General features: G+C 70.9%; 401 protein-coding genes, 2 tRNA genes, 5 pseudogenes and 1 riboswitch (1 of these 409 only partly in view). Of the genes and pseudogenes, 238 read left to right on the top strand and 170 right to left on the bottom strand.

Annotated elements, in window-relative coordinates; genetic code table 11:
* Positions 1–131: 131 nt before the first annotated feature.
* Both RCR19_RS14790 and RCR19_RS14785 read left to right on the top strand, forming a co-directional pair.
* On the top strand, positions 132–806 hold the full coding sequence (locus tag RCR19_RS14790) for an RNA polymerase sigma factor (RefSeq protein WP_331269444.1): 675 nt from the start codon (positions 132–134) through the stop codon (positions 804–806).
* Positions 806–1840 carry a hypothetical protein gene (locus RCR19_RS14785; RefSeq protein WP_331265586.1) on the top strand — a complete coding sequence of 345 codons (1035 nt, stop codon included), beginning with the start codon at positions 806–808 and terminating at the stop codon, positions 1838–1840. Before RCR19_RS14790 ends, RCR19_RS14785 begins: the two co-directional genes overlap by 1 nt.
* Positions 1841–2090: 250 nt before the next feature.
* Here the strand turns inward: RCR19_RS14785 and RCR19_RS14780 are convergent, their stop codons facing one another.
* Entirely contained in the window at positions 2091–2921 is an 831-nt protein-coding gene (locus RCR19_RS14780; RefSeq protein ID WP_331269443.1) for a L,D-transpeptidase family protein, read from the bottom strand.
* A gap of 230 nt (positions 2922–3151) precedes the next feature.
* Between RCR19_RS14780 and RCR19_RS14775 the strand changes: the two genes are divergently transcribed.
* Together RCR19_RS14775 and leuE are read left to right on the top strand one after the other, a co-directional pair.
* Complete coding sequence (locus tag RCR19_RS14775; RefSeq protein ID WP_331265585.1) at positions 3152–4732, top strand: methylmalonyl-CoA mutase family protein; 1581 nt, start codon at positions 3152–3154, stop codon at positions 4730–4732.
* A gap of 159 nt (positions 4733–4891) precedes the next feature.
* Entirely contained in the window at positions 4892–5545 is a 654-nt protein-coding gene (gene leuE / locus RCR19_RS14770; protein WP_331265584.1) for a leucine efflux protein LeuE, read from the top strand.
* Between the two features lie 7 nt (positions 5546–5552).
* Here the strand turns inward: leuE and RCR19_RS14765 are convergent, their stop codons facing one another.
* A complete protein-coding gene (locus RCR19_RS14765) occupies positions 5553–6962 on the bottom strand; it encodes an FAD-dependent oxidoreductase (RefSeq protein WP_331265583.1) in 1410 nt (469 codons plus the stop codon).
* 70 nt (positions 6963–7032) lie between these two features.
* Between RCR19_RS14765 and RCR19_RS14760 the strand changes: the two genes are divergently transcribed.
* On the top strand, positions 7033–7710 hold the full coding sequence (locus tag RCR19_RS14760) for a TetR/AcrR family transcriptional regulator C-terminal domain-containing protein (protein WP_331265582.1): 678 nt from the start codon (positions 7033–7035) through the stop codon (positions 7708–7710).
* Positions 7711–7766: 56 nt separating this feature from the next.
* On the opposite strand, the gene RCR19_RS14755 is transcribed toward RCR19_RS14760, so the two are convergent.
* The gene (locus tag RCR19_RS14755) at positions 7767–8813 is read right to left on the bottom strand and encodes an acyltransferase (RefSeq protein WP_331269442.1); all 1047 of its coding nucleotides are present in this window, start codon (positions 8811–8813) and stop codon (positions 7767–7769) included.
* A gap of 406 nt (positions 8814–9219) precedes the next feature.
* Here RCR19_RS14755 and RCR19_RS14750 point away from each other — a divergent pair, with 406 nt between their 5' ends.
* From RCR19_RS14750 to RCR19_RS14740, 3 genes are read left to right on the top strand one after another with little or no spacing between them, the layout of a single operon-like run.
* Positions 9220–10680, top strand: a complete 1461-nt coding sequence (locus tag RCR19_RS14750) for a glycosyltransferase family 29 protein (RefSeq protein ID WP_331265581.1) — start codon at positions 9220–9222, stop codon at positions 10678–10680.
* Entirely contained in the window at positions 10677–13022 is a 2346-nt protein-coding gene (locus RCR19_RS14745; protein WP_331265580.1) for a glycosyltransferase, read from the top strand. Before RCR19_RS14750 ends, RCR19_RS14745 begins: the two co-directional genes overlap by 4 nt.
* 3 nt (positions 13023–13025) lie before the next feature.
* Positions 13026–14738 carry a hypothetical protein gene (locus RCR19_RS14740; protein ID WP_331265579.1) on the top strand — a complete coding sequence of 571 codons (1713 nt, stop codon included), beginning with the start codon at positions 13026–13028 and terminating at the stop codon, positions 14736–14738.
* A gap of 105 nt (positions 14739–14843) precedes the next feature.
* Here the strand turns inward: RCR19_RS14740 and RCR19_RS14735 are convergent, their stop codons facing one another.
* The 6 genes from RCR19_RS14735 to RCR19_RS14710 all read right to left on the bottom strand — a co-directional run bounded on the left by RCR19_RS14735 (position 14844) and on the right by RCR19_RS14710 (position 21218).
* Positions 14844–16112: an NAD(P)/FAD-dependent oxidoreductase gene (locus RCR19_RS14735; protein WP_331265578.1), complete on the bottom strand. Its 1269-nt coding sequence runs from the start codon at positions 16110–16112 to the stop codon at positions 14844–14846.
* A complete protein-coding gene (locus RCR19_RS14730) occupies positions 16109–16552 on the bottom strand; it encodes a GtrA family protein (protein WP_331265577.1) in 444 nt (147 codons plus the stop codon). The genes RCR19_RS14735 and RCR19_RS14730 overlap by 4 nt, the downstream gene beginning before the upstream one ends.
* A complete protein-coding gene (locus RCR19_RS14725) occupies positions 16542–17579 on the bottom strand; it encodes a glycosyltransferase family 2 protein (protein WP_331265576.1) in 1038 nt (345 codons plus the stop codon). The genes RCR19_RS14730 and RCR19_RS14725 overlap by 11 nt, the downstream gene beginning before the upstream one ends.
* Before the next feature lie 158 nt (positions 17580–17737).
* Positions 17738–18733: a class I SAM-dependent methyltransferase gene (locus RCR19_RS14720; RefSeq protein WP_331265575.1), complete on the bottom strand. Its 996-nt coding sequence runs from the start codon at positions 18731–18733 to the stop codon at positions 17738–17740.
* A 167-nt stretch (positions 18734–18900) separates the two neighbouring features.
* The gene (locus RCR19_RS14715) at positions 18901–20232 is read right to left on the bottom strand and encodes an alpha-2,8-polysialyltransferase family protein (protein ID WP_331265574.1); all 1332 of its coding nucleotides are present in this window, start codon (positions 20230–20232) and stop codon (positions 18901–18903) included.
* Positions 20232–21218, bottom strand: a complete 987-nt coding sequence (locus RCR19_RS14710; RefSeq protein WP_331265573.1) for a glycosyltransferase family 2 protein — start codon at positions 21216–21218, stop codon at positions 20232–20234. Before RCR19_RS14710 ends, RCR19_RS14715 begins: the two co-directional genes overlap by 1 nt.
* 198 nt (positions 21219–21416) lie before the next feature.
* On the opposite strand from RCR19_RS14710, the gene RCR19_RS14705 reads away from it, so the two are divergent.
* From RCR19_RS14705 to pstB, 11 genes are all read left to right on the top strand, one after another.
* Positions 21417–22775, top strand: coding sequence for a DUF6716 putative glycosyltransferase (locus tag RCR19_RS14705; RefSeq protein ID WP_331265572.1), 1359 nt, complete (start codon positions 21417–21419; stop codon positions 22773–22775).
* Positions 22776–22816: 41 nt separating this feature from the next.
* Entirely contained in the window at positions 22817–24118 is a 1302-nt protein-coding gene (locus tag RCR19_RS14700; protein WP_331265571.1) for an N-acylneuraminate cytidylyltransferase, read from the top strand.
* Positions 24119–24132: 14 nt separating this feature from the next.
* Positions 24133–25071: an N-acetylneuraminate synthase family protein gene (locus RCR19_RS14695; RefSeq protein WP_331265570.1), complete on the top strand. Its 939-nt coding sequence runs from the start codon at positions 24133–24135 to the stop codon at positions 25069–25071.
* A gap of 26 nt (positions 25072–25097) precedes the next feature.
* Positions 25098–26318 (top strand): hypothetical protein, encoded by a 1221-nt coding sequence (locus RCR19_RS14690; protein WP_331265569.1) that lies wholly within the window; start codon positions 25098–25100, stop codon positions 26316–26318.
* A gap of 157 nt (positions 26319–26475) precedes the next feature.
* On the top strand, positions 26476–27540 hold the full coding sequence (gene pstC, locus RCR19_RS14685; RefSeq protein ID WP_331265568.1) for a phosphate ABC transporter permease subunit PstC: 1065 nt from the start codon (positions 26476–26478) through the stop codon (positions 27538–27540).
* Position 27541: 1 nt separating this feature from the next.
* On the top strand, positions 27542–28831 hold the full coding sequence (pstA, locus tag RCR19_RS14680; protein ID WP_331265567.1) for a phosphate ABC transporter permease PstA: 1290 nt from the start codon (positions 27542–27544) through the stop codon (positions 28829–28831).
* Positions 28831–30558 carry a phosphate ABC transporter substrate-binding protein PstS gene (gene pstS, locus RCR19_RS14675; RefSeq protein WP_331265566.1) on the top strand — a complete coding sequence of 576 codons (1728 nt, stop codon included), beginning with the start codon at positions 28831–28833 and terminating at the stop codon, positions 30556–30558. Before pstA ends, pstS begins: the two co-directional genes overlap by 1 nt.
* A complete protein-coding gene (locus RCR19_RS14670) occupies positions 30555–33188 on the top strand; it encodes a hypothetical protein (RefSeq protein WP_331265565.1) in 2634 nt (877 codons plus the stop codon). The genes pstS and RCR19_RS14670 overlap by 4 nt, the downstream gene beginning before the upstream one ends.
* Positions 33189–33319: 131 nt before the next feature.
* Positions 33320–35299, top strand: coding sequence for an Ig-like domain repeat protein (locus RCR19_RS14665; RefSeq protein ID WP_331265564.1), 1980 nt, complete (start codon positions 33320–33322; stop codon positions 35297–35299).
* 86 nt (positions 35300–35385) lie between these two features.
* Positions 35386–36294, top strand: coding sequence for a sortase (locus tag RCR19_RS14660; RefSeq protein WP_331265563.1), 909 nt, complete (start codon positions 35386–35388; stop codon positions 36292–36294).
* 68 nt (positions 36295–36362) lie between these two features.
* Positions 36363–37169 carry a phosphate ABC transporter ATP-binding protein PstB gene (gene pstB / locus RCR19_RS14655; RefSeq protein WP_331269441.1) on the top strand — a complete coding sequence of 269 codons (807 nt, stop codon included), beginning with the start codon at positions 36363–36365 and terminating at the stop codon, positions 37167–37169.
* Positions 37170–37274: 105 nt separating this feature from the next.
* Here the strand turns inward: pstB and RCR19_RS14650 are convergent, their stop codons facing one another.
* On the bottom strand, positions 37275–37940 hold the full coding sequence (locus RCR19_RS14650) for a class I SAM-dependent methyltransferase (protein ID WP_331265562.1): 666 nt from the start codon (positions 37938–37940) through the stop codon (positions 37275–37277).
* Positions 37941–38399: 459 nt separating this feature from the next.
* Between RCR19_RS14650 and RCR19_RS14645 the strand changes: the two genes are divergently transcribed.
* From RCR19_RS14645 to RCR19_RS14600, 10 genes and pseudogenes are all read left to right on the top strand, one after another.
* Complete coding sequence (locus RCR19_RS14645) at positions 38400–39620, top strand: amidohydrolase (RefSeq protein WP_331265561.1); 1221 nt, start codon at positions 38400–38402, stop codon at positions 39618–39620.
* Between the two features lie 279 nt (positions 39621–39899).
* Positions 39900–40964, top strand: a complete 1065-nt coding sequence (locus RCR19_RS14640; RefSeq protein WP_331269440.1) for a BMP family ABC transporter substrate-binding protein — start codon at positions 39900–39902, stop codon at positions 40962–40964.
* Positions 40965–41388: 424 nt separating this feature from the next.
* The gene (locus RCR19_RS14635) at positions 41389–42435 is read left to right on the top strand and encodes a BMP family ABC transporter substrate-binding protein (RefSeq protein WP_331265560.1); all 1047 of its coding nucleotides are present in this window, start codon (positions 41389–41391) and stop codon (positions 42433–42435) included.
* 315 nt (positions 42436–42750) lie between these two features.
* Complete coding sequence (locus tag RCR19_RS14630) at positions 42751–44370, top strand: ABC transporter ATP-binding protein (protein ID WP_331269439.1); 1620 nt, start codon at positions 42751–42753, stop codon at positions 44368–44370.
* Complete coding sequence (locus RCR19_RS14625) at positions 44367–45494, top strand: ABC transporter permease (protein ID WP_059128478.1); 1128 nt, start codon at positions 44367–44369, stop codon at positions 45492–45494. Before RCR19_RS14630 ends, RCR19_RS14625 begins: the two co-directional genes overlap by 4 nt.
* A complete protein-coding gene (locus tag RCR19_RS14620) occupies positions 45494–46756 on the top strand; it encodes an ABC transporter permease (RefSeq protein WP_331265559.1) in 1263 nt (420 codons plus the stop codon). Before RCR19_RS14625 ends, RCR19_RS14620 begins: the two co-directional genes overlap by 1 nt.
* A complete protein-coding gene (locus RCR19_RS14615) occupies positions 46753–47154 on the top strand; it encodes a cytidine deaminase (RefSeq protein WP_331265558.1) in 402 nt (133 codons plus the stop codon). The genes RCR19_RS14620 and RCR19_RS14615 overlap by 4 nt, the downstream gene beginning before the upstream one ends.
* A 79-nt stretch (positions 47155–47233) precedes the next feature.
* Positions 47234–48528, top strand: a pseudogene (locus RCR19_RS14610) (thymidine phosphorylase).
* A 59-nt stretch (positions 48529–48587) separates the two neighbouring features.
* Positions 48588–49208: a Uma2 family endonuclease gene (locus tag RCR19_RS14605; RefSeq protein ID WP_331269438.1), complete on the top strand. Its 621-nt coding sequence runs from the start codon at positions 48588–48590 to the stop codon at positions 49206–49208.
* Between the two features lie 32 nt (positions 49209–49240).
* The gene (locus RCR19_RS14600; RefSeq protein ID WP_331265557.1) at positions 49241–49627 is read left to right on the top strand and encodes an STAS domain-containing protein; all 387 of its coding nucleotides are present in this window, start codon (positions 49241–49243) and stop codon (positions 49625–49627) included.
* On the opposite strand, the gene RCR19_RS14595 is transcribed toward RCR19_RS14600, so the two are convergent.
* Positions 49520–50527 (bottom strand): sigma-70 family RNA polymerase sigma factor, encoded by a 1008-nt coding sequence (locus RCR19_RS14595; protein ID WP_331265556.1) that lies wholly within the window; start codon positions 50525–50527, stop codon positions 49520–49522. The two genes, RCR19_RS14600 and RCR19_RS14595, sit on opposite strands and share 108 nt — an antisense overlap.
* A gap of 155 nt (positions 50528–50682) precedes the next feature.
* Complete coding sequence (locus RCR19_RS14590) at positions 50683–51939, bottom strand: MFS transporter (RefSeq protein WP_331265555.1); 1257 nt, start codon at positions 51937–51939, stop codon at positions 50683–50685.
* A gap of 63 nt (positions 51940–52002) precedes the next feature.
* On the opposite strand from RCR19_RS14590, the gene RCR19_RS14585 reads away from it, so the two are divergent.
* Entirely contained in the window at positions 52003–52965 is a 963-nt protein-coding gene (locus RCR19_RS14585; RefSeq protein WP_331265554.1) for a LysR family transcriptional regulator, read from the top strand.
* A gap of 69 nt (positions 52966–53034) precedes the next feature.
* Here the strand turns inward: RCR19_RS14585 and RCR19_RS14580 are convergent, their stop codons facing one another.
* A complete protein-coding gene (locus tag RCR19_RS14580; protein ID WP_331265553.1) occupies positions 53035–53796 on the bottom strand; it encodes an alpha/beta hydrolase in 762 nt (253 codons plus the stop codon).
* 113 nt (positions 53797–53909) lie between these two features.
* Between RCR19_RS14580 and RCR19_RS14575 the strand changes: the two genes are divergently transcribed.
* Both RCR19_RS14575 and RCR19_RS14570 read left to right on the top strand, forming a co-directional pair.
* On the top strand, positions 53910–55064 hold the full coding sequence (locus tag RCR19_RS14575) for an adenosine deaminase (protein WP_331265552.1): 1155 nt from the start codon (positions 53910–53912) through the stop codon (positions 55062–55064).
* Between the two features lie 129 nt (positions 55065–55193).
* Positions 55194–55544 carry an ATP-binding protein gene (locus RCR19_RS14570; RefSeq protein ID WP_331265551.1) on the top strand — a complete coding sequence of 117 codons (351 nt, stop codon included), beginning with the start codon at positions 55194–55196 and terminating at the stop codon, positions 55542–55544.
* Positions 55545–55625: 81 nt separating this feature from the next.
* Here RCR19_RS14570 and RCR19_RS14565 read toward each other — a convergent pair whose 3' ends face one another.
* From RCR19_RS14565 to afsQ1, 5 genes are all read right to left on the bottom strand, one after another.
* The gene (locus tag RCR19_RS14565) at positions 55626–55832 is read right to left on the bottom strand and encodes a PspC domain-containing protein (protein ID WP_059128468.1); all 207 of its coding nucleotides are present in this window, start codon (positions 55830–55832) and stop codon (positions 55626–55628) included.
* 164 nt (positions 55833–55996) lie between these two features.
* Positions 55997–56548: a VanZ family protein gene (locus RCR19_RS14560; protein WP_331265550.1), complete on the bottom strand. Its 552-nt coding sequence runs from the start codon at positions 56546–56548 to the stop codon at positions 55997–55999.
* A gap of 116 nt (positions 56549–56664) precedes the next feature.
* Complete coding sequence (locus RCR19_RS14555) at positions 56665–57279, bottom strand: hypothetical protein (RefSeq protein WP_331265549.1); 615 nt, start codon at positions 57277–57279, stop codon at positions 56665–56667.
* A complete protein-coding gene (locus tag RCR19_RS14550; RefSeq protein ID WP_331265548.1) occupies positions 57276–58841 on the bottom strand; it encodes a HAMP domain-containing sensor histidine kinase in 1566 nt (521 codons plus the stop codon). Before RCR19_RS14550 ends, RCR19_RS14555 begins: the two co-directional genes overlap by 4 nt.
* Positions 58838–59515, bottom strand: a complete 678-nt coding sequence (afsQ1, locus tag RCR19_RS14545; RefSeq protein WP_181923142.1) for a two-component system response regulator AfsQ1 — start codon at positions 59513–59515, stop codon at positions 58838–58840. Before afsQ1 ends, RCR19_RS14550 begins: the two co-directional genes overlap by 4 nt.
* Before the next feature lie 263 nt (positions 59516–59778).
* Here afsQ1 and RCR19_RS14540 point away from each other — a divergent pair, with 263 nt between their 5' ends.
* Positions 59779–60516: a SigE family RNA polymerase sigma factor gene (locus RCR19_RS14540; RefSeq protein ID WP_331265547.1), complete on the top strand. Its 738-nt coding sequence runs from the start codon at positions 59779–59781 to the stop codon at positions 60514–60516.
* A gap of 193 nt (positions 60517–60709) precedes the next feature.
* Here RCR19_RS14540 and RCR19_RS14535 read toward each other — a convergent pair whose 3' ends face one another.
* Complete coding sequence (locus tag RCR19_RS14535) at positions 60710–61345, bottom strand: uridine kinase (protein ID WP_331265546.1); 636 nt, start codon at positions 61343–61345, stop codon at positions 60710–60712.
* 129 nt (positions 61346–61474) lie between these two features.
* Here RCR19_RS14535 and RCR19_RS14530 point away from each other — a divergent pair, with 129 nt between their 5' ends.
* Positions 61475–61873, top strand: a complete 399-nt coding sequence (locus RCR19_RS14530; RefSeq protein WP_331265545.1) for a hypothetical protein — start codon at positions 61475–61477, stop codon at positions 61871–61873.
* 80 nt (positions 61874–61953) lie between these two features.
* On the opposite strand, the gene RCR19_RS14525 is transcribed toward RCR19_RS14530, so the two are convergent.
* Genes RCR19_RS14525 through deoC form a run of 3 tightly spaced genes read right to left on the bottom strand, consistent with a single transcriptional unit; the run spans position 61954 to position 65299 of the window.
* Entirely contained in the window at positions 61954–62874 is a 921-nt protein-coding gene (locus RCR19_RS14525; RefSeq protein ID WP_331265544.1) for an aldehyde dehydrogenase family protein, read from the bottom strand.
* The gene (locus RCR19_RS14520; protein ID WP_331265543.1) at positions 62867–64297 is read right to left on the bottom strand and encodes an aldehyde dehydrogenase family protein; all 1431 of its coding nucleotides are present in this window, start codon (positions 64295–64297) and stop codon (positions 62867–62869) included. The genes RCR19_RS14525 and RCR19_RS14520 overlap by 8 nt, the downstream gene beginning before the upstream one ends.
* Before the next feature lie 6 nt (positions 64298–64303).
* Positions 64304–65299 (bottom strand): deoxyribose-phosphate aldolase, encoded by a 996-nt coding sequence (gene deoC, locus RCR19_RS14515; protein WP_331269437.1) that lies wholly within the window; start codon positions 65297–65299, stop codon positions 64304–64306.
* Between the two features lie 147 nt (positions 65300–65446).
* Between deoC and RCR19_RS14510 the strand changes: the two genes are divergently transcribed.
* The gene (locus tag RCR19_RS14510) at positions 65447–66112 is read left to right on the top strand and encodes a PH domain-containing protein (RefSeq protein ID WP_331265542.1); all 666 of its coding nucleotides are present in this window, start codon (positions 65447–65449) and stop codon (positions 66110–66112) included.
* Positions 66113–66676: 564 nt separating this feature from the next.
* Here RCR19_RS14510 and RCR19_RS14505 read toward each other — a convergent pair.
* The 4 genes from RCR19_RS14505 to RCR19_RS14490 all read right to left on the bottom strand — a co-directional run bounded on the left by RCR19_RS14505 (position 66677) and on the right by RCR19_RS14490 (position 70287).
* Positions 66677–68308 (bottom strand): phospho-sugar mutase, encoded by a 1632-nt coding sequence (locus RCR19_RS14505; protein ID WP_331265541.1) that lies wholly within the window; start codon positions 68306–68308, stop codon positions 66677–66679.
* A 247-nt stretch (positions 68309–68555) separates the two neighbouring features.
* The gene (locus tag RCR19_RS14500) at positions 68556–69380 is read right to left on the bottom strand and encodes a purine-nucleoside phosphorylase (protein ID WP_059128535.1); all 825 of its coding nucleotides are present in this window, start codon (positions 69378–69380) and stop codon (positions 68556–68558) included.
* Between the two features lie 134 nt (positions 69381–69514).
* The gene (locus RCR19_RS14495) at positions 69515–69793 is read right to left on the bottom strand and encodes a hypothetical protein (RefSeq protein WP_331265540.1); all 279 of its coding nucleotides are present in this window, start codon (positions 69791–69793) and stop codon (positions 69515–69517) included.
* Positions 69794–69849: 56 nt separating this feature from the next.
* A complete protein-coding gene (locus RCR19_RS14490; RefSeq protein ID WP_331265539.1) occupies positions 69850–70287 on the bottom strand; it encodes a gamma-glutamylcyclotransferase in 438 nt (145 codons plus the stop codon).
* 96 nt (positions 70288–70383) lie between these two features.
* On the opposite strand from RCR19_RS14490, the gene RCR19_RS14485 reads away from it, so the two are divergent.
* Both RCR19_RS14485 and RCR19_RS14480 read left to right on the top strand, forming a co-directional pair.
* The gene (locus tag RCR19_RS14485; RefSeq protein WP_331265538.1) at positions 70384–71832 is read left to right on the top strand and encodes an NAD(P)H-quinone dehydrogenase; all 1449 of its coding nucleotides are present in this window, start codon (positions 70384–70386) and stop codon (positions 71830–71832) included.
* Positions 71833–72021: 189 nt separating this feature from the next.
* Positions 72022–72981, top strand: coding sequence for a DeoR/GlpR family DNA-binding transcription regulator (locus tag RCR19_RS14480; protein ID WP_331265537.1), 960 nt, complete (start codon positions 72022–72024; stop codon positions 72979–72981).
* Positions 72982–73328: 347 nt separating this feature from the next.
* Here the strand turns inward: RCR19_RS14480 and RCR19_RS14475 are convergent, their stop codons facing one another.
* Positions 73329–75101 (bottom strand): biotin carboxylase N-terminal domain-containing protein, encoded by a 1773-nt coding sequence (locus tag RCR19_RS14475; protein WP_331265536.1) that lies wholly within the window; start codon positions 75099–75101, stop codon positions 73329–73331.
* 364 nt (positions 75102–75465) lie between these two features.
* On the opposite strand from RCR19_RS14475, the gene RCR19_RS14470 reads away from it, so the two are divergent.
* Positions 75466–75978, top strand: a complete 513-nt coding sequence (locus RCR19_RS14470; RefSeq protein ID WP_331265535.1) for a hypothetical protein — start codon at positions 75466–75468, stop codon at positions 75976–75978.
* 21 nt (positions 75979–75999) lie between these two features.
* Here RCR19_RS14470 and RCR19_RS14465 read toward each other — a convergent pair whose 3' ends face one another.
* The 4 genes from RCR19_RS14465 to RCR19_RS14450 all read right to left on the bottom strand — a co-directional run bounded on the left by RCR19_RS14465 (position 76000) and on the right by RCR19_RS14450 (position 78727).
* Positions 76000–76620, bottom strand: a complete 621-nt coding sequence (locus RCR19_RS14465) for a nucleoside triphosphate pyrophosphatase (RefSeq protein WP_331265534.1) — start codon at positions 76618–76620, stop codon at positions 76000–76002.
* Between the two features lie 22 nt (positions 76621–76642).
* The gene (locus tag RCR19_RS14460; protein WP_107116625.1) at positions 76643–76771 is read right to left on the bottom strand and encodes a hypothetical protein; all 129 of its coding nucleotides are present in this window, start codon (positions 76769–76771) and stop codon (positions 76643–76645) included.
* Positions 76772–76904: 133 nt separating this feature from the next.
* Complete coding sequence (locus RCR19_RS14455) at positions 76905–77111, bottom strand: acyl-CoA carboxylase epsilon subunit (RefSeq protein ID WP_331265533.1); 207 nt, start codon at positions 77109–77111, stop codon at positions 76905–76907.
* A 32-nt stretch (positions 77112–77143) separates the two neighbouring features.
* Positions 77144–78727 carry an acyl-CoA carboxylase subunit beta gene (locus RCR19_RS14450; protein ID WP_115976142.1) on the bottom strand — a complete coding sequence of 528 codons (1584 nt, stop codon included), beginning with the start codon at positions 78725–78727 and terminating at the stop codon, positions 77144–77146.
* A gap of 146 nt (positions 78728–78873) precedes the next feature.
* On the opposite strand from RCR19_RS14450, the gene RCR19_RS14445 reads away from it, so the two are divergent.
* A complete protein-coding gene (locus RCR19_RS14445; protein WP_331265532.1) occupies positions 78874–79767 on the top strand; it encodes a biotin--[acetyl-CoA-carboxylase] ligase in 894 nt (297 codons plus the stop codon).
* 165 nt (positions 79768–79932) lie between these two features.
* Positions 79933–81072 (top strand): adenylate/guanylate cyclase domain-containing protein, encoded by a 1140-nt coding sequence (locus RCR19_RS14440; RefSeq protein WP_331265531.1) that lies wholly within the window; start codon positions 79933–79935, stop codon positions 81070–81072.
* A gap of 54 nt (positions 81073–81126) precedes the next feature.
* On the opposite strand, the gene RCR19_RS14435 is transcribed toward RCR19_RS14440, so the two are convergent.
* Positions 81127–81738: a hypothetical protein gene (locus RCR19_RS14435; RefSeq protein ID WP_331265530.1), complete on the bottom strand. Its 612-nt coding sequence runs from the start codon at positions 81736–81738 to the stop codon at positions 81127–81129.
* 231 nt (positions 81739–81969) lie between these two features.
* Between RCR19_RS14435 and RCR19_RS14430 the strand changes: the two genes are divergently transcribed.
* From RCR19_RS14430 to hutH, 3 genes are all read left to right on the top strand, one after another.
* Positions 81970–82776 (top strand): enoyl-CoA hydratase-related protein, encoded by an 807-nt coding sequence (locus tag RCR19_RS14430; RefSeq protein WP_331265529.1) that lies wholly within the window; start codon positions 81970–81972, stop codon positions 82774–82776.
* Between the two features lie 103 nt (positions 82777–82879).
* Positions 82880–84019: a diguanylate cyclase gene (locus tag RCR19_RS14425; RefSeq protein WP_331265528.1), complete on the top strand. Its 1140-nt coding sequence runs from the start codon at positions 82880–82882 to the stop codon at positions 84017–84019.
* Positions 84020–84102: 83 nt separating this feature from the next.
* Positions 84103–85641, top strand: coding sequence for a histidine ammonia-lyase (gene hutH / locus RCR19_RS14420; RefSeq protein WP_331269436.1), 1539 nt, complete (start codon positions 84103–84105; stop codon positions 85639–85641).
* A 149-nt stretch (positions 85642–85790) separates the two neighbouring features.
* Here the strand turns inward: hutH and RCR19_RS14415 are convergent, their stop codons facing one another.
* Positions 85791–86108 (bottom strand): hypothetical protein, encoded by a 318-nt coding sequence (locus tag RCR19_RS14415; RefSeq protein ID WP_331265527.1) that lies wholly within the window; start codon positions 86106–86108, stop codon positions 85791–85793.
* Between the two features lie 110 nt (positions 86109–86218).
* On the opposite strand from RCR19_RS14415, the gene RCR19_RS14410 reads away from it, so the two are divergent.
* From RCR19_RS14410 to RCR19_RS14395, 4 genes are all read left to right on the top strand, one after another.
* Complete coding sequence (locus tag RCR19_RS14410) at positions 86219–86572, top strand: hypothetical protein (protein ID WP_079050486.1); 354 nt, start codon at positions 86219–86221, stop codon at positions 86570–86572.
* Positions 86573–86808: 236 nt separating this feature from the next.
* Positions 86809–88056 carry an Ig-like domain-containing protein gene (locus tag RCR19_RS14405; protein WP_331265526.1) on the top strand — a complete coding sequence of 416 codons (1248 nt, stop codon included), beginning with the start codon at positions 86809–86811 and terminating at the stop codon, positions 88054–88056.
* A 199-nt stretch (positions 88057–88255) separates the two neighbouring features.
* On the top strand, positions 88256–89746 hold the full coding sequence (locus tag RCR19_RS14400) for an ABC transporter permease (protein WP_331265525.1): 1491 nt from the start codon (positions 88256–88258) through the stop codon (positions 89744–89746).
* Positions 89747–89829: 83 nt separating this feature from the next.
* Complete coding sequence (locus tag RCR19_RS14395; RefSeq protein ID WP_331265524.1) at positions 89830–90513, top strand: ABC transporter ATP-binding protein; 684 nt, start codon at positions 89830–89832, stop codon at positions 90511–90513.
* A gap of 114 nt (positions 90514–90627) precedes the next feature.
* Here the strand turns inward: RCR19_RS14395 and RCR19_RS14390 are convergent, their stop codons facing one another.
* Positions 90628–91551 carry a helix-turn-helix transcriptional regulator gene (locus RCR19_RS14390; protein WP_331265523.1) on the bottom strand — a complete coding sequence of 308 codons (924 nt, stop codon included), beginning with the start codon at positions 91549–91551 and terminating at the stop codon, positions 90628–90630.
* Positions 91552–91718: 167 nt separating this feature from the next.
* Here RCR19_RS14390 and RCR19_RS14385 point away from each other — a divergent pair, with 167 nt between their 5' ends.
* The 4 genes from RCR19_RS14385 to RCR19_RS14370 all read left to right on the top strand — a co-directional run bounded on the left by RCR19_RS14385 (position 91719) and on the right by RCR19_RS14370 (position 96304).
* Complete coding sequence (locus RCR19_RS14385) at positions 91719–92759, top strand: NAD(P)-dependent alcohol dehydrogenase (protein WP_331265522.1); 1041 nt, start codon at positions 91719–91721, stop codon at positions 92757–92759.
* A gap of 216 nt (positions 92760–92975) precedes the next feature.
* Positions 92976–93362 (top strand): VOC family protein, encoded by a 387-nt coding sequence (locus RCR19_RS14380; protein ID WP_331265521.1) that lies wholly within the window; start codon positions 92976–92978, stop codon positions 93360–93362.
* Between the two features lie 641 nt (positions 93363–94003).
* Positions 94004–94438, top strand: a complete 435-nt coding sequence (locus tag RCR19_RS14375) for a hypothetical protein (RefSeq protein ID WP_331265520.1) — start codon at positions 94004–94006, stop codon at positions 94436–94438.
* A gap of 111 nt (positions 94439–94549) precedes the next feature.
* Complete coding sequence (locus RCR19_RS14370) at positions 94550–96304, top strand: S8 family serine peptidase (protein WP_331265519.1); 1755 nt, start codon at positions 94550–94552, stop codon at positions 96302–96304.
* Positions 96305–96434: 130 nt separating this feature from the next.
* On the opposite strand, the gene RCR19_RS14365 is transcribed toward RCR19_RS14370, so the two are convergent.
* The 4 genes from RCR19_RS14365 to RCR19_RS14350 all read right to left on the bottom strand — a co-directional run bounded on the left by RCR19_RS14365 (position 96435) and on the right by RCR19_RS14350 (position 99930).
* Positions 96435–97157: a DUF2637 domain-containing protein gene (locus RCR19_RS14365; RefSeq protein WP_331265518.1), complete on the bottom strand. Its 723-nt coding sequence runs from the start codon at positions 97155–97157 to the stop codon at positions 96435–96437.
* Between the two features lie 22 nt (positions 97158–97179).
* Positions 97180–97353 carry a hypothetical protein gene (locus RCR19_RS14360; protein ID WP_331265517.1) on the bottom strand — a complete coding sequence of 58 codons (174 nt, stop codon included), beginning with the start codon at positions 97351–97353 and terminating at the stop codon, positions 97180–97182.
* Positions 97354–97800: 447 nt separating this feature from the next.
* A complete protein-coding gene (locus tag RCR19_RS14355; RefSeq protein ID WP_331265516.1) occupies positions 97801–99078 on the bottom strand; it encodes a bifunctional GNAT family N-acetyltransferase/ATP-binding protein in 1278 nt (425 codons plus the stop codon).
* Between the two features lie 114 nt (positions 99079–99192).
* A complete protein-coding gene (locus RCR19_RS14350) occupies positions 99193–99930 on the bottom strand; it encodes an SDR family oxidoreductase (RefSeq protein WP_331265515.1) in 738 nt (245 codons plus the stop codon).
* 220 nt (positions 99931–100150) lie between these two features.
* On the opposite strand from RCR19_RS14350, the gene RCR19_RS14345 reads away from it, so the two are divergent.
* On the top strand, positions 100151–100960 hold the full coding sequence (locus RCR19_RS14345) for a helix-turn-helix transcriptional regulator (RefSeq protein ID WP_331265514.1): 810 nt from the start codon (positions 100151–100153) through the stop codon (positions 100958–100960).
* A 153-nt stretch (positions 100961–101113) separates the two neighbouring features.
* The gene (locus tag RCR19_RS14340) at positions 101114–101890 is read left to right on the top strand and encodes a DinB family protein (RefSeq protein ID WP_331265513.1); all 777 of its coding nucleotides are present in this window, start codon (positions 101114–101116) and stop codon (positions 101888–101890) included.
* A 364-nt stretch (positions 101891–102254) separates the two neighbouring features.
* On the opposite strand, the gene RCR19_RS14335 is transcribed toward RCR19_RS14340, so the two are convergent.
* The 8 genes and pseudogenes from RCR19_RS14335 to RCR19_RS14300 all read right to left on the bottom strand — a co-directional run bounded on the left by RCR19_RS14335 (position 102255) and on the right by RCR19_RS14300 (position 109151).
* Entirely contained in the window at positions 102255–103361 is a 1107-nt protein-coding gene (locus RCR19_RS14335; protein ID WP_331265512.1) for a serine hydrolase domain-containing protein, read from the bottom strand.
* A gap of 180 nt (positions 103362–103541) precedes the next feature.
* On the bottom strand, positions 103542–104423 hold the full coding sequence (locus RCR19_RS14330) for a hypothetical protein (RefSeq protein ID WP_331269435.1): 882 nt from the start codon (positions 104421–104423) through the stop codon (positions 103542–103544).
* Positions 104424–104528: 105 nt separating this feature from the next.
* Positions 104529–104752 (bottom strand): annotated as a pseudogene (locus tag RCR19_RS14325) (DUF4291 family protein); the annotation flags it as partial.
* Positions 104753–104783: 31 nt separating this feature from the next.
* Entirely contained in the window at positions 104784–105674 is an 891-nt protein-coding gene (locus RCR19_RS14320) for an NAD(P)H-binding protein (RefSeq protein ID WP_331265511.1), read from the bottom strand.
* Positions 105675–105821: 147 nt separating this feature from the next.
* Positions 105822–106106, bottom strand: coding sequence for a hypothetical protein (locus RCR19_RS14315; RefSeq protein WP_059129175.1), 285 nt, complete (start codon positions 106104–106106; stop codon positions 105822–105824).
* A gap of 386 nt (positions 106107–106492) precedes the next feature.
* Complete coding sequence (locus RCR19_RS14310; RefSeq protein WP_331265510.1) at positions 106493–107086, bottom strand: DUF4291 domain-containing protein; 594 nt, start codon at positions 107084–107086, stop codon at positions 106493–106495.
* 143 nt (positions 107087–107229) lie between these two features.
* Positions 107230–107907: a peptide-methionine (S)-S-oxide reductase MsrA gene (msrA, locus tag RCR19_RS14305; RefSeq protein ID WP_331265509.1), complete on the bottom strand. Its 678-nt coding sequence runs from the start codon at positions 107905–107907 to the stop codon at positions 107230–107232.
* Positions 107908–108032: 125 nt separating this feature from the next.
* On the bottom strand, positions 108033–109151 hold the full coding sequence (locus tag RCR19_RS14300; RefSeq protein WP_331265508.1) for a hypothetical protein: 1119 nt from the start codon (positions 109149–109151) through the stop codon (positions 108033–108035).
* A gap of 309 nt (positions 109152–109460) precedes the next feature.
* Here RCR19_RS14300 and RCR19_RS14295 point away from each other — a divergent pair, with 309 nt between their 5' ends.
* Positions 109461–110615, top strand: a complete 1155-nt coding sequence (locus tag RCR19_RS14295) for a cystathionine gamma-synthase (RefSeq protein ID WP_331265507.1) — start codon at positions 109461–109463, stop codon at positions 110613–110615.
* A 13-nt stretch (positions 110616–110628) separates the two neighbouring features.
* Here the strand turns inward: RCR19_RS14295 and RCR19_RS14290 are convergent, their stop codons facing one another.
* The 3 genes from RCR19_RS14290 to RCR19_RS14280 all read right to left on the bottom strand — a co-directional run bounded on the left by RCR19_RS14290 (position 110629) and on the right by RCR19_RS14280 (position 112171).
* Entirely contained in the window at positions 110629–110877 is a 249-nt protein-coding gene (locus RCR19_RS14290) for a hypothetical protein (protein WP_331265506.1), read from the bottom strand.
* Between the two features lie 71 nt (positions 110878–110948).
* Positions 110949–111452: a sigma factor-like helix-turn-helix DNA-binding protein gene (locus RCR19_RS14285; protein WP_331265505.1), complete on the bottom strand. Its 504-nt coding sequence runs from the start codon at positions 111450–111452 to the stop codon at positions 110949–110951.
* 212 nt (positions 111453–111664) lie between these two features.
* The gene (locus RCR19_RS14280; protein WP_059129168.1) at positions 111665–112171 is read right to left on the bottom strand and encodes a MarR family transcriptional regulator; all 507 of its coding nucleotides are present in this window, start codon (positions 112169–112171) and stop codon (positions 111665–111667) included.
* 163 nt (positions 112172–112334) lie between these two features.
* Here RCR19_RS14280 and ilvA point away from each other — a divergent pair, with 163 nt between their 5' ends.
* The 3 genes from ilvA to RCR19_RS14265 all read left to right on the top strand — a co-directional run bounded on the left by ilvA (position 112335) and on the right by RCR19_RS14265 (position 115622).
* On the top strand, positions 112335–113564 hold the full coding sequence (gene ilvA / locus RCR19_RS14275; protein WP_331265504.1) for a threonine ammonia-lyase: 1230 nt from the start codon (positions 112335–112337) through the stop codon (positions 113562–113564).
* A gap of 193 nt (positions 113565–113757) precedes the next feature.
* On the top strand, positions 113758–114768 hold the full coding sequence (locus tag RCR19_RS14270) for an ATP-binding cassette domain-containing protein (protein WP_331265503.1): 1011 nt from the start codon (positions 113758–113760) through the stop codon (positions 114766–114768).
* Positions 114765–115622, top strand: coding sequence for an ABC transporter permease (locus RCR19_RS14265; RefSeq protein ID WP_331265502.1), 858 nt, complete (start codon positions 114765–114767; stop codon positions 115620–115622). Before RCR19_RS14270 ends, RCR19_RS14265 begins: the two co-directional genes overlap by 4 nt.
* Before the next feature lie 90 nt (positions 115623–115712).
* Here the strand turns inward: RCR19_RS14265 and greA are convergent, their stop codons facing one another.
* Positions 115713–116213 carry a transcription elongation factor GreA gene (greA, locus tag RCR19_RS14260; protein ID WP_059129165.1) on the bottom strand — a complete coding sequence of 167 codons (501 nt, stop codon included), beginning with the start codon at positions 116211–116213 and terminating at the stop codon, positions 115713–115715.
* A gap of 168 nt (positions 116214–116381) precedes the next feature.
* Positions 116382–116780 (bottom strand): DUF4307 domain-containing protein, encoded by a 399-nt coding sequence (locus tag RCR19_RS14255; RefSeq protein ID WP_331265501.1) that lies wholly within the window; start codon positions 116778–116780, stop codon positions 116382–116384.
* Positions 116781–116940: 160 nt separating this feature from the next.
* Between RCR19_RS14255 and mca the strand changes: the two genes are divergently transcribed.
* Positions 116941–117819, top strand: coding sequence for a mycothiol conjugate amidase Mca (mca, locus tag RCR19_RS14250; protein WP_331265500.1), 879 nt, complete (start codon positions 116941–116943; stop codon positions 117817–117819).
* A 6-nt stretch (positions 117820–117825) separates the two neighbouring features.
* Positions 117826–118098: a hypothetical protein gene (locus RCR19_RS14245; protein WP_331265499.1), complete on the top strand. Its 273-nt coding sequence runs from the start codon at positions 117826–117828 to the stop codon at positions 118096–118098.
* A gap of 70 nt (positions 118099–118168) precedes the next feature.
* Here RCR19_RS14245 and RCR19_RS14240 read toward each other — a convergent pair whose 3' ends face one another.
* On the bottom strand, positions 118169–121366 hold the full coding sequence (locus RCR19_RS14240; protein WP_331265498.1) for a tetratricopeptide repeat protein: 3198 nt from the start codon (positions 121364–121366) through the stop codon (positions 118169–118171).
* 252 nt (positions 121367–121618) lie between these two features.
* On the opposite strand from RCR19_RS14240, the gene RCR19_RS14235 reads away from it, so the two are divergent.
* From RCR19_RS14235 to RCR19_RS14215, 5 genes are all read left to right on the top strand, one after another.
* Positions 121619–123658: a thioredoxin domain-containing protein gene (locus RCR19_RS14235; protein ID WP_331265497.1), complete on the top strand. Its 2040-nt coding sequence runs from the start codon at positions 121619–121621 to the stop codon at positions 123656–123658.
* Between the two features lie 193 nt (positions 123659–123851).
* Entirely contained in the window at positions 123852–125129 is a 1278-nt protein-coding gene (locus RCR19_RS14230; protein WP_331265496.1) for a glycosyltransferase, read from the top strand.
* On the top strand, positions 125126–126769 hold the full coding sequence (locus RCR19_RS14225; protein ID WP_331265495.1) for a phospholipid carrier-dependent glycosyltransferase: 1644 nt from the start codon (positions 125126–125128) through the stop codon (positions 126767–126769). The genes RCR19_RS14230 and RCR19_RS14225 overlap by 4 nt, the downstream gene beginning before the upstream one ends.
* Positions 126766–127962 carry a glycosyltransferase gene (locus RCR19_RS14220; RefSeq protein ID WP_331265494.1) on the top strand — a complete coding sequence of 399 codons (1197 nt, stop codon included), beginning with the start codon at positions 126766–126768 and terminating at the stop codon, positions 127960–127962. Before RCR19_RS14225 ends, RCR19_RS14220 begins: the two co-directional genes overlap by 4 nt.
* 92 nt (positions 127963–128054) lie before the next feature.
* On the top strand, positions 128055–130430 hold the full coding sequence (locus RCR19_RS14215; protein WP_331265493.1) for a galactose oxidase-like domain-containing protein: 2376 nt from the start codon (positions 128055–128057) through the stop codon (positions 130428–130430).
* Here RCR19_RS14215 and RCR19_RS14210 read toward each other — a convergent pair.
* From RCR19_RS14210 to RCR19_RS14195, 4 genes are all read right to left on the bottom strand, one after another.
* Entirely contained in the window at positions 130427–131203 is a 777-nt protein-coding gene (locus RCR19_RS14210; protein ID WP_331265492.1) for a Mut7-C RNAse domain-containing protein, read from the bottom strand. The two genes, RCR19_RS14215 and RCR19_RS14210, sit on opposite strands and share 4 nt — an antisense overlap.
* A 25-nt stretch (positions 131204–131228) precedes the next feature.
* Positions 131229–131888, bottom strand: a complete 660-nt coding sequence (locus RCR19_RS14205) for a TetR family transcriptional regulator (RefSeq protein ID WP_331265491.1) — start codon at positions 131886–131888, stop codon at positions 131229–131231.
* Positions 131885–133450, bottom strand: coding sequence for an MFS transporter (locus tag RCR19_RS14200; RefSeq protein WP_331265490.1), 1566 nt, complete (start codon positions 133448–133450; stop codon positions 131885–131887). Before RCR19_RS14200 ends, RCR19_RS14205 begins: the two co-directional genes overlap by 4 nt.
* 158 nt (positions 133451–133608) lie before the next feature.
* On the bottom strand, positions 133609–134322 hold the full coding sequence (locus RCR19_RS14195; protein ID WP_059129152.1) for a hemolysin III family protein: 714 nt from the start codon (positions 134320–134322) through the stop codon (positions 133609–133611).
* Between the two features lie 308 nt (positions 134323–134630).
* Between RCR19_RS14195 and RCR19_RS14190 the strand changes: the two genes are divergently transcribed.
* Positions 134631–136454, top strand: a complete 1824-nt coding sequence (locus tag RCR19_RS14190) for a phosphoenolpyruvate carboxykinase (GTP) (protein ID WP_331265489.1) — start codon at positions 134631–134633, stop codon at positions 136452–136454.
* 225 nt (positions 136455–136679) lie between these two features.
* Here RCR19_RS14190 and RCR19_RS14185 read toward each other — a convergent pair whose 3' ends face one another.
* The 3 genes from RCR19_RS14185 to RCR19_RS14175 form a co-directional block, all read right to left on the bottom strand.
* Positions 136680–137267 (bottom strand): tetratricopeptide repeat protein, encoded by a 588-nt coding sequence (locus RCR19_RS14185; RefSeq protein WP_331265488.1) that lies wholly within the window; start codon positions 137265–137267, stop codon positions 136680–136682.
* Positions 137268–137526: 259 nt separating this feature from the next.
* Entirely contained in the window at positions 137527–137946 is a 420-nt protein-coding gene (locus tag RCR19_RS14180) for a hypothetical protein (protein WP_331265487.1), read from the bottom strand.
* A gap of 101 nt (positions 137947–138047) precedes the next feature.
* Positions 138048–139259, bottom strand: a complete 1212-nt coding sequence (locus tag RCR19_RS14175; protein ID WP_059129148.1) for a pyridoxal phosphate-dependent aminotransferase — start codon at positions 139257–139259, stop codon at positions 138048–138050.
* A 404-nt stretch (positions 139260–139663) separates the two neighbouring features.
* Here RCR19_RS14175 and RCR19_RS14170 point away from each other — a divergent pair, with 404 nt between their 5' ends.
* Positions 139664–140530, top strand: coding sequence for a serine protease (locus RCR19_RS14170; protein WP_331265486.1), 867 nt, complete (start codon positions 139664–139666; stop codon positions 140528–140530).
* Between the two features lie 18 nt (positions 140531–140548).
* On the opposite strand, the gene RCR19_RS14165 is transcribed toward RCR19_RS14170, so the two are convergent.
* Positions 140549–142159, bottom strand: a complete 1611-nt coding sequence (locus tag RCR19_RS14165) for a D-aminoacylase (RefSeq protein WP_331265485.1) — start codon at positions 142157–142159, stop codon at positions 140549–140551.
* A 10-nt stretch (positions 142160–142169) separates the two neighbouring features.
* On the bottom strand, positions 142170–143447 hold the full coding sequence (locus tag RCR19_RS14160; RefSeq protein ID WP_331265484.1) for an amino acid deaminase: 1278 nt from the start codon (positions 143445–143447) through the stop codon (positions 142170–142172).
* A gap of 137 nt (positions 143448–143584) precedes the next feature.
* Between RCR19_RS14160 and RCR19_RS14155 the strand changes: the two genes are divergently transcribed.
* The 5 genes from RCR19_RS14155 to RCR19_RS14135 all read left to right on the top strand — a co-directional run bounded on the left by RCR19_RS14155 (position 143585) and on the right by RCR19_RS14135 (position 148092).
* A complete protein-coding gene (locus RCR19_RS14155) occupies positions 143585–144658 on the top strand; it encodes a sugar kinase (RefSeq protein ID WP_331265483.1) in 1074 nt (357 codons plus the stop codon).
* Positions 144655–145416 (top strand): IclR family transcriptional regulator, encoded by a 762-nt coding sequence (locus RCR19_RS14150; protein ID WP_331265482.1) that lies wholly within the window; start codon positions 144655–144657, stop codon positions 145414–145416. The genes RCR19_RS14155 and RCR19_RS14150 overlap by 4 nt, the downstream gene beginning before the upstream one ends.
* Complete coding sequence (locus RCR19_RS14145) at positions 145413–145823, top strand: RidA family protein (RefSeq protein ID WP_331265481.1); 411 nt, start codon at positions 145413–145415, stop codon at positions 145821–145823. The genes RCR19_RS14150 and RCR19_RS14145 overlap by 4 nt, the downstream gene beginning before the upstream one ends.
* A 128-nt stretch (positions 145824–145951) precedes the next feature.
* The gene (locus tag RCR19_RS14140) at positions 145952–147433 is read left to right on the top strand and encodes a gluconate:H+ symporter (RefSeq protein WP_331265480.1); all 1482 of its coding nucleotides are present in this window, start codon (positions 145952–145954) and stop codon (positions 147431–147433) included.
* A 68-nt stretch (positions 147434–147501) separates the two neighbouring features.
* Entirely contained in the window at positions 147502–148092 is a 591-nt protein-coding gene (locus RCR19_RS14135) for a hypothetical protein (RefSeq protein ID WP_331265479.1), read from the top strand.
* A gap of 106 nt (positions 148093–148198) precedes the next feature.
* On the opposite strand, the gene RCR19_RS14130 is transcribed toward RCR19_RS14135, so the two are convergent.
* Both RCR19_RS14130 and RCR19_RS14125 read right to left on the bottom strand, forming a co-directional pair.
* Entirely contained in the window at positions 148199–149437 is a 1239-nt protein-coding gene (locus tag RCR19_RS14130; RefSeq protein ID WP_331265478.1) for a hypothetical protein, read from the bottom strand.
* A gap of 46 nt (positions 149438–149483) precedes the next feature.
* Positions 149484–149999 carry a SigE family RNA polymerase sigma factor gene (locus RCR19_RS14125; protein ID WP_331265477.1) on the bottom strand — a complete coding sequence of 172 codons (516 nt, stop codon included), beginning with the start codon at positions 149997–149999 and terminating at the stop codon, positions 149484–149486.
* A 136-nt stretch (positions 150000–150135) separates the two neighbouring features.
* Here RCR19_RS14125 and RCR19_RS14120 point away from each other — a divergent pair, with 136 nt between their 5' ends.
* Entirely contained in the window at positions 150136–150531 is a 396-nt protein-coding gene (locus RCR19_RS14120) for a hypothetical protein (RefSeq protein ID WP_331265476.1), read from the top strand.
* 90 nt (positions 150532–150621) lie between these two features.
* Here the strand turns inward: RCR19_RS14120 and RCR19_RS14115 are convergent, their stop codons facing one another.
* Positions 150622–152322 carry a glycoside hydrolase family 18 protein gene (locus tag RCR19_RS14115; RefSeq protein ID WP_331265475.1) on the bottom strand — a complete coding sequence of 567 codons (1701 nt, stop codon included), beginning with the start codon at positions 152320–152322 and terminating at the stop codon, positions 150622–150624.
* A 327-nt stretch (positions 152323–152649) separates the two neighbouring features.
* Here RCR19_RS14115 and RCR19_RS14110 point away from each other — a divergent pair, with 327 nt between their 5' ends.
* From RCR19_RS14110 to RCR19_RS14035, 16 genes are all read left to right on the top strand, one after another.
* Complete coding sequence (locus RCR19_RS14110; RefSeq protein WP_331265474.1) at positions 152650–153510, top strand: hypothetical protein; 861 nt, start codon at positions 152650–152652, stop codon at positions 153508–153510.
* An 81-nt stretch (positions 153511–153591) separates the two neighbouring features.
* A complete protein-coding gene (cpaB, locus tag RCR19_RS14105) occupies positions 153592–154305 on the top strand; it encodes a Flp pilus assembly protein CpaB (protein WP_331265473.1) in 714 nt (237 codons plus the stop codon).
* Between the two features lie 58 nt (positions 154306–154363).
* Complete coding sequence (locus RCR19_RS14100; protein WP_331265472.1) at positions 154364–155974, top strand: AAA family ATPase; 1611 nt, start codon at positions 154364–154366, stop codon at positions 155972–155974.
* 8 nt (positions 155975–155982) lie between these two features.
* Entirely contained in the window at positions 155983–156363 is a 381-nt protein-coding gene (locus RCR19_RS14095; RefSeq protein WP_331269434.1) for a TadE family protein, read from the top strand.
* Between the two features lie 35 nt (positions 156364–156398).
* On the top strand, positions 156399–157739 hold the full coding sequence (locus tag RCR19_RS14090) for a CpaF family protein (RefSeq protein WP_331265471.1): 1341 nt from the start codon (positions 156399–156401) through the stop codon (positions 157737–157739).
* A gap of 25 nt (positions 157740–157764) precedes the next feature.
* Positions 157765–158712, top strand: a complete 948-nt coding sequence (locus RCR19_RS14085; RefSeq protein WP_331265470.1) for a type II secretion system F family protein — start codon at positions 157765–157767, stop codon at positions 158710–158712.
* A gap of 10 nt (positions 158713–158722) precedes the next feature.
* Positions 158723–159613, top strand: a complete 891-nt coding sequence (locus RCR19_RS14080; RefSeq protein WP_331265469.1) for a DUF5936 domain-containing protein — start codon at positions 158723–158725, stop codon at positions 159611–159613.
* Positions 159610–160914 carry a histidine kinase gene (locus RCR19_RS14075; protein WP_331265468.1) on the top strand — a complete coding sequence of 435 codons (1305 nt, stop codon included), beginning with the start codon at positions 159610–159612 and terminating at the stop codon, positions 160912–160914. The genes RCR19_RS14080 and RCR19_RS14075 overlap by 4 nt, the downstream gene beginning before the upstream one ends.
* Positions 160907–161671, top strand: coding sequence for a response regulator transcription factor (locus tag RCR19_RS14070; protein WP_331265467.1), 765 nt, complete (start codon positions 160907–160909; stop codon positions 161669–161671). The genes RCR19_RS14075 and RCR19_RS14070 overlap by 8 nt, the downstream gene beginning before the upstream one ends.
* A 105-nt stretch (positions 161672–161776) precedes the next feature.
* Entirely contained in the window at positions 161777–161977 is a 201-nt protein-coding gene (locus RCR19_RS14065; protein WP_331269433.1) for a hypothetical protein, read from the top strand.
* Positions 161974–162582 (top strand): pilus assembly protein TadG-related protein, encoded by a 609-nt coding sequence (locus RCR19_RS14060; protein WP_331269432.1) that lies wholly within the window; start codon positions 161974–161976, stop codon positions 162580–162582. Before RCR19_RS14065 ends, RCR19_RS14060 begins: the two co-directional genes overlap by 4 nt.
* 15 nt (positions 162583–162597) lie before the next feature.
* A complete protein-coding gene (locus RCR19_RS14055; RefSeq protein ID WP_331265466.1) occupies positions 162598–163188 on the top strand; it encodes a hypothetical protein in 591 nt (196 codons plus the stop codon).
* Between the two features lie 6 nt (positions 163189–163194).
* On the top strand, positions 163195–163812 hold the full coding sequence (locus RCR19_RS14050; protein ID WP_331265465.1) for an OmpA family protein: 618 nt from the start codon (positions 163195–163197) through the stop codon (positions 163810–163812).
* 98 nt (positions 163813–163910) lie between these two features.
* Positions 163911–164486 (top strand): dihydrofolate reductase family protein, encoded by a 576-nt coding sequence (locus RCR19_RS14045; RefSeq protein ID WP_059129192.1) that lies wholly within the window; start codon positions 163911–163913, stop codon positions 164484–164486.
* A 40-nt stretch (positions 164487–164526) separates the two neighbouring features.
* Positions 164527–165399, top strand: a complete 873-nt coding sequence (locus RCR19_RS14040) for an LLM class flavin-dependent oxidoreductase (RefSeq protein WP_331265464.1) — start codon at positions 164527–164529, stop codon at positions 165397–165399.
* 107 nt (positions 165400–165506) lie between these two features.
* Positions 165507–166277, top strand: a complete 771-nt coding sequence (locus RCR19_RS14035; RefSeq protein ID WP_331265463.1) for a class I SAM-dependent methyltransferase — start codon at positions 165507–165509, stop codon at positions 166275–166277.
* 212 nt (positions 166278–166489) lie between these two features.
* On the opposite strand, the gene RCR19_RS14030 is transcribed toward RCR19_RS14035, so the two are convergent.
* A complete protein-coding gene (locus RCR19_RS14030) occupies positions 166490–166825 on the bottom strand; it encodes a DUF192 domain-containing protein (RefSeq protein ID WP_331265462.1) in 336 nt (111 codons plus the stop codon).
* A 594-nt stretch (positions 166826–167419) separates the two neighbouring features.
* Between RCR19_RS14030 and RCR19_RS14025 the strand changes: the two genes are divergently transcribed.
* The 4 genes from RCR19_RS14025 to RCR19_RS14010 all read left to right on the top strand — a co-directional run bounded on the left by RCR19_RS14025 (position 167420) and on the right by RCR19_RS14010 (position 172463).
* Positions 167420–168193 (top strand): isoprenyl transferase, encoded by a 774-nt coding sequence (locus RCR19_RS14025; RefSeq protein WP_331265461.1) that lies wholly within the window; start codon positions 167420–167422, stop codon positions 168191–168193.
* 349 nt (positions 168194–168542) lie between these two features.
* Entirely contained in the window at positions 168543–169868 is a 1326-nt protein-coding gene (locus tag RCR19_RS14020) for a PhoH family protein (protein ID WP_220292771.1), read from the top strand.
* Positions 169869–170269: 401 nt separating this feature from the next.
* Positions 170270–170974, top strand: coding sequence for a lytic transglycosylase domain-containing protein (locus tag RCR19_RS14015; RefSeq protein ID WP_331265460.1), 705 nt, complete (start codon positions 170270–170272; stop codon positions 170972–170974).
* A 172-nt stretch (positions 170975–171146) separates the two neighbouring features.
* Positions 171147–172463 (top strand): AI-2E family transporter, encoded by a 1317-nt coding sequence (locus tag RCR19_RS14010; RefSeq protein WP_331265459.1) that lies wholly within the window; start codon positions 171147–171149, stop codon positions 172461–172463.
* 123 nt (positions 172464–172586) lie between these two features.
* On the opposite strand, the gene RCR19_RS14005 is transcribed toward RCR19_RS14010, so the two are convergent.
* Positions 172587–173120: an alkyl hydroperoxide reductase gene (locus tag RCR19_RS14005; protein WP_331265458.1), complete on the bottom strand. Its 534-nt coding sequence runs from the start codon at positions 173118–173120 to the stop codon at positions 172587–172589.
* A gap of 3 nt (positions 173121–173123) precedes the next feature.
* Positions 173124–173678: a peroxiredoxin gene (locus tag RCR19_RS14000; RefSeq protein WP_331265457.1), complete on the bottom strand. Its 555-nt coding sequence runs from the start codon at positions 173676–173678 to the stop codon at positions 173124–173126.
* Between the two features lie 158 nt (positions 173679–173836).
* Here RCR19_RS14000 and RCR19_RS13995 point away from each other — a divergent pair, with 158 nt between their 5' ends.
* Both RCR19_RS13995 and RCR19_RS13990 read left to right on the top strand, forming a co-directional pair.
* Positions 173837–174823, top strand: coding sequence for a LysR substrate-binding domain-containing protein (locus RCR19_RS13995; RefSeq protein ID WP_331265456.1), 987 nt, complete (start codon positions 173837–173839; stop codon positions 174821–174823).
* A 61-nt stretch (positions 174824–174884) separates the two neighbouring features.
* Positions 174885–175076 (top strand): annotated as a pseudogene (locus RCR19_RS13990) (hypothetical protein); the annotation flags it as partial.
* A gap of 73 nt (positions 175077–175149) precedes the next feature.
* Here RCR19_RS13990 and RCR19_RS13985 read toward each other — a convergent pair.
* The 5 genes from RCR19_RS13985 to RCR19_RS13965 form a co-directional block, all read right to left on the bottom strand.
* The gene (locus tag RCR19_RS13985; RefSeq protein ID WP_331269431.1) at positions 175150–177447 is read right to left on the bottom strand and encodes an ABC transporter permease; all 2298 of its coding nucleotides are present in this window, start codon (positions 177445–177447) and stop codon (positions 175150–175152) included.
* 86 nt (positions 177448–177533) lie between these two features.
* Complete coding sequence (locus RCR19_RS13980; RefSeq protein WP_331265455.1) at positions 177534–178223, bottom strand: ABC transporter ATP-binding protein; 690 nt, start codon at positions 178221–178223, stop codon at positions 177534–177536.
* A complete protein-coding gene (locus RCR19_RS13975; protein WP_331265454.1) occupies positions 178220–178744 on the bottom strand; it encodes a PadR family transcriptional regulator in 525 nt (174 codons plus the stop codon). The genes RCR19_RS13980 and RCR19_RS13975 overlap by 4 nt, the downstream gene beginning before the upstream one ends.
* 94 nt (positions 178745–178838) lie before the next feature.
* The gene (locus RCR19_RS13970) at positions 178839–179120 is read right to left on the bottom strand and encodes a hypothetical protein (RefSeq protein WP_331265453.1); all 282 of its coding nucleotides are present in this window, start codon (positions 179118–179120) and stop codon (positions 178839–178841) included.
* Positions 179117–180049, bottom strand: a complete 933-nt coding sequence (locus RCR19_RS13965) for an SPFH domain-containing protein (RefSeq protein WP_331265452.1) — start codon at positions 180047–180049, stop codon at positions 179117–179119. The genes RCR19_RS13970 and RCR19_RS13965 overlap by 4 nt, the downstream gene beginning before the upstream one ends.
* Before the next feature lie 238 nt (positions 180050–180287).
* Between RCR19_RS13965 and RCR19_RS13960 the strand changes: the two genes are divergently transcribed.
* Positions 180288–182627 carry a transglycosylase domain-containing protein gene (locus RCR19_RS13960; RefSeq protein ID WP_331265451.1) on the top strand — a complete coding sequence of 780 codons (2340 nt, stop codon included), beginning with the start codon at positions 180288–180290 and terminating at the stop codon, positions 182625–182627.
* Between the two features lie 50 nt (positions 182628–182677).
* Here the strand turns inward: RCR19_RS13960 and RCR19_RS13955 are convergent, their stop codons facing one another.
* The 5 genes from RCR19_RS13955 to RCR19_RS13935 all read right to left on the bottom strand — a co-directional run bounded on the left by RCR19_RS13955 (position 182678) and on the right by RCR19_RS13935 (position 190734).
* A complete protein-coding gene (locus RCR19_RS13955) occupies positions 182678–184141 on the bottom strand; it encodes a catalase (protein ID WP_331265450.1) in 1464 nt (487 codons plus the stop codon).
* A gap of 143 nt (positions 184142–184284) precedes the next feature.
* Complete coding sequence (locus RCR19_RS13950) at positions 184285–186402, bottom strand: SpoIIE family protein phosphatase (RefSeq protein WP_331265449.1); 2118 nt, start codon at positions 186400–186402, stop codon at positions 184285–184287.
* A 274-nt stretch (positions 186403–186676) separates the two neighbouring features.
* The gene (locus RCR19_RS13945; RefSeq protein ID WP_331265448.1) at positions 186677–187369 is read right to left on the bottom strand and encodes a DUF402 domain-containing protein; all 693 of its coding nucleotides are present in this window, start codon (positions 187367–187369) and stop codon (positions 186677–186679) included.
* Between the two features lie 82 nt (positions 187370–187451).
* Positions 187452–188837, bottom strand: a complete 1386-nt coding sequence (locus tag RCR19_RS13940; RefSeq protein ID WP_331265447.1) for a class II fumarate hydratase — start codon at positions 188835–188837, stop codon at positions 187452–187454.
* Positions 188838–189066: 229 nt separating this feature from the next.
* A complete protein-coding gene (locus RCR19_RS13935) occupies positions 189067–190734 on the bottom strand; it encodes a fumarate hydratase (RefSeq protein ID WP_331265446.1) in 1668 nt (555 codons plus the stop codon).
* 364 nt (positions 190735–191098) lie between these two features.
* Between RCR19_RS13935 and RCR19_RS13930 the strand changes: the two genes are divergently transcribed.
* Together RCR19_RS13930 and RCR19_RS13925 are read left to right on the top strand one after the other, a co-directional pair.
* Positions 191099–191800 (top strand): DUF1707 domain-containing protein, encoded by a 702-nt coding sequence (locus tag RCR19_RS13930; protein ID WP_331265445.1) that lies wholly within the window; start codon positions 191099–191101, stop codon positions 191798–191800.
* 162 nt (positions 191801–191962) lie between these two features.
* The gene (locus RCR19_RS13925) at positions 191963–192334 is read left to right on the top strand and encodes a WhiB family transcriptional regulator (protein ID WP_331265444.1); all 372 of its coding nucleotides are present in this window, start codon (positions 191963–191965) and stop codon (positions 192332–192334) included.
* A gap of 232 nt (positions 192335–192566) precedes the next feature.
* On the opposite strand, the gene glpX is transcribed toward RCR19_RS13925, so the two are convergent.
* Positions 192567–193601, bottom strand: a complete 1035-nt coding sequence (gene glpX, locus RCR19_RS13920) for a class II fructose-bisphosphatase (protein WP_059129104.1) — start codon at positions 193599–193601, stop codon at positions 192567–192569.
* A 126-nt stretch (positions 193602–193727) separates the two neighbouring features.
* On the opposite strand from glpX, the gene RCR19_RS13915 reads away from it, so the two are divergent.
* A complete protein-coding gene (locus tag RCR19_RS13915; protein WP_331265443.1) occupies positions 193728–194249 on the top strand; it encodes a DUF4245 domain-containing protein in 522 nt (173 codons plus the stop codon).
* A 292-nt stretch (positions 194250–194541) separates the two neighbouring features.
* On the opposite strand, the gene RCR19_RS13910 is transcribed toward RCR19_RS13915, so the two are convergent.
* Positions 194542–194787, bottom strand: a complete 246-nt coding sequence (locus tag RCR19_RS13910) for an exodeoxyribonuclease VII small subunit (protein ID WP_331265442.1) — start codon at positions 194785–194787, stop codon at positions 194542–194544.
* A gap of 9 nt (positions 194788–194796) precedes the next feature.
* Positions 194797–196005 (bottom strand): exodeoxyribonuclease VII large subunit, encoded by a 1209-nt coding sequence (gene xseA / locus RCR19_RS13905; protein WP_331265441.1) that lies wholly within the window; start codon positions 196003–196005, stop codon positions 194797–194799.
* An 89-nt stretch (positions 196006–196094) separates the two neighbouring features.
* On the opposite strand from xseA, the gene RCR19_RS13900 reads away from it, so the two are divergent.
* Positions 196095–197099 carry a 4-hydroxy-3-methylbut-2-enyl diphosphate reductase gene (locus RCR19_RS13900; protein WP_331265440.1) on the top strand — a complete coding sequence of 335 codons (1005 nt, stop codon included), beginning with the start codon at positions 196095–196097 and terminating at the stop codon, positions 197097–197099.
* Between the two features lie 53 nt (positions 197100–197152).
* Positions 197153–197899, top strand: coding sequence for a polyphosphate--glucose phosphotransferase (ppgK, locus tag RCR19_RS13895; RefSeq protein ID WP_331265439.1), 747 nt, complete (start codon positions 197153–197155; stop codon positions 197897–197899).
* A gap of 54 nt (positions 197900–197953) precedes the next feature.
* Here the strand turns inward: ppgK and RCR19_RS13890 are convergent, their stop codons facing one another.
* On the bottom strand, positions 197954–198583 hold the full coding sequence (locus tag RCR19_RS13890; RefSeq protein ID WP_331265438.1) for a DUF6542 domain-containing protein: 630 nt from the start codon (positions 198581–198583) through the stop codon (positions 197954–197956).
* 201 nt (positions 198584–198784) lie between these two features.
* On the opposite strand from RCR19_RS13890, the gene ychF reads away from it, so the two are divergent.
* From ychF to fumC, 5 genes are all read left to right on the top strand, one after another.
* Positions 198785–199873, top strand: a complete 1089-nt coding sequence (gene ychF / locus RCR19_RS13885; protein ID WP_331265437.1) for a redox-regulated ATPase YchF — start codon at positions 198785–198787, stop codon at positions 199871–199873.
* A gap of 186 nt (positions 199874–200059) precedes the next feature.
* Positions 200060–200647 (top strand): ArsR family transcriptional regulator, encoded by a 588-nt coding sequence (locus RCR19_RS13880; protein WP_331265436.1) that lies wholly within the window; start codon positions 200060–200062, stop codon positions 200645–200647.
* 301 nt (positions 200648–200948) lie between these two features.
* The gene (locus RCR19_RS13875; protein WP_331265435.1) at positions 200949–201113 is read left to right on the top strand and encodes a hypothetical protein; all 165 of its coding nucleotides are present in this window, start codon (positions 200949–200951) and stop codon (positions 201111–201113) included.
* Between the two features lie 628 nt (positions 201114–201741).
* Positions 201742–203415 (top strand): NAD-dependent malic enzyme, encoded by a 1674-nt coding sequence (locus tag RCR19_RS13870; protein ID WP_331265434.1) that lies wholly within the window; start codon positions 201742–201744, stop codon positions 203413–203415.
* A complete protein-coding gene (gene fumC, locus RCR19_RS13865) occupies positions 203412–204893 on the top strand; it encodes a class II fumarate hydratase (RefSeq protein ID WP_331265433.1) in 1482 nt (493 codons plus the stop codon). Before RCR19_RS13870 ends, fumC begins: the two co-directional genes overlap by 4 nt.
* A 58-nt stretch (positions 204894–204951) precedes the next feature.
* Here the strand turns inward: fumC and RCR19_RS13860 are convergent, their stop codons facing one another.
* The 3 genes from RCR19_RS13860 to RCR19_RS13850 all read right to left on the bottom strand — a co-directional run bounded on the left by RCR19_RS13860 (position 204952) and on the right by RCR19_RS13850 (position 211192).
* A complete protein-coding gene (locus RCR19_RS13860) occupies positions 204952–207132 on the bottom strand; it encodes a SpoIIE family protein phosphatase (RefSeq protein WP_331265432.1) in 2181 nt (726 codons plus the stop codon).
* A 558-nt stretch (positions 207133–207690) separates the two neighbouring features.
* On the bottom strand, positions 207691–208515 hold the full coding sequence (locus RCR19_RS13855) for an enoyl-CoA hydratase/isomerase family protein (protein WP_331265431.1): 825 nt from the start codon (positions 208513–208515) through the stop codon (positions 207691–207693).
* 133 nt (positions 208516–208648) lie between these two features.
* Entirely contained in the window at positions 208649–211192 is a 2544-nt protein-coding gene (locus tag RCR19_RS13850; RefSeq protein WP_331269430.1) for an amino acid permease, read from the bottom strand.
* A gap of 515 nt (positions 211193–211707) precedes the next feature.
* On the opposite strand from RCR19_RS13850, the gene RCR19_RS13845 reads away from it, so the two are divergent.
* The 6 genes from RCR19_RS13845 to RCR19_RS13820 all read left to right on the top strand — a co-directional run bounded on the left by RCR19_RS13845 (position 211708) and on the right by RCR19_RS13820 (position 218754).
* Positions 211708–212004: a hypothetical protein gene (locus RCR19_RS13845; protein ID WP_331265430.1), complete on the top strand. Its 297-nt coding sequence runs from the start codon at positions 211708–211710 to the stop codon at positions 212002–212004.
* Between the two features lie 40 nt (positions 212005–212044).
* Positions 212045–212464 carry an archease gene (locus tag RCR19_RS13840; RefSeq protein WP_331265429.1) on the top strand — a complete coding sequence of 140 codons (420 nt, stop codon included), beginning with the start codon at positions 212045–212047 and terminating at the stop codon, positions 212462–212464.
* Positions 212465–212728: 264 nt separating this feature from the next.
* Entirely contained in the window at positions 212729–213160 is a 432-nt protein-coding gene (locus RCR19_RS13835; protein WP_059128413.1) for a DUF2267 domain-containing protein, read from the top strand.
* A gap of 75 nt (positions 213161–213235) precedes the next feature.
* Entirely contained in the window at positions 213236–214660 is a 1425-nt protein-coding gene (locus tag RCR19_RS13830) for an RtcB family protein (protein WP_331265428.1), read from the top strand.
* Positions 214661–214836: 176 nt separating this feature from the next.
* Positions 214837–216465 (top strand): serine/threonine-protein kinase, encoded by a 1629-nt coding sequence (locus RCR19_RS13825; protein WP_331265427.1) that lies wholly within the window; start codon positions 214837–214839, stop codon positions 216463–216465.
* A 165-nt stretch (positions 216466–216630) separates the two neighbouring features.
* Positions 216631–218754 (top strand): DEAD/DEAH box helicase, encoded by a 2124-nt coding sequence (locus RCR19_RS13820; RefSeq protein WP_331269429.1) that lies wholly within the window; start codon positions 216631–216633, stop codon positions 218752–218754.
* A 73-nt stretch (positions 218755–218827) separates the two neighbouring features.
* Here RCR19_RS13820 and RCR19_RS13815 read toward each other — a convergent pair whose 3' ends face one another.
* On the bottom strand, positions 218828–219949 hold the full coding sequence (locus RCR19_RS13815) for a threonine synthase (protein ID WP_331265426.1): 1122 nt from the start codon (positions 219947–219949) through the stop codon (positions 218828–218830).
* A gap of 69 nt (positions 219950–220018) precedes the next feature.
* A complete protein-coding gene (locus RCR19_RS13810; protein ID WP_331265425.1) occupies positions 220019–221215 on the bottom strand; it encodes a serpin family protein in 1197 nt (398 codons plus the stop codon).
* Positions 221216–221894: 679 nt separating this feature from the next.
* On the opposite strand from RCR19_RS13810, the gene RCR19_RS13805 reads away from it, so the two are divergent.
* The 5 genes from RCR19_RS13805 (at position 221895) to RCR19_RS13785 (ending at position 227243) form a co-directional block, all read left to right on the top strand.
* On the top strand, positions 221895–222647 hold the full coding sequence (locus tag RCR19_RS13805; protein ID WP_331265424.1) for a GntR family transcriptional regulator: 753 nt from the start codon (positions 221895–221897) through the stop codon (positions 222645–222647).
* Positions 222648–222962: 315 nt separating this feature from the next.
* The gene (locus RCR19_RS13800) at positions 222963–223145 is read left to right on the top strand and encodes an SPOR domain-containing protein (RefSeq protein ID WP_331265423.1); all 183 of its coding nucleotides are present in this window, start codon (positions 222963–222965) and stop codon (positions 223143–223145) included.
* A gap of 54 nt (positions 223146–223199) precedes the next feature.
* Positions 223200–223598 (top strand): (deoxy)nucleoside triphosphate pyrophosphohydrolase, encoded by a 399-nt coding sequence (locus tag RCR19_RS13795; protein WP_331265422.1) that lies wholly within the window; start codon positions 223200–223202, stop codon positions 223596–223598.
* Between the two features lie 352 nt (positions 223599–223950).
* A complete protein-coding gene (locus RCR19_RS13790) occupies positions 223951–224358 on the top strand; it encodes an ATP-binding protein (RefSeq protein WP_331269428.1) in 408 nt (135 codons plus the stop codon).
* 275 nt (positions 224359–224633) lie between these two features.
* Positions 224634–227243 carry a SpoIIE family protein phosphatase gene (locus RCR19_RS13785; protein WP_331265421.1) on the top strand — a complete coding sequence of 870 codons (2610 nt, stop codon included), beginning with the start codon at positions 224634–224636 and terminating at the stop codon, positions 227241–227243.
* Positions 227244–227553: 310 nt separating this feature from the next.
* Here RCR19_RS13785 and RCR19_RS13780 read toward each other — a convergent pair whose 3' ends face one another.
* Positions 227554–229140, bottom strand: coding sequence for a TPM domain-containing protein (locus tag RCR19_RS13780; RefSeq protein WP_331265420.1), 1587 nt, complete (start codon positions 229138–229140; stop codon positions 227554–227556).
* A 280-nt stretch (positions 229141–229420) separates the two neighbouring features.
* Between RCR19_RS13780 and RCR19_RS13775 the strand changes: the two genes are divergently transcribed.
* Positions 229421–230455 carry a phosphotransferase gene (locus RCR19_RS13775; RefSeq protein WP_331265419.1) on the top strand — a complete coding sequence of 345 codons (1035 nt, stop codon included), beginning with the start codon at positions 229421–229423 and terminating at the stop codon, positions 230453–230455.
* Between the two features lie 47 nt (positions 230456–230502).
* Here RCR19_RS13775 and RCR19_RS13770 read toward each other — a convergent pair whose 3' ends face one another.
* From RCR19_RS13770 to RCR19_RS13755, 4 genes are all read right to left on the bottom strand, one after another.
* Positions 230503–231273 (bottom strand): succinate dehydrogenase/fumarate reductase iron-sulfur subunit, encoded by a 771-nt coding sequence (locus RCR19_RS13770; protein ID WP_331265418.1) that lies wholly within the window; start codon positions 231271–231273, stop codon positions 230503–230505.
* The gene (locus tag RCR19_RS13765) at positions 231270–233219 is read right to left on the bottom strand and encodes a fumarate reductase/succinate dehydrogenase flavoprotein subunit (protein WP_331265417.1); all 1950 of its coding nucleotides are present in this window, start codon (positions 233217–233219) and stop codon (positions 231270–231272) included. Before RCR19_RS13765 ends, RCR19_RS13770 begins: the two co-directional genes overlap by 4 nt.
* Positions 233219–234052 carry a hypothetical protein gene (locus RCR19_RS13760; protein ID WP_331265416.1) on the bottom strand — a complete coding sequence of 278 codons (834 nt, stop codon included), beginning with the start codon at positions 234050–234052 and terminating at the stop codon, positions 233219–233221. The genes RCR19_RS13765 and RCR19_RS13760 overlap by 1 nt, the downstream gene beginning before the upstream one ends.
* A 64-nt stretch (positions 234053–234116) precedes the next feature.
* Complete coding sequence (locus RCR19_RS13755) at positions 234117–234407, bottom strand: hypothetical protein (RefSeq protein ID WP_331265415.1); 291 nt, start codon at positions 234405–234407, stop codon at positions 234117–234119.
* 390 nt (positions 234408–234797) lie between these two features.
* On the opposite strand from RCR19_RS13755, the gene RCR19_RS13750 reads away from it, so the two are divergent.
* From RCR19_RS13750 to RCR19_RS13720, 7 genes are all read left to right on the top strand, one after another.
* The gene (locus RCR19_RS13750) at positions 234798–236858 is read left to right on the top strand and encodes an ABC transporter family substrate-binding protein (RefSeq protein ID WP_331265414.1); all 2061 of its coding nucleotides are present in this window, start codon (positions 234798–234800) and stop codon (positions 236856–236858) included.
* A 171-nt stretch (positions 236859–237029) separates the two neighbouring features.
* The gene (gene typA, locus RCR19_RS13745; RefSeq protein ID WP_331265413.1) at positions 237030–238937 is read left to right on the top strand and encodes a translational GTPase TypA; all 1908 of its coding nucleotides are present in this window, start codon (positions 237030–237032) and stop codon (positions 238935–238937) included.
* Between the two features lie 602 nt (positions 238938–239539).
* Positions 239540–241165: an ABC transporter substrate-binding protein gene (locus tag RCR19_RS13740; RefSeq protein ID WP_331265412.1), complete on the top strand. Its 1626-nt coding sequence runs from the start codon at positions 239540–239542 to the stop codon at positions 241163–241165.
* A gap of 145 nt (positions 241166–241310) precedes the next feature.
* Positions 241311–242243, top strand: a complete 933-nt coding sequence (locus tag RCR19_RS13735; protein ID WP_331265411.1) for an ABC transporter permease — start codon at positions 241311–241313, stop codon at positions 242241–242243.
* Positions 242236–243180, top strand: a complete 945-nt coding sequence (locus tag RCR19_RS13730) for an ABC transporter permease (RefSeq protein WP_331265410.1) — start codon at positions 242236–242238, stop codon at positions 243178–243180. Before RCR19_RS13735 ends, RCR19_RS13730 begins: the two co-directional genes overlap by 8 nt.
* 11 nt (positions 243181–243191) lie before the next feature.
* Positions 243192–244250 (top strand): ABC transporter ATP-binding protein, encoded by a 1059-nt coding sequence (locus RCR19_RS13725; RefSeq protein WP_331265409.1) that lies wholly within the window; start codon positions 243192–243194, stop codon positions 244248–244250.
* Positions 244243–245391: a dipeptide ABC transporter ATP-binding protein gene (locus RCR19_RS13720; RefSeq protein ID WP_331265408.1), complete on the top strand. Its 1149-nt coding sequence runs from the start codon at positions 244243–244245 to the stop codon at positions 245389–245391. The genes RCR19_RS13725 and RCR19_RS13720 overlap by 8 nt, the downstream gene beginning before the upstream one ends.
* A 112-nt stretch (positions 245392–245503) precedes the next feature.
* On the opposite strand, the gene RCR19_RS13715 is transcribed toward RCR19_RS13720, so the two are convergent.
* The 6 genes from RCR19_RS13715 to RCR19_RS13690 form a co-directional block, all read right to left on the bottom strand.
* Positions 245504–246490, bottom strand: a complete 987-nt coding sequence (locus tag RCR19_RS13715) for an ABC transporter ATP-binding protein (protein ID WP_331265407.1) — start codon at positions 246488–246490, stop codon at positions 245504–245506.
* Complete coding sequence (locus RCR19_RS13710) at positions 246487–247485, bottom strand: ABC transporter ATP-binding protein (protein ID WP_331265406.1); 999 nt, start codon at positions 247483–247485, stop codon at positions 246487–246489. Before RCR19_RS13710 ends, RCR19_RS13715 begins: the two co-directional genes overlap by 4 nt.
* On the bottom strand, positions 247482–248396 hold the full coding sequence (locus RCR19_RS13705; RefSeq protein ID WP_331265405.1) for an ABC transporter permease: 915 nt from the start codon (positions 248394–248396) through the stop codon (positions 247482–247484). The genes RCR19_RS13710 and RCR19_RS13705 overlap by 4 nt, the downstream gene beginning before the upstream one ends.
* Positions 248393–249466, bottom strand: a complete 1074-nt coding sequence (locus RCR19_RS13700; RefSeq protein ID WP_331265404.1) for an ABC transporter permease — start codon at positions 249464–249466, stop codon at positions 248393–248395. Before RCR19_RS13700 ends, RCR19_RS13705 begins: the two co-directional genes overlap by 4 nt.
* Positions 249467–249496: 30 nt before the next feature.
* Positions 249497–251353 carry an ABC transporter substrate-binding protein gene (locus RCR19_RS13695; RefSeq protein ID WP_331265403.1) on the bottom strand — a complete coding sequence of 619 codons (1857 nt, stop codon included), beginning with the start codon at positions 251351–251353 and terminating at the stop codon, positions 249497–249499.
* A gap of 323 nt (positions 251354–251676) precedes the next feature.
* The gene (locus RCR19_RS13690; protein WP_331265402.1) at positions 251677–252420 is read right to left on the bottom strand and encodes a class I SAM-dependent methyltransferase; all 744 of its coding nucleotides are present in this window, start codon (positions 252418–252420) and stop codon (positions 251677–251679) included.
* A gap of 504 nt (positions 252421–252924) precedes the next feature.
* On the opposite strand from RCR19_RS13690, the gene RCR19_RS13685 reads away from it, so the two are divergent.
* The 5 genes from RCR19_RS13685 to RCR19_RS13665 are packed head-to-tail and all read left to right on the top strand — an operon-like array spanning position 252925 to position 258538.
* Positions 252925–254547 carry an ABC transporter substrate-binding protein gene (locus tag RCR19_RS13685; RefSeq protein WP_331265401.1) on the top strand — a complete coding sequence of 541 codons (1623 nt, stop codon included), beginning with the start codon at positions 252925–252927 and terminating at the stop codon, positions 254545–254547.
* Positions 254548–254580: 33 nt separating this feature from the next.
* Positions 254581–255504, top strand: coding sequence for an ABC transporter permease (locus tag RCR19_RS13680; protein WP_059128384.1), 924 nt, complete (start codon positions 254581–254583; stop codon positions 255502–255504).
* The gene (locus tag RCR19_RS13675; protein ID WP_331265400.1) at positions 255497–256477 is read left to right on the top strand and encodes an ABC transporter permease; all 981 of its coding nucleotides are present in this window, start codon (positions 255497–255499) and stop codon (positions 256475–256477) included. Before RCR19_RS13680 ends, RCR19_RS13675 begins: the two co-directional genes overlap by 8 nt.
* Before the next feature lie 5 nt (positions 256478–256482).
* Entirely contained in the window at positions 256483–257475 is a 993-nt protein-coding gene (locus tag RCR19_RS13670) for an ABC transporter ATP-binding protein (protein ID WP_331265399.1), read from the top strand.
* A complete protein-coding gene (locus RCR19_RS13665; RefSeq protein ID WP_331265398.1) occupies positions 257462–258538 on the top strand; it encodes a dipeptide ABC transporter ATP-binding protein in 1077 nt (358 codons plus the stop codon). The genes RCR19_RS13670 and RCR19_RS13665 overlap by 14 nt, the downstream gene beginning before the upstream one ends.
* Before the next feature lie 215 nt (positions 258539–258753).
* On the opposite strand, the gene RCR19_RS13660 is transcribed toward RCR19_RS13665, so the two are convergent.
* Entirely contained in the window at positions 258754–260910 is a 2157-nt protein-coding gene (locus tag RCR19_RS13660) for a prolyl oligopeptidase family serine peptidase (protein ID WP_331265397.1), read from the bottom strand.
* A gap of 203 nt (positions 260911–261113) precedes the next feature.
* Here RCR19_RS13660 and RCR19_RS13655 point away from each other — a divergent pair, with 203 nt between their 5' ends.
* The 8 genes from RCR19_RS13655 (at position 261114) to RCR19_RS13620 (ending at position 268736) form a co-directional block, all read left to right on the top strand.
* The gene (locus RCR19_RS13655) at positions 261114–261308 is read left to right on the top strand and encodes a hypothetical protein (protein ID WP_059128380.1); all 195 of its coding nucleotides are present in this window, start codon (positions 261114–261116) and stop codon (positions 261306–261308) included.
* A gap of 119 nt (positions 261309–261427) precedes the next feature.
* A complete protein-coding gene (gene mshB, locus RCR19_RS13650; protein WP_331265396.1) occupies positions 261428–262351 on the top strand; it encodes an N-acetyl-1-D-myo-inositol-2-amino-2-deoxy-alpha-D-glucopyranoside deacetylase in 924 nt (307 codons plus the stop codon).
* Positions 262351–262767 (top strand): DUF6113 family protein, encoded by a 417-nt coding sequence (locus RCR19_RS13645; RefSeq protein WP_331269427.1) that lies wholly within the window; start codon positions 262351–262353, stop codon positions 262765–262767. Before mshB ends, RCR19_RS13645 begins: the two co-directional genes overlap by 1 nt.
* A gap of 225 nt (positions 262768–262992) precedes the next feature.
* On the top strand, positions 262993–265128 hold the full coding sequence (locus tag RCR19_RS13640; protein WP_331265395.1) for a hypothetical protein: 2136 nt from the start codon (positions 262993–262995) through the stop codon (positions 265126–265128).
* 134 nt (positions 265129–265262) lie between these two features.
* Complete coding sequence (locus tag RCR19_RS13635; RefSeq protein ID WP_331265394.1) at positions 265263–266186, top strand: ABC transporter ATP-binding protein; 924 nt, start codon at positions 265263–265265, stop codon at positions 266184–266186.
* A complete protein-coding gene (locus RCR19_RS13630; RefSeq protein WP_331265393.1) occupies positions 266183–266926 on the top strand; it encodes an ABC transporter permease in 744 nt (247 codons plus the stop codon). Before RCR19_RS13635 ends, RCR19_RS13630 begins: the two co-directional genes overlap by 4 nt.
* A gap of 5 nt (positions 266927–266931) precedes the next feature.
* Positions 266932–268125 (top strand): histidine kinase, encoded by a 1194-nt coding sequence (locus tag RCR19_RS13625; RefSeq protein WP_331269426.1) that lies wholly within the window; start codon positions 266932–266934, stop codon positions 268123–268125.
* Complete coding sequence (locus tag RCR19_RS13620; RefSeq protein ID WP_331265392.1) at positions 268122–268736, top strand: response regulator transcription factor; 615 nt, start codon at positions 268122–268124, stop codon at positions 268734–268736. The genes RCR19_RS13625 and RCR19_RS13620 overlap by 4 nt, the downstream gene beginning before the upstream one ends.
* Positions 268737–268815: 79 nt before the next feature.
* On the opposite strand, the gene RCR19_RS13615 is transcribed toward RCR19_RS13620, so the two are convergent.
* Both RCR19_RS13615 and RCR19_RS13610 read right to left on the bottom strand, forming a co-directional pair.
* On the bottom strand, positions 268816–269667 hold the full coding sequence (locus RCR19_RS13615; protein ID WP_331265391.1) for a transglutaminase-like domain-containing protein: 852 nt from the start codon (positions 269665–269667) through the stop codon (positions 268816–268818).
* Between the two features lie 17 nt (positions 269668–269684).
* A complete protein-coding gene (locus RCR19_RS13610) occupies positions 269685–270785 on the bottom strand; it encodes a GNAT family N-acetyltransferase (protein WP_331265390.1) in 1101 nt (366 codons plus the stop codon).
* Between the two features lie 140 nt (positions 270786–270925).
* On the opposite strand from RCR19_RS13610, the gene fdxA reads away from it, so the two are divergent.
* Positions 270926–271246: a ferredoxin gene (gene fdxA / locus RCR19_RS13605; RefSeq protein ID WP_043443616.1), complete on the top strand. Its 321-nt coding sequence runs from the start codon at positions 270926–270928 to the stop codon at positions 271244–271246.
* Between the two features lie 219 nt (positions 271247–271465).
* Positions 271466–272578 (top strand): bifunctional succinyldiaminopimelate transaminase/glutamate-prephenate aminotransferase, encoded by a 1113-nt coding sequence (locus RCR19_RS13600; protein ID WP_331265389.1) that lies wholly within the window; start codon positions 271466–271468, stop codon positions 272576–272578.
* A gap of 54 nt (positions 272579–272632) precedes the next feature.
* On the opposite strand, the gene RCR19_RS13595 is transcribed toward RCR19_RS13600, so the two are convergent.
* Positions 272633–273082, bottom strand: a complete 450-nt coding sequence (locus RCR19_RS13595) for an ATP-binding protein (RefSeq protein ID WP_331265388.1) — start codon at positions 273080–273082, stop codon at positions 272633–272635.
* 324 nt (positions 273083–273406) lie between these two features.
* Positions 273407–274363 carry a heavy metal transporter gene (locus tag RCR19_RS13590; RefSeq protein ID WP_331265387.1) on the bottom strand — a complete coding sequence of 319 codons (957 nt, stop codon included), beginning with the start codon at positions 274361–274363 and terminating at the stop codon, positions 273407–273409.
* 95 nt (positions 274364–274458) lie between these two features.
* Between RCR19_RS13590 and dapE the strand changes: the two genes are divergently transcribed.
* Both dapE and RCR19_RS13580 read left to right on the top strand, forming a co-directional pair.
* Complete coding sequence (gene dapE, locus RCR19_RS13585; RefSeq protein WP_331265386.1) at positions 274459–275538, top strand: succinyl-diaminopimelate desuccinylase; 1080 nt, start codon at positions 274459–274461, stop codon at positions 275536–275538.
* A 114-nt stretch (positions 275539–275652) separates the two neighbouring features.
* Entirely contained in the window at positions 275653–276411 is a 759-nt protein-coding gene (locus RCR19_RS13580; protein ID WP_331265385.1) for a TIGR00730 family Rossman fold protein, read from the top strand.
* A gap of 80 nt (positions 276412–276491) precedes the next feature.
* On the opposite strand, the gene folP is transcribed toward RCR19_RS13580, so the two are convergent.
* Positions 276492–277352 carry a dihydropteroate synthase gene (folP, locus tag RCR19_RS13575; RefSeq protein WP_331265384.1) on the bottom strand — a complete coding sequence of 287 codons (861 nt, stop codon included), beginning with the start codon at positions 277350–277352 and terminating at the stop codon, positions 276492–276494.
* Between the two features lie 151 nt (positions 277353–277503).
* Here folP and RCR19_RS13570 point away from each other — a divergent pair, with 151 nt between their 5' ends.
* Both RCR19_RS13570 and RCR19_RS13565 read left to right on the top strand, forming a co-directional pair.
* Positions 277504–277851 (top strand): DivIVA domain-containing protein, encoded by a 348-nt coding sequence (locus tag RCR19_RS13570; RefSeq protein ID WP_331265383.1) that lies wholly within the window; start codon positions 277504–277506, stop codon positions 277849–277851.
* Entirely contained in the window at positions 277848–278429 is a 582-nt protein-coding gene (locus tag RCR19_RS13565; RefSeq protein ID WP_331265382.1) for a DNA-3-methyladenine glycosylase I, read from the top strand. Before RCR19_RS13570 ends, RCR19_RS13565 begins: the two co-directional genes overlap by 4 nt.
* 23 nt (positions 278430–278452) lie before the next feature.
* On the opposite strand, the gene RCR19_RS13560 is transcribed toward RCR19_RS13565, so the two are convergent.
* Positions 278453–279256 carry an enoyl-CoA hydratase-related protein gene (locus tag RCR19_RS13560; protein WP_331269425.1) on the bottom strand — a complete coding sequence of 268 codons (804 nt, stop codon included), beginning with the start codon at positions 279254–279256 and terminating at the stop codon, positions 278453–278455.
* Positions 279257–279629: 373 nt separating this feature from the next.
* Between RCR19_RS13560 and RCR19_RS13555 the strand changes: the two genes are divergently transcribed.
* Positions 279630–279797, top strand: coding sequence for a DUF3117 domain-containing protein (locus RCR19_RS13555; RefSeq protein ID WP_003966491.1), 168 nt, complete (start codon positions 279630–279632; stop codon positions 279795–279797).
* Positions 279798–279951: 154 nt separating this feature from the next.
* Here the strand turns inward: RCR19_RS13555 and RCR19_RS13550 are convergent, their stop codons facing one another.
* Positions 279952–280635, bottom strand: coding sequence for an O-methyltransferase (locus RCR19_RS13550; protein WP_331265381.1), 684 nt, complete (start codon positions 280633–280635; stop codon positions 279952–279954).
* 168 nt (positions 280636–280803) lie between these two features.
* Here RCR19_RS13550 and sigE point away from each other — a divergent pair, with 168 nt between their 5' ends.
* From sigE to RCR19_RS13525, 5 genes are all read left to right on the top strand, one after another.
* Positions 280804–281574: an RNA polymerase sigma factor SigE gene (gene sigE / locus RCR19_RS13545; protein WP_331269424.1), complete on the top strand. Its 771-nt coding sequence runs from the start codon at positions 280804–280806 to the stop codon at positions 281572–281574.
* Complete coding sequence (locus tag RCR19_RS13540; RefSeq protein WP_331265380.1) at positions 281571–282560, top strand: zf-HC2 domain-containing protein; 990 nt, start codon at positions 281571–281573, stop codon at positions 282558–282560. Before sigE ends, RCR19_RS13540 begins: the two co-directional genes overlap by 4 nt.
* 139 nt (positions 282561–282699) lie before the next feature.
* On the top strand, positions 282700–284544 hold the full coding sequence (locus RCR19_RS13535; RefSeq protein WP_331265379.1) for a trypsin-like peptidase domain-containing protein: 1845 nt from the start codon (positions 282700–282702) through the stop codon (positions 284542–284544).
* 199 nt (positions 284545–284743) lie between these two features.
* The gene (locus RCR19_RS13530) at positions 284744–285178 is read left to right on the top strand and encodes a sec-independent translocase (protein ID WP_331265378.1); all 435 of its coding nucleotides are present in this window, start codon (positions 284744–284746) and stop codon (positions 285176–285178) included.
* 242 nt (positions 285179–285420) lie between these two features.
* A complete protein-coding gene (locus RCR19_RS13525; protein ID WP_331265377.1) occupies positions 285421–286077 on the top strand; it encodes a hypothetical protein in 657 nt (218 codons plus the stop codon).
* A 79-nt stretch (positions 286078–286156) separates the two neighbouring features.
* Here RCR19_RS13525 and RCR19_RS13520 read toward each other — a convergent pair whose 3' ends face one another.
* From RCR19_RS13520 to RCR19_RS13510, 3 genes are read right to left on the bottom strand one after another with little or no spacing between them, the layout of a single operon-like run.
* A complete protein-coding gene (locus RCR19_RS13520) occupies positions 286157–287290 on the bottom strand; it encodes an Mrp/NBP35 family ATP-binding protein (protein WP_059128360.1) in 1134 nt (377 codons plus the stop codon).
* 43 nt (positions 287291–287333) lie between these two features.
* Entirely contained in the window at positions 287334–287909 is a 576-nt protein-coding gene (locus RCR19_RS13515) for a DUF1003 domain-containing protein (protein ID WP_331265376.1), read from the bottom strand.
* Positions 287899–289179 (bottom strand): CBS domain-containing protein, encoded by a 1281-nt coding sequence (locus tag RCR19_RS13510; RefSeq protein WP_331265375.1) that lies wholly within the window; start codon positions 289177–289179, stop codon positions 287899–287901. Before RCR19_RS13510 ends, RCR19_RS13515 begins: the two co-directional genes overlap by 11 nt.
* A 174-nt stretch (positions 289180–289353) precedes the next feature.
* On the opposite strand from RCR19_RS13510, the gene RCR19_RS13505 reads away from it, so the two are divergent.
* Positions 289354–290106, top strand: coding sequence for a hypothetical protein (locus RCR19_RS13505; protein WP_331265374.1), 753 nt, complete (start codon positions 289354–289356; stop codon positions 290104–290106).
* 61 nt (positions 290107–290167) lie between these two features.
* Here the strand turns inward: RCR19_RS13505 and RCR19_RS13500 are convergent, their stop codons facing one another.
* Both RCR19_RS13500 and RCR19_RS13495 read right to left on the bottom strand, forming a co-directional pair.
* Positions 290168–290677, bottom strand: coding sequence for a hypothetical protein (locus RCR19_RS13500; RefSeq protein ID WP_331265373.1), 510 nt, complete (start codon positions 290675–290677; stop codon positions 290168–290170).
* 23 nt (positions 290678–290700) lie between these two features.
* On the bottom strand, positions 290701–291819 hold the full coding sequence (locus RCR19_RS13495) for a magnesium and cobalt transport protein CorA (RefSeq protein WP_331265372.1): 1119 nt from the start codon (positions 291817–291819) through the stop codon (positions 290701–290703).
* Positions 291820–292335: 516 nt separating this feature from the next.
* Between RCR19_RS13495 and RCR19_RS13490 the strand changes: the two genes are divergently transcribed.
* Positions 292336–292920 (top strand): suppressor of fused domain protein, encoded by a 585-nt coding sequence (locus tag RCR19_RS13490; protein ID WP_331265371.1) that lies wholly within the window; start codon positions 292336–292338, stop codon positions 292918–292920.
* Positions 292921–292960: 40 nt separating this feature from the next.
* Here RCR19_RS13490 and RCR19_RS13485 read toward each other — a convergent pair whose 3' ends face one another.
* The gene (locus RCR19_RS13485; protein ID WP_331265370.1) at positions 292961–294220 is read right to left on the bottom strand and encodes an MFS transporter; all 1260 of its coding nucleotides are present in this window, start codon (positions 294218–294220) and stop codon (positions 292961–292963) included.
* Between the two features lie 168 nt (positions 294221–294388).
* Here RCR19_RS13485 and RCR19_RS13480 point away from each other — a divergent pair, with 168 nt between their 5' ends.
* From RCR19_RS13480 to RCR19_RS13470, 3 genes are all read left to right on the top strand, one after another.
* Entirely contained in the window at positions 294389–295030 is a 642-nt protein-coding gene (locus tag RCR19_RS13480) for a DUF6758 family protein (protein WP_331265369.1), read from the top strand.
* Positions 295031–295139: 109 nt separating this feature from the next.
* Positions 295140–296018 carry a PHP domain-containing protein gene (locus tag RCR19_RS13475; protein WP_331265368.1) on the top strand — a complete coding sequence of 293 codons (879 nt, stop codon included), beginning with the start codon at positions 295140–295142 and terminating at the stop codon, positions 296016–296018.
* A gap of 149 nt (positions 296019–296167) precedes the next feature.
* The gene (locus RCR19_RS13470) at positions 296168–296773 is read left to right on the top strand and encodes a MarC family protein (RefSeq protein ID WP_331269423.1); all 606 of its coding nucleotides are present in this window, start codon (positions 296168–296170) and stop codon (positions 296771–296773) included.
* Positions 296774–296858: 85 nt separating this feature from the next.
* Here the strand turns inward: RCR19_RS13470 and RCR19_RS13465 are convergent, their stop codons facing one another.
* On the bottom strand, positions 296859–297011 hold the full coding sequence (locus RCR19_RS13465) for a hypothetical protein (protein WP_331265367.1): 153 nt from the start codon (positions 297009–297011) through the stop codon (positions 296859–296861).
* 252 nt (positions 297012–297263) lie between these two features.
* Here RCR19_RS13465 and RCR19_RS13460 point away from each other — a divergent pair, with 252 nt between their 5' ends.
* A complete protein-coding gene (locus RCR19_RS13460; RefSeq protein WP_059128350.1) occupies positions 297264–298160 on the top strand; it encodes an NYN domain-containing protein in 897 nt (298 codons plus the stop codon).
* Here the strand turns inward: RCR19_RS13460 and RCR19_RS13455 are convergent.
* Together RCR19_RS13455 and RCR19_RS13450 are read right to left on the bottom strand one after the other, a co-directional pair.
* Complete coding sequence (locus RCR19_RS13455; protein ID WP_331265366.1) at positions 298157–299035, bottom strand: alpha/beta hydrolase; 879 nt, start codon at positions 299033–299035, stop codon at positions 298157–298159. The genes RCR19_RS13460 and RCR19_RS13455 overlap by 4 nt on opposite strands.
* Before the next feature lie 134 nt (positions 299036–299169).
* Positions 299170–301272 carry a DEAD/DEAH box helicase gene (locus tag RCR19_RS13450; protein WP_331265365.1) on the bottom strand — a complete coding sequence of 701 codons (2103 nt, stop codon included), beginning with the start codon at positions 301270–301272 and terminating at the stop codon, positions 299170–299172.
* A 463-nt stretch (positions 301273–301735) separates the two neighbouring features.
* Here RCR19_RS13450 and RCR19_RS13445 point away from each other — a divergent pair, with 463 nt between their 5' ends.
* On the top strand, positions 301736–302473 hold the full coding sequence (locus RCR19_RS13445; RefSeq protein WP_331265364.1) for a ferritin-like fold-containing protein: 738 nt from the start codon (positions 301736–301738) through the stop codon (positions 302471–302473).
* A gap of 139 nt (positions 302474–302612) precedes the next feature.
* Here the strand turns inward: RCR19_RS13445 and RCR19_RS13440 are convergent, their stop codons facing one another.
* The 4 genes from RCR19_RS13440 to RCR19_RS13425 form a co-directional block, all read right to left on the bottom strand.
* Positions 302613–302882 (bottom strand): hypothetical protein, encoded by a 270-nt coding sequence (locus RCR19_RS13440; protein ID WP_331265363.1) that lies wholly within the window; start codon positions 302880–302882, stop codon positions 302613–302615.
* Positions 302883–303078: 196 nt separating this feature from the next.
* A complete protein-coding gene (locus RCR19_RS13435) occupies positions 303079–303306 on the bottom strand; it encodes a DUF3107 domain-containing protein (RefSeq protein ID WP_059128345.1) in 228 nt (75 codons plus the stop codon).
* A 154-nt stretch (positions 303307–303460) separates the two neighbouring features.
* On the bottom strand, positions 303461–304105 hold the full coding sequence (locus tag RCR19_RS13430) for a TetR/AcrR family transcriptional regulator (protein WP_059128344.1): 645 nt from the start codon (positions 304103–304105) through the stop codon (positions 303461–303463).
* Positions 304106–304461: 356 nt separating this feature from the next.
* Complete coding sequence (locus RCR19_RS13425) at positions 304462–304683, bottom strand: hypothetical protein (RefSeq protein WP_331265362.1); 222 nt, start codon at positions 304681–304683, stop codon at positions 304462–304464.
* A 205-nt stretch (positions 304684–304888) separates the two neighbouring features.
* On the opposite strand from RCR19_RS13425, the gene RCR19_RS13420 reads away from it, so the two are divergent.
* The 12 genes from RCR19_RS13420 to moeZ all read left to right on the top strand — a co-directional run bounded on the left by RCR19_RS13420 (position 304889) and on the right by moeZ (position 319551).
* Positions 304889–305968, top strand: coding sequence for an alpha/beta hydrolase (locus RCR19_RS13420; RefSeq protein ID WP_331265361.1), 1080 nt, complete (start codon positions 304889–304891; stop codon positions 305966–305968).
* Between the two features lie 8 nt (positions 305969–305976).
* Positions 305977–307419 (top strand): DUF3152 domain-containing protein, encoded by a 1443-nt coding sequence (locus tag RCR19_RS13415; RefSeq protein ID WP_331265360.1) that lies wholly within the window; start codon positions 305977–305979, stop codon positions 307417–307419.
* A 56-nt stretch (positions 307420–307475) separates the two neighbouring features.
* On the top strand, positions 307476–307568 hold the full coding sequence (locus RCR19_RS13410) for an Ms4533A family Cys-rich leader peptide (RefSeq protein ID WP_331265359.1): 93 nt from the start codon (positions 307476–307478) through the stop codon (positions 307566–307568).
* Between the two features lie 177 nt (positions 307569–307745).
* Positions 307746–309458 carry an ABC transporter substrate-binding protein gene (locus tag RCR19_RS13405; RefSeq protein WP_331265358.1) on the top strand — a complete coding sequence of 571 codons (1713 nt, stop codon included), beginning with the start codon at positions 307746–307748 and terminating at the stop codon, positions 309456–309458.
* Positions 309459–309462: 4 nt separating this feature from the next.
* Positions 309463–310479 carry an ABC transporter permease gene (locus tag RCR19_RS13400; RefSeq protein ID WP_331265357.1) on the top strand — a complete coding sequence of 339 codons (1017 nt, stop codon included), beginning with the start codon at positions 309463–309465 and terminating at the stop codon, positions 310477–310479.
* On the top strand, positions 310476–311474 hold the full coding sequence (locus RCR19_RS13395) for an ABC transporter permease (protein WP_331265356.1): 999 nt from the start codon (positions 310476–310478) through the stop codon (positions 311472–311474). The genes RCR19_RS13400 and RCR19_RS13395 overlap by 4 nt, the downstream gene beginning before the upstream one ends.
* Positions 311471–313087 (top strand): ABC transporter ATP-binding protein, encoded by a 1617-nt coding sequence (locus RCR19_RS13390; RefSeq protein ID WP_331265355.1) that lies wholly within the window; start codon positions 311471–311473, stop codon positions 313085–313087. The genes RCR19_RS13395 and RCR19_RS13390 overlap by 4 nt, the downstream gene beginning before the upstream one ends.
* Before the next feature lie 219 nt (positions 313088–313306).
* Complete coding sequence (locus RCR19_RS13385) at positions 313307–315037, top strand: DUF3492 domain-containing protein (RefSeq protein ID WP_331265354.1); 1731 nt, start codon at positions 313307–313309, stop codon at positions 315035–315037.
* Positions 315034–316431, top strand: a complete 1398-nt coding sequence (locus tag RCR19_RS13380; RefSeq protein WP_331265353.1) for a hypothetical protein — start codon at positions 315034–315036, stop codon at positions 316429–316431. Before RCR19_RS13385 ends, RCR19_RS13380 begins: the two co-directional genes overlap by 4 nt.
* Before the next feature lie 182 nt (positions 316432–316613).
* Entirely contained in the window at positions 316614–317573 is a 960-nt protein-coding gene (locus RCR19_RS13375; protein WP_331265352.1) for an NAD-dependent epimerase/dehydratase family protein, read from the top strand.
* Positions 317561–318310: a spherulation-specific family 4 protein gene (locus RCR19_RS13370; protein ID WP_331265351.1), complete on the top strand. Its 750-nt coding sequence runs from the start codon at positions 317561–317563 to the stop codon at positions 318308–318310. The genes RCR19_RS13375 and RCR19_RS13370 overlap by 13 nt, the downstream gene beginning before the upstream one ends.
* Before the next feature lie 62 nt (positions 318311–318372).
* On the top strand, positions 318373–319551 hold the full coding sequence (gene moeZ, locus RCR19_RS13365) for an adenylyltransferase/sulfurtransferase MoeZ (protein ID WP_059128333.1): 1179 nt from the start codon (positions 318373–318375) through the stop codon (positions 319549–319551).
* A 121-nt stretch (positions 319552–319672) separates the two neighbouring features.
* On the opposite strand, the gene RCR19_RS13360 is transcribed toward moeZ, so the two are convergent.
* From RCR19_RS13360 to RCR19_RS13345, 4 genes are all read right to left on the bottom strand, one after another.
* Positions 319673–320059 (bottom strand): DUF4440 domain-containing protein, encoded by a 387-nt coding sequence (locus RCR19_RS13360; RefSeq protein ID WP_331265350.1) that lies wholly within the window; start codon positions 320057–320059, stop codon positions 319673–319675.
* A 95-nt stretch (positions 320060–320154) separates the two neighbouring features.
* Positions 320155–321690: an alpha/beta hydrolase gene (locus RCR19_RS13355; protein WP_331265349.1), complete on the bottom strand. Its 1536-nt coding sequence runs from the start codon at positions 321688–321690 to the stop codon at positions 320155–320157.
* A gap of 164 nt (positions 321691–321854) precedes the next feature.
* Complete coding sequence (locus tag RCR19_RS13350; protein WP_331265348.1) at positions 321855–323420, bottom strand: alpha/beta hydrolase; 1566 nt, start codon at positions 323418–323420, stop codon at positions 321855–321857.
* Between the two features lie 124 nt (positions 323421–323544).
* A complete protein-coding gene (locus tag RCR19_RS13345) occupies positions 323545–326364 on the bottom strand; it encodes a lysylphosphatidylglycerol synthase transmembrane domain-containing protein (RefSeq protein WP_331265347.1) in 2820 nt (939 codons plus the stop codon).
* Between the two features lie 186 nt (positions 326365–326550).
* On the opposite strand from RCR19_RS13345, the gene RCR19_RS13340 reads away from it, so the two are divergent.
* The 7 genes and pseudogenes from RCR19_RS13340 (at position 326551) to RCR19_RS13310 (ending at position 337593) form a co-directional block, all read left to right on the top strand.
* Positions 326551–326913: an MGMT family protein gene (locus RCR19_RS13340; RefSeq protein WP_331265346.1), complete on the top strand. Its 363-nt coding sequence runs from the start codon at positions 326551–326553 to the stop codon at positions 326911–326913.
* Between the two features lie 102 nt (positions 326914–327015).
* The gene (locus RCR19_RS13335; RefSeq protein ID WP_331265345.1) at positions 327016–327225 is read left to right on the top strand and encodes a hypothetical protein; all 210 of its coding nucleotides are present in this window, start codon (positions 327016–327018) and stop codon (positions 327223–327225) included.
* Positions 327222–330555: pseudogene (locus RCR19_RS13330) on the top strand (ATP-dependent DNA helicase). The gene RCR19_RS13335 and the pseudogene RCR19_RS13330 overlap by 4 nt, the downstream one beginning before the upstream one ends.
* Positions 330556–330698: 143 nt before the next feature.
* The gene (locus tag RCR19_RS13325) at positions 330699–334445 is read left to right on the top strand and encodes an ATP-dependent DNA helicase (RefSeq protein WP_331265344.1); all 3747 of its coding nucleotides are present in this window, start codon (positions 330699–330701) and stop codon (positions 334443–334445) included.
* Positions 334446–334455: 10 nt separating this feature from the next.
* Entirely contained in the window at positions 334456–335859 is a 1404-nt protein-coding gene (locus RCR19_RS13320; protein WP_331265343.1) for a dipeptidase, read from the top strand.
* A 152-nt stretch (positions 335860–336011) separates the two neighbouring features.
* Positions 336012–336965 carry an NAD(+) diphosphatase gene (gene nudC / locus RCR19_RS13315; RefSeq protein WP_331265342.1) on the top strand — a complete coding sequence of 318 codons (954 nt, stop codon included), beginning with the start codon at positions 336012–336014 and terminating at the stop codon, positions 336963–336965.
* 16 nt (positions 336966–336981) lie between these two features.
* Positions 336982–337593 (top strand): class I SAM-dependent methyltransferase, encoded by a 612-nt coding sequence (locus RCR19_RS13310; protein WP_331265341.1) that lies wholly within the window; start codon positions 336982–336984, stop codon positions 337591–337593.
* A 44-nt stretch (positions 337594–337637) separates the two neighbouring features.
* Here RCR19_RS13310 and RCR19_RS13305 read toward each other — a convergent pair whose 3' ends face one another.
* Positions 337638–337880: a mycoredoxin gene (locus RCR19_RS13305; protein WP_059128322.1), complete on the bottom strand. Its 243-nt coding sequence runs from the start codon at positions 337878–337880 to the stop codon at positions 337638–337640.
* A 298-nt stretch (positions 337881–338178) separates the two neighbouring features.
* On the opposite strand from RCR19_RS13305, the gene RCR19_RS13300 reads away from it, so the two are divergent.
* From RCR19_RS13300 to RCR19_RS13280, 5 genes are all read left to right on the top strand, one after another.
* Positions 338179–340434 (top strand): ATP-dependent DNA helicase UvrD2, encoded by a 2256-nt coding sequence (locus RCR19_RS13300; RefSeq protein ID WP_331265340.1) that lies wholly within the window; start codon positions 338179–338181, stop codon positions 340432–340434.
* 169 nt (positions 340435–340603) lie between these two features.
* Positions 340604–340921 carry a hypothetical protein gene (locus RCR19_RS13295; protein ID WP_331265339.1) on the top strand — a complete coding sequence of 106 codons (318 nt, stop codon included), beginning with the start codon at positions 340604–340606 and terminating at the stop codon, positions 340919–340921.
* A 175-nt stretch (positions 340922–341096) separates the two neighbouring features.
* A complete protein-coding gene (locus RCR19_RS13290; protein WP_019072119.1) occupies positions 341097–341465 on the top strand; it encodes a WhiB family transcriptional regulator in 369 nt (122 codons plus the stop codon).
* Complete coding sequence (locus tag RCR19_RS13285) at positions 341462–341788, top strand: hypothetical protein (RefSeq protein ID WP_059128320.1); 327 nt, start codon at positions 341462–341464, stop codon at positions 341786–341788. Before RCR19_RS13290 ends, RCR19_RS13285 begins: the two co-directional genes overlap by 4 nt.
* A 142-nt stretch (positions 341789–341930) precedes the next feature.
* Entirely contained in the window at positions 341931–342155 is a 225-nt protein-coding gene (locus RCR19_RS13280) for a hypothetical protein (protein ID WP_331265338.1), read from the top strand.
* A 68-nt stretch (positions 342156–342223) separates the two neighbouring features.
* Here RCR19_RS13280 and RCR19_RS13275 read toward each other — a convergent pair whose 3' ends face one another.
* Together RCR19_RS13275 and RCR19_RS13270 are read right to left on the bottom strand one after the other, a co-directional pair.
* Entirely contained in the window at positions 342224–343585 is a 1362-nt protein-coding gene (locus RCR19_RS13275; RefSeq protein ID WP_331265337.1) for an AarF/ABC1/UbiB kinase family protein, read from the bottom strand.
* Positions 343578–344801 (bottom strand): TOMM precursor leader peptide-binding protein, encoded by a 1224-nt coding sequence (locus RCR19_RS13270; RefSeq protein WP_331265336.1) that lies wholly within the window; start codon positions 344799–344801, stop codon positions 343578–343580. The genes RCR19_RS13275 and RCR19_RS13270 overlap by 8 nt, the downstream gene beginning before the upstream one ends.
* Positions 344802–345014: 213 nt before the next feature.
* On the opposite strand from RCR19_RS13270, the gene RCR19_RS13265 reads away from it, so the two are divergent.
* The 4 genes from RCR19_RS13265 to RCR19_RS13250 all read left to right on the top strand — a co-directional run bounded on the left by RCR19_RS13265 (position 345015) and on the right by RCR19_RS13250 (position 348919).
* On the top strand, positions 345015–345611 hold the full coding sequence (locus RCR19_RS13265; RefSeq protein ID WP_220292637.1) for a M48 family metallopeptidase: 597 nt from the start codon (positions 345015–345017) through the stop codon (positions 345609–345611).
* 151 nt (positions 345612–345762) lie between these two features.
* Positions 345763–347454, top strand: a complete 1692-nt coding sequence (locus RCR19_RS13260; protein ID WP_331265335.1) for a TerD family protein — start codon at positions 345763–345765, stop codon at positions 347452–347454.
* 11 nt (positions 347455–347465) lie between these two features.
* Positions 347466–348146: an AIM24 family protein gene (locus RCR19_RS13255; protein WP_331265334.1), complete on the top strand. Its 681-nt coding sequence runs from the start codon at positions 347466–347468 to the stop codon at positions 348144–348146.
* Between the two features lie 17 nt (positions 348147–348163).
* Positions 348164–348919, top strand: a complete 756-nt coding sequence (locus tag RCR19_RS13250) for an AIM24 family protein (RefSeq protein ID WP_331265333.1) — start codon at positions 348164–348166, stop codon at positions 348917–348919.
* Between the two features lie 58 nt (positions 348920–348977).
* On the opposite strand, the gene RCR19_RS13245 is transcribed toward RCR19_RS13250, so the two are convergent.
* Both RCR19_RS13245 and RCR19_RS13240 read right to left on the bottom strand, forming a co-directional pair.
* On the bottom strand, positions 348978–349499 hold the full coding sequence (locus tag RCR19_RS13245) for an NUDIX hydrolase (protein ID WP_331265332.1): 522 nt from the start codon (positions 349497–349499) through the stop codon (positions 348978–348980).
* Positions 349496–350938 carry a zinc-dependent metalloprotease gene (locus RCR19_RS13240; RefSeq protein ID WP_331265331.1) on the bottom strand — a complete coding sequence of 481 codons (1443 nt, stop codon included), beginning with the start codon at positions 350936–350938 and terminating at the stop codon, positions 349496–349498. Before RCR19_RS13240 ends, RCR19_RS13245 begins: the two co-directional genes overlap by 4 nt.
* 191 nt (positions 350939–351129) lie before the next feature.
* Here RCR19_RS13240 and RCR19_RS13235 point away from each other — a divergent pair, with 191 nt between their 5' ends.
* The 3 genes from RCR19_RS13235 to RCR19_RS13225 all read left to right on the top strand — a co-directional run bounded on the left by RCR19_RS13235 (position 351130) and on the right by RCR19_RS13225 (position 354458).
* Positions 351130–352293, top strand: coding sequence for an SDR family oxidoreductase (locus RCR19_RS13235; protein WP_115976221.1), 1164 nt, complete (start codon positions 351130–351132; stop codon positions 352291–352293).
* A gap of 194 nt (positions 352294–352487) precedes the next feature.
* Positions 352488–352949 (top strand): molybdenum cofactor biosynthesis protein MoaE, encoded by a 462-nt coding sequence (locus RCR19_RS13230; protein WP_331265330.1) that lies wholly within the window; start codon positions 352488–352490, stop codon positions 352947–352949.
* A gap of 411 nt (positions 352950–353360) precedes the next feature.
* A complete protein-coding gene (locus RCR19_RS13225) occupies positions 353361–354458 on the top strand; it encodes a PDZ domain-containing protein (RefSeq protein ID WP_331265329.1) in 1098 nt (365 codons plus the stop codon).
* Between the two features lie 74 nt (positions 354459–354532).
* On the opposite strand, the gene RCR19_RS13220 is transcribed toward RCR19_RS13225, so the two are convergent.
* A complete protein-coding gene (locus tag RCR19_RS13220) occupies positions 354533–355075 on the bottom strand; it encodes a PPA1309 family protein (RefSeq protein WP_331265328.1) in 543 nt (180 codons plus the stop codon).
* 164 nt (positions 355076–355239) lie between these two features.
* On the opposite strand from RCR19_RS13220, the gene RCR19_RS13215 reads away from it, so the two are divergent.
* The 4 genes from RCR19_RS13215 (at position 355240) to RCR19_RS13200 (ending at position 360492) form a co-directional block, all read left to right on the top strand.
* Positions 355240–358188, top strand: coding sequence for a UPF0182 family protein (locus RCR19_RS13215; protein ID WP_331269422.1), 2949 nt, complete (start codon positions 355240–355242; stop codon positions 358186–358188).
* Between the two features lie 44 nt (positions 358189–358232).
* Positions 358233–358306: transfer RNA gene (locus RCR19_RS13210), tRNA-Met, on the top strand.
* A gap of 228 nt (positions 358307–358534) precedes the next feature.
* The gene (locus RCR19_RS13205; protein WP_331265327.1) at positions 358535–360340 is read left to right on the top strand and encodes a tetratricopeptide repeat protein; all 1806 of its coding nucleotides are present in this window, start codon (positions 358535–358537) and stop codon (positions 360338–360340) included.
* Positions 360341–360418: 78 nt separating this feature from the next.
* Positions 360419–360492, top strand: a tRNA-Met gene (locus RCR19_RS13200).
* A 155-nt stretch (positions 360493–360647) separates the two neighbouring features.
* Here the strand turns inward: RCR19_RS13200 and RCR19_RS13195 are convergent.
* Entirely contained in the window at positions 360648–361064 is a 417-nt protein-coding gene (locus RCR19_RS13195; protein WP_059128791.1) for a Fur family transcriptional regulator, read from the bottom strand.
* 72 nt (positions 361065–361136) lie between these two features.
* Between RCR19_RS13195 and RCR19_RS13190 the strand changes: the two genes are divergently transcribed.
* Positions 361137–362663 (top strand): catalase, encoded by a 1527-nt coding sequence (locus tag RCR19_RS13190; protein WP_331265326.1) that lies wholly within the window; start codon positions 361137–361139, stop codon positions 362661–362663.
* A gap of 75 nt (positions 362664–362738) precedes the next feature.
* On the opposite strand, the gene RCR19_RS13185 is transcribed toward RCR19_RS13190, so the two are convergent.
* Together RCR19_RS13185 and hisN are read right to left on the bottom strand one after the other, a co-directional pair.
* Positions 362739–363140 carry a CBS domain-containing protein gene (locus RCR19_RS13185; protein WP_331265325.1) on the bottom strand — a complete coding sequence of 134 codons (402 nt, stop codon included), beginning with the start codon at positions 363138–363140 and terminating at the stop codon, positions 362739–362741.
* Between the two features lie 209 nt (positions 363141–363349).
* The gene (hisN, locus tag RCR19_RS13180) at positions 363350–364150 is read right to left on the bottom strand and encodes a histidinol-phosphatase (protein WP_059128904.1); all 801 of its coding nucleotides are present in this window, start codon (positions 364148–364150) and stop codon (positions 363350–363352) included.
* Positions 364151–364372: 222 nt separating this feature from the next.
* Here hisN and RCR19_RS13175 point away from each other — a divergent pair, with 222 nt between their 5' ends.
* A complete protein-coding gene (locus RCR19_RS13175) occupies positions 364373–364978 on the top strand; it encodes a TetR/AcrR family transcriptional regulator (RefSeq protein ID WP_331265324.1) in 606 nt (201 codons plus the stop codon).
* 111 nt (positions 364979–365089) lie between these two features.
* Here RCR19_RS13175 and RCR19_RS13170 read toward each other — a convergent pair whose 3' ends face one another.
* The 4 genes from RCR19_RS13170 to RCR19_RS13155 form a co-directional block, all read right to left on the bottom strand.
* Entirely contained in the window at positions 365090–365413 is a 324-nt protein-coding gene (locus RCR19_RS13170; RefSeq protein WP_331265323.1) for a multidrug efflux SMR transporter, read from the bottom strand.
* Between the two features lie 106 nt (positions 365414–365519).
* Complete coding sequence (gene rsgA / locus RCR19_RS13165) at positions 365520–366566, bottom strand: ribosome small subunit-dependent GTPase A (RefSeq protein WP_331265322.1); 1047 nt, start codon at positions 366564–366566, stop codon at positions 365520–365522.
* Between the two features lie 17 nt (positions 366567–366583).
* Positions 366584–367900, bottom strand: a complete 1317-nt coding sequence (gene aroA, locus RCR19_RS13160) for a 3-phosphoshikimate 1-carboxyvinyltransferase (protein ID WP_331265321.1) — start codon at positions 367898–367900, stop codon at positions 366584–366586.
* Positions 367901–368058: 158 nt separating this feature from the next.
* The gene (locus RCR19_RS13155) at positions 368059–368790 is read right to left on the bottom strand and encodes a M50 family metallopeptidase (RefSeq protein ID WP_331265320.1); all 732 of its coding nucleotides are present in this window, start codon (positions 368788–368790) and stop codon (positions 368059–368061) included.
* Between the two features lie 49 nt (positions 368791–368839).
* Here RCR19_RS13155 and RCR19_RS13150 point away from each other — a divergent pair, with 49 nt between their 5' ends.
* The 10 genes from RCR19_RS13150 to RCR19_RS13105 all read left to right on the top strand — a co-directional run bounded on the left by RCR19_RS13150 (position 368840) and on the right by RCR19_RS13105 (position 378966).
* Positions 368840–369655: an SOS response-associated peptidase gene (locus tag RCR19_RS13150; RefSeq protein WP_331265319.1), complete on the top strand. Its 816-nt coding sequence runs from the start codon at positions 368840–368842 to the stop codon at positions 369653–369655.
* Between the two features lie 10 nt (positions 369656–369665).
* Entirely contained in the window at positions 369666–370292 is a 627-nt protein-coding gene (locus tag RCR19_RS13145; protein ID WP_331269421.1) for an alpha/beta family hydrolase, read from the top strand.
* Between the two features lie 256 nt (positions 370293–370548).
* Entirely contained in the window at positions 370549–371226 is a 678-nt protein-coding gene (gene sigR / locus RCR19_RS13140; RefSeq protein WP_331265318.1) for an RNA polymerase sigma factor SigR, read from the top strand.
* Positions 371223–371525, top strand: a complete 303-nt coding sequence (gene rsrA, locus RCR19_RS13135) for a mycothiol system anti-sigma-R factor (RefSeq protein ID WP_331265317.1) — start codon at positions 371223–371225, stop codon at positions 371523–371525. The genes sigR and rsrA overlap by 4 nt, the downstream gene beginning before the upstream one ends.
* 191 nt (positions 371526–371716) lie before the next feature.
* A complete protein-coding gene (locus tag RCR19_RS13130) occupies positions 371717–373102 on the top strand; it encodes an HD-GYP domain-containing protein (protein WP_331265316.1) in 1386 nt (461 codons plus the stop codon).
* Positions 373099–374343: an HD domain-containing protein gene (locus tag RCR19_RS13125; protein ID WP_331265315.1), complete on the top strand. Its 1245-nt coding sequence runs from the start codon at positions 373099–373101 to the stop codon at positions 374341–374343. Before RCR19_RS13130 ends, RCR19_RS13125 begins: the two co-directional genes overlap by 4 nt.
* A gap of 141 nt (positions 374344–374484) precedes the next feature.
* A complete protein-coding gene (locus tag RCR19_RS13120; protein ID WP_059128803.1) occupies positions 374485–375465 on the top strand; it encodes a hypothetical protein in 981 nt (326 codons plus the stop codon).
* 103 nt (positions 375466–375568) lie between these two features.
* On the top strand, positions 375569–376219 hold the full coding sequence (def, locus tag RCR19_RS13115) for a peptide deformylase (RefSeq protein WP_331265314.1): 651 nt from the start codon (positions 375569–375571) through the stop codon (positions 376217–376219).
* A 270-nt stretch (positions 376220–376489) separates the two neighbouring features.
* The gene (gene cyc1, locus RCR19_RS13110) at positions 376490–377575 is read left to right on the top strand and encodes an epi-isozizaene synthase (RefSeq protein ID WP_331265313.1); all 1086 of its coding nucleotides are present in this window, start codon (positions 376490–376492) and stop codon (positions 377573–377575) included.
* The gene (locus RCR19_RS13105; protein WP_331265312.1) at positions 377572–378966 is read left to right on the top strand and encodes a cytochrome P450; all 1395 of its coding nucleotides are present in this window, start codon (positions 377572–377574) and stop codon (positions 378964–378966) included. The genes cyc1 and RCR19_RS13105 overlap by 4 nt, the downstream gene beginning before the upstream one ends.
* Before the next feature lie 16 nt (positions 378967–378982).
* Here the strand turns inward: RCR19_RS13105 and RCR19_RS13100 are convergent, their stop codons facing one another.
* Positions 378983–379948 carry a helix-turn-helix domain-containing protein gene (locus tag RCR19_RS13100; RefSeq protein WP_331265311.1) on the bottom strand — a complete coding sequence of 322 codons (966 nt, stop codon included), beginning with the start codon at positions 379946–379948 and terminating at the stop codon, positions 378983–378985.
* Between the two features lie 93 nt (positions 379949–380041).
* On the opposite strand from RCR19_RS13100, the gene RCR19_RS13095 reads away from it, so the two are divergent.
* Positions 380042–380293 (top strand): hypothetical protein, encoded by a 252-nt coding sequence (locus RCR19_RS13095; protein WP_331265310.1) that lies wholly within the window; start codon positions 380042–380044, stop codon positions 380291–380293.
* Here RCR19_RS13095 and RCR19_RS13090 read toward each other — a convergent pair.
* The 3 genes and pseudogenes from RCR19_RS13090 to tnpA form a co-directional block, all read right to left on the bottom strand.
* On the bottom strand, positions 380206–381219 hold the full coding sequence (locus RCR19_RS13090; protein ID WP_331265309.1) for a ribonucleotide-diphosphate reductase subunit beta: 1014 nt from the start codon (positions 381217–381219) through the stop codon (positions 380206–380208). The genes RCR19_RS13095 and RCR19_RS13090 overlap by 88 nt on opposite strands.
* Positions 381219–383603: a ribonucleoside-diphosphate reductase subunit alpha gene (locus RCR19_RS13085; protein ID WP_331265308.1), complete on the bottom strand. Its 2385-nt coding sequence runs from the start codon at positions 383601–383603 to the stop codon at positions 381219–381221. The genes RCR19_RS13090 and RCR19_RS13085 overlap by 1 nt, the downstream gene beginning before the upstream one ends.
* Positions 383604–383748: 145 nt before the next feature.
* Positions 383749–383842: riboswitch (cobalamin riboswitch) on the bottom strand.
* Positions 383843–384036: 194 nt separating this feature from the next.
* Positions 384037–384434, bottom strand: a pseudogene (gene tnpA / locus RCR19_RS13080) (IS200/IS605 family transposase).
* 50 nt (positions 384435–384484) lie between these two features.
* Here tnpA and RCR19_RS13075 point away from each other — a divergent pair.
* On the top strand, positions 384485–385645 hold the full coding sequence (locus RCR19_RS13075) for a transposase (protein WP_331265307.1): 1161 nt from the start codon (positions 384485–384487) through the stop codon (positions 385643–385645).
* A gap of 118 nt (positions 385646–385763) precedes the next feature.
* Here RCR19_RS13075 and RCR19_RS13070 read toward each other — a convergent pair whose 3' ends face one another.
* The 5 genes from RCR19_RS13070 to RCR19_RS13050 all read right to left on the bottom strand — a co-directional run bounded on the left by RCR19_RS13070 (position 385764) and on the right by RCR19_RS13050 (position 391211).
* Positions 385764–387494 (bottom strand): IS4 family transposase, encoded by a 1731-nt coding sequence (locus RCR19_RS13070; RefSeq protein WP_331265306.1) that lies wholly within the window; start codon positions 387492–387494, stop codon positions 385764–385766.
* Positions 387495–387568: 74 nt separating this feature from the next.
* On the bottom strand, positions 387569–388090 hold the full coding sequence (locus tag RCR19_RS13065) for a GNAT family N-acetyltransferase (protein ID WP_331265305.1): 522 nt from the start codon (positions 388088–388090) through the stop codon (positions 387569–387571).
* Between the two features lie 148 nt (positions 388091–388238).
* Positions 388239–389867 (bottom strand): sodium:solute symporter family protein, encoded by a 1629-nt coding sequence (locus tag RCR19_RS13060; RefSeq protein ID WP_331265304.1) that lies wholly within the window; start codon positions 389865–389867, stop codon positions 388239–388241.
* The gene (locus RCR19_RS13055) at positions 389864–390130 is read right to left on the bottom strand and encodes a DUF3311 domain-containing protein (RefSeq protein WP_181923155.1); all 267 of its coding nucleotides are present in this window, start codon (positions 390128–390130) and stop codon (positions 389864–389866) included. Before RCR19_RS13055 ends, RCR19_RS13060 begins: the two co-directional genes overlap by 4 nt.
* Positions 390131–390446: 316 nt before the next feature.
* Complete coding sequence (locus RCR19_RS13050; RefSeq protein WP_059128813.1) at positions 390447–391211, bottom strand: GntR family transcriptional regulator; 765 nt, start codon at positions 391209–391211, stop codon at positions 390447–390449.
* Between the two features lie 446 nt (positions 391212–391657).
* Between RCR19_RS13050 and RCR19_RS13045 the strand changes: the two genes are divergently transcribed.
* The 4 genes from RCR19_RS13045 (at position 391658) to RCR19_RS13030 (ending at position 396443) form a co-directional block, all read left to right on the top strand.
* Positions 391658–392944 carry an extracellular solute-binding protein gene (locus tag RCR19_RS13045; RefSeq protein ID WP_331265303.1) on the top strand — a complete coding sequence of 429 codons (1287 nt, stop codon included), beginning with the start codon at positions 391658–391660 and terminating at the stop codon, positions 392942–392944.
* 163 nt (positions 392945–393107) lie between these two features.
* Positions 393108–394094, top strand: coding sequence for a sugar ABC transporter permease (locus tag RCR19_RS13040; RefSeq protein WP_331265302.1), 987 nt, complete (start codon positions 393108–393110; stop codon positions 394092–394094).
* Entirely contained in the window at positions 394091–394939 is an 849-nt protein-coding gene (locus tag RCR19_RS13035) for a carbohydrate ABC transporter permease (RefSeq protein WP_331265301.1), read from the top strand. The genes RCR19_RS13040 and RCR19_RS13035 overlap by 4 nt, the downstream gene beginning before the upstream one ends.
* 10 nt (positions 394940–394949) lie before the next feature.
* Positions 394950–396443: a glycoside hydrolase family 3 protein gene (locus RCR19_RS13030; RefSeq protein ID WP_331265300.1), complete on the top strand. Its 1494-nt coding sequence runs from the start codon at positions 394950–394952 to the stop codon at positions 396441–396443.
* Positions 396444–396593: 150 nt separating this feature from the next.
* Here the strand turns inward: RCR19_RS13030 and nagB are convergent, their stop codons facing one another.
* Positions 396594–397379, bottom strand: a complete 786-nt coding sequence (nagB, locus tag RCR19_RS13025; protein ID WP_059128906.1) for a glucosamine-6-phosphate deaminase — start codon at positions 397377–397379, stop codon at positions 396594–396596.
* Between the two features lie 222 nt (positions 397380–397601).
* Here nagB and RCR19_RS13020 point away from each other — a divergent pair, with 222 nt between their 5' ends.
* From RCR19_RS13020 to RCR19_RS13010, 3 genes are all read left to right on the top strand, one after another.
* Entirely contained in the window at positions 397602–398675 is a 1074-nt protein-coding gene (locus RCR19_RS13020; RefSeq protein ID WP_331265299.1) for an SIS domain-containing protein, read from the top strand.
* A 166-nt stretch (positions 398676–398841) separates the two neighbouring features.
* Complete coding sequence (locus RCR19_RS13015; RefSeq protein ID WP_331265298.1) at positions 398842–399549, top strand: TetR/AcrR family transcriptional regulator; 708 nt, start codon at positions 398842–398844, stop codon at positions 399547–399549.
* 400 nt (positions 399550–399949) lie between these two features.
* Positions 399950–401425, top strand: coding sequence for a PAS domain-containing sensor histidine kinase (locus RCR19_RS13010; protein WP_331265297.1), 1476 nt, complete (start codon positions 399950–399952; stop codon positions 401423–401425).
* Positions 401426–401606: 181 nt separating this feature from the next.
* Here RCR19_RS13010 and RCR19_RS13005 read toward each other — a convergent pair whose 3' ends face one another.
* Together RCR19_RS13005 and RCR19_RS13000 are read right to left on the bottom strand one after the other, a co-directional pair.
* A complete protein-coding gene (locus RCR19_RS13005) occupies positions 401607–401864 on the bottom strand; it encodes a WhiB family transcriptional regulator (RefSeq protein ID WP_016639615.1) in 258 nt (85 codons plus the stop codon).
* Between the two features lie 318 nt (positions 401865–402182).
* Positions 402183–403151, bottom strand: coding sequence for a diacylglycerol kinase family protein (locus RCR19_RS13000; RefSeq protein WP_331265296.1), 969 nt, complete (start codon positions 403149–403151; stop codon positions 402183–402185).
* Positions 403152–403288: 137 nt separating this feature from the next.
* On the opposite strand from RCR19_RS13000, the gene RCR19_RS12995 reads away from it, so the two are divergent.
* Entirely contained in the window at positions 403289–403738 is a 450-nt protein-coding gene (locus RCR19_RS12995; RefSeq protein WP_331265295.1) for a hypothetical protein, read from the top strand.
* Positions 403739–403796: 58 nt separating this feature from the next.
* On the opposite strand, the gene RCR19_RS12990 is transcribed toward RCR19_RS12995, so the two are convergent.
* From RCR19_RS12990 to RCR19_RS12980, 3 genes are all read right to left on the bottom strand, one after another.
* Positions 403797–404972, bottom strand: coding sequence for an RNA polymerase sigma factor SigF (locus tag RCR19_RS12990; RefSeq protein WP_331265294.1), 1176 nt, complete (start codon positions 404970–404972; stop codon positions 403797–403799).
* Positions 404969–405382 carry an anti-sigma regulatory factor gene (locus RCR19_RS12985; RefSeq protein ID WP_331265293.1) on the bottom strand — a complete coding sequence of 138 codons (414 nt, stop codon included), beginning with the start codon at positions 405380–405382 and terminating at the stop codon, positions 404969–404971. Before RCR19_RS12985 ends, RCR19_RS12990 begins: the two co-directional genes overlap by 4 nt.
* 273 nt (positions 405383–405655) lie before the next feature.
* Positions 405656–405916 carry a UBP-type zinc finger domain-containing protein gene (locus tag RCR19_RS12980; protein ID WP_059128823.1) on the bottom strand — a complete coding sequence of 87 codons (261 nt, stop codon included), beginning with the start codon at positions 405914–405916 and terminating at the stop codon, positions 405656–405658.
* A gap of 96 nt (positions 405917–406012) precedes the next feature.
* On the opposite strand from RCR19_RS12980, the gene RCR19_RS12975 reads away from it, so the two are divergent.
* Entirely contained in the window at positions 406013–407608 is a 1596-nt protein-coding gene (locus RCR19_RS12975; protein WP_331265292.1) for a Na+/H+ antiporter, read from the top strand.
* Between the two features lie 98 nt (positions 407609–407706).
* On the opposite strand, the gene RCR19_RS12970 is transcribed toward RCR19_RS12975, so the two are convergent.
* Positions 407707–408630 (bottom strand): pyridoxal-phosphate dependent enzyme, encoded by a 924-nt coding sequence (locus tag RCR19_RS12970; RefSeq protein WP_331265291.1) that lies wholly within the window; start codon positions 408628–408630, stop codon positions 407707–407709.
* 57 nt (positions 408631–408687) lie between these two features.
* Complete coding sequence (locus RCR19_RS12965; protein ID WP_331265290.1) at positions 408688–409278, bottom strand: peptidoglycan recognition family protein; 591 nt, start codon at positions 409276–409278, stop codon at positions 408688–408690.
* A gap of 322 nt (positions 409279–409600) precedes the next feature.
* On the opposite strand from RCR19_RS12965, the gene RCR19_RS12960 reads away from it, so the two are divergent.
* The 4 genes from RCR19_RS12960 to RCR19_RS12945 all read left to right on the top strand — a co-directional run bounded on the left by RCR19_RS12960 (position 409601) and on the right by RCR19_RS12945 (position 413686).
* Positions 409601–411007, top strand: coding sequence for a family 2B encapsulin nanocompartment shell protein (locus RCR19_RS12960; RefSeq protein ID WP_331265289.1), 1407 nt, complete (start codon positions 409601–409603; stop codon positions 411005–411007).
* Between the two features lie 144 nt (positions 411008–411151).
* On the top strand, positions 411152–412276 hold the full coding sequence (locus tag RCR19_RS12955) for a family 2 encapsulin nanocompartment cargo protein polyprenyl transferase (protein ID WP_331265288.1): 1125 nt from the start codon (positions 411152–411154) through the stop codon (positions 412274–412276).
* 231 nt (positions 412277–412507) lie between these two features.
* The gene (locus RCR19_RS12950; RefSeq protein ID WP_331265287.1) at positions 412508–413104 is read left to right on the top strand and encodes a GNAT family N-acetyltransferase; all 597 of its coding nucleotides are present in this window, start codon (positions 412508–412510) and stop codon (positions 413102–413104) included.
* 234 nt (positions 413105–413338) lie between these two features.
* Positions 413339–413686, top strand: a complete 348-nt coding sequence (locus RCR19_RS12945; RefSeq protein WP_331269420.1) for a DUF952 domain-containing protein — start codon at positions 413339–413341, stop codon at positions 413684–413686.
* 62 nt (positions 413687–413748) lie between these two features.
* On the opposite strand, the gene RCR19_RS12940 is transcribed toward RCR19_RS12945, so the two are convergent.
* On the bottom strand, positions 413749–414186 hold the full coding sequence (locus RCR19_RS12940) for a helix-turn-helix transcriptional regulator (RefSeq protein WP_331265286.1): 438 nt from the start codon (positions 414184–414186) through the stop codon (positions 413749–413751).
* A gap of 159 nt (positions 414187–414345) precedes the next feature.
* Between RCR19_RS12940 and RCR19_RS12935 the strand changes: the two genes are divergently transcribed.
* On the top strand, positions 414346–417468 hold the full coding sequence (locus tag RCR19_RS12935; RefSeq protein WP_331265285.1) for a BTAD domain-containing putative transcriptional regulator: 3123 nt from the start codon (positions 414346–414348) through the stop codon (positions 417466–417468).
* A gap of 18 nt (positions 417469–417486) precedes the next feature.
* Here RCR19_RS12935 and RCR19_RS12930 read toward each other — a convergent pair whose 3' ends face one another.
* Together RCR19_RS12930 and RCR19_RS12925 are read right to left on the bottom strand one after the other, a co-directional pair.
* Positions 417487–418263, bottom strand: coding sequence for an ABC transporter permease (locus RCR19_RS12930; protein ID WP_331265284.1), 777 nt, complete (start codon positions 418261–418263; stop codon positions 417487–417489).
* The gene (locus RCR19_RS12925) at positions 418260–419237 is read right to left on the bottom strand and encodes an ATP-binding cassette domain-containing protein (protein WP_331265283.1); all 978 of its coding nucleotides are present in this window, start codon (positions 419235–419237) and stop codon (positions 418260–418262) included. The genes RCR19_RS12930 and RCR19_RS12925 overlap by 4 nt, the downstream gene beginning before the upstream one ends.
* Positions 419238–419358: 121 nt before the next feature.
* Here RCR19_RS12925 and RCR19_RS12920 point away from each other — a divergent pair, with 121 nt between their 5' ends.
* A complete protein-coding gene (locus tag RCR19_RS12920) occupies positions 419359–420108 on the top strand; it encodes a nucleotidyltransferase domain-containing protein (protein ID WP_331265282.1) in 750 nt (249 codons plus the stop codon).
* A gap of 116 nt (positions 420109–420224) precedes the next feature.
* Here RCR19_RS12920 and sodN read toward each other — a convergent pair whose 3' ends face one another.
* Positions 420225–420620, bottom strand: a complete 396-nt coding sequence (gene sodN / locus RCR19_RS12915; RefSeq protein WP_059128837.1) for a superoxide dismutase, Ni — start codon at positions 420618–420620, stop codon at positions 420225–420227.
* A gap of 145 nt (positions 420621–420765) precedes the next feature.
* Between sodN and sodX the strand changes: the two genes are divergently transcribed.
* Positions 420766–421200 carry a nickel-type superoxide dismutase maturation protease gene (sodX, locus tag RCR19_RS12910; RefSeq protein ID WP_079050453.1) on the top strand — a complete coding sequence of 145 codons (435 nt, stop codon included), beginning with the start codon at positions 420766–420768 and terminating at the stop codon, positions 421198–421200.
* Here sodX and RCR19_RS12905 read toward each other — a convergent pair.
* Entirely contained in the window at positions 421104–421733 is a 630-nt protein-coding gene (locus RCR19_RS12905; protein WP_331265281.1) for a CGNR zinc finger domain-containing protein, read from the bottom strand. The two genes, sodX and RCR19_RS12905, sit on opposite strands and share 97 nt — an antisense overlap.
* A gap of 99 nt (positions 421734–421832) precedes the next feature.
* Here RCR19_RS12905 and RCR19_RS12900 point away from each other — a divergent pair, with 99 nt between their 5' ends.
* Positions 421833–422597, top strand: coding sequence for a methyltransferase domain-containing protein (locus RCR19_RS12900; protein ID WP_331265280.1), 765 nt, complete (start codon positions 421833–421835; stop codon positions 422595–422597).
* A 159-nt stretch (positions 422598–422756) separates the two neighbouring features.
* Here RCR19_RS12900 and RCR19_RS12895 read toward each other — a convergent pair whose 3' ends face one another.
* Genes RCR19_RS12895 through RCR19_RS12885 form a run of 3 tightly spaced genes read right to left on the bottom strand, consistent with a single transcriptional unit; the run spans position 422757 to position 425475 of the window.
* Positions 422757–423557, bottom strand: a complete 801-nt coding sequence (locus tag RCR19_RS12895) for an amino acid ABC transporter ATP-binding protein (RefSeq protein WP_331265279.1) — start codon at positions 423555–423557, stop codon at positions 422757–422759.
* Complete coding sequence (locus RCR19_RS12890) at positions 423554–424483, bottom strand: amino acid ABC transporter permease (RefSeq protein WP_331265278.1); 930 nt, start codon at positions 424481–424483, stop codon at positions 423554–423556. Before RCR19_RS12890 ends, RCR19_RS12895 begins: the two co-directional genes overlap by 4 nt.
* 29 nt (positions 424484–424512) lie before the next feature.
* Positions 424513–425475, bottom strand: a complete 963-nt coding sequence (locus RCR19_RS12885) for an ABC transporter substrate-binding protein (RefSeq protein WP_331265277.1) — start codon at positions 425473–425475, stop codon at positions 424513–424515.
* Positions 425476–426013: 538 nt separating this feature from the next.
* On the opposite strand from RCR19_RS12885, the gene RCR19_RS12880 reads away from it, so the two are divergent.
* From RCR19_RS12880 to RCR19_RS12865, 4 genes are all read left to right on the top strand, one after another.
* Positions 426014–427237, top strand: a complete 1224-nt coding sequence (locus tag RCR19_RS12880; RefSeq protein ID WP_331265276.1) for an NADP-dependent malic enzyme — start codon at positions 426014–426016, stop codon at positions 427235–427237.
* A gap of 159 nt (positions 427238–427396) precedes the next feature.
* Complete coding sequence (locus RCR19_RS12875) at positions 427397–428362, top strand: zinc-binding dehydrogenase (protein WP_331265275.1); 966 nt, start codon at positions 427397–427399, stop codon at positions 428360–428362.
* Positions 428363–428498: 136 nt separating this feature from the next.
* Positions 428499–428708: a helix-turn-helix domain-containing protein gene (locus RCR19_RS12870; protein ID WP_010984411.1), complete on the top strand. Its 210-nt coding sequence runs from the start codon at positions 428499–428501 to the stop codon at positions 428706–428708.
* Positions 428708–429271, top strand: a complete 564-nt coding sequence (locus tag RCR19_RS12865; protein ID WP_331265274.1) for a Clp protease N-terminal domain-containing protein — start codon at positions 428708–428710, stop codon at positions 429269–429271. The genes RCR19_RS12870 and RCR19_RS12865 overlap by 1 nt, the downstream gene beginning before the upstream one ends.
* A 90-nt stretch (positions 429272–429361) precedes the next feature.
* Here the strand turns inward: RCR19_RS12865 and RCR19_RS12860 are convergent, their stop codons facing one another.
* From RCR19_RS12860 to RCR19_RS12850, 3 genes are all read right to left on the bottom strand, one after another.
* Positions 429362–430390 (bottom strand): helix-turn-helix transcriptional regulator, encoded by a 1029-nt coding sequence (locus RCR19_RS12860; protein ID WP_331265273.1) that lies wholly within the window; start codon positions 430388–430390, stop codon positions 429362–429364.
* A gap of 1 nt (position 430391) precedes the next feature.
* Positions 430392–431321: a DUF4097 family beta strand repeat-containing protein gene (locus tag RCR19_RS12855; protein WP_331265272.1), complete on the bottom strand. Its 930-nt coding sequence runs from the start codon at positions 431319–431321 to the stop codon at positions 430392–430394.
* 660 nt (positions 431322–431981) lie between these two features.
* Positions 431982–432161 carry a DUF6104 family protein gene (locus RCR19_RS12850; protein WP_059128849.1) on the bottom strand — a complete coding sequence of 60 codons (180 nt, stop codon included), beginning with the start codon at positions 432159–432161 and terminating at the stop codon, positions 431982–431984.
* 168 nt (positions 432162–432329) lie between these two features.
* Between RCR19_RS12850 and RCR19_RS12845 the strand changes: the two genes are divergently transcribed.
* From RCR19_RS12845 to fxsT, 8 genes are all read left to right on the top strand, one after another.
* Positions 432330–432830 carry a CU044_2847 family protein gene (locus RCR19_RS12845; protein ID WP_331265271.1) on the top strand — a complete coding sequence of 167 codons (501 nt, stop codon included), beginning with the start codon at positions 432330–432332 and terminating at the stop codon, positions 432828–432830.
* Positions 432827–435037, top strand: a complete 2211-nt coding sequence (locus RCR19_RS12840) for a trypsin-like peptidase domain-containing protein (RefSeq protein ID WP_331265270.1) — start codon at positions 432827–432829, stop codon at positions 435035–435037. Before RCR19_RS12845 ends, RCR19_RS12840 begins: the two co-directional genes overlap by 4 nt.
* A gap of 106 nt (positions 435038–435143) precedes the next feature.
* Positions 435144–436172: a MoxR family ATPase gene (locus RCR19_RS12835; protein ID WP_331265269.1), complete on the top strand. Its 1029-nt coding sequence runs from the start codon at positions 435144–435146 to the stop codon at positions 436170–436172.
* Between the two features lie 5 nt (positions 436173–436177).
* Entirely contained in the window at positions 436178–439558 is a 3381-nt protein-coding gene (locus tag RCR19_RS12830) for an SAV_2336 N-terminal domain-related protein (protein ID WP_331265268.1), read from the top strand.
* Positions 439559–439584: 26 nt separating this feature from the next.
* Positions 439585–439794 carry an FxSxx-COOH cyclophane-containing RiPP peptide gene (fxsA, locus tag RCR19_RS12825; RefSeq protein WP_331265267.1) on the top strand — a complete coding sequence of 70 codons (210 nt, stop codon included), beginning with the start codon at positions 439585–439587 and terminating at the stop codon, positions 439792–439794.
* Between the two features lie 218 nt (positions 439795–440012).
* On the top strand, positions 440013–441173 hold the full coding sequence (locus RCR19_RS12820) for an FxsB family cyclophane-forming radical SAM/SPASM peptide maturase (RefSeq protein ID WP_331265266.1): 1161 nt from the start codon (positions 440013–440015) through the stop codon (positions 441171–441173).
* A complete protein-coding gene (locus tag RCR19_RS12815) occupies positions 441170–442684 on the top strand; it encodes an HEXXH motif-containing putative peptide modification protein (protein ID WP_331265265.1) in 1515 nt (504 codons plus the stop codon). The genes RCR19_RS12820 and RCR19_RS12815 overlap by 4 nt, the downstream gene beginning before the upstream one ends.
* A gap of 153 nt (positions 442685–442837) precedes the next feature.
* A complete protein-coding gene (gene fxsT / locus RCR19_RS12810) occupies positions 442838–445810 on the top strand; it encodes an FxSxx-COOH system tetratricopeptide repeat protein (protein WP_331265264.1) in 2973 nt (990 codons plus the stop codon).
* Between the two features lie 185 nt (positions 445811–445995).
* Here the strand turns inward: fxsT and RCR19_RS12805 are convergent, their stop codons facing one another.
* The 4 genes from RCR19_RS12805 to RCR19_RS12790 form a co-directional block, all read right to left on the bottom strand.
* Entirely contained in the window at positions 445996–449793 is a 3798-nt protein-coding gene (locus RCR19_RS12805; protein ID WP_331265263.1) for a multifunctional oxoglutarate decarboxylase/oxoglutarate dehydrogenase thiamine pyrophosphate-binding subunit/dihydrolipoyllysine-residue succinyltransferase subunit, read from the bottom strand.
* 282 nt (positions 449794–450075) lie between these two features.
* Entirely contained in the window at positions 450076–451182 is a 1107-nt protein-coding gene (locus RCR19_RS12800; RefSeq protein WP_331265262.1) for a HAMP domain-containing sensor histidine kinase, read from the bottom strand.
* Entirely contained in the window at positions 451179–451916 is a 738-nt protein-coding gene (locus RCR19_RS12795; protein ID WP_059128858.1) for a response regulator transcription factor, read from the bottom strand. The genes RCR19_RS12800 and RCR19_RS12795 overlap by 4 nt, the downstream gene beginning before the upstream one ends.
* A gap of 112 nt (positions 451917–452028) precedes the next feature.
* Positions 452029–452712, bottom strand: a complete 684-nt coding sequence (locus tag RCR19_RS12790) for a spermidine synthase (RefSeq protein WP_331265261.1) — start codon at positions 452710–452712, stop codon at positions 452029–452031.
* A 271-nt stretch (positions 452713–452983) separates the two neighbouring features.
* Between RCR19_RS12790 and RCR19_RS12785 the strand changes: the two genes are divergently transcribed.
* Entirely contained in the window at positions 452984–453820 is an 837-nt protein-coding gene (locus tag RCR19_RS12785) for a rhomboid-like protein (RefSeq protein ID WP_331265260.1), read from the top strand.
* On the opposite strand, the gene RCR19_RS12780 is transcribed toward RCR19_RS12785, so the two are convergent.
* A complete protein-coding gene (locus tag RCR19_RS12780; protein ID WP_331265259.1) occupies positions 453793–454587 on the bottom strand; it encodes a GNAT family N-acetyltransferase in 795 nt (264 codons plus the stop codon). The two genes, RCR19_RS12785 and RCR19_RS12780, sit on opposite strands and share 28 nt — an antisense overlap.
* A 325-nt stretch (positions 454588–454912) precedes the next feature.
* Between RCR19_RS12780 and lon the strand changes: the two genes are divergently transcribed.
* A complete protein-coding gene (gene lon / locus RCR19_RS12775; RefSeq protein ID WP_331265258.1) occupies positions 454913–457330 on the top strand; it encodes an endopeptidase La in 2418 nt (805 codons plus the stop codon).
* 101 nt (positions 457331–457431) lie between these two features.
* Here lon and RCR19_RS12770 read toward each other — a convergent pair whose 3' ends face one another.
* Positions 457432–458250, bottom strand: a complete 819-nt coding sequence (locus RCR19_RS12770) for a lysozyme (protein ID WP_331265257.1) — start codon at positions 458248–458250, stop codon at positions 457432–457434.
* Positions 458251–458528: 278 nt separating this feature from the next.
* Between RCR19_RS12770 and RCR19_RS12765 the strand changes: the two genes are divergently transcribed.
* On the top strand, positions 458529–459035 hold the full coding sequence (locus tag RCR19_RS12765; RefSeq protein ID WP_059128862.1) for a MarR family transcriptional regulator: 507 nt from the start codon (positions 458529–458531) through the stop codon (positions 459033–459035).
* A gap of 18 nt (positions 459036–459053) precedes the next feature.
* Here the strand turns inward: RCR19_RS12765 and RCR19_RS12760 are convergent, their stop codons facing one another.
* Positions 459054–459842: a hypothetical protein gene (locus RCR19_RS12760; protein ID WP_331265256.1), complete on the bottom strand. Its 789-nt coding sequence runs from the start codon at positions 459840–459842 to the stop codon at positions 459054–459056.
* Positions 459843–460201: 359 nt separating this feature from the next.
* Between RCR19_RS12760 and RCR19_RS12755 the strand changes: the two genes are divergently transcribed.
* Positions 460202–461373, top strand: the 5' portion of a protein-coding gene (locus RCR19_RS12755; RefSeq protein WP_331265255.1) for a nitrate- and nitrite sensing domain-containing protein. 1735 nt of this gene lie beyond the right edge of the window; 1172 of the gene's 2907 nt are visible here — the first part of the coding sequence; the start codon lies at positions 460202–460204; the stop codon falls past the right edge of the window.

Genomic DNA, 461373 nt, shown 5'->3' with positions numbered 1-461373 from the left:
TCAGCAAAACGGGTGATGCAACCGCCGCAGACCACGAGCGGCCTCAAACCGCTTTCAACGACGGAATCACGACGGTGAGACCCGGCCCGCGGATGCGGCGTCGGCGCAGGCGGACAGAGGGGCAGTTCGAGGTGCTGGGGGACGACGCGGAGCTGACGGCCGCGGTGCTTGCGGCACAGTCGGGGGACGAGACCGCGTTCCGGACCGTGTACCGCGCCGTGCATCCGCGTCTGTTCGGATACGTGCGGACACTGGTCGGCGACCCGGACGCCGAGGACGTCACCTCGGAGGCATGGCTCCAGATCGCACGCGACCTCGAGCGGTTCAGCGGGGACGCCGACCGGTTCCGCGGCTGGACGGCCCGGATAGCCCGCAACCGCGCGCTCGACCACATACGCATGCGCGGTCGCCGGCCCGCGATCGGCGGCGACGAGACGGAACTGACCGGGAAGCCGTCGGAGTCGGACACGGCCGGCGAGGCCATGGAGGCGCTGGCCACCGGACACACCCTCTCCCTCATAGCCCAGCTCCCCCAGGACCAGGCGGAGGCCGTCGTACTGCGAGTGGTCGTGGGCCTCGACGCCAAGAGCGCCGCCGAGACGCTCGGAAAGCGTCCCGGGGCGGTCCGTACGGCAGCCCACCGCGGTCTCAAACGCCTTGCGGAGCTGCTCGGTCAGGGTGCGGGGGCGGATCCGGAATCGGCCGGCGGACTCGGCGCCCTGCCTCCCCCACGAGAGGCGCACCGGCGCACGGTGGCGTCCGGCGGTGTGACGCATATGCGTTCGCGGACGCAGAAGGACATGTGATGGCCGACGAGCAGTACAGGTGGCTGGACAGTGACGCGGCGGAGCGTCTGCTGCGCGGAGAGCCGCTGGACGCCGTCGACGACGTTGCGCGTGCACATGCCGCGAGGATTGCCGAGACTCTCTCCGAACTCGCCGCCCCACCCCTGCCGACCAGCGACGAACTGCCCGGGGAGGCTTCGGCCGTGGCCGCTTTCAGGGCGGCTCGCACGGCCCGCCACGGTGAGCGCACGGGCGTCGGGGGGCCGGCCCCCGGGCGCTCCGCGGCCCCGTCCGGCGACGCCGGACTGGTGCGTCTCGGACGGCCGGTCGCGGACGGGCGGCAGGCCCGGCGATGGCGCCCCGTGCGCTTCGCGCTGGCCGGGGTGGTGGCCGCCGGGATGATCGGCGGGGCCGCTGTGGCGGCCGGAACCGGAGCGCTGCCCACGCCGTTCCACGAACCGCGTCCCGCCGCGTCCGTGTCGGCGGCCGCGACCCCGCGGATGCCGGTGCTCACGCCCACGCCCGAGGGGACGCAGACCCGCGGTTCCACCTCACCGACGCCCACGGACACGAACGGCGCACCCGTGCAGGGCACTTCGTCACAGGACGAGGTGGGCGCCGGTGCCGCCGCGACCGGGCGGCCGCGTTCTTCCGGCAACGGCGCCGCGGGGCGGGGCGGTGAGTGGTGGATCGGCGTGCGCTCCTCCTGTCGCGCCGTGGCCGACGGCAGGGAACTGGGCACCCGGCGGATGCGCAGTCTCGAGGACGCGGCCGGTGGCAGCGGCCGGGTGAAGACGTTCTGCAAGGGCGTGCTCGGCGGCGGGAGCGGCAGGGACGGCGACATCCGGGGCCCCGGCAGGGACGGCGACGGCCTCGGCCACCACGGCGACGGCGACCAGGGCGACGACCACGACGGTGACGGCGAGGGACACATAGGCCCGGACATCGGTCTGGCACCCTTCCCGCCGGCGACACCTCACGTCCCGGCTCCGGCGGACGCGACGCCGTCGCCGAGCCCGACGCACGGTGCGCCGGCCACCGAAGCGGCACACTGACCCGTCGCACGGCGTCAGGGGGTGCGGCCCCGCGCCCTCCTCGGCCCGCGGCGGGGTGCTCTCGCGAACCTCTTCCACGGCGGGTGTGACACTTTCGGCCGACCCGGCGCAGTACTGAGTGAGCCGACTGGTCATCGGCCGTCGCACAGAGCCGGGGTTCCCCCCGTACCCACGGCTCGGTGCACATCGGCGCGGGCGGGACACGTTCCCCCGGTCCCGCCCGCGCCCCGCACCCGCCTCGAGGCCGCTCTCACCAGTAGACGACGACCTTGTCCCCGGTCCTCGCCCCGGCGAACAGCGCCGAGATCGCCGCCTCGTCCCGTACGTTCACACAACCGTGCGAACCTCCCGCGTATCCGCGCGCCGCGAAGTCGGCCGAGTAGTGCACCGCCTGGCCACCGCTGAAGAACATCGCGTACGGCATGGGCGAGTGGTAGAGCGTGGACGCGTGGTACCGCGACTTCCAGTAGATGTGGAACACGCCCTCCCTGGTCGGCGTGTACTGCGCGCCGAACCGCACCGCCATGGTCGAGACCGTGCGTCCGTCGACCATCCAGCGCAACGTCCGGCTCGTCTTGCTGATGCACAGCACCCTGCCCGTCATGCAGCGCGCGTCCGGCGCGGCGGCCGGCTGTCCGCCCATCAGGTACAGCTCCCACTTGCCGGGCTCGTGCGTCATCCTCAGCAGCCGCTGCCAGGTGACCGAGTCCACCCGTCCGGTGCGCGGCAGTCCGCGCTTGCCCTGGAAACCCTTGACGGCGTTCTCGGTGAGGTCGTCGTAGGTCCCCGTCGGACCGTCGAACAGCCAGGCGACCTGGCGCAGCCGTGCCTGGAGTTCACGCACGCCCGGGCCGGTGGCGCCGGGCGCCCAGAGGACCGCGGGGGAGGGCTTCGGGGCGGGCGCGGCGCTCGTCGCGCCCGTGCCCGAGGGGGTGTGCGAGATCTCGATGTGCACCGGAGAGCGGTGCCTGCCGCCGCCGTTCTTCGCGTCCACGGGCTGCGCGACGCACCCGGTGAGAGCAGCGAGCGCCACGCCCGTGGCGACTGCGATCAGCGTTCGGCCCATGCCCTTGGTACGCATCTGAACCCCCGTCGCCTCACCGGTCCTCATGGGCCGGTCGTGTCCCTTGAGATGTTCCCCGCGCGTGACCGCCGTCGAACTACGGGGCATGGTTGTGAGCAAGGTCCCAGCGTGCGGTACTCCACCGGTCGCACGCCCGCCGCTACAGTCCGTCGCGAGGTCGGCCGTACTGGCGAGTAACGAGGCCGGGCCATCACGCCGGGACAAGTAGCAACGCGGAGGCACACACCATGGCGCGCGAGTCGGAGTCGGGACTTCCCATCGAGCCGGTGTACGGGCCGGATGCCCTCAAGGACTGGGATCCGGCCGGGAAGCTGGGCGAGCCGGGGGCGTATCCGTTCACGCGCGGCGTGTACCCGAGCATGTACACGGGCCGTCCGTGGACGATGCGCCAGTACGCCGGCTTCGGTACGGCGACGGAGTCCAACGCACGCTACAAGCAGCTGATCGCGAACGGCACGATGGGTCTGTCGGTCGCCTTCGACCTGCCCACCCAGATGGGTCATGACTCCGACGCGCCGATCGCGCACGGCGAGGTCGGCAAGGTGGGCGTCGCCATCGACTCCGTCGACGACATGCGGGTGCTGTTCGGCGGGATCCCGCTGGACAAGGTGTCCACATCGATGACGATCAACGCGCCTGCCGCCCTGCTGCTGCTTCTGTACCAACTGGTGGCGGAGGAGCAGGGCGTGCCGGCCGACAAGCTGACCGGCACGATCCAGAACGACGTCCTGAAGGAGTACATCGCGCGGGGGACGTACATCTTCCCGCCGAAGCCGTCCCTGCGCCTGATCGCGGACATCTTCAAGTACTGCAGGGCCGAGATCCCCAAGTGGAACACGATTTCTATCTCCGGTTACCACATGGCCGAGGCCGGCGCCTCTCCCGCGCAGGAGATCGCGTTCACGCTGGCCGACGGCATCGAGTACGTGCGCACGGCCGTAGCGGCGGGCATGGACGTGGACGACTTCGCCCCCCGGCTGTCGTTCTTCTTCGTGGCCCGGACCACGCTCCTGGAGGAGGTCGCCAAGTTCCGTGCGGCCCGCCGGATCTGGGCGCGGGTGATGAGGGACGAGTTCGGGGCGCAGAACCCCAAGTCGATGATGCTGCGCTTCCACACCCAGACGGCGGGTGTCCAGCTGACGGCGCAGCAGCCGGAGGTGAACCTGGTCCGGGTCGCGGTCCAGGGGCTGGCCGCGGTGCTCGGCGGCACCCAGTCGCTGCACACGAACTCCTTCGACGAGGCGATCGCGCTGCCGACCGACAAGAGCGCGCGTCTGGCCCTGCGCACGCAGCAGGTGCTGGCCTACGAGACGGACGTGACGGCGACGGTCGACCCCTTCGCGGGCAGCTACGTGATCGAGAGGATGACGGACGAGGTAGAGGCCGCGACGCTGGAGCTGATGGAGAAGGTCCAGGACCTCGGCGGTGCGGTGTCGGCCATCGAACACGGCTTCCAGAAGAACGAGATCGAGCGCAGCGCCTACCGCATCGCCCAGGAGACGGATGCGGGCGAGCGGGTCGTGGTCGGCGTCAACCGCTTCCAGCTCGACGAGGAGGAGCCGTACGAGCCGCTCCGAGTCGACCCCGCGATCGAGGCGCAGCAGGCCGAACGCCTCGCCCGGCTCCGCGCGGAACGCGACCAGCCGGCGGTGGACACGGCCCTGGCGGACCTGAAGAAGGCGGCGGAGGGCACGGACAACGTCCTGTACCCGATGAAGGAGGCACTCAAGGCCCGCGCCACGGTGGGCGAGGTGTGCAACGCGCTGCGGGAGGTGTGGGGGACGTACGTGCCCTCGGACGCCTTCTGAGCCGGGCGGCCGGTCCACAGCGCCGGCCGGGGGACGGAAGGCCCGAGCACATCCGTCCCCCGGCCGCAGGATTCGTGCCGGGTGGCGACGACCGACCCGTCCGTCTCGCCCTGCGAAATCCGAAAGCCGAGTGTCGTACCCCCGTGCGACACTCCTTCCATGTTCGGCGTCATCGATCTCCCCACCTACCTGGCGGGACTCGTCCTCATCGTCCTGCTCCCCGGGCCCAACTCCCTGTACGTGCTCTCCGTCGCCGCCCGGCGCGGTGTGCGGGCCGGGTACACCGCGGCGGCCGGCGTCTGGTGCGGGGACACCGTGCTGATGACGCTGTCCGCGGCCGGAGTCGCCTCGCTGCTCCAGGCGAACGCCGTGCTGTTCGGGATCGTGAAGTACGCGGGCGCCGGCTATCTGACGTGGCTCGCCTTCGGAATGCTCCGTACCGCCTGGGGGATGTGGCGGACGCGACGTGAGAGGGACGTGCCGGAACAGGCCGCGAGCGCCGCCGCCGCCGAGGAGCGGCCCTACCGCCGGGCGTTCGTCGTCAGTCTGTTCAACCCCAAGGCGATCCTGTTCTTCGTCGCCTTCTTCGTGCAGTTCGTCGATCCCGGGTACGCCTATCCGGCGCTCTCCTTCGTGGTGCTCGGCGCCTTCGCCCAGCTCGCCAGCTGTCTCTACCTCAGCGCCCTGATCTTCAGCGGCACACGACTCGCGGACGCCTTCCGTCGCCGCAAGCGGCTGTCGGCTGGGGCCACTTCCGCCGCGGGCGCCCTCTTCCTCGGCTTCGCGGTGAAGCTCTCGCTCGCGAGCGCGTGACCGCCGGCTACCGCAGGCCGAACCGCGTGAGGTAGTCCGCGAGTCCGTCCGCCGAGTCGCCGCTCCAGCCGACGTGACCGTCGGGCCGGACCAGGAACAGGCCCGTCCCATAGGACCCGTGGGCGGGACCGTGGACCACTCGCACCCGTCCCGGGGTCGCCGGCGCCGGCGTACCGAGGGCCAGCAGCGTCCAGTGCGGGCCGCGGAAGGCGTCGAAGAGCCGCACGCCGTCCACCGTCGCGTCCGGTGCGCGGTCGCCCGCCCGGACCCGGCCCGGGGCCCTCCGGGTCTCCGCCGTGAGCGACGAATCCCGGTAGCCGATCCCGAGCTGCCGGGTCGCCTCGCCCCGCCGCGTCTCGCCGCGGTGCACGCGCGTGGACAGACCGAGGACGTCCGCCGCGACGGGCCGCCGTTCCGCCTCGTAGCTGTCCAGAAGCGACCGCGCCGCACCGTCCCGCAGCACGGCTCCCAGCTTCCAGCCCAGGTTGTAGGCGTCCTGGACGCTGGTGTTCATACCCTGGCCGCCCGCCGGCGAGTGGATGTGGGCCGCGTCACCGGCGAGGAAGACCCGCCCCTCGCGGAACCGGTCCGCGAGGGCCGCTCGCGGCCGGAAGTCCGAGGCCCAGCGCACCTCGGTGACGTCCTCGGGGGCGAGATGGGATCGGGCGGCCACGACCTTGCGGATGCCGTCGAGGGACAGGTCGGGCGTCGTGCCCTCCGGAAACCGCGCGACGAGTTGGAAGTCCTCGGTGCCTGCCAGCGGGCAGAGGGCGAGGAACCCCTCGCCGTCGGCACCCGGCGGGAAGATGTGCCAGTTGTCGCGGTCCAGGCCGCCGACGCGCACGTCCGCCACAAGGGTCGGGTTGGGGTCGACGGCCTCGCCGGTCATGCCGATGCCGATCGCCCGGCGCACGGCCGACCGCCCGCCGTCGGCCGCGACGACGTACCGGGCGCGCACCGGGGCTCCGGAGGTGAGATGCGCGATCACCCCGGCCGGGTGCTGTTCGAGGCCGACGACCTCCCGGCCGAAGGCGACCCGTCCGCCCAGCTCCGCCAGGCGGGCGTGCAGGATCTCCTGGGTCCGCCACTGCGGCACCATCCACGGCTCGTTGTACGGCGCGTCCTCGCTCGCCTCGGCCGGCTCGAACATCCGGTGCTCGCCCGTCCGGTGGCCGTCCTGCCAGATCATCCCGACCGGATAGGGGCCGCCCGCCGTACGGATCGCGTCGAGCACGCCGAGGTCGTCGAGGACCTCCATCGTGCGCGGCTGGATGCCCTTGCCCCGGGAGCCGGGGAAGAGGGTTCCGGCGCGCTCGAGGACCACGGCGTCCACGCCGCGCCGGGCGAGGTCGACCGCGAGCGCGAGCCCGGTGGGCCCGGCGCCGACGACGGCGACCTCGGTGCTCTCGATGTCCATGACTGCCCCCTTAACGTTGTTAAGTTGCGTTGTCCGCAAGCGTTTCCTTAACGGCGTTAAACTGTCAAGCGTGGCTGCGCAGAGAGGTCCGAAACTGGACAGAAGGCAGGTGGCGGAGGCGGCCCTGGGGCTGCTCAACGAGGTGGGGCTCGAGGGCCTGACGCTTCGCGCCATCGCCAAGGAGCTGAACGTGCAGGCGCCCGCCCTGTACTGGCACTTCAAGAACAAGCAGGCGCTGCTGGACGAGATGGCGACGGAGATGCTGCGGCGCATGTCCGACGGTTTCGCCGCGCAGCCGGACGCGCCGGACCTGGCGTGGCGGGATGTGTTCTTCCGGCGGATGAGCGCTCTGCGCGAGCATCTGCTGCGCTATCGGGACGGTGCCAAGGTCTACGCGGGCACACGGTTCACGGACACGTCCTACGCCGAGCCGATGGAGGCGAATCTGCGCCTGCTCACCGGGGCCGGATTCACCCCGGGCGCCGCGGCGCGCGCCTGGTTCACCGCGTACAGCTACACGATCGGCTACGTCATCGAGGAGCAGGCCATGGGGCCCGACCCGGCCTCCGGTGCGGAGGGCTACGACCTCGACGCCCGCGCCGAGCGCCTGGCGGCCCACCCGCTGGCGGCGGAGGCGGGCCGGGAGATGTTCCAAAGGCACGGCCAGGGCTTCGAGGCCGGACTCAGGGCGGTGATCGAGGGCATCGGGCTCACCCTTCGGGGAGAGGCGGACGGCACCGGTCGCTGAACGACCTGAGGGGCACCCCGTGGCGGGGTGCCCCTCACGTCGGGCCGGGCGGGCGGCTACGCCAGCGGCTTCGACAACGAGGCGCGCAGCTTCGGCGTCAGCCAGTTCTCGATGTAGCGGTTCAGCAGCCACGCCAGCAGCAGCATCGAGGCGATCGTCAGCAGGAAGGTGGCGTACGACGGGATGTGCAGGCTCCGGTGCAACGTCCTGACGACGACCCAGCCGAGGTGCTCGTGCACCAGGTAGAAGGGGTAGGTCAGTGCGCCCGCGACGGTCAGCCAGCGCCAGTTCGCCCAGTCCAGCCAGCCCAGCGCGATCGCCGCGACCGCCACGAAGCCGAAGGCGACGATCAGCGTGATGCCGAGGGAGGTGCGGTGGGCGAAGGCGTTCGAGTCCGAGGCGTTCCACAGGTCCCGCACCGCGTAGTGCTGCCCGATCAGGAAGTTCACGGCCACGATGCCCCAGGCGTAGGCGTCCTTGCGGTTGCGGTGCACCAGGTACAGGCCGACGCCGCCGATGAAGAAGGGCGCGTACTCGGGCATCAGGATCACGTTCAGCAGTGCGTCCTTGGACGACTGGGTGATCGCGGCCGCCAGGGTCCAGCCGGCGCAGAAGAGGATCACGCGCCGGCGGTTGGCGCCCGGCAGCACGATGCAGAGCGCGAACAGGGCGTAGAAGCGGACCTCCGCCCACAGCGTCCAGCACACACCGAGGACGCGGTCGACGCCGAGCGGCATCTGGAGCATCGTCAGGTTCACCAGCACGTCACTGGGCGACAGCGCCTTGTAGGCGACCGTCGGCAGGGCGAACACGACGGTCACGAGGAGGACCGCCGCCCAGTAGGCGGGCAGCAGCCGTGACGCCCGGGAGGCGAAGAACGAGCGGAGGGGGCGTCCCCAGCCGCTCATGCATATGACGAAGCCGCTGATCACGAAAAAGACCTGGACGCCGAGGCAGCCGTAGGAGAACCACGAGTGCAGCACGGGGAACTGCGTCTTCGGTGACGTGCCCCACGCGGCGGTGATCTCGCCGCCGCGTCCCCCGTAGTGGTACAGAGCCACCATCAGCGCGGCCACCAGCCGCAGCCCGTCGAGGGCGCGCAGGCGGCCACCGGACCTCTTCGCCTTCGGCTGTGCGGGCGTGACGCGTCGCTCTTCGGGACGGGCGGCCACGGCGGATTGCTGTTTTGCTGTACTGACGACCGTTTCGGTCACTGATACCCCTTGAAGATCCGCCGCGGGCTCCGTTCTGCTCACTTCTGACCGAATGCGCCCGGGTCAAATGAAAGTCGTCTATCGAGACTCTATGACCTCACCCTGAGCGAATCTGTTCGACGGGATCAGCATTTGCCCGCAAGACCCGAGGGGTTCATCTTCACGTCGTATTGGTTTCTTACTGTTCCCCAACCTTCCCCCCAGGGCTTGGCGATTTCGTACCTTTTTCACACCTTGCAGGAGAACCATGACGAGGGTTGGCAGTAGATGGACACGTCCCCGGCCCGGGGGGCCCGTGTCGGAGCCAGCGGGGTTCGGGGCGCCGACCGCTCAGCCCAAGCCGACCGAACTGGACGACTGCCTGCGTGCCTGCGCCGTGCACAGCGGCAAACTGGTCGGCAGTCTGGACACCCGCCGAACAGCCCTCGCCGAAGCGCTGCGCCAGCTGCTCGCCCTGGTCGCCGCCGGTGAGGACCAGCCCTCGCCCGCGCCCTCCGGTGCGGGCAGCCTGCTGCGCCGTGGTGCCAAGGTCGTCGGCGGCGGCATGAGCAACAAGATGCTCGACGCGCTCCTCGCCGTCGGCAACAAGGCGCTCGACTGCGGCTACGACGACGAGCTGAACCTCACACTGCTGATCAGCGACACGGTTCTGACCCAGCGCAAGAACTCCCGCGCCGGCTGGCGGCTGCGCGGCCGTCTGCTGGAGGCCATCGGGCGTCCGGCCGCCGCGGCCGATGCCTTCGAGCGCTACCTGGAGCTGACGACCGAGGACGGTTACGGCGTCCGGGCCCGGCTCGCCGGCATCAAGGCGGCGAACACGGCCCGCGCCGAACTGCTGACCGTCCTCGCGGGCGCCGTCCCCGACTCCGCCAGGTTCGCCGGCGGCCCCGCCACCGACATGTGGGCCGAAGGTCTCGCCGCGCACGCCCTCGGCGACTGGACCGGCGCCCAGGCACGCCTCGTCGGCGCACTGCTCGCCATGGACAGCGCCGAGGTCCCCGAGCAGGAGATCCAGGAAGCCATCGGGCAGTACCTGGACCTCAGCACCGAGCTGCACACCCGGCCCACCCCCGAACTCATCCAGGCCATCGCGCTGTACGCCGCCGCCCGGCGCAACCGTATGCGCGGCCCCGTCCCGGACCCCATGTTCGGGGGCGTGCAGTGGCTCAGCCTCGGCGAGTTCCGCAACCGGATCGCCGGCAAGTCCATCTGCCTCATCGCCAACTCCGGCAAGGTGGGCGAGTCCTCGATGGGCTCGCAGATCGACGACTACGACCTGGTCGTGCGCTTCAACTCGTACCGGATCGACCCGGCCCACACGGGCAAGCGGACCGACATCCACGTGACGATCCACAAGCACGCCTTCAACTGGGACAAGCCCGTCGACATCCGGCTCGTCTTCGGCGGCAACTCGCCCGACTGGAAGTACTCCGTGCGCAACAAGCTCGTGCCGGGCGCGCAGACGTACGTCGGTGACGAGTCGCTGCGCTGGCCCGTCCGCAACATCGGCGCCCTGACCACCGAGCAGTTCGCCGCGATCCCGACCTCCGGCTTCAACATGCTCTGGCTGCTCGACTACCTCGATGTCAGCCCCACGCTCGACCTGATCGGCTTCGACTTCTACGAGAGCGGCGCGTACCGCATCCCGGAGGCGATGAAGCTGGCCATCACCAACGTGCACGAATACGGCAGCGAGAAGGCGTGGGTCATGGAACGGGCCCAGAGCGTCTCCGGGATGAGGATTTCCCTGCGATGACCACGACACCGATATCCGCGGCGGCCGACTCCCGCCCCACCGCCGGCGACGACTCCGCCCGCGTGCTGACCGGCAAGCGCCGCGTCGCCTTCGCGAGCTTCGTCGACGAGAACTACCTGCCCGGCTTCCTTGTGCTGCTGCGCTCGCTCGCGCTGTCCAACCCGGACGTGTGCGAGGACTTCATCGTCCTGCACGACGATCTGCGCCCGGCATCCGTCGCCGCGATCCGCGCCCTGCACCCGCGGGTGCAGTTCCGCCGTGTCGACGCCGACCATTACGACAGCTACGTCAAGGGCGACCAGGACAACTACCTGGTCCGCAAGGCGTACTTCATCCTCGACGTCTTCCGCATCCGCGACTACGACACCGTGATCACCCTGGACACCGACATGGTGGTCCTCGGCCCGATCACCGAACTGCTCGCGCTGCGCGAGGGCCTGGCCGCCGTCCCGCAGTTCTTCTACGGCGACAAGACCCGCATGCTCAACAGCGGACTCCTCGTCATCCAGAAGGAGTACCTGAGCGACGAGTTCTGCGCGAAGCTCGACGAGATCGGCCGTAGCGGCCGCTACGAGCTCGACAAGCACGACCAGGGCATTCTCAACGCCCTGCTCGACGGCGACTTCGTCGACCTCGACCCCAAGTACAACTACGTCAAGCGGCGCCTGTCCGGCGACCTCCCGGTCCCCGACGAGACCGCGATCCTGCACTTCACCGGCCGCCACAAGCCCTGGCAGGGCGGCGAGTACGGGTACAGCCAGGCGCAGGCACGCTGGGTCGAGTTCGACATCACCGACGCCGAGCTGCACGCCGCCTTCATCGAGAAGGGCGACCCGGCCCACCCCGACCTGCTGATCCACTACGGCACCGCGCACGTCGGGCGCACGGGTGACGTCGACACCGCCCGCCGCGTCGGCCTCGCCCACATCGGCGCCGGCGACTACCAGGCCGCCGTCGACATCCTGGAGCAGGTCCACCTCCCCATCGACGAGGCGTGGCCGCACGAGGTGTACGGCAACGCCCTGATGAGCGTCTCCCGCTACGAGGAGGCCCGCGCCCATCTGCTGCTGGCGACGGCCGCCCCCAACCGGGCCGCCACCGCCTTCTCCCGGCTGGCCCAGATCTCCTGGGTGCACGGCGACGACGCCGGCGCGCAGAAGTACGCCCTCGCCGGGCTCGGTGTCGACCCCACGCACCGGGCGAGCCGCATCTGGCACCAGCGCACCGTCGGCGTCCCGGCCCAGTCCGCCGGCAGCCCCGAGGACCAGCTCGCGCACGTCGCGTTCTACATGGACCGCCAGGGCAACGCCGGGGACAAGCTGCTCCCGGAGAGCGTCCGCCTCGCCTTCGACCCGGACACCGGCGGCCGCCGCTGGCACTCCGTCCACGCCCACCGCCTGTTCGACGAGGCGGCTCTGGAGCGCGTGAACGCCCGCAGGGGCATGGTCATCGGCGGCGGTGGCCTGTTCATCCCGGACACCATGCCGAACGGCAACAGCGCCTGGCAGTGGAACGTCCCGGACGAGCTGCTCAACCGCATCGACGTGCCCATCGCGGTCTACGCCGTCGGCTTCAACGCCTTCGACGGCCAGTCCTACCGGGCGGAGCGGTTCCGCAGTTCGCTGCGGCTGCTGGTGGAGCGCTCGTCCTTCTTCGGCCTGCGCAACCACGGCTCCATCGCCAAGGTCCGCTCGATGCTGCCGGAGCACCTGCACGACAAGGTGCGCTTCCAGCCCTGCCCGACCACGGTCACCCGTCAGCTCGTCGCGAACTGGCAGGACCCGGCGAGCCGTGAGGACACCATCCTCATCAACGCCGCCTACGACCGCGCGGGCCTGCGCTTCGGCCACGACTACGGCTACTTCCTCGCCCAGATGGCCAAGGCCGTCAAGGACCTGGGGAAGCTCGCCGAGGTCAAGTGCGTGGCGCACTCGCTCGACGACGAGAAGCTCGCCTTCGACCTGCGCCGCGAGCACGGCGTGTCGATGCCCGTCATCCCGATGTACGACTTCGAGAACGACGAGATCCGCGACCTGTACGCCCGCACCAAGCTGGTCATCGGCATGCGGGGCCACGCCGGCATGATCCCGTTCGGCTGCGGCACGCCCATCATCAGCCTGATCTCGCACCCGAAGATGACGTACTTCCTCCGCGACATCGACCGGCCCGAGTGGGGCGTCTCGGTGCACGACCGGCATCTCGCCGACCGGCTGGTGGAGCGCTCCCGCGACCTGCTCGCCGACCACGCCAAGACCGTGGCCGACGTGCACGGACGCCAGCAGGAGCTGTGGAAGGTCACCGAGGCCAACGCCGCCGACCTGCGCACGATCCTGGGCGGCTGACCCATGGCGACCGTCCTCAGTGACGCGCCCGCCGCATCGGCACCCCGCGTCCGCCGCTCACCCCTGTGGTGGCCGGTGGTCGCGGTGCCGGCGGCGGCCGCCGTTGTGTACACGGTGCTGACCCGGCGCCCCACCGGTGACATCCGGTACGTCCTCGCCGCCCTGCGTACCGGTGGCGAGGCGGGCTACTCCCCGTCCGAGGTCTTCACCCACCGGCCGTTCTTCTACCGGTGGTTCATCGCGCTTCTCGACGACATCACGTTCGGTGGAGTCGTCGTCCGGGAGACCGTGATGTACGCGGCGGGCACCCTGCTCGCCGCTGCGGCGGCCTACGCCCTCTACCAGGCGCTGCTGCGCCGGCTGACGGGCCGCGAGGCCGCCCTGACCGCGGGCGCCACCGGCCTGCTGATGATCCTGACCCCGCGCACGGACTTCCTCCAGCCGGAGTGGGCCGCTGTCGTGCTCGCCGTGTTCGGTGTGGCGGCGGCGCTCGGCGTGGCCCGCCCCTGGCCGGCGGCACTGATCTCCGCGCTGCCGTTCGGGCTCGCGGTGATGATGAAGTACTCCACCGCCTCGACCGCCGCGTTCGGCATTCTGCTCGTCTACGTCGTCGACCGCGGCCGTGCGATCAGGGTCGCGCTCGTCTCCGTGGTCGGTGCGGTGGTCCTGTTCGCTCTCAGTGTGCTCGCCGGGTCCCACGAGTGGCAGTGGACCCATGACATGCCGCTGATCAACCAGTCGGCGCTCAGCCGCACCGGTATCCACCCCGCACGCCTCTTCGCACAGTCGGTGGACTTCCTCGCCGACCGGTCCGTGCTCAGCCCCGTGCTGCTGCTCCTGCCGGGTGCCCTGCTCCTCCTCCTCGCCCGGGTGAGGGGACGTGGACGCCGTGTCGAACTGCTCGTCATCGCCCTGGCCATCGGGTGCGGCTCGCTGGCGGTCGTCATCGTGCAGGGCAACTGGTTCATGTACCACGCCTTCCAGCTGACCGTGGTCGCCGCCGCGATGTGGGGGCTTGCGGTGGGCGGTGGCCGCCGCTCGATCCCGCGCTGCTTCGGTGTCGTGTCGCTGCTGTTCGGGCTGTTGCCCGTGCTGTACGCGCAGGCCCCCAAGGGGGTGCAGCGCCCCGCCACGATCTGGGCACTGGGCCTGGTCGCACTCCTGGCGGCGGCTGTCGATGCGTGGCGCGAATCCCGCGGCGCGGACAGGGTTTCCCGGGGTGTGCTGTCCGCCGCGATCGCCGCTCTGGCGGGGGTGGTGTGTCTGTCCGGCAGCATGTGGCCGGGTTCGCCGCACCTGGTGGCGCACGGCAAGGTGGGTTCGACCAACGCCTCGTTCCTGCGTGGCGTCGAGCGCAAGCAGGACCATGACCGCCAGCTGCGTGAGCAGATCCCCGACGGCGCGCGGGTGCTCTACCTGGCTTTCGGCGACGACGTGTACTTCATCGACCATCCGGCCCAGTGCCGGTACCCGATCTCCACGTTCCTGCAGCGCTCCCGCTTCCTACCGGACGTCGCCGATCTCAAGTCCTTCAAGGAGAACGCCGACTGCGTCGACCACAATCCGGCGCCCTACGCGGTGCTCGACCGGGTCTGGTTCAAGCCCGGAAAGGTCGACCCGGAGCTCCGGAGGCGCATCAGCGCCACCTACGACTGCCCGCCGGCGAACGGCGATCTGAAGATCGTGGTGTGCAAGCGCAAGTCCGGTACCAGCTGACCCGCGCACAACGACTGCGGGGCCCCGGTCGGCACACCGAGGCCCCGTAGCACGAAGAAGACGGGGCCCCGCCAGGCACACGGGGCCCCGTTCTCGTGTCCGCGGTCAGCGCAGTCCGAGTGAGGCGGTCACCTTCCGCGACATCGCCACCGAGTAGCTCTGCCCGCGGTCCTGCGGGTAGATCTGCGCCATCGTCGCCAGCGTGACCTTGCTCATCGGCGTCTCGTGGCCGGGGATCAGCGCCCGGTACTCGGGCGTCACCACCGGCTGGGCGAACCCTGCCTTGGAGAAGTGCCACTTCTGGATCCAGGAGCGGTCGAACTCCGGGTTGATCCGCTGCAGATACGGCACGAACCTGTCCAGCAGCTCGCCGGGCTCGGTGGTGAACCGCCAGTCCTCGCGCTCGACGTAGTTGCCGATGTAGAGGACGTGACGGCCGCCGTAGACGGACGGGTCGATCATCCGGGTGTGCTCGACGACCGCGAGGAAGGGGAAGTCCGGCTCGTTGATGTTGAGCCAGTAGTACGGGATCACGCTGCGGTCCAGCTCCAGTACGAAGCAGGTCGCGCCCAGGTACTGGTTCTTCCACACCGCGTCGTCGGCGGGCAGCCCGGCCGCCTTGGCGAAGGCCGGCTGCGGCGTGGTGACGATCAGGCGGTCGAAGGAGTAGCTGGAGCCGTCGGCGCAGTGCACCACCGCGGGGCCGTCGGCGCCCTCCTGCCGGATGGTCTCGACCGCCTTGCCGAACTCCACCTTGCCGCCGCGCTCGTCGATCCCGTCACGCAGTGCCGCGTAGACACGCTCGAAACCGCCGTCGACATAGCCGAGCTCGAAGGTACGGCAGTGGATGCGCGCCCACAGCCAGGCCATCGAGACCTGCTCGGCGCGGTCGCCGAACTTGCCGCGCAGCAGCGGCTCCCAGACGGCCGAGGTCGCCTTCTTGCCGGCCCACTTGCGCAGCCAGGCCAGCGCCGTGAGGTCGTTGTAGCGCTCGCCGTTGCGGACGGCCTTCAGCACCGCGGACGAGCCCGCGAAGCGGACCGCGTCCACCGGGGAGAACTCCGGGAAACGCACCATGTCGAACGGCGACGTGAAGTCGATCAGCTTGCCGCCGCGGTAGATGCCGGTGGTCGGCTTGTGGAAGCGGAGCGCGTCGCCGAGCCCCAGCTCGTCGATGAGACCGATCATGTCCCGGTCGCTGCGGAAGATGTGGTGGTAGTAGCGCTCCAGGGGGACGCCGCCCACGTCCAGCGACGCGGCGAGACCGCCGAGTTCGCGGGCCGCCTCCAGGATGGTGACCTGGTGGCCGGCGCGTATGGCGTCCCAGCCGGCGGTGAGGCCGGTGGCACCCGCGCCGATGATGCCGAGGTTCATGCGAAGCTCCACTTTCTGTTGAGCACGAACTGGAGTGCCAGGACCAGCGGCAGCGAGCCCGCCTTGACGTAGTTGGCGTCGATACCCAGCGCGTCGGTGAAGACGAGGAAGAGCAGGTCCGTGAGGACGATCCCGGTCAGACCGACGGCGTAGAAGCGCAGAAAGCGCACCACGAGCCGGTCGCGCCGTTCGAAGGTGAACAGTGCGTTCAGGATGAAGTTGTTGGTGATGGCGAGCGTGGTGCTGAGCACGTTGGCGATCTGCTCGTTCATTCCCGCCCAGTTGTGCAGCAGCAGGAAGACGACCATGTCCAGCGCGACGCCGCTGCCACCGATCACCGTGTAACGGACCAGCTGGCGAAGCATCTGCGACCGGCTCTCGGTGACCGCGTCACCCGGGCCGGTCGCAGATGCCTCCTCGGCCGCGGTCTCAGACGCCACGACGACCGTCCCGCCCGTCCTCGTCGGCGCCGATGACCTCGCGCACCAGGTACAGCGGGCGCCTCTGGGCCTCGCTGTAGATGCGCCCGATGTAACTGCCCAGCACGCCCAGCGACAGCATCTGCGTGCCGCCCAGGAACAGCACCACGACCATGAGCATCGTCCAGCCGGAGACGGTGATGTCGGGCCGGAAGAACTTCATCCCGAGGGCGTACACGATGCCGGCCAGCGACAGCAGCAGCACCACGAAACCGAGCCGGGTGATCAGCTTCAGCGGGGTGGTGGAGAAGCTGGTCACGCCGTCGATCGCGAGGCGGGCCATCTTGCGCAGCGGGTACTTCGTCTCGCCCGCGAACCGCTCGTCGCGGTCGAAGGAGATCTCCTTCTGCCGATAGCCCATCGAGGCGACGATGCCGCGCACGAACCGGCTGCGCTCGCGGTACCTGCGCAGCTCGTCGGCGACCCGGCGGTCCAGCAGCCGGAAGTCGCCGGTGTCCACCGGGATGTCCACGTCGGTCCAGGACCGCAGAAGCCGGTAGAACATGTGCGCGGTGGTCCGCTTGAACGCGGTGTCCTGCCGGGAACGGCGGCGCGCGTGCACGATCTCGGCGCCGTCGCGCCAGGCGTCGACCAGCTCCAGGCTGACCCGGGGCGGGTCCTGCAGATCGGTGTCCATGACGATCACCGCGTCGCCCGTGGCGATGTCCAGGCCGGCCGTGATGGCGATCTGGTGCCCGAAGTTGCGGGCGAAGTCGATCACCCGGACGCGGTCGTCCTTCTGCGCCAGGCCCTGCAGGATGGCGAGCGAGCCGTCGGAGGAGCCGTCGTTGACGTAGACCAGCTCGGCGGCGAGATCCGGGCGGGCGTCGAGCGCGGCCGTCAGCTCGGTGTGGAAGGCGGCGATGCCGTCCTGCTCGTTGTACACCGGAAGCACGTACGAGATGAGCGGCCGCCGGGCCGGCTCCGGCGTCGCGAGCGTGACGTGAGCCGAGGCCTGGGCGGGCGGGCGTATGTCCTGCTGGGTCATCTCAGCCCGCCCGCGGAGGACGGGGTGTTGGGGAAGGCTATTTGCAGCATTCAGGGAAACTATGGAGGCTTTGTTAAACGAAACCCAACACCTCGTGTCCTGGAGCTAACTTCCCCGTTGCTCTTCGGTTTTTCAGGTTTAACCTACGGAGGCGGCGGTCATCGCCGGACCGCTCTGCGGACCAGCCGTCTCAGCCGCGATTCCGAAGCCGCCGGGGAGGGCGCAGGACGGTCCGCCTCGTACGCCTTGCGCAGCTGGGCGAAATGATCGGCGCGGGTCTCGGCGAGATAGGCGTCCGTGGTGAGCGACTCGGCGATCTTCCAGGCCCGCTCGGACTGCCCGTCGTAATGGGCGACGTACGCCTTGGCCAGCTCCAGTACGGGCCGGAAGGGGACCTTTCCGGTGTGGTCGCGGTCGACGCGCTCCTGCACGGCCGAGATCAGCTCCAGCTTCTCGTCCACCGTGTAGGCGTCCTCGGCGATCCGCCGCAGTACGTCCTCGGGCAGCGGACGGGTCACCTCGAAGGCCAGCGTGGAGCGGATCGGGGGCCCGGCGATCTCGATGTACGGCAGCAGGGCACCCGTGCTGTGGTGCAGCCACGGCAGCCGGGGGCTCGCGAAGTCCTGGTGCAGGACGACGGCCCCGGGCCGCAGCCGCGGCAGGAACCTTTCGGCGACGCACCGGAAGACACGGGCCGTCTTGGCGATGTCGATGTGCAGGAACTCGATCGGGGTGCGGTCGTCCGGGTCCGAGGTCCGCCAGATGTCCCCGGCGTGGATCTCCAGGAAGGGCAGGAACGGCTCGAGCCGGGTTTGGAAGTCGTCCAGGAAGGAGTTGCCGTCCTCGGGCGCGGCCCCGGAGGTGAAGAACTTCTCCGAGGCGAAGGTGCCCTTGCCCACACGGAAGAAGTCGTAGGCGTGCAGCCGCCCCGTCCCCTCGTCGAACCGGGGATTCTCCCGCAGGCCGAGCGCCAGGGCGTACGTCGATCCGCCCCCGCCGGAACCGAGCTCCACGAGCGCGTCCGCGCCGGTGAGGTGATGGCGGCCCAGCAGATACAGGAACTGCAGTTCCCATTCGCTCATCTGGGCGTACGGCAGGGCGTCCGGGAGCTGCACATCGTCGAGGAGGGGAAACAGCCGGGCGAGGTTCGACATGGAAGCACCTCACAGGTCGGAGATGGGAACATCTGCACGGATGTGGCTGCGCGATGTTAGGCCGCCCTTCGGCGGGTCTCCGATTCTGTCCCCGGTTGTTCACCTGGAATTCGTGCGAACGGTGCGCCGGACGGCAGGACGCTGCATCCGGCGCACCGCTCGTCGCGTCAGCGGCGTACCGCCTTGCGCAGCGCCCTGGCCCGCCGTACGACCCGGCGCGCCGTGGAGCTGCGCGGCAGGAACGACAGACGCTCGGGAATGCCGCCCGGCAGACCGAGGGAGGTCAGCCGGCGGCGCTTGAAGTAGCGCTGGGTCCCCGGGCCGAAGTGCTGGGAAAGGAAGCGTTCCGCCGCTGGGCGCTTGCCCGGGTAGATCTGCGGCTGCATGACGAAGCCGACCGCGGTGACCAATCCGGTCAGCGTCTCCGCGTCGAGGGTGTCGCGCTGCTGCTTGCCGTCCAGCTCCGGAAGCAGCGCGTCGGCAAGGGTGAGGGGGATCCGGTTGCTGTTCTGGAAGGGCGCGAGACGGTCCAGCAGGGGTGCGGTGCCGACCCGGGCGACCGGCAGGTCGTAGAACGCCGACGCGGTGAACAGCGCGGTCGAGAAGCACCCGACCACCAGTGCGGGCCGGGCCTTCTCGAACAGCGTCTCGGCGAGGACGGGCACGTCGAGGACGGTGAGGTCCACCTCGAGCTTGTCGGCCTCGGCCTCCAGCGCACGGCTGAAGCGGGCGGGCGCGGTCGGGTGCGGCTTGAAGACGATCGAGCGATGGCCGCGGGCGACCGCCCCCCGCATCATCCGCACGTGCAGGTCCTCCTCTTCCTGCGGGGAGAGGATGTCCAGGGCCGACAGGTACTGGCCGAGCAGCAGGGCGGAGTTCTCGGGCAGCGGCGGAAGCTCCGCCACGGAGTCGCCGAGGCGGCCGAGCACCTTGAGGAAGGCGCTGGTCGGCAGGATCTGCGGGGTCACGTCGAACTCGGTCAGCAGCAGCGGTGTGAGGCCGGGGACCAGGTCGAGGTGGAGCAGCCGCCGTACGCGGGTGCCGACCAGCGGGTCGATCTTGTTCCGGGTGGGGCCGTAGCTCATCAGCCCGTCGGCGTAGACGTCGATGGGCGCGTCCGTGAACATCTGGGCGATGGTCAGAGCAGGGTTGACCTGGATGGACTCCAGCACCAGCGACACGTGGTCGTCGCCCAGGTCCCACAGCATCCGCAGATAGCGCTCGAACAGCGGGAGGTCGTCGGGGCGTGGTGCCCAGGCTCCCGGGTGGAAGGGCCGGATCGCGTCGTTGTAGGACAGCACCGCGTCGAAGTGCTCACGCAGCGGCGCGAAGCCCGGCATCTCGTCGACGGCGGGTGTGGTCTCCGGCATGGCGGAGTTGTTGCACACCAGCAGCAGGCGGCGGTCCGCCGCGGGGAAGCAGTCGGACTCGATGGCCGCGGCCAGCGTGGCGGCGCCGTACAGCGTCGACGCGCAGAAGATCTGTGTGGTTCGGGACATCAGGCGGCCGCCTTCGCTGTGGTGGCCCGCCGGCGCAGTCGCCGCAGCCGGGAGGAGCGGTGCAGGTCCATGGTGTCGAGGACGTCGGTGAGCAGTTCCTGGGGCATCCGCTTGATCGCCGCGGCGCTCATCGTCCGCAACTGCTTCGCCACACTCGGTTCGAACTTGTCGATCTCCGACAGGTGATGGGCGATGATCGCGCAGTAGGTGCGCACGGCCTTCGGCAGCAGCCGGTCGGCCTGAGGGTCGGCCGCGGTCTCCTCGATCACCTGGTCGAAGGCGCGGATGAAGTCGAGCTGGCGTACGTCACCGATCTGGGTGAGGGAGCCGGCCACTCCCCGGCGGTAGAAGACGCCCATCAGGCTCACCACGGCGAACGACTCCGCCTCGCGGTGCAGCTTCCAGATCCACGGCCGGTCCTCGGCCGTGCGCAGTCCGTCGGTGAAGTGCAGCAGGCCCTTGTCGAGCAGTCGGCGGTGATAGGCGCCGGCCCAGGCGTAGGGGTAGTCGACCGAGGTCGAGCGGTCGGCGGGCAGGATCGCGTCCCGCGGGTTCATCACTTCCGAGCGCCGCCCGTGCGGCGCCCGGAACACGGCACGTGCGCGGGCGGTGGCCTGGATGTGGTCCGTGCGGACGAAGTCGCAGCCCAGCTCCTCGATGGCCGTGACGAGGTCGCCGAGGTAACCCGGAGCGAGCCAGTCGTCACCGTCCAGGAACGTCAGGTACTCGCCCTCCGCCGCATCCAGGCCGGTGTTGCGGGCGGTGGCGAGCCCTCCGTTCTCCTCTCGACGGATGAAACGCACGCTCGCGACGTCCGAGAGTTCTTCGACCGCCCGTTCGAGAATGCGCGGCGTGTCGTCTCTCGAATGGTCGTCGACGAGGATGAACTCGAATTCGGGCCTGGCATTGCGGCGCAGGCTTCTGAGGGTGTCCGGGGCGTATTGCTGCACGTTGTAGAACGGCACGATCACAGAAAGCTTTGGCACCTGCGAAAGCGTAGGGCGCTGCCCGACTGGTGAACTTTCCGGTACGGGTACAGGGGGTGAACTCCATGTGTCGGAACGGTGCATGCCGTGCGCTTTCCGGGCTTCCATGAGCCAGTTTGGCTCTCGGTGAGGTGCTGTTAACCTTTTGTTGAATCGCGGTTGGGGTGTACCTAGGAATTGCTTCCTAGCGTCTGGAGCGTGCCAGCAAGTACTACGAAGCTCCCGCGGATTGCCGTACTCGCGGACTCCGACACCCGGTGGAAATGGGGTGCGCTGACCGCGAGCCGCCTCACTGCGGGTCCGTCCATGGAAGCGGGGCAGCAGGCCGACGCGCAAGCCGCGCCGGTCCTGGACGGTTTTCTGCTGCGCGGACGCGCCACTCCCACCGTGCGCCAACTCGGCGAGGTCGGCGTCCAGGCGGACTCCCTGCGCGAGGTCACCGGTGTCGAGTTCCTGCGCGAGATGGCGAAGGAGACCTACGACGTCCTCGTGCTCGCCCTCGTCGGCGGCGGTGTCCAGGCGATGCTGCACGGTCTCGCCCACGCCTGGCAGGGACGCGCACGGCGGCCCGTCGTCGTCACCGGCTACGTCGGTGTCGTCTACGAGAAGCTCGCCGACGGTCTGCTGCTGCGCCACGGCGCGGACCTCGTCCTCGCCAACTCCCGGCAGGACGCGGAGCGCTTCCGCGCGGTGTACGAGGGAGTGGGCGCCGACGCCTCGTCGGTGACCGAGGTCGCGCTGCCCTTCCTGGGCGGGGCGCCGTACGAGAAGAAGGACCCCTACACGGTCGTCTTCGCGGCGCAGCCCTCCGTGCCCGAGAGCCGCAAGGACCGCACGTACCTGCTGGACCGGCTGGTCGAGCACGCGCGTCGGCACCCCGAGCGCGAGGTGCTGCTCAAGCTGCGCTCCAAGCCGGGTGAACACACCACGCACATCGAGGAACTGCCCTACCAGAAGCTGGCCCAGCGGCAGGACCTGCCGGCCAACTTCCGCCTGGTGTACGGGAACATGGGCGAGGTCCTCGACCACACGGACCTGCTGGTCACCATCAGCTCGACGGCCGCCCTGGAGTCCCTGCACCGCCGGATCCCCACCGTCGTTCTCACCGACCTCGGGGTGCGCGAGGGGCTCGGCAACCACCACTTCGTGGGCTCCGGGTGCCTCGCCTCCTGGGACCAGCTCGACGCCGGGCACGAGCCGGCGCCGGATCCGGAATGGGTCGCACGGCAGGGTGTGGCCGCCGGGGATTCCGCCTCCGGGGCAGGGTCGTACGCCACCGCCTTCGACGAGGCGCGGCTGCGCATCGGCACGCTGCTCGCCGCCGATGAACTCCCGCCGCTGCGGCCCTACTACACCCCCGTCACCGCGCCCGGCTATCTGCCCGGCGTCCTCGCACGCCACCACCTCGCCCCGGACGGCAGTCCGCTGCCCGGCGCACCCGCCGCCGACAAGCCGGCCGGCCCGGTACGCCAGATCGTCCGCCGCGCGGCCCGCGGTGCCTACCGCCACGGAGTCCAGCGCGTGGCCCCCGTGATTCGGCGAATGGGCGAGCTGTGAGCGAGCGCATCCCACGCCAAGGACCTCAAGGAGTACAGCCCATGTCCAACCCGGAAGCGGGACAGACGGCGTCGGTTCGCCGTGTGCTCGCGGTGATCCCCGCGCGCGGCGGCTCCAAGGGTGTGCCCGCGAAGAACCTGGCGCCGGTCGGCGGCGTGCCGCTGGTGGCCCGCGCGGTGCGCGAGTGCCTGGCCGCCCGTCTCGTGACCGATGTCGTGGTCTCCACCGACGACGAGGCGATCGCCACCGCCGCCCGTGAGGCCGGTGCCGAGGTCGTGCTGCGCCCGGCCGCGATCGCCGGTGACACCGCCACCTCCGAGGACGCCGTCCTGCACGCCATGGACGCGCACGAGGCGCTGCACGGCTCGCCGGTCGACGTGGTGCTGCTGGTCCAGTGCACGAGCCCGTTCCTCCTGCGCGAGGACGTCGACGGGGTGGCCGCCGCGGTGGTCGAGAAGGGTGCGGACACGGCCCTGACCGTGGCCCCCTTCCACGGCTTCGTCTGGCGCGACGCGGAGGACGAGCCCGCGCCGGTCATCGGCGCGCAGCGCACCGGTGAGCTGGGTGGCGGCACCAAGGTCGCCGCCTCCCGGGTCACCCGCGGCGGCTACGGCATCAACCACGACAAGTCCTTCCGGCCGCGCCGCCAGGACCGCCCGCAGGACCTGCTGGAGACCGGCGCCGCCTACGCCATGGACGCGGCCGGACTGCGCGAGCACCGGCACCGCTTCTTCGGCCGCACCGACCTCGTGCGCACCGACCCGGCTCGCGTGCTGGAGATCGACGACCCGCACGAGCTGGCCCGCGCCCGGGCCCTCGCGCCGCTGTTCGACGCGTCCCGGCCCGGCGCCCTTCCGACCCGCGCCGACATCGACGCGGTCGTACTCGACTTCGACGGCACCCAGACCGACGACAGGGTGCTGATCGACTCCGACGGACGCGAGTTCGTCTCCGTGCACCGCGGGGACGGGCTCGGCATCGCCGCACTGCGCAAGAGCGGTCTGACGATGCTCATCCTGTCCACGGAGCAGAACCCGGTCGTCGCCGCCAGGGCCCGGAAGCTGAAGATCCCGGTCCTGCACGGCATCGACCGGAAGGACCTCGCACTGAAGCAGTGGTGCGAGGAGCAGGGCATCGCGCCTGAGCGCGTGCTCTACGTCGGCAACGACGTCAACGACCTCCCGTGTTTCGGCCTCGTCGGCTGGCCCGTGGCGGTCGCGAGCGCCCACGACGTCGTGCGCGGCGCCGCACGCGCGGTCACCACCGTACCCGGCGGCGACGGCGCGATCCGAGAGATCGCCAGCTGGATCCTCGGCCCCTCTCTCGACTCCCTCGACAAGTAAGGAATCTCCCTGCCATGAGCACCAACTCCCGTCTGCGTCAGTTCGGTACGCGTACCGCCGGTCCCGGTCACCCCGTGTACATCTGCGGCGAGATCGGCATCAACCACAACGGTGAGCTGGAGAACGCCTTCAAGCTGATCGACGTGGCCGCCGAGGCCGGCTGCGACGCCGTCAAGTTCCAGAAGCGCACCCCGGAGATCTGCACCCCGCGCGACCAGTGGGACATCGAGCGCGACACCCCCTGGGGCCGGATGACCTACATCGACTACCGCCACCGCGTGGAGTTCGGTGAGGACGAGTACCGTCAGATCGACGAGTACTGCAAGGAGAAGGGCATCGCCTGGTTCGCGTCCCCGTGGGACACCGAGGCCGTCGCCTTCCTTGAGAAGTTCGACGTCCCGGCGCACAAGGTGGCCTCCGCCTCCCTGACCGACGACGAGCTGCTCCGCGCCCTGCGCGCCACCGGCCGCACCGTCATCCTGTCCACCGGCATGTCGACCCCGAAGCAGATCCGCCACGCGGTCGAGGTCCTCGGCTCGGACAACATCCTGCTGTGCCACGCCACGTCCACCTACCCGGCGAAGGCCGAGGAGCTGAACCTGCGCGTGATCAACACGCTGCAGAGCGAGTACCCGAACGTCCCGATCGGCTACTCCGGCCACGAGACCGGTCTGCAGACCACCCTCGCCGCGGTCGCGCTCGGGGCGACCTTCGTCGAGCGTCACATCACCCTCGACCGCGCCATGTGGGGCTCCGACCAGGCCGCTTCCGTCGAGCCGCAGGGCCTGCAGCGCCTGGTCCGCGACATCCGCATCATCGAGTCGTCGCTGGGTGACGGTGTGAAGAAGGTCTACGACTCCGAGCTCGGCCCGATGAAGAAGCTGCGCCGTGTCGCGGGTGTGGTCGCGGAGGCGGAGATCGCCGCGGCCGCCGGTGAGCCGGTCCAGGTCTGAGCACATAAGGGGACGGTCGTACGCCGATGAGCCCTCGCGCCGGATCCGCCGGCCACCGCACGCTCGCCTTTGTCGAGAGCCCCGTACAGCTCCTCAACGTGCTGGAGTGGGCCCATGCGCACGCGCTCCGCAGCACGGGGAGCGGTGTGCCCGGACAGGCGGCGGCGATCCCCACACAGGGGGGCAGGCGGTCCATAGCGGGGCGTACGCCGGCGGACGGCCCGGGAACGGCGGGTACCACCGAGGGTGACGTGCTCACCCTCGTGGTGCTGTCCCCCAACGACCCGATGACGCGCGGCCAGCTGCGCCGTATGGCGGAGCTGGCCCGCGACGAGGGTTACGAGGTGCGCTGGGAGGAGGCGCGGGGCGGTGCGACCGCGCCCTTCCAGACGATCGGCGGCCTCCTCCCGCTGCTGCGCCGCGCGCACCGGGTGGTGATGGGGGATCCCTTCTCCCGCTACGTCCAGCTCCTGCTGATGATGAGCCGGGCGCGTGACCTGGTGGTCGTGGACGACGGCACGGCGACGATGGAGTTCGTCACCCAACTCGCCCGCGGCGAGCGCCTGGTGCGCTGGCACCGCAAGGGCGGCAGACGGGGTGTGCGTGAGCTGATGCTCGCGCCGGTGTCGTCGTCGGCGCGCCGCCGACTGACGCCGAGCGGGCGGCGCACGGTGGAGGTCTTCTCGTCGATGCCGATCGAGGAGACCCCGCTCGGGGTCACCGTCACGGCGAACGAGTTCTCCTGGACCCGGGCGCGGTTCGGTCCGCCCCGCATCACCAAGGGCGCGGACCTGGTCGGCACCTCTCTCGTCGAGACGGGCGTGGTGGACAGCCGGCGCTACCTGGACGCGGTCCAGGTCCTGGCCAAGGCGCACGGCGCCCGGCGCTACTTCGCGCACCGCCGGGAGAGCACGGAGAAACTCCACACTCTGGCGGTCGAGACCGGTCTGGAGGTGGTGCGCCCGGACCTCCCCCTGGAGCTGATCGCCCGCCGCGGACCCATCGGCCGGACGGTCCTCAGCTTCCCCTCCACGGTCGTCCACACCCTGCCGCTGGCCCTGGTCGGCACGGAGGTGCGGGTGTCGGTGTGCGACATCGATCCGGCGTGGCTGACGGAGAACGCGTCACCGCGCGCACAGGGCTTTCTGTCGGGTGTCTCGGGGACGGCACGGGACGTGGACCGGCTGGATTCGGGGCCGGCGGACCAGGACGTGGCGGCGGCCGGGCAGGACGTGGCCGCGGGTTAGGACGCCCGTCACCTCGAAATCCGCACAACTCGCGTACGGAACAGCCATGTGGCATTCACAGGTTGTCCACATCTCACGCGCTGGACCGCCATGATCCGGCCATTGAATCTCCCCGCGCGGTGCCATCCGGCCACGCGCGGGGAGTTCTGTTTCCACAGTGGGGGGACCACACGTGGCGGCCACGCACCATGAGTCCGACCGAACGGATTCGGACCGACCGGAGTCCGACGGATCGGAGTCCGACAGACCGGCGCCCCGCCGGCCGCGAGCGGCCCGGGGACTGGGTGACCGGATCTTCCGCCTTCAGCTGACGGCCACGGGAGTCGTCGTCCTGGCGATCATGGCGGCGGTCGGACTCTTCCTGCTGCTCAGGGCCGCCCAGGCCCTGCGCGCCACGGGATTCTCGTTCCTCACCACCGCCGAATGGCAGCCCGACGTCCACCACTTCGGCATCGCGGCGGTGCTCACCGGCACCGTGCTGATCGCGGCCGTCGCGGTGGCGCTCTCCGTGCCGCTGGCCGTCGGGACCGCGCTGTTCATCTCGGACGTGGCGCCGCGCCCGCTGCGCCGCACCCTCGTCACGATGGTCGACCTGATGGCCGCCGTCCCGTCGGTGGTGTACGGACTGTGGGGGCTGTTCTTCCTCCAGCAGCACGTGATCGGGCTGTCGCGCTGGCTGTCCGACTGGTTCGGCTGGATCCCGCTGTTCACGGTGGACGGCACCCAGCCGGGCGAACCGCTGGCCTCCGAGAGCGTCTACACCGCCTCCACCTTCGTCGCCGGGATCGTCGTCGCACTGATGGTGGCGCCGATCCAGTGCTCGGTGATGCGGGAGGTGTTCACCCAGGCGCCGGCGGGAGAGCGCGAGGGCGCGTACGCACTGGGCGCCACGCGCTGGGGGATGATCCGCTCGGTCGTCCTGCCGTACGGCAAGGGCGGCATCATCGGCGGCACGATGCTGGGGCTCGGCCGGGCGCTGGGCGAGACGATCGCGGTGTACCTGATCATCTCCCCGGTCTTCGTGATCCAGCCGCACATCCTGCAGACCGGCTCCAACTCGGTGTCCTCGCTGATCGCCCTGCACTACGGCGACGCCTCCACCTTCGGCATGTCGGCGCTGATGGCGGCGGGCCTGGCGCTGTTCCTGCTCACGCTGGCGGTCAACTTCACCGCCTCCTCCATCGTGGCCCGCTCCCGGTCCGGCGCGCAGAGCGAGGCATGAGATGACCGTCGTAGAAGAGACCACGACCGCACCGGTCGAGGCCCCGGCCGCTCCGGAAGCCGCCGAACTCCCGGACCGTCCCCGGCGCATCGGCGGCCCGACCCGCTCGGGTGTGCTGTCGCTGACCGGCGCCGCCGTCTCGGGGTTCTGCCTCACGGTGCTGCTGTTCGGGGAACTCGCCCCCTTCTCGGGAGTGCTGGGTTTCACGGTCACCGCGTACCTCGCCTTCCTCGCCGTCTACGCCGTGCTCACCGGCCTGGAGGAGGACGGCCAGGCGGTCCGCGACCGGGTGATGACCGTGGTGCTGTGGACGGCGGCCACGCTGCTGTTCTCGGGGCTGGCCCTGGTCGTCGGCTTCACCGCCTGGCGCGGCCGCGAGGCGCTGCCGCACGGCAACTTCTTCACCCAGGACATGCAGGCGTCGGGTCCGCTCGACCCGCTCACCCACGGCGGCATCCTCCACGCGATGCTCGGCAGCCTCATCATGATCACCATCGCCCTGGCGATCACGGTCCCGCTCGGCCTGACCTGCGCGGTCTACCTCAACCAGATCCCGGGCCGCTTCTCCCGGTTCGTACGGACCATCGTCGAGGCGATGACCGCGCTGCCGTCGATCGTGGCCGGCCTGATGGTGTACGCCACCTGGATCCTCATCCTCGGCATGCAGAAGTCGGGCCTCGCGGCCGCCTTCGCGATCAGCGTGATGATGCTGCCGATCGTGATCCGCGCCGCGGACGTGGTGCTCCGGCTGGTCCCGGGCAATCTGACCGAGGCCGCGGAGGCGCTCGGGGCGCCGCGCTGGCGGACCGTGTGGCACGTCGTCCTGCCGACGGCGCGCTCCGGACTCGCCACCGCCGTCATCCTCGGCACCGCACGCGGCATCGGCGAGACCTCACCCGTGCTGCTCACCGCGGGCTTCACCGCGGCGCTGAACGCCGATCCGACGAGCGGGCCGATGATCTCGCTGCCGCTCGCCGTCTTCAACTTTGTCAAGTCGCCGCAGCCCACCATGATCGCCCGCGGCTTCGGTGCGGCGGCCGTCCTGATGGCGCTGGTCCTGGTGCTCTTCGCGATCGCCCGGGTGATCGGCGGGCGCGGCCCCGGGCATCAGACCCGCCGACAGGCGCGGCGTACGGCCCGCGCCTCCCGCCGCGACACCGCCCGGTTCGCCGAACTGCACGCCCCCGGCCTCACGTTGTTCGAGGCCGATCCGCAAGCCGCCCCGTTCGACCGACCTACCGGGTCCACCACCGACGAGGACCCCGGACAGAAGCCCGGAGAGACCCACTGATGCGCCGTCACCTGCCTCTTCTTCTGCGCCGCCTGCGCGCGCCGGGGATCCTCGGTGCACTGCTCGCCATGATCGTCGGGCTGCTGGGCGGCCCGCTGACCGCGCCCGCGGCCGCCGCCGGCGGGGGCTACACCCCCATCGCCGGAGCCGGCTCCACCTGGGCCGAGAACGCCATCGACGAATGGCGCCGCGCCGTCAACCAGTACGGCATGCGGATCAGCTACGCCGGCAACGGCTCCTCCGACGGCCGGCGTCAGTTCCTCAGCGGCACGGTCGACTTCGCGGTCTCGGACATCCCGTTCCAGACCCACCCGACCGACGGCTCGGCGGCCGAGCGGCCGGGCGCGGGCTCCTACGCCTACATGCCGATCGTGGCCGGTGGCACCGTCTTCATGTACCACCTGACCGCGGGCGGCAAGCGGATCACCAACCTGCGGCTCTCCGGCGACGTGGTCACCAAGATCTTCACCGGGGTCGTCAAAACCTGGGACGATCCGGTGATCAAGGCCGACAACCCGGGCCTGCAACTGCCGCACCGCGCCATCGTCCCCGTGGTCCGCTCCGACGGCTCGGGTTCCACGGCCCAGTTCACGATGTGGATGGCCGACCAGCACAAGGGCCTGTGGCAGGACTACTGCCGGCGGGTCGGCCGTGCCGGCGCCTGCGGGCAGACCTCGAACTACCCGACCGTCTCCGGAATGATCGCCCAGTCCGGCGACCTCGGTGTGGCCGGCTACGTGGCCCAGAACTACGGCCAGGGCGCGATCGGGTACGTCAACTACTCCTACGCGCTCAACGAGCACTATCCGGTCGCGAAGGTCCTCAACCACGCGGGCTACTACACCGAGCCGACCCCGCAGAACGTCGCGGTGTCGCTGCTCAAGGCCAAGATCAACACGAACAAGAGCTCGCCGGACTACCTCACCCAGCAGCTCGAGGGCGTCTACAACGACACCGACAAGCGCAACTACCCGCTGTCCAGCTACTCGTACATGATCCTGCCGCTCAAGGAGCAGGGCATCTTCACCAAGGCCAAGGGCAGGACGCTCGGCGCCTTCTCGTACTACTTCATGTGCCAGGGCCAGCAGCAGGCGCCCAAGCTCGGCTACTCGCCGCTGCCGATCAACCTGGTGCAGGCGGGCTTCGACCAGATCCGCCGCATCCCCGGAGTGCAGGCGCAGAACATCAACATCCGCGGCTGCAACAACCCGACCTTCACCACGAGCGGCCGCAACAAGCTGGCCGAGACCGCGCCCTACCCGGCCGCCTGTGACAAGAAGGGCGCTCCGCCCTGCACCACGGGCAGCGGGGGCGCCAAGGGCGGCAGCGGGTCCGCGGGTTCGGGCGGCTCGAACGGCGGCGGCTCGAACGGCGGCTCGGTCACGGGCGGCGGCACCTCGGGTGGCGGCAGCGCCGCGGGCGGTGGTACGTCCGGCGGCTCCGGTGACAGCGCGCAGCCGTCCGTCGACCCCGACACGGGGCAGACCGTAGCGGCGGACGGAACATCGGCGGTGGCCGGCGGCAGCACGGTCGCGGGCGGCACCGTCGCCCTCGCCCAGCCTGTCTCGGTGGCCGGGAGGCACGGCTGGACCGGCACCCAGACCCTGATGCTGCTCGCCGCGTTCCTGCTGCTCGGACTGGTTCTGCTGCCCTCCGTGGTCTCCCGCGCGATCGCCTCGCGCACCGGCACCCGGGACGGCCGCCTCACGGACGGGGACGGACGATGAGACGACTGCGCAACGCGCTCGTGCGCCTGGTCGCGGGAGCGGCCGTCGGCGCCCTCGCCGGATTCGCCGTGGCGCAGGCGGCCCCGCCCGCCACCGCCGCGGCCTCCAACGGCTCCGCCGTCACCGTCGCCGGGCGCGGCGAGTTCAAGGACATGAGGTTCACGGTCGACCAGACCACCCACCTCACCAGCCAGGCGGTCACCGTCTCCTGGTCGGGCGGCACCCCGACCACCTTCGCGGGCACGCGGTTCAACACCGACTTCGTGCAGATCATGCAGTGCTGGGGCGACGACGACGGCACCGTCCCGTCCAACCCCGGTCCGCCGCGCACCCAGTGCCAGTTCGGCGGCTCCCCGGTCACCGGACGGGACAACTGGCCGGGCAACGACCGCGACGACACGCGCCAGATCACCTACAACGCCGACCCCACCAACTACGGCGACGACGACCGGTACGGGGCGGGCAACCCCTTCGGCCAGGGCGAGGTGCCCTTCAAGTCCGTCGACGGCACGGTCGTCACCAGCGACACCCAGAACAACCAGTTCTTCAACCGCAACACCACCAACGAGGTCGACTTCGCCCGCACCGGTGCCGATGGCAGGGGACACGAGTACGTCGAGGTGCAGACCGCCAACGAGGCCCCGCACCTGGGCTGCGGCATCCCGGTCACCCACAACGGCGTCACCAGGCCCCGCTCCTGCTGGCTGGTGATCGTCCCGCAGGGCCATCTGGACCTCGACGGCAAGCCGTACGCCGACCAGAGCCAGGTGAACGCGGGCTCCCCCGTCTCCTCGACCAACTGGCACAACCGCATCGCGATCCCGCTCCACTTCAACGCGGTCGGCACCAACTGCGCCCTCGGCTCCGAGGAGCGCCCCACCATCGGCAGCGAGCTCGCCGCCGACGCCATGACCAGCTGGCAGACGGCGCTGTGCCCGGCCGGCCGGGTGTACGGCTACACCCAGCTCGGTGAGCCCGACGCCCGTCAGCGGATCGGCACGGACGGGACCAACGGTCTCGCGTTCACCACCAGGGCCCTCGGGTCGGACGAAGGCACGACGGCGCCGCCCGGCACCACGACCTACGCACCGGTCGCGCTCTCGGGGGCCGTCATCGGCTTCACCATCGAACGCAGGCCCAAGGCGGGGGCGCCGGACAGCGTGCGCAAGCTCGCCGGCACGATGGTCGACTCCATCGACCTCACACCCCGCCTGGTCGCCAAACTGCTGACCGAGTCCTACCGCAACTCCCCCTGGGGAGCGGTGCTCGGCGACAAGACGGCCGCCGGGTACGGCTGGGCGAAGAGCAACCCGGCGGGTCTGGCGAGCGACCCCGAGTTCATCGCGCTCAACCCGGAGTTCGCCGAACTGTCGGTCGCCGAGACCCCGGCCACCGACACCGATCTGCTCACCGCGGCCGGCCACTCGGACTCGGCCCGTGCGCTGTGGCAGTGGGTCCTGTCCGACAAGGACGCCCGCCAGTTCCTCGCCGGTGTCTCCGACGACTGGGGCATGCGCGTCAACCCGTTCTACAGCACCAACGTGGACCTGAACCCGAGCGGCGCGGCCTTCGACCCGACCCGCACCGACAACTACCCGAAGAACGACCGCTGGTGCACGGTCCCCCCGGGCACGGGGGCGCCCAAGGAAGCCCTGCAGTGCATGACGGACTTCCACCCGTACGTGACGGACATGCACGACGCCGCGTTGCGCACCCGGCGTACCGACACGCTGTGGAAGTCCACCTGGGACGCCCTGGCCGACCCGCCCACCTACAAGAGCCCGGGGCCGCAGACCGTCGGCTCCCGGTTCGTGATCACGGTCACCGACTCGGCCTCCGCCACCCGCTTCGGGCTGCAGACCGCCAAGCTGCGCAACGCGGCGGGGGCGTTCGTCGCCCCCACCACCGCGTCGCTGTCCGCGGCCGCCTCCGGCGCCTCCGGCTCCGGGGTCGCGGAGATCAACCCGGACAAGGTCACCCAGAAGGGTGCCTACCCGCTCGCGCAGCTGGTCTACGCCGCGGTGCGCCCCGGCGAGATCGACGCGTCCGCCCGCAAGGACTACGCGGCCCTGCTGCGGTACGCGGCCGGCGCCGGGCAGATCGGCGGCGCCGACCCGGGCCGGCTGCCCGCCGGCTACGCCCCGCTGTCACAGCGGCTGCGCGCCCGGACCGACCGGGCGGCCGACGCCCTGGTCCGCTACACCGGGCACTCCTCGCACGAGGGCGGCTCGGACGGCGGCGCCGCCGGCGGCACCGGTGACCTGGGCGGCTCGGACGAGACGACGGGCGACGGCGCCACCACCGGGGGCACCGGGGACGGCACCGCGGCTCCGGCCGGCGCGGACGCGAGCGCCACGCCCAGCGGCGCGCCCTCGTACGGCGGCGGCAAGGCTCTGCAGACCACGGCCCTCGGCACCACTCCCGCCGACCCGGCGAACGCGCTGCGCTACGCCGTCCCGGTGGGCGCCGCGCTCGGTGCCGTCGCGGCCGTCGGCGCCCCCTTCGCGGGCGGAAGCCGGCTGCGCCTGCCGCTGCGGGTGCCGCTCCCCGGCGGCCGCACCGTGACCGTCGTGCCCGCGGTCACCCTGCCCGAGCGGCTGCGGAAGCTGCTGCCACCGGGCCGGGACTGACACACCGGAGCGCCCGCCGGGCGCTCCCCACAGACGGCCGCCCGCCCCGAAAGGCAGTCGGGGCGGACGGCTCGCTCCACCCTGCCACATCCATTCGACGCATCCCGCGCACAACTGTCAGGAGACTCTCGATGCGCAGAACGCGCTCTACGGCGGCGCTTGTAGCCGCGGCCGTGGTGGCCGGCGGCCTGGCCCTCGCCGCCCCGGCGTCCGCCGACCCCGCCCCCGCCGGGACCTTCCGCAAGCTCGTCGGCGTGGGCTCCGACACCACGCAGGACGTGCTGAACGCCCTCGCCGGTGACGCCTCCGGCTACGCCCCGGTGAAGGCGCCGAGCGGTGCCGGTATCGCCTCCTACGACGCGGTCGAGCCCGGAACCGGCTCCACCACGTCCTCGATCCGGACCCGGTCCGGCGGCCCGTCCTTCCTACGGCCCAACGGCTCCGGCAACGGCCGCATCGCGCTGACGATGGCGCTGACCGGCGACAAGTGGCCCAACAGCACCGGCACCACCATCAAGGGCCAGGTCGACTTCGCCCGCTCCTCCGGCGGCCCCAGCACCTCCGGTACCGCACTGACCTACATCCCGTTCGCACGGGACGCGGTCGGCGTCGCGGTCAAGGGTTCGGCCCTGCACAAGCTGTCGGTCGACCAGCTGCACGACATCTACGCCGGTACGCTCACGGTGGTGGAAGGCCAGACCGTCCACCCGAAGATCCCGCAGAGCGGGTCGGGCACCCGCAAGTTCTTCCTGTCGGCGATCGGCCTGAGCGACTCGACGATCGCGCCGACCATCCCGACCGTCCAGGAGAACCAGGCCGACGACGCCGTCACCGAGGACGGCGCCCTCGTCCCGTTCTCCGTGGGCAGCTGGATCGCCCAGAACAACGGCGTGGCCCCGGACCACAGCAAGGCCGCCGCCGCGGCCGGCGCCTACCTGGCCGCGGTGCGGCTGCCCGGCGACACCGGCGAGACCGAGCCGGTGAGCACGTCCAACGGCCACCTCGTCCCGCTCAACAGCTACTACGAGAACGCCACCTTCGGCCGCGACGTCTACAACGTCGTGCCCAGCCGGGCGATCGACCCGACCAGCATCTTCTTCGACAAGGACCTCTACGACGTCTTGGTCACGAACGGCAGCCACACCGCCGCGCTGGCGTCCGACGACGCGGAGAAGACCATCGCCGCCTTCGGCTTCGTGAACGAGTCCTACAACGGCTCGATCAACCCGACCAAGCACGCGAAGTTCGGCGGCCTCGAGGGGTCGACCTTCGACGCCAAGACGCCCGGCAAGCCCGCGCTGAAGGCCACCCCCGGTGACGCGTCGGTCAAGCTGGGCTGGACCGCTCCGGCCCCCACCGGCCTGCCCGTCACCGACTACCGCGTGACGCTGACCGGTGCGGACGGCGCCGTCGTGGCCGTCAAGGACGTCCCGGCCACCGCCACCTCGTACACCTTCAGCGGGCTGGCCCTCGGCACCTACACCGCCTCGGTCAGCGCCGCGAACCTCAACGGCTCCGGTGTCCTCGCGACGTGGACCGGCGCCGTGAAGTACTCGAGCACCACCAAGGCGACCGCCGCCAAGACCGCGTACGGCAAGACGCCGAAGGTCGCCGTCGCCGTCACCGGCACGCACGGCACCGTCGCGTCCGGCAAGGTGACGCTGAAGGACGGCAGCACCACCGTCGGGACCGGCACCCTGGACCGCTCCGGCAAGGTCACCATCGGCCTGTCGAACCACCTCAAGGTCGCCACGCACACCCTGACCGTCTCCTACGGCGGCAGCAGCAAGCTCAACACGTCCTCCACGACCGTCAAGCTGACGATCACCAAGGCGACCCCGTCGGTGAGCACCTCCGCGCCCAAGACGGTCAGCCACAACTCGGGTGCCAAGGTCACCGTGAAGGTCACCGCGACCGGCACCACCCCGACCGGCACCGTGCGCATCTACGCGGGTTCGCACGTCATCGCCACCGGCACGCTGAAGAGCGGCAAGGTGACCCTCACCCTGCCGAAGCTCAGCCGCGGCAACCACACCATGCACGCGTACTACACGGGCTCTTCGACCGTGAACTCCAGGAACGGCGTCAACTTCACCATCAAGTCCACCTGACGCCCGCTGCCGGGGAGACCGCGGCCACCGCGGTCTCCCCGGCCGTATCCGAACACCCTCATCACCATCGAAGGAGGCGGACCGCCGTGACCGTCGCCGTACCGACCACGTTCGCTCCGGCCGCGCTGCGGGCGCGCGCCCGCAGCGTCACCGCCGTCCGCCACCTCGCCCGCGGCGCCCTGCTCAGCCTGGCCGCCCTGCTGCTCGGCATCACCGCCCAGCTGCTGATGGTCAGCGGCATCCAGGAACACTCCGCACAGCACACCGCGTTCGACGAGCTGCGCAACCAACTCGCCCTGGGCACCGCTCCGGTGGCCCAGACCGACCAGGACGGCCGGCTGCTGGCCCCCGGCACCCCGGTCGCGCTGATCGACGTACCCGCGCTCGACATGACCCAGGTCGTCCTCGAGGGCACCGACTCCACGGTCATGACGGACGGTCCCGGACACCGCAGGGACACCCCGATGCCCGGCCAGACGGGCACGAGCGTGCTGATGGGCCGGGCGGCCGCGTACGGCGGCCCGTTCGGAGGACTGGCCAGGCTCCGGGAGGGCACCAGGTTCACGGTCGTCACCGGCCAGGGCAAGGCGACGTACCAGGTCCTCGGCGTGCGCCGGGCCGGCGATCCGGCACCCGCGCCGCTGTCCACGGGCAAGGGCAGGCTCGTGCTGGTCACGGCGACCGGCCCGGACTACATGCCGGGGGGCGTCCTGCGTGTCGACGCCGACCTGGTCTCCGCGCCCTTCCAGACGCCGGCGGCCGTCATCCGCTCCGGCACGCTGCCGCAGTCCGAAGAGCCACTCGCCCGCCCCGCCGGAGTGCCGTGGCCGCTGGTGATGTGGCTGCAGGCGCTGCTGCTCGTGTCCGTCGCCGCGGTGTGGGCATGGCACCGCTGGGGCCGCCACCAGACGTGGATCGTCTTCGCCCCCCTGGTCGCGGTGCTGGGCCTCCAGGTCGCCACACGCACCACCGAACTGCTGCCCAACCTGCTGTGACCGCCGCACCGGCCCCGCCCCGAACCGAGGTACCCGACGTGACCGAGACCCTGATCGACACCGAAGCAATGCCGCCCCTGCCCACAGCCGCGGTCCCCGCTCCCGCCACCCTCGAAGCCCGCTCGGTGTCCGCCTGGTTCGGCAGCCACCAGGTGCTCAGCCGGGTCTCCCTGACGATGCCGGCCGGCCGCGTCACCGCGCTCATCGGCCCCTCCGGCTGCGGCAAGTCCACCTTCCTGCGCACCCTGAACCGGATGCACGAACTGATTCCGGCCGCGCAGCTCGCGGGTGAGGTGCTCTTCGACGGCGAGGACATCTACGCCCCCGAGCGACGGCTGACCGACGCCCGGCGCCGTATCGGCATGGTCTTCCAGAAGCCCAACCCGTTCCCCGCCATGTCGATCTACGACAACGTGGTGGCGGGGCTGCGGCTGACGGGAACGCGGGCGACCCGCCGCACGAAGGACGAGCTCGTCGAGGAGTCGCTGACCCGCGCCGGCCTGTGGAAGGAGGTCAGGGACCGCCTGCGCCAGCCGGGTGGCGCGCTCTCCGGCGGCCAGCAGCAACGACTGTGCATCGCACGCGCGCTGGCCGTGCGGCCCCGGGTGCTGCTCATGGACGAACCGTGCTCGGCGCTCGACCCCACCTCCACCCGCCGGGTCGAGGAGACGATCCACGAACTCGCCGATCAGGTGACCGTCGTGATCGTCACCCACAACATGCAGCAGGCCGCCCGGGTCTCCCAGCAGTGCGCGTTCTTCCTCGCCGAACAGGGAACCCCCGGCGGGATCGTCGAGCACGGGCCCACGGAGGACATCTTCGGCACCCCGAAGGACCAGCGCACGGCGGACTACGTGGCAGGGCGGTTCGGCTGACGGGCCCGGCGGGCCCCCGCCCGCCGTGGTCCGTGCCGGGCCGCGGGGCAGGACCCCGAATGGCGCAAGGGCCGGCCGGCGATTTCCGGCCGGTGGCCGACGCCGTCAGTCCAGGGGGCCCGGCTTGCGGGCGAGCAGGAACGCGCGCGGCCGGTGCTCGCCCGCGTCCGGCTCCAGGAGCATGCGTGCCCGCAGGGGCAGGCCCGCTTTCGCGAGGTGGTCCGCGACCGTCTGCGGCGCGTGCCAGTGGTGGTCGAGTGCCGTCTCCCGCCCGGAGCCTCCCGCGACCCGCCCGTGCTCGTCGTCACCCGTACGGAACGCCACGAGGGCGTGGCCGCCGGGGGTCAGGACCCGGTGGAACTCGTCGAACGCCGTCGTCAGGTGCTCCTGCGGCACGTGGTCGATCACATCGAGCGCCGCGATGCCGCCCAGGGTGTCCGGCGGCAGGTCCAGGGCCGTCATCGTGCCCACGTGGAACCGGACACCGGGGTGCGTGCGGCGGGCCAGATCCACCATCCGGGGGGAGAGGTCCACCCCGAAGACGGGGACGCCGAGGTCCTGCAGGCGGGCCGTGACGTGCCCGGGGCCGCAGCCGAGGTCGGCCAGCGGGGCCGGACCGTTCGCCCGCACCAGATCCGCCAGGGCGCCGACCAGGGCCGACTCCAGCGGCCGATTCCCCGCGGTGTCCGGGTGGTGTGCGTCGTAGTACGGGGCCATGGCGTCGTACGCGAGTCGTGCGGTACGGACGAAGTCCGGTTCCTGGTGGTTCACGGTGGCGCACGCTACCCGCCGGGGGCGGGGCCCCGGCGGCTGCTTTCCAGGGTTCACCGTCCCGCCATGTGAACGTCGGCCGTGGGTGCCGCAGGGCGAACCAGCGCGTGGACCGGTGCTTACGGGAGAGGAACCGGGCCATGACGTGGTATGCGTGGGGTACGGGAATCGCACGGGCCCTCCGGGCGTTCCCGTCACGGGACGCTCGCACAGGGGAGCGGGCCCGTGCAGGGATCACCGGACGCCCCCGTGGCGCCGGACGGCTCCGCGGTCACCCCCGGCGGACCCGGCCAGGACACCGTCAAGGTCCCGACGCCCGAAAGACGGGTGAGCATACCCATTCCGCCCGCCGACCATGCGGCGCGCGGCCGACTTTTCTTCGCCTGACGGGCTGAAGTTTTGTGATCGCGGGTAGGTCGGCCGCCCGATCGCCCTACCCTTCAAAGGGTGAACCACGTGATGTCCAGAGAGTCCGAGGCCGAAAACCCGGGGAACGCCGTGCTCCCCGGCGCGCTGCCCGAGGCGCTGCGCGCCGAACTCGTGGCCTTCCGCCGCGACCTGCACATGCATCCGGAACTCGGCAACCAGGAGTTCCGCACCACCGCCGCGATCAAGGCCCGCCTGGAGCAGGCCGGACTCGCCCCGCGCGTCCTCGACGGCGGCACCGGGCTCGTCTGTGACATCGGCGACGTGGACGGCGTACGTCCCATGCTCGCCCTGCGCGCCGACATCGACGCGCTCCCCATCCCCGACACCAAGGCCGACTGCACCTACCGCTCGACGGTGCCCGACCGTGCCCACGCCTGCGGTCACGACGTGCACACCACCGTCGTCCTCGGCGCCGGTCTCGTCCTCGCCGAGCTGCACCGCGAGGGCCGGCTGCCGCGGCCCGTGCGGCTCCTGTTCCAGCCCGCGGAGGAGGTTCTGCCCGGCGGGGCCGCCGACGCCATCGTGTCGGGTGTCCTCGACGGCGTCGGGCGGATCATCGCCGTGCACTGCGACCCCAAGGTCGACGCCGGGCGGATCGGGCTGCGGCACGGCCCCATCACCTCCGCCTGCGACCGGCTCGAGGTGGGTCTCGACGGCCCGGGCGGCCACACCGCCCGCCCTCACCTCACCACCGACCTCGTCACCGCCGTCGCACGCGTCGCCACCGAGGTGCCGGTACTGGTCGCACGCCGTGTCGACGCCCGCAGCGGACTCGGGGTCACCTGGGGCCGCATCGAGTCGGGGCACGCCCCCAACGTCATCCCGCAGCACGCCGAGCTCTCGGGGACCGTGCGCTGTCTTGACCTCGACGCCTGGCGGCAGGCGCCCGACCTCGTGCACGCCGCGATCGACGAGATCGCCAACCTGTACAAGGCGAAGTCGGAGATCAACTACATCCGCGGGGTGCCGCCCGTCGTCAACGATCCGGTGGTCACCGAGCTGCTGCGCGAGGCCATGACCGCGCGGCGCGGCGGCCATTCCGTCGAGGACACCGAACAGAGCCTCGGCGGCGAGGACTTCTCCTGGTATCTGGAGCACGTGCCCGGAGCGATGGCCCGCCTCGGGGTCCGCCGTCCCGGCGAGCGCCTCGTGCGCGACCTCCACCAGGGCGACTTCGACGTCGACGAGCACGCCATCACGGTCGGCGTGGAACTGTTCACGGCGGCGGCGCTGCTGGACGCGGAGCGGTAGGCCCGCGCACCCCGGCGAGTCGGCCGGAAGGTGCTCTCCAAGTGGTCGGAAGGGGTGCCCGATTGGCACCCCTTCATCCGTTCGCGTCACGCGTGCGTCACGGTCGGCGCGCAAACGTAACCCGGTGTCGGCACGAATCGATAACGGCCACGTGGAACCCCGTTCCTCTCCCCTTCTACGCGCGTTACTGTGCGCCGAAATCGCCGCGGTGGCGGCGCATTGGGGAATGCGGACCGGTGACGGTGCCGTGGGGAAAAAGGGGTGCTTGCTGTGCGTCTGATCTCACGGAGGACGAGGTTCTCCCACGCTGCGGTGGCCGTCACGGTCATCGCCCTCGCGGCCGCCGGGTGCGGCAAGTCCAGCTCGGAGTCGAGCAGCAGCTCGGACAAGAACTCCTCCGGCTACTCGGGCAAGGGCATCGGCCTGGCGTACGACATCGGCGGCAAGGGCGACCAGTCCTTCAACGACGCCGCGTACGCCGGCTTCCAGAAGGCCGAGAGCGAATTCAAGCTCAGTGGCCGGGACATCGAGCCGCAGGACGGCGAGTCCGACGCGGACAAGGTGCAGCGCCTGGAGACGCTGGCCAAGTCCGGCTACAACCCGGTGATCGGTGTGGGCTTCGCCTACGCGCCCGCCGTCAAGGAGGTCTCGGTCAAGTACCCGAAGGTCACCTTCGGCATCATCGACGACAACACCATCCAGGCGAAGAACGTCGCCGACATGGTCTTCCACGAGGAGCAGTCCTCCTACCTCGCGGGCGTCGCGGCGGCGAAGACGACCAAGAAGAAGCACATCGGCTTCATCGGCGGCGTGGACATCCCGCTCATCCACAAGTTCGAGGCGGGCTTCGCCCAGGGCGCCAAGTCGGTCGACCCGAGCATCAAGATCGAGTCGCAGTACCTGACGCAGACGCCCCAGGAGGGCGGCTTCTCCAGCCCGGACAAGGGCAAGGACGCGGCGAACGGCCAGATCGAGGCGGGCGCGGACGTCATCTACCAGGCGGCGGGTCTGTCCGGTCAGGGCGTGATCCAGGCCGCGGCCGCGCACAAGGTGTGGGCGATCGGTGTCGACTCCGACCAGTACCAGCAGAGCGCGCTGGCCAAGTACAAGGACTACATCCTCGGCTCGGCCCTGAAGAACGTCGGCGGCGCGGTCTACGACCTGACGAAGTCGGTCGTGGACGGCAAGCCGCTGTCCGGTGAGGTGCGTGGCGACCTCAAGTCCGGCGGCGTCGGCTTCGCGGACACCAACCCGAAGTACCAGGCGATGAAGGACGTGGTGGCCGCGGTCGACAAGGCCAAGCAGGACATCATCGACGGCAAGATCACCGTCAACACGAAGTAGCCGCACGGGTCGTTCCACGACATGAGGGCGCCCCGGCCGGAACACATCGGCCGGGGCGCCCTCATGCGCGGGTGTCCGAGCCGCTCCCTGCCGTCGGGCGGTCCGGCCCGGCGACGCCCGCGCCCCGCATCGTGGGCGGCCGCGACGCCTCCCGGTCACCGTCCTGCGCGCTGTACCGGCGGCGCGGAGGCGACCCGGCCTCCCCCATGTGCCGCCCGGGCACAGGCCGTGTTCCCACGGCCCTCACGGCATGCCGGTCCTCGCCTCCCGCAAGCGGCGCACCGCTCTCCGTGACGTGTCCTGTGTCTGTGGCCACATCTCGATAACGGACCGGACAGAAGGGGTTTTCCGTCTGGTCTACGCGCGTTACGCTGCCGCGGAACCAGCGCCTGGTATGGGCGCACGCACAAAGGAGTCACGTTCCATGCGCCGGGTGTCCCGCTTCGCCGTTGCCGGTGCTGCAGCCGCAGCACTTGCCGTCACCGTTTCCGCCTGCGGAAGCTCGTCCACGGGGTCCGCCGGGAGCGGCTCCAGCAAGGGCATAGGCCTGGCGTACGACGTCGGCGGCAAGGGCGACCAGTCCTTCAACGATGCAGCGTACGCCGGTTTCCAGAAGGCCGAGAAGGACTTCGGTGTCAGCGGCCGGGACATCGAGCCGCAGGACGGCGAGTCCGACGCGGACAAGGTGCAGCGCCTGGAGACGCTGGCCAAGTCCGGCTACAACCCGGTCATCGGTGTCGGCTTCGCCTACGCGCCCGCCGTCAAGGAGGCCGCGGCCAAGTACCCGAAGATCACCTTCGGCATCATCGACGACAACACCATCCAGGCGAAGAACGTCGCCGACCTGGTCTTCCACGAGGAGCAGTCCTCCTACCTGGCCGGTGTCGCCGCCGCCAAGGCCACCAAGAAGAACCACATCGGCTTCATCGGCGGCGTGGACGTTCCGCTCATCCACAAGTTCGAGGCGGGCTTCGACCAGGGCGCCAAGTCGGTCAACCCGAGCATCAAGATCGAGTCGCAGTACCTGACGCAGACGGCCCAGGAGGGCGGCTTCTCCAGCCCCGACAAGGGCGAGAACGCCGCGAACGGCCAGATCGACGCCGGTGCGGACGTCGTCTACCACGCCGCGGGCCTGTCCGGCCAGGGTGTCATCAAGGCCGCCGCCGCGCACAAGGTGTGGGCGATCGGTGTGGACTCCGACCAGTACAGCCAGGGTGCTCTGTCGGCGTACAAGGACTACATCCTCACCTCGGCCCTGAAGAACGTCTCCGGTGCGGTCTACGACCTCGCCAAGTCGGTCATCAAGGACCACAAGCCGCTGTCCGGCGACATCCGCGGCAGCCTCGACAACGGCGGCGTCGGCCTCGCCGACTCCAACCCGGCGTTCAAGAACAACGCCGACCTGCAGGCCGCGCTGAAGAAGGCCGAGCAGGGCATCAAGGACGGCTCGATCACCGTCAAGACGTCCTGACCGTCCGCCTGCGCTGACGTACAACCCCCGGGTCCCGGCACCGACGTCACGGTGCCGGGACGCCCAGGACAAGAGGCCATAACAGGCCATGGTCAAGGCGTCGTCGTAATGGCAGCGTTGAGGCCAGGGAACGGGGTGTGGGAAGGAAGTCCGACCCGCACCCCGTTCGCGCGGCACAATGCTCGGAACGATCGGAACCGGTCAGGTCCGAGCACTATTTAAGGCAGGGGCGCTACGCGCGTAGAGGGGCCCCTTTTCCAAGAGGAGTGCGCCATCGACGCGTCCAGCAGCCCTCCGCTCACCGCAACGTCGACGATCGCGGTCGAGCTGGCGGGAATCACCAAGCGATTCCCGGGTGTCGTTGCCAACCATGACATCCACCTCACGGTCCGCAAGGGCACCGTGCACGCCCTGGTCGGCGAGAACGGCGCCGGCAAGTCGACGCTGATGAAGATCCTCTACGGCATGCAGAAGCCTGACGAGGGCACCATCACCGTCGCCGGTGAGCAGGTCGCCTTCCACAGCCCCGCGGACGCCATCGCGCGCGGTATCGGCATGGTCCACCAGCACTTCATGCTCGCCGACAACCTCACGGTCCTGGAGAACGTGGTCCTCGGCAGCGAGAAGCTGTACGGCATCGGCGCCGCCGCGCGCAAGAAGATCAAGGAGATCTCCGACCGGTACGGGCTGAACGTGCGTCCCGACGTCCTCATCGAGGACCTCGGTGTCGCCGACCGCCAGCGCGTGGAGATCCTCAAGGTCCTCTTCCGCGGCGCCACGACGCTGATCCTGGACGAGCCGACCGCCGTGCTCGTTCCGCAGGAGGTCGACGCGCTCTTCGACAACCTCCGCGAGCTGAAGGCCGAAGGCCTGTCCGTCATCTTCATCTCCCACAAGCTGGGCGAGGTCCTCTCGGTCGCCGACGAGATCACCGTCATCAGGCGCGGTACGACGGTCGGCACCGCCGTCCCCGCCGAGACCACTCCTCGGCAGCTCGCGGAGCTGATGGTGGGCAGCGAACTGCCCACCCCGGAGACCGCCGAGTCCACGGTCACCGACAAGCCCGTCGTCGAGGTCAAGGGCCTCACGGTCTACGCCAGCGGGGGCGCCTCCCTGGGAGAGCTCGCCGAGCCCGCGGGCACCGGTCTGCTGACGGAGGAGGTGTCGGAGGCCGACGGTGTGCGCCGCGTCCTGGACGACATCACCTTCACCATCCACGCGGGCGAGGTCATGGGCGTCGCCGGCGTCGAGGGCAACGGCCAGAGCGAGCTCATCGAGGCGCTGATCGGCCTGAAGAACGCCGACTCCGGGACCATCGCCTTCCTCGGTGAGGAGATCACCTCCTGGGCCACCCGGAAGCGCCGGGAGAAGGGCATCGGGTACATCCCCGAGGACCGGCACCGCCAGGGCCTGCTGCTGGAGGCCCCGCTCTGGGAGAACCGGATCCTCGGACACGTCACCGAGCGCCCCAACGCCAAGGGCTTCTGGATCGACCCCAAGGGTGCCCAGGAGGACACCCGGCGGATCGTGAAGGACTACGACGTCCGCACCCCCGGCATCGACGTCACCGCGGCCTCCCTCTCCGGCGGCAACCAGCAGAAGCTGATCGTCGGCCGGGAGATGAGCCACGCGCCCAAGTTCCTGATCGCCGCCCACCCCACCCGCGGTGTGGACGTCGGCGCGCAGGCCGCGATCTGGGACCACATCCGCGCGGCGCGCCGCGAGGGCCTGGCCGTACTGCTGATCTCCGCCGACCTGGACGAGCTCATCGGCCTGTCCGACACCCTGCGGGTGATCTACAACGGCAGGCTGGTCGCCGACGCCGACCCCGCCACCATCACTCCGGAGGAACTGGGCTCGGCCATGACCGGCGCCGCGTCCGGTCATCTGGAACACGTCGACGAAGCAGCCGCCCCGGAGGACGAGGCCCGATGAAGAAGTTCGACAAGGAGCGCGCGCTCCTCGCGGTGGCCGGTCCGGTCCTCGCGCTCGTCGCGGCGATCGTGCTGACCTCGATCGTGCTGATCGCCTCGGGCAAGAACCCGTTCGAGCCCTACCGGCTGATGCTGGAGCAGGTGGGGTTCTCCGACATCCAGGTTCTGATCATCAACCAGGCGTCGCTGTACTACATCGCCGCTCTCGCGGTGGCCCTCGGCTTCCGTATGAACCTGTTCAACATCGGTGTCGACGGGCAGTACCGTCTGGCCGCCATGATGACCGCGGTCGTCGGCGCGCATGTGGCCCTGCCGTCCTTCCTGCAGGTCCCGATGCTCCTGCTGGTGGGTCTGCTCACCGGTGCCTTCTGGGCCGGCATCGCGGGCGTCCTGAAGGTCACCCGTGGTGTCAGCGAGGTCGTCTCGACGATCATGCTCAACGCCATCGCCACCAGCGTGATCGGCTATCTCACCCTCACCGACAACTTCGGTGTGCTGGTCGGTGACAACATCACCACCGGCGTGATGAAGGAGTCCGGCTGGGTGCCCGGCATCAACCTCGGCGCCGACGTCGGCGAGATCTACGGCCTGGTCTTCCTCGCCGTCCTCCTGGGCATCGGTTACTGGCTCGTCCTGAACCGCACGCGCTTCGGCTTCGACCTGCGGGCCACCGGCGCCTCCGAGACCGCCGCCGCGGCCTCCGGCGTCGACGCCAAGAAGATGGTCTTCACGGCGATGCTGATCTCCGGTGGTGTCGCCGGTCTGTCCGGCCTGCCGCTGCTGCTCGGCGACTCCCACACCTACGCCCTGACCTTCCCGGCCGGTCTCGGCTTCACCGCCATCGGCATCGCCCTGCTGGGCCGCAACAACCCCGGCGGCATCGCGCTCGCCGCGCTGCTGTGGGCCTTCCTGGACAAGGCGTCCCCGGCTCTCGACTACGCGACCCCGGTCGCGTACGAGAAGGAGATCGCCACGATCATGCAGGGTCTGATCGTCTTCGCGGTCGTCATCTCCTACGAGGCCGTGCGCCAGTGGGGCCTGCGCCGCCAGCAGAAGCGGGTCGGCGCGGAGCTGGCAGCCGCGGCCGCCGGCAACAACAACCACAAGAAGGAGGTGGCTGCCTGATGACCACCGCGACCGTCGCGAAGCCGAAGGCGCAGCAGCCCGGCAAGGGCAGCCGCCGTGTCTCTCTCCCCGTGCTCCTGCTCGTCATCGCGGGTGTGCTGGTGCTCACCTCGATCGTCCGCCTGATCAGCGGCGCGGAGGGGATCACCTCGACCGGGCAGATGTCCACCGCCCTGCGCCTGGCCGTCCCGATCGGCCTCGCGGGCCTCGGCGGCCTGTGGTCCGAGCGTTCCGGCGTCGTCAACATCGGCCTCGAGGGCATGATGATCCTCGGCACCTGGTTCGGCGCCTGGGCCGGCTACCAGTGGGGCCCGTGGACGGGTGTCGTCTTCGGCATCATCGGAGGCGCCCTCGGCGCCGTCCTGCACGCCATCGCCACCGTCACCTTCAATGTGAACCACATCGTTTCCGGTGTGGCCATCAACATCCTGGCCCTCGGCGCCACGCGCTATCTGTCGAAGTTCACCTTCGAGAACCAGCCGCAGGGCTCCTCCAAGCAGTCCCCGCCGATCGACTCGCTGGGCACCTTCGACATCCCCGGTCTGTCCAGCTGGCTGGACACGCTGAACCAGAAGCACTGGTTCCTGGTGTCGGACGTCGCGGGCCTGATCGGCGGCCTGTTCACCGACCTGTCGCCGCTCACCGTGATCGCGGTGGCCCTCGTCCCGGTCACCTGGTGGGTGCTGTGGCGCACCGCCTTCGGTCTGCGGCTGCGCTCCTGCGGCGAGAACCCGGTGGCGGCCGAGTCGCTCGGCGTCAACGTCTACAAGTACAAGTACATCGCCGTGATCATCTCCGGTGGTTTCGCGGGTCTCGGCGGTGCGTTCCTGTCGATCGTGGCGTCCAACGTGTACCTGGACGGCCAGACGGCCGGCCGCGGTTACATCGGTCTGGCCGCGATGATCTTCGGCAACTGGATGCCGGGTGGACTCGCCCTCGGCGCGGGCCTGTTCGGCTACACCGACAGCCTCAACCTGCGCGGCGGCACCACCAACGTCCACGCGCTGATCCTGCTGCTCGCGATCCTGCTGGTGTTCGGCGCCGCGTACCTGGCCTGGCGCAAGCGCTACCTTCCCGCGCTGATCACGGCCGTCGTCTCGGCCCTGATGTTCGTCTGGTACGTCAGCACCAACGAGGTCCCCAAGCAGCTGGTGAGCGCCACCCCGTACATCGTCACCCTGCTGGTGCTCTCGCTGTCCGCGCAGAGCCTGAGGATGCCGAAGGCGGACGGTCTGCCGTACCGGAAGGGGCAGGGCAAGTGACCCCGCCCGCGACGGTCGACTGGGCGGCCCTGCGGGAGGAGGCGCGCACCGCGATGGCCCGCGCGTACGCCCCCTACTCGGGCTACCCGGTCGGCGCGGCCGCCCTCGTCGACGACGGGCGGGTCGTCACGGGCTGTAACGTCGAGAACGCCTCGTACGGTCTCGGCCTGTGTGCCGAGTGCGGGCTGGTCTCGCAGTTGCAGAACACCGGGGGCGGGAGGCTGACGCACTTCACCTGTGTGGACGGCGAGGGCGAGATCCTCGTCCCCTGCGGGCGCTGCCGGCAGCTGCTCCACGAGTTCGGCGGCCCCGGCCTGCTGCTCGAGACCCCGGCCGGGATCCTGCCGCTCTCCGAGATGCTGCCGCAGGCCTTCGGGCCGGACCATCTCACCAAGTGACTCCCGTGCGGCCCCTGCGTGCCACGCCCGTGGTGCGCAGGGGCCGCGCACCTTCGAACTTCGGAAGGAAGCCATGGCCATGGACGCCATCTCCGTCATCCGCACCAAGCGGGACCGCGATGAGCTCAGCGACGAGCAGATCGACTGGGTCATCGACGCCTACACGCGGGGCGAGGTCGCCGACGAGCAGATGTCCTCCCTCGCGATGGCCGTCCTGCTCAACGGCATGAACCGGCGGGAGATCGCCCGCTGGACCGCGGCGATGATCGCCTCGGGCGAGCGCATGGACTTCTCGTCGCTGTCCCGCCCGACGGCCGACAAGCACTCGACGGGCGGCGTCGGCGACAAGATCACGCTCCCGCTGGCCCCGCTGGTCGCCGCCTGCGGCGCGGCGGTCCCCCAGCTGTCGGGCCGTGGGCTCGGCCACACCGGCGGCACGCTGGACAAGCTGGAGTCGATCCCCGGCTGGCGCGCGCTGCTGTCGAACGAGGAGATGCTGCACGTCCTCGACACCACTGGTGCGGTGATCTGCGCGGCGGGCGACGGCCTGGCGCCGGCGGACAAGAAGCTCTACGCGCTGCGGGACGTGACCGGCACGGTCGAGGCGATCCCCCTGATCGCCTCCTCCATCATGTCGAAGAAGATCGCCGAGGGCACCGGCTCGCTGGTCCTGGACGTGAAGGTCGGCTCCGGCGCCTTCATGAAGACCATCGAGGACGCCCGCGAGCTCGCCTCAACGATGGTGGGCCTGGGCACGGACCACGGGGTGAAGACGGTCGCCCTGCTCACGGACATGTCGACCCCGCTGGGCCTGACGGCGGGCAACGCACTGGAGGTCCGCGAGTCGGTCGAGGTCCTTGCGGGCGGCGGCCCCGCGGACGTCGTGGACCTGACGATCGCCCTGGCGCGGGAGATGCTGGACGCGGCGGGCCTGAAGGACACGGACCCGGCGAAGGCCCTGGCCGACGGCTCCGCGATGGACGTCTGGCGCCGCATGATCGCGGCCCAGGGCGGCGACCCGGACGCTCCGCTGCCCACCTCCCGCGAGCAGCACGTGATCACGGCGCCGTCCTCGGGAGTCCTCAGCCGTCTGGACGCCTACGGCATCGGTGTCGCCGCCTGGCGCCTCGGCGCGGCCGGCGCCGAGGCGCCGGCCGCGCCCGGAAGGAGGACCCGGTGCAGGCGGCGGCGGGCGTCGAGATGCACGCCAAGCCGGGCGACACGGTGACGCAGGGCCAGCCGCTGCTGACCCTGCACACGGACACCCCCGAGCGCTTCGCCTATGCGCTGGAGGCGATCGAGGGCGCGTACGACGTCGCGGCCCCGGGCACGGAGTTCGCGGCCGGGCCGGTCGTGCTGGAGCGTATCGCCTGACCAGGCGTTCTCTCTTTCGGATGAACGGGATCGGTGGACCACCGCCGGTCCCGTTCGTCATGCTGGACTCGGTGACGCACCGACAGGAGACCGCCACGAGCGCACTCACCGTCAGCCAGGATCCCGAGCAGAGCTGGGACGACCTCGTCCGCTTCTGGGAGGAGATGGAATGGCCCGAGGGCAGCAAGGTGGAGATCATCGAGGCGATCATCACCGTGTCACCTGCTCCTGTGTCCCGCCACAACGTGATCACGGAACGTATCCAGCGTCGCCTCTACACTGCCATCCCCGATGACTGGGGGGTCTTCCAGACCTTGGCCATCGCCGTGCCCTCCCGTCTGGGCATGCTCATCCCGGACCTCGTGGTGGCGCCGGTGCCGGAGTGCGCGGAAACGGAGACCCACATCCCGGCCGCCCTCGCCGAACTCGTCGTCGAGGTGACGTCCAAGTCCAACGCCCGCCACGACCGAGTCAGCAAGCCCCCTGCCTACGCCACCGCGGGGATCCCGCTCTATCTCCTCATTGACCGCTGGGCTTCCAACGGTCCGACCGCGACGCTCTACGGAGAACCCAAGGGTGATGTCTACCGCCCCCTGAGCACCGCCAAGTTCGGTGAGGCCATCAGGCTTCCCGCGCCTTTCGACGTCGTCATCGACACCGGCGAGTTCCCCGTCGACTAGCGGCCCGGTCGCCCCGCGCGGATCCGGCGCCGATGAGTACCGGGCGCCCGGCCGGTCTACCGACCGTGGATGCCGAGACACCTGCCGTACTCGTGGTGGCCGGGCCCGTCACGCGGGACGACGTGGCACGGCTCGGCGAGGAGATGAGGGCGCTGATGAAGGACACCGGAGCCGCGGTCGTCGTGTGCGACGTCGCGGCGCTCAGGCCCGTCACCCTGGCCTCGGTGGACGCACTGGCCCGGCTTCAGCTGGCCGTCCGCCGCGCCGGGGGCCGCATCCGATTGCGCGACCCGGCCCCCGCGCTGCGTGCCCTACTCGCTCTGGTCGGCCTCCCCTTCGAGATGGAGGGGGACGTCGAACAGCGGGAACCAGCGCTTGGTGTCGAGGAAGAAGTGGAACCCGGTGAGCCGGCCGTCTGAGATCTCCAGCACCTGGACGGACCAGGCCGTGAAGCCGCCGGTGTCCGGGTCCGGCTTGTACTGGGCGAAGCCCGGCAGGCCGTTCACCGCGACCGGCACGAGCCGGGAGCCCTCGCAGGCGGAGCCGAGCGTCGTCATGAAGCCGGTGATGTCGGACGGGCCGCGCAGCCAGAGGTCGAACGGCGGCATCGTCATCACCGCGTCCTCGTGCAGCAGGGCCGTCAGCGCCTCCATGTCGTACCCCTCGAAAGCGGCCACATAGCGCTCGAGGAGCTTTTGCTGCTCGGGGTCCAGAGGATCGGAGACGGCGGCGTCGGCGCCCTCGCCGCCCCTCTCCGCCAGCGTGGCGCGGGCCCGCTGCAGCGCGCTGTTCACCGAGGGGACCGAGGTGTCGAGCAGCTCCGCGACCTCGCTCGCCTTCCAGGCCAGCACCTCGCGCAGGATGAGCACCGCACGTTGCTTGGGCGGCAGTTGCTGCAGGGCGGCCATGAACGCGAGCCGCACGGACTCCTTCGCCACCGCGGCCTCCTCCGGATCGGTCACCGCGGGCAGTACACGGTTGTCCGGCACCGGCTCGAGCCAGGTGTGGTCCGGACGCGGGGCGAGGGCGGCCCGGGCGAGTGGGGTGGACTCGGTCAGGTCCATGGGGCGTGCGCGCTTGTTGCCCGCGCTCAGCATGTCCAGGCAGACGTTCGTCGCGATCCGGTACAGCCAAGAGCGCAGTGAGGAGCGGCCCTCGAACTTCGCGTGGCTCCGCCAGGCGCGGACCAGTGTGTCCTGCACCGCGTCCTCCGCCTCGAAGGAGGAGCCGAGCATCCGGTAGCAGTAACCGGTCAGCTCGACCCGGTGCCTCTCCAGCAGGACGTCGAGGTCCTCCGCCGTCGCCGTGCCGTCAACCATGGTCCACCCACCCCAGCGGCCGTTCCTGTCGCGCATCGTCGCGCCCCAGCACTCCGGAAGCTACCGCAGCCCACTGACAACGACCCCCCGAGTGGGGAAAAGGGCAGGTGAGCACGGCTTCTGCGATCCTGCGCAGACCGCCGCCGCAGCGCGCGCTACGCCACCCGGACCGCCAGACGGGCCGCCCTCGAACCGAACAGCGTGATGGTCACGACGCCGAGCACCGCCAGCACGCCCATACCCGCGGTTCCGGCCCAGCCACCCGCGTGGAACGCAACCGCGCCGAGCGTGCTGCCCGTGCTGGAGCCGATGTAGTAGGCCGACTGGTAGAGGGCGGACGCCTGGGCGCGGCCCCGCTTCGCGGTGTGGCTGACGGCCGAGGACGCCACCGCGTGGCCCGTGAAGAAGCCCGCGGTGATCAGGACCAGTCCCAGCAGCACCAGCGGCAGGGTGGACGCCAGGGACAGCAGCAGTCCCGTCGTCGTGGTCCCGGCCGCCAGGTACAGCGCCCCGCGGCGGCCCAGCCGGCCCACCAGCCGGCCGGCCGTCGACGCCGTCACCGTACCGACCAGGTACACCAGGAAGATCGACCCGATGACGCCCTGGGGCAGGCCGAACGGCCGGTCCGTCAGACGGTAGCCGATCACCGTGTAGACCCCGCCGAACACCGTCATGAACAGTGCGCCGATCGCGTAGAGCCGGCGCAGCAGCGGATCGGCGAGGTGGTCGCGGACGGTGCGGGCGAGGACGCGCGGGTGCAGCGAGCCGGCCTTGAAGTGCTTCGGCTCCGGCAGCAGCAGCCGGAAGGCCAGCGCGCAGGCGACCGCGATCACCCCGATCGTGCCGACGGCGACCCGCCAGCCCCACTCCTGCGCGACCCAGCCGGTGATCACCCGGCCGCTCATGCCCCCGACGCTGTTGCCTGCGACGAACAGGCCGATCGCCGTGATCAGGGCCTTGGGGGTGACCTCCTCGGCCAGGTACGCGGTCGCCGAGGCCGGCAGCCCGGCCAGCGCCGCGCCCTGCACCGCGCGCAGTGCGATCAGCGTGCCGAGCGACGGGGCGAAGGGAACCAGCAGACCGACCGTCACCGCGACCGCCAGCGACGCAGTCATCAGCGTGCGCCGTCCGAACCGCTCGGAGAGCGCGCTCATGGGCAGGACGAACAGCGCCAGTCCGCCGGTCGCGCCCGACACGGTCCAGCTCGCCGCGCTCGCGGTCACCCCGAAGTCGCGGGAGACGAGCGGCAGCAGGGCCTGCGTGGAGTAGAGGAGGGCGAAGGTGGCCACGCCCGCGAGGAAGAGGGCGAGACTCACCCGGCGGTAGCCCGGCCCACCCGGGCGCATACGGGAGTCGGCGGTGACGGCGTCGGCGCCCACGACGGTGGACGCCCCGGTATCGGCAGCAGGCATGCATCGAACGTACGGACCCGGGTCCTCATGCGTCCAATGCACAGAAACCCCATAATCGTTCCCATGGCGCATCAGCAGAGGTCAGCGAAGGGCCTGTCATCATCCGGTGACACAAGTGACGCAGCAGACATCGTCACCCTGCTCGCGCCGCGGCTCGCGTACTTCGCGGGTGTCGCGCGGACCGAGCACGTCACGCGGGCCGCGCAGGAGATGCAGGTCCCGCAGTCCACCCTGTCCCGGGCGCTGGTCCGGCTCGAACACGACCTGGGCGTCGAGCTGTTCGCCCGGCGCGGTCGCACGGTCTCGCTCTCCCCGGCCGGACGCACGTTCCTCGCATCCGTGGAGCGCGCCCTCGGCGAGATCGAGCGGGGCGCCGAGGAGGTGCGCGCGGACGCCGACCCCGCGACCGGCAAGGTCGCCTTCGGCTTTCTGCACACGATGGGCGCCGAGACCGTGCCCGGCCTGATCCACGCCTTCCGCGCCGGCCATCCGCGCGTGCGCTTCAGCCTCGTCCAGAACTACGGCGAGGCAATGCTCGAGAAGCTGCGCGCGGGGGAACTCGACCTGTGCCTCACCTCGCCGGTGCCGGACGCCCCCGACCTCGTCGCGCGCCGCCTCGACGAGCAGAAGCTGCGGCTGGTCGTCCCGGCCGACCACCGGCTCGCGGGCCGCAGGCGCATCCGGCTCGCCGAGACCGCCGAGGAGACCTTCGTGACCCTCGAACCCGGTTACGGGCTGCGCCGTATGACCGACGACCTGTGCCGCGAGGCCGGGTTCACGCCGCGGGTCTCCTTCGAGGGCGAGGAGGCCGAGACGCTGCGCGGCCTGGTGGCGGCGGGGCTCGGCGTGGCGCTGCTGCCGCCGCCCGCCGTGCCCCGCCCCGGGGTCGTCGAACTGACCGTCACTGCACCGCGCGCGGTGCGGGAGATCGGCGTCGCATGGCTCGAGGGGCATGTCGACACACCGCCGGTGGCCGCGTTCAAGAGCTTTCTGCTGTCACGGAGAGGACAGCTCCTGCCCGACTGACCGCACGGGCCGCCGGGGCCCACCCGTGAGCCGCACACGGCCGCGTACGGTGTGCCGCGGCGGCGCCCCTCACCGTCGCAGCGACCGCCCGAACCCGGCCGCCAACGGCATCCTCAGACCCAGGGGAGGCGGAGCCGCCAGCGCGTCCTGCACCGGTCGGGAGAAAGGCAGCCCGAACAGCGCGCCCATCACGAAGTCCTCGGCCAGCGACTGCACTTCGGACCGGTACTGCTGCAACCCGTGCCCGTCCGCATGCACTTCGAAGCGGCAGACGTCGCGATTGGCCTTCTTCGCCCGCTCCGCCAGCCTGAACGACAGCTCGGGATCGGTGCGTTCGTCGTTGGTGCCGTGCACGATCAGCACCTGCCGCCCGGCGAGCTGCCTCACCGGTTCGGGCGACGCGGCCATGTCGTCCTCGGGCAGCCAAGGGGCGAGCGCGAGCACGGAGTTGACGGCAGTGTGCCCGGCGGCGTGCAGGGCGGCCCGGCCGCCCATGCCCACGCCGGCGAGGCAGACGGGCACGTCTCCGTGGCGTCGTACGATCTCGTCCGCCGCCCAGTCGGCATCCTGCGACAGATGCGCCTCGCTGCCGTTCCAGCCGCGGTAGCGGTAGTGCACCACATGGATGACCAGCCCCTCGCCGCGGCCCGCGCGTGCCAGCCGGCGGCCGAGGGCGCGGACCGAGACGGCGGCCATCAGGGGAGAGGGCCTGCGGGCGGAGATCTCGTCGCCTCCCGGCAGGAGCAGCACCGCTCCGTTCACCGTCGCCGGTTCCGGGCCGAGCGCTCTCCCCAGCCGGGCCGTGCGAACCGGCGTCGCTTGATCTGCCATGACAGAACAGTGTCAGAAGCAGCGGTGTACGAAACCCGTCCCGGTGGTCACCTTTGGGTATCGACGCATCGCCGCTCTTCGTGCTCTACGCGCGTAGGCGCTATGGTGCGGCAATGACGAGCCAGCACCAGAACACCCCGAGCCGGGATCAGATCCGCCGGGCTCCCAAGGTCCTGCTGCACGACCATCTCGACGGGGGCCTGCGCCCCGGGACGATGGTCGAACTCGCCCGGGACACCGGCTATGCGCATCTCCCCGAGACGGATCCGGACAAGCTCGGCGTGTGGTTCCGCGAGGCCGCCGACTCGGGTTCGCTGGAGCGGTACCTGGAGACCTTCTCGCACACCGTCGGGGTGATGCAGACCCGCGAGGCGCTGGTGCGGGTGGCCGCCGAGTGCGCCGAGGACCTCGCCGAGGACGGCGTCGTCTATGCGGAGGTGCGCTATGCGCCCGAGCAGCATCTGGAGGGCGGACTCGGCCTCGAGGAGGTCGTCGAGGCCGTCAACGAGGGCTTCCGTCAGGGCGAGCGGCGGGCCAGGGAGAACGGACACCGCATCCGGGTCGGCGCGCTGCTCACCGCCATGCGGCACGCGGCCCGTGCGCTGGAGATCGCCGAACTGGCGAACCGCTACCGGGATCTCGGCGTGGTCGGCTTCGACATCGCCGGAGCCGAGGCCGGTTACCCGCCCACCCGGCACCTGGACGCCTTCGAGTACCTCAAGCGCGAGAACAACCACTTCACCATCCACGCCGGAGAGGCCTTCGGGCTGCCGTCCATCTGGCAGGCGCTTCAGTGGTGCGGCGCCGACCGGCTCGGTCACGGGGTGCGGATCATCGACGACATCCAGGTTCTCGACGACGGTTCGGTCAAGCTCGGGCGCCTCGCCTCGTACGTGCGCGACAAGCGCATCCCGCTCGAGCTGTGCCCCAGCTCCAATCTGCAGACCGGGGCGGCCGACTCGTACACGGACCACCCCATCGGGCTGCTGCGACGGCTGCACTTCCGTGCCACGGTGAACACGGACAACCGTCTGATGTCGGGGACGAGCATGAGCCGGGAATTCGACCATCTGGTCGAGGCATTCGGTTACACACTCGAGGATCTTCAATGGTTCTCTGTCAATGCTATGAAGTCAGCATTCATTCCTTTCGATGAACGGCTGGCGATGATCAATGACGTCATCAAGCCGGGATACGCAGAATTGAAGTCCGAATGGCTGTTCAAGCAGACCGCCTCCACCAGCGGTTCTGCGGAGTCCGAGGACTGATCGGCTCGTTTTCGGGGCGGCCGGGAGCCATTTTCCCGGCCGCTTTGTGATGTTTGCGGATCGCCGATTCACGTGTTTACGGTTCAGGACCGCTCACATCTCCGTCAACGGACCAAGGACGCGTTCATCATGAAGCAGTCTGCTGCCAAGACCCTCGGTGTCGCCGCTCTCGGTGCCGCCTTCGCCGCCACGGGCGCCGGTGTTGCGAGCGCCGCCCCGGCCACGCCGGACGTCGCCGGGCTCGACACCGTCTCCCAGGCACTGCCGGTGGCCGGTGTCGCCGGGATGGTGCCCGGCGCGGGTGAGGCGCTCGGCCAGGGGCAGAGCGCGCTCGGCCGGGCGGTGAGTGCCGCGCAGCCTGCCGCCCACCAGGCCGTCTCCGACGGTCCTGCGGCCCCGGTCACCGGGCTGCTCGGTGGTCTGCCGGTCAAGGGACTGCCCACCCACGGCCTGCCGCTGAACGGCATCCCGCTGGGCTGACGCGACGGGTTCGACGCACGTGAAGGGGCGCCCCGGGTCGGGGCGCCCCTTCACGTGCGTGCGGTGCCGGAGCACCGGCCGTCACCAGGCCGTGTGTGCGCCCGCCTTCTCCTCCGAGGGGAACAGGATCCACAGGGCTATGTAGAGCAGGAACTGGGGGCCGGGCAGCAGGCACGACAGCACGAAGATCACGCGCATCGTGGTGGCGGAGGTGCCGAAGCGCCGTGCCAGCGCTGCGCACACTCCGCCGATCATCCGTCCGTGAGTGGGGCGGGCCAGGGCGGTCATGGTGACTCCTTCGCGAACCGTAGCCGGGAATCCGGTCCCGGCGGCTGCCGGGACGGCCGATCGCGTCCGGGTCCCCGATGCCTTCCGTGTTGTTCGGCGTGAGGCTTCCTCGTCGCTTTCGATGTCCTTCACGCTACGGGGACGAAGGGGGGCGAAGCGTCACTCTAGGGAGCTATCCCGACCCTGGGAATCGTCGGGGTCCGCCCCTGGGACGGCTCCTCCCTGGGGTGGGCGGACCGGCGACGGTGCTCGGCCAGGCGGCGGAGCCGGTACCGCGCCGCGGGGACGACCAGCAGGTGGGCCAGCGCCACCCCGACCGTGCTGAGCAGGATGGTGTCGATGTCAACGACCTGACCGGGGACCCCGGTCTGCGCCAGCTCGATGGCCAGGGAGATCAGACTGCCCGCGGCGACCGTACGGGCCAGCGAGGCGAACGGCGAGACGTGGAGCCGGCCGCCCGCCATGGGCAGCAGCACGCCGAGCGGAGCGAGCAGCGCGAGCCCCTTCCCGATGCGCCGGGCGGCCTCCGGCCAGCCCAGCACGAGGTCGGCTCGGATACCGGCGAGCGGATGGAGGTTGGCGGGCCTCACCCAGGGCACGTCCAGCGGGCGCAGTGTGATCCAGGCGACGAGCACGAGATGTGCGACGAGGAGGACACCCCCTGCCACACGGACGCGGATCACGGCACTGCCGCCGATCGAGCCTTGACGCTGCACGCCCCCCAAGACGCCGTCTCCGGTGCCTCCGGTTCCGTGTCGCGCCGCCGGCATATGAACCGTTCCTCACACGATCCCGGCGCGAGGAACCGGAGGGAGGACGCCGGTGCGGTCGCTCAGGGGGAGGTGACCTCGGTGGACGGCGGCGGCTTCTCGCCCGGGTGGGTGCGCACATCGGTCGTGCACTCGTACCGGCGCAGTTGCTGGGCGTCCGATCCGCCGAGCACGACCGTGCCGTCGTCGGCGGCGGTGGCCTCGGAGTCGGCGAACGTGCACACGATCTGCGCCAGGGCGAAGGGGGTGAGGTCCTGCACCCGGGTGCTCAGCCGGAAGGTGTCCTCCGGGTCCCTGCCGCGCGGCCCGCCCACCTTGACGCCCTCCGACACGTCCGTCGTGTAGCCCGCCTGCTTCTCCGCGGCGGACGGTTTCGCGGCGAGCTGGTCGAGCAGCCCCTGGGCCACCAGCACCCGCCGCTCGGCCTCGGCCGTGCCGTCCGGGATGCGCACCGAACGGTCCACCGTCACCAGCTGCGAGGCGCACAGCAGGAAGACCTGGACCGGAATGCCGTGACCCGCCTGGGTGGACAGATCCGCGCCGGACAGGGCGCACGGCATCCGGGAGGGCGCGGGGCCGAAGTCCGTCGGCACCTGGGTGGAGCGGATGCCGCAGCCGGCCAGCAGCGCGGCCAGCAGCGGAACGGCGAGCCAGGGGCGCACGCCACGTCCTCTCATCGGGCGTTCCCCTCCGTGCCGTTCCCGTTCCGCTTCTCCTCCTCGACCAGCGGCGACGCGTCGCGCGGCAGGCGGAGCGTGAACACCGCCCCGCCCTCGGGGGAGTTGGCGGCCGTGATCTCGCCGCCGTGGATGTGCGCGTTCTCCATCGCGATGGACAGCCCGAGGCCGCTGCCCTCGGAGCGCGGCCGTGAGGCGCTGGCCTTGTAGAAGCGGTCGAAGACATGCGGCAGGACGTCCTCGGGGATGCCGGGACCGTGGTCGCGCACCTCGATGACGAGCTCTTCGCCCTCCTCGCGCACCGCGACCCGGACCGGCGAACCGCCGTGCTTGAGCGCGTTGCCGATCAGGTTCGCCAGGATCACGTCGAGGCGGCGCGGGTCGAGGCGGGCCATGATGCCCCGCTCGGCATTCAGTTCGACGGCGTCCAGCCATGCGCGGGCGTCGATGCACGCGGTGATCTGGTCGGCGATGTCCACGTAGTCGAGCACCAGCCGGGCCGTGCCCGCGTCGAAGCGGGTGACCTCCATCAGGTTCTCGACGAGGTCGTTCAGCCGCCGGGTCTCGCTGACCACCAGCCGTACGGCCGGCTCGATCATCGGGTCGAGACCGCCCGTCCCGGCGTCCAGCTCCTCCTCCAGGACCTCGGTGACGGCCGTGATCGCGGTGAGGGGCGTCCGCAGTTCGTGGGACATGTCGGCGACGAAGCGGCGGGAGGCCTCCTCGCGGGAGCTCATGTCCGCGACCTTCTTCTCCAGCGACTCCGCGGCGCTGTTGAACGTCCGGGACAGCTCCGCCAGTTCGTCGGTGCCCGAGACGCGCAGCCGGGTGTCCAGCTGGCCCTCGCCGAGGCGACGGGCCGCGATGCCGAGGCGGTGCACCGGCTTGAGCACGGTCGTGGCGGCCGCCTGTGCGAGCAGGGCCGAGCCGATGAGCGCGAGTCCGGTGGCGATGCCGAGCGACCAGGCGAGGGAGTTGAGGTCCTTGGCCTCCGGCTCCAGGGACTTGAGCATGTAGCCGGTCGGGCCGCCGCCGATCACCTTCGCGCCGCCCACCAGGTACGGTTTGTCGCCGTCGACGATCCGCTGCCAGTAGAGGTGGTAGGCGTGCCCGCCCGCCGACGACGCCGACTGCTGCTTGTTCACCGCCTTCTGCAGGGACTTCGGCACGTCCTCCAGCGTGAAGGTGTCCAGGTCGGAGTTGCCGACGACGGTCCTGCCCTGCTCGTCGGTCGCGACCAGGAGCACGCTGAAGCGCTGGCTGCTGTTCGCCATCTGCCCTGCGGTGTGCTGCAGTTCGTCCTGTGTCGGATGCACCGGCAGCGAACTCGCCCGGTTCTGCATCTCCTGCTGGAAGTCGCGCAGCACCGCGTCCTGGGTACGGGTGAGGACGGCCTCGCGGTTGAGCCAGTACGCGATGGCGGACGCCGACACGGCGGCGGTCAGCGCCACGAGCCCGAAGACGACGACCAGGCGCAGCCTGAGGCTCGTGAAGCGGATGCGTGACTGTACGGTCCTGCGTGCCGCGGACAAGCCGCGGCGTCCCCCCTGCGGATCCGTCACTGAGGGGCGTCCAGCCGGTAGCCGACGCCGCGGACCGTACGGATCAGTGTGGGGGACGACGGGACGTCCTCGACCTTGGCGCGCAGCCGCTGCACGCAGGCGTCGACGAGCCGGGAGTCGCCCAGGTAGTCGTGCTCCCACACCAGCCGGAGCAACTGCTGGCGGGACAGCGCCTGGCCGGGCCGACGGCTGAGCTCCAGCAGCAGCCGCAGCTCGGTCGGGGTCAGCTGGAGGTCCTCGCCGTTCTTGGTGACCGTCATCGCCGACCGGTCGATGACGACGTTGCCGAACGTCGCCGAGTCGCTGGACTCGCGCTCGCCGCGCCGCAGCACGGCCCGGATCCGGGCGTCGAGCACCCTGCCCTGCACGGGCTTGACGACGTAGTCGTCCGCGCCCGACTCGAGCCCCACCACGACGTCGATGTCGTCGCTGCGCGCGGTCAGCAGGATGATCGGCAGCTGGTCGGTGCGCCGGATGCGCCGGCACACCTCGAACCCGTCGATGCCCGGCAGCATCACGTCCAGCACGATCAGGTCCGGCCGCTGTTCGCGCAGCAGTTTGAGACCGTCCTCTCCGGTGGCAGCGGTGGCCACACGGTGTCCCTGGCGCGTCAAAGAGAGCTCCAGGGCCGTTCGGATGGCGTCGTCGTCCTCGATCAGCAACAGGGAAGGCACGGGGGCCATTCTGGCCCATGCCGTGGCCGTCTTTCGACCGTTGGAGCGCTCCCGCTCGTCTTGTCCCGCGAGGCGCCGACGGCGGTGGGCGGTTGCGTAGCCGCACGACTCTCCTCCGTGTTCGTGCCGAGGTGTCGCTGCGCACCGCCCCTGTGACAGGTCTGTGACAGTCGGCGGACACGGCGATGAAGTGGGCCGGGCAAGCTTTTCGACACAAGCAGGGCCGCACGGATGACCGGGGACTCCACGACGGGGGGCGCGAGATGAACACGCTGCACAGCACCAGCACGGGCGCAGTTGTCACGCGTCTGCACGATGTCACCCGGAACACCGAGAAGTCCGGTGCCGTGAGCGGGCGGGGGTGCGCTCGCGGCACCGGGCGTCAGCACACCGGTTACATCACGGTGGTTGACGCACGCACGGGGGAAGCTCACGGGGGAACCGCGTACGGGGAGGCCTCGGGGGAGGGCCGTTCGGCGACCGAGGCGGAGTTCACCGCCTATGTCGAGGAGCGCCGCGCCTCCCTGTACGCAACCGCCTACCACCTGACCGGTGACCGCTTCGAGGCCGAGGACCTGCTGCAGAGCGCGCTGTTCTCGACGTACCGGGCCTGGGACCGGATCAGCGACAAGGCCGCCGTGGGGGGCTATCTGCGGCGGACGATGACCAACCTGCACATCAGCGCGTGGCGCCGCCGCAAGCTGAACGAGTACCCGACCGAGGAGCTGCCGGAGACCGCCGGTGACACGGACGCGATGCGCGGCACCGAACTGCGCGCCGTCCTGTGGCAGGCGCTGGCCCGGCTGCCCGAACTCCAGCGCACCATGCTGGTCCTGCGCTACTACGAGGGCCGCACGGACCCGGAGATCGCGGAGATCCTCGACATCAGTGTCGGCACGGTGAAGTCGAGCATCTGGCGGTCGCTCCGCCGGCTGCGCGAGGACGAGGTCCTCAGCTTCGGCCGTGACGAGGAGGAGTCCTTCGGGGAGCTTGTCGCCTGAGGGATGAGGGGCTCGGGGGAGCCCCGCAGGGGGGAACACGGGGGAGCGGCAACGGGGGGCCGCTGGGGGGGAACAACGGGGTCACGGGGGACCACGGGGGAAGTTCCACCACGGGGGGAGAGCGGGACTGGAGGGCCGGGGGGTCCGTCCAGTCCCGTTTTTCTTTTTTCTTTACGGCTTTCCTCAGGGCGGGTCAGGCGGCCGTGCGCAGCGCCGAGCGCCGTCCCGCGGCCGCGGCGGCCAGCCGGCTCAGCGCCTCGTCCCGGCCGCAGGCGTGGGCGCCCAGGCCGGTCTGGCGGGCGACGATCGACCGTTCCGCCCGCATCAGCCGCCAGCCGCGACGCAGCAGGAACGGGACCGACTTGCGGCCCTCCTTGAGGTCGCGCACGAAGCGGCGGCGGAACGTGGTGACGGGACCGCGGGTCAGGCACAGCGCGTCGGCGAGGAGACCGAGTTCCCTGCACCGCTCCACGACCTCGGCGGCGAAGACGCCCTCCGCGACGAAGACCGGCGTGCGGTCGATGTGCAGTGTGTCCTCGCCCGTGCGCGCGCTGAGCGCGATGTCGTACACCGGGATCGTCGTACGGCCCGTGGCGCACAGTGCGGCGATGGCCGCGACCGCGACGTCCGCGTCCCAGGATCGGGGGTGGTCCCAGTCGATGTCCGAACTCCCCTCCACCAGGGGCAGCGTCGGGTCGTCGCCCTCCTTGTAGAAGTCGTCGAGCCGCAGCACGGGGAGCCCGGAGAGGGCGGCGACGAGGGACTTGCCGGAACCGGAGGGGCCGCAGAGCAGCACGACGCGGGCGGGGGCCGGGGGATGAGGACTCACGAGACACCAGTCTGACGCATTGCGTCCACCTGGCCGACCCCGCGGGTCGACGTTTGGAGCACAGATCACACCTCAACTACCCTGTGTGCCGACATGATTACCTTGAGCACGGAGAAGGTGGCAGCAGCCATGGCACGACACGCTTCCCCCAGGAACCCCGCCGTCCGGCGGACTTTCGTCGCCCTGGCGACCACGGGCGCCGCGCTGGCGGCGGGTGCGGCCACGGCGTCGGCGGACTCCGCTCCGGTCCTGGACGGGGCGGCGCGGCCCGCGTCGCTCGGCCACACCGACCCGCAGGCGGCGCTGTCGGCGTTGACCGGGACCGTGGGACATGCGACCGGTCCGGTCGCGGGCCTCAAGCCCAACCCGCTGGCGGGTACGGGAGTCGACCCGCTCGACAACGGAGTCGCCACCCAGGTGGCCGACTTCGCGCCGCTGTCCTCACAGGCCCTGACCCGGCCGGTGGCGCAGGCGCCGTCGCTGGGCGGTGTGCCGCTGCTCGGGCAGGTGCTCGGCGCGGTGCACTGAGCGGTTGTGCGCGGCCCGGACGGCGGAGAGCCGCGTTTCCCCCGGACGGCGGGGAGACGCGGCTCTTCGGTCCTCGGGCGTCAGTACGACGAACCGGACGCGCCCAGTGACCCCGTGGGGTGCCAGACCGTCTTCGTCTCCAGGAAGGCCGTCAGTCGCTCGGTGCCCGGAGCCGACGAGTAATCCACAGGCTGTGGACGAAGAACGCGCTTCAGATTGTCCGCCGCGGCGATCTCCAGCTCCTTCGCCAGCACCTCGTCGGCGCCGGCCAGATCGATCGCGTTGACGTCCTGGTGGGCGGCGAGTGGCGCCGCGATCTCCGCCGTGCGGCCGGAGAGGACGTTGACGACTCCGCCCGGCAGGTCGGAGGTGGCCAGGACCTCCCCGAGGGAGAGGGCCGGGAGCGGGGAGTTCTCGCTCGCGATCACCACCGCCGTGTTGCCGGTCGCGATCACGGGGGCGATCACCGAGACCAGTCCCAGGAACGAGGAGTCCTGCGGGGCGAGGACCACGACCACCCCCGTGGGCTCGGGGGAGGAGAGGTTGAAGAACGGGCCCGCCACCGGGTTGCCGCCGCCGACCACCTGGGCGATCTTGTCGGTCCAGCCCGCATACCAGACCCAGCGGTCGATCGCCGCGTCGACGACCGCGGCCGCCTTGGCCTTCGACAGGCCCTCGGCGTCGGCGACCTCCCGTACGAACTGGTCCTTGCGGCCCTCCAGCATCTCCGCGATGCGGTACAGGATCTGGCCGCGGTTGTACGCCGTCGCGCCCGACCAGCCGCCGAACGCCTTGCGTGCGGCGACCACCGCGTCACGGGCGTCCTTGCGGGAGGACTGCGGTGCGTTCGCCAGCCAGTTGCCCTTGGAGTCCGCCACCTCGTACACCCGGCCGCTCTCGGAACGCGGGAACTTCCCGCCGACGTACAGCTTGTAGGTCTTGAAGACCGAGAGCCGTTCGAACTTCTCGGACTTCTCGCTCTTCTCGGACTTCTCAGACATCGAGGTACGCCTCCAGGCCGTGGCGACCGCCCTCGCGGCCGAAGCCCGACTCCTTGTAGCCGCCGAACGGCGAGGTCGGGTCGAACTTGTTGAACGTGTTGGACCAGACGACACCGGCGCGCAGCTTGTTCGCGACGGCCAGGATCCGGGAGCCCTTCTCCGTCCAGATGCCGGCGGAGAGGCCGTACTGGGTGTTGTTGGCCTTGGCCACGGCCTCTTCCGGCGTGCGGAAGGTGAGGACGGACAGCACCGGGCCGAAGATCTCGTCGCGGGCGATGGTGTGCGCCTGGGTGACGTTCGTGAAGAGCGTCGGGGCGAACCAGTAGCCGGAGGAGGGGAGTTCGCACGCGGGGGACCAGCGCTCGGCGCCCTCCGCCTCGCCCTGCTCGGCGAGCGCGGTGATCCGGGCCAGCTGCTCGGCGGAGTTGATCGCGCCGATGTCGGTGTTCTTGTCCAGCGGGTCGCCGAGGCGCAGGGTCGACAGCCGGCGCTTGAGGGACTCCAGCAGCTCGTCCTGGATCGACTCCTGGACCAGAAGGCGGGAGCCCGCGCAGCAGACCTGGCCCTGGTTGAAGAAGATGCCCGTCACGATGCCCTCGACGGCCTGGTCCACGGGTGCGTCGTCGAAGACGATGTTGGCGCCCTTGCCGCCCAGTTCGAGGGTGAGCTTCTTGCGGGTGCCCGCGACCGTGCGCGCGATCTCCTTGCCGACGGCCGTGGACCCGGTGAAGGCGACCTTGTTCACGTCCGGGTGCGCGACGAGCGCGGCACCCGCGTCGCCGTAGCCCGGAAGGATGTTGACGACACCCTTGGGCAGGCCCGCCTGGCGGCAGACGTCCGCGAAGAACAGGGCCGACAGGGGCGTGGTCTCCGCGGGCTTCAGCACGACCGTGTTGCCCGTCGCCAGCGCCGGGGCGATCTTCCACGCCAGCATCAGCAGGGGGAAGTTCCAGGGGATGACCTGCCCCGCGACACCCAGCGGCCGCGGGTCGGAGCCGAAGCCCGCGTGGCCGAGCTTGTCGGCCCATCCGGCGTAGTAGAAGAAGTGCGCTGCGACCAGGGGCAGGTCGGCGTCGCGCGTCTCCTTGATCGGCTTGCCGTTGTCCAGCGTCTCCAGGACCGCGAGCTCACGGCTGCGCTCCTGGATGATGCGGGCGATACGGAAGAGGTACTTGGCGCGCTCGGAGCCGGGCAGCGCCGACCACTTCCCGAAGGCCTTGCGGGCGGCGCTGACCGCGCGGTCCACGTCCGCCTCGCCGGCCCGGGCGACCTCGGAGAGGACCTCCTCGGTGGACGGGCTGACGGTCTTGAAGACCTTGCCGTCGGCCGCCTCCGTGAACTCGCCGTCGATGAACAGGCCGTACGAGGGCGCGATGTCGACGACCGCGCGGGACTCGGGTGCGGGTGCGTATTCGAAAGCCATGGAGGATCAGTCCACCGTCACGTAGTCGGGACCGGAGTAGCGGCCGGTGGCCAGCTTCTGGCGCTGCATCAGCAGGTCGTTCAGGAGGGAGGAGGCGCCGAAGCGGAACCAGTGGTTGTCCAGCCAGTCCTCGCCCGCCGTCTCGTTGACCAGGACCAGGAACTTGACGGCGTCCTTCGAGGTGCGGATGCCGCCGGCCGGCTTCACACCGACCTGGACCCCGGTCTGCGCGCGGAAGTCGCGGACGGCCTCCAGCATGAGGAGGGTGTTCGCGGGCGTGGCGTTCACCGCAACCTTGCCGGTCGAGGTCTTGATGAAGTCGGCTCCGGCAAGCATGCCGAGCCAGCTCGCCCGACGGATGTTGTCATACGTCGACAGCTCGCCGGTCTCGAAGATGACCTTCAGCCGGGCGGAGGTCCCGCAGGCCTCCTTCACGGCGACGATCTCGTCGTACACCTTCATGTACCTGCCCGCGAGGAACGCCCCGCGGTCGATGACCATGTCGATCTCGTCCGCACCCGCCGCCACGGCCTCGCGCACGTCGGCCAGCTTCACGTCGAGCGCGGCGCGGCCCGCCGGGAAGGCGGTGGCGACGGACGCGACCTTCACACCGGAGCCCGCGACGGCCTCCTTCGCGACGGCCACCATGTCGGGATAGACGCAGACGGCCGCGGTCGTGGGGGTCGTGCGGTCCGTCGGATCGGGGTGGACCGCCTTGGCGCCGAGCGCCCGGACCTTGCCCGGGGTGTCCGCGCCTTCCAGCGTCGTCAGGTCGACCATCGAGATGGCGAGGTCGATGGCGTACGCCTTCGCGGTGGTCTTGATGGAACGGGTGCCGAGCGAGGCGGCGCGCGCCTCCAGGCCGACCGTGTCGACGCCGGGCAGCCCGTGCAGGAACCGGCGCAGCGTGCTGTCGGACGCGGTGACGTCCGCCAGGGCGGTGGGGGTACCACCCTGCTGGCGCGGGGCCGAGGCTTCGGGGGAGGGTGCAGAGGTGGGCATGGTCACCAGCCGAGCATATCTACGCGCGTAGCGGCTGTACAGCCCCCCGAGGTCCCGGATACGGACCGGACACGGGCCCGCATCATGTCGTGCCGCGCCCGGGACCGGCCGGGGGGTACGGGGTGACCGTCGGGCAGAATCGGTTCCATGACGACCCCGGAACACCAGCCGCCCGCGCCGGACCACTCGGCACCCGAGTCCCGGGACCGTGTCTACCGGTCGCCTGCCGGCATCGCGGCCGGTGTGCTGCTGCTCGCCATCGCGCTCTGGCTCGGCATCGACGCGCTGGTCTCCGCCCACGGCCGCACACCCTGGCTGGCGCTGGCCGCCTTGATCCTGGTGCTGCCGACGTTCGCCGCCTTCACCGTGCGACCGGCCGTCTTCGCGAACGACGAGCGGCTGCGCATCCGCAACCCGCTCCGGGTGATCGTGCTGCCCTGGGGTTCGGTGGCGTCGCTCCAGTCCGGCTACTCGAACGAGGTCGTCGCCACGTCCGGTACCAAGTTCCAGCTGTGGGCGATTCCCGTCTCGCTGCGCGCCCGCAAGAAGGCGGCGCGGCAGCAGAGCATGGCCGCCGCGCGTGCGGCCGGCGCGGCGTCGGGCGGCCGTTCGCGCGGGCGGTCCTCGGCCGTCCCGGACAGGCCCACCCGCGCCCAGACCGACCAGGTCATGGACGAACTGAGGGAACTGTTCGAGACCCATGGCGCGTCCGAGCGCGCCCAGGGCGAACCGAGCGTCCGCTGGGCGTACGAGATCATCGGCCCGGCGGTGGCCGGCGCGGTCCTGCTGGCGGTTCTGCTGGCGATCGGCTGACGGCGACTGCCTCCGGGTCCGTGTCCGGACCCGGACGGCGAGGCCGCGGGCGCCCGGGGGCGCCGACGGGTGGTGGTCCGGGGAACCCGCGGCTGGGCGGCCGTGGCTTCTGTTCTCCGCGTTCGGGCCGTGCTCACGGGGGTGCCGGTGTCCGGCCGGGCGCTCCGGTGCGAGGAACGGCATGGCGGCGCCGGGGCCGGACATGCCGAGGGCCGGCACCCGGGTGCCGGCCCTCGGCATGTCCGATGGGCTCCCGCGCCGGACGGCGCGGGAGCCGATTCACAACGGTCGCACGGCTGTCAGTGGTGCGAGCCCGGCACGACCTGGATGGCATTCGAGGTCGTGATCGGTGCGTGCGAGCTCTCGTCCGCGTAGGCGCGCGTCGAGCCGTTCGTCACCGATATGGCCACCGAGCCGCGGCGCAGGCCCGTCAGCGTCCGGGTCCGCGGGTCGAAGATCGCGGCCTTGCAAGTGCCGTGCGAGAGGCGCCCGCCGGGGGATCGGAGGCCGTCGGTCGAGCGACGGGGCTCCGGTACCGGCGGCGGTCGCCTCGCGTCCGCGGTCTCAGATCCCCGCGGCCGCCGCGAGATCCCGCTTGACGGCACCGAGGAGTTCCACGGCCCTGGCCCGCGCGGCGCCGAGCTCCGCACGGGAGCCGACCGGCACGACGACCTCCAGATAGCACTTGAGCTTCGGCTCGGTGCCGCTCGGCCGGACGACGACCCGGGCGCCGTCGAGGGTGTACCGCAGCCCGTCGGTCGGCGGGAGCGACGCCGTGCCCCGCGTCAGGTCCTCGGCCGTCGTCACCGGCAGACCGCCGAGCCGCACCGGCGGCTGCTCGCGCAGGCGCCGCATCGCGTCCGCGATGACCGACAGGTCCTCGACCCGGACCGAGAGCTGGTCCGTGGCGTGCAGACCGTGCTCCACGGCCAGGTCGTCGAGGAGGTCGAGGAGCGTGCGGCCCTCCTCCTTCAGCACCGAGGCCAGTTCGGTGGCCAGGAGCGCGGCGGTGATGCCGTCCTTGTCGCGCACGCCCGCGGGGTCGACGCAGTAGCCGAGCGCCTCCTCGTAGCCGTAGCGCAGGCCCTCGGCGCGGGCGATCCACTTGAAGCCGGTGAGGGTCTCCACGAACGGCAGGCCCGCCTTCTCGGCGATACGGCGCAGGAGCGAGGAGGACACGATCGACTCCGCGAGGGTGCCGGTGGCTCCGCCGCGCACGAGGTGCGCACCGAGGAGGGCGCCCACCTCGTCGCCCCGGAGCATGCGCCAGTCCTCGCCGTCCTTGACCGCCACGGCGCAGCGGTCGGCGTCGGGGTCGTTGGCGATGACGAGGTCGGGGTCCGTCTCGCGGGCCTTCGCGAAGGCGAGGTCCATGGCGCCGGGCTCTTCCGGGTTCGGGAAGGCGACGGTCGGGAAGTCCGGGTCCGGTTCGGCCTGCTCGGCGACGAGGGCCGGGACGGGGAAGCCGGCCCGGGCGAAGGCGGCGAGCAGTACGTCCTTGCCGACGCCGTGCATCGCCGTGTAGACGGTGCGCGCGGTCCGCGGGGAGCCCTCGGCGAGGACGGCGTCCGTGCGGGCGAGGTAGGCCTCCAGGACGCTGTCGTCGAGGACCTCCCAGCCGCTGTCCGGGCGGGGGACCGCGGTGAGGCTGCCGATCGCGTCGATCTCGGCCGCGATCCCGGCGTCGGCGGGCGGCACGATCTGGGAACCGTCGCCGAGGTAGACCTTGTAGCCGTTGTCGCGGGGCGGGTTGTGGCTGGCCGTGACCTCCACCCCGGCGACCGCGCCGAGGTGCCTGATGGCGAACGCGAGGACGGGCGTGGGCAGGGGGCGCGGAAGGAGGGCCGCGCGCAGGCCCGCGCCCGTGACGACGGCCGCGGTGTCCCGGGCGAAGTCGGCGGACTTGTGGCGGGCGTCGTAGCCGATGACGACGAGCCCGCCCGACTGCCCCTCGGCCGTGAGGTACGCGGCGAGACCGGCGGCCGCGCGGATGACCACGGCACGGTTCATGCGCATGGGGCCGGCGCCGAGTTCGCCGCGGAGACCGGCCGTGCCGAACTGGAGGGTGCCGCTGAAGCGCGCGGCGAGCTCGGCGTGATCCTCGGCGTCGATGAGCTTGGCGAGCTCCTCACGGGTCTCCGCGTCGGGGTCCTCGGCCAGCCACGCCTTGGCCCGTGCGATGAGTTCGTCGTGCACGTCGGGTCAACCTCTCGTTGTGTGTTCGTGCGGTGGCCGCGCGCCGCCCGACCCCCGTGCGGGCTCCTCGAAGGTGTCCTCGCCCCGTCCGGGGAAGTCGTCCGGTGGGCGGGGCGCCGGGGCCGCTGCGGGCGTCATGCGTCCGCGTCCAGTCCAGCACCGCTCGGCGCGGTCGGCACCGTCCGGCGCACCCCGGTCCGGGCCTGGCGCGACCACCCCGGGGCGCCCGCCGGTTCGGGGCGGCGCCCTACAGCCGGTTCAGCACCTGGGCGAGCAGCGCTCCCATGCGCGTGGCGCTGTCCCGGCCCGCCTGGAGCACCTCTTCGTGGTTCAGCGGTTCGCCCGTCATACCGGCGGCGAGATTGGTGACCAGGGAGATTCCGAGGACCTCGGCCCCCGCCTCGCGCGCGGCGATCGCCTCGAGGACCGTGGACATGCCGACCAGGTCCGCGCCGATGGCACGGGCCATGCGGATCTCCGCCGGGGTCTCGTAGTGCGGGCCGGTGAACTGCGCGTAGACGCCCTCCTCGAGGGAGGGGTCGATCTCCTTGCACAGCGTGCGCAGGCGCGGGGAGTACAGATCCGTCAGGTCGACGAAGTTGGCGCCGACGATCGGGGAGGTCGCGGTCAGGTTGATGTGGTCGCTGATCAGGACCGGCTGCCCGGGACGCATGGTCTCCCGCAGGCCACCACAGCCGTTCGTGAGCACGATGGTCTTGGCGCCGGCGGCGACGGCGGTGCGGACACCGTGCGCGACGGCGGCGACACCGCGACCCTCGTAGTAGTGCGTACGGCCGAGGAAGACCAGGGCGCGCTTTTCACCGATCCGGTACGAACGGATCTTGCCGCCGTGGCCCTCGACGGCCGGGGGCGGGAAGCCGGGCAGCTCGGTGACGTGGAACTCCGCGTCGGCCTCGCCGAGGGCGTCGACGGCCGGGGCCCACCCGGAGCCCATCACGAGGGCGACGTCATGGGTCTCGGCACCCGTCAGCTCACGCAGCCGTGCGGCGGCGGCGTCGGCGGCGGCGTAGGGGTCGCCCTGGATGTCGTCCGGAAGAAGAGATGCGTTCACGCGCAAGAGGGTAGCCGGTCCGGGCCTACGCGCGTAGATGATGGAGGTCACGGGAATGCGATCGTTGTCTTGTCGTTTCCGACGAGGCGTCGCGCGCTCGGCCCGGTGGGATCGCCCCAGGGCCCCGGGGTCCCTCAGTCCGTGACGAGGACGTCCTTGTCGTTGAAGACCTCGACGATGAAGATCAGCAGCCGGCCCCGGCTGACCGTGTACTCCACCAGGATGTTCTGCGTGAGGCGGACGGTGCGGTCGTCCCCGGTGGAACCTATGGGGCGGGACACGGGAAGGAAGGGGTCGCGGGCCAGGAGGGCGATGCCCTTGTCGAACGCCGGGCGCTGCTGGTCGTCGAGCCGGTCGCGGGCCGCGGCGGCCTGCTCGGTGTAGTAGACGTCGTACGTGGCGATGGGGGCCATGGCACGCTCTTCCGTTCGTGCGTCGATCGGTCCGATTCTACGGGCCGGATCCGCGCTCAGCAGGGCCTCTTGCGCAGCTCCATCACATAGTCGTGCGGCGCCCCGGCCGACTCCGCGGCGTCCGCGATCTCGCCCAGGTACCGTGCGGACGGCAGCCCCCCTTCGTAGCCGTTGAGGACGTAGGTCCAGGCCATCTCCTCGCCGTCCAGCGTATGGACGCGCACGCGCAGCCGGCGGTAGACCTCCAGGCCCACGCTCTCCCAGCGGTCCATGGACTCCTCGTCCATGGGCGCGACGTCGTACAGCGCGACGAAGACCTGTGTGAGCGGGTCCTCGACGATCGTCGCGAGAGCACCCTCCCAGCCCATGTGCTCGCCCCCGAAGGTCAGCCGCCAGCCGTTGAGCCAACCTGTGGCGCGTAGCGGCGAGTGGGGTGCGCGGCGGGTCATCAGCCGCGCATCGAGGTTGCCGGCGTACGCGGCGTAGAGCGACATGCTGTCGAGGGTACGACAGCACCCCGCCCGCCTCTTGCGTAACGGCCGGAGCACCGCGCGGCCCCCGGGGGAGCGGCATCCGAAGGGTGCGGGACAATGGAGTACGTGACTCGGATCGTGATCATCGGTGGCGGACCCGGCGGATATGAAGCGGCGCTGGTGGCCGCGCAGCTCGGCGCGGAGGTGACCGTCGTCGACTGCGACGGTCTGGGCGGGGCGTCGGTGCTCACCGACTGTGTGCCGTCGAAGACGCTCATCGCGACGGCCGAGGTGATGACCACCTTCGACTCGTCGTACGAGGAGCTCGGCATCATCGTCGCCGACGACACCCCGCCCCTGGAGCGGGCCGCCCGGGTCGTCGGGGTCGACCTCGGGAAGGTCAACCGACGGGTGAAGCGGCTCGCGCTCGCCCAGTCCCACGACATCACCGCATCCGTCACGCGTGCCGGTGCCCGGGTCCTGCGGGGGCGCGGCCGGCTGGAGGGCATGCAGGCCCTGGACGGCTCGCGCAAGGTCGTCGTACGGGCCGCGGACGGCAGCGAGGAGACCCTCACCGCCGACGCGGTGCTCATCGCCACCGGCGGTCACCCGCGTGAGCTGCCCGACGCACAGCCCGACGGCGAGCGGATCCTCAACTGGACCCAGGTCTACGACCTCGACGAGCTGCCCGAGGAACTCATCGTCGTCGGATCCGGTGTCACCGGTGCCGAGTTCGCCGGCGCCTACCAGGCCCTCGGGTCGAAGGTCACCCTCGTCTCGTCGCGCGACCGGGTGCTGCCCGGCGAGGACCCGGACGCCGCCGCCGTCCTCGAGGACGTCTTCCGCCGCCGCGGGATGAACGTCATGGCCCGCTCGCGCGCGCAGTCCGCCAAGCGCGTCGGCGACCGGGTGGAGGTCACGCTCTCCGACGGGCGCGTGATCACCGGCTCGCACTGCCTCATGGCCGTGGGCGCCGTCCCCAACAGCAGCGGGATGGGCCTGGAGGAGGCCGGGGTCAAGCTGCGCGAGTCCGGGCACATCTGGACCGACAAGGTCTCCCGCACGACCGCCCCCGGTGTCTACGCGGCCGGTGACGTGACCGGCGTCTTCGCCCTCGCGTCCGTCGCCGCCATGCAGGGACGCATCGCCATGTACCACTTCCTGGGCGACGCGGTGACCCCCCTCAACCTGAAGACCGTCTCCTCGAACGTCTTCACCGACCCCGAGATCGCCACCGTCGGTTACACCCAGGCCGACGTGGACGCCGGGAAGATCGACGCCAAGGTCGTCAAGCTGCCGCTGCTGCGCAACCCCCGCGCCAAGATGCAGGGCATCCGCGACGGGTTCGTCAAGATCTTCTGCCGCCCGGGCACCGAGATCGTCGTCGGCGGAGTGGTCGTCGCGCCGCGCGCCTCCGAGCTGATCCATCCCATCTCGATCGCCGTCGACAACAATCTGACGGTCGAGCAGATCGCCAACGCCTTCACCGTGTACCCGTCGCTGTCGGGCTCGATCGCCGAGGTGGCACGGCAGTTGCACACCCGCAAGGCGGGCGCCGAGGCCTGACGGCCGCACCCGGGCGCCGGCCGTCCGGAGCAGGTCCCACCGCCGGTCACGGGGCGTGTCCGACGATGCGTGCGGCATAGGCGGAAAGAGTAGGCACGTATACCACCTTCCGCCCCGCCGTGCGAACAACTTCTGTTATTCGGCGCAAACTGCTGAAAGCAGACGGTCGTTGGGGTTACTGTCAGTTTCGTGTTCGCTGCAGAACGTCGTCAATTGATCCTCGAAATGGTGCGAGCGAACGGGGCCGTGTCGCTCCGTGAGCTCGCCCGCGTCGTCCAGACCTCCGAAGTGACCGTACGGCGGGACGTGCGCGCACTGGAGGCAGAAGGACTCCTCGACCGCCGGCACGGCGGTGCGGTCTTGCCGGGCGGGTTCACGCGGGAGTCCGGCTTTCCGCAGAAGTCACATCTCGCGACCGCCGAGAAGACGGCCATCGCCGATCTCGCCGCGGGCCTCGTCGAAGAGGGCGAAGCCATCGTGGTCGGGGCGGGAACCACCACCCAGGAGCTGGCCCGCCGGCTCGCACGGGTGCCCGGGCTGACCGTCGTCACCAACTCGCTGCTGGTGGCCCAGGCCCTGGCGCACGCCAACCGCGTCGAGGTCGTGATGACCGGCGGCACGCTGCGCGGCTCCAACTACGCCCTCGTGGGCAGTGGCGCGGAGCAGTCGCTCCAGGGGCTCCGGGTCTCCAGAGCCTTCCTGTCCGGGAGCGGACTCACCGCCGAGCGCGGGCTGTCCACGTCCAACATGCTGTCCGCGTCCGTCGACCGCGCGCTGGTGCAGGCGGCAGCGGAGGTGGTGGTCCTCGCCGACCACACCAAGCTCGGCACGGACACGATGTTCCAGACGGTGCCGACGGACCTGATCACCCGGCTGGTGACGGACGAGCCGCCCGCGCACGACGACCGCGCGGCCACCGAACTGCAGGCCCTGGCCGATCAGGGGGTGCAGGTCGCGATCGCGGGGGCGTCGGGCGGAGGTTCGGCCGGGGGCGATGCGGTCCCGGGGCGCCCGCCTCGCCGGGACGTGCCCCTGCCGGGCCCGCGTCGCAGCCAGATCCAGGGCGGCCCGCAGTTGCGTACCGCGACGGTTCTCGGTGAGCCGCCCACGGGAGAGCGCGCACGCGTGGCGGACCTGCGCCGCCGATAGCGACCCGGCGGGCGTCGGGCCCGCCGTGCGGGTCGGGGACGGTCCTCGTCCCGGCCCGTCGAACATCCTCACCGGCGGTGCGATACCGGTGCCCGGCCCCGCGGGCACCCGGTGACAGCCGGTCCGGCATCACGCGGACGGTCCCCACGGCCCGCCTCCGCCCCACCGCGCACCGGTCCGAACGGCGCACATGACGCAGACACGGTTCATGGGCGCCTCGAACGAACGGCCGTGGCCCTCCGCCACGCTCTTTTCGACCGTCGGCGGCAGCGACCCGGAACAGCACCGAGGCGCCCCGCCGGCCGGCTGCTGCGGTCCGCTGGGCGCCTCGTCGACGTCGGTGTGCGTCAGTCCTTGATCTCGCAGATGGCGGCGCCGGAGGTGATGGAGGCGCCGACCTCGGCGCTGAGGCCCTTGATGGTGCCGGCCTTGTGCGCGTTGAGGGGCTGCTCCATCTTCATGGCCTCCAGGACGACGACCAGGTCGCCCTCCTTGACCTCCTGGCCCTCCTCGACGGCGACCTTGACGATGGTGCCCTGCATGGGGGAGGCGAGGGTGTCGCCCGAGGCGACCGGGCCGGACTTCTTGGCCGCGCGCCGCTTCGGCTTGGCCCCGGCGGCGAGCCCGGTGCGGGCCAGCGACATCCCGAGGGAAGCGGGCAGCGAGACCTCGAGACGCTTGCCGCCGACCTCGACGACGACGGTCTCGCGGTCCGCCTCCTCCTCGGCCTCGGTGTCGGCGGCGGCGACGAACGGCTTGATCTCGTTGACGAACTCGGTCTCGATCCACCGGGTGTGCACGGTGAAGGGATCTCCGGAGCCGGTCAGTTCGGGGGCGAAGGCCGGGTCGGTGACGACCGCGCGGTGGAAGGGGATCGCGGTGGCCATGCCCTCGACCTGGAACTCGTTGAGGGCGCGGGAGGCCCGCTCCAGGGCCTCCTTGCGGGTCCGGCCGGTGATGATCAGCTTGGCCAGCAGAGAGTCCCAGGCCGGGCCGATCACGGAGCCGGACTCCACGCCGGCGTCCAGGCGCACACCGGGTCCGGAGGGCGGGGCGAAGGTGGTGACCGTGCCGGGGGCGGGCAGGAAGTTGCGGCCGGGGTCCTCGCCGTTGATGCGGAACTCGAAGGAGTGGCCGCGCAGTTCGGGGTCGCCGTAGCCGAGCTCCTCACCGTCGGCGATGCGGAACATCTCACGGACCAGGTCGATGCCGGAGACCTCCTCGGTGACCGGGTGCTCGACCTGGAGGCGGGTGTTGACCTCGAGGAAGGAGATCGTTCCGTCGGCGCCGACCAGGAACTCCACGGTGCCCGCGCCGACGTATCCGGCCTCCTTGAGGATGGCCTTCGACGCGGAGTAGAGCTGGGCGACCTGCTGCTCGTTCAGGAACGGCGCCGGGGCCTCCTCGACCAGCTTCTGGTGGCGGCGCTGCAGCGAGCAGTCACGGGTCGAGACCACGACCACGTTGCCGTGACTGTCGGCCAGGCACTGGGTCTCGACGTGGCGGGGCTTGTCCAGGTAGCGCTCGACGAAGCATTCGCCGCGACCGAAGGCGGCGACCGCCTCGCGGACCGCGGACTCGTACAGCTCGGGAACCTCTTCGAGGTTGCGGGCGACCTTCAGGCCCCGCCCGCCACCGCCGAAGGCGGCCTTGATGGCGATCGGCAGGCCGTGCTCCTTGGCGAAGGCCACGACCTCGTCGGCGCCGGACACCGGGTCGGGGGTGCCGGCCACCAGGGGGGCGCCGGCGCGCTGGGCGATGTGCCGGGCCGCGACCTTGTCACCCAGGTCCTGGATGGCCTGCGGCGGCGGGCCGATCCAGGTCAGGCCGGCGTCCAGCACGGCCTGGGCGAAGTGCGCGTTCTCGGAGAGGAACCCGTAGCCGGGGTGGACGGCGTCCGCGCCGGAGTCCTTGGCGGCCTGGAGGACCTTGTCGATGTCCAGGTAGCTGGTGGCGGGGGTGTCGCCGCCCAGGGCGAACGCCTCGTCCGCAGCTCGGACGTGCAGGGCGTCCCGGTCCGGGTCGGCGTACACGGCCACGCTCGCGATCCCGGCGTCACGGCAGGCCCGGGCGACACGGACAGCGATTTCGCCACGGTTGGCGATCAACACCTTGCGCACGATGGCTCCCTCTCCTTGAAACAAGCCGAGTTTAGGGACTGCCGACACGACGTTTCGACCCGTCCCCAGTGGTGAGCTTGCCCACACGGAGCGTGAAACCAGGCTCACTCAACCTGCGAAAACCCTTGTCGCACCGCCGCACATGGGAATCCACCGGAAAACCCTAGCCCTCAGATGTGGTCAAGGTCTCTATGAAGTAGTCCTGCCACGGGTCGTGTTTCTTTGTGGAGTCCCTACTAATGGCCCAACGAATCTTTGCCCCTGCCGGACCTCTTGTCCCGAGGTTTACCCGTTAGTAGCGTTCACGATGTCTCGAACGTACTCCGAGTAACACGCAAGCACGCGCGAAGGTGGGTGGGGACCGGTGGTCCGCAGACCGGTGGCATGGCTCGTTGCGATCGTTCTCTTCGTGGAGGCGATAGGCATCGCACTGCTGAACTGGTTCCTCGGGGTCGTGGTGGATCGGCAGGACATGTCCCTCGCCGGTCTCGACCCCGACACGATGTCCGTCTCGTCGAAGGCGGGGGGTGTCGTCTTCGGGCTGTACTTCGCGCTGTGCGGGGTTGCCGCACTGCTCGTCGCCCTGCGTGACCGCTCGCCCTCCGGCTTCTGGCGCATCATTCTGATCACCGCGGCCGTGGTGCACGGTCTGCTCGGCGCCTTCACGGTCGGTCTGGTGGGCTGGGGCGCGTTCGTGTTCATGATGGTGGTGTTCGGGCTCATCCTGCTCACCCTCATGACGTACGACCGTCCGGAGAGGGCGGCCGGCGCTCCGCCCGAGGACGGTGCGCCGGGCGGTGACGAGGGGACCGCGCACAGGGCCGCGGAGCAGGGCGGGACCCCGGAGAACGGCGGCCCCGCACCCGTCACCCCCTGACGGCCTCGCCCCGGCCGGCCCTCAGGCCGCCGGGGCCGCCCACAGGTCCGTGATGCGGACGCCCAGTTCGGCCAGCAGCCGGCGGACCAGCGGCAGCGAGATGCCGATGACGTTGCCGTGGTCGCCGTCGATGCCGTCGATGAAGGGCGCCGAACGGCCGTCGAGGGTGAATGCCCCGGCGACGTAGAGGGGTTCGCCGGAGGCGACGTACGCGGCGACCTCCTCGTCCGTGGGCTCCCCGAAGCGGACCACGGTGGACGCGGTGGCGGAGGCGTACCGGCCGCTGATCGTGTCGTAGACGCAGTGGCCGGTCTGGAGCGTGCCGGCCCGGCCGCGCATCGCCTTCCAGCGGGCCGTGGCCTCCTCGGCGTCCGCGGGCTTGCCGAGGGCCTGGCCGTCCAGATCGAGCACCGAGTCGCAGCCGATCACCAGAGCGCCCTTGATCTCGGGCTTGGCCGCCACGACGGAGGCCTTCGCCTCGGCCAGGGCGAGCGCGAGTTCCGCGGGGGTGGGGGCGCTGACGGCCTCCTCGTCGACCCCGCTGACGACGACCTCGGGATCGAGCCCGGCCTGCCGGAGCAGTCCGAGCCGGGCGGGGGACTGGGATGCGAGCACTAGGCGGCGACGCGGCTGATCGGTCATGGGCTCAGCGTATCGGCGCACCTCACCCGATGCCGATGACGATCATCGCGACCACCATCGCCAGCGCCATGAGGACCCCCAGCCGCCGCAACATCTCCTGTGTGTCGCGGAGTTCTTCCGGCGGTTCGTTCTCGGGGTCGGACCACAGCATGCCCTCGATCGTGCGCCGGTGACCCGCTGCGGCGCCTGAGTACGCGTACTCAACTTGGCCGAGGGGCCGCTCGCCCCCCCGGCGGGCCGGTCCGGCGCTGCGCGACCGGCCCGTGGAAGGGACGAGGCGTGGCCTAGGGCCAGTACGTGCGGCTCCACGCCGTCGGCCCCGGCTGGGGGAGCCGGTGGGCGGCGATACGGGACGGGTCCGCCCAGGAGTCGCGCTGCCGTGCCGCGCCGGGCGGTGGTGTGGTTGCCGCCGCGGCGCGGGCTCGGACGACCGCGAGTGCGGCGGCGAGCTCCTCGGGGGTGGGGTTGCCCCGTACGACTTTGATCGTCATGTCGTGTCCCTGGGGTGGGGTGGGGTGGGGGGTCAGAGGGGGATGTTGCCGTGTTTCTTGGGGGGCAGGGTTTCGCGTTTGGTGCGGAGTTGGCGCAGGCCGCGGGTGATGTGGCGGCGGGTGTCGGAGGGGGTGATGACGGCGTCGATGTAGCCGCGTTCGGCGGCGATGTAGGGGTTGAGGAGGGTGTCCTCGTATTCCTGGATGAGGCGGGTGCGGGTGGTGTCGGGGTCGTCGGCTTCGGCGATGGTGCGGCGGTGGAGGATGTTGACGGCGCCCTGGGCGCCCATGACGGCGATCTGGGCGGTGGGCCAGGCGAGGTTGAGGTCGGCGCCGAGGTGTTTGGAGCCCATGACGTCGTAGGCGCCGCCGAAGGCTTTGCGGGTGATGACGGTGATGAGGGGGACGGTGGCTTCGGCGTAGGCGTAGATGAGTTTGGCGCCGCGGCGGATGATGCCGGTGTGTTCCTGGTCGACGCCGGGGAGGAAGCCGGGGACGTCGACGAAGGTGATGACGGGGACGTTGAAGGCGTCGCAGGTGCGGACGAAGCGGGCGGCTTTTTCGGAGGCGTTGATGTCGAGGCAGCCGGCGTACTGCATGGGCTGGTTGGCGACGATGCCGACGGGGTGGCCTTCGACGCGGCCGAAGCCGGTGAGGATGTTCGGGGCGAACAGGGGCTGGGTCTCGAAGAATTCGGTGTCGTCCAGGATGTGTTCGATCACCGTGTGCATGTCGTAGGGCTGGTTGGCGCTGTCGGGGACGAGGGTGTCGAGTTCGCGGTCCTCGTCGGTGACGGTGAGGTCGGCTTCCTCGGTGTAGGCGGGGGGCTCGGAGAGGTTGTTGGAGGGCAGGTAGGACAGCAGTTGTTTGACGTAGTCGATGGCGTCCTTCTCGTCGCCGGCCATGTGGTGGGCGACGCCGGAGGCGGTGTTGTGGGTGCGGGCGCCGCCGAGTTCCTCGAAGCCGACGTCTTCGCCGGTGACGGTCTTGATGACGTCGGGGCCGGTGATGAACATGTGGGAGGTCTGGTCGACCATGACGGTGAAGTCGGTGATGGCGGGGGAGTAGACGGCGCCGCCTGCGCAGGGGCCGACGACGAGGCTGATCTGGGGGATGACGCCGGAGGCGTGGGTGTTGCGGCGGAAGATCTCGCCGTAGGCGCCGAGGGAGGCGACGCCTTCCTGGATGCGGGCGCCGCCGGAGTCGTTGATGCCGATGACGGGGCAGCCGGTCTTGAGGGCGAAGTCCATGACTTTGACGATCTTCTGTCCGTAGACCTCGCCGAGGGCGCCGCCGAAGACGGTGAAGTCCTGGGAGAACACGGCGACGGGGCGGCCGTCGAGGGTGCCGTAGCCGGTGACGACGCCGTCTCCGTAGGGGCGGTTGTGTTCCAGGCCGAAGTTGGTGGAGCGGTGGCGGGCGAACTCGTCGAGTTCGACGAAGGAGTCCTCGTCCAGCAGCAGCAGGATCCGTTCACGGGCCGTCAGCTTGCCCTTGGCGTGCTGCTTCTCCACGGCACGCTCCGAGCCGGCATGCGTCGCCTCCTGCACACGGCGCTGCAGGTCCGCGAGCTTGCCCGCGGTCGTGTGAATGTCGATCTCTTCCGGCTCGGACATCGGGATGCGGCTCCCTGCCTGCTCAGTGGGGACGTGAGAGTGAGTGGTACGAGAATGCTCAGAAGAACGAACGGTTACTCATCCGTAGCGTAGTGGTGTGCCTACCGATCGGCAGTGCGGCGTTGACCACACCTAGGGTGGCTTGCATGATGCCCCGAGATGCCTCAGACGCGAACGACCGGTCGAGCGGCCCCTTCGGCGGCGGCAGCCGCTGGTCGGACCTGGAGCGCCCCCCTCTGAACGCCGACGCGCTGCGCCGGGCGCTGGTGCGGGAGGGCGCGCTGTGGACGCGGCTCGAGGTGGTGCAGCGCACCGGGTCCACCAACTCCGACCTCGTCGCACTCGCCGCGTCCGGCGAGGCCGCCGAGGGCACCGTGCTGGTCGCCGAGGAGCAGAACGCCGGGCGTGGGCGACTGGACCGCACCTGGACCGCCCCGCCCCGCTCCGGACTGTTCTTCTCCGTTCTGCTGAGGCCCGCCGAGGTGCCCGTCGCCCGCTGGGGCTGGCTGCCGCTGCTGGCCGGCGTGGCCGTGGCGACGGGGCTCGCGCGGGCCGCGGGCGTGGACACGGCACTCAAATGGCCCAACGACCTCCTGGTCACCGTGGGCGACGAGGAGCGCAAGACCGGCGGGATCCTCGCCGAGCGCGCCGGGGACGACGGCGTGGTCGTCGGCATCGGCATCAACGTCACGCTCCGTGAGAACGAGCTGCCGGTCCCCACGGCGGGCTCCCTGGTCCTCGCGGGAGCCCGCGGCACGGACCGGGACCCCCTGCTGCGTGCGGTGCTGCGCTCCCTCGAGGACCAGTACGGCCGGTGGCGCTCCGCGCTGGGCGACCCGGTGGCGAGCGGCCTCCAGGAGATCTACGCGGCCGGCTGCGCGACGCTGGGCCGGTTCGTACGGGCGGAACTGCCCGGCGACCGGTCCGTCACCGGAGAGGCCGTGGCGATCGACGGCGACGGCCGCCTCGTCCTGGCGACGGAGAACGGGATGCAGGAGCCGGTGGGAGCGGGGGACATCGTGCACCTGCGCCCGGCCTGAGCACCGGTGGGTGCGAGGGCGGGCGGCGGCCGGGGCGGAGCCACCGGGGCGGCCGCCCGGGTGCCGTGTGGCCGACGGCGCTGCTGAGGAGTGAGCTACCGCACACCTGCCGTAGAGTTGACCGCGGTCGATACCTGACCGCGGCAGATCGGAAGGGCAGCACGCGTGACCGTCGACGACACGGGCTCGGGCACGGGCGTACACCCCGCCGCCGACGGTGAACCCGGGCGGGACGCACAGGCCGAGTCCGACGAGAACCCCCTGGCACTCCGGCTCGAGCAGCTGATTCTCGGGGCGGAGCGTCGTTATACCCCCTTCCAGGCGGCGCGCAGCGCCGGCGTGTCCATGGAACTCGCGTCCCGCTTCTGGCGGGCGATGGGCTTCGCGGACATAGGGCAGGCCAAGGCGCTCACCGAGGCCGATGTGCTGGCCCTGCGGCGGCTCGCCGGTCTGGTGGAGGCGGGCCTGCTGAGCGAGGCCATGGCGGTGCAGGTGGCCCGGTCGACCGGGCAGACCACCGCCCGCCTGGCCGAGTGGCAGATCGACTCCTTCCTCGAGGGCCTCACCGAGCCCCCCGAGCCCGGCATGACCCGTACCGAGGTGACCTACCCCCTGGTGGAGCTGCTCCTGCCGGAGCTGGAGGAGTTCCTTGTGTACGTGTGGCGGCGCCAGCTCGCCGCCGCGACCGGCCGGGTCGTCCAGGCCGGGGACGACGACGAGATGGTGGACCGGCGTCTCGCGGTCGGTTTCGCCGACCTCGTCGGCTTCACCCGCCTCACCCGCCGTATGGAGGAGGAGGAACTCGGCGAACTCGTCGAGGCGTTCGAGACGACCGCGGCCGACCTGGTCGCCGCGCACGGCGGGCGGCTCATCAAGACGCTGGGCGACGAGGTGCTGTACGCGGCGGACGACGCCGGCACGGCCGCGGAGATCGCCCTGCGCCTCATCGAGACGATGGCGAACGACGAGACCATGCCGGAACTGCGCGTGGGCATCGCCTTCGGCACGGTGACCACCCGGATGGGCGATGTGTTCGGTACGACGGTGAACCTGGCGAGCCGTCTCACCTCGATAGCCCCCCGGGACTCGGTCCTGGTCGACGGCGCCTTCGCGGAGGAGCTGATCCACACGGGCGAGGCGCCCGCCTCCGAGGCCGAGGCCACCGAGGCCGCGGCCGCCGCGGAGAAGGAGGGCGAGGAGCCGCCCACCTACCGCTTCGCGCTCCAGCCGATGTGGCAGCGCCCCGTGCGCGGCCTCGGCGTCATCGAGCCCTGGCTGCTGGCCCGGCGGGGCGGCTCGTCGTAGTCCCTGCGCGGGTGTCGGGCCGTGCGGCCCCGTCGGTGACCCGCGCGGCCCGGATCAGGGGCCGAGGATCGGCAGACCCCTGACGCACAGTCCGACGATCGGAACACACAGGCCGGGCGGGTCCTGCTCCGGTACCGGCACCTGCGTGGTGGCGGTCGCGGACGGGATGGGCACGGGGGCGGCCGGAGTCGTGTCCGTCGGGGGCCGGGTCGTACGGGACGGCGTCGGGGCCGACGGTGCTTCGGGGATGCCGGTGGCGGGGTCGGTGACCCGCGCGGCCGCCGAGGACGGCTGCGCGGAGGGGCCCGCGGATGTGCTCGTGGCCCCCATCGCCGTCGCTGACGAGACCGTGGTCGTGGTTCCCGTGCCGGTCGTCCCGGAGGGGTGCCTGCCGTCCGTGGCCGGCCCGGTCTCGACCGTGGCAGCCGTGTCGGTGGCCTCGATCCTTGGCTCGGCCTCCACGGTTCCGCCTCCTCCCGTGACCGACTCGGGCGCGAGCCGGACCAGGCTCAGGGCCCCGGCGGCGAGCGCGAACCCGCCGACGGCGAGGACCACCCGCCGCCGGCTCGGCTTGCGGTGCCGGCCGGCGGGACGGAACCGGTAGCGGCCCGCTTCGTCGGGAGTCGTCGTAGTGGCCTCGGTGGTGGTGGCTGTGTCGGTCGTCATGCTCATCCCTCCCCGGTTTGGCCGCACGCCCCCCGATGCGCCCCAGCGGTGGGCAGATTATGTGGCGATTGGGGGTGGGTGATGGGGAGAGGGCCCGGATGTCACCCGAACGGGGAGGGGAGGCGATGATTGGGCCGCGCCGGGCGGGGTTCCGCGGTGGCTTTCGCCGGGCCGCTTCGACTGCGATGATCGGAGCCGTCGTAGTTAACCCGCGTTAACCGGGAGGGTGTCATGACGGAGCAGGGGGACGAACGGCGGTTCGGCGAGTACGTCGTCGTGCGGCGGCACGGGTATGTCGCGGAGCTGGCGCTCGACCGGCCGAAGGCGATGAACGCGGTGTCCACCGAGATGGCGCGTTCGATCGCGGCTGCGTGCGCCCGTCTAGCCGCCGACAGGGACGCCCGGGTGACGGTGCTGACGTCGACGCACGAGCGGGCGTTCTGCGTGGGCGCCGACCTCAAGGAGCGCAACTCCTTCACGGACGCCGACCTGGTCCGCCAGCGTCCGGTCGCACGCGGCGCCTACACCGGCGTCCTCGAACTGCCGATGCCGACGGTCGCCGCCGTGCACGGCTTCGCGCTGGGCGGCGGCTTCGAGCTGGCGCTGTCCTGCGATCTGATCGTGGCGGACACCACCGCGGTGGTCGGACTGCCCGAGGTGTCCGTCGGGGTGATCCCGGGCGGCGGCGGGACCCAGCTGCTGCCCCGCCGGGTGGGCGCGGCACGGGCCGCTGAGCTGATCTTCACGGCGCGGCGCCTGGAGGCGGCCGAGGCCCGCGACCTCGGTCTGGTCGACGAGCTCGTGGCGGAGGGCCGGGACCGGGAGGAGGCGCTTGCCTTCGCCGCCCGTATCGCGGCGAACTCCCCGGTGGGCCTGCGTGCCGCGAAGCGCGCCCTGCGCCTTGGGCACGGCCTCGACCTGCGGGCCGGGCTCGAGGTGGAGGACGCGGCGTGGCGGTCCGTGGCGTTCTCCGGAGACCGTGCCGAAGGGGTGGCCGCCTTCAACGAGAAGCGCAGCCCGCAGTGGCCGGGCGAGTAGCCGCCGGGCACCGGTGGCGCCCATGCCGATGAGCGGTCCGTGCGGGCACCCCCATCGCCCCACCGATGTCTCATATTGTCCTGATCGTCCCTAGCCTGGATGCGTGGCTGAGGACAGTCGGCTGACAGCCGTGGTGGCGCTGGCGCAGGGGATGGCGGCGGCGCACAACCCGCGGGAGTCCTGGCGGGCCGCCGCGCTCGGCGCGTGCCGGGCCCTCGCCGGGAGCTTCGCCGCGCTCTCCGTCTGGGAGCGTGAGCGCGGGCGGCTGCGCGTCCTTGTCAATGTGGGCGAGCGGGCGGTCGAGGAGGAGGAGTTCCCGGAGCAGGAGACCTATCCCGTGCACCAGTTCCCGGAGATCACGGAGTTCCTGCACGAGCGGTGGGCGGGCGGTGGTGGGCCGACCGCCTGGGTGGAGACCTCGCAGGGCCCGGCCGCGGGACACGCGGGCTACTGCCATCAGCGGGTCGCCGCCCTGCGCCGGCGCGGGCGCGGCTGCTGCGTCGTCGCTCCCGTGCTGCTGCACGGCCGCGCCTGGGGTGAGCTGTATGTCGCCCGCAAGGCCGGCGCTCCCGTCTTCGACGGCGCCGACGCGGACTTCGCCACCGTCCTCGCCTCGGTGGTCGCGGCCGGTATCGCGCAGACCGAGCGTCTGGAGGAGGTCCGCCGGCTCGCCTTCACCGACGCCCTCACCGGTCTCGCCAACCGTCGTGCCGTCGACGTCCGCCTCGAGGAGGCGATCGAGCGGTATCGCGAGGACGGGGTCGTGGTCTCGCTGCTCGTCTGCGATCTGAACGGCCTCAAGCGGGTCAACGACACCCGTGGGCACGCCGTCGGCGACCGGCTGCTGGAACGCTTCGGCTCGGTCCTGTCCCTGTGCGGCGCGATGCTGCCGGGTGCCCTCGTCGCCCGTCTCGGCGGCGACGAGTTCTGTCTCCTCGCGGTCGGCCCGACGGCCGACGAGGTGGTCCGGGTCGCGGACGAGGTGTGCCGCCGTGCCGCCCAGCTGGAGCTGGGGGACGGAGTCGCCTGCGGGGTCGCCTCGACCCAGGACCCGATCGGTACCGTGCGCTCGGCCCGCCGGCTCTTCCGGCTCGCGGACGCGGCCCAGTACCGCGCCAAGGCCGTGCGCGCGGCGAAACCCGTGGTCGCGGGGCGTGAGGGCGCGGACGACCCGGTCGTACGCCTGGCGGACGCGCCGCCGCCCGCCGGCGGCGAGCGCCGCCGGTTCCGCGGACGCCACTGAGAGTGCCGGACGGCGGTAAGGGGTCAACCGGCCATCCAGTAGTGACATCATAGAATTCACTGCGTACGCTCCTGAATATGGATATGCACACAGTGGTGGTCGGGACGGCCGGGGTCACCGTGTCCGACGTTCTCGCCGTGGCGCGCGCGGACGCCCGGATCGAGCTCTCCCAGGAGGCCGTGGCCGCCCTCTCGGCGGCCCGCGGGATCGTGGACGCGCTGGCGGCGAAGCCGGAACCCGTGTACGGGGTCAGCACCGGGTTCGGTGCGCTGGCCACCCGGCACATCAGCGAGGAGCTGCGCGTACAGCTGCAGCGCAACATCGTCCGCTCGCACGCGGCCGGCATCGGGCCGCGGGTGGAGCGCGAGGTGGTGCGCGCCCTGATGTTCCTGCGGCTGAAGACCGTCTGCTCCGGGCACACCGGCGTCCGCCCCGAGGTGGCGCAGACCATGGCCGACGTGCTCAACGCCGGGATCACCCCGGTCGTGCACGAGTACGGCTCGCTCGGCTGCTCCGGCGACCTGGCCCCGCTGTCCCACTGTGCGCTGACGCTCCTGGGCGAGGGCGAGGCGGAGGGCCCCGACGGTGTGGTGCGGCCGGCCGCCGAACTCCTCGCCGAGCACGGCATCGCCCCCGTCGAACTGCACGAGAAGGAGGGCCTCGCCCTCCTCAACGGCACCGACGGCATGCTCGGCATGCTGATCATGGCGCTCGCGGACCTCGACAGGCTGTACAAGTCGGCCGACGTCACGGCCGCGCTGTCGATGGAGGCGCTCCTCGGCACGGACAAGGTGCTCGCGCCCGAGTTGCACGCCATCCGCCCGCACCCCGGTCAGGGGGCGTCGGCCGCCAACATGCTCGCGGTGCTGAAGGGTTCGGGCCTGACGGGCCATCACCAGGACGACGCACCGCGCGTCCAGGACGCCTATTCGGTGCGGTGCGCCCCCCAGGTCGCGGGCGCCGGCCGGGACACGCTGGCACACGCCCGCCTGGTCGCCGAGCGCGAACTGGCCTCCGCGGTCGACAATCCGGTGGTGCTCGCGGACGGCCGCGTCGAGTCGAACGGCAACTTCCACGGCGCCCCGGTGGCCTATGTCCTGGACTTCCTCGCGATCGCGGCGGCGGACCTGGCCTCGATCGCCGAGCGCCGCACCGACCGCCTGCTCGACAAGAACCGTTCGCACGGCCTCCCGCCGTTCCTCGCGGACGACCCGGGCGTCGACTCCGGTCTGATGATCGCCCAGTACACGCAGGCGGCGCTGGTGAGCGAGATGAAGCGGCTGGCCGTTCCGGCCTCGGCCGACTCGATCCCGTCCTCCGCGATGCAGGAGGACCACGTCTCCATGGGCTGGTCGGCCGCGCGCAAGCTGCGCACCGCGGTGGACAACCTCACCCGGGTTCTGGCGATCGAGCTGTACGCGGCGACACGGGCCGTCGAACTGCGCGAGGGACTGACCCCGGCCCCCGCCACCCGGGCGGCGATCACCGCCCTGCGTGAGGCGGGCGCCGAGGGTCCCGGCCCGGACCGCTTCCTGGCTCCCGACCTGGCGGCCGCGGACGCCTTCGTGCGGGACGGGCGGCTGGTCGCCTCGGTGGAGGCGGTCGCCGGGGCGCTGCAGTAGCCCGGGAGCCGGTCGGTCGCATGCGGGGCCCTACCGCCCGGTGGGGCCCCCACGCATGCGACCGACCGGCCCGATCGGGCCCGGATCACGAGCTGCGGCGGCCGAGTCGTCCCCGCCGGACGTCGTCCGGCGGGGAAGCGCCGAGCGACTCAGAGGTCCAGCCGTTCCCGGCGCACCGAGTACGCGACGAACCCCGCGCCCAGGCACAGGAAGAGGGTGCCCCCGATCACGTACGGCGTGGTGTTCACGGCTCCCGTGTCGGCCAGCTGGGTGCCGGCCGCCGTGGCGTCCTCGCCCGAGTCCGTCTGCGTGGACGTGTTCAGGGACACCGAGGTCCGGTCTCTTGATGTGTCCTGCGTCGCGTTGGCGGACGGGACGAACCACAGGGCCCCCAGCAGGGTCCCGGCGGCGGTGGCGGTCAGCAACGTCCGGCGAGTGGTGGACGTCGATCGACGTGCGGCGGACACGAAATACCGATCCCCCTGTGGCGCTTGCGAATTGGCCGTGTAGGGCGATGCTAGTGAAAGGCGCGGGTCGCGGGAAAGTCGCGCCCCCTCAGGGCCGTACGCTGCCCGCCATGAGCACTTCTGAGACATCACGCTTTGTGCGCCTTCGCGTCGATCTGATCCTCGAGGTCCAGGACGCCGACACCGTCACCAAGGCCGCCCTGCGCCGGATCGAGGATGACGCCGATATGCCCGACGGTGAGCGCGCCTACACCGAGAGCGCAGTGACGGAGGACACAGCCGAGGCCCTCGCCTACCTGGTCGATCCGTCCGCCCTGGTCAGCGACGTGCCCGGGGTGGAACTCGCCCAGGCCTCCTGGAGCAGTGAGGAAATCGACTACGACGCGGACTCGCCGGACTGGGTCCTCGGCGAGGATGATGAAACGGATGGCGAAGAGGACGACGAGGAGGTCGGACTCCGCTGACGTGTCTTGGGGAAATCGTGACCCCGGGCGGCAACCGGCGCCCGGGGTTCCGTCGTCTTCAGTGACGTTCCCAGGCGTCCCGCACGACGCGGGCACCCCCCCAGTACCGTTGCACCGACGTGGCGTGGCCCACACATCCGCCGGATGTGGAACGGGGGCGGCCGGTCGTACCGTTGATGATTCTTACGGGAACTCAAGGGGTTTTGGGAATTACGGCAACGATGGAGAAGCGTGTGATGACGAACAGTAAGCGGAAGGGTCTTGCGACCGCGTCCGCACTGCTCGGCGGAATGCTCGTGCTCACCGCGTGCAGCGGAGGCAGCGAGGCGGCCGGCGACAAGGGTGGCGACTCCACCTCGCAGGCCAAGGTCGACGAGGCGGCCGCCCAGAAGGCCTCCGAGGCGGAGATCACGATCACACCGTCGGACGGGTCCGACAACGCCTCCATCAACAACGCGGCCAAGGTGACGGTCGCCAAGGGCACCCTCTCCAACGTCACCATGACCACGGAGTCGGGCACCGCCGTCTCCGGGCAGATATCCGCGGACAAGAAGAGCTGGGCGCCCAGCGGCCAGCTGGAGCGGGCGACCACCTACAAGGTCACCGCGACCGCCGAGGACTCCCAGGGCCGTGACGCGCACGAGAACGCCTCGTTCACGACCGTCGCCCCGGACCACTCCTTCATAGGCAATTTCACGCCTGAGAACGGTTCGACCGTCGGCGTCGGCATGCCGGTCTCGATCAACTTCGACAAGGCGATCTCGAACAAGGCCGCCGTGCAGAAGGGGATCACCGTCGCCTCCAGCAGCGGGCAGCAGGTCGTCGGGCACTGGTTCAACGCCAACCGGCTCGACTTCCGCCCCGAGCAGTACTGGAAGGAAGGCTCCACCGTCACCCTGAAGCTCAACCTCGACGGCGTCGAGGGCGCGAGCGGCGTGTACGGCGTGCAGCAGAAGACGGTCACCTTCAAGATCGGCCGCAACCAGGTCTCGTACGTCGACGCGAAGACCAAGCAGATGAAGATCACCCAGAACGGCAAGGTCGTCAAGACCGTCCCGATCTCCGCCGGTGCGCCCGACCACACCACCTACCAGGGGCAGATGGTGATCTCCGAGAAGTTCACCCAGACCCGGATGAACGGTGCGACGGTCGGCTTCAAGGACTCGGACGGCAAGGGCGAGTACGACATCAAGGACGTGCCGCACGCCATGCGCCTGACCACGTCGGGCACCTTCATCCACGGCAACTACTGGGGCGCGCCCTCCGTCTTCGGCAGCGTCAACACCAGCCACGGCTGTGTGGGCCTCCAGGACAAGAAGGGCGCGAACGACCCCAACACCCCGGCCGCGTGGTTCTACGAGCACTCGATGATCGGCGACGTCGTGGTCGTCAGCAACACCGGTGACAGGACCGTGTCGCCCGACAACGGCCTCAACGGCTGGAACATGAGCTGGTCCCAGTGGACGGCGGGCTCCGCGGCCTGACGCCGAACGGCCCTGCCGGCACCACCACTTCACCGAGGCGCCCGCCACCCCCGCAGAGGGGCGGCGGGCGCCTCCGTCGTCTCCACGAGTCGCCCCGGATCTCCCGGCAGCGGGACCGCGGCCGGGGCGGCGCGGTCTTTTCATCGTTCTCTTATGTCCGGCTTATGGGTTCATCAGGGTGCGTCCCTAGCTTGCGGCCATGTTCTTCACCTACCTGAGGCGCGAACTGCGCCGCCGCAGAAAGGCGGCCCTCGTCGTCGCCTCCGGGCTTGCGCTGGGCATCGCTCTGGTCATCGTGGTCAACTCCGTGTCCTCCGGCATGGGGAAGGCACAGGACAAGGTCCTGCAGTCGCTGTACGGTCTCGGCACCGACATGACGGTGACGAAGGCGGCGGCTGCCCCGTCGAGCGGCTCGCAGGGGCCGCGCTTCAACTTCGACGCACGCAACAACGGCTCCAGCGACACGCAGAGCAGTGACCGTGTCATGGTCCAGGGATTCCAGACCCTGGCCGACAGCACGGTCTCCAAGGTCGGCTCGCAGAGCGGGGTCTCGGACGCGGTGGGCGGACTGAGCCTGCGCGTCATCAAGATCAGCGGCCAGTTCACCCAGGGCCAGTTCAAGCAGTTCCAGAACGGCGGTGGGCAGCGCGGCCGGGGCGGTGCCACCGGAGGGCCCCAGGGCCGCGTCGAGGGCGGCGGTGCCAACTTCGACGTCAACAACTACTCCCTCTACGGCACCGACGTCACCAAGCCCGCCCTGGGCCCGCTGACCTCGTCGAAGATCACCAGCGGCCGTACGTTCAAGACCTCCGAGACGGACGCCAAGGTCGTCGTCGCGGACTCGGCGTACGCCAAGGAGAAGAAGCTCAAGGTCGGAAGCACCGTCACCGTCAAGGACGTCAAGTACCAGGTGATCGGCATCGCGACGGCCGACAGCGGTGACGCGGCGGCCAACCTCTACCTCCCGCTGAAGCAGGCCCAGACCCTCGCCGACTCCAAGGACAAGGTCACCACGATCTACGTCAAGGCGACCGACTCCCAGCAGATCGCGGCCGTCAAGAAGACGATCCAGAAGAACATCTCCGGGACGACCGTCACCACCTCCTCGGACCTCGCCTCCACGGTCTCCGGCTCGTTGTCCACCGCCTCCAGCCTCGCCACGAGCGTGGGCAAGTGGCTCTCCATCGCGGTGCTCGTGGCCGCGTTCCTGGTCGCCGGTCTCCTCACCTCCTCCGCCGTCTCCCGCCGGGTGCGCGAGTTCGGCACGCTCAAGGCGCTGGGCTGGAAGTCGGGCCGGGTGACCCGGCAGGTGGTCGGCGAGGCCGTCGTCATCGGCCTGGTCGGCGGTGTCCTCGGTATCGCGCTCGGCCTCGCGGGCGCCTACGTCGTGAGCGCCATCAGCCCGACGCTGCAGGCCCAGCTCGGTGGTGGCGGCGGGGGCGGCGCCTTCGGCGGTGGCGGCGGTGGTGGCGGCGGCTTCGGTGGTGGCGGCGGTGCCGGCGGCTTCGGCGGCGGTCCCGGCCGTCAGACCGCCAAGACCTTGGAAGTCGCCCTCACGGCGCCGGTCAGCGCCACCACCATCGTCCTCGCGGTCGCCCTGGCGGTGGCCGGCGGTCTGATCGCCGGTGCCTTCGGCGGCTGGCGCGCCTCACGGCTGCGTCCGGCGGACGCCCTGCGCCGCGTCGAGTAGCACCCGCCCCGCAGACCTCGCGCGGCCCGGGGCCCGCCCGACACGGCAGACCCCGGCCCCATCCCATCCCAGGAGTTGCACCCATGTACGAACTCAGAGGCGTCACCAAGCGCTACACGCGGGGCAAGGAGACCATCCTCGCCCTGGACGGCGTCGACCTCGCCATCGGCGACGGCGACCGGCTGGTCATCCAGGGCCCCACCGGAGGCGGCAAGTCCACGCTGCTGCAGATGCTCGGCGGACTGGACAAGCCGTCCGCCGGCAGTGTCGAACTCGACGGCGTCGACCTCGCCAAGCTGTCCGAGGCCCGGCTCACCAAGGTGCGCAGCGAGAACATCGGCTTCGTCTTCCAGTCCTTCAACCTGATCCCGACGCTCACCGCCCAGGAGAACGTGGAGACCGCCCTCGTGCCGCTCGGGGTGAAGGCCAAGGAGCGGCGCGAACGGGCCGCCGATGCGCTGCGGTCCGTCGGTCTCGGCGAGCGGCTCGGGCACCTGCCGGGCGAGATGTCGGGCGGTCAGCAGCAGCGCGTGGCGATCGCCCGCGCGCTGGTGAAGCAGCCGAAGGTGCTGCTCGCCGACGAACCCACGGGAAACCTCGACGAGTCGATGCGGGACGAGATCATGGACGTGCTCGAGCGCATGTGGAAGGAGCACGGGCTGACGTTCATCATGGTCACCCACGACTCGTCCATCGCGAAGAAGGCCCCGCGCCTCGTGACCATCCGCAAGGGGCGGATCACGGTCAAGGAGAACGCAGCACGGTAGAGCGCACGGGCCCCGATGCGTCGTACCCCACGGATCCGAGGCACCGATCGACCCCCCGGCGCATTGCGTGCTCCGGGGGGTCGACGTCCCGAGGGGCGGGGCCGGTACCGCGGGTCAGTGGCCGGGCGCGGTCGTGGCCGCCCGGGTCGCGTCCGTCCCCCAGCTCGCCAGCAGGCGCAGGGCCTCCGCCGACGCAGATCCGGGCTCGGCGTGATAGGTCACCATCGACAGCTCACCGTCGCTCGGCGGTCGGAACGACTCGAACTGCAACTCGAGATCGCCCACCAGCGGGTGTCTCAGCTGCTTGAGTCCGTGGCTCTTCTCCTTGACGTCGTGCGTCGCCCACAGCCGCCGGAACTCCTCGCTCTTCACCGACAGCTCCCCGACGAGCGCCGACAGCCGCGGATCGTCGGGATAGCACCCCGCCTCGTACCGCAGCTGGCACACGATGTCGATCGCCTTCTGCTCCCAGTCCACGAACAGGTCGTGGTACTCCGGCTGAAGGAAAACCATGCGCGCCCAGTTCCGTTCCTGCTGGGGCAACCGGGACCAGTCCCCGAAGACGGCCGCGGCCATCCGGTTCCACGCCAGGACCTCCGCGCGGCGCCCGACGACGTAGGCGGGGACACCGTCGAAGGTGTCCAGCAGCTGACGCAGCGAGGAGCGCACCTGCTGCGACCGTGCCGAGGGCTTCTTCTTGTGCGCCTTGGGCTTGGCGAGGTGCGTCAGATGCGCGTGCTCCGCGTCGCTCAGCCGCAGTGCGCGGGCGATGGCGTCGAGTACCTCCGCCGACACGTTCCGTCCGTTGCCCTGCTCCAGACGCGTGTAGTACGCCACCGAGACCCCGGCCAGCTGCGCCAGCTCCTCGCGCCGCAGCCCCGGCACCCGCCGGTGCCGGCCGAAGTCCGGCAGGCCCACGTCCTCGGGCTTGAGCCGGGCCCGCCGGGTGCGCAGGAACTCGCTGAGCTCCGCACGCCGGTCCAGGGCCTGTCCGGCCCCCGCGATGGGCCCCTGCACGGAGCCGGGCGTCACGTCCATACGTCCAGTATTCCTGGTCGTACGCCCATGAGCCTGACCCCCTCGGTGGTACGAACGGCCGACGTACACAAAGCCGTGGCCTGGGTGGGGCCGGTGCCCTCCGGCAGGCTGAACACCGTGCCCGGTGGAAGGCAGCCGGGCACGCGACCCTCAAGGAGAAATCCGGCATGACCACCGTTGCTGCGTACGCCGCACCCGCCGCCAAGGCCCCGCTCGAGCGCACCACCATCGAGCGCCGCGAGGTCGGCGAGTTCGACGTACTGATCGACATCAAGTTCGCCGGCATCTGCCACTCGGACATCCACCAGGCCCGTGAGGGCTGGGGCGACGCGATCTTCCCGATGGTTCCGGGGCACGAGATCGCGGGCATCGTCTCCGCGGTCGGTTCCGGCGTGACCAAGTTCAAGGTCGGGGACCGGGTGGGCGTCGGCTGCATGGTCGACTCCTGCCGCGAGTGCGAGAACTGCCGGGCGGGCCTCGAGCAGTACTGTCTGAAGGGCAATGTCGGCACGTACAACGCCCTCGACAAGAACGGCGAGCCCACCTACGGCGGCTACTCCGAGAAGATCGTCGTCGACGAGAACTTCACCGTGCGCATCCCCGACGGTCTCTCCCTCGACGTGGCCGCCCCGCTGCTGTGCGCCGGGATCACCACGTACTCGCCGCTCCGGCACTGGAACGCGGGCCCCGGCAAGAAGGTCGCCGTCCTCGGCATGGGCGGCCTGGGGCACATGGCCGTCAAGATCGCCCACGCCATGGGCGCCGAGGTGACGGTGCTCTCCCAGTCCCTGCGCAAGAAGGACGACGGGCTGAAGCTGGGTGCCGACCACTACCACGCCACCAGCGACCCGACGACCTTCGAGCAGCTGCGCGGCTCGTTCGACCTGATCGTCTCGACCGTGTCGGCGCCGCTGGACTTCGGCGCCTTCCTCTCGCTGCTGAGGCCGGACGGCGCGCTGGTGAACGTGGGTGCGCCCGAGGAGCCGATCTCGTTCAACCTGTTCTCGCTGATCTCGGGCCGCAAGACCCTCGCCGGTTCCGCCATCGGCGGCATCCGCGAGACCCAGGAGATGCTGGACTTCTGCGCCGAGCACGGCATCGGCGCCGAGATCGAGCTGATCGGCGCGTCCGAGATCAACGACGCGTACGAGCGGGTACTGAGCAGCGATGTCCGGTACCGGTTCGTGATCGACACGGCCACCATCTGAGGAATCGGTGATCACGGCGTGAGGCGGCCCCGCGGCCGCCTCACGCCGTACAGTCGCGTCCCGCACGCTCATGTCATGGGCATGCCCGACGGTCTCCGACGGCCCGGGTCTCGGTCGCGGGTCGGAGCGGGACAGGACCAGAGACCGATGTTTTCGGCCGTGCGGCCGCCTAGCGTGAGAAGTGGTCCTGGCACCGAGGGGGAAGGAGGCCCGACCATGGCGGTCGAACTCAACCACACGATCGTCGCCGCCCACGACAAGACGGCATCCGCACGGTTCCTCGCGGATCTGCTGGGTCTGCAGGTGGAACCGCAGTACGGCCCGTTCACGCCGGTGCAGATGCCGAACGGCGTGACACTGGACTTCATGGACTCCGACGATTCGATCACTCCGCAGCACTATGCGTTCCTGGTCTCCGAGGACGACTTCGACGCGATCTTCGGCCGGGTCCGGGACGCGGGCCTGACGTACTGGGCGGACCCGCACCACAACCGTCCCGGAGAGATCAACCACAACGACGGCGGCCGCGGGGCGTACTTCGACGACCCGAACGGACACAACCTGGAGATCCTCACCAGGCCCTACGGGAGCGGCGAGGACTGATTCCCGGCCGCGGTCCCGGCCTGGCTGCCGCGCGACCGCTGGGCGCACCGGTCGACCCTCGGCGCGGATGTCCGCGAGCGCGCGTGCGACGCCGGCCCCGCGCGGCGCGGAGTGATCTCGCCGGCGTCGTCGATCAGGCCTGCCGGCGCTCCGGAGTGTCCTCCGAGGTCTCCGTGAACTCCCGTGCAGAGAGCGGAAGTTGCCGCCCGCACGGAGTTCCGTCGGGCTGCCGTGGGTGGCGGGCGGTCCGGGGTGACGCACGGGCCGCCGTACCTCGACCGGTGCAACGCGGACCCGGCGCCGACACGGGCCGCCACGGGTCGCTGCCCGGAGCCGCCGCGCCGGGCCGGCTCACTGTGCCGCGGAGGTCGTCACCCGGGTGGCGGGCGGTGCGGGGGCGACACGCCCGGCCTTCCGAAAGCCACTCCCATGGGCGACCGCGGACCCCGGGAGCGGCCCGGGCCAGCGAAACCGTGCGGTGTGCGCGTCCGCGCCCCTCGACCGGCGTGTCCCCCGCCGGGCGCCCATCGGATTGCGGTCGGGGCGGCGCCAACTTAGCTTCAGCTCGTCGGACTTCTCCCGACAAAGCCAACATAGATTTATATGTCGGCTTCCCCCATGATGCCGCGAATGGAGCATTCATGTCGGTGATGACCGGAACCCAGCCCATGCAGCAGATCGGCTCGCAGCAGCCGATCACGCAGATCGTCCAGCAGTCGATCCAGCAGGCCTGTCAGCAGGCGAGCCAGCAGATCGCCCAGCGCATGCAGCACCAGCTGCAGCAGATCCAGCAGGTCCAGCAGCAGCTCCAGCAGCAGGGCATGGCCCAGCAGGCGCACCCCTACCTCGCTCTTGCGCTGCACCACACGCTGCACGCGGGCATCCGGCAGGCCGTGGAGCAGTCCGTGCAGCAGGCGCTGCCCACCGCCATCGTGGCCCTGCTGCAGCAGAGCCAGCAGAGCCAGCAGGGCATGCAGCAGTGGGGCGGCCAGCAGTCGTTCGGTCAGTCGTTCCCGCAGTACCAGCAGCCCGGCTTCGGTTACGGCCAGATGGGTCAGCCCTTCGGTATCGGCTGACCCCTGGCGGCGCGCGATGCGGTGTGCCACGGGACCGGTTCCCGGGCACACCGCATCACCGTGGAAGCGCGAGCCGCCCGTCGCCGGATCAGGAGCAAGGACGACATTTCCGTGGTGAAGGTGGACGTGATGGTCAAGGAAAAGCCCGAACACAACCGCGAGGGCGGGTCCGAGGGCGCGGGGGCGGGCGGGCCGGGGCCCGAGGGGAAGGACGCCGCGCCGCGCAAGAAGGGCGCGCCGTCACCGATCGCGGTGCATCCGCGCCGGGAGCGGTACATGGTGACGCCGCTGCCGCAGCATCTGCTCCCACCGGGAGTGCCCGAACTGGGCATGGACGCGGTGTGCGACCGGCTGGAGCGGATGCCCGAGGTGAGGGTGATCCGCAGACTCCGGCCCGCGGAGAGGCTGCAGTCGGCCGGTGTGCACCCCTCCTGCCCGGAGATCGCGGTCGTCGAGGCGGCCGAGGCACAGGTGCCGGCGATGCGGTCGCTGCATGTGCACATCGAACCGGACCTGCCGCTGGCCGGGGCCGGACTCGCCGCCATGCCCACCGCGGGGACCCTGCCGCTGCGTGATCCGGGGCTCGTCCTGTCCCTGGGACGCCCTGTGGAGATCACGCTCCGCGTCTGCGGCCCGGACGGCGAACCGCTCCCCGGCGCCGCGGTGTTCCTGATCGGGGCGACCTGGCCGGGCCAGGGCATCACCGGGGCCGACGGCACGGCCACCGTGACGCTGGCGACGGACACCGTCGAGTCCGTTCGGTCGCTGTACGTCCGGCCCGCGGGCGGTTACAACGACCGCTGGATCCACAGCCCCGACCTGTCGGAGACCCAGGAGAACCTGGTCATGCTGACGCCGCTGGCCAAGGCGTACCCGGAGCTCGAGGAACGGCAGCAGTACGGCTGGGGCCAGCAGGCCATGCGCCTGGACCGGCTGCCTCCCACCTTCCGCGCCTTCGGCGTCAGGATCGCGGTCATCGGGTCGGGCGTCAGCGCCGACCATCCCGACCTGAAGCAGCGGGTGCGTTCCGGAGTCGATCTCGTGCACGGTACGGCCGACGGCTGGGCGCACGACGTGATGGGCAGCGGCACGCACGCCGCGGGCGTCATCGCCGGTGCCGACACCGGCAAGGGTGTCATCGGCATCGCCGTCGACGCCGAGATCGAGGTGTGCGAGGTGATGCCCGGCGGGCACTTCAGCGACCTGATCGCCGCCCTGGACCACTGCATCGATCGTGAGGTGGACATCGCCCACATCGCCGTGGCGACGCCGTACCCCTCGTCACTGGTCTCCCACAAGCTGGCCGACGCCAACGCGGCGGGGATCGCCTGCGTCGCCCCCGCGGGCGACACGGGCGGCCCGGTCGCCTTCCCCGGCTCGCTGCCCACCGTGTTCGCGGTGGGTGCGCTGGGGGTCTACGGCTCGTTCCCCCCGGACACCTCCCAAGCGACCCACACGGGGCCGCCGTTGACACCGGAAGGACTCTTCGCCGCGCCGTTCAGCGGTTACGGCCCCGGGGTCGACGCCGCCGCCCCCGGCGTCGCGGTCCTGTCGTGCGCGCCGGGAGGCGGATACGCGGCCCTCGACGGCACCGGCACTGCCTCGGCCCATGTCGCGGGTCTCGCCGCCCTCGTCCTCGCCCACCACGAGGACTTCCACGGCCAGCTGCTACCCCGTGGTCCCGGGCGGGTGCAGCACCTGTTCGAGATCATCGCCGCGAGCTGCCGCGCTCTGGCCGCCCCCGGCACGATGGAGGCGGCGCGCGTCGGACGCGGCCTGCCCGACGCCCTCGTCGCCCTCGGACTGGCCCCAGGGGTACAGCTCGCTCCGGCCCTGTCGCCGTTCGTCCCGTCCCTGGCCGGTTGACGGCCCGCGGGACGGGCGCGGACGAGGGCGCGGACACACGGAACGGCACCCGCTCGAGCGGGTGCCGTTCCGTGTGTCCGACCGTGTCCTCCCGTGTGCCACCGCGGTGCCGGCAGGTCGGGTCCTCGTGTCAGCCGCCGGGCGGCTGCTCCTTGCTGGGTGCCGCATGCCGGGGGCGGTACTTGCACGACACCTGGCCGACCAGCTCGCGGAAGCAGACCAGCGCGGTGACCGGCGGGATTCCCACGATCACCATCGCCAGCAGGCTGTGTTCCGAGTTGCCGATGCACAGCGCGACAGCCGTGGCGGAGGCGACGAGGACGACCACCCACGACCGCCGGGCGGTCCGGTGCTGGAAGGCGGCCCGCAGTACGGAGAGGGCCGCCACGAACCACGGCCCGTACACCGTCAGCGGCCACCACTGCGCCAGAGGCTCGGGAAGCACTGTCGAGGCGATGGCGCGCAACTGGGCGTACGAGTAGGCGATGGACCAGCCGAGCATGGCCACCGCGCAGGCGGCGATGGTGGCGACCAGGATCGTGGCAGGGGTGACTTTCTGGCCGCTGTCGAGGATGTGTGCACCCGGCCGGGGGCGCCGACGGTCGATCCGGTGGCGGTGCTGCCCGTCCATCGAGGGCGGAGCGGGGGCCACTCCGGTCGCCGTGGACAGCATCTGGGCCAGTTCCTCGTCCGGATCCCAGCCGCTCGGTGCCATGTCGGGGGCGGGTGAGCCCCAGGCGTGATGCACCTCCAGGGGATCGACGGTGTAAGGATGACGCCCCGGTGGGTCGTAATCCGTTGTCAGGTCGAACTGAATGTCGTAGAGGCCTGGCTCGCCTTGAAGCCTGTCCATTCTCAGCTCCTCCGCGCCCTCGTCAGGACGCTCCGTCCATGGCGCGCAGGTATTCGCTTTCCATGTCGCCGATCTCCTTGAGGAAGTCTTCAAGAAGGTCCGAGCAGCCCTTGGCGAGTGCCTCACCGCCCGTCGGATCCTGCCAAGCGGCTCCACGTCCGACAGGGATCTGATCTTCCGGTTCGTTCCAAGTCACGATCACCTAACGAGCGCCATACGGAGGAAGCTATCCGGCATTCGGGGGAATCTATCGCTGCAGAATCGTTCCTGCGATGTGATGACCGTACCCTGCCGACGAAATTCAGAAAATGCGTGCAATCACCTTTCGGTGAATAGCATTTCACTCTCCGCGAGGGTCCCTGGTGAGCTCGGTTCGAGGGCCGAACCATGGGCGGGAGTCGCGTGCGCGGAGGCCCCGCATGAGACGCGCGGGCCGCCACGGGAGCCGGCGGCACTCCGGCTGGACTCCAGTGCGGGGCTTTCGACGGCGCTTTTCGGCCATGGTTGCGTGCCGGTGGACTCCGTCCTGCTGCCGGCTGGGCCCCGACCGCCGGGTCGGCCGACAGGAGGGCATGGGCTCGGTGCACCGTGGGTACCCCTCTTCTCGCCCACGAGGGTTGCCCGGTACCGCGGTTGACCGCCCTCAGAGTCGGCTGTACTTCTCGATGTCCTCGGTGAACTCCTCGATCGCCCGCGCGGTGAGAGTCGGCCGTGTGTCGGCGATGGCGGTCAAGTAGTCCTCGGTGGTGGCCGGTTCGCCCTGCCGATGTGTCACTTCGCGTTCGAAGGACGCCTGGGCCCCCTTGCGCGCGGCGAACTCGATGTCGGCCGGGGTGAACAGCTCGCTGGCCGCCACCAGCCGTGAGAGGTCCACGGAGTCGATGGCGGCCCTGAGATAGCGGGCCCAGATGGCGGCGCGGGCCGTGGGGTCCGGCGGCCCGATCGGGATGACGTAGTCGAACCGGCCCGGCCGCAGGAACGCCGGGTCCAGAGAACGCACCGAGTTGGTGGCGCAGACCAGCAACCGGGCATCGTGCTCACGGAAGTTGGGGATGAGTTTGAGCAGCTCGTTGGTCACCCCGTGGCCGGGGTCGACCGCCCGCCCCGACCGCACGCCCGCGATCTCCTCGACCTCGTCGATGAAGAGCAGGACCGAGTCCAGTTCCACCAGGTCGGCGAAGACCTCCCGCAGCGCCGCGGCCAGCCCCTCGCTCGTGTCGGCCGCGAGCCGGGACGGGAAGAGCTCCACGAACGGCCAGGTGACCCGTGAGGCCACGGCCTTGGCGAAGCTGGTCTTCCCGGTGCCCGGCGGCCCGAACAGGATGACCGCCTTCGGCGGGACGACACCGTAGCGGTCGGCCAGCGCGGGCTCCGTCAGCGGGAGCACGATCCGCCGCTCGACGACCTGCTTCTCCCGCTCCATCCCGGCCATCCGGTTCCACAGGCCCTCGGCCAGCATGCGGCCGCCCAGCGCCCGGAGCACGTCGGTGTCGGCGGACTCCCGTGGTTCGAGCTTCTCGTAGTAGGTCAGATCGTCGCGGGACAGGAAGCCGGAGTGGTCGAGCGCCTTCGTCCCGGCGGCGTCGGCGGGCAGCAGGGCGCTGATGCGGCGCACCCCGCGCGCCCGCAGCCGTCGTTCCAGTTCGGCCAGGAGGGCGCTGCCGATCCCACGCTCGCGCCAGCGGGCGGCGAGCGCGACCAGCAGGATCCAGGCGCGTTTGCCGTGCGCCTGCGCCACGGCCATGCCGACCAGTTCGTCACCGACGACCGCGACCACCGCGGTCTGACCGCTCTCGACCGCGGCCATCACCTCGGAGACCGGGAAGGCGGGCCGCTCGTCGGCCGGCCGGCTCTGGTCCCAGATCTGGATCGCCTGGTCGAGATCGTCATCGTGGTAGTCGCGCAGATGCCATGCGGACATCGCCACCACCTCGCAGGTGCGGGGTGTTCCATTGTCACCCGGTGCCCCGCCTGCCGCCGCACGGAGCGGTACGGCCTCGGGACGAAGGCGCGCTCCGCGGCGACCGGGTGCGGTTCAGCTCTGGGCGGTGGGCCGTACGACGATCTCGTTCACGTCGACGGTGGGGGGCTGTTCGACGGCGAACGCGATGGCCCGGGCGATCGCGTCGGGCGGGATCGCGATGCGGTCGCGCATCGCCGTGATCTCCGCTCTGACCTGGCTGTTGGTCGACGCCTCGGCGAAGTCGGTGGCCGTCACGCCAGGTGACACGGTGGTCACCCGCAGGCACTCGCCCGCTTCCTGGCGCAACCCCTCGCAGATGGCCCGGACCGCCAGCTTGGTACCAGCGTAGACGGCCATGTTCGGCACGACGCGGAACGCGGCCGTGGACGCGGTGGTCACGAAATGGCCCGAGCCCTGCGCCCGGAAGACCGGAAGGGCGGCGCCGATTCCGTGCAGCAGGCCCTTCACGTTGACGTCCACCATCCGGTCCCACTCGTCGACGCGCAGATCGTCCAGCGGTGAGATCGTGCCGACCCCGGCATTGCTCACGAGCACGTCGAGCCGGCCGAAGCGGTCACCTGCCAGTGCCACCAGGGCCCGCAGATCGTCCCGCCGGGTCACATCGGTGCGCAGCCGAACAGCCTCGCCACCCGCCTCCTTGATCCGGCTCACCACCGCCTCCAGGCGCTCGGAGCGGCGAGCACCCAGCACAAGTCGCGCGCCGCGTTCCGCGAGCAGCAGCGCGGTCGCCTCGCCGATGCCGCTGCCGGCTCCCGTGATCGCCACCACTTTGTCCCTGATTCCGTGCATGAAGCAGTCCTGTCCCGTCGTCGGTGGCACGGCCGTGTACCGAGTGGCGGCGGCTTCCCGCGCCGGTGGCCAGGAACCGTCGCGCACCGGGCGGCCGTGGGCCGGTGCGAGCGTTCGAGGCCGTCGGCGGCGCCGCGGCCGGTGCTCGCACACCAGTCTCCGACGGGTTTAGCCTGGTATCCAGAACGTACTTATTCTGGAACCAGAGGTGCCAGCCGTCATGCCCACGCAGCCGGACCGACGAACTGACCTGGGCGCGTTCCTGCGCAGCAGAAGGGAGCGCCTCGCCCCTGACGAGGCCGGCCTGCCCCGCACCGGCCGCCGGCGGACTCCGGGACTGCGCCGGGAGGAGCTGGCGCTGCTGGCCGGGATCAGTGCCACCTGGTACACGTACCTGGAGCAGGGGCGGGATATCCGCGCCTCCGAGCAGGTGCTCACCGCCCTTGCCAGGGTGCTCCGGCTCGACAGGCACGAGCAGGAGCATCTCTTCCGGCTGGCCGGTCACGCGCCCGCGGCCGAAGCGGAGGAGCAGGAGCCGCTCACCGGCGAGGTGGCGGCCGTGCCGCTGCTGCTCCAGCCGAACCCGGCGTACGTCATCGACGGCACCTACGACGTGCTCAGCCACAACCGGGCGGCCGAGGAACTGTTCCCGAAGCTCATCACCGGGGCCGACCGGCCGGCCAACCTCGTCCGCTGGGTGTTCCTCGAGCCGGTGGCTCGGGACGTCCTGGTCGACTGGGAATCCGAGGCACGCGGCCTGCTCGCCCGGCTCCGGACACAGGCCGCACGTCATCCCGCCGACCCGCGCTACCCGCGGCTGATCGACGAGCTGAACGCGAACAGCCCGCAGGCGCGGGCCTGGTGGCCCCAGTACGAGGTGCAGCCCCGGCACAGCGGACGCAAACGCCTGCGGCACCCGGGACGCGGAGCGATCGAGTACGCGTACACCGCGTTCCACCTGGCGGAGCGGCCGGAACTGACCCTGGTGATCTACAACGACGACGGAGGGACGGCCGGCGCGACCGCCTGAGCCGAGTCGACCGCGGTACGGCCGCGCTTCGCGTGAGGCCGGGACGATGCCGAAGTGCTGTCTCCGCCTCGGGGCATGGAGGGGGACGACGCCCGGCTGCGGTACCCGGAAGACCCTGCCCCCGGCGGTGTGTCCAGGCCTAGTCTGAGCGCCATGGGCGACAGTGACTTCACCGGCCTGCGCGGTGCGGAGTTCGAGCGCGCGGACATGACGGGGGCGCGGTTCACCACGGTGAGCCTGGACGCGGCGACGTTCCGGGCATGCGAGTTCAACGGGGTCGTCATGCGCGGCGTCGAGATGGTCAACACCACCATCGACGGCGAGATCCGGAATCTCGTCGTCAACGGAGTCGACGTCGTACCGCTGGTGGAGGCCGAACTGGACCGCCGGCACCCCGACCGCCGCAAGTTCCGGCCGACCACCCCCGAGGGGTTCCGGGAGGCCTGGGACCTCGACGAACGGCTGTGGGAGTCGACCGTCGCGCGGGCACGCCGACTGCCCGAGGAACTGCTGCACGAGCCGGTCGACGGCGAGTGGTCGTTCATCCAGACCCTGCGCCACCTGGCGTTCGCAACCGAGTCGTGGGTCGGCCGCTGCGTCCTGGGCGAACCCAGCCCCTGGCACCCGCTGTCCCTGCCGTGGGACGAGATGAGTCCGCGGCCGGGAGTGCCGCACGACCGTGACGCGCGCCCGCCGCTCGAAGAGGCGCTCGCCCTGCGGCGGGAGGCGATGGCCATGATGCGACGCGTGGTCGACGGTCTGACCGACGAGCGGCTCGACAGCCGCACCGAGCCGCTCGTGGGCCCCGGCTGGCCCGACGAGGGTGAGACCTTCCCGCTCCGCGAATGCCTGCTGGTCGTCCTGAACGAGGAGTGGTGGCACCGCATGTACGCCGAGCGCGACCTGGCGGTCCTGGAGGAACGGGGCTGACGTCGTGGATCTCGTGGTCACCGGTGGGGTGGGCGACCCGCTGCCGGTCACGGACGCCGCGGGCGGGCCGCAGGGCCTCCCGACAGGTGGTCCTGGCGGTGGGCGCGGCCCTCGGCGAGGGCTGTCTTTGCCTCGCGTCCCTCAGCGGGCGTGCTCGGACACGTCTGACACGTCTCCCGGCGGTTGTACCCGGTGGGTCTTGCGGAGCTCTCTCCGCCTGGTGATGCTGACCCCTGCGTGACGGCCCAGTCCACGCGGAACCCGGACCCGACCCCCCGTACCCAGCCACCGGAGCCGCGCCGCGATCCGCTGACGTGATACTCGGCGAACCGGCCTCACCGTTGGCTGGCTGACTCCGACAGCATCAAGCCCGCAGACCCTTGAGTCCGTCGTACGCGGCCATGACGAGTTCCAGCCCCCGGTTGTCGTCCGCGGGTTCGCGCATCTGATTGGTCACGTGCGCCACCGCCATACGGGCCTCGGGATCGATCATGACGAGCGAGCCGCCCCAACCGCCCCAACCGAAGGTGTTGCCGAACAACCCGTAGCCCAGCCCGTAACGGACCGGCATGCCCAGGCGGCGGTCCTCGCCGCTGAACTGCTCCTGCCTCGCACGGTCACAGCCCGGCTGCGACAGCAGTCGCACCCCACGCGCCGTTCCCCCGCAGGCCATCACCGACTGCACGAGGGCGACCGAGCGGGCGTTGCCGAAGCCGCTCGCCGCCGGGATCTGCGCGCGACGCCAGGCCGTGCTGTTCCCGTCACGGACCCGTACGGCGGTGCCGGTGGCGGGGGACGCGCTGCGGCCGGGCGCGCTCGCGGTGTAGTCCCCGTCGTGCGGCGACGGCGGGACGGCGAGCGCCGCCCGGTGGTCGTGCGCGGCCGGCAGTCCGATGTGGAAGTCGGCGGCCAGCGGCCCGGCCACCTCCTCCGCGAAGAACTCGCCCAGGCTCCGGCCGGTGATCCGGCGGACGACCTCGCCCACGAGAAACCCCTGGGTGAGCGAGTGGTATCCGGCCGCGCTTCCCGGATCCCACTGCGGAGCCGACGCGGCCAGCCGTGCGGTGGCGGCAGGCCAGTCGTAGAGCTCCTCGATCGGCCCGTCCCAGTCGGGCAGGCCCGCGGTGTGCGCGAGCAGATGCCGTACCAGCACCTTGTCCTTGCCCGCCGTGGCGAACTCGGGCCAGTACCGGGCGACCGGTGCGGTCGGATCGAGGTCGCCACGGTCGGCCAGGACCAGCGCGCACAGTGCCGTCATCGTCTTGGTGACGGACCAGACGTTGGTGATCGTGTCCTGCTGCCACGGGGTCGTACGGTCCGCGTCGGCGAATCCGCCCCAGACGTCCACCACCGACTCGCCGTCCACGAAGACCGCGACCGAGGCACCCGCGTCTCCCTCGTCCAGCAACCCGGCCAGCGTATTCGGCACCGCGGTGAACAGATCGTCGTACGTGCCCCGGATATCGGCCATGTGCCGTATTAGCGCGTATCGGCCGGTCGGAGGCAATCGAATTTCCGGGCCGGGAGGAGCGTTCCCATGCCGCCGTGGCCAGGTTGTGGAACCGGCCGCCGGGAACCACAACGTACCCACTTCGGGACCGTCACGTTCCCCGACCCGGAACTCCCCTGCCGAGGTCCGACGCGCGTGCCCCTACGGCCGTCCGTAGGCCACCGGCCGGCCGGTGAACGCGTCCAGGAGCACGCGATCGCCGAGCGGCCGGTCCAGTTTCACCGCCAGCCTCTCGCTGAGCAGCTGGGCGGTGCAGGGACCGTCCTTCGTCCCGACGACGGACGCGGACAGCACCACGCTCCCGCCCGTCTCGAGCACGTCCACGGCAGGCCCGTCGTCGCAGGCTCCGTGGGGGGCCGCAACGGTGACGTTCCGGCCGTCCCCTGGCGTCCCGACCAGGCGCTGAAGCGCCTGCAACGTGGCGCTGGACCCCTCCGCGAACGACTCGATAGGCGGCGTCGGAGGTTCCGAGGAACGGATGGCGGCACGCTTGAGCGGAGTGTCGTAGCCGTCCAAGGTGAAAAGCCAGGCCGGAACGGTGGCCGGCCCGCGACTGGTGGCCAAAGTCATCTCACCCGGCTTCACCTCGGTCACGTGCAACTGCGGTCCCTTGCCGCCGCCGTGGGCCACCGCCTCGTACGCCTGCTGAGCCTCCATCAGCGGCAGCCTGAGCGAGCCCCCGCTCTGCCACCTCACCAGGCCGTTCTTGCGCGGCGCGGTGGGCAGTCGGCCGCGCAGGGTGAAGCTGCGGCTCTCATAGGCCTGCTTGTCGGCTTCGTCGTGGAAGGCGTCCTCGGGCAACTGGACCGCCTCTCCGATCGGGTAGTAGCCCTTGCGCCAAGCCCGGGCGGCCTCGGAACCGTCCCATGCATCGGCCACTTGACGAGCGCGGGCCTCCGCCACCGGGTTGTCGCGGGGGGTGCGGGACTGAGCGCCACGACCGCTGTCGCAAGCGGTGACGGTCCCACCCGCTGCGGCAAGCAGGGTGAGGGCGAGGAGCAGTTGTGCGGCGCGTGTGGGCATGGGTCCCCCTGGGTCCGACGGTGACGGGCACGGGCCTCGCGGCGTACCGCTCCTACGACGCACCGCTCCTACGACGCACCGGGCCCGGGTTGCGTTCGACGCGACCCGCTCGGGCTCCCACTGCCCGGGAGTGGGTGCACCCTTCAACTGGCGCTGCCGGCTGCCTCGGTCGGGGTGCGCCCCGCGGACGTAATTCGACAGACACGCGTGGCGCAGCGCCCTCCTGAAGCCGTCATGAGCGATCTCGACCGCCAAGACGGCCTGCTGCCCCGTCGTCGTGCCCGGCCGCAGCGGTACATCATCCACAGGAACGGCGGCTCGATCCAGGTCGGGCCAACACACTCGTCCGTCCGCCCGAGCTCAGGGGGTGCCACGCGCTGTGTTCGGTGACGGCCACCAGGCCGCGTCGGAGATCGAGGTCGCCGGTGAGCCGGTCAGCCGGGTGACGACGTCGGTGACCAGGGAGATCTCGCCCTTCTCGATCGCTTGGTACCACGAGATCCAGGTCTCGATCTGTTCCCCGCTCATGCCCTGCCGCCATCGCCGCGCGAAGGCTTCCTCGAGGGTCTCTGGTTCGAAGCGGTAGGGCCTTCCGGTGGCCGCGGCGATCCGGGTGACCGCTTCGTGGAGGGTCAGGGCCTCGGGCCCGGTGATCTCCAGGACCGCGCCGTCGTGCTCGGAACGGGGACCGTCGTCGAGGGCGACCGCGGTGATCACGTCCGCGATGTCCTCGTGGGTGGCGAAGGCGGCCCGACCGGTGGTCGCGGGGCCGCTGACGACGAATTCCTCGTCGGCGAGCGCGGCCGGTGTCGCTGTGTAGAAGCCCGCCCGGAGCACCGTATGGCGGATGCCGGCTCCGGCCAGGAACCGTTCGGTCAGCCACTGGTCGCGGGCGTTCAGGTAGGTGGCGGTGGGCGAGGCGCCGACGAGGGACACATACAGGACCCGGTCCACGCCGGCCGCGATCGCGGCCTCCACCGCGGTGGCGTGTTCCTCCAGCCGGCGTCCCGTGCGGTGTCCGGAGACCAGGACGAGCGTCGACGCGCCCTCCAGCGCCCGGCGCATCGCGGAGGCGTCGCCGTAGGCGGCGGGACCGCGTCGCCGGGCGCCCGGCAGGTCGGGCATGCGATCGGGGCTGCGTCCGACGAGGAGTTGGGGGACGCCACGGTCGGCGAGCCGCGCCGCGATCCGGCTGCCCAGTGCCCCGGTCACTCCGGTGACCGCCACCGTTCCGTGATGCTTGTCGGACATGGATTTCCCTTGATCCGGGGCCGCTGCCGACCGGAGTGTCCTTCTGTCCGATCACATCCAGTGAAAATGCGCGGGCTGTGAAGGTCGACCGTGCGGGCACTACGGGCCGGCGTTTGAGGCCATCTCATGTGGCCGGTCCGAACGCTGTCATGCGGAGGCCACCACCTCGCCGGCCATGACCTGGGGAGGGTTGGGGAGCAGTGACGCAAGGTTGTCCCGCACGAAGTCCGCAGCCCTCGAGACCGATTCGTCGGCACCTGCCTGGTCCTGGAAGACGCTGGTCGAGACCATCACTCCGTCCCCGGTATCGATCCAGTAGTAGGCCACGAAGCCGGAGACCTGGCGCATGAGCGGCACGAATCCCTCGTTCACGAGACGTGCGGCCTCGGCCGAATCGGTCACCCCTTCGTACCGTCGGACTGCTGCGTACATCGCCACGCTCCTCACGGCGTTCTGGGTTCGTTCTCTGCTGGGACGTCGTACCCCTGCGAGGGTCGTCCGGCTCATGAGGCATCTTGCAATCACCTGAAGGGCCGCTTTGGGTGATCCGAACGTCGGCCGTCGGCCCGGACACGCGGCCCTGCGCACGTCTGCCACGAGAAGGCGTCGGCCCTCGCGGAGAGCGCCTGGTACGGCACCGTGCGGGCCGCGGGTGCCGGTGCGGTCCTCTTCAGGCACCCCCGACGCATGGCACCGGCTACTGGTTCCCGGCCTCCGGCGTCGGAGCGATAGCCGTCGGGCACGACACATCCGTCCCGGCGGGCCTGTGTTGCCATGTGACCCATGGGCCGGAGCCGGCTGTCGGGTGGAGCAGCCTGTTATCCGTGTAGGTGGGCAAGAAGCTCGTCTCCATGGGGATAGGGGTATTCCTGGGGCAGCAGCCGGGCGGCGGAGTCCAGGTCCCCGCTGCTGACGAGGGCGTGGATCTCATGGGCGAGCGGGGTCACGTCGCGGATGGCGACCGTCCACTCGTCGGCGTAGCGGCGTGCGGCCTCTCCGGAGAGGCCGAGTTGCAGCGACCGGTGCGGCAGGGGCTGGAGACGCAGGTCCCGCTCGGGGTCCCACTGCACACGAGTGGGCGCACGCTTCAACTGACGCTGCCAGGCGGCTCGGTCGGGATGCACCCCGCGGACATAGCTCGACAGACACGCGTGGCGCAGCGCCCAGTCGAAGCCGTCACGGCTGATCTCGACAGCGAGGACGGTTTCCTGCCCTGTCTTCGCGCCCCAGCCACAGCGGTACATCATCCACAGGAACGACGGCTTGATCCACGTCATCCTGTCCCGCTTCCAGATGGCGGGGAATCGGCCCTCGCGGACGGCGGGCAGGCCGATTTCCCGGGAGTAGGCCTGGTAGACGGTGATCGTGGATTCCGTATGGACCGCACGGATCCCGCGTTGCGGTTCTTCCATGGCGTCCAGCCTCGCGTTGGCCCGCTTCGGGGGGCCACTGATTTTCGACTCCGTTGGTTGCGGCGGAGAGCGCCTGGTGCGGCACCGTGCGGGCTGCCGGTGCCGCGACGGTCCTCTTCAGGCACCCCGGCGCACGACACCGGCTACTGGTCCCTGGGCTCCGGCGTCGGAGCGATACCCGTCGGGCACGACACCCCCGTCCCGCCCAATCCGCAGTACCCGCCCGGGTTCTTGTCCAGGTACTGCTGGTGGTATCCCTCCGCCGGGTAGAACTCGCGGCCCTCCGCGGGGAGCAGTTCCGTGGTGATGCTGCCGTGGCCCGAGTAGGTGAGGACCTTCTGGTACGCCTCGCGGGACGCCCGCGCCGCGGTCGCCTGGGCGGGGGAGTGGGTGTGGATCGCCGAGCGGTACTGGGTGCCGACGTCGTTGCCCTGGCGGAAGCCCTGCGTGGGGTCGTGGGACTCCCAGAAGACCTGCAACAGGCGCTCGTAGGAGATCTTCTCCGGGTCGTGGACCACACGGACCGTCTCGGTGTGGCCCGTCAGGCCCGAGCAGACCTCTTCGTATGTGGGGTTCTCGGTGTAGCCGCCCTGATAGCCGACGAGCGTCGTGTGGACGCCCGGGAGCTGCCAGAACGAGCGCTCGGCGCCCCAGAAGCAGCCGAGGGCGAAGTCCGCGATCTCCAGGCCCTCCGGGTAGGGGCCGAGGAGAGGGGTGCCGAGCACCGTGTGCCGCGCGGGGACCGTGAAGATCGGCTTGGGGCGACCGCTCAGGGCCTGCTCCGGCGTGGGCAGCCGGGGAGTGCGGCTGTACGGGAACATATGGTCTCCACAGGGGGCATGGAACGAGTGGGGCTTGACGCCCAACGTGCGTGTCCGCCCCGGAATTCCGGGGCGGACACCGGGGCGCGGCCCTGGTGTGCCGCCGCGCGGCGTGGCCGGTGGACTCAGTGCGGCAGGGCCGCCGGGCTTCCGCCGTTCGCCTCGAAGCCCGCCACCGCCAGGGCCCGGTACATCGCGTAGTCCGCGGCCGGGTCGGCGCTCAGGGTCCAGGGCAGCGCACCCACATGACCGTCGACATGGACCAGCTGGGCCATCGCCTCCGGCCAGCGCTCGCTGCGGACCAGGAAGAGGATCAGGAGGTGGCGGACGTGCGCTGCCATGGGGTCGTCGGAGCGGGCCGACTGCACCGCGAAGAGTGCGCCGTGGATCGCCTTGGTCACGACCTCGCTCCGGTAGAAGCTGCTGACCAGGTTCACCTCGGGCAGGTGCTCGAAGACCGCGAAGAGGGGCATCGCGGCCAGGAGCGAGCCCTGCGGGGCACGCGCGGCCGCCGCCTCCGCGAAGGAGTAGGCCAGCTCGCGCGAGCCGTGCCACTTCTCGCACCAGTAGTGCAGTGCCGCCAGGTGCGCCCCCATGTGGGTCGGGGCGCGGTCCAGGACCTTCAGCCACAGCTGCTCGAACTCCGGCCGCGGGTAGCCGAGGCCACGGGCCACCGAGAGCTCGATGATGTACGGGACCGGGTCACCGGGGGCCAGCAGTGCCGCCTCGGCGCAGGCCGACTGCGCCTCCTCCATGATGATCCGGAACTCCTCCGTGCCCGGCGTCGACGTGCGCCAGGCCTGCTGCACCAGGAACTCCGCTTGCACGGCCGCGCCGCCCGCGTCCTTCGGGGCCTCGGTCCGCCACACCCGCAGCCACTGGCCGCCCGGGATCTCGCTCACTCCTCCGGGCCGCGTCTGCAGTTCCAGGGACGCGGAGCCCGCGAAGGCCTGCACACGCTGCCAGCGCGTCTCGCCCTCCGCCTCCGTGCCGGCCAGGAGCTGCGCGGCGGCGTGGTAGTCCTGCGTCTGCTGCACCACGTCCAGGACGTCCAGCAGGTCCTGGTCGGGGCCGGGCATGCGGACGTCCAGCTCCTCCTGGCGCACGAAGCCGTAGTTCGCGGGGTCCGCCGCGTCCGGATGGCCCGGCGCCACCTGCTGGATGCGCGCGCGCCTGCGCATGAGAACGGGCAGCAGGACCATGCTGAACATGGCCGCCGCCATCAGGACCCAGAGAATCGCCATGCCTCCAGCGAACCAGACGGGTCGGACACTTGGCCAACCCGGTCGCCGGGCCTGTGGAAAACCACTGGCGCACCGACCGGCACGGGCATCGGGCGCGGTTGCCGCGCCCAGCGCCTCGCACCCCTGTTCCCAGGTCCGGCTCGCCGGGTCCGGGTGCTCCGGTCCGTGCTCGCCGGGACCGGTGCTCCGGTCCGTGCTCTCCGGGACCGGGTGCTCCGGTCCGTGCTCTCCGGGACCGGCTCGCCCGTCCCGGCGCCCGGGTCCCCGAGGTCCGTCGTCCCCGCCGCCGGAGCACTACCCTCGGTGCACATGAGCGACAGGCACATCAGTCAGCACTTCGAGACCCTCGCGATTCACGCGGGGAACACCGCCGACCCCCTGACGGGCGCGGTCGTCCCACCGATCTACCAGGTGTCGACCTACAAGCAGGACGGCGTCGGCGGGCTGCGCGGCGGCTACGAGTACAGCCGCAGCGCCAACCCGACCAGGACCGCACTCGAGGAGAACCTCGCGGCCCTGGAGGGCGGCCGCCGCGGTCTCGCGTTCGCGTCCGGACTGGCGGCCGAGGACTGCCTGTTGCGTACGCTGCTCAGCCCCGGCGACCACGTGGTCATCCCGAACGACGCGTACGGCGGCACGTTCCGTCTGTTCGCGAAGGTGGTCTCGAGGTGGGGCGTGGAATGGTCCGTCGCGGACACCTCCGATCCGTCGGCGGTACGAGCCGCACTCACCCCGAAGACCAAGGTCGTCTGGGTGGAGACCCCCTCCAACCCGCTGCTCGGCATCACCGACATCGCCGTCGTCGCCCAGATCGCACGTGACGCGGGCGCCAGGCTCGTCGTCGACAACACGTTCGCGACGCCCTACCTGCAGCAGCCCCTCGCGCTCGGTGCGGACGTCGTCGTGCACTCCCTGACCAAGTACATGGGCGGCCACTCCGACGTCGTCGGCGGTGCGCTGATCGTGAACGACCAGGAGCTCGGCGAGCAGCTGGCGTACCACCAGAACGCGATGGGCGCGGTCGCCGGCCCGTTCGACTCGTGGCTGGTGCTGCGCGGTACCAAGACGCTCGCGGTCCGTATGGACCGGCACAGCGAGAACGCCGCCAGGATCGCCGACATGCTCACCCGGCACGCGCGTGTGACGCGCGTTCTGTACCCGGGCCTGGCGGAGCACCCCGGTCACGAGATCGCCGCGAAGCAGATGAAGGCGTTCGGCGGCATGGTCTCCTTCCAGGTCGAGGGCGGCGAGGAGGCGGCGGTCGAGGTCTGCAACCGCGCCAAGGTGTTCACGCTCGGCGAGTCCCTGGGCGGTGTGGAGTCGCTCGTCGAGCACCCGGGGCGCATGACGCACGCGTCCGCGGCCGGCTCGGCCCTGGAGGTCCCCTCCGACCTGGTCCGTCTCTCGGTGGGCATCGAGAACGTCGACGACCTCCTGGAGGACCTGCAGCAGGCTCTCGGCTAGCCGCCGCCCCTTCTCACCAGCCGCTGATGGGCGGAGTCGTCGTGGACGGCGGCTCCGCCCAGGGCCGGGTCAGGGACGCCCAGATCGCGAAGGCGAGGGCCGCGGCCAGCAGCGTGATCCACAGCAGGCGGCGCGCCGCGGTCCGGCGGCGCAGGATCCGGGTGCCGCGCCGCAGCACCTCCGGGTACAGGTCGGGCGGCACAGGGGGCGGTGTCCGCTCCAGCATCCGCCGTACGGCGGCGTCACGCTCGCGCAGATACATCGGTCACCTCGGTTCCCGTATGCAGGTCGGGCGGCCCGTCGTGCCGTCGCCCGTTCTCCGGTCCGTGCCGGTCACGACGGGGCCACCTTCGCGACCGGCACCGCGGGCGCCGGCCGGGGCGGCGGGTGCAGCAGCGTCGCCACCGCACGTGCGCAGATCGCGCGCACCCGCTCGGTGGGCAGTCCCAGCAGCGCCCCGGTCTGTTCCTCGGTCACACCTTCGTACAACCTGAGTACGAGCATCAGCCGCTCCCGAGGAGACAGGCCCGCGAGGATGCCGCCCCGATCCCTGCGCTGCCGGCCGAAGGTCCCGTGCCGGTGCCATGCCTCGCGCGCGAAGCGGGTGGCGAGCTGTTGGCGCGTGCGGTCGTAGGGGTCGTCGCCGCGCAGCCGGTCCCAGGAGGCGTACGTCTCGGCGAGGGCCAGCGTCAGCAGGCGCCGGGCGCGCGGGTTGTCGTCCGGGGTCTCCGCGGTGAGCAGGGTGGCCGCATGCAGCAGCCGTCCGGCCGCGCCCGCGACGAAGGCCTCGAAGTCCCGGGCCCGGCGGGCCTCTTGGGACGCATGCCGTTCTCGCACCGCGCCTCCCGACTGAGGGCGACCATGAAGGGTCGGGGCCGCGCCGTACGGAGGCGGCCGAGCCCGCACGGCGCGGGTGCGCGTGCGGGATGCCGGAGCGTGTACGACAGGGACCCGATCTCATATGAGACCGGCGGCGACCCCGGGGTCAAGAGCCGGGGAGCGCCCGGCACGCATGCGTGCCGGGAGACGACGGACGGGGCGCCCGGGACTCAGGACGGCTGCTGTGCCTCGTTCCCCGGAAGGACCTGCGATGTCTGGCGGGCCGAGAGGGCCACGTTGAAGCGCGTGAGGAGCGAGCAGAACTCCTGGCGCTCCGCGGGGGTCCAGTCGTGCGTCAGTTCGGCCATGAGCTGCCGCCGGGAGGAGCGCACCTCTTCCAGGCGCGACAGTCCGCGCGGGGAGAGCTGGAGCACCACCGCGCGCCCGTCCTCCGGGTGGGAGGTCCGCTTGACGAGACCGGTGTCCACCAGCGGGGCCACCTGCCGGGTGACCGTCGAGGAGTCGATGCCCATGCTCGCGGCGAGCGCCTTGACGCCCATCGGGCCTTCCTTGTCGAGGCGGTTGAGCAGGAGATATGCGGCACGGTCCATCGAGTTGCGCACCTGCCCGACTCCGCCGAGCCGCGTCTGTTCGGCGCGGCGTGCGAACACTGCGACCTCGTGCTGCAGCGTGTCCAGAAGACCGGGGTCACCGACGGTCGACATGTCCATCGACATTTCAGGTGTTGTGGGCATGGCCGGGGGCTCAATTCATGCGTGGAAGCTGGGTTGGGGGACAGGGTACGCGGCCGGGGCGCGGGGCGTACCGGCGCTGCGCAAACCCGTTTCGCAGCTTGGTCACACCCGCTGCGGACGGGCGTGAACTGCGAGACTGGTGGTCATGAACTACAGCACGGCCGACTCCCTGCCCGCGGTGACGCTGGACGACGTCCGGGGCGCCCAGAAGATGCTCTCGGGCGTCGCGCGCGTCACCGCGATGGAGGGCAGCAGGTACCTGTCGCAGCTGGTCGGCACACCGGTGCACCTGAAGTGCGAGAACCTCCAGCGGACCGGTTCGTTCAAGCTGCGTGGCGCATATGTGCGCATCGCCGGGCTGCTGCCCGAGGAGCGGGCGGCGGGTGTCGTCGCCGCGAGCGCGGGCAACCACGCCCAGGGAGTGGCCCTCGCGTCCTCGCTGCTGGGTGTGCACTCCACCGTCTTCATGCCCAAGGGCGCTCCGCTGCCGAAGATCAGCGCGACCCGTGAGTACGGCGCCGACGTACGGCTCTACGGACAGGTGGTGGACGACTCGCTGGCCGCCGCTCAGGAGTACGCGGCCGAGACGGGCGCGGTCCTCATCCATCCGTTCGACCATCCCGACGTCGTCGCCGGTCAGGGGACGGTAGGTCTGGAGATCCTGGAGCAGTGCCCCGAGGTGCGCACCGTCGTCGTGGGCATGGGGGGCGGCGGGCTGGCGGCGGGGGTGGCGACCGCGGTGAAGGCGTTGCGTCCCGATGTGCGGGTGGTGGGCGTGCAGGCGGAGGGTGCGGCCGCGTACCCGCCCTCGCTGGCGGCCGGGCGCCCGGTGCCGGTGGCGAACCCGGCGACGATGGCCGACGGGATCAAGGTGGGCCGGCCCGGTGAGGTGCCGTTCCGTATCGTCGAGGACCTGGTCGACGAGGTCCGCACGGTGTCCGAGGACGCCCTGTCCGCCGCGGTCCTGCTGTGCCTGGAGCGGATCAAGCTGGTCGTGGAGCCGGCCGGTGCGAGTCCCGTTGCGGCGCTTCTGAGCGGTCCCGGCACCTTCGAGGGGCCGGTGGTGGCGCTGCTGTCCGGCGGCAACGTGGACCCGGTGCTGCTCCAGCGCATCCTTCGGCACGGCATGGCCGCGCAGGGCCGCTACCTCGCCGTCCGGCTGCGGGTGACCGACCGCCCGGGGGCACTCGCGACGCTTCTCGGGGTGTTGTCAGTGGCCGACGCTAACGTCCTCGATGTGAGTCACGTACGGACCGACCCGCGGCTCGGGCTCACGGAGGCGGAGGTGGAGCTGCAGCTGGAGACGATGGGCCCGGAGCACTGCGCCGAGGTGGGCCGGGCACTGCGGGAGGCGGGTTACACCGTCATCGACTGAGGTCGGGGGCGTCGTCGTGACCCGGTGGAAAAATGCATTGAGAGACGCGATACATCGCGTTATGGTGTGAGTGTCTCGCCGGTCTGTGCGCACACTCGGTCGTTCGCGGCCGCGCGGGCGGAAGGCCCATCGAGCGGACGAAGCCCGAATCGTACCCTCATTGCCCAAATTCCCAATGACGTGGAGAACTGATATGCCAGGCGCCATCTATGCCGAAGGTCTGGTGAAGACCTTCGGCGACGTAAGGGCTCTGGACGGCGTCGACCTGGATGTCCCGGAGGGCACCGTGCTGGGCCTGCTGGGGCCGAACGGCGCGGGCAAGACCACCGCGGTCCGCTGCCTCACGACCCTGCTGCGCCCCGACAGCGGCACCGCGACCGTCGCGGGGATCGACGTGCTCAAGAATCCCGACGCGGTGCGCCGCTCGGTCGGCCTGTCCGGTCAGTTCGCCGCGGTCGACGAGTACCTGACCGGCCGGGAGAACCTTCAGATGGTGGGCCAGCTCTACCAGATGAAGGCGAAGGCGGCCAAGCAGCGGGCGGCGGAGCTGCTGGAGCAGTTCAACCTCACGGAGGCCGCCGACCGCCCCACGAAGACCTACTCCGGCGGCATGCGCCGCCGCCTCGACCTCGCGGCCGCGCTCGTGGTCCGTCCGCCCGTGATGTTCATGGACGAGCCGACGACCGGTCTCGACCCGCGCAACCGCCAGCAGCTGTGGGAGGTCATCAAGCAGCTCGTCTCCGGCGGCACCACGCTCCTGCTGACCACCCAGTACCTCGAAGAGGCCGACCATCTGGCGCACGAGATCTGCGTGGTCGACCACGGCCGCGTCATCGCCCGGGGCACCTCCGACCAGCTCAAGGCGCGCACCGGAGGCGAGCGCGTCGAGGTCGTGGTGCACCAGCGCGAGGACATCCCGACCGCCACCGACGTCCTGCGCGGCTTCGGCAAGGGCGAGACCACGGTCGAGGAGCACATGCGCAAGCTCACCGTCCCCGTCACCGGCGGCGCCAAGCTCCTCGCCGAGGTCATCCGGGAGCTTGACACCCACGGCATCGAGATCGACGACATAGGGCTGCGCCGTCCCACCCTGGACGACGTCTTCCTGTCCCTGACCGGTCACATGGCCGAGCAGAAGTCCGAGGACAACGGCGCGGCCGGGAACAGCAAGGCCCGCAAGCGCACGAAGGAGAGCGCGAAGTGAGTGCAGTCACCGACACCGTGGCCACCGCGGCGCCGGCGAACCCGATCAGCCAGTCCTTCCGGGACTCGCTGGTGGTCGCGAAGCGGAATCTCATCCGTATGACCCGCATTCCGGAGATGGTGATCTTCGGGCTGATCCAGCCGATCATGTTCGTGGTGCTGTTCAGCTACGTCTTCGGCGGTTCCATGCAGATCGGCGGCAGCACCAGCCCCGAGGCCTACCGCAACTTCCTGATGGCCGGCATCTTCGCCCAGACCGTCACGTTCGCCACGGCGGGCGCCGGCGCGGGCATCGCCGACGACATGCACAAGGGGCTCATCGACCGCTTCCGCTCCCTGCCCATGGCGCGGGGCGCGGTGCTCACCGGGCGGACGCTCGCGGACCTCGTGCAGACCGCGCTGACCGTGTTCGTCCTCGCGATCGTCGCCCTGCTGGTCGGCTGGCGTGTGGGTTCCAACGGCGACACCAACGCCGGCAAGGTGCTGGCCGCGTTCGGTCTGCTGCTGCTGACGGGATATGCGTTCACCTGGATCGGCGCGCTGATCGGCCTCTCGGTGCGTACGCCGGAGGCGGCCACCTCGGGTGGACTGATCTGGCTGTTCCCGGTCACGTTCATCTCGAACGCGTTTGTGGACACCACCCATATGACGCCCTGGCTGCGGCACATCGCCGAGTGGAATCCGTTCAGCGCGACCGTCCAGGCCTGCCGCACGCTGTTCGGCAACCCCGGGGTCTCGCCCTCGGACGCCTGGCCCATGGCCCACCCCGTCTGGGCGTCCCTGATCTACTCGGTCGTGATTATCGTGATATTCCGGACGCTGGCGGTGCGCAAGTACCGCTCCGCGACGGCCTGACGCGACCCCGTCCCCTGGGCCCCGGCCCAGGGGACGGCGATGCCCCCGGTGCCGCATGGGCGCCGGGGGCATCGCCGAGGTGGGGAAGGCTCAGCCCTGGTAGGGCTCGGCCTTCAGGATCTTCACCGAGGCCTTCTTGCCGTTGGGCAGCTCGTACTGCGCGTCCTCGCCGACCTTGTGGCCGAGCACGCCGGCGCCGAGCGGGGACTGCGGCGAGTACGTCTCGATGTCGGCGCTCGCGTACTCGCGCGAGGCGAGCAGGAACGTCAGCGTGTCGTCCTCGTCACCGTCGAAGGCGATCGTCACGACCATGCCGGGGGCCACGGCGCCATCGGTCGAGGCCGGAGCCTCGCCGACCTGGGCGTTCTCCAGGAGCTGGGTCAGCTGGCGCACACGGAGCTCCTGCTTGCCCTGCTCCTCCTTGGCCGCGTGGTACCCGCCGTTCTCGCGCAGGTCGCCCTCCTCGCGCGCGGCCGCGATCTTGGCGGCGATCTCCGTGCGCGCAGGACCAGTAAGGTGCTCAAGCTCGTCCTTGAGCTTGTTGTACGCCTCCTGGGTCAGCCAGGTGACGTTCTCGCTGGTCTGGGTCACAGGTGCTCCTCGTCGGTACTGGGAATACAAAGCATCGCCCTACCCAGAAGAACGGTCCTTCACGAGTGGGCGAAACCACGAGCCTAACAATTCAACGGCCAAAGGGGGAGGACATAAGCCATCAGAATTACGTCAGCGCAGGTCAGCGCTTACGCGAGACGGGTGATGTCAGCCCGTGTGACAGCCGAGAAGCTCCGCGGTGCTTCCCTGGGACGTGGTGCGCAGGGTGACGACCTTGTCGATGCGCGTGGCGTGTCCGCCGAACCGGAAATCCGCGCGGCCGACCTCGGTGCCGTCCGCGGACTGGGAGCGCAGGGTGCAGTAGCCGGAGGCGTCCGCGTCCTTGCGCACCTCCAGGTGCACCTTGACCGCGTCCCGCGAGGCCTGGAAGGTGATCACTTCGCCGCTGATCTTGTTCTGGAAGACGTAGTGGTACGCGAAAAGGCCGACGACCAGCAGCAGCACCACGCCCAGCACACTGCCGACGATCTTGAGTGTGCGGTCGGCGCGCTCGTCCGCGGAGCGGCCGTAGCGCCCTTGGGGCAGCTCCGTGCTCGCCGTACTCATGATCGTCCTCTCGGCAGGGACCGGGACAACAGACGCCCCGGACGGGGCGTTCCGGGACCGGTCCCGGAATTTTTCACCCTCCGATTCGGTCACTATAGAAGCCGCTCATCGCGCCGAATCACGCAGGGCGCGCACTTGACGACTTACTGAGGATCGAGTCTTGACTGACCAACTGCGACTGATGGCTGTGCACGCCCACCCCGACGACGAGTCGAGCAAGGGCGCGGCCACCATGGCGAAGTACGTGTCCGAGGGGGTGGACGTGCTGGTGGTGACCTGCACGGGCGGGGAGCGCGGCTCCATCCTCAATCCGAAGCTCCAGGGCGACAAGTACATCGAGGAGCACATCCACGAGGTACGCAAGAAGGAGATGGACGAGGCCCGGGAGATTCTCGGCGTCAAGCAGGAGTGGCTCGGCTTCGTCGACTCCGGCCTGCCCGAGGGCGACCCGCTGCCCCCGCTTCCCGAGGGCTGTTTCGCTCTGGAGGACGTCGACAAGGCGGCCGGTGAGTTGGTGCGCAAGATCCGCGCGTTCCGCCCGCAGGCGATCACCACCTATGACGAGAACGGCGGCTATCCGCACCCCGACCACATCATGACCCACAAGATCTCGATGGTGGCGTTCGAGGGTGCCGCGGACACCGAGAAGTACCCGGAGGCGGAGTTCGGCCCGGCGTGGCAGCCGCTGAAGCTCTACTACAACCAGGGCTTCAACCGGCCGCGTACCGAGGCGCTGCACCACGCGATGCTCGACCGCGGGCTTGAGTCGCCGTACGGGGAGTGGCTGGAGCGGTGGAGCGAGATGGAGCGTGTCGAGCGCACGCTGACCACCCACATCCCGTGCGCGGACTTCTTCGAGATCCGTGACAAGGCCCTGATCGCGCACGCCACCCAGATCGATCCCGACGGGGGCTGGTTCCGGGTCCCGATGGACCTCCAGAGGGAGGTCTGGCCGACGGAGGAGTACGAGCTCGCGAAGTCCCTCGTGGACACCTCCCTCCCGGAGGACGACCTCTTTGCAGGCGTCCGCCGGTCCTGAGGGACAATGCCTGACATGAGCGCAAGCGCGAGCCTGGCAATGACGCACCTCGTCACCTTCGCCGAGGTGGACCAGAACAAGGTCACCCCCGGTGTCCTCGGCTTCATCGTCTTCGCGGCGATGGCACTGGCGGTGTGGCGCCTGATGAAGTCCATGAACAAGCACATGAGCAAGGTGGACTTCCAGGTGAACGCCGAGGACGACACCTCCGGCGGCGCCGAGAAGGCCGGCCGGCAGGACCCCGGCTCGGTCGGGGCGCCCAAGTCCCAGCGGGGCTGAGGCCCCCACCAGGGTTTCCCAGGGGCTGTGCACGGCGGACGCCGGGCGCAGCCCCCTTCAGGGGTGCCCGTCAGCGCCCGGCGATCATCGGCACCCCCATGACCTCGCGCGCATGCCGGCCCGGCACCATCCCCAGGCGCCACGCCTGCCAGCCGCCCTCCAGGCTCACCCCCCGCTCCAGCAGCAGCCCGTACGCCCCGACGTAGTCGTCCAGCTTGTCGTCCCTCGCCGGGTGGTACGCGCGTGAGAGCTGGGCCAGTTCCTCCTGGGCGACCGCCGCGCCCACCTCGGCCCCTCCCGGTGAGGCGTAGGGCAGGAGGGTGCAGCGCAGAAAACGGGCCCAGTCCTCGCCCCTGCGGTCGCCGTAGGAGGTGAACAGGTCCACCGCCTCGTCGCACAGGGCCAGCGCCTGCTGCGTACGGGCGTTCCCGGCGTCCACGACCGCCAGCTCCAGGCACGTCCAGGCCTCGCCGTGGGCCACACCGATGCGCTGGAAGTCCGCCTTCGCGTCCACCAGCAACTGGCGGGCGAAGCCGGAGTTGCGCAGCGAGCCGGTCCTGGCCGCCCGCTGATCTCGGGTCACCCGCGCCGAGTGATGCCGGGCGCAGGCCAGGCCGTAGACGTCCCGCATCCGCGAGAACATCGTGCGTGCGCGCTCCAGATCACGGACCGCCTGGTCGAGGTCGCCGGCCTCCTCGAGGGCCTGCCCGAGGTAGTAGACCGTCCAGGCCTCACCGCGCGCGTCCTCGTTCTCCCGGTGGCGCGCGGCGGCCCGGCGCAGGTCGTCGGCCGCCGCGGACGTGTCGCCGGCGAACAGGCGGGCGCGGGCCAGCTGGGTCAGCGCCCAGGCCTCGCCGCGCGCGTCATGGGTGCGGGTGTACAGATCCAGCGCGGTGCGCAGCTCGCTCTCCGCGCGCGGCACGTCCCCCATGCGCAGGGCGAGCTGGCCCAGCTGGAAGTGCGCCCAGGCCTCGCCGTGCACCGACTCGTTCTCCCGGTGCAGGACCAGGGCCCCGGTGAGCAGCTCCAGCGCCTGGTTCAGCCGTGCCCGGTCGCGCTCCACCGCCGCGAGCGCGTGCATCGTCCACGCCCGGTCCGCCGCCAGTTCGGGGGCGGCCTGGAGATCCATCGCCTCCTGGAGCTTCGCCGCGGCTTCGGTGAGGTTGCCCTGGTGGTGGAGGGTGATGCCGAGGGAGCACAGCGCCCTGGCGGCACCGGCGTCGTGGTGCGCCTCGAAGTAGAGGTCCACCACCGCGGCCAGTGTCGTCCGCGCCTTGTCCAGCTCGCCCAGCTGACGTGCCGCGATGCCCGTGCGCCACTGCACCGAGCGCACCAGAAGACCTTGGTCCACGGCCTGTGTCAGCTCGCTGATCTCACCCAGGCGGTAGAGGTCGCCGCGCAGCAGGCAGTAGTCGCACAGGGCGCCCAGCAGGTTCAGCACGGCCGCCTGGTCGACGCCCTCCGCGTGCCGCAGGGTGGCGGTGATGAAGCTCGACTCGTCGTCGAGCCAGCGCAGCGCGGCGTCCAGGGAGGTGAAGCCGTGCGGTCCGAAGCGGTCCGAGCGGGTCGACATATTGCCGTCCACCAGGCGCAGCACCGAGTCCGCCAGCTCCGCGTAGTTCACGATCAGGCGTTCCTGCGCGGCCGTGCGCTCGGCCGGCTCCTCCTCGTCGAGGAGCCGTGCCTGTGCGAAGCCCCGTACCAGGTCGTGCAGGCGGTAGCGGTTGCCGCGGACGTGATCGATCAGACCCGCGTCGGCCAGCGTCTGCAGATACCGGGCCGCGTCCTGGTCGTCGGTGGCCAGCAGGGCCGCCGCCGCGGCCGCGCCCAGTGAGGCACGGCCCGCCAGCGCCAGCCGGCGCAGCAGCCGCCGGGCCGCCTCCGGCTGGTCGGTGTAACGCAGCCACAGGGCGCGCTCCACCGGTCCCACCGGCCCGTAGGCGGCGAGATCCGCGGCCAGCCGGCGAGGGGAGCGCGGGCCGAGCGACGAACCGGCGATGCGCAGCGCCAGCGGCAGTCCGCCGCACAGCTCCCTGGTGCGGTCGGCGGCCTCGGCGTCGTACGGCCCCGAGCCGTCCTGGGCCGCCGCGTTCAGCAGGTCCTCCGCGCCCGCGGCGTCCAGCGCCCCGACCGGGAGCCGGTGGACATGGGCCGGCAGGTCCTCCGGCAGCTCCAGGGGCTCCCGGGCGGTGACCAGCACCAGACTCTCGGACCGTTCGGGCAGGAGCGTGCGCACCTGCTCCGGGTCGAAGGCGTCGTCCAGCACGATGGTGACCGGCAGGTCCGTCAGGTGCTGGTGGTACAGCTCGCCCAGCCGCTTGACCTGGTGGTCGGGGGCGGAGCGCTCACGGAACAGGAGCTGCTCGCGGGGCGCGCCGAGCCGGTTGAGCAGATGGAGCAGGGCGTCGCGGGTGGACAGCGGCTGCTCCTCGGTGCTGTCCCCGCGCAGGTCCACCAGGCAGGCGCCGCGGAAGTGGTCCTTGAGGTCGTGTGCGGCGTGGATCGCGAGCGATGTGCGTCCCGAGCCGGGTGGGCCGTGCAGCACGACCACCGACGGCTTGGTCTCGGTGCCCGCGCGGGCCGAACGTACCCACTGCCGGATCCGGTCCAGTTCCGTGCGCCGGCCCGCGAAGGAGCCGACGGGGTCGGGAAGTTGACCGAAGGACTGTTCGAGCACCGTGCGCCTGAGAGCCGCCGCGCTCTTGTCGGTGCGGCGCAGCCGGGGCGAAGCCTTCGCCTGTGTCGTCGAGGTGAGCACCTTCTGCTGGTCGAGGAACGGGCGGATGCCGCGCACCTCCAGGGCGGTCAGCCACTGCAGGCGCAGTTGCTCGGGGCCGCCGGGCCGGCCGAGCTCACCGGCCCGCCGACTGGCCGCCGGCAGATGGGACGCCGTCACCTTGGCGACCGTGGCCGCGGCGCCCACGACCGCGACGGTGGCCCCGGTGCCCAGCGCCGTGCCGCTGTCCGTGCCCAGCGCGAGGTCCGCGACGCAGGCCGCGACCGCGGCGACGGCCGCGACCAGGAGTGCCGTCCCCGCACCCTCCTTCGCGTACCGCTGCCCGAAGGTCAGCCGGCCGGCCTCCGCCTCGTCGAGGGCCCGCGTGTACACCTCGTACTCCTCCGAGGCCGTCTGCGCCATCGCGTCGAGGGCTCCGCGCGCCCGCGACAGCAGGACGGTCCCCTCCGTGCGGCCGCCCGAGCGGCGCACCTCCTCCTCAACGGCCCGTGCCAACAGCCGCTCGGCTTCAGCCCGATGGCTGTCCCGCATGTCACGTCCCCCTCCGGCGTCAACTCCATTGTTTTTCAGTGTCCTTCGAGGACGGCGTCGGCGCGAGGGTGCCGACGATCAGGATTCGGGTCCGGTTACGCCATCACCCGTGCCTTGCGCGCGGCCGTCCCATGGATGCCGGGGCCACCTCGTGAAGGATCCCGGCGTGCGGTGGGACTCCTGGGCGCGGCCGCTGCGAAGACGATCACGTCGCGGTGCGATCGAACGGGCCGTGTCGGGCAGGATGGAGGTATGCCGAACCGACTGGCTCATGAAACGTCCCCCTACCTCCTCCAGCACGCCGACAACCCGGTCGACTGGTGGCCCTGGTCGGAAGAGGCTTTCGAGGAGGCACGGCGGCGCGATGTGCCCGTACTGCTGAGCGTCGGCTACTCGAGCTGCCACTGGTGCCACGTCATGGCGCACGAGTCGTTCGAGGACGGGGCGACGGCGGCGTATCTGAACGAGCACTTCGTGAGCGTCAAGGTCGACCGCGAGGAGCGACCGGACGTCGACGCCGTGTACATGGAGGCCGTCCAGGCCGCCACCGGGCAGGGCGGCTGGCCCATGACCGTCTTCCTCACCCCCGAGGCCGCGCCCTTCTACTTCGGCACGTACTTCCCGCCCTCCCCCCGGCACGGCATGCCCGGCTTCCGCCAGGTCCTCGAAGGCGTCCGGCAGGCCTGGGCCGACCGGCGGGAGGAGGTGGCGGAGGTCGCCGGGAAGATCGTGCGGGATCTCGCCGGCCGGGAGCTGCAGTACGGCGACACGCGGACCCCGGGCGAGGACGAGCTCGCCCAGGCCCTCCTCGGCCTGACCCGGGAGTACGACCCGCAGCGCGGCGGCTTCGGCGGCGCCCCCAAGTTCCCGCCGTCCATGGTGCTGGAGTTCCTGCTGCGCCATCACGCCCGCACCGGCTCCGAGGGCGCCCTCCAGATGGCGCAGGACACCTGCGAGCGCATGGCACGCGGTGGGATCTACGACCAGCTCGGCGGCGGTTTCGCCCGCTACTCCGTCGACCGCGACTGGGTCGTGCCCCACTTCGAGAAGATGCTGTACGACAACGCCCTGCTGTGCCGCGTGTACGCGCACCTGTGGCGGGCCACCGGCTCCGGTCTCGCCCGGCGGGTCGCGCTCGAGACCGCCGACTTCATGGTGCGCGAACTGCGCACGAAGGAGGGCGGGTTCGCCTCCGCGCTCGACGCCGACAGCGACGACGGAAGCGGCCGCCATGTCGAGGGGGCCGCGTATGTGTGGACCCCTGCGCAGCTCGAGGAGGTGCTCGGTCCCGAGGACGCCGAACTCGCCGCCCGCTACTTCGGCGTCACCGACGAGGGAACCTTCGAGCAGGGCAGCTCTGTTCTCCAACTGCCCCAGCAGGAAGGCGTGGTCGACGCCGAGCGGATCGCGTCGATCCGGAGCCGGCTGCTCGTGAGCCGGGCGGAACGTCCCGCACCGGGGCGGGACGACAAGGTGGTCGCGGCCTGGAACGGTCTGGCCGTCGCGGCTCTCGCCGAGACCGGCGCGTACTTCGACCGCTCGGACCTCGTTGAGGCCGCGATCGGCGCCGCCGACCTCCTCGTGCGGCTGCACATGGACGAGCGCGCGCGTCTGGCCCGTACGTCGAAGGACGGTCGGGTCGGTGCCCACACAGGGGTGTTGGAGGACTACGCCGACGTCGCCGAGGGCTTCCTGGCGCTTGCCTCCGTCACCGGCGAGGGCGTCTGGCTGGAGTTCGCCGGGTTCCTGCTGGACCATGTGCTGGTCCGCTTCACCGACGACAGCGGTGCGTTGTACGACACCGCCGCCGACGCGGAGAAGCTGATCCGCCGTCCTCAGGACCCCACCGACAACGCCACCCCGTCCGGCTGGACCGCCGCCGCCGGTGCCCTGCTGTCCTACGCGGCGCAGACCGGATCCGAACCCCATCGCACCGCGGCGGAGCGGGCGTTGGGCGTGGTCAAGGCGCTCGGACCGCGCGTGCCCCGTTTCGTCGGCTGGGGGCTCGCCGTCGCCGAGGCGTTCCTCGACGGTCCCCGCGAGGTCGCGGTCGTCGGTCCGGCTCTCGATGATCCGGCCACAAGGGCCCTGCACCGCACGGCACTTCTGGGCACGGCCCCGGGCGCGGTGGTGGCGGTGGGCACTGCGGGGAGCGAGGAACTGCCGCTTCTCGCCGACCGGATTGTGGTGGATGGCGAACCGACCGCGTACATCTGCCGCAACTTCACCTGTGACGCCCCGACCACCGACCCGGAGCGGCTGCGCAACGGCCTGAGCTTCAGGGAAGGGTGACGGAAGATCAGACTCCGGTGGCATGACCGGTCCCGGCCCGGAGCAGATCCCACCAGAAGGGCGTCCATCCCGAAACGCACTATTTATCTGAAGAGCTCCAGGACTTCACAGTTCCCGCCTAGTCTCTCCATCGTTCCGCGACAGGTGTGCCACGTTGTCGCGGCAGGGGGTTTTGGGGATCTGGGGGGATCTGTTGCTGACGTCTGTCTTCATAGCTGCTGTTTCGCTGGCTTTGTTCTGGATGGCGGCTTTCACTTTGTGGTGGCAGATGCACGCGTGGCGTACGCCCGAAGTGCTGGCCTCCACCCGGTTCGGCAGCCCGGACGGTGGTGAGCACCTGTCCTTCTCGCTGCTGCTGCCTGCGAGACATGAACAGGCCGTGCTCGACCACACGATCCAGCGGCTGCTCGAGTCCACGCACGCCGACTACGAGATCATCGTCATCGTGGGGCACGACGACCCGGAGACCGCCGAGGTCGCCCGGAAGGCCGCGGCCCGCGACGGGCGTGTCCGTGTCGTCGTCGACCACCACGAGAAGAAGAACAAGCCGAAGGCCATGAACACGGCGCTGCCGTACTGCCGCGGCGACGTCGTCGGGGTCTTCGACGCCGAGGACCAGGTGCATCCCGAGCTGCTCGCCCACGTCGACCACGCGTTCCGCACCACGGGCGCGGACGTCGTCCAGGGCGGGGTGCAGCTCATCAACTTCCATTCCAGCTGGTACAGCCTGCGCAACTGCCTGGAGTACTTCTTCTGGTTCCGCTCCCGGCTGCATCTGCATGCGCAGAAAGGGTTCATCCCGCTCGGCGGCAACACCGTCTTCGTGCGGACCGACGTCCTGCGGGAAGCCGACGGCTGGGATCCCGACTGCCTCGCCGAGGACTGCGACCTCGGAGTGCGGCTGTCCAGCGTCGGGAAGAAGGTCGTCGTCGCCTACGACTCCGACATGGTGACCCGGGAGGAGACCCCGGGCTCGCTGATGTCGCTGCTCAAGCAGCGCACCCGCTGGAACCAGGGCTTCCTGCAGGTCTACCGCAAGAAGGACTGGAAGCAGCTCTCCGGCCTCGGGCAGCGCCTGCTCGCCCGCTACACGCTCATGACCCCGTTCCTGCAGGCGTTCTCGGGTGTCGTCATCCCGCTCAATGCCGCGATCGCCCTCTTCCTGGACGTTCCGGTCGGCATCGCCTTCCTCACCTTCCTTCCTCTCGTCACGGCCGCCGTGACCTTCGTGTTCGAGGTCGTGGGGCTCCATGACTTCGGCAAGCAGTACGGGCTGCGTGTCCGCTTCATCCACTATGTGAAGCTCATCGTGGGCGGCCCCTTCTACCAGGTGCTCCTCGCAGGTGCCGCCGTCCGTGCCGTATGGCGCGAACAGCGCGGTCGCAACGACTGGGAGCTGACCAGCCACGTGGGCGCGCATCTGACCGCGGCCGACGTGATCCGCCCGTCCCGAGAGGACGTTGCTGCGTGACCTCCACTCTTCCCGCGGCGACCGGCACCGAGGTCCCCGCGCAGGACACACGTGTCCCCGTCACCGTCCCGGCGCCGCGTCCGGCGTTCCGTTTCCGCAGCTCCCGTCCCGATCTGATCGTGTGCGGACTGCTGCTCGCGGCGATCCTCGCGGTGCAGGGCTGGAACATCTCGGCCTATCCGACGCTCAGCGACGACGAGGGCACCTACCTCGCCCAGGCGTGGGCCGTGCAGAACGGCCACGGGCTCGCCCATTACACGTACTGGTACGACCACCCGCCGTTCGGCTGGGTGCAGATCGCCCTGCTGACCTGGATTCCCGCCCGCATCGCTCCCGAACTGATGACGGTCGGCTCCATGCGGTTCGTGATGCTGCTGGTCAGCGCCGTGAGCGCGGTCCTCGTCCATGTCCTCGCCCGCCGCCTGCTGCTGCCGGTGTGGGCCGCCGGGCTCGCCATGGTCCTCTTCGGTCTCTCCCCGCTGTCGGTGGTGCTCCAGCGCGAGATCTTCCTCGACAACATCGCGGTGATGTGGACGCTCCTCGCGTTCACCCTGGCCGCCTCCCCGAGCCGTCATCTGTGGCACCACTTCGGGGCCGGCCTCGCCGCGGCTGCGGGCGTCCTGACCAAGGAGACGATGCTCGTCGTCCTGCCCGCCGTCTTCCTGACCATGTGGCGCCACAGCCACCGGGACACACGGAAGTTCGCGCTCACCGGCGCGGTCACCGCCTGCGCCCTGATCGGTCTGTCGTACCCCCTCTTCGCCCTGCTCAAGGGGGAGTTGCTGCCCGGCGCGGGCCATGTCTCGCTGTGGGACGGCATCATCTACCAGATGAGCAGGGCCGGGTCCGGGTTCATCCTCGACCCGCACTCCGGCTCGTACGGGGTGCTGCACTCCTGGCTCTACTACGACCGTGTGCTGCCGCTCGGCGGACTGGCCGGTGCGCTGCTCGTCCTGCTGAGCTGGCGCTGGTCGGTCACGGCGCGCGCGCTGGCCGGGCCGGCGCTCGCGGTCGCGATCCTCACCCTGGTCGCGATGCGGCCGAGCGGCTATCTGCCCGCGATGTACGTCATCCAGGCACTGCCGTTCCTGGCGCTGGTCCTGGCGGGCAGCGCCGCGAGCGTCGTCCACCTGGTGCTGAACAGGTGGCGCGGCGGGGCCGGGCGGCACTCCGTGACCTGGCTGAGGTACACCCTGGTGGCGCTGCTGGTGGCCGCCGCCGCGGCCTATGCGGTGCCGCGCTGGTACGACGGTGACCGCACCGCCGTCACCGCCGACGCCAACGCCCCCTACCGGGGGGCCTCCCACTGGCTCACCCACAAGGTGCAGGACCCGGAGCACACCAGGGTCCTGGTCGACGACGCGCTCTGGCTGGACCTCGTCCACGCCGGATACCGACCCGGGCTCGGCGTCATCTGGTTCTACAAGGCCGACCTCGACCCGGCGGTCACCAGGACCATGCCGGGCGGCTGGCGAGCCCTGGACTACGTCGTCGCCTCCCCGACGGTACGGCGCGACGCGGTCGACCTGCCGAACGTCAAGGCCGCGATCGAGCACTCCACGCCGGTCGCCACCTTCGGCACCGGTGACGACCGGATCGAGATCCGCAGGATCGACCAGGCCGCGGGAGGCAACCGATGACGTACGAATCCACCGTCCCCGGGGAACTCGGCGATCCGGCCGTACGGGCCGCCGAGGTCCCCGAACCGGGCGCCGTCACCATCGTCGTGCCCACCTTCAACGAGTCGGCGAACATCCGGGAACTGCTGCAGCGGATCAACGAGTCGGTGCCCGGCCGGCTTCCCTGCGAGGTCGTGTTCGTCGACGACTCCACCGACGACACCCCCGACGTGATCTTCCGTGAGGCGCAGGACTGTCCGTTCCCGGTCACCGTGCTGCACCGGGAGGAGCCGGTCGGCGGGCTCGGCGGGGCGGTGGTCGAGGGCTTCAAGGCGGCCGGTTCCGACTGGATCGTGGTCATGGACGGGGATCTTCAGCATCCGCCGTCCCTGGTACCCGAGTTGATCGGCACCGGCGAGCGCGCGAACGCCGGGCTCGTCGTGGCTTCCCGCTACATCAAGGGCGGCAGCCGTGCCGGACTCGCGGGCGGCTACCGGATCGCCGTCTCGCGCGGCGCGACCTGGCTGACCAAGTCGCTGTTCCCACGCAGGCTGCGCGGCATCAGCGACCCGATGAGCGGTTTCTTCGCCATCCGCCGCAGCGCGGTCACCGCGGAGATCCTTCAGCCGCTCGGTTACAAGATCCTGTTCGAGCTGGCCGTGCGCAGCAGACCGCGCCGGGTCACCGAGGTGCCGTTCGTCTTCCAGGACCGGTTCGCCGGCGAGTCCAAGTCGACCGCGCAGGAGGGCTTCCGCTTCCTGCGCCATCTGCTCGGGCTGCGCACCGCCTCGCCCGCGGCGCGCATGGTGGCCTTCGGGCTGATCGGCGCGACCGGCTTCGTACCGAACCTGGTCGGCCTGTGGGCGCTGACCAAGCTCGGTCTGCACTACGTGCCGGCCGAGATCCTCGCCAACCAGCTGGGCCTCGCCTGGAACTTCCTGCTCATCGAGCACCTGCTGTTCCGCGAGCGCCGCAGGCACCGCCGCTGGTGGGACCGGGTGGGCCGGTTCGCGCTCCTCGCCAACGCCGACCTGTTGCTGCGCATCCCGCTGATCGCGCTGCTGGTGCACGACTTCGGGATCGGAGCCCTGCCCGCCACCGCGCTCGCGCTGGTGATGACGTTCGTCCTGCGTTTCGTGGGGACCGAAGCGCTCGTCTATCTGCCGCGCCGTGGCGGTGGCAAGGGCCGGAGCGCCGCGAAGGCACACAGCTGAACCGCGCCCGTCGGTGCGAGCCGCAGAGCTAGGAGATCCATGTGAAGACCGTAGGAAGACTCCGTATTCTCCGCAGACGCAGAACCGCCCTGATGGCCGTGACCGGCCTGACCATGGGCCTGATCCTGACCTCGCCACAGCCCGCGTCGGCCGCGAACCTCGTCAAGAACCCGGGCTTCGAGACGGCCGGCGGCGACGGGATGCCGTACTGCTGGGAGAAGTCCGGCTGGGGGGACAACGACTTCGCCTTCACCACCACCGGTGACGCCCACTCGGGCGGCAAGGCCATGAAGGTCGAGCTGACCCGCCGCGTCGAGGGCGACCGCAAGGCGCTCATCACCGAGTCCGCGAGCTGTGCGCCCGTGGTGACGCCGGGCAAGCAGTACGACCTCTCGCTCTGGTACAGATCGACGACTCCCGACACCGCGGTCACCCTGTTCCGGCACGACGCGAGCGAGGGCTGGCAGTACTGGACCGACCTCAAGACGCTGGACATGAGCGCGGGCTGGGCACAGGCCAGCGTCCGCACACCCGAGGTGCCGTCCGGGACCGACATGATCACCTGGGGCGTCTCGTTGTACGGCACCGGGTCCGTGACCACGGACGACTACACGATGGAACAGGTGGCCGATGCGCCGCCGCCCGCGCAGTGCACGGGGACCGCGGACCAGTGCGCGAACGGCAGCTGGTCGGTGCTGCCCACGCAGAACCCGGTCCGTTCGATGCACTCGGTCGTCCTCAACAACGGCAAGGTCCTGCTGATCGCGGGTTCCGGCAACAGCGAGGAGAACTTCGCCGCGGGCACCTTCACGAGTGCGGTCTACGACCCGTCGAACGGCTCGTACAAGGTGATCCCGACCCCGAAGGACATGTTCTGCGCCGGGCACGTGCAGCTCCAGGACGGGCGTGTGCTCGTCATGAGCGGCAACAAGGCCTACCCGGTGGTGGGCGGTCACGGCTACGAGGGGTTCAAGGACTCGTACATCTTCGACCCGAAGACCGAGACGTACACCAAGACCAACGACCTCAACGACGGGCACTGGTACCCGTCGGCGACGGAACTCGGCAACGGCGACGTGATCTCCTTCGGCGGGCTGCGCGAGGACTCCACGGGCTCGGTCACGGCCGAGTACTGGTCGGACGCCGAACAGCAGTGGCTGCCTTTGTGGAAGGTCAACCAGACCTGGTCGTACTGGGGCCTGTACCCGTCGATGATCCTGATGCAGGACGGCCGCCTGTTCTACTCGGGCAGCCATGTCTTCGGCAACAACATCCCCGGCACCGGCTCGGCGATCTACGACTACGACGCCAACACCATCACGCAGATCCCGGGCCTGCAGAACAAGGACGAGCGAGACCAGTCGGCGAGCGTGCTGCTGCCCCCGGCCCAGGACCAGAGGGTCCTCACCATCGGCGGCGGCAACATCGACTCCAACCCGGACGCCAACCGCCTGACGGACATCATCGACCTCAAGCAGGCCGATCCGCAGTACGTCGCCGGGCCGCCGCTGCCGCAGGGCACCGTCGACCTCGGCGACGGCCCCGTCGCCGAGACCGGCGACCAGGGAAAGATGTACGTCTCCGCGGTGCTCATGCCCGACGGCAAGGTCCTGGAGACGGGCGGGGGCCTGCACAACCGGGCCGATCCCGTCCACGAGGCGTCGATCTTCGACCCGGACACCTCCGCCTTCGACCCGGTGGCCGCCGACCCGGAGTCCCGCGGCTACCACTCCTCCGCCTTCCTGCTGCCCGACGGGCGCATCATGGCCACCGGCGACAACCCGGGCAACGGCACGTGGAACCACAACGTGTCGATCTACTCGCCGCCCTACCTGTTCAAGGGCCCACGACCGACGATCACCTCCGTGATCGACGACGAGTGGACCTACGGCACCACACAGCGCATCACCGTCGACCGGCCCATCGCGAAGGCCGAGCTGATCCGCCCCGCGGCGGTCACCCACTCCTCGGACCCCAACCAGCGGTTCGTGGATCTGCCGTTGTCGGTGGACGGCGCCAACGTCGACCTGAACGTGACGAGCAACCCCGACCTGGCGCCGCCCGGCTGGTACATGCTCTTCGCGGTCGATGCAGGCGGTGTCCCGTCGGTGGCCAAGTGGGTCCACCTCCAGGGCCCGGCCGCGCTGAGCGCGGACACGGCCTCGGCGCACGTCCACTCCTTCGCCGACTCCCTGGAGGGCGGCACCGCGGCCCCGGCGAAGAAGCGCACGTCGCAGAAGGTCAGCACGACCCTCTCCGGCTGCGACCGGCACTACGGCTCGGTCAACGTGTGCGTGCCGACGGTGTTCCCGCCCCAGGTGAGGAGGACGACGGCGGCACGCTGTGCCTGGCTCGCGGTGAACGACTACGGGCGCCTGAAGGTCAACGGAAAGGACGACCCGCTCGGCCTCGACCCGAACAAGGACGGGGTGGCCTGTGCGAAGGGTGACGTGAGGGCGAAGCGCTAGGACCTGTCGCCCGGATCATGCCGGCGTCCGGACGACAGACCCCGGGTCCGGCCCGGGAACTCGGTGAGGGCGCGCTCCACGATGGCCTCCAGCTGTTCGTGGTGCGCGCCCTTCCAGTAGGCGCGCCCGCACGCACCGCACCGGGCGAAGACGTCGTACGACCGCCGGGTGCCGTGTTCGAGCTGGTCGGAGACCTCCTCCTTGGTGGCGTCGCGGAGCTGTCCGTTGCAGGCGGTGCACCGCGTCCAGGGCCGCAACACCGGTGCGAACCGGTGGAGTACGTCGCGGAGTTGTTCCTCGGGCCGGGTGCTGTAGACGAACGCGCCCGCCCACAGCTCGCGGCGGCGCAGCAGCCCGCGGTCGCGGCTGAGCATCACGCGCTGCTCGGCCGCCGAGCGGGCGGCGAGCGCCGGGTCGCCGATGTCGGTGGACTCGTAGGCAGCGTCCACGCCCAGCAGCCGCAGCCGGCGGGCCAGGGTGCCGAGATGCACGTCCAGCAGGAAGCGCAGCGGTGCGCCGGGCACCTGCTGCGGGCGCTCGACGGGCCGTACCTCGATGGACTCTCCGGCGGCCGGAACATGTGAGGGGGCCGCGGCGCGGCCGTCCACGACGAGCGTCCCGACCTCGGTGAGCGGCACGCCCAGCGACTCGACGACATGCCCGAGGGTCGAGGAGCCGTCCGTGACGACCTTGGTGGCAGGCCCGCGACGCCCGTGCGGGACGAAGAGGCCCAGCTCGGGGGCGAACGCGATGTGGATCTCGGGTCCGTTCACCTGGTCAGGATGGCACGTGGGCGGCTCAGGAGGCCTCCGGATTCCGCGGCGTGAGTCCGTGCTCCAGCACGTCCAGGGTGCGCTCGGCGTACTCCGCGATGTCGCCCTGCTGTCCGTGCTCGGCCCAGTAGCGCGAGGCCTCCATCAACGCGCCGACAAGACCCATGCAGTAGACGCGCACCTCCAGGTCGCCGGCGGCACGCCCGGTGCGCTCGGCGACCACGCGGCACATCATCTGACCGGTGACGGACATGCTCTCGCTCATCCGCGCGCGGACCGCGGGCACCTCGACCATGAGGCGCCCGCGCAGTGCCATCTCCTCGCGCGTCTCGTACTCGCCCGACAGACTCCGCTCGACCGCGGTGCGCATCAGGAGCCGCAGGGACCGGGACAACGGCTCGTCGGCCGGGCGCGAGCGCAGTTCCTCCTCCAGGATCGGGTCGTACTCGTCCGTGACGACGATGTCCTCCTTGGTGGGGAAGTACCGGAACACCGTGGACGGGGAGACCTCGGCCGCCTCCGCGATCTGCTCGATGGTCGTGGCGTCGTACCCCTGCTCCTGGACGAGCCGGTATGTCGCCTTGCGGATCGCCATACGAGTCTTGATCTTCTTGCGCTCGCGGAGCCCCAGCCGGGGTTCGGGGCTGGTGGGCGAGCTGTGTGCGGTGGCGGCCATGGTCGTCATTGTCGGGCATTCTCCGGGTCGGTGACCATGTCGGGGACCTCCTCAGGCAGGACCGCCTCCGGCTTCGGGTTCGGCACCAGGGCCGCCGCGAGCAGCGCCGTGGCCAGCGCGGCGATACCGCTGACCAGCAACACAAGACCCATGCCGTGGACATAGGCGGCGTCGGCGGACGCGGCCAGGGCCCGGTCACCGAGCCGGCTCGCGACCACATGGGCGCCGACCACGGAGTCCGAGGCGGTTTGGGCGACCGTGCGCGGGAGGGCGGAGGTGTCGAGCCGGTCGGCGTAGGTGCTCGCCAGCAGCGAGCCGAGCAGGGCGATACCGATGGCGCCGCCCACCTGGCGGACCGTCATCAGCAGCCCGGAGCCGCTGCCGGCCCGGTCGCGGGGCAGTGCGCCGAGCGCCGCGTCCATCGCCGGGACCACGGCGAAGCCGAAACCGAGGCCGGCGATCGACAGCCACAGCGCGGTGAAGCCGTACCCGTCGTGGACCGTCGTCCGGCTGCCGAGGAACGCGGCGAAGGCGAGCACGACCAGCCCCGAGCTGATCACCGCGCGCGGCCCGAACCGCGCGACGACCGGGGCCGAGCCCCGCGCGGCGACGAGCAGCCCGCCCATCATCGGCAGCATCCGCACCCCGGTGGCGAGCGCGTCGTGGCCCAGGACCGCCTGGAGGTACTGCGGCAGCACGAACATCAGTCCGGACAGCACGAACATCACCAGGGTCGCGGCGAGCGTGTTGGCCAGGAAGCCCCGGTGGGCGAGCAGTGACAGGTCCAGCATCGGACGGACGCTGCGGCGCTCGCGCACGACGAGCAGGGTGATCAGCACCGCTGCGGCGGCGAAGAAACCGAGGATCAGCGGATCGCCCCAGCCCCGGTCGGGCGCCTCGATGATCGCGTAGATGAGGACGCCGAGTCCGGCGGCGGTGAGGGCGGTGGAGACGGCGTCCACCTTCGGGGCGGAGGGGTCGCGGGTCTCGGGCAGCAGCAGGACGCAGGCGGTGATGCCGATCGCCGCCATCGGGACGTTGATCAGGAACACCGAACCCCACCAGAAGTGGTCGAGCAGCCAGCCGCCGATGATCGGTCCGAGCGGCAGGCCCAGGGCGGACGCGGCGGAGACGGCGCCGACGGCCCTGGTCCGCTCGTCGGGCCCGAACAGCGAGGGCAGGACGGCCAGCGCCAGCGGCATCACCAGCGCTCCGCCGATCCCCATGACCGCACGGGCGACGATCACGGAGGTCACGTCGTCGACGAGTGCGCCGGCCAGCGAACCGGCCAGGAACACCACCAGTCCCGCGACCAGCATCCGGCGCCGTCCGAACCGGTCGCCCAGCAGGCCCGCCGGGAGCATCAGTGCGGCGAAGACGACGATGTACGCGTCCGCCATCCACTGTTGCTCGCCGGTGGACGCGCCGAGGTCCCGGGCCATCGTCGGGAGCGCCACGTTGAGGATCGTCATGTCGAAACCGAGCACGAGCATGCTCGCGACCAGGGCACCCAGGGCCCACCAGCGGCGCGGGTCGCGCCGTGTCTCCGTGTCTTGAATGACAGCAGCCATGAAATGAGAGTAGCTCTCAAAAACATGTTTCTGTCAATGGTGGGTGGCTGTCGTAATGTGCAGGGTGAACGGACCGTGGCCGCCGAGTCGGCTCCGGGCACACGAAAGGGCCGCGGCTCGGAAGCCGCGGCCCTGATGAAGGGGTTGGTCGCCAGGTGTCACCCGTGCTGGTACGCCACCAGGGAGATCCCGACGTAGTGCACGACGAATGCCGCAAGGGTGAAGGAGTGGAAGACCTCGTGGAAGCCGAACCAGCGTGGTGACGGGTTCGGTCGCTTGATTCCGTAGATCACGCCGCCGGCGCTGTAGAGCAGTCCGCCGACGATGACGAGGACCAGAACGGCGATGCCACCGGTGCGCATGAAGTCGGGGAGGAAGAAGACGGCCGCCCAGCCCATCGCGATGTAGCAGGGGGTGTAGAGCCAGCGCGGGGCGCCGACCCAGAAGACGCGGAAGACGATGCCGGCCGCGGCGGCGCCCCAGATGCCCCACAGTAGCCACCGGCCCTTCGTGCCCGGCAGGAGCAGCAGGGTCAGCGGGGTGTACGTGCCGGCGATGATCAGGAAGATGTTCGCGTGGTCGAGGCGGCGCAGGACCCCGTCCATGCGCGGGCCCCAGTTGCCGCGGTGGTAGAGCGCGCTGACACCGAAGAGCAGACACGCCGTCAGGACGTAGATGCCGCAGGCGAGTCGGCCCCGGGCCGAGTTGGCGAGGGCGGTGAGGACCAGGCCCGCGACGATGACCGTCGGGAACATCCCGAGGTGCAGCCAGCCGCGGAGCTTCGGCTTGACCTGTTGGGGCAAGGAGAGCGCGACGGGACTGCGGCCGGCTGCCGGCGAGTCCGTGGGCGCGTCGGGGACGGACGCAGTCATGGGCCGCATCGTACCTACGGAACCGTAAGTTACGTATCAAAGTGCGATCGATATCACCCGCAGTGTCCGGGCTGTGGCGAAACACGGACCATGCAAAAAATCCTTCAGCTGAACTCTACGTGCACGCAAAGAAGCTCGGGCACGCGTGGCGATCCTCACTCCGCTCAGGTGTGACGTCCTCTGGACAGATGGGCAATCTCGTCGGATGATCAAATGAGTGCGGTCGGCACCGGATGAGCGGCTACGAAGCATCCGGGTCGCAGCCCCCACGGGGCACTCAACAAAAAACCCCTCATCTAGGAGCGATCGTGGCGCGCGAGAACGCGGCTCCCTCAACCGTCCCCACCCAGCACAAGGAACTGATCTCGTGGGTCAACGAGATCGCCGAACTGACCCAGCCGGACAGTGTGGTCTGGTGTGACGGATCCGAGGCCGAGTACGAGCGCCTCAGCGAGGAGCTCGTGCACAAGGGCACGTTCAGGAAGCTCGACCCGATCAAGCGCCCGAACTCCTACTACGCAGCATCCGACCCGACCGATGTCGCCCGGGTCGAGGACCGGACGTTCATCTGCTCGCAGGAGGAGAAGGACGCAGGTCCGACCAACCACTGGAAGGCGCCCGCCGAGATGCGGGAGATATTCCAGGGCGAGGACGGCCTGTTCCGCGGCTCCATGCGCGGGCGCACGATGTACGTGGTGCCGTTCTGCATGGGCCCGCTCGGCTCCCCGCTCTCCGCGATCGGGGTGGAGATCACCGACTCCGCGTATGTCGCCGTCTCGATGCGCACCATGACGCGCATGGGGCAGACGGTCCTGGACGAACTCGGCTCCGACGGCTTCTTCGTCAAGGCCGTCCACTCGCTCGGTGCCCCGCTGGAGTCCGGCCAGAAGGACGTCGCCTGGCCCTGCAACCAGACCAAGTACATCTCGCACTTCCCCGAGTCGCGCGAGATCTGGTCCTACGGCTCCGGTTACGGCGGCAACGCACTGCTCGGCAAGAAGTGCTACGCCCTGCGCATCGCCTCCGTCATGGCGCGCGACGAGGGCTGGCTGGCCGAGCACATGCTGATCCTCAAGCTCACGCCCCCGCAGGGCGAGTCCAAGTACGTGGCCGCGGCCTTCCCGAGCGCCTGCGGCAAGACGAACCTCGCCATGCTGGAGCCGACGATCTCCGGCTGGACGGTCGAGACGATCGGCGACGACATCGCGTGGATGCGGTTCGGCCAGGACGGCCGCCTGTACGCGATCAACCCCGAGGCCGGTTTCTTCGGTGTCGCTCCCGGCACCGGTGAGCACACCAACGCCAACGCGATGAAGACGCTGTGGGGCAACTCCGTCTTCACGAACGTCGCCCTCACCGACGACAACGACATCTGGTGGGAGGGCATGACCGAGGAGACCCCGGCCCACCTCACCGACTGGAAGGGCAACGACTGGACGCCCGCGTCCGGGACCCCGGCCGCCCACCCGAACGCCCGGTTCACGGTCCCGGCCGCGCAGTGCCCGATCATCGCGCCCGAGTGGGAGGACCCGAAGGGCGTGCCGATCTCGGCGATCCTCTTCGGCGGCCGCCGCGCCAGCGCCGTGCCGCTGGTGACGGAGTCCTTTGACTGGAACCACGGTGTGTTCCTCGGTGCCAACGTCGCCTCCGAGAAGACCGCGGCGGCCGAGGGCCGGGTCGGCGAGCTGCGCCGCGACCCCTTCGCCATGCTGCCGTTCTGCGGCTACAACATGGGCGACTACATGGCCCACTGGATCGAGGTCGCCAAGGACAAGGACCAGTCCAAGCTGCCGAAGATCTACTACGTCAACTGGTTCCGCAAGAACGACGAGGGCGCGTTCGTCTGGCCGGGCTTCGGCGAGAACAGCCGGGTCCTGAAGTGGATCGTGGAGCGTCTGGCGGGCCGGGCCGAGGGCGTCGAGACGCCGATCGGCGTCCTGCCGACGAGGGACGCGCTGGACACGAAGGGCCTGGAACTGTCGGAGTCCGACCTCGACTTCCTGCTCACCGTCGACAAGGACGTGTGGCGCGAGGAGGCGGCCCTGGTTCCCGAGCACCTCAACACCTTCGGCGACCACACTCCGAAGGAGCTGTGGGACGAGTACCGCGCGCTGGTGCAGCGCCTCGGCTGACGTCCCCCTCCGCATGAACTCCGCGGCCGGTCCGGCTTTGCCCTGACCTGCGACGTCGTCAAGGCCGGCCGCGGTGACGGCAGTACGGGAAGACGTGGGGCCCGCCCCGTACAACGGCGTACGGGTGCGGGCCCCATGCCCTTCGTGTCCGCCGTGGTGCGGTGCGTCTCCCCGCCACCGCTCCCGCGTCCGCCGCCCTCGCCGGGGGCACCGTCGCCGTCCGCTTCACCTGCGCACGCGGCCCAGGTACCTGCGGAACGGCCCGGGCACCTGCGAACCCAGCGAAGGATCGTCCGCGACGGCGCGACGGAACTGGATCTCGGCCTCGTCGTCACGGTGCTTCCGCGCGAGGAGCAGCCCGAGTTGGAGACGGGCCGCCGCGTTCTTCGGCCGGGCGGTGACGGCACGCCCGAGGAGCGCGATGGCCCGGTCGGGTTCGCCCGACCTCAGCAGCATCGCCTCGTTGAAGAGGGCAGGTCCGTATGACGCGTCGATGTCCAGCGCCTTGTCGAAGGCCGCGCGTGCGTCGTCGGTCCTGCCGTCGCGTTGCGCGATGACCCCCAGGTGGTACCAGGCGGCCTTGTTGCGGGGGTCGAGCTCCAGCACCTGCCGGTAGGCGCGGGCCGCACTCCTCGGGTCCTGCTGCTGTGCAAGTGCGCCCATCAAAAGCGCGTCTGCCTTCCGGGTCCTCGACTCGGCCGTATCGGCCCGGGACTGCCGGGCGGCCGGCTGGGACTGCACGGACCAGACCGTCACGCCGACGGCGGCCGTCGCCGCACCGGCGAGCGCCGCCCGCCACAGCCTGCGCTTCATAGCGTCACATCTCGTCGAACGGTCCGTCGTTTCCGCAGACGTTACGAGGAGTTGCCGGAACGCCGCCGTTCGGCGGGCACTTCGGCACGGCGGACCACTCGAATGGATTTCGTTCAGAACCAGATCCCTCGGACGGGACACAGTCGCACCGAACTCCGGTTCGGGCGGGCGCACTTTCATGGCGCCCGGTCCGCGCGTCGCTGCGGGTGCACGCGGACCGGGGCCGAACTGGGGGAGCCGTGTGGAGCGGCTCGCAGGGTCAGCCGGCGGCGATCGGTTTCCGCGGCTCGCCCAGGGCGGCGGTGTGCGCGTCCATGCGCTGCGCGGACAGGATCGCCGCCGCCGTGTCGGCACGGGACGCCGCGACGACCAGGGCACGGCCGGCCAGCGTGTGGGCGCGCCGGTGCAGTGCCGCGAGGGATGCGTCGATGTGTGCACTGAGCGCCGCACGGACCGGCGGCACACCCCTCAGCCGCGCCACCTGCGCGGCGAGCCGCTCGGCGGCCCTGTCCAGGTCCGCCGAGGATTCCAGCGAGCGCAGCTCGTCCGTCACGGTGAGCAGGGCGGCCAGATGGCCCGCGAGCTGGATGTCCAGCTCCTCCTCGCGTGAGCGGTGCGGGAAGTCGGGGGTGGGGCCGGCCGTCGTGTGGACCGACTTGGTGCGGATCGGTTCGTACATGGGACGGCCTCCTGTGCTCTGGCAGGAAACCATCTTAGCTTGGATTTCGTCTAAAGTTGAGCCGGATCGTAAAACTGCCCCGCAAGCTCACCCGGCTGACGTCAGGGCTGGCCGTAACCGTCGAGGAAGTTGCCGATCCGGGTGATCGCCGATGTGAGGTCCCCCACGGTCGGCAGTGTCACCACGCGGAAGTGGTCCGGCGCGGGCCAGTTGAAGCCCGTCCCCTGGACGACCATGATCTTCTCGCGGCGCAGCAGGTCGAGGACCATCTGCCGGTCGTCCCTGATCTTGAAGACCTTGGGGTCGAGGCGGGGGAAGAGATACAGCGCACCCTTCGGCTTCACGCACGTCACACCGGGGATCTGCGTCAGCAGGTCGAACGCCGCGTCCCGCTGCTCCTTCAGCCGCCCGCCCGGCAGTACCAGTTCGTTGATCGTCTGGCGACCGCTGAGCGCCGCCACCACGCCGTGCTGGCCCGGCATGTTGGCGCACAGCCGCATGTTCGCGAGGATCGTCAGACCCTCGATGTACGACGCCGCGTGCGCCCGGGGGCCGGAGATCGACATCCAGCCCACCCGGTAGCCCGCCACCCGGTACGCCTTCGACATGCCGTTGAAGGTGAGCGTCAGCAGGTCGGGGGCCACGGCGGCCGTCGGGGTGTGCGTCGCGCCGTCGTACAGGATCTTGTCGTAGATCTCGTCGGAGCAGACGAGGAGGTTGTGCCGGCGTGCGATGTCCGTGAGGCCGCGGAGCATCGCCTCGTCGTAGACGGCGCCCGTGGGGTTGTTGGGGTTGATGATCACGATCGCCTTGGTGCGGTCGGTGATCTTGCGTTCCACGTCCGCCAGGTCCGGCATCCAGTCCGACTGCTCGTCGCAGAGGTAGTGCACGGCCGTACCGCCCGAGAGCGACACCGCGGCCGTCCAAAGGGGGTAGTCGGGCGCCGGTACGAGCACCTCGTCGCCGTCGTCCAGGAGGCCCTGCATGGCCATCACGATCAGCTCGGAGACGCCGTTGCCGATGAAGACGTGCTCGACGTCCGTCTCGATGCCGAGGGTCTGGTTGTGCATGACGACCGCCCGGCGGGCCGCGAGCAGCCCCTTGGCGTCGCCGTAGCCGTGCGCCGAGGAGACGTTGCGGAGTATGTCCTCGAGGATCTCGGGCGGGCACTCGAAGCCGAAGGCGGCCGGGTTGCCGGTGTTCAGCTTGAGGATGCGGTGCCCCGCCGCCTCGAGCCGCATCGCCTCCTCGAGAACCGGACCCCGGATCTCGTAGCAGACGTTGGCGAGCTTCGTGGACTGGATCACCTGCATGTCCGTGAGCTTACGGCCGCGTAATGCCTCGCGCCCCGTGTTGTCCGCCACGTGGGACGGCGGGAGGGCGACGGGCCGGCGCCGGTGATCACGGCCCGAACCGCCATCGCCCCCCGTAACGCGAGGCCAAGGCGTGGGTGCGGGCGGTCCGGCGGCGGGGGTGCACGGTGCGGGCGCCGCGAGCCATGTCGCGGGCGTCCGTACCGCCGTCGGAGTGCATCGGGCGCGGCGAACCCGGAATCCGGGAGGCCGGCGGCCGCACTCTCGATCCACCTCGGCCCGGCCGAAAACAGCTTCTTGCCCGCGCATGCCCCTCCGCTGACAATGCGCATGACAATCTCGGCCGGTCGGAGGATCTTCGGCCGGCCGTGTCATCGCAACCTCATCGAGAGGGGACCCCCCACATGAGAAAGCCTCTCGCCGCCGCGCTGCTCGCTCTGGTGATCACCGGAGCCGGTGCGGCACCGGCGGTCGCGGAGACCCGGTCCGCGGCCGGCGCCGGCACGGCGGCCACGGCCTCCGGCACGGCGACCGTCCAGGCCGTCGACTTCGCCGGCACCGTCTCGCTCAGCAACTGCTCCGGCTCCGTCGTCCGCTTCCCGCGCTCCGCGGACGGCGACCCCGCGCTGGTGCTCACCAACGGCCACTGCCTGGAGACCGGCTTCCCGGAGCCCGGCGAGGTCGTCGTCGGGCAGAGCTCCAGCCGCTCCTTCGGCCTGCTCGACTCGGCCGGCACCCGGGTCGCCACGCTCCGAGCGAGCAAGGTCGCCTACTCGACCATGACCGACACGGACGTCACGATCTACCAGCTCACCCGCACCTATGCGCAGATCAGGAGCTCGTACGGGATCAACGCGCTCACCCTCGCCGACACGCACCCGGTCGCCGGCACCGCCATCAAGGTCGTCTCCGGCTACTGGAAGCGGATCTACAGCTGCGCCGTCGACGGGTTCGTGTACCGGCTGAAGGAGGGCGACTGGACCTGGAAGGACTCGGTCCGCTACACCTCCGCCTGCAACACCATCGGCGGCACGTCGGGGTCCCCGGTGATCGACAACGCCACCGGCAAGGTCGTCGCCGTCAACAACACCGGTAACGAGGACGGCGGGACCTGCACCGTCAACAACCCCTGCGAGGTCGACGCCAACGGCAAGGTGACCGTCCGCCAGGGCATCAACTACGCCGAGGAGACGTACCTGATCCCCGCGTGCTTCGGCACCGGCAACCAGCTCGACCTGAGCGCGAGCGGGTGCGCCCTGCCCAAGCCGTGACGCGCGCCGGGCGGGCGGTCAGACCGCGGTCCGGCGGACCGCCCGTCCGGCGAGCACCTCCGTCCTGCGCCCGTCCTCGATCACAAACCGGCCGTCGACCAGGACGTACGGGATGCCCGTGGGCAGCGCGCGCGGCCGTTCGAACGTGGCGCCCGCGGCGACCGTCGCCGGGTCGAAGAGCACCAGGTCGGCACGGTAACCCTCGCGGACCAGACCGCGGTCCGGCAGCCGCAGCCGGGCCGCGGGGCGCGCGGTGAGGTGCGCCACGCACTCCTCCAGCGACAGCACCCCCAACTCCCTTACGTACCGGCCGAGATAGTGCGGGAAGGTGCCGTACGCGCGCGGGTGCGGTTTTGTGCCCTGGAGGATGCCGTCCGAGCCGCCGGTGTGGACCCGGTGCCGCATGATCGCCCGCACGTTCTCCTCGTGGCCCACGTGCTGCAGGATCGTGGAGCCGAGCCGGTCCTCGACCAGCAGGCGGCGGGCCGTCGTCCACGGGTCCTCCCCGCGCAGGTCCGCCGACTCCTGGACGGTTCTGCCGACGTACGACGCGAGCCCCGGGTCGCTCACCCCCGAGATCTCGATCGTGTCCCACTCGATGGGCACGCCGTGGCAGCCGTCGGAGCCGAGGACCTCCATGCCGTGCCGGATCCGCTCGGTCACCGCGCCGTCGTCGAGCCGTTCGAGGATCTTCTCCGGACCGCCCTCGCTCGCCCAGCTGGGCAGCATCGCGGCCAGCGTCGTCGAGCCCGGTGTGTAGGGGTAGGTGTCCAGGGTGATGTCCGCACCCGTCGCCAGCGCCGAGTCGAGCAGGGACAGCAGTTCTGGGGCGCGGTCCTTGTTGACGCCGAAGTTCATGGTGGCGTGCGCGAGGTGCAGCGGGCAGCCGGCCTCCCGGGCCAGGGCCACCATCTCCTCGTACGCCTCCAGCGCGCCCGCCCCGTAGCTGCGGTGGTGCGGGCAGTAGTAGCCGCCGTACGAGGCCACCACCCGGCACAGCTCGGTGAGCTCCGCGTCCTTGGCGTACATGCCCGGGGTGTAGGTGAGACCGGACGACATGCCGACCGCGCCCTGCTCCATCCCCTCCGCGACCAGTCGCCGCATCCGGTCGAGTTCCGCGGGTGTCGCCTCCCGGTCCTCCCAGCCGACGGCGAGCATCCGCACCGTGCCCTGCGGGATCAGATAGGCGGCGTTGACGGCGATGCCCCGGTCCAGCCGGTCCAGGTACTCGCCCACGGACCGCCAGGTGAAGTCGATGTCGTCGCCGTACCCGTTCCAGCCGGTGATCGCGCGGCGCACCTCGGCGAGCGTGCGGTCGTCGACCGGGGCGTAGGACAGCCCGTCCTGCCCGATGACCTCCAGGGTGACGCCCTGCGCGGCCTTGGCGCTGTGGTCCGGGTCCCGCAGCAGGGCGAGGTCGCTGTGGGCGTGCATGTCGATGAAGCCGGGGGAGAGGACCAGACCCTCGGCGTCCAGCTCGCGGCGGGCCTCGGGACGCTGACAGCCGGCCGCCGCTGCCTCCTTCACGACGGAGACGATCCTGCCGCCGTCGACGACCACGTCGGCGCGGTAGGACGGCTCCCCGCTGCCGTCCACGACGTCCGCGTCCCGGATGACGAGCTCTTCCATGACGGGCCTCCTAGAAGAACGTGCGGATGTAGTCGACGACCGTGCCGTCCGCCTCCGCCACCGGGATCAGCTGCCACTTGTCGAAGGACGTGCACGGGTGGGACAGCCCCAGGCCGAGCCAGTCGCCGACCTCGACGTCCGCCCCGGGGGCCGTACTGAGCCAGGCGTGCTGGTCGGACAGGGCGGTCACCGAGACACCGGTGGCCTGCCGCTCCCGGCCGTCCCTGCGCAGCACCTGGGCGAGGGGCAGATCCAGGTCGTACGCCGCGTCCCGCTTGCCGGCGTTGGCGAAGGCCTGCTCGGCGGAGGGCCGGGACACCACCTGGGCCCACAGCCGGAAGGCGGGCTCCAGGGCGCCCTCCTCGGGGACGCGTCCGAAGGGGGTCAGCTTGCGGTAGTGACCGTCGTCGTGCGAGACGTAGGCGCCCGAGCGGAGCAACTTCAGCGCCGGGGCGGACAGTTCGGGGATCTCGGCGAAGACGTCGGCCACCGCGTCGAACCAGGCGCTGCCGCCCGCGCTCACCACGATCTCGTCCAGCCCCGTGAAGCGTCCCGCCTTGTCGAAGTCCGCCGCGAGCGCGGTCAGCCGGCGCAGCCAGGCGTGTACGCGGTCGGGATCCGCCTGCGGCACCTCGCCCTCGTACCCCGCGACGCCCACCAGCCGCAGCGTCCGTGTGCCGGCCACCGCGTCCGCGACAGCCGCGCACTCCTCCTCCGTGCGGACGCCGGTGCGCGCCCCCTCACCGGCCGCCAGTTCCACCACGACGTCCACCGGGCGCGGGGCGCCTGCCAGCGCCGCGTCCATGAGCTCGACCCCGCGCACCGAGTCGACGTAGCAGATGAAGCGGAAGTCCTCGTCCGCGGCGAGTTCGGCCGCGAGCCTGCGCAGGGCCGCGGCATCGACCAGCTCGTTGGCGAGGAAGATGCGCCGGATACCGAAGTGCCGTGCGACCCACACCTGGTGGGGGACCGCGAGGGTGATGCCCCAGGCGCCGTGCTCGATCTGGCGGTGGAAGAGCTGGGGCGCCATGGAGGTCTTGCCGTGCGGGGCGAAGGCGAGTCCGTGGCGGGCCGTGTAGGTCTCCATCAGGTCGAGGTTGTGCTGGAGGCGTTCGGCGGAGAGGGAGAGCAGCGGGGTGGTGAAGCCGTCCGTGAACAGGTTGCGGCGCTGGTCCGCCAGCTCCGCGAGGGTCAGGCCCTCCGCGTCCGGCGGAAGGCCCTTGAAACGGTGGTCGACCCTCTCCGCCATGAGGGCGGCGAGGCGTTCTGCGGAGGTGGCGGCGTCCATGGGTCCTCCCTGACGGAGTGCGTTGCAATATGTGCAACAACCGTTGCGTATCTCGCTTGATGCTGTCTAACATCCCGGCCAACGCGAGGTCAACGGATAGCCGTGACCCTTCCCGTCGACGAGGAGCCATCACCATCGTGACCGCCATCGGCCGGCCCACCGCCCCGGACGTCGTGGACGTCGTCGCGCTCGGCGAGTCCATGGTCGCGTTTCTGCCCTCCCGCCCCGGGCGCCTCGCCGACGTCCCCTCCTTCGACCGCGCCATCGGTGGTGCCGAGTCCAACGTGGCGTGCACGCTGGCGGCCGCCGGCCACTCCGCGCGCTGGGTCGGCCGGGTCGGGGCGGACGGCTTCGGCGATCACCTGGTCGAGTCGATCGGGGCGTACGGGGTCGACGTCGGGTTCGTGCGGCGCGACCCGGGCCGCCCGACGGGCATCTACTTCCGCACGGCGGGGGACCGCGCCACCGACGCCCACGAGGTGGCGTACTACCGGGCGGGGTCGGCCGCCTCGGCGATGACGGTGGGGAACACGGACCTGGACGCCGTGCGGGCCGGCCGGATCCTGCATCTGTCCGGGATCACCGCGGCGCTGTCCGAGGACTGTCTCGGACTCGTGCGGGAGCTGACGGCGCCCGGCGCCGGACGTCCGCTCGTCTCCTTCGACGTCAACCACCGCCCCGGGCTGTGGCGCGACGCCGACGGGCCCCGGGTGCTGCTGGAGCTGGCGCGCGGGGCCGACATCGTGTTCGTCGGGGACGACGAGGCCCGCGAGGCGTGGGGGCTGCACGGCGCCCGCGCGATCCGCCGGGCACTGCCCGAGCCGGAGATCGTGGTCGTCAAGCAGGGCGGGCACGGGGCGACGGTGCTCGGCAGGGACACCGGCGGAGCACGCCGGGACGCCACGGGGGCCGCCGTCTTCGAACCCGCCCTGAACGTCGACGTCGTGGCCGCCGTCGGTGCCGGGGACGCCTTCGCCGCCGGCTTCCTCTCCGCCACCCTGCGCCGGCTCCCCGTTCGTGACCGCCTGCGCCACGGCCACCTCATGGCCGCCGCGGCGCTCACCGTCCCCGGTGACCTCGCCACCCCACCCGCGCGCGACCACGCCGACCGCCTCGCCGCACTCGACGACACCGGGTGGGGGACACTTCGACTCGGCCCCGGCTGGACCGAAGCCGACACACGGGCCGAGGAGGAGGTACGTACGCCATGAGCCAGACCGTCGACCGGGCGCTGAGCATCCTGCCGCTGCTCGCCGAGGGGCCCGCCGATCTCGGACAGGTCGCCGACCGGCTCGGTGTGCACAAGTCCACCGCCCTGCGCCTCCTGCGCACCCTGCACGAACACGGACTGGTCTACCGCCAGTCCGACCAGCGCTACCGCCTCGGTGCCCGGCTCTTCGCCCTCGCCCAGCAGGCGGTCGAGAACCTCGACATCCGCGAGATCGCCCATCCGCACCTCGTGCGCCTGAACGAGGAGTGCGGGCACACGGTCCATCTCGCGGTCTACGAGGAGAACGAGGTCCTCTACATCGACAAGGTGGAGAGCCGCTACCCGGTACGGATGTACTCCCGGATCGGGAAGCCGGTGGCCATCACCGTCGCGGCCGTCGCCAAGCTCCTCCTCGCCGACCTGCCCGACCTTGAGCGCCGCGCCGTCGTGGACAAGCTCGACTATCCCCTGTACACGGCGCGTTCGACGCCGAACGCCGCCGCATTCCTGAGGGAACTGGCGATCGTGCGCGAGCAGGGCTGGGCCACCGACCTCGGCGGCCACGAGGAGTCGATCAACTGCGTCGCCGCTCCCGTCCGCGGTGCCGACGGCCGGGCCGTCGCCGCGATGTCGGTCTCCGCGCCCAACGTGGTCGTCACCGCGGACGAACTCCTCACGCTGCTCCCCCTGGTGCGCCGTACCGCGGACGCCATCAGCCGGGAGTACTCCGGCAACACCCCAGCAAAGGACGCCGTATGACGGACAAGATCGCCCTCACCCCGAAGACCCACACCACGCCGCCGGCCAAGTTCTCCCACGGTGTGCGGAAGGGCAACATCCTCCAGGTCGCGGGGCAGGTCGGCTTCCTGCCCGCCGAGGAGGGCAAGCCCCCGACGCCCGCGGGGCCGACCCTGCGCGAACAGACCCTCCAGACGCTCGCCAACGTCAAGGCGATCCTCGAGGAGGGCGGCGCCTCCTGGGACGACGTGATGATGATCCGCGTCTATCTGACGGACGTGGACCACTTCGCGGAGATGAACGAGATCTACAACGCCTACTTCGAGGAGCAGGGCCTCACCCAGCCGCCCGCCGCCCGGACCACGGTCTACGTGGGTCTCCCGGCCGGACTCCTCATCGAGATCGACGCGCTGGCCGTCCTCGGCTGACGCGGCCGCCGCTCACCCATCCCCGCAGTCCGTCGCGGCACGGCGTCCCCCACCCCCGGGGCGTCGTGCCGCGATCCCCCTCACACCGAAGCCGTATGGCACTACGAGAAGCCAGAGGTCCCCCTGTCATGCCCATGCCTTTCCTCGCAGCCGCCGGCACACCACCCGCCCCACCCCACACCGGAGGCCTGCTGGCCTTCGTCCACGGCACCGCCGGCCTGCTCACCGTCGCGGCGCTCGGCATCGTGCTGCTGCTCGTGCTGATCATCAAGGTGCGGCTCCAGCCCTTCGTGGCCCTGCTCGCCGTCTCCATAGCCGTCGGCCTCGGCGCGGGTCTGTCGGTCACCGAACTGTTCGGCACGGTCCAGCGCTCGGACGCCGTCTCCCTCATCGAGTCCGGCATGGGCGGCACCCTCGGCCATGTGGCCATCATCATCGGCCTGGGCACCATGCTCGGCGCGGTCCTCGAGGTCAGCGGCGGCGCCGAGGTACTGGCGTCCCGGCTGCTGAACCTGTTCGGGGAGAAGCGCGCCCCGCTGGCCATGGGCCTGACCGGTCTGATCTTCGGTATCCCGGTCTTCTTCGACGTCGGCATCTTCGTGCTCGCGCCGATCGTGTACGCGGCCGCCAAACGCGGCGGCAAGTCGATCCTGCTCTACTGCCTCCCGCTGCTCGCGGGCCTGTCGATGACCCACGCGTTCCTGCCGCCCCACCCGGGCCCGGTGGCCGCCGCCGGCCTGCTGAAGGTCGACCTCGGCATGGTCATCCTGATGGGCATCGTCTGCGGCATCCCGGCGGTGCTGGCGGCGTGGGCGTGGTCGGCCTGGATCGGCAAGCGGATCTTCGTGCCCGTACCGCAGGACATGGTCGAGGCCGCCCAGGAGGCCAAGGAGGCGCTCGCGGAGGAGCAGCGTTCGGCCGGAGTGACCCCGACGGAGAAGCCGGTGCCGCTCACCACGGTCTTCCTGATCATCGGCACACCACTGATCCTGATCCTGCTGGCCACCTTCTCCTCGATCGCCTTCGACCCCTCGACCGGACGGTCGGTGATCGAGTTCTTCGGTCACCCGTTCGTGGCGCTGACGATCGCGCTGCTGCTCGCCTACTACCTGCTCGGCATCCGCCGCGGCTGGTCCCGTAAGTCCCTGGAGACGGTGTCCACCGCCTCGCTCAAGCCGGTCGGCAACATCCTGCTGGTGGTCGGCGCGGGCGGGATCTTCGGTGCGGTCCTCAAGGGCAGCGGTGTCGCGCAGGCCCTCTCCGACACCTTCAACAACGTCGGACTGCCGGTGATCGTCCTGTCGTACCTGATCTCGCTCGTCCTGCGCGTGGCCCAGGGCTCGGCGACGGTCGCGATCGTCACGACCGCGGGCATCGTCGCCCCACTGCTGACGGAGGGTCACCACTCCCAGGCCTTCGTTGCCCTGGTCATCATGGCCATCTCGGCCGGCTCCATCTTCGCCTCCCACGTCAACGACGGGGGCTTCTGGATGGTGGCCAAGTACTTCGGCATCAGTGAGCGCGACACACTGCGGACCTGGACCGTACTCGAGTCGGTCCTGTCGGTGGCCGGCTTCGCGGTCGCCGCCGTGGTGAGTGTCTTCGTTTAGCGCAGTTTCCTATAACGATGCAGGGGTCGGCTGTGTCGGACACAGGATCTTGGACCATACTGCCCGCTGTGGAGCAGCGCATTGGTTCGAGCAGCCAGCCCCTGGACGGCGCCGGAGTCGACCCGGCCTTCATCCCCGGGCTCACCTCCCCAGCGTCCACCGCCGAGTCGGAGGACAGGCAGGACGACACCGTGCCCGAGGAGGCGAGCCCGGTCGAGGACCGGGTCTCCGAAGAGGTACCCGCCGCGCCGGACGCGGACGACGAGCCGGACGCCGAGGACGAGCCGGAGGCGGTCGCCGAGGACGAGCCGGAGGCGGAGCCCGAGGAGGAGACCGCCTCCGACGGCCCCGTCTTCGAGGCGTCCGACCGCCGTGCCCGGATCGTCGCGGACCACAGCGGCGTCCGGCTCCTCCTGGACGACCAGGCGTGCGAGTTCCGCTGGGACGAGATCGGCGCCGTGGAGACGGAGACCGCCCGCTTCGGGAAGCGGTTCACGGTCACCGTGCACACGCCCGAACGCCGGTGGTACCCCATAGAGATCGAGGCCGACTCCCGCTCGCGCTTCCAGGAGTGGGAGACCCGGCTCGACGAGGTCCTGGACGCCTACTTCGAGGACGGCGCGGAGGAAGCGGACGCCCTCGAGAAGGTCGCCGACTGACGCGGTCCGTCCGCAACCGCGGTCCGGTGCATGCCGGACGCGCCCCCTCGCCCCGTACGTGACGCCGAGGGCCCCGGCCGCCGGGGCCCGTTCGGCCGGCTCCGGGTCAGCCGGACGGGCGCCACTTCGGGCTGGTGGCGATGGCTTCCAGTTGCCTCATGGTGAGCGGGGGCAGCAGGCGGGTCGGGGACGTGTGCTGGGTACCGGAGTTGAAGGCGCTGATCACCACCCGGGAGCCGTCGGGCCGCCGGACGTCGACGGTCCATACGACGGTCCCCTCGACGCCCTTGTCACCGTCGCTTTGACGCATGTCGACGGTGGTGCCGTCGGGCAGGGTCCGGGTGACCGGGACGGAGGCACCGGCCTTGACGCCCGGCACGGGCTTTTGGACGTTGACCTGGACCAGGCTCGCGCCCCGGCCGTCGTCGAGGACGAGGCGGCCGAACCCCGGATCCGCATCGCCCTTCGAGACGACGTGGAGTCCCTCGGGCAGCAGCGAGACGAGTGTTCCGGAGACGGGGCGGCCGGATGCGAGCGGTGTGCCGCCCGGCTCGGCCACAGCCGCCAAAGGATCCACCGGGATGGCGTCGACGGCGGCGCGCCACTCGCGGGCGTCGGCGAGCGCCTTCAACCGGGCGGGGGAGAGGGGCGGCCGGTCCCGGGTGATGGGCGCGTCCTTCTCGGCGGCGGCATTCCACTCCTGCACGCTGATGTGCTGCCCGCTCCGCGTGACGAGGTCCGCCGTCCACATCTTGGTGTCGACCCGGCGGTCCGGATACTCGTACCCCTGCATGATCATGAGCCGGGAACCGTCGGACAGCGTGGATCGGGTGCAGGCATCGTACGGGACGTACACCTTGTCAGGGCACTCGGTGGCCTGTGCCGCCTGCTGACTGCCGGGCGCGACACGGCCGAGGGAGACGGCGACGGCGGCCTCGCCCTTGCCGTCGTCGTACACGACCTGGGCGAGCGGCATCGGAGTGTTCGTGCCGCGTCCCTCCTCGTGGCTGAACCGGCCCCCGGGCAGCAGCTTCTTGAGGGTGCGCACGAGGTCGTCACCCGTCACGACGGGTCGTTGTGCGGGTGAGGACGAGGGAGTGACGGGAGGGGCGGCGACGGACCGCTGCTCTCCACCGGCGCTTGCCGGGAGCAGGGCCGCGCCGAGTCCCACGAGCGCGACACCGGCCGCGCATCCCGCGACGGCGGCCCGGCGGCGGCGGATACGCCGGCCGTGTGCCTCGCCGCCGGTGACGAGAGTGTGCCGGTCGGCCTCGAAGGCCCCGCCGGTGTGCCGTAGAGCGGCGGCGAGCTGGTCCTCGAAGTGGTCGTGGTCTTCCGGGGGCATGGCAAACCGCCTTTTCTGCGGAAGGAGATGGTGTCGGGCGGGATGGTCAGGGCGTCGCGTACTCGCCGACGGTGTCGCCGAGGAACAGGCGCAGTCGCGCGAGGGCACGGACGCAGCGGGTGCGTACGGCGGCCGAACTGGTGTTCAGGGCGGCGGCCGTCTCCTCGATGCTGCGGTCCTCCCAGTAGCGCAGGACGACCACGGCCCGGTCCTTGGCGGACAGCCGCCCGAGCGCCTCGAGGAGAGTGAGCCGCAGAGGCGTGTCACCGGCCGGGTCCGGCGCGGGCAGTTCGGGCAGCACGTCGGTCGCCCGCTCCCTGCGACTGCTGTGCCGCCGCTGGTGGGCGAGGAAGGTACGGGTGAGAACGGTCTGGGCGTACCCGGCGGGGTTGTCGAGACGGGAGATCCTGCCCCAGCGGAGGTACACCCGGCCGAGGGCCTCCTGGACGAGGTCCTCGGCGAGGTGGGTGTCGCCACCGGTGAGCAGGCAGGCGGAGCGGTAGAGATGCCCCGCGCGCGCCGCCGCGAACTCGGGATATCCCTCGGTCCGGCTCTGCCGCATGTGTTCCCCCTGCCCCCGGTGCCGTCCCACGACGCCCTCACCTCATTGATGCGGTGGGCCCCCGGAAATGTTTCAACCGGGCTGGGCGGACCGGGATACTGATCACGACGAGCCGTCGGGCGTGGGGGAGACAAGAATGCATCAGCCCGGGTACGGCCACCAGCCGCCTGCGGGCCCGCCGGGCTTCGGGCCGCCGCCGGCGGCGTACCCGCCCTATCCGTCGTCACTTCCGCCCGTGGCTCCCCGACTGCCCCCGGGTCCGGACTTCCTGGCCGCCGACCGCCACAACTCGGTGGTGGTGGACGCGGCGGGTGTCGCCTTCGAGACGCACGGACTGTCGGCGGACTTCCCGTGGCAGGTCGTCCGCAGCGTCCACTACCGCGCGAGCCCCGACGGCAGGGCGCTGACGGTGGCCGTGGTGCACCCGGACGGCAGGGTGTTCGAGTGTGTGGTGGCCGCGAGGCGCGGCGAGTTGCAGGAGTGGTTCGGCCGTCTGGCGACCGTGCTGGGGCACTACCGCCCGATGGGCTGAGGGCCCGGTGCGAGGGCGCGGCGGACGGGGACGGGACGGGGACGGACGGTCCGCGACCGTCCGTCCCCGTGATGCAGGCTCAGTGCGCCGTCACGGCAGTGCGTGCACGTGCGGGCCCACCGCGTTCGACCAGGCGTTGCCCGACGCGGCGTCCCAGTTGGTCGACCACGTCATCGCGCCGCGCAGGTCCGGGTACGTCTTCGACGGCTTGAAGGTGCCGCATCCGGTGCCCTTGGCCAGGCAGTCCAGCGCGTTGTTCACCACCGTCGGCGACACATAGCCGCTGCCCGCGCCGCTGGGCGAGGCGGGGACGCCCAGGCCGACCTGGGACGGGGACAGACCGCCCTGGAGCTGGATGCAGGCGAGGGCCGTCAGGAAGTCCACCGAACCCTGGCTGTAGACCTTGCCGTCGCAGCCCAGCATCGAACCGCTGTTGTAGTACTGGGTGTTGACGACGGTCAGGATGTCCTTGACGTTCAGCGCCGTCTGGAAGTACCCGTTCGACGTCGACTGCATGTCTATCGTCTGCGGGGCCATCGTGATGATCAGCGACGAGCCGGCTTTGGTTGACAGCTGCCTCAGCGCCTGCGACATGTACGTCGGGTTCAGGCCGTTCTCCAGGTCGATGTCCACACCGTCGAAGCCGTACGACTGCATCAGCGAGTAGAGGGAGTTGGCGAAGTTCGCCGCCGAGGACGAGTCGTTCACCGACACCGTGCCGTTCTGGCCGCCCACCGAGACGACGACCTTCTTCCCGGCCGCCTGCTTGGCCCGGATGTCCGCCTTGAACTGGTCCACGGAGTAACCGCCTAGGCCGGACGAGTCCAGGTTGAAGGTCACCGCGCCCGGCGTGCCCGTCGCGTCCGCGAACGCCACCGCGATGATGTCGTACTGCGACGGGACGTCCGAGATCCGCTGGACCGTCGCCCCGTTGTTGAAGTTCTGCCAGTACCCCGTCACCGCGTGCCGGGGGAGTCCTCCGGTCCCGCCCCCGCCGGTCGCGGCGGTGGTCGCCGTCACGGTGGCCGACTTGGCCGACTCGCCCGCGGCGTTCGTGGCCGTCACCTGGAACGAGTACGACGTCGAGGGCGACAGGCCGGTCACCGTCGCCGACGCCCCGGTCACGGCGGCGACCTTGGTACCGCCCCGGTACACGTTGTAGCCGGTGGCGCCCGATACGGCGTTCCAGGCCAGGGAGACGGAGGAGGACGTGGTGGAGGACACCGCGAGACCCGCGGGGGCCGCGGGCACGGTCGGGGCGGGGTCGCCGCCACCGCCGCCGTCCGGGCCGAACACCGACACGTCGTCCGCGTAGTACGCCGCCTGTCCGTACCAGCCGTGGAGGTACACCGTCACCGACGTGGTGGAGGCGCCCGTGGTGAAGGTCGTCGACAGCTGCTTCCAGCTAGTCGAGTCGGGTGTCCAGGTCGACACGTCGGTGGTGCCCGTGCCCGTCGCACCCAGATACGTGTACCCGCCCTGCACCCAGGCGCTGAGCGTGTACGTCGAGTTGGGCTTCACCGCGACCGTCTGCGCGCACTGCGCGTAGTCCTGGCCGGCCGGTGACGCCTTGAGCGCGGCCGTGCCGCCGTGCACCGGCGACGACACCGTGGTGCCGCTGCCGGCCGAACAGGTCCAGTTGCCGAGGCCCGACTCGAAGCCGGCGTTCCTGGCGTTGTTCACGTCCGCGGCCGCCGCGTTTCCGGCGGCCAGGAACGAGAGAGCGAGCGCGGCGACGCCGGCCGCGGCGAGTGTCCGTCTGGGGCGGAGCAAACCTGGTGCGCGGTCCACTGGGGCCTCCGATGGGGGGAGAGGAGGGGCTGGAGGGCATTGCGGAACGGTGGCCACCGCCTGACGAAAGAATTTGGTCCAGACCAATTGCGTTGTCAATACCTCTGAAGACATCAACGCCCTTACCGGGCCGTCGAGTTGAGGCATATGCGCCTACTCTGTGTGGATCATGCCCGCACCTTCCGTGAGATGATCTTCCGGATTCTGTGTTGAGCGGGGCATGCCGTGGATATGGTGCTGTTGCAGGACGATGCAATTGGATGTCACAGGGGCCAACTGAGGCGGGGGCCGACCACCCTGCCGCAGTGAACGGGGTGGTGTGCAGCCGTGCCGACCGCGATAGCAGTCACCAGTCCCGATCTGGTGCTCCCTCCGCTCGACCGGCAGACGCCGCCCGCAATCGTCCAGCCCGGGCCCACGCTCGAGCAGTCCCTGAACGCCATGCACACGCTCGTCGAACAGCACGGCTATGTGATCGCCCTCCACGCCGCCTCCGGCGCCGACCCGGCGGTCCAGCGACTGCGCACTGTGCGCTCCGTCCTGGAGAGCGACCGCATCGCGGTGCTCGGCGTCCCCCTGCCCCCGCTCGGACTCGCCCTGCTCGCCCAGCAGTTGCGGCAACTGTCCGTCTGCGACCTCAGCCCGGGAGTGCTGGCGTCCTCCGCACGGCTGCTGGCCCACTACATCTACGCGGGCGCGGTCCTCGGCTCGGTCGCGAAACTCGACCAGGTCCCCGTCCCGCTCGCCTCCCACGCCAAGTCCTGGATGCCGGGCGCCCAGTTCGGCGTACTCGCCAATCCGCGGCCGCAGCTCGTGCGGATCGGGCAGGAGGAGCTGCCGGGCCCCGAGTTCGGGACCCGGATGCTCGTCGCCGCCGGACAGCCGCCGTCGGACTGGGTCACCGCGCAGCTGGCGCCCGCCTGGCGTGTCCAGGGGGTCGCGACCGTGCCGCTCCCCGAGGAGTCGGTGCGCTGGTGGGGGACCGGCCGGCTCGTCGAGTTCGCGGCGGGACTGCACGACGTGTCCGTGCTCTACCAACTCGTCTCGTCCGTACGGCGCGAGGCCTGCCACTGGTGCGGCCTCGAACTCATCGGAGACCGCTGCGGGTTCTGCGCGGCGCCCCTGTCGTCGCCCTCCGCTCAGCCGCCGCCCGCCGTCACCCGGGCACTTCCACGAGGCGGCACGTAACCCCGTACCGACAACTCCACAGCACGACCGCACGACCGCTCGACCCGTCGTCCCCACCTTCTGATCGAGGTTGTCCGCGTCATGAACTCACGCCAGCGCCGCGGCGTCATCCTGCTGGTCCTCTCGGCCCTCGCCGCAGTCGGCGCCTTCGCCGGAGTGCTGTCGGTGATCCGCGACGTGAACTCGAAGGTGGGCCCGGAGGCCACGGCGTACCGGCTCAAGGCCGACATCGCCCCCTACCGGGAGCTCACGGCCGATCAGTTCCAGAGGATCTCCATGCCGCGGCGCTGGCTGTCCGCGACCGCCGTCACGGATCTCTCGCAGATCCGCGGAAAGATCGCCGTGACCCGGCTGGAGAAGGGATCACTGCTCCAGACCGACATGATCGTCGACCGGCCGGCGCTCCAGTCGGGACAGCAGGAGATCGCCATCATGATCGACGCGTCGACCGGTGTCGCCGGCAAGATCGACCCCGGCTCCCGGGTCAACATCTACGCCACCTTCAAGGCCGCCAACGAAAAGAGCAGGGACGAGTCCAAGGTCATCGTGACCAACGCCCGCGTCCTCGACGTCGGCAGGCTCACCGCCCTGGATCCGGGCCAGTCCAGTGACGACCGGCGGCGCAACGCCGCCGAGGCCGTCCCCATCACCTTCGCCCTCGACACCGCCGACGCGCAGCGCGTGGCGTACGCCGAGTCGTTCGCCGAACACGTACGGCTCGCCCTGGTCGCGGGCGGCTCCGCGACTGCGGTAGCGCCGGGCGACCGCACCTACACCCTCGACCAGGACAAGTAGGAGGCCCCATGAGGTCCGTCCCGGTCCCCAGCGGGCCTGTCCCCACGAGGTTCCGCCGATGACCATCCGCATCCTTCCCGCCGTCGGCGACCTCGACGCGGCACGCTCGCTCACCACCCTGCTGAGCCAGGTCGCCGACGCCGAACCCGCCCCGCCCGTCCACGACTCCACGGCCCTGCTGGACACCCTCGCCCGGCTGGCCGGCGAGTCCCTCGACGAACTGCCCGAGGTCGTCCTCGTGCACGAGCGGATAGGGCCGGTCCCCGCACTCGATCTGGTCCGCGACCTGGTGCTGCGGTTCCCGGCCGTCGGAGTCGTGCTCATCACCGCCGACACGAGTACGGGCGTCCTGACCGCCGCCATGGACTCCGGCGCCCGGGGCATCGTCACCCTGCCCCTCGGCTACGACGCCCTCGCCGAACGTGTCCAGGCGGCGGCCGCCTGGTCGGCCGGCATGCGACGCCACCTGGGCAGCACCGCCCCCGAGCTGTACTCCGGCGCCGGCGGGACGGTGGTCACGGTGACCGGGGCCAAGGGCGGTGTCGGGGTCACCGTCACGGCCGTCCAACTGGCCCTCGCGGCCCGGGCGTCGGGCCGAACCGTCGCGCTGGTCGACCTCGACCTGCAGTCCGGGGACGTCGCCTCCTACCTCGACGTGCAGTTCCGGCGCTCCGTGGCCGACCTCGCCGGGATCACGGACATCAACCCCCGTGTCCTCCAGGACGCCGTCTACACCCATGACAGCGGCGTCGGGCTGCTCCTCGCCCCGGCGGACGGCGAACGCGGCGAGGAGGTCACGGACCGCGTGACCCGGCAGGTCCTGGGTGCGCTCCGGGCCCGCCACGACGTCGTGATCGTCGACTGCGGCTCCCAGATGAACTCGGCAACCGCCGCCGCGATCGAGGTCGCCGACCACGCGCTGCTGCTGGTCACCCCGGACGTGGTCGCGGTCCGCGCGGCCAAGCGGATGGTGCGTCTGTGGGACCGGCTCCAGATCCGCAAGGCCGAGGAGACCCTGACGGTCGTCAACCGCCACTCTCGGGGGACGGAGATCCAGCCCGCCCTCGTCGAACGCGTCACCGGCACCCGGGTGGCCCGCGCCGTCGTCCCGGCCTCCTTCAAGGAGCTTCAGGCGGTCGTCGACGCCGGACGCCTTCAGGACCTGGACGCCCGCTCCACCGTGAAGCAGGCGCTGTGGTCGCTGGCGGGGGAACTCGACCTCGTGCGGGCGCAGGAGGGCGGCGGCGGGCGGCGCCGTAAGGCGTCCGCGGACCGGGGGGCGCTGAGCCTGTGGCGCAGGAGCGACCGGGGCTCGGTGACCGTGGAGTTCGCCGGGATGTTCCCGCTCGTCCTGGTCGTGATGGCGCTGCTGTGGGAGTGCGCCCTGTTCGGCTACACGTACTCGCTGGCGGGCAACGCGGCGGACGAGGCGGCACGGGCGGCGACGGCGGCGTACGCCGTGCAGGGGGACTGGGCGGGGGCCTGCCGGTCGGCGGGAGCCCGGCATCTGCCGGGCTCGTGGAGCGGCGCGGAGATCAGCTGCGCTCCGGACGGCCCGGTGATGAAGGCGACGGTGCGCGCCCAGGTCCCGCTGTTCCTCCCGGGGGTCAACCCGGGCTGGCGGGTCGGCGGGAGCGCGGGCGCGGCTCTGGAGGGGGACGACCGATGAGGTCGTCCGTGCGCGGCAGGGCGGCGTCCCCGTCGAGGTGGCGGGCTCGCCGCCGGGACGACCGCGGTGTCTCCATGCTTGAGTTCGCCGGCTACCTCCCCGTCCTGCTCGTCATCGGCATGGCCGCCATCCAGCTGGGCCTCGTCGGCTACGGCATCAACCAGGCAGGCACCGCCGCCCGCGCGGCCGCCCGGGTCGCATCCCGGGACGGCGACGGCTCGGCGGCGGGCGCGGCCGCCGTCAGCGGCTGGCTCTCCCCCGACGTACCGCCGCCGGCGAAGGGCGCCGACACCACCACCGCCACCGTCACCGTGCACGTCCCCGCCGTGATCCCCCTCTTCGACGGCTGGGACGTCACCCGCCACGCCACCATGCCCAACGACGACTGAACCAGCCGTACGACAGAGAGGAGTTGACGACCGACATGAGCCTGCGCTCCCGTATCGCCGCCCCCGACGACGGGGGAGCCGCCCGAGAGGACGGACACCTCGTCGCGGTCTACCGCGCCAAGCTCCTCGAAGAGATCGACCTCGCCGAGATGTCCGGCCTCGCGGCCGCCGAACGCCGGGCCCGGCTCGAGCGCGTCCTCGGGCACATCATCAGCCGGGAAGGTCCGGTCCTCTCCTCGTCCGAACGCTCCCAGCTGATCCGCAGGGTCGTCGACGAAGCCCTCGGGCTCGGCGTCCTCGAACCGCTGCTTGCCGACGCGTCGATCACCGAGATCATGGTGAACGGCCCGGACTCGGTCTTCGTGGAGCGCGCCGGCCGCGTGGAACAGCTTCCCCTCCGCTTCGCCTCCACCGAGCAGCTGATGCAGACGATCGAGCGGATCGTCTCGACGGTCAACCGCCGCGTCGACGAGTCCAACCCGATGGTCGACGCCCGCCTGCCCACCGGCGAACGCGTCAACGTCATCATTCCGCCGCTCGCCCTGACCGGCCCCACGCTGACCATCCGCCGCTTCCCGCGCGCGTACACCCTCCCCGAGCTGATCGGCCTCGGCTCCCTCGACGAGCAGATGCTGATGCTGCTCGCCGCCTTCGTCCGGGCCCGCTTCAACCTCATCGTCAGCGGCGGTACGGGCACCGGCAAGACCACCCTGCTCAACGCCCTGTCCGGGCTGATCCCCTCCCGCGAGCGCATCATCACGATCGAGGACTCCGCCGAACTCCAGCTCCAGCAGGAGCATGTGATCCGGCTGGAGTCCCGCCCGCCGAACGTCGAGGGGAAGGGCCGGATCACCATCCGTGACCTGGTCCGCAACAGCCTGAGGATGCGCCCCGACCGCATCATCGTCGGTGAGGTCCGCGGCGGTGAGACCCTCGACATGCTCCAGGCGATGTCGACGGGCCACGACGGCTCCCTCGCCACCGTGCACGCCAACTCCGCCGAGGACGCGTTGATGCGGCTGCAGACCCTCGGGTCGATGTCCGAGGTGCTGATCCCCTTCGAGGCGCTCAAGGACCAGATCAACTCGGCGGTGGACGTGGTCGTGCAGCTCGCGCGGCACGCCGACGGCTCCCGCAAGGTCGTGGAGATCGCGCTCGTGGTGTCCCACGGACGCGAACAGTTCCGCGTCGCCACCGTGTGCCGCTTCGTTCCCCAGCCGCTGGCCGCCGACCGGATCGTCCGCGGCCGCTTCGAGCACCTCCCGCTGCCCCGGAGCGTCGCGGAGAAGCTCTACGCCGCCAACGAGCCGCTGCCGCCCGCCTTCGGCGTCGCCGAGGCCATCGACGCCCTCCACACGAGGCAGGCCATCGGATGACCCCCGTCCACGTAAGGAGCGCGCCATGAACGACCCCGCCCTCCTCGCCCTCGGCGCCACCGTCCTCACCGGCACGCTCACCGTGGCCGGCGTGCACATGTACGCCTCGGGGCGCGCCCAGCGCCAGACGCTCGTCGACCGGCTCTCCGGCACGGCGACGGGCCCGGCCCGCACCGCGAGCGGCCGGGTACGCCGTTTCACGGGCGTCGACCGCCGGGTGCGCCGCACCCGCCTCGGGCGCACCGTCCAGCTGCGCCTGTCGGCGACCGGACTCGACCTGACGGCAGGGGAGTTCTTCACCTACGTCACCGCCGTCGTCGTGGCGCTCTGGCTGATCGCCGCGGCGACGCTCGCCCCCTTCTTCGGGCCCCTCGCCGCGCTGATCGGGGTGTGGGGCGCGGCGATCTTCCTCAACTGGCAGCGGCAGAAGCGCATCGAGGCCTTCATCAACCAGCTGCCGGACGTGGCCCGCCTCCTGGCCAACGCGACGGCCGCCGGGCTCGCCCTGCGCACCGCCCTCGCCATGGCGGCGGAGGAACTGGAAGCCCCGGCCGGGGAGGAACTGGCCCGGGTCGCCGATCAGCTGACGCTGGGCCGCTCTGTCGACGACGCCCTCGACGAACTGGCCGAACGACTCCCGTCCCGTGAGCTGATCGTCCTCGTCACCACACTCGTCCTGGCCAACAAGGCGGGCGGCTCGGTGGTGAACTCGCTGCGCAACCTCACCCAGACCCTGGAGGACCGCAAGGAGACCCGGCGCGAGGTCCGCACGATGCTCTCCGAGGTCAACGCCACCGCCTTCACGGTCCCGCTGCTGGGCCTAGGCTCCCTCGTCCTGGTCAACTCCTCGAACGAAGGCGCCCTGGCCCGCGTCACCGGCTCACCGCTCGGTCAGGGGCTGGTACTGCTCGCCCTCGGCCTCTACACGGTCGGCTTCTTCGTCATCCGCCGCCTCGGCAAGATCGAAGTGTGAGGAGGCCGCGATGACATCACTGCTCCTCGCCCTGCTGATGGCGGTCTCGGTCGCCGGGATCCTGCTCGGCGTGCGCATGATCCGAGCGGACGCCAAACTGCCGAGCGACCTGCAGCTCGCCCTGGAGGTCGGGGCCGGCCGCGTGTCCAGGACCGGATCGGCGGTCGACCGCCTCGGCATACGCTTCGCACCCTTCGTCCTGCGTCTGATGGGCCCGCGCCGGGTCGACGACAAGCGCCGCCGCATCGACATGGCCGGCAACCCGAACGGCCTCACCCTCAACCGCTACGCCGCCCGCCGTGCGGTGTACGGCCTCTTCGGCTGCCTGATGGGCCTGATCTTCCTCTCGGGCGGCCATCCGCTGCTCGCGGTCGCCACGTTCGCGTTCGGTCTGCTGGCGGCCGACGCGCTGATCTGGCAGGCCGTCCGCGAGCGCAAGGAGGTCATCGACCGCACCCTGCCGGACTTCCTGGACGTGCTGGCGGTCGTCGTCTCCGCCGGGCTGGGCTTCCGCCAGGCACTCGACCGGGTCGCGGAGAAGTACGAGGGACCCTGGGCGGACGAACTGCGCATCACCCTGCGCCAGATGGACATGGGGGTCAGCCGCCGCCAGGCCTTCGACGAGTTGCGCCGACGCAACTCGTCCGAGCAGGTCGCCCAGTTCGTCTCGGCACTGCAGCAGGGCGAGGAGCTCGGTTCCCCCATCGCCGAGACGCTGATCCAGCTGGCCACGGACATGCGGCGGACCGACGCGCAGAACGCCCGCCGCCGTGCGGCGAAGACGATCCCCAAGGCCACGCTGGTCACCCTGGTCTTCATGCTTCCGGCCACGATGATCCTCATCGCGACGGGCATGTTCCTGGGGTCGGGGACGGACTTCGGATCGATCCTGGGCCGATGATGAGCAGCCGTGCCCCGCGCCCCACACCCGGGTACCTGGAGGACGACGCCCCGCCGCCGGCGAGCGTCCGCCTCCAGCTCGGCGCGCTCCAGGCCCTGTGCCGCCAGACCGTCGCCGTACGACTGGCCCTGGTCCTGATCGGCGCGCCCTTCGCACTGGCCAACACCGCCGACGGCGCCCCGCGCTACGCCGTCCTCGCGGCCGCCGTCCTCGGTGTCATGACGTCGTACGCCCTGCTGCGCGACTGGGACCGGGTCGGCCCGCGTCTGCTCGCCCACCCGTCCCTGATGGCGCTCGACCTCCTCTTCGTCGCCACACTGCTGCTCACCGCGTCCCCCGCCTCCCCCCTCGCGTACGCCACCGTCTGCACGCCACTGCTGTCCGGCCTGCTCTACGGCTGGCGGGGGGCGGGCGCCATCACCGGCCTGCAACTGGTCGTCTTCGTAGCGGTGTTCCGGGCCTGGGAGCAGCGCCCGGGCGCCGGCGTCAGCACCCTTCTGATCGCCGGATTCTGCGTCGCCGCGGGCATCATCGGGGTGACCCTGCGCAATCTGCTGTTCCGTTTCGGGGCCGCCGGCCAGGCGCTGTCCGAGGCGAACGCACGCCTGGCCGCGGCGGAGGCCGTCGAGTCCGAACGGGCCTTCCTCGCCCGGGAGATGCACGACTCGGTGGCCAAGACACTGCACGGTCTCGCCCTGGCCGCGGAGGCGCTCGCGCTGTCCGCGGACCACGCCGACCCCGAGACGCTCGAGCGCCAGGCGAATCAGGTGGCCGGCGCGGCCCGCAGGGCGGCGGCGGAGTCCCGGGACCTGCTGTCGGACCTGCGGCGCCGCACGGACTTCAGGGCGGCCCGGGTGGACGTATCGGCGGAACTGGCGGTCCGGGGACGCGAGTTCGCCGGACGCGCGGGTCTCGAGGTCGAGCTGGCCAAGCCGGAGGCACCGCTGTTCCTGCCGTACGCGACGGCGCACCACGTCCTGGCCGTCGTCTCGGAGGCACTGGAGAACACACACCGCCACGCCCGTGCGACCCGCGTCCGCATCACGCTCGACACCACCGGGGACACCGCCCTCGATCTGCGGATCGGGGACGACGGCGTCGGTCTGCCACCGGGCACCGCACCTGGGGACCTGGCGAAAACCGGCCACTTCGGGCTGCTCGGCATGGCGGAACGTGCCGCGACCCTGGGCGGCCGCCTCCGGCCGGGCCGTTCCCCGCTCGGCGGCGCCGAGATCCATCTGCACGCGCCCCTCGCGGACACCGCTCCGCACACCCCCGAGGAGGAGGCCGCACATGCCTGACCAGGCGCTTCCCGACCCGCCCCTGCGCGTGCTCGTGGCCGACGACAATCCGGTCGTGCGGGCGGGACTCGCCGCCCTGCTGTCCACGCGCCCCGGCATCAACGTGGTCGCAGAGGCGGCGGACGGTGGGCAGGCGCTCGCTCTCAGTGCCCGGCACCGTCCCGACGTCGTCCTCCTGGACGTGCGGATGCCGGGCACGGACGGACTGACCGCACTGCCCGAACTGGCCCGCCGGTCCCTCGTGATGATGCTGACGTACAGCAGGGAACCCGACGTCGTGGCCGAGGCGCTGCGCCGCGGGGCCTGCGGCTATCTGGTGCACGGCGAGTTCACGGCGGCCGAACTGATCACGGCGGTACGGGAGCTGAGACGGGGACGGCCGACGGTCTCGCCCGCGGTCGCGCCGCCGTCCGGTCCTGTCTTGTCCTCGCTCGGTGTTTCCTACGAACGGGGCGAAAGTACTTCGCAGTTGCAATCGGTCGTGTCAGAGTCGTCGACGGCCGGGGCCGCCCGCACGGGGAGCCTGCGGCGCCGTGCCGCGAGTCGGCTGGACTTCGGTCTCAGCTCGAGGGAGGTGGAGGTCATGGATCTCATCGCGTCCGGGATGAACAACCGGCAGATCGCCGCCGCCTGCTTCATCAGTGAGAAGACGGTCAAGAACCACATCAATCGCATCTTCGCGAAACTGCACAGTTCCTCGCGCAGCGAAGCGATCGCCCACTGGCTCGGTACGGCACGAGAGGGGTGGACCGGGTGACGGCCACCGCGGGGGGAAGTTGGGTCCCTGGGCCCACTCGGAGTACGCATGTTCTCACCTACCGTGCTGAGGTCGGCAGTGCGATCGGACGGGAGGGCGGACGCCATGGCCGGGTTCGACAGGTGGAGGCAGACCCTCGTCTCCCGGATGAGGGGCGAGGGCCGGGACGCGGGAGCCGGGTTCGTGGAGTACGCGGGCCTGATGATCATCATCGCCGGGATCTTCACGCTGATCGACAGCCTGGGCCTGGACGGCCTGATCTCGGGAGCGATCCTGCGGGCGGTCAACGACGTCATCGGCGGCTGACCGCTTCACTTCTCCCGAGTGACCGGGGGCAGACACTCCCGATCTATATCTGGCTGACGGGGATTCTGCTGTTCGTTGCGCTCGCGTTCTTCGTGTTCGCCCAGGCAGCGTCAGCCCGTAATGGAGCCCAGTCGGCGGCGGACGCTGCCGCTCTGGCAGCGGCCCAGGATGCCCGGGACGAGTTGATGGACCGTCTCGGGGCCGACGTCGGGCAGGACGACGACTGGCTCGACTGGCTCCGTGGGCGGCTGCCCGCCGATGAGGGTGCCACCAGCGCCGCGCAGCAACTGGCCTCGGAGAACGACTCGACCGTTGTGGGCGGGGCCCAGCCGGTCACCAGGAACGGATATCCAGGCTTCCAGGTAGGCGTTCAGACGAACTACACGGTCGGCCACTCGATCATTCCGGGCACCGAAGGCCTTCGGGCGAAGGCCCAGGCCGTCGCCGTCGTCCAACCGCGCTGCGACTTCGACCCGGACGCGGACCCCGGGAAGCCAGTCGAACTGGACTGCGACGGCCGGATCGTGAACATCGACCCCGAAGATTTCGAACAGGACGACCTTCCTGACGCGTCCGTGCTGTTCTCTGTGCATCTGGCCGAGTGAAAGGAAGCCGTACCGATGGACTTTCGGCACACCATGAAGGGCCGCAGGGCGCTGAGCGCGGTCGCGATCACGACCGGGCTGCTCCTCACGGTGGCCGGTTGCGGCGGTGGGGACGGAGGAACGTCCGACAAGGGAGCTCCGTCTTCCTCGGCTCCGGCGAAGAACAGCGGCGGCGCCAAGCAGGCATCGCAGCAACCCGACTCCGGTACGGTGCTGGCGGAGGTCAAGGGGGAGAACGGCCTCACCCTCACGGTGACATCGGCCAAACGCGACGGCGGGGGGTTCGTCACGGTCGAGGGATCGGTCACGAACAACACGGACAGCATCTGGGTCGCGGCCAACTGGCGCGGTGACGAACGCGAGCTGTCCAAGAACGGCGCGTCCATCGCCGGTGCCAGTCTGATCGACCAGAAGGGCAAGAAGAAGTACCTGATCCTGCGCGACACCTCGGGCCGGTGTCTGTGCACCCAGTTCACGGGCGGCGTGCAACAGGGCGCCACTGCCCAATGGTTCGCCCAGTTCCCCGCCCCACCGGAAGGGACCACCGACGTCGACTTCCAGGTCGGCTCCATGCCCCCTGCCCCGATCCAGATCTCCCAGGGGTGACCCACCATGGCCCCCACCCCCCGCGTCACCCTCGTCGCGGCCCTCGCCCTTCTCACCCTGACCGCCACGCCCCAGGCGCTCGCCGACGACGGACCGAGCGCGCCGCCCGGGAGTGTCGCCACCTCGCCGCCGCCGTCCGTCGATCCCACCAGCCCCGGGCTCAAACTCGCCGACGGTGCCACGCTCGCGCCCGCCAAGGTGCTCGACATCAAGTCCGTCGTGGAGGACCTCGGCGGCGAGGAACGTCGTGAGGACACCAACGAGAGCGTCACCTTCGCGCTCCAGGCGGAGGTGCTGTTCCCCAAGGACAGCGCCAAGCTGAACCCGCAGGCCCGCTCCCGTATCGACGCCATCGCGGAGGAGATCAGGAAGCAGAACGCGCGCAGCGTCCGCGTCTTCGGCTTCACCGACAACCTCGGCAGCTACGCCCACGGCCTGGTCCTCTCCAAGAAGCGCGCGGAGGCGGTGCACGACCGGCTGGCCTCGACCCTCGGCGGGAACGTCACCTTCGAGGTGCGCGGCTACAGCGAGGACTATCCGATCGCCGACAACTCCACGGAGGAGGGCCGGCGCAAGAACCGCCGCGTGGAGGTGTCGTTCCCCAGAGGAGACTCGTCTTCGTAGGAGTGCGCGCATTCGACGGAGCCGCCTCCGCCCCCGTGCGGCACGGCTGCGCGATGCTCGTGCAGTCCAGTCGGTCGGTGCCGGAACCGGGAGCTGTCATGAGAAAGATCGTCCTGATGATGTCGATGTCCCTGGACGGCTACATCGAGGGCCCCGACCGCGAGATCGACTGGCACCTCGTGGACGACGAACTGCACCAGCACTTCAACGACGTGCTCAAGGAGATGGGCGCCTTCCTCAACGGACGTGTGACCTACGAGCTGATGGCCGGTTTCTGGCCCACCGCCGACGCCGATCCCCATCGTTCGGGGCCCATGATCGAGTACGCCCGGATCTGGCGGAACATGCCCAAAGTGGTGTTCTCCCGCACCCTGGAGCATGCCGACTGGCACACCACCGTCGTCCGGGACGTCGTCGTCGACGACATCCTCGCCCTCAAGGCACAGGACGGCGGGGACCTGGCACTCGGCGGAGCGGCCCTCGCGGCCGAGTTCCTGCGGCTCGACCTCGTCGACGAGTTCCGGGTGTACGTCCACCCGATCCTCGTCGGCCGTGGACAGCGGCTCTTCCCCGACAGCGACGCCCTGACCGCGCTCCGACTGATCGATTCCCGTCGGTTCGGCAACGGAGTCGTGCTGCTGCACTACGAGCGTCCGGGCGCGGCCGACCGGTAAAGGTGTTGTCCGGGCCCGGTCCGCTCGATAGGAAGACCGCATGACTGGACTCGGTGCTGTGTTCCGGCCCCAACTGCCTCCCGAGCGACTGCGTGCGATGGCACGGCTCGCGGACGACTCGGGCCTGGAGGAACTGTGGCTGTGGGAGGACTGTTTCCTGGAGGGAGGGGTCTCCGCCGCCTCCGCCGCGCTCGCCTGGACCGAGCGGCTGCGGATCGGCGTCGGACTGCTTCCGGTGCCCCTGCGGAACGTCGCGGTCACCGCGATGGAGGCCGCGACGCTCGATCGGTTGTTCCCGGGGCGGGCGATCCTCGGCGTCGGGCACGGTGTGCAGAGCTGGATGGCCCAGGTCGGGGCCCGCGCCGACTCGCCGCTGACCCTGCTGCGCGAGCATCTCGACGCCCTGCGCGCCCTGTTGCGCGGTGAGCGGGTCACCACGGACGGGCGGTACGTGAGGCTGGACGGTGTCGCGCTGGACTGGCCGCCCGCGCAGGCGGTCCGCATCCTCGCGGGCGCCACCGGACCGCGCACGCTGCGGCTGTCCGGCGAGGCGGCCGACGGGACCATCCTCACCTCGTCCACGACACCCGAAGGCGTACGGAAGGCCCGTCAGCTCATCGACGCGGGACGGGAGTCGGCGGGCCGCACCGATCCCCATCGCATCGTCGTGTATCTGCGCACCGCCACCGGTCCGGACGCCGTCGCACGGCTGAGCGCGGACATGGCGGCGGGCGGGAAGGACCCGGGGGCGGAGCACGGGGTGGCCGGGGACGCGGGCACGGTCGCCAAGGCCGTCCGGAGCCTCGCCGACGCCGGCGCGGACACGGTGGTCCTCGAGCCGACCGCGGACGAGCCGGACCCGGAGGCGTTCGTGCGGTTCGCGGCCCACGAGGTACGGCCCCTGCTGCCGTAGCTCCGGGGCAGGCCCTGACGGGGCCGGTCGTCCGCCCCTCCGTGTGGGCGAACGGCCCCGCAGGAAATTCGTTCGCGATCCCTCCCCGGCATTGGGACGATCGCCGCATGACCCGCGGCCGCACCTTCGAAGAGCTCGTCAAGGAAGCCGTCGACGCCTCCGTCGACGGCTGGGACTTCTCCTGGTTCGACGGCCGGGCCACGGAGGAGCGGCCTTCGTGGGGGTACGCGCGTTCGATGGCCGAGCGTCTTGCGCACGCGTCGGCCGCGCTCGACATCCAGACCGGTGGAGGCGAGGTCCTGGCCTCGGCGCCTGCGCTCCCGCCGCTCACCGTCGCCACCGAGGGCTGGCCGCCGAACGTCGCGAGGGCCACCGCCCTGCTCCATCCGCGCGGCGCCGTGGTCGTCGCCTCTCCGGAGGAGGCGCCGCTGCCCTTCGGGGACGCCGCCTTCGACCTCGTCACCAGCCGGCACCCGGTGCGCACCTACTGGCGTGAGATAGCCCGTGTCCTGCGCCCCGGCGGCACGTACTTCTCCCAGCAGGTCGGCCCGGCAAGCGCCTTCGAGGTGGTCGAGTACTTCCTGGGACCCCAGCCGTCCGGGGTCCGCTCCGCCCGCGACCCCGGGCGTGCGGAGGCCGACGCCGAAGCGGCGGGCCTGGAGGTGACCGGGCTTCAGGAGGCCCGGCTGCGCATGGAGTTCCACGACATCGGCGCCGTCGTCCACTTCCTGCGCAAGGTGATCTGGATGGTTCCCGACTTCACCGTGGAGCGGTACGAGTCCCGGCTCCGTTCCCTGCACGAGCGGATCGAGTCCGACGGACCCTTCGTCGCCCACAGCACGCGCTTCCTGATCGAGGCGCGCAAGCCGCGCGGCTGACCGTGCACCGCATCACCACGCTCGAAATGTGAGACCGGCGACCGCATTCCGAGACGTTGGCTCAAGGTTTCCACATCGTTATCGACGTTGGCTCGATCCGGGTATCCCTGTCACGTAAGTTCAGACCAAGGTAAATCGCGTGAGCAAAGCTGCGCGGACGGCATCGCGCAGTGGAGGGGGCTGCGCGGCGCCGCGCCCGGCCGGAGGCACCGTCAGGCGTCCCGCACACTCACCCGCACCCCCCGCCGTATCCCCCACCGCTCCATGGCGCCGGCCTCGGCCTCCAGTACGTGGCGCGCGCGGAGCCGGGGCAGGCCGAGCCGCCCCGGCCGCATCGTCCGCACCGCGACCACCCGCAGTGCCGCGTCCAGGTAGGCGACGTCGATCGCGAAGCGCATGCCCAGCGTGTGCACGGCGCTCGCCGGGCTCATCAGCAGGGCGCCCTCGATCCCCGTGCGCCCGAGCAGTCCACGCCGCCGGGCGCCCGCCGAGCGGGCGATCTCCAGCGGCACCGGGGCGGGCATCCCCGCTGAGGTGAGCACGGCCATGGCTGCGAAGTTAGCGGTGGCGTCAAGTGGCAGCTTCTGGCGCCCGTCACCCGCCGGGAGTACGTACGGACATCTCTCCGCGCGTCCCTCTAGGCCGCGCAAACCCCTTGGATACCTCAGGATTCAGCCGGATTCCCTTTGAATCCGCTGTGTTTCGGCCATGGACACACCCTGAATGAACGCCTCCGGGGCCACCGTGGCGTTGTCGCGCGATTTCGGAGAGTAGTTGTGGCACGCCGATGCACGCAGCATCACTTACGAAGGGTTATGGTGGAAACCCCCCCTCGGGCCGGTCCGTCTCCCCCCCCACGGACCGGCCCGTTTCCTTTCCCCGCGGCCGAGCCCCGCGGTCCGACCCGGCGCGCCCGCCGAGCCCGCCGCCCGTGCGGGAGCGTCTTCCCGCACCCGACACAAAACCCGGAATCCCGGGTCATGCGGCCCCCGTTCGCGGGTACGCAGCCGACACAGACCACTGACACCCCTTGGCGGGGCCCGGGTTTCCCGGGAGTAGGCTTCGCCTCCGGGGACCGACATCTGACGGGGATCGCGCACGCCCGCACCTGTCTGATCCGTACGGAGGGGCTGACAATCACCGTGAACCTGCGCGACAAGCTGCGCGGCCTGCTCGTCAGGCTGTACGCGCGCCGGGTGGAGGGCCACCTGGACCACGCTCAGGTGCCCAAGCACATCGGCGTCATCATGGACGGCAACCGACGCTGGGCGAAGGCCGCGGGTTCGACCACCGCGCAGGGCCACCGGGCCGGGGCCGACAAGATCGAGGAGTTCCTCGGCTGGTGCGCCGAGACGGACGTCGAGGGCGTGACGCTCTGGCTGCTGTCGACGGACAACTTCGACCGGCCGAAGGAGGAGCTGGTCCCGCTCCTCGGCATCATCGAGGACGTGGTCCGCTCCCTCGCCGCCGACGGGCGCTGGCGGGTGCATCACGTGGGGGCCCGCGATCTGCTGCCCGCGCAGATGCAGGGCGTCCTCAAGGAGGCCGAGGAGGCCACCGCACACATCGACGGAATACTCGTCAACGTCGCGATCGGCTACGGCGGGCGCCAGGAGATCGCCGACGCCGTCCGCTCGATGCTTCTCGAGGCCCATGACAAGGGCGTGTCGGTGGAGGACCTGGCCGAGTCCGTCGACGTCGATCTGATCGGCAGACACCTCTATACGAGTGACCAGCCCGACCCCGATCTGGTGATTCGCACGAGTGGCGAACAACGGCTGTCCGGCTTCATGCTCTGGCAGACCGCGCATTCGGAGTACTACTTCTGCGAGGTCTTCTGGCCGGCCTTCCGCAAGGTCGACTTCCTGCGCGCCCTGCGTGACTACGCGGCGCGCCACCGTCGCTACGGCGGCTGAGAAGCCACTCGCCGAGGCGCCCGGGCATCCGCCGTTCGGCGGTACGTACTCACTCGCTCGGGTGTAAAAGTTACAAGGAGTTCATCGGGGCGCCGTCATATGCCGTGGCATGGCGGCGCATGTTCGAGGGCATAAGACCAGACAGGTCGACACCCGAACCACGGGTGTCGTATCTCAGCGGACGGCTCGGGGTCGTCCGCCCGGGAGGCCCTTTGCACCAGCGCCACCGTGCGGTCTCGGCACGGAGGAAGCAGTGGAGGGCCGGTTCTCGGCCCGTGCATCGTGGCCGACGACCGGTCCAGCTCCACTCCGTCGCTCCCCGACCTCATCCGAGGGGGTACGTCCTTCCGTGGTGACCAGCACAAAGCGCCACAAGCCAGACCGGCGCACCTATGTTCTCGACACCAGCGTCCTATTGGCCGACCCGAACGCCATGACCCGCTTCGACGAGCACGAGGTCGTGCTCCCGGTGGTCGTGGTTACCGAGCTGGAGGCCAAGCGGCACCATCCCGAACTCGGCTATTTCGCCCGGCAGGCCCTGCGCCTCCTCGACGACTACCGGGTGCGGTACGGCCGACTCGACGCCCCCATCCCGACCGGGGACCTCGGCGGGACCCTCCGTGTCGAGCTCAACCACTCGGACCCCAGCGTGCTGCCCACCGGCTACCGCCTGGGGGACAACGACTCCCGCATCCTCGCGGTCGCCCGCAATCTGCAGGCCGAGGGCTTCGACGTCACCGTCGTGTCGAAGGACCTGCCGCTGCGGATCAAGGCGTCGTCCGTCGGGCTCCAGGCCGAGGAGTACCGCGCGGAACTGGCCATCACGGACTCCACCGGCTGGACCGGAATGTCCGAACTGACGCTGTCCGGCGAACAGGTGGACATCCTCTTCGAAGAGGGACACGTATACGTTCCCGAAGCCGCCGGTCTGCCCGTGCACACCGGCCTGACGATCCAGTCGGAGCGGGGCAAGGCGCTGGGCCGCGTCACGGCCGAGGGCAACGTCCGCCTGGTGCGCGGCGACCGGGAGGCGTTCGGCATCAAGGGGCGCAGCGCGGAGCAGCGGATCGCGCTCGACCTGCTGCTCGACCCGGACGTGGGGATCATGTCGATGGGCGGCCGCGCCGGCACCGGCAAGTCGGCACTGGCACTGTGCGCCGGCCTCGAGGCGGTGCTGGAGCGCAGGCAGCACCAGAAGGTGATGGTCTTCCGGCCGCTGTACGCGGTCGGCGGCCAGGAGCTCGGCTATCTGCCCGGCACCGAGGCCGAGAAGATGAGCCCCTGGGCCCAGGCGGTCTTCGACACGCTGTCGGCGGTCACCTCCCGCGAGGTCATCGAGGAGGTCACCGCGCGCGGGATGCTGGAGGTCCTCCCGCTCACCCATATCCGCGGACGTTCGCTCCACGACGCCTTTGTCATCGTGGACGAGGCGCAGTCGCTCGAACGGAACGTGCTGCTGACCGTTCTGTCCCGGATCGGCGCCAATTCACGGGTGGTGCTCACCCATGACGTCGCCCAGCGGGACAACCTGCGGGTGGGCCGGTACGACGGCGTGGTCGCCGTCGTGGAGAAGCTGAAGGGGCATCCGCTCTTCGCCCACGTCACCCTGACGCGGTCCGAGAGGTCCCAGATCGCCGCCCTTGTTACCGAAATGCTCGAAGACGGGCAGATCTGACCCGGGCATTCAACGCGGGGTTGTTACTCGCGGGTTGGCGCCGTCCGGCAAAGGCCAAGAGCCTAGCCGGGCGGCGCCTTCGCGTGCGGGAGTTTCCGAGATTCCACTGGGCCAAACGGGATGTGAGCTTTCACACGCAACACAGAATTGCCACTCGGCGTCCGGTTACGGCAGAGTCTCACTCCTGTCAGGCCCCGCATACGACACACCTGTACCCCCAGCGGTACGGCACCTCAAAAGCACCACAGCCAACTTCACAGCGCCGTCGTATGCCGCCCGAGCACCACGCGGCCACCTCCGACAGGGGGTTGCCCACCGGGCCCGTGCCTCCCGTGACCCCGCAGTTGGGAGGCCAGCGTCAGGGGGCACGATTGCGTCCGCCAGGGTCACCCAAGCGGACGATGCTGGAAGGAAACCGTGTGAGCCGGATTTCGGTCCGGGGATTCGCAGTGGCCTCGGCCACGGCGGTCACCGCTGTCGGCGCCGTCACTGGTGTTGCCTCGGGCAGCACCGGGCAGCCCTCGAGCGACGCCGAGGCAACGGCAAGCGACTCGATGCTCCTCGCTGACATACCTACGGGTCAGCAGGCCCAGGTCCAGACCGCGTCGCTGACGCAGCAGGCCGACGCACAGGCCATCGCCGCGGACGCGAGCGCCAAGAAGGACGCCGAGGAGTCGGCCCGTAAGCAGGCGGCCGCGGACGCGATCGCCAAGCAGGAGGCCGCGCAGAAGGCCGAAGAGGCCGCGAAGGCGCGCAAGGAAGAGCAGGCCAAGGCCAGCCGCAGCGCGTCCAGCTTCGCCGTCCAGAGCTCTTACACCGTTGCGCAGATCCAGGCGATGGCGCGTCAGATGGTCGCGGCCGACCAGTTCCAGTGCTTCAGCAACATCGTGGACCACGAGTCCAGCTGGAACTACCGCGCGGTCAACGCGTCCTCCGGTGCCTACGGTCTCTTCCAGGCCCTGCCCGGCTCCAAGATGTCGTCCGTCGGCTCCGACTGGCAGACGAACCCGGCCACGCAGATCAAGTGGGGCCTCAACTACATGAACGGCCGCTACGGCAGCCCGTGCCAGGCCTGGTCGTTCTGGCAGGCCAACAGCTGGTACTGAGCCGCGGCCCCGCCTCCGGGCGGGCGCTCAACCTCATGAAGCCCCTCACCGTCTATGGGTGAGGGGCTTCGGCCGTTTACCCGTGCGGGGCCCCGCCGTGTACGGTCGGAAGCGACGACTCCCGGGGGGAGTGGTGGGGAGCACTCAGGGACGCGGGGGAGGAGGACGGATCATGTCGCAACTGCCAGGGTGGCTCTCACGGCTCGGCGCCGGGCTCAGCCAGGTGGGGGAGCGGCTGGACGAACGCCGTGCCGAGGTCGAGAAGGACCACCACACCGAGTCGGCGACCGCCCCGGTGCCGGACGGAGTTCCGCCGCCTCCGGCGCATCCTCCCGTCGTACCGGCACAGGCGCGTCCGCATCCCGTCGAGGCGGTGCCGTGGGGCGTGCGGGTGGCGGCCGAGGCCGGCTGGCGGGTACTCGTGCTCGCGGGCACGCTCTGGGTGCTCATGCGGGTCATCAGCGCCGTCCAGTTGGTGGTGCTGGCGTTCGTGTGCGCGCTGCTCATCACGGCGCTCCTGCAGCCGACCGTCGCGCGGCTGACCCGTCACGGTGTGCCGCGCGGTCCGGCGACCGCGCTGACCGCCATCCTGGGCTTCGTCATCATGGGCCTCATCGGCTGGTTCGTGACCTGGCAGGTCATGGAGAACATCGACTCGCTCTCCAACCAGATCCAGGACGGCATCGACGAGTTGCGCAAGTGGCTGCTCAACAGCCCCTTCCACGTCACGGACAAACAGATCAACCAGATCGCCAAGAACCTGCGCGAGGCGATCGGTGCGAACGCCGACCAGATCACGTCGACGGGCCTCGAGGGCGTCCAGGTCATCGTCGAGGCACTGACCGGAATCCTCCTGACCGTCTTCTCCACCTTGTTCCTGCTGTACGACGGCCGGCGCATCTGGGAGTGGACGCTGAAGCTGGTGCCCGCGGCGGCGCGGCCGGGAGTGGCCGGTGCCGGCCCCCGCGCCTGGCGCACGCTGACGGCCTACGTCCGCGGCACGGTGATCGTCGCTCTGATCGACGCCACCTTCATCGGCCTCGGCATCTACTTCCTGAACGTGCCCATGGCCGTGCCGCTCGCCGTCTTCATCTTCCTCTTCTCGTTCATCCCGCTGGTGGGCGCCGTGGCCTCCGGCGCGCTGGCGGTGGTGGTGGCGCTGGTGACCCAGGGCGTCTTCACCGCGATCATGACTCTCGTGGTGGTCCTGGCCGTCCAGCAGATCGAGGGGCACATCCTGCAACCGTTCATCCTGGGCCGGGCCGTGAGGGTGCATCCGCTCGCGGTGGTGCTCTCCGTGACGGCCGGCGGCATGGTGGCCGGCATCGGCGGCGCGGTGGTGGCCGTACCGCTGGTGGCGGTGACGAACACGGTGGTGGGCTATCTGCGGTCGTACGCGGCCGCCAGAACACCGCACCCGGTTCCCCAGCCTGCGTCCGTACCGGCGGCGGAGGCACCGCCACCGCAGGACAGCCCGACGACCGTGTGAGCGTCGGTCCGGCGGGGGAGGGCGAGGCCGTTCGGGCCGAAGCACGAGAGCCGGGCGAACAGCCGCGGGGCCCCGCCCACCGCGGAGGTGACCGGGGCCCCGTAAGGCGGACGCTCTGGCGCGCTACTCGGCGAGGATCGCCTCGGCGTCCAGTGTCACGCCGACGGCCTGGATCACCGACGCGATCTTGAAAGCCTCCTGGACGACCTCACGGTCGACACCTGCCTTGCGGAGCACCTGCTCGTGCGAGTCCAGGCACATCCCGCAGCCGTTGATCGCCGACACCGCGAACGACCACAGCTCGAAGTCGACCTTCTCGACCCCGGGGTTGCCGATGACGTTCATCCGCAGGCCCGCGCGGAGCGTGCCGTACTCGTGGTCCGAGAGCAGGTGGCGGGTGCGGTAGAAGACGTTGTTCATCGCCATCACGGCGGCCGCGGACTTCGCCGCGGTGTACGCCTGCGGCGAGAGGTTCGCCTTCGCCTCGGGCGCCAGCTCGCGCAGCACGATCGGCGAGCGGGACGCGATCGCCGTGACCAGCGCCGTGCCCCACAGCTGCTGCGTCGGCAGGTCGGAGTTGCCGATGACCGAACCCAGGTTGAGCTTCAGGTCCTTGGCGTAGTCCGGCAGGGCGGACTTCAGGGAGTCGAGGGACATCGCTCACTCACCGGCCAGCAGTTCGACCGCGTCGAGGGTGCTCTCGCCCTTGTTCCAGTTGCAGGGGCACAGCTCGTCGGTCTGCAGGGCGTCCAGGACCCGCAGCACCTCCTTGGGGTTACGGCCGACGGAGCCCGCGGTCACCATGGTGAACTGGATCTCGTTGTTCTGGTCGACGATGAAGACGGCACGCTGCGCAAAACCGTCCTCGCCCTCGATGCCCAGGGCCCGCATCAGCTCGTGCTTGGAGTCCGCCATCATCGGGAACGGCAGGTCGCGCAGGTCCGGGTGGTCCTTGCGCCAGGCGTGGTGGACGTACTCGGAGTCGCCGGAGAAGCCGAGGATCTGGGCGTCACGGTCGGCGAACTCGTCGTTCAGCTTGCCGAAGGCCGCGATCTCGGTGGGGCACACGAAGGTGAAGTCCTTGGGCCACGCAAAAACGATCTTCCACTGACCCTCGTAGGTCTTGTGGTTGATCTCCTCGAACTCCCTGCCCTTCTCCAGCGAGACGCAGGCGGTCAGTTCGAACTCGGGGAACTTGTCACCGACAGTGAGCACACGCTCTCCTTGCAGCACAGAAGCACCACGAACACAAGGTGCTTCTCATGGGTTGGACGTCTGCGATCCTGGCACATGGTGCATTGATTCAAGAAATAGCTACACTCTGACCAGTTGATCGATGTCTGCTATCAGTCACTATCGGTAGGGGGTTGGGAATGGGTGGGACCAGGACGAACGGGCGCCGCCAGCCCAGTCTCGCCCAGCTGCGCGCCTTCGCCGCCGTCGCCGAGCACCTCCACTTCCGGGACGCGGCCGCCGCGATCGGCATGAGCCAGCCCGCCCTGTCCGGCGCGGTCTCCGCCCTGGAGGAGGTCCTCGGCGTCACCCTGCTGGAGCGCACCACCCGCAAGGTCCTCCTGTCGCCGGCCGGTGAGCGGCTCGCGGTACGGGCCAAGGCGGTGCTGGCGGAGGTGGGCGCGCTCATGGAGGAGGCCGAGGCCGTCCGGGCTCCGTTCACCGGGGTGCTGCGGCTCGGGGTGATCCCGACCGTCGCGCCGTATCTGCTGCCGGCCGTCCTCAATCTCGTCCACGACCGCTATCCGTACCTCGACCTGCAGGTCCACGAGGAGCAGACCGCGAGCCTGCTCGACGGACTCACCAGCGGCCGTCTGGACCTGCTGCTGCTCGCCGTCCCCCTCGGTGTGCCGGGTGTCGTGGAACTTCCCCTGTACGACGAGGACTTCGTGCTCGTCACACCGCTCGACCACCGGCTCGGCGGCCGGGAGGGCATCCCCCGGCAGGCCCTGCGTGAGCTGAACCTGCTGCTGCTCGACGAGGGGCACTGCCTGCGCGACCAGGCCCTCGACATCTGCCGGGAGGCCGGCCGCGGCATCAGCGGGGCGGGGCGGGGTCCCGCGGTGGGCACGCCGGTGACCACGACCGCCGCCGGGCTGTCCACCCTCGTCCAACTCGTCGCCGGCGGCCTCGGGGTGACCCTGCTGCCGCGCACCGCCCTCCAGGTGGAGACCTCCCGCAACAGCCGGCTGCGCACCGGCCGCTTCGCCGATCCGGCCCCGTCCCGGCGCGTCGCCTTCGCGATGCGCGCGGGTGCCGCGCGAGGGGCCGAGTACGAGGAGCTGGCCGGGGCGCTCCGCGAGGCGCTGCGGCCGCTGCCCGTACGGGTGTTGGGGCCTGACGACTGAGAATCCCCGGTTCGCGCGGGAAACGGGCGGCGGCGGGCTCCGGGTCTCCGGGCAGCCCGGGATGGTCGAGGACGTGTTCAAGGAACGCCGCGGTGTCTCCAGCGAGAACCACTTCTTCCAGGAGATCCACGTCAACAGCGAGAACCTCACCCATCTGTTCGTGCGGACGAGTGAGCAGCAGGACGTGGTCGCGGTGGTGGTGTGCCGCAAGTCGGTGAACGTCGGCATGCTCTTCGCCCAGGTCCGCAGGGTGTCAAGGAGTACGCCCCGTGAACGCGTGCGGGCCCCTCCCGGTCAGGGGAGGGGCCCGCACGGCAGGGTGTCGCTCACTCCGTACGCAGTCCGTCCGGCCGCATCAACCGCAGCAGCGGCGGCAGGCTGAGCAGCGTCACGACGAGGACGACCGCGGCGCCGATACCCGTCATCGACAGCACGCTCGCCCAGTCCACGCTGATGCTCTGCGCGGTCATCTTCAGCAGGACCGCCCCCAGGGCCAGGCCGACCACCGACGCCAGCACCAGTCCGAGCGCGATCGGGATGGCCGTCTGCCACAGTACCGACAGGCTCAGCGTGCGGCGCCGGGTGCCGAAGGCGACCAGCGACGACAGCAGCTTCTTGCGCTCCCGCAGCTGCTCCAGCTGCGACACCAGCAGGCTCGCCCCGATCAGCGCCAGCACGCAGGTGGCGCCGACGAACAGCCCGGTGCGGATGGAGGTGAACCGGTGGGACTGCTCGGACGCCGCCCAGACCATCGGATTCGCCTGCACGTCGATCTTCGCCGCCGTGTTCCGTACGTACTCGCGTACATCCGGCACGGACTGGTCGAGCGACAGGTAGACCACCCCGGTGACGATCCGTCCGGCCCGCTCGGGCAGCGCGCTCGGCGTCATCAGGACCCCGCCGCGCCGCACTCCCGTCGGGTCCTCGATCGACCGGGCCTGCTTCAGTTTCGCCGGCACGGTCCAGGCCACCGCGCCGCTGTGCTCGCTTCCGTAGGAAGGATCGAGGTAGAGCTTCCGGCCCGGTGCGACGAGCTTCGGCGTGTCGGTGTCGTACTCGGCGCCCCGCAGCACGAACACGTCACCGTCGTGGCACGAGGGCAGCGTGGCCAGCTCGCGCAGGGCGGCGCAGTCGCCGATGCTGAGGTCGCTGGACATCTCGGGGTCCTTGCTGCGCTCGCCGATACCGGTGCCGGACAGCGCGGTGGTCTTCCGTACGCCGAGCGTGGTGCCGAACTTCGCGGCAGCCGCGTCGACCGCCACTCCGCTCGGCAGGCTCACCTGCATCTGCGCCCGCGAGAGATCGTTCTGCGACTGCTTGGTGTAGTCGCTCTCGACCCCGGCGAACAGCATCTGCAGCGCGATCGCGCCGGCCACCGCCACCGCGATGCCGTTGACCATGCGGGCCGCCGTGCCGCTGCTCAGCTGGAGCCTGCGCACGGCGAGTTGCCAGGCGACACCGCCCCGGCCGAGCCGTGCGACGACCGTCTCGACCACCCAGGGAAGCAGGGCGGTGATGCCCACCAGCAGCAGGACGACGCCGCCGGTGACCAGGTACTGGTTGAAGTCCCCGTGGGTCCGGCCCTTGCCGATCATCGGGTAGAGCATCGCGAGTCCGGCCAGCGGCAGCAGCAGCCGCCACCACAGCCGGCGTCTGGCGGGCCGCGCCGTGCGCACCACACCGAGCGGCTCGATGACGACACCGCGCAGCGCGAACAGCGTCACCAGCACCGCGGCCGCCGGGACCGCGACCGCGACGAGCACGGCGAGCAGCGGCGAAGGGTTCAGATAGCTGGGGAACACGCTGACGTCGAGGACCACCGCCGATCCCGCCGCCTGACGTCCCACCAGGAAGAACCCGGCCCCGAGGACCAGGCCGAGCAGAGCCCCCGCGAGCGCCTCGCCCGCGGCGATCCGCCGGGTCATCCCGCCGTCGGAGCCGATCAGCCGCAGTGCGGCGAGCCTGCGGTCGCGCCGCTCACCGCCGAACCGCACGGCCGCCGCGATGAACACGGCCACCGGGGTCAGCAGCACCACGAAGACGACGAGGGACAGCAGGACCAGCACCGGGTCAGACCGCTCGGTCGTCGGGTTCGGATTGCCGAAGCGGTCGATCCGGGCCACCGACGAGCCGTCGATCTTCGTGGCGAGACCGTCCGCCCCCGCGTAGTAGGCGAGTTCGGCCGAGCCGATGAGCCCGCTCTCGCCGATGGTCCCGACGATCCGGTACGGCAGCCGCTCCCGCAGCAGCTTCCCGCCGCCGGAGGCGAGGAGTTCCTTCAGCGCGGGGGAGACGACCATCTCGCCCACCGCCGGGAACCCGTCCACCCCCGGCGGAAGCGGTGCCCGTGCGCCCTCGGGCTCCATCAGCCGTCCACGCACGTCCTTCTCGCGGTACGTCGTGTCGATGTCCGCGATCACGAGGGTGTCGTCGGCCTTGGGCATGACCGTCTGGCTGTAGGTGTAGTCCAGGCGCGCCTCCTCGCGGTCGCGCCGCACCGTGAGCGCGTTCGGCAGTGCGGTGGTGAGGAGCAGCAGGGCCACCCCCAGTCCGACGCCGACGGCCGTCAGCAGGAGCCTGACCCATCCTTCCCGCCCGCCGGTGACGGCGAACCGGACACCCATGGCCAGGTCCCGGAAGCTCCCCCGGGTTCCCGCCCTCGCTCGGGCGGGGACACCCTCGTGAGCCGGGAGCCGCCCCGATCGCGTGCTCATACGACGCGCTCCATGTCCCGCGACTTGCCGTCCCGTACGACGATCTCGCGGTCGGAGTACGCGGCCACCCGTGCCTCGTGCGTGACGAGCACGACGGCGGCGTTGGTGGACCGGGCGGCCTCGGTCAGCAGCTCCATCACCCGCTCGCCGTTGAGGGAGTCCAGCGCGCCGGTGGGCTCGTCCGCGAACAGCACGCGCGGGTTGGTGACCAGGGCGCGGGCGACGGCCACACGCTGCCCCTGACCTCCGGATATCTCACCGGGGCGCTTGCCGGCGAGATCGTCGACCTCGAGGCGCTCCATCCAGGACAGGGCGGTCCGCTCGGCCTCCTTGCGCGAGGTACCGCTCAGACGCATCGGGAGGGCCACGTTCTCGACGCAGGTCAGTTCGGGCACGAGCTGACCGAACTGGAACACGAAGCCGAACTCCGAGCGCCTGAGCAGGCTGCGCTCGGCGTCGCTCATGCCGGCCATCTCACGGCCGTTGTAGAGGATCGAGCCCGAGTCGGGGGGCACGATCCCGGCGAGACAGTGCAGCAGGGTCGACTTCCCCGAACCGGACGGACCCATCACGGCGACGATCTCGCCCGGGTGGATGGAGAACTCGGCGCCGTCGAGGGCCACGGTCGGACCGTACGTCTTGCGCAGGTCCTGGGCGGTCAGCAGGGAACCGGGGGGAGGAGTCACTTGGCCACCGCCTCGGCGAGCTTGTCGAGGCGTGCGGCGGTCAGTTCCAGCCAGCGCAGATCGGCCTCGAGGTGGAACAGGGCGTGGTCGCAGATCAGCTGGTCGGCCAGGTCGCCCTTGCGCTTGCGGTCGGTCAGGATCCGCATCATGCGCAGGTGCTCGGCACGCTGCGTGTCGAGTATGTCGGCCGCGTCGCGGTGTGTGAGCAGTGCGAGGACGACCTTGGTGTAGAGGGTCGACTGCAGATACGGCTCGGGCTTCTCCGGGGTCGCGAGCCACTGCTGAACGTCGGTGACCCCGGCGTCGGTGATGGCGTAGCGCTTCCGTTCTGGGCCGCCGCCCGGCTCGATGCCGTCGACTTCGACGAGGCCGTTCTTCAGCAGCCGGGACATCGTCGAGTAGACCTGGCCGTAGTGCAGCGGCCGGTCGTGACCGAATTTCTCGTCGAAGGCCCGCTTCAGGTCGTAGCCGTGACGTGGTCCGGACTCCAGGAGTCCGAGAAGAGTGTGACCGATGGACATGGCAAGCACTGTACACATGGCGTATACACCCCACGTATACACAGTGCGTATAGATCTTGGTCCGGACCGCGTCTTCCCTGGTGGGAGCCGTTTGTCACGGTTCGGCTACATGGTTCGGACGCCCTGTCTGGGTCTCGGGGTCGTCGGATGCCGGCGGACGTCCGCGGCGGGGGATCGGTGCCGTCCCACGGGGGAGCCGGCCCGCCTCCGCGAGGGCCCGCCGGAGCAGGAACTCGATCTGGGCGTTGGCCGAGCGCAGTTCGTCCGACGCCCATCGGGCGAGCGCCTCGTAGACCGACGGATCCAGCCGCAGCAGCACCTGCTTGCGCTGCTGCGGCCGACGCCGGGGGGCCGGACCTTCGGAGGGATCCGTCACTGGTAGAGCGATCCGGTGTTGAGCACGGGCTGCGGCGCCCGGTCCCCGCAGAGCACCACCATCAGATTCGACACCATCGCCGCCTTCCGTTCCTCGTCGAGTTCCACGATGTCCTGCTCCGCGATCCGGGCGAGGGCCGCCTCGACCATGCCGACCGCGCCGTCGACGATCTGCCGCCGCGCGGCGACCACCGCTCCGGCCTGCTGCCGCTGGAGCATCGCGGAGGCGATCTCCGGCGCGTACGCGAGATGCGTGAAGCGCGACTCGACGATCCGCACCCCGGCGGCCTCCACGCGCGCCTGCAGCTCCGCGGCGAGCTTCTCGGTGATCTCCTCCGCGTTGCCCCGCAGTGAGAGCCCGTCCTCCTCGTGGGCGTCGTACGGGTACTCGATGGCGATGTGCCGTACGGCGGTCTCGGTCTGTGTGGAGACGAACTCCAGGTAGTCGTCGACCTCGAAGGTGGCCTGCGCGGTGTCCTCGACCCTCCAGACCACCACGGCGGCCAGCTCGATCGGGTTGCCGTAGGCGTCGTTGACCTTCAGGACGGCGGTCTCGTTGTTGCGCACCCGGGTCGAGATCTTCGTGCGGGAGGTGAACGGGTTCACCCAGCGCAGTCCGTCCTGGCGGATGGTGCCGCGGTAGCGGCCGAAGAGCTGGACGACCCTGGCCTCGCCGGGTGCCACCGTGTTCAGGCCGGCCATCGCGATGAGCGCCGATATGGCGAGCAGGACACCGGCCACGATCAGCGCGGCCCCGGAGCCGGAGCCGAGGTTCGCCCCCAGTGCGATCAGGCAGGCGCCCAGCGCCAGTCCGACGAGCCCGAGAAGCAGCGCCGCCCCGCCGCCGATGCTGTGCGCGGCGAACTCGCGGACCCGGGGCGAGGGCATCTCCGGTAGGTCACCGGCAGCGGAAGCGTCTTGTACGGACATGGGTGGTATCCCCCGTTTCATCCACTAGCGCGACTCTAGCTAAGTGATAGCACATTACCCGTCATGACAACCTTTCATGCCGTTCGATCGTCGGTTCGGATGGGGCAGGTGCTGATTGTCACGTCCGCAAAAGGCGTGATCGGCGCGCCTTTGTCATATCGCGTGGTGTTAGTTTTCTGAGCTGACCCGAGCCACGCCCCTGTGTGACACACGAGAACGAAGCGGAGCGGATCGACCCATGGGACGAGCGGAAGAGAGACGAGCGCGGCAGCGCGGTGGCCGCCGCGCGGCGCCCAAGCGCTCGTCCGGAGCCGAGCGGACGGTCGGCTCCCCGTCGGTCGGCGGCAGGGCCGCAGCGCGTGCGAGCGCCGCCAAGAACAAGAAGGGCGGCATACGCAGGTTCTTCACCTGGAAGTCGATCCTCGGCACGCTGTTCGGCTTTGTGCTGCTCGTCATGGGCGCGTTCGTCCTGATGTACGTGATGACCCCGATCCCCGCGGGGAACGCCGCCGCCAAGCTGCAGTCCAACGTCTACAAGTACAGCGACGGCAGCATTCTCGCCCGCACCGGTGAGGTCAACCGCGAGAACGTCGACCTCGCCCAGGTGCCCAAGGAGGTCCAGCACACCTTCGTCGCCGCCGAGAACAAGACCTTCTACCAGGACGCGGGCGTCGACCTGAAGGGCACGGCACGCGGTCTGCTCAACACCGTCTCGGGCAAGGGCGCGCAGGGTGGTTCGACGATCACCCAGCAGTACGTCAAGAACTACTACCTGAACCAGAACCAGACCGTCACGCGCAAGCTGAAGGAACTGGTCATCTCGCTGAAGCTGGACCGCCAGAAGTCCAAGGAGTACATCCTGGCGGGCTACATCAACACCAGCTACTACGGTCGTGGCGCCTACGGCATCCAGGCCGCCGCGCAGGCCTACTACCGCAAGGACGCCAAGGACCTCACGGTGGAGGAGGGCGCGTATCTGGCGGCGCTGCTCCAGGCGCCGAGCCAGTACGACTGGGCCGTCGCCACCGACACCGGCAAGAAGCTGGTGCAGAACCGCTGGAACTACGTGCTCGACAACATGGTGGGCCAGCACTGGCTGGACGCGGGCAAGCGCACGGCCATGAAGTTCCCGGTGCCGAAGGCGCCCAAGGGGGCGCCCGGCATGGAGGGGCAGACCGGCTATCTGGTGGACGCGGCCAACGCGTCCCTGGAGAGGCAGCTCGTCTCCCAGGGCACCGCGGCCTCGATCGGTGACGCCGAGGCGCTCGTGAAGTCGGGCGGCTGGACCATCACCGTGAACATCGACAAGAAGAAGCAGGCCCAGCTGGAGCAGGCCGTCAAGGACAAGCTGACCAGCAAGCTGAACCCGAAGAAGCGCTCGGTCGACGGCGACGTCCAGCCCGGTGCCGTGTCCGTCGACCCCAAGACGGGCCGTGTGCTCGCCATGTACGGCGGCGTGGACTACCTCAAGCACTTCACCAACAACGCCACCCGCCGCGACTACCAGCCCGCCTCCACCTTCAAGCCGCTGATACTCGCCGCCGCCGTGGACGAGCAGGCCAAGACCCAGGACGACCGGGCGATCACCGCCAACACGATCTACGACGGCACCAGCGGCCGTCCGGTCAAGGGCAGCGCGATCGCCTTCGCCCCGCCGAACGAGGACGACCAGGACTACGGCGACATCACGGTCCAGAAGGCGATGAACCAGTCCGTGAACTCGGTCTTCGCGCAGATGGGCGTGGACGTCGGCATGGACAACGTGATGAAGGTCGCCGGCGACCTGGGCATGGACACCAAGGGCATGCAGGCCGTGCCCGCGCAGACCCTGGGCAGTATGGGCGCGAGCCCGCTGGAGATGGCCGGAATCTACGCGACCCTCGACAACCACGGCAGGAAGGTCACCCCGGCGATCATCAAGTCGGCCGAGCACAAGGACCGCACGGTCACCATGCCCGACCCGATCGGCGACCAGGTGATCAGCCGCGAGGCCGCCGACACGGTGACCTCGGTGCTCACCGGCGTGGTCGACGACGGTACGGCCAAGGTGTCGGTGCGGGACAACCCCTCGCGCGACGGCCAGCAGGTGGCGGGCAAGACGGGTACGTCCGACAACAACAAGTCGGCCTGGTTCACCGGTTTCACGCCGAACCTGGTCACCTCGGTCGGCCTCTTCGGTGAGGACGCCAAGACCCATGCCCAGGTCACCCTCCAGGGCGCCACGGGCCTGCTCCCGGCTCCCGGCCGTATCAACGGCGGTGGCTACCCGGCGCAGATATGGGCGGCCTACACCTTCGACGCGATGGGCGAGGTCGCCAAGTTCGACCTGGACACCACGCAGGGCGCCGCGGTCCAGCCGACCCTGTCGCCGACCCTCTCGCAGTCGCCGACCACGAGCCCGCCGTCGACGCCGACCACCGCACCGCCGACGTCCGAGCCGCCGACGACGCCGCCCGCCACGACTCCGGGCACCCAGCCGCCGACGTCCGAGCCGCCGACGACGACCCCGCCGGCACCTCCGAAGACCACGCCTCCGAGCACCCCGAAGATCCCGCTCGACCCTAACGGGGGGCAGTAGTACGAGGGAGCCCGGTGGACGGTTCACCGGGCTCCCTCGTGTGCTGTGCGTCAGCCGCCGTTGACGTTGTGGGCGATACGGTCGCCGATCTCCTTGTCGATGTTGCGCCAGTACTGCAGCGCACGGTCCAGGACCGGGCGGCTCACGCCCTGCAGCAGGTGCCCGGTGACGTTGGAGACCAGCCGGTCGCGGGCCGCCTCGTCCAGGACCTGGCGGACCATCGTGTGCGCCTGGCCGAAGTCGTCGTCCTCGCGGTGCAGCCGATAGGCCTCCCGCACCATCTCGCCCGCCGTGTGCCAGCCGGCCGGGTCGCCGAACCGCTGGACGTCCGCGGCCGGTCCGCCGTAGGAGTTCGGGGCGTACGGCCGCGCGGTGCGCGCGGGCTCGTAGCGCATCGGGCCGTCCTTGGCGTAGGAGCGCACGTCCACACGAGGCCGGTTGGGCGGCAGCTGGGCGTAGTTGGGGCCGATCCGGTAGCGGTGCGTGTCCGGGTAGGAGAAGAGCCGGCCGAGCAGCATCTTGTCCGGGGACGGGCCGATACCCGGCACCATGTTGGACGGCTCGAACGCGGCCTGCTCGATATGGATGAAGTAGTCCTCCGGATTCTGGTCGAGCGTCATCCGGCCGACCTCGATCAACGGATAGTCGCCGTGCGGCCACACCTTGGTGAGGTCGAACGGGTTGAACCGGTAGTCCGGCGCGTCGTCGAAGGGCATCACCTGGACGTACATCGTCCAGGACGGGTGGTCGCCGCGCTCGATCGCCTCGTACAGATCGCGGCGGTGCACGTCGGCGTCCTTGCCCGCCAGCTCGTCGGCCGCCTCCTGGGTGAGGAAGTCGATCCCCTGGTCGGTCTTCATGTGGTACTTGACCCAGAATCTCTCGCCGCCGCCGTTGACCCACATGTAGGTGTGGGAGGAGTACCCGTTCATGTTGCGGTACGTCTTCGGGATGCCCCGGTCGCCCATGAGCCACGTCACCATGTGCGCGGACTCGGGGGACAGGGTCCAGAAGTCCCACTGCATGTCGTTGTTGCGCAGCCCGGTCACCGGGTGGCGCTTCTGGGAGCGGATGAAGTCCTGGAACTTCTGCGAGTCACGGACGAAGAAGACCGGTGTGTTGTTGCCGACCAGGTCGTAGTTGCCGTGCTGGGTGTAGAACTTCAGCGCGAAACCTCGCGGGTCGCGCCAGGTGTCCGGGGAGCCGAGCTCACCGGCGACGGTGGAGAAGCGTGCGAGCATCTCGGTGCGCTTCCCCGGCTGGAACAGGTCGGCCTTGGTGAACTGGCTGACATCGTTGGTGACTTCGAAGGTTCCGTACGCGCCACTGCCCTTGGCGTGTACCACCCGCTCCGGTACCCGCTCCCTGTTGAACTGGGCCATCTTCTCGATGAGGTAATGGTCCTGGAGCAGGATCGGGCCGTCGGGGCCGACGGTGAGCGAGTGCTCGTCGCTCTCCACCGGGATACCCGCATTGCTGGTGGTGTAGGGAACCGACTGGGGTGCCTGCGTCACGAGCGTCCTCCCGTCGTACAAAAGGGGTCGGTCAGGTCGCTTCGCTCACCCCAGCAGTCAACTCCTACGACGGGAGGTTGGCAACTTTTGGACTGAGTCCAAGACCGGCATCGTTCTACTGCCGCTCGGCCCGTCCTTGCCGCTCAGCCCCTGTTCAGCTCGAACCAGACCACCTTCCCGGTGCTCAGCCGGGTCGCACCCCAGCGCCGGGCCAGGCGGTTGACCAGGTACAGACCGCGGCCGCCCTCGTCCGTGGCGCGGGCCTGCCGCAGCCGCGGCAGCTGCGGAACGTCGTCGCCCACCTCGCAGCGCAACACATCGGTGCGCAGCAGCCGCAGCGTGACGGGACGCGACGCATAGCGCACCGCATTGGTCACGACCTCACTGACCAGCAGCTCCACCGAGTCCGTCAGCTCCTCCATGCCCCAGTGGGCGAGCGCACGGCGGGCGAGCCGCCGGGCCCGGCTCGGGGCCGCGTCCTCGGGATCGAGGACCCAGTACGCGACGTCACTCGGCGCGATCCCGTCGAAGCGGGCGGCGAGCAGCGCGATGTCGTCGTCGCGGTCGCCCGGGCCGAGCATGTCGAGCACCTCGTCGCACAGCGCCTCGAGCGGCGGCGAATGATCGGCGCCGGTGAGCTGGGCGGTGGCGGCGAGCTTCTCCCGCAGCTGTTCTATGCCGGTCCACACGTCCCGCAGCCGCGACTCGACGAGGCCGTCGGTGTACAGCAGGAGGGTCGCGCCGGCCGGTGCGTCCAGCTCCACGGCCTCGAAGTCCACCCCGCCCACGCCGATGGGCGCGCCCGCCGGGACCCGCAGCACCTCCGCCCGGCCGCCGAGGTGCAGCAGGACCGGCGGGGGATGGCCGGCGTTGGCGATGGTGATCCGGTGCGCGACCGGGTCGTACACCGCGTACAGGCAGGTGGCCATGCGGTCCGTGCCGAGCCGCTGGGCCTGCTCGTCCAGGTGGTGCAGCACCTCCTGCGGCGGCAGATCGAGCCCGGCGAGTGTCTGGGCGGTCGTCCGCAGCTGGCCCATGATCGCCGCGGATGTCATGGAGTGGCCCATGACGTCGCCGACCACGAGCGCCACGCGGCTGCCCGGCAGCGGGATCGCGTCGTACCAGTCGCCGCCGACACGGGCGGTCTCTGCGGCCGGCAGATAACGCGACGCCAGCCGGACACCCGTCGGGTTCGGCAGGGTCTCGGGCAGCATCGTCCGCTGCAGTTCGTCGGCGATGTACGCCTCACGGCCGTACAGCACCGCCTTGTCGATGCCGAGCGCGCTGTGCGTGGCGAGCTGCGCGGCGACCAGCAGGTCGTCCGCCTCGAACGCCAGCCGGTCGGGGCGGCGCAGGAAGAGCACGGCGCCGATGACCCTGCGGCGGCCGCGCAGCGGAGCGAGGATCGCCCGCTGGCCCGCGGGGACCATGGTGTCGTCGCCGAGCAGCTCGGGCAGCGCCGCGCGGGCGGCGGGCGCGTCCGCGAAGACCGGACGGACCCCCCGCAGCACCTCGGCGAGCGCACCGCCGGGCCGTACCTCGCACAGTTCGCTGCTCAGGGCCACCAGGCCGGAGCTCTCCGGTACCGGAACCGGAAGGATCCCGTCCTCCAGATCCCGCTCCTGCGGGATCCGGTCGGTGCGCCGCAGGCGCAGTACGAGCGGTCCGGTGGGCCGCTCGTCGCCCACGGGGAGCGGATCGCGCAGATAGACGAGTATCGCGTCGGAGAAGGTGGGCACGGTGGCCCGGCACAGCCCCATCACGATCTCGTCGAGGTCGATGCCGCGGGCGATCCGCCGGGTGGCGGCGCCCACGAAACGCAGCCGGTCCCCGTCACGCCGCATGGGCATGGGGCCGTGCGGCATCGGGCTCTGGCCGGTGCGCCGGTCCTTGCCGCCGGGGGGCGCGGACACACGGTCCTGCTCACCGCCGGGCTGCGCCGGGATGCCCTCCGGAACCGGGCGCGGCCGGTGCGTGCCCGGCTCCTCGGCGGCCGGCTGCGAGTGCTCGGAGCCGCCCGTCGCGGGCAACGGGGAGGAGGTGCCACCGGGGTTGCCCGGCGGACCCTGCTTCGCGCAGGACAGCGGACCGGACGACGGCGCCTCGCCGCCCGCCCGGGTCTGTGCCGGTAAAGCCGTGGCGGGCGGGGTGGGCAGCGGTTCCGGGGTACGCAGGAGCGCCCCGCGGGGGTCCGCAGGGCCGACGCCCTGCTGCGGGCTCTTGTGGGAGGTCGGGTGCTCCGTCACGCGTGTCGAGTCCATCCGTCCGGGGCTGCGCGCCGCGCGTGCAGTTCGTCCCGCCGAGAAGCCGATACCCGGAATACGTGTCCCAGGAACGAAATTCCCGTACGGTCACCCGCCGTACATGATCCACGGGTCGGGCGCGCCGTCCCGGTGTGGTCCTCGTACCCCTCGCTCACGTCCTGCCGCCCCTCGGTGACGTTCGGTCAAGCCCAGCGCATTCTGCGGGAGTTGCTGTTGTGTGCCCTTGCGGAGGACGATCCTACGGTTGTACCGCGGGGGCGCAACAAGGGTCTCATGACGTCATGTACGCGGGAGTACGGTCCCAGTCCCGCGGCAGGGGCGGCACCGGCCAGGACGGATCGGGCCGCCAGTGCTGCCAGTCGTCCGAGAACGGCGCCCCCCAGGCCTCGATCACCGCCACCGCGGACCGTCCCGCGGCCCGTACGCGCTCGGCGAGCCGGGAGTCCATCAGCCCGTCCCGCTGGGCCTGCGTGAACTCGTCCTCGTCCCGCCAGCCCCAACTGCGATCCGGATAGACGCAGATGTCGAGGAAGTGGTCCTCGGAGTCCACACCGCCGGCCCATCGGACCAGCGGCTGCTCCAGGTTCACGTACCAGTTCTTGAACCGCCAGCCGGGCTCCCAGAACAGCCAGACCGACCAGGGCCGGCCGGGACGCGCCAGCTTGAGCACGCCGGTTCCGAACCAGCGGTCGAGCTGCACGGTCCGGCGCCTGGTGTAGCGGGACCCCAGCGGTTCGGCGTGCAGCGGCGTGCCGTCGGTGAAGACGGGCTTCACGCACTCGGTGCCGGGAGCCATCCACACCGCGAGCAGTTCCTCGTCGTCCCTGACGACCGTGACGGGGCGAGCGATGTGGAAGCGTTCGCCGCCGTTCTCCCGGTACCGCCAGAGAATCTGATCCCCCGGGGCCCAGTGCGTCGCCGATCCGCCCGCTTCCGTCCGTCCTACCGCTCCGCCGTCTGCCATGCACAGATATTAGGTGCCCCAGGCATACGACGCTGCGGTCCCCGTCACGGTTCGCATCACGGGCGGGTCAAACGACGGGCGACTACGGATGCGTCATGCGCAGGACGTCGAGTGCCTCGTCGAGCTGCTCCAGCGTCAGGTCCCCGCGCTCCACGTACCCGGATTCCAGGACGACCTGACGGATCGTCCTGCGCTCGGCGAGCGCCTTCTTGGCGACCTTCGCGGCCTCCTCGTACCCGATGTACTTGTTGAGCGGGGTGACGACGGAGGGCGACGACTCGGCGTACTCCCGGGCGCGTTCCCGGTGGGCGACGATCCCGTCGACGGTGCGGTCGGCGAGCAGCCGCGAGACGTTGGCCAGCAGGCGGATCGACTCCAGCACGTTCTTGGCGATGACCGGCAGCATGACGTTGAGCTCGAAGTTGCCGGAGGCGCCCGCCGTGGTGATGGTCGTGTCGTTGCCGATGACCTGCGCGGCGACCATGAGGACGGCCTCGGGGACGACGGGGTTGACCTTGCCGGGCATGATCGACGACCCCGGCTGCAGGTCGGGAAGGGCGATCTCGGCGAGTCCGGTCCTGGGCCCGGAGGACATCCACCGCAGATCGTTGGCGATCTTCGTCAGTCCGACCGCGATGGTCCTGAGCTGCCCGCTGGTCTCGACGACGCCGTCCCGGGCGCCCTGGGCCTCGAAGTGGTTGCGGGCCTCGGTGAGCGGCAGCCCCGTGGCCCGGGCGACCTCGGCGATGACCGCGGCGGAGAAGCCGGGCGGGGTGTTGATGCCGGTGCCGACCGCGGTGCCGCCCAGCGGCAGCTCGGCGAGTCGCGGCAGGGAGGCGTTCAGCCGTTCGACGCCGTATCGCACCTGCGCGGCGTATCCGCCGAACTCCTGTCCGAGTGTGACCGGTGTGGCGTCCATGAGGTGGGTGCGCCCCGCCTTCACGACGTCGGCGAATTCGTCGGCCTTCCGTTCCAGGGAGGCCGCCAGGTGTTCAAGAGCGGGGACGAGGTCGCGGGCGACGGCGGCGGTCGCGGCGATGTGGAGGGAGGAGGGGAAGACGTCGTTGGACGACTGGGAGGCGTTCACGTGGTCGTTGGGGTGCACGTCCCTGCCGAGCCGCTCGGTGGCCAGAGTCGCGATCACCTCGTTGGTGTTCATGTTGGACGAGGTCCCCGAACCGGTCTGGAAGACGTCGACGGGGAAGTGCTCGTCCCATCGGCCCTCGGCGACCTCGGCGGCCGCCTCCCGGATCGCCTCGGCGATGTCCTTGTCGAGCACGCCGAGCTCCGCGTTCACCTTGGCGGCAGCGCCCTTGATCCGTGCGAGCGCCTCGATGTGCGCGCGCTCGATCCGTTGTCCGGACACGGGGAAGTTCTCCACGGCGCGCTGGGTCTGCGCCCGCCACTTGGCGTCGACGGGGACCCGTACCTCACCCATGGAGTCGTGCTCGATGCGGTATTCGCTCATGTCCGGTACAGCGCGGCACCGGGTGCGGTTGTTCCGCGGTGGAGCCGGACGTGCGGGTGATCCGGCGCCCTCGCGGCCGAGGGGCGACGGCCCTTCCGGGAGCGCTCGTCGGAAGGGGCGGGAGCCGGGTGCCCGCGGGGGCGGTCGGCCGTCCCCCGGCGCGGCGGACGGACCGCCGGCCAGGGGAAGGACGGGGTGGCGGGAGCGGAACCGTCCCCGCCCCGGCGTACTACGCGAGCCCGGGGCCGCGGACCGGGATCCGGGTGAAGGTGGGCGGCTCGGCGGGTGCCTGGAAGAAGTCGTTGCCCTTGTCGTCCACGACGACGAACGCGGGGAAGTCCTCGACCTCGATCTTCCAGACGGCCTCCATCCCGAGCTCCTCGTACTCGACGACCTCGACCTTCTTGATGCAGTCCTGGGCGAGGCGGGCGGCCGGGCCGCCGATGGAACCGAGGTAGAAGCCGCCGTGCGACGCGCACGCGTCCGTCACCTGCTTGCTCCGGTTGCCCTTCGCCAGCATCACCTTGGAGCCGCCCGCCGCCTGGAACTGCTCCACGTACGAGTCCATGCGCCCGGCCGTCGTCGGGCCGAAGGAACCCGACGCGTAGCCCTCGGGGGTCTTGGCGGGACCGGCGTAGTAGACCGGGTGGTCCTTCAGGTACTGCGGCAGCTCCTCGCCGGCGTCCAGCCGCTCCTTGATCTTGGCGTGCGCGATGTCGCGCGCCACGACGAGCGGTCCGGACAGCGACAGCCGCGTCTTCACCGGGTACCTGGTCAGCTCGGCGAGGATGTCGTCCATCGGCTGGTTCAGGTCGATGCGGACGACGTCCCCGTCCTGCTCCAGGTGCTCGTCCGTCGTCTCCGGCAGGAACCGCGCCGGGTCCGTCTCGAGCTGCTCCAGGAAGACGCCCTCGGCCGTGATCTTCGCGACGGCCTGGCGGTCGGCGGAGCAGGAGACCGCGATGGCGACCGGGCAGGACGCGCCGTGCCTCGGCAGGCGCACCACGCGCACGTCGTGGCAGAAGTACTTGCCGCCGAACTGCGCCCCGATCCCGATCCTCTGCGTGAGCTCGAAGACCTTCTCCTCGAGATCCTTGTCCCGGAAGCCGTGGCCCAGCTCGGAGCCCTCGCTCGGCAGTTCGTCCAGGTAGTGCGCGGAGGCGTACTTGGCGGTCTTCAGCGCGTACTCCGCGCTGGTGCCGCCGACGACGATCGCCAGGTGGTACGGGGGGCAGGCGGCGGTCCCGAGGGAGCGGATCTTCTGCTCCAGGAACCTCATCATGGAGGCCTCGTTCAGGACGGCCTTGGTCTCCTGGTAGAGGAACGACTTGTTGGCGCTGCCACCGCCCTTCGCCATGAACAGGAACTTGTAGGCGCCGCCGTCCGTGGCGTAGAGCTCGATCTGCGCCGGCAGGTTGGAGCCGGTGTTCTTCTCCTCCCACATGGTGAGCGGAGCCATCTGCGAGTACCGCAGGTTCAGCCGGGTGTACGCGTCGTAGATGCCGTGGGAGAGGGCCTTCTCGTCCTCGCCCCCGGTGAGGACCTGCTGACCGCGCTTGCCCATCACGATCGCCGTGCCGGTGTCCTGGCACATCGGGAGCACGCCCGCCGCGGCGATGTTCGCGTTCTTCAGCAGGTCCAGCGCCACGAACTTGTCGTTCGAGGACGCCTCCGGGTCGTCGATGATGCGCCGCAGCTGGGCGAGGTGCGCGGGCCGCAGATAGTGCTGGATGTCGTGGATCGCCTCTTCGGCGAGCTTGCGCAGCGCCTCCGGCTCGACCTTGAGGAACGTACGCCCGTCGGCCTCGAAGGTGGAGACGCCCTCGGAGGTCACCAGCCGGTACGGCGTGGTGTCCTCTCCCGTCGGGAGCAGATCGGTGTACGCGAACTCAGGCATCTCGCCCATTCCTCACTAGACAGGCCGTGTTTTCGTGGCTCGGTGCACCTCCGGGGCGCGGTGGACCCGTGCCGGGCGACCGGCCGCACCCGGCTCCTGCGTGTCGGGCTTCGGCGCGCTTCCCCGGGCTCTCGCCTTGCTCGAGCAGGGGACCTCGGTCTCCCAGCGCAGGCGCGTCCCTCGGCTCACTCGCCGTGGCTGGCCTCCGTTGGCAGCGCTCACCAGCGTAGAACCTGGCACTCGCGGTGAACCTGTGAGGTAAGGCTCAGTCGGCCGGGCGGAGGGTGCCGGTCCGGCCCGCGGGTTCTCCACAGGGCGTGCCGGGGGGTAGTCGCGATCTATCGCGTTTCGGTACGCTGCTGCCGTGGACCTTCACAAGAGCCCTGCCCCGACGGGCCGCGGGCCCGTGCCCGCGACCGAGCTGCGCTGTTCGGACGCCGACCGTGACCGCATCGCCGACATCCTGCGCGACGCCCTCGCCGAGGGGCGCCTCACGGCGGAGGAGCACGCCGAGCGCGTCGAGGGCGTGCTGAACGCCAAGACGGTCGGGGAGCTGGACCTGTTCGTCCGCGATCTGCCCGCGGCGCACGCGCGCCGCACCACCGCGGCATACGCCCCACCGGGGCGCCCCGCCCCGGGCACGGTGCCTGCCGAGCCCGACGCGAACGTGGTGGCGGTCTTCAGCAGCGCCATGCGCAAGGGCCGCTGGCGTCCCGGCCGCCGGCTGCACGCCTACGCGATCTTCGGCAGCGTCGAGATCGACCTCAGCGAGGCGATCTTCGAGTACCAGCAGGTCGTGATCAAGGCGATCTCGGTCTTCGGCGATGTGACGATCCGTGTCCCGGAGAACATCACGCTGCGCGGCACCGGCGGCGCCGTCCTCGGCAACTTCGAGGTGAGTCCCCTCGATTCCGGCGAGCAGAACGCACCCGTCGTCCATGTGGACGGACTTGCCGTGCTCGGGAACGTGGAGGCGCGGCCCAAGCGGGGCAAGCTGGTCGCCGACATCCTGGACCGTGTGTCGGACAAGGTCGACAAGGCTCTGCGCAGGCACCTCGACCGCTGACTCTTGTGCCTCGCGCGCGTCCCCGTCCGGACGGACGTTTCCCCATGTCGTGAACACCCCCTGCATCAGCAGCCGTTGGGGACGCAGTGCATAGGCGTGCGCACAGCGGGTAGGCCTTGCTGCATCGTCTCTCGCTCGCGAAGCCGTCGTCAGGAGTAGACCGTGCTGCAACCGCCGCATTCGTCCCTGCAGGTCGCTGCCATCCCGCACCAGCGAGTGCCGGTGCGGGACAGGAACCAGGACGCCCCGTGGCATACGGAGGCGGTGTGCCGGCGGGACGAGGCCGGCCTGTTCTTCGCCCCCTCCAAGGAGCCCACCGCGGCCCGGTTGTCCCGCGAGGAGGCGGCCAAGCGGGTCTGCGCGCGCTGTCCGGTGATGGTGGAGTGCCGCGAACACGCGCTGGTCCAGCCTGAGCCGTACGGGGTCTGGGGCGGTCTCACGGCCGCCGAGCGCCGTGTGGTCCTCGCCCGGCGCCGGCGCCGGGACATGGAGCTCAAGCAGGCCGCACGAGGGACGATAGCCGCGGCCGGCTAGGAGCGCGCGGGCGGCGGCCCATCGGCCGGCGGGCGCGCCGAGGGCGGGCCCGGGGTGGAAGCGCGCGGTGGGCCCGACGACGCAGGCCCTGGGCGCGGCCGGACTCCCGGCACGCCTTCCGCGTCCGGGTCGGGCTTTCACCGCCCGCGCACCGCCCCCGGATACGGCGGAGGGCGCCCTCTCCGCACCGAGGGCGCCCCCGACCTGATCCGCCCGGCGAGCCGGGCCGCGATCACTGCGCGCGGTCGAAGTCCACCGTGCTGTACGCACGCAGCTTGCTCAGCTTGTGCACCGAGTCGATCCGGCGGACGGTGCCGGACTTCGAGCGCATCACGATCGAGTCGGTCGTGGCGGTCTCGGAGCGGTAGCGCACCCCCCGCAGCAGCTCGCCGTCGGTGATGCCGGTGGCGACGAAGAAGACGTTCTCGCCGGAGACCAGGTCGTCCGTGGTCAGCACCCGGTCGAGGTCGTGCCCGGCGTCGATCGCCCGCTGCCGTTCCTCGTCGTCCTTGGGCCACAGCTTGCCCTGGATGGTGCCGCCCAGACACTTCACGGCACAGGCCGAGATGATGCCCTCGGGTGTGCCGCCGACACCGAGCAGCAGGTCGATGCCGGTGCCCTCGCGCAGCGCCAGGATCGAGCCGGCCACATCGCCGTCCGAGATCAGTTTGATACGTGCGCCGGTGTCCCGGACCTCCTTGATGAGACTCTCGTGGCGCGGCCGGTCGAGGATGACGACGGTGACGTCCTCGGGCGCGGACCGCTTGGCCTTGGCGACTCGGCGGATGTTCACCGAGACCGGGGCGTCGATGTCGACGAAGTCGGCCGCCTCGGGCCCGGTGACGAGCTTGTCCATGTAGAAGACGGCCGACGGGTCGAACATCGTGCCGCGGTCGGCGGCGGCCAGCACCGCGATGGCGTTCGGCATGCCCTTGGCGGTGAGCGTGGTGCCGTCGATCGGGTCGACGGCGATGTCGCACTCCGCGCCGGTACCGTCGCCGATCCGCTCCCCGTTGAAGAGCATCGGGGCTTCGTCCTTCTCCCCTTCGCCGATGACGACGATGCCGTTCATCGACACGGTGTGGACGAGGTTGCGCATGGCGCGCACCGCGGCGCCGTCGGCTCCGTTCTTGTCCCCGCGGCCGACCCAGCGGCCGGCGGCCATTGCGGCGGCCTCCGTGACGCGGACCAGTTCGAGGGCGAGGTTGCGGTCGGGTGCCTCGGAGGGAACTTCGAGTTCGGACGGCAGATGATGATTCTCGGTCATCGGAGCGCACCTTTCTGATACGACGACGGCCGGATGAGGGTGTGCCCACGACTCTATCGCCGGGCAGACAAAATGAGCAGGGGGGCCCACGGATGAGCGGACCGTCGTACCTGCGACGATAGGGGCGTGGCAGGTACGAACGGCAAGCAGAAGACGGTCCGGGGCATGCTTCTCTCCCTGGGTGTGATCGGGCTGATGGCGGGTGTCATCTACCTTTTCCTCCCGCACGACGACCACGCTCCCGATCTCCAGCGGGTCGACTACCGGGTCGAGCTGCTCACGGCTCGTCGCGCGGCGGCCTACCCGGTGGCGGCGCCCGAAGGCCTGCCCGGCACCTGGAAGGCCACCTCGGTGCGCTTCCAGGGCGAGCCGTTCGACGCCTGGCACCTCGGCTTCCAGGACCCCACCGGTCAGTACGTGGCGATCGAGCAGTCCACTCAGAAGCCGTCCGCTTTCATCGACGAGGCCAGTCAGGGCGGACACGGGACCGAGGTGACCCAGAACATCGGCGGCCGTACCTGGCAGCACTACACGGGCGGCCGCTACGACGCGCTCGTGTTCAAGGACAAGGGCTCCACGACCGTGGTGGCCGGGACGGCGTCGTTCGCGCAGCTGACGAAGATGGCCCAGTCGCTGAAGACCGGGTGACGGCCGCGGGGCCGTGCTCCGCGGCGGCCCTGCACGGGCCGGTACATGAGGAGGGCCCCGGCGTCATCGGCGGGGGCCTCCTCATGTGTGCGCAGTCTGCTCGGCCACGGCGACGCCCCGGTCGAACTCCGGACCTCGATGTCCGGACGGGTCGTCGGCTCGGCGATGAGCCCCTGCGAGGTGAACGCTAACCCCATTAAGTTCAAACTTCAATCAACGAGCCCGTGATGCGTGACATCACACCGCTCGCAGGGGCCGCCCCCGCGGCCGACGCCACAAACCGCCGACACGGTCACCCGGAGCCCTCGGCGCCCCCGTCGTCGTCCGCGTCCTCCCGGTCCTCGGCGAGCGCCGCGTCCAGCCGCTTCCGGGCTCCCTCCAGCCACGTCCGGCACACCTTGGCCAGTTCCTCGCCCCGCTCCCACAGCGCCAGGGACTCCTCGAGCGTCGTGCCCCCGGCCTCCAGCCGCCGTACGACCTCGATCAGCTCGTCCCGTGCCTGCTCGTACCCGAGTGCCTCGTCCGTCTTGCCGGTCATGCGCCCACCCTAGATCTCTGCCCGTACCGTGAACTCGCCCTCGGCGACCCGCGCCCGCAGCGCCTCGCCCGCCGACACCTCCTCCGGCGCCCGGACCACGTGCCCGTCGGCCCTCTGCAGCACCGCATAGCCCCGCTGGAGCGTCGCGGCCGGCGACAGCGCCACCACGCGTGCGTGGGTGTGCGTGAGCTCCGACTCGGCCCGGTCCAGCAGATGCCTCAGCGTGCGCCGGCTGCGGTCCACCAGCGCGGCCACCTGCTCGGCCCGCTCGTCGACCATGCGGTGCGGATCCTCTATGCAGGGCCGCGCCAGCGCATGGGCCAGTCCTCGCTCCTCGCGCTCGACGAACGCCAGTACGCACCGCCGCGCCCGGTCCCGCAGCGCGTGCACACGCTGCAGCTCCTCGCCGACGTCGGGCACCACCTTCTTGGCGGCGTCGGTCGGGGTGGAGGCGCGCAGATCCGCGACGTGGTCCAGCAGCGGATTGTCCGGCTCGTGTCCGATGGCCGACACCACGGGAGTGCGGCAGGCAGCCACCGCCCGTACGAGCTGCTCGTCGGAGAACGGCAGCAGGTCCTCCACGCTGCCGCCGCCGCGGGCCACGATGATCACGTCCACCTCGTCCAGCGCGTCCAGCTCCTTCACGGCCTGGACGACCTGGGGCACGGCGTGCACCCCCTGCACGGCGACGTTGCGCACCTCGAAGCGGACGGCGGGCCAGCGGTGCCGTGCGTTCTCCAGCACGTCCCGCTCGGCCGCCGAGGCCCGGCCGCAGACGAGCCCTACGAGCTGCGGCAGGAAGGGCAGCGGCTTCTTGCGCTCGGCGGCGAACAGCCCCTCGGCGGCCAGCGACTTCTTCAGCTGCTCCAGCCGCGCCAGCAGCTCGCCCACGCCCACGGGCCGTATCTCCGCGGCACGCAGCGAGAGCTGTCCGCGCGGGGCGTACCACTCGGGCTTGGCGTGGACGATGACGCGGGCGCCCTCGCTGACGACATCGGCGACGGCGTCGAACACCTGGCGGTAGCAGGTGACTCCGACGGAGATGTCGTACGACGGATCGCGCAGGGTCAGAAAGACGACCCCGGCGCCGGGCCGCCGCGACAGCTGCGTGATCTGTCCTTCGACCCACACGGCTCCGAGCCGGTCGATCCATCCGCCGATGAGCCGCGACACCTCACCGACGGGCAGCGGTGACTCCGCGGACGTGTTGACAGCCATGCGCCGAGGGTAACGGCCCGGACCGACATCGCCGGTCGGCACAACCTCTCCCCGGGGAGGCGATCTGCGGGCCCGGACACGGCCTTACGATGGTGCGCATGACCGCTTCGCCTGGCCGCCGTGTTCTGCTCGCCGCCCCCCGGGGCTACTGCGCTGGTGTCGACCGTGCCGTGATCGCCGTCGAGAAGGCCCTGGAGCAGTACGGGGCCCCCGTGTACGTCCGCCACGAGATTGTCCACAACAAGTACGTCGTGCAGACCCTGGAGAAGAAGGGCGCGATCTTCGTCGAACGGACGGAGGAGGTGCCGCCGGGCAACATCGTCATGTTCTCCGCCCACGGCGTCGCGCCCACGGTCCACGAAGAGGCGAAGCGCGGCAGGCTCGCCACCATCGACGCGACCTGCCCGCTGGTCACCAAGGTCCACAAGGAAGCCGTCCGCTTCGCCGATGAGGACTTCGACATCCTCCTGATCGGGCACGAGGGCCACGAGGAGGTCATCGGCACCTCCGGCGAGGCGCCCGACCACATCCAGCTCGTGGACGGCCCCGCGGACGTCGCCAAGGTCGAGGTGCGCGACCCGTCGAGGGTCGTCTGGCTCTCCCAGACCACCCTCTCCGTCGACGAGACCATGGAGACGGTCGACGCCCTCAAGGAGCGCTTCCCGCAGCTGATCTCCCCGCCCAGCGACGACATCTGCTACGCCACCCAGAACCGCCAGCTCGCGGTGAAGCAGATGGGCGCCGAGGCGGACCTGGTGATCGTGGTCGGTTCCCGGAACTCCTCGAACTCCAAGCGGCTCGTCGAGGTCGCCAAGCTCGCGGGTGCGCAGGAGGCGTACCTCGTGGACTTCGCCGACGAGATCGACGAGGCGTGGCTGGAGGGCGTGTCCACGGTCGGGGTGACCTCGGGTGCCTCGGTCCCTGAGGTCCTGGTCGAGCAGGTCCTCGAGTGGCTGTCCGGGCGGGGCTTCGAGGACGTCGAGATCGTCAAGGCGGCAGAGGAGTCGATCACCTTCTCGCTGCCCAAGGAACTCCGGCGGGACCTGCGTGCGGAGGCCGCCGAGCTGGGCCCGGACGCCACCGGCGACAACTGACGGCCTCGAAGATCGGGAAGAACCCGTAGCCCGTACGCCGTACCGTGGTGCCCATGCAGATCTTCGGCGTGGACATCGGTGGATCCGGAATCAAGGGCGCTCCCGTGGACCTGGAGCGGGGCGTCCTGGTGGAGGAGCGCTTCAAGGTGCTCACCCCGCACCCGGCGACGCCCGACCTGGTGGCCGACGGGGTGAAGGAGGTCGTCGGTCACTTCGGGTGGACGGGACCGATCGGCGTGACATTCCCCGGGGTCGTCACCGGCGGCTCCACGATCCGTACTGCGGCGAACGTCGACAAGAGCTGGATCGACAAGGACGCGCGTGCCCTGTTCAGCGAGCGGCTGGGCGGGCTCGCGGTGACCTTGCTCAACGACGCGGACGCGGCGGGCGTGGCCGAGATGGAGTTCGGCGCGGGCCGCGACCGCCGGGGCACCGTCATCGTGCTGACACTGGGCACGGGCATCGGCAGCGCCCTGTTCGTGGACGGTGTACTCGTCCCGAACACGGAGCTCGGTCATCTGGAGCTGAACGGGCACGACGCCGAGAAGCGCGCGTCCACGAAGGCCAAGGAGGACCACGAGCTCACGTGGGAGCACTGGGCCCGCCGGGTGCAGAAGTACCTCGCGCACGTGGAGATGCTGTTCTCGCCCGAGCTGTTCGTCATCGGCGGAGGCGTCAGCCGCAAGTCCGAGAGGTTCCTGCCCCTGATCGAGGACATCAAGGCGGAGATCGTCCCGGCCCAGCTCCAGAACAACGCGGGAATCGTGGGCGCGGCGATGCGAGCCGCCAAGCAGGAGTGACCGCTGCGGCGGGACGCTCGGACCGTCCGGCGGTGCGGGGCCGGGACGGTCGGGTCACGCCGTCCGGCGGCGCTGTGCCGCCCGGCGGCGCAGCATCCTCATCCTGCGTACGGTCGCGATGACACCGGCGACGAGCGTCCCGCCGTACAGCCAGCCGGCCTGCGTGGCGAGCCCGGTGACCAGCCCGACCAGATGACCGCTGAGCCCGTCACCCCCGTCGGCGACGGTCAGCAGACCGATGGCGAAGGCGATCGGCACCGACACGGGTGCGGCCACCAGGTCGCCGACCCGCACCCACAGCGCGGTCAGCGCGGCCACCGGCAGGAACAGGACGCCGTAGAGCGTGAGCGACGAGTCGAACAGCAGCCGGTCGACAGCGCCGATCACCGGCATCACGGCGGCGCAGAACAACCCGCCGCCCAGCCCGGTGAGCCGGGGGCCGGGCAGGCGCCGTACCGGCGGGACGGGCGGCGGGGCGTTCCGTCGCGCAGGTGTCGGCCGCCGCTGCATGTCGCCGTGGTCGGCCTGACGCGCCACGGAGGGGCCGGCCCCTGCTGGGGGGCCGCCGGGCCGGGCGGCCGGACCGGGCCGCGCGGGCGCGGCCGGGTCCCGTCGGCCCTGTGGGGGAAGGGGCGCACCGCGTCGCGGTCCGTCGTGAGGGGGTCGCGTCCTGTGTTGCTCCACTGGACCAACTTAGGTCGGTTTATGTGTGGAATGACCGTTCAGACACGCCGATGGCGAGACCTTGGCCAAGCGTTCGATACGCCGCCGGGGTGGGGTTCCGGTACGCCGTAGACTGGGGGATCGTCCCACACCCGCTCCTGACGGACCCGGGTTTCTACCGCCCCGGTCCAGTCCTCCACCTCACGTACGGGAAGTCGCAACGTGTCGCTCACGATCGGAATCGTCGGTCTGCCCAATGTCGGCAAGTCGACCCTGTTCAACGCCCTGACCAAGAACGACGTGCTCGCTGCCAACTACCCGTTCGCCACGATCGAGCCGAACGTCGGCGTCGTGGGCGTCCCCGACGCCCGACTCGGCGAGCTGTCCGCGATCTTCAAGTCGGAGCGGATCCTCCCGGCGACGGTGGACTTCGTCGACATCGCGGGCATCGTCCGGGGTGCGAGCGAGGGCGAGGGCCTGGGCAACAAGTTCCTCGCGAACATCCGTGAGTCGGACGCGATCTGCCAGGTCATCCGTGCGTTCAAGGACGAGAACGTCGTGCACGTGGACGGCAAGGTCTCGCCGAAGGACGACATCGAGACGATCAACACCGAGCTGATCCTCGCGGACCTCCAGACGATCGAGAAGGTCCTCCCGAGGCTGCAGAAGGAGTCCCGGATCAAGAAGGACGTCGCCCCGAAGGTCAAGGCCGTCGAGGAGGCGAAGGAGATCCTGGAGAAGGGCGACACGCTCTTCGCCCACGGCATCGTCCAGGGCAGCGAGCGCGCCGAGCTGCTCCACGACCTGCACCTGCTCACCACCAAGCCCTTCCTCTACGTCTTCAACGTCGACGAGGACGAGCTGATGGACGACGCCTTCAAGGACGAGCAGCGCGCACTGGTCGCCCCCGCCGAGGCGATCTTCCTCAACGCCAAGCTGGAGGCGGACCTCGCCGAGCTCGACGAGGACGAGGCGCTCGAGCTCCTCCAGTCGGTCGGCCAGGACGAGCCGGGTCTCGCGACCCTGGCACGGGTGGGCTTCAACACCCTGGGTCTGCAGACCTATCTGACGGCGGGCCCGAAGGAGTCCCGCGCCTGGACGATCAAGCGGGGCGCGACCGCGCCCGAGGCGGCCGGTGTCATCCACACCGACTTCCAGAAGGGCTTCATCAAGGCGGAGGTCATCTCCTTCCACGACCTCGTCGCCACCGGCTCGGTCGCCGACGCCCGCGCCGCCGGCAAGGCCCGCATGGAGGGCAAGGACTATGTGATGCAGGACGGGGACGTGGTGGAGTTCCGGTTCAACGTGTGACCGTTGCGTCGCCCTGCGCCGGACGGCTCGTCGCGCGCGCAGGTCAAGGGGTCGGGTTCCGGTGAATCCGGCCCCTTCGCCGTCCCGTACCGGCCCCGGTGCCGAGTGCCGGGGGTGTCCGGCCGCCTGTGTGACTGAACGGTCGCCCATTGTTACTTTCATTGGGTGCAGGATATCCTGCGCCCAATGAAAGCTTCGCCGAGTCTGCTTCCCGTCCTGCGTTCGCGTCTGCAGGGCGAGCTCCTCGCTCTCCTCCTCCTGCATCCGGAACGCGAGTACAACATCACCGAGCTCGCGGCAGACTTCGGTGTGACGCCCACGACCGTCCTGCGTGAGGTCGACCGGTTGATCGGCGGCGGCATCCTGACGGACCGGCGGGTGGGGCGAAGCCGCCTCGTCCGGGCCCGGACGGACACCGCGCTGTACCGCCCGCTGAGTGACCTCATGTCTGTCTCGTTCGGTCCCTTGCCCTTGCTCTCCGAGACGTTGGCGGACGTCGCAGGGGTACGGCAGGCGTTCATCTACGGCTCCTGGGCGGCACGCTACAACGGCGAGTCGGGCCCGCCCCCCGCCGATGTCGATGTCCTCGTCGTGGGCGACCCTGATCCCGACACTCTTTTTGATCTCGCTGAGGAGGCGTCTCGGCGGCTACGTCGCGAGGTCAACATCCACCGGGTCTCGGCCGAGGCGTGGTCCGCCCGCACCGACGATCCGTTCCTCACCAGCGTTCGCGAGCGTCCGCTGATCCGGTTGAACCTCGAGCGGGAGGCGTGATGGAGCGTTGGAATCAAGGACGGGCGACGATCGACGCGCTCCTCAGCGGTGGTGCGCTCGAGCGAGTACCCGCTTCCCGGCAGGCCGCCGAGGCGGAGTTGGTCCGGTCGCGAACGCATGTGGGCTCTGCGCGGCGGTTGACGGCAACGGACCCGGAAGGCGCGTACACACTGGCGTACGACGCCGCGCGCAGAGCCTTGGCGGCCGTATTGCAGAACCAGGGCCTGCGCGCCACGAGCCGCGGCGGGCACATCACGGTCTATGAGGCCGTCCGTGCACAACTCGATCCGCCGCTGGGCCCGTGCTGCGCCCTTTCAACCGCATGCGTGCCCGGCGCAACGAGGTGGAGTACCGATCGTCCGAGGCTCCCGCGGTGACTCCGGAGGAGGTTGCAGCCGACGTGTCCAAGGTGGAGGCGCTCATCGAGCTCGCGGAGAAGGCAATCCCGAAGATGCCGCGCTACTGAGGACCGGTCGATCGAGGGCCGGTCGTCCCCTCCATCGGTGCTGATTCCGAGCCGAAGCCGGTCGGAGGGGGCCGGGCTCCGGTGAGCCCGGCGCCTCGGCCTGATCACCGCGGACTCGCGGCGCCCGGATCGGCCCCTGTGCAGGAGCCGGTGCGGGTCCGAGCCCCGCGGGGTGCCCGCCGTCGCCCGCCGCGGGCACCGGCCCACACACGACCGGTACGGCCCGGTGGCGGGTGAAGTCGCGCGGCCCGTCGGCTAGTGGTTAGCCTGAATTCACGCTGTGGCACCGATGAGGCGCCCCCGGCGACGGGGCGGCAGGACCGCCCTGTTCGCGAGCGACGGCCGGCCCCATCGGGATGACGGCGTCACACCTTCATAGTCCGCCGGGCCCCGGGGCCCCGTGGCGACCTTCATGTCGTGCGGTCGAGAGCGCACTTCGCGGCCGGCCGGTTCCGTGGTTCCGGCTCCACGAGGACGACGCCGACCCGTGCGGCGATGCCCGTAGCCCTGCATCTGCTCGACGGGCAGCAGCACACCCCGCCCCTTCGATCCGCCGGCGGCCGTGGTCGGGACGCGCCCTCGTGGTCACCCGACCGGGCCGGGACGGCATTCACAGAGGGAGAATCCGATGACCGAGAGGCACGCGCGGACCCCGGCGACCCCCGGCGTCCTGCTGGACCCGCTGCGCAACCGCGGAGTGGCCTTCGTACCGGAGGAACGCGAGACCCTCGGTCTCACCGGGCGCCTGCCCGCCGGAGTGCTCACCCTGGACCAGCAGGCTCGGCGTGCCTACCAGCAGATGGAGATGCAGGGTACCGACCTGGCCAAGAACGTCTATCTGGAACAGCTGCACGACCGCAACGAAACCCTGTACTTCAAGGTTCTCACCGAGCACCTGGCCGAATTGCTGCCCATCGTCTACGACCCCACCGTGGGCGAGGCGATCGAGAAGTACTCCCACGAGTACCGGCGCCCACGCGGCATCTTCCTCTCCATCGACCGGCCCGACGACATGGAGAAGGCCTTCGCCACGCTCCAACTCGGCCCCGAGGACGTGGACCTGATCGTGTGCACGGACGCGGAGGAGATCCTGGGCATCGGCGACTGGGGCGTGGGCGGGATCCAGATCTCGGTCGGCAAACTCGCGGTGTACACGGCGGCCGCGGGCATCGACCCGAGCCGTGTCGTCGCGGTGTCGCTGGACGTGGGCACGGACCGCAAGTCGCTGCTGGAGGACCCGCTGTACCTGGGCAACCGGCATCCCCGCACGCGCGGCGCCGAGTACGACGCGTTCATCGAGCAGTACCTGGAGACGGCGTCGTCCACGTTCCCCGACGCCCTTTTGCACTTCGAGGACTTCGGGCCCAGCAATGCGCGCCGGATCCTGGAGCAGTACGGCGGCCGCTACCGGATCTTCAACGACGACATGCAGGGAACCGGCGCGATCACGCTCGCCGCCGCGCTGGCCGCCGTCAAGGTCGCCGGTGTGCGGATGCGGGACCAGAGGCTGGTCGTCTTCGGCGCAGGGACCGCCGGTGTGGGCATCGCCGACCAGCTGCGCGACGCGATGATCCGTGACGGCGCAGAACCGGAGCAGGCCGTCTCCCAGGTGTGGCTCATCGACAAACAGGGGCTGCTCACCCGCGACATGACCGATCTGCGCGACTTCCAGCAGACCTACGCACGCGATCCGGCCGAGGTCGCCGACTGGGCGAGGGACGACGGAGCGATCTCGCTGCTGGAGACGGTCCGGCGGGCCGAGCCGACGATCCTGCTGGGCACGTCCACTGTGCACGGCGCCTTCACGCGCGAGGTCGTCCGGGCCATGGCCGAGGGGACCGAGCGGCCGATCGTCTTCCCGATCTCCAACCCCACCTCCCGGATCGAGGCCATGCCCGCCGATGTCATCGCCTGGTCCGAGGGGAAGGCGCTCGTCGCGACGGGCATCCCCGTCCCGCCGGTGGACTATGGCGGAGTGACCTACCGGATCGGGCAGGCCAACAACGCACTGCTGTACCCGGGACTGGGACTGGGCACGATCGTCTCCGGGGCGTCCCAGGTGACCGCCGGAATGCTGCTCGCGGCCGCGCGGGCGGTCGCGGACCAGGTCGACGTGTCGGGGCAGGGCGCCTCACTGCTGCCGTCCGTGGAGAACCTCCGGGAGTCCTCGGCGATCACGGCGACCGCGGTGGTCGAGGCGGCGCTCGAGGACGGTGTGGCCACCTGCAAGCCGACGGACATCGGGGAGGCCGTCCGGGAGGCCATGTGGCAGCCGGTCTACACCGATGGAGCGACACGATGAGCAGACAGCACTCCGCCACGGACCGGGCCGGGCCCGCCGATGACGACCGGGCCCCGAGGATCCTCGACATCCCCGTGGGACTGCACGCGGTCGGCACACGGCGGGAGACCGACTCGATGGGCGCCATCGACGTGCCCGCGGACCGCTACTGGGGCGCCCAGACACAACGGTCGCTGATCCACTTCTCCATCGGGGACGACCGCATGCCCAAGGCCGTCTACCACGCCTACGGCCACGTCAAGAAGGCCGCCGCCTCGGTCAACGGGCGCGCGGGGCGGCTCCCCGCCTGGAAGGCCGACCTGATCCGGCGGGTGGCCGACGAGGTCATCGAGGGCGGACTGGACGACAACTTCCCGCTGTACGTGTGGCAGACGGGGTCCGGGACGCAGTCCAACATGAACACCAACGAGGTGATCAGCAACCGCGCCATCCAGCTGGTCGGCGGGGAACTGGGCAGCAAGTCGCCGATCCACCCCAACGACCACGTCAACATGGGGCAGTCCTCCAACGACACCTTCCCCACGGCGATGCACATCGCCGCGGTCAAGGTGATCCACGAGCATCTGCTGCCCAGCGTGCAGGAACTGCGACGGGCCATCGAGACGAAGGCACAGCAGTGGCACGACGTGGTGAAGATCGGCCGCACCCACCTGGAGGACGCCGTACCGCTCACCGTCGGACAGGAGTGGTCCGGCTACGCCCACCAACTGGGCCAAGCCGTCGACCGGGTCACCAGGTCCGCCGAGGGCCTGTACGAACTCGCCATGGGCGGCACCGCGGTGGGCACCGGCCTCAACGCCCCGCCCGGCTTCGGTGAACAGGTCGCCGCCGAGATCGCCACCGCTACCGGCTGTCCGTTCACCACCGCGCAGAACAAGTTCGCCGCCCAGGGCGGCCTGGACGCCATGGTCGGGGCCTCCGCCGGACTGCGCGCCCTGGCCGTGCCGTTGATGAAGATCGCCAACGACATCCGCTGGCTGGCGTCCGGACCCCGTTGCGGTCTCGACGAACTCATCCTCCCGGCGAACGAGCCGGGCTCGTCGATCATGCCGGGCAAGGTCAACCCGACCCAGTGCGAAGCGATGGTCATGGTCTGCATCCAGGTGCTGTCCGAGGACGAGGCGATCGCCTTCGCCGGCACCCAGGGCAACTTCGAACTCAACGCCATGCGCCCGGTCATCATCAACAACTTCCTGCACTCGGCGACGATCCTCGGCGACGCCTGCACCAAGTTGCGCGAGTTCTGCATCGAGGGCACCCGGCTCCACCGCGACCGGATCGAGGAATACGTCGACCGGTCCCTCATGCTGGTCACCGCGCTCTCGCCCGTGATCGGCTACGACAAGGCCTCCGCGATCGCCCACAAGGCCGACGACGAGGACACCACCCTGCGCGAGGCCGCACTGGCCTCGGGTTACATCACCGCCGAGGACTTCGACCGGATCGTCCGGCCGGCCGCCATGGTCGGTCAGACGTGACACGGGTCGAGGGCGGCGCGGCGTCGGCCAGGTCCGGGACGGTGCCCCCGGCGTCCGGTCAGTGGGGGCTCGGCGTCGGCAGTTCGAACCACACGGTCTTCCCGCGCCCGCTCGGCGAGTTGCCCCACGCCGAGGCCAGCGCCGACACGATGACCAGCCCGCGCCCGCCCTCGGCCTGGTCCTCCTCACGGGGCACGGTCACGGCCGCCGCGGGGTGCGGATCGCTGTCACGGACCTCCACGCGCAGGCGCTCGGGATACTTCCGGACGTATACGTACACGTCGCTGTCGCCGTGGACCAGGCCGTTGGTGACGATCTCCGACAGAAGCAGTTCCTCGTCGTCGGCCATGGAGGACAGGTCCCACCCCGCCAGCCACTCGCGCAGAAGTCTGCGGGTGCGCCGCGCTCCTTGAAGATCGCGTCTCTGGATCCTCAACTGACGCACATTGCGCTGGGCTTCGGCCGAGGGCCCTTCGTACGCCACCAGGAGCAGCGCGGCGTCGTCGGGGCACCGCCGGGGCGAGTCGCCGAAGCCTCCGATGAGCAGGTCGCCCACGGTCTCCAGGTTCCCGGGGTCGTGGAAGGCCGCGCCCACCGCCCTCGGGTCGACATCGCCTCCGAGCCCCGCCAGCCCGTCCGTGTAGAAGGCGAGCAGTGTGCCCGGCTCGAGTTGGAGATCCGTCACCTGGAACGTCGTCCCGGGGTCGATGCCGAGGGGCATCCCGGCGTCGAGACGAACGGTGGGCATGCGGCCGTCGGCCATGCGCAGCAACGGCGGTGGATGCCCGGCGGTGGCCATCTGGGCCCTGCCGGTGTCCGGATCGAGCCAGGCGCAGCAGCAGGTGGCGAAGAGGTCGGTGTCCAGGCCGATCAGCAGCTGGTTCGCCCGGGCGAGCACGACGCCGGGGTCGTGCCCCTCGGTCGCGTAGGCCCTTACCCCGCTGCGCAGTTCGCCCATCACGACGGTGGCGGCCGTGTTGTGGCCCTGGACGTCCCCGATCACCATCACCAGCCGGCCCTCGGGCAGCCTGATGAGGTCGTACCAGTCCCCGCCGAGCTCGATCCCGCTGGTCGCCGACGTGTATCTGCTGGTGCTCACCACCCCGGCCGGCTGGGGCAGTACGGGTGGCAGCAGGGCGTGCTGCAGGTCGTCCGCCAGCGCATGCTGGACTTCGTGCATCCGGGTCCGTTCCACCGCCTGACCGACCGCGGTGGCCAGCGCCGTGAGGGTGCCCTGCTCGGAGACGATGTCCGCGCGCTGCACATCGAACGCCATCGACAGGGTGCCCACCGCTCTCTCTTCGGCCAGCAGCGGCAGGATCACCCAGAAGTACTGCCGGTCGCGGAGTGGTTCGGGCAGTCGACCCGCCGGTCCCGCGTCGCCCGGGCCGTAAAGGATCAGGTGCTGCCGGTCGATCGCCTCCGTCTCGGGCGTCGGCCGCGTGAGCGGTGAGCCGTCCACTGCGCGTACGAATTCCCTGGCACAGCCCGAGGCGCTCGCCACGCGGAACCGGTCCCCGTCGACCAGGCCGAAGACGGCGGCCCTGGCCTGGAATCCGTCCATGACGCGTTCCATGGAGATGTCCACGACGTCCCGGATGTGCACCGTCGTCGCCAGGTACGTGGCGAGTTTGTGCAGGTGGTAGATCAGCGGAGTGGTCGACGGGGTGAGGGTCTCGGTTCCCGCGCCCCGGCCCTCCACGGCGAAGACGTGCGGTATCCGGGGCGGAGCCATCGACGCCCCCTGATCGGCCAGCAGGTCCAGGTCACGGGCCAGCGCCGAGGCCGCGGCGGCCAGTCGTTCCCGCTCCCGCCCGCTGGACTCGTCGCACACACTCAGCCAGAAGGCCGTGAGCGTGCCGAAGCGGCGGGTCGGCGAGAAGAGCGGCGCCGCCGCGGCCTCCAGCGGGAAGGGGGCCACGACCGTCAGGTTCGGATGGCCGGGCACGATGTCCACATGCCGTGCGGTCTCCACACGGCCCGACCGCCACGCCCGTGACGACGGCAGGCTCATGTCGCCCAGGGGTATGTGCTCGAGCGATCCCACTCCCGTCGTGGTCACCGCCACGACCGCGGCACGCAGATCGGGGGCGCCCGGCACCTTCAGGAAGACGGCCGCCGCCGCCGCGCCCATGTCGACGACGAGCCTCTCGGCCGTGGTGACCAGGAGCTGCTCCCGGTCCCGCGCGGCGAGGGGTGCATGGGTCGAACTCGGCGGGATGGGCTCGTACCGTTCCATCTCTTTCGCCGCCCCACTGCCGTCGGCGGGATAGTGCGCCCATTTTACTTCTGCTTTGCATGCAGTGCGCCCCGGACACCGGGCCTGTGGGCCTTCGGGCTCGGGAGGGCGTCGTCGAACCGCGGTCGGTGCGCGGTCGACGCCACGGTCGGCGGCGCTATCGGCCGTGCCGCCCCGAAGGGATCGCCGGTCGCCGTGATCTCTTCGCCGCCGACACCCTGGCGGTGCTCGCGCCGTTCCTCGGGGCCCGGCCCCCCTTGCGGGGGATCCGCCGTCGATCGCTCTCGTAGGAGCCACCGGCATGACCGTATGTCAGGTCCTGCCGCGTGGTCCTCGGCGAAGCGGCGCCTCGCCGTGCGCCGTGGGCGGCGGCCGTCGTCGTCGGCGGTGCCGTGCTGATCGACCGCCGTTTCCCCGGCGGCCGCCCGTGCCCCAGGACGGGCCCCGCCCGGGGTGCCGCCGGGCCGGGGCGGGCGGCACGATCGTTTCCGCGGGGCGGGCGCCGGGTCCTCCGCGTTCGCCGCGGGGCCGGGGTGCGGCCGGGATCCGCCGGTGGACTCAGCCGAGGTCGGCGATCTGCCTCCCGAGGTCGAGTTCCGCGCCGTTCGGCTGCTGCAGGCCGCGTTCGAACAGGCGCTGCGCGCGGTGCGCGTTCTCGGGGCGTCCCGCCGTGGCGAAATAGGTGGTCAGGGCCGTTCCGAACTCCTCGGTCGGTATCGGCGCGGCCGAGTCGGTGAGGTGCTTCGTACCGGTCACCGCGACCTTGTCGAAGCCGGCGATGCGGCGTGCGAAGGTGTCGACGAAGTCGTCCAGCTCCCCCTCGGGCAGGACGCGGTTCACATAGCCGTACTCGGCGGCGAGCTGCGCGGGGAAGTCGTCGCCCCCCAGCAGGATCTCCATCGCGCGGCCCCGCCCGACCAGCCGGGCGAGGCGCCCCATCGGATTGCCCCCGGGCACGGCGCCCACGCCCACCTCGAACTGCCCGAGGACGGCGTTCGGCCCGGCGAAGCGGATGTCGGTGGACAGGACGAACTCGCTGCCCGCTCCCCGCACGCGGCCGTCGATCGCCGAGATCGTGACGGCCGGCACCTTGCCGAGCCGGAGGAGGTTGTCCGCGTACGGGTGAAGGCCGCTCGGGCCGGGCTTCATGGCGGCCACGCGGGCCGTGTCGGCCAGGAAGTCCCAGTGCGCCATGAAGAAGTCGGGGTTCTCGCTCCGGAACACCACCACGGTCAGATCGGGATCCTGCTCGATACGGGTCAGCAGTTCGGCCAGCTGCTCGATCGTGTCCACGTCGATGAGATTGACCGGCCCGTTCGTGAAGGTCACCTTCCAGTAGGACGGCGACACCACGTCTGTCCGGAACTGGGTTTCGTTGCTCATGGCTTCGGACCCTAGAGGGTTGACTTTAAAAATGCAATCCAGGATCTGGGGTCCTTCGAGTGAGACGAAGTCCGGCCGACCGCGCACCAGAGAGGCCGCGGAACATCCGCGGCGGCGGCCCGTGGACGCGGTCCTAGACGGAGAGCCCCGGCAGGGCCTGCTCCGCCCAGATGATCTTTCCGTCGGGGGTGTAGCGCGTGCCCCAGTGCTGGGTCATCTGGGCGATGATGAACAGGCCCCGGCCCCCTTCGTCGTCGCTCGCCGCGTGGCGCAGGTTGGGCGCCGTGTGCCCGGTGTCGGAGACCTCGCAGATCAGCGTCCGGTCGCGGATCAGACGTACCTGGATCGTGCCGCCGACATAGCGGATGGCGTTGGTGACCAGTTCGCTGACGATCAGTTCCGTCGTGAACACCAGCTCGTCCAGGTCCCAGTCGGCCAGTTGCTTGCTGATCGTGGTGCGGAGCGTGGACACCGTCGCGGGGTCCGCGGGCAGCTCCCACCGGGCGACCTGGTTGCGGTCGAGCAGACGGGTGCGGGCCAGGAGCAGCGTCGCGTCCTCGTCCACGGGACCGGGCAGCAGACCGGCCACGGCTCGGTCGCACAGCGTTTCCAGGGGCCGCCGGTGGTCGGCCAGGGCCCGGGCCAGTTGACGCAGCCCGGCGTCGTGGCTGTCGACGGCCTGAAGGAGGCCGAGCGTGAAGGCGGCGAGCAGGCTGCCGGGCCGTAGCTCGAGTTCGGTGCTCTCGTAGGGCGGACCGCCGACTCCCAGCGGCGGTCCGGGCGGCAGTTCCGGACAGTCGACGGCATCCGTGTCCGGGTCGACGACCACCAGCGGCGACTCCCCGGCCCGAGCGAGGCTGCACCGTCCGGAGACGGGATCGTAGACCGCGTACAGGCAGGTCACCCCCCTGGCCTCGTCACCGTGCGATCGCCCGGGGCCCGAGGGGTGGCCGGATCCGTTCTCGTGCACGGTCTGCTCGACGAGGTCGTCCAGGCGGGAGAGCACCTCGTCCGGGGCCAGGTCCAGCCGGGCCAGCACTCGCACGCCCGTGCGCAGGCGCCCCATGGTGGCGGCGGCGCGCAGGCCGTGGCCGAGCACGTCGCCGACGACCAGTCCGACCCGGGCGCCGGACAGAGGGATCACGTCGAACCAGTCGCCGCCCACACCGGTCCCGCTGTCGGCGGGCAGATAGCGGCTCGCCGTGTCGACGGCGGTGTGCGGCGGCAGGCTGTGCGGAAGCAGGCTCCGCTGGAGTTTGAGCGCGGCCGAGTGCCCTCGGGTGATCACCAGCATCAGGACGAAGCCGAGCAGCAGAGCGCCCAGGCCGATGACCGTGGCGCCGCCCGTCGGCCCGATCAGGGGCAGGTCGACGGTGGTCACGCCGTGCCGGGGGTTCGCGTAGACATCGAAGGCGGCGTAGAGGAACAGGGAGAGCATCGTCAGCCCGCCCAGCCCCGGCAGGATGCCCTTGAACACCATGTCCCCGGCGCTGCGGGTGAGCACCTTGCGGTGGTACCAGAGGCAGGCGAAGCCGGTCAGCCCGTAGTAGAACGTGATGGCGAGGCCGACCGAGTTGAGCGAGTCGGCCAGGATGTCCCGGCTGAACGAGGTCAGCAGGATCAGGACGCCGATCGAGACCGCCCCCATGCCGACGGTCGACCAGGTCGGGGTGAGGAACCTGCGGTGGACCCGGGCGAACCGGGCGGGCACGGCCTTGTGGACCGCCATGGAGAAGACGGTCCGGGCCAGCGGCAGGATGGTGGTCTGGGTGGAGGCCAACGCCGAGGTCAGCACCATCAGGATCAGCAGCCGGGACAGGAACACCCCGAGTCCGCTGCTCCCGAACACGGCGTTGCCCAGACCGGAGAGCACGTCGCCGGAGTGGCCGGCGTTGCCCAGCCCCGTGCCCGAGGTGCCGACGCCCGCGAACGACTGCGCCGAGGTGGAGACCAGCCCGTACGTGAAGAGCAGCAGCACGGTGGAGACGAGCGCGGCCCGCCCGGGGATGCGCCGGCTGTCGACGGTCTCCTCGTTGACCGTCACGGCGGTGTCCCAGCCCCAGTAGAGGAAGACCGCCGCGAGGACGCCCGAGGTCAGCGCCGTCGTCGAAGGCACCTCGAAGGGGTTGAACCAGGAGGCGGAGACATGCAGCGACTCCGCGGGGCCGGCCGTGTACACCCTGACCAGCGCGGTGACGGCGAAGAGGAGCAGCACTCCGACCTCCACGCACAGCAGGCAGCGCTGGACCGCGGCGGACAGCTCGATGCCGACATAGCAGACCGCGGTCATCACGGCGATCCACACGATGCCGGCCACGGTGGTCCACAGCCGGTCCGCCGCCAGTGCGTCGTAGCCCACCAGCCGGAAGCCGTAGATGCCGGCGATCTCGGCGAGGTTCGCCATCACGAGGATGTCGGCGACGATGATGCCCCAGCCGCCCATCCAGCCGGTGCGGGGGCCGAAGGCGCGGGTCGCCCAGGTGAAGGTCGTGCCGCAGTCGGCGTTGCTGGCGTTGAGCTCACGGTAGGCGTACGCGATCAGCAGCATCGGGATGAACGCCAGCATGGTGACGATCGGGGCCTGCAGTCCGACCGCCGTCACGACGATGCCCAGGGTGGCGGCGAGGCTGTAGGCGGGGGCGGTGGAGGCCAGCCCGATGACGACCGAGGAGAACATGCCGAGGGCGCCGTTCTTGAGCCCCTTCCGGCCGGCCCCCGATCCGGGAGCGGGGCGGCCGGCGGACACGGAGCCGCCGAAGAGCCTCACTCCTGATTTCAACTCGGGGCCTCGCCCGTCCGCGACGTCACGGGGCGGCCGGGGAGGCGGACGTCCCGTGCGGCGTCCGTCGCCGGCCTGTCGCCGCACGTGGCCGTGACGGCCCGGTCTCGGCGGGTCCGGTCACGCGTTCGTGCGTCGGGCATGATCCCTCCTGCGTGATCCGGAATACGGGACGAGTCGGGTGCGGGGCACTGCCACTACCCTGCCCCGTACATCCCGGATTAACAACAAGTGCACCTTTTGCGTGGTACTTCGGGTCGTCTTCCGTCGTGCGCCCGGTCCCCGCCCGGAGGGGCGGCGCCGCCCCCGTCGCGGTCCCCGCTGTCGTTCCGGGTGCGGCGGGCGGACCATACCGAGTAGCGGGTGCAGCAGCAGAAGCGTGCGCTCGCGGTCATGAGGAAGGGCTGATGGTCATGCTCTGGGCATCGTGGACGACGACGGGGGTGTTCGCAGGGCGCGGGGGCGCCCGAACCGACGAGGACGGGATCATGACCGGCGACCTGACCGTGCACACCACCTGGGACGGCAGGCAGGCCGATGTGGCGGTCCAGTACAGCGGCGGTTCGCAGTGGTTCACCCTCGCCGGGAGCCCGGTGCCCTGTCCCTCCGAGGAGGAGAGCCGGCACCTGCACCAGGAGGTGGTGGAAGCCGTGCGGGCCGGCGGCGGTGCCTGCGTCCCGCAGCACCAGGAGAAGGGTGGGCCGGTCTGAACGCCGTCGACGGCACCTTCGGGCCCGGTGGCGCAGGCCCGTGACGCGGCCCGGTGGGCACCGCGGCGTTCCGCACACCGCGGATCTGCGCATCGAGGCGTGGGGTCCGACCCGTGCGGAATGCCTGGCACAGGCCGTCCGGGGGGTGTGCGAGTCCTTCCTGGACCTCACGGGAGCGGTCGCCGGGCGCACACGCGAGGTGCTGCTGCGCGCCGACCGCGACGAGGACGTGCTCGTGGCCCTGCTGGAGGAGGTCGTCTACTGGCTCGACACCGAGGACGAGGTCCCGTTGGACGTGGAACTGGCCCCGGTCGCGGGAGGTCTGCGCGCCCGTCTGCGCATGGCCGACGCCGCCACGCTCCCGGTGACGGGCGCCGCCCCGAAGGCGGTCACCCTGCACGGTCTGGCCGTCTCCCGGGGGCCGCGGGGCTGGACCTGCTCGGTGACGATCGACGTGTGAGCGCCTGCGGCCTGCCGTCCTCCGGCGCGGCTGCCGACCGGATTGCGCCGCCCTACGATGGAGTGAGAGGACAGGGACGAAGAGAAGCAGCCGCGCCACCGCCCCCGGGGCATCGGTCACGGGCCGCCCCCGGCAGGTGCCGGCACACCTGTCGACTTCTCCATCACCTGGTCGTCGCGGTGCGGGACACCGCACCGCCCTGGCCACCGCGCCGGGTTCCTTTCCGGTGCGGAGACGCCGCCGACAGACCGGAAGGGAAGACTCATGTCCGTCACACACCCGCCCGACTTCGAGCGCACCATCCACACGGCGAACATCTGGCTGAAATCGGTGTGCGAGGGGCTGGGGACCGAGGACCGCCACCTCGCCCACCGGGTGCTGCGCACCTGGATGCACACGCTCCGGGACCGGCTCACCGTGGACGTGGCCGCGCACTTCGCCGCGCAACTCCCCGAGTTGCTGCGAGGTGCCTACTACGACGGCTGGGATCCCAGCATCGTGCCGATCAAGTACGACCGCGCGGGCTATCTGAACCGCTTCTCGCACGAGGCCAGGATCTCCACCGAGGAGGTTCCCCGCATCGCGGCCGCGGTCACCCTGGTGGTACGCGAGCACGTCTCGCCCGGGACGCTGGAGTCGGCGCTGGAACAGATCCCGCACGACATCCGCGACGTCCTCCTCCAGCCGGCCGCCTGACGGCCCGCTGACCGGACGGCGGCAGGCCGCCGCCCCGGCACCGGTACGGCGGCCGCCCGACGGACGGTGACGGCGATGGACATGTCGCTGGTGCCGGAGGGCCCGTACCGGTTCCGCATGGACCGGTACGGCCCCATGAGGGTGCCCGGAGTGGTCTTCGCGACGCCGGACCTGCTGCCCCGGTCGGCCGAGGACAGAACGCTGGAGCAGGTGGCGAACGTGGCGACGCTGCCCGGTGTGGTGCGCGCGTCGTTCGCCATGCCCGACATGCACTGGGGGTACGGCTTCCCGATCGGCGGCGTCGCGGCCACGGACGTCGACGCCGGGGGAGTGGTCTCGCCCGGCGGGGTGGGGTTCGACATCTCCTGCGGCGTCCGGCTGCTCGCCGCCGGCATCGACCGCGAAGCGCTGGCGCCGAGCATGCGCAGGCTGATGGACCTGCTCGGCGACACGGTCCCGCGCGGAGCGGGGCGCGGGGGGTTGTGGAAGCTGTCCGGCCGGGCGCAGATGGAGAAGCTGCTGGTGGCGGGAGCCGGGTACGCGGTCGAACAGGGGCACGGGGTCACGCGCGACCTGGAGCGGTGCGAGGACGGCGGAGCACTGGCGGACGCGGATCCATCGCAGGTCGGACAGCGGGCCGTGGACCGGGGGCTCCAGCAGGTGGGCAGCCTGGGCTCGGGCAACCACTTCCTGGAGGTTCAGGCGGTGGACCACGTCTACGACGCCGAGGCCGCGCGCGCCTTCGGCCTGCACACCGGCCAGGTCTGCGTCATGATCCACTGCGGCTCGCGCGGTCTGGGCCACCAGGTGTGCAGCGACCATGTCCGGGTCATGGACCAGTCCCTGCGCGCCTTCGGCATCCGTGTACCCGATCGGCAGTTGGCCTGTGCCCCCGCCGTCTCCACGCCGGGCCGCGCCTACCTCGGCGCGATGGCGGCCGCCGCCAACTACGGGCGGGCCAACCGGCAGTTGCTGACCGAGGCGGCGCGGCGCGCCTTCGCCACCGCCGCGCAGACCGGGCTCGATCTGGTCTACGACGTCTCCCACAACATCGCCAAGATCGAGACCCATGAGGTGGACGGGGTGGCGCGCCGGCTGTGCGTCCACCGCAAGGGCGCCACCCTGGCTCTCCCGCCCGGCCACCCGGACCTGCCCGCGGATCTCGCCGACTTCGGGCATCCCGTGCTGGTTCCCGGCACGATGGGAACGGCGTCGTACGTGATGGCCGGCGTCGCCGGAAACGACGCGTTCGCCTCCGCCGCCCATGGCGCGGGGCGCCTCTGGAGCCGCCACCAGGCACTGCACCGGGTCCGCGGCGAGCAACTGCGCGACGAACTGGCGTCCAGGGGAATCGCCGTCAGGCCGTCCTCCTGGCGCGGCCTGGCCGAAGAGGCCCCCGACGCCTATAAGGACGTCGACCTGGTCGTGCGCGCTGCCGAAGGCGCGGGGCTCGCCCGGCCGGTGGCCCGCCTGGTCCCGCTGGGCGTCGTCAAGGGCTAGCGCTGGCGCAGCGTTGCGCGCGGTGGACGGCTCATCGGTGCGGGTGCCGGCGTCCCGGCTCCGGGCAGCCACCGGGCTGTGCGCGGTGGGCCGGGGTCGCCAACCGGGTTCGCCGGGGCGCGTTTTACGCTACTGGGTGTTGGTCGACTCGGGGGGCCGAAGGGGACGGGGGGCCGATGAACAACGCGACCGAGGTGTTCTTGCCACTGCAGGCGGACGATCCGCCCATGGTGGCCGGTTACCGCCTCGCCGCCCGGCTGGGCGCGGGTGGAATGGGCCGGGTCTATCTGTCGCACACACCAGGCGGCCGACCGGTGGCCATCAAGGTGGTGCGGCCCGAACTGGCCGACGACCCGGACTTCCGGCGGCGGTTCCGCCGGGAGATCAAGGCGGCCCAGCGGGTCCGGGGCGCCTACACCGCCGAGTTGATCGACGCGGACGCGGACGGCGTACCGCCTTGGCTGGCCACGCTCTATGTGCCCGGGCCCTCGCTGGCGGAGGCCGTCGCCCGGCGCGGACCGCTGCCGGTGCCGGCGGTGCTGTGGCTGATGGCGGGGGTGGCCGAGGCGCTCCAGGCCATCCACGGAGCGGGAATCGTGCACCGGGACCTGAAGCCGTCGAACGTGCTGCTGGCCGCCGACGGCCCGCGTGTGATCGACTTCGGCATCTCGCAGACCTCCGACGTCACCTCCCACACGGCCTCGGGCTACGCCGTCGGCACCCCCCAGTTCATGGCCCCCGAGCAGGCGTCCGCGGGTGAGGTCACGGCGGCGTCCGACATCTTCGCGCTCGGCCAGACGGCGGCCTTCGCGGCGCTGGGCGAGCCCCTGTACGGGGACGGCCCCTCGGTCAGCGTGCTGTACCGGATCGTGCACTCGAAACCCGACCTGTCCCCTCTGCCCGCCGAGCTCCGTTCGCTGATCGCACGGTGCCTCGCCGCCGATCCGGCGGAGCGCGCCACCCCGGCGGAGGTGGTCGACCGATGCCGGCGGCAGTTGGGTCCGGACGCCGACGCGGGCGCGGGGCCCGCGGTCTGGCGGGAGGTCACGGGGCCGGAGGTGACGGTTCCGCCGCCCGTGCCCGTCCCCACCTCGTTCTACACGCCGCCGTTGCCCTCGCCGGGGCAGCAGACGGCGCGGGACGGGCAGCGGGTGCGCCCCCGACGCACCGCGGTGATCACGGGCGCCGTCATGACGGCGGCCGTGCTGCTGCTGACGGCCCTGGGCTGGGCGGTCATGGATGGGACGGCCGGGCTTCGCCACGGGAACGCCGCCAAGTCCTCGACGTCCGGTCCGACCACATCCGCGGGGTCGTCGGGATCCGCACGGTCCTCGGCGACCTCCCGGGGATCCCTGGCGGCCGCGGGGGCCGACGACCGGGAGGGGGCGGCCCCGGGTCCCTCGCCGAGCACGCGCGCCTCGCCGCTGCCCGATCCGTATCCGATCCAGTTTCTGGACGAGAAGAGCTCGCTGAGCCTGGGGGAGGACCCGATCAGCCGCAAGGACCGCAAGGGCGACCTCCGCTTGGCCTGCACCCGGATCGACTGCTCGCTGGAGAGCGACACCAGCAGGATGAACGTCCTGTACGGCAAGACGCCCGGTTCCCTCGACGAATGCCGCACCATGGTCAAGGGCATCAAACGGCACAGTCTCTCCATGTTCGCGGTGGCGGCCGGCAGCCAGATCTGCGTCGAGAACCGCTCGGGAGACGTGGCGCTGGTCGTGATCCAGCAGAAGTCGACCGCGATGCCGGACAGCGGGAGCAGTTTCGTGACCGCGGACGTGACGGTCTGGCGGGCGCCCTAGCGGCCGGCTCGCTTCGGGAGGCGGGCCGGGCCGCCTTCGGGGCCCGCCGCTGTCGGTAGCGCGTGGAAGGATGTGCGCACTCCGGGGCGGGACGCGTACGCGAGGGGGGACGGCGTGGGGACGGTGGGGAACGGGGCCGCGTCGACCGGGCGAAGGGCGCGGGCGCTGTGTGCCGACGGCGCGCGGCTGCACGAAGCCGCGCATGCCCTGATCGGCGATCACCGCCGAGCGCTGGACGCGGTGCGGGCGGCTCTCGCGCCGCTGCGGGCGGAACTCGTCGCCCGGGAACTGGCGGAGATCCCCGTCGGCCGGCTGAAGGACGTCACCGAGGGCCGGCTCAGGATCGCGGCGATCGAGGCGGCCGGGTTCACCTCCGTCGGGGACGTCCACCGGGCGAGTCGGTACGAGTTGCGGCAGCTGCCCGGGGTGGGCGAGCAGACCGCGGACCGGGCGCTCGCCGCCGCCCGGCAGATCGCGGCGGCCGTCGAGGAGACCGTCACCGTGCGCGTCGACGTCGATCGTCCCGACCCGCGCACCACAGCGCTGCTCGTCGCCCTGCACACCCTCGTCGAGGCGGGCCCCGAACTGCATCGCGCCCTGGACGCGGCCGCCCGGCTCGAGGAGCGACTCGCAGCGCTGCTGCCGACGGCCCGGCCCGCCGCGGGGCGGCTGCGGATGGCGCTCGCCGGGCGAGGCAAAAGGGAGGCCGCGCTCTCCGCGGTGGCCGAGATCGGCGACGTCGTCGCCGACGCCGTCGCCCGCGGCGTACCGCTGCTGCTCGCCCAGGCGTCCGCCGACCTGCTTCGCCATCCCGCCTCCGACATCGAGGCCCGGGTCGACTTCGAGCTGCGTTCGGCCGAGTACTACGGCCTGCTCGCCGAGGTCTCGGCGCACCGCCCCGACACCGCGGCCGGGGAGGGCTTCCTGCCCGCCGAGGTCGCCGAGCGGGTCCGCGCCCAGCCGCTGGACGACACCCACCGCCGGGTCTCGCTGCGCGGATACCAGTCCTTCGGCGCCCGTTTCGCGCTCGCCCAGCGCCGAGTCGTGCTCGGCGACGAGATGGGGCTCGGCAAGACCGTCCAGGCCATCGCGGCCCTCGCCCATCTCGCCGCCGAGGGACACAGCCACTTCCTGGTGGTCTGCCCGGCGAGCGTCCTGATCAACTGGACCCGGGAGATCGGTGTCCGCAGCGCCCTGCGCGCGCTTCCGGTGCACGGCCCCGACCGGCTGGACGCGTACGCGCAGTGGCACGAACGCGGAGGCGTCGCCGTGACCACGTTCGACACGCTGCGCACCCTGCCCGCTCCGGACGGTGCGCCGCCGGCCATGCTCGTCGTGGACGAGGCGCACTACGTGAAGAACCCCGGCACCCGCCGCGCCAAGGCCGCCACGGTGTGGACGCGGGCCTGCGAGCGTGTGCTGTTCCTCACCGGCACGCCGATGGAGAACCGCGTCGACGAGTTCCGCGCACTGGTCGGACACCTCCGCCCCGAACTGCTGCCGGAGATCGGCCAGGGCACGGGAGCCGCCGGACCGCAGGCGTTCCGTGCCGGTGTCGCTCCGGCCTATCTGCGCCGCAACCAGGAGGACGTCCTCACCGAACTGCCCGCGCTGATGCACACCGACGAGTGGGAGGAGCTGAGCGCCGCCGACCTGGACGCCTACCGCGGGGCGGTGGCCGAGGGGAACTTCATGGCGATGCGCCGGGCCGCGTACGCCGACCCCGAGCACTCCGCCAAACTGCACCGGCTGCGCGAACTGGTGGCGGAGGCCGCCGAGACCGGGCTGAAGGTGGTGGTGTTCTCGTACTTCCGTGAGGTGCTCTCCGCCGTGCGGGCCGCCCTCGGCGAGGAGGTGGTCGGGACTGTCTCCGGCGGTGTCCCCGCAGCCCGCAGGCAGCGTCTGGTCGACGAGTTCACGGCCGTCGAGGGACACGCGGTGCTGCTCGCCCAGATCGAGGCGGGCGGCACCGGGCTCAACCTTCAGTCTGCCTCCGTGGTCATTCTGTGCGAGCCGCAGGTCAAGCCGACGCTGGAGCACCAGGCCGTGGCCCGCGCGCATCGCATGGGGCAGGTACGCGCGGTCCAGGTGCACCGGCTGCTGGCGCAGGACAGCGTGGACGAACGGCTGCTGAGCATTCTGAAGAACAAGGACCGCCTGTTCGACGCCTACGCCCGGCGCAGCGATGTCGCGGAGGCCACCCCCGACGCGGTGGACGTCTCGGACGCGGCTCTGGCCCGCCGTATCGTCGAGGAGGAGCAGCGCAGGCTGGCGGGCGAGCCGGTGTGACCGCCGGGCGCGTCGCACCGCCGCTCGGCCGTGGCGCGGATGCCGGAGCGCGGGCCCGCAGTGCGCATCGGGCTCAGCCGCCGGACGGACCGGTGCCCGCCAATCCCGTCTTCAGACCCGCTCCGCACAGCGGGACCACCGCGCCGCGCGCCCCGAGTTCCTCCTCCCGCACCGCCGCCCAGGACACCACCCCGGTCGATTCGACGTAGAGCCCACGGGACGCCAGATCCCTTTGGGCCTCGCGGATCTGATGCTCCGTCACCGTGAGGAACCTGCCGCCCGAGTCGCGGACCGCGCGCAGGATCTGCCGGGCCCGGGGCGGCCGGGGGATCGCGATGCCCTCCGCGAACGTGGGGGCCGTGGCCGTGGCGTCCACCAGGTCGTCGGCGCCCTCCTGCCATGCGTGGGCCAGTGGGGCGACCGCCTCCGCCTGCACCGCGTACAGTGCGGGTCGCCGCTCGATCAGGCCGGACGTGTACAGCTCGGCGACGGCGAGGGCGGCGCCCAGCAGCAGCGTGCCGTTGCCGACGGGCAGCACGAGCACCTCGGGGAGCCGCCCGCCCAGGTCCTCCCACAGTTCATGGACATACGTCTTCGTGCCGTGTAGGAAGAACGGGTTGAAGACGTGCGAGGCGTAGAACACCTCCGGCTCGTCGGCCCGTTCGCGTGCCGCTTGCGCCGCCGCCTCGCGGTCGCCGTCCACCACGTGCACCCGTGCCCCGTGCGCCCCGATCTGCTCCAGCTTCTTGGCGGACGTGCCCGCGGGGACGTACACCGTGCAGGGCAGTCCGGCCCGGGCGCAGTACGCGGCGATCGCCGTGCCTGCGTTTCCACTGCTGTCGGCGACCACCTCCCGCGGCCCCAGCCGCAGGGACAGCTCGGCCAGCAGCACAGCGCCCCGGTCCTTGAAGGACAGCGTCGGCATCAGGTAGTCGAGCTTGGCCGAGACGCCGTCCTCCAGTTCCACGAGCGGCGTACGGCCCTCGCCGAGACTGATCGACGGTGCGGGCAGCGGCAGCACCTCCGCGTACCGCCACAGCGAGTTCACCCGCCCGCCGAGGGACTTGAGCGGGGCGGGGGTCGGCGCGAAGTCCAGGTCCAGCGGGCCCCGGCAGACGGGGCAGCACCAGGCCAGGGATTCGGCGGCGACGCGTGTTCCGTCCACCGGGCAGTAACAGTCCGGCAAGGGTGTCATATGAGCAGCGTAGATGCCCCTGACCAGGACATCGCGCTATGTGTGCGTGGCGTCCCCGATGTGCGCGTACTACTCCTCGTCCTCGTACCCGGGGTGGGGCACGGGTTCGGTGACCCAGCCCGCCGCCAGGACGAGGCGGGAGGTGCGGTGCACGGCGAGGAAGCCGAAGGGGCGGTCGAAGTCCGCCTCGACGGTGGTCGTCACATACCGGCGCTCCGGTATCCCCCCGGGCATGGCGGCGAACGCGGTGACCGCGGCGGCGCGGAAGCCCAGCGCGCCGAACCGCGCCGTCGCCGACTGCCGGGCGGAACCGATCGCCAGGGGGGAGCCGCTGATGCCGGGGAAGTGCCCGCGGGTGGAGTCCCGCGCCGCGGTCAGGCCGAACAGCCGGTGCCGGGCGAGCAGATCGTGATGTGCGGTCATGTCGTAGGCCACGGTGGTCACTTCGAGCGTCGGCGGTTGTGGTGTCACACGGCGCACCCGCCGTACGCGCAGACCCGGCCCCACGTCCCCGAACGGCATCCGGGTGCCGTTCACGGACGGGTGCCGTCCGAGGAGGACGTCCACTCCGGTCCTCAGCACCGCGGCGGGCGTCATCCGCTCCTCGCCGAGCAGGAGACGGACGTCGATGCCGTTGGTGCCCAGTACCCTCAGCTCGGTGACGGACCCCTCGGGCGTGTCCGCCACGGCGACCCGGTCCAGCAGGGAGCTCTCGCGTCTCAGTCCCAGCAGCGTCCGGTCCCGCCACGGCCCCTGCTCCGGCGTGACGGGCCACTCCTCGAAGGGGCGCAACCACTCGGTCCGCAGGGCGAGCGCGCTCGCCAGGACGAGTTCGGTGTCCTCCGTCAACGCGATCGGCATACGGTCGAGCAGGCCTCCGGTCCGCTTCTGCGCCCAGGCGTCCAGCGCACCCCGGTCGGTGCTCTCGTCGCCCGTGAGCACCCCGTGCGTGTCCGCGGGCAGTCCCGACTCCCACTCGGCGCGCAGTTCCAGGGTGCGGTCGGTCCACAGCCCGAGTGCCGCGTCGAACCCTCGCAGGGCGCGCAGGGCTTCGAGCAGCTCCCGGGCCGCGGGCGCCGCCCGGTCCGCGGGGAGCCCGACCGCCTCGGCCAGTTCGGCCCGGGCCGCGCCATCGGCGCCGTCCGCCAGGAAGGCGAGCAGGGGCCAGACACCGACGGCCGACAGGACGGTGCCGTCCTCGACCGCCCCGAACCACCGGGTGGTCAGCCCGGCGACCGCCTCGACCGTCGCCCTGGTGACCCGCATGCCGCCCCCAGCCCCACCGCACTCAGCACGCGCCCGTACATCTGTTCTGCGCGCTCCGTCGAGGAGCACGGTACCTCTGTCCGTACCTCCGCCGCCCGGGTCACCGCAGCGCCGAACGGCTCGCTCGACACTGGCACCCACGACTGGGGCAGGGTGCCCTGCGACGGGGGGCACCAGGCCGGGATCCTCGCGAACTTCCGGCCGCCGGAGGGCTATTCCCCGGACGACGCCGGGGTCGACGAGACGGCCGGCGACAGATGCCGTGCGCTGGAGGGCTCGTACGCGATGGACACCGTTGCCGTACCGGCCGACTTCGACGTCTACCACGTCACGCCCGGCCGCGACATCCGAGCCTCCGGCGACCGATTCCGACACGTTCTTCGTCCATTACGACCGGGGACAGCGCACTTCTGGAAGACAGCGCGGCAGTCACCGCCCGCAAGGCTCTGGGCCTTGCCGCGACTACGCCGTTGCGCCCCGACGACGGCGCCGAGGGCGGTGACGCCGGTTCGGACGGTGGAAAGAAGGTGTGACGACGGTGAAAGAGGGGAGAAAGTGCCTGCGTAGGGCGTCGGCGCGCCCAAGTAATCACATCGAGTGATTCTTTGGCCTGTGCTTGCACAGCACAACCCACGGTTGCCACGCTGTTGCTGTCTGTACAAACTGATGGGAGCGGCCAGTGACTTTCGGTGAGCAGCCGGCGTATCTGCGTGTCGCGGGTGATCTCCGTCAGAAGATCGTCGACGGTCTGCTGCCACCGCACACCCGTCTTCCCTCCCAGGCCCGTATCCGCGAGGAGTACGGCGTCTCGGACACGGTCGCCCTGGAGGCGCGCAAGGTGCTGATGGCCGAGGGGCTGGTCGAGGGCCGCTCCGGGTCGGGCACCTATGTGCGGGAGCGGCCGGTGCCCCGCCGGGTGGCCCGTTCCGGGTTCCGGCCGGAGAGCGGTGCCACACCGTTCCGTCAGGAGCAGGCGGAGCTCTCCGCGCGCGGCACCTGGGAGTCCCGCAGTGAACGGACGGAGGCGAGCGGCGCCATCGCCGAGCGGCTGGCCGTCCAGCCGGGCGACAGCGTGATGTGCACGAAGTACGTGTACCGGGACGCGGGTGAGGTGATGATGCTCTCCACGTCGTGGGAGCCCCTCGCCGTCACCGGCCGCACCCCCGTGATGCTCCCCGAGGAGGGGCCGCTCGGCGGTATGGGGGTCGTCGAGCGCATGGCGGCCATCGACGTGATCGTGGACAACGTCACCGAGGAGGTCGGCGCCCGCCCCGGGCTCGCCGAGGAGCTGCTGGCGCTCGGCGGAGTCCCCGGTCATGTGGTGCTCGTCGTCCAGCGGACGTACTACGCCTCGGGCCGACCGGTGGAGACGGCGGACGTGGTCGTGCCGGCGGACCGCTACCGGGTGGCCTACCACCTGCCCGTGAAGTAAGGGCCGGCTCACCGGGCCCCGCCCGGCGGCATCCGATCGGCTCGCCTCTCCCCTCCAACACGCCCGGCCTTCGCGGCGGTTGTTATCCGGCCGTTCTCCGGGCAGCGACCGGGACCCGTCATGCGCGCACCGAGGGCGTATTGGGCGGCGCATTCGACGGCGCACGCCCCCTTGGGTGTGGCCGGTTGCGTACCTCTTTGTGAAAAGGCGTATTCGCTGAGTAAAGGTTAGGCGTAGGCTCGGGCATATGCGCAGTGCGGTTTCCTTGGTGGTCGGGGCCCGGCGAGAGCCGAGAACGGGAAGTGGAGGGGCGGCATGAACGACAGCACGGTCGCTCTTCCCTGGCTCGTCATACGGCAGGACGACAACGGCAACCGCTACCGCGTGGGCAGGTACGCGACCCGTGCCGAAGCCCAGAAGATCGTGGACGGCTTCGAGGACCGCGGTCACAAACAGCTCTACTGGGTCGAGCGCGTCGGGCCTAACGCGGCCAAGTGAGAGGGGTCCGTCCCGAGCGCCCGGTGCGCCGTCCGCTCCCGTAGGCTCCGGCGCATGACGCAACCGATCGTGGTGGTCGGAGCCGCCCTGGTGGACGGCGGCCGCCTCCTGGCCGCCCGCCGCAGCGCTCCGGTGGAGCTCGCCGGACGCTGGGAACTCCCCGGCGGCAAGGTCGAACCCGGCGAGAGCCCCGAGCAGGCCCTGGTGCGTGAGCTGCGCGAGGAACTGGGTGTGACGGCCGAGCCGGTCGAGCGGGTGCGGGGGGAGTGGCCGCTGAAGCCGGGACATGTGCTGCGGATCTGGGTCGCACGGCTCCTCGACGGTGCCCCCGAGCCGCTCGAGGACCACGACGAACTGCGCTGGCTGACCCCCGAAGAGGTCTGGGACGTGGACTGGCTCGATCAGGACGTGGCGGCCGTCGACGCCGTGCTCGCCGTCTGGAAGCGCCGCTGACCCCGTCCGGGTTTCCGAGCCCCGTGCGGGTGCCCGATTCCTGGTGCGGTGGTCCGCGCGCCTGTATGGAATCCGTAAAGCCCGTGCCGTTGTTGTGCACGGGCCCGGACGGTGTGCAGGCCCGATCTCATGCGTCCGACGTGCGGGAAAGCCGCGACCGGGATCCCGGTACGCCCGCCGGTCGTCCCGGTGGGGCCCGGTGCGGCTGAGACGTGTGGTGCTCCGGGGGCCGGCGCCCCATACGCCGTTCGTGCCACCGTGCGCCCTGGTGGGCGGTAAGGCGCCAGTGATATCGGGTATGTGCCCATTAACCCCACGAAACCGGACATGGGTGGGCTTTTGGGCCTGGGAAGTGATCGGCGTGCTCGACACTCAAGGCGACAGCGCCGAGTGGACGTTCCCCGCTGACCCCGGTGCGGTACGGACCGCCCGCGCCGTAGTCCGGGGCCAGCTGCGCACGTGGGGGCTCGACGAGCTCGGGGACGTCGCCGCGCTGCTGGTCAGCGAGCTGGTGACCAACTCCCTGCGGCATGCCGCGGGTCCCATCGGTGTGCGCATGGTCCGCAGCGACGGTTCGGCCCCCGGTCTGCTCGTCGAGGTCTCCGACCCGCTCCCCGATCCGCCCCGGCAGCGTGACGCCGCCCACGACGACGAGGACGGCCGCGGGCTGCAGTTGGTCGCGCACTCCTCGCGTCGCTGGGGCACCCGGCCGGCGAATTCCGGCAAGACGGTCTGGTTCGAGCTCGCCGTTCCCGGTTGACCGCGGCTCCTTCCGGCGGTGCCCCGGTGCGGGCGCGATGGCCCGGTGTGCGGACGGACCGACAGGATCGCGCCACCGACGGTGAGGGATCTCTGTGGTTCGAGGGGGCGTCACCTGGTTAGAAGACTGGGAGTATGACCCGGCCGGTCCAAAAAGCATCGGGACCGGCCTGTGATCGTGAACACCGTGTTGTGCGGCACCGTAGTGCTGGATACTGCGGGCAGCCGCCCCCGGTGACCGGTGCCGGACGCGGTGAGCTGGAGGGGACGGTTCGCGTGAGCGAGATACCAGCGAAGGCCACGGAGTCCGAGGACCCGTCGGGCGGCGCGACGGACGGGGCCGCGGTCGATGCAGCCGCGGCCGCCGAGGCGCGTGACGCCGCGGGCGGTGCGATGTGGCAGAGCAGCCCGCCCGGCTCCATCTACGACTACATCAAGGTCGCCTCGTTCTCCATCGGCCCCGACGGGCATGTGGAGCAGTGGAGCCTGCGGGCGGAGAACATCTTCGGCATCCCTGCCGAGCGGGCCGTCGGCCTGGACCCCATCGAGGCGTTCATCACGCCTCAGCTGCGCGAGCGCGGGCAGCGCAAGATGGCCGAGATCCTCGACGGCCGCGAGTGGACCGGTGTCATCCCGTTCCGCACGCCCGGCGGGCGAGGGACCGAGGGCCTGGCCGAGGTCTATGTGATGCCCACCACAACGGAGCACGGCGAACGAGCCGCCGTGTGCATCATCGTCGACGTCCGCACGCTGCGCAGCATCGAGACCGACCTTGCCGCCTCGCAGTCGATTTTCGGTCAATCTCCTTTCGGATTCCTGCTGATCGACCCCGACCTGCGGGTACGGCGAGCCAACCAGCGGTTCGCGTCCACCTTCGGCGGCACTCCTGACGACCACCGTGGCCGTTCCGTCCACGACTATCTGCAGTCCCCCGAGGCCGAGCGCGTCGCCGCGACCCTGCGAAGGGTCCTGGAGACCGGCGACTCGATCACGGACATGCACGTCACCGGCTTCGTCCCGGGCTCCGAGGAGCGCAAGCACTGGTCCGTCAACCTCTACCGCGTGCACAGCGGCAGCGGCCGCCCCATCGGTGTGGCCTGGCTCGGGACCGACATCACCGCCCGCCGTGCCGCCGCGCGTGAGGCCGCGGCCGCCCGCCGCAACCTCGCCCTGCTGAACGAGGCCGGCGCGCGCATAGGGAACTCCCTCGACCTGGAGACCACCGCGCGGGAACTCCTCGACGTGGTCGTCCCCGGCTTCTGCGACCTCGCCACCGTCGACCTGTACCAGGGCCTCCTGGTCGGCGACGAGACCCCCGCCGGACTGGCCGACGGCAGCGCCGAGTTGCGGCGCGTGGCGTTCGCCAGCGCGGTCTCGGACGCCCCCTTCGGCGGCGGGACCGCGCCCGTGTCCGTCGGGGCCGTGTTCCACTACGCCTTCAACTCGCCGTGCGCGGACGCCCTGCGCACGGCGCGCCCCCGGCACGTGCCCGCCGAGGACGGCGGTCTGATCCAGTCCACGCTCGCGGTCCCGATGGTCGCGCACGACACGGTGGTGGGCCTCGCCCAGTTCTCCCGCACGAAGGGGAGCGAGCCGTTCGGGGAACGCGACCGGGCGCTCGCGGTGGAACTTGCGGCGCGCGCGGCCGTCTGCATCGACAACGCCCGGCTCTACCGGCGCGAGCACGAAAGGGCGTTGATACTCCAGCGGTCCCTGCTGCCGCCGGGCGACCCGGAGGCCTCCGGCCTCGACATCGCCTGCCGCTATCTGCCGGGCAACGCGGCGACCGGGCGCCCCAGCGAGGTGGGCGGCGACTGGTTCGACGTCATCGAACTGCCCGGCCACCGCACGGCGCTGGTCGTGGGCGACGTCATGGGCCGGGGGCTGCGCGCCGCCGTCGCCATGGGCGAACTCCGCACGGCCGTAAGGACCTTGGCGCAGCTCGACCTCGAACCCGCGGAGGTCCTCGCCCAGCTGGACGAGATCGCACGCGGCCTCGGCGCACCCGGCGGTGTCCAGCAGGCCACCCGCGCCGCCCGCCGGCCCCGCGAGGCGGACCTTTCCGAGGTGTACCTGGCGACCTGCGTCTACGCGGTCTACGACTCCGTCACCCGCCGCTGCACCTTCGCCAACGCGGGTCACCTGCCTCCGGTGCTCGTCGAACCCGGCGAGGCGGCGCTGATGCTGGACGTGCCGCCCGGCATGCCGCTGGGTGTGGGAGGCGAGCCGTTCGAGGAGGTGGAGGTCGAACTGCCGGAGGGGGCCCTGCTCGCGCTCTACACGGACGGCCTGGTCGAATCCCGCGACCATCCGCTGGACGAGGGCCTGCGGGCGTTCGTGGGAGCACTCACCGACCCCTCGCAGCCGCTCGAGGACGTCTGCGACCACGTCCTGAACACCCTCGACACCCACCACGGCGAGGACGACATCGCGTTGCTGATGGCCCGTGTCCAGGGGCTGTCGGCCGAGTCGGTCGGCGACTGGACGCTGCCGCGTGAGCCGCGCAGTGTGGGGCGGGCCCGCGAGTACGCGCGCGGCCAGCTGCTCGCCTGGGACATGGAGCCGCTGGTGGACACGACGGAGCTGCTCGTCAGCGAGCTGGTCACCAATGCGCTGCGGTACGGCGAGGGGGAGATCAGGCTGCGGTTGCTGCTCGACCGGACGCTGGTGTGCGAGGTGTGGGACTCGGGACTGGTCCAGCCGCGCCGTCGCCGCGCCCGGGACACGGACGAGGGCGGCCGGGGACTCCAGCTGGTCGGGCTGCTCTCCGCGGCCTGGGGATCCCGCCGCACGCCGCGCGGGAAGACCGTGTGGTTCGAACTCCCGCTGCCTGACGGCGAGAACGGACTCACGGACCCCGCGGAGGCGTTGCTGAGCCTGTTCTGAGCGGGTCCGTCGCGGCGCGCGGTACCGGTCCGGTTGTGGGAGGGCTCGTCACCTCGCACCATCCTTGCGGTACGGGGCACCGGCACCCGCCGAGTTCGGCCGCGGCGTCCGCCGAACGCATGGCGGCACCGCAACCTCTGCAGCGAGGTGTCGCTCGTCCGGGTGGACGGTCAACTCCACCAGATCGGCCTCGTGATGCTCCCTGCCCTCGGCATCGAGCCACGTGCCCATGCTTGGGGCCGTCGAGCCCGTTCAAGATTCCCCAGCCGAGACCTGCCTCTCCCGTCCACAACCTCCTTGGACAGAACAGCTAGGGCGCTCTCGTCTCGTCCGGGAGCGGGCTCTGCGGTGGTGCCGGCCGGAACAGTTCACCCCCGTCGCGCCGGCCCCGTGTGCCCGGTCCGCCGTAGCTCGCGGGACCGCCGTCGCCCGGGTGGCCCGGTCGCCCGGCGGTCCGGTGGGGAGCGTCGAGCAGGATGCCGCCGAGCACGGCGCCGCCCGTCCACAGGCCCTCTCCGTACGGAGTCCCGTACGCCCGCACGTCGCGCTCCGCGAGCTGCCGGGCCCGCCGGGCGAGCGCATCGGCCTCGCGGGCGTCGGCGAGGGCGTCGGCGGGCGCGGGGACGGGGGGCGTTTCGGTGCTCTCGGCCGCGTGCAGCCGCCGCTCCGCCTCGGCGAGCCGTGTCCGCGCCTCGCAGTGGACGGCACCGCGATGGGTCGTCACATGGTCCGACGCGGCACGGACGGCGACGCGGGCGACGAGCAGGGCCCGCTGGAGCCGCGCAAGCGCGCGCGACCCGTCCGGCACCCGGTGCAGTGCCCGGTCCAGCCCGGTCGCCACCTGCTCGATCCGGCGCAGGGCGTCGAGCGGGTCATTCTGCTCACGGGCGTCCCGCTCGCCCTTCGGGCCGGATCCCCCGCCGTCCGCCTCCTCCCGCACCGCCGCCACCACCGACTCCCCGTGCGAGATCCGGCCGTGCAGATCGGCTCGGGCCGTCCCGGTGTCCGGTTCTGCGCGGGCCTCCGCCAGATCGGCCTCCGCGGCGGTCACAGCGGCGGGCAGCTCTCGCGCGGCGGCGCTCAGGTCCGCGGCGTGCCGGGTGACACCGTCGAGGAGCAGCACCGCCTGGTCGACGGCAGCCTCGGCCGCGCGCAGGGCGGCCACCGCGTCCTCCGTCCCGCCCCCGTCCAGGGCCTGGCGGGTCCGGTTGAGGCAGGCCGTGGCGAGGACGAGCCGGTCCTTCGCCTCCTCGTCGTGGCCCGCGACCGGGAGATACGCGGTGAGCGCATATCCCTCGCGCAGCCCGGCGAGCGTGCCGTCCGCCTCCGCGACCCGTGCCGTCAGCTCCCGGAAGCGTGTCTCGGTGTGCTCCAGCGCCTGGGGCGCGGTGCGTTCCAGCGCGCGTATCTGGTCGAATCCGGCGGCCGCCGCGTCCAGCCTCAGCCCGGCCGCCTCGCACCGCGCGAGGATCTCCTCCAGCAGCACCCGCCTGCGGCCCTCCCCGTCGTCGAGCCGCTGCCGCACCAGGAAGGCCCGGGCCAGTTCCGCCGCGGCGAACTCCAGCGCCTCGGCGGACAGACGCACCGCCTCGCTCCCCGACAGGGCCTCGGCCGCCCCGAGTTCCTCCCGGCTGGTGCGTACGCAGTCGTCGGTCAGGACCAGCAACCGCTGTGCCCGGCGGTCGAGTTCGTCCAGCGGCACGACGGCGGCCGCACCCGTGCCCGGTGTCGTGCGGGTCGCCGTACGGCGTATGCGCCGTATCGACGCGTACGCCGCCACGGCGACGGCGGCGACCACGGCGACCAGCGGGAGCACCAGGTCGGCGTCCGAGGTGGGGTTCCGCACGATCCCGGTCACCGCGACCACGACCACCGGCACCAGCACCGTCGCGCACACGACCGGCACCCTCCGCACGGCGCGGTACGCGGCGGCCCTGCACGGCCGGCGTCGACGGTGGGTCGGCGTCACAGTTCGGAGCGTATGGCCGATGGCGCGGCACCGCGAGCGGGATGCGCCCGATGTGGCAGACACGAACCCCCGGAAAGCATGTGGCCCTCCGTGACGGGTCGGTGCCATGATCCGGAGAAAACCTCACGGGGGGCCTGATGCCGCACGTCATGCCGCCGGGCGCCGTCCCGGTGGTCCTGGTCCACCCCGGCGTCGTCGGCACGTCCGCATGACGGCCGCCCGGACCGCCCTCACCCGCGACGACCTGGCCCCCCTCGCCCGTGCGGCGCTCGGCCGCACCCGTGTCCTCACCGGGGTGCGCCGGCTGCGCGGCGGAAGCAAGAAGGGCGTCTACCGTCTCGCCCTCGACGACGGCTCCACCGCGGTCGCCTACGTCTGGTCACCGGACGAGGACTACTGGGACGAGCAGCCCGCCGACCCCCACGACCCCTTTTCGCACGCCTCGGGCCTCGACCTGTTCACCGCGTCGTACGAGCGACTGACGGCCGTGGGCGTCCGCACGCCCCGCCTGCTGCTCGCCGACCCCACCCGTACGCACCTCCCGGCCGACGCGGCGGTCGTCGAGGACGTGCCCGGCGGCAGCCTGGAGGAACTGCTGGAGCACGACCCGTATGCGGCGGCGGCCACGCTGGCGGGGCTCGCCCGGGCGCTGGACGCGATGCGCGGTCACACCGCTCCAGCCTTCGGCAAGGTCGCCGTCGTCGACCGCGGCGGCAGCGCGCACGGCGGTTCGTGCGAGGCGGTCGTACGGGACCGCGCGCTGCGGCACATCGACGAGACCGCGGACCGTGAGCCCCGTGTCGCGGCGGTACGGGAACGGCTCAGGGACCGGGTGCACGCGCTCGCCGCGGCCGTCCGCCCGCGCGCCCGCCACTGCCTCGTCCACGGCGAACTCGGCCCGGACCACGTCCTGGTGGACGGGGAAGGCCGGCCGGTGCTGATCGACATCGAAGGCCTCATGTACTTCGACGTCGAGTGGGAGCATGTGTTCCTGGAGCTTCGCCTCGGCCCGCGCCACGCCCGTCTGAAGCCCCGTGACCTGGACGAGGACCGGCTGCGGCTGTACCGGTCGGCCATGCACCTTTCGCTCGTGGCGGGCCCGCTGCGCCTCCTGGAGGGTGACTTCGAGGACCGGGAGCCGATGCGGGCGATCGCCGAGTACAACCTCCGGCGGGTGCTGGAGAGCCTGGAGGACCGACCGCCGGGCATCGGCGTCCGCCGACCGCGGCCCTCGGATCCGTGACGGCCCGCGCGGTCGTCGAGGTCACGGACCCGCACCCCCGACGACCGTTACGAGGACCGCCTCCTGATCTTCGACCCCAGCCAGACCAGCGGGTCGTACTTGCGGTCCACCGCGCGTTCCTTCAGCGGGATCAGGGCGTTGTCCGTGATGTGGATGCCCTCGGGGCACACCTCCGTGCAGCACTTGGTGATGTTGCAGTAGCCGAGGCCATGAGCGTCCTGGGCGGCGCGTTTGCGGTCCAGGCCCGTGTCGTCGGCCGCGTCGAGCGGGTGCATGTCCAGTTCGGCCATCCGCATCAGGAACCGCGGGCCCGCGAAGACCTGCTTGTTCTCCTCGTGGTCGCGCACCACGTGGCAGGTGTCCTGGCACAGGAAGCACTCGATGCACTTGCGGAACTCCTGGGAGCGTTCCACGTCCTCCTGCATCATGCGGTACTCGCCGGGACCGAGGTCGGCGGGCGGCACGAAGGACGGGATCTCGCGCGCCTTGCGGTAGTTGAATCCCACGTCCGTCACCAGGTCGCGGATCACCGGGAAGGCCCGCAGCGGCGTCACCGTGATCGTCTCGTCCCGGTCGAACACCGACATCCGCGTCATGCACATCAGCCGCGGCCGTCCGTTGATCTCCGCCGAACACGAACCGCACTTGCCGGCCTTGCAGTTCCAGCGCACGGCGAGGTCCGGCGCCTGGGTGGCCTGCAGGCGGTGGATGATGTCCAGCACCACCTCGCCGTCGTTGACCTCGACCTTGAAGTCCTCCAGGTCCCCGCCCTGCACATCGCCGCGCCACACCTTGAAACGGGCCTTGTAGCTGCTCACTCGTACAGCTCCTCTTCGGCGAGGTACTTGACCAGCTCCTCCTTCTCGAAAAGGGCGAGCAGATCGGGGCGGATGGGTTCGGTGGTCTCCGAGGTGAGGGTGATCTGGCCGCGGACCGGGTCGGTCGCCGCCAGCCCGCCGGTGGGATCGGTGAGCGCGCACAGCAGATTGACGCGGCGCCAGGCGCGTTCCATCGCGGGGTAGTCCTCACGCGTGTGGCCGCCGCGCGACTCCGTGCGCTCCAGAGCGGCCCGCGCCACGCACTCGCTGACCAGCAGCATGTTCCGCAGGTCCAGGGCGAGGTGCCAGCCCGGATTGAACTGCCGGTGCCCCTCGACGCCCGCCCTGCGCGCCCGCACTCGCAGCTCCGCCAGCTTCTTCAACGCCTGCTGCATCTCCGACTCGCGGCGGATGATGCCCACCAGGTCGTTCATGGTCTGCTGGAGTTCCTGGTGGAGGGTGTAGGGGTTCTCCGCCGGGCGGCCCCGCTCCTCGACGTCCTCGCCGGGCACCGGTCCCTCGGCCGAGAACGGGCGCAGGGCCTCCGCCGCCGCCGTGTCCACCTGGGCGTCGTCCACCGTGGGGCGCGCCGCCGGCCCTGTCGCGTACTGGGCCGCGTGCAGGCCGGCGCGCCGCCCGAACACCAGGAGGTCGGAGAGCGAGTTGCCGCCCAGCCGGTTGGAGCCGTGCATACCGCCCGCCACCTCTCCGGCGGCGTACAGGCCCGGGACCCCGCGGGCCGCGGCCGTGTCCGAGTCGACGGCGACACCGCCCATCACGTAGTGGCAGGTCGGGCCGACCTCCATCGCCTCGGCGGTGATGTCGACGTCGGCCAGCTCCTTGAACTGGTGGTACATGGACGGCAGCCGGCGCCGGATGACCTCGGCGGGCATGCGGGTCGAGACGTCGAGGAAGACTCCGCCGTGCGGGGAGCCGCGGCCCGCCTTCACCTCGGCGTTGATGGCGCGCGCGACCTCGTCACGGGGGAGCAGCTCGGGTGGGCGCCGGTTGTTGTCCGGGTCCTCGTACCAGCGGTCGCCCTCCTCCTCCGTCTCCGCGTACTTCTCCTTGAAGACGTCGGGGATGTAGTCGAACATGAACCGCTTGCCCTCGGAGTTCCTCAGGACTCCGCCGTCGCCGCGCACCGACTCGGTGACGAGGATCCCCTTCACCGAGGGCGGCCAGACCATGCCCGTGGGATGGAACTGCACGAACTCCATGTTCAGCAGCGGGGCCCCGGCGAGCAGCGCCAGCGCGTGCCCGTCCCCGGTGTACTCCCACGAGTTCGACGTCACCTTGAAGGACTTGCCGATGCCGCCCGTCGCGATGACGACGGCGGGCGCCTCCAGGACGAAGAAGCGGCCCGACTCGCGCTCGTACGCGAAGACGCCCGACACCCGGTCCCCGTCCTTGAGGATCCTGGTGACCGTGCACTCCTGGAAGACCTTCAGCCGGGACTCGTAGTCCCCGGTCTCCTTCTCGTCCTCCTGCTGGAGCGCCACGATCTTCTGCTGGAGTGTGCGGATCAGCTCCAGGCCCGTACGGTCGCCGACGTGCGCGAGACGCGGGTACTCGTGCCCGCCGAAGTTGCGCTGCGAGATGCGCCCGTCCTTCGTGCGGTCGAAGAGGGCGCCCCAGGTCTCCAGCTCCCAGACCCGGTCGGGTGCCTCCCGCGCGTGCAGTTCGGCCATCCGCCACTGGTTGAGGAACTTCCCGCCGCGCATGGTGTCGCGGAAGTGCACCTGCCAGTTGTCGTGCGGGTTGGCGTTGCCCATGGACGCCGCGATGCCGCCCTCCGCCATCACCGTGTGCGCCTTGCCGAACAGCGACTTGCAGATCACGGCGGTACGGGCGCCCCGCTCACGGGCCTCGATGGCGGCCCTGAGGCCGGCGCCGCCCGCGCCGACCACGATCACGTCCCACTCCTGCCGGTCGACCACGGACATCAGAAGAACCTCGGATCGTCGAAGGCGCCGGACGCCACCAGGTACACGTAGAAGTCGGCGAGTGCCACGCTGACCAGGGACGCCCATGCGAGGAGCATGTGCCGGGCGTTCAGCCGGCTGACGAACTGCCAGGCCCCGTAGCGCACCGGATGCTTGGAGAAGTGCTTGAGCTTGCCACCGACGATGTGCCGGCAGGAGTGGCAGGAGAGGGTGTAGGCCCAGATCAGCACGATGTTCACCAGGAAGACCAGGGTGCCGAGCCCCATGTGGCCCCAGCGGTAGTGCTCGTCGCGGAAGGCGAGCACGGTGTCGTACGTGAGCACACCCGCCACGAGGAGTGCCGCGTAGAAGAAGTACCGGTGGATGTTCTGCAGGACGAGCGGGAAGCGGGTCTCACCGCTGTACGTGCGATGCGGTTCCGCCACCGCGCAGGCCGGGGGCGACAGCCAGAAGCCGCGGTAGTAGGCCTTGCGGTAGTAGTAGCAGGTCAGCCGGAAGCCGAGCGGGAAGATCAGGATGATGATCGCCGGCGAGATGCCCCACCAGCTGCCGAAGAGATCGGCGTTCGGGCCCGCGTGCATGGTCCGGCACCGCTCCGCCAGACACGGGGAGTAGAACGGCGAGACGTACGGCGCCGCGTAGTAGTCCGCATCGGCGAAGGCGCGCCAGGTCGAGTACACGATGAAGGCCAGCAGCCCGGCCGCGGTGGCGGCCGGTGCCAGCCACCAGCGGTCGGTGCGCAGATGCGGGGCGGTGATCGCGGCGCGCGTCCCGGTCCGCACGCCGCCGAGTGGATGGTCTTCCGTGCCGGGGGGTTCCGTGTCAGTGGCCAACGCACCTTCTCCTCTGTCGGGGGCTCGGCTCGCCTACTCCGTCGGGACGGGGTTCCGCACCGGCTCAGGGGGCGTGCCGGTCACGGGCACCGAGACCCTCGTCGTCGGAGTCCGTCCACAGCGTGCTGTCGTACGGCGTGTCGGGGATGGTGACGAGATCGGGCCGCCGGGTCGAGGCAGCGGTGGAGGCCGTCTCGCGCAGCAGTGCCACGCTCTCGCGCAGATGGTCGACGTCGGCGCGGACGCGGCGTATGTCGAGCCCACCACCGCCGATCTGTTGCTCCAGCCGACCCACCGACCGGCAGAGCTCGTCGAGGCAGCGCTGGACGGATGTCAGTTCGTCGTGCACGGACATGACGTGACCTCGCTTCCACGGGTCCTGGGGACCAGGGTGGCAACGCGCGTGCGCCTGCGAGTGTCGCGCGTCACACCGGCCGGTGTGAAGGGACGTGCAGCGATTGGCACCGGCGTGTCGCCGTGTACGAGTGCAAATTCGAATCGCCGGCCCGTCGGGGGCCGGAAGGGGCAGGGCGTATCGGGGAAGGCGCGGGGCCCGGGCCCGCGGATCCGGCCTCCGGGTGTGTGTGAGCCAGTCGGGTGACCTTCCCGGCTCACGTCGTCGTGTCGCCGCACGGCCCTCAACTCCGTCCTCTTCAGTGGGTCCATAACATCTGATCAGATCCAAATACCCCAAACCGGATCATAACCCCGCTCATCGGGCGAGCGGCTCCCGGAGGTGGACGTGATGTCCCACGACGTCGTCGGACTGCGCGCGGTGCTGCGCTCGGCCGCATTCCTCACCGCGGGGGCCCTCGCGGTGTCCGTGCTCGCCGGGTGCAGCTCGGACGAGGAGAAGAGCAAGCCGGTCGCCGCGCAGGACATCGCCCCGGCCTCCCGCTCGCTCGTCTCGGACGGTGGCGTGCTGCGCTGGGCCGTCGACTCGGTACCCGCCACGCTCAACGCCTTCCAGGCGGACGCCGGCCCCGCGACCGCCCGTGTCGCCGGGGCCGTGCTGCCCTCGATGTTCCGCCTCGACGCGAGCGGCCGCCCCGAGCGCAACCCGGATTTCCTCGAGTCCGCCAAGGTGGTGTCCACCGAGCCCAAGCAGGTGGTGGTCTACCGCCTCAAGCAGCAGGCCGTCTGGAGCGACGGCCGGGAGATCGGTGCCGACGACTTCGCCGCCCAGTGGCGTGCCCTCTCGGGGAAGGACAGCGCGTACTGGACGGCCCGCAACGCGGGTTACGACCGGATCGAGAAGGTCGAGCGGGGCGCGAACAACCTCGAGGTCAAGGTCACCTTCAGCAAGGCCTACGCCGACTGGAAGTCCCTGTTCTCGCCGCTGTACCCGAAGGACGTCATGGGTACCCCGAGCGGCTTCAACGACGGGGCGAGGAGGACGCTGAAGGTCACCGCCGGCCCGTTCGCCCTTCAGAAGATCGACCAGAAGGCGGGCGAGATCACCCTCAGCCGCAATCCGCGGTGGTGGGGCAACCCCGCCAAGCTGTCCGGGATGGTCCTCGTGGCCGTCCCGCGCGACAAGCGGGCCGACGCGGTCGCCGCCGGGAAGGTCGACATCGCCGACGTCGACCCGGAGGAGGCCGGCCGGATCAAGGCCGCGGGCAGCTCCGCACAGGGCTCTGCCGCGGACGACCAGCGCTATGTGGTCCGCAAGTCCCTGGAACCCGCCTACACCCAGCTGGCCCTGAACGGATCCCGGGGGCCGCTCTCCGACGAGCGCGTGCGGCGGGCCGTGGCCCGCGCCATCGACCGCACCGAGCTGGCCGGACTGGTCCTCAAGCCGCTCGGGCTGCCCGCCGTGCCGGTCGGCAGCCACCTCGCCCTCTCGGGGCAGGACGCGTACGCCGACAACAGCGGAGCCCTGGGCGGCCACGACACCAAGCAGGCGAAGGCGCTGCTGAGCGAGGCGGGCTGGGTGTCCGGCGGGCCCGTCAAGGAGAAGAAGGCGGCCGGAACCGAGGCCAAGAAGCCGCAGACCTCGGCCGAGCCCACGAAGGCGGCCCCCTCGGCGGAGCCCACGAAGGCGACCGGCTCGGCGGAGCCCGGCAAGACCGCCGGGGCGAGCCAGAACAAGAACGCGGACCGTTCGGCCGGGACCGCCGCGGACGACGGCAAGGGGTACCCGGGCAAGGACCCCGGGGACCACCCGAAGAAGCAGGGCGGAATGCCGGGGGCGTACGCGCCCGAGGGCACCGCCGCGCCGGCCGGCGGCGCGATCAAGACGTTCGCCAAGGACGGCAAGGCCCTGGAGCTGCGGTTCGTGCTGCCGTCCGGGGCGGGCTCCCAGAGCCTGCGGACGGTCGGCGACCGTATCGCGAGCATGCTGGAGAAGGTCGGCATCCGTGTGACGATCACCAAGGTCCCGGACGACAGCTACTTCAAGGACCACATCGCGTCCGGGGACTACGACCTGGCGCTGTACTCATGGCCCGCGTCCGCGTTCCCCGCGACCGACGCCCGGCCGATCTACGCCAAGCCGGTACCCGCGGCCGACGGCTCGCTCACCATCGAGCAGAACTACACACGGGTGGGCACCGACCAGGTGGACCAGCTCTTCGACGAGGCGATGGTCACGCTGGACGAGTCGGACGAGCGGAACCTGGTGCGCAAGGCGGACGCCCGCATCTGGGCCGCCGCCGGGTCGATCCCCCTCTACCAGCGCCCCCAGCTCATGGCGACCCGCGCGAACCTGGCCAACGCCGGTGCGTTCGGCTTCCAGACCCCGATCTACGAGGACATGGGCTTCCTGAAGAAGGGGGCGAAGCCTTCGGCGAGCCCCTCGTCGTGACCGTGGGGGCGGGTCGGTGCAGCGTGCCTGGTCGCAGGGCCTGACCTGTACCCGGCAAGCCCGGACGGCGGCCTCCCTTTACCATGGGACAAGGCCGAGGCGCTGTTCAGCCCGGCAGGCCGGCGCTAACGATCGCGCAGGCCGTCCTCACACCCGGGAGTACGCCACATCATGGCCACGCGCCACGACATCCGCAACGTCGCCATCGTCGCCCACGTAGACCACGGCAAGACGACCATCGTCGACGGCATGCTGAAGCAGGCCGGTGCCTTCGCCGCTCACCAGCTCGAGCAGGTCGACGACCGCGTCATGGACTCGAACGACCTGGAGCGTGAGAAGGGCATCACGATCCTCGCCAAGAACACGGCGGTGAATTACCACCCCAAGGACGGCGGGGACCCGATCACGATCAACATCATCGACACCCCCGGCCACGCCGACTTCGGCGGCGAGGTCGAGCGCGGTCTGTCGATGGTGGACGGTGTCGTCCTGCTCGTGGACGCCTCCGAGGGCCCGCTGCCGCAGACCCGCTTCGTGCTGCGCAAGGCGCTCCAGGCCCGGCTGCCCGTCATCCTGTGCATCAACAAGACGGACCGCCCCGACGCCCGTATCGACGAGGTCGTCAACGAGACGTACGACCTGTTCCTGGACGTGGACGCGGACGAGGACCAGATCGAGTTCCCGATCGTCTACGCCTGCGGCCGTGACGGCATCGCGTCCCTGACCAAGCCGGAGAACGGCACGGTCCCGGCCGACAGCGACAGCCTGGAGCCGTTCTTCTCCACGATCCTCGAGCACATCCCCGCCCCGACGTACGAGGAGGACGCGCCGCTCCAGGCCCACGTCACCAACCTCGACGCCGACAACTTCCTCGGCCGTATCGCGCTGCTCCGCGTGGAGCAGGGCGAGCTGCGCAAGGGCCAGACCGTCGCGTGGATCAAGCGCGACGGTTCGGTCAGCAACGTCCGCATCAGCGAGCTGATGATGACCGAGGCCCTCACCCGCAAGCCCGCGGAGAAGGCCGGCCCCGGTGACATCTGCGCCGTCGCCGGTATCCCCGACATCATGATCGGCGAGACCCTCGCCGACCCGGAGAACCCCGTCGCGCTGCCGCTGATCACGGTCGACGAGCCCGCGATCTCGATGGTCATCGGTACCAACACCTCGCCGCTCGTCGGCCGGGGCGGCACCGGCAAGGGCGCCAACGTCAAGGCCGCGGTCAAGGACCGCAAGGTCACCGCGCGCCAGGTCAAGGACCGTCTCGACCGCGAGCTGATCGGTAACGTCTCGCTGCGGGTCCTGGACACCGAGCGTCCGGACGCCTGGGAGGTGCAGGGCCGTGGTGAGCTGGCGCTCGCCATCCTGGTGGAGACCATGCGCCGCGAGGGCTACGAGCTGACCGTCGGCAAGCCGCAGGTCGTCACCAAGGACGTCGACGGCAAGGTCCACGAGCCCGTCGAGCGTCTGACGATCGACGTGCCCGAGGAGCACATGGGCGCGGTCACGCAGCTCATGGGCGTCCGCAAGGGCCGTATGGACAACATGTCCAACCACGGCTCCGGCTGGGTGCGCATGGAGTTCGTCGTGCCCTCGCGCGGTCTGATCGGCTTCCGTACGGAGTTCCTGACCGGCACGCGCGGCACGGGTATCGCCCACTCCATCCACGAGGGCCACGAGCCCTGGTTCGGCCCCCTCCAGACCCGTAACAACGGCTCGCTGGTCGCCGACCGCTCCGGCAGCGTCACCGCCTTCGCGATGACCAACCTCCAGGAGCGCGGCACGCTCTTCATCGAGCCCGGCACCGAGGTGTACGAGGGCATGATCGTCGGCGAGAACTCCCGCTCCGACGACATGGACGTCAACATCACCAAGGAGAAGAAACTCACCAACATCCGGTCGGCCACGTCGGACATCGCCGAGTCGATCGTGCCGCCGCGCAAGCTGTCGCTGGAGCAGTCCCTGGAGTTCTGCCGCGACGACGAGTGCGTCGAGGTGACTCCGGAGTCCGTCCGCATCCGCAAGGTCGTCCTCGACCAGCGTGACCGCGCCCGGGCCGCCAGCCGCGCCAAGCACGGCTGACGAGTTCCCTGAACGGCCGGGTCCCGGGCGGGGCCCGGCCGTCGCTTTGCGGGAAGGGATAGGGAAAACCCTTCATTCCGGTGAGGCACCTGTGTGAAGCGCCGGATGCGTCTACTCTGCTTGGCGATATGCGCCCGGTCGGCGCCGCGTGGGCGGCCGGAGTGACGAACTCGGCACGGGTGCGTCCAGCGGAACGGGACGGCGTGTGCACTCTGCGTGCCGGGGCCAGGGCAGCCTTGGGAGCCCTCCCGGACACCCATTCTAAAAGCAACCGAATTATGGGTCCCCACTGTCCGGAATACGGACACCTCACACCGGTAGATGTGTAACAAGTCCGTTTCGCATGGATCTTTCGGGTAACGCTTTGTCCGGATTTTGGAAGAAGTACACGCCAGGTGTGATCGAACCGAGACCTTAGGAATGTGGTTCGGCCACGATTTCTGCCAGATAGTTAGGCGCGTAGAGCTCGGATCAACGGGTCATGCGCTGCTGGCGGCGCCGACTCACGAGCGCGGGGCACTTGACTATCCACAGCGCCGATGGCGGTGGCGTGTCATATGCCTCTCCATGTGGTGAACCATTGGACTCATGAGGAGGAACCCATGCGCGGTGCGAAGAGCGCCAAATGGGTCGCGATAGCCGCGGTTGTGGCGCTGGGCGTGACCGCCTGTGGTGGTGGCGGCGGAGACAAGGGCAGCGACAGCAAGGCCGCGATCGACCCGAACGGCAAGTTCTCGGTCGAGGTGGGCGAGCCGCAGAACCCTCTGCAGCCGGCCAACACGATGGAGTCCAACGGCAGCATCGTCATCAAGTCGCTCTTCGCGGGTCTCGTCGACTACGACGAGAGCGGCAAGATCGTCTACGTCAACGCGGACTCGATCGACTCCAAGGACAACAAGACCTTCACGGTCAAGCTGAAGTCGGGCTGGAAGTTCCACGACGGCACCCCGGTGACCGCCGACTCCTACGTCAAGGCGTGGAACTGGGCGGCCAACCCGGCGAACAAGCAGACCAACAGCTTCTGGTTCTCCGACATCCAGGGCTACGACGACGTCGCCCCGGCCAAGGGCTCGCCGAAGGCCGACAAGATGTCCGGCCTGAAGGTCGTCGACGACAGCACCTTCACGATCACGCTGTCGAAGCCGATCCCGTACTTCGTCTACAAGCTCGGCTACGAGGTCTTCGACCCGCTGCCGGAGTCCTTCTACAAGGACCCGAAGGCCGCGGGTGAGCACCCGATCGGCAACGGCCCCTACAAGTTCGTCAGCTGGCAGCACAAGAAGCAGATCGAAGTTGCCAAGTTCGCCGACTACAAGGGCCCGAACGCCGCGAAGAACGGCGGTGTGCTCTTCAAGAACTACACCAGCCTCGAGACGGCGTACGAGGACCTGAAGTCCGGCAACGTCGACGTCCTGCGCCAGATCGCGCCGAAGGACCTGCCCGTCTACAAGACGGACCTCGGCGACCGCGCGGTGGACAAGGCGTACTCGGCGATCCAGACGATCGCCGTCGCCTTCTACACCAAGCAGTGGAAGGACATCGACCCGAAGGTCCTCCAGGGCCTGTCGATGGCGATCGACCGCGACACCATCACGAAGACCGTGCTCCAGGGCACCCGTGAGCCCGCCACCGGCTGGGTCGCCAAGGGCGTCCTCGGTTACCAGCCGAACGCGGCCGGCGATGTCACCACGTACAACCCCGCCAAGGCCAAGGAACTCATCAAGGCCGGCGGCGGCGTCCCGGGCAACGCCATCTCCATCCAGTACAACGCCGACGGCGGCCACAAGGAGTGGGTGGAGGCGGTCTGCAACTCCATCACCAAGGCCACCGGCGTCAAGTGCACCGGCGACTCCAAGGCCGACTTCCAGGCCGACCTGAACGCGCGTGACGCGCACCAGGTCAAGTCGCTGTACCGCTCGGGCTGGGTGCTGGACTACCCGTTCAACTCCAACTTCATCCGCGACCTGTTCGGCACCAAGTCGGACGGCAACCAGGGTGGCTTCTCCAACAAGAAGATCGACGACGAGATCGCCGCTGCTGACAGCGCGAGCTCGCTGGACGAGTCGGAGAAGAAGTACCAGGCGATCGAGAAGCAGCTGCCCGACTACATGCCGAGCATTCCGCTCTGGTACTACAAGGTCAACGCGGGCTACTCGGACAAGGTCACCGGCGTCGCGTACGCCCAGGACGGCGACCCGATCCTGACCGGCGTTCAGGTCAAGAAGTAACCGCAATCGACCGTTTGTCCCGGGGCGCGGTGGCACCGCGCCCCGGGGGGACGGCAGTGGCTGGGGGGCCCTTTCCGCGCGCATCGTTCAACGGTGCGCGGGGAAAGGGCCCGACGGCTGCCGCCGTGACTGACATGGAGGCACGATGGGGCGCTACGTCGCACGACGACTGCTCCAGATGATCCCGGTGTTCATCGGGACAACCTTGCTGATCTTCCTCATGGTCTACGCGCTGCCCGGTGACCCCGTACGAGGGCTGTTCGGTGACAAGGGCGGCAGCCCGCAGGTGATTGCGCAACTGAGGCATCAGTACGGTCTGGACCAGCCGATCCTGGTCCAGTACTGGCACTACATGAAGAACATGATCCTGCACGGCGACTTCGGCACGCAGATCGCCAGTGGCAGGCCCGTCACGGACGTGCTCGGTGACGCGTTCCCCGTCACGCTGCGGCTCGGTGGGCTGGCGTTCGTGATCGAGTTCGTCCTGGGCATCGCCCTGGGCATCACGGCCGGCCTGCGTGCCGGCCGCGTCACGGACAACGCGATCCTGCTGGTCACCCTGCTGCTGATCTCGGTGCCGGTGTTCGTCCTCGGCTACATCCTCAAGGTCGTCTTCGCGTTCAACCTGAACTGGTTGCCACCGAACGTCAATGACTCGACGAACATCAATGAGTTGTTGATGCCGGCCATTGTGCTGGCGACCGCGTCACTGGCGTATGTGACCCGGCTCACCCGTACGTCGATCGCCGAGAACCTCCGCGCCGACTACATCCGCACGGCCATCGCCAAGGGTCTGCCGAAGCGCCGTGTGGTGGGTGTCCACCTCATGCGCAACTCGCTGATCCCGGTGATCACCTACCTGGGTACCGACATCGGTGCGCTGATGGGCGGTGCCGTCGTCACCGAGGGGCTGTTCAACATCCAGGGTGTGGGTGGCACGATCGCCCAGTCGATCGTGCGCCGCGAAGGCACCACGCTCGTCGGCCTGGTGACCATCCTCGTCATCGTGTACCTCCTCGCCAACCTGCTCGTCGACCTGCTCTACGCGGTCCTTGACCCGAGGATTCGCTATGCCTGACGTGACCAAGACCGACATCAAGAACGCTGTGGCGTCCGGTCCCCAGGCGGCGCTGCAACTGCCCGAGCCCAAGTCGGAGAAGACCCGCAGCCTGTGGGGCGACGCCTGGCGGGACCTGCGCCGCAGCTGGATCTTCATCGTCTCGTCGGTGCTGATCGTCATACTCCTGCTGATCACCTTCTTCCCGGGGTGGTTCACCGGAGTCGACCCGACCTCGGGCGACCTGGCCAAGCACTTCCTGCAGAAGCCCCGGCTCGGCAACATCGGCTCGCCGGACTGGCTGGGCTACGACCAGCAGGGCCGCAGCGTCTTCGCCCGTGTCATCTACGGCACCCGTGCCTCCATCGCCGTCGGCTTCGGCACCACCATCGCGGTGACGGTCGTGGGCGGCCTGGTCGGCATGATCGCCGGTTACTTCGGCGGCATCGTCGACTCGGTCCTGTCGCGACTGACCGACGTGTTCTTCGGCATCCCGTTCCTGCTCGGCACCATGGTCGTGCTCAACTCCTTCCAGGACCGCACGACCTGGGTCGTCATCGGCGCGCTCAGCTTCTTCGGCTGGACGCAGATCGCCCGTGTGATGCGCGGTGCGGTGATCACCACCAAGCAGGCCGACTATGTGCACGCCGCCCAGGCCCTGGGCGCGAGCACCCCGCGCATCATGTTCCGGCACATCCTGCCGAACACGCTGGCTCCGGTGATCGTCGTCGCCACCATCTCGCTCGGCATCTACATCTCCGCCGAGGCGACCCTGTCGTACCTGGGCCTCGGCCTGAACGGCGTCTCGTGGGGCAACGACATCTCGGACGGCGGCAACCAGATCCGCGTGGCGCAGTGGATCATGCTCTATCCGTCGATCATGCTCATCATCACTGTGCTGGCGTTCATCATGCTCGGTGAGGCGGTCCGCAACGCCCTCGACCCGAAGATGCGCTGAGGGAGGCGTACGTGACCACCATCGAAGAAGTCGTTCCCGTTCCCTCGCCGCGTGACGGCGGGACGGACGGCACCCCACTGCTCGAGGTGCGTGACCTGCACGTCGAGTTCCACACCCGTGAGGGCGTGGTCAAGGCCGTCAACGGCGTCAACTACAGCGTGAACGCCGGTGAGACGCTCGCGGTGCTCGGTGAGTCGGGCTCCGGCAAGTCCGTCACCGCCCAGGCGATCATGGGCATCCTCGACATGCCGCCGGCGAAGATCCCCCAGGGGGAGATCCGCTTCCGCGGCCAGGACATGCTGACCATGTCCGGTGAGGACCGCCGCAAGATCCGCGGACAGCGGATCGCCATGATCTTCCAGGACGCGCTCAGCTCCCTGAACCCGGTGCTGAGCGTCGGGTACCAGCTCGGCGAGATGTTCCGGGTCCACCAAGGCCTGTCCAAGAAGGAAGCCAAGGCCAAGGCGATCGAGCTGATGGACCGGGTGAAGATCCCGGCCGCGGCCGCCCGCGTGAACGACTACCCCCACCAGTTCTCGGGCGGTATGCGTCAGCGCATCATGATCGCGATGGCTCTGGCCCTGGAGCCGGAGCTGATCATCGCCGACGAGCCCACCACTGCTCTCGACGTGACGGTCCAGGCGCAGGTCATGGATCTGCTCGCGGAACTCCAGCGCGAGTACAACATGGGCCTGATCCTCATCACCCACGACCTCGGCGTCGTCGCCGACGTCGCCGACAAGATCGCGGTGATGTACGCGGGCCGCATCGTGGAGCGTGCCCCGGTCCACGAGCTGTACAAGCGTCCCGCGCACCCGTACACGCGGGGTCTGCTGGACTCGATCCCGCGCCTGGACCAGAAGGGCCAGGAGCTGTACGCGATCAAGGGTCTGCCGCCCAACCTGCTGCGCGTCCCGAGCGGCTGCGCCTTCAACCCGCGCTGCCCCAAGGCGCAGGACGTGTGCCGTACCCAGGTCCCGGACCTGCTGCCGGTCACCGAGCAGGACGGCACCGAGCTGGTCGGCCGCGCCTCGGCATGCCACTTCTGGAAGGAGACGATCCATGGCTGAGCTCAGCAAGACCGACGAGCCGCAGGACGCCACGCCGAACGTCTCCGAGGTGGACGTCGTCGACGCGCGCACCGAGGAGGAAGCGGTCCACGCGATCGAGGCCCCCGTCGAGCGCGGCGAGCCGATCCTGCAGGTGCGCAACCTGAAGAAGCACTTCCCGCTCACCCAGGGAATCCTGTTCAAGCGGCAGATCGGTGCCGTCAAGGCGGTCGACGGCGTGTCCTTCGACCTGCACCAGGGCGAGACCCTCGGCATCGTGGGCGAGTCGGGCTGCGGCAAGTCCACGGTGGCCAAGCTCCTGATGAACCTGGAGCGGGCCACCGCGGGCGAGATCTTCTACAAGGGCCAGGACATCACCAAGCTGTCCGGGCGCGCCCTGAAGGCCGTGCGCCGGAACATCCAGATGGTGTTCCAGGACCCGTACACCTCGCTCAACCCCCGTATGACGGTGGGCGACATCATCGGCGAGCCCTTCGACATCCACCCCGAGGTGGCGCCGAAGGGTGACCGGCGGCGCAAGGTCCAGGAACTCCTGGACGTCGTCGGCCTCAACCCTGAGTACATCAACCGCTACCCGCACCAGTTCTCCGGCGGTCAGCGCCAGCGCATCGGCATCGCCCGCGGCCTCGCGCTCAACCCGGAGATCATCATCTGCGACGAGCCGGTCTCCGCACTGGACGTGTCCGTCCAGGCTCAGGTCATCAACCTGATGGAGCGACTGCAGGACGAGTTCAACCTCTCCTACATCTTCATCGCGCACGACCTGTCGATCGTCCGGCACATCTCGGACCGGGTGGGCGTGATGTACCTCGGCAAGATCGCCGAGATCGGTTCGGACGAGCAGATCTACGAGCACCCGACGCACCCCTACACGCAGGCGCTGCTCTCGGCGGTGCCCGTGCCGGACCCGGAGGCCCGTGAGGACCGCGAGCGGATCATCCTCACCGGTGACGTGCCGTCGCCGGCCAACCCGCCGTCCGGCTGCAGCTTCCGCACCCGTTGCTGGAAGGCGCAGGACAGGTGTGCCTCGGAGGCTCCGCTCCTGGCGATTCCCGAGCGTTTCAAGGGCGCGGACTCGCCGGCGGCCCACGAGTCGGCCTGTCACTTCGCCGAGGAGAAGGACGTCGTCCACGCCGCCTGACCCCTGGTCGACCCCGGTTCCCGGCACACCTCTTCCGAGGTGTGCCGGGAACCGGCGTTTCGGGGCCAGTACGGCATCGCCGGGCCCCGGTGAATCGGTGCCGGGGCGGGGTCTACGCGGTCACGCCCGCCCGTGCCCAGTGGCAGGCGACCTGGGCCCCCGCCGCGCCGTCCAGCACCTCCAGGTCCCTGGTGCGGCATGCCTCCGCGACGCCCGCCGCCTCCGCCTCTCCGCCCGCCAGAATCTGGCAGCGGGCGTGGAAGCGGCAGCCGCCCGGGATGCGGGTCGGGTCCGGGGGCTCGCCGCTGAGGACCACCGGGGCGCCCGGAGCCTCCGGCAGCACCGACAGCAGCGCCTGGGTGTACGGGTGACGCGGGGCCGTGAGCACCTGCTCCACGTCACCCGTCTCCACGATGCGGCCCAGGTACATGACCGCGACCCGGTCGGCGATGTTCCAGGCGAGACCCAGGTCGTGGGTCACCACCAGTGCGGACAGGCCCAGCTCGGCCCGCAGCCGCAGCAGCAGCGCGAGGATCTCGCCACGCACCGAGGCGTCCAGCGAGGCCACCGGCTCGTCGGCCACGATGAGTTCGGGCTCGAGGACCATCGCGCCCGCGATGACGACCCGCTGACGCTGGCCGCCGGAGAGCTCGTGCGGATAGCGCAGGAAGAACCGCTCGGGCGGCCGCAGCCCGGCCCGGCTCAGTGCCTCGGTGACGGCGGCCCGCTCGTCACCTCCGTGACCGTGGATGCGCAGACCCTCGGCCACCGCGTCATAGACCGTGTGCCGGGGGTTCAGCGAACCGCTCGGGTCCTGGAGCACCAGCTGGACCCGTTTCCGGTACGCCTTCAGGGCACGGGAGGAGTAGTCGAGCGGCGTTCCGTCGAACGTGACGCGTCCCGCGGTCGGGGGGACCAGACCGAGCAGGGAACGGGCCAGCGTCGTCTTGCCGCACCCCGACTCGCCGACCAGCGCCACGATCTCGCCGGGCCGGATCTGCAGGTCCACGCCGTCCACCGCCCGGGCGGGCGGCATGCCGTGCCGGCCGGGAAAGGTGACGTGCAGGCCCTCGACACTGATCAGTGGGGCGGTCGTCATGAGGTGCTGCTCCTCACGTCTGCTTCCTCCTCGGTCACCGCGCTGACCGGCGCCACGTGTACGCAGGCCGCCCGCCGCCGCTCTCCCGCCTCCCGCAGGGACTGGTCCTCAGTGGCGCAGACGTCCAGCACGACCGGACAGCGGGGATGGAAGGCGCATCCGGACGACAGGGCCGCGGGGTCCGGCGGATCGCCGGGCAGTCCGCGGGGCGCGAACCGCGACGCCGGGTCGCCGATCCTCGGGAACGCCTCCGACAGCGCCCTGCCGTAGGGGTGGCGGGCGTCGTCGTAGACCTGCCGCGCGGGCCCCTCCTCGACCACCCGTCCCGCATACATCACGGCCAGGCGGTCACAGGTGTCGGCGAGTACCGCGAGATCGTGGCTGATCATGATCAGACCCAGGTCCTGATCGCTGACCAGACGCTCGATCAGACGCAGGATCTGGGCCTGGATCATCACGTCCAGCGCGGTGGTCGGCTCGTCGGCGACGATCAGGCGCGGGTCGCAGGCCAGCGCCATGGCGATCATCACGCGCTGCCGCTGACCGCCGGAGAGCTCGTGCGGGTAGGCGTTCGCACGGGCTGCGGGCAGGCCCACGTGCTCCAGGAGCTCGCCGGTCTTCCTTCTCGCGCCCGCCGGAGTCGCCTTGCGGTGCAGCAGGATGGGCTCGGCGATCTGGTCGCCGATGCGATGGACGGCGTTCAGGGAGTGCATCGCGCCCTGGAACACGATGGAGGCGCTGGCCCAGCGCACCGCGCGCACCCGGCCCCACTTCATCGTGAGCACGTCCTCGCCGTCGAGCAGGATCTCGCCGCCGATCCGCGTCCCGGGCGGCAGCAGCCGCAACAGTGCCAGCGCCAGCGTGGACTTGCCGCACCCCGACTCGCCCGCGACACCGAGCTTCTCGCCGGCGGCGAGGGAGAGGTCGACGCCCCGTACGGCGGCCGCGCCGCCCGGGTAGGTCACCTCGAGGTTCCTGACATCGAGCAGACTCAACGGGACACCCCCAGCCTGGGGTTGAGGACGGACTCGACCGCCCGCCCGCACAGTGTGAACGCCAGGGCGACGATCGCGATGGCGATGCCCGGCGGCACGAGGTACCACCAGTCGCCCGAGCTGACCGCCCCCGCCTCCCTCGCGTCCTGCAGCAGCCCGCCCCAGGAGACGATCGAGGGGTCACCGAGCCCGAGGAACGCGAGCGTCGCCTCGGCGAGAATCGCGGTCGAGATGATCAGCGTCGTCTGGGCGAGTACCAGCGGCATGACGTTGGGCACCACATGGCGCGACATGATGTGCCAGTGGCCGCCGCCCAGCGCCTTCGCGCGCTCGATGTACGGCCGTGACTCGACCGCCAGTGTCTGCGCCCGCACCAGTCGCGCGGTCGTGGGCCAGGTCGTGACCCCGATCGCCAGGATGATCGTGCCGAGCGAGCGGGACATCACGGTGGCGAGCGCGATGGCGAGCACCAGCGTCGGCATCACCAGGAACCAGTCCGTGATCCGCATGATCACGGTGGCGTACCAGCCGCGGAAGTGCCCCGCGGTGACACCGATGAGCGCCCCGATGGCCACCGACAGCACGGCCGCGAGCAGCCCGACGAGCAGCGAGACGCGCGACCCCCAGACGACCAGACCGAGCAGGTTGCGCCCGAACTGGTCGGTGCCGAGCGGGAATTGGAGGCTGGGGCTCTCCAGCGGCTTCCCGGGGGCGTCCGTCACGCTCTGCACGTCGGAGCCGACCGTCAGCGGCGCGGTCAGGGCGACCAACGCGAACAGCACCAGTGCGGCGAGCCCGAACAGGCCCGCGCGATGCGTGCGGTACTCCCGCCAGAAGCGGGCGGCAGCGGCGCGGCGCCGCTGCCGGGCGAGGGCGCGGGGAGCGGCGGTCGTGGCGGATTCGGCGGTCATCGGCCCACCCTGGGGTCGAGCAGCGGATAGAGCAGGTCGGCGAGGGTGTTCATCACGATCACCGCCGCCGCGAAGACGAAGAACAGGCCCTGCACGAGCGGCAGATCGGGCACGCTCAGCGCCTGGTAGAACAGCCCGCCGAGACCCGGCCAGGAGAAGACGGTCTCCACCAGGATGACGCCTGCGACGGTTCGGCCCAGATTGACGAAGACCAGCGTCACGGTCGGCAGCAGCGCGTTCGGGACGGCGTGCCGGCGTCGTACGAGATCGTCCCTGAGGCCCTTGGCGCGCGCGGTCGTCAGATAGTCGCTGCCCATTTCGTCGAGCAGCGCCGACCGGGTGACGAGCAGCGTCTGCCCGTACTCCACCGCCACCAGGGTGACGACCGGCAGGACGAGGTGGTGTGCCACGTCCAGGACGTAGGCGAAGCCCTCCTTGCCGCCCGATTCCATGCCGCCGGTCGGGAACAGCCCCGGGACGGGGCCCACCCCGACGGACAGCACGATGATCAGGAGCAGTCCCAGCCAGAAGGACGGGATGGAGTAGAGGGTCAGGGCCAGACCGGTGTTGAGACGATCGCCCAGTTTTCCGTGCCGCCAGGCCGAGCGGGTGCCGAGGTAGATGCCGAGTGCGGTGTACAGGACGAAGGCCGTGCCGGTGAGCAGCAGGGTGTTGGGCAGGGCTTCGGTGATCTTGTCGAGGACGGGCGCCCGGAACTGGTACGAGGTCCCGAGGTCGCCGGTCAGCGCCTTGCCGCAGTAGTCCGTGAACTGCTGCCACAGCGGCAGGTCGAGCCCGAACTCCCGCCGATAGGCGGCGATCTGCTGGGCCGAGACCGGGCGCCCTCCGGTCATGAACTTCACCGGGTCGCCGGGGATCAGCCGGAAGAGGAAGAAGCTGGTGACGAGGACGGCGAGCAGGGAGACGGCGGCGCCCGTCAGCTTGCCCGCCACATAGCGCAGATACGCGGTGGTGGTACGCGCGCGTGGCCCGCGGCCCGCCGCGGACCCGGTGCCTCCCGGGTCTGCGGCGGGCCCCTCGACCAGCGCGGGTGTCGCTTCAGCGGTCATGAGCACTCACTCGGTCGGTGGCCGGCCGGACTATTCGCGGTCTTCGGCGGTGGCCCGGCGGCGCATCGCAAAGACCACCGCGAGGCCGACGAGGACGACGACGCCCGCGACGATTCCGATGATGACGCCCGTGGACGTGGAATCGCCCGAAGAGTCACCGGAGTTCGCCGGAACGGCTGACCACCAGCTCCAGTAGCCGTCCTGGCCGTAGATGTTGCCCGCCGCGGACGGCATGGTCGTGATCGACTTGATCTGGTCCGTCCGATAGGCCTCGACCGCGTTCGGGTAGGCCATGACGTTCATGTACCCCAGGTCGTACAGCCGCGACTCCAGCTGCTTCACGAGGTCCGCCCGTCTGGCCGGGTCGTACTCCGCGAGCTGCCGGGCGTAGAGGTCGTCGTACTTCTTGTCGCAGATGAAGTTGTCGGTGGCGCCGGTGTCCTTGGGAGTGGCCGGGAGCGCACCGCAGGTGTGGATGGAGAGCACGAAGTCGGGGTCGGGATTGACCGACCAGCCGTCGAACGCGAGGTCGTAGGTGCCCGCGAGCCAGGGATCGGTCACGTTGTCCAGGCAGTTGAGCGTGACCCCGATGCCGAGCTTCCCCCACCATTCCTGGAGGTACTTGCCGACCGCCTTGTCGTTGGGATCGGTGGCATGGCACAGGACGCGGTAGTTCAGCGGCTTGCCGTTCTTGCCGACACGCTTGCCGTCGGCGTTCTTCTTGTAGCCCGCCTGATCGAGGAGCCGGCCCGCCGCGGCGGGATCGTAGGCGAGCTCCTGGCCGGCCGCCGGCTGCCAGAAGTACGTCGAGAAGCGCGGCGGGATGTAGCCCTTGCCCTCGACGGCATGGCCCTGGAAGACCTTGTCGATGACGGCCTTGCGGTCGACCGCCATGAACAGCGCGTGGCGTACCCGCTCGTCCAGCAGGGACGGGTCGCCGTCACCGAATTTGCTGCCGTCCTTCGCCTGTGCGCCCGGATTGGTGGCGATGGCGTAGAAGCGGCGCCCCGGACCCTCGTTGACGTGGATGTTCTTGTCGCCCTTGAGGGAGGCCGCCTGGGCGGGCGTCAACGAGGGCGAACCGGCGACGAAGGAGACCTCGCCCTTGCGCAGGGCGGCCACCGCCGCGTCCTGGTCCTTGTAGTACCGGAAGACGAGCTCGTCGAACTTCGGCGCCCCGCGCCAGAAGCTCTTGTTGGGCTTCAGACGCACATAGCTGTCGGGCTTGTAGTCGGTGAGCACGAACGGCCCGTCGCCGACGATGGGAAAGCTCTTGTCGTTGTTGAACTTCGAGAAGTCCTTGACGCTCTCCCAGACGTGCTTGGGCACGATCGGCACGTCGAGCGCGGTCATCGTGGCCTGAGGCTTCTTCAGCTCGATGACCAGCTTGGTGGCGCTGGGCGCCGTCACCTTCTCGAAGTTGGTGACGAAGCTGCCGTTGGCGGTGGCGGCGCCCTCGTCGGACATCATCTTGTTGAACGTCCAGGCCGCGTCCTCGGCGGTGACCTGCTTCCCGTCCGACCACTTGGAGTTGGACCGGATGGTGTACGTCCAGGTCAGCTTGTCCGGCGACGACTCCCACTTGGTGGCCAGACCGGGGATGACGTGGGCGTCCTTGGGGTCGTAGTTGGTCAGGTACTCGTACGTCAGCCGGTGGATGCTCGTACTGACCAGACGGCTCGCGAGGAACGGGCTGAGTGAGTCGACGCTCTGGGCGACCGCCACGGTCAGGACCGTCTTGTCCTTCGCCACAGCCTGTTGGGGGGCGGGGGCGAGCGATGTCGCGACGGCGGCCGAGAGTGTCAGGGCGGCGGCCAGGAACCGATATGTGCGGGGTGATCTGCCCGGGCGTCGGCGCCCAGAGACGTGCTCGTTGTGCGTGCTCATGGTCGTGACCTCGCGTCATGTGGTGCACGGGTACAGCTCGTCGGACTGGTCCGATCGGGTCGGATCGGGGGGTGGAGGCGGCAGGGTGAAGCCGTGTCTATCAGTGGCGGTCTGCGCGCGTCAACGGCACGTGAATACCGCGTGGCCTGCGGAAACGCCGTGTTGACGGCCCGGCTGGAGCCATTGGTTTATACCTGTGACGCCCCCCTGGTGGGAGCCTGGCGAAACGATCGTGCAGACCGCCCGGCGCAGGTGCCGGGGACGGGGGACGTGCGGACCGGCCGAGCCGCGGACCGGGCGGCGCGGGGGAGTCCGGCGGAGCGCTACCGACCGCCGGACCGTGCGACGGTGATGATCTCGGGGCTCGTCGGAGTGAGGGGACTCCGCTCCCAGTCCCCGTACTGCTCGAGCACGGTGAGCCCCGCCCCGCTCAGGAACCGCGACAGAGTGCCCTGTTCGAGGAAGCGCAGCGTGCCCCGGCTGATCCGCGGGCGTTCCCACGCGGTGCCGTCGAAGGTCGAGGTGTACGTGACCCGGTCTCCGCGCACCGGCGTCTCCACGTCGTGCCGGACGCTCACGACACCCCTGTCGCCGAACTCCGCCTCGTGGACGTGGTCCGAGGTCCACGACTCCCAGGCGCGGGCCCCCGGGTTGCGGGTCTCGAAGACGAACCGCCCGTCGGGGGCGAGGGCTTCGCGCACCCCGTCGAGGCAGCTCTCCAACTCCCCGTCGGGGACGAGCTCCTGAAAGGCGTGTCCGGTCATCACCACCAGATCGAAGGCGTTGTGCCACCGATGCGAGCGGAAGTCGCCGAGCACCCATTCGACGCCGGGTACCCGTCGGCGTGCCTGGACGAGCATCGCGGCGGCGGGATCGAGTCCGCACAGCCGCCCGTCGTGCCCGTCCTCCCGGGCCCGCGCCAGCAGCACGCCGGTCCCGCACCCGACGTCCAGAACACACCGCGCGGACATCACAAGTCCCAGGTAGAAGTCATGACTTGGGCCCCACGGGTTGAGGGCGTCGTACAGTCCGGCGAGGGCGGCATCGGAGAACGCGCGGTCGGCCATTCTGACAGCTTCTCAGCTACGGGCCGGGTTCGGGCGGACTGTACGCGATCTTTATCGATCGTGAGCAATTACGTGGTCCTCGTGTCCACCGGGCGCAAACATGCTTCCGGATCCGCGTCACCGGGCCCGGCGGACGGGGGCGTTTCGGACCAGCACCGCGCCACTGCCGAGCGCCGTACGCAGCTCGGAGCCCGCATCGCTCTGGGGCGTCGGGCGGTGGTCCCGGCCGGCCCCCGGACGCGCCTGCCGGTCGGCCGTCGGTTCGCCACCGATGTGCCGCGCCGGCCGGGGCGGCACGGGGGGCCACCACCGGTCGGGCCGGCGTGCGGTGACACCGGCGGTTCGGGCACGCCCAGGTGCCCATCGGGGCGTGCCTGCCATCCGGATGACGTCCGGTCCTCAGGGGTGGCGTGCGGGAGTGATATGTCGGCCGAATGCTGATATGGACCGATGACGGGCAGCGCTATGGCGCTGGAGGTACGGCCCACTTCGAGGAGGCACCCCATGCGTGGAGCCAGGCACGCACTGTGGGCGGCGTGTGCGGCCGCGGCGGTCCTCCCGGCGGCCGGCTGCGGCGGTGGCGGGAGCGGCGCCGGTGGTCCCGGGGTGTTCAGCGCCTCCTGGGGTGATCCGCAGAACCCGCTGGAGCCCGCCAACACCAACGAGGTCCAGGGCGGCAAGGTCCTCGACATGCTCTTCCGCGGGCTGATGCGCTACAACCCGAGGACCGGTGCGGCCGAGAACATGCTCGCGCAGCGCATCGAGACCTCGGACTCGCAGAATTTCACCGTCACGGTCAAGGACGGCTGGACATTCAGCAACGGGGAGCCCGTCACGGCCAGGTCCTTCGTCGATGCCTGGAACTACGGCGCCGATCTGAGGAACAACCAGAAGAACGCCTACTTCTTCGGATACATCGAGGGATACGCCAAGGTGCACCCGGAGACCGGCACCCCGACGGCCCACACCCTCTCCGGGCTCAAGGTGACCGGCCCCCGAACCTTCACGGTCAGACTCAACCAGAAGTTCTCGACATTCCCGGACACTCTGGGCTATGCGGCTTTCGCCCCGCTGCCCAGGGCGTTCTTCGACGACCACACGGCCTGGGTGAAGAGACCGGTCGGCAACGGCCCGTATCTGATCAAGTCCTACACCAGGGGCTTCATGATGTCGCTCAGGAAGTGGAACAGGTACCCGGGCCAGGACAAGGCGCAGAACAACGGGGTGGACCTACAGGTCTACACCGACAGCAACACCGCCTACACGGATCTGCTGGCCGGGAACCTGGACCTCGTCGACGACGTGCCCGCCCCGCAGCTGAAGTTCATCAGGACCGATCTGGACGGCCGGTACATCAACGCCCCGGCCGGCATCATCCAGACCCTCGCCTTCCCGTACTACGACCCCCGGTGGAACAAGCCCGGGACGGCGAAGGTCCGTACGGGCCTGTCCATGGCGATCAACCGGGACCAGATCACGGACACGATCTTCCAGAAGACCCGTACGCCGGCCACCGACTGGACCTCCCCGGTGCTCGGCACGGAAGGCGGCTTCCAGGACGGTCTGTGCGGTGACGCCTGCCGGTACGACCCGGTCCGGGCCAGGAAGCTGGTCCGGGAGGGCGGCGGGCTGCCCGGCGGCCAGGTCAGGATCACCTACAACGCGGACAGCGGCTCGCACAAGGAGTGGGTGGACGCCGTGTGCAACTCCATCAACAACGCCCTCGGCAACGACAGGGCCTGCGTCGGCAACCCGGTCGGCACCTTCGCCGACTTCCGCAACCAGATCGGCCGGCACAGGATGCCGGGGCCGTTCCGGGCGGGCTGGCAGATGGACTACCCGCTGATCCAGAACTTCCTGCAGCCGCTCTACTACACCAACGCCTCCTCCAACGACGGCGCGTGGTCGAACAAGGACTTCGACAAGCTCGTCGACCGGGCGAACGCGGAGAGCGACCGGGCCGCGGCCGTGAAGCTGTTCCAGCAGGCCGAGGGGGTCGTACGGGACAACATGGCCGCCATTCCGCTCTGGTACCAGAACGGCAGCGCGGGCTATTCGCCGCGCCTGTCCCATGTGGCGCTCAACCCGTTCAGCGTGCCCGTCTACAACGAGATCAAGGTCGGCTGAGCCACCCGCTGTCCGCTACCTCCGGAGGCCCCCATGGGACGGTACGTCGTCCGGCGTCTGCTGCAGATGATTCCGGTCTTCGTCGGCGCCACACTGCTGATCTTCCTGATGGTGAACGTGATGGGAGACCCCATCGCGGGCCTGTGCGGTGAGCGTCGGTGCGACCCGGCCACAGCGGCCCAGCTGCGCCACGAGTTCGGCCTCGACAGGCCCGTGTGGCAGCAATACGCGACCTACATGGGGAACGTCTTCACCGGTGACTTCGGCACGGCCTTCAACGGTCAGCGGGTCACCGAGCTCATGGCGACCGCCTTCCCCGTCACCATCAGGCTCACCGTCGTGGCGATCCTCTTCGAGATCGTCGTCGGGATCGTGCTCGGGGTGGTCACCGGGCTGCGCCGCGGGCGGCCCGTCGACACGACGGTGCTGCTGCTGACCCTCGTCGTGATCTCGGTGCCGACGTTCGTCACCGGTCTGCTGCTCCAGTTGCTGCTGGGCGTCACATGGGGCTGGATCCGGCCCTCCGTCTCGCCGCAGGCCGCCTTCGGCGAGCTGATCGTGCCCGGTCTGGTGCTGGCGTCCGTCTCCCTCGCCTACGTCACCCGGCTGACCCGGACCTCCATCGCCGAGAACAAGCGCTCCGACTACGTCCGTACGGCCGTCGCCAAGGGGCTGCCGCGTCATCGGGTGATCACCCGGCATCTGCTGCGCAACTCGCTCATCCCCGTCGTCACCTTCATCGGAACGGACATCGGCGCCCTCATGGGCGGCGCCATCGTCACCGAGCGGATCTTCAACATCCACGGGGTGGGCTACCAGCTCTACCAGGGGATCCTCCGGCAGAACACACAGACGGTGGTCGGCTTCGTGACCGTCCTCGTGCTCGTCTTCCTGATCGCCAACCTGCTCGTCGACCTCCTGTACGCCGTACTCGACCCGAGGATCCGCTATGCCTGAACAGTCCCACGAGCCCGAGGGAGCCATCGCCGGGACCGGTATGGGCGGCGGGATGGACCTCGCCACGAGTGAGGCGGCCACCCTCGAGAAGACACCGGGAGGCCCTCAGGGCACGGGCCCGGCGGCCAAGCCGCGCAGTCTGTGGTCCGACGCCTGGCGGGACCTGCGCCGCAATCCGGTCTTCGTCGTCTCCGCCCTGGTGATCCTCTTTCTCCTCGTCATCTCGGTCCGGCCGTCCCTGATCACCTCGGGCAACCCGCTCCAGTGCGAACTCGCCCGGTCCCAGGAGGGCGCCCGGGCCGGGCACCCGTTCGGCTTCGACGGCCAGGGGTGCGACGTCTACACCCGCACCGTGTACGGTGCCCGCGCCTCGGTCACCGTCGGGGTCTGCGCCACGCTCGGCGTGGCGCTGCTGGGCTCGGTCCTGGGCGGGCTCGCCGGTTTCTTCGGCGGCGCATGGGATGCGATCCTGTCCCGGACCACCGACGTCTTCTTCGCCATCCCGGTCGTCCTCGGCGGTCTGGTCCTCCTCTCCGTGGTGACCAGCAACACGGTCTGGCCGGTCGTCGGGTTCATGGTGCTGCTCGGCTGGCCGCAGATCTCCCGCATCGCCCGCGGGTCGGTCATCACCGTCAAGCAGAACGACTACGTCCAGGCGGCGCGCGCCCTCGGCGCCTCCAACTCCCGCATCCTTCTGCGCCACATCGCGCCCAACGCGGTCGCGCCCGTGATCGTCGTGGCGACCATCGCGCTCGGCACCTACATCGCGCTCGAGGCGACCTTGTCGTACCTGGGCGTCGGGCTGAAACCGCCGAGCGTGTCGTGGGGGATCGACATCTCCGCCGCATCGCCCTACATCCGCAACGCCCCCCACGCGCTGCTGTGGCCGTCCGGCGCCCTCGCCGTCACCGTGCTCGCGTTCATCATGCTCGGCGACGCCGTGCGCGACGCCCTCGACCCCAAGCTGAGGTGAGCGCCGTGCTGCTCGAAGTGCGCGATCTGCACGTGGAGTTCCGGACCAGGGACGGGATCGCCAAAGCGGTCAACGGCGTCAGCTACGCCGTGGACGCCGGCGAGACCCTGGCCGTGCTCGGCGAGTCCGGCTCCGGGAAGTCCGTCACCGCACAGGCCGTCATGGGCATCCTCGACTCGCCGCCGGGCCGGATCACCGGCGGCGAAGTCCTCTTCCAGGGGCGGGATCTGCTCACCCTGAGGGAAGACGAGCGGCGCAGGATCCGCGGCGCCCGGATGGCCATGATCTTCCAGGACGCGCTGTCCGCCCTCAACCCCGTGCTCACCGTGGGCGCCCAGCTCGGCGAGATGTTCGTCGTGCACCGGGGGATGTCCGCGAAGGACGCCCGCGCCAGGGCCGTGGAGCTGATGGACCGGGTGCGGATCCCGGCCGCCGCGCAGCGCGTGCGCGACTATCCCCACCAGTTCTCCGGCGGCATGCGCCAGCGCATCATGATCGCCATGGCGCTGGCGCTCGAGCCCGCGCTGATCATCGCGGACGAGCCCACCACCGCCCTGGACGTCACCGTCCAGGCCCAGGTCATGGATCTGCTCGCCGAGTTGCAGCGTGAGTACCGCATGGGGCTGATCCTCATCACCCACGACCTCGGTGTCGTCGCGGACGTCGCGGACCGGATCGCCGTCATGTACGCGGGCCGGATCGTGGAGTCGGCTCCCGTGCACGACATCTACAAGGCACCGGCGCACCCCTACACCCGGGGACTGCTCGACTCCATCCCGCGGCTCGACCAGAAGGGCAGACAGCTCTACGCGATCAAGGGCCTGCCGCCGAACCTGATGGCCATCCCGCCCGGCTGCGCCTTCAATCCCCGCTGCCCCATGGCCCAGGACGTGTGCCGCACCGATGTGCCGCCGCTCTACGAGGTGGCCGGCGACCACGGGGGCGAGCGGGTGAGCGCCTGCCACTTCTGGAGGGAGTGCCTGCGTGACCGGTCCTGAGCCGATCCTCGAGGTGAGCGGGCTGCTGAAGCACTACCCGCTCACCCGCGGAATCCTGTTCAAGAAACAGGTGGGTGCCGTCAAGGCGGTCGACGGGGTCGACTTCACCCTGGGCCGGGGGGAGACCCTGGGCATCGTCGGCGAGTCCGGCTGCGGGAAGTCGACGCTGGCCAGGTTGCTGGTCAACCTGGAGGCGCCGACCGCCGGTTCGATCCGTTACCGGGGCGAGGACATCACCAGGCTGTCCGGGCGGGCCCTGAAGGCCGTGCGGCGCAACATCCAGATGGTCTTCCAGGACCCTTACACCTCCCTCAACCCCCGGATGACCGTGGGGGACATCATCGGGGAGCCGTACGAGATCCATCCCGAGGCGGCGCCCAAGGGGGACCGTCGGCGGCGGGTGCGGGAACTGCTCGACGTGGTGGGGCTCAATCCCGAGTACATCAACCGCTACCCGCACCAGTTCTCCGGCGGCCAGCGCCAGCGCATCGGCATCGCGCGGGGGCTGGCGCTGCGTCCGGAGATCATCGTCGCCGACGAGCCGGTCTCCGCGCTGGACGTGTCCGTGCAGGCGCAGGTGATCAACCTGCTGGCGACGCTCCAGGCCGAGTTCGGGCTGTCGTACGTCTTCATCGCGCACGACCTGTCGATCGTGCGGCACATCTCCGACCGGGTCGGGGTGATGTACCTCGGGCGGATCGTGGAGACCGGCAGGGACGCGGAGATCTACGACCACCCGACGCACCCCTACACACAGGCCCTGCTGTCCGCCGTCCCGGTGCCCGACCCCCGGGCGCGCGAGCACCGGGAGCGGATCATCCTGAGCGGTGACGTGCCGTCCCCGACGGACATCCCCTCCGGCTGCCGCTTCCGCACCCGCTGCTGGAAGGCCCGGGAGCGCTGCACGCTGGAGGTACCGCCGCTCGCGGTCCCCGAGGAGTTCCGGCTGACGAGGGGACCGGCCGCACACGACTCGGCGTGCCACTTCGCGGAGGAGAAGCGGGTGGTGCCCCCCGAGGGACCGGCGGCGTCCGGCGACGAGCCGCACACTGAGCCCGCATAGGCGGGCAAATGCGTACAAAGGTCGTTAACAAGCAGGCAACTTCGCCGACGCCGTTCCGATATACGGACGCAGGACAGTGAACGTCGTACGGCCGTGCGGGTGCCGTCAACGGGCCGGGGTGTACATGTCACCCCGGCCCGTTCTGCCGCGGCCGGTCCCTGTGCGCCGGGCCGGCGTCCCTTCGGCCCCCGGTGGCGTTGCGTCGCGGAGCCCGGTCAGCGGTCCCCGTGCTCCCGGGAGTTCCCGTCGCCCGGCACGAGTCCCAGTGCGCGGCGCAGGAAGTCCAGTTGGAGCAGCAGCAGGTTCTCGGCGACGGTCTCCTGCGGGGTCATGTGGGTCACGCCGGACAGCGGCAGCACCTCGTGCGGGCGGCCCGCGGCCAGCAGGGCGGAGGACAGTCGCAGGGAGTGGGCCACCACCACGTTGTCGTCCGCCAGGCCATGGATGATCATCATCGGGCGCACCGGCTCCGCGGCTTCCACCAGGCCCGCGTCGTCGATCAGGGAGTTGCGGCGGTAAACCTCGGGCTGCCGTGCCGGGTGCCCCAGATAGCGCTCCTGGTAGTGGGTGTCGTACAGCCGCAGATCGGTGACCGGTGCGCCGACCACCGCCGCGTGGAACACATCGGGGCGGCGCAGGGCCGCGAGCGCCGCCAGATAGCCGCCGAAGGACCAGCCGCGGATCGCGACACGGCTCAGATCGAGGGGGAAGTCGCCGGCGAGGGCGTGCAGCGCGTCCACCTGATCTTCGAGCACGACCGCCGCCAGGTCTTCGTGCACCGACTTCTCCCAGGCGGGGGAGTGGCCCGGAGTGCCCCGCCCGTCCGCCACGATCACCGCGAAACCCTGGTCGGCGAACCACTGCGAGGTGAGGTGCGGGTTGTGTGCGGCCACGACACGCTGCCCGTGCGGGCCCCCGTACGGATCCAGGAGGACGGGGAGGGGGGTGTCACCGGAGTAGTCGGTAGGCATAAGCACGGCGCATGGGATTCGGCGTGCGCCCCCCTGTGTGAGCGTCACGCGCGGGGACAGACCGGGATGTTCCGCATGCGACGTCACGATCGCCGCCCTCTTGCCGTCGTGCAGCACCTGCGCCTGGGCGCCCGCACGGTCGAGTGTCGAGGAGACGAGCACGGTCACGCCGCCCGAACGTACCGCCGTGTGCACACCGGGCTCCTGTGAGACGCGTTCCATGCCGAGCTCGTTGACCCGGTACACATGGACCTCGCCGATCTCCGGATCGGTCGCCGCCTCGCCGGCCGACGCGGCCACCAGTACGTCGTCGGCCGTCACGTCGAGCACGGCCCTTACATGCAACTGGCCTCCCGTGAGCGGGCGTTCGCCCACCGTGAGCACCCGTGCGCCGCCCTCGTCGGCGATGCGCACCAGCTGCCCCGAGGGGCTCCAGCACGGGACACCGGGGAAAAGTTCCAGCCAATGTGGATCTTCATCCGCGTGCACCATCCGGGTCGCCCCGGTGTCCGGATCGACGGCCAGGAACAGCTGGCTGTGCTGGTCCCGCGCCTGCACCAGGATCAGCGGTGCACCGGCCGCTGACCAGTGCACTCGCGCCAGATACGGGTAGTGCGCCCGGTCCCAGACGACCTCCGTGCGTGCTCCGTCGAGGTCCACGACGAACAGGCGCACCTCCGCGTTGTCGGTGCCCGCCGCCGGATATGCGACCGGTTGCGGCTCCCTCTCCGGACGGGCCGGATCGGAGATCCACCACCGGCGTACCGGGGTGTCGTCCGCGCGCGCGACGAGCAGCCGATCGGACGCGGGCGACCACCAGAAGCCCCGCGAACGCCCCATCTCCTCGGCCGCGACGAACTCGGCCAGCCCGTAGGTGACCGACTCCGACTCCGGTTCGGCCAGCGCCCGGTCGCCCTCGCCCTCGGCGCCGACGACGCGCAGGGCGCCCCGGGCGACGTACGCGACGTGCCTTCCGTCGGGAGCCGGCCGCGGGTCGACCACCGGTCCGGGCACGGGCAGTTCCGTTGCGGTGCCGACTCGGAGTTCCGCCGTGAAAAGCCGCCCTGACAAGGCGAAAGACGCCAACTCGACGCCGTTGTCGGTGGCGTAGTCGACGATGCCGGCACCGCCCTCGCGGCTGCGTTCCCGGCGGGCTCGCTCCTCCGGCGGCAACTCCTCCTCGGCGCCGCTGAGGAGCGCGCCGGGATCGGCTGCGGGGCGTTCCGTGCCGCTCGCGAGGTCGAGGACCCACAGCTGGTGGGTGCGGTCCGTGCCGGACGCGGAGCGCAGGAACACGACGCGGGAACCGTCGGGTGCGACGGTGAAGGCACGCGGCGCGCCGAGCGTGAACCGCTGGGTCCGCGCGTGCCGTCGGGGGAAGGAAGCAGGCTCGGTCGTCATGCCCCGACCATATTGGCCATGCGCCCCCTTGTGCGGCCGTGCGCCGATCGATGCGCACGTACGGATAGTTATGATCACTACCGCATAGTGGGTATGAACCCGCTGGCATCCAGGTGGATTTATCTGCGTGGATTTGTCCGTACGGTTCACTGCCCCGACAGTCCGACTCCCGCGCCCCTGTGGATCTTTGGAGGTGAGCCGCCGTGGCACTCTCGATTTCGGCGGTGGTGCTGCTGGCGATCGTCGTCTTCCTACTGATCAAGAAGTCGGGGCTGAAGGCAGGGCACGCGATCGTGTGCATGCTGCTCGGGTTCTATCTCGCCTCCTCGACCGTCGCCCCGACGATCAGCGAGTTGACGACGAACATCGCGGGGATGATCGGGAGCATCAAGTTCTGACCCGCTGACCCGCTGACCCGCTGACCCACCGATCCGCTGACCCACCGATCCGCTGCCCGCGCACCCGCTGACCTCGGCCGGGGGAGGTGCGCGCCGGGCCGCCTCGTAGGGTGGAGGCCATGACGGATCTGCCCGACCGGCGTCTGCTCCTGGTGCACGCGCACCCGGACGACGAGTCGATCAACAACGGCGCGACCATGGCCAGGTACGCGGCCGAGGGCGCCCGCGTGACGCTGGTGACCTGCACCCTCGGTGAGGAGGGTGAGGTCGTCCCGCCCTCGCTCGCCCGGCTCGCGTCCGACCGGGACGACGCGCTGGGCCCGCACCGCGCCGGCGAACTGGCCGCCGCTATGGCCGAGCTCGGCGTCACCGACCACCGCTTCCTCGGCGGGTCCGGCCGCTACCGCGACTCCGGGATGATGGGCGCCCCGCAGAACCACCGGCCCACCGCCTTCTGGGCCGCCGACCGCGACGAGGCGGCCGGTCATCTGGTGGCGGTCGTCCGGGAGGTGCGGCCCCAGGTCCTCGTCACCTACGATCCGAACGGCGGCTACGGCCATCCGGACCACATCCAGGCCCACCGCGTCGCCATGCGCGCCGCGGAGCTTGCCGCCGACCCCGGCTTCGGGCCGGACCTCGGCGCTCCCTGGGACATCGCCAGGATCTACTGGAACCGTGTGCCCCGGCCGGTCGCGGAGGCCGCCTTCGCCCGGCTCGGCGAGGCGCTCGACAAGACACCCTTCGCCAAGGCGGGGACCGTCGAGGACATCCCCGGCGTGGTCGACGAGGCGGTGGTCACCACGGAGATCGACGGCGCGGCCTTCGCCGCCGCGAAGGCCGCGGCGATGCGGGCGCACGCCACCCAGATCGAGGTCGCCGAACCGTGGTTCGCCCTCTCCAACGCCCTCGCGCAGCCCCTGTTCACGACCGAGTACTACGAGTTGGCGCGCGGCGGGCGGCGTGAAACGGTGCTTCCATCGGCCGGGAACCGGAGAAGTGCCGGGGCCCGCGAGACGGACCTGTTCCAGGGAGTGACCCCATGATGTCCGACGGCAAGCAGACGAGTGCGCTCGCCCAGCCGCTGAGGCCGCCCTCGATCGGCCGGACCGCCGCCTGTCTGGGCCTGTTCCTGCTCGGTGCGCTGGCCGGGGCGGCGGGTGCGCTCGTGCAGTCCGGGTGGTTCCCCGGCGGGTTGCTGCTCGCGCTCGTGGGCGCGGCCGGGGTCTTCGTCGGCGGCGGGAAGGCCATCGGGACGCGTGCGGGGGCCGTCGCGCCCGCCGCGGGCTGGGTGGTCGCCGTCATCCTGCTCACCGCCAGCCGTCCCGAGGGGGACTTCCTGTTCGGTGCCGGCGTCGGATCGTATCTCTTCCTGCTCGGCGGAATGGCCGTCGCTGTGATCTGCGCCACCCTGGCCCAGGGGCGGCAAACGGGCGGACCGGGCGTCCGACTTGGCAAGTGACGTACCGGTTCGTCGTCCGGGGCGCGGGATGCCCCCCGGGAAAACGGTGGGCGCGCGTGGGGGTCCCGTGCGGGTTTCCCCAGCGGGCGCGGTATGCGGGCGACGCGCGGCCAGTATGGTGGTGCGCGCCGCCGCGCCTTCCCCGAGCCCTCGGCTTCGCCCGAGCAGGGGGATCCCACCTGTTGAGGTCGAAACAGGCGGTGGAGCCAACCGGGAGAACCTGCCTTGAGTCGTGAAACTGACAGTTCGTCCGCCGGACCCAACGGGCGCGGCGGAGCCGCCTACCCGTCCGGGACGCCGCCGTACGGGACCCCCATGGTTTCCGAGGACGGTCTCGCCCCGGGCCGTCCGGCCGCCCAGCCGGAAGAACGCAAGACCGAGACCACACTGACGACGCGGATCCGGATCAACATCCCCGGGTCGCGGCCGATCCCGCCGGTCGTCGTGCGCACGCCCGTCGCGGGCGGCGACACCGCGGACGAGCCGAGCGTCGACACCCCGCCGCCGAGCCCCGTGAGCCCGCCCGGCAACGACACCCCCGCTCAGCCCCCGGCACCGGCCGAGGAGAAGGCCAGCGACTGGTTCGCGCCCCGCAAGCCCTCGGCGGCCAAGGGCCCCCAGGGCGGTGGGTCGACCAATGGCGCCGGCATGCCGTCGGGCGGCGGTATACAGAGCCCGGACGCGGCCCGGCCCGCGCCCGGCGGGCCGGGAGCCTCCGGCGCACGGCCGGGTGGGAGCACGGGCGGCGCGGGTCCGCTCGGCGCACGCCCGGGCGGCACGAACGGCAAGGGGCTTCCGGGCGCCACCGGCGCGGGACCCGTCGCGCCGGGGCACGGCGGTGGCACCGGCTCCTTCGACGTCTCCGAGGCCGTGGCCGCCACCACCGCGTCGATGCCGGTCATCCGCCCCGACGGCGGCACCGACCCCGGCCGTGACGGTCTGCCCTACTTCTCCGAACCCGGCGCGCAGCATCCGTCGGGTCCCACCGGCGGCCCGGTCACGGGCGACGGACCCGTCGTCCCGCCCGTCGGCGGCCCCGGCACGGTCCCCGGTGGGCCCGGCCCGATGACACCCGGCACCCCGGGTGCGCGCGGGGGCGGCCCCTTCGGTCCCGGTGGGCCGGGCGCGCACGGTGCCGGCGCGGGCCAGGGACGTTCCGGCGGCCTGAGCGACGACACGGCGATCCTCACCCCGCAGAGGCCCGCGCCCGACCCGGGCGGCCAGGGCTTCGGCGGCCCCGGCGACCACATCTCCGGGCACACCGTCACCAGTGGCATCCCGGTCGTCCCGCCGGGCGCCCAGAACGGCCCGTTCGCGCCCACCCAGCCCGAGACGCCGGCGCCGCACACGCCGCCGAAGCTGCCCGACCCCGCCAAGGCGCAGACCTCCGCGAGCGCGAGGCCGGCCAGGAAGAAGGGGCGCAGCAAAACGGTGCTCCTGGTCGGCGCGCTGGTCGTCGTGGCCGGTGTGGCCTACGGTGCCGGGCTGCTGATGAACCACTCCGACGTCCCCAAGGGCACCACGGTGCTCGGCGTCGACATCGGCGGCGGCACGCGTGACGAGGCGATCCAGAAGCTCGACGACGGGCTCGGCAGCCGTACGGCCAAGCCGCTCCAGCTGTCGGTCGACGGCAGGACGACCGCCCTCAAGCCGGACCAGGCGGGCCTGCAGCTCGACAGCAAGGCCACCGTCGCCGCCGCCGCGGAGAGCGACTACAACCCGATGTCGGTGATCGGCTCCCTCTTCGGACAGGAGCGCGTGATCGACCCGGTGATGCCGGTCGACGAGGAGAAGCTGCAGGCCGCCCTCGAGGGCGTCGCCGGCGGCAGCGGTTCGATGACCGAGGGCGGGATCAAGTTCGAGTCCGGCAAGGCCGTCGCCGTGTACGGCAAGGAGGGCAAGGGCATCGACGTCGGCGCCTCGACCGCGGCCGTCGAGCAGGCATACCGCACCCAGGTGGAGACGAACAGCGCCGCGCCCGTCAAGGTCCCCACGACCACCCGCAAGCCGACGGTCTCGAACGCCGAGGTCGACCGGATGATGAAGGCGTTCGCCGAGCCGGCGATGTCCGGCAATGTGACGGTGCGCACGGACGCGGTGCACACCATCTCCTTCAGCCCCCAGAACTCCCTGTGGAAGTTCCTCGGCGTGAAGGCCGTCAACGGCAAGCTCGTCGACACCTATGACAGGGCGGCGCTGCAGGAGCTGTACGGCAACACCTTCGACGGCGTGCTCGTCAACCGTGGCACCGGCAAGAAGACGGCGGTCACGGTGGAGGACGTGATCGGGGCGCTCCGGCCGGCACTGCTGGCGAAGACCCCGGCGGACCGGATCGCCACGATCGAGACGAACCCGAGCTGACCGAAGCGGCACAGAAGGGCGCCCGGTTGCGACCGGGCGCCCTTTCGCCGTCGTGTGCGGCATGACATCTGTCATGCCGCAGTGACGACACCCGGCACTGCCTCCCGGGGCCCGGGCACCGCCACGATGGGGCCATGACGACGACACGTACGACCACCGGACCGGTGGTCGGGTTCGACCGCGTGACCAAGGCCTACGGGGCCGTCCGGGCCGTCGACGGGCTGTCACTCGAGCTGCACCCGGGCGAGACGGTGGCCCTGCTCGGGCCCAACGGGGCCGGCAAGTCGACCGCCCTCGACCTGCTGCTCGGCCTCAAGCACGCCGACGACGGCACCGTCCGGGTGTTCGGGACCGGCCCGCGCGAGGCCATCGTCGCGGGGCGCGTGGGCGCCATGCTGCAGAGCGGTGGCCTGATGGACGAGGTCACGGTCGCCGAGCTGGTCAGGCTCGCCTGCGATCTGCACCCGAAGCCGTACAAGCCCGCCGATGTGCTCGCCCGCGCGGGCATCTCGCAGATCGCCGACCGCAAGGTGAACAAGCTCTCCGGAGGTCAGGCGCAGCGCGTCCGCTTCGCCCTCGCCACCGCGGGCGACAGCGATCTGATCGTCCTCGACGAGCCGACCACCGGCATGGACGTGGCGGCGCGCCAGGCATTCTGGGCCACCATGCGCGAGCAGGCGGACCAGGGACGCACGGTGCTGTTCGCCACGCACTACCTCGAAGAGGCCGATGCGATCGCCGACCGGGTCCTGGTCCTGCACCGCGGGCGGCTCCTCGCCGACGGCACCGCCGCCGAGATCAAGGCGAAGGCGGGTGCCCGCCGGGTCTCCTTCGACCTGGAGGGCACGATCGACGAGGCCCCACTGCGCGCGCTGCCCTTCCTGACCTCGATAGACGTCTCCGGGCAGACCGTCCGCATCCAGTCCACCGACGCCGACGCCACCGTCCACGCGCTGTACGGCCTCGGTGTCTACCCCCGCAACCTCGAAGTCGCCGGACTCGGGCTCGAGCAGGCCTTCGTCGCCATCACTGAGGCCGAGGAGGCCCGGCAGTCATGAACAGCCTCATCAAGCTGGAACTCGCCCGCGCACTGCGCAACCGCAAGTTCCTGTTCTTCTCGGTGATCTACCCCTCTGCCCTGTTCCTGCTGATCTCGAGCACCTCCGGCAGTCCGACCACCAAGGTCACCGGGAGCGATCTGACCGTGGCGACGTACATGATGGTCTCCATGGCGTCCTTCGGTGCCCTGACGGCCGTGCTGATGGGCAACAGCGAGCGCATCGCCAAGGAGCGCGAGAACGGCTGGGTGCGGCAGCTGCGGCTCACCACCCTGCCCGGGCGCGGCTACGTCCTCGCCAAGACCGCCAGCGCGGCCGTGGTCAGTCTGCCGTCCATCGTCGTCGTCTTCGTGGTCGCGGCGGCCCTGAAGGACGTCCGCCTGGACGCCTGGCAGTGGCTCGCCCTCACCGGGGCCATCTGGGCAGGCAGCCTGGTCTTCGCCGCGCTCGGAGTGGCCATCGGCTACCTCGCCAGCGGTGACGCCGTCCGCCCGATCACCATGATCACCTACTTCGGCCTGTCGATCCTCGGCGGCCTGTGGTGGCCGTCGGCGGTCTTCCCGGGCTGGCTGCAGGACATCGCGAAATGGCTGCCCACCCATGCGTACGCTGCCCTCGGACAGGCCATCGAACAGAGCCGGGCCCCGCACGCCGAGGACATCGCCGTCCTCGTCGCGTTCTTCGTGCTGTTCGCGGGTGGGGCGGCCTGGCTGTACCGGAAGGACACGCTGAAGGCGTGAGCGCGATGACAGAGGACCCGCGGACCCACGAAGCCCGGGCGGAGCGGCTGATGCGTCTCGGGCAGTCGCCCAGCAACCGTCCCGAACTGCTGCGCAAGTCGCTGTGGATCGGCGTGTGGCTGGTCTTCCTCAGCTCGCCGGTCCACGACCTCGCCGCCGGGAACCACGCCACCGCGGGGACCGTGGCCGGCTGGCTGGGCCTCGTGGCCTTCGTCGGGGTCTATCTGATGCTCGTCTTCCGGAACATGGGCCGTCCGAGCTCCCGCCCGTTCGCCGGTGCCCTCATCGTCGTCCTCGCCGTTCTCGCCGCCGCGCTGTCCTTCTCGCTCGGCTCGGCCTGGCTCGGTCTCTTCGTCTACGTCTCCGTCGCCTGCGGGGCGACCCTGCCGCTGCGGACGGCCTACTGGACGATCCCCGTCACGGCCGCCGCGATGCTCCTCATCGCGCTGCGCCTCGGCGAGGACGACCTGTGGAGCCTGGTCGTCCTGGTGCTGCTCATCGGGTACGCGATGACAGGCGTCGGCCAACTGATCCGGACGACGATCGAGTTGCGCAAAGCCCGGGCCACCGTCGCCCAGCTCGCCGCCAATGAGGAGCGGTTGCGGCTGGCCCGTGATCTGCACGACCTGCTCGGCCACTCGCTCTCCCTGATCACCCTGAAGAGCGAGCTCGCCGGTCGCATGCTCCCGGGCCATCCGGACAAGGCGGCCCAGCAGGTGGCCGACATCGAACAGGTCAGCCGCCAGGCCCTCGTCGACGTGCGCGAGGCGGTCACCGGCTACCGGCGCCCCCGCCTGGCGGCCGAACTCGCGGGGGCCCAGGTCGCCCTGACGGCCGCCGGGGTCACGGCGCAGGTGCCGGCGGAACCCGACCTCGCCGGCGTCCCGGAGGACAACGGGTCCGCCCTGGCCTGGGCGCTGCGCGAGGCGGTCACCAACGTCGTACGGCACAGCGGCGCGGAGCGCTGCACGGTGGAGGTGCTCCGGCGGCAGACCCTGGACGGCCCGGTGCTGGAGCTCTGCGTGGAGGACAACGGCTCGGGTGGCTCGGGCAAGGCACCCGGAAACGGGCTGACGGGTCTGACCGAGCGGTTGGAGAAGGTCGCCGGGACGCTGGAGGCGGGCCGCGTCAAGCACGGATTCCGGCTTGTCGCCCGCGTGCCGGCCGACGGCGCGGCGGACGTAGGATCCGGGGCATGAGCCGCACGATCAAGGTCCTGCTCGCCGAGGACCAGTCGATGGTCCGGGAGGCGCTGGCAGCGCTGCTGGGGCTGGAGGAGGACATCGAGGTCGTCGCCCAGGTCGCCCGCGGTGACGAGGTGCCGGCGGCGGCGCGCGCCCACGAGGTGGACGTGGCGCTGCTCGACATCGAGATGCCCGGTGCGACCGGGATCGAGGCGGCGGCCGAACTCCGACGGGAGTTCCCGGCCCTCAAGGTGGTCGTCCTCACCACGTTCGGGCGGCCCGGCTATCTGCGCTCCGCGATGGAGGCGGGCGCCGACGCCTTCCTGGTGAAGGACGCGCCCGCGGCCCAACTCGCCGAGGCCGTGCGGAAGGTGCTCGCCGGTGAGCGCGTGATCGACCCGACACTGGCGGCGGCCGCCCTCGCCGACGGCGCCAATCCGCTGACCGACCGCGAGCGCGAGGTGCTGCGTGCGGCGGCGGGCGGGGCCACCAACGCGGAACTGGCCGCGACGCTGCACCTGTCCCAGGGCACGGTCCGCAACTACCTCTCGACGGCGATCCAGAAACTCGCGGTCCGCAACCGGGCGGAGGCGGTCCGGATCGCGCGCGAGAAAGGGTGGCTGTAGCGCCCGTACGGGGCTCCACCACCGTTCCCCACTCGGCCGCGCACGTGGCACGGCACCGCCACGGTGCCCGGCCGAGTCCTCAGTTGAGCATCGCCCGGGCCGCCTGGGCCTGACCCCGCATCCGGTCGGCTGCCTCCTCGTCGACGGCGGACAGCACCTCGGCATACGCGTCGAGTTCCGCGGCCCCTTGCAGGAATTCCCCCCGCTGCACGAGCAGTTGAGCGCGCTCGTAGCGCAGCCGCGCCGGGTGGGACGGCAGCAGCAGCGACAACTCGACGGCCCACAGGGCGACATCCGACCGTTCCGGCCGGGCGGCGGCCCACGCGCGTATGTTGTTGAGCACCCGCAGCACGACCTGAAGCGGATCCGCGGGCGCGAGCATCGAAGGTTCGAGCGGCGCTCCCGTGGCCCCGGCGACCAGCATCCCGGCGTGGTCGCGCGACAGCACCCGGCCCCCGTCGAAGGGGTCGGCCAGGACCTGGTCCGCCACCGGGCCGAACCCGACGACGAAGTGGCCGGGCAGCGCGACCCCGTACACCGGTGCGCCCGCCCGCCGCGCCACCTCGATCCACACCACCGACAGCAGGATCGGCAGCCCGCGTCGCCGGTGCAGCACCTCGTGCAGCAGCGAGGACTGCAGCCGCTCGTAGTCGGCGGGGGCGCCGTGGAACCCGTACCGCTCGCCGAGCAGCCCGGCGAGGGCGCTCAGCCAGGCCCCGGGCCCGCCCGGTGCGAACGGCAGCTGCCCGGCCAGCCGGTCGAGCTCGATCTGCGCGGCGTCCATCCCGGGCTCGTCCAGCGTTCCGTCCGCCGCCGCGCACACGAGCAGGCACAGGGCCGCGAGATCGGGCCGCGCGGAGCGCGCCTCTTCGCCGAAACGGCGCCGCACCTCGGCGGCCCGTTCCGGCTCCGGGGGATAGGGGGCATGCATGGCGGTCCCGAAACCTCTCACACCACCGGTCCCGGACCCGTGACCACCCGGCCGCAGGCGTCCGGACCACGCGAGCCCCTCGGCTCCCGGTAGTGGTGATATGCATGATGCGCCTCGAAGCCGAGTCCCGTGTACAGCGCACGCGCGCCCTCGTTGTCGGCCTCCACCTGGAGCCAGGCCGCCGAGGCGCCCTCGTGGAGCGCCTGCCGGGCCAGTGCGGCCATCACGGCCGTGGCGAGGCCACGCCGGCGCTGCTCCGGGGCGACCTCCACGGCAGCGAAACCGGCCCACCGTCCGTCCACCACACATCGTCCGATCGCCGCAGGCGGGGCACCTTCCGCGCCGGGCACCGCCGCGAACCACACCGAGGGCCCACTGCCCAGTACCTTCAGGGCCACCTCGCCCAGCCCCCTGCGCTGGTAGCGGGCGAGCCACAGCTCGTCCGCGGTGCGTGACAGCACGACTGTGGGCGCCTCACGGTCCGCCAGTGGCGCCAGTGCGCCGGTCCACAGCTCCGCGGTGACCTCCCGTGTCCAGCCACGGGCCTCCAGCTTCGCGCGCAGCGGTTCCTGGGTGCCCTGCGCCCCGGTGGCGAGCTGTATCCGGGCCGGCAGGCCGCGCGCCGCGTACCAGCGCCGTACGGCCGCCAGCGCTTCGTCCAGCGGTGTCCCGGGATCTCCGAGGGGCAGCACCGAATTGGCCCGGCGGGTGAATCCGGAGGCGGCACGCAGCTCCCAGTCGCCGATCCGCTCCCGCTCCACCGGCTGCCACGCCCGGGCGGAGATCCGCGCCAGCTCCTCGTAGAAGGCCACGGGCCCCCTGCGGCGCGCCGAGGCCGCCGCGGCCCGTCGCGACTCGTCCGCGCGGGGACGGGCGGCAGGGGGCGCCGCGGGCACGACCTTGCCCGCGACCAGTGATGATTCGGCGATCCTGACGCTCTGTCCGTCCCGCCGCGTGATCATGAGCACACCGTCGTCCCATGATGTGAGAACACCGACCGTATCGGTGAACCTCTCACCCTCGGCGGCATGTTCCCTCCACCGCCGTACGGAGACGCGTTTCCCCACGTCAGCAGCGGTGATTCGGACCTCGAGCCGTCCGCCCGCAGAGATTTCCACAGGTCAGTTCACCCCTCCTGTTCGGATCATGCCCAGGAACGGAGATACTAGGTGCGGGCATCGACGACGCCGCGCTCCCGCGCGCCAGGCGGCGGAGCCTGAAGAGGCCCGCCAGCGCCCTACCGAGGAGGAACGACAGCGTGACCTACGTCATCGCAGAGCCTTGTGTCGACGTCAAGGACAAGGCGTGCATCGAGGAGTGCCCGGTCGACTGCATCTACGAGGGCCAGCGGTCCTTGTACATCCACCCGGACGAATGCGTCGACTGTGGAGCCTGCGAGCCGGTCTGCCCGGTCGAGGCCATCTTCTACGAGGATGACACTCCCGAGGAGTGGAAGGACTACTACAAGGCGAACGTCGAGTTCTTCGACGAGCTCGGCTCGCCCGGTGGTGCCAGCAAGCTGGGGCTGATCGAGCGCGACCACCCCTTCATCGCGGCGCTGCCCCCGATGAACCAGTAAGCGACGGGGCGCACCGGTGCCGGGCGTCCGTGTGCACACAGGCCCGAAGGGCCGAGCACGGACGGGCCCCCCGGCACCGGCCGACGCGCCCCGGAAGCGGAATGAGCCGACGCCGCCTCGGTCCGGTACGGTGCCCGCCGCGCCGCACGGGACCGAGGCGTTCGGCGCCCACAGCCTCGAAAAGGGCGCCCGTCGTAGCAGAAAGTGAGCCCGATCCCCGTGTCAGCAGTATCCGACCGGCTTCCGGCCTTCCCCTGGGACAAGCTGGAGCCCTACAAGAAGACGGCCGCCGCGCACGCGGGCGGGATCGTCGACCTGTCCGTCGGCACTCCGGTCGACCCGGTTCCCGAGCTGATCCAGAAGGCGCTCGTGGCGGCCGCGGACTCCCCGGGCTATCCGACCGTCTGGGGCACGCCCGAGCTGCGCGACGCGATCACGGGCTGGGTGGAGCGCCGCCTGGGCGCCCGGAACGTCACCCACCGCCATGTGCTGCCCGTCGTCGGCTCCAAGGAACTCGTCGCCTGGCTTCCGACCCAGCTGGGTCTCGGCCCGGGCGACACGGTCGCGTACCCGCGCCTGGCCTATCCGACGTACGAGGTCGGAGCGCGCCTGGCCCGCGCGGACCACGTGGCCTACGACGACCCGACCGAGCTCGACCCGGGGAACCTGAAGCTGCTGTGGCTCAACTCGCCGTCGAACCCGACGGGCAGGGTGCTGGCCAAGGAGGAACTGGCCCGGATCGTGTCCTGGGCGCGTGAGCACGGCGTGCTGGTCGTCTCCGACGAGTGCTACCTCGAACTGGGCTGGGAGGCCGATCCGGTCTCCGTCCTGCACCCGGACGTGTGCGGCGGTTCGTACGACGGCATCGTCGCGGTGCACTCGCTGTCCAAGCGGTCGAACCTCGCGGGCTACCGGGCGGCGTTCCTGGCGGGCGATCCGGCGGTCCTCGGCCCTCTTCTGGAGATCCGCAAGCACGGCGGCATGATGACGTCCGCACCGACGCAGGCGGCCGTGGTCGCCGCGCTGAGCGACGACGCGCATGTGCGTGAGCAGCGCGAGCGCTACGCCGCCCGCCGGACGATGCTGCGCGAGGCCCTGCTGAAGCACGGTTTCCGCATCGAGCACAGCGAGGCGAGCCTGTATCTGTGGGCGACCCGCGACGAGTCGTGCTGGCAGACAGTCTCGCACCTCGCAGACCTGGGCATCCTGGTCGCTCCCGGTGACTTCTACGGTCCCGCGGGCGAGAGGTTCGTCCGGGTGGCCCTGACGGCCACGGACGAACGCATCGCGGCGGCGGTGGAGCGGCTCTGGGCCGACGGCCGACAGTCCTGAGGGGGTCCGGGGCGGCGGCGCCCCGGACCCCCTCAGGCATACGGCGTGCCCCGCTCAGCCGCCCAGCGGCAGGCCCTGCACCGGCAGCTGTCCCGGCAGCCCGGTCCTGGCGGTCCCGCCGAGCAGGCCATCGGCCTGGCCCGTGGCGTCCGCCGCCACCTTCTGCGCGACCGGCGCGGCCTTCCTGACGACGTTCCCACCGGTGGCGTTCGCGGTCGGCGCCACCTTCTTGACCGTCCCGCCGCCGGCCTTGACCGTCCGGCTGCCGGCGTCACCCGCGAGCCCGGTGACCTTCTGGGCCGCACCGTCGACCTTCTGGGCCGCGCCGTCGACGCCGGTGCCCAGCTGTGCGTTGTCCAGGGCGGTCAGCCCGGCGAGCTCCGGGTTGGCCGGCAGGTCGGTCGTCGCCGCGCCGGCGGAGCCGGCCGCACCGACCACGGGCGCCGCTCCCGCTGCGATGAGCAGCGCGACACGGGCGATCCTGCGGGTCAGGGGGAGGGACATGATGCTCCTTTGACGGGAGAGAACGGTGAAGTGTCCGTCACCACCCAGAGGTTGATCGTTCCGGGATCGGACGCAGTGACTACCGCTCGAAGCCCTCGAAGGTTGCGGTGCCCCGATGTAAAGAGTTGGTAATGTGTCGCATTATCGGGTGGGGAGGAAATCGGGCAAACGGCGTCCCGCCGGAAAGGCCGCCGAATCCTTACAGCCCTTTGCCCCCAAGGGTTTCGGTGGACACCGCGACGGCCGCGCGCAAAACGGCGCGCCCCGTCGACGAGGCGCGCCGCGCAGTACCCGGAAGGGTGAGGTGCCGTACTGCTGCCCGGGTTATTCGCCGGTGACGATACGGACTTCGGATTCCGACGCCTTCGCGCCGGAGCCGCCGGCGGCACGCCACTCGTCCGCGAAGCCCCCGCGCGACCACTCGCGGCCCGCGTAGGAGACGCGCGCGATGTGCAGCGCCGAGGAGTTGGCGACAGCCCAGTGCGCCAGCTCCCAGCCGCGCTCGCGGACGGTGCCCGAGGCCGTGGACTTCCGGGGCACCGGGACCGTCACGGCGTCGGCGGCGGACGTCACCGCGGCCATGGGGGAGGACGTCGACCTCCCCTTGCCCACCTCCGCGCCGGCCGTCTGCAGCACGTCGCGCCCGAAGTCCCTGACGAGCGCGGCCCGTACGGCGTCGGGGCCGCCGCCCACCGTCGGCGTGGGGCGTCCCTGGCAGGTCAGCGTGGCGGCCGCGTGCCCGGTCAGTGCGGCGGCGAGCAGCACCGCGTCGGGCTCGTGCTTCGCGTACGCCTCGGGATAGCCGCTGCGCTGCACGCGCTGCGCGGCCACGGTCAGCGGCAGCCGGGAGTAGTCGGGGACCTTGACCAGGTGGTCGTAGAACACGCCTGACGCGTACGTGGGATCCATGATCTGCTTGCTGGTGCCCCAGCCCTGCGAGGGGCGTTGCTGGAACAGGCCGAGCGAGTCCCGGTCGCCGTGCCCGATGTTGCGCAGTCCGGACTCCTGGATCGCGGTCGCGAGGGCGATGGTCACGGCGCGCTCCGACATGCCCCGTGTGGTGCCGACGGCGGAGATCGTCGCCGCGTTGACCGCCTGCTCGGGGGTGAACTCGTACGACGTCTGGCCGCCCTTGGCCGATACGACCCGGCACTTCGGCGCGGCCGAGCCGGTGAGGTACTGGACGGTGAGGTAGCCGGCTACGGCGAGCAGGACCACGAGGGCCGCCCCGAATCGGAGGAGGCGGCCGCGGCGTTTGGGCTTGGGGGACGGCTCTGACACCCGTACAAGGTACTGGAGCAGACCCATGGGTATGCCGGGGTTGTGGACAACTCGTGGTGCCGGTGTGTGCGGCCGGGCGCGCTAGGGTCGACGGCATGGCGGACACCCCTCTTGACCTCACGCTGGACGCCGCGCGGCTGACCGCGCGGCTCGTCGACTTCCCCTCCGAGAGCGGCAATGAGAAGTCCCTCGCGGACGCGATCGAGGCTGCCCTGCGCGATCTGCCCCATCTGACCGTCGATCGGTACGGCAACAACGTCGTGGCCCGGACCCGTCTCGGACGGCGGGAACGCGTCATTCTGGCGGGCCACATCGACACGGTCCCCATCGCGGACAACGTGCCCTCCCGCCTCGACGGCGACGGCGTGCTGTGGGGCTGCGGCACCTGCGACATGAAGTCGGGCGTCGCGGTCCAGCTCCGTATCGCCGCTACCGTCCCGGCACCCAACCGCGACCTCACGTTCGTCTTCTACGACAACGAGGAGGTCGAGGCGCACCTGAACGGTCTCGGGCATGTGGCGGACGCCCATCCGGACTGGCTGAAGGGCGACTTCGCGGTGCTGCTCGAGCCGTCCGACGGCCAGGTCGAGGGCGGCTGCCAGGGCACGCTTCGGGTCGAGCTGAGGACCAGGGGCGAGCGGGCCCATTCGGCGCGCGGCTGGATGGGCTCCAACGCGATCCATGCGGCGTCCCCGATCCTGGCCCGACTGGCCGCCTACGAACCGCGCCACCCGGTGATCGACGGCCTGGAGTACCGGGAGGGCCTGAACGCGGTCCGCATCTCGGGCGGGGTCGCCGGAAACGTGATCCCCGACGAGTGCGTGGTCACGGTCAACTTCCGCTACGCCCCGGACCGCTCCGAGGCGGAGGCGATCGCGCACGTCCGGGACGTGTTCGCGGACTGCGGGGTGGAGGAGTTCACGGTCGTCGACCACAGCGGCGGCGCCCTGCCCGGGCTCTCGCACCCCGCCGCGGCGGCGTTCATCGAGGCGGTCGGGGGCACCCCGCAACCCAAGTACGGGTGGACGGACGTGTCCCGCTTCAGCGGGCTGGGCGTCCCGGCGGTCAACTACGGACCCGGGAACCCGCATTTGGCGCACAAACGGGACGAGCGCGTCGACACGGCCAAGATCCTCGCCGGGGAGGAGCGCCTGAGGGCCTGGCTGACCTCCTGACCTGCCGCCGGTTGTGGGGAACGTCGCTTCATGGCGGTCATGCGGGCGTACCCCGTCCTTAACCCGCGTGGATCTACGCTGGGGTGGAACGACGCCCGAGCGGAGGGAGCGCACATGCCTACCGGCAACCCCGAGGGCAAGAAGGTGCCGCCGGACGAGCAGCGGCTCGGACCGGTGCTGCGCAGACGCGGCCAGGTGACGAGGAGCACCACCGACCAGCGGCTGCTGGACGCGGGTGGACCCTCGGACTGGGTCCACACGGATCCGTGGCGTGTCCTTCGCATCCAGTCGGAGTTCATCGAGGGATTCGGCACGCTGGCCGAACTCCCGCCCGCGATCAGTGTGTTCGGCTCGGCGCGGACAGCGGTGGACTCGCCCGAGTACGAGGCGGGCGTGCGGCTCGGGCGCGGCCTCGTGGAGGCCGGCTGGGCGGTGATCACCGGAGGTGGCCCCGGGGCGATGGAGGCGGCGAACAGGGGCGCCTGCGAGGCCAAGGGGATCTCGGTCGGCCTCGGCATCGAGCTCCCCTTCGAGCAGGGGCTGAACCCGTACGTCGACATCGGGCTGAACTTCCGCTACTTCTTCGTGCGCAAGATGATGTTCGTGAAGTACGCGCAGGGGTTCGTCGTCCTGCCGGGCGGCCTCGGCACGCTGGACGAGCTCTTCGAGGCACTGACCCTGGTCCAGACCCAGAAGGTGACCCGTTTCCCGATCGTGCTGTACGGCACGTCGTACTGGGGCGGCCTGGTGGACTGGCTCAAGCACACCCTGGTGGCCGAGGGGAAGGCGGCGGAGAAGGACCTGCTCCTGTTCCACCTGACGGACGACGTGGACGAGGCGGTGGAACTCGTCTCCAAGGAGGCCGCGCGCTAGGGTCCGACGGCACCCCTGGGGTGCGCCGCGTACCCGCGCGCACCCCGGGCCTCGCCGGAGGCCTCCCCCGCCCGGGTGGGCTACGCCAGCCCGCGGCGGGCCACGGCGGGCGGGCGGTGGCCCGCGATGGACGCCACCATGTCCAGGACCTGCCGTGTCTCGGCCACCTCGTGCACCCGGTACACCTGCGCCCCCAGCCACGCCGAGACCGCCGTGGTCGCCAGCGTCCCCAGCACGCGCTCCTTCACCGGCCGGTCCAGCGTCTCGCCCACGAAGTCCTTGTTGGACAGCGACACCAGCACGGGCCACCCGGTGGCGGTCATCTCCTCCAGCCGCCGCGTCGCCTCCAGGCTGTGCCGGGTGTTCTTCCCGAAGTCGTGGCCCGGGTCGATCAGCACCGACTCACGCGGCACGCCCAGGGCGACCGCCCGCTCGGCCAGCCCCACGGTCACCCGGAGGATGTCGGCCATCACGTCGTCGTAGGTCACCCGGTGCGGACGGGTCCGCGGCTGCGCGCCCCCCGCGTGGGTGCACACCAGCCCCACCCGGTACCGCGCCGCGACCTCGGCGAGCCGCGGGTCGACCCCGCCCCACGCGTCGTTGAGCAGGTCCGCACCCGCCTCGCACACCGCCTCGCCGACCTCGTGCCGCCAGGTGTCCACGCTGATCACGACGTCGGGGAAACGCCGCCGCACCTCCGTGACGAAGCCGACCGTCCGCCGTGCCTCCTCCTGGGCCGTGACCTCCTCGCCCGGTCCCGCCTTGACCCCGCCGATGTCGATGATCGCGGCGCCGTCCGCCACCGCCTGTTCCACGCGCGCGAGGGCGGGCTCGTCGCGGAACGTGGCCCCCTGGTCGTAGAAGGAGTCCGGGGTCCGGTTCACGATCGCCATGATCACCGGCTCGTGCTCGCCGAATTCCCGCCTGCCCAGCCTGAGCATCCCCTGTGACCTCTTCCGTGCGTCCCGTTCCTTCGCCGCCTGCGACCTTAATCGTCGGTGCCGCATGGCACGATCTGACCCAGACGGATTCGACGTCGGCAATTCCGCGTCGGCGCGCAGCGCGCCGGCACCGAGCGTGGGGACCTCACCGATGTACATGTTCTTGTTCCTGGTCGTCGCGCTCGCCGTCGTGGTCGCCGCGGTGACACTGGCCGTGGTGGGCGGCGGCGAGAGCGCACCCCTGCCGGAGGCGGCACCCGAGCGCTACGACGACCCGCTGCCGCCCGACCGCCCGGTCGGCCGCGCGGACGTGGAGGCCCTGCGCTTTCCGCTGGCGGTCCGCGGCTACCGCATGGCGGACGTGGACGACGCGCTCGGCCGCCTCGGCGCCGAGATCGCCGAGCGTGACTCCCGCATCGCCGATCTGGAGGCCGCGCTCGCCGGTTCCCGCGGGCACGGCGTCCCCATGGACAAGCCGGCCGATGGGGAGCAGCGATGAGCGGCGCGGCCGTCCCGGGGCCCGACGGTGTGCTGCGCTGCCCCTGGGCCCTGTCCACCGAGGACTACGTGGCCTACCACGACGAGGAGTGGGGACGCCCGGTCCGCGGTGACGACGCGCTGTACGAGCGGCTGAGCCTGGAGGCCTTCCAGTCCGGACTGTCGTGGATCACGATCCTGCGCCGCCGCGAAGGCTTCCGCGCCGCCTTCGCGGATTTCCGGATCGCCAAGGTGGCCGCCTTCACGGAGGCCGACCAGGAGCGCCTGCTGGCCGACCCGGGCATCATCCGCAATCGCGCCAAGATCTCGGCGACGCTCGCCAACGCACGCCTGCTGGCCGAATGGGCACCCGGCGAGCTCGACGAGCTGATCTGGTCGTTCGCGCCGGACCGGGCCTCACGCCCCGCACCGGGGACACTCTCCGACGTACCGGCGGTCACCGCCGAGTCGACCGCTCTGTCCAAGGCGCTCAAGGGGCGCGGCATCCGCTTCGTCGGCCCGACGACGGCGTACGCGCTGATGCAGGCCTGCGGGCTGGTGGACGACCACCTCGCCGACTGCGCCGCCCGGAGCAGCTGACCCCGGGCGGCGGTAGGCCGTCCTCAGCGGCCCACGTACTTCGGCTTCTCCTTGCCGACGAACGCCCGCACCGCGATGGTGTGGTCCTGCGAGGCTCCCGCGCGGCTCTGCAGCTCGTCCTCCTTCTCGAGGGTCTCGTCGAGGGAGTGGGCGAGGCCGAAGGCGAGGGACTCCTTCAGGGCGGCGTAGGCGAGCGTCGGCCCCTCGGCCAGCGAACGGGCCACCTTCTCGGCCTCCGTACGCAGCTCGGCCGCGGGCACCAGCCGGTTCGCGATGCCCCACTCGTAGGCCTGCTGGGCGCTGACGCTGCGCGGGAAGAGCAGCAGGTCCGCGGCGCGGGAGGGGCCGACGACCCGCGGCAGGGTCCAGGAGATCCCGGAGTCCGCGGTGAGTGCGACCCCGGCGAACGAGGTGTTGAAGGCCGCCGTGTCCGCGACGATCCGGTAGTCCGCGGCGAGGGCGAATCCGAAGCCGGCCCCGGCCGCCACCCCGTTCACGGCGGCGACCACCGGCTTCGGCGCTCCGGTCAGCGCCCGCACGATGGGGTTGTAGTGCTCCCGTACGGTGCTCATCACGCCGGCGTCGGAGCCGGGGTCCTGGGCCTGGAGCAGTCCGATGTGCTCCTTGAGGTCCTGCCCCACGCAGAAGGCGCGGTCCCCGGCGGCGGTGAGCAGGATCGCGCGCACGGCCTCGTCGGCCGCCGCCTCCCGGGCCGCGTCCCTGAGGGCGACCTTGGTCGCGATGTTCAGGGCGTTCATCGCCTCGGGGCGGTTCAGCGTGATCGTCGCGAGTCCGTCGCTCACCTCGTAGAGCACGGTGTCGGCCATGGTGGTCCCCTCCGGTGTCGCGGCTCCGTCGTACCCGTCGGTACGCCCTGCGTCGAAGGACAGCATGGCGGAGATCATCGCCCGGCGAATGGAACGGTCGTGTGACCTGCGTCAAAGAATTCCGGTGCGCGTCCGGGACGCAGAATGTCCGTGCGGGAGCGAAGTATTACAGCCACATCGCCGAATTGAGTGGTTTTGCTCGCGCGTGTTGCCCAAGCGATGCCGACTGATGTTGGTCATCGGGTCCTGCGATGCGGGATAATGGCTTGGAAGCAATGTGTTCGATGCCGGTGTCGCGTGTCCTGTGAAGGACCGCCCGCCCTTCGGTGGGCCGTCGGCTGACGATGAGCTGGTTTCAGGAAGGGGAACGAGCATGGCGGCCATGAAGCCGCGGACGGGCGACGGCCCGCTCGAGGTGACCAAGGAGGGGCGGGGCATCGTCATGCGCGTTCCGCTCGAAGGCGGCGGTCGGCTCGTCGTCGAGTTGACCCCTGACGAGGCCGACGCGCTCGGCGACGCCCTCAAGAAGGTTGTCGGCTGACGACGCGCCACCGACCACGGTTTTCGGCCGCCCCGGCATCGTACGCGGTGCCGGGGCGGCTGTTTTCGAGGGGTGGGGCCCCGGTCCTTCCAGGGGACACGGCCTGCTGCGGCGCGTGCGCCGGCGGCCCGGACGCCGTCCGCGGTCCGTTGCCTCAGCGCTTGACCGCGCAGAGCAGCCCGTCGCCGACCGGCAGCAGCGAGGGCACCAGGTCCCCGCTCTCGCGTACGGCACGCAGCAGTTCCCGCAGGCGCAGGACCTCGGTGGGCTGGGGCCCGGAGCCCACCGTGCGCCCGTTGGCGAAAACGCCCTCGAAGACGACGAGCCCGCCCGGGCGCAGCAGACGCAACGATTCGGCGAGGTAGTCGAGGACTTCGAGCCGGTCGCCGTCGCAGAAGACGAGGTCGTAGCCGGCGTCCGCGAGCCGGGGCAGCACGTCCAGTGCGCGCCCGGGAATGATCCGGGCGCGATTGCTGGCGAAACCACAGGCGCGGAAGGCCTGGCGCGCGAACTGCTGGTGCTCCGGCTCCGGGTCCACGGTGGTCAGCACCCCGTCCGGCCGCATGCCGTGCAGCAGATGGATCCCGGAGACACCGCAGCCGGTCCCGATCTCCGCCACCGCCTTCGCGTCCACGGTGGCGGCGAGCACCCGCAGCGCGGCGCCCGTGCCGGGCGACACCGAGCGCAACCCCGCTTCACGGGCCCGCTCACGGGCCCAGTGCAGCGCGTCGTCCTCGGCGACATAGGCGTCGGCGAACGCCCAGCTCGTCTGCCGGTTGCCGGTAATGACCCTCTCCTGTCCCCGTGATTGCCTGGGCGTGACTGTATCCGTTGCCACCGGGAACCCGCAGATGGGACCAGGCGTTTACAAGGGTGGGAAGAGCGACGGGGGAAAGACGGGGGCAAACGGATGGAACCGGACGCCGAGCACGTGATCACGCAGCCGCATCAGCTCACATCAATCTCTCGCAAAACCGCTTATCCGGAGCTAACGGACGAGGTGGCTATGGTAGGGGCTCCACTGGACACCACCAGAGCCGACAGGGGAGGTGCGGCTGCGCCCGTGGATCGGAGAGGGGTGCTACGGCGCCTCCTCAGGTCGTCGGGTGAGCCGAAATCCGTGACCGACATCGCTGACAACGACCACGCTTCCGACACCGCGCAGACCGCGACTTTCGCCACCGACGCGGACTCGCAGGCGTGGACTCCGCCCACCTGGGAGGAGATCGTCAGCACGCACAGCGGCCGGGTCTACCGGCTGGCGTACCGCCTGACCGGAAACCAGCACGACGCCGAGGACCTCACGCAGGAGGTCTTCGTCCGGGTCTTCCGCTCCCTGTCGACGTATACGCCCGGCACCTTCGAGGGCTGGCTGCACCGCATCACGACGAATCTCTTCCTGGACATGGTCCGCCGCAAGCAGCGCATCCGTTTCGACGCGCTGGGCGAGGACGCCGCCGAGCGGCTGGCCAGCCGTGAGCCCACCCCGCAGCAGGTCTTCCACGACGCGCACTTCGACGCGGACGTCCAGCAGGCGCTGGACACGCTCGCCCCGGAGTTCCGTGCCGCCGTCGTCCTGTGCGACATCGAAGGACTGTCGTACGAGGAGATCGCCGCGACCCTGGGCGTCAAGCTCGGCACGGTCCGCTCCCGTATCCACCGCGGCCGCTCGCAGCTGCGCAAGGCCCTGGCGCACCGTTCGCCCGAGGCTCGCGCGGAGCGCCGTTCCTTCGTGCCCCGCGTTCCCGCGCTGGGGGGAGGGGGCGCGAGCGCGTGAGTGGATCCCGACGGCCGACACCGGCAGAACAGCACCTGGGGGACCGACTCTCCGCCCTCATCGACGGGGAGCTCGGTCATGACACGCGTGAGCGTGTGCTGGCCCATCTGGCCACCTGCGCGAAGTGCAAGGCCGAGGCGGACGCGCAGCGCCGGCTGAAGAACGTCTTCGCCGAGGCGGCACCGCCGCCTCCGTCCGAGAGTTTCCTCGCCCGTCTGCAGGGCCTGCCCGCGGGGGGTGACGTCGACGGCGGTGGTACGCCGCTCGGCGGGGGAGGATTCGGACGACGGCTCCCGACCGCCACCGGGATGCCCACCGCCCCGGGCGTCTTCGGAGTGACGCCGGAGCCCTTCGCATACGTCCCCGCCGGCCCGCACGCCACGGCGCTCTCCCCCTCCGACGACAGCGCGCTGTCGTCGGACGGCGGCTTCCGTATCCATCAGGTGAGCCGCCCCGACGCCGAGCGGTCCGCCTCGCGCGGGCTGCGGTTCGCGTTCGCCGCCGCGGGCGCCGTCTCGCTGGCCGCCATCGCACTCGGCGGGGTCTCGACGGGCATCACGACCGACTCGGGTGCGGAGGCGCGCGGGGGCTCCGGCAGCGGAAGCAATGTGACCCCGATGCGTTCGCCGGGCACAGGCGGGGCCACGGCGCCCGAGACCCAGCGCCGGCGCTCAGGTACCCCGCTGCTCGGCCAGCGCACGCTCGACCGGACGCCCGCGTCCACGGAGGCCTCGGCCCCGCTGCTGCCCGGAGTCTCCACACCGGGAGTCCAGGACGCCTCGGAGATCCGTGCCCTGACCGCCCCCGTGGTCGCCGGGGCCGCCGCGATGTCCCCGCTCATACGTCCCCTGACCGCGACCGCTCCGGCCACGCTGACCTCGTGGTCGACCGCCCCCGCGATCATGGCCCCCGCGTCACCCTCGGCCCCGGTGCCGACCTCGTCCGCCTCCTCGTCCCCCACACCCACCTCGCGCATCGCCCGCTGAACGCGGCATCTGCGCGGCTCGCCCGGGAACCTGGTTGAATCCGGAGTGGGCCGCGCTCAGCCGATCTTCCGGGCGCGGAATCGACGATCGAGCCGCGACCGCCGGTGCCGCAATGCCGCGGCCCGGGTGTGGGGAGAGCATGGACGAGGGGAAGCCGGTCCCCCCAGGGGATCCCGAGACACGGCTGCCCGAGGTGCCCGTCGGCGCCGAGGCGGCCCCAGGCGTGGCCGGGCGCGAGCCGTCCGCCGAAGCGGCGGGCCCGACGGGCACCGGCCGGACGAAGGGCACGAGCGAGGACGGCGACTACGAGCTGAGCCGTCCCCCCGCTGCACGGGCGCGTGCGGGAGCCCACCCCGACGGGGACTTCGAGCTGCAACGCCCTGCCGCCTCCGCACCGTCCGAGGACGGGGACGCTCTCCCCGGGACGCGGCCCGGGTCCTCCGCCTCCACGACCGCCGACGCAGGGAGCACCGGTGCCGCGGAGCGGTCCGCCCCCCAAGCGGCGGCCCTCCCCGACCCGGCGGGCGCCCCGCACACGGCCTCCGCCGACCGCCCCGAGCCCCTGCACGCCCGTGACCCCTACGGCACCCCGCCCTACGGCCAACCGGGCCCCTGGGCACCCGCCCCGCCGGTCCAGCACCCTGCGCGCGCAGCGGAGACCGTGGTGCCGGGAGCCACGCCCCAGGCGGACGCACTCCAGGGCGCGGCACCGATGCCTGACGCGACCGCGCCGGTCCAGGCCGAGTCCGCCTCCGGCGCCGCCCTCCCGGCGAACCCGGCCCCTCACCCCACGGCCTGGCAGAACTACGACCCCTGGGCGTCCCCGTCGCCCTTCCAGCTGAACGGCACCCCGGCCCCCGGCGACGAGCAGCGTCGCGGGAGGCGCCGGCGCACGCTGGTGCTCGGCGCCGTGCTGATCGCACTCGTGGCCGGAGGGGCCGGCGGTGTTGTCGGCGCCGCGCTAGAGCGCGACGGCGGTACGGGGGACATTCGGCTGCCGCAGGCCGGTCCCGAGCCCACGGGGCGTGCCTCGGACAGCGTCGCCGGGATCGCCGCGCAGGCACTGCCCAGCGTGGTGACCCTGCACGTCAAGGGCACCGACGCGGAGGGCACCGGCACCGGGTTCGTCCTCGACGGGCGCGGACACATCCTCACCAACAACCACGTGGTCGAACCCGCCGGAACGGGCGGCCGCATAAGCGTGACGTTCAACGGGGGCGAGACGGCCGCGGCGACCGTCGTCGGCCGGGACGCCGGCTACGACCTCGCCGTCGTCGAGGTCGAAGGCGTGCGCGGACTGAGGCCCATGCCCCTCGGCAACTCCGACAACGTCCAGGTCGGTGATCCGGTGGTCGCCATCGGAGCGCCCTTCGACCTCGCGGGCACCGTCACTTCCGGGATCATCAGCGCCAAGGAGCGGCCCATCACGTCCGGCGGTGAGAAGGGCGACGGGAGCGATGTGTCGTACGTCGACGCGCTGCAGACCGACGCCCCCATCAACCCCGGAAACTCCGGCGGACCGCTCCTCGACACCAGGGGCCGGGTCGTCGGCATCAACTCCGCCATCCAGTCGACCGGCAACGGCTCCGCACAGGGCGGTCAGGCCGGCTCCATCGGGCTCGGCTTCGCCATCCCGGTCAACCAGGCCAAGCGCGTCGCCGAGGAGCTGATCAACACCGGGCGGGCCACCCACCCCGTCATCGGCGTCACGCTCGACATGAACTACGCGGGGGACGGCGCACGTGTCGGTAGCGGGGGCGCGAACCGCGGCCCCGCCGTCACCAAGGGCGGTGCCGGGGACAAGGCAGGTATCGAACCGGGCGACGTCATCACCGGCGTGGACGGCGTGCGCATCCACTCCGGCGAGGAACTCATCGTCAAGACCCGCGCCCACCGCCCCGGCGACCGGCTGACGCTCACCGTCGTCCGCGACGGCAGGAAGCGGACGATCGCTCTCGTCCTCGGCTCCGCGGGCGGCAATTGACCCGAACCTCACGAAGACACGTCCGAAACCCGACCCTTAAGGCAAACATCCCGGAAAACCCGTCGTGTACACGCGGTCCCGGTGCCGGGACGGTACCGGTACGACGGGAACGCCGGGTACCGTGGATCCGGCCCGGACCACGGAAGGCCCGCACAGACCACCGAGTGCCGAGGACCGAGGACATCGCAAGGAGCTTCAGGTGTTCAATGACATAGGACCGCTCGAGCTGGTGACGCTCGTTGTCCTCGCCGTGCTCGTCTTCGGTCCGGACAAGCTCCCGAAGATGATCCAGGACGTCACCCGGACCATTCGCAAGATCCGGGAGTTCTCCGAGAGCGCCAAGGACGACATCCGGAGCGAGCTGGGCCCCGAGTTCAAGGACTTCGAGTTCGAGGACCTCAACCCCAAGACGTTCATCCGCAAGCAGCTGGATAACGACGACCTGGGGCTGAAGGAGATCCGCAACGGCTTCGACCTCAAGAAGGAAATGGCCGAGGTCACGGACGCGGTCCACGGCCGGGAGTCGGAGACCCCGTCCTCCCCGTCCTCGTCGTCCGGCTCCGTCGACATGACGAAGAAGCCGGAGAAGACCGACCCCGAGGAGCGCCCGCCCTTCGACGCGGACGCCACCTGAGTCGTTCGCGCCCGCCGCGACAGGGTGTGACACCCGCCGTGATGTGACACAGGTCATACGTCGATCGGTGGGTGCGCGGCGATATCACGACGCTCAAAAGGCCGTACGTGCCGGGCGTTTTCCTGCTGTTCGGACTGGTGTGGCTATGCTGCCCAGTTGTTGTGCGGACCGATTTCGGAGCCAGGACGCCCGTGGGGGGCGGGCCGCTCGGGTCCGACGAGAGCGAGGAGGCGTCCGGGCAGATGGAGACGACGAGTCGGGTGGGCACTCAGCCGCCGGCCGCGGAGGGCGGACATCAGCTTCCCTTCGCCCGGCGTGCGGTCGACGGGTATCTCCGGGCGTCCTTCCCCTGGTACGGCCTCGACGAGGCGTTCACGGGCCCCCGCTGGCTGATGCAGGTGGGCACCGGGGCCGACGGCGTCGTGGAGCACGGATCGATCGGACACGGCGAAGAGCCCTCCGTGCGCAACGAGGCCAGCGAGGACAAGGAGCGGTTCGCGGTCGTGGTCACCGTGGCCGCCAACCCGGTACGCCACAGCCCGGACGGCACCGGCCTGCTGGAGGCCACGTCGGTCTCCTCCGCGGCCTGGCTCGCGGGAGTGGGACTGCTGTCGGTCACCTGGCCCGGGCAGATGGACCACGTCCTGCGGGACGACTGGCTCGACCAGCAGACCGAGACGGCATGGGCCCTCGCCGACGACCTGTCCGGCCCCGCGTGGTCCAGCCTGTCGCTGCCCGTGGACGGCGTCCCGACGGCCTTCCACTACCGCGAGTCCGAGTTCGGCTGGGTGCTGGCCGGTTCGACGCAGGCCGGGGTGCACGTGGGCGCCTACGGCAGAGGGATGAGCGCGTACGGTCTCGGTTTCTCCGCGGTCAAGGACATCGCGGCCTACGCGTAGCCCGGACGCCGATGGGGGCGCCGTCCCGCTCGGACGGCGCCCCCATCGGCGTACGGCACGTGGAACGACCCGATCGGCCCTAGAACTTGTTCCTCGGGGTGATCCCCAGCGACATGCCCGCAAGGCCGCGCTGACGCCCGCCCAGCTTGCCCGCGATCGCGAGCAGGGCAGAGCCGGCCGGAGAGTCCGGATCGGTCAGCACCACCGGCCTGCCGTCGTCACCGCCCTCGCGGAGACGGACGTCGATGGGGATGGAACCGAGCACCGGGACCGTGGCACCCGTGGTGCGGGTGAGGCCGTCGGCGACCAGCTGGCCGCCGCCCGTGCCGAAGACGTCCACCATCTCGCCGCAGTGCGGGCAGGGCAGGCCCGCCATGTTCTCGACCACACCGACGATCTTCTGGTGGGTCTGGACGGCGATGGAGCCCGCTCGCTCCGCCACCTCCGCCGCCGCCTGCTGCGGGGTGGTGACCACCAGGATCTCCGCGTTCGGGACCAGCTGCGCCACCGAGATCGCGATGTCGCCGGTGCCCGGCGGGAGGTCGAGCAGCAGCACGTCCAGGTCACCCCAGAAGACGTCGGCCAGGAACTGCTGGAGCGCGCGGTGCAGCATGGGGCCGCGCCAGACGACCGGCGCGTTGCCGGGTGTGAACATGCCGATCGAGATGACCTTCACGCCGTTCGCCTGCGGCGGCATGATCATGTTCTCGACCTGGGTCGGACGGCCGTCGGCGCCCAGCATGCGCGGCACGCTGTGGCCGTAGATGTCGGCGTCCACAACGCCGACCTTCAGGCCGTCGGCCGCCATCGCGGCCGCCAGGTTCACCGTCACCGAGGACTTGCCGACGCCGCCCTTGCCGGACGCCACCGCGTACACACGGGTGAGCGAGCCGGGCTTGGCGAAGGGGATCTCACGCTCGGCCTGGCCGCCGCGCAACGCGGTCGCCAGCTCGCGGCGCTGCTCGTCGCTCATCACGTCGAGCGTGACGTCCACCCGGGTGACGCCCTCCACGCGGGAGACCGCGTCCGTGACGCGCTGCGTGATCGTGTCGCGCATGGGGCAGCCGGAAACCGTCAGGTACACGGTGACCGCGACCGCTCCGTCCGCACCGATCTCCACCGATTTGACCATCCCCAGTTCGGTGATGGGTCGCTGGATCTCCGGGTCGTTCACCGTCGCCAGTGCCTCGCGCACCGCGTCTTCCGTAGCCATAACCACGATGGTACGGCGCCCGATGGGGGCCCGGAACGCCCCGTCAGCGGTCGTCTACGTCACGTCCGCGGCCGCGTTCCGCCGGGAATACGCGGTGGCCGTCGGGCCGCCCGCCGTTCAGATCCTTGACGACGTCCTGGAGTTCGGAGCGGATCCAGTCACGGGTGGCGACCTCGCCGAGACCCGTGCGCAGCGCCGCGACCTCCCGGGTCAGGTACTCGGTGTCCGCGATCGACCGCTCGTTCTGCTTGCGGTCCTGCTCCAGGTTGACCCGGTCGCGGTCGTCCTGGCGGTTCTGCGCCAGCAGGATCAGCGGGGCCGCGTAGGAGGCCTGCAGGGAGAGCATCAGCGTCAGGAAGATGAAGGGGTAGGGATCGAAGCGCAGAAAGTACGGGGCGGTGATGTTCCAGACCAGCCAGATGATGATGACGACCGTCATCCAGACGATGAACCGCCCGGTGCCCAGGAAGCGCGCGATGCGCTCCGACAGGCGGCCGAAAGCCTCGGGGTCCCATTCGGGCAGGATGCGGGTGCGCCTGCGCTGCGGCTGGTCGAGCCGGATGCGGGAGCGGGTGGCGGCGGTCGCGCCGGAGGGCGTCTTCTCGCGGTCAGGCGCCATCGGAGTCCCCCTCGTCGACCAGGTGGAACTCCGTCTCGCGCCAGTCGTCGGGAAGCATGTGGTCCAGTACGTCGTCCACGGTCACCACGCCGAGCAGTGAACCGGCCTCGTCGACGACGGGCGCCGCCACCATGTCGTAGGCCGCGAAGAACCCGGCCACGACGGGCAGGGGCGCGCCGGGCGCCAGGGCCTGGAGGGCGTCGTCCAGGATGGAGCTGACGAGGGTGTAGGGCGGATCGCGCAACAGCCGCTGGAAGTGGACGGTGCCGAGGTACTTGCCGGTCGGTGTCTCGTCCGGCGGGCGGCAGACGTACACCTGGGCGGCGAGTGCGGGGGACAGGTCGGGGTTGCGGACCCGGGCCAGGGCGTCGGCGATGGTGGCGTCGGGCCGGAGCACGATCGGCTCCGTGGTCATCAGGCCGCCCGCGGTCCTCTCCTCGTACGCCATCAGTCGGCGCATGTCGGCCGCGTCGTCCGGCTGCATCAGGCTCAGCAGCCGCTCCTTCTCGTCCTCCGGCAGCTCGGCGAGCAGGTCGGCCGCGTCGTCCGGGTCCATCGCCTCCAGGACGTCCGCGGCGCGTTCCTCCTTGAGCTTGCCGAGGATCTCGATCTGGTCGTCCTCGGGGAGCTGCTCGAGCACATCGGCGAGCCGGTCGTCGTCCAGGGCGGCGGCCACCTCGGCGCGCCGTTTGGCCGAGAGGTGGTGCAGGACGTTGGCGAGGTCGGCGGGCCGCAGCTGCTCGAAGGTGGCCAGCAGGCTCTCGGCGCCCTGCCCCTGTTCCTCCAGGGAGAATCCGCTGACGGCGGACCACTCGACCGTGAGCGCCTCGCCCTTGCTGCGCCGGAACGTTCCTGCCCGGCCCTTGCGGACGAAGACCTTGTCGACCTCCCACTCCCGCCGGGCCGGCAGCTGGTGGACGGCGAGGTCGAGGACGGTCACGTCCTCGCCGGTCTCGGTGAGCCGGACGCGTCGGTCGAGCAGTTCCCCGAAGACGAGCCGCTCGGTGGGCCGCTGTTCGAAGCGGCGCACGTTCAGCACGCCGGTGGTGATGATCTGGCCCGACTCGATACCGGTGACCCGGGTCATGGGCAGGAAGATGCGGCGGCGGGTGGTGAGTTCGACCACCAGGCCGAGCAGGCGCGGGGGACGCCGGCCGACGCGCAGCATGACGACGAGGTCGCGCAGGCGGCCCACCTGGTCGCCGTTGGGGTCGAAGACGGCGACACCGGCCAGGTGCGAAACGAAGATGCGAGGGGCGCCTGCCGCCATGCCCGCGCCTCCTGTTCCAGCCGTTTTGTCCGCTCGCGTGGGCTTCAGGCTAGCCCGTCCCGATGCAATACGCCCTGGCGAGAGGGGCGGACGGACTGGCTCCGGAGGGCCCCACGGGCACCGGTACGCTGCCGTACGCCGACGACGACTCCCGCACGAGAGGCAGCCCCATCCGTGACTGCAATCCCCCAGGGCCGTGGCCGCAGGGCCGCACTGGTGAGCGCGATCTGTGCACTGGTGGTGACGGGGACGGGGCTCACGGGGTGCGGCAGCGGCGACCCCGACGCCGGGACCAACGGGGTGGGCAAGCTGCCGGCCGGCACGATCGAGTCCCGCACGCGTGCGGCGGCGAAGTCGGCCTCGGCGCTGCGGCTGTCGGGGACCGTGGTCGGCAACGGCGGTACGTACACCCTGGACATGCGGCTGAAGAGCGACGGGGGCACCGGTTCGGTCACCTCCAGGACCGGCTCGTTCAAGGTGCTGCGGGTGGGCCCGCACCTGTTCCTGAAGGCCGATGCCGCGTTCTGGAACCAGGAGGGGGCCGACGGTGGCGGCGATTCGGCGGCCGCGGCGAACAAGCTCGAGGGAAAGTACGTGAAGGTGCCGACGGGAGACCCGGCCTACAAGCGCTTCAGCGGGTTCACCGACAAGGACGTGCTGCTGGACAGCCTCCTCACACTGCACGGATCGCTGGGCACGGACGGCCACCACGAGCAGGACGGGATCCGCACGATCCGCATCACCGGCGACAAGGGCTCCGGCGGGACGCTGGACGTCTCCCTGGAGGGCACTCCGTATCCGCTGAACCTGGTGCGCGCCGGCAACGCCGGGACCCTCCGGATGTCGGAATGGGGCAAGGACTTCTCCCTGGCCGAGCCGCCGAAGAAGGAGACGGTGGACTACGGGAAGCAGCTGCCGGCGTCCTGACGAGCGGGACCGCCCGGCGCGGCGGCCGGGTGCCGAGGGGCGCGGCAGGCGTCCGGGGTGGCTACCGCCGCTTGCGGCGCAGCAGCCGGGGCAGCGCGGCCGGGATCGGACGGCGGGTCGTCGCCGGCGTCGGGGGCGGCGGCGCCGCCTGTGAATCGGTGGGCAGCGGCACCGTGCGACCGTGGGGCTCCAGGCGCAACACCCGGCATTCGCGGCGCCACCGCTCCGGCATCTCCTCGCCGTCGGGGGCGTTCAGCCGCTTGCCCTTCAGTTCGGCGACGGTGCTCTCCCACTCCGGCGACCCAGCGGCGAGCTCGACCACATGCGCGGGCCAGGTGACGATCCGGCCCCCCTTGTCCTTGCTGCGCACCATGACGACCGCGTCCTGGCCGTCGACCAGACCGGGCAGCGGCTGCTCGCCGGGGCCGTCGCCCACCACGCAGGCCGCGCCGTCGTGCCAGACGTGCCACAGCGCCCGGGCGGGCGCGGGCATCGCGCCCTGGACCCAGATCATCCCGGACTTCTTCGTGGCCTCCTCGACGAGGGCCCGGTCGAGCAGCTCGCTTGTCATGTGCCCAGCCTAGTGGGGCGGGGTCACAGCCAGCCGTTGCGCTTGAGCGTGCGGTGGATGCCCAGACAGATGGCCACCGTGATGCTCATGATCACCGGGTAGCCGTACTTCCAGTGCAGTTCCGGCATGTACCTGAAGTTCATGCCGTAGACGCCGCAGACCATCGTCGGCACGGCGATGATCGCCGCCCACGCCGTGATCTTGCGCATGTCCTCGTTCTGCGCGACGGACGCCTGCGCCAGGTTGGCCTGGAGGATCGAGTTCAGCAGCTCGTCGAAGCCCACCACCTGCTCGTGGACCCGGGCGAGGTGATCGGCGACATCGCGGAAGTACTTCTGGATGTCCGGGTCCACCAGCCGCATCGGCCGCTCGCTCAGCAGCAGCATCGGCCGCATGAGGGGTGCCACCGCCCGCTTGAACTCCAGTACCTCGCGCTTGAGTTGGTAGATGCGGCCGGCGTCCGTGCCCCGGGGCGTGCCGCCCTTCCTGCTCGGCGAGAACACCTCCGTCTCCACCTCGTCGATGTCGACCTGCATCGCGTCCGCCACGGCGATGTAGCCGTCCACGACATGGTCGGCGATCGCGTGCAGCACGGCCGAGGGGCCCTTGGCGAGCAGCTCCGGGTCGTCCTGCAGCCGGTGCCGCAGCGTCCGCAGCGAGCCCTGGCCGCCGTGCCGGACGGTGATGAAGAAGTCCCGTCCGGTGAAGCACATGACCTCGCCGGTCTCGACGACCTCGCTGTTGGCGGTCAGCTCGTCGTGGTCGACGTAGTGGATGGTCTTGAAGACGGCGAAGAGGGAGTCGTCGTACCGCTCCAGCTTGGGGCGCTGGTGTGCCTGCACCGCGTCCTCGACCGCCAGGGGGTGCAGCCCGAACTCGCTTGCGATACCGGAGAATTCGGCTTCGGTCGGCTCGTGCAGACCGATCCACACAAAGCCTCCGTCACGGCGCACCTGCCGCATCGCCTCGTGCGGGGACAGCGGCTTCTGGGTCTCGATGCGCACGCCGTCGCGGTAGACGGCGCAGTCCACGACGCAGGACGGAGTGGCGGGGTCGCGCGTGGTGTCGTACGTGCCGGTGTCCTTGCGCAGGGAGGGGCGGGACGGGCGGACCGCGGCGCGCAGGTCACGGATCATCGACATGGCAGGCTCCTTCGCAACGAGCAACAAAGGCGCTCACGAGGGGTGGAACTGCCCGGAATGGGGACGTCCTGTGTACCGATGTTTGGCACGTCCACAAAGCGGGGAGCACCGCACCATCGCGGTGGCGGACTTCGCTACTGATTCAGATCAGTCAGATCAGGCAGAACGAAACGAAGTGCTCTTCCGCGGTGCACCGGGGAATCCGGAGCCGGTCCCCCGGGGGAGGTCCGCATGGGACACGGTGTGCAGGTGAAAGGTGGCGGTCAGCCGGAACAGCTGCATCAGAGGCCGGAAGAGCGGGTGGTACTGCACGGTCGACTTCGATCCATTACAGCCCCACCTCCTCCGGCCGGTCCCTGGTGAGGGACGATCCATCCCCCGTGGGGGAGTCTCACGGTGTCGGGACTCGATCGCGACGCTCCTGCGTGCTGCCCGGAACCACCGAGCAAGAGTATCAGCCGACCGAAGTGTCAAGGCGCCGCTTTGCCCGCCGCTGACGAGTTCTATGCTCGCCGCATGGTTGATGTTCTCGCTCTGGTCGAGGCCCGGCTGCGTACCGCGCTCGGCGAACCGGACGCCCGCGCCGCCGTCACCTTCCTGGGTACCGACCGCGTCGAGGTGCTGCGCTTCCGGGAGGGGGACATCCTCCGCTACGCCACGCTCGGCATGTCCGCGCGGCCGATGACGGACCCCGGGGCGATGCTCGCCGACCCCGTCGAAGGACCCCGCGCCGAGCTCGTCCTGTCGGTGCGCGGCGGTGCCGCCGACACCGACAAGCTGCTGCGCCCGTTGGCGGTGCTCGCAGCGTCTCCGCAGGTCGAGGGTGTGATCGTGGCCCCCGGCGCCTCGCTGGACGTGGGTGGGCCCCTGTGGCCGGGCGCCCCCTTCACCTCGGTGCTGGTCGCCGAACCGGGCGGCCTGGTCGAGGATCTGGATCTGGACGAGCCCCTCGACCCCGTGCGGTTCCTGCCGCTGCTGCCGATGACCCCGAACGAGGCCGCCTGGAAGCGGGTGCACGGCGCCCAGGCGCTCCAGGAGCGCTGGCTCACGAGCGGAACGGACCTGCGCGATCCGTCCCGCAGGTCCGTTCCGCTGGACTGAACCGTGGTGAGCAACCTCACCAACCGGCCACCGCCGCCCGTCAGTTGGCGAACACGGTGACGCCGTCCTCGTTCGCGTGCCGCGGCTCCGGCTCCTCCGCGGTGTGGGCGAGGGCCCTGCGCCGTACGAGCACCACGACCGCGCCCATGACCGCGGTGAGCGCCGCGACGAGGAACGGGACGTGGAGGTCGGTCCACTCCTCGATCTTCGGCGCGAGGTAGGGCGCCGCCGCCGCGGCGAACCAGCGCACGAAGTTGTAGCCCGCGCTGGCCACCGGACGCGGTGCGTTCGAGACCCCGAGGGCCAGTTCCGTGAAGACCGTGTTGTTCACACCGATGAACGCGCCGGACAGGATCGTGCAGACGACGGCGGTGGTGTGGTCCCCGTAGCCGAGCACGGCGACGTCGATCGCCAGCAGCACCAGAGAGCCGCCGAGCACCTTCAGGGAACCGAGGCGCTTTTGCAGGCGAGGGGCCACGATCACCGAGAACACGGCCAGCAGCACACCCCAGGCGAAGAAGACCGCCCCCGATGTGTACGGCGTCATGTTCAGCACGAACGGCGTGAAGGCCAGCACGGTGAAGAACGTGTAGTTGTAGAAGAAGGCGGAGACGGCCGCCGAGGCCAATCCGCCGTGGCCGAGCGCCCTGATCGGGTCGAGCAGCGAGGTCCTGCGTGCCGGCCGCGGCTGCTCCTTCAGGAACCCCGTGATGCACAGGAAGCCCACCGCCATGAGCGTGGCCGTGCCGAAGAACGGGTAGCGCCAGCTGAGGTTCCCGAGTACCGCGCCCAGCAGCGGGCCGCACGCCATCCCGAGGCCGAGCGCCGACTCGTACAGCAGGATCGCCGCGGCGCTGCCCCCGGCCGCCGCGCCGACGATGACGGCGAGGGCCGTGGAGACGAAGAGCGCGTTGCCGAGGCCCCAGCCCGCCCGGTAGCCGACGAGCTGGCCGACCGAGCCCGAGGTGCCCGCGAGGGCCGCGAAGACCACCACGAAGGCCAGCCCGAGCAGCAGCGTCCTGCGGCCGCCGATACGGCTGGACACGAATCCCGTGACCAGCATCGCGACGGCGGTGATCAGGAAGTACGAGGTGAAGAGCAGCGAGACCTGACTGGGTGTCGCCTGCAGGCCCTTGGCGATGGACGGCAGGATCGGGTCGACGAGCCCGATGCCCATGAACGCGACGACGGACGCTCCGGCCGTGGCCCAGACGGACTTCGGCTGGCGCAGAAGGCTTCCGGTTCCCGCGTCGAACGGGTCCTCGGCCGGGTCGGGCCCTCCGGTGTTCCTGCTGGTCATGGGCGTCCTCGCAGTGTCGAGATGGTTGCTCTATACACACGTTAAGTTAGTCGAGCTAATTAATGCAAATTACATCTATATCGCCGCGGTGAAGCGGGTGTGCGGGGCACACGCCGGACGGGTGATCGTCCTTGACGCGGCGCGGGTCGGGGAGGACCGTGGGGCCCTATGAGGGGCGAACCCAGTTGCCCGAAGTGTGGTGGCCGGGTCAGGGCTCCCGGACTCTTTGCCGACTCCTGGCAGTGCGATGTGCACGGCAACGTGCATCCGCTGCAGCCCGTGATCCCGCCCAGTGTCGAGGCCCTCGGCGTCGTGGTGCACCGTGCCCGGGTGCCGGTGTGGATGCCGTGGCCGCTGCCCGTGGGCTGGCTGTTCACGGGTGTGGCGTGTGCGGGTGACGACCGCAGTGGGGGACGCGCGACGGCCGTGGCCTGCTCGGGCCCCGGACCGCTCGGCGGCATGGGGGAGTTGATCCTCGTGGCCGAGGAGCTCGGCGTGGGGCTCGGTGCGCGGTACGCGGGCATCACGGGCCCGGACCCGGGCCCGTACCTGAACGTCGAGAAGCCGCCCCAGGCCAAGGTGCTGGCAGCCGGCCGCCCCACCCCGCTGTGGCATGTCACGGGCACGCCCGACGACCGCGCCGTCTTCGCGGGCGAGGCGCGCGGGCTGTGGTTGTGGGCGGTGGTCTGGCCCGAGCAGACGGGCATGCTGATGTACGACGAACTGGTGCTCACCGATCTGCGGGACGCGGGGGCCGAGGTGGACCTGCTGCCCATCGGCGCACTCTCCCCGCGGCTGATCGAGCCGTGACGCGGGAGTCCCGCCGGGCGTAGGGGGCGCATGCCCGCCGCGGGTGTGACAGGGGACTCCGTTATCCTTGAGCGTCCCCCTCGTCCCGTCACCGCTTGGAGTCCGTGTCGTGCGCATCGACCTGCACACCCACTCCACCGCCTCCGACGGTACGGACACCCCGGCCGAGTTGGTGCTGGGCGCCGCTGCCGCCGGACTCGACGTCGTCGCCCTCACCGACCACGACACCAGCCGCGGCCATGGGGAGGCGATCCGCGCGCTGCCCGAGGGGCTGACCCTCGTCACGGGTGCCGAACTCTCCTGCCGGACGGGCGGCATCAGCCTGCACATGCTGGCCTACCTCTTCGACCCCGAGGAGCCCGAACTGCTCGCGGAGCGCGAGCTGGTGCGGGACGACCGGGTCCCCCGGGCCCACGCCATGATCGACAGGCTGCGGGAGCTGGGGGTGCCGATCGGCTGGGAGCAGGTGGCGCGCATCGCCGGCGAGGGCTCCGTCGGGCGGCCGCACATCGCCTCCGCGATGGTCGAACTCGGCGTGGTGGAGACCGTCTCGGACGCGTTCACGCCCGAGTGGCTGGCCGACGGCGGACGGGCCTACGTCGAGAAGCACGCGACCGATCCGTTCGAGGCGATCAGGCTGGTCAAGGCGGCGGGCGGGGTGACCGTCTTCGCGCACCCGGCCGCGTCCCGGCGCGGGCCGACCGTGCCGAACTCCGTGATCGCGGATCTCGCCGCCGCGGGGCTGGACGGCATCGAGGTCGACCACATGGACCACGACCCGGCGACCAGGGTGCGGCTGCGCGCTCTCGCCGGTGAGCTGGGCCTGCTGACCACGGGCTCGTCCGACTACCACGGCAGTCGCAAGACCTGCGTGCTCGGGGAGTACACCACCGATCCGGAGGTGTACGGGGAGATCACCCGACGGGCCACCGGGGCGTTCCCGGTGCCGGGCGCCGGCGGACACAACCGGAGCCTGGTCGGCCCGTAGTCCCCTCGCCCGCCCTCCCGGGCGCCGTGCGTCCGCCGCGCCCCCACTGCCTCGCGCCGTCCGGCGCGCCCATGTCCCCCAGTACCCACGTCCCCCTGTGGCCGCGGCCGACCGCCGTGCGCCCGTCCGCACTTGAGTTCAAGGTCCCCATGTTCGACGTCGCCCTCTTCGCGTCCCTGTTCTTCACCCTCTTTGTGATCATGGATCCCCCGGGGATCACCCCGATCTTCCTCGCCCTCACCGCCGGCCGCCCCTCCAAGATGCAGAAGCGGATGGCCTTCCAGGCCGTCTGTGTGGCCGGCGGTGTCATCGGGGTGTTCGGCGTGCTCGGCCATCAGATCCTCGACTACCTGCACGTCTCCGTGCCCGCGCTGATGATCGCGGGCGGGCTGCTCCTGCTGCTGATCGCCCTCGACCTGCTGACCGGCAAGACCGACGAGCCGAAGCAGACCAAGGACGTCAACGTCGCGCTCGTTCCGCTCGGCATGCCGCTGCTCGCCGGACCCGGCGCGATCGTCTCCGTGATCCTGGCGGTCCAGAAGGCCGACAGCGTGAGCTCCCAGGTGTCGGTGTGGACGGCGATACTCGCGATCCACGTCGTGCTGTGGCTGGTCATGCGCTACTCGTTGGTGATCATCCGGGTGATCAAGGACGGCGGTGTCGTGCTCGTGACCCGGCTTGCGGGCATGATGCTCTCCGCGATCGCCGTGCAGCAGATCATCAACGGGGTCACCCAGGTCGTCCGGGGCAGTTGACCGCCGGCGGTGCCGCGACGCGCGGAGCCCCGTACGGCGGTTGCCGTACGGGGCTCCGAAGCATCAGATGGGCCCGCGTCGGGTCTTACGATGCGGACGAGTCGGCCGGGCGGATCCAAAGTCGCTGCCCTATGGCTGCGGCCTGCTGAACGATCTGCTTGACGGAGGCGGCGTCCACGACGGTGGTGTCCACGGGGGTTCCGTCGACGTCGTCGAGTCGCATGATTTCGAAGCGCATAAGGCTTCTCCCTTCGTCTGGTCATCCTCCTGAGGAGAACTACTGGCGTGCGGAGCGAGGAGCATCGGTGTCCCCGTTCCTGTATGGATTCAACGGGATGCTTGTTACAAACATTCCCTACGCTAAGGAAATTTTTCGAGTCGCTAATTACTCACCGGTAAGGCGGATGGGGTCCGAGGTGCGGTGTGTTCACGGTGCACTGATGGGGACCGGTTGTGTTCGCAGCGTGACCGCCGGGACAATGGGGGCAGTATGAACGACGACCTGGCGGCGCTCGGCGCCCGTATCGACCGCACGAACGAGTTGCTTCAGCGCATGCTCGCCGAGGTGGCGAAGACGCCCTCGACCCATGCGATCTTCGTCGACGCCGGCTATCTGTACGCGGCCGCCGGACGCCTCATCGCCGGGACCGAGGACCGCCGGGCCTTCGACCTGGACGCCGAGGGGCTGATCGAGGCGCTCATCGACAAGGCACGCACGATCTTCGCGGACAGCCGGCTGCTGCGCGTGTACTGGTACGACGGTGCGAGGCGCCGTATCCACACCGCAGAGCAGCAGTCCATCGCCGAGCTGCCCGATGTGAAGGTGCGGCTCGGCAACCTCAACGCCAACAACCAGCAGAAGGGCGTCGACTCCCTCATCAGGTCCGACCTCGAGTCACTCGCCCGGCACCGCGCCATCAGCGACGCGGCGCTCATCGGCGGCGACGAGGACCTGGTGTCGGCGGTCGAGGCGGCACAGGGGTACGGGGCGCGGGTGCACCTGTGGGGCATCGAGGCACCCGAGGGCCGCAACCAGGCGGAGCCGCTGCTGTGGGAGGTGGACAGCCAGCGCACCCTCGAACTCGACTTCTTCAAGCCGTATGTCACCCGGCGGACGGCCGCGACGTACGAGGCCGCGTCGGCCGCCAGGCCCACGCGTGAGGACGTCCGCTTCGTGGGCGCGCAGATCGCGGCGAAGTGGCTGGTGGCGCGCGGCCGGGAGACACTGGCGGACCTGCTGCCCGGCCATCCGTATCTGCCCGGCTCCGTCGACCAGGACCTGCTGGTGGAGGCGGAGGGTCTGCTGCAGTACTCGCTGCGCGGCCAGTCGGACCTGCGGCGCGCCCTGCGGGACGGCTTCTGGGACCACCTGCAGGGCCAGTACTAGACCGGCTGCGCGAACCGGTCCCAGAAGGCGGTGAGTGCGCGGGCCGTGTGCCCGGGCTGCTCCGTGTTGGGGGAGTGCTCCGCGTGCGCCACGACGGTGCGCTCGGCACCCAGCCGGGTCGCCATCTCGTCCAGGAGCGGTACGGGCCACGTGTCGTCGCGGTCGCCGGACAGCACGTGCACCGGCAGACCCACGGCGACCAGCTCCGCCACACGGTCCGGCTCCACGCACAACTGCCGGCCGGTGGCGAGGAGCTGGGCGGGGCTGTTGCGGAGCCAGCGCCGGCGCAGGTCCTCCCCGTCGGCGAGCCCTTCGTCGATGTCCCCGGCGTCGACGTCCTCCGGAGGCTCCATGGCCTGGATGGCCTCCCAGACCTCGGCCATGTCCATCACGGCGAGTGCGTCGCGCAACAGCTTCACGCGCTGCTGCTGCGGGACGGAGATCTGCGCCGGCCCGGAGGCCATCAGGGTGAGCGAGACGAACGGGGACGCGTCCAGCATGACGGCGGCGCGGGCGATCTGACCGCCGAGGGAATGGCCGAGAAGATGCACGGGCGCGCCGACCGTGTGCGCCTGCGCGAGCACGTCCCGCGCCAGCTCGGTCTGCGCGTAAGGGGCTTCGTCGTCCCGGGGACCGGGGGACTCGTACTGGCCGCGCCCGTCGACGGCGACGGTCCGGTACCCGGCCGCCGCGAGGAGCGGCTGCAGAACGATGAAGTCCTCCTTGCTTCCGGTGTATCCGGGCAGCAGGAGGACGGTCCCCTTGACCTGTGACGCCATCGCGTCCGCCTCCAGGACGGCGAACTCCCCGCGTTCCGTTGTGAGTCGACGGGATCGGACACCGGGGGGCGGTACGAAGGCGGGGGGTCGGCTCATGGGGCGAGGTTACCGGGCGGCGGATGCCGGGCGCGGCCGGAGCCGGGTGACATCACGGTGTACGGACGAGGAGCGGGAACGCCGACGGCCCGTCACCACCGGGTGGGGTGACGGGCCGTCGAGCGGGTGTCGCATCAGCCCTCGGCGGGCTCGGCGGCCTTGCGCGTCCGCCGCCGGGGCTTCGCGGGGGCCTCGTCCGGCTGGGCCGGGATCTCCGCCTCGGCGGCCGCAGCCTTGCGCGTGCGGCGGCGGGGCTTCACCTCGGGCTCCTCGACGGACTGCGCCGGGATCGCGGGCTCCGCCGCCGCCGTCTTGCGGGTGCGCCGGCGGGGCTTGGCCTCGGTGGCCTCGGCGGTGTCGACGGCCGTTTCGGCGGCGACCTCCGTGGTCGCTGCCTTGCGGGTGCGCCGGCGCGGCGCGGCCTCCGCACCGTCCGCGGTCCCGGCGGCGGCCGCCTCGGCCGTCTTGCGGGTGCGCCGCGGCTTGGCGGGCGCCTCGCCCTCGGTCACCTCGGGTGCGGCCTCCGCCGTCTTGCGGGTGCGCCGGCGGGGCTTGGCCTCGGCGGTGTCGACGGCCGTTTCGGCGGCGACCTCCGTGGTCGCTGCCTTGCGGGTGCGCCGGCGCGGCGCGGCCTCCGCCGTGGCGACGGCGGCCTCGGCGGCGGGAGCCGCCTCCACCGCGTCCACGGCGGCCTCGGCCGCAGCCGGTGCCGTCTCGGCGGCCTTGCGGGTCCGGCGGCGGCGCGGCTTCACGGGCTCGGCCGTGTCGACGGCGGTCTCCGCCGCCTCGGACACGGTCGGCTCCGTCGTCTCCGTCACCACGGCGGCCGATTCCGCCGGCACCCCGCCGCGCATACGGCGACGGCGGCGCGGCGTGCGCGCCTCCGGCTCCTCGGCCGGCTGCGGGGTTCCCGCCGCGTCCGGGGCGGCCGGCGCCTCGACGGGCGCCCCGTTTCGGGTGCGGCGGCGGTTCCGCGGCGTACGCGCCGGACGCTCGCTCTGCGTGGACGGGGCCGGGGAACGGCGGCCGCGCGGCCCCCGGCCGCCCGTCTCGCCGAGGTCCTCCAGCTCCTCCGCCGCGAGCCCGGCACGGGTGCGCTCGGAACGCGGCAGGACTCCCTTCGTGCCCTCGGGGATCCCGAGTACGTCGAAGAGGTGCGGGGAGGTGGAGTACGTCTCCACCGGATCGTTGAAGTCCAGCTCCAGCGCCTTGTTGATCAGCTGCCAGCGCGGGATGTCGTCCCAGTCGACGAGCGTGATCGCCGTACCCGAGGCGCCGGCGCGGCCCGTACGGCCGATGCGGTGCAGATACGTCTTCTCGTCCTCGGGGGACTGGTAGTTGATGACGTGGGTGACGCCCTCGACGTCGATGCCGCGCGCGGCGACATCGGTACAGACGAGCACGTCCACCTTGCCGTTCCGGAAGGCGCGCAGGGCCTGCTCGCGCGCGCCCTGGCCGAGGTCGCCGTGGACCGCGCCGGCCGCGAAGCCCCGTCGCTGGAGCTGTTCCGCGATGTCGGCCGCCGTCCGCTTCGTCCGGCAGAAGATCATCGCCAGCGCGCGGCCCTCGGCCTGCAGTATGCGCGAGACCACCTCCGGCTTGTCCATCGAGTGCGCGCGGAAGACGTGCTGCGCGATGTTCGCGACGGTGGCGCCCTCGTCGTCCGGCGCCGTGGCCCGGATGTGCGTCGGCTGCGACATGTAGCGGCGGGCGAGGCCGATGACCGCTCCCGGCATGGTCGCCGAGAAGAGCATCGTCTGGCGCTTCGCCGGCAGCATGCCGATGATCTTCTCGACGTCGGGCAGGAAGCCCAGGTCGAGCATCTCGTCGGCCTCGTCGAGCACCAGGCACTTCACGTGCTTGAGGTTCAGCTTCTTCTGGCCCGCGAGGTCCAGCAGACGGCCGGGGGTGCCGACGACGACGTCGACGCCCTTCTTCAGGGCCTCCACCTGGGGCTCGTAGGCCCGGCCGCCGTAGATCGCGGTGACCCGGACGTTGCGCACCTTGCCCGCGGTGAGCAGGTCGTTGGTGACCTGGGTGCACAGCTCACGGGTGGGGACGACGACGAGCGCCTGGGGGGCGTCGGTGAGCGCCTCGGGCTTGGCGCGGCCCGCCTCGACGTCCGCGGGGACGGTGACGCGCTCGAGGAGCGGGAGTCCGAAACCGAGCGTCTTGCCGGTGCCGGTCTTGGCCTGGCCGATGACGTCCGTGCCCGAGAGGGCCACGGGGAGTGTCATCTCCTGGATGGGGAAGGGGTTGACGATGCCGACGGCCTCCAGGGCCTCGGCCGTCTCGGGAAGGATTCCGAGTTCGCGGAAAGTGGTAGTCAGGGTGCTGCCTCTTCTGTGAGCGCGGTGCGAGGCGAGCGCGGGGGGTCGTGACCGTGCGGATTACGTCGGCCTGCTCGGGGGACGGGCCTGTGGCACGGGACCACGCCGACGCTCCAGCGCTCGAACCGCTGAGGGTCTCTCCGGATGCCGTACGCACAGTGCCGTACGGACCATGAGAGCTGTCAGGTCGGAGCCGATCGGGCCACCGACCGGGCATCCTCATACATGCAGCCCGTCGAATACTCGGCAGGCGCATTACCACCATACCCCGGAATCGCGCACACGTGATGGCCGATTCGGTCACGTAGCCGTCGTCACAGTGATTGACCAGGGACTTCCACAGGGCGGCGAGCGGGCTATTGTGCGCTTCATGACGACGTCTGACAACGCCTCCGACGCTTCCGCCGAACCCACCTCGGTCGCCGCCCGGGACTGGGACACGGCCTCCGTAGACCCCCAGTACCGTGCCGCGGTCGTGGACCTGCTCGGGGCGCTCGCGTACGGCGAGCTGGCGGCGTTCGAACGGCTCGCGGAGGACGCCAAACTGGCTCCCACGCTGACGGACAAGGCGGAACTGGCGAAGATGGCGTCCGCCGAGTTCCACCACTTCGAGCGGATCAGGGGCCGGCTCACGGAGATCGGCTCGGAGCCCACCGAGGCGATGGAGCCGTTCGTCGCGGCGTACGACAGCTTCCACAAGCAGACGGCGCCCTCGGACTGGCTCGAAGGGCTCGTCAAGGCGTACGTCGGCGACTCGATCGCCAGCGACTTCTACCGGGAGGTCGCGGCCCGCCTCGACTCCGACACGCGTGAGCTGGTCCTGGCCGTGCTGGACGACACCGGGCACGCCGGCTTCGCCGTCGAGAAGGTCCGTGCCGCGATCGACGCCGAGCCGCGTGTGGGCGGGCGGCTCGCGCTGTGGGCGCGGCGGCTGATGGGCGAGGCCCTGTCGCAGTCGCAGCGGGTCGTCGCGGAGCGGGACGCGCTGTCGACGATGCTCGTGGGCGGCGTAGCGGACGGCTTCGACCTCGCCGAGGTGGGCCGGATGTTCTCCCGGATCACCGAGGCGCACACCAAGCGGATGGCGGCCCTGGGGCTGGCCGCCTGATCACCGCCGCGCCCGTCCACAGCGGCCGCCGGCCCGGGGCCCTGCCCCGAGGCGGCCGGCGGGCGCGGCCACCGCCTCAGGGGTGCCGGGGGTGTCCTGTCGGGGGAAATCCGGGTGCCGCCGGGTCCGGCGCGCGGCCTCAGGCCGTCGCCGACCGGCGGCGGAATCTTTCCGCGGGACGCAGCAACAGCGACAGTGAGGCCGCGGAGACGACCAGTGCTCCGACAAGGATCACGAGCAGGCTCCCCGCGCCGACCGCGCTGTGGGTGACGAACGCTCCGAAGAGGGCCCCCGCGACGCCCGTCGGCACCACGAGCAGACGCGGCGGCAGCCGGTGGGGCAGTCGGTGCGTCGCGAACCATGCCAGGGCGAGCCCGAGGACGGCGGAGCCGAGCGCTTCCAAGAACATGACGAGGTTCCCTCCCGCACGGCTGCTGCCTGGGCAAATCGGTCGTAGCCGGTACTACCCGCGGCGTGCGGAACACAATCCTCCTCTGTGCGGGGGATGTGCTCCGTCCGTGTACGTGTTCCGCCTGGACGGCCGCAGGGGCGCAACGAAAAGGGGCCCGCCGGCACTCGCCGGCAGGCCCCTGCTCCGTTCGGAACTACAGCGTGCCGAAGCCCACCTTGCGCGGGGCCTGCTCGCCGATCTCCACGTACGCGAGGCGGTCGGCCGGGACGAGGAGCTTGCGGCCGTGCTCGTCCACGAGGCTGAGCAGCGGCGACTTGCCTCCCAGTGCCTCGGCCACGAGGCGCTCGACCTCCTCGGCAGTCTGACCGCTCTCCAGAACGATCTCGCGGGGCGCGTGCTGCACGCCGATCTTGACCTCCACGGCTTTGTCCCTCCGACGGTCAGTGATGTGCGCGGCCGTCCGCGCCGTACCAGCACACATTAGCCCGGTGAGGGGACGTGCACGCTCCGCTCCGGCACGCCATGAGCGAACAGCCTGCGGGAACAAAACCGCAGTACATCCTTGCGAGAACGACTCAGTGGTGTTGTTCGCTGCCGTGCAGCGGGAATCCGGCGATGCCCCGCCAGGCCAGCGAGGTCAGCAACTGGACCGCCTGGTCGCGCGGCACGCTGCGGTCGCTGTGCAGCCAGGAGCGCGCCACCACCTGGGCGAGGCCGCCGAGGCCCGAGGCCAGCAGCATCGATTCGGCCCGGGACAGACCCGTGTCCTCGGCGATGACGTCGCAGATCGCCTCGGCGCACTCGAACGTGACCTTGTCGACGCGCTCGCGTACCGCGGGCTCGTTCGTCAGGTCCGACTCGAAGACCAGCCGGAAGGCGCCGCCGTCGTCCTCGACGTAGGCGAAGTACGCGTCCATCGTGGCGCGCACGCGCTGCTTGTTGTCCGTCGTCGACGCGAGCGCGTTCCGCACGGCTTCCAGCAGGGCCTCGCAGTGCTGGTCCAGCAGGGCCAGATAGAGGTCGAGCTTGCCGGGGAAGTGCTGGTAGAGCACCGGCTTGCTGACACCGGCACGCTCGGCGATGTCGTCCATCGCGGCCGAGTGGTAGCCCTGGGCCACGAAGACTTCCTGGGCGGCGCCCAGCAGCTGGTTCCGTCGGGCACGGCGCGGCAGGCGCGTGCCTCGCGGGCGTGCTGCCTCTGTCTGCTCGATGGCTGTCACGCCGCCTCCCAAAATCGTCCACTTGCGGTGTGCGCCGCGCCGCCATCGTACTTTTCGGTAACCGTGCTGTGCGCGGTGCGAACGCAGAATTTCACGGACCGGACGGTGGCGAAAGCCGCGCGGAGCCCCCTCAACGGGACAGGTCGGGCGAAAGGCCGCTCGCCGCCGGTCACGGGCGCGTGCTCCCGTGTCCCGCCCACCGGCCGTGCGCCGGTCCTGGCGGACCGTCCCGTCCCGGCCGAGCGTCTCTCCCGGCGCCGTCGTCGGCCGACGCGATCATGTCCGGGGACGGCCGTACCGCCCGGGGTGATCGCCCTCGTACCTCACCGATCCTGTGCCCCATGACCGCTCACCGCTCAGCGGTAGTCGTCCTCGTCGATCCGCACGACGCGTTTCTGCTCCACCAGGTCCGCCTCGTTGGCGCGCAGGATCTCCTCCTCGGTCAGGGGCTCGTCGCCCTCCGGGTCGAGTTCCTTGTGCTGTTCGGCGGCGTCGTTCTCCGGGGCCTCCACGTCGAGTTCGGCGGCTTCGGCCTCGTCCTCCTCGAACGTCTCGGGATCAGTGGGGTCTACGGCCATGGTGGGCTCCCTTCCTAGAACTCCTGGAGTCTCCCCGAAAGAGGGGGATCCACATGCGGGTGCCCTGCTATGAGCCTAGGAGACACCCGATCGGGACGCTATGTGTGGTGAAAGGCCGTTTGGTGATCCCTCCTGCGGGGCCGACCTCGCCCGCTGTGACGGCGAACACACGAATCACTGCGTGATCGTCTCGTAACATTGCCGCATGTCTTCGACCGAGCTCCCGTCCGTCGCGGCCGCCAATGTGCTCCCGAAGGTCGCGCCCGTCAGGGTCGAGGAGGGGGAGCGGCTCCGGTCGGTCGGACTCCCGGGCATCACACTGACCGTCCGGTCGAGACCACCGGAGCGCGAGGGGCTGGCACCCGCGCTCTACATCCACGGGCTCGGCGGTTCCTCCCAGAACTGGTCGGCCCTGATGGCGGAGGTCGACGGGCTCGTCGACGGCGAGGCCCTGGACCTGCCGGGCTTCGGCGACTCGCCGCCGCCGGACGACGGCGACTACTCGGTCACCGGGCACGCGCGAGCGGTCATCCGCTATGTCGACGCGTCGGGGCGCGGTCCCGTGCACCTGTTCGGCAACTCCATGGGCGGTGCCGTGGCCACACGGGTGGCTGCCGTACGCCCCGATCTGGTGCGTACGCTCACCCTCGTGTCGCCCGCACTCCCGGAGATCTTCATTCAGCGCGGTGCCGTCCCGACGGGACTGCTCGCGCTCCCGGGTGTCGCCGCCCTGTTCACCCGCTACACCCAGGGCTGGACGGCCGAGCAGCGGGTCCGCGGGGTCATGGCGCTGTGCTACGGCGACCCCGGCCGCGTCACGCCGGAGGGCTTCCGCAACGCCGTCGAGGAGATGGAGCGGCGGCTGCGGCTGCCGTACTTCTGGGACGCGATGGCGCGCTCGGCGCGTGGGATCGTGAACGCGTACACGCTGGGCGGGCAGCACGGCCTGTGGCGTCAGGCGGAGCGCGTCCTGTCCCCTACGCTGCTGGTGTACGGCGGCCGGGACCAGCTGGTCTCGTTCCGCATGGCCCAGCGGGCGTCTCGCGCCTTCCGCGATTCCCGGCTGCTGACCCTGCCGGAGGCGGGGCACGTGGCGATGATGGAGTACCCCGAGGTGGTCTCCGCGGCGTTCCGCGAGCTGCTCGCGGACACCGGCGAGCTGCCCGGGACGGCGGACGGGCCCGGGGGCAGGCACGACGACCGCGGAGCCGGTGACGGTGCCGTGCCCGACAAGGGCGGTTCCAGGAAGAACGACGAGTCCGGCACAGCCGGCGCGGGGAGCTGAGGCGCGGCGTGGGACGGCACAGCCGCAAGGGGCGGGGCGACAGGACCCGGACGAACACGGGCACGGTGCCCGGCATACCGGCGACGGACGTCCCGGACCGCCGCGCGCAGGAGGCGTCCCGCGAGGCCGACGGCACGCCGGCCCGGGGTGTCCCGCGGTTCGGGGACGGAACGCCGGCGCGAGGCGTCCCGCGATTGCCGGACGGCACGCCGGCACGCGGAGTGCCCCGATTCCCCGGCGGGGCTCCGGCGCAGCGAGCGCCGCGTCCGGCCGAGGCGACTGCGGCCCACGGGGTGCCGCGTCCGGCCGACGGCACCCCCGCCCACGGTGTTCCCCAGGTCCGCGGCGGCCACCCTCAGCAGCGTGAATCAGGCGGCGGCTGGGGCGAGTTCAGGTCCGGGGCGGTCTCCACGGGGACGCCGCAGGCCCCGCCCCCCGGCCGTCGCGGGCCCCGTATCCCCGCACAGCGGTCGCGGACGGACGGCCCCCGTCAGGACTACCTCGACGCCTTCGACGAGGACGACGACGTCTTCACGCCCCGCCGCACGGGCGCCACCGTTGCCCTCACCGACGCCGGTGCCACCGGGAAGGACGCCGAGAGCGGCGACACCCCGGGGCCCGCGGCCGAGGAGGCGCCGCGCACAGGGAACGCCAGGGGACGCACGCTCGCCGGGGTCGCGGCCGCCGCCGTCACCACGGTGCTCGCGGTCGTCGTCGCCGGCCAGGTCACCGACGGGCAGGACGACACCGCCGCACGGTCCGCGGTCAGCACCGACCGGGCCCGCGACATCCACGGCTCCGCCACCCGCGGCGACGGCCGTCCGACCCCCTCCACCGCGCCGGCGGCACCGCTGACGTACGAGCAGGCCATGGGCAGGAGGTACCCGCTCAGCGCCACGCTGAAGGGCTCGGGGAAGTTCGCCGCCGTCCCCGGTTTCGCCAAGGCGCCGGGAACGGGCCGGAAGTACACCTATCGCGTGGACGTGGAGAAGGGGCTCGGCCTCGACGGGGAACTGTTCGCGCAGGCCGTCCAGAAGACCCTCAACGACGGCCGCAGCTGGGCCCACAGCGGTGCCCGGACCTTCGAGCGCGTCTACTCAGGCAAACCCGACTTCGTGATCACGCTCGCCAGCCCCGGCACCACCGCCGTCTGGTGCGCCAAATCGGGCCTGGACACCACGGAGGACAACGTCTCGTGCGACTCGGCCGCCACCGACCGCGTGATGATCAACGCCTATCGGTGGGCCCAGGGATCGACGACCTATGGTGACGCGATTCACTCCTACCGCCAGATGCTGATCAACCACGAGGTCGGCCACCGGCTCGGCTACGGCCATGTCACCTGTGACAAGGACGGCGAGTTGGCACCGGTCATGCAGCAGCAGACGAAGTTCCTCGACCACGACGGGATCCACTGTCTGCCCAACCCCTGGCCGTACCCCCGGAGTTGACGGGTGACGCTTTCGTCACATTGACATGCCCAGAGAGTTCGTTCATATTTCTAGGCATGTCGCCCCGTCACGCCTTGAGCCGCGCCGCCATCGAGCTGGCGCTCATCGGCGTGACCCCGCTCTGCGTGGCCGACATCCTCTGTCGCTGACGCCCGCCCCTGGCGTTCGCGTCGCGATCCGCACCTTCTCCGTGACCCCTCCGCATCGCTGATCGGTTCACGGATTCCCACGACCCGGCGCCCGGGCAGACGTCTGCTTCCATCCGTCTCACCCGTCGTTCATCTGTCTCGTCATTCGAGACGCGCCCTCGAGAGGTCGTCATTCCGATGCGTCAATCGTCCGTCATAGCGCGCCGCCTGGCAGCGGCATCCGTCGGCCTGGTCGTGGCAGCGGGCGCCGCCGCCTGCGGGCCGAAGGACAACGATGCCAAGGGCGCCGGTGGCGACTCCACGCCCCACAAGGGCGGCACGCTGACCGTCCTGAACTCCGTCCCGCAGGAGGACTTCGACCCGGCCCGCCTGTACACCTCCGGCGGCGGCAACGTCCCCTCCCTGGTCTTCCGCACCCTCACCACACGCAACCGCGAGAACGGCGCCGCCGGCGCCAAGGTCGTCCCGGACCTCGCGACGGACACCGGGCGCCCGAGCGAGAACGCGACCGTGTGGACGTACACCCTCAAGAAGGGCCTGAAGTACGAGGACGGCACCCCGATCACCTCGGCCGACATCAAGTACGGCATCGAGCGCTCCTTCGCGCCGGAACTCTCCGGCGGTGCCCCCTACCTGCGCGACTGGCTGTCCGGTGCCGCCGACTACCAGGGCCCGTACAAGGACAAGAAGGGTCTTGCGGCGATCGGGACGCCGGACGAACGGACCATCGTCTTCCATCTGAACAAGCCCGAGGGCGAGTTCCCCTACCTGGCCACCCAGACGCAGTTCACGCCCGTGCCGAAGGCCAAGGACACCGGCACCAAGTACGAGGAGCACCCGGTCTCGTCCGGCCCGTACAAGGTCGTCGAGAACCAGAACGACGGTGAGCGGCTCGTCCTGGAGCGCAACACGCACTGGTCGGAGGACGACCAGCGCAAGGCCTACCCGGACAAGATCGACGTGCGCTCCGGGCTCGACTCCTCCGTGATTAACCAGCGGCTGTCGGCATCCCAGGGCGCGGACGCAGCCGCGGTCACCACGGACACCAACCTCGGCCCGGCCGAGCTCGCCAAGGTGACCGGTGACAAGGAGCTGGCGTCGCGCGTCGGCACCGGCCACTTCGGCTACACGAACTACATCGCGTTCAATCCGAAGGTCAAGCCGTTCGACAACGCCAAGGTGCGACAGGCGGTCTCGTACGCCATCGACCGGTCGTCGGTCGTCAACGCGGCGGGCGGATCCGCGCTGGCGGAGCCCGCGACCACCTTCCTGCCCGACCAGAAGTCCTTCGGCTACACGCCGTACGACCTCTTCCCGGCGGGCCGAACGGGCGACGCGGCCAAGGCCAAGGAGCTGCTGAAGGAGGCCGGTCACCCGAACGGGCTCACCGTCACCCTGACCCACTCCAACAGCAAGGACTTCGAGACGAGTCCGGAGATCGCCACCGCGATCCAGGACGCGCTCAAGAAGGCCGGCATCACGGTCAAGCTCCAGGGCCTGGAGGACAACGACTACAGGGACAAGATCCACAACGTGAAGACCGAGCCGGGCTTCTTCCTGGCCCACTGGGGCGCCGACTGGCCGTCCGGCGGTCCGTTCCTCGCTCCGATCTTCGACGGCCGGCAGATCGTCAAGGACGGCTCGAACTTCAACAACGGTCTGCTGAACGACCCGTCCGTCAACACCGAGATCGACGCGATCAACAAGCTGACTGACCTCGACGCGGCGGCCGAGCGCTGGGGCGCACTGGACCGGAAGATCGGTGAGCAGGCCCTGACCGTGCCGCTGTTCCACCCGGTCTACAAGCGCCTGTACGGCAAGGACGTCAAGAACATCGTGATCAGCGACTGGACCGGTGTGCTGGACATCTCGCAGGTCGCGGTGAAGTGACGTCGTGAGTGAGGCACTTGTCGCTACTCAGGCCCCCGGGACGGACACGCCCGTCCCGGGGGCCTCGGGGGCTCGTTCGTTCTGGCGGCGGCTGCGGGCGCAGCGCGCCGCCCTTGTCGCGGCGGTCGTCGTCGCGCTGCTGGTACTGGTCGCGCTCTTCGCGCCCCTGCTCACCGCGCTCGAGGGCCAGGACCCGACCACCTACCACCCCTCGCTCATCGACTCGGCCCGGGGCGGAGTGCCCGTGGGATCGTTCGGCGGCATGAGCGCCCACCACTGGCTCGGCGTCGAACCCCAGACCGGTCGCGACCTGTTCGCGCGTCTGGTGTACGGGGCCCGGGTGTCGCTGGGCGTCGCCCTCGCGGCGACCGTGGTGCAGGTCGTCATCGGGATCACGATCGGAGTCGCTGCGGCGCTCGGCAGCCGATGGGTCGACCAGCTCCTGAGCCGTGTCACCGACATCATCGTCGCCATGCCTCTCATGATCATGTCCCTGGCGCTGCTCGCCATCGTGCCGTCGAGCTTCCCGCGGCCCGTCCTGGTCACCCTTGTCATCGGACTGATCGCCTGGGGCAACATCGCCAAGATCGTGCGCGCGCAGACGCTCACGCTCAAGGGGCTCGACTACGTCTCCGCGGCCCGGCTCAGCGGCTGGGGGACATGGCGTATCGCACGCCGCGAACTCCTGCCAGGCCTTGCCGCGCCCGTCATCACGTACGCGGCCCTGCTCGTCCCGATCAACATCTCGGTCGAAGCCGCCCTGTCCTTCCTCGGCGTGGGCGTGAAACCGCCGACTCCGTCCTGGGGGCAGATGCTGACCGCCGCCGACGTCTGGTACCAGGCGGCCCCCCAGTACCTGCTGTTCCCCGCCGGCGCGCTGTTCGTGACCGTCCTCGCGCTCACCGTCCTCGGCGACGGGGTGCGCACCGCGCTCGACCCGCGCGCGGCCTCCCGGCTGCGCGTCGGCGCGGGCCGCAGGCGCGGGACCGGCACCGGCTCCGGGAAGGGAGCGGACGCATGAGCGGCTTCGGCGGTTTCGTGCTGCGCCGCGGTGTCGGGGCAGTGATCACCCTGTTCGCCATCTCGGTGATCATCTACGTCGTCTTCTACGCCACTCCCGGCAACGTCGCGCAGATCACCTGCGGCCCGCGCTGCTCGCCGGAGCAGGTGCACCAGGTGGCCCAGCAGCTCAGGCTCGACGACCCCCTGTACCTGCGCTACTGGCACTTCCTGGAAGGCATCCTCGTCGGCCGGGACTACTCGACGGGCACGGCCGTGCAGCACTGCTCCGCGCCGTGCCTCGGTCTGTCGTACCAGAGCGACCAGCAGGTCACCGAGCTGATCCTGGCCAAGCTCCCGGTCAGCCTGTCCCTTGTGCTCGGTGCGATGGTCCTGTGGCTCGTCCTGGGCGTCGGGACCGGCATGCTCTCCGCATGGCGGCGCGGCCGGCTGAGCGAGCGTGTGCTGACCGGCATCACCCTGGCGGGCACGGCGACACCCGTGTTCGTCATCGGACTGGTCCTGATGATCGTGGTCTGTGGCGAACTGCACCTGCTGCCCTTCCCGCAGTACGTCGCCTTCACCGACGACCCCGAACAGTGGGCGTGGAACCTGCTGCTGCCCTGGCTCTCGCTCGCCCTGATCGAGGCCGCCACGTTCGCCCGCCTGACCAGGGCGTCGATGCTGGAGACCCTGGCCGAGGACCACATACGGACCTTCCGGGCCTACGGCGTCGGCGAGCGCTCGGTCATCGGGCGGCACGCACTGCGCGGCGCGCTCGCCCCGGTCATCGCACTGAACGCGAACAACTTCGGATCGGCCGTCGGCGGCGCCGTGCTCACCGAGACGCTGTTCGGACTCCCCGGCATCGGTCAGGAACTGGTGCACGCGGTGGCGGTCGTCGACCTGCCGGTGGTCGTCGGCATGGTCCTGGTCATCGGCTTCTTCGTGGTCATCGCCAACGCCGTCGCGGACCTGCTGTACGCGGTGGCCGACCGACGGGTGGTACTGGCATGAGCGACTCCCTTGTGACGGCTCCGCTGGTGCAAGTCACGGACCTCACCGTCGAGTTCGGCGGGCTGCGTGCCGTCGACGGACTCTCCTTCGAACTGGCCGTGGGAGGCGCCCTCGGCCTGGTCGGCGAGTCCGGCTCGGGCAAATCCACCGTCGCGTCCGCCCTGCTGGGGCTGCACCGCGACACGGGCGCCCGCCTCGGCGGTTCGGTGCTGGTCGCCGGGACCGACGTGGGACGGGCGTCCGACGAGGAACTGCGCCGGCTGCGCGGCGCAAAGGCCGCGATGGTCTTCCAGGACCCGCTGTCGTCCCTGGACCCCTACTACGCGATCGGCGACCAGATCGCCGAGGTGTACCGGGTGCACACGCGCGCCTCCCGGCGTGCCGCACGCGCGCGTGCCGTCGAGGTGCTGGACAGGGTGGGGATCCCGGACGCCGTCCGGCGGTCCCGCTCGCGCCCGCACGAGTTCAGCGGGGGCATGCGCCAGCGCGCCCTGATCGCCATGGCACTGGCCTGCGAACCCGATCTGCTGATCGCCGACGAACCGACCACCGCGCTGGACGTGACCGTCCAGGCCCAGATCCTCGACCTGCTGCACACCCTGCGGCAGGAGACCGGGATGGGGCTGCTGCTGGTCACGCACGACGTGGGTGTCGCCGCCGAGAGCGTCGACGAGGTGCTCGTCATGCGGCACGGGAAGGCCGTCGAGCACGGCTCGGTCGCCACCGTGCTCGGGGCGCCCCGCGAGGAGTACACCCGGGACCTGCTGAGCGCGGTCCCGCGCGTGGACGTCTCCCGGGTCTCCCCGGCCGCCCCCTCGGAGGAGGTCGTGATCGAGGCGGTGGGGCTGCGGCGCGAATTCGGCCGCGGCAGGGGCAGGTTCGCCGCCGTGGACGATGTGTCGCTGACGGTCCGGCGGGGGGAGACCCTCGGAGTCGTGGGCGAGAGCGGCAGCGGGAAGACCACGCTCGGGCGCATGCTGGTCGGGCTGCTCGAGCCCACGGCCGGAGAGGTCCGCTACGAGGGAGGCGTGCGGTCGGGGGTGGGCCCGGCCGTCCAGATGGTCTTCCAGGACCCCGTCTCCTCCCTCAACCCCCGGCGCAGCGTGGGCGAGTCGATCGCCGACCCGTTGCGGGCACGCGGGGAGCGCGACGAGCGGCACATCCGGCACCGCGTGGGCGAACTCCTCGCACGCGTCGGGCTCGATGCGGAGCACTACGACCGCTATCCGCACGAGTTCAGCGGTGGGCAGCGCCAGCGCGTCGGTATCGCGCGGGCCCTCGCCGCCGATCCGCGCGTCATCGTGTGCGACGAACCGGTCTCCGCCCTCGACGTCACCACCCAGGCCCAGGTGGTCGCCCTGCTGGGCGAGCTGCAGCGCGAACTCGGGCTAGCGCTCGTCTTCGTGGCGCACGACCTCGCGGTCGTTCGCCAGGTCAGCGACCGGGTCGCCGTGATGCGCGGCGGACGGATCGTCGAGTACGGGCCGGCCGACGAGGTGTACGGGGCGCCCCAGGACCCGTACACCCGACAGCTCCTGGCCGCCGTGCCGGCCCTCGACCCCGTGGTGGCCGCCCGGCGGCGCAGCGCGCGCAAGGAGCTGACCGCGGCGTGACGCCCCGCCGGGCAGGCCCGGCATCGGGACGGAGCGTGATCCTTTGAACTCATAGCGCGACCGAACGCGCTCCGTCCGGGAAAGTTACGACCGTTCACCCCTTTTGGTGGCGCGATGGACAACCGTCCATCGCGCCACCGCCTTGTCCGCATACGTTCGTCCCGCTGCGAGCCGTCGGGGCCAACGGCGGTTCCCATACGGGAGATCGGGGGTGCACACGTGCGCATCGGACTGCTTACGGAGGGTGGCTATCCGTATGTGAATGGTGACGCCGGGCTCTGGTGCGATCGGCTGGTGCACGGACTCGGGCAGCATGAGTTCGACGTCTACGCGCTCAGCCGCACGGAACGGCAGGAGGCCGAGGGCCGGATCCCGCTGCCGCCACAGGTCGGCAGGGTGCGGACGGCGCCCCTGTGGAGACCGCAGGACGACGGGTCGGTGCACGGGCGTCGTGCCCGGCGGCGGTTCACCGAGGCGTACGCGGATCTGGCCGCCGTGCTCTGCGCCGCGCCGGAGCCGGGCCCGACGCAGCAGGACTCCGAGGGCGCCGGCCCCGAGGCGGACCGTTTCGGCGCAGCGCTGTACACACTTGCCGAACTCGCCCGCGACGAGGGCGGACTGACCGGTGCCCTGCGCTCCGAGACCGCCCTGCGCGCCCTCGAACACGCCTGCCGCGCGCCCCGCGCCCTGCGTACGGCGCGCGCGGCGCGCGTTCCCGAACTGCTCGAAGTCGCCGCCCAGGTCGAACGCGCCCTGCGCCCCCTCTCGCTCCGCTGGTACGAGGACGACGGCCTCGGCGCCGTCGACCTCTGCCATGCCACCACGGGCGGTGCCGCGGCCCTCACCGGGCTGCTCGCCGGACACTTCACCGGAGTTCCGCTCCTGGTCACCGAGTACGGCGTCCAGCTGCGAGCGCACTACCTGGGGACGCAGGAGGAGGCGTCCCCGGTACGCGCGCTGCTCGCCTCCCTCCACCGGCGGCTGGCCGCCGAGGTCTACCGCAGGGCGGCCTGCATCACCCCCGGCAACACCCATGCCCGCCGCTGGCAGGAACGGTGCGGCGCCGACCGGGAGAGGCTGCGCACGGTATATCCCGGCATGGAGGCGTCCCGCTTCACGGAGGTGGGCGAGTCGGCCGACGGCGCGGACCCGCACACCCTGGTCTGGGTCGGCCGTGTCGAACCCGCCAAGGACCTGATCTCCCTGCTGCACGCCTTCGCGGAGATCCACCGGGAGGAGCCGAAGGCGCGCCTGCGGATCGTGGGCACCGCCGCCGACGCCGACGGCACGGCCTATCTGGGGCACTGCAAGGCGCTGGCCGCACAGCTCTTCCCGGACGAGGCCGAAGGTGTGCACGCCGTCGGCGACAACCCGGTGTCCTTCGAGGAGATCGGCGGGCCGGAGGTGCCCGACCTGGCGGCGGCGTACGCGGCCGGCGCGGTAGTCGTCCTGTCGAGCGTGGTCGAAGGGTTCCCGATCAGCCTGGTGGAGGCCATGTTCTGCGGCCGGGTGACGGTCTCCACGGACGTGGGCGCGGTGGTGGAGGTCATCGGCGGCACGGGACTCGTGGTCCCGCCGCGCAATCCGCGGGCGCTCGCGGAGGCGTGCCTGGCGTTGCTGAGTGACCCCGAGCGCCGTGAGCGCCTCGGCGCGGCCGCCCGCGCGAGGGCCCTGGAGCTGTTCACCGTCGAGCAGAACGTGGCGGCATTTCACGGCATTTACCTGGAGATCGTCTCGCACGCCCCGGTGCGGCGGGTGCTGGTGAACGAATCGGGCGAGCCGCTGCCCTTCGGAGCACCGGCGGAGTCCCATCTGCCCGGCCGCTGGACCGAGGTGCGGACGCCGGGCGGCAGACCTCGCTGGGCGTGGGCGCCGGGCGAGCCGACGGCTTCCGGGCGTTCCGCACGACAGCGCAAGGGATCCGTCCCGGCCGTGGAGGGGGCGCGATGAGCGACCTCGGAGAACTGGACCGCCCCGGCACACCGGGCGACTCCGGACCCTGGGACACACGGTCGGAGGAATGGCTCGCCGGGGTGTGGGAAGGGCAGGCGGACGAGGCCGTCCCGGACGCCGACCGCGAGGCCCGAACCCAGGGCGGAGCGGCGTCCGGCGGGGCCCGGAGCACGGCGGACAGGACGGACCCGGGCCGGGCGGCGGTCGGCGCACCGGGCGCCGAGCCGCGCACGAATGCCGGCACGCCGGAGCATGCGCCCCCTGTCGCGGGAGTCACCGCCCACGCGGCCGCCAGCGGCGACCCGGGCCGCAGAGCCTCCGCCCGCCGCGGTGCCGTCGACCCGGTCAAGACCCTCCTCCACCGGCACCGCGAGCTGTGCGAGCGCGCCGTCGACCCGCTGGAGATCGCGGCCGGTCTGGAGGCGCACGGCCTGACCGACCGGACCGCCGCCCGCTTCCGGCACCGGGACGTCTTCTCGCTGGCCGAGGAGATGTACGCGCGCGTGCCGCGCGACGGCGACGCGCCCCCGCCACGGCCCGTTCCCGCGCCGCCCGCCCCCGGGAACCGGGTGTGGGTGCTCCTCGCGCTGCTCCCCGGCGTGCTGTGCACGGCCGCCGTCATCGGGCTGGGGACCACCGAGGGCAGGGTCCGGCTCGCCGTCGCCGCGTTCGGAGTCCTCGCGGTCGCGTTCGGCCTGCGCGCGGCGCTCCGGCGCGGCCCGCTCCGCGCCCCCGCCCGAGCCGTGTCCACCGCGACCCGCGCCTGGACCTGCTGGCTGCTCGCCTACGCCCTTCTCGGCGACGGCCTGCTGGAGGCCGCGCTGAACGGCGGCCCGCACGGGACCTGGACCTTGGCCGTCGCCCCGGTCCTCGCTCTCGCCCTGGCCGTCGCCCCCGCCTTCTGGTGCGCCCACCTCTTCGCGCTGCGGGCCCGCCGCAGACTCACCGTCAGCCGCGGCCTGGAGGACTTCACGTCCTCGGCGAAGCCGCTCCTGCTCGGCACGTTCGGACTCTTCCTCTGCGCCCTCGGAGCCCTGCTCGCACTGTGCGGGGCACTGCTGGGCGAGCCCACCGCATACGCCGGAGCCGCCGCGGTGGGAGCGCTCCTCCTGCTTGCCCGGCTGCTCTGCGCGCACGGTTTCGGCCATGCCCCGGCGGTCGTCCTCGGCACCGTCGCCGCCGCCGAGGCCACCGCCCTGGCCTCGGTCTTGGCCGGCCGGCTCCCCGGCTGCTCGTTCCTTGCCGCGCCGGTGCGGACCCTGACCGACACCGGGGGGGCGGACGCCGTCCCGGCCCTGCTGTGCGCGCCGGCCGCCCTGGCCCTGCTGGCCCACGCGCTGCGGACGCTGACCCGGGCGTCCGCCCACGCCAGGCCGCCCGGATCCCCCTGAGTCCGGTCCATGGCGTCCCGCCTCCGACGTCGTGAACCGCCATTGCAGCCGGGGACCTCGTCCCCGGCACCCGTCTCCCGCGGGGCCGACACCGCGGGCCCTCTCATCCCACGGCACCACCCCGAAGGAGAACGCCAGATGATCACCTCCCGAACCGGAGAATCCGCCCCGGGAGCCGCCCGATGAGGGTCCTGCTGATCGGAGCCAACGGATATCTCGGACGCTTCGTCGCCGACCGGCTGCTCGCCGACCCGGCCGTGCAACTCACCGCGCTCGGCCGCGGCGACGACGCCGACGTACGGTTCGATCTCGCCTCCGGCAGTCCGGGCGCGCTCACCCGCTTCCTGGACGCCGTCCACCCCGGGGTCGTCATCAACTGCGCGGGAGCCATCAGAGGCGGCGCCCGCGACCTCACCCGGCACAACACCGTCGCCGTCGCCACCGTGTGCGAGGCCCTGCGCCGCAGCGGCTGCGGGGCCAGGCTGGTGCAGATCGGCTGCGGGGCCGAGTACGGACCCAGCCAGCCCGGCTCGTCCACGGCCGAGGACGCCATCCCGCGCCCCGGCGGCCCGTACGGCGTCAGCAAGCTCGCCGCGACCGAACTGGTCCTCGGCTCGGGCCTGGACGCCGTCGTGCTCCGTGTCTTCTCGCCCGCGGGACCGGGCACCCCCGCCGGATCCCCGCTGGGTCGCCTGGCCGAAGCGCTCCGCCGTGCCATGCAGTCCGGCGACGGCGAACTGAAGCTGGGCGGTCTCGGCGTCCAGCGTGACTTCGTCGACGTCCGCGACGTCGCCCGGGCCGTCCATGCCGCGTCCCTCTCCGCGGCGCAGGGTGTGATCAACATCGGCTCCGGCCGTGCGGTACGGCTCCGCGACGCGGTCGCCGTCCTCGCCCGTGTGGCCGGCTACGGCGGCAATCTGCACGAACTCGACGGACCTCCCGGACCGATGCGGTCGGCCATCGGCCATCCGCGCAACGACCCGGAGCATGCGGCTCCCGTCGCCCATCCCTACCCGGACGGCTGCGGCAGCTGGCAGCAGGCCGATGTGCGCACCGCCCGCGACCGGCTCGGCTGGCGCCCGCGGATCAACCTCGAAGAGTCCCTCGCCGACATCTGGATGGAGGCGGCATGCCGCATCTGACCAGCACCACAGCGGGTACCACGACCACCGGCCTGGACATGGGCCTCGGTATCCCCGGTTATGCGCACCCGCTCGTCGCCCCGCTGGAGTGGGGGGAGCTCACACGCCCCGGCACCCCGGTGCACTGGGCGGTCCTCAACGTGAGCGGAGGCCCGGGCATCCGGCCCGACCCGCACTGCCTGGAGGCGGCGGGGAGGCTGACCAACGCGGGCGTCCGTGTTCTCGGTCACCTCGACGTCACCTATGGCGCGCGGCCCCACGGCGAGTTGATCTCCGAGGCCCACCGCTATCTCGACTGGTACCGGGTCGACGGATTCTTCCTGGACCGCTGCCCGACCGAGCGGGCGGCACTTCCCGAGATCCGCCGCATCACCACCACCCTGCGCGCACTCCTCGCTCCGGGCCACATCGTGCTGGGTCACGGCGCGCACCCGTATCCCGGATACGCCGAGAACGGCGACCAGTTGGTCACGTACTCCGGCCCCTGGAGCGAGTACCGCTGGTCGCAGGTGGCCGAGTGGACCGCCGACTATCCGCCCGAGCGGTTCTGCCACTTCGTGCACGGTGTGCCCCGCCGCCATCTCGAGGAGGCATTACGCATCGCGCGCTGGCAGGGGGCCGGGACGATCTGGTTCACCGACCGCTACGGCCGGGGTGGCCGAACCGACCCCTGGGAGTCCCTGCCCGGCTACTGGGACGAAATCGTCTCGCGCATCGGACCGGGTGTCTCGGAATGAAGAAGGGCGTGGCAGTGTTACGGGTGAACAACCGTAGTGATTGACCGACCAACGGAGTCCCCGTGTCGCTGCCACCCCTGGTTGAGCCGGCTGCCGAGCTCACCGTAGACGAGGTCCGCAGGTACTCCCGCCACCTGATCATCCCCGATGTCGGGATGGACGGGCAGAAGCGGCTGAAGAACGCGAAGGTGCTCTGTGTGGGCGCGGGCGGTCTGGGCTCGCCCGCGCTGATGTACCTGGCCGCGGCCGGCGTGGGAACGCTGGGGATCGTGGAGTTCGACGAGGTCGACGAGTCGAACCTGCAGCGGCAGATCATCCACAGCCAGGCCGACATCGGCCGCTCGAAGGCCGAGTCCGCGCGTGACTCGGTGCAGGGCATCAATCCTTATGTGAACGTGATCCTTCACGAGGAGCGGCTCGAGGCCGACAACGTGATGGACATCTTCAGCCAGTACGACCTGATCGTCGACGGCACGGACAACTTCGCCACGCGCTACCTGGTCAACGACGCGTGCGTGCTGCTGAACAAGCCGTACGTGTGGGGCTCGATCTACCGCTTCGACGGCCAGGCCTCCGTCTTCTGGTCCGAGCACGGCCCCTGCTACCGCTGCCTGTACCCGGAGCCCCCGCCGCCGGGCATGGTCCCGTCCTGCGCCGAGGGCGGCGTCCTCGGCGTGCTGTGCGCGTCCATCGGCTCCATCCAGGTGACCGAGGCGATCAAGGTCCTCACCGGCACGGGTGAGCCGCTCGTCGGCCGGCTGATGATCTACGACGCCCTGGAGATGCAGTACCGCCAGGTCAAGGTCCGCAAGGACCCGAACTGCGCGGTCTGCGGCGAGAACCCGACCGTCACCGAGCTCATCGACTACGAGGCCTTCTGCGGCGTCGTCTCCGAGGAGGCCCAGGCGGCCGCCGCCGACTCGACGATCACTCCCAAGCAGCTCAAGGAGTGGATCGACGACGGCGAGAACATCGAGATCATCGACGTCCGCGAGCCGAACGAGTACGAGATCGTCTCCATCCCGGGTGCCCGGCTGATCCCGAAGAACGAGTTCCTCATGGGCACCGCGCTGGAGAGCCTCCCGCAGGACAAGAAGATCGTCCTGCACTGCAAGACGGGTGTCCGCAGTGCGGAAGTCCTCGCCGTGCTGAAGTCGGCGGGCTTCGCGGACGCGGTCCACGTGGGCGGCGGCGTGATCGGCTGGGTCAACCAGATCGAGCCCGACAAGCCCGTGTACTGACCCCTACGGCGTACCGGCGAGACACAACAGGCCCACGGCTGCGACCAGTCCAGCTGCCGTGGGCCTGTGCCATGACCGGTCGCCCTCGGCCGCCGCGCACGGGCAGCGAACGCCCCGGCAGTCAGTCCACACCGGGTGGCACGCGCGTCGCCTGGTGGTAGTACATCCGCCAGCCCCCGGCTCCGTCCCCCTTGCGCCAGATCGAACTGTGCCTGGTCCTGCGCTCACCGATCATGGTCTCGAACGTCAGATGCACCAGCCCCGGCGCGAGCAGCACCCCCGAGATCCGCGAGGGCTCGTAGCGCGGACCGTCCTCCCCGCTGCCGGCAAGCCCGGCCAGTTCGGCGAGCATGGACTCGTACGTCCACCGCCGTCCCGACCCGCCGACCTCGACGAACTCCGGGTCGAGAAGCCGCCCGGCACGTTCGCGCGAGGCACGCACATCCGGGTCCATGAGAAGCAACTCGCCCGCGATGGCCTGGCTCACATCGTCCGTCGCACTGTCCATGGGCCCATCCTCGCCCGGCCGGCCGCCACCGGGGCGGGCGCCGACACTTTGCCCGAGGGCTTCGGGCGCCGCGATGCCCGAAGCCCTCGCGATCGTCATGAGCAGACCTTGCCCTCCGCCGGGACAGTGCCGTTCAGCAGATAGGCGTTCACAGCCGAGTCGACGCAGTCGCTGCCGCTCCCGTACGCCCCGTGTCCCTCGCCTTTCCATGTGAGCAGGACGCCGACGCCCTTGCCGAGCCCGTCGGCCATCTTCTGCGCGCCCTCGTACGGCGTCGCGGGATCCCCGGTGTTGCCCACCACCAGGACGGGCGCCGCTCCCGGGGCGCTGACCTCGGGATGGTCGAACTCCCCGGCCACCGGCCAGTCGTGACACCAACCGGCCGTGTCCCAGCCCAGGAAGTCGCCGAACACGGGGGAGATCTTCTCGAACTCCGGCAGCAGCTTCTTCATCTGCTGCGCCGTCGGCCGCTGCTTGTCGTCGAGACACGATATGACCCGCTGGGAGTGCGTCGTCGTGCCGTAGCGGCCCGAGGCGTCCCGCTCGTTGTAGGAGTCGGCGAGCCTCAGCAGCTCCGAGCCGTCGCCCGACTGGGCCGACTGCAGGGCGATGGTGAGCGCGGGCCAGCTGTCCTTGCTGTAGAGCGGCAGGACGATGCCGGTGAGGGCCAGGCTCTGGGTGAGCTTGCGCCCGGAGGAGGTCGGCAGCGGCTTGGCGTCGATCCGCTTCAGCAGGTCCGCGATCTCCCGGGAACCCTGCTTCGGGTCCTGGCCGGTCGACTTGAGGTAATCGTCAAGCGCCCGCTGGAAGCCGAGGGTCTGGTTCTTGGCGTGGCCCACACTGTCGGCCGTCGGGTCCACGACCGCGTCGAGTACGGACCGGCCGATGTGGGTCGGGAACAGATGGGCGTACACACCGCCGAGTTCGGTGCCGTAGGAGATGCCGAAGTAGTGCATCTTGCGGTCGCCGAGCACCTCGCGGATCAGGTCCATGTCGCGCGCCGTGTCGGTGGTCGACACATGCGCGAGCAGCTTTCCGGCGGCCTTGGCGCAGCCCTTGCCGAAGTCGGCGGCGTCGCGGAGATACGCCGTCTCCTCGGCGGAGTTGTCCGGAGTGGTGTCGACGGTCTCGGCCGCCTGGATCGCCTTGTCGCTGCGGCAGCGGATCCCCTCGCTGGCGCCGACCCCGCGCGGATCCCAGCTCACCAGGTCATAGCGCTCGTGGAGCTTGGAGACGACGTTCGCGTACGACGGCAGTATCGAGACGCCCGACCCTCCGGGACCGCCGAAGTTGAACAGGAGCGAGCCCATGCGGCCGTCTCCGGTGGCCTTGGAGCGGATCAGTGCCACGCCGATGGTCTCACCGCCGGGCTTCGACCAGTCCAGAGGCACCTTCACCGTCGCGCACTGCCAGTCGCCGGACGGCGCGGAGGCGCCCTTGCAGCGACCCCAGTCGAGCTTCTGGGAAGTGAGGGAGGAGGGCAGGCCGGAGGACGTGGCGGGAGCGGACGCCGAGAACGCGTCGTCGGACCCGCGCTTCGCGTCGTCGTCCGACGCGCCGGACGAACCGCCGCAGCCTGTCAGCAGCGCCGCCGCGGCGACCGCGGCCGTCCACCATGCGAAACGTGGCATGTGCACCCCCTGACGAGCTCCCCGCACGGAGACGCGAGGAGCAGTCAGGCCATAGTAGGCGGGCCCGGCCGAGACCATGCCCGCCTGTGGATAAGTCACTGACCTGCGCTTTTCCTGTGATTGTGCGCCGGTCGAGGAAGGGTCGCCACCGGGAGCCGGCGGGATCAGTAGCAGACGGTACCGGCCCTTGGGACCAGTCCGTTCAGCAGATAGTTGTTCACGGCGTTCTGCACGCACTTGCTCCCGCTGTCGTAGGAGCCGTGCCCCTGGCCGTGGTAGGTCAGCTCGATGCCGACACCCTTGCCCAGCGCCTGCGCCATCCTCCTCGCGCCCTCGTACGGGGTGGCGGGGTCACCGGTGTTGCCGACGACCAGGATCGGCGGGGCACCGGGCGCGCTCACGTTCGGATGGGTGGCCGCTCCCGCGACCGACCAGTCGGTGCAGCTGACCATTCCCCAGGCCAGGAGATCGCCGAACAGCGGGGACGCGGCCCGGAACTGCGGCAGGCTCGCCTTCACGTCCGCGGTGGTGTAGCGCGCCTTCTGGTCCGCGCAGTTGATGGCGATGTTCGCGGGGATCAGATTGCTGTACTGGCCGTTGTCGCTGCGCCCGTTCATCGCGTCGGACAGCAGCATCAGCACCTTGCCGTCGCCGGCGTACGCCTGCTGGAGGCCCTCGGTGAGGTACGGCCAGAAGTCCTTGGAGTACAGGGCCTCGGCGATGCCGTTGACCGCGGCGGTCTGGGTGAGCAGCCGGGGCGCGATGCCGGGGATCGGCTTGCTGTCGAGCCTCTTGATCAGCGCGGTGATGCGGTTCCTGACGTCCTGCGGCGTCTTGCCGATCGGGCATCCCGTGCTCTGCTGGGTGCAGTTCCGGGCGAAGTTGTCGAACGCGAGCTGGAAGCCCTTGGCCTGTCCGAGCGCGCTCTGTTTCGAGTCCTGTGTCGGGTCGACGACCGCGTCGAGCACGGCCCGGCCGAGCTTTCCGGGGAACAGGTGGGCGTAGACGCCGCCGAGTTCGGTGCCGTACGAGATGCCGAAGTAGTTCAGCTTGGCGTCGCCGAGCACCTGACGCATCAGGTCCATGTCCCGGGCGGCGTCGGTGGTGCGTACATACGGCAGCACCTTGCCGGAGTTCAGCTTGCAGGCCCTGTTGAATCGCTCGGTGTTGTAGAGGTACGTCTTCTTCTCGGCCGGGGTGTCGGGTGTCGCGTCCTGCTGGAAGAACGCGTCGAGTTGCTGGTCGTTCTCGCAGATCACGGGCGAACTGCGGCCGACGCCGCGCGGGTCGAAGCTCACCAGGTCGAAACGGGTGCGCAGGGCCGCGTAGTCCTGCGCGAAGGCGGGCAGCGTACTGACGCCGGAGCCGCCCGGGCCCCCGAAGTTGAAGACGAGGGAGCCGATGCGCTTGCTCGGGGGGCCGCTGGCCTTCACCCGGATCAAGGCTATGTCGATGGTGCCGCTCTTGGGGTTGTCCCAGTTCAGGGGCGCTTTCATGGTGGCGCACTGCCATCGGCTGCCGTCGGGCAGCGGCGCCGGGGCACTGCCGCCGCCCTGCGCGGCGGAGGGCGCGGGGCAGTCCTTCCAGTTCAGCTTCTGACCGGCCGTGTTCGCGGTCGGGTCCGAAGGCGCCCCGGTTGCGGGGCCGGTGGTCCAGCCCGTCAGCAGGGGGGTTGCGAGGACAGCGGTGGCGGCCAGTGAGACGGCGCGGATCCTGTGAGGGTTCGACATGATCCCATCGTGCGGGCGCACGACGGGAAGCGCTCAGAATGCGGGCCGTGCGGGTGAGTTCGGGTGCCGGAAACCGCGTGTCGCTTTGCGTGACGGGGGCCGGCGCCCGCACCTGGCTCCGGTACTAGAGCGACCCCTTGCGCGTCAGATGGTTGAAGAACAGCCACCCGGGCAGGACAGGCAGCCACAGCGTCAGCAGCCGGTACAGCAGCACCGCCGGTGCGGCCACCTCCTTGGGGAGGCCGACGGCGATGAGGCCGACGGTCAGGGTCGCCTCCACCGCGCCCACGCCGCCCGGGGTCGGCGCGGCCGATCCGAGCGCGTTGCCCGCGAGGAAGACGACCGCGACGCTGGCCAGGGTCAAAGTGGTCGGCTCCTCGTGACCGAACGCCCGGATCGACGCGTCCAGGCACATCACGAACGACGCGGTCAGCAGCAGCATGCCGCCGATACCGGTGACCAGCTTCTGGGGGCGCTGCAGCACGTCCAGCATGCGCGGCACGACACCCGCGAACAGCGACCTCACGCGCGTGACGACGAACTTCCGCAGGAACGGCACCGACGTGACCACCAGGACGAGCACCGCGACCGTCAGCAGGCCCGCGATGACCGTACGGGAGGGGGACAGCGACGGTGTCTTCTCGGTGCCCGTGAGATAGCCGAAGGAGAGCAGCATCAGCACATGGCAGCCCAGTCCGAACAGCTGCGAGGCGCCGACGCTGGCGACCGCGAGACCCGGCCGTACGCCGGCGCGCTGCAGGAAGCGCGTGTTGAGCGCCACTCCGCCGACCGCGGCGGGCGCCACGATCTTCACGAAGGAGCCGGCGACCTGCGCCGCCACGGTCCGCCAGAACGGCACCCGCTCGGGCACGAAGCCCAGCAGTGCCATCGCGGCCGCGACATAACTGAGGGCGGAGAAGAGCACGGCCGCCGCCACCCAGCCCCATTCGGCGCTGGAGAAAAGCGTGCCGAACTCGATGTGAGTCAACTGGGTGAGCAGGAAGTACGCGCCGATGGCACCCGCGATGAAACTGATCAGGGTTCGGGGCCGCACTCGCTCCAGGCGGGCCGGCTCGACCGGCGCCTGCGGGCGGATCCGCAGCACCTGGTGGCGGATCTGGGTGAGCAGATCCTCCTCGCGTGCCTCGTCGAGCGCCTCGTCGAGCGCTCGCTTCTCGGCCCGGTGCTCTGCGCGGGCCGCCTTCTTGTCGGGCTTGTCGAGAACGACTTCCGCGCCCTCGTGGCCTTCCTCCAGGCGGGCCGCCTTGGCCTGCCGGGACGCCTCGAGGACTGCCTCCCGCTCACGATGCGCCCGTTCGCGGGCGAGTTTCCTGAGCGTCGCGCGCGTGGAGCGCGTCAGGGCGATGGGCTGGAGCATGGGCAGACAGTCGGCGACCGCGTCCGGGCCGAGCACGCCGACCGCGGACGCCACCGAGCGCGGGGCACCGACGCGCAGCCCGAGCGTGGTCAGCAGCTGCGCGATGTCCATCCGCAGCACCAGGTCGCCGGCCGCGATCTCGCCGTTGCGCAGATCCGTCAGGATCACCGCGCCCGAGCCGTCCACCACGATGGCGTCGCCGGCCAGCCGGCGGTGTGCGATGCGCCGTGACTGAAGGGCGCGCACCTGCTGCCAGGTGTCGCGCATCAGCTCGTCGGTGATCTCCTCGTCGGCCAGCTGGTCCAGGTTTCGGCCGCCGGTGTGCTCGTAGACGAGCATCACGGCGTCCGGGCCGAGCTCCGAGGTCGCGATCAGCTTGGGGGCGTTCGCTCCTGCCGCGATGGCCGCGTACGCGAGGAGCGCCTCCTGCTCGAGGGCCTGGCGCAGCGACTGCAGGCTGCGGCGGGTGGTGATGCCGCGCAGGGTCAGCTGCCGCCACACACGGTAGAAGAAGGCCTGGGCCTGCTGCTCCCGGTCGACGACGGTGACGTCCAGGGGCGGGCCGTCCTCCAGGGTGACGAAGTAGCGCCGGCCGCGGTCGCCGCTGTCCGTCGTGTCGGGCATGTCCTCGCGCGCCGCGGTCACGGGGCGGAAGCCCACGGTGCGCAGGCCCGCCATCAGGGTCCGCCCGGTGGGCCGTACGTTCGGCGAGCCGACCGCGTACAGCGTCCCGGCCGCGACGGTCCAGCCGATCAGGACCGTCAGGACGATCGAGAACGGGGTGGTGTAGCCGGTGACCAGCATCGAGAAGGCGTCGAGCAGCAGCACCACCCACAGCACGGCGCGCCAGCGCGGTCGGCGTGACATGCCGACGGCCGTCATATAGGCGATGACGGGTGCGAGGTAGCCGTGCACCGGGTCGGTCAGGGCGTGGATGTCGCCGGGGGAGGGCTGGGTGAGTGCGTCCTGGATGGAGGGCGGCGCCGCCCGGGCGACCCACAGGTCCGTGGCGAGCGTCACCCCGTGGGCGAGGACCGCCGCGAGGACGCCGTCGGCGATCCGCAGCCCGTCCCGCTTGATCAGCCGCTCGATCGCGAAGGCGACCGGCACCAGAAGGATCGCGATGCTCGACGCCAGACCCGCGATCTTGATCAGGAGGTCGGGTGCCTGCCCGGTCCCCTTGTTGATGTCCTGTTCGAGCCCCGATGTGGTGCCGTGTGCGAACGCCGCGATCGCAAGGAGCACCGCGATCGCGAGCACGCCCACCAGGAGGCGCATGAGATCGGAGGGACGGTGCACGCGCGCGGGGAGCAGCGGTTCGTCGCCCTCGACCTCGTCGTTGTGGGCGTCGACGCGGTCCTCCTCGGACTGGTGACGCGGGCCGGTCTTCGGGGCCTCCGGCGGCCCCTTCGCGTCGTGTGCCTTATTGTGCGCGTTTTCGCCGGTCTGCAACTTCTTGTCGTCGGCGCCTTCGTTGCGGGTCCGTCCGGCTGCGGCGGTGTCCGGGCGCGACGAGGCCTCAGAGGTGCCCTCCGCGTCGTCGGGGTGCACACCCTGCTGTTTCATCGTCTCTTCTTGATCTCGTATCACCAGTCACCGCCCGCATGATGGTGGCATGGCACCCCGACACACGGGGGCATCAGGGTGCAAATGCGGGGGCGCACAGTCTGCCCGAAGCGCCGCCCCGGGGCGAGGCATAAGCCCGGAGGCTCTCACGTCACATTGTCGGTCCCGTGGGGCAGGATGGGGCGGATGAGCGAGGAGAGCCTGCCGGACGCCCTGCCGGAATACGCGGAACGTGTCCTTGACGTGGCGGATCGTATTCCGCCGGGGCGCGTGATGACGTACGGGGACGTGGCGGAGTGGCTGGAGGAGGGCGGACCGCGTCAGGTGGGTCGTGTGATGGCGCTCTACGGAGGCGCGGTTCCCTGGTGGCGCGTCATCCGCGCGGACGGTGTGCTGCTGCCCGGCCATGAACTGGAGGCGCTGGGCCACTACCGCGAGGAGGGGACCGCACTGCGCGAGGCGAGCCGCGCTGCCGAGGGCCATATGCCCCGGGTCGACGTGAGACGGGCGCGCTGGGACGGCGAGGAGCGCCCGCAAGGGCACCCCTGACGGCTTCCGGCGCCGCAGGGGGCCCGAGACGGCCTGTCGCCCGTTCGGGGTAACCAGGGCACGTCTGTGGCATGGGTTACGTTCGTGCCGCGGGGGACACCGGTGGCCCGTGAGGCGTGCCGGACCAAGGGGAAGGCCTGCTTCCGCCGTTCGCACGGGCGTAGCGTCGACGACGCGCGTGACGACCCTCATCCCCCCGTCACCGCCCGGCAGCCCCTCGGACTGCTGCCCGACGACCACACACCGACGACGGCGTTCCGCGCCGGCAGTGACAAGCACGAGCACGACGACCAGGACCGGCGAACCACGTGAGCTCCTCTTCCTCCACCAGGCGCCTGCCGCACCCCGGGGTGCGGCAGGGGAGCCGTGGCGCTTACCGACTGGTGCGTACCCCGCCTGTCCGGGTGGATCCCCCTCTGCTGGACGCAGCACAGCGGACGGTGGTTGACCACGGGGCCGGCCCGCTGCTCGTCCTCGCGGGCCCGGGCACCGGCAAGACGACCACACTGGTCGAGTCCGTCGCCTCCCGGATCGCCCGCGGCGGCGACCCGGAGCGCATCCTGGTCCTGACGTTCAGCCGCAGGGCCGCCGTCGACCTGCGCGACCGGATGGCGCAGCGCACAGGGGCGGCGCACGCCCCGCAGGCCACCACGTTCCACTCCTTCTGCTACGCCCTGCTCCGCGCCCACCAGGACAGCGACCTCTTCGTCGAGCCCCTGCGGCTGCTGTCGGGACCCGAGCAGGACGTGGCCGTGCGGGAGCTGCTGGCCGGCCAGCCCGACCTGGAGCGCCTCGGCCTCGCGCACGTCCGCTGGCCCGACGAACTGCGTGCCTGCCTGACCACACGGGGCTTCGCCGACGAGGTCCGCGCCGTGCTGGCCCGCACCCGCGAACTGGGCCTCGGCCCCCATGCCCTGCGCCGCTTCGCCGAGCGCATCGGCCGCCCCGACTGGCAGGCCGCCTCGGCCTTCCTCGCGGAGTACCTGGACGTCCTGGATCTCCAGGGAGTGATCGACTACGCCGAGCTGGTCCACCGTGCGGTGCTGCTGGCCCGTCGCCCCGAGGTTGCGGAACGGCTGGCCGCCCGGTACGACGCGGTCTACGTCGACGAGTACCAGGACACCGACGCGGCGCAGGTCCGCCTCCTGAAGGCGCTCGCGGGCGGCGGCCGCACGCTGGTGGCCTTCGGGGACCCCGACCAGTCCATCTACGCGTTCCGCGGCGCCGACGTGGGCGGCATCCTGGACTTCCCGCACGCCTTCCCGCGCAGGGACGGCACCCCGGCGCCCGTCGAGGTCCTCAGGACGTCCCGCCGCTCCGGCGCCGCCCTCCTGGCCGCGACCCGGCTGCTGACCCGGCGCATGCCCCTGACCCGGCTTCCGGCGGAGAAGGTGCGCGCCCACCGCGAGCTCGGCGCGGTGCGCGACGGCGGCCGGGTCGAGGTCCTCACCTGCCCCACGGCCGGTGCGGAACTGGACAACATCGCCGACATCCTGCGCCGGGCGCACCTGGAGGACGGCGTCGCGTGGGGCGAGATGGCCGTCCTGGTCCGCGCCGGAACGCGCACGATCCCGATGGTCCGCCGCGCCCTGACGGCCGCAGGAGTCCCTCTGGACATCGACGGCGACGACCTGCCGCTGCGCCACGAACCGGCCGTGACCCCGCTGCTGACGGCACTGCGCGCGGTGGCGCGGGCGGAGGCCGCGGGCACGCCCCCCGGGGAGGCCGGCCAGCAGGGCGCCGGGCCCGAAGAGGCGCAGCCGGAGCCCTGGCTCGACACCGAGACCGCCCTCGCCCTCCTTGCCTCCCCGCTGGCCGGCATGGACGCCGCCGACCTGCGCCGCCTGGGCCGTGCGCTGCGTGAGGAGGAGCGGGCAGCGGGCAACCCCGTGCCCCCGCCCTCCGACGCACTGCTCGCCCGGGCACTTGCCGAGCCCGAGCGGCTGGTCGCGCACGACCCGGCCTACGCGCGCGGAGCCCAGCGCCTCGGCGGGCTCCTGAGGAAGGCACGTGAGCGGCTCGCCGGCGGCGGCACGGCCGAGGAGGCCCTGTGGGAGCTGTGGGACGGCACCCCCTGGCCCAGGCGACTGGAGAACTCCTCGCGCCGCGGCGGCGCGGCGGGCCGCAACGCCGACCGCGACCTCGACGCCGTGTGCGCGCTGTTCGCGACCGCCGCACGCGCGGAGGAACGCACCGGCGGCCGGGGCGCCCTGAACTTCCTGGAGGAGATCGAGGCCCAGGACATCGCCGCCGACACGCTCACCCGGCGCGCCGTGCGTCCCGACGCCGTACGCCTGATGACCGCGCACCGCTCCAAGGGACTGCAGTGGCGTCTGGTCGTCGTCGCGGGTGTCCAGGAGGGACTCTGGCCCGACCTGCGCCGCCGCGGGTCCCTGCTGGAGGCCGACCGCATCGGCCGGGACGGACTCGCCGAACCTCTCACCCCCGGCGCGCTGCTGGCCGAGGAGCGGCGCCTGTTCTACGTCGCCTGCACACGCGCGCGTGAACGTCTCGTCGTCACCGCCGTCAAGGCCCCGGCCGACGACGGCGACCAGCCTTCCCGTTTCCTGACCGAACTCGGTGTCGAGCCCAGGAACGTCGCCGGGCGCCCCCGCCGTCCGCTGTCCGTCGCCGCGCTCGTCGCCGAACTACGGGCCACGACCGTCGACCCGCGCGCGTCCGACACCCTCAGGGAGGCCGCCGCCCGCAGGCTCGCCCGGCTCGCCGCGCTCACCGACGACGACGGCCGTCCGCTGGTGCCGTCCGCACACCCCTATCGCTGGTGGGGCATGTGGGACCCGACGCGGAGCAAGGTGCCGCTGCGCGATCGCGACCAGCCCGTCGTGCTCTCCGGAAGCGCACTGGACCAGCTCGCCAACACCTGCGCCCTGCAGTGGTTCCTGGGGCGCGAGGTGAAGGCCGACGCGCCGGCGACCGCCGCCCAGGGGTTCGGCAACGTGGTGCACGTGCTCGCCGACGAGGTGGCCTCCGGTCGTACCCCCGCCGACCTGAACGTTCTCCTGGAACGGCTCGACTCGGTGTGGAACGCCCTCGCCTTCGACGCACCGTGGAAGTCCGACCAGGAGAAGGCCAACGCGCGCGTGGCACTCGAACGCTTCCTTCAGTGGCACGTCATGGACCGCACCGGACGCACACCCGTCGCGAGCGAGCACGACTTCGACATCACGCTCGAAGAGGGCGACTACCAGGTGCGCATCCGCGGCTCCATGGACCGTGTCGAGGCGGACGGCGAGGGCCGCGCCTACGTGGTCGACTTCAAGACCGGCAAGCAGGCCCCCAGCGCCGCCGAGGTGGCGCGCCATCCGCAGCTCGCCGTCTATCAGCTCGCCGTGCGTGAGGGCGCCGTCGACGAGGCGTTCGGAGGTCTGCGCGCCGGAGCCGGGCGGCGCCGAACTCGTCCAGTTGCGGCAGGGCGCCGCACGGAAGGACGGCGGCGACACGGTGCCCAAGGTGCAGGCCCAGGAGCCGTTGGCGGGGGAGTGGGTCGGTGAACTGCTCGCCACCGCGGCAGGCAAGGTCCTCGACGAACGCTTCTCGCCGACCACCGGGCAGCACTGCACGCACTGCGCGTTCCGCGCCTCGTGCAGTGCGCGCCCGGAGGGCCGCCACGTCGTGGAGTGACGGCACCTGGTGAACCGCCCCTGAGGGCCGTGCCGGTGAGCCGTCCCTGTGATGCACCGCACCACGCGTGCTGACCAGCGCTTCTCCCGGCGCGGCAGGTGAGGTGGCATCCACTGTCGGTGGCCGCCGATAGCCTCTGAGTCGTGCCCGCCCGTATCACCGATCCCGAACAGCTCAAGGAGCTCCTCGGGATCCCGTTCACCCCTGAGCAGACGGCCTGCATCACGGCGCCGCCCGCCCCACAGGTGATCGTGGCCGGCGCAGGCTCGGGCAAGACGACGGTGATGGCGGCCCGCGTGGTGTGGCTGGTGGGCACGGGTCAGGTCGCCCCGGAGCAGGTCCTCGGCCTGACGTTCACCAACAAGGCCGCCGGTGAACTCGCCGAGCGCGTGCGCAAGGCGCTCGTGAAGGCGGGAGTCACCGACCCGGACGTGATCGACCCCGACCACCCGCCGGGCGAGCCGCTGATCTCCACGTACCACGCCTTCGCGGGCCGCCTGCTGACCGACCACGGCCTGCGCATCGGGCTCGAGCCCACCTCGCGCCTGCTGGCGGACGCCACCCGCTACCAACTCGCCGCGCGTGTGCTGCGCGAGGCGCCCGGCCCCTACCCGGCCCTGACCCGCTCCTTCCCCGACCTCGTCAGCGACCTCCTCAGCCTCGACTCCGAACTGTCCGAGCACCTCGTGGAGCCCACACAGGTGCGCGCCCACGACGCCGGACTGCTGCGTGCCCTGGAGCGCGTCCGGCTCACCAACGCGGAGCTGCGCAAGGTTCCCGAGACGGCGGCAGCCCGCCGTGAACTGGCCGAGCTGGTGAGCCGCTACCGCGCGGCCAAGCGGGAGCGCGACCTCCTCGACTTCGGCGACCAGATCGCCCTCTCGGCGGCACTCGGCCGCATCCCCGAGGTCGGCCGCGTCCTGCGCGAGGAGTTCCGCGTCGTGCTGCTCGACGAGTACCAGGACACATCGGTGGCCCAGCGTGTGCTGCTCGCCGGACTGTTCGGCGGCGGCACCGGACACCCGGTGACCGCCGTGGGCGACCCCTGCCAGGCCATCTACGGCTGGCGCGGCGCGTCCGTCGCCAACCTCGACGACTTCCCCGAGCACTTCCCGCACACGGACGGCCGCCCCGCGGCCCGCCAGGCGCTCAGCGAGAACCGCCGCAGCGGCGGCCGGCTCCTCGACCTGGCCAACGGGCTCGCCGAGCCGCTGCGCGCGATGCACGCGGGCGTGGAGGCACTGCGCCCGGCCCCCGGCGCCGAACACGACGGACAGGTCCGCTGCGCACTGCTGCGCACCCATGCCGAGGAGATCGACTGGATCGCCGACTCCATCGCCCACCTGGTGCGTACCGGCACGGCGCCCGGGGAGGTCGCGGTGCTGTGCCGCACGGCGACCGACTTCGCGGAGATCCAGGGCGCCCTCGTCGCCCGTGACGTCCCCGTGGAGGTCGTGGGTCTGTCCGGACTGCTGCATCTGCCCGAGGTGGCCGACCTCGTCGCCGTCTGCGAGGTCCTGCAGGACCCCGGCGCCAACGCCTCCCTGGTCCGCCTGCTCACCGGCCCGCGCTGGCGCATCGGCGCCCGCGACCTCGCACTCCTGGGCCGGCGCGCCCGGCTGCTCGTGTCGCACGCGCGCGTGGACGCCGACGACGACATGGACCGCCGACTCGCCGCGGCCGTCGAGGGCGTGGACCCCTCCGAGGTGACCTCGCTCGCGGACGCCCTGGACACCTTCCTCGAGCTGCCGATCGAGGCGGAGGGGGAGGACGACGGCCTCCCCTTCTCGCCCGACGCGCGCGTGCGGTTCGCGCGCCTCGCCGCAGAACTGCGCGAGCTGCGCCGCTCCCTCGCCGATCCGCTGATGGACGTCCTGCACCGGGTCCTCACCGTCACCGGTCTCGAGGTGGAGCTGTCCGCCTCCCCGCACGCGCTGGCCGCCCGCCGCCGCGAGACCCTGTCGAACTTCCTGGACGTCGCCGCCTCGTTCGCCGCCAACGACCCCGACGCCTCCCTTCTGGCCTTCCTCGGCTTCCTGCGCACCGCCGCCCAGTACGAGAAGGGCCTCGACAACGCCCTGCCCGGCGGCGAGAACACCGTCAAGGTGCTCACCGCCCACAAGTCCAAGGGCCTGGAGTGGGACGTCGTCGCCGTCCCCGGGCTGGTCACCGGCGCCTTCCCCAGCACCCAGGGACGCGAGAAGTGGACGTCCCAGGGCAAGGTGCTGCCGCACGCCCTGCGCGGCGACGCCGACACCCTGCCCGACGTCGCGACCTGGGACTCGCGGGGACTGAAGGCCTTCCACGAGGCCATGAAGGAGCACCAGCACACCGAGGAGCTGCGCCTCGGCTACGTCACCCTCACCCGCCCCCGCTCCCTGCTGCTCGGCTCCGGTCACTGGTGGGGGCCCGCCCAGAAGCGTCCCCGCGGACCCTCGGACTTCCTCCAGGCCCTCTACGAGCACTGCGCCGCCGGGTACGGCGAGATCGAGGTCTGGAGCGAGGAGCCCGCCGAGGACGAGGAGAACCCGGCGCTGCACCGGGCCTCCGCCGACCACGCCTGGCCGCTGCCACTGGACGAGGACGCACTCGCCCGCCGCCGCGCCGCCGCGGAGACGGTGCTCGGCCACCTCGACGCGATCGCCTCGCACGACGGAGCCCACCCCGCGGCGGGCGGCGACCCCGCCGCGTACGACGACCCCGAATGGCCGCCCCCGCCCGACGACGAGGATCTCCCCGGCGACGGACCCTCCCACGAGGACGCAGGCCGCTACGACGACCGCCCCGGCGAGGAGCAGGACCCCTACGAACACGTGCCCGACGCCGGCCCCGGCACGGGGCTTTCCGGCGAAGCCCCCTACGACGGTTTCGCCGACGGCGGCCACGACGGGTATCCCGAAGAAGGGCCCATCGGCTTTCCCGGCGAAGGCCCCTACGGCGGGTTCCCCGACGGCGACCCCTATGAGGGGTTCCCGGACAGCGGCCTCGACGACGGCTTCCCCCACGATCCCCGGGACGCGGACCCCTCCGACGTGGATTCCCGGACGGTGGACCACCGCGCACACCGGCCGGCCGCCTCCCACGCACGCGTGCCGCACGGCGAGGCCGCTCCGACCGTCCCGCATCCCCGCCGGCACCCCGTGGAGGACGAGAGCGGTCCCACCCCGGAGGAGACCCGCACCATCGCCGCCTGGGACCGCGACCTGGACGCCCTCACCGGAGAGCTGCTGCGCGCCCGAGCGGCCGTGACCGACGTCACGCTGCCGCCGTCCCTGACCGCGTCGCAGGTGCTGGGCCTGGCCGCCGACCCCGACAGGCTCGCGCAGGAACTGGCGCGCCCCATGCCGCGCCCCCCGCAACCCGCCGCGCGCCGGGGCACCCGATTCCATGCCTGGGTCGAGGCGCGCTTCGAGGAACTGCGACTGCCCATGCTGGAGCCGGAGGAACTGCCCGGCGGCGACGCCGAGATCGCCGACGAACGCGATCTGGAGGCCCTCAAGGACGCCTTCGAACGCACCCCCTACGCGCACCGCACCCCGTACCGCGTCGAGTCCCCGTTCCAGCTCGCCATCGCCGGCCGCGTGGTGCGGGGCCGCATCGACGCCGTCTACCGCACGGACGACGGCGACACGGCGGGGTACGAGATCGTCGACTGGAAGACCGGCCGCGGCCGCACCGGCGACCCGCTCCAGCTCGCCCTGTACCGGCTCGCCTGGGCCGAGCAGCAGGGGGTGCCCCCGGAAGCCGTCAAGGCCGCGTTCCTGTACGTCCGCACGGGGGAGGTCGTACACCCCGAGGACCTACCCGACCGGGCCGCGCTGGAGAGGCTGCTGCTGGGCGAGCCCTCCGCCGAGGAACCGGCGGACGAGGATGCCGGCGCGGGCGGATAGGCTCGTGACCATGAGCGAGACCCCGGACAGTGCCGTCCGCACGTACATCGACGACCACCGTGCCGCCTTCCTCGACGACCTCGTGGAGTGGCTGCGCATCCCGTCGGTGTCCGCCCAGCCCGAGCACGCGGCGGACGTGCGCCGCAGCGCCGAGTGGCTCGCCGCCAAGCTCCTGGAGACCGGATTCCCCACCGCCGAGGTGTGGCCGACCGCGGGTGCCCCCGCCGTCTTCGCCGACTGGCCCGCCGACGACCCCCAGGCGCCCACCGTCCTCGTGTACGGGCACCACGACGTTCAGCCCGCCGCCCGCGAGGACGGCTGGACCGGCGACCCCTTCGAGCCGGAGATCCGCGAGGGCCGCCTCCACGCGCGCGGGGCGGCCGACGACAAGGGGCAGGTGTTCTTCCACACACTCGGCGTCCGCGCCCACCTCGCCGCCACCGGCCGGACCTCCCCGGCGGTCCACCTGAAGCTGCTGATCGAGGGCGAGGAGGAGTCCGGCTCGCCGAACTTCCGTGCCCTCGTCGAGCAGCACGCGGACCGGCTCGAGGCCGACGCCGTGATCGTCTCCGACACCGGCATGTGGTCCGCCGACACCCCCACCGTGTGCACGGGCATGCGGGGCCTGGCCGAATGCGAGATCACTCTGCACGGGCCCGGGCAGGACATCCACTCCGGCTCCTTCGGCGGTGCGGTGCCCAACCCGGCCACCGAGGTCGCCCGGCTGGTCGCCGCCCTGCACGACGAGCACGCGCGCGTGGCGATACCCGGCTTCTACGACGGCGTCACCGAGCTCACCGACCGCGAACGCGAACTCTTCGCCGAGCTCCCCTTCGACGAGATCCAGTGGCTGCGGACCGCGAAGTCGACCGCGATCCACGGCGAGGCCGGGCACACCACCCTGGAGCGCATCTGGGCCCGCCCCACCGCCGAGGTCAACGGCATCGGCGGCGGCTACCAGGGCCCCGGCAGCAAGACGATCATCCCGTCCTCGGCGATGGTCAAGCTCTCCTTCCGCCTCGTCGCGGGACAGGACCCCGACCACATAGAGAAGGCCGTCCGGGCCTGGGCCGCCGACCGGGTGCCCGCCGGGATCCGGTACGAGATCACCTTCGGCTCCGCCACCCGCCCCTGCCTGACGCCCCTGGACCACCCCGCCCTGCAATCCGTCGTACGGGCCATGGGGCGCGCCTTCCAGCAGCCCGTCCGTTTCACCCGCGAGGGCGGCTCCGGACCGGCCGCCGACCTTCAGGAGGTGCTCGGCGCGCCCGTGCTGTTCCTCGGCATCTCCGTCCCCTCCGACGGCTGGCACGCCCCGAACGAGAAGGTCGAACTCGATCTGCTCCTCAAAGGTGTGGAAACCTCCGCATATCTGTGGGGCGAGCTGGGGAAGGGGCGGCACCGTGCGGACTGACGATCTCGCGGGCCGGACGGTCGGCCGACCGTCCCGCGGGGCGCGGCACACTGGAAGAGCCGCCCCGCAGGCACAAGGTCCACCGAACCCGGTCCCCTCCAGCCGTACGTCCCGCTGAACCGCCTGCCGAAACCACCGCTGCACCGGGGGAGTTGGAAGTACCCGTGACCATCTGGACCGACCACACCGCCGAGCGACCCATTTCGCTCACCGCCCCGAGCGGCATCGACCGCGCCGCCCACCACCGGCTCGACGAGGCGTGGCTCGCCGCGGCGTGGAGCCACCCCACGACGCGCTGCTTCGTCGTCTCCGGCGGCCAGGTCCTCATCGACGAGACGTCCGACGGCCGGACCGAGCTCGTCATGACCCCCTCCTTCGAGGCCCCCCTCACCGAGGCCCACCGCTACTTCCTGGGCACCGACGAGGACGGCGTCAGCTACTTCGCGCTCCAGAAGGACGCCCTGCCCGGCCGTATGGACCAGTCCGCGCGCCCTGCGGGCCTGCGCGAAGCGGGCCTGCTGCTGTCCCCGCGCGACGCCGGCCTGATGGTGCACGCGGTCGCCCTGGAGAACTGGCAGCGCATGCACCGCTTCTGCTCGCGATGCGGCGAACGCACCGTCATCGCGGCCGCCGGTCACATCCGCCGCTGCCCGGCTTGCGGGGCCGAGCACTACCCCCGCACCGACCCCGCAGTGATCATGGCCGTCATCGACGACGAGGACCGGATCCTGCTCGGCCGCCAGGTCCACTGGCCCGAGGGCCGCTTCTCCACCCTCGCCGGCTTCGTGGAGCCCGGCGAGTCCATCGAGCAGGCCGTGCGCCGCGAGGTCTTCGAGGAAGCGGCCGTCTCCATCGGCCAGGTCGAGTACGTCGCCAGCCAGCCCTGGCCCTTCCCGTCCAGCCTGATGCTCGGCTTCCTCGCCCGCGCCACCTCCACCGACATCGAGGTCGACGGCGACGAGATCCACGAGGCGCGCTGGTTCTCCCGCGAGGAACTGCGCGACGCCTTCGAGTCCGGCGAGGTCCTGCCCCCGTACGGCATCTCCATCGCCGCACGCCTGATCGAGCTGTGGTACGGCAAGCCCCTGCCGACCAGGAGCGTCTGACCTCGGGGCGCACACCGTGAGCGACCCGTACTGGAACCAGGACGTCCACTACCACCGCGCCGTGCTCACCGCCGTGCCGCAAGGCTGCCGGGCGGCACTGGACGTCGGCTGCGGAGACGGGCTGCTCGCCCGCAAGCTCGCGGACCGGGCCGGATCCGTGACGGGCGTGGACCGTTCGCCCGACATGATCCGACTCGCCCGGCAGGAGACGCCCCCGAACGTCACCTTCGTGGAGGGGGACTACCTCGACACGGCCGCACTGCCGGCCGCTGCGTACGACTTCGTCAGCGCGGTCGCCGTCGTCCACCACACCGTCTTCGAGGACGCCGTGGCGGCCCTCGAACGGCTGCTGACCCCCGGCGGACGACTGATGATCGTCGGCCTGGCGTACGACCGGACGTTCACGGACTGGGTGATCAGCGGGTGCGGCATGCCCGCGAGCAGGCTCCGCGCGCTGCTCAAAGGGGGAAAGCGCGGCCCGGCCGGAATGCCCCTCGAGGACCCGAACATGCACTGGACCCAGATCCGCGAGGCCGCGTCCCACCTGCTGCCGGGTTGCAGCTTCCGCCGCCGGCTCCTGTGGCGCTACACGCTGGTGTGGGACAAACCGCGAAGAAGCGGCCCCTGAGGATCCCGGGGACCGCCTCCTGCCAAGCCGCAACCGCGAAGCGGTCAGGCGCCGATCTTCTGCTTGACCTGCGCGAGCGACGGGTTCGTGAGGGTCGAACCATCCGCGAACAGCACGGTCGGGACCGTCTGGTTGCCGCCGTTCGCCTTCTCCACGAACGCCGCGGACTCCGGGTCCTGCTCGATGTTGATCTCGTTGTACGTGATGCCCTCACGGTCCATCTGGCTCTTCAGCCGACGGCAGTAGCCACACCACGAAGTGCTGTACATCGTCACAGTGCCCGGCATGTCTGTCGCGCTCCTCTACGGCTCGGTATGCATGGTCGCAGTGAAGGCAACGTATGTGAACCTTCCACCATTCCCGCCACCCGGCGCGCACGCCCCCGTCCCCACGGTGACGAAGAGCGGCCCCGGCGAGCGATGACACCCACCGTGGTGAGGAGCGGTGCCACCAGGTGAGCGAGCGGCGGCGTGCGCTGCGGCGAACGTCCCCGCCTGCCGCAGTGAGCGCCTGCGTCAGCTGCGGCGAACGGCACCGCCCGGCACATCGACGACCGGCTCTGCTGCCGCACTAATACGACTGAATGTGCCTGCCTGTGGACAACCGCCGCACCCGTCTCCGCCGACCTGGCAGCATGGCGGGGTGACAGCAGCAACGCACTCCACCCTCTTCCCGCAGGTTCCGGACTCGGCCGACGCGGTGCTCGACGGGCTCGACCCCGAGCAGCGCGAAGTGGCGACCGCTCTGCGCGGTCCGGTGTGCGTACTGGCAGGCGCAGGCACCGGCAAGACCCGCGCCATCACCCACCGCATCGCCTACGGAGTCCGCTCCGGCGTGCTCCAGCCCTCCAGCGTGCTCGCCGTCACCTTCACCAACCGCGCCGCGGGCGAGATGCGCGGCCGCCTGCGCCAGCTCGGCGCCACCGGCGTCCAGGCCCGCACCTTCCACTCCGCCGCCCTGCGCCAGCTCCAGTACTTCTGGCCGAAAGCCGTCGGCGGCGGCATCCCCAAGATCATCGATCGCAAGATCCAGATCGTCGCCGACGCGGCCGCCGCCTGCCGCATCCGCCTCGACCGCAACGAACTGCGTGACGCGGCCGCCGAAATCGAATGGGCCAAGGTCACCCAGACCGTCCCCGCCGACTACGCCGCCGCTGCCGTCAAATCGGGCCGCGATGTCCCCCGCGACCCCGCCGAGATCGCCCAGCTCTACGCCGCGTACGAGGACCTCAAGCGCGACCGCGCCGTCATCGACTTCGAGGACGTCCTCCTGCTCACCGTCGGCATCCTCCAGGACCGGCACGACATCGCCGACGAGGTCCGCGCCCAGTACCAGCACTTCGTCGTCGACGAATACCAGGACGTCAGCCCGCTCCAGCAGCGCCTGCTGGAACTCTGGCTCGGCGACCGCGACAGCCTCTGCGTCGTCGGCGACGCCAGCCAGACCATCTACTCCTTCACCGGCGCCACCCCCGACCACCTCCTCGACTTCCGCACCCGCCACCCCGGGGCCACCGTCGTCAAGCTCGTCCGCGACTACCGCTCCTCACCCCAGGTCGTCCACCTCGCCAACGGCCTCCTCGCCCAGGCCCGGGGCCGAGCGGCCGACCACCGACTCGAACTGATCTCCCAGCGCGCCGCAGGCCCCGACCCCCTCTACACCGAATACGCCGACGAGCCCGCCGAAGCCGAAGGTGCCGCCCGCCGCATCCGCGACCTGCTCGCCACCGGCGTACCACCGGCGGAGATCGCGATCCTGTTCCGCACCAACTCCCAGTCCGAGACCTACGAACAGGCCCTCGCGGACGCCGGAATCCCCTACCAGCTCCGTGGCGCCGAACGGTTCTTCGACCGACCCGAGGTGCGCAAAGCGGGCATCGCCCTGCGCGGCGCCGCCCGCTTCGGCACCAACGACACCCTCCTCGACGACGCCGTGGACCTCCCCTCCCAAGTGCGCGCCGTCCTCTCCGGAGAAGGCTGGACACCCACACCCCCCGCGGGTTCGGGAGCCGTCAGGGAACGATGGGAATCCCTGGCCGCACTCGTGAACCTCGCCCAGGACTTCGCCGCGGCCAAAGCGGGCGCCACCCTCGCCGACCTCGTGGCGGAACTGGACGAACGGGCAGGTGCCCAGCACGCCCCGACCGTGCAGGGCGTCACCCTCGCCTCGCTGCACTCGGCCAAGGGCCTGGAATGGGACGCCGTCTTTGTCGTCGGCGTCGCCGAGGGCATGATGCCGATCACCTACGCCCGTACGGACGAACAGGTCGAAGAGGAACGCCGCCTCCTCTACGTCGGCGTCACCCGCGCCAGAGAACACCTCCACCTCTCCTGGGCCCTGTCCCGGTCACCCGGCGGCCGGCCCAACCGGCGGCCCAGCCGCTTCCTCGACGGACTGCGCCCCGGCTCCTCCGGCACCGCCGGACGCGCGGCCACCGGCGGCCGCGGAGGCGTCGAACGAGGCTTCAGCACCGCCGGCACCACCCCCGCCCCGCGACGCACCAACCGGACCCCGGCCCGCTGCCGGGTCTGCGGACGCACCCTGTCCGACGCCGGCGAGATGAAACTGATGCGCTGCGACGACTGCCCGTCCGACATGGACGAGGGCCTCTACGAGCGGCTGCGCGCATGGCGGGCGGTGCAGGCACAGCGCAGCGGTCAGCCCGCGTTCTGCGTCTTCACCGACCGGACCCTCGTCGCCATCGCCGAAACCGCCCCCGGGGACCCGGGTGAACTGGCGCGCGTCCCAGGGGTCGGAGCCCGCAAGCTCAACCGCTATGGGGCAGATGTCCTGGCTCTCTGCGCGGGCCGCGACCTCGCGGAAGAGGACAACGGCGGCTGAGACGAACTCGTCGAAAAAATAGTTTGCGCATGCCCCAGCAATCCCCATAGGTTCTAAACCACGGGAGCGGCGGCCTTCTCGGAGGCCCTGATTCCGTGTTGTACTTACCTACCTATCCGTCGGACCGGCAGACGCCGGCCCCCCGAGGCGCCGAGAGGAGGCGATTGAAGTGATCAGCATTCAGACCAGTTCTGTCAGCACTGCCAAAGTGACCGATCCCTCGGTCGTCTCCACGTGCATGCTCGGCGCCTTCGACCTGGGCACCGGTCTGTCCGGCATTCGTGCCGCGCGTCCGGCGTCCTCCCCGTCTCTCGCGGGCCTGCCCGTGCGAGAGCGCAATGAGCGACCGACCAAGGCACTGGAAGCAGTAGCGGCACAGGCACAGGCCTATGCCTTCGCGGCGGCCGGTGCCGGATTCCGCAAGCAGACGCAGCACCACCTGATGTGGGCCTTCCGTGGGCCAGAACCCTGGAGTGATCCAGCCTGATCGCCGATCAGGCCGGCGCCTTCAGGGCCGCGGAACCCCACCCGGGATCCGCGGCCCTTCTGTTTTCCCCGAACGGGGACGGCAGAGCGAAGGGGCCTCGGGACAAGAAAGAACCCGGTACCAAGCCGACACCCGGCCCAACAGGGCCGGAACGACCAGACGAGGAAAACCAGCCGTGCAACTCGAAGCGCACGCCCCGTCCGTACCGCCTTCGGAAACGATCCCCCCGCCCGGCCTCACGGAGGACTCCACCTTGACCCCGCTCACTGCGCTCACCGCGCTCGACGACGCCATCGAGAACCTCGGCGTACCCGTCCCCTGCCGCTCCTACGACCCGGAGGTCTTCTTCGCCGAGTCGCCGGCCGACGTCGAGTACGCCAAGTCCCTCTGCCGCACCTGCCCGCTGATCGAGGCCTGCCTCGCCGGCGCCAAGGAGCGGCGTGAGCCCTGGGGCGTCTGGGGCGGCGAGCTGTTCGTCCAGGGTGTCGTCGTCGCCCGGAAGCGGCCGCGTGGCCGCCCGAGGAAGAACCCGGTCACGGCATGAACACCACCGGAACGATCGATCGCCCCCTCACGCACGACCCCAAGAAGCAGGCCCCGATGAAGCAGTCCGTCAGCGAGCCCACCGGCTCCGCGATTCCAGACTTCACCACCAGCGGTGCGGACAACGCCTCGCGCCAGAACAGGACCCGAGAGATGCAACTCATTCCAGAAGCCCTGGCTCGTGCGCATATGCACGAGCGACTGCATGAGGCCGAGCGGGAACGCCAGGCCGTGCGCCTGGCGATGGCCCGCCGGATGCAGCGCCGGGCCGAGCGCGCCTCGATGCGCGCCCGCCGTGCGCTCGCCATGGCCGTCATGCACTAGCTCCGACGTTCACCGTCGGCACGCGGTAGACCGACGCTCACCGTCGGCAGCCGGAAAGTCTCGCGGGGGCCGGTCCGAAGGGACCGGCCCCCGCGGTGCGTTGTCTGCGCCGAACGAGCCCGGCGGCGATATCGTCACAAGGGTGACGAGTCTTCCCGGGGACAGTGACAACAGCGGATCCGCACGGCGGCCGGACACCGCGCGGACCCAGCACCCCGTGTGTGCCCGATGCGGCACCCGGGCCGACGGTCCCCGGCTCACCTGGACCTGCTCCGTGGAGAACGGCGTCCGTCAGTACTTCTGCGACAACTGCGCCCGGGACAACATCAGGGCGATCGAGGGGCGGCTGGACTCGGCCTGGTGGTAGGGCGCTTCTTGTGGGGGCCTCCCCCCGCCCCCACCCCTCCCCCCCCACACAAACCCGAGCAGCCCAAGTCACGCCTCCGCGGCCTGCTCCTCCTCGGGCAGGAAGCCCGGCAGCCACTCCTCCAGCTCGTCCCGCAGGCGGACCGTCGCGCCGAGCTGGCACAGCACGCCGATCGTGCTCAGTGTCACCCGGTGTATGAGCAGGTACGCCGGGGGCAGGTTCAGCCGCTTGCCCAACTGGTAGGCGGGGGAGCGCGGGTCCGCGATCCGGGCCGCCTGGCTGCGCATCCAGCCTCGGGTGAAGGTGAACTCGTCGGCCTGGGCCGGTTCGATGATCGGGAGGAGATAGTCGAGCACCGCGTCGGGATCGAGTTCGATGGACTCCTTCACAAAGCCCTCTTCGCACAGGAGTTCATAGACCGATTGGGCGTCGCCCTCCAGCGTCATGCGCAGGGAGTCGCCGATGGGGGCGGGCAGGCCGCCCGGCAGCCGGTCGACGGTGCCGAAGTCCAGGACACCCAGCCGCCACTGCTCCTTTTGGGTGCTGTCGCCGGACCCCGGCAGCAGGCGGAAGTTGCCCGGGTGCGGATCGGCGTGCAGCAGGCCCGTGCGGGCCGGGCCCGAGAAGAGAAAGCGGGCCAGCAGCTGACCCGCGCGGTCCCGCTGTTCCTGGGTGCCGTCGGAGATCACCTCGGACAGCGGTATGCCCTCGACCCATTCCGTCACCAGGACCTGGTCGCACTGGTGGACCACAGCCGGGACCATCACGTCCGGGTCGCCCGCGAATTCCTCCGCGTGCGCTTGCTGGGCCTGGGCCTCCAGGCCGTAGTCCAGTTCCTCGGAGACCCGGTCGCGCAGCTCCGCGATGAGCGGCTTGATGTCCATGCCGGGGATCAGGGGGCCGAGGAGACGGGCGAAGCGGCTGAGCTGGCTCAGGTCGGAGAGCAGGGCGTCGCCCGCGCCCGGGTACTGCACCTTGACCGCGACCTCGCGCCCGTCGTGCCACACCGCGCGGTGCACCTGGCCGATCGAGGCCGCTGCCGCGGGCTTGTCCTCGAACTCCAGGAACAGCTCGTGCCAGTCGTCGCCGAGGCGCTCCTTCAGCACACCGTGCACGGTGCGCGTGGGCATCGGCGGGGCCGCTTCCTGAAGTTTGGTCAGGGCGGCGCGGTAGGGTCCGGCGACCTCCTCGGGGAGCGCCGACTCGAAGACGGACAGGGCCTGCCCGAACTTCATCGCGCCGCCCTTCAGCTCGCCGAGCACCTTGAACAGCTGCTCGGCGGTGCGCTGTTGGAGTTCCCGGCCGACGAGCTCCGCGGATTCGCCCACGATCCGTTTGCCGAGTCCCCAGGTCGCCCGGCCGGCGAAGCCGAGCGGGAGCGCGGCGAGCTTGGCGGTCCGGGTGACCGCCTTCCGGGGAAGATCAGACATGCGCCCTCCAAGTCCCAGACAGCCGTGCCGCGTGTGCCTTGCGGGACAGATTTCTCGGCGGCCGTTGCTCCGCCATTGTCTCGTGCGGCTCCGCGTCCTTTGAGGTGCGTTCCCCTTTACCTCTCTCCGCCGCGCCGCACGGGCATGCGGGGTGGGGCCAGACAGGTCGCGCATGCCAGTCGAGTCCGGGCACGGAGGCTTCCCAGCGGGCACTCGCGCTGGAGGGCATGTGGCCGTCCAGGAAGGCAAGCGCATGGCAGGCGGCGATGCCTGCGACGGCGATGGCCAGCGCGAGATCGCACGGCTGGACCTGCGGGGCGCGTCCGGAGCGCCATTGCGCGACCAGGCGCGGCCAGGTCTCGTCCCGGTCGGTGCGGCCCTGGTGGAGGCAGCCCGCGCAGCTCGTCTCGCCCGGGAGGACGAAGGGGCCGACGACTCCTGTGCCCTCGACGACGCCGGCGTACAGATGAGGCGTCCCCGAGGTGATGAGCGGTTCGGCGGTGAACGGGTCGGGCGCGTGGATGTCGACGCCGTCGCGCGGGGTGATGATCACGAGGGAGTGGGCCGGGGCCGGTTCGTCGTGGGGGGAGCGCCGCGAGGGCTTCTGCCGGCGCGGTGGCCGGCCGGGGGCGGCGCCGCGTACCGCGCGGCGGGCCGCGTCCTCCCGTCGCTCGCCGACGGAGTCGGCCGGCAGTCCGCCCGGTGCCACGTCCCACGGCTCGACGTGGCCGGTGTCGCGGACGTCGACCTCGCCGACGCCCGCGCCTGCGAGCAGTGCGGCGAGGACGGCTCCGACGCGGCCCGCGCCTCGCACCTGGATCCGCAGACAGCGACGCGCGGCCAGGCGCCGGGCGGCTTCACCCGGTGCGCGGGTGGTCAGTGACAGGGAGGCCAGATCGGGACGGAGGCGGTCGAGGACTCCCGTCCTGGCGCGCAGGTCCTGCGCCCGGGGGCCGCCACCGGTGGCGTCGTCGAGCAGTCCCGCGGTGCTGAGGTTGTCGACGAGTGCGTCGACATGGCCCTCGGGCAGGCCCGCGCGCTGGGCCTCCTCGCGCAGCAGCGGCAGCCCGCGGGTGCCGTCGAGCAGGTCGAGAAAGCTGCCTGTCTGGGTGTCCATGGGGCCGAGGACCATGGCGTGCGCGGGTGCCATCCCGAACTGCACGGTGTTCAGATCGCGCCAGCCGCGCCGCAGCGCGGGCTTCACCAGCGGATGCATGAGCAGCCCCCTTTGTAGTGATGTGTCAGCGTTGGGTGGTGGATGTTGCGGTCTGTCGATGGGGGACAGCATGCCTGGGGAGGGCGGGGGCGTGCGGAAAGTTGTCCACAGGCGGGTGGATTGGTCGTACAAGTCAAGCGCGCGGGTCGCGGATCGGCAGGGATCCGTACCGGGGGCGGGACTTCCCCGGTGCTGAGCAGGTAACGTCGGGGCGTGTCCGCCGACCCACTGCACCGCGCCGGAACGCCACAGCGCAGCACGACCAGCCTGCCGCCGAGCGGCTCGGGGGCGAGCGCGATCGAGGTACGCAGGAGCGCGCGCCGCCGCCGGACGGTGTCCGCGTACCGCGAGGGAGATCGCACCGTCGTGCTCATCCCTGCCCGTATGTCCGAGGCGGAGGAGCAGCGCTGGGTGACGGTCATGCTCGCCAAGCTGGCGGCCCAGGAGAGCAAGCGGGTGATCGGCGACACCGAGCTGGCGTCGCGCGCCGAGCGGCTTTCCGAGCAGTACTTCGGCGGGCGGGCGCGACCGACCTCGGTGCGCTGGGTCACCAACCAGAACACACGCTGGGGCTCGTGCACACCGGCCGAGGGCAGCATCCGTCTGTCGCACCGGTTGCAGGGCATGCCCGAGTACGTCGTCGACTATGTGCTGCTGCACGAGCTCGCACATCTGCTCGTGCCGGGTCACGGGCCGCGCTTCTGGCGGCTGCTGGAGGCGTATCCGCGCACGGAGCGTGCCCGCGGTTACCTCGAGGGAGTGGTCGCCGCCGACCGGCTGCCGCACCAGCCCGCCCCCGCCGAGGAGTAGTCGGCAATCTGGCGGACGCCGCTCGGAGGGTGCCCGGTGCCGTCGGGGAAGCGGTTGTGTACCGGGTCTGTACCGGCCGCGTCCGTTCCGGGCGTTTCCGGTTAGCCTGACGCGACGCACTCACATTCGGGATGGGGGACGGTCGTTACGCATGGCCAGGGAATTCCAACGCGGCCACAAGGCCAGGATCAGTGACCTCACCGCGGGCACGGATCTGTATGTAGGTGTGCAGATCACCGGACCCGGACTGAGCTTCGACATCAGCTGCTTCGGTCTGGACGCAGACGAACGGCTCTCGGACGACCGGTACTTCGTCTTCTTCAACCAGCCGAAGACGCCGGAGGAGTCCATTCAGCTCCTCGGTGCCCAGGCGGGCGACACGGAGTCCTTCCGGGTGACGCTGGACAGGATCCCGTCGCAGATCCAGAAGTTGTCGTTCACGGCGACGATCGACGGCGCCGGGCAGATGTCGCAGGTCGCTCCCGGATACCTGCGGATCGTCGCCGGTGGCGAGGAGGTCGCCCGGTACTCCTTCAACGGCTCGGAGTTCTCCACCGAACGCGCCGTCATGCTGGGCGACTTCTATCTGAAGGACGTCTGGCGGTTCGCCGCGGTCGGCCAGGGCTTCGACGGCGGCCTCGATGCGCTGCTGAAGAACTTCGGCGGCGAGGCCCTCGAGGAGGAGACCCCGGCGCCGCCGCAGCAGCCGCAGTCCGGTGCCGCCCCGGGGTTCGCCCCGCCCGCCCAGGCCGCCGCGCCTCCCGCGTTCGCCGCACCGTCCGCGCCCGTTCCGCCCCCCGCACCGGCGCCGCAGCAGCCGCAGTCCGCACCGCAGGGCTTTGTGCCGCCGCCGACGCCCGCGCCGCCGGCCCCCGCTCCGGCGCCCTCCGTGCATACCGCGCCGACCATCATCGCGCCCCTGACCACACCCCCCGGTGGGGCGGTGCCGCCGCCGGGTCCCGCACCCTACGCCCAGCCGCTGGGGCAGCCCGGCCCGCCGCCCGGCTACGGCGGTCAGCCGTCCGCGCCGCTGCCGCCCGGCTACGGCCAGCAGGCCCCGTCCGCGCCCCCCGGCTACGGTCAGCAGCCGCCGTACGGACAGGTTCCGGGACAGCACCCCGGTGCGCCGGCGACACCCTCCGCGTACGGAGTTCCCCAGCAGGCCCCGCAGGTCCCGCAGGCCGCCGGGGTGGCCGGCGCGTTGCAGGCCTTCAAGGAGACGCCGACCGGGCAGCGGTGGACCCAGCAGAACAAGAAGCTGGTCCGCGTCGACCTCGGTATCGGCGGTCAGCCCGTGCTGGCGCGGCAGGGCAGCATGGTGCTGTACCAGGGCAAGGTCGACTTCGGCTACAAGGGCGCGGGCTTCGCCGGGCGGATCGTGGGCAACGCGACCGGCCAGGAGATGCAGCTCATGCGCTGCACGGGACACGGCCAGGTGTTCCTCGCGGAGAACGCCACCCATCTGCACCCGATCGAGCTCCAGGGCGACGCGATCTGCGTCTCCGCGGAGAACGTCCTCGCCTTCGACGAGTCCCTCCAGTACGAGGTCCGCCGTATCGAAGGGCACGGCATCCCCGGTGGAGCCCTGTTCACGATGCAGTTCCAGGGCACGGGCACGATCGTGGTGAAGACGCACGGGGCTCCCGTGGTGCTGCCCGTCACCCCGACGACGTTCGCCGACTGCAACGCCGTCGTCGCCTGGTCGGCCGCCGCCCAGGTGGTCGTCTCCAGCCAGGTGCGGATGCGCCGCAACGCGTACCCCGGCGACACCGGGGAGAGCGTCAACCTCCAGTTCCGGGCGGCGCCCGGCAGCTTCGTCGTCGTCCAGCCCTACGAGGTCTGAGGGAGCCCGTCATGAACCAGCCGCTCGCGGGCTTCGCTCCCGCACCCGTCGGCGCCCGCATGGAGAACCACGGCAGCCACATGCTGAAGGTCGCCATGCAGACCGGAAACGACCTCCTCGCGCGCGTGGGGTCGATGATCGCCTACGAAGGGTTCATCCAGTACGAGCCCAACCCGCCCGCGGTACGTCAGATCGCCCGGGACTGGATCACCGGCGAGGGCGCGCCCCTGATGAAGTGCTCCGGCGACGGACTGCTCTACCTCGCCGACTACGGGGCGAACGTCGTCGTCATCAACCTGGCCGGAGAGGCGATCTCCGTCAACGCCACCAATCTGCTCGCCTTCGACGCGAATCTGCAGTGGGGTGTCGAACGCGTCAAGGGGCTCGCCAAGTTCGCCGGGCAGGGCCTGTGGAACACCAAGATCTCCGGTCAGGGCTGGGTCGCGCTGACCTCCCGGGGCGAACCGATCGTCGTCGACTGCGGCGGCGGCGAGGACGAGACCTATGTCGACCCCGACGCCCTCGTGGCCTGGTCGCCGAACCTGAAGGTGAAGGGCAAGCGCAGCTTCAAGGCGCAGTCGCTGATCGGGCGCGGCAGTGGAGAGGCGTACCAGATGGCGTTCTCCGGGCAGGGCATCGTCGTCGTCCAGCCCAGCGAGGACAGCACCGACCGCCTCCGGTTCCGGGGCTGAGGGGGAAGTCGCACATCATGCAGAGCACGCTTTTCGGCTACAACGAGCAGCAGACCCAGGAGCGCTACAGCCTGCAGAACTCGCAGATGCTGCGCGTCCTGCTGGCGGGCCACGACGACGTCCTGGCCCGCAAGGGCACGATGGTCGCCTACCAGGGGCTCGTCGAGTTCGACGCCGAGTACCAGAGCGGCGGCCAGCACCGTGCCCGGGCGTACACGGGGGAGGGCCTGGACCTGATGCGCTGTCACGGGCAGGGCACGGTCTACCTCGCCAACCTCGCCCAGCATGCGCACATCATGGACGTCGAGCAGGACGGGCTGACCGTCGACAGCAGTTACGTCCTGGCGATGGACTCCTCGCTGCACCACGAGGTCATCGCCGTGGACAGCCAGTACGGCATCTCCGGCTCGGGCAAGTACCAGCTCAACATCACCGGCCGTGGCAAGGTCGCGCTGATGACGTCGGGTGCCCCCCTGCTGATGCAGGTCACGCCGGACAAGTACGTCAACTGCGACGCCGACGCGATCGTCGCCTGGTCGACCGGCCTGCGGGTGCAGATGCAGGCCCAGACGCACTCCTCGGGAGTGTGGCGCCGGCGCGGCAACACCGGTGAGGGCTGGGAGCTCAGCTTCATGGGCAGCGGCTTCGCGCTCGTCCAGCCCAGCGAACTGCTGCCGCCGCAGAACGCGGTGATCGGGCAGGGGCTGCGCGCCCAGTACGGCATGGGCCAGCAGGGGGCGCGCGGCCAGAACCAGGGCAACGTCTGGAGCTGACCGTGGAGGACGGGGCGGGGGCGACCGCAGACGTGGGTCGCCCCATCCGTCCCCGGGCTCAGACGCCGAGCCTCCGCCTGGTCGCTTCCATGAGCAGTACGACCGATTTGTCCGCCACGTCCGCCACCTCGCCGTAGGGGAACCAGCGCAGGTCCAGCGATTCGTCGCTGATCGCCTCGAGAGCCCCTGCCGGTGCGAGCGCCGCGTACTGCACATCAAGATGCCAGGCACACGGCGTGTGATGGCGATCCAGGCGCACCGGGCCGCCGGGCAGCAGGGTCAGCCCCTCGATGCCGGACTCCTCGGTCGCCTCCCGCAGCGCCGCGGAGGCGAGGTCCGGGTCCTCCGGCTCGCAGTGACCGCCCATCTGCAGCCATATCCGCAGCTTCCCGTGGAGCGTCAGCAGCACGCGGCCGCCTTCGGGGTCGATCACCATGGCGCTCGCCGTGATGTGGCCGTCCTCGCAGGCCTTCCACATGCCGTCCGGGTGCGTCCGAAGATGCTCCAGGTAGATGCCGCGCAGTTCCTCCTGGTCCTCGTACCCCTTCAGGACGAGGACCGCGTCGTCGTGGAGGCTCACTCGGCGTCGTCGTCCTTGGCCCCGCCGTCCTCGGCGTCGTCCTTCTTCGTCAGGTCGGGCTTCCCGGCAGAGCCGCCCGCGGCCTCACCGAGCATCTTGTCCAGCTCGGAGAAGTCCAGCTGCTCCCGGTGCACGAAGCCGTCGGGGTCGTCCAGGTCGGAGGCGGTCGGCAGCATGTCCGGGTGGGCCCACAGGCCGTCCCGGCCGTCGACGCCGCGCGCGTCCGTGAGCGACGCCCACAGCCGGGAGGCGTCCCGCAGCCGACGCGGGCGCAGCTCCAGTCCGATCAGCGTCGCGAACGTCTGCTCGGCCGGGCCGCCCGTGGCGCGGCGGCGGCGCAGGGTCTCGCGCAGCGCGTCCGCGGACGACAGGCGGGGCTTCGCCGCCGCGTGCACCACCGCGTCCACCCAGCCCTCGACGAGCGCGAGCGCCGTCTCCAGACGGGCCAGGGCCACCTTCTGCTCCGGGGTGTCCTCCGGCTGGAACATGCCCTGCTGGAGTGCCTGCTGCAGCTCTTCGGGGTTCTGCGGGTCGAACTGGCCGACCACGTCCTCCAGCTTGGCCGTGTCCACCTTGATGCCGCGCGCGTAACCCTCGACCGCCCCGAACAGATGGGAGCGCAGCCACGGCACGTGCGCGAACAGGCGCTGGTGTGCGGCCTCGCGCAGGGCCAGATACAGCCGCACCTCGTCCTTGGGGATGCCCAGGTCCTTGCCGAACGCCTCGATGTTCAGCGGCAGCAGCGCGGCCTTGCCGGCCGGCCCGAGCGGCAGGCCGATGTCGGTCGAGCCGACGACCTCGCCCGCGAGCACGCCGACGGCCTGCCCGATCTGCGTACCGAACATGGCGCCGCCCATGGAGCGCATCATGCCGATCAGCGGGCCCGCCATGGCCTGCATCTCCTCCGGCAGGACGTCGCCCATGGCCGCGCCGACGCGCTCGGCGACCGGGTCGACGAGGTCCTTCCAGACCGGAAGGGTCGCCTCCACCCACTCCGCCCGGCTCCAGGCCACGGCGGAGGCGGCGCCGGACGGCAGCGAGGTCGCGTCGTCGAGCCACAGGTCGGCCAGGCGGACGGCATCCTCCACGGAGGAGCGCTCGCCGGGGCTCACACTCGCGTCCTTCGTGCCGTCCTGGGTGCCCTGGGAGACCGTCTGGCGGGCGATCTGCTTGGCCATGTCCCAGTTCACCGGGCCGCCCTCGTAGGAGAGCATCTGCCCGAGCTGCTGGAAGGCGGCTCCCAGGTCGGTGGGGTTCAGGGATCCGAACATCGCGGCGAGCGGGTTGTCGGCGCCGGCACCACCGGCTCCGGGCGACCCGAATCCGAACGGGTTGGCCGGACCCTGACCACCACCGCTCTCCTGGTCCTTCTTCTTGCCCTCGTCGCCGTTCTCCGGCTCCTCCGGCGGAAGGCCGAATCCGAATGGGGTGTCACTCACGGGATTCCTCGGCTGGTAAGGCCACCGGTTCCTTCCGGCGGCTGGCTGCCCGACAACACCACCCAGCGTAGACACCCGGGCCCGATCGGGCCTGGGTGCTTCGCCGACACCTGGCCTGCGGCAGGATGGATGCCAACTGGTTTGCACGCGTGCTTCGCGTTCGTACTGAAGACAACCGCTGGAGACGCCCGGTGAGTTCCCCAGATCCGCAGGTTCGCGCAGCGCGAAACCATTCGACCCGCACGTCGCCCGGCGACCGCCCGCATGCGGCACCGCAGCGTACCGGCGAGTCCTCCGGGGTCCGCGGCCCCGTCGTCGCCGTCACCGGCGCGGCGTCCGGCGTGGGCGCGCTGCTCACCGAGCAGCTCGCCGCCTCGGACGAGATCAAGCAGGTCGTGGCCATCGACGAGCGGCGCGGGGAGTGCGCGGCCGCCCAGTGGCACATCCTGGACGTGAGGGACCCGGCGATCGCGGAGAAGCTGCGGGGCGCCGACGTGGTGGTGCACCTGGCCCTCGACCTCGATCTGGAGACGGACACCGCGGCGCGCACGGCGTACAACGTCCGGGGGACGCAGACCGTGCTGACGGCCGCCGCTGCGGCCGGGGTGCACCGGGTCGTGCTCTGCACGTCCGCGATGGTGTACGGGGCGCTGCCGGAGAACGAGCTGCCGCTCGCCGAGGACGCCGAGCTGCGGGCGACCGCGGAGGCGACCGGCGTCGGGGACCTGCTGGAGATCGAGCGGCTCGCCCGCCGGGCGCCGCGGGCCCATCCCGGGCTCAACGTCACCGTCGTCCGGCCAGCCGTCCTGGTCGGGGGCACCGACACCGCGCTGACCAGGTACTTCGAGTCACCCCGGCTGCTGGTGGTGGCGGGATCGAGGCCCGCCTGGCAGTTCTGCCACGTCGAGGACCTGTGCAGCGCCCTCGAGTACGCCGTCCTGGAGAAGGTGGAGGGGGAACTGGCCGTCGGATGCGACGGATGGCTGGAGCAGGAGGAGGTCGAGGAGCTCAGCGGGATCCGGCGGATGGAGCTGCCGTCCGCGGTCGCCCTGGGTGCGGCGGCGCGGCTTCACCGGATCGGCCTCACGCCCTCACCCGCGGGGGACCTGGCGTACACGATGTACCCCTGGGTGGTGAGCGGGAGCCGGCTGCACGACGCGGGGTGGCGTCCGCAGTGGACGAACGAGGAGGTCCTCGCGGAGCTGCTGGAGGAGGTGTCCGGGCGGCACACCGTGGCGGGCCGGCGGCTCGGACGCAAGGACGCGACGGCGGCGGGGGCCGCGGGTGCGACGGTCGCGCTGCTCGGCGCGGCCGCGGTGGTGCGGCGGGCACGGAAGGCGCGGCGCCGCGCCTGAGGCCCGCGGGTACGCCGGGGCGGGCTCCGGCGGTGCGACCCGGTGGGCCCTTCGCCGCCCCCTTCCCGGTGGCCGCGCCCCTCGCACGTCGGGGTCCCTCCCGCGGACGTCCGTAGGAGGCTTCGAAGGCCACGCGCGTGTGCCGGGTGAACCGACCGTTCCTCACCGTCCCCGGTGTACGGCACGATGGGGGCATGGCTTCCCACAGCGATCACCCCGGTGAGCAGGCGGCGCACGACCCCATCAAGCTGCTCGCCGTCCGCGACGCCCCGCTCTCCCTCGACGAGGTCTTCAGGGCGGTCGGGGACGACGCGGCCGGAGGGACCGCGCTGTTCGTCGGGACCGTGCGCAACCACGACGGCGGGGCCGACGTGGACAAGCTGGCGTATTCGTCCCATCCCGGCGCCGAGGCCGAGCTGCGGCGGGTCGCCGAGAAGGTCGTCGCAGAGTTTCCCGTACGGGCGCTCGCGGCCGTGCACCGCGTGGGGGATCTGAGCGTCGGAGACCTGGCCGTCGTCGTGGCCGTGGCCTGCCCCCACCGCGGCGAGGCCTTCGACGCCTGCCGCAAGCTGATCGACGACCTCAAGCACGAGGTGCCCATCTGGAAGCACCAGACGTTCTCCGACGGCACCGAGGAGTGGGTCGGCGCCTGCTGACCCCGACGGCCGACTCCCATGGCTCCAGTCGGACCACGGCGGTACCACCCATCGGGTCGTGGACCCCGCACCCGGATTCCGGTTGCGTAACCGTACCCCTGGCGTGAGCGTTGACATGGCAGACGATTAATCTGCTGATCAGTCAGTTGCGGTCGCTCATGGGGATGGGAGGTCGGCATGGCGGCGCTCGCCTGGTTGCTGATTCCGCTTTTGGCCGCTGTCGGTGCCGGAGTGTGGGGTACCTGGGCCAGTCGCAACGGGAAAGTGTCGGGCGACGGATCCGAACTCGCCGGATACGCACGATTCCGCGAGGCCATGGAGAAGTCCCACTCGGGCGGCTGACGGCCCCCGGGCCGCCCGGACGGACGGCCCCGACGGTGCGCTTACCGCACCGTCCCGTACTGTCGTTCCATGCCACGCCGCACCGCGACGATGCTCGCGTCGACCCTGATGCTGATCGCGCTCCTGTGCGCGGGGGTGTTCATCAAAGTGCCGTACTCGGAGATGTCCCCGGGTCCGACGGTGAACACGCTCGACGAGCACGACGGCGAGCCGGTGCTGCAGATCTCCGGGCGCAAGACCTATCCGACGACCGGGCACCTGAACATGACCACGGTCCGGGTCACCAGCGCCGACTACAACATGAACCTGGTCGAGGCCGTCTACGGATGGCTCGCGCACGACAGCAAGGTCGTCCCGCACGACACGCTCTACCCGGACGGGAAGACCGAGGAGCAGTCCACCCAGGAGAACGCCGAGGAGTTCAGCCAGTCCCAGGAGAGCGCGAAGGTCGCCGCCCTGAAGGAGCTCGACGTCCCCGTGAAGTCCTGGGTGATCGTCGCCACGGTGCTCAAGGGATCGCCCGCCGAGGGCAGGCTGCACGCAGGGGACGTGATCAAGGCCGTCGACGGGTCGGCAGTGAAGGCGCCCGACGACGTGGCCGAGCTGGTCACCAAGCACAAGCCCGGCGAGAACGTGGTCTTCACGATCGTCCCCGCGAAGGCACAGGCCGCCGCCGAGAAGGCGCACACCACGGCCACCAAGACGCAGGATGTGACGATCACCACGGCGAAGTCCCACGACAGCGGCCAGCAGCGGGCCATCGTGGGGATCTCCGCCGGGACCGATCACACGTTCCCGTTCACCATCGACATCAAGCTCGCCGACGTCGGCGGACCGAGCGCCGGTCTGATGTTCGCGCTCGGGATCTACGACAAGCTCACCCCGGGCAGCCTCACCGGCGGCAAGTTCGTGGCCGGCACCGGAACCATCGACGACGCCGGCAAGGTCGGTCCGATCGGCGGCATCGGGATGAAGACCGTCGGCGCGCGCAGCATGGGCGCCCAGTACTTCCTGACGCCCAAGGACAACTGCGCGGCCGCGGCCAAGGACACCCCCGGCGGGCTCACGCTCGTCAAGGTCGACACCATCGATGACGCGCTGAACGCCCTCAAGGACATCCGCACCGGCGACACCGCCGCCCTGCCGAAGTGCTCGGTTAAGGGCTGACACCTTCCGCCGACGCCGTGACGAGGGGGCGCCCCGGGGCATCGGGGCGCCCCCTCGTCACGTCCGGGCGGCGCTCACTCCTCGAACGTCGCCGACAACGCATCCGCCAGACCCGGCACCAGGTCAGGACCCGTCAGCACCTCCGTCGGGGAGTCCTTCTCGCGCAGCCGCAGCGCCGACTCCCGCGTGCCGTCCCGCAGGACGGCCACCGTCATCCGCACCTCCTGACGGTCCGGGTGCCCGGCCACCCACTTCGCCAGTTCCCTCTCGCCCAGGCCGTCGGGGACCGCGTTCTCGGCGGACGGCGGCAGCATCAGCCGCTCCACGGTGAGCGCGCAGCCGGCCACCGCGTCGGGCCAGGCGATGGTGCCGAGGAACTCGTCCAGGGGGCGGTCGGCGGGAATCTCGTCCTGCTCGACCGGGGTGAGACCGGTGTTCCCGGACTCCTCCTCCAGACCGAGCTGGGCCGCGAGCAGGGGTTCCTGGGCCCGCAGCCGCGTGGTGTCGACGAGGGCGAAGAGGCGAGCGGGCTGGTCCCAGCCGAGGCCGGAGGCGTACTCGTCGATCTCGAGCACGGCCCGGGTGAGGGGGTTCGCTGCCATGGGAGTGTTGGACATGGTCACAATCCTGCCTCGTTCTCCCCCGGATCCGGGAACCGAGTAAAGCGCCAGTAAGTTGCATAGGTGGGGCTCCGCCGTCGTGGAGCCCCGACCATGGTCCGCGTTCACGGGGGCCTGCGGAATCAACAGCTAACTTCGAGGTGCGCACCTTGGCTTTCCAGATGCCGGACCGCGGCGGAGGCCCCACAGGGCCGCGGATCAGAGTGGGCCGCCCGTCCCGGCGAGCCCGGACCCTGCTCATGACACTGGGGGTCCTCGCCGTCCTCGGCATGGCGTTCGTCATGTTCGCCGGCTTCTGGACGCAGTGGCTCTGGTACCGGTCGGTGAACTACTCGTCCGTGTTCACGACCACGCTGTGGACCAAGATCGGGCTCTTCTTCGTCTTCGGTCTGCTGATGGCGGCCGCGGTCGGCTTCAACATCTGGCTCGCGCACCGGCTGCGTCCGCCGCTGAGCGCCATGTCCATGGAGCAGCAGAGCCTCGACCGCTACCGCATGGGGATCGCGCCCTACAAGAAGTGGCTGCTGCTCGGGATCACCGCCCTGGTGGGTCTGATCGCGGGCGCGTCCGCCTCCAGCCAGTGGCGGACCTGGCTGATGTGGGTCAACGGCGTGCCCTTCCACCAGAAGGACCCCCAGTTCCACCTGGACGTGGCCTTCTACGCCTTCGACCTGCCCTGGTACCGCTTCCTGCTCGGATTCGGCTTCGCCGCCACCGTGCTGTCGCTGATCGCCGCCGCGCTCACGCACTACCTGTACGGCGGTCTGCGGATCACATCACCCGGAGCGCGTGCCACGGCCACCGCGACCGGTCATCTCTCGGTGCTGCTGGGCGTCTTCGTCGCCCTGAAGGCGGTCGCCTACTGGCTCGACCGCTACGGCCTCGCCGTGAAGTCCAGCGACTTCAAGGCGACCGGCAACTGGACGGGCCTGAGGTACGTCGACGCCAACGCCTATCTGCCGGCGAAGACCATCCTGTTCTGCATCGCCGTCATCTGCGCGCTGCTCTTCTTCGCCACCCTGTGGCGGCGCACCTGGCAGCTGCCCGTCATCGGCTTCGGCCTGATGGTGCTCTCCGCGATCCTGATCGGCGGTCTGTACCCGGCGATAGTCCAGAAGTTCCAGGTCCAGCCGAACGAGCAGGCCAAGGAAGCCCCGTACGTCGACAAGAACATCAAGGCGACGCGCGACGCCTACGGCATCGACAGCACCCAGGTCACCGAGTACGCGGGCGAGAGCGACACCAAGGACAAGAGCACGCTGCGCGACGACGTGGACACGGCGGCGAGCATCCGCCTGCTGGACCCGAACATCGTCTCCCCGACGTTCCAGCAGCTCCAGCAGATGAAGAACTACTACGCGTTCCCGACCAACCTCGACGTCGACCGTTACAACAAGGACGGCAAGGACCAGGACACGGTCATCGGTCTGCGCGAGCTGAACCTCCGGGGCATCCCGAAGCAGAACTGGATCAACGACCACTTCCGCTACACCCACGGCTTCGGCGTCGTCGCCGCCAAGGGCACCACCGCCGACTCCAACGGCCAGCCCGTCTTCACCGAGTCCGACCTGCCGTCCAGCGGCGACCTGCCCTCCTACGAGCAGCGGATCTACTACGGCGAGAAGACCTCCACGTACTCGATCGTCGGCGGTCCCCAGAAGGAGATCGACTACTCCGACGACAGCGGCGAGAAGACCACCAGTTACCGGGCCAAGAGCGGGGTCAGCCTCTCCAGCCCGATCAACCGGGCCGCCTACGCCGTCGCGTTCAGCGAGCCGCAGATCCTGTACTCGGGCGCCATCGGCGACGGCTCGCGCATCCTGTACAACCGCACGCCCAAGGAGCGCGTCGAGGCGGTCGCGCCCTGGCTGACCATCGACGGCGACGCCTACCCGGCGGTCGTCGACGGCCGCATCCAGTGGATCGTCGACGCGTACACCACGACGAACGGCTATCCGTACGCCTCCCGTACGACCCTCGGCGACACGACGGCGGACTCGCTGACCGCGGGCAACACCCAGCGCGCGGTGGTGGCCCAGCAGAACCAGGTCAACTACATCCGCAACTCGGTGAAGGCGACCGTCGACGCGTACACCGGCGAGGTCAAGCTCTACCAGTGGGACACCGAGGACCCGGTCCTGAAGACCTGGATGAAGGCGTTCCCGGGCACCGTGAAGCCGAGGGCCGACATCTCGTCGTCGCTCATGTCCCATCTGCGGTACCCGCAGGACCTGTTCAAGGTCCAGCGCGAGCTGCTCACCCGTTACCACGTCAAGGACGCCCAGACCTTCCTCAGCGGCAGCGAGGTCTGGCAGGTGCCCGACGACCCGACCAACAAGTCGGGCAACGCGGTGCCGCCGTACTACCTGAGCATGAAGATGCCCGACCAGCAGTCGCAGGCGTTCTCCCTGACGACGACCTTCACCCCCAACGGCCGGGACAACCTGAGTGCCTTCATGGCGGTCGACTCCGAGGCGGGCACGAGCGACTACGGCAAGATCAGAGTCCTCAAACTGCCGACGAGCAAGACCGTCGGCGGCCCGAAACAGGTGCAGAGCCAGTTCAACTCCAACTCGCAGCAGAACATCGCCGAGTTCGTCCGGCTCATCAGAGGCGGCGACTCCGAGATCGAGTACGGAAACCTGCTCACCGTTCCGCTCGACGGAGGCCTGCTCTACGTGGAGCCGGTCTACGTACGCGGCGGCGAACTGAAGTACCCGCTGCTGCGCAAGGTGTTGGTGACCTACGGCGGCAGCACCGCCTTCGAGGACACGCTCGACCAGGCCCTCAACAAGGTCTTCGGCCCGGAGAGTTCGGCTCCCACACCGCCCGAGACCGGCACCACCACCCCACCGCCGTCCGGTGATCCGACCGTGCAACAGGCGCTGGGCGACGCCCAGAAGGCCTTCGACGCGGGGCAGGAGGCCCTCAAGAAGGGTGACTGGAAGGCGTACGGCGATGCCCAGAAGGACCTCCAGGACGCGCTGAAGCGGGCTGAGAAGGCGCAGTCCAAGGCCGGCGGGACCGGCGGCGGCAAACCGTCCGCCGGTTCGAGCCCCTCGCCGAGCAGTTCGCCGAGCGGCAGTCCGAGCGCCTCCGGCGGAGGGTGAAACAGGAGCCCCTCCCGCGCCGTGATACGGTTGCCGAACAACGGCGCGGGGTGGAGCAGCTCGGTAGCTCGCTGGGCTCATAACCCAGAGGTCGCAGGTTCAAATCCTGTCCCCGCTACTGAAGTCGAGGGCCCGGATCCTGATCAAGGATCCGGGCCCTCCACGTGCGTGCGACACGACGTGGAGTACAGCGTGACCTGCCGACTCTCGTGAAGTGCGACCGCCTACGGGGGGAGTTGGCCATTCTGTGTTTGACTTGTCTCTCTGTGGGCATGTCGACAAAACGCTGAAGTGACCTCACTGGCTGCGGTATACCAGGTGTACCCGGGTTGCAGGTGGTGCGACGATGGACGTTATGGGGGAGAAGGCGGCTCTGTTCGGGACGGGGCGAAATGCGCAGTCCGCCGGTCGGGACGAGACCGGCGAGGCCGCCGAGGAGGCGCGCCAACGGCTCGCCGCCGAGGCTGGCGACGTCGAGGCGATGAGCGTTCTCGGGGCCATGCTGCTGCGCCGCGGCGATCTCGACGGAGCCGAGCCCCAGCTGCGTGCCGCCACCGCCGCGGGTGACCGTGCCGCCGCCAACAACCTGGGCGTCCTTCTGCACCAGCGCGGCTACGCCGACGAGGCGGCCGGCTGGTGGCGGATCGCCGCCGTCGCCGGGTCCTCCGCGGCCGCACACGCGCTCGGCCGCCACCACCGTGAGCGCGGTGACGAGCCGGCCGCCGAGTACTGGCTGCGCCAGTCCGCCGAACAGGGCCACACCCTCGGTGCCTACGCGCTCGCCGATCTTCTCGAGCACCGCGGTGACGACGGCGCCGGGCACTGGATGCGTGCCGCCGCCGAGCGCGGGCACCGCGAGGCCGCCTACCGGCTGGCGCGGGCACTGGACCGCACGGCCCTGCAGGAGCAGGAGGCCGGCGCCGACAACGGTGTCGAGCCGTCCGCACCCGAGGAGGCCGAGCAGTGGTACCGGCAGGCCGCGGCGCGCGGGCACCGGCGCGCCGCGCTGCATCTTGGCGCGATCCTGGAGAAGCGGGGCGAGCTGAAGGAGGCCGGGCGCTGGTATCTGACGAGCGCCAAGGACGGGGAGGCGAGGGCGGCCTGCGCGCTCGGCTTCCTGCTGCGGGACGCGGGCGACACCGAGAGCGCCGCCGTGTGGTGGCTGCGCGCCGCACAGGAGGGCGACGGCAACGCGGCGAACGCCCTGGGCGCGCTGCACGCCGAGCGTGGCGAGACGCAGACGGCCGAGCGGTGGTACCGGGCGGCGCTGGACGCCGGTGACGTCAACGGCGCCTACAACCTCGGACTGCTCTGCGCCGAGCAGGGGCGTACCGCGCAGGCCGACCAGTGGTACCGGCGAGCGGCGTACGCGGGCCACCGCGAGGCCGCCAACGCCCTCGCGATCCTGCTGCTCCAGGGCGGGGACGCGGCGGGCGCCGAACCGTGGTTCTCCAAGGCCGCGGAGGCGGGCAGCGTCGACGCCGCCTTCAACCTCGGGATCCTGTTCGCGGGGCGCGGCGACGAGGAGACCGCGCTCGGGTGGTACGAGCGGGCGGCGGCCGCCGGTCACACCGAGGCCGCGCTCCAGGTCGGTATGGCGCGGCTGCGTGAGGGGGACGAGCAGGCGGCCGAGAGGCATCTGCGGTGCGCCGCGGGCGGCGGCAGCGCGGAGGCGGCCTACCGGCTGGCGACCGTGCTGGACGCCCGCCGGCCGCCCCCGCCCGCCCACGAGCTGGGCGAGCCGTCGCACGGCAAGACCGAGTGCGAGGAGTGGTACGAGCGGGCGGCGACGCAGGGGCACCGGCGGGCCCAGGTGCGGGTCGGGATGCTGGCGGCCGCGCGTGGCGACGTCGTGGAGGCGGCCCGCTGGTACCGGGAGGCGGCCGAGGGCGGCTCCCGCAACGGCGCGTTCAATCTGGGGCTGCTGCTGGCGCGCGAGGGAAGCGAGCCGGAGGCCGCGCTGTGGTGGACCCGGGCGGCGAACGCGGGGCACGGCCGGGCGGCTCTGCGGCTCGCCCTCGTCTACGCGCGTCAGGGCGAGCTGGCCGAGGGGCAGCGCTGGGCGGACCGCGCGGTGTCCCTCGGGCCGGACGAGGTGTCCGAGCGTGCGGCACGGTTGAGGGATGCGCTGCGCCAGGAGCTCACGGCGTGATCAGCGCCGTGCGCCCGGCGCACCCGGGTAAGTGATTTGCCTCTGTACGCGTCCTTGACGTAATGTTCCATTCACCGACGCGGGGTGGAGCAGCTCGGTAGCTCGCTGGGCTCATAACCCAGAGGTCGCAGGTTCAAATCCTGTCCCCGCTACTGAAGATCCAGGGCCGGAACCCATCAAGGGTTCCGGCCCTGGATCGTTTCTGCACGCTCCACGGAGCAGGTCGCCGTGTGATCCCCGCAATGCCCCGGTACGACGAAGGGCCCCGGCACCTCGATCGGTGCCGGGGCCCTTCGAAGAGCCTTGCCTACGCCGCCGCGCAGTCCGGGCACAGGCCGCGGTAGGTCACCTCGACGTTCGAGACCATGAAGCCGAAGCGCTCCGACTCGGGGAGGTCGGCGAGCGGGTTGCCGGTCGGATGGACGTCGCGGATCGAGCCGCAGCGGGCGCACACCAGGTGGTGGTGCGGCCGGTGCGCGTTCGGGTCGTACCGCTTCGCACGCTGGTCCGTGGCCACCTCGAGCACCTCGCCGAGCGTGACCAGCTCACCCAGCGTGTTGTACACGGTCGCGCGGGAGATCTCGGGGAGCCTGGCAACCGCCCGGGCGTGCACCTCGTCGGCCGTCAGATGGACGTGCTCGCCGTCGAGGACCTCGGCCACGACACGACGCTGCGCGGTCATCCGCCATCCGCGGCCACGCAGCCGTTCCAACAGGTCACTCATGACAACCAGCCTAACAGCTAGAGGCCCAGATTCCGAACAGGTGTGACTTTGGAGGGCTGCTTGACTTAGACAATGTCCATTGTAGGATCGAGAACGGCTTTGGCCAAGGGACAGAACTTGCATGGAAAGACGCAGGAGGCGTACGTGACGCAGGGACCGCTCACGACGGAGGCCGGTGCCCCGGTCGCCGACAACCAGAACAGCGAGACCGCGGGCGTAGGCGGCCCGGTTCTCGTCCAGGACCAGCTCCTCCTGGAGAAGCTCGCGCACTTCAACCGCGAGCGCATTCCGGAGCGTGTGGTGCACGCCCGTGGGGCGGGCGCCTACGGCACCTTCACCGTCACCGCCGACGTCACCCCCTACACGCGCGCCAAGTTCCTCTCCGAGGTCGGCAAGCAGACCGAGACGTTCCTGCGCTTCTCCACCGTGGCCGGCAACCTCGGTGCCGCGGACGCCGTCCGCGACCCCCGCGGCTGGGCGCTGAAGTTCTACACCGAAGAGGGCAACTACGACCTCGTCGGCAACAACACCCCGGTGTTCTTCATCAAGGACGCCATCAAGTTCCCCGACTTCATCCACACCCAGAAGCGCGACCCGTACACCGGCTCGCAGGAGGCGGACAACGTCTGGGACTTCTGGGGTCTGTCGCCCGAGTCCACGCACCAGGTGACCTGGCTGTTCGGCGACCGCGGCATCCCCGCCTCGTACCGCCACATGAACGGCTACGGCTCGCACACCTATCAGTGGAACAACGAGGCCGGCGAGGTCTTCTGGGTCAAGTACCACTTCAAGACCGACCAGGGGATCAAGAACCTCACCCAGGGCGAGGCCAACAGGATCGCCGGTGAGGACCCCGACTCCCACCAGCGCGACCTGCGCGAGGCCATCGAGCGCGGCGAGTACCCGAGCTGGACCGTGCAGGTCCAGATCATGCCCGCGGCCGACGCGGCGACCTACCGCTTCAACCCGTTCGACCTCACCAAGGTGTGGCCGCACGAGGACTACCCGCCGATCGAGATCGGCAAGCTGGAGCTCAACCGCAACCCGGAGAACATCTTCGCCGAGGTCGAGCAGTCGATCTTCAGCCCCGCCCACTTCGTGCCCGGCATCGGGCCGTCGCCGGACAAGATGCTCCAGGGCCGCCTCTTCGCCTACGGCGACGCACACCGCTACCGCGTCGGCATCAACGCCGACCACCTGCCGGTGAACCGCCCGCACGCCACCGAAGCGCGCACCCACTCCCGTGACGGCCACCTGTACGACGGCCGCCACAAGGGCGCGAAGAACTACGAGCCGAACAGCTTCGGCGGCCCCTTCCAGACGGACCGTCCCCTGTGGCAGTCGTTCGACGGCTTCACGGCCGGCACCGGCGACCACGAGGCCCCGGTGCACGCCGAGGACAACGACTTCGTGCAGGCGGGCAACCTCTACCGCCTGATGTCGCAGGACGAGAAGGACCGCCTGATCGGCAACCTGGCGGGCTTCATCGCCAAGGTCTCGCGCGACGACATCGCCGAGCGCGCGATCGAGAACTTCCGTCGGGCCGACGGAGACTTCGGCAAGCGCCTGGAGGCCGCTGTCCAGGCCCTGCGCGGCTGACCCGGGTTGGACCGCTTGTCGTAGGGGGCGGGCCGGAATCCCTGTGGGGGTTCCGGCCCGCTCGCGTGTGCGGGGCTACGAGGCGGTGGCGCCGACCCGCTCCCGGGTCGGTGCCCAGCAGCGGATGATGTCGCGGACGGAGACGACACCGACCGGTTCGCCGCTCTCGAGGACGACCAGATGCCGGAAGCCGCCGTGGGTCATCGCGCTGGCGGCGTCCTCGAGGGTCCAGGACGGCGTGGCGAACACGACGTCCGTCGTGGTGTGGGCGTGCACCCGCTCGGCGTCCGGGCTCTGGCCCGTGCCGACGGAGTTGAGGATGTCGCGCTCGGTGATGATGCCGATGCCGCCGGCGTCCGGGTCGAGGACCACGGCCGCGCCGACGCGGCGGGCGGACATCAGGGACGCTGCCTGGCGGAGGGTGTGTGCGGGGCCGACGGTGAGGACCACCGTGCTCATGGCGTCGCGGACGAGCATGGGGCGGAGCCACCTCCTTGGAACGCGGGGGAAACACTCGGGCGCACGGTTCCAGAGCCGTCGGGTTCGGTCCGCCGGGGAACCTGTGCAAAGTTTCACAAATTCACAAGTGGGGGGACTCTCAGAGTCGCAGGCAAAGGGCGGGTCAACAAGAGGGCGCGCGACGTGAGTTCAGGGGCGCCTGCGGTGCACGAGGGCACCGCAGACCATCAGTACCGGCCGCTGAGATAGTCGAGCAGATTGTCGTGGAGGATGCCGTTGGACGCCGCCGCATTGCCGCTGTGCGGTCCGGGGCGGCCGTCCAGGCCCGTGAAGGAGCCGCCCGCCTCGGTGACGACGATCGCGTTCGCCGCCATGTCCCACAGGGACAGCTCGGGCTCGGCGCAGATGTCGATCGAGCCCTCGGCGACCATCATGTACGGCCAGAAGTCCCCGTATCCGCGAGTGCGCCACACGGCGCGCGTCAGGTCCAGGAAGCCGTTCAGCCGGCCCTGCTCCTCCCAGCCGGACAACGAGGAGTAGGCGAAGGAGGCGTCCGACAGCCGGGAGACCTGGGAGACGCGCAGCCGGGACGCCGAGGACAGGCTGCGGCCGGTGAACGCGCCGTACCCCTTCGCGGCCCACCAGCGGCGGCCCAGCGCGGGCGCGGAGACAAGGCCGACGACGGGCTGGAAGCCGCCCTCGCCCGCCTCCATGAGAGAGATCAGCGTGGCCCACACGGGCACGCCGCGCACGTAGTTCTTGGTGCCGTCGATCGGGTCGACGACCCAGCGGCGCGGGCCGGTGCCCTCGATGCCGTACTCCTCGCCGAGGACCGCGTCACGCGGCCGGGCGCGCTGGAGCTGCCCCCGGATCAGCTCCTCGGCGGCCTTGTCGGCCTCGCTCACCGGCGTCATGTCCGGTTTGGTCTCGACCTTGAGGTCGAGGGCCTTGAACCGGTCCATGGTCGCCGCGTCCGCGGCGTCCGCGAGGACATGGGCGAGCCGCAGGTCATCGAGATAGTCGGGCATGACCGAACGGTATCTGCCCAGTGCGCCGGGCGGCCACACACCCCGAGCGGATCTCCCGGTGTGTCCGGCGTTCCGTCACGGCGGTGCGCACGGCGACCGGGTGATCAGGGAGCGCGAGGGCCGCTGCACGCCCCCCGGCGCGCACGCGAACCCTTGACAGTGCATGAGTGCGCGTCAAACCTGTCCGTCAGAGCCGCCGCGCCGGCCCCGAGGGAGGCGAAGATGCCTGCAGCGCGGGAATCCCTGTTGGACGCCGCCTATCTGGCGCTCCGGCGCCGCTCCTGGTCGGTTGTGCGCATGGTGGACGTCGCCGCCGTGGCCGGTGTCTCCCGCCAGACGCTGTACAACGAATTCGGCAGCAAGGACGGGCTCGCCCGGGCGCTGGTGCGCCGGGAGGCCGACGGCTACCTGGCCGGTGCCGAGCGTGTGCTCGCCGGCCCCGCCGATCCCCGTGAACGGCTGCTCGCGCTCGCCGAGTGGACCGCGTCGGCCGCCCGTGCCAATCCTCTCGTGCGCGCCATGCTCACCGGCTGCTGGAGCGAGCGGCTGCCCTCGCCGACGCTGTCCGCGGTGCCGTCGACCTCCGCGGTGCCCGCGCAGCGGCGGGCCGACGGTCCGCTGCCGTCGCCGTCGGACTTCGTGGCGCTGGTCCGCGACCGGGCCGTCGCGGCGATCGCCGGTCCCGGCGCGGTCAAGGGGGACGTCGGGGAGCTCACCCGGTCCTGTGAGCTGGCCGTCCGGCTCTCCCTGTCGTGCGTGACGGCTCCGCCCGCGGAGGGCGGGGTGGCGGAGCTGATGCGGTTCACCTGGCCGCGGCAGGCGCGGTAGGACCGTGCCGGAGAGGCGCGGGGGCCGTCGCGGGTCGACCCTGCCCGGCGGGCAGGGTCGGTACGACGGCGCGCACGGGCGCCCGCCGAGGCGCAGCCGGCGAAGCGCCCCTCAGTGCGCCGACCCGGACAGCTGCAGGCCGATCACCCCGACGATCACCAGGGAGATCGAGACGATCTTCAGGGTCGAGACGAGGTCACCCAGAAAGATCATGCCGTAGATGGCCGTGCCTGCCGCGCCGATGCCGGTCCACACCGCGTACGCCGGGCCCACGTCCAGCTTCTTCAGGGACATGGTGAGCAGGCCGAAGCTGCCGAGCGCGAAGGCGCAGAAGGCGACGGTCGGCCAGAGCCGGGTGAAGCCGTGCGAGAGCTTGAGACAGACGGCGAAACCGGTCTCGAGAAGCCCCGCCACGATGACCAGCAGCCACGCCATTGTCCTGTCCTCCCGCATCCCCACGTCGACTGCCCCGTCCGGTCGCAACAGGCCCGGCGCGAGGTAAGCATTTACCTGCCCGCGACGCACCCAAACACCGCGGAGGTCAGTCCCCTTCCTTCCGCTCACGCGTGGCGAGCAGTCTGCGCAGCGAGTACAGCCGCGCCGGGTCCGCGTGCCCCTCCGCCACCCAGGCGTCGAGCGCGCAGTCCGGTTCGTCGTGGCTGCACGCCCTGGGGCAGCCCTCGGTCCCCGGCTCGAGGTCCGGGAAGGCGTGGATCACGCGGGAGGGGTCGATGTGCGCGAGGCCGAAGGACCGTACGCCCGGGGTGTCGACGACCCAGCCCTTCCCGCCACCGCCCGGCTCGGGCAGCGAGGAGTCCGCGGTCACCTCCAGCGGCAGCGCGAGGGCCGACGTCGTGGTGTGCCGGCCGCGCCCGGTCACCGCGTTGACATGACCGGTCGTGCGCCGCCGATCCTCCGGCACCAGGGCGTTGACCAGCGTCGTCTTGCCCACCCCGGAATGGCCGACGAAGGCCGTGATCTTGCCGGCCAGGTGTGCGCGCACCCGGTCCGCGGCGTCGCCGTTCTCCAGTTCCTCGCGGCTGGTGACGACATAGGGGATGTCCAGCGCACCGTAGAGCTCCAGCAGCTTGTCGGGCGGGGCGAGGTCCGACTTCGTCATCACGAGCAGGGGTTCCAGGCCACCGTCGTACGCGGCCACCAGGCAGCGGTCGATCAGACGTGGGCGCGGTTCGGGATCGGCGAGCGCGGTGACGATGGCCAGCTGGTCGGCGTTGGCGACGACCACGCGCTCGTAGGGATCGTCGTCGTCGGCGGTCCGGCGCAGGACGGATGCGCGCTCCTCGATCCGGACGATACGGGCGAGGGTGTCCTTGGTGCCGGAGAGATCGCCGACGAGGGCGACACGGTCACCCACCACCGCGGCCTTGCGGCCCAGCTCACGGGCCTTCATCGCCACGATCGCACGACCGTCGACGAGGCAGGTGAGCCGGCCGCGGTCGACGGTGAGCACCATGCCCTCGGCCGCGTCCTCGTGCTTGGGCCGGATGTTGGAGCGTGGCCGGTTGCCCTTGCGGTTCGGACGCGTGCGGATGTCGTCCTCGTCGGTGTGCTTGCCGTAGCGCCGCATGATCTCAGGTCCGCCCGTCAGTTCCCGAGCATCCCGGTCCACAGGTCGGGGAAGTCCGGCAGCGTCTTGGCCGTCGTCGCCACGTTCTCGATCCGCACCCCTTCGACGGCGAGTCCGATGATCGCGCCCGCCGTGGCCATGCGGTGGTCGTCGTAGGTGTGGAAGACCCCGCCGTGCAGGGGGCGCGGGCGGATGTGCAGACCGTCGGCGGTCTCGGTGACGTCGCCGCCGAGTTCGTTGATCTCCTTGGTGAGCGCGGCCAGCCGGTCCGTCTCGTGCAGACGCAGATGGGCCACGCCGCGCAGGGTCGACGGCGAGTCCGCGAGGGCGGCGACCGCCGCGATGCCGGGTGTCAGCTCGCCGACCTCACCGAGGTCCACGTCGATGCCGTGGACGGCACCCGATCCGGTGAACTCCAGGCCGCGCTCGGTCAGGGCGCAGTCGCCGCCCATCTCGGTGAAGATCCGGCGCAGCCGGTCCCCGGGCTGGGTCGTGCGGGCCGGCCAGTCGGGGACGACCACCTTGCCGCCGGTCACCAGCGCGGCCGCGAGGAACGGCTGGGCGTTGGACAGGTCCGGCTCGACGGTCAGGTCCCGGCCGAGCAGGGCGCCCGGCGTGACCCGCCAGACGTCGGGTTCGCCACCGGACTCCGGGGTGTCCACCTGGGCACCGACCGCGCGCAGCATGTCGACGGTCATACGGATGTGCGGCATGGAGGGCAGTGTCGAGCCGGTGTGGCGGACCTCGACGCCCTGGTTGAAGCGCGGCGCGGACAGCAGCAGGGCGCTGACGAACTGGGAGGACGAGGAGGCGTCGATCGACACCGGGCCGCCGTCCAGCGCACCGCCGCCGTGCACGGTCAGCGGCAGCGCCCCGCGGCCGTCGTCGTCGATGCGGGCGCCGAGGATCCGCAGCGCGTCGATCACGCCGTTCAGCGGGCGCTCGTAGGAACGCGGATCCCCGTCGAAGCGGATGGGGCCGTCGGCGAGGGCGGCCACCGGGGGCAGGAAGCGCATCACGGTGCCGGCGTTGCCGACGTCGACCGTGGCCGGGCCGTGCAGAGCGGCGGGGATCACCCGCCAGGTCTCGCCCGAGCCGTCGGGACCGACCCCTTCCTCGATGCCCACGCCCATCGCGCGCAGCGCCGACGCCATCAGCAGGGTGTCGCGGGAGCGCAGGGGCCGGCGCAGCCAGCCCGGCTCGGAGGCGAGGGCCGCGAGGACCAGGGCGCGGTTGGTGACCGACTTGGACCCGGGCACATGGACCGTCGCGTCGACGGCTCCGCTCGCGTGCGGGGCGGTCCAAGGGGCGGTCTGCGCGGGATTCACGGTCATGGGCCCCACTGTAGTGGCTGGTTCGGTCCGTAGATCTTGATCAAAAGCGGCGAAATCTGAGCGAAACCGTTGTCTGATATGTCGGGCCGGATCTGCTGTGCACATATGCGCCGGCGCCGGCGGTCACGGCTCTGCGACCGCCGGCGCGCCGGGCCCGGTCAGAGCCGCAGCAGCCAACGGCCTCCGCCCATCAGCGAGCACAGCGACACCACATGGAAGAAGAAGAGCCACAGCCCCGCCGGGACGTGGGTGAGCCGGGAGAGCTGGTCCGCGTCCGAGTCCCCGGCCCCTCCGCGGGACCGCTTCGCCTGGAGTTCGAAGGCCGGCCGCACGCCGCCGACCAGCAGGAACCACACCACCGCGTACGCGAAGGCCGCCTGCACCTGCGGACCGGCCAGCCACGACACCAGCAGGAACGTGCCTCCGGTGAGGAACACGGTCAGCACGCCGTAGGCGTTGCGGATCATCACCAGCATCACCAGGAGCATTGCCGTGGCCAGCCACAACAGCAGCGTGATGTGGCCTGCGGCGAGCAGCGCCGCCCCGCCCAGGCCGAGGAGCGGGGGAGCGGTGTAGCCGGCCGCCGCCGTGAGGACCATGCCGAGGCCGTACGGCTTGCCGCGGCTGACGGTGAGGCCACTGGTGTCGGAGTGGAGCCGGATCCCGGTCAGCGTCCGCCCGGTGAGCAGCGCGACCAGCCCGTGGCCGCCCTCGTGCGCGATGGTGACGGTGTTGCGCGATATCCGCCATACGCCGTGCGGGACGACCACGGCGAGCGCGGCGACCAGGGTGGCGATCACCACCCACAGATCGGGATCGGGCTGGCTTCCGAAGATCCGGTCCCAGAGGTCGGGCAGCGCACTCAGCGTTGTCGAGGCGAGGGTGTCCATGGGGGGTGGTGGCTCCTGGGCTCTCGTCGGATCTGGCAGTGTTGCACGTATGTGCGGACGGTATTCAGCGAGTCGCAGGCCCGAGGATCTCGCAGGAATCTTCGAGATCGAGAAGTGGGAGCCGGAGGAGACCCTGGCCCCCGACTTCAACGTGGCCCCGACCAAGGAGGTCTACGCGGTCCTGGACCGTCCTGTGAAGGACGCCGACGACCAACGGCCGGTTCGCCAGCTGCGCAGGCTCAAATGGGGTCTCGTACCGTCCTGGGCGAAGTCGCCCGAGGGCGGCGCACGGATGATCAACGCGCGCGCGGAGACGGTGCACGAGAAGCCCTCGTACCGCCGTGCCTTCGCGACCCGGCGGTGCATCCTGCCCGCCGACGGCTACTACGAATGGGTCACCGGCAAGGACGAGCGCGACCTGGAGGTGGAGGGCAGGAAGAAGAGGCCGCGCAAGCAGCCCTACTTCGTGCTGCCCGCCGACGGGTCGGTCTTCGCCATGGCCGGCCTGTACGAGTTCTGGCGGGACCGGACCCTGCCCGACGACCATCCCCAGGCATGGTGGACGACCTGTTCGGTGATCACCACGGAGGCGGAGACGACGCCGCTGGCCGTGGCCCCGGCCGAGGGCCCCTACTCCCTGTCCGAGATCCACCCGCGCATGCCGGTGATGCTCACCCCGGACCGCTGGGACGCGTGGCTCGACCCCTCCCGCACCGACCCCGACGACCTGCGTTCCCTGCTGGATGCGCCGCCGCCAGGACTGATGCGCGCCTACCCGGTCTCCACCGCGGTCAGCAACGTGCGCAACAACGGCCCGGAGCTGATGAAGGAGCTCGCCGGTCCCGAAGAGGGCACACTCTTCTGACGTGACGGATGTGACAGAGAGCGTCGCGACCGACGCCGGTACGGCCCGCATCACCTGGTACCGGGCGACGCGGCCGCGGCTCGTGCTCGCGCTGAGCCACGGTGCCGGCGGCGGCATCGAGGCGCCCGACCTGCAGGTCCTGGCCCGGGCGCTGCCCGCGCACGCCGTGAGCGTCGCCCTGGTGGAGCAGCCCTGGCGCGTCGCCGGGAAGAAGGTGGCACCCGCACCGAGGACGCTGGACGTGGGCTGGCGCGGGGTGTGGCCCGTCCTGGAGGGAGCCGGGCTGCCCGTGGTCGCGGGTGGCCGCAGCGCGGGGGCCCGGGTCGCCTGCCGTACGGCGGGCGAGCTCGGCGCCGCGGCCGTGCTCGCGCTGAGCTTCCCCCTGCATCCGCCCGGCAGGCCGGAGAAGTCCCGGGCCGGCGAACTGCTCGGCGCGGGCGTGCCCACCCTTGTCGTGCAGGGCGGCAACGATCCGTTCGGAAAGCCGGAGGAGTTTCCGAAGGGTGCGTACGACCTCGTCGAGGTGCCGTACGGCGATCACGGCCTCGCGGTCCCCAAGCGAGCCGGCCTCACCCGGGAAGAGGCGCTGGAGACCGTCGCCCACGCCGTGGTGAAGTGGGTCGCGTCACTCGGGTGACGCCCGGGAATGCCGGGAGGCGGACCGCTGTTGTGCGGATCAGACGGCACGCGAAGGTGCTGCACCGTAGGTACGAGAGGGAGTCCGCCGCATGGGTTCGACCATCTGCCCGAGCCGCCGCAGCAGCGCTGACCTGGACTGGACGGTGCTGCACTCGGCGAAGGCCGCGCCTGTTCGGGCGGCGGCGGGTAAGGATGTTCGTCTATCCTCCGATTCCAGTGGGACCGGTTTCGGTCCTGCCACACTGCTGGAGGAGGTGGGTCCGGTACCTGGGACCGACGCAGGGACCGAACACGGCCAGGCGGAGCAGCCCGAGGGCCGGGGCGCGGAGTCGTCCGGCGAGCGCAGCGCGCGCTTCGAGCGGGACGCGCTCGAATTCCTCGATCAGATGTACTCGGCCGCGCTGCGGATGACGCGCAACCCGGCCGATGCCGAGGACCTGGTCCAGGAGACGTACGCGAAGGCGTACGCGTCCTTCCACCAGTTCCGTGAGGGAACAAACCTCAAGGCCTGGCTGTACCGGATCCTCACGAACACCTTCATCAACTCGTACCGCAAGAAGCAGCGCGAGCCCCAGCGCAGCGCGGCCGAGGAGATCGAGGACTGGCAGCTCGCCCGTGCCGAGTCGCACATGTCGACCGGTCTGCGCTCCGCGGAGTCGCAGGCGCTCGACCACCTGCCCGACTCGGACGTGAAGGAAGCGCTGCAGGCGATTCCCGAGGAATTCCGTATCGCCGTGTATCTCGCGGACGTAGAGGGCTTTGCGTACAAGGAGATCGCGGACATCATGGGGACACCCATCGGCACGGTGATGTCCCGGCTGCACCGGGGCCGCCGTCAACTGCGCGGCATGCTCGAGGACTACGCCCGAGAGCGCGGGCTCGTCCCGGCCGGCGCCGGAGAGTCGGACCAAGCGAAAGGCTCGGGCTCATGAGCTGCGGAGAGCCGCACGAGACGGACTGCAGTGAGGTCCTCGACCATCTCTACGAGTTTCTCGACAGTGAGATGCCGGACGTCGACCGCTCCAAGTTCAAGCAGCACTTCGAGGAGTGCTCGCCGTGCCTGGAGAAGTACGGGCTCGAGGAGGCCGTGAAGAAGCTGGTCAAGCGGTGCTGCGGGCACGACGACGTACCGAGCGATCTCCGGGCGAAGGTCATGGGCCGTCTCGACCTGATCCGTTCGGGGCAGACGGTGCCCGAGCACGACGCGGCCGCCACGCCACAGGAATCCTGAACGCCGCTTCGAGGACGCGCGTCAACCCTCGGCGAACCATCACCCGAATGTGCTAATCCGCGGGTCTTCGACCCGCGGATTACCTCAATGTGGCCCACTCGGACTGCCCCGCCTCTAGGCTCCGGAGCCTGAAAGGGGCACGACCGGGCCCGCCCGGTGCGGACGGGTGCGGGCTACGGGGGAGGTGCGTCATGGGGCCGATTCGGCTGTGGGCACGTGTGTATGTCGGGTGTGCCGTCCTCATCGCCCTGCTGTGTGCGGCTCCCGCTCTCGACCTCGCGGCACCCCCCTTGTGGGCGGTCGTCCTGCTCGCCGCGCTCCACGCCGGGAGCGAGCGGATTCCGTTGCCCCGGGTGCTCGGCCCCGCCCGGGCGGGGGAGCGTCTTGCCGGCCCCGGAGCCGGCGAGGGCAGCGGCACCTTCTTCCCCGTACTTCTGGCCGGCGCCTTTCTGCTGCCTCCCGAGGCGGCCGTGCTGGTACCGCTGCCCGGGGCGCTGCTCGTCCCGGGCGCCGGACGGCCGCCGTGGCTGCGCCGCAGCTGGCGGGCCGCCCAACTGGCCCTCGCCGTGTGGGCGGCATCCCATGTGCACGCGGCGCTCGGCGGCCGGGACGCGGTGGCCGGCCCCCACTTCCCGTACGCGCTCCTGACCGCCGGGGGCGCCGTACTGGCGTTCTGTCTGACGCTGACCGCGCTCGACGCCGGAATCCTGGCACTGGCCGAGGGGGTGCCGGTGCGCGCCTCCTGGAGCGGACTCTTCCTGCGCTCCCTCGCACCGGTCGCCGTGCACGGGCTCGCCGGACTGATGATGGCGGTGCTGTGGCTCAGCCCGTACGGACCGGTCGCCGCCCTGCTCGTGCTGCTGCCCATGTACGTGTCCTGCTGGGTCTTCGCCCAGTACCACCGGGAGCGGGCGGCCCACCAGGCGACGATCCGTGCGCTCGTGCAGGCGGTCGACATCAAGGACGGGTACACCCGCGGGCACAGCGAGCGGGTCGGGCAGGCCTCGATGATGATCGCGCGTGAACTCGGCATGGACGACGAGCGCGCCGAGGTGCTCCGGTTCGCCGGCATCCTGCACGACGTGGGCAAACTCGGCGTCCCCACCCGGCTGTTGCGCAAGGACGGGCCGCTGACCCCCGAGGAGCGGCGGATCATCGAGCTGCACCCCGAGTACGGCCACGAGATGGTGCGCGGGATCGGGTTCCTCGGCGAGGCGCGGTCCGCGATCCTGCACCACCACGAGCGGCTCGACGGCAGCGGCTACCCCTACGGGCTCGTGGGCACTCAGATCCCGGAGTTCGCCCGGGTGGTGGCGGTCGCCGACGCCTTCGACGCCATGACCTCGACCCGCTCCTACCGGCGTGCCCGCCCCGTCCCGGCCGCGCTGGAGGAACTCCAGCGGTGCGCGGGGGCGCAGTTCGACCCGGCGATGGTGCGGGCGCTGGTCCACGCGCTGGACCGGCACGGATGGCATCCGGCGGTGACGGCGGACGAGGAGCACGGCACCGTGCCGGCACCGGCCCCGCCCGTCGCCGGTGAACCGGCGGTGCATCGCCGCAGCGGGGGCGGCGTGTGAGCGCGGGCCGTATCACCCTCGTCCTCGCCCGTACGGCGGCCGCGATCCTGGCCGCAGGCTCCCTCGTCCTCATCCTCTGGCGCGGCCTCGACCACCCCGCCGTCGCCCTGGCCTTCGGGATGCTCGTCACCGTGGGGGAGCTCGCCCGGTGGAGCGACGGCGGTGAGCGGGAGCCCGCCCCCCTCGGCGCGGCCGGTGCGCTCTCCTACGCGTTGCTCGGGCAGAACGCCGGGCAGCCCGACCACCACGGGGTGCAGCAGGTCGTCACCGTCGTGCTCGCGGCCACCCTGGCGGGCTGCGTCCCGCATGCCGCCCGTGGCCGCGGATCGACCGCCGACCATCTCACCCGGCGGCTGCTCACCGTCGCCTTCGCCGCCGTCTGCTTCCAACCCATCCACGAACACGGACGGTTGCACGGCTGGGGCGGCTCCACATACGCCCTGCTCGTCGTCGCGCTGCTCGTGCTCACCACGTTGTGCGACGCCGTCCTTGCCGCCGCCCTGGCGCACTCCCGGACCCGCTGGCCGTTCGGGCCGCTGCTGCGCGACGAACTGCGGGCCACGCTCGGCATCGGCTCGGCCGTCTGCGCGACCGGCGCCGTCATGTCGCTGGCGGTCGCGGTCGTGGGTCTGTGGGCGCTGCCCGTGTTCTCCCTGCCCCTGCTGCTGACCCAGCTCTCCTACCGGCGGTACGCGGCCGTGCGGAGCACCTACCGGCAGACGATCACCTCGCTCGCGCGCGCCACCGAGATCGCCGGGTACACGCCCGCCGGGCACGCCCGCCGCGTCGCCGCCCTCAGCAGGGCCGTCGGCCGCGAGCTCGGGCTGTCCGGGCCGGAGCTGACCGTCCTGGAGTACGCGGCCCTCATGCACGACATCGGGCAGCTCAGCCTCGTCGATCCCGTGCCCGCCGGAGCCACCGCCTCGCTGCCCGCCGAGGAGCAGCGGCGCATCGCGCTCCTGGGCGGGGCCGTTGTCCGCCAGACCGGAGTGCACGCCGAGGTCGCGGTCGTGGTGGAACGGCAGGCGGACCCCTATCGGGAGCAACCGGTCAGCGCGAGAATCGTCCGGACGGTGAACGCCTACGAGGAGATGGCGCGGGAGGGGACCGGTCCCGGAGGACCGCTCAGCGCGCTGGAGCGACTGCGGCTCGCCTGCGCCCGCGACTACCAGCCGGAGATCGTGGAGTCACTCGCCAGGGTGTTGCAGAGGGACGGTCTGACCTTGGCCGTGACGGGGTAACCCATGGGTAATGAGCGCCCGTCCGGCGGTACGTGGTTGGATGCGAGGAGAGGGTGTTCGGGGGCACAGCTCGGCCCGTGGCCCCCGCAGACGTCAAGGAACCGGCAGGCGGGAATCGCAAGGGACTGGCAGGCGGGAATCGTGAGGATCTTCGGGAAGGGACGGCACCGGCCCTCCGCCTCCTGGCGGCAGGCCACCGACCGCGCGTTCACGCTGATCGGCGACGGCCGGTACGAGGATGCGGGAGCGCTGCTGACCCGAGCCGCCGACCTCGAGCCCTGGCTGTCGGAGTCCTGGTTCAATCTCGCCCTCCTGCACAAGTTCCGTCACGACTGGGAGCAGGCCCGCACCGCGGGGCTGCGCGCCGTGGCCCTGCTCGAGAAGGAGAGCGGGGCGCCCGACTGGTGGAACGTGGGCATCGCGGCCACCGCCCTGCAGGACTGGCCGCTGGCCCGTCGCGCCTGGCAGGCGTACGGCCTGAAGGTGCCGGGAGGCGCCGCCGTCCCCGACGAGCCCGCCGAGATGGACCTGGGCAGCGCTGCCGTGCGGCTGTCCCCGGAGGGCGAGGCCGAGGTCGTCTGGGGGCGCAGGCTGGATCCCGCGCGCATCGAGGTGCTGTCCATCCCGCTGCCGTCCTCGGGGCGCCGCTGGGGCGAGGTCGTCCTGCACGACGGCGTACCGCACGGTGAGCGCACGACGGCCGCCGGGCACACCTATCCGGTCTTCGACGAGATCGAGCTGTGGGCGCCCTCGCCGGTGCCCACCTGGGTCGTCCTGCTGGAGGCCGCGACCGAGGACGACCGGGACGCGCTGGAACAGCTCGCCGCCGACGCCGGTTTCGCCGCCGAGGACTGGTCGTCGTCCGTGCGGCTGCTGTGCCGGATGTGCTCCGAGTCACGGATGCCGGCCGACGAGGGCGACGGCGAGCACCTCGACCCGCACGACCACAGCGAGCCGGGGCACCCGGGGCCGCTGGGGCACCGCACGGACGGGCAGCTGTGGGTGCCCGAGCGCGAGTGCGGCATCGCGGCGCCCGCCTCGCTGGTGCGCGGGCTGCTCGACGGCTGGGTCGCGGACAGTCCGGACTCCCGGGACTGGCGGGACCTCGAAGAGGTCTGCTGAGGCGGACTCCGGGCCCACGGATCACGGGGAGAGCGGCAGTGAGCGCCCCGTAGGCTTGTAGGCGCAGGATTTTTCACAGGTTGCAGGAAGGCGTACGTCGGTCATGGCGCAGCAGGACACCGATCAGCAGCACGCGGGCGTGCTCCCCGTGGACGACGAAGGCTTCGTCATCGACACAGAGGACGTGGAGGAGCGCGAGACCGCCTGGCGCGAGCGGGGCACCTCGCAGCCCATCACCGTCGTCGGGAACCCGGTGCTGCACAAGGAGTGCAAGGACGTCACCGAGTTCGGCGAGGAACTCCAGCAACTGGTCGCGGACATGTTCGCCAGCCAGCACACCGCGGAGGGAGTGGGCCTGGCCGCCAACCAGATCGGCGTCGACCTGAAGGTCTTCGTCTACGACTGCCCGGACGACGACGGAGTGCGGCATGTCGGGGTGGTCTGCAACCCGAAGCTGGTGGACCTGCCGGCGGACAGGCGCCGTCTGGACGACAGCAACGAGGGCTGCCTGTCCGTACCGACCGCGTACGCTCCGCTCGCCCGCCCCGACTACGCGGAAGTCACCGGTCAGGACGAGAAGGGCAACCCGATCAAGGTCCGCGGCACCGGCTACTTCGCTCGCTGTTTGCAGCACGAGACGGACCATCTGTACGGGTACCTCTACATCGACCGGCTCTCCAAGCGCGAGCGCAAGGACGCCCTGCGGCAGATGGCCGAGAACGAGCCCCGCTACCCCGTGGTGGCCAACGACTGACGACTCGTGCGACGGCGCCCGGTCGGGGACCCCTCCCGACCGGGCGCCGTTCATGTGTGCGTCGCACATTCGATCCCTTGCACACCTGAACCGATCCATATTCAGTCACGAGGGGGAGATTCTCGGCACTGTGGGGTGGTGGGTGGAGCAAATCCGTTCCCAGAACGGTCAGTTGTAGTGCTCAATGGAAAGCGCGGGGATACGCAACGGCGCGCGCCCGGCACGGCGGGAGGGGCGTGCTGCCAACCGGCGGCTGAGAGGGGTTTGTTCGTGCCAGCTTTCCCACACAGCACTTCATCGACGGCGATCGTGGCCGCGGTTCCACCGGCGCTCTCCTTAGCGGTGGTCGAGGCCGAGTTTCCACGTCGACTCCACCCGTATTGGCCCAGCCTGCAGGAGAAGACGCGTTCCTGGCTGCTCGAAAAGCGGCTGATGCCGGCGGACAAGGTCGAAGAGTACGCCGACGGGCTGTGCTACACCGACCTCATGGCGGGCTACTACATCGGCGCCCCCGACGAGGTCCTGCAGGCGATCGCCGACTACAGCGCGTGGTTCTTCGTCTGGGACGACCGCCACGACCGCGACATCGTCCACCGACGGCCCGCCGCCTGGCGGCGCCTGAAGCTCCAACTGCACGAGGCCCTGGACTCTCCCGGGGACCATCTGCACCACCCGGACCCGCTGGTCGCGGGGTTCGCGGACAGCATGGTGCGGCTGTACTCGTTCCTGAGCGGGAAGTGGAACGCGCGCTTCGCCCGGCACTTCCACACGGTGATCGAGGCGTACGATCGGGAGTTCCACAACCGCACCTCCGGAATCGTCCCGACGGTCGACGCGTATCTCGAACTCCGCAGGCTCACCTTCGCGCACTGGATCTGGACCGATCTGCTGGAGCCGAGCGCGCGCACGGAACTGCCGGACGCCGTACGGAAACACCCCGGATACCGGCGGGCGGCGCTGCTGAGCCAGGAATTCGCAGCCTGGTACAACGACCTGTGCTCACTCCCCAAGGAAATTGCGGGAGATGAGGTCCACAATCTCGGAATCAGTCTCATCCATCATGAGGGGTTGACGCTCGAAGAGGCCATAAAGGAAGTACGCCGGCGGGTCGAGGAATGTGTTTCGGAATTCCTTGTCGCCGAGAAGGAGGCGTTGCGATTCGCCGATTCCCTTGCGGACGGTACCGTGCGCGGCCGGGAATTGAGAGTCGCTGTGAAGGCGATCGTCGCGAATATGCGGAACTGGTTCAGCACCGTGTACTGGTTCCATCACGAGTCCGGCCGGTACATGGTCGACAGCTGGGACGACCGCTCGACACCCCCGTACGTCAACAACGAAGCGGTAGGTGAGAAATGACCCTGGAATCGTCCCCTGACCTCTCGGCCGCGCCCGAGCAGGGGGCACCTTCGAGGTCGGCGGAGCCTCGTGTCCCGCCGGTCGCCGCGGGCGGTGTGCCCGGCCTCGGTCATGGGTGGAAGCTGGCCCGCGACCCGCTGGGCTTCCTGTCCGGGCTGCGGGACGACGGGGAGGTCGTTCGGCTGAAGCTCGGGCCGAAGACGGTGTACGCCATCACCAGCCCGGCCCTCACCGGCGCCCTCGCCCTGAGCACCGACTTCAAGATCGGCGGCCCGCTGTGGGAGTCGCTCGAGAGCCTGCTCGGCAAGCAGGGGGTGGCCACCACCAACGGGCCGCTGCACCAGCGCCAGCGGCGGGCGATCCAGCCCGCCTTCCGGCTCGACGCCATCCCCGCCTACGGGCCGATCATGGCGCAGGAGGCGCACGCCCTCGTGGAGCGCTGGCGGTCCGGCGCGACCGTCGACGTGATGGAGGAGTCGTTCCGGGTGGCCGTCCGGGTCGCCGCCCGCTGCCTCATGCGCGGCAGCTACATGGACGAGCGGTCCGAGCGGATATGCGCCGCGCTCGCCACGCTGTTCAGCGGCATGTACCAGCGCATGGTGATACCGCTCGGACCGCTGTATCGACTGCCGATCCCGGCCAACCGCGAATTCAACCGCGCATTGGCCGATTTGCATCTCCTGGTCGACGAGATCATCGCCGCCCGCCGCGCATCCAGTCAAAAGCCGGACGATTTGCTGTCGGCTTTGCTGAAGGCGAAGGACGAGAATGGCGAGCCCATTGGGGAGCAGGAGATCCATGATCAGGTCGTCGCCATAGTCACGGCCGGCAGCGAAACGGTCGGCTCCATGGTCATGTCGCTGCTCCAGGTCCTCGCGGATCATCCGGATCAGACGGACAAGATCCACGAAGAGGTGAAAACGGTCGTGGGTGAGCGGCCGGTCTCTTTCGGCGATGTCCGAAAGCTGCCGCACACCGCGAATGTCATCGTCGAGACAATGCGTTTGCGTCCCGCCGTATGGATATTGACGCGGCGGGCGGTGACCGACACCGTGCTCGGCGGGTATCGCATTCCGGCCGGGGCCGACGTCGTCTACAGCCCGTACGCCATACAGCGCGACCCCCGGTCGTACGCGGAGCACAACGAGTTCGACCCCGATCGCTGGCTTCCGGAACGGGCCAAGGACGTTCCCAAGTACGCGATGACCCCGTTCGGGGTGGGCAACCGGAAGTGCCCGGGCGATCACTTCTCGATGGCCGAGCTCACGCTGATCACGGCGGCCATCGCGTTCGCCTACCGCTTCGAGCAGGCACCCGGGTCCGACGACAGGCCACGCATCGGCATCACGCTGCGCCCGCGCAGGCTGTTGCTGAAGGCCCTGCCGAGGTGACCCCGCCGGCGCACGTTCAGGCGGCCTGCGGGCCCCTGAACGTGCGCCGGTAGGCGTTCGGCGTGGTACCGAGGGCGCGGACGAACTGATGGCGCAGTGCCGCCGCGGTGCCGAAGCCGGCGCGGTCGGCGATCGTGTCCATCGTCTCGTCGGTGCCCTCCAGCAACTCCTGTGCCAACAGCACTCGTTGGCGCAGAATCCAGCGGTACGGGGTGGTTCCGGTCTCCTGCTGGAAGCGGCGGGCGAAGGTCCGCGGTGACATATGGGCGCGAACGGCCAACTGCTCCACGGTCACCTCCTTGTCGAGGTTGCGTCCCATCCACGCCAGCACCCCGCCGACCGTGTCGCACTGCGACCGGGGCAGCGGCCTCTCGATGTACTGGGCCTGGCCGCCGTCGCGGTGCGGCGGGACCACCATGCGCCGGGCGATCTTGTTGGCGACCTCGGGACCCTGCTCCTTGCGCACGATGTGCAGACAGGCGTCGATCCCGGCCGCCGTACCGGCGGAGGTGATCACCGGGTCCTCGTCGACATAGAGGACGTCCGGTTCGATGATCGCCCGCGGAAAGCGCACGGCCAACTCCCGGGCCTGCCGCCAGTGCACGCTGCACCGCCGCCCGTCCAGCAGCCCCGCGGCGCCCAGCGCGAAGACCCCCGAGCACACGCTCAGCACGCGTGCGCCCCGCCCGACCGCCCGGACGAGCGAGTCGAGCAACTCGGGCGGATAGTCGCGCGTGACGTACTCGCTGCCGGCCGGCACCGCGATCAGATCGGCCTCCTCCAGCCGGCCGAGCCCGTACGGCGTCGAGACCGTGAGGCCGCCCACGTGGGTGCCGAGCGAGGGGCCCTCCGCCGAGACCACGGCGAAGTCGTACACGGGGAGCCCCTCGTCGCTGCGGTCGATGCCGAACACCTCGCACACGACGCCCAGTTCGAAGGGGTGCACGCCGTCGAGCAGGACGGCGGCCACGTTCTTCAGCATGCGACCAGTGTGCCTCGTAAGTGGCAGTAATTCGAGGGTGTACGGCAGGCCTGCCACTGACGGTAAGCACCGTTCGGCGGGACAGTGTTGTACATGAACACGAACCAGACGGAAGCACTGATCGGCATGGCCGTCGTCCTCTCAGCCCTGGTCCTCCTGGTCCTCCCGTCACTGATCGGCGCCGCGCACGACCGGCGCGTCGACCGGCAGATCAGGGAGGCCCAGGAGGCCGGGGAGCGACAGGAGAGGGAGCGGACTCAGAAGTCCTCGTCGAGGTCGACGGTGCCCTCGACCGCCACCTGGTACGCGGAGGGACGCCGCTCGAAGAAGTTGGTCAGCTCCTGAACCCCCTGGAGCTCCATGAAGGAGAAGGGGTTCTCGGAGCCGTACACGGGGGCGAAGCCGAGGCGTGTGAGGCGCTGATCGGCGACACACTCCAGGTACTGCCGCATCGAGTCGGTGTTCATGCCGGGGAGGCCGTCACCGCACAGGTCGCGCGCGAACTGCAGCTCGGCCTCGACGGCCTCCCCCAGCATGTCGGTGACCTGCTGCTCGAGCTCGCCGTCGAAAAGGTCCGGCTCCTCCTTGCGGACGGTGTCCACGACGTCGAAGGCGAAGGACATGTGCATCGTCTCGTCCCGGAACACCCAGTTGGTGCCCGTGGCCAGGCCGTGCAGCAGACCGCGGCTGCGGAACCAGTAGACGTAGGCGAAGGCGCCGTAGAAGAACAGCCCCTCGATGCACGCGGCGAAGCAGATCAGGTTGAGCAGGAAGCGCCGGCGGTCCGCCTTGGTCTCCAGCCGGTCGATCCGCTCGACCGAGTCCATCCACTTGAAGCAGAACCCGGCCTTCTCGCGGATGGAGGGGATGTTCTCCACCGCCGCGAACGCCGCAGTCCGGTCCTCCGGATCGGGCAGGTAGGTGTCCAGCAGCGTCAGATAGAACTGGACGTGCACCGCCTCCTCGAAGAGCTGCCTGCTCAGATACAGGCGCGCCTCGGGGGAGTTGATGTGCTTGTAGAGCGTCAGCACCAGGTTGTTCGCCACGATCGAGTCGCCCGTCGCGAAGAAGGCGACCAGACGGCCGATCAGGTGCTGCTCGCTCGGCGTGAGCTTGGCGAGGTCGGCGACGTCCGAGTGGAGGTCGACCTCCTCCACGGTCCAGGTGTTCTTGATGGCGTCGCGGTACCGCTCGTAGAAGTCGGGGTAGCGCATCGGGCGCAGAGTCAGCTCGAAGCCGGGATCGAGCAGGTTCTTGGATCGGGTCGGCATTACTGGCAGGCCTCGCAGGACTCGGGGTTTTCGAGGGAGCAGGCGACGGCGTCGAGGTCGGCGACCTGCTGGACGGGGATGGTCGGGCGCGCCTGGGCGGCGCGGGCGATGCGGGTCGCGGGACGCGAGCGCAGGTAGTACGTCGTCTTCAGGCCCTGCTTCCACGCGTACGCGTACATCGAGGAGAGCTTGCCGATGGTCGGCGTCTCCATGAAGAGGTTCAGGGACTGGGCCTGGTCGAGGAACGGGGTCCGGGCGGCGGCCATGTCGATCAGGCCGCGCTGCGGGATCTCCCACGCCGTGCGGTACAGCCCACGCACGTCCTCGGGGATCCAGGCGAAGTCCTGCACCGAGCCGTTGGAGTCGCGCAGGGCCTCACGGGTGCGGGCGTCCCAGACGCCCAGCTCCTTGAGGTCCTTCACCAGGTACGAGTTGACCTGGAGGAACTCGCCGGACAGCGTCTCGCGCTTGAAGAGGTTGGAGACCTGCGGCTCGATGCACTCGTACACGCCCGCGATGGAGGCGATGGTGGCGGTCGGCGCGACGGCCAGCAGCAGGGAGTTGCGCATGCCGACGGCGGCGATGCGCTCCCGCAGGGCCGCCCAGCGCTCCGGCCAGGTCGGCTCGACGCCGAAGTGGTCGGGGTGCAGCACGCCACGGGCGGTGCGGGTCTTCTCCCACGCGGGCAGCGGGCCGTTGCGCTCGGCGAGATCGGCGGAGGCCTCGTAGGCGGCGAGCATGATGCGCTCGGCGATCCGGGTGGAGAGGGTCTTGGCCTCCGGGGAGTCGAAGGGCAGGCGCAGCTGGAAGAAGACGTCCTGCAGACCCATGACACCGAGGCCGACGGGACGCCACTTGGCGTTGGAGCGGCCGGCCTGCTCGGTCGGGTAGAAGTTGATGTCGACGACCCGGTCGAGGAAGGTGACGGCGGTGCGGACGGTGGCGTCCAGCCGCTCCCAGTCCAGATCGCCGTTCGCCCGGTCGACGAAGGCGCCGAGGTTGACGGAGCCCAGGTTGCAGACCGCCGTCTCCCCGTCGTCCGTGACCTCCAGGATCTCCGTGCAGAGGTTGGAGGAGTGGATGACGTGACCCGGCTCGGCCGTCTGGTTGGCGGTGCGGTTGGCGGCGTCCTTGAAGGTCATCCAGCCGTTGCCGGTCTGCGCGAGGGTGCGCATCATGCGGCCGTACAGGTCCCGGGCGGGCATGGTCTTCTTCGCCAGGCCGGCGGCCTCGGCCCGGCGGTAGGCGGCGTCGAACTCCGCGCCCCACAGGTCCACCAGCTCCGGCACGTCCGACGGGGAGAACAGCGACCACTGCCCGTCGGCGTCGACCCGGCGCATGAACTCGTCGGGGACCCAGTGCGCGAGGTTGAGGTTGTGCGTGCGGCGGGCGTCCTCGCCGGTGTTGTCGCGCAGCTCCAGGAACTCCTCGATGTCGGAGTGCCAGGTCTCCAGGTAGACGGCGGCTGCGCCCTTGCGACGGCCGCCCTGGTTCACTGCGGCGACGGAGGCGTCGAGGGTCTTCAGGAACGGGACGATGCCGTTGGAGTGCCCGTTGGTGCCCCGGATGAGGGAGCCGCGGGAGCGGATGCGCGAGTACGACAGACCGATACCGCCGGCGTGCTTCGACAGACGGGCGACCTGGTGGTAGCGGTCGTAGAGGGAGTCCAGCTCGTCCTTCGGCGAGTCGAGGAGGTAGCAGGACGACATCTGCGGGTGCCGCGTACCGGAGTTGAAGAGCGTGGGGGAGGAGGGCAGGTAGTCGAGGCGGCTCATGAGCCCGTAGAGCGCGGCGACCTCGTCCACCGAGCGGGTCGTGGCGTCCTCGGCGAGACCGGCGGCGACACGGAGCATGAAGTGCTGGGGGGTCTCGACGACCTTGCGGGTGATCGGGTGCCGCAGGAGGTAGCGGCTGTGCAGGGTGCGCAGGCCGAAGTAGCCGAAGCGGTCGTCGGCGCCCTGGTCGACGAGGGCGTCGAGGCGTTCGGCGTGCAGCAGCACGAACTCGGCGGTGCGGTCGGCGACGAGCCCTTCCCGGTGCCCCACCGCGATGGACTCGGTGAAGGACGTGACGCCCTGGGACGCGGCCTCGGCACGGATGCCGATCGTCAGCAGCCGGGCGGCCAGCCTGGAGTAGGCGGGGTCCTCGGAGATCAGGCCTGCGGCCGCCTCCGTGGCCAACTCGCGCAGCTCCGCGACGATCTCGGCGTCCTTGCGGGCGGACCGGCCGCGCAGTGCGGCGGCGGCCACCCGTCCGGGGTCGGCGTCGGGGAGGTCGGCGGTCAGCTCGGTCAGGGTCCGCAGCAGCGCGGCACCGGGACCGTCGGTCACCACCGGGGGCGTGGACGGTGTCGCTGAAGCCGGATCGGCTGGCGCGATGGTCACGTGGGGCTCTCCCTCGCTCGGCACAGGGGCCTGGAGGAGGGCAGGGGGCAGCTCACGAGCGCACGCGGCGTCGCGTCCACCGGCCCATTCCACGAGGCCCGGACGTCAGGCGCCCGGGCCGGATCGGTCGGGCGCACTGTCGGCAGGTCCTCGGACTGACGCTTGTACGCACCCGTCGGGAGGACGGACACGCACAAGTACACCGTTGCGGGACAGTTCCGGATTCGCACCGGATTCCCCTGCGGCGACAGCGAGCATGAGCATACATCTTGTGCCGGACGGGGGTGTCACCCCCAGATGTTGTGTGGCGCTCGTTTCGGCTTGATCTTGCAAGGAGCCCCGGGTCGTCAGACCCGGGAGGTATTGCATCCGGAGCCGGGCGGCGTGGAGCGCCGCCGCATTGCTTCGGAATGTTCCCACGAGGGTGCCGCGCTCAGTCCGGGTGCTTCTGGTTCTCGATGTAGTCCTCGACCACGGCCAGCGGTGTACCTTCGCATGAGCTCGCGTAGTAGGACGGGGACCAGAAGTGTTCGCCCCGTAGGTACTTGTTGATGTGGGTGGGGAAGTCCTGGTGCAGGCGGCGGGCGGAGACGCCCTTGAGGCTGCCGACGAGCCGGGACAGGGCGATCCGGGGCGGGTAGCGCGCCAAGAGGTGCAGGTGGTCGGTCTCTCCGTTGAAGTCCCGCAGCTCTGCGCCGAAGTCCTCGCACACCTTCCGCATGACCTCTTCGCACCGGGTGAGGATGGTGTCGGTGAAGAGCTTCCGTCGGTATTTCGGCGTAAGACCAAGTGTGCATGGAGGGTGTGGACGACGCTCCTTCCCCTACGTATATCGGGGTTTGGCTCCTATCGAGGTGACATAGGCCAATATGATCGCTGGCGTGAAACTCGTGGTGCAGGTGAAACTCACGACGGATGCCGTGCAGGCACCGGCGGTTGAGCGGACCCTGCGCGGGGCGAACGAGGCCGCGAACTGGGTGTCGGCTCTCTCGTTCGACCACTTCGGCCTCAAGGGCTCGGTTCGTGAGCTGCGTAAGCTGTGCTACGGCGAGCTGAAGGCCCGCGGGTTCGGGGCGCAGGCCGCCCAGCATGTGATCAAGCGGGTTGCCGACTCGTACACGGCACTGCGGGCGAGCATCCGGGCCGGGGACCTGGGGCCGGAGGGATCCAGACGCCGACGCAGGGCCGAGTCCAAGCCGGTCGTCTTCCGCCCAGACGCGGCGCACACGTATGACGATCGCTGTCTGTCGTGGAACTACGACGCGCGGACTGTGAGCATCTGGACTCTGGACGGTCGTCTCAAGAGCATACGTTTCGCATGTTCCCCGGCCGCGCTCAAGCAGCTTGCCGAGTCTCGTAAGGGCGAAACGGATCTGACAGCGCGGGACGGGAAGCTGTTCCTGGTCGCCACGATCGACCTGCCCGAGCCGGAGGTGTTCGAGCCGAAGGGCTTCATCGGCGTGGACCGGGGCATCACCAACCTGGCCACCACGTCCGACGGGGACAACCACTCCGGGCGCCGCCTCGGACGGTACCGCAGGTGGCAGGCCCGTAAGAGGGCCGAACTCCAGGCCAGACAGACCCGCAGCGCGAAGCAGCTCCTCAGCAAGCGCGCCCGTCGCGAGGCGAGGCACGCCGCCCACATCAACCACACGATCTCCAAGACTGTTGTTGCTGTCGCCCAACGCACCGACCGCGGTATCGCCCTCGAAGAACTGGGCGGCATCCGCGAGCGGGTTACGGTTCCCCGCGACCAGCGAGCAGGCCAGTCCTCCTGGCCGTTCCACCAGCTCGGCGCGTTCATCGCCTACAAGGCCAAACGCGCCGACGTGCCGTTCATCGAGGTGGACCCGGCCTACACCTCGCAGCGCTGCCCGCGCTGCGGGCACACCGGGCGCGCCAACCGGCGCACCCGGGACCACTTCCACTGTCGTCGGTGCGGCCTCGCTGGGCCGGCCGACCACGTCGCCGGGGCCGACATCGCCACGCGAGGGGCCACGGCGTGGGTATTCGTCAACATGCCCGACCCGGCCCCCGCCTGAGCGGGGACCGGCAGATGTGACCCGTGACCGCCCTGCCGTAGGGGGCAGTCGGGAGCATGAACAAAGCCGTATCGAACCGAGTCAACAAGCTCGGTCGTTCACGGCCAATGCCGCGTAGTTAAGCCGTGAGGCCGAGTGTCAACTGTGCTGTTTCTGCTGGTGAGGACGTGGGGGCGAGCCATTGGGGGTGCAGTGTGTAGCGCCCTCGGCCGGTCTTGTTGAGGAAGCCCTGGGGGACCCACTGCCCCAGTTGCGCGCTGAGGCTGCGGACGTGGTCGATCTGGAGGGCGTCGGCGATCTCCCGGGGACTGAAGTCGCGGGCGGGGTTGGTTCGTAGGAGTCGGAGGACTTGTTCGCGGCGGCCCGATGCGGTGTCCGGGGCGGTTGCAGGGCCGGCGGTGTGCGCGGAGGGCGGGATGACAGTGATGTCCAGGCGCGCAATGTTCCTGCTGGGCAGGGGACGGGGTTCGTTCGGGGTGACGCCGTAGCGTGACATCGGGCATTTCACCTTGCGGGCGCTGATCCTGGGGCGCCGGGACGGCAGCAAGTTGTCCAGCACGGCCTGCATGATGCCGCCGTTGTCGGGGGCGGGGCCTGTGATGGCGGTCGCGGTGATGATCTGGTCGGTCGCGCTGTGCAGGGCGGCGGTGAAGCAGGCCCGGTCGGGGTCGGTGCCGGGGCGGGTCTCGACGGCGTCGCACATGGCCCGGCGAAGGACCTGGTAGACGGTGAGCAGGGCCCAGAGTTCTTGTTCCAGGCCGCAGCGGTCGGCGGAGCGCAGGACGCGTCCGGTGAACAGGGTGTGCCGCAGCGCCAGGAACGCCGACTCCACTTCCCAGCGTTCGTGGTAGAGGTGGGCGAGGCGGTCGGCGGGGTCGGTTCGGTGGTCGAGCAGTGTGGTCAGCAGCCGGTAGGTGTCGCCGATGCGCGTGCCGTCGGCGCAGGTGGCGGTGATGTCGACGTCAATGAAGCGGAAGGTCTGGCCATTGATCCGGGTCAGGAAGGATCCGTCGGGCAGGACGGCCCAGATGGCGGGGCGGCGGCGGGCGTTCATCCGCACCAGGAGCTGGGCGCCGGTGTCGGCGGCGCGGTTGAGGAAGTCGTCGCCGGTGAAGGCGCGGTCGGCCAGCAGCAGCATCGTGTCGTCCAGCAGAGGCAGCAGCTGGTCGGCGTAGTAGGGCTCACCGCGGTGGGTCGAGCCGAACACGGCGCCGATCAAGGCACGCGTTCCGGTCTCGCACAGCGCCATCAGCCGCAGGTGGGGGTAGCCCTCGAAGACTCCGCTCCGCCCGCGGCGGTGTTTGCCCAGAAGTGCACGGATGCGGGGCCGGTCCGGGGCCAGCAGGGAGCTGCAGCCGTCGAAGGCGACGGTGCGCCAGCGCCGATAGCACGTCCCCGGGGTCGTGGGCCGCGCCACCGGGCCGGCCACCACGTCGAACAGCGCCTTCAGCGGCGCCACCCCGATCCTGCGCCGGAGATCACGCAGGGCCTTTTCCGACGGCCTGACCAGACGCAAGGCGCCGAGCCCGGACACAAGCCGGTCCCAGACGCGCTCATAGCCGAGACCTGGGAAAATCCCCAGGGCCAGGACGAAGTACACCCCCACACGCGAGGGCAGCAGGCGCAGGCGATGCTGCATCGTTCGCGTCTGGGCGAGGACATCATCGACGAGTTCGAACGGCAGATACTGCGTCAACTCACCAAGGTGACCGGGGGCAAAGACACCCCCCGCCACGGTGATGGTGCGCGTGAAGCTCGTGATGGCAGACTGCTGGGACAACGGGACCTCTTCGCTGAGCAGGAAGACCTTGGACGGCTTCCCTGCAATAGCAGGGGTCCCGTTTCCCATGCTGTTCAGCGTGGCACCGCGGCCGGTGATCAAGTTGACGCACGACCTCGCGTCCTAACTACGCGGCATTGCGTTCACGGCCGGGTAGTTGACAGCGTCAACTCGTAGGTGAGGAGAGTGATGTCGTCGAGGTGGGGGAAGGGATTCCAGTCCCGCTCGGGCGTGCGAACGAAGCCCAGGCGTTCGTAGATGCGGTGGGCGGCGTGCATCACGTGCTGGGTGGACAGCACGATCCGGTCGCAGCCCTGCGCGGCGCGGGCGCGGTCGACGCACGCGCGGACCAGGGACTCGCCGGCGCCGAGCCCGCGCGCCGCCTGGGCGACGGCGAGCATCCGTATCTCTGCCTCCCCGGGCCGGGAGATGTCGGCCATGGCGCCGCCGGCCGGTACGAAGGTGACCCCGCCCAGCACCTTCCCGTCCGCCACGGCCACCAGCACCTCGGCGGCGGCCGCCCGCTTGGCGACGTCCCTGAGCTCCCCGAGGTAGGCGTCGCTCTCGCCGAAGTCGAGGAGGCCGTCCTGGAGATAGGCATCGGCGGTGATCTCGCCGAGGACGTCGTACTCGCCGGGGGCGGCCTGCCGGATCAGGATGTCCATGGACCGAGTCTGCCCGACGGGTACGACGACGGGCCGCCGCATTTGTGCTGTCGGCGGCCCGTCGCGGGTCGTACGTGTCAGGAGGTGCCTCAGGGGCGGAACCGCACGGGGCCGTGGCCCCGCCCCCGGGAGGTCTCCCGTGTGTCGGTCAGTGGCTCGTCCCCGCGGTCGCGGGCGGCAGTTCCGCCTCGACCCCCGGGTCGCCCGCGTCCGCCGTGTAGTCCCCCGGCACGGTCTCGTCGGTGCCCTCGGGGGCCTTGACCGCCTTCAGGACGAAGGTCAGCACCACCGTGACGACGACGTTGAGCACGAACGCCGTCATGCCGATGTAGCCGATCTCGCCGATGCCGGGGATCTCCTTGGCCGAGCCGCCGAAGTGCTTCTGGGTGGGCGAGGCGACGCCGTAGGCCGCGACCGTGCCGTAGATCATGCCGACGGCCCAGCCCGCGATCAGCGCCCAGCGGTGGAACCAGCGGGTGAACAGACCGCCGACCAGGGCCGGGAAGGTCTGCAGGATCCAGATTCCGCCGAGCAGCTGGAAGTTGATCGCCACCGTCTTGTCCATGGTGAGGACGAAGACCAGGGCGCCGACCTTCACCAGCAGCGACACGATCTTGGAGACCCGGGTCTCCTCGGCGGGCGTGGCGTCGGGCTTGATGAAGTCCTTGTAGATGTTGCGCGTGAACAGGTTCGCGGCCGCAATGGACATGATGGCCGCCGGGACCAGCGCGCCGATGGCGATCGCCGCGAAGGCCACGCCGGCGAACCAGTCGGGGAACATGTTCTCGAACAGCTGCGGAATCGCCAGCTGCCCGTTCTGGACCTTCACGCCGGCCGCGATCGCCATGAAGCCGAGCAGCGCCAGCAGGCCCAGCATCAGCGAGTACAGCGGCAGGATCGCCGTGTTGCGCCGGATCACCTCGCGTTTGCGCGAGGAAAGCGTCGCCGTGATCGAGTGCGGGTACATGAACAGGGCGAGCGCCGAGCCCAGGGCGAGCGTCGCGTAGGTCCACTGCCCCGCCTCGGGCGGTGCGAGGGCGCCGCGTGGCTTGCCGGTCGCCGGGTTGACCTGGCTGAACGCCTGGCCCGCCTTCGCGAAGATGTCGTCGAAGCCGCCCAGCTTGATCGGGATGTAGATGATCGCCACCGCGATGACGATGTAGATCAGCGTGTCCTTCACGAATGCGATCAGCGCGGGCGCTCGCAGACCCGACGAGTACGTGTACGCCGCCAGGACGCCGAAGGCGATGAGCAGTGGCAGGTCCTTCACGAACCAGTTCGTGTTCTCGCCGCCGCCGACACCCATCACGTCCAGCACGGCCTGTATGCCGACCAGCTGGAGCGCGATGTAGGGCATCGTCGCCAGGATGCCGGTGACCGCCACGGCCAGCGACAGGCCCTTGGACCCGAAGCGGCCGCGTACGAAGTCCGAGGTCGTCACATATCCGTGCCGGTGTGACACCGACCACAGCCGGGGCAGGAACGTGAAGATCAGCGGATAGACGATGATCGTGTAGGGCACCGCGAAGAAGCCCGCCGCGCCCGCCGCGTAGATCGCCGCCGGCACCGCCACGAAGGTGTACGCGGTGTACAGGTCGCCGCCGAGCAGGAACCAGGTGATCCAGGTGCCGAACGAGCGGCCGCCGAGGCCCCACTCGTCGAGGCTGTGCTCGTTCTCGGCCTTGCGCCACCGCGCCGCAAGGAAGCCCATGACGGTGACCGCCAGGAAGAAGAAGATGCAGACGCCGAGCGCGACGCCGTTCACGCCGTCCTTCATTCCGCCGCACCTCCCTTGTGGTCGGCACGGGCGCGCTGGTCACGCTGCCACAGCTTGTAGGCGATCATCGTGAGCGCCGTGGAGATCAGCACCCAGAGCATCTGGTACCAGTAGAAGAACGGGATACCGATGAAGGTGGGGTCGATCTTCGCGTAGGAGCCGACCCAGAGCATGGCCACGAAGGGTGCGACGAGGCAGAGGGCGATGACGACGCGCATGGGCGTCACCACCGGTGCTCTGCTCGTATTTGGCTGATTCGACATCGAGCGGTTCCGTCCCCTCACTGATCACCGATGTAACGCGCAGGCAATGTAGGTGACGTGTAAGGAAAGCGGAAGCCCCCGTCCGTATATCGGTTTCCAACAGCAATGGAAACTCCGCGGCGAGGGCGTGCCGATCTTCGTGAAAAGGGACCAGCAGGTCAGGGTCGGGGCGCGCGTGCACGGGCGTCCGGGCACGCCGGAGCGCGCCCCGGGATGGACCCGGGAGTGGCCCGCTGCGGCGACCGATCGCGGTCCGGTGCGGCTCAGAGCGGCCGAGGAGCGGACCCGTCACTCTCCGTAACGGGCCGAGGATGGCTCATTCCTGCGGTCGCTTGAGCCTGGCCACGAACTTGTACCGGTCGCCCCGGTACACGGACCGCACCCACTCCACCGGCTTGCCCTCCCGGTCCAGGGAGTGCCGGGAGAGCATCAGCATCGGCAGGCCCACGTCCGTGCCGAGCAGGCCGGCCTCGCGCGGGGTGGCCAGCGACGTCTCGATGGTCTCCTCGGCCTCGGCGAGATGGACGTCGTACACCTCCGCGAGCGCCGTGTAGAGGGAGGTGTACTTCACCAGCGACCGCCGCAGCGCCGGGAAGCGCTTGGCGGACAGATGCGTCGTCTCGATCGCCATCGGCTCACCGCTCGCCAGCCGCAGCCGCTCGATGCGCAGCACCCGGCCGCCGGCGGAGATGTCGAGCAGTCCGGCGAGCGTGTCGTCGGCGGTGATGTACCCGATGTCCAGCAGCTGGGAGGTCGGTTCCAGGCCCTGGGCGCGCATGTCCTCGGTGTACGAGGTGAGTTGGAGCGCCTGGGAGACCTTGGGCTTGGCGACGAACGTGCCCTTGCCCTGGATGCGCTCGAGCCGCCCCTCGACGACCAGTTCCTGCAGGGCCTGACGCACCGTCGTCCGTGAGGTGTCGAACTCCGCGGCCAGCGTGCGCTCCGGCGGCACCGGAGTGCCCGGCGGCAGTGTCTCCGTCATGTCGAGCAAATGCTTCTTCAGACGGTAGTACTTGGGCACGCGCGCGGTGCGGACGGTCGGACCGCCCTCGCTCTCCGCACTGCTGACGTCGGTGCTCATGCTCTGCCTTCCCGGCTCCGGATGCCGAAGCGACCGACACGCCGTCGGCCTCGGCTCACATCGTGGCACGGTGCCATGGGGGGACGTCCCGCATGCTCCGTGATCCCCGTCAAGCGGCCGGGGATCCCCTCTGTATACCTTCGGCGCTCCCGCTGGTCTAGTCCACCAGGCCTGAAGTGGTCCAGTCGGGCACACCGGAAGTGGTCCACCCGATTTCGCAGGGTTGCTACTTATTTTCGCTGGGACCCTACTTAAAGGTTCTTGCATATGTAGGTCGCATAACGGAGGCCCTGAGCGCGGTAAACACCCTTGACACTCCTATTGGTCTGGGCCAAGCTTCCCGCACTGGTCTACACCATTGGTCCAGTTCCCGGCCCCACGGGCGGTACTCGTCGTCAGTCGCCGCGGGGACAAGGGGGGTTGGTGGCATCCCTGAGGAGGATGGCGTGAAGCGCAAGCTGATAGCGGCGATCGGAATCGCGGGCATGATGGTCTCCATCGCGGCGTGCGGGGACAGTGACAACAAGTCCGGGGGGTCGGACAAGGGAACGGACGCCAAGCAACTCACCGTCTGGCTGACGGTCGACGCGCAGAACAACTGGCCCGCGCTGGTGAAGGCCGCCGACGACGCCGTGGCGAAGAAGCACCCCGGCCTCAAGATCAAGCACGAGTACTACGGCTGGCCGGACAAGAACACGAAGCTCGACGCGGTCCTCGCCACCGACAAGGCGCCCGACGTGGTCGAGATGGGCAACACCGAGATGCTCGGCTACATGGTCAAGGGCGCCTTCGCCCCCGTCGACCCGTCCACGTTCGACAACTCCGGGCAGTGGCTGGACGGCCTCAAGGCCTCGGTGACGTACGAGGACAAGACGTACGGCGTCCCCTACTACGCCGGCGGCCGTGTCGCCAACTGGCGTAAGGACGTCGCCGCTTCCGTCGGTATCAAGACACCGCCGAAGACGTACCAGGAGCTGACCGCCGACCTGGACAAGATCCAGAAGAAGGAGGGTGCCAAGTTCAACGCCTGGTACCAGCCGACGCGTGACTGGTACGCGGCGATGTCCTTCGTCTACGACGCGGGCGGCTCGATCGCCAAGGAGGAGGGCGGCCAGTGGAAGGCCAACCTCTCCTCGCCGGAGTCCCTCAAGGGGCTGAACGACTTCAAGTCGATCGTCGACAAGTACATGCACGGGGACAAGACCAAGGACGAGTCGGACCGTTACATCGTCTACGGCCAGGGCAAGTCCGCCATGATCTTCGGCGCCGCGTGGGAGGGCGCGACCGCGGCCGACCCGAAGAACGACAAGACCGGCAAGCTCAAGGACAACCTCGAGAACTTCGTGATGCCCGGCCCGTCCGGCAAGAACATCCCGGTGTTCCTCGGTGGTTCGGACCTCGCGATCCCGGTGAAGTCCAAGGCGCAGGGGTTGGCCGCCGAGTGGATCAACGCGTTCACCGGCTCCGAGGGCCAGAAGGGCCTGATGGCCAAGGGCAACCTGCCCAACAACAAGACCGACCTCGCCACGCTGAAGAACGACCCGGCGACGGCGGTTCCGGCCACGGCGGCCGAGTCCAACTGGTTCGTCCCGATGGCACCGGGCTGGGGCCAGGTCGAGAAGGCGCAGATCCTGCAGACCATGCTGCAGAACATCGGCACCGGCAAGAAGTCGGTCGAAGCCGCCGCGAAGGACGCGGACGCCGCGATCGACAAGGTCATCAACACCAAGTGACCTGAGCGCAGGGCCCCGTGACCCCGGGGGGATCCGGGGCGGGGCCCTGCCTCCCGTACGGCCGCGCGGGCGTTGATCCCGTGCGCCGTACGGGGTTCCGCCTTCGTACGACCGTGCGGGGCTTCGCCCTTGTACGACCTGAGGGACTCCTGAGGAGCGCGCGATGAGTGCCGCAGACACGACCACCCCCGCCAAGGTGCCGCCTCCGCGGCCGGCGCCACAACGGGCCCTCCCGGACGGGCCACGCAGAGGCCGCACGGCGAACGGGGCCCCGGTCCCATGGCTGCTGCTCGCGCCCTGCCTGCTGATCCTCGTCCTGGTCATGGGCTATCCGCTGGTCCGCCTGGTCACCCTGTCCTTCCAGAAGTTCGGGCAGTCGCAGCTCTGGGGGTTCCAGCCGGCCGAGTCGGTCGGGTTCGACAACTTCACGACGGTGCTGGGGGACGGCGAGTTCTGGGCCGTCGTGCTGCGCACGATCGTCTTCGCCGCCGGCTGCGTGATCTTCACCATGGTCGTCGGCATGCTGATCGCACTGCTGCTCCAGCGGGTCTCCGGCTGGCTGAAAACACTGATCAACATCGTGCTGGTGGCCAGCTGGGGCATGCCGGTCATCGTGGCCACCACCGTCTTCAAGTGGCTCTTCGACTCCGACTACGGCATCCTCAACGCGCTGCTCAGCAAGCTGCCCGGAGTGGAGCTGATCGGGCACAACTGGTTCGCGAGCGGACCCCAAGGCCTCGCGGTGATCATGCTTCTCGTGGTGTGGGGTGCGGTGCCGTTCGTCGTCATCACGCTCTCCGCCGGGCTGACCCAGGTGCCCCAGGAGCTGGAGGAAGCGGCCCGCCTGGACGGTGCGAACGGGTGGGGCGTCTTCCGGCACGTCACCCTGCCGATCCTCAAGCCGATCATCGTGATGCTCACGACCCTCTCGGTGATCTGGGACATGGGCGTCTTCCCGCAGGTCTTCGTGATGCGCAACGGCCATCCGGAGCAGGAGTTCCAGTTGCTCCAGACCTATTCCTACGACCGCGCGTTCGTCGTCAACGACTACGCGCAGGGTTCGGCGATCGCCCTGCTGACAGTGCTGCTGCTGCTCGGTGTGGTCGCCGTGTACATGCGTCAGATGCTGAAGATCGGAGAGGTCGAATGAGCGCCATCGCCACCGGGGGGCGCCGCCGCGGAACGTCCCGGCTCGGCTGGAACCTTCTCGGCCTGCTCGTCTTCGTCACGGTGGGCTTCCCCGTCTACTGGATGGTCGACACGGCCTTCAAGCCGGCCAAGGACGCCATCGATCCCGACCCGAGCCTGCTGCCGACGGGCCTCACCCAGGACAACTTCCACCGCGCGCTGGACATCGCCGACTTCTGGGGACCGGTCGGGCGCAGCCTGATCGTGTCGCTGTCGGTCGTCGCCATCGGCATCGTCGTCGGCCTGCTGGCCGCGCTCGCCATCTCCCGCTTCGCCTTCCGCGGCCGGAAGATCGTGATCGTGGGCATTCTGGCGGTCCAGATGGTCCCCGCGGTCTCCATGATCATCCCGGTCTTCCTGCTCCTCAACGACCTCGGTCAGTACGACAGGTTGACCGGTCTGATCATCACCTATCTCACGTTCATCCTCCCGTTCACGGTGTGGACGCTGCGCGGGTTCGTGGTCAACATCCCGCGCGAACTGGAGGAGGCCGCGATGGTCGACGGCTGCTCGCGCACCGGCGCGTTCCTGAGGGTGGTCTTCCCCCTGCTCGCCCCGGGTCTGGTCGCCACCTCGGTCTACGGCTTCATCCAGGCCTGGAACGAGTATCTGTACGCCCTGATGCTGATGAGCCAGGAGAACCAGACAGCGACCGTCTGGCTCGGCAACTTCACCACCAAGCACGGCACCGAGTACGCCCCGATGATGGCGGGCTCCACGATGATGGCGGTGCCGATCGTCATTCTCTTCCTCCTCGTCCAGCGCAAGATGGCCGCGGGCCTCACCGCGGGCGCCGTGAAGGGATAACCCCGACCCGATGACGACATTCGCCAGCGGCACCGACACCCTCACGCGCGACGCGCTGACGGTCCTCCAGCCCGGCTTCACCGGCACCACCGCCCCCGACTGGCTGCTGCGGCGCCTCGGTGAGGGCCTGGCGTCGGTGGGGCTGTTCGGCCGCAACATCGCCTCGCGGGAGCAGCTCGCCGCTCTGACCGCCCAGTTGCGCACCGAACGCGACGACGTGCTCGTCGCCGTCGACGAGGAGGGTGGCGACGTCACCCGCCTGGAGGTGAGAGCGGGATCCTCCTTCCCCGGCAACCACGCCCTGGGCGCGGTGGACGACGTGGACCTGACCCGCCGGGTGGCACACGAACTCGGGCGCCGGCTCGCCGAGTGCGGGGTGAACCTCGACTGGGCCCCGTCGGCCGACGTGAACTCCAACCCGGCGAACCCGGTCATCGGGGTGCGCTCCTTCGGCGCGGACACGGAGCTGGTGGCCAGGCACACCGCCGCCTACGTCACCGGCCTGCAGGCGGCCGGTGTGGCGGCCTGCACCAAGCACTTCCCCGGCCACGGCGACACCGCGGTCGACTCCCATCACGCGCTGCCGCGTATCGACGCGGGTCCCTCGGTGCTCCAGGAGCGCGAACTCGCGCCGTTCCGCGCGGCCATCGCCGCCGGCACGCGGGCCGTGATGAGCGCGCACATCCTGGTCCCGGCGCTGGACCCGGACCGCCCGGCCACGCTGTCCCGACGTGTCCTGACCGAACTGCTGCGCGGCGAACTCGGCTACGAGGGCCTGATCGTCACCGACGGTATGGAGATGCAGGCCATCGCCGCGACCTACGGCATCGAGCGCGGCAGCGTCCTCGCCATCGCTGCCGGGGCGGACGCCATCTGCGTCGGCGGTGGCCTCGCGGACGACGAGACGGTACGCCGTCTGCGGGACGCGCTGGTCACGGCCGTGCGCGAGGGCGAGCTGGCCGAGGAACGGCTCGCCGAGGCGGCCGAACGGGTCCGGGACCTGGCGCGGTGGACCGCATCGGCGTCGGCCGCGGACGCCTCGGCGGGGGCGGCCGGCGACGACGGCATCGGCCTGGTCGCGGCCCGGCGCGCACTCAGGGTCACCGGCGCGGAGGCCTTCGCCCCGCTCGACGAGCCGCCCTTCGTCGCCGCTCTCACCCCGGTCGCGAACATCGCGGTGGGCACGGAGACACCGTGGGGGGTGGCGGCGGAACTGTCCCGGCTGCTCCCGGGCACGGAGACGGGCAGCTTCGCGGGGGAGGAAGCCGGGCGGGCCGCGCTGGAGGCCGCAGGGGCGCGGCGGATCGTGGCCGTGGTCCGGGACGAGCACCGGCACCCGTGGATGGCCGGTGCCCTCGACACGCTGCTCGCGCAGCGCCCCGGGACGATCGTGGTCGAGATGGGCGTTCCCCAGGCCGCGCCACGCGGCGCCCTGCACATCGCCACCTACGGCGCAGCGCGGGTGTGCGGCCGGGCGGCGGCGGAGGTCATCGCGGGGGTCTAGAGGCTGTCGTTCGGATCAGGCCGGCTGGGGGGAGACCGCGCCTTTCGACCGACGCCGACACGATCCGAAGGACAGGCCGTAGCCGGAACGGCGCAGGCGCCGGCCGTCCCCGAGGGGTGGCCGGCGCCTGCGTGTAATCCCTGTGCGGCCCTAGATGCCCTGCCACTGGGGCTTGTTGGCGTAGGTGTGCCGGAAGTAGCCGGCGAGCTTCAGCTTGGAGGCGGCCGCCTCGTCCACGACGACCGTGGCGTGGCGGTGGAGCTGGAGCGCGGAGGCCGGGCAGATCGCCGCGACCGGGCCCTCGACCGTGGCGGCGACCGCGTCGGCCTTGCCCTCTCCGGTGGCGAGGAGCACGAGGTGCCGGGCCTCCAGGATGGTGCCGATGCCCTGGGTGATGACGTGGTGCGGCACCTGGTCGATGTCGCCGTCGAAGAAGCGTGCGTTGTCGATCCGGGTCTGTTCGGTCAGCGTCTTGATCCGCGTGCGCGACGCGAGCGAGGAGCACGGTTCGTTGAACCCGATGTGACCGTCGGTCCCGATGCCGAGCAGCTGCACGTCCACGCCGCCGGCCGTGGCCAGCGCGCGGTCGTACGCCTCGCAGGCCGCCTGCACGTCCTCGGCGGTGCCGTCCGGTCCCATGAACGCGTCCATGCCGATCCCGAGCGGCTCCAGCACCTCGCGTCGCAGTACCGAGCGGTACGACTCGGGGTGCTCGGCCGGCAGGCCCACATATTCGTCGAGCTGGGCGATCCGGGCCCGCGATGTGTCCACGCCGCCGGTGGCCACCTTGGCGGCCAGCGCCTCGTAGACGGGCAGCGGGGTGGAGCCGGTCGCCACCCCGAGCAGGGCGTCGGGCTTGCGCCGGAGCAGCTGCGCCATGGCCTCGGCGATGAGCTCGCCACCCGCCTTGGCGTCCGGGACGATGACAACTTCCACGCTGGGCCTGCCGATCTTCAGAGGGCTCGCCGGGAACCGAAGGAGCAAATGTGGTATAGACCAATCTAGCAGACGCCCGCTCCGGGGAGCGGCCCGCGCCGGCGGGGTTCCCGTGCCCGTCATGTCCGGTTCGCCCCCCGGATGCGCGGGACGCGGGGCGGGGGAGTGGAATGGAGTCGGCCGGCGCCCCCGCCGTACCGGTGAACCACCCGAGGAGGCCCCATGACCGCTCCCGCCGTGAACCCGCGCAGCGACGATCCGCCCGGTCGGATCATGGCCCGGGAGATGGCCGAGCAGCCCGCCGTGCTGCGCCGGATCCTGGACGCGGGCGCACCGCGCATCCAGGAGGTGGCACGCGAGATCGCCGCGCGCGGGCCCCGGTTCGTGCTGCTCACCGCCCGCGGCACCTCCGACAACGCCGCGCTCTACGCCAAGTACCTGCTGGAGATCCGCCTCGGCCTGCCCTGCGGTCTCACCTCGATGTCGACGACCACCGCGTACGGCGCCCGCCCCGATCTCACCGATGTCCTCGTCGTCACCGTCAGCCAGTCCGGTGGCTCCCCGGACCTGGTCGCCTCGACGAAGGCCGCCCGTGAGGCCGGCGCCCTCACGCTCGCGGTGACCAACAACCCCGACTCACCGCTGGCCGCCGTGTCCGAGTACCACATCGACATCATGGCCGGACCGGAGAAGGCCCTCCCGGCGACCAAGACCTACACCGCCTCCCTGCTCGCCCTGTACCTCTTCGTCGAGGGACTGCGCGGCGGTGACGGGGCCGCCGCGAAGGCCCTGCCCGACCTCGCCGAGCAACTGCTCGCACGGCAGAACGAGATCCGCGCCCTCGCCTCCCGCTACCGCTTCGCCGAGCGCATGGTCATCACCTCGCGCGGCTACGGCTATCCGACCGCCAAGGAAGCCGCTCTGAAGCTGATGGAGACCAGCTACATCCCCGCCCTGTCCTACTCCGGCGCCGACCTGCTGCACGGTCCGCTCGCCATGGTCGACAACGTCTCGCCGGTCATCGCCGTGGTGACGGACGGCAAGGGCGGCGCCGCACTCAGGCCGGTGCTCGACCGGCTGCGCGGCCGCGGTGCCGACCTCGTCGTCATCGGGCCCGCCGGTGCGGTCGAGCGGGCCTCGGCGGGCTTCGTCCTGCCGACCGGTGGAGTGGCCGAGGAGATCCAGCCGATCCTGGAGATCATTCCGCTCCAGCTCCTGGCGTACGAGGTCACCATCGCGCGCGGCCAGGACCCGGACGCCCCGCGCGCCCTGGCCAAGGTGACGCAGACGCACTGAGGCGACGCGAGGGGCGGGCGGACGCCGTCGGGGCCCCGGCCTCGAGGAGTCGCCGGGCCGCGGTCTCCGGGGGCCGCGGCCCGGCCGTGGTGGGCGGCACGATGCCGTGCCCAGGTCCCCGTAGCGAGGGTTCTTTTTTCTAGCACCCGCTATAAAATCCACGTTCATGGGGAAGAGCCGGGAGAAGGAACTGCGGTCCGGGCCCGCTCCCGCCGCCGGTCAGGGGCGCTCCGTCGGGCGGCCGCGCGGCCGCCCCCGCTCCTTCGACCGGGAAACCGCGCTCGAGAAGGCCGTGCTCGCGTTCTGGGAGCGCGGTTACGAGGCCACCTCCGTGGCCGACCTCACGCAGGTCATGGGGATCGGCGCACCGAGTCTGTACGCCGCGTTCGGCGACAAGCGTTCGCTGTTCGAGGAGGCGGTCGGCGTCTACTGCGACCGGTACGGCTCCTTCGGCGAACGCGCCCTCGCCGAGGAGCCGACGGTCCGCGGGGCTTTCCGGCGCATCCTCGGCGAGGCGGCCGATCTCTACACGGCCGCCGGGCACCCGCACGGCTGCCTCGTCATCCACGCCGCCACCAACTGCACGACCCCCGAGGTCGAGGAACTGCTCCGGGTGCGGCGGAACGAGGAGGTCGCCGCCTTCGAGAGCCGGGTGAGGGCCGGTGTCGCCGCCGGTGAGCTGGACTCCGGCACCGATGCCCGCGCACTCGCCCGGTACGCCCGCGCGATCATCCAGGGCATGTCCCAGCAGGCGCGTGACGGCGCGAGCCGGGGGGAACTGGAAGCACTCGCCGACATGGCCATGGCGAACTGGCCCCGGGTACGGGCCGAAGACGGCTACTCTGCCGGTGAGTCGTCGGGGGATGTCCGATAAAGAGACAACAACAAACATCCGCCAACTCATGGACACACGCCCTCCGACACAGCACCATGGTCCCTGGACGTGGTCTAGTCCACCAGGTCCAGACACGGTGAGTCCCTCGTCGCGCGGGCGAGCGGACGAGACACACAGACCTCCGTCTTCCCCGCACAGGAAGGCGGACCGAGGATCCGGGCTCTCTGCCCTGACTGCTCCGGCTCCTCGACCTTCGGCCGACCGGGACCGCACACCCCACGGCCGTTGCTGCTCCGGGCTGCGGTGCCGGGAGGGTTGAGGGTCCCTCCCAGGCGCCGCGGCCCGCGGGTGTTTCCGGGGCGTCCTCGGACCTCTGCCCGCCGACCGTCCGTTCGGCCGGTTTCGATCGCCGCCCGGCGCCCCAGGTACCCTCGCTCACGTGCCCTCCATGAACGAGCTGGTCCGCCAGCACACCGCCCTCAGCGCCTCCGATCTGGAGTGGCTGCACCTGCTGGTGTCGGAGTGGCAGCTGCTTTCCGATCTCTCCTTCGCCGATCTGGTCCTGTGGGTGCCCACCCGCGACGGCACGCGGTACGTCTCGGTCGCCCAGATGCGCCCCAACACGGGCCCCACCTCGTACCAGGACGACATGGTCGGCCATCTCGTCCCGCGCGGCCGCCGCCCCATGCTGGACGCAGCCCTGGACGAGGGCCGGATCGTGCGCGAGGGGGATCCCGAGTGGCGCGAGGAGGTCCCGGTCCGGGTCGAGTCCATCCCCGTGCGGCGCGAGGGCCGGGTCCTCGGCGTCATCGCGCGCAACACCAATCTGCTGACCGTGCGGACCCCGAGCCGCCTGGAGCTCACCTACCTCCAGAGCGCCTCAGACCTCGCCCAGATGATCGCGGCGGGCTCCTTCCCCTTCCCGGACCAGCAGGTCGACATGGACGCCTCACCCCGTGTCGGCGACGGGCTGATCAGGCTGGACGCCGACGGAATCGTCCAGTACGCATCCCCGAACGCGCTGTCGGCCTACCACCGCATGGGCCTCGCGTCGGATCTCGTCGGCCATCACCTCGGGAAGACCACCGCGGAACTCGCCCCGACCCGGGGTCCCGTGGACGAGGCGCTCGTCAAGGTGGCCAGCGGCTGGGCGCCGCGTGAGTTCGAGATCGAGGCGCGCGACGGGGTGATCCAGTTCCGCGCTATCCCGCTCAAGCCCAAGGGCACGCGTATAGGTTCGCTGGTCCTGCTCCGGGACGTCACCGAACTGCGGCGCCGCGAACGCGAGTTGATGACCAAGGACGCGACCATCCGGGAGATCCACCACCGGGTGAAGAACAACCTCCAGACGGTTGCCGCCCTGCTCCGTCTCCAGGCCCGCCGCATCGAGTCCGCGCGTGGGCGCGAGGCGCTCGAGGAGGCCGTCAGGCGGGTGGGCTCCATCGCGATCGTGCATGAGACGTTGTCCCAGAACCTGGACGAGCGGGTGGAGTTCGACGAGATCGCCGACCGGGTGCTCGCGATGGTCGCCGAGATCTCGCCCGGCTCGGTGGCCGGCCGGCGCAGCGGACGCTTCGGGATCCTGGACGCGGAGGTCGCGACCCCGCTCTCCATGGTGCTGACCGAGGTCCTGCAGAACGCCCTCGAACACGGCTTCCGCCCGGGCGACACCGGCACCGTCGAGGTCTCGGCGGTCCGTGGTGGCACGACGAAGGAGGCCCGTCTGCTGGTCACCGTCCAGGACGACGGGGTCGGCCTGCCCGAGGGCTTCGACCCGCACACGGCGGGCAACCTCGGCCTGCAGATCGTACGGACGCTGGTGGAAGGCGAGTTGGGCGGCACCTTCGACATGGTCCCGGCCCCGGAGCGCGGTACCCGGGTGATCCTGGACATCCCGGTCCGCTCGCAGAAGTGAGGGCGGCGCGGCTGAACCGCACCGGACAGCAATGAGCCCCGGACCACAAGTGGCCCGGGGCTAAAGCTCAGTTGTCAGCTATTTGCTGCGCATCGTGGGTACTGCGCGCTGCGGCTCGGGGGCGGGAGATGCGTACTCGCTGTACGCGCCGCCAAGCCCAGGCTCGTACGGGGCGGGTGCGTCAGGCGGAGGCCTGACGAGCCCGGTTGCGGGCGGCGCGGCGCTTCATGGCGCGGCGCTCGTCCTCGCTGAGACCACCCCAGACGCCGGAGTCCTGACCGGACTCGAGCGCCCACTGCAGACACTGCTCCATAACCGGGCAGCGACGGCAGACGGCCTTGGCTTCCTCGATCTGCAGCAGCGCAGGACCGGTGTTGCCGATGGGGAAGAAGAGCTCGGGGTCTTCCTCGCGGCAAACGGCGTTGTGACGCCAGTCCATGGCTGCTACCTCTCCGTGGTATTACGTGCAGATTGCTTGTGAATGTGAACGCTTTCACGAATCCCTCAACAAGTGAAGGGCCGACCGTCAGACTCACTGACGTGGTCCTGTGGATTGAGGAGGGGTTCGGGCTCTCTGTGGGGCCGATGAAGCGGGCCGTCCCGAGCGCCACGTAGAGACTCGCAAACCTCAGCGGCGGATACAACCCCTTCCGGAAAGTTTTTTTTGATTCCTTGGTGTCGACTCGGTCACAGCCGTACTTCCAAGGGGTGGACCCTGGCCTAAACGTTCGAGTGAAAGGACTTTAGCCCCTTCTGCTCACACAATCACACGCAGTGCACGGCGTACGCCTGTGAACGTCACGCTCGTACGCAGTCCTAGGTGGTCGCCGTCCATCTGAAGGGGCAGGGGGACCTTCGAATGCAAGGTGAAGTCACTCAGGTCGTGCAGTGAGACCACATGCTTGCCGCGGGGCCCCTGTTCGGGGGACGAAGTGAGCAACTGGGTCGCATATCGGGCAACCGACACCGTGGACACACGGCTGAGGCCGAGCACGTCGAGCCCGGTATCGAACGAGGCCTTAGGTGACGCGTACACCGGACGATTGCCGAGAAACGTCCAGGGCGCCGTGTTGCAGATTATGGACAGGACGAGATCGGTGACCGGCTCCTCCCCGTCCCGCTCCAGAGTGATCGTTCCGTGCCTGCGGTTCGGTTCGTCCAGAAACTGACGCACCATCTGGCGTAGATACAGCGCATGGGTCGAGCGCTTGCCCCGCTCCCGCTGCTGCTCGACCCGGCCGACCACGCCCGCGTCGAAGCCGAGGCCGGCGTTGAAGGTGAACCAGCGGGAGGGCACCGCCTCGTCCGGAGTGCCCGGCGTGCCGGCGGCGAGGCCGAGGCCGACCGTGCGCTCACGCTTCTCGCGCAGGGCGTCGAGGATGGCGCCGGTGGCCTCCACCGCGTCGTTGGGCAGGCCCAGGGCGCGGGCGAAGACATTGGTCGAGCCGCCGGGGACCACGGCGAGGAGCGGAAGCCGGTCGGGGTCGGGCCCGTGGTGCAGCAGTCCGTTCACGACCTCGTTGACCGTGCCGTCGCCGCCGAGCGCGACCACCAGCTCGATGTCCTCGCTCTCCGCGGCCAGGCGGCCGAGGTCGCGTCCGTGTCCGCGGTACTCCGTGGTGACCGCCTCGAGCTTCATCTCACTCGCGAGCGCGTGGATCAGAACGTCACGAGTGCGCGCACTTGTGGTGGTAGCTGCCGGATTGACCACGAGAAGTGCACGCATGGATTGCAGGGTACCTACTGGGCGGTACTCGGCCCAGACCGAGGTAGGGATCCGGTAAGAGGGAGGGCCGTGGCCTTGGGCACAGTCGCGGCGAAGGGGCCGGCGGCGGGCGTCCGCCCGGCCGATACCCTTCAGGGGTGAGCGCTGAGCAGAACCCCACCCGTGAGACCCCCGACTCCGAGCCCCGTGCCGGGCGGCTGATCGCCGCGGCGGTGCTGGCGGGACTGGAGGGGCTCGCCCTGGTCGTCGCCGGGGCCTGGATTCTCGTGCTGGGCCTGACGGGCTCGCCGGACGACCGTGAGCAGGCCGTCACCGGCGGCGTCACCCTGATCGTGCTCGCGCTGCTGCCCCTGCTGGCCGCGCGCGGTCTGCTGCTGCGGCGCAGCTGGAGCCGGGGACCCGCCGTCATCACGCAGATCATGGCGCTGCCCGTGGCCTACAACCTGCTCCAGGCCGACAGCATGGCGATCCCGGGCGGCATCGCGCTCGCGGTCGTCGCGGTCGCGGCACTGGTACTCCTCGTGAACCCGGCGACGACCCGGGCGCTGGGCATCCGAGGACCCGGGAACGCGGAGAACCCGAAGTAGCCGGTCGGGCCCCGGCCGGTTCGGGTACGCGGGGCGACCGGATTCCGGTCGCCCCGCGTCACTCCTCGACCAGCAACTTCTCCCGCAGCTGCGCCAGCGTCCGGGCCAGCAGACGCGAGACATGCATCTGCGAGATGCCGACCTCCTGCGCGATCTGCGACTGCGTCATGTTCCCGAAGAAGCGGAGCAGCAGGATGCGCTTCTCCCGCGGCGGAAGATCCTCGAGCAGCGGCTTCAGCGACTCCCGGTACTCGACACCCTCCAGTGCCTCGTCCTCCGCGCCGAGGGTGTCCGCGACCGCGGGGGACTCGTCGTCCGTGTCCGGGACGTCCAGGGACAGCGTCGAGTACGCGTTGGCGGACTCGAGGCCCTCCAGGACCTCCTCCTCCGAGATGGCCAGCTTCTGGGCCAGTTCGTGCACGGTGGGGGAGCGGCCGTGCTGCTGGGAGAGCTCGGCCGTGGCCGTCGTCAGGGCCAGGCGCAGTTCCTGCAGGCGCCTCGGGACCCGCACCGCCCATCCCTTGTCACGGAAGTGGCGCTTGATCTCGCCGACGACCGTCGGGGTCGCGTAGGTGGAGAACTCGACTCCGCGTTCCGGGTCGAAGCGGTCGACCGACTTGATCAGCCCGATCGTGGCGACCTGGGTGAGGTCGTCCAGGGGCTCGCCCCGGTTGCGGAAGCGGCGTGCGAGGTGCTCGACGAGCGGCAGATGCATCCGGACCAGCTGGTTGCGCAGCTCCGCGTACTCGGCGCTGCCCTCCTTCAGCTTGCGCAGCTCGACGAACATGGCCCGCGCTCCGGTGCGGTCCTGTGGGTCGTGCTGGGCGCCACCCGGCACGCTCTGCTCGGCGTTTCGCTCGTGCTCGCTCATCGTCCCGCCCGTCACCCTTCCCCAGGCCGTCGGCTCCTCCCCCGGTCCCGACTCGGCTCGAGCGGAGGGGCCTTCATGAACAGGGGAGGCCCCGCTCACTCCGGACGACGTGCTCCGCGTGGCACCGCCGCTCGCCCGTCGGCCGCCGCCCCGGACGGGGAGCGCCTCGCCCGCCGCGGCCGAACCCACCGGGGGTGCCGCGAGCGCCGAAGCCTCGTCCTCCGGGTGCGGACGGGCCTGCTCGGGGATGCCGTCCACGCCTTCCGCCATGCGCCGCGACCCGCTCGGGCCGCCGTCGTTCCCGGCGGAGAGCTCTTGTGTGCCGCGCTCTTCGTCCCGCACCGGCCCGTCCCCGTTCGTCACGCCGGCCCGGGTCCCGCGCCGCGCTGTTTGTAGAGGCTGATGGACACGGTCTTGTCGTCGGCGACCGCGGAGGAGACCTTGCCGGCCAGGGCCGACAGAACGGTCCAGGCGAAGGTGTCCCGCGAGGGGGCGTGACCGTCCGTCGTGGGAGCCGAGACGGTCACCTCGAGCGAGTCGTCGATGAGCCGGAAGACGCAGCTGAGCACCGAGCCCGGCACGGCCTGCTGCAGCAGGATCGCGCAGGCCTCGTCGACGGCGATGCGCAGGTCCTCGATCTCGTCGAGGGTGAAGTCCAAACGGGCCGCGAGACCGGCCGTGGCCGTGCGCAGCACCGACAGGTAGGCACCCGCTGCCGGAAGCCGGACTTCCACGAAGTCCTGGGTCGCGGGGTCGCCTGCGATCTGGGACACCCTCACCTCCAAGGTGGTACAAGCATTTTCGGGGGCCGAGGGTCGCCCCTCGGGGTAACGCCCTATGTGGTTCAGCGGTGACGCTATCGCGCCGGCGGCTTTCCTGTCCCCGGGACCCCGACCCCTGCTGTCACTCATAGTAAACACATGAATACGCACAGTGGCTAGAGGTCTGCGGGCCCAATCGGGAAGAGCGTGCGCCGGTTTGACGTACCCAGACGTCAGACCGCCGAACCGTCCTGATCCAGAGTCACACGAGCAGGGATCCTCCGGTCAGACGAGTACATGGTCGACGAAGCACCAGCGCCACTCCTCGCCCGGCTCGAAGGTGCGCATCACGGGGTGGCCGCTCTCGTTGTGGTGCGACGTCGCATGTCGCAGGGGCGAGGAGTCGCAGCAGCCGACGTGCCCGCACTCGAGGCACAGCCGCAGCTGCACCGGGTGAGTACCGGCGGCGAGGCACTCCAGGCATGTCGCGCTCCGGGGCTCGGGCTCGGGGTGCGGCAGCGCGTTGGCGTGCGTGCACTGTTTCATGATGGCCAGGTTACGACGGGTCCGCGCGAAGCCGCGCGGAGATCCCGGCAGGCAGGGCCGGGAAAACCGTGGGGACGACGAGGGCGGGCGAGGACGATGAACGTGTTGCCGTTGCTGTTGCTGGTGGCGGGGAGTGCCACCGTGGCCGGATTGGCGCGGCGCACCCCGGTGCCCGCGCCGCTGTTGCTCGTCGCGGCGGGTCTCGCGGTCTCGTACCTGCCGGGCGTGCCCGGTTACACCCTCGACCCCGAGGTCGTGCTGCCTCTGGTGCTTCCCCCGCTGCTGTACACGGCGGCCACCGACAGCTCGTACCTGGACCTGAGGGCGCAGATGCGGCCCGTGGCGCTGCTGTCCGTCGGCTACGTGCTGTTCGCGACGCTCGCGGTGGGCTGGGCGGTGTACCTGATCGTGCCGGGCATGCCGCTGACCGCCGCACTGGTGCTGGGCGCCGTGATCGCGCCGCCGGACGCGGTCGCGGCGACGGCGGTCGCGCGGCGGGTGGGGCTGCCGTCGCGGATCACCACGATCCTGCAGGGCGAGTCGCTGGTGAACGACGCCACCGCGATCACCGCGTACAAGGTGGCCCTCGCCGCCGCGGTCGGCGAGGGCGCGACCTGGGCGGACGGGACGCGGGAGTTCCTGGTGGCGGCGTTCGGCGGTGTGGCGGTCGGTCTGCTGCTGATGATGCCGATCCACTGGCTGCGCACCCACCTGAAGGAGGCGCTGCTGCAGAACACCCTGTCCCTGCTGATCCCGTTCGTCGCCTACGGCGCCGCGGAGTGGGTCCATGCGTCCGGGGTGCTCGCCGTGGTCGTCGTCGCCCTCTACCTCGGCTACCACAACTGGCAGGTCGACTTCGCGACCCGGCTCCAGGAGGAGGCGGTGTGGAAGATGGTCGCGTTCGTCCTGGAGTCGGCGGTGTTCGCGCTCATCGGACTGCAACTGCCGGTCGTCCTGAGAGGACTCGGCGCGTACGAGGGCCTGCGCGCGGCCTGGTACGCGTTGGCCGTGTTCCTGGTGGTCGTCCTGTCGCGGTTCGTGTGGGTGTACCCGGTGACCCATGTGCCGCGCGCACTGTTCAGACGCATCCGGGAGCGCGAGGAGGGCCAGACCTGGAAGGGGTCGTTCGTCATCGGCTGGGCCGGGATGCGGGGCGTGGTCTCGCTCGCCATCGCCTTCTCGATCCCCCGGACGATGCACGACGGCAGTGCCTTCCCCTTCCGCAATCTGATCCTCTTCCTGACCTTCACCACGGTGATCGGCACGCTGGTGGCGCAGGGGCTGAGCCTGCCCCCGCTGATCCGGTTGCTGCGGCTGCCGGGGCGTGACGCGCAGGCGGAGACCCTCGCGGAGGCCAACGCCCAGGCGCAGGCTTCCCGGGCGGCGGAGACCCACCTCGAGGCGCTTCTCGACGACGAGCGCAACGCCCTGCCGCCGCCGCTCGCGGACCGGCTGCGCATGGTCCTGGAACGCCGGCGCAACGCGGTCTGGGAGCGGCTCGGTTCGGTGAACCCGGTCACCGGCGAGACACACGACGACACCTATCGCCGGCTGTCCCGTCAGATGATCGGGGCGGAGCGGGAGGTCTTCGTGCGGCTCCGCAACCACCGCTACATCGACGACGAGATGCTCCGCACGCTGCTGCGACGGCTCGACCTGGAGGAGGCGGCGGCCTACCGGGAGACCGCTTGAGCCGGTGCGCCGGCCACCGCGTCCCGGGTCCGTCGTTCGGATCAGGCCGGCCGGGGGAGACCGCGCCGCTCGGGTCGCCGTGATCCGAACGGCAGGCCCTACGGGAGGGGCCTGCCCGTGATCACGGCGGCCAGCGTCGTCCCGCGCGTGAACGCGCCCCGCTCGGTCAGGGCGACAAGTCCGTACAGCAGCTTGGCGACATAGAGACGTTCCACCGGCAGGCCGTGGCGGGCCCCGAAGTCGTCGGCGAAGGCCTCGAGTTCACCGGGTACGCGGGCGTAGCCGCCGAAATGGAAGCGGGTGTCCAGGGTCCAGGTGCCGCGGCGGGCGCCGAAGGCGCTCCTCTGCAGAGCCTCCACGTCCGCGGCCAGGAAGTCGCCCTTGAGCACCGGTATCCCCAGGGCCCGCTGGCCGGGGGCGAGACCCGCGGCCAGACCGGCCAGTGTGCCGCCGGTACCGCAGGCGACCGCGACCACGTCGGCCCGGCCGCGCAGTTCCTCGCCGAGGGCCGCGCAGCCGCGGACGGCGAGGGAATTGCTGCCGCCCTCCGGCACCACGTAGGCGTCCTGCGCATCCGTCTCCCGCAGGATGTGCGCCAGGACCTCCGGCTCTTCCTTGCGCCGGTACGTCGATCTGTCGACGAAGTGCAGCCGCATGCCGTCGGCGGCGCACCGCGCGAGGGAGGGGTTCAGCGGACGGTCGGCCAGCTCCTGGCCGCGGACCACCCCGATGGTGTCCGTCGCCAGCAGGCGGCCCGCGGCGGCCGTCGCCCGCAGATGGTTGGAGTAGGCGCCGCCGAAGGTGAGCAGGTCCCGGCCGGCCGCCGCCCCCAGGTTCGGAGCGAGCTTGCGCCACTTGTTGCCCACGAGGTCCGGGTGGATCAGGTCGTCCCGCTTGAGCAGCAGGCGGACACCGTGCCGCGCGAAGCGCTCGTCCGCGACCTCCTGCAGGGGCGACGGCAGCGACGGGCGCAGCGCCGACGCCTCGAGCGCTTCGGGATGCGGCACATCGGGGCTGGTCACCCGGCCATTGTCGGACACCGGAAGCAGGCGGCGCCGCCCGGTGCGCGCCGGCCCGGGTCACTTCAGGCGGTCGCGGATCCGGCCCCTGAGCCATGTCATCGAAAAGCCCCTCGGATCGACCTTGCCCGGCTGCCACTCCAGATGGCCGATCACCGAGCGCTCCGACCAGCCGTGGTGGCGGCAGATCGCCGCGGCCGCCTTCTCGATCGCGTCGAGCTGCGCCGTGGGCCAGGGGTCCTTGCCGTCGCCGAGGTTCTCGCACTCGAAGCCGTAGAAGTGACGGTTGCCGTCGGTGTTCGCCTCGTTCGCCCGGGGCAGCGCCTTCTCGGCGACGACCGCGCGCAGCACGTCGTCGTCGCCGAGCCCGGCGTGGTTGGCGCGGCCGTGGCCCACCAGGTGCACCGCACCGTCCTTGGTGATCACGCCGTGGCACAGCGGTCCCGGCAGCCCCGCCCTTCCGTCGCGGCAGACCGACACGGCCCGTTCGGCGCCCGGGATCGCGGTGTGGTGGATCACGACACCGTGGACCGGGCCCCAAGGGCCTTGGTGATTGCGGTTGTGGTGCTCCCAGTCGCCGACCTCGACGACGGTGAGGCCCGCCGCCCTGAGCCGGTCGAGGAGCGTGCCCGCGGTCATGGGTGGGGCCACGGCCGCCTCCTTCGCGCTGCGTGACGGGCGCCGGTCGCGTCCGCCTCGTGGAGCCGCTTGTACCGGCGGCGGCCCTGCTCGCGCCAGCCGTTCGCACGGTGTGCGAGCCGATCCGGTCAGCGCCCGGAACGACGCGACGGGGCCGCCCGACCAGGGAGTTCACACCCGGTCCCGCACCGGCGAGGCCCTGCCGGGCAGCGGCTCCCCAGTGTGCCCAGGCCGATGGTGATCCATTCCCGCTCTTTTGGGTAATGGCACGGACACGCTCCGTGCTGAAGGCTTGTTCCCGCAGATCACAGCATGATCGGGAGGGGCATTCTCTATGTCGGTAGGCGAAGAGGTCCGCGCTGAGGGCGACAAGCCGCAGCAGAGTCTCGGCACCACGGCCGCGCGGAACCTGGCCACCACCACCAAGTCCGCACCACAGATGCAGGAGATCACCTCACGGTGGCTGCTGCGCATGCTGCCGTGGGTGGACGTCCAGGGTGGTGCGTACCGTGTGAACCGCCGCCTGGCCTACTCGGTGGGCGACGGCCGCGTGACGTTCGTGAAGACCGGCGACCAGGTCACGGTCATCCCGGCCGAGCTGGGCGAACTGCCCGCGCTGCGCGAGTACGAGGACCTGGAGGTGCTCGGCGAACTCGCCCGGCGGTGCCAGCAGCGGAGGTTCGCGCCGGGCGACGTGCTGGCCGAGTTCGGCAGCCAGGCGGACGAGGTGTTCCTCCTCGCACACGGCAGGGTCGAGAAACTCGGTACGGGACCCTACGGGGACGACGCGGTGCTCGGGGTGCTCGCCGACGGCGCGTACTTCGGCGAGCAGGCACTGCTCGACCCGGACGCCATCTGGGAGTACACGGCTCGAGCGGTCACCGCCTGCACGGTGCTCGCGCTGCCGCGCCGGGACGTCGAGCAGATCGCCGAGCGCACCGGATCGCTGCGCGAACACCTCCGGGAGCAGCGTTCGATCCCCGAGCAGCGCACCAACAAGTACGGCGAGAAGGAGATCGACCTCGCCGCGGGCCACAGCGGCGAACCGGACATCCCGCACACCTTCGTCGACTACGAGGCCGCGCCCCGCGAGTACGAACTGAGCATCGCCCAGACCGTCCTGCGCATCCACACCCGCGTGGCCGACCTCTACAACCAGCCCATGAACCAGACCGAGCACCAGTTGCGGCTCACGGTCGAGGCGCTCAAGGAGCGCCAGGAGCACGAGCTGATCAACAACCGCGACTTCGGTCTGCTCCACAACTGCGAGTACGACCAGCGGCTGCAGCCGCACGACGGCGTGCCGGGCCCCGACGACCTGGACGAGCTGCTCAGCAGGCGGCGCGGCACCAAGCTGCTCCTCGCCCACCCGCGCGCGATCTCCGCGTTCGGCAGGGAGCTCAACAAGCGCGGGCTCGTGCCCGAGACCGTCGACCTCGGGGGCAACCGCATCCCCACCTGGCGGGGGGTGCCGATCTTCCCGTGCAACAAGATCCCGGTGAGCGACGCCCGTACGACCTCGATCATCGCCATGCGTACCGGTGAGGAGGACCAGGGTGTGGTCGGCCTCAGGCAGTCGGGAATCCCCGACGAGATCGAGCCGAGCCTGTCGGTGCGTTTCATGGGCATCAACGAGCAGGCGATCATCAGCTATCTGGTGACGGGCTACTACTCGGCCGCCGTTCTCGTGCCCGACGCCCTGGGCGTCCTGGAGAACGTCGAGATCGGCCGTTGGAGGTGACGCCACCCACACCCGGCAGTCCGTGTCCCCGCCCGTCGGGGCGGGTACACCCTCGGGGTACCACCGGCCGGGCGGCAGCCGAGGCGTCACGTCCGCAGACACTACGAGGCGGTTCCATGGCTGAGGTCCTCACGGGGAGGTTCCATGGGTGAGTTCCTGACGGAGCCGAAGCAGACCCCGACGCTCGGACGGCGCGGCCCGGCAGGACCGCCGGGCCGGTCCCGCCCGGTGCCGCGCCGGGCGACACCGTCCGACGGGCACGAGGCCACGGCGATCCTGGACCGCGCACGCGACGTGGTCGACCCGGAGCTGCGCCGGGCCGTCGACTCGCTGCCCGGTGCGATGCGCCGCATCGCGCGCTACCACTTCGGCTGGGAGCACGCGGACGGCACACCTGCCAACGGCAATGCGGGCAAGGCGATACGGCCCGCGCTCGTGCTCACCGCGGTCCGCGCCCTCGGCGGTCGCGAGGCCGTGGCGGTGGGGGCCGCCGCGGCCGTCGAACTCGTCCACAACTTCACGCTGCTGCACGACGACGTGATGGACAGGGACGCCACCCGCAGACACCGCCCCACCGTCTGGACGGTGTTCGGCGACGCCGACGCCATCCTCGCCGGGGACGCACTGCAGGCGCTGGCCCTGCGGATGCTGGCCGAGGACCGGCATCCCGCGGCGGCGGCCGCGGCGGCCCGGCTCGCGGCCTGCGTGGTCGAGCTGTGCGCCGGTCAGCACGCCGACACGGCCATGGAGCGCAGCGACCCCGACGAGGTCACCCTCGACGATGTGCTCGACATGGCCGAGGCGAAGACGGGCGCCCTGCTCGGCTGCGCCTGCGCGGTCGGTGCGCTGTACGCCGGGGCGGACGACGAGGACGTCGAGGCGCTGGACGCCTTCGGCCGGGAGGCGGGGCTCGCCTTCCAGCTCATCGACGACGTGATCGGGATCTGGGGCGACCCCGGCAGCACGGGCAAGCCGGCCGGGGCGGACCTCATGGCCCGCAAGAAGTCGCTGCCCGTGGTCGCCGCGCTCGCCTCCGGCACCCCGGCGGCGGCCGACCTGGCCGAGCTGTACCGGGGGCCGTACCGGGAGGGGGAGTTGGAGCGCACGGTCCTCGCCGTCGAGCAGGCGGGCGGCCGTGACTGGGCGCAACAGCAGGCGGCCGACCGGATGGGCCGGGCGATGCACGAGCTGTCCCGGGCGATTCCCGATCCCGAGGCTGCGGGCGGTCTGCTGGCGCTGGCCGAGTTCGTGACCCGGCGCAGCACCTGACCGCCGGGCCGCAGGACCCCGGAGCCCTGGTGCCGCGCGGCTCCTGACCCCGCGCGGCATCCATGGCTCCGGACGGGGCGGGCCCCGCACATCCCCGTGTTGTGCGGGGCCCGATCCCCTTTCCCGGAGCCCTTCCCCGCCGCCGGCGTGCCCTCGGCGGCACTGCCCCCACGACGCTCGATATTCTCAACTCCCGTAAGTTCAGCGTCGCTTGACACGAGGAGCAGATAGATGGGTGTGGCGATCCGGGCGGCGGGCCAGGACGACAGGGAACTGGTCGTCCGGCTGCTGGACGAGGCGTTCCGGGACGATCCGGTCAGCAGCTGGGTCTTTCCGGACGAGGAGCACCGGCGTACGACGCACCACAGGCTGATGGCCGCGTTCACCGACATCGTGCTCGCCGAGGGGCACATCGACGTGACCGAGGACGGCACGGCGTGCGCGCTGTGGCTGTCCGTCCCGGCCGGCGACCACTCCGGTGAGGAGGACGCGGACGGCGCCGCGCGCTTGCGTGAGGAGGTCGACCCGGAGAACGAGCGGGTCGAACTCATAGCGCGGCTCATGGCCGAGTCGCATCCCGCGGACCGTGGCCACGAGTACCTGTGGATGATCGGCGTGGCACCGGGGAGCCAGGGCGAGGGCCTGGGCACCGCGCTCATCCAGCACGTCCTCGACCGCTGCGACCGCGACGGGCTGCCGGCGTATCTGGAGGCGAGCAGCGTTCGCAGCACCAGGCTGTACGAACGGCTCGGGTTCGCCTTCGAGGGGCCCGCCCTGGACCTTCCGGACGGCCTGCGGATGTGGCCGATGTGGCGCGATCCGCGCTGATCCGGAGCGTGGGGGGCGCATGTGCGGTGCCCGCCCTACCCTGAGGACATGGGCAGCGAGGACAGGGTCTGCCCCGCGTGCGGGCAGCACGTCGCCACGGTGGTACGGCGGCACAAGACGCTCGGCGCGTTTGTGCCCGTATGGCGCCCCGGCCCCTGCCGGAACCCGCAGTGCGCGGCGTACGTGGCGTCGACGGCCGACGCGTCGTACCGTGCGTCGCCTAGGGTCGGCGCCATGCACGAACCACTTCTGCACCTCACCGAGCGCTCCTTGTGGGAGGCCGCCCGCGCGAGCGGCAGCTACGAGATGTCGACCCGCGGCCGCACCCTCCAGGAGGAGGGCTTCATCCACTGCTCACTGCGCCACCAGGTCCCGCAGGTGGCGCACCGGCTCTACGGGGAGCACGCCGCGTCCGGCGAACTGGTCCTTCTCGTCATCGATCCGCAGCGTCTGACCGCCCCCGTGCGCTACGAGTCGATGCGACCCGGAGGTGAGGAGTTCCCGCACGTGTACGGGCCGATTCCGGTGTCCGCCGTGGTGGACGTGGAGGGCTGGGGCAACGGGGAGTCGACGCAGGCCTGAGCGCGGCGGTGGACGGCGCGGTGCGGCCGTCGGGCGATCGGGGCGCGCAGAGGCCCGGGACGTCATGCCCAAGCGGCGCCCGCGGCGACGGCCCGCGCCGCACTCGGGCGGCTACGGCGGGGACGCGTCAGTCCCTTGGCCACACAGGGCGGTATCGCCGCGAGCTGCTCGTGCGACCGCGAACGGTACGCGCTCGGAGACTCGCCCACCAGCTCCGTGAACCGCGTGCTGAACGATCCCAGCGAGGTGCATCCCACGGCGAGACAGACCTCCGTGACGGTCAGATCGCCGCGCCGCAGCAACGCTTTGGCGCGCTCGATGCGCCGGGTCATGAGGTAGCCGTACGGGGTCTCCCCGTAGGCCGCGCGGAAGCTGCGCTGGAAGTGCCCCGGTGACATCAGCGCGGTGCGGGCGAGCGCGGCCACGTCCAGCGGTTGCGCGTACTCACGGTCCATCCGGTCGCGCGCCCGTCGCAGCCGGACCAGGTCGTCGATGTCCACGGCCTCAGCATGGCACGCGGCACTGACATCGATGCTGATACTCCGGTTCCGGTGGCCGTGGCTCGGGCACCGACCGACGCCCTGCTGGGCTCCGCGCCCGTCGGCACCCGGCGGCGTCAAGCGCGGCAAGATCCACCGGGCACGTTCTAACCTACTCGGGTGACCACCGAGCTGACCTTCCTCGCGCGGATGTCCCATCGTGGCCGGGAGATCAGCGGGCCCCGGTTGCGCGGGCTGCTCGCCCTGCTCGCCGAAGAGCCGCGCGCCGGATGCAGCTCGGCCCGGCTGGTCGACGGGCTGTGGCCGGACGAGCAGCCGGCGAACCCGACCAAGGCCCTGCAGGTGCTCGTCTCCCGGGCCCGTTCCCAGCTCGGCGCCGACGTCATCGCCGCCACCGCCACGGGCTACCGGCTCACCCTGGACGCCGAGGCCGTCGACACCTCCGCCGTGCTGCTCGCCGCCACCCGGGCGGCCCGCGCCGCCCGCGACGGCGACCACGGCGCCGCCCTCGCGCACGCCGAGGCGGGGCTCCTCCACTGGGACGGCCCGCCCGGCGACGACGGCCCGGACGACCCGGTCTCGGCTCTGCGGGCGGCGCGTGCGACGACGTACACCGCCCTGGTCCGCGCGCGGGCTCTCGCCCTTGCCCGCCTCGGCCGGCACGCCGACGCGGTCCAACCTCTCACCACGCTCGCATCCGCTCATCCGCGAGACGAGGAGATTCTCGCCGAACTGCTGCGCAGCGAGGCGGCCGGCGCAGGACCGGCCGCCGCGCTGACCCGCTACGACAGCTACCGCCGGGCCCTGCGGGACGACCTCGGCACCGATCCCGGCCCCGCCCTGCGCTCGGTCCACCAGGAGTTGCTGCGCGACGAGGCGCCGAGCGTGCGCCGCGGCATCCCGCACGAGCCGAACCCGTTGCTCGGCCGCGCCGACGACATCGCCGCCGTGTCCGGGCTGCTGCGTACCTCGCGGGTCGTCTCGATCGTCGGTGCGGGCGGTCTGGGCAAGACCCGCCTCGCGCAGGTGGTCGGGCGTGAGGCCGAGCAGAAGGCGGTGCACTTCGTGCCCCTCGCGGGCGTCACACGGGACGAGGACGTGCTCGCCGAGGTCGCCGCGGCCCTGGGCGTCGGGGAGGTCCTGCATCCGGACCTGCTCGGCGGCATCGCCGGCGCCCTCGGCGCCGGCCCCGCGCTGCTCGTGCTCGACAACTGCGAACAGGTGGTGCGCGGCGTCGCCGAACTCGTTCGCGGCCTCGTCGCCCTCACCCGTGACCTTCGCGTGCTCACCACCAGCCGCGCCCCGCTCGGCCTGAGTTCCGAAGCGGTCCACCTGCTCCCCGAGTTGAGCCTCGCGACCACGGTCGAGCTGTTCGGGCAGCGGGCGCGGGCGGCCCGGCCGGGCGTCGAGCTCCCGTCCGGCACCGTCGAGGAGCTGTGCCGCCGCCTCGACGGGCTGCCCCTCGCCGCGGAACTGGCCGCGGCCCGCGTCCGAGTCCTGTCCGTACCCGAGATCGTCCGCCGCCTCGACGACCGGTTCGCCCTGTTGCGCGGCGGTGCCCGGGACGCGCCCGAACGGCACCGCACGCTGCTCGCCGTCGTCGACTGGAGCTGGCACCTCCTCGACGGGACCGGGCAGCGGGCCCTGCGCGCCCTGTCCGTCTTCCCCGACGGATTCACGGCGGAGACGGCGGAGCATCTCGTGGGCGGTGCCGAGGTGCTCGAGGACCTCGTCGACCAGTCGCTGCTCAAGGTCGTGGACACGCCGATCGGCGCTCGGTTCCGCATGCTGGAGACCGTGCGGCAGTTCAGCACCGACCGCCGCGCCGAGGCCGGCGAGGCGGAGCAGGTGACCGGGCAGTTCCTCTCCTGGGCAAGGGAGTTCGGCCTCGCCCGGCACACGTCCGTGTCCGATGCGGACTCCTTCCTCGACCTCGATCCGGTCCGCGCCGAACAGGACAACCTGCTGCACGCGCTGCGCCTGGCCCTCGCCCGGGACGACGCGCCCACGGTGGTGGCGTGCGCCGCGGTGCTCGGCGGACTGTGGAACATAGAGCCCCGCTACACCCGCGTGGCCGCGCTCATCCAGGAGACCGGCCATCTGCTGAGCCACTTCCGGCCCGGGCCCGCGCTCGTGGAGGCCACCCGGACCGCCGCCGCGCTGTTCGCCGCCGACCTGTTCCTGCTCCAGGGCGAGAGCACCCCCGCGCTGCGCTTCGTGACCGTACTGCGCCGTCTGCCGCCCGCTCCGCCCGACACCGTCCCCCGCGCCGTGGCCGCCGTCCTCGCCGACGTGCCCGCCGTGCTCGTGCCGGGCCGCGGTACGACCTCGCACACCGCGCCGCAGGCGGCCGCGGTCGCCGAGACCGTCACCGGCTACGTACTCGAGGCGCGGGGCGACATCGAGGGTGCTCTCGCCGCCGCCGACCGGATGCTCGAAGCCGTCGGGGACGGGAGCCGGCTCGTCGTCCGGCTTCTCGCCCACTCCCGGGTCAGCGAGCTCAGTCTGAAGCTGGAGCAGGGGGAGCGGGCACGGCACCATCTGCGGGTCGCGCTCCACCTCCAGGAGCGGCTGCTCGGCCCCGGACCCGAGGAGATCGGGATCCGCTGGGGGCTCGTCATGGCGTCGCTGCTGCTCGGCGAGGTCGACGAGGCCCAGTACTGGCTGCAGTCGGCGATGTCCCCGGACACCGACGACACCTACGGCCTGGCCACCTTCCAGAGCGGTTTGCGGGCCGAGATCCTGCTCGCCCGCGGCGAGACCGAGGCGGGGCTGCGCATGTGGCGCCGGGCGGCCGAACCGTCCCCGGTGGCCGAGCGGCCGTTCCCGGACACCGAGCCGCCGGGTCTCGAGGCATGGACCCTGGAAGCCCTGGGCGTCGCGGTCGTCGCCCACGCCCAGCACGGCCGTCTCGACCGCGTGGCCGATCTCGTCGGCGAACTGCGGCCCAAACTGCGCACACTGCTGTCCGGTCCGGCCGTCGACCGGCCCGCGTACGCCGCCCATCTCGCCGTCTGCGGGGTGCTGCTCCTCGCGTTCGCCCATGTGCAGCTCGACCGCGGAGCCCCGGCGCAGGCCGCCCGGTCGATCGCTCTCGCCGAACGCTGCCGGCTGCTGCGCACCTTCCAGCCGACGATGTCCTCGGCGCGGGTGAAGCAGGCCCTGGCACACGCCGACGGGGCAGCCTACGAGGACGCCGTGTCCGCGTATGCCGCCCTGGGGCGCGAGGAGTTGAGGGCCGAGGCGCTGATACTGCTCGACGCCGTCGAGACCGCCGGGTGACCGTGCCGCCGTGCCTGCTCACCCCTTGTCGTAGGCCGACCGGGCCCGGAAGTAGCCGAGGACAGTGAGCCCGAGGCACCACGCGACCGCGATCGGCGCGCTGTTGCCGATCTCCGTGCCCATCAGCAGGCCGCGCAGAGTCTCGGTGACCGGGGTGAACGGCTGGTACTCGGCGAACCAGCGCACCGCCGTCGGCATCGAGTCCGTCGGGACGATCGCGCTGCCGAGGAAGGGCAGGAAGGTGAGCGGTGTGGGTGCGTTGCTCGCCGCCTCCACGGTCCTGGCCCGCAGCCCCATGTCGGCCGCCAGCCAGGTCAGGGCCAGGACGACCAGGGTCAGCAGACCGGCGGTGGCCAGCCACTCCAGGGGCGTGGCGTTCGGCCGGAACCCGGTGAGCAGGGCGGCGCCGACGACCAGGACGACGCTGAACAGGGTCTGGACCGCACCTCCGAGGACATGGCCGTTCAGTACGGCCGCGCGGGAGATCGACAGGGTGCGGAACCGGTTGACGATGCCCTCGGTCATGTCCGAGCAGACGGACACCGCGACCGAGACCGAGCCGTAGGTGGTGGCCATGAGGATGATGCCGGGCGCCACGTAGTCGACGTAGTGGCCCTCGGTACCGGGGCCGACGCCGGAGCCGAGCGCGTTGCCGAAGACGTAGACGAACAGCAGCAGCATGACGACGGGGATCGCGACGACCGGGATCGTCATGGACGGGTAGCGCAGGGCGTGCCTGAGGTTGCGGCGCAGCATGGTCGCCGAGTCGGCGACGGCGTAGGAGAGGGTGCTCACCGGAGGGCCTCCTTGCGGACGTCGGCGTCGGCCGCGGGTTGGTGGGAGTGTTCGGTCGTGAGGGTGAAGAAGACGTCGTCGAGGTCGGGGGTGTGCACGCTCAGGCTCTCCGCCTCGATCGCCTCGGCCTCGAGCCGGTCGAGCAGGGACTTGAGCTCCCGGGCGCTGCCGTCGCCGGGGATCTGGAGGGTGAGCGCCTCGTCGTCGAGGGCCGTGCCATGCAGGGCGCGGGCGGCACGTTCGTACTCGGCCGGGTCCGCGAAGCGCAGACGCACATGACCGCCGGGTACGAGCCGTTTGAGCTCCTCGGCGGTGCCCTCGGCGACGAGCCGGCCGCCGTCCAGGACGCCGATGCGGTCGGCGAGCTGGTCGGCCTCCTCCAGGTACTGGGTGGTCAGGAGGACGGTGACCCCGTCGGCGACCAACTCCCGCACGATCTGCCACATGGCGTGACGGCTGCGCGGGTCGAGGCCGGTGGTCGGCTCGTCCAGAAAGATGATGCGGGGATCGCCGACCAAGGTCATGGCGAGATCGAGCCGCCGTCGCATTCCGCCGGAGTAGGCCTCGGGCAGCTTCTGCGCCGCGTCGGTCAGTCCGAACCGTTCGAGGAGTCCGGCGGTGCGGCGACGCCCCTCCTGCCTGCCGAGGTGGTGCAGGTCGGCCATGAGGATCAGGTTCTCCTCGCCGGTGAGCTTCGCGTCGACGGCCGCGAACTGCCCCGTGACCCCGATCCGCGCCCGGACCGCGCGGGGGTCACGGGCGGGGTCGTGGCCGCCGACCGTGATGTGCCCGCCGTCGGCGGCGACGAGCGTCGACAGGATCTGCACGGTGGTGGTCTTGCCGGCGCCGTTGGGGCCGAGCAGCGCGTAGACGGTGCCCTCGGCGACGGCCAGATCGAGGCCGTCGAGGACGACGTGGTCGCCGTAGGCCTTCCGCAGTCCGGTCGCGGTGATCGCGTGTGATGTCGTGGTCATGGAGCAGAGCGTGCGGGCGGCCGCCTTCGGCGCGGTTTCACGGCGGTTTCACCGGCCGGGAACGGCCGTTCCGTGACGAAACCGGGGGCCCACGGGATCCGGGCCCTGGGACGATGCGGCCATGGATTCCGACCCTGCGCACATGCTCACGGCGGCCGTCGACGGGGCGCGCCGCCTGGTCCTGGAGCGCCGGCCGCAGGCCGTCGCCGCCGTGCTCGGTGGCTCGACGGCCGGCGGCCGGGCGACCGCCACGAGCGACCTCGACATCGCCGTGCTGCTGGCGGACGGAGATGTCTCACACCGCGAGACGCTCCGCCGCGAGGGACGTCTCGCGGAGGTGTTCGCCCACACCCGCGCGGGCCTCGCGGAGATCTTCGCGGCGGACCGGGCGAGCCGTCGGGGGACGATGCAGTTCGTCTACGCGGAGTCGGTCCTGCTGCACGATCCGCACGGGCACGCCGCCGCACTGCGGGCCGAGGCGTGCGCCCAGCTGGCGGAGGGTCCCGAACCGCTGACCGCAGAGGAACGCGACGACGCGCGCTACCGGCTCACCGATCTGCTGGACGATCTGGCCGATCTCGACGACCGTCATGAGCAACTGGCCGTCGCCGAGCAGGTGCTGAGCACTGCGGCCGGACTGCTTGCGGGCCATCGCCGTGCATGGAGAGGTGGCGGGAAGTGGCTCCCGCGCCGTCTGACGGCCGCCGATCCCGTGCTGGGCCGTACCCTGCTCGAGGCCCGGCTCACCGTCGCCGAACACGCGGATCCGGCCCCCCTGAGGGCGGCGGCGTACGAGGTTCTCGCCCTGGTGGGCGGGCCCTTGCGGGAGGGGTACCACCGGACGTGGCACGGCGGGGAGAAGCGGGGTTGAGGCGGGCCCGGCGGGAACGCGAAAGGCCCGGCCGACGAATCGGCCGGGCCCCTCGAACGCACCGCGGACCTGCGAGGGTGCACCGCCCGCCGGTCTTCGGTCAGAAGGACCGGTGATCAGGCCTTCTTGGTCTCCCAGAAGATCTTGTCGATCTGGGCGATGTAGTCCAGCGCCTTCTGGCCGGTCGCCGGGTCCTTCGACGCCTTGGCGGCCGAGAGGGCCTTCAGGGTGTCGTTGACCAGCTGGTGCAGCTCCGGGTACTTCTCGAAGTGCGGGGCCTTGAAGTAGTCGCTCCACAGCACCGAGACATGGTGCTTGGCGAGCTCGGCGCGCTGCTCCTTGATGACGGTGGCGCGAGCCTGGAAGTGCGGGTCGTCGTTGGCGGCCATCTTCTCCTGTACGGCCTTCACCGACTCCGCCTCGATGCGAGCCTGGGCCGGGTCGTAGACGCCACAGGGCAGGTCGCAGTGGGCGCTGACCTTGACCGTGGGGGCAAACAGGCGGGAGAGCATGAAGCTGTCCTTCCTCGTGATCGTCTTCTCAGGTGGGACATTACTCCGTAGGGGACGGCTTTTCGCGAGTGCCCCCGTGGGCTTACGTCAAAAGTCCGGGGTCAGACTGGGACTGGTGGAGGATCGGACCGGGGAGGTGCCGGTGATGCCGGAGCTGTCGCAGGAGATCGAGCGCACGAGGACCTTGCTGCCGTTCGGGGTGGCCGAGGTGACGGGACCGTCCATGGTGCCCACGCTGCATCACGGGGACCGGCTCCTCGTCCAGTACGGAGCACGCGTCCGGCCGGGTGACGTGATCGTCCTGCGGCATCCCTTCCAGCAGGACCTGCTGGTCGTCAAGCGCGCGGCACAGCTTCGCGAGGGCGGCTGGTGGGTGCTCGGGGACAATCCGTACGCGGGCGGGGACAGCACCGACTACGGCGCCGTTCCCGAGGAGCTCGTCCTCGGGAAGGTGCGGCTGCGGTACCGGCCGCTCAAGGCGGGTCAGCGCTCGCTCTTCGCGCTGGCGCGCTGGGCGCTCTCCGCGGCCCGCCCGGTGCTCTCGGACCGGTCGGCCTCCAGGCGCTTTCGGGCGCGGTAGGCGGCCACGTTCGCGCGCGTGGCACAGCGGTCCGAGCAGTACCGCCGGGAGCGGTTCGTCGAGGTGTCGAGGTACGCGTTGCGGCAGGGGACCGCCTCGCACAGGCCGAGGCGGTCCACGCCGTACGCGGTGAGGTGGAAGGCGAGCCCCATCGCGGCGATCGCCGCATAGCCCGCGGTGGCGTTGGACGGGTGGTCCGCGAGGTGCATGTGCCACAGCCGGCGGCCGTCGTCGTCCCGGTAGTCGTGTCCGGAGATCTGCGGGCTCACCGGGAACTCCAGGAGCAGCGAGTTCAGCAGGTCCACGGCGAGTGTCTCGTCGCCGGAGTCCGCCGCCTCGAAGACCGCGCGGAGCCGGGCCCTGACCGAGCGGAACCGGGTCACGTCCGCGTCGGTGGCGCGGCGAGCCGCCGACTGGTTGACCCCGAAGAGGTCGCGAACGGCATCCACCGAGGTGAGCGAGTCCTTGCCCCGGGCCGGCTCCTCGCTGTTCACGAGACGTACGGCGTAGTCCGAGTAATAGGCCAGTTCCACTTGTAGTCCTTACGGAGGCGCTCTATGGTCGTGGGGCGGTCGGGTAACAGATGATCGTGCTTCCAGGGTATTACGTGGCGGACGTGGTGGAGGGCGACGATGGCGGACACGGGGACGACGGCGACCGACTGGCGGGCCTGGCAGCAGAGCTGGGACCGCCAGCAGGAGTGGTACATGCCCGACCGTGAGGAACGCTTCCGGATCATGCTCGACATGGTGGAGGCGTTCGTCGGAACCGAGCCCCGTGTGCTCGACCTCGCGTGCGGCACGGGCACCATCACCGCCCGGCTGCTCGCCCGGTTCCCCGGGGCCACCAGCACCGGAGTGGACCTCGACCCCGCGCTGCTCGCCATCGCCCGCGGCACCTTCGAGGGGGACGACCGCGTCACCTTCGTCGAGGCCGACCTCAAGGACCGCGACTGGCCCACGCTGCTGCCGCACGGCGCGTACGACGCGGTCCTCACCGCCACGGCCCTCCACTGGCTGCGCACCGGCCCCCTCGAGGCCCTCTACGGTCAGGTGGCGGAACTCGTCCGCTACGGCGGCGTCTTCATGAACGCCGACCACATGATCGACGACACCACCCCCCGTATCAACGCGGCCGAGCGGACCCAGCGGCACGCCCGCATGGACCGGACCATGCGGGAGGGAGCCCTCGACTGGGCTGAGTGGTGGCAACTGGCCGCGAAGGACCCCGCCCTGGCCGCGCCGACCGCGCGCCGATTCGAGATCTACGGCGCCCACGCCGACGGAGAGATGCCCTCCGCCGCCTGGCACGCGCGCGTGCTGCGGGAGAAGGGCTTCGCCGAGGCGCGCCCGGTGTGGCGGTCGCCGTCGGACACCCTGTTGCTCGCGCTGAAGTAGGTCCGGCGTGACTCGCGCCGAGGTGGGCCGAGCGCGCAACCGGGCGGCGAGGTCGGGCAGTTCCCCGACCGCCGGCGGGCCCGATCCCGTCGGTCACCGCCGCGCAACGGAAGTGGGCCCCCACGTCCATCAAGGACGTGGGGGCCCACTCCCGTTGCTCTACAGGACCTTCGACAGGAAGGACTTGGTCCGGTCGTGCTGCGGGTTCGTCAGCACATCGCGGGGATGGCCCGCCTCGACCACCACACCGTCGTCCATGAAGACCAGCGAGTCGCCCACCTCGCGGGCGAAGCCCATCTCGTGCGTGACGACGATCATCGTCATGCCGTCCTCGGCGAGGTCCCGCATCACGTCGAGCACCTCGCCGACGAGCTCCGGGTCGAGGGCCGAGGTCGGCTCGTCGAAGAGCATCAGCTTCGGCTCCATCGCCAGCGCGCGGGCGATGGCGACGCGCTGCTGCTGGCCGCCGGAGAGCTGGGCGGGGTAGTGCCCCTTGCGGTCCCCGAGGCCCACCCGGTCCAGCAGCCGCTCCGCGCGCTCCCGCGCCACGGCCTTGGACTCGCGCCTGACCTGGACCGGCGCTTCCATGACGTTCTCCAGCGCCGTCATGTGCGGGAACAGGTTGAAGCGCTGGAACACCATGCCGATGTTCCGCCGCTGGGCCGCGACCTCGCTCTCCTTGAGCTCGTAGAGCTTGTCGCCCTTCTGCCGGTAGCCGACCAGTTCACCGTCGACGTGGAGCCGGCCCGCGCTGATCTTCTCCAGGTGGTTGATGCACCGCAGGAAAGTGGACTTGCCGGAGCCGGACGGGCCGATCAGGCAGAACACCTCACGCGGATTCACCTCCAGGTCGATGCCCTTGAGGATGTGCGCAAGACCGAAGGACTTGTGCACCCCCTCGGCCTTGACCATCGGGTGGCCGGTCGTGCTCGGGGCGATGCCCTTGCCGAGACTGCTCATCGGGCCACCTCCGGGCGGCGGAACGAACCGAACAGGCGCAGGTTCTTCCTCAGACGCTGGAGCGGGGTCGGCGGCAGGTTGCGCGACGAACCGCGGGCGTAGCGGCGTTCGATGTAGTACTGGGCGATGCTGAAGACCGTGGTGAGGATCAGGTACCAGATCGAGGCCACGAAGAACATCTCCACGACGGCGAGCGAGGTACTGGAGATGTCCGTGGCCCGCTTGATGAGCTCGTTGAACTGGACCGCGTAGGCGAGCGACGAGGTCTTCAGCATGTTGATGAACTCGTTGCCCGTCGGAGGCACGATCACCCGCATGGCCTGCGGGAGGACCACACGCCGCAGCGTCTTGCCCTGGGTCATGCCCAGAGCGTGCGACGCCTCCGTCTGCCCCTCGTCGACCGACTGGATGCCGGCCCGCACGATCTCGGACATGTAGGCGGCCTCGTTCAGGCCGAGGCCCAGCAGGGCCGCCAGGAACGGGGTCATCACCTGGTTCATCTCGTCCTTGTAGAACCCCAGGTTGAGGATGGGGAACACGAGCGAGATGTTGTACCAGAGCAGCAGCTGGACCAGGACCGGAGTGCCGCGGAAGAACCACACGTAGAACCAGGCCACGGTGCTGGTGACCGGGTTCGACGACATCCGCATCACTGCGAGGATCACGCCCAGGACGAGACCCAGCACCATGGCGAGCACGGAGATGTACAGCGTGTGCCACACGCCGGACAGGATCGTCCCGTCGGTGAGGTAGTCCGGGATCACGCCATAGTTGATCTTGGCGTTGGAGAAGGCGATCCCGATCAGCACCAGGATGGCGATGACCGCCGCACCCGCCACCCAGCGCCCGTAGTGGCGCACCGGGATGGCCTTGATCTGCTCCGGCGGCACCGTCGGCGCCGGAGTCTTGTCGACAGTGTCAGTCACGGTGACTGCCCTTCAGTGTTGCGTGACGCTCAGGAGCCGCCGTTGATCTTTGCCTCGGTCACCGCACCGTCCGTGACGTTCCACTTCTCGAGGATCTTCTGGTACTCGCCGTCCTTGATGATCGCGGCCATGGCCGCCTGGAGCGCGTCGCGCAGCTGGGTGCTCTCCTTGCTGACGCCGATGCCGTAGGGGCCGGCCTCGATCTGCTCACCGACGACCTCGAAGTCGTTGCCGCCGCCGGAGGTCTTCGCGTTGTACGCCGCGACGGGGAAGTCGTTCAGGTCGGCGACGGACGCACCCTGCTTGAGACGGAGCAGCGCCTCGGGGTCGGTGTCGAAGGTCTGCAGCTTGATGGCCGGCTTGCCGTCCTTCGTACACTTCGTGCTCTGCGCCTTGGCGATGCCCTCCGAGGTGGTGCCCTGCTGGAGGGCCACGACCTTGCCGCAGAGGTCGTCCAGGGACTTGATGCCCTTCGGGTTGCCCTTCTGGACCAGGATCGAGGTGCCCGCGGTGAAGTAGTCGACGAAGTCGATGCCGTTGCCGACCTTCTTGCCGGTGTCCGAGTCGATTCCGTTCTGGCGGTCCTTGGTGTCGTTCATCGCGGACATCACCACGTTGAACCGCTTGGCCTGCAGGCCAACGATGAGCTGGGCGAACTTGCCGTTCTGGAACTCGAACTTCACACCCAGCTGCTTGCCGAGCGCGTCCGCGATGTCGGGGTCGATACCGACGGCCTTGCCGCCCTCCATGTACTCGACCGGCGGATACGCGATGTCGGAGCCCACCTTGATGACGCCCGCGTCCTTGATGTCCTTCGGGAGCTTGGCGGCGAGCGGCGCCGAGGACGTGCCCGCGCTGGAGCTGCTTTCGCTCTTCTTGTCCGTCTGGTCACCGCAGCCGGCGACCAGCAGGGTGCCCGCGACCGCGAGGGCGCCGACCGCGGCTATCCGCGAGCGCGTGGCGGTCGTACGACGGGTCGAGCTTGCGGTCATGGTGGCTTCCTCCGGCGAGATGGGTTGTGCCGATGGGTCGACGAGAACACACACCTTTGGGTGTCGCGACCTCGCGTGATTGAGGCATCTTGCCATTCGGTCTCGCGTATTCAGGGGACTCGCCATGTCAAAATCGGATAACGGGTGAACCCCCGACCGTCGCGAACGGCCCATCACGGCCGGACCTCGTCCGGGAATCCCTCCTTCCGGCCGGAAGATCTTCGGCGCGACCCGGGTTGAGGTTGATCGCACCTCTGTGTGTGCGATCTTGAGGAGGCGTTTTACGAACTTGTCCACATATTCCGGCATGAGTCATCTCACCGGCGTGTGACCTTGGTGGTACGGACTCGTCCGGGGCACCGTGCGTCCGGTAAGAAGGTTCACTACACCCCTCATCCGGGGCTCAGGGCGCGTGTGCGGCGCGCTCGTCGCGTGTGCACCTGTACGCATCGGTTCACCTGGGTCGCACGCGGTCCCGCCCACCCCTCAATCAGGAGTGGTCACCCTCACACCATGAACATCTAAGGGGTACGACACAGTGGCAGCGGAGATCGTCAATTCGCGCAGCGACGGCAATACGGGCCAGGACGGCGGGGCCGAGCCCCACGATTCCTTCGATCCAGCATTCGCGCTGCACCGCGGGGGCAAGATGGCCGTGCAGGCCACCGTCCCGGTCCGCGACAAGGACGACCTGTCCCTCGCGTACACGCCCGGCGTGGCCCGGGTGTGCACCGCCATCGCGGAGCAGCCGGAGCTGGTCCACGACTACACATGGAAGTCGTCGGTCGTCGCCGTGGTGACCGACGGCACGGCGGTTCTCGGGCTCGGCGACATCGGCCCCGAGGCCTCCCTCCCCGTGATGGAGGGCAAGGCGATCCTGTTCAAGCAGTTCGGCGGGGTGGACGCGGTCCCGATCGCCCTCGACTGCACGGGCGTGGACGAGATCGTCGAGACCGTGGCGCGGCTGGCGCCCTCCTTCGGGGGTGTGAACCTGGAGGACATCTCGGCGCCGCGCTGCTTCGAGATCGAGCGCAAGCTCCAGGAGCGGCTGGACATCCCGGTCTTCCACGACGACCAGCACGGCACGGCCGTGGTGACGCTCGCGGCCCTGCGGAACGCGGCGAAACTGACCGGGCGCTCCGTCGGCGAGCTGCGCGCCGTCATCTCGGGCGCGGGCGCGGCCGGTGTGGCCATCGCGAAGATGCTGGTCGAGGCGGGGATCGGGGATGTGGCGGTCGCCGACCGCAAGGGCGTGGTGTCCCCGGACCGGGACGATCTGACCCCGGTCAAGCGGGAGCTCGCCGGATTCACGAACAAGGCCGGACTGACCGGTTCGCTGGAGCGGGCCCTCGAGGGCGCCGACGTCTTCATCGGCGTCTCCGGCGGCACGGTGGCGGAGGAGGCCGTGGCCTCGATGGCCGAGGGCGCCTTCGTGTTCGCGATGGCCAACCCGAACCCCGAGGTGCATCCGGACGTGGCGCACAAGTACGCGTCCGTCGTGGCGACGGGGCGGTCCGACTTCCCGAACCAGATCAACAACGTGCTGGCGTTCCCCGGCATCTTCGCCGGGGCCCTCCAGGTGCGAGCGTCCCGCATCACGGAGGGGATGAAGATCGCCGCGGCCGAGGCGCTGGCGGCGGTCGTCGGTGACGACGTGGCGGCCGACTACGTGATCCCGTCGCCCTTCGACGAGCGCGTGGCCCCGGCGGTGACGGCGGCGGTCGCGGCCGCCGCGCGGGCCGAGGGAGTCGCGCGCCGATAGCTCCACGGGGTGGGCGGGTGCACCAGGATCCGCCCACCACACGGGCACGGTCATCAGGGCCGGCCTTTCCGCGGGCCGCTTCCGGCACCTGCCGAGCGGGACACGCGTCACAGCGAGCCCCGGTTCCGTAGGCCCATCCCGGAGCCTATCGTCAAGGTCATGTTCGCTGCCTACGCCGCCCGCATCGACCGCGACCACCCCCTCACGGGCCTCGAGTTGGGGGAGCGCCCGGCTCCCGGGCGCACGCCCGGCTGGACGACCGTGAACGTCAAGGCCGCCTCCCTCAACCACCACGACCTCTGGTCCCTTCGGGGCGTCGGTCTCTCCGAGGACAAGCTCCCGATGATCCTCGGCTGCGACGCGGCCGGTGTGGACGAGGACGGCAACGAGGTCGTCCTGCACTCCGTCATCGGCCAGACGGGCCATGGTGTCGGCCCGGACGAGCCGCGCTCGATCCTCACCGAGCGCTACCAGGGCACCTTCGCCGAGCAGGTCTCCGTCCCCACCTGGAACCTGCTGCCGAAGCCCAAAGAGCTCTCCTTCGAGGAGGCCGCCTGCCTCCCCACCGCGTGGCTGACGGCCTATCGCATGCTGTTCACCAACGCGGGGGTCCGCCCCGGCGACTCCGTCCTCGTCCAGGGTGCGGGCGGGGGAGTCGCCACCGCCGCGATCGTGCTGGGCAAGGCGGCCGGTCTGCGGATGTTCGCCACCAGCCGTGACGAGGCCAAGCGCAAGCGGGCCCTGGAACTGGGCGCAGTGGAGGCGCTGGAGTCCGGGGCGCGGCTGCCGCAGCGGGTGGACGCGGTCATCGAGACCGTCGGTGCCGCCACCTGGTCCCACTCCATCAAGTCCCTGCGTCCCGGGGGCACCGTCGTCATCTCGGGTGCCACCAGCGGTGACCGCCCCTCCCATGCGGAACTCACCCGCATCTTCTTCCTGGAGTTGAAGGTCGTCGGCTCCACCATGGGCTCCAAGGACGAACTGGAGGACCTGCTCTCCTTCTGCGCCGCCACCGGAGTGCGTCCCGTCGTCGACGAGGTGCTTCCGCTGGACCGGGCCCGCGAGGGCTTCGAACGACTGGAGTCCGGCAACCAGTTCGGAAAGATCGTGCTGACCGCGAACTGACCGACACCCACCTTTTCCGTCCGCGGCGGGCCCGGAATCCTTCCAGGCCCGCCGTTCGTGTGCGGGCCCCGCGACGCATCACCCCTCATGTCAACCGGGGTTGACATGAGGGGTGATGTCAATCTAAGTTGACATCATGACCGAAGCAACGGATCTCGCCGAGCGCGCGGGTGACCGCGATCCGCGGATCGGACTGCGGGCCGTGTCCGCGCTGCGGAGGCTGCTCGAGCAGTTGGAGGCGGTGCAGGTGCGCAGCGCGCGCAATCAGGGGTGGTCGTGGCAGGAGATCGCCGCAGAACTCGGAGTCAGCAGGCAGGCCGTGCACAAGAAGTACGGGAGGCAGTGATGTTCGAGCGGTTCACCAAGGACGCTCGTGCGGTGGTGATCGGGGCGATCGAGCACGCCGAACGGGCGGGCGAGGAACGGGTCGACGAGCCGCATGTGCTGCTCGCCCTTCTCGATCGTGAGGGCAGCCGGGCCGCGTTCGCCCTGGCCGCCCTCGGACTCACCGGGCAGCGCGAAGCAGTGGTACGGGACCTTGCCGAGGCGCGCCGCCGCGGCGGACTGTCCCGCGCCGACACGGACGCCCTCGCCGGGCTGGGCGTCGACGTGGCGGAGATCGTCTCCCGGATCGAGGAGGCGCACGGTGAGGGCGTGCTGGCGGCGGGTCGCCAGGGAGGCGCACGGCGGTCCGGGCGGCGCCCGTTCACCCGTGGTGCCAAGGACCTGCTGACCATGTCCCTGCGCACCGCCCTCGCCCACGACGACCGGCACATCGGTGACGAGCACCTGCTTCTCGCCCTCACCGCTCGCCCCGGCGTCCCCGCGGAGGTCCTCGCCGACCACGGGGTGACGCATGAGTCCGTCGAGCGCGTGCTGTGGGGGAAGGGGGAGACCAAGGCCGGGTGAGCCCCTTGACGTCGGCACCCGCCCTGCGGAGGTGTCGCGGAGCGGGTGACCCGGCCGGTCGGCGCGACCGGACGGCCGCGCCGACCGCCGTCAGCTCTTCCGCGACCGCAGCGTCGCCCCTATGTGGGCAGCCGCCGTCGACAGATGGCGGCGCGCGTCGCGGAGCTGCTCCTCCGTCACTCCGTTGTCGCGGGCCGCGTCACGGATGTCGTCGCGGAAGCGGTCCAGCAGTCGGTCGAGGGCGCGGGCCGGATCGCCCGTGAAGTCCTCGTGTGCCCAGGAGGGTTCGTAGGTGCCGGGGAAGTCCTCGGGGGTCTTCGAGTACTCCGGCCGGCTCGCCGTCTTCGGCGCGTCCGATGTCCCACCCGGTCGTCCGAATCCGTACTCCTTGCCGAACTCGCCGAACTCCTTGGCCAGTTCGGTCAGCCCCTCCCGGACGCCGGTCGGCCAGTCGCCGCGCGTGAAGTGGTCCTGCACCTGTTCCTGAACCCGGCGGGCGATGCGCTGCACCTCCTCCTGTGCCTGGGCGCGCGCCCGCTCCTGTGCCTCCTTGGCCTGGCGGCGGGCCTGCTGGGCGTCCTCGCGGGCCCGCCGGCTCTCGTCCTTGGCGCGCCGGGCCTGTTCCTTCCACTCCTGCTTGACGCGGCGCATCTCCTCCTTGGCGGCGCGCCATGCCTCCTTCTCGGAGGGACTGCCGTCCCCGTACGCGCCTGTGCGCTCCCCGGTGCCCCGCCGGGCTTCGGAGACCGCGGCCCGCATCTCACGGCGCAGATCGCCCGCCGCCCCGCGCACGTCGGCGCGGATCTCGGCGGCCAGCTCCGCGACCGACTCGCGGATCTCCAGCTCCAGATCGGCCAGTTCATCGCTGCGGTCGGCCAGTTCGGCGCGGCCCGCATCCGTGATGGCGTACACCTTTCGGCCGCCCTCGGTGGTGTGTGTGACCAGACCCTCGGCCTCCAGCTTGGCCAGCCGCGGATAGACGGTGCCGGCGGAGGGTGCGTAGAGCCCCTGGAAGCGCTCCTCCAGCAGCCTTATCACCTCGTATCCGTGGCGGGGGGCCTCGTCGAGGAGCTTCAGCAGATAGAGGCGCAGTCGTCCATGGGCGAAGACGGGAGGCATGTCAGAGCCCCTTCTGCTCGGTCGGTGCGCCGGTCGTGCCCTGGGAGGAACGATCGGACGGGGCGGCGGTGTCGCGGCCTGCGGCCGCGCCCCGTGGGCCGGGGGCGTCCCATGGCTCGTCCGTCGAGGGCGGGCGGCGGAGCAGGGCGATGGAGCCGGAGACCGTGGTCGCCTTCAGGCGGCCGCTTCCCCCGCCGAGACGGCCCGTGATCTTCTTGGCGCCCCACTGGCCGGTCACGCGCAGATCCTCGAAGGCGTTGGAGACCGTGCCGCTCGCGGTGTTCGCCTCGACCTCGGCGTCCGCCGGATGGGGGAGCCGGACGGCGATCTCTCCCGAGACATTGGTCAGACGGGCGTCGGTGGGGCCGCTCGTGGGGTCCAGGTCCAGGATGATCGAGCCGCTCACGGAGTCGGCCTTGACGAGCGGGCAGGCGCCCTCGATGACGGTCAGGTCGCCGGAGACGGAGTTCAGCCGCAGCTCCCCGGTGACCCCCTGGGCCTCCACGCTTCCCGACACCGTCGAGGCGCGGACCGGTCCGGACATGCCCACGAGTGTCGTGTCGCCCGTGACCCCCTTGACGTCCGTGCCGCCGTCGACTCCCGAGACCATGGCGTTGGCCCCGACGACGCCCACCTCCACGCGGGTTGACGCCGGAACGGTCAGGGAGACCACCGCACTGCGGCGCCAGCCCTTGGAGTCCAGCCACTTGAGGAAGCCCTTCCAGGGAAGGTCGTCGTACGCCACGGTGAGGGCGCCGTCCTTGTGTGTCACCGTCAGCGGGGGGCCCTCGATCTCGGAGACCTCCAGGCGGGCGGAACCTTCGTCGGTGCCCACCACGTTCACCGTTCCGTTGACGATGCGCACATGGAGTGCCGTCACGGGGGCGTCGAAGGTGAGCTTCCTCGGCTCGGCGACGGACCACTCGGACATGGTGCTGACCTCCTCGGCCGTGCGGACACTGCGCACGCGGCGAACGACACGCCATATCGCGTCTTGTGCCATTCACGATATATCGCGGACCCGGAAAGTCAAGACACCCTTTCTGGGGAATCCATGGCGGAAGTCGACGAAACGCCCTGAATCGGGCGCGCGTTCGGTGATGCGACCCCTCCCGGGCGCGGGCACCTCCGGGGGCGGGCTTCCTCCGGGTGGGCGCACCTCCAAAGGCGGCGCACACCCGGGGGCGGGCCCTCCGAACGCGGACACTCCCATCCACCGGGACGGGGCCGGGATCCAGCGGGATACGCCCCGGCGGGAACGAGGCGAGGACGGGCGAGGACGGGCGGGGGCGGCCGATGAGCGGGCCCGTGGCGGCAGGGCATCGGGTCCCCGAACCCCGCGACCGCGAGACCTCGCGACGGCGCGTCCGGCGGCGATGGGTCCCGCGACCGCGAGCCGCAGCGAGCCGGAGATCCGCGTGACGTCGGCGATCGGCGAGATCGTCGCGCAAAAAAGGCGCCTGTGACGCCCGCCGGATCCAGGTGGACGGCAGGCCCGGAGACCGGGACCGCCGAACCCCGAGCGGGTCGGCCCCGGAACGGGCCGCGGTATCGCTGTTGCCGATCCGTCCCCGTCCGCGCACGGCGGACGCTACTCGTCGTCCTCGTCGTCCAGGCGTGCGAGCCAGGTCGCCAGCCGTTCCACCGGCACCTCGAAGTCGGGGTTGAGGTCGACGAACGTACGAAGCTGCTCGGCGAGCCACTCGAAGGTGATCTCTTCGTCGCCGCGCCGTTTCTCGAGTTCTTCGATGCCGCGGTCGGTGAAGTACATCGGTGGTGCTCCGTCGGTTCGGTAGAGGGGTAGGAGAGGACAAGAAAAGGATAGGCGGGAGTGCGGCGGCCCTGCGGGGCGAGCGGGGCTCTCGCGCGACGACCGCCGTGTCGCTAGCCTGCGCACCGGCAGGCGGGATCACGGGGGCCCGGGGGAACGGGGGATGCCATGGCGGACGAGTCGACGCGGATAGCGCGCATCGAGATGCCGGACGGAACGCCGGTGTGGGCCCGGATATCGGGGGCCGGGGAGCTCGCGGTGCCGCCCGGTGAGCTGTCGTACACGGACACGGGATTCGCCGACCGTGTGGAGGCGCAGGTCGAGAGCCTGCACTCCGTCGTGACCAGCGTGGCGCGTTCGCTGGCCGGACCCCTGCGCGCGGTGCGGCCCGACGAGGTCAGTGTCGAGTTCGGGATCGAGCTGACCGCGAAGGCGGGCAAGGTGGTCGGACTGCTGGCCGACGGCGAGGCCAAGGCGGGGATCACGGTCACCCTCACCTGGCAGGGCGGGCCGCCGGCCGCCGATCCGTCCGGCGACGCCTCCGGTCCGGGGACCGGCACGCCGGGTGACGCACCGTCCTCCCCGGCCGCCGCCCCGCGCACCGATGCGTCCGGCGGAGCCCGGGCGCACGGCGGCCCCGCAGCCGCCGGTGCCGGGGGCGGGGCATGACGGACGAGCACGCCCGGGGCGCATCGAGCGGCCTCGACGCGGCCCGTCGTGCGCTGCGTGAACTCGTCATGGCCGCGACCGTGCGCATCCATCGCGCGGGGGTCGGGTATGCCATCGAGGAGCCGGGCACGTTCCTCGGCAGCGGCTTCTTCGTCGCGCCGAACTGGGTTCTGACCTGCGCGCACGTGGCACGGGCCGGGGAGGGGGACGAGGTGACCGTGGTCTATGAGACGGGTCCGGGGCGCGGTGGCGCCGCGGTCGCCGGGACCGTCGCGGCCACGGTCCCGGAGCACGCGGAGGGCGCCCCGCGCGGCAACTGGCCCGCCCCTGACCTCGCGCTCGTCCAGCTGCGCGAGCCGGTCGACCACGACTGCGTCTATGTCTCCGAGCGGCCTGCCGCGTACTACGGCGAGGGCCGGGTGTTCTACACCGGATGGACCGTGATGGACGGTCGACTCCAGGTCCTGGACGGCCCGCTGTCGGTGCAGGGCACCTTGGGCGGGTGGTCCTCCGGCGTGCAGATGCGGCTGGGCCAGAACGACCTTCCGCCGGGTGTCTCCGGCGGGCCGGTCATCGACCCGGTACGCGGCGAGGTCATCGGGGTCCTGAAGTCGCGGTCGGACCGCGGAAGCGGCGGCACGTCCACCGGCATCGAGCAGTTACGGGCGCTGTCCGTCCCCAGGGACGGGATACGGAGCGAGCACGGCGATCTCTACCAGGCCGTCTTCCACGCCCACGACCGCTACCACAGGGACCGGCAGCGACACCCCGACTCCGACCACCTCACCTGGGCCGATGTGCAGAGCGAGCTCCAGGCGCGGCCGGGGCGCGGGCTCAGCCCCGACGAGCGGATCCAGCTGCTGGGCCGGCTCGCGGACCTGCCGCCCCCGACCAGCACCCGCAGTCTGCTCGACATCCTGGAGTCGCTGCCCGACCTGCCGGGCGCGATTCCCCAGCCGGCTCCGCGCGGCTGGCGTGACGGCCTCGGCGCCCTTTACGAGGGGGCTCGCCAGGACGGCGCGCTGGAACTCGTTCTCGACTACGCGATGCAGGTCATGGCCGCGGACCGTCCCTTCGAGTCGCCGGGCACGGGTGAGGCGGAGCAGGCCCTGTGGGAGTGGGTGCGGCAGAGCTCCGAGGGGCTCGGCCTGCGGTACCGCCGCAGCCTGGCGCAGCGGCGCATCGAACTCCTCCGTCCGCAGCACCCCTCCGGGCCCGCCCCGTTGTCCCGGCCCCGCCGCCGGCACGACCCGCCGGACCTCGTGCCCGGGGACCAGGGCGGCCCGCCGAACGGGCCCGACCCGTCCTCGTACGACGACCCGTCGCGCGGAGGACTCGAGGAGGCGCACGCCTTCGGCCGTGCGCCCCGCCCGTGCGCTCTGCTCGAACTCGTCCAGCGGGGCTGGGAACCGGACCGCTGCGACTGGCGGATCTCGGTGGCCCGGCCCGACGGCGAGGTCGTACGTCTCGACGAGGCGGAGCGGGTGTCGCTGGACGCGCTGCCGGGCCCCCTGGCGCACCCGCTCGCGGAGGCCTTCCGCCAGTGCGACCAGCCCGGTCGGCCCGCCGTGCTCCAGGTGGCGCTGCCCCGCACACTGCTCGGACTTGCCGTGGACACATGGCAGTTGAGGGCGGCGGACGCGCCGCTCGGCGCCGAACGCCCCGTCGTGGTGCGCTGCGCCGACCGCGACCGGCTGTTCGACGACTACGGGCCACCCGAGAAGGATCCCGCCGACGCCGAGGAGGAGCGCCGGGAGCGGGAGGCCCGCTGGCGGTGGATCCACGCGCACGACGCCCAGCCCGAACTGCTGGACTGCGACGACGGATTGCGGATACCCGTACCGGCGCTGAGCCGGCTCCGGGGCCTGCCGCACGGCGCGGTGCCGATCTTGTGCCGCTACGGCGACCAGCGTTTCGAGGACGACGGGGTGGCGCTCGCGCGCATCGTGCACGGCGGCTTCGGCGTGGCGCTGTGGCGACGTTGGCGGGGCCAACGGGACGCCGTGTGCGGCGAGTTCCATCGAGGGGCGGGTGACACGGTGGCCGGCGCGGGCAGCGCGGAACGGCTTCCGGAGCTGGTGCACGAGTTGCGGGCGGGGCTCCGTGCGGGCCGTGCGGAGACGTACTGGGCCGACGGCATCGCGCTGCTCTACGACGATCCGCACCGGCCGCTGCCGGGAAGCGACGACCTGCTGGAGGCACCGTGAAGCGACCGCGCCGAAGGCCGTACCGCGCCCTTACCAGGGCTCCTGCGGATCGATACGGTGAATCAGGTTCGACGGCTGCCGTGGAAGTGACGACGAGGACCGGATCATGACCGAATCCAGTGAGTGGCTCATCTACCGGGGCGCCGGAGAACCGCACGACGGGATCGAGAGGCTGCCCGACCCTCCGCCGTGGCGGGACTTCACGGGCCGCGAGGCGGCTTCGGAGAACGGGGGCGACGGGTCCGAGGACCGCAGGCTCGGGGCGTACCGGCACCTGGCCGAGCTGCACCGGCCCGGAGCCGAGGAACTGGAGATGATCAATGCGGCGCTGTATCTGCGCCGCCCCCTGCTCGTCACCGGCAGCCCCGGGGCGGGCAAGAGCACCCTGGCGCACTCCGTCGCCTACGAACTGGGCCTCGGCAACGTCCTGCGCTGGTCCATCGTCAGCCGCTCCACGCTCCAGGACGGCCTCTACCACTACGACGCCATCGCCCGGCTCCAGGACGTGCAGATCGCGGCGCAGGGAGGGGTCGGTTCTGCGGCGGGTTCGCCCGGGGCGGTGGAGAGCATCGGCAGCTATGTCCGTCTCGGGCCGCTCGGCACCGCCCTGCTGCCCTCCGACGTGCCGCGTGTGCTGCTGATCGACGAGCTGGACAAGAGCGACATCGATCTGCCCAACGACCTGCTGAACGTGCTGGAGGAGGGGGAGTTCGCCATCCCCGAACTGGAGCGCATCGCCGACCGGTTGCCCGGCGGTGAGGCCGAGGTGCTCACCGCCGACGGCACCAAGGTGCGGGTGCGTGACGGAAGGGTCCGCTGCCGTGCGTTCCCCTTCGTGGTCCTGACCAGCAACGGGGAGCGCGACTTCCCGGCTCCGCTGATGCGCCGGTGCATCCATCTGCAGCTCGGCCGTCCCGACCACAAGAGGCTCGCGACGTTCGTACGCGCCCATCTGGGCGACGAGGCGGCCCGTGCGGGAGACGATCTGATCACCCACTTCCTGGAGCGGTCGCGCAGCGAACTCGTCGCGGCCGACCAGTTGCTGAACGCGATCTACCTCACCGACGCGGCCGCCCCGCCCAGCCGTGACCGCCTGGCCGACCTGCTCATCCAGCGACTCGACCGGCCGAGGTGACGCCGATGCCCGACGCGACGGCGCGCCACGGTCCCGTCCGCCCCGGCGAAGGCCCCGGCGCCGGGGACCCCGTCACGCCCGCCCGTGATCCGATCGCCGAACTCGTGTCCGGGCTGCGGGAGGCGGGTCTCGATCCCGACGGCGAGCAACTGTGCGACGTCCTGTGGCTGGCGCGCTGGACGCGCCCGGCGGGGTCCGATGAGGCCGCAGCACCGCCGCCGGACCGCCCCGGCCCGCAGGAGACCGGGCGCGGCGAGCCGCAGCCGGGCGCGGTACCGGTCGCGGACGCGCCCGCCGCGGACCCGGCACCTCCCGGGCCGTTGCCGCACGAGCCGGAAGGCGACCGGCGTGTCGCGCTGTACACGGTTCCCCAGCACGGCGGGGAGCGCTTACGGGGGCGGGGGCGGGCCACGGCGCTGCCCGTGGGCGTTCCCGTGGCGCCCGTGTTTCCCGCCCCGCTCGAACTCCAGCGCGCATTACGCCCGTTGCAGGGCTACCGCAGTGCCGCTCCGCCCCGGCGGTCCGTGCTCGACGAGACGGCCACGGCGGAACGGAGCGCCCGGGCCGGAGGTCTGGTGCTCCCGGTCTTCCGTGCGGTGACCCGGGCCGACGCACGACTGCAGCTGGTGATGGACGCCTCGTCGTCGATGCGGGTGTGGGACCGGATGTTCGCCGAACTGGAGCAGGTCTTCGGCCGGCTGGGGGCCTTCTGGGACATCCAGGTCAGCCATCTGCACGAGGGCCCGGACGGGGAGCCCGCGGTGAGCCGCAGTCCCGATCCGCACGCCGCGCCGCTGCACTCGGCCGACCGGCTGAGCGATCCGACGGGCCGCCGCATCACGCTGCTGGTCAGCGACTGCGCGGGTCCGCTGTGGCGCAGCGGCCACGCCCACCGGCTGCTGCACCAGCTGTCCCGGCAGGCCCCGGTCGCGGTGCTCCAGCCGCTGCCGCAACGCATGTGGAACCGCACCCGGCTGCCCGTCACCTACGGCGAGTTGACCCGCGGCGAGACACTGGGCGGCGCCACCGCGCTGCGCGTGCGCACCCCCGGGGGCCTGTCGCCCGAGGCCCGGCGGGGCGCCCTCCCGGTGCCGGTGCTGCCGCCCGAGCCGGTGGCACTCGGCGCCTGGGCGAGGCTGCTGTCCGGGGCGGGCGCGGGTCCGGTCGCCGGGGCCGTGGGCTGGGTGCGTGCCGATCAGCCGGCGGCACCCGCGGCGCGCCCCGGCCGCCGTCCCTCCGCGCTGGAACTGGTCAGCCGCTTCCGCTCCACCGCCTCCCCGGCCGCGGGCCGGCTCGCCGTCTATCTCGCCGCGGCACCGCTGTGCCTGCCGGTGATGCAGCTGGTGCAGCGGACCATGCTGCCCGACTCCGGGCCGTCCGAACTGGCCGAGGTCCTGCTCAGCGGGCTGCTCTCACGTGCCAAGGAGGACTACGGCGGCGACGGCGTGCAGTGGTACGAGTTCGCGCCCGGAGTGCAGGAGTCGCTGCTGTCGCCGCTCGGCCGGGACGAGGCCATGCTGGTGCTCAAGCACTGCTCCGAGTACATCGAACAGCGCTTCGGCAAGGGCGGTCCCAACTTCCCGGCCCTCGCCCTCGCGCAACTGGGCGACGGCGGCACGGGCCGCCCCTACGCGGCCGACACCGCCTACCCGGAGGAGAACGGGGACAACGGCGGCGCGACCCTCGTTCCCCAGCCCTTCGCCGAGGTGGCCGCCCGTGTCCTGGAGCGCTTCATGCCGCTGCCGAACGATCTGGCCCTCTACGGCAGGCGGGGCGGCCCGGGCCGGGCCGCGGAGCGTCCGACGCACTCGGCTGTCGTCCGCGCCCGGGCACTGGTCGGGCAGTTCGACCGGGAGGGCATGGTGCAGGACCTCATCGACGCCGTGCAGCTGCTGAGAGGGGCCACGGAGCACGAGCCGGGCATCGGCACCGACCCCGAACTGTGGGCCGAGTACGCGCACTGCACGCTGCGGCTGTGGGAGGTGCTGGGCGGGGCCGAACTGCTGCGGGAGGCGGAGACTGCCGCGGAGCGAGCGGTGAGTCATCCCCGTGCCCTGCGTGAACGGGCCGTGCTCGCCCGGGTGCTGCGGGCCGCCGCCACCGACCGCCGGCGCCGCGGCGACCCGCACGGCGCACTCGAACTCCTGCGCCGCGCGGACCGGGAGTACGCCGTCGCCTGCGCGGCGCCCGAGCTGGACGAGAAGGAGGCCCTCAGGCTCACCCTGGAGCGCGTCGGGGGACTGGAGTCGCAGTGGCGGCTCGGCGGCGACAGCGCACTGTTGCAGGGTGCGGTGGGCATGCTCGAGGCGTTCGCGGACGCCTGGCCCGACCGCCGCCTGCGGCCGCCCGAACTGCCGCTCGCCCACGGCCGGATCCTGCTGCACCTGTCGGGTGCCACCGCCGATCCCGAGCAGGCCCGCCTCTACGCCGAACAGGGCGCGCAGTCGCTGCGCAGCGCACTGGAGAACGTACCCGAGGCCGACGACGGGCCCGCGCGGAGCCCGCGTGACCGGGTCCGGGTCCTGCTCGACCTGGTGGACGCACTGCTCAGGTCCGGTGGCGACCTGGACGACGCCCAGGCACGCGTCGACGAGGCGCTGGCCCTCACCCGGGAGCAGGGCCTGCGCGCCTCCCTCCTGGTGCGCGGCGGACGCATCAGGGACGCCCGCTACGCCGAGACCGGCGACCCGCGCGAACTCCTCCGGGCCGCGGACCACTTCGCCCAGGCGGCCCAGCGCATGCCGCGGGACGCGCCCACGCATGCCGACGTGCTCGCCGAGTGGGGCGAGGTCCTGCTGCGCCGGGCGGCGCTGGAGACCGGTTCCCGGTCCCTGGAGCCGTTGTCCCGGGCGATCCGGGTGCTGCGGGACTGCCGCGCGGAGACCCCGGCGGGCAGTCCGCACCTCGGGCACCGCCTGCTGCTCCTGGGCCGGGCGCTGATGCTCCGCTACCGGGCCCGCGGCGATCGGGTCGATCTGCGGGAGGCCGAGCACCTCTTCGGGCTCGCGGCGGCGGAGGCGGACGATCCGCTGCTGGCCGCCCGCTGCTGGCTGGAGGCGGGTCAGGTGCAGTTCGAGGCGTACCAGAGCCTCGGGCGTCCCTCGCGTCTGGACGAGGCCGTCGACGCGTTCCGGGCTGCCTCGGACGCAGCCAGGGCGGCGGAGGAGGACGCGGAAACGGACCGCAGGCGTCATGAGGCCGTCGAACTGGGGGCGCAGGCACGCCACTGGCGGGGTATGTCCTACGAGGCGGCCGCTCGTCCGCGCGCGGCCCGTGAGGCGTACCGGGCCGCTCGGGCGGAGTGGTCGAGGCTGCCGGAGGACCACATGGGTTCGGGCGAACCGACGGCACGGCAGACCGCCCAGCGTCTGGCGGAGTTGGAGTGAGCGGGGCGAGCGGAGAGGGACGGACCATGGAGGCAAGGGACGAGGCGGCAGCCGAGGTGGCGGAGGCGGGAGAGCCGACGGCTCAGGCGTCGAAGCCGCTGCCGGATCTGCTGGAGCTGGACCTGGACGAGCTGAGGACGCTTCGCCATCCGGTGCTGACCGAGGTGCTGGACGAACTGCGGGAGCGGGCGGCGCAGCCCAGCGAGATGCTGTGGGGGTTCAACAGCGCGTTCTAAGGGGCGGAGATGTGGCGGCCATCAGAAGCGTTCGTCGAATACGGCCATGACCCACCAGTTTCAGTCGAATTCCATCGCCAGGCGTTTGGCCGAACCCGTGTACAGGCATGTGCTCCCACACGGGTAGGGGGCCGTGCCATGGAAGTGCCCCCGGAGTGAGAGCCGTACGGCATGGGGGTGCTGGTGTGTCGCCGGATGCCGGAACTCTTCGGGCACGTGTGCCCTTCCGGCAGTTCATCGTGAAGGTCAACGGCCGCTGCAACCTCGCCTGCCGCTACTGCTACCTGTACGAGGGACCCGACCGCACCTGGCGCGACCGCCCGGCCGCCGCGGCTCCCGAGGTCCTGGACCGCACCGCGCACCGCATCGCCGAGCACGCCCGCGCCCACGGTCTGACGGCGGTCTCACTGGTCCTGCACGGCGGTGAACCGCTGCTCGCGGGTGCCGAGACCCTGGTCCGCTTCACCGACCTCGTACGAAGCCGTGTCCCGGCCGGCTGCACCGTCCACCCCGTCGTGCAGACCAACGCAACACTCCTGACCGAGCGACGGGCGGTCGCCCTGGCCCGGGGCGGCATCCGCATCGGTATCAGCCTCGACGGCGGCCTCGCGGCCCACAACGCGTCGCGCGTCGACCACTCGGGCCGCCCCTCGTGGCCCGCCGCCTCGCGCGGAGCGCGCCTGGTCGCCGACCGGTTCCCACAGGCGTACGCCGGCATCCTCACGGTGGTGGACCCGGCACTGGACCCGCTGGAGACGTACGAGTCCCTGCTCGCCCTGCGCCCGCCGGCCCTGGACCTCCTGCTGCCGCACGGCAACTGGTCCACCCCGCCGCCGCATCTGGACGGCTCGGGCGCGCCCTACGGGGACTGGCTGTGCACCGTCTTCGACCGCTGGTGGGGTGCCGGGCGGCGGGAGACGCGGGTGCGGCTCTTCGAGGAGTGCCTGGCACTGCTGCTGGGGATGCCGGCCGCCACGGAGTCGCTCGGCCTCGCACCGTTCGACGCGGTGGTGGTGGAGACGGACGGCTCCATCGAGCAGGTGGACTCGCTGAAGTCGGCGTACGAGGGTGCGGCGCGAACCGGTCTGGACGTCTTCCGCCACGATTTCGAGAAGGCCCTGTGCCATCCCGGCGTGGCGGCCCGGCAGGCGGGCGCGGCCGCACTCGCGGCGCAGTGCCGGGCCTGCCCCCTGCTGACCGTCTGCGGCGGCGGCCACTACGCCCACCGCTACCGAGCCGGCGACGGCTTCGTCAACCCGTCCGTGTACTGCGCCGACCTGCAGCGATTCATTCGCCATGTGGCCAGGCGGCTCCTCGACACGGCAGCGGCACCCCGGGCTTCCGTCCCCGCCGTCCCATGCGAAGGGAGCACCCCGTGATCCTTCCGGAGGTCTCCGACCAGGCCCTTGCCGAACTAGGCCGCACCGAGGGCGGCCCCGACACGCTCGCACACCTGGTACGCGACCAGGACACCCGGCGACTGCTGGTGCTGCGTACGGTGCTCGACGCCGTGGACGGCGCCGACGAGTCGGTCTGCGCGGCCGCTGCGCGGGCGCGGGTTCGTGAGGACTGGGCGCTGCTGGTGGAGTCGGACCCGGTGGGTCCGGCGGGAGGGCGGTCGGCCGCCGCAAGCGGGGCGGAACACACTCAGGGCCCGGCGACCCGTCCGCACGACCCGGTCGGCCCCCGCCGCTCTCCGGCCCGGGACCGGCTTCTGTATCCGCTCCTCGGCCCCTGGGCCAAACGCTGCCTGAGCGGCCTGAACGCGGAGCGCCGCGGCCCGGCCCAGGAGCGCGCGCGGGAACTGGCGCGGGACCTGGCCCACTTCAGCACCGTCGCCGCCGCGGCCGCGGCGCGCGCCGGTCTCTCCTTCACCGTGCGGCTGACGGCCCGGAACGGGGTCATCGCACTGCCGTCGCTCGGGACGCTGCACACGGCGGAAGGGGGCGACGCGGTGGTGTACGTCCTGTGCAGGCAGGGACGGCTGACCATACGTCAGTCCGGTGCCCTGGACGTCGTGGTGTACCCGGAGACGGGGGTCGGCGCATGGTCGGGGTCACTCGCGTGGACGCCTGCGTATGCGTTGCCGGGGCTGGTGGAGGGCGCCGAGCCGATGCCGTTGGACGATCTCGACCCGTACCGCACCGTACGGGAGGGCTCGCGCCACGAGACGATGAGCGGTCCGGTGACGCTGGACGAGGCCGAGCGCAAGCGCTGGGTGCAGGCCTGGGCGGGGACGGCCGAGGCCTTGCGGCCGGCAGGAGAGGGCCGCCTCGCCGAGGCGGTCGCCCTGCTGCGGTGCCTGGTCCCGCTGGCCGTCCCGCCCGGTGGTTCCGCCGACGGCCGTGGCACCGGCAGTTGTAGCGCCACCCGGCGCGAGGCCTTCGGTGCCCTCCTCAGCAGCACTCCGCCCACACCGACGCTGTTCGCGGCCACGCTGGTGCACGAGTTGAACCACGCGAAGCTGGCGGCCCTGAGCGACATGGCGACACTCCATCGGGCCGGTCCGCGGGAGAGGTACTTCGCCCCTTGGCGGCCCGACCCCCGGCCGTTCGACGGCCTGTTGCAGGGCGCCTATTCGCATCTCGCGCTCGCCGACTTCCACCAGCGCGTCGCACTGGCCGCCACGAACGCGGCCGACGGCGAAGCGGCGTGGACTCTGCACGCTCGCTATCACGCGCAGGTCGGAGCGGCTCTGCCGGCACTCGTGGCGACGTCCGAACTCACGTCCGTGGGAAGGCGGTTCGTCGACGGGATGGTCGCGACGTACGAACGGATGACCGATCAGCCGGCGCCGCACCGCCTCGTCGCCCGGGCGGAGGCGTACATCCGCGCCGCACGCGACCTCTGGGTGCAGCGGCACGGTCCCGGGCTTTCCTCGACTGAATGAGTGAAGGTCCGCGCGATCGGGGGTCTCTTGCGCGAAGATCGGCGCGACACACTACGAACCGAAGCGACTGTTGTCGGTTGCAGCCAGCGGCCTACCGGAGTGCGGCGCTTAGGTTCTAGGATTTTTCGGGATGACGCGCAGGGAGGCCGCTGCATGTCTGGAGCTCGTACGGTCACGATCAGCTTCGCCGGGTTCAACCGGGCCTGGGCGGCCTGGATCGGTGACCGACTCGAGCGTCGCGGTCTTCGCGTCGTGTATCTGCGCTGGGACTCCCCGGCCGAGATCCCCCTCGAGGACTGCCTGCGTGACCTGAAGCTCGCCGAGGGCCGCATCCTCATGGTCGTCAGCGAGTGGTACTTCCAGCTGGGCCCGCGCACCTACGAAGAGTGGAACGCGGCCCTCCGTAACGTCGTGGCCCCCGATCCCTCCCGCTTCGCGGCCGTCTCGGTCACCACGAGTCCGGTGCCCACGGCCGCCGCCGTACTCGCCGCCGCCGACCTGACCAACATGGGTCCCGACGAGGCGGAGCGTCGCCTGCTGGACCGTCTGGACGTCCCCGCCGATCCGCTGCCCGACTCGGCGAACGGCGCCCGGCGCGGGCCGCGCTTCCCCGCGGCCATGCCCGAGGTGTGGGGCGGTGTCCCTCGTCGCAACACGCGCTTCACCGGCCGGGAGTCGCTGCTCAACGACGCCTACCACCTCCTGCAGAGCGCCGACGCCGGCGCGGGCGTGGTGGCCCTGCACGGCATGTCGGGCGTGGGGAAGACACAGCTCGCCGCCGAGTACGTGTACCGGTTCGGCTCCGAGTACGACGTGGTGTGGTGGGTCAACGCGGAGAAGAGGGTCAGCTACCGCCGCTATCTCGCCGAGCTGGCCCCCAAGTTGGGCCTTGCCACGGGCCAGGAGTACGGCGAGCGTCTGCGGGCCGTCCGCGACTCGTTGCGGCGAGGCGATCCGTACTCCCGCTGGTTGCTGGTCCTGGACGGAGCGGACGAACCGGACCAGATCTGGGACCTCGTGCCGACCGGCCCGGGACATGTGCTGATCACCTCACGGAACCCGGAGTGGACCGAGCACAACAGCAGGCTGCTGGAAGTGCCCGTGTACGAGCGCTACGAGTCCGTGGCGTTCATCCGCCGCCGCGCGCCGCGGCTCAGTGATGCCGAGGCCGACCAGCTCGCCGAGGCACTGGAGGACCTTCCGCTGCTGCTGGACCAGACGGCCGGCTGGCTCAACGACTCGGATCTGTCGGTCGACGACTACATCGCCCTTCTGGAGGGCGGCATCGACCAGGACGTGGTCAAGGTGTCCGCCGACTTCCCGCTCGCCTTCCAGACGGCGTGGTCGATACTGCTGAACAAACTGAGGGAGACGGTCCCGGAGTCCGTGGACCTGCTCCGCCTGTGCACGTTCTTCGCGCCCGGCTTCATCCCCGTACGTCTCCTCAAGGAGATGCCGCACGACGAACTGCCCGAGCAGGTCGCGGGGTTGCTCAACGACCCGCTCCTGTGGAACAAGGCGATCAACCAACTGCGCCAGTACTCTGTGGTCCGCCTGGAGTCCCACGACACGACCTCCGACGACGCGGCGGCCTCCGGCGAGTCGTTGTATCTGCACCGCATGGTGCACCAGATCGTCGGCAAGGACATGCCGGCAGAGGACCACAAGGAGTTCATCGAGGTGGTACGCCAGGCACTGGCTTCAGCGGACCCCCGCAGGCCGACGGACCCGGATCTGTGGCCCGTGTACGCGGAGATCGTCCCGCACCTGAAGTACGCGGACGTGCTCAACAGCACCGATGCCAACATTCAGCGTCTGGTGTTCAACTGCCTTCGCTACATGTTCTTCTCGGGCGAGTACGCGGCGGGCATCAAACTCGGGGAGCGGGCACTGGAGGCCTGGCGGTCCCTGTTGGGGGAGACGCACCCGCGGATCTGGGAACTGACCTACCACTACGCCAACCTGCTGCGCAGCGTCGGTGAATACGGGCGTACGGAGGCGATCGAGCGCGCCGCTGTCGAGCATTTGAGGGAGGAACGAGGGCCGCAGGACCTGGAACACCTCCGGGCGGCCGGAGGCCTGGCCGCCGACCTGCGTGGCCTGGGTCGCTACGACGAGGCACTCGAACTGTCCCAATCGCTGCTGACCGCCTATCGCGAGCTGCTGGGCGAGCAGGACTCCCGCACCCTCAACGCTCAGAACAACGTCGCTGCGACGCTCGTCCTGCTCGGCCGCTTCGAAGAGGCCCTGGAAGTCGACCGCCGGACGATGGAGGCACGCCGGGCGCTGCTGAGGGCCCGGCATCCGTGGACTCTCTATTCGGAGACGTCCTACGCCCTCGACCTGCGTCTTCTGGGTCGCTATGCGGACGCCGAGTCGGTCCAGACGAAGAACGTGCGTGAGCTGGTCCTGGTGCTGGGCGCGAACAACCCCTACACGTTGAAGGGCCGGCACAACCTCGCCTTCTGCCACTACCGCAGCGGGGACCACGAGTCGGCGGGGAGGCTCTTCGCCGATGTGCTGGAGCGGTCGGAGCGGGTGCTGGGCGAGACGAACCCGGACACGCTCCGCTACGCCACGAGTCAGAGCTGCTTCATTCGCGAACACGGCGACATCGACCAGGCCCGCGAACTCAGTGAGACCACGATCGCCCGCTACGAGGTGATGCTCGCCGAGGGCCATCCTTTTGTCGCGGGAGCCCGTGTCAACCACGCTCTCGTCCTGCGCAGTGTGGGCGAGCGCGACCATGCCTATGCCGTGGGCGAGCAGGCGTTGACGGACATGACCGCGGCCGTGGGGGAGCGCCACCCCTGGACCCTTGGTTGCGCCATCAACGCCTCGGCCCTGCGCAGTCTTGTCGGGGACCCGGAGTCGGCCGCCGAACTGAGCAAGTCGACCGCCGCCCTGGCCACCGAGGTGCTCGGCCGGACACACCCGCTGACACTGTCCGCCCGTATCGCGCAGGCCGCCGATCTCCGTTCGCTGCGCGACCGTCAGCAGGCCGAGAAACTGGAGCAGGAGGCGTTGTCGGACTTTGTGGCGACGCTCGGTCCGCAGCACGTCCACACGGTCTCGGCGCGTAGGCGCAACCGCCCGTTCTGGGATTTCGAACCCCAGACGGTGTGACCGGTCGGGGCCTTCCCCGGCGCGCCTCCCGCGTGCCGGGGAAGAGCCCGGTCCTCTCGGCCCGCAGGGACTTCGAGCCCCGGACAACCTGAACCCCGCGACCGGCCCGGTATGACGAAGGGCCCGGTCCCGGGGAGTGATCCCGGGGCCGGGCCCTGTCGTCAGGCCGAGGCGTGCTCAGTGGCTCACGCCTCGAAGACCTCGCGTACCAGCTGCTCCTGCTCGGCCTGGTGGCGCTTGGCCGAGCCCACGGCGGGGGACGAGCTGTGCGGGCGCGAGATGCGGCGCAGGCGCTCGCCGGCGGGGATGTCCGCGCCGACCGCCAGGTCGAGGTGGTCGATGAGGTTCAGGGCGATGAACGGCCAGGCGCCCTGGTTCGCCGGCTCCTCCTGGACCCACAGGTACTTCTCGGTGTTCGGGTACTTCTTGATCTCGGCCTGGAGCTCGGCACCCGGCAGCGGGTACAGGCGCTCGAGGCGGATGATCGCCGTGTCCGTCACACCGCGCTTCTGACGCTCCGCCTCGAGGTCGTAGTAGACCTTGCCCGAGGTGAAGACGACCTTGCGGACCGCGGCCGGGTCGACCGAGCTGTCGCCGATGACGGGACGGAAGTGCCCCGACGTGAACTCCTCCGCCTTCGACGCGGCGGCCTTGAGGCGCAGCATCGACTTCGGGGTGAAGACCACCAGCGGCTTGTGGTGCGGGTTGTGCACCTGCCACCGCAGGAGGTGGAAGTAGTTCGACGGCAGGGTCGGCATCGCGACCGTCATGTTGTTCTGGGCGCAGAGCTGCAGGAACCGCTCCGGGCGGGCCGAGGAGTGGTCCGGTCCCTGGCCCTCGTAGCCGTGGGGGAGCAGGAGCGTGACGCCCGACGTCTGGCCCCACTTCTGCTCCGCGGCCGTGATGTACTCGTCGACGACGCTCTGGGCGCCGTTGACGAAGTCGCCGAACTGCGCCTCCCACATCACGAGCGCGTTCGGGCGGGCGAGCGAGTAGCCGTACTCGAAGCCCATGACCGCGTACTCGGACAGGAGGGAGTCGTAGACGTTGTAGCGTGCCTGGTCCTCCGACAGGTACTGCAGCGGGGTGTAGTCCTCGCCCGTCGCGCGGTCGATCAGCACCGCGTGGCGCTGGCCGAAGGTGCCGCGGCGGGAGTCCTGGCCGGAGAGGCGGACCGGCGTGCCCTCGAGGAGCAGCGATCCGATGGCCAGGGTCTCGCCCATGCCCCAGTCGATCGTGCCGTCCTCGACCATGGCCGCCCGGCGCTGCAGCTGCGGCAGCAGACGCGGGTGGACGGTGAAGTGGTCGGGGATGTTGACCTGGGACTCGGCGATGCGCTTGACGACCTCGGCGGACACGGCCGTGTCGACCTGCACCGGGAAGCCGTCCTGCGGCTCCTGCGACGGGGCCGCGGCCGGCTGCGAGGTGGCCTCGCGGACCTCGGTGAAGACCTTCTCGAGCTGGCCCTGGTAGTCCTGCAGCGCCTGCTCGGCCTCTTCCAGCGTGATGTCGCCCCGGCCGATCAGCGACTCGGTGTACAGCTTGCGCACCGAGCGCTTCTTGTCGATCAGGTCGTACATCAGCGGCTGGGTGAACGCCGGGTTGTCCGACTCGTTGTGCCCGCGACGGCGGTAGCAGATGAGGTCGATCACCACGTCCTTGTTGAACGCCTGGCGGAACTCGAAGGCCAGACGCGCGACACGCACGACCGCCTCCGGGTCGTCGCCGTTCACGTGGAAGATCGGGGCCTCGATCATGCGGGCCACGTCCGTCGCGTACATGGAGGAGCGCGAGGACTCGGGGGCCGCGGTGAAGCCGACCTGGTTGTTGATGACGATGTGGACCGTGCCGCCGGTGCGGTAGCCGCGCAGCTGCGACATGTTCAGGGTCTCGGCAACCACGCCCTGGCCCGCGAAGGCCGCGTCGCCGTGGATGGCCACCGGCAGGACCGTGAAGTCCGTGCCGCCCTTGTTGATGATGTCCTGCTTGGCCCGGGTGATGCCCTCGATGACCGGGTCGACCGTCTCCAGGTGGGACGGGTTGGCGGCGAGGGAGACCTTGATCTGCTCGCCGTCCAGGCCGGTGAAGGTGCCGTGGGCGCCCAGGTGGTACTTCACGTCGCCGGAGCCGTGCATCGACTTCGGGTCGAGGTTGCCCTCGAACTCGCGGAAGATCTGGGCGTAGGACTTGCCGACGATGTTCGCGAGGACGTTCAGGCGGCCGCGGTGGGCCATGCCGATGACGACCTCGTCCAGACGGGACTCGGCGGCGCTGTCGATCACCGCGTCGAGCAGCGGGATGACCGATTCGCCGCCCTCCAGGGAGAAGCGCTTCTGGCCGACGTACTTGGTCTGCAGGAAGGTCTCGAAGGCCTCGGCCGCGTTCAGGCGGCGCAGGATGCGCAGCTGCTCCTCGCGCTCCGGCTTGGTGTGCGGGCGCTCCACACGGTCCTGGATCCACTTGCGCTGCTTGGGGTCCTGGATGTGCATGTACTCGATGCCGGTGGTGCGGCAGTACGAGTCGCGCAGCACGCCGAGGATGTCGCGCAGCTTCATCATCGACTTGCCGGCGAAGCCGCCGACCGCGAACTCGCGCTCCAGGTCCCACAGGGTGAGGCCGTGCTCGACGATGTCCAGGTCGGGGTGCTTGCGCTGGCGGTACTCCAGCGGGTCGGTGTCGGCCATGACGTGGCCGCGGACCCGGTAGGAGTGGATCAGCTCGAAGACGCGGGCGGCCTTGGTGACGTCGTCGTCGTGCGAGGCGTCGATGTCCTTGAGCCAGCGGACCGGCTCGTAGGGGATGCGCAGGGCCTCGAAGATCTCGTCGAAGAAGCCGTTCTCGCCGAGCAGCAGGTTCGCGACGACGCGCAGGAACTCGCCGGAGGCGGCGCCCTGGATCACCCGGTGGTCGTAAGTCGACGTGAGCGTCATGACCTTGGAGACGCCGAGCTTGTTCAGGGTGTCCTGGGAGGTGCCCTGGAACTCCGCCGGGTAGTCCATGGAGCCGACACCCATGATCACCGACTGGCCGGGCATCAGGCGCGGCACGGAGTGGACCGTGCCGAGGCCGCCGGGGTTGGTGAGCGAGACCGTGACGCCGGAGAAGTCCTCCATCGTCAGCTTGCCGTCGCGGGCGCGGCGGACGATGTCCTCGTAGGCCTGCCAGAACTCGAAGAAGTTCAGCGTCTCGGCCTTCTTGATCGCCGCGACGACGAGCTGGCGGTCGCCGTTCGGCTTGACCAGGTCGATGGCGAGGCCGAGGTTGACGTGCTCCGGCTTGACGAGGGTCGGCTTGCCGTCCTTCTCCGCGAAGGACCAGTTCATCGCCGGCATGGCCTTGATGGCCTGGACCATCGCGTAGCCGATCAGGTGCGTGAAGGAGATCTTCCCGCCCCGGGCGCGCTTGAGGTGGTTGTTGATGACGATGCGGTTGTCGAAGAGCAGCTTCACCGGGACCGCGCGCACGGACGTGGCCGTGGGCATCTCCAGCGAGGCGTTCATGTTCTTCGCGACGGCGGCGGAGGGGCCGCGCAGGGTCACCAGCTCGGGGCCCTCGGGCGCCTGCGCCACCGGCTCGTCCTTCTTCGGCTTGACGGGCGACGCGGCGGGCTTCGCGGCGGCGGGAGCCGCCGGCTTCGCCGGGGCAGGCGCGACGGCCGGCTGCGCGGGCGCGGCGGCCGGAGCGGCCGGGGCCTGCGGCGCAGCGGGCGCGGCAGCCGGGGCGGCAGGCGCGGCCTGGGTGGCCGTGGTGGTGCCCGCGGCCCCCGCGGCCGCGGTACCCGCCGTAGCCGTGGAGGCGGCCGCCCCCGGCTTGTAGTCGGCGAAGAAGTCCCACCAGGCACGGTCTACCGAATTCGGGTCCTGGAGGTACTGCTGATAGATCTCGTCGACGAGCCACTCGTTGGGACCGAACGCAGCAGCGGGGTTCTTCCCGGCTTGGTCGTCGGTCGAGATGCTCGAGTTACTGGGGGACTGTGGCGACACGGCGGCAACCGCCCTCTTCCGCTTCACATGGTGATTGGACAGCGGGAATAAAGGCTACGCCTCCCCGGCCGTGAAGGTCAGGTCGAGCCGGTTCATCGTCGCGTAAGTCACATCGGATAGCGTGTTTCGGCGCTGCAATTGGCGGGAAACAAGCGGGGTTCCGGTTAGACGCGGGTGCGACGACCCCGACCCGGCGCGGGGTATGCGCGGGCCTGTGCCTGATCACACGTGTCCATCAATGGAGACGGACATGGATCTTGGGGCTCCGCCTCGAACTTTACGTCAACTTGGGGAAGAGGTCTCTCCCGGAAGGGTGATCTGGATCCGGCAGCCCCGAGAGGATTCGGCCACGCCGATCCGGCCGCCGTGCAGATCCACCGCCCAGCGCGCGATGGCGAGGCCCAACCCCGTGCCGCCGTCGCTGCCCGGCCCGTGCGGCCGGCTCACCGCACCCCGGTTGAAGCGCTCGAAGACCCGGTGCCACTCCGACCGGGGTATGCCGGGCCCTTCGTCCAGGACCTCGAGCTCGAGCGACTCCGGCTGCGGTCCGCGCCGGGCCTTCACCGTGACCCGGCCGTGCGGCGGGCTGTGCTTGACCGCGTTGTCGATCAGGTTGGCGACGACCTGGTGGATGCGCTCCGGGTCGGCGTGCGCGGTCAGCTCCGGCGGGGAGACGTCCAGGTGCAGATGGACGTCCGTCCTCGTGTGGCTGCCGGAGCCCGAGCCGATGCCCGCGCGCGCGGAGGACACCATCTGGGCCTCCTTGAGGACGCCGGACAGATACGGCCAGACCTCGAAGCGGCGCTTCTTCAGCGGGACCACGCCGTTGTCCAGACGGGAGAGGTCCAGCAGCGTCTCCACCAGGCGCCCCAGCCGCTCCGTCTGCCTCAGCGCCGTGCGCATCGTCTCCGGATCGGCGGCCGATATGCCGTCCACGATGTTCTCCAGGACCGCGCGCAGACCCGCGATGGGCGTGCGCAGCTCGTGCGAGACATTCGCCACGAGCTCCTTGCGCTGACGGTCCTGGGCCTCCAGCTCGTCGGCCATCAGGTTGATCGTGTGAGCCAGGTCGCCCAGCTCGTCCCGGCGGGTGTCGCGCACCCGGCGGGTGTAGTCCCCGTGCGAGATGGACCGGGCCACGGTGTTCATCTCGTCCAGCGGAGCGGTGAGCGAATGGGCCACGAACTGGGTGATCAGCAGTGTGGCGATCATCGAGAACACCGTGATGAAACGCAGCTCGGTCTCGGTGCGCACCGCGATCATCAACAGACCCGTGGTGATCAGTACCGAGATCACGACCAGCGCGCCCAGCTTGGTCTTGACCGAGAACGGACGTACACCGCCCCAAGGCTCCCCGGGGCCTCTTCGTGACGCCGGCCCGCCGCTCATGGCGTGGGGGTCTCCAGCGCGTAGCCGACACCGTGGACGGTACGGATGCGCTCCGCGCCGATCTTCCGGCGCAGGGCCTTGATGTGGCTGTCCACGGTGCGGGTGCCGGACGCGTCGGCCCAGTCCCACACCTCGGCGAGCAGCTGCTCGCGCGAGAGCACGGCGCGCGGCGTGTTCGCCAGGCACACGAGCAGGTCGAACTCGGTGGGCGTGAGGTGGACGTCCTCGCTGCGGACCCGGACCCGCCGCTGAGCGTGGTCGATCTCCAGTTCGCCGAGGCGCAGTATGCCGCTGCGCGGTGTGGTGGCCGCCAGCGCGGCCCGCTCGACCCTGCGCAGCAGGACGTGCACGCGCGCCGCCAGCTCACGCATCGAGAACGGCTTGGTCATGTAGTCGTCGGCGCCGACGCCGAGCCCGACCAGCATGTCCGTCTCGTCGTCGCGCGCGGTGAGCATCAGGACCGGCACCGGGCGCTGCGCCTGCACCCGACGGCATACCTCCAGGCCGTCGAAGCCCGGCAGCATGATGTCGAGGATCAGCAGGTCGGGCTGCCATGCCTCGGCCGTGTCGACCGCCGCCGGGCCGTCGCCGGCGGTTTGCACGAGGAATCCCTCGGCGCGCAAGCGGGCGGCGATGGCGTCGACGATCGTAGGGTCGTCCTCGACCACCAGAACCCGGCGCTGAGCGCCCGGGTTCGCCGTCGTGCCGTTGTGCGAGGTGTGTGTCTGCTCCATCGCCCGCCCCTGGGGTTGCTTTCCGGAATCCGTGGGGGGATCCCATGACTGCGTTTGACGCTTGAATGATCCGCGTCAGGGATGCAGCGTACGGGGAGTTACCGCCGGTCGGCTATCCAGGTCTGACAGCGATATGCACGACGTCGGGAACGCCCCGGGCAACCCGGACCTCTTCGGTACGCACCCGCTGGAACCCGGCATTCCAGAGGGATCCTTCAAATTCCGGAGAGGGTTGCGCCGACCATACCGCCAGCACCCCGCCGGGCCTCAACAGCCGTGTGCAGCCTGCCAGTCCCGCGGCCGAGTACAGGCCGTGATTGTCCTCGGTGACCGTCCAGTCCGGGCCGTTGTCGATGTCGAGGCACAGGGCGTCGTACGTGTCCGATGTCTCATCGACGTAAGCAAGCAGGTCGGCCTCGACGATGCGGGTCCGCGGATCGGCGAGCGCCTTCTCGGTCAGCACGGACAGCGGGCCGTCGAGATGCCAGTCGATGACGGCGCGCTCCCGTTCGACGACGGTGATCGCTCCCCAGCGCGGGTCCGCCGCGGCGTGTGCGAGCGAGAAGCCGACGCCGAGCCCGCCGATCAGCACACTCGGCCCCGGGCGGCCGTCCAGCGCGCCGTACGCGGCGTCGACGAGCAGCCGTTCCGAGCGCCCGTCGGAGGTGTCCATGAGGAAGCAGCCGTTGGCGATGATCTGCAGCAGTTCGCCGTGGCGCCGCAGCACGACCTCGCCGTGGGGGCCCTCGCGCCGGTCCAGGACTTCCGGGGTGTCGTGGGTGTCGTACGAATGCATGAGCCACATTCTGGTGACCCGCGGCGGCGCGGACGACGGGTTTTCGGGGAGCGGCACGCCGGAAGAGGGTGGACGGGCCGGTCGCCGCGACGCCGCGACGCCGCGGGGGCGCCGGACGCGGCTCGGCCGCGGTCGAACGCCCGTTTGCGTGTTCGCCCCGAATGCGCGAATCGCCTGGGAACTCGCTGAGAATCGCGTCGCGTGCGGCGTCGGTCATGGACAGTGGCCCGGGGGGCGCCAAGGGTGGTGTGCGACGGAAGGAGTGCGCACCTTGGAACCCACGGTCTCGCCGGCTGACGTCCCGGTCACGGCTCCGGGGACGGGTGCGCCGCTTCGGGAGGGCATGCCGCGCCAGCGCACGGCGCGGCCGCGCGGCGCCGTGACCTGGCCGGCGCCGAGTGCCGATCCCACGGCGGGCCCGCGCCCCCTGCTGCTCCTGCCGACGCCGACGGGCACGCCCTTCACCTTCGGATACGCCGCCGTCCTGCTGGGGACGTCGCTGTTCGCCGAGTACGCCGACCCGTCGCTGGTCCACTCCCTTTATCAGCACTCCAGCACCGACGTCGCCCATCTGGTGCGGGCGCCGGTGCCGGTGCTGATGGCCAGCGCGCTGTGGATCGCGGGCGGGCTGACCTCGTCGTACGCGCTCGTCTTCCTCCTGGTGCTGACGGCGCTGGAGCGGCGCACCGGCGGAATGTGCACGGCGGCCGTCTTTCTGCTCGGCCATGTGCTCGCCACGCTCGCGACGGAGATCCCGGTCGGTCTGACAGTGCTCGCGGGCGGCCTGCCCGACAGCTCCCTGCACCGGCTCGACTACGGCATCAGCTTCGGTGTCGCCGCGAGCCTCGGCGCGCTGACGGGACTGCTCGGGCCGTGGCCGCGGTGGACGGTGCTCGTCGTGTCCGGCGCGGTGGTGCTCCACGATCTGGCCGCGTTCGCGGACCCGCTGAGCGACTGGGGCCATCTGCTGGCGCTGGCCGTCGGCATCGCGATCCGGCCGGCCGTACGCCGAAGGGCCCGGGACCGGTCCCTCCGAGGCGGCGGCCGGGTGGGCGCGGTCGCCGCCCCCGCCGTGCGCCGTCAGGATCCGGGCGGCGTCCACACATAGGGCGTCGTGGTGGTCACCGCACGGAAGCCCAGGCGGAGCAGGATGGGGGCGCTGTCGTCGGAGGCGTCCACATGGAGGTAGCGCACGCCCCGGTCCGCCGCGAGTCGGGCGCGGACCGCGACGAGGGCTCGGTAGATGCCCCTGCCCCGCCAGTCGGCCAGCGTCGAGCCGCCCCACAGACCGGCGAACTCCGTTCCGCCGCGGAAGACGAGCCAGGCCGCCGAGACGACCTCCCCGTCCGCCTCCGCCACATGGATCGCGATCTCGTCGGGGGCGGCCGCGACCCGCCCGATCAGATCGTCCGTGAGCCAGCTCCGGTCCTCGCCCCAGACGGCCGACTCCATCGCGGCGATGCGCCGCATGTCCGCGTCGGCCGTGACCCGCCGCAGTGCGACGCCCCGTGGGAGAGCGGGCTGCCGCGCGGCCATCTCCTCGGTGCGTCCGATGAGCACCGTCTCCCGGTCCTCGGGCACGAACCCAGCGGCGCACAGCCGGTCGACGAGGTCGGCCGGGGTGTCGTGCCCGCGCGTCTTCCACTCCAGCGCCTCGCCGCGTCCGGCGAAGTAGTCGCGTTGCCGGGCGATCAGCCGGTCCAGCTCCGCCCCGCGCACCCCGAGGTCGCGCGGCCCGCTGACCAGGCCCCGATGCTGACCGACGATCCGCAGCAGTGGTCCGTCGTGCTCGTGGACGACACCCACCGCAGGGGTGGGCGGGACGCCGCGCATCTGGTCGTCGTACGCGGCGAGCAGCATCTCCGTGTCTGTCACGGGGAGACCGTAAGGCGGGCCGAGGGTGCCGGGGCAACTGCTTTCCGTCTGGCGAACGTCCGCGGACGACCGGGCGGCCCGGCGACGGTCGTGTGTGAGGCCCCGAGGGCGGGGAAGCCCCGCCGTCCCCCGGGCGTTGCAGCGGAGGGGCGCCGCCCGCGGAGGGCGAACGCCCGGGCCGCGGCCGGTGCGCCGCAACCCCTTTGACGTGCCGTTCACGGAGTCGGCGGACGCGATCGCTCACAGCGAACGCCTCCGGGGGAACAATCGAATCCTCTCGAGCATTGAGTCCGCATAGCTCAACTTGACTGCCGAAGGGGAGATCATGGCTTCGACGTCCACACCGCTCACCCTGCCCGTGTTGCCGCTCGACGGTGAGGTCGTGCTGCCCGGGATGGTGGTTCCGCTGGACCTGAGCGATTCCGAGGTACGCGCGGCCGTGGAGGCCGCGCAGGCCGCTGCCCGGTCCGAGCCCGGGAAGCCCAGGGTCCTGCTGGTGCCGCGCATCGACGGGACGTACGCGAACACCGGTGTGCTCGGCACCGTCGAGCAGGTCGGCCGGCTGGCCGACGGTGACCCGGGCGCACTGATCCGCGGCCGCGGCCGTGTGAGGATCGGCGCCGGGACCACCGGCCCGGGCGGGGCGCTGTGGGTCGAGGGGACGCGGATCGACGAGAACGCGCCCGACCCGCTGCCGGGACACGCGACCGAACTGATCAAGGAATACAAGGCTCTCGCCACGACCTGGCTGAAGAAGCGTGGCGCCTGGCAGGTCGTGGACCGTGTCGAGGCGATCGACGACGTCTCCGCGCTCGCCGACAACTCGGGCTACTCGCCCTTCCTGACCGTCGAACAGAAGGTGGAGCTGCTGGAGACCGTCGACCCGGTCGCCCGGCTGAAGCTCGCCGTACAGCAACTGCGCGACCACCTCGCCGAACAGGATGTCGCGGAGTCCATCGCCAAGGACGTCCAGGAGGGCGTCGACAAGCAGCAGCGCGAGTTCCTGCTGCGCCGCCAGCTGGAGGCCGTGCGCAAGGAGCTGCGCGAGCTCAACGGCGAGGCCGGGGAAGGCGAGGAGACCGACGACTACCGGGCCCGTGTCGAGGCCGCCGACCTGCCGGAGAAGGTCCGTGAGGCCGCTCTGAAGGAGGTCGACAAGCTGGAGCGGTCGAGCGACCAGTCGCCCGAGGGGTCGTGGATCCGGACCTGGCTGGACACCGTGCTCGAACTGCCGTGGAACGAGCGCACCGAGGACGAGTACGACATCCGCGGCGCCAAGGCCGTCCTGGACGCCGAGCACGCGGGCCTGGAGGACGTGAAGGAGCGCATCACCGAGTACCTGGCGGTGCGCAAGCGGCGCGCCGACCGGGGTCTGGGAGTCGTCGGCGGACGGCGCGGAGGTGCCGTTCTCGCCCTCGTCGGTCCGCCCGGTGTGGGCAAGACGAGCCTCGGTGAGTCGGTGGCGCACGCCATGGGGCGCAAGTTCGTTCGGGTCGCGCTCGGCGGCGTGCGCGACGAGGCGGAGATCCGCGGTCACCGGCGCACCTACGTGGGCGCCCTGCCGGGCCGCATCGTGCGCGCCGTCAAGGAGGCCGGTTCGATGAACCCGGTCGTCCTGCTCGACGAGATCGACAAGGTGGGCTCGGACTTCCGGGGCGACCCGGCCGCCGCCCTGCTCGAGGTCCTGGACCCGGCGCAGAACCACACCTTCCGCGACCACTACCTCGAGGTCGAACTCGACCTCTCCGACGTGGTGTTCCTCGCCACGGCGAATGTCCTCGAAGCCATCCCGGAGGCCCTGCTCGACCGTATGGAGCTGGTCCGCCTGGACGGCTACACCGAGGACGAGAAGGTCGTCATCGCCCGCGACCACCTGCTCCCGCGCCAGCTGGAGCGGGCGGGTCTGCACAAGGACGAGGTGACGCTCGACGAGGGCGCCCTGCGCAAGCTGGCAGGCGAGTACACCAGGGAGGCGGGCGTCCGGAACCTGGAGCGCTCGATCGCCCGTCTGCTGCGCAAGGTCGCGGCCCAGCACGAACTGGACGAGACGGAACTTCCGCTCACCGTCCGGGACGAGGACCTGCGCGCCCTGATCGGGCGTCCGCACCACGTGCCCGAGTCCGCCCAGGACCCGGCCGAGCGGCGGACGGCCGTCCCCGGTGTGGCGACCGGACTCGCGGTCACCGGCGCCGGCGGAGACGTCCTGTACGTGGAGGCGTCGCTCGCCGACCCGGAGACGGGCGCGGCCGGCCTGACCCTGACCGGTCAGCTCGGCGACGTGATGAAGGAGTCGGCGCAGATCGCGCTGAGCTTCCTGCGCTCCCACGGCGCCGAACTGGAACTGCCGGTCGGCGATCTGAAGGACCGGGGTGTGCACATCCACTTCCCGGCGGGCGCGATCCCCAAGGACGGCCCGAGCGCGGGCGTCACGATGACGACCGCACTGGCCTCCCTGCTGTCCGGCCGCCTGGTGCGTACGGACGTGGCGATGACCGGCGAGGTCTCGCTGACCGGCCGTGTGCTGCCCATCGGCGGGGTGAAGCAGAAGCTGCTCGCCGCGCACCGGGCCGGGGTGAGCACCGTCGTCATCCCCAAGCGCAACGAGCCCGACCTGGACGACGTCCCGGCCGAGGTGCTGGAGAAGCTGGACGTCCATGCCGTCACCGACGTCCGCCAGGTGCTGGAGCTGGCGCTCGCGCCGGCCACCAACGGCGCGGCGCCGGAGGTGCCGGTGGCGGCGTGACGCCGCGGACTCCGGTGGCGGCGTGACGGACGCCACCGGACGACGCGAAGGCCCGGGTCCCGTGCGGGAGTCCGGGCCTTCGCCGTGCCGTGGTGGGGGACTCAGCCGTTGGCGAGCGCCTGCACCCGGTCCAGGGCCCCGTTGAACTTGTCGTGGTCCCCGACCGTCGGGCCGGACGAGGTGTACTGCCACATCGTGTAGTAGCCCCAGCCGGCCGGGAGCGTGCCCGGGGCGGAGGCGTAACGCGCGATCCACAGGGGGCTGGCGGCGGCGAAGCCGCCGTAGTTGCCGGTGCACTGCGTCCACCAGCTGGTGGCCGTGTAGATGACGGCGTCCCGGCCGGTGCGCGCCTTGTAGGTGTTCAGGAAGTCGGCGATCCAGCTGACCATCGCGCTCGCCGACTTGCCATAGCAGGCGTCGCCGTACGGGTTCCACTCGATGTCGAGCGTGCCCGGCAGCGTCCTGCCGTCCCGTGACCAGCCGCCGCCGTGGTCGACGAAGTAGTTGGCCTGGGTGGCGCCGCTCGTGGTGTCCGGGGTGGCGAAGTGGTAGGCGCCGCGGATCATGCCGACGCCGTACGAACCGTTGTACTGCTGGGCGAAGTAGGGGTTCGTGTAGTACGTCCCTTCCGTCGCCTTCGTATAGGCCCAGCGGACGCCGCTGCTCCACAGCGTCGACCAGGCGACATTGCCCTGGTAGCCCGAGACGTCCACGCCTTCGGTCTGGGCGGCGGCGGCGCTGCGGGAGACACTGCCCCCGCCGTCGTGCGCCAGGACGCCCATACCCATGTGCGCGGTGCCACGGGCGGGTGTGCCGGCCTCGGCCGGCTGGGTGAACATCAGGGAGAACGCGGCGAGCAGGAGCCCGGCCGCGAACAGGCGGCGCGGGCGTCGGACCGATCCGGATCTGTGCACGAGCATGACGTGCCTCCGAAGGGCTCGGTGGAGCTCGGTGGGGGATGCGCTCGGGCATGCCCTGTGCCGGGGAGTGCGGGGCCGCGGGGCGTCGTCGGCCCGTCGGCGGTGGCGTGGGCATGCCAGGAAGGATCTGGTAGGGAAGCTACGCATGCGGGCACCCGGCTGGGAAGGGGGGCGGAGGACGCCGTTGGTCTACGCCTGCGAAATACTGACGGAGCTGCGGCAATGGCGACGTTTGGCAGAAACTTTCAGGAACGGGAAACCGGGGCAGGGGAGCTGACGTGCACGAGCGCGGAAACGGCGAGGGACGTCCGGTCGAACCCGGTGCGTCGGGAAGCGGTGTGGACCACACCGGCGCGGACCGGGAGTTCCTCTCCCTGGAGCGCGAACTCACGGTGTTCCTGCGACGGGCCCGGGCCAACCAGGGCGAGATGGCCCGCGAGGTGCACCCTGACCTCGAGCCCGCGGCGTACGGCCTCCTGGTCCGTCTGGACGAGTACGGCCGGCAGCGCGCTACGGAGCTCGCGGCCTATATCGGCGTGGGCAAGGCCACCATGTCCCGTCAGTTGCGGGCCCTGGAGGAACTGGGCCTGGTCGCGCGTGAGCCGGACCCGGCGGACGGCCGGGCGTGGCTGGTCCATCTCACCGAGGAGGGACGCAGCCGTGTCGGCAACGTGCGCGACGCCCGCCGTGCGCGGTACGTGCGGGAGCTGTCCCACTGGGATCGGCGCGAGGTAGCGGAACTGGCCCGTCTGCTCAACCAGTTGAACCGGAGCATGGAGAAGTAGACCGCGGGGCGGCGTCCCTCACAGCTCCACGTGCACCACCGTCGCGTCGTCGTGCGTCTTGCTGCGGCCCAGATACGCCCGCTCCTCGCGATCGCCGGCCTCCAGCGCCCGTACCCGTTCCACGAGTGCCGCCGCCCCCTCCTCGCGCACCAGCGCCAGCAGATCGGTCCAGTCGCCCCGGCGGAACTTCTCCGTCCAGCGGGTCGCGCCGTCGGTGAGGGCCGTGAGGGTGCGCACCGCCGTGCGCGGCAGTTCGCCGGTGACCGCGCGGGCCGCCACCGACGGGTCCGCCGCCGCGGTGAAGAAGCCCCCCTCCTTGTTGCGGACCGTGGCGTCCGCGATCGCCTCCGTCGCCAGACTGCCGCGCGGGACCCGGGCCAGTCGGTCGTCCAGCAGGGCGATGACCGTGCCGTCGGTCGTCCCGGCCAGAAGTGCCGAGTCGGAGAGGACCAGATACTCCACCGCCGACGCGGACCAGCGGGCGAGGACCACGGTTGCCTGAGGGGTGCGCGGGTGAGAAAGGTCACAGGTGGCCGCGTGGGAGTCGGCGGTGCGCAGGATCGCGTGCGAAAGGATCTCGGTCAGCGTCAGATCCCGGCGGGAAACGGACAGTTCGGTCAGTGCGCCGCCGAGTCGTGAGCAGAACCAGGGGACGGAATGGAGACAGCCGTCGTCGCCCTGTGGAGGGGTGACCCCGTCGAGAACGACCAGTGCACCGCCCTGACCGGACGCCGGTAGCGCGAGTGCGGCGAAGTCCTCGTTGGAGCGGGCCGGATCGCCGGGCTCGGAAATGAGGTCGGTACGCATTCGGCCAGTCTGCACGAGCCCTTCACAAGGTCCACAGGAGGCTGGCAACGGTTGCCGAATCGGTGCGACCGACCAGGTCAGGCGCCTGGTTTGGCATGGAATGATCGGCTCCGGTGAAGCGTGGTGGCGAATATTGCCAAAGTGAGCCGCCGACGTCCAACCGGCCTGCCGGAAAGGCCCTCCGCGCAGGCGCGAGGAACTTGCCCGCCAACTCGTCGCCGATGTTCACTCCTTCGGGTGGCGGGTCAGGCGAAGCAGGACCTCTGTCCACCGGCACTGGGAGGGTCGGAAGCCGTCGTACCGGGTCGACGCCCCAGCTGACGGGCCGTCACCCGAGCCCATGGGTAAACGAGTCAGGAATGCGAGCACCGGTGCAGAAGAAGCGGCCTCGGCGCACAGGCAGGCAGACGACCCCCGAACGGGACACTTCGTCCGACTCCACGGGCAGCGGCCGTCCCGCCCATGTGCGCAATCGGCTCATCGTCGCGGTTGCCGTGGTGGCCGCCGCCATCGCGACGGCCGGGGCGCCCAGCGTCATCGGCGCGTCCGGCCGGCTCAACGACGCCCAGAATCTGGTGACGCTCGCCGAGCAGACGCAGGACGCCCTCACGCTGGCCCATTCGCTGGCCGACGAGCGCGACGGGGTCACCGTGTGGGTGGCCGCCGGACGGCCCAAGTCCGGGGCGCCCGATGAACAGCAGAGCACCCGGGTCGACCGGGAGATCGAGGATCTGCGGGCCGACCCGGACATTCCGGTGGCGCTCCGCAAGGACCTCGACGACGTGGGCGTCGTGCGGCGGTCGGCGCTCGTCGGGAAGAGCAGCGCCTTCGACGCGCACCAGGCGTACTCCGCGGCCATCACGGAGCTGCACGCCCTCGCCGAACAGCTGGCCGAGAAGACGTCGTCCCACGGGGGCTCCGGCGCCTACGCACTCGCCCAGCTCGACAGCGCCGTGCAGCAGTCCGCCGCGGCACGGGGCCTGCTGGTCGCGGCCCTGAACATCCCGCGCACGACCCAGACGGTCATCGACCCGATCACGGGTCTGCCGACCACCACGACGAGTTCCTCGGACGCCGACACCAAGCAGCGGGACGCCCTCACGGCCGCCGCCCAGCAGGCCGCCGTCCGCTCCGACGCCGGCGTCGCCGACTTCCACGACAACGGGTCCGAGAAGGCCCGGAACTCCTACGACTCCACGGTCACCGGTCCCGAGGTCACCTCCGCCGAGAAGTACCTCAAGGCGCTCACAGACCAGCCCACCCTCTCCGACGGCGATCTCGGCTTCAGCGCCAAGAAGGTCGAGGCGGCCCTGTCCGCCCGCGTCGACCTGATGCGCGGCGTCGAGTCCTCGCTGTACGAGAACCGCAGCAAGGACCTCGCCCAGCTGCGCGACGACGCCGTCACCGTGCTGGAGATCCGTATCGCGCTGCTCGGCGCGCTCATGCTCGTCGCCGTCGGTATCGCCACGGCCATGGCCCGCAGCCTCACCCGGCCGCTGGCGGTCCTGCGCATCGGCTCGGCCAGGGTGGC

The organism is Streptomyces sp. WAC07094 (assembly GCF_036320405.1).
GTDB classification, from domain to species: Bacteria; Actinomycetota; Actinomycetes; order Streptomycetales; family Streptomycetaceae; genus Streptomyces; species Streptomyces lannensis.
This window is presented reverse-complemented; position numbering and strand designations above follow the sequence as displayed.

What these genes read in the sequence shown, in the direction of transcription:
- RCR19_RS13755 (WP_331265415.1), bottom strand. Translation starts at nt 234,407, where the DNA reads ATGTCCGTGCACGACGAACTGACATCCGTCCAGCGCTGCCTCGACGAG.
- RCR19_RS13450 (WP_331265365.1), bottom strand. Translation starts at nt 301,272, where the DNA reads ATGACACTCCCCGTGGCCCTCTCGGGCACGGACGTCATCGGCCAGGCC.
- RCR19_RS14255 (WP_331265501.1), bottom strand. Translation starts at nt 116,780, where the DNA reads ATGAGTACGGCGAGCACGGAGCTGCCCCAAGGGCGCTACGGCCGCTCC.
- RCR19_RS13975 (WP_331265454.1), bottom strand. Translation starts at nt 178,744, where the DNA reads ATGTCCATCGGTCACACTCTTCTCGGACTCCTGGAGTCCGGACCACGT.
- RCR19_RS13630 (WP_331265393.1), top strand. Translation starts at nt 266,183, where the DNA reads ATGAACAGCCTCATCAAGCTGGAACTCGCCCGCGCACTGCGCAACCGC.
- RCR19_RS14380 (WP_331265521.1), top strand. Translation starts at nt 92,976, where the DNA reads ATGGCGGTCGAACTCAACCACACGATCGTCGCCGCCCACGACAAGACG.
- RCR19_RS14395 (WP_331265524.1), top strand. Translation starts at nt 89,830, where the DNA reads ATGTACGAACTCAGAGGCGTCACCAAGCGCTACACGCGGGGCAAGGAG.
- RCR19_RS14220 (WP_331265494.1), top strand. Translation starts at nt 126,766, where the DNA reads ATGACGTACGAATCCACCGTCCCCGGGGAACTCGGCGATCCGGCCGTA.
- RCR19_RS14310 (WP_331265510.1), bottom strand. Translation starts at nt 107,086, where the DNA reads ATGGAAGAACCGCAACGCGGGATCCGTGCGGTCCATACGGAATCCACG.
- RCR19_RS14525 (WP_331265544.1), bottom strand. Translation starts at nt 62,874, where the DNA reads ATGTCTGAGAAGTCCGAGAAGAGCGAGAAGTCCGAGAAGTTCGAACGG.
- RCR19_RS14345 (WP_331265514.1), top strand. Translation starts at nt 100,151, where the DNA reads ATGCCCACGCAGCCGGACCGACGAACTGACCTGGGCGCGTTCCTGCGC.
- RCR19_RS13130 (WP_331265316.1), top strand. Translation starts at nt 371,717, where the DNA reads ATGGGGCCGATTCGGCTGTGGGCACGTGTGTATGTCGGGTGTGCCGTC.
- RCR19_RS14145 (WP_331265481.1), top strand. Translation starts at nt 145,413, where the DNA reads ATGACGGACAAGATCGCCCTCACCCCGAAGACCCACACCACGCCGCCG.
- RCR19_RS12875 (WP_331265275.1), top strand. Translation starts at nt 427,397, where the DNA reads ATGTTCGCTGCCTACGCCGCCCGCATCGACCGCGACCACCCCCTCACG.
- RCR19_RS13175 (WP_331265324.1), top strand. Translation starts at nt 364,373, where the DNA reads ATGCCTGCAGCGCGGGAATCCCTGTTGGACGCCGCCTATCTGGCGCTC.
- RCR19_RS13185 (WP_331265325.1), bottom strand. Translation starts at nt 363,140, where the DNA reads ATGCTCGTCCGCGACGCCATGAGCACGGTGGTCCTCACCGTCGGCCCC.
- RCR19_RS12790 (WP_331265261.1), bottom strand. Translation starts at nt 452,712, where the DNA reads ATGCATTCGTACGACACCCACGACACCCCGGAAGTCCTGGACCGGCGC.
- RCR19_RS12920 (WP_331265282.1), top strand. Translation starts at nt 419,359, where the DNA reads ATGGATTCCGACCCTGCGCACATGCTCACGGCGGCCGTCGACGGGGCG.
- RCR19_RS14720 (WP_331265575.1), bottom strand. Translation starts at nt 18,733, where the DNA reads ATGTCGAACCTCGCCCGGCTGTTTCCCCTCCTCGACGATGTGCAGCTC.
- sodX (WP_079050453.1), top strand. Translation starts at nt 420,766, where the DNA reads ATGCCGGAGCTGTCGCAGGAGATCGAGCGCACGAGGACCTTGCTGCCG.
- lon (WP_331265258.1), top strand. Translation starts at nt 454,913, where the DNA reads ATGGCTTCGACGTCCACACCGCTCACCCTGCCCGTGTTGCCGCTCGAC.
- RCR19_RS14035 (WP_331265463.1), top strand. Translation starts at nt 165,507, where the DNA reads ATGACCCGCGGCCGCACCTTCGAAGAGCTCGTCAAGGAAGCCGTCGAC.
- RCR19_RS14740 (WP_331265579.1), top strand. Translation starts at nt 13,026, where the DNA reads ATGGCGACCGTCCTCAGTGACGCGCCCGCCGCATCGGCACCCCGCGTC.
- RCR19_RS13950 (WP_331265449.1), bottom strand. Translation starts at nt 186,402, where the DNA reads ATGGACTCGACACGCGTGACGGAGCACCCGACCTCCCACAAGAGCCCG.
- RCR19_RS14045 (WP_059129192.1), top strand. Translation starts at nt 163,911, where the DNA reads ATGAGAAAGATCGTCCTGATGATGTCGATGTCCCTGGACGGCTACATC.
- RCR19_RS12770 (WP_331265257.1), bottom strand. Translation starts at nt 458,250, where the DNA reads ATGCTCGTGCACAGATCCGGATCGGTCCGACGCCCGCGCCGCCTGTTC.
- RCR19_RS13685 (WP_331265401.1), top strand. Translation starts at nt 252,925, where the DNA reads ATGCGTGGAGCCAGGCACGCACTGTGGGCGGCGTGTGCGGCCGCGGCG.
- RCR19_RS13965 (WP_331265452.1), bottom strand. Translation starts at nt 180,049, where the DNA reads ATGTCCGTACAAGACGCTTCCGCTGCCGGTGACCTACCGGAGATGCCC.
- RCR19_RS14335 (WP_331265512.1), bottom strand. Translation starts at nt 103,361, where the DNA reads ATGGCCGATATCCGGGGCACGTACGACGATCTGTTCACCGCGGTGCCG.
- RCR19_RS13455 (WP_331265366.1), bottom strand. Translation starts at nt 299,035, where the DNA reads ATGAGCCGACCCCCCGCCTTCGTACCGCCCCCCGGTGTCCGATCCCGT.
- RCR19_RS13945 (WP_331265448.1), bottom strand. Translation starts at nt 187,369, where the DNA reads ATGGCAGACGGCGGAGCGGTAGGACGGACGGAAGCGGGCGGATCGGCG.
- ilvA (WP_331265504.1), top strand. Translation starts at nt 112,335, where the DNA reads ATGAACTACAGCACGGCCGACTCCCTGCCCGCGGTGACGCTGGACGAC.
- RCR19_RS14580 (WP_331265553.1), bottom strand. Translation starts at nt 53,796, where the DNA reads ATGGCAGATCAAGCGACGCCGGTTCGCACGGCCCGGCTGGGGAGAGCG.
- RCR19_RS13795 (WP_331265422.1), top strand. Translation starts at nt 223,200, where the DNA reads ATGACGCAACCGATCGTGGTGGTCGGAGCCGCCCTGGTGGACGGCGGC.
- RCR19_RS14555 (WP_331265549.1), bottom strand. Translation starts at nt 57,279, where the DNA reads ATGAGAGGACGTGGCGTGCGCCCCTGGCTCGCCGTTCCGCTGCTGGCC.
- RCR19_RS14240 (WP_331265498.1), bottom strand. Translation starts at nt 121,366, where the DNA reads ATGCGGGACAGCCATCGGGCTGAAGCCGAGCGGCTGTTGGCACGGGCC.
- RCR19_RS14320 (WP_331265511.1), bottom strand. Translation starts at nt 105,674, where the DNA reads ATGTCCGACAAGCATCACGGAACGGTGGCGGTCACCGGAGTGACCGGG.
- RCR19_RS14235 (WP_331265497.1), top strand. Translation starts at nt 121,619, where the DNA reads ATGCCGAACCGACTGGCTCATGAAACGTCCCCCTACCTCCTCCAGCAC.
- RCR19_RS13700 (WP_331265404.1), bottom strand. Translation starts at nt 249,466, where the DNA reads ATGACCGCTGAAGCGACACCCGCGCTGGTCGAGGGGCCCGCCGCAGAC.
- RCR19_RS12925 (WP_331265283.1), bottom strand. Translation starts at nt 419,237, where the DNA reads ATGACCACGACATCACACGCGATCACCGCGACCGGACTGCGGAAGGCC.
- RCR19_RS14485 (WP_331265538.1), top strand. Translation starts at nt 70,384, where the DNA reads ATGGAGTACGTGACTCGGATCGTGATCATCGGTGGCGGACCCGGCGGA.
- RCR19_RS14055 (WP_331265466.1), top strand. Translation starts at nt 162,598, where the DNA reads ATGGACTTTCGGCACACCATGAAGGGCCGCAGGGCGCTGAGCGCGGTC.
- RCR19_RS12885 (WP_331265277.1), bottom strand. Translation starts at nt 425,475, where the DNA reads ATGACCGCAAGCTCGACCCGTCGTACGACCGCCACGCGCTCGCGGATA.
- RCR19_RS14005 (WP_331265458.1), bottom strand. Translation starts at nt 173,120, where the DNA reads ATGTCCCTCGACTCCCTGAAGTCCGCCCTGCCGGACTACGCCAAGGAC.
- RCR19_RS13100 (WP_331265311.1), bottom strand. Translation starts at nt 379,948, where the DNA reads ATGCTGAAGAACGTGGCCGCCGTCCTGCTCGACGGCGTGCACCCCTTC.
- RCR19_RS14300 (WP_331265508.1), bottom strand. Translation starts at nt 109,151, where the DNA reads ATGGCGATTCTCTGGGTCCTGATGGCGGCGGCCATGTTCAGCATGGTC.
- hisN (WP_059128904.1), bottom strand. Translation starts at nt 364,150, where the DNA reads ATGCCCGACTATCTCGATGACCTGCGGCTCGCCCATGTCCTCGCGGAC.
- RCR19_RS14245 (WP_331265499.1), top strand. Translation starts at nt 117,826, where the DNA reads ATGCCTGACATGAGCGCAAGCGCGAGCCTGGCAATGACGCACCTCGTC.
- RCR19_RS13390 (WP_331265355.1), top strand. Translation starts at nt 311,471, where the DNA reads ATGAGCGACTCCCTTGTGACGGCTCCGCTGGTGCAAGTCACGGACCTC.
- RCR19_RS13205 (WP_331265327.1), top strand. Translation starts at nt 358,535, where the DNA reads ATGGACGTTATGGGGGAGAAGGCGGCTCTGTTCGGGACGGGGCGAAAT.
- RCR19_RS13260 (WP_331265335.1), top strand. Translation starts at nt 345,763, where the DNA reads ATGGCCAGGGAATTCCAACGCGGCCACAAGGCCAGGATCAGTGACCTC.
- RCR19_RS14625 (WP_059128478.1), top strand. Translation starts at nt 44,367, where the DNA reads ATGAAGAAGTTCGACAAGGAGCGCGCGCTCCTCGCGGTGGCCGGTCCG.
- RCR19_RS14460 (WP_107116625.1), bottom strand. Translation starts at nt 76,771, where the DNA reads ATGCTGTGGTCCGACCCCGAGAACGAACCGCCGGAAGAACTCCGCGAC.
- RCR19_RS14435 (WP_331265530.1), bottom strand. Translation starts at nt 81,738, where the DNA reads ATGACGACCGACACAGCCACCACCACCGAGGCCACTACGACGACTCCC.
- RCR19_RS14010 (WP_331265459.1), top strand. Translation starts at nt 171,147, where the DNA reads ATGTCGCAACTGCCAGGGTGGCTCTCACGGCTCGGCGCCGGGCTCAGC.
- RCR19_RS14700 (WP_331265571.1), top strand. Translation starts at nt 22,817, where the DNA reads ATGTCCAACCCGGAAGCGGGACAGACGGCGTCGGTTCGCCGTGTGCTC.
- RCR19_RS12850 (WP_059128849.1), bottom strand. Translation starts at nt 432,161, where the DNA reads ATGTACTTCACCGACCGCGGCATCGAAGAACTCGAGAAACGGCGCGGC.
- RCR19_RS14735 (WP_331265578.1), bottom strand. Translation starts at nt 16,112, where the DNA reads ATGAACCTCGGCATCATCGGCGCGGGTGCCACCGGCCTCACCGCCGGC.
- RCR19_RS13735 (WP_331265411.1), top strand. Translation starts at nt 241,311, where the DNA reads ATGGGGCGCTACGTCGCACGACGACTGCTCCAGATGATCCCGGTGTTC.
- RCR19_RS13580 (WP_331265385.1), top strand. Translation starts at nt 275,653, where the DNA reads ATGCCTACCGGCAACCCCGAGGGCAAGAAGGTGCCGCCGGACGAGCAG.
- RCR19_RS13305 (WP_059128322.1), bottom strand. Translation starts at nt 337,880, where the DNA reads ATGCCGGGCACTGTGACGATGTACAGCACTTCGTGGTGTGGCTACTGC.
- RCR19_RS14365 (WP_331265518.1), bottom strand. Translation starts at nt 97,157, where the DNA reads ATGGACAGGCTTCAAGGCGAGCCAGGCCTCTACGACATTCAGTTCGAC.
- RCR19_RS13810 (WP_331265425.1), bottom strand. Translation starts at nt 221,215, where the DNA reads ATGCGGGTCACCAGGGCGACGGTCGAGGCGGTCGCCGGGCTGACCACC.
- RCR19_RS12835 (WP_331265269.1), top strand. Translation starts at nt 435,144, where the DNA reads ATGACCGAATCCAGTGAGTGGCTCATCTACCGGGGCGCCGGAGAACCG.
- RCR19_RS13425 (WP_331265362.1), bottom strand. Translation starts at nt 304,683, where the DNA reads ATGGCCGTAGACCCCACTGATCCCGAGACGTTCGAGGAGGACGAGGCC.
- RCR19_RS14690 (WP_331265569.1), top strand. Translation starts at nt 25,098, where the DNA reads ATGAGCCCTCGCGCCGGATCCGCCGGCCACCGCACGCTCGCCTTTGTC.
- RCR19_RS13410 (WP_331265359.1), top strand. Translation starts at nt 307,476, where the DNA reads ATGTCGCCCCGTCACGCCTTGAGCCGCGCCGCCATCGAGCTGGCGCTC.
- RCR19_RS14085 (WP_331265470.1), top strand. Translation starts at nt 157,765, where the DNA reads ATGAACGACCCCGCCCTCCTCGCCCTCGGCGCCACCGTCCTCACCGGC.
- RCR19_RS13155 (WP_331265320.1), bottom strand. Translation starts at nt 368,790, where the DNA reads ATGGACACCCTCGCCTCGACAACGCTGAGTGCGCTGCCCGACCTCTGG.
- RCR19_RS13675 (WP_331265400.1), top strand. Translation starts at nt 255,497, where the DNA reads ATGCCTGAACAGTCCCACGAGCCCGAGGGAGCCATCGCCGGGACCGGT.
- RCR19_RS13850 (WP_331269430.1), bottom strand. Translation starts at nt 211,192, where the DNA reads ATGTTCTCCTCGGTCGTCATCGGGCTGGCCTCCACCGCCCCCGCCTAC.
- sigE (WP_331269424.1), top strand. Translation starts at nt 280,804, where the DNA reads ATGGTAGGGGCTCCACTGGACACCACCAGAGCCGACAGGGGAGGTGCG.
- RCR19_RS14725 (WP_331265576.1), bottom strand. Translation starts at nt 17,579, where the DNA reads ATGACCCAGCAGGACATACGCCCGCCCGCCCAGGCCTCGGCTCACGTC.
- RCR19_RS12955 (WP_331265288.1), top strand. Translation starts at nt 411,152, where the DNA reads ATGGGTGAGTTCCTGACGGAGCCGAAGCAGACCCCGACGCTCGGACGG.
- RCR19_RS13195 (WP_059128791.1), bottom strand. Translation starts at nt 361,064, where the DNA reads ATGAGTGACCTGTTGGAACGGCTGCGTGGCCGCGGATGGCGGATGACC.
- RCR19_RS14270 (WP_331265503.1), top strand. Translation starts at nt 113,758, where the DNA reads ATGCCAGGCGCCATCTATGCCGAAGGTCTGGTGAAGACCTTCGGCGAC.
- RCR19_RS13515 (WP_331265376.1), bottom strand. Translation starts at nt 287,909, where the DNA reads ATGGCGCCTGACCGCGAGAAGACGCCCTCCGGCGCGACCGCCGCCACC.
- RCR19_RS14350 (WP_331265515.1), bottom strand. Translation starts at nt 99,930, where the DNA reads ATGCACGGAATCAGGGACAAAGTGGTGGCGATCACGGGAGCCGGCAGC.
- RCR19_RS14090 (WP_331265471.1), top strand. Translation starts at nt 156,399, where the DNA reads ATGAGCCTGCGCTCCCGTATCGCCGCCCCCGACGACGGGGGAGCCGCC.
- RCR19_RS14405 (WP_331265526.1), top strand. Translation starts at nt 86,809, where the DNA reads ATGACGAACAGTAAGCGGAAGGGTCTTGCGACCGCGTCCGCACTGCTC.
- RCR19_RS13680 (WP_059128384.1), top strand. Translation starts at nt 254,581, where the DNA reads ATGGGACGGTACGTCGTCCGGCGTCTGCTGCAGATGATTCCGGTCTTC.
- RCR19_RS14570 (WP_331265551.1), top strand. Translation starts at nt 55,194, where the DNA reads ATGAAGCAGTCTGCTGCCAAGACCCTCGGTGTCGCCGCTCTCGGTGCC.
- RCR19_RS12795 (WP_059128858.1), bottom strand. Translation starts at nt 451,916, where the DNA reads ATGGAGCAGACACACACCTCGCACAACGGCACGACGGCGAACCCGGGC.
- RCR19_RS13040 (WP_331265302.1), top strand. Translation starts at nt 393,108, where the DNA reads ATGAGTGCCGCAGACACGACCACCCCCGCCAAGGTGCCGCCTCCGCGG.
- RCR19_RS14205 (WP_331265491.1), bottom strand. Translation starts at nt 131,888, where the DNA reads ATGACGACCATGGCCGCCACCGCACACAGCTCGCCCACCAGCCCCGAA.
- RCR19_RS14445 (WP_331265532.1), top strand. Translation starts at nt 78,874, where the DNA reads ATGATGCCCCGAGATGCCTCAGACGCGAACGACCGGTCGAGCGGCCCC.
- RCR19_RS14295 (WP_331265507.1), top strand. Translation starts at nt 109,461, where the DNA reads ATGAGCGACAGGCACATCAGTCAGCACTTCGAGACCCTCGCGATTCAC.
- RCR19_RS13565 (WP_331265382.1), top strand. Translation starts at nt 277,848, where the DNA reads ATGAGCGGCGCGGCCGTCCCGGGGCCCGACGGTGTGCTGCGCTGCCCC.
- RCR19_RS13705 (WP_331265405.1), bottom strand. Translation starts at nt 248,396, where the DNA reads ATGACCGCCGAATCCGCCACGACCGCCGCTCCCCGCGCCCTCGCCCGG.
- RCR19_RS12760 (WP_331265256.1), bottom strand. Translation starts at nt 459,842, where the DNA reads ATGCGTACCGACCTCATTTCCGAGCCCGGCGATCCGGCCCGCTCCAAC.
- RCR19_RS13765 (WP_331265417.1), bottom strand. Translation starts at nt 233,219, where the DNA reads ATGTCCGTGGTCGACCGGCAGGAGTGGGACGTGATCGTGGTCGGCGCG.
- msrA (WP_331265509.1), bottom strand. Translation starts at nt 107,907, where the DNA reads ATGTTCCCGTACAGCCGCACTCCCCGGCTGCCCACGCCGGAGCAGGCC.
- hutH (WP_331269436.1), top strand. Translation starts at nt 84,103, where the DNA reads ATGCACACAGTGGTGGTCGGGACGGCCGGGGTCACCGTGTCCGACGTT.
- RCR19_RS13250 (WP_331265333.1), top strand. Translation starts at nt 348,164, where the DNA reads ATGCAGAGCACGCTTTTCGGCTACAACGAGCAGCAGACCCAGGAGCGC.
- RCR19_RS14430 (WP_331265529.1), top strand. Translation starts at nt 81,970, where the DNA reads ATGACGGAGCAGGGGGACGAACGGCGGTTCGGCGAGTACGTCGTCGTG.
- RCR19_RS13880 (WP_331265436.1), top strand. Translation starts at nt 200,060, where the DNA reads ATGAAAGCTTCGCCGAGTCTGCTTCCCGTCCTGCGTTCGCGTCTGCAG.
- RCR19_RS13055 (WP_181923155.1), bottom strand. Translation starts at nt 390,130, where the DNA reads ATGTCGAATCAGCCAAATACGAGCAGAGCACCGGTGGTGACGCCCATG.
- RCR19_RS13225 (WP_331265329.1), top strand. Translation starts at nt 353,361, where the DNA reads ATGCCACGCCGCACCGCGACGATGCTCGCGTCGACCCTGATGCTGATC.
- RCR19_RS13730 (WP_331265410.1), top strand. Translation starts at nt 242,236, where the DNA reads ATGCCTGACGTGACCAAGACCGACATCAAGAACGCTGTGGCGTCCGGT.
- RCR19_RS13860 (WP_331265432.1), bottom strand. Translation starts at nt 207,132, where the DNA reads ATGGAACGGTACGAGCCCATCCCGCCGAGTTCGACCCATGCACCCCTC.
- RCR19_RS12860 (WP_331265273.1), bottom strand. Translation starts at nt 430,390, where the DNA reads ATGCCTCCCGTCTTCGCCCATGGACGACTGCGCCTCTATCTGCTGAAG.
- RCR19_RS14125 (WP_331265477.1), bottom strand. Translation starts at nt 149,999, where the DNA reads ATGCGGCAGAGCCGGACCGAGGGATATCCCGAGTTCGCGGCGGCGCGC.
- pstB (WP_331269441.1), top strand. Translation starts at nt 36,363, where the DNA reads ATGCCGCCCCTGCCCACAGCCGCGGTCCCCGCTCCCGCCACCCTCGAA.
- RCR19_RS12830 (WP_331265268.1), top strand. Translation starts at nt 436,178, where the DNA reads ATGCCCGACGCGACGGCGCGCCACGGTCCCGTCCGCCCCGGCGAAGGC.
- RCR19_RS13935 (WP_331265446.1), bottom strand. Translation starts at nt 190,734, where the DNA reads ATGCCTGAGTTCGCGTACACCGATCTGCTCCCGACGGGAGAGGACACC.
- RCR19_RS13020 (WP_331265299.1), top strand. Translation starts at nt 397,602, where the DNA reads ATGACCGCTCCCGCCGTGAACCCGCGCAGCGACGATCCGCCCGGTCGG.
- RCR19_RS13490 (WP_331265371.1), top strand. Translation starts at nt 292,336, where the DNA reads ATGGTTGATGTTCTCGCTCTGGTCGAGGCCCGGCTGCGTACCGCGCTC.
- RCR19_RS14495 (WP_331265540.1), bottom strand. Translation starts at nt 69,793, where the DNA reads ATGGCCCCCATCGCCACGTACGACGTCTACTACACCGAGCAGGCCGCC.
- RCR19_RS13340 (WP_331265346.1), top strand. Translation starts at nt 326,551, where the DNA reads ATGAGCGAGGAGAGCCTGCCGGACGCCCTGCCGGAATACGCGGAACGT.
- RCR19_RS13615 (WP_331265391.1), bottom strand. Translation starts at nt 269,667, where the DNA reads ATGCATGCCCCCTATCCCCCGGAGCCGGAACGGGCCGCCGAGGTGCGG.
- RCR19_RS14565 (WP_059128468.1), bottom strand. Translation starts at nt 55,832, where the DNA reads ATGACCGCCCTGGCCCGCCCCACTCACGGACGGATGATCGGCGGAGTG.
- RCR19_RS14590 (WP_331265555.1), bottom strand. Translation starts at nt 51,939, where the DNA reads ATGCCTGCTGCCGATACCGGGGCGTCCACCGTCGTGGGCGCCGACGCC.
- RCR19_RS12895 (WP_331265279.1), bottom strand. Translation starts at nt 423,557, where the DNA reads ATGAGCAGTCTCGGCAAGGGCATCGCCCCGAGCACGACCGGCCACCCG.
- RCR19_RS14100 (WP_331265472.1), top strand. Translation starts at nt 154,364, where the DNA reads ATGACCATCCGCATCCTTCCCGCCGTCGGCGACCTCGACGCGGCACGC.
- RCR19_RS12900 (WP_331265280.1), top strand. Translation starts at nt 421,833, where the DNA reads ATGGCGGACACGGGGACGACGGCGACCGACTGGCGGGCCTGGCAGCAG.
- RCR19_RS14665 (WP_331265564.1), top strand. Translation starts at nt 33,320, where the DNA reads ATGCGCAGAACGCGCTCTACGGCGGCGCTTGTAGCCGCGGCCGTGGTG.
- RCR19_RS14465 (WP_331265534.1), bottom strand. Translation starts at nt 76,620, where the DNA reads ATGACCGATCAGCCGCGTCGCCGCCTAGTGCTCGCATCCCAGTCCCCC.
- xseA (WP_331265441.1), bottom strand. Translation starts at nt 196,005, where the DNA reads ATGGCTGTCAACACGTCCGCGGAGTCACCGCTGCCCGTCGGTGAGGTG.
- RCR19_RS14080 (WP_331265469.1), top strand. Translation starts at nt 158,723, where the DNA reads ATGACATCACTGCTCCTCGCCCTGCTGATGGCGGTCTCGGTCGCCGGG.
- RCR19_RS13030 (WP_331265300.1), top strand. Translation starts at nt 394,950, where the DNA reads ATGACGACATTCGCCAGCGGCACCGACACCCTCACGCGCGACGCGCTG.
- RCR19_RS13090 (WP_331265309.1), bottom strand. Translation starts at nt 381,219, where the DNA reads ATGCCGACCCGATCCAAGAACCTGCTCGATCCCGGCTTCGAGCTGACT.
- RCR19_RS13595 (WP_331265388.1), bottom strand. Translation starts at nt 273,082, where the DNA reads ATGTCCCTCCCCCTGACCCGCAGGATCGCCCGTGTCGCGCTGCTCATC.
- RCR19_RS14065 (WP_331269433.1), top strand. Translation starts at nt 161,777, where the DNA reads ATGGCCGGGTTCGACAGGTGGAGGCAGACCCTCGTCTCCCGGATGAGG.
- RCR19_RS14140 (WP_331265480.1), top strand. Translation starts at nt 145,952, where the DNA reads ATGCCCATGCCTTTCCTCGCAGCCGCCGGCACACCACCCGCCCCACCC.
- RCR19_RS13830 (WP_331265428.1), top strand. Translation starts at nt 213,236, where the DNA reads ATGGACATGTCGCTGGTGCCGGAGGGCCCGTACCGGTTCCGCATGGAC.
- RCR19_RS13480 (WP_331265369.1), top strand. Translation starts at nt 294,389, where the DNA reads ATGAGGGGCGAACCCAGTTGCCCGAAGTGTGGTGGCCGGGTCAGGGCT.
- RCR19_RS13535 (WP_331265379.1), top strand. Translation starts at nt 282,700, where the DNA reads ATGGACGAGGGGAAGCCGGTCCCCCCAGGGGATCCCGAGACACGGCTG.
- RCR19_RS13995 (WP_331265456.1), top strand. Translation starts at nt 173,837, where the DNA reads ATGGGTGGGACCAGGACGAACGGGCGCCGCCAGCCCAGTCTCGCCCAG.
- RCR19_RS14130 (WP_331265478.1), bottom strand. Translation starts at nt 149,437, where the DNA reads ATGCCCCCGGAAGACCACGACCACTTCGAGGACCAGCTCGCCGCCGCT.
- RCR19_RS14050 (WP_331265465.1), top strand. Translation starts at nt 163,195, where the DNA reads ATGGCCCCCACCCCCCGCGTCACCCTCGTCGCGGCCCTCGCCCTTCTC.
- RCR19_RS13910 (WP_331265442.1), bottom strand. Translation starts at nt 194,787, where the DNA reads ATGACCGGCAAGACGGACGAGGCACTCGGGTACGAGCAGGCACGGGAC.
- RCR19_RS12855 (WP_331265272.1), bottom strand. Translation starts at nt 431,321, where the DNA reads ATGTCCGAGTGGTCCGTCGCCGAGCCGAGGAAGCTCACCTTCGACGCC.
- RCR19_RS12945 (WP_331269420.1), top strand. Translation starts at nt 413,339, where the DNA reads ATGCACGAACCACTTCTGCACCTCACCGAGCGCTCCTTGTGGGAGGCC.
- RCR19_RS14390 (WP_331265523.1), bottom strand. Translation starts at nt 91,551, where the DNA reads ATGGACGTGACGCCCGGCTCCGTGCAGGGGCCCATCGCGGGGGCCGGA.
- RCR19_RS13775 (WP_331265419.1), top strand. Translation starts at nt 229,421, where the DNA reads ATGACGGCCGCCCGGACCGCCCTCACCCGCGACGACCTGGCCCCCCTC.
- leuE (WP_331265584.1), top strand. Translation starts at nt 4,892, where the DNA reads ATGTTCGGCGTCATCGATCTCCCCACCTACCTGGCGGGACTCGTCCTC.
- RCR19_RS13460 (WP_059128350.1), top strand. Translation starts at nt 297,264, where the DNA reads ATGAACGACGACCTGGCGGCGCTCGGCGCCCGTATCGACCGCACGAAC.
- RCR19_RS14595 (WP_331265556.1), bottom strand. Translation starts at nt 50,527, where the DNA reads ATGGTTGACGGCACGGCGACGGCGGAGGACCTCGACGTCCTGCTGGAG.
- RCR19_RS14585 (WP_331265554.1), top strand. Translation starts at nt 52,003, where the DNA reads ATGGCGCATCAGCAGAGGTCAGCGAAGGGCCTGTCATCATCCGGTGAC.
- RCR19_RS14070 (WP_331265467.1), top strand. Translation starts at nt 160,907, where the DNA reads ATGCCTGACCAGGCGCTTCCCGACCCGCCCCTGCGCGTGCTCGTGGCC.
- RCR19_RS14200 (WP_331265490.1), bottom strand. Translation starts at nt 133,450, where the DNA reads ATGGCTGCTGTCATTCAAGACACGGAGACACGGCGCGACCCGCGCCGC.
- RCR19_RS12870 (WP_010984411.1), top strand. Translation starts at nt 428,499, where the DNA reads ATGACCGAAGCAACGGATCTCGCCGAGCGCGCGGGTGACCGCGATCCG.
- RCR19_RS14375 (WP_331265520.1), top strand. Translation starts at nt 94,004, where the DNA reads ATGTCGGTGATGACCGGAACCCAGCCCATGCAGCAGATCGGCTCGCAG.
- RCR19_RS13625 (WP_331269426.1), top strand. Translation starts at nt 266,932, where the DNA reads ATGACAGAGGACCCGCGGACCCACGAAGCCCGGGCGGAGCGGCTGATG.
- RCR19_RS14400 (WP_331265525.1), top strand. Translation starts at nt 88,256, where the DNA reads ATGTTCTTCACCTACCTGAGGCGCGAACTGCGCCGCCGCAGAAAGGCG.
- RCR19_RS13005 (WP_016639615.1), bottom strand. Translation starts at nt 401,864, where the DNA reads ATGGACTGGCGTCACAACGCCGTTTGCCGCGAGGAAGACCCCGAGCTC.
- RCR19_RS13660 (WP_331265397.1), bottom strand. Translation starts at nt 260,910, where the DNA reads ATGACGACCGAGCCTGCTTCCTTCCCCCGACGGCACGCGCGGACCCAG.
- RCR19_RS14510 (WP_331265542.1), top strand. Translation starts at nt 65,447, where the DNA reads ATGACGACCCCGGAACACCAGCCGCCCGCGCCGGACCACTCGGCACCC.
- cpaB (WP_331265473.1), top strand. Translation starts at nt 153,592, where the DNA reads ATGAACTCACGCCAGCGCCGCGGCGTCATCCTGCTGGTCCTCTCGGCC.
- RCR19_RS14280 (WP_059129168.1), bottom strand. Translation starts at nt 112,171, where the DNA reads ATGTCGATGGACATGTCGACCGTCGGTGACCCCGGTCTTCTGGACACG.
- RCR19_RS13495 (WP_331265372.1), bottom strand. Translation starts at nt 291,819, where the DNA reads ATGTCGATGATCCGTGACCTGCGCGCCGCGGTCCGCCCGTCCCGCCCC.
- RCR19_RS13275 (WP_331265337.1), bottom strand. Translation starts at nt 343,585, where the DNA reads ATGTCTGATCTTCCCCGGAAGGCGGTCACCCGGACCGCCAAGCTCGCC.
- RCR19_RS13285 (WP_059128320.1), top strand. Translation starts at nt 341,462, where the DNA reads ATGAACACCACCGGAACGATCGATCGCCCCCTCACGCACGACCCCAAG.
- RCR19_RS13050 (WP_059128813.1), bottom strand. Translation starts at nt 391,211, where the DNA reads ATGAGCACCGACGTCAGCAGTGCGGAGAGCGAGGGCGGTCCGACCGTC.
- RCR19_RS13065 (WP_331265305.1), bottom strand. Translation starts at nt 388,090, where the DNA reads ATGGACATCCTGATCCGGCAGGCCGCCCCCGGCGAGTACGACGTCCTC.
- RCR19_RS13510 (WP_331265375.1), bottom strand. Translation starts at nt 289,179, where the DNA reads ATGGCGGCAGGCGCCCCTCGCATCTTCGTTTCGCACCTGGCCGGTGTC.
- RCR19_RS13715 (WP_331265407.1), bottom strand. Translation starts at nt 246,490, where the DNA reads ATGACGACCGCCCCACTGATCAGTGTCGAGGGCCTGCACGTCACCTTT.
- RCR19_RS13270 (WP_331265336.1), bottom strand. Translation starts at nt 344,801, where the DNA reads ATGCATCCGCTGGTGAAGCCCGCGCTGCGGCGCGGCTGGCGCGATCTG.
- RCR19_RS12975 (WP_331265292.1), top strand. Translation starts at nt 406,013, where the DNA reads ATGAACGTGTTGCCGTTGCTGTTGCTGGTGGCGGGGAGTGCCACCGTG.
- RCR19_RS14120 (WP_331265476.1), top strand. Translation starts at nt 150,136, where the DNA reads ATGCATCAGCCCGGGTACGGCCACCAGCCGCCTGCGGGCCCGCCGGGC.
- mshB (WP_331265396.1), top strand. Translation starts at nt 261,428, where the DNA reads ATGACGGATCTGCCCGACCGGCGTCTGCTCCTGGTGCACGCGCACCCG.
- RCR19_RS14185 (WP_331265488.1), bottom strand. Translation starts at nt 137,267, where the DNA reads ATGAAGCGCAGGCTGTGGCGGGCGGCGCTCGCCGGTGCGGCGACGGCC.
- RCR19_RS14355 (WP_331265516.1), bottom strand. Translation starts at nt 99,078, where the DNA reads ATGTCCGCATGGCATCTGCGCGACTACCACGATGACGATCTCGACCAG.
- RCR19_RS14075 (WP_331265468.1), top strand. Translation starts at nt 159,610, where the DNA reads ATGATGAGCAGCCGTGCCCCGCGCCCCACACCCGGGTACCTGGAGGAC.
- RCR19_RS14410 (WP_079050486.1), top strand. Translation starts at nt 86,219, where the DNA reads ATGAGCACTTCTGAGACATCACGCTTTGTGCGCCTTCGCGTCGATCTG.
- RCR19_RS13740 (WP_331265412.1), top strand. Translation starts at nt 239,540, where the DNA reads ATGCGCGGTGCGAAGAGCGCCAAATGGGTCGCGATAGCCGCGGTTGTG.
- RCR19_RS13960 (WP_331265451.1), top strand. Translation starts at nt 180,288, where the DNA reads ATGGGACGAGCGGAAGAGAGACGAGCGCGGCAGCGCGGTGGCCGCCGC.
- RCR19_RS13215 (WP_331269422.1), top strand. Translation starts at nt 355,240, where the DNA reads ATGCCGGACCGCGGCGGAGGCCCCACAGGGCCGCGGATCAGAGTGGGC.
- RCR19_RS13555 (WP_003966491.1), top strand. Translation starts at nt 279,630, where the DNA reads ATGGCGGCCATGAAGCCGCGGACGGGCGACGGCCCGCTCGAGGTGACC.
- fxsT (WP_331265264.1), top strand. Translation starts at nt 442,838, where the DNA reads ATGTCTGGAGCTCGTACGGTCACGATCAGCTTCGCCGGGTTCAACCGG.
- RCR19_RS14540 (WP_331265547.1), top strand. Translation starts at nt 59,779, where the DNA reads ATGAACACGCTGCACAGCACCAGCACGGGCGCAGTTGTCACGCGTCTG.
- RCR19_RS13015 (WP_331265298.1), top strand. Translation starts at nt 398,842, where the DNA reads ATGGGGAAGAGCCGGGAGAAGGAACTGCGGTCCGGGCCCGCTCCCGCC.
- RCR19_RS14040 (WP_331265464.1), top strand. Translation starts at nt 164,527, where the DNA reads ATGACTGGACTCGGTGCTGTGTTCCGGCCCCAACTGCCTCCCGAGCGA.
- RCR19_RS13395 (WP_331265356.1), top strand. Translation starts at nt 310,476, where the DNA reads ATGAGCGGCTTCGGCGGTTTCGTGCTGCGCCGCGGTGTCGGGGCAGTG.
- RCR19_RS13095 (WP_331265310.1), top strand. Translation starts at nt 380,042, where the DNA reads ATGAACACGAACCAGACGGAAGCACTGATCGGCATGGCCGTCGTCCTC.
- RCR19_RS14745 (WP_331265580.1), top strand. Translation starts at nt 10,677, where the DNA reads ATGACCACGACACCGATATCCGCGGCGGCCGACTCCCGCCCCACCGCC.
- RCR19_RS13350 (WP_331265348.1), bottom strand. Translation starts at nt 323,420, where the DNA reads ATGTCGAACCCTCACAGGATCCGCGCCGTCTCACTGGCCGCCACCGCT.
- RCR19_RS13560 (WP_331269425.1), bottom strand. Translation starts at nt 279,256, where the DNA reads ATGGCCGACACCGTGCTCTACGAGGTGAGCGACGGACTCGCGACGATC.
- pstA (WP_331265567.1), top strand. Translation starts at nt 27,542, where the DNA reads ATGACCGTCGTAGAAGAGACCACGACCGCACCGGTCGAGGCCCCGGCC.
- RCR19_RS13070 (WP_331265306.1), bottom strand. Translation starts at nt 387,494, where the DNA reads ATGGGAAACGGGACCCCTGCTATTGCAGGGAAGCCGTCCAAGGTCTTC.
- RCR19_RS14635 (WP_331265560.1), top strand. Translation starts at nt 41,389, where the DNA reads ATGCGCCGGGTGTCCCGCTTCGCCGTTGCCGGTGCTGCAGCCGCAGCA.
- RCR19_RS14620 (WP_331265559.1), top strand. Translation starts at nt 45,494, where the DNA reads ATGACCACCGCGACCGTCGCGAAGCCGAAGGCGCAGCAGCCCGGCAAG.
- RCR19_RS13940 (WP_331265447.1), bottom strand. Translation starts at nt 188,837, where the DNA reads ATGAGCGAATACCGCATCGAGCACGACTCCATGGGTGAGGTACGGGTC.
- folP (WP_331265384.1), bottom strand. Translation starts at nt 277,352, where the DNA reads ATGCTCAGGCTGGGCAGGCGGGAATTCGGCGAGCACGAGCCGGTGATC.
- RCR19_RS14215 (WP_331265493.1), top strand. Translation starts at nt 128,055, where the DNA reads ATGGCCGTGACCGGCCTGACCATGGGCCTGATCCTGACCTCGCCACAG.
- RCR19_RS13690 (WP_331265402.1), bottom strand. Translation starts at nt 252,420, where the DNA reads ATGGCCGACCGCGCGTTCTCCGATGCCGCCCTCGCCGGACTGTACGAC.
- RCR19_RS13645 (WP_331269427.1), top strand. Translation starts at nt 262,351, where the DNA reads ATGTCCGACGGCAAGCAGACGAGTGCGCTCGCCCAGCCGCTGAGGCCG.
- RCR19_RS13825 (WP_331265427.1), top strand. Translation starts at nt 214,837, where the DNA reads ATGAACAACGCGACCGAGGTGTTCTTGCCACTGCAGGCGGACGATCCG.
- RCR19_RS12845 (WP_331265271.1), top strand. Translation starts at nt 432,330, where the DNA reads ATGGCGGACGAGTCGACGCGGATAGCGCGCATCGAGATGCCGGACGGA.
- RCR19_RS13220 (WP_331265328.1), bottom strand. Translation starts at nt 355,075, where the DNA reads ATGTCCAACACTCCCATGGCAGCGAACCCCCTCACCCGGGCCGTGCTC.
- RCR19_RS14520 (WP_331265543.1), bottom strand. Translation starts at nt 64,297, where the DNA reads ATGGCTTTCGAATACGCACCCGCACCCGAGTCCCGCGCGGTCGTCGAC.
- RCR19_RS14670 (WP_331265565.1), top strand. Translation starts at nt 30,555, where the DNA reads ATGAGACGACTGCGCAACGCGCTCGTGCGCCTGGTCGCGGGAGCGGCC.
- RCR19_RS14715 (WP_331265574.1), bottom strand. Translation starts at nt 20,232, where the DNA reads ATGTCCCGAACCACACAGATCTTCTGCGCGTCGACGCTGTACGGCGCC.
- dapE (WP_331265386.1), top strand. Translation starts at nt 274,459, where the DNA reads ATGGCGGACACCCCTCTTGACCTCACGCTGGACGCCGCGCGGCTGACC.
- RCR19_RS13345 (WP_331265347.1), bottom strand. Translation starts at nt 326,364, where the DNA reads ATGAAACAGCAGGGTGTGCACCCCGACGACGCGGAGGGCACCTCTGAG.
- RCR19_RS14160 (WP_331265484.1), bottom strand. Translation starts at nt 143,447, where the DNA reads ATGGACGCCGCCACCTCCGCAGAACGCCTCGCCGCCCTCATGGCGGAG.
- RCR19_RS14340 (WP_331265513.1), top strand. Translation starts at nt 101,114, where the DNA reads ATGGGCGACAGTGACTTCACCGGCCTGCGCGGTGCGGAGTTCGAGCGC.
- RCR19_RS14695 (WP_331265570.1), top strand. Translation starts at nt 24,133, where the DNA reads ATGAGCACCAACTCCCGTCTGCGTCAGTTCGGTACGCGTACCGCCGGT.
- RCR19_RS13360 (WP_331265350.1), bottom strand. Translation starts at nt 320,059, where the DNA reads ATGGACAGTGCGACGGACGATGTGAGCCAGGCCATCGCGGGCGAGTTG.
- RCR19_RS13855 (WP_331265431.1), bottom strand. Translation starts at nt 208,515, where the DNA reads ATGAGCAACGAAACCCAGTTCCGGACAGACGTGGTGTCGCCGTCCTAC.
- RCR19_RS14455 (WP_331265533.1), bottom strand. Translation starts at nt 77,111, where the DNA reads ATGACGATCAAAGTCGTACGGGGCAACCCCACCCCCGAGGAGCTCGCC.
- RCR19_RS14330 (WP_331269435.1), bottom strand. Translation starts at nt 104,423, where the DNA reads ATGCCCACACGCGCCGCACAACTGCTCCTCGCCCTCACCCTGCTTGCC.
- typA (WP_331265413.1), top strand. Translation starts at nt 237,030, where the DNA reads ATGGCCACGCGCCACGACATCCGCAACGTCGCCATCGTCGCCCACGTA.
- RCR19_RS12840 (WP_331265270.1), top strand. Translation starts at nt 432,827, where the DNA reads ATGACGGACGAGCACGCCCGGGGCGCATCGAGCGGCCTCGACGCGGCC.
- RCR19_RS14765 (WP_331265583.1), bottom strand. Translation starts at nt 6,962, where the DNA reads ATGGACATCGAGAGCACCGAGGTCGCCGTCGTCGGCGCCGGGCCCACC.
- RCR19_RS13420 (WP_331265361.1), top strand. Translation starts at nt 304,889, where the DNA reads ATGTCTTCGACCGAGCTCCCGTCCGTCGCGGCCGCCAATGTGCTCCCG.
- RCR19_RS13370 (WP_331265351.1), top strand. Translation starts at nt 317,561, where the DNA reads ATGCCGCATCTGACCAGCACCACAGCGGGTACCACGACCACCGGCCTG.
- RCR19_RS12960 (WP_331265289.1), top strand. Translation starts at nt 409,601, where the DNA reads ATGTCGGTAGGCGAAGAGGTCCGCGCTGAGGGCGACAAGCCGCAGCAG.
- RCR19_RS14575 (WP_331265552.1), top strand. Translation starts at nt 53,910, where the DNA reads ATGACGAGCCAGCACCAGAACACCCCGAGCCGGGATCAGATCCGCCGG.
- RCR19_RS13060 (WP_331265304.1), bottom strand. Translation starts at nt 389,867, where the DNA reads ATGAAGGACGGCGTGAACGGCGTCGCGCTCGGCGTCTGCATCTTCTTC.
- RCR19_RS14645 (WP_331265561.1), top strand. Translation starts at nt 38,400, where the DNA reads ATGTCCAGAGAGTCCGAGGCCGAAAACCCGGGGAACGCCGTGCTCCCC.
- RCR19_RS13635 (WP_331265394.1), top strand. Translation starts at nt 265,263, where the DNA reads ATGACGACGACACGTACGACCACCGGACCGGTGGTCGGGTTCGACCGC.
- RCR19_RS13440 (WP_331265363.1), bottom strand. Translation starts at nt 302,882, where the DNA reads ATGTTCTTGGAAGCGCTCGGCTCCGCCGTCCTCGGGCTCGCCCTGGCA.
- sodN (WP_059128837.1), bottom strand. Translation starts at nt 420,620, where the DNA reads ATGCTCTCCCGCCTGTTTGCCCCCACGGTCAAGGTCAGCGCCCACTGC.
- RCR19_RS13470 (WP_331269423.1), top strand. Translation starts at nt 296,168, where the DNA reads ATGTTCGACGTCGCCCTCTTCGCGTCCCTGTTCTTCACCCTCTTTGTG.
- RCR19_RS13035 (WP_331265301.1), top strand. Translation starts at nt 394,091, where the DNA reads ATGAGCGCCATCGCCACCGGGGGGCGCCGCCGCGGAACGTCCCGGCTC.
- fumC (WP_331265433.1), top strand. Translation starts at nt 203,412, where the DNA reads ATGAGCAGACAGCACTCCGCCACGGACCGGGCCGGGCCCGCCGATGAC.
- RCR19_RS14490 (WP_331265539.1), bottom strand. Translation starts at nt 70,287, where the DNA reads ATGTCGCTCTACGCCGCGTACGCCGGCAACCTCGATGCGCGGCTGATG.
- RCR19_RS13985 (WP_331269431.1), bottom strand. Translation starts at nt 177,447, where the DNA reads ATGGGTGTCCGGTTCGCCGTCACCGGCGGGCGGGAAGGATGGGTCAGG.
- RCR19_RS13900 (WP_331265440.1), top strand. Translation starts at nt 196,095, where the DNA reads ATGGTGCGCATGACCGCTTCGCCTGGCCGCCGTGTTCTGCTCGCCGCC.
- RCR19_RS13000 (WP_331265296.1), bottom strand. Translation starts at nt 403,151, where the DNA reads ATGCGTGCACTTCTCGTGGTCAATCCGGCAGCTACCACCACAAGTGCG.
- RCR19_RS14785 (WP_331265586.1), top strand. Translation starts at nt 806, where the DNA reads ATGGCCGACGAGCAGTACAGGTGGCTGGACAGTGACGCGGCGGAGCGT.
- RCR19_RS14775 (WP_331265585.1), top strand. Translation starts at nt 3,152, where the DNA reads ATGGCGCGCGAGTCGGAGTCGGGACTTCCCATCGAGCCGGTGTACGGG.
- RCR19_RS14015 (WP_331265460.1), top strand. Translation starts at nt 170,270, where the DNA reads ATGCTGGAAGGAAACCGTGTGAGCCGGATTTCGGTCCGGGGATTCGCA.
- fxsA (WP_331265267.1), top strand. Translation starts at nt 439,585, where the DNA reads ATGGAGGCAAGGGACGAGGCGGCAGCCGAGGTGGCGGAGGCGGGAGAG.
- aroA (WP_331265321.1), bottom strand. Translation starts at nt 367,900, where the DNA reads ATGACCGTGAATCCCGCGCAGACCGCCCCTTGGACCGCCCCGCACGCG.
- RCR19_RS12800 (WP_331265262.1), bottom strand. Translation starts at nt 451,182, where the DNA reads ATGAGCGGCGGGCCGGCGTCACGAAGAGGCCCCGGGGAGCCTTGGGGC.
- RCR19_RS14450 (WP_115976142.1), bottom strand. Translation starts at nt 78,727, where the DNA reads ATGTCCGAGCCGGAAGAGATCGACATTCACACGACCGCGGGCAAGCTC.
- glpX (WP_059129104.1), bottom strand. Translation starts at nt 193,601, where the DNA reads ATGACCGAGAATCATCATCTGCCGTCCGAACTCGAAGTTCCCTCCGAG.
- RCR19_RS14175 (WP_059129148.1), bottom strand. Translation starts at nt 139,259, where the DNA reads ATGCAGGTGATCCAGTCCACGAAGCTCGCCAACGTCTGCTACGAGATC.
- RCR19_RS13720 (WP_331265408.1), top strand. Translation starts at nt 244,243, where the DNA reads ATGGCTGAGCTCAGCAAGACCGACGAGCCGCAGGACGCCACGCCGAAC.
- RCR19_RS13380 (WP_331265353.1), top strand. Translation starts at nt 315,034, where the DNA reads ATGAGCGACCTCGGAGAACTGGACCGCCCCGGCACACCGGGCGACTCC.
- RCR19_RS13815 (WP_331265426.1), bottom strand. Translation starts at nt 219,949, where the DNA reads ATGACACCCTTGCCGGACTGTTACTGCCCGGTGGACGGAACACGCGTC.
- RCR19_RS13525 (WP_331265377.1), top strand. Translation starts at nt 285,421, where the DNA reads ATGGAGACGACGAGTCGGGTGGGCACTCAGCCGCCGGCCGCGGAGGGC.
- RCR19_RS14165 (WP_331265485.1), bottom strand. Translation starts at nt 142,159, where the DNA reads ATGGAAGAGCTCGTCATCCGGGACGCGGACGTCGTGGACGGCAGCGGG.
- RCR19_RS13355 (WP_331265349.1), bottom strand. Translation starts at nt 321,690, where the DNA reads ATGCCACGTTTCGCATGGTGGACGGCCGCGGTCGCCGCGGCGGCGCTG.
- RCR19_RS13405 (WP_331265358.1), top strand. Translation starts at nt 307,746, where the DNA reads ATGCGTCAATCGTCCGTCATAGCGCGCCGCCTGGCAGCGGCATCCGTC.
- RCR19_RS14780 (WP_331269443.1), bottom strand. Translation starts at nt 2,921, where the DNA reads ATGCGTACCAAGGGCATGGGCCGAACGCTGATCGCAGTCGCCACGGGC.
- RCR19_RS12980 (WP_059128823.1), bottom strand. Translation starts at nt 405,916, where the DNA reads ATGAAACAGTGCACGCACGCCAACGCGCTGCCGCACCCCGAGCCCGAG.
- RCR19_RS14315 (WP_059129175.1), bottom strand. Translation starts at nt 106,106, where the DNA reads ATGTACGCAGCAGTCCGACGGTACGAAGGGGTGACCGATTCGGCCGAG.
- RCR19_RS13150 (WP_331265319.1), top strand. Translation starts at nt 368,840, where the DNA reads ATGTGCGGACGGTATTCAGCGAGTCGCAGGCCCGAGGATCTCGCAGGA.
- RCR19_RS13375 (WP_331265352.1), top strand. Translation starts at nt 316,614, where the DNA reads ATGAGGGTCCTGCTGATCGGAGCCAACGGATATCTCGGACGCTTCGTC.
- rsgA (WP_331265322.1), bottom strand. Translation starts at nt 366,566, where the DNA reads ATGCGGCGCTACGGCAAGCACACCGACGAGGACGACATCCGCACGCGT.
- RCR19_RS13465 (WP_331265367.1), bottom strand. Translation starts at nt 297,011, where the DNA reads ATGCGCTTCGAAATCATGCGACTCGACGACGTCGACGGAACCCCCGTG.
- RCR19_RS12950 (WP_331265287.1), top strand. Translation starts at nt 412,508, where the DNA reads ATGGGTGTGGCGATCCGGGCGGCGGGCCAGGACGACAGGGAACTGGTC.
- RCR19_RS13445 (WP_331265364.1), top strand. Translation starts at nt 301,736, where the DNA reads ATGACGACGTCTGACAACGCCTCCGACGCTTCCGCCGAACCCACCTCG.
- RCR19_RS13485 (WP_331265370.1), bottom strand. Translation starts at nt 294,220, where the DNA reads ATGACCAGCAGGAACACCGGAGGGCCCGACCCGGCCGAGGACCCGTTC.
- RCR19_RS13105 (WP_331265312.1), top strand. Translation starts at nt 377,572, where the DNA reads ATGACCCTGGAATCGTCCCCTGACCTCTCGGCCGCGCCCGAGCAGGGG.
- RCR19_RS14195 (WP_059129152.1), bottom strand. Translation starts at nt 134,322, where the DNA reads ATGACTGCGTCCGTCCCCGACGCGCCCACGGACTCGCCGGCAGCCGGC.
- RCR19_RS14600 (WP_331265557.1), top strand. Translation starts at nt 49,241, where the DNA reads ATGAGTACCGGGCGCCCGGCCGGTCTACCGACCGTGGATGCCGAGACA.
- RCR19_RS14150 (WP_331265482.1), top strand. Translation starts at nt 144,655, where the DNA reads ATGAGCCAGACCGTCGACCGGGCGCTGAGCATCCTGCCGCTGCTCGCC.
- deoC (WP_331269437.1), bottom strand. Translation starts at nt 65,299, where the DNA reads ATGCCCACCTCTGCACCCTCCCCCGAAGCCTCGGCCCCGCGCCAGCAG.
- RCR19_RS14290 (WP_331265506.1), bottom strand. Translation starts at nt 110,877, where the DNA reads ATGTATCTGCGCGAGCGTGACGCCGCCGTACGGCGGATGCTGGAGCGG.
- RCR19_RS13870 (WP_331265434.1), top strand. Translation starts at nt 201,742, where the DNA reads ATGACCGAGAGGCACGCGCGGACCCCGGCGACCCCCGGCGTCCTGCTG.
- RCR19_RS13800 (WP_331265423.1), top strand. Translation starts at nt 222,963, where the DNA reads ATGAACGACAGCACGGTCGCTCTTCCCTGGCTCGTCATACGGCAGGAC.
- RCR19_RS13695 (WP_331265403.1), bottom strand. Translation starts at nt 251,353, where the DNA reads ATGAGCACGCACAACGAGCACGTCTCTGGGCGCCGACGCCCGGGCAGA.
- RCR19_RS13750 (WP_331265414.1), top strand. Translation starts at nt 234,798, where the DNA reads ATGTCCCACGACGTCGTCGGACTGCGCGCGGTGCTGCGCTCGGCCGCA.
- RCR19_RS14180 (WP_331265487.1), bottom strand. Translation starts at nt 137,946, where the DNA reads ATGTACGAACCGATCCGCACCAAGTCGGTCCACACGACGGCCGGCCCC.
- RCR19_RS14530 (WP_331265545.1), top strand. Translation starts at nt 61,475, where the DNA reads ATGGCACGACACGCTTCCCCCAGGAACCCCGCCGTCCGGCGGACTTTC.
- RCR19_RS14170 (WP_331265486.1), top strand. Translation starts at nt 139,664, where the DNA reads ATGAGAAAGCCTCTCGCCGCCGCGCTGCTCGCTCTGGTGATCACCGGA.
- RCR19_RS13230 (WP_331265330.1), top strand. Translation starts at nt 352,488, where the DNA reads ATGGCTTCCCACAGCGATCACCCCGGTGAGCAGGCGGCGCACGACCCC.
- RCR19_RS13320 (WP_331265343.1), top strand. Translation starts at nt 334,456, where the DNA reads ATGAGCGAGACCCCGGACAGTGCCGTCCGCACGTACATCGACGACCAC.
- RCR19_RS14030 (WP_331265462.1), bottom strand. Translation starts at nt 166,825, where the DNA reads ATGGCCGTGCTCACCTCAGCGGGGATGCCCGCCCCGGTGCCGCTGGAG.
- def (WP_331265314.1), top strand. Translation starts at nt 375,569, where the DNA reads ATGGCGCAGCAGGACACCGATCAGCAGCACGCGGGCGTGCTCCCCGTG.
- pstS (WP_331265566.1), top strand. Translation starts at nt 28,831, where the DNA reads ATGCGCCGTCACCTGCCTCTTCTTCTGCGCCGCCTGCGCGCGCCGGGG.
- RCR19_RS13255 (WP_331265334.1), top strand. Translation starts at nt 347,466, where the DNA reads ATGAACCAGCCGCTCGCGGGCTTCGCTCCCGCACCCGTCGGCGCCCGC.
- RCR19_RS12865 (WP_331265274.1), top strand. Translation starts at nt 428,708, where the DNA reads ATGTTCGAGCGGTTCACCAAGGACGCTCGTGCGGTGGTGATCGGGGCG.
- rsrA (WP_331265317.1), top strand. Translation starts at nt 371,223, where the DNA reads ATGAGCTGCGGAGAGCCGCACGAGACGGACTGCAGTGAGGTCCTCGAC.
- RCR19_RS13190 (WP_331265326.1), top strand. Translation starts at nt 361,137, where the DNA reads ATGTCCATTGTAGGATCGAGAACGGCTTTGGCCAAGGGACAGAACTTG.
- RCR19_RS14385 (WP_331265522.1), top strand. Translation starts at nt 91,719, where the DNA reads ATGACCACCGTTGCTGCGTACGCCGCACCCGCCGCCAAGGCCCCGCTC.
- RCR19_RS13835 (WP_059128413.1), top strand. Translation starts at nt 212,729, where the DNA reads ATGTCCGTCACACACCCGCCCGACTTCGAGCGCACCATCCACACGGCG.
- RCR19_RS14605 (WP_331269438.1), top strand. Translation starts at nt 48,588, where the DNA reads ATGCTGGACTCGGTGACGCACCGACAGGAGACCGCCACGAGCGCACTC.
- RCR19_RS13845 (WP_331265430.1), top strand. Translation starts at nt 211,708, where the DNA reads ATGCTCTGGGCATCGTGGACGACGACGGGGGTGTTCGCAGGGCGCGGG.
- RCR19_RS13570 (WP_331265383.1), top strand. Translation starts at nt 277,504, where the DNA reads ATGTACATGTTCTTGTTCCTGGTCGTCGCGCTCGCCGTCGTGGTCGCC.
- RCR19_RS13170 (WP_331265323.1), bottom strand. Translation starts at nt 365,413, where the DNA reads ATGGCGTGGCTGCTGGTCATCGTGGCGGGGCTTCTCGAGACCGGTTTC.
- ppgK (WP_331265439.1), top strand. Translation starts at nt 197,153, where the DNA reads ATGCAGATCTTCGGCGTGGACATCGGTGGATCCGGAATCAAGGGCGCT.
- RCR19_RS13520 (WP_059128360.1), bottom strand. Translation starts at nt 287,290, where the DNA reads ATGGCTACGGAAGACGCGGTGCGCGAGGCACTGGCGACGGTGAACGAC.
- RCR19_RS13500 (WP_331265373.1), bottom strand. Translation starts at nt 290,677, where the DNA reads ATGACAAGCGAGCTGCTCGACCGGGCCCTCGTCGAGGAGGCCACGAAG.
- RCR19_RS13620 (WP_331265392.1), top strand. Translation starts at nt 268,122, where the DNA reads ATGAGCCGCACGATCAAGGTCCTGCTCGCCGAGGACCAGTCGATGGTC.